Genomic DNA, 445,314 nt, shown 5'->3' on the forward strand with positions numbered 1-445,314 from the left:
CGGCGGAGGGTCGCCTGTCCTCTACCTTCGTCATTCCCGCGAAGGCGGGAATCCATACTCCCGGACGCAAATGAGACTCACCACGACCAGCGATTATGGATCCCCGCCTTCGCGGGGATGACGGTGGAAGCGGCGGTGACGGGCTGGGAGCGGAACTGACGATGAAAGCAGGGCTGACCCCGGCAGCGCGCTAGTATAGACGCCCGCCGTTGGGCACATCACGCTCCGGGCCGATAAGTACGACCTCGCCATCGGCGTCGGGGAAGCCGAGCGTCAGGACTTCCGACATCATCGGCCCGATCTGGCGCGGGGGGAAGTTGACGACGGCGGCGACCTGGCGACCGACCAGCGTCTCGGGCGCGTAATGGCGCGTGATCTGCGCCGACGAACGCTTGCGGCCTATGGGCTCGCCGAAGTCGATCACCAGCTTGATCGCCGGCTTGCGCGCTTCCGGGAACGGCTCGGCCGCGACGATCGTGCCGACGCGGATGTCGACCTTCATGAAATCGTCGAACGCGATCCGGTCCATCAGAAGTCTACGTTATCGTAGTGGGCAGGCGGCGGCCCGACCATTTCCATCCGCTCCGCCAGCAGCGGGCGGAAGGAGGGCCGGCTCTTGAGCCCACGATACCAGCGTGCGGTCTGCTCATGCCCCTTCCAGTCGATGCCGCCCAGATAGTCGGCGACCGAAATCTGCGCCGCGGCGGCGAAATCGGCGAGGCTCATCGTCGCGCCCGCCAGCCAGTTGCGGTGATCGAGCAGGTAATCGGTGTAGTCGAGGTGGCCGACCGCGTTCTTCATCGCGTCGCGCAGCCCCTTCGCATCCGGGGCGGCGCGGTGGGCGACGCGCTTCACCACGCGTTCGTGGAGCAGCAGGCCGGTGACGTCGCGATAGAAATGATTGTCGAACCATGCGACCAGCCGCCGCACCTCGGCGCGGTTGGCGGCGGTGCCGTTAATCATCGCGGCCTTGTCGACGGTTTCCTCGAAATATTCGCAGATCGCCAGCGAATCGATCAGTGGCTGGCCGCCGCGCTGGGTATCGACCACTACCGGCGTCTGGCCGGCGGGGTTCATGTCGAGGAATTCGTCGCGACGCTCCCACGGATGCTCGCGCACCAGCTCATAGCCGACCCCCTTCTCGCCCAGCAGCAGCCGGACCTTGCGGCTGAAGGGACACAGGGGGAATTGATAGAGCTGCCACATGATACCCGCCTGTTATCGGCAGCGTCGCGCCGCGCAAGCCGTCGTGCGACGGCATGCGCGCAATCGCGATCAGTCGCCAGCGCCGGGTTCGGGGCTGAAGTATTTGTCGTACTTGCCGTCTTCGCCCTTATGCTCGTCGGCGTCGGCGGGCGTCTGGTCCGCCTTGCGCGTGACGTTGGGCCATTGCGCCGAGAAGGTGGTGTTGAGCTCCAGCCACTGTTCGAGACCGTTTTCGGTATCCGGCAGAATCGCTTCGGCCGGGCATTCGGGCTCGCACACGCCGCAGTCGATGCATTCCGACGGGTTGATGACGAGCATGTTCTCGCCCTCGTAGAAACAGTCCACCGGACACACTTCCACGCAGTCCATATACTTGCAGCGGATGCAGGCGTCGGTGACGACGTAGGTCATTCTGGTGGCTCCCGGGGGCGTCTTGGCGCCTGCTGCTATGCAACCGGCACAGCGGCGTCAATCGATCGGGGTTTCATGCGAGACGTTCGCAAGGCCAATCCCATTCACCCCCATCAGGGGAAGGATCATCTCGTCTCCAGATCCTGGTAACACCCTTGCGCCTCCGGCGCCGGCCCGCGACGTATCGGCAGCGCCTCGACGCGGATCACCCGCACCCGCGCGCCTTGCGCGAAGGTCAGGATGTTGCCGACCCGGACCGGGGCATGCGCGCGGTCGATCGGGCGGCCGTCGATGCGCAGGCGCCCCTCGACGGCGAGCTCCTGCGCGCGCTCGCGGGTCTTGGTGAGGCGGCAGAACCAGAGGAAGCGGTCGAGCCGCATCATGGCGTCAGCCATGGCCGACCAGCGCGGCAAGCCCGGCGAAGGCGCCGCCCGCCTGTACCGCCGACGGCGCCGGCCGACGCGCCGGGCGGCGGCCCTGCCAGACCCAGCCGCCATCGGCACCGACGCGGCGGAAGCCGAGTTCGGCCATCAGCCGCTCGATCGTGGCGGGGGTCATGCCCATCGACGTGGCGAGTGCGGCATCGGGGACGAACGCCGCCTTGCCCGCCCGCGCCTCGTGCGCGGCACGGGCGACGCGCTCGACGAGATCGACCCGCACCGCCTGCGCGGCGAGCGGGCGGAAGCCAGCGGCCAGCGTCGCGCCATGGGCACCGCGCGGCAGCACCGTCGCGCCCGCTGGCGAGCGTTCCGCCGCCGCCCCCGCCAGCGCCAGCAACGCATGGCGCCAGCGCGCGGCGGACGGCTTCAGCAGGCGCGGATCGAACAGGTCGAGCGCGCCGATCGTCACCCCGATCCGGCGAAGGCGATGACGTTCCTCGCCGGTCAGCCGCTCGATCGCGCTGCGCAGCGGCAGCCGTTGCGTCATGCCGCCACCCGCCTCCAATGCCGCGGCGACGACGCGCAGCGCCGGGGTAACGGTGGGATCGCGAGCGAGCGCGGCGAGCGCCGGCAGCGCGGGCACCTCCTTCGCGAGCCGCGCCGCCAGCCAACGGTCGAGCCGCGCCTGGATCGCGTCGCGCTGCGGCCGGGCGAGGCAGTCGAGATCGCGCGCCAGCACCACCCGCGCCCGCGCCAGCGTCTGCCCGGCGGCGAGTTTGGCAACGGGATGGCCGCCCCACATCACCGCCACCTCGTCGAGCGTGATCGCGACATCCTCCGCCTCGACCAGCGCCTGGCCGCGCTTGTGCCGTTCGCCGCCAAGGCGCTTTTCGGCTGCCGACAACAGCAGCCGCTTGTCGCTCGCCCGCGCGTCGGGCGAGACGGTGAAGCGGAAGCCATCGAGTCGGCCGAGGACATGCTCCTCGACCAGCACCTCGCCCTGTTCGCCGATCGTCACGGGCAAGGCGCTGGAATCGGCGCCGATCTGGCGGATCAGCGCGCTGGTCCGCTTGTCGACGAAGCGCTGGGTCAGGCTGGCGTGGAGCGCGTCGGACAATCGCTCCTCGATCGCGCGCGTCCGTTCCGCCCAATGCGCCGGATCGGCGAGCCAGTCGGCGCGCTGGGCGATATAGGCCCAGGTGCGGATCGCGGCGAGGCGCCCGGCGAGCGTCTCGACGTCGCCCGCCACCGTCTCCAGCCGCTGGATGCCGTCGGCGAACCACTGGTGCGGGATCAGGCCGTTGCCTTCGGTCAGATAGGCGTAGACGCGACCGACGAAGCGAGCGTGCGGATCGAGACCGAGCTTCTGGAAATCGGGGATGCCGCATGCTGCCCACAGCCGGGCGACGCCGCGACCGCGCGCGCGCTCGCGCACCCAGCTTTCGTCGGCGAGGCGCTTCAGCACGGCAAGGTCGATCGCCTCTGGCGCGGCGACCAGCCCGGGCTCGGACGGTCGCGCCTCCAGGCTGGCGATCAGCGCGTCGAGGCTGGAGAGATCGGGCTTGCCGTCGCGCCAGTAGAGGTGCTGGAGCGGTGGGAAGCGATGTTCCTCGATTGCGAACACCTCTTCGGGGGTGAAGGCGCCCGGCCCCTCCTCGCTCACCCCGCCGAAGGTGCCGTCGCGCTGGTGACGACCGGCGCGGCCAGCGATCTGCGCCATCTCGGCGACGGTCAGCCGGCGGCTGCGGCGGCCGTCGAACTTGGTCAGCGAGGCGAAGGCAACGTGGCTGACGTCCATGTTCAGGCCCATGCCGATCGCATCGGTGGCGACGAGGTAATCGACCTCGCCCGCCTGGAACATCGCGACCTGCGCGTTGCGGGTACGTGGGGATAGCGCGCCCATGACCACCGCGGCGCCGCCGCGCAGCCGGCGCAGCATCTCGGCGACGGCATAGACCTCCTCGGCGCTGAACGCGACGATCGCGGAACGCTTGGGCAGGCGGCTGATCTTCTTGGCGCCAGCGTAGGTCAGCCGCGAGAAGCGCGGGCGGCCGACGATCTCGGCAGTGGGCACCAGGCTCTGGATCAGCGGGCGAAGCGCCTCCGACCCCAAGATCATCGTCTCCTCGCGTCCGCGGCGGTGGAGGAGCCGGTCGGTGAAGACATGGCCGCGCTCGGGATCGGCGCCCAGCTGTGCCTCGTCGAGCGCGACGAAGGCGGCGTCGTGATCGGGCATGCTCTCCGCCGTGCAGAGATACCAGCGGGCGTCGGGCGGCACGATCCGCTCCTCGCCGGTGACGAGCGCGACGCGGTCCGCGCCCTTCTGCGCGACGACACGGTCATAGACCTCGCGGGCGAGCAACCGCAGCGGGAAGCCCATGATACCGCTCGAATGCGCGCACATCCGTTCGACGGCGAGATGCGTCTTCCCGGTATTGGTCGGCCCAAGCACCGCCGTGATCGCGGAGTTCATGAAACGCAACATCGGGGCAGACGTGGCCGGACGCAATGACCGATCGCATCGCGGCTTCGATCCGCCCCGGAACATCAACGACTCGTCGCCGCCCCTGCCCCGGTTAATTTGACTTTAGCTTGTCCGCCCCACAACGCTCGCGACCTGACGCCGGGGGGTATGCGGCGCTTTCTTTCCGAGGGGCTGGCCGCTTCGTGTTCCTGCGCAACGATCCTGGCATCGAGCTGGCCGGCGGCACCGCCGGTCGATCGCTGGCCCGCCCCGTCAGCATTCCCGCCGCCCGACCGACGCTCGACCGCTGGCGTGCCCAGGCGGACCGGATCGACTGGGTGCCCGATCTCGGCGCCGACATCGGCAGCCGTGACTGGTGGCGCGGGCTGGCCACGCTCTCGGCGCTGCTGGCCGCGACCTGGGTCGTGTCGCCCGGTTTCGACAACCCCATCGTCGGCGTGCAGCCGGCACCGATCACCGGCGCGGCGTGGGACGAGACGCGCGCGCAGGGCATCGCGCCGCTCGCCTGGGGCAGCGACACCGGGCGGCGGATGGCGGCGAACGATCTCGTCGCACCGCTGCGCGAGGCGCCCGAGCGGCCGGTGATCGAGCTGGCGGCGACGCTGGGCGATGGCGATCACTTCGACCAGGCGCTGCAACGCGCCGGCGTCGGCCGCCGCGACGCCGCCGAGGCGGCGCGGCTGGTGGCGCAGACGACGTCGCTCGGCGACATCCCCTCGGGCACGCGCATCGCGCTGACGCTGGGGCGCCGGCCGAGCAAGACGGTGGCGCGGCCGCTCGAGAAGCTGGCGCTGCGTGCGCGCTTCGACCTGGCGGTGTCGATCGACCGCGCCGGCCAGGGGCTGGCGATGACGCGCCAGCCGATCGCGATCGATCACACGCCGCTGCGCATCCAGGGTCTGGTGGGATCGAGCCTCTATCGCTCGGCCCGCGCCGCGGGTGCGCCGGCGAAGGTGGTCGAAGGCTATATCAAGGCACTGGCGACGCGGCTGTCGATCGGCAGCGACGTGCGGGCGGCGGACAGCTTCGATCTGGTCGTCGAGCGCGAGCGCGCGGCGACGGGCGAGACGCGGCTCGGCAATCTGGTGTTGGCGGGCCTCGACCGCGCCCGCGGCAAGCTGCAGCTGGTGCGCTTCAACGACGGCCAGGGCGAACAATGGTTCGACGCCGCCGGCCAGACGCAGCGCCGCGGCTTCATGGGCATGCCCGTCGCCGGCCGCGTCACCTCCACCTACGGCCTGCGCATGCATCCGTTGCTGGGGTTCATGCGGATGCACAAGGGGATGGACATCGGCGCCCCCTATGGCGCGCCGATCTATGCCGCGATCGACGGCGCCGTGGCATTCGCCGGGCGATCGGGCGGCTACGGCAATTTCGTCAAGCTGGCGCACCAGGGCGGACTGGCGACGGGCTATGGCCATATGAGCCGGATCGTCGTCCGCGGCGGCCAGCGTGTGCGTCAGGGACAGGTGATCGGCTATGTTGGCTCGACCGGCATGTCGACCGGCCCGCACCTGCACTGGGAGGTGTGGCGCAACGGCGCCGCGATCAACCCGCGGTCGATCTCGTTCAACAGCGTCGCCACGCTGACCGGCGCGAAGCTGCGCGCGTTCAAGGCACGGCTGGCGGGGTATCTCACGGTCGCGCCGGGGCGTTAAAAGCTCTCAGTTGAGAGACGGCGGGGTGGTGAAGCGCGCCCTTCCCTCACGAGCCGTCATGATGAACTTGTTTCAGCATCTACCTGCCACCGGCGTGCATTCCCTCGAGAGATCCTGAAACGAGTTCAGGATGACGGCTGTGGCGGGCGGCACGGAAGCCCCGCCCGCATGGCGGGCGGGAATAGGCGGGGCGATCTACCCCCGGTAGATCGCTTTATCCCACCTACTTACCCTGCGCGCGCCAGCGCATGACGGTGCGGTGGATGATGCTGTCCTCGCCGCCGGTATCCCGCCACAGCTGCGAGAAGACGGGGTCGCCCGATGCGGGCCGCTTGTTCTCGTCGAGGCTGTCGAACGAGACGCGGATCGGGATGGCGACGCCCTCGCCGCAGACGATGCATTCGCGGTTGCGCAGCGCGGGGATCGAATCGAGGAAGCTCTTCGCGCCTTCCGGCATCGCGGCGCGGACGAAGGCCTGGTCGCGTTCGTTGTTCAGGCGCATCGCGATGATCGTGCCGCACTGCGACAGCACGCCTTCCTCCAGATCCGACGGCCGCTGGGTGATGAGGCCGAGCGAGACGCCGTACTTGCGGCCTTCCTTGGCGATGCGGCTGAGGATGCGGCCGACCGCCGACGTGGTGTTGCGCCCCGACGGGATGTAGCGGTGCGCCTCCTCGCAGACCAGCAGGATCGGGCGCTGCGGCTCGTTGCGCGACCAGATCGCGAAGTCGAACGTCATCCGTGCCAGCACCGCGACGACGACCGAGGTGATTTCCGACGGCACGCCCGACACGTCGACGATCGAGATCGGCTTGCCGTCGCCGGGCATGCGGAACACGCGCGACAGGAAGGTGCTCATCGTGTCGGCGACCAGCATGCCGGAGAACATGAAGCCGTAGCGCGGATCGGCCTTTACCTCGTCGATCTTGGTCTTCAGCCGCAGATAGGGCGCGGTGTCGCCGGCGCGGTCCATCTTGCCCATTTCCTGGGTGATGAGGTTGGTCAGGTCGCTGAGCAGATAGGGGATCGGCGCGTCGACGGTCAGCTTCGCGATCTCCTGGCCGACGCGGTTCTTGGCGCGCGCGGCGAGCAGGCATTTGGCGAGGATGTCGGCGTCGAGCTGGCGATCGGCGCCCGCCGTGGTCAGGAAGACCTCGCAATGTTCCTCGAAGTTCATCAGCCAGTACGGCATCTGCAGGTTGGTGACGTCGTAGATCGCGCCGTTGGTGCGGAACGCCGAGGCATATTCGCCGTGCGGGTCGATCATGACGATATGACCCTCCGGCGCGAGCTGGCAGATCTTGTGCAGGATCAGCGCGGCGCTGGTCGACTTGCCGGTGCCGGTCGAACCGACGAGCGCGAAATGCTTGCCGAGGAGCGCGTCGATGTAGAGCGCGGCGCGGACGTCGTGGGTGGGATAGACGTTGCCGATCTCGATATGCGCGACGGTGTCGGCGGCGTAGATCTGCTTCAGGTCGGCGGTGGTGACCGGAAACGCCTCGCAGCCGGGCAGCGGATAGCGCGTCACGCCGCGACGGAAGTTGTAGAGCTTGCCGGTCAGCCGCTCCTGGTCGCCCTCGCCCAGGAAATCGATGTCCGCCTCGATCCAGGGGCTGTTGAGGTCGCCCAGCGACAGCCGGCGGATCGTCGCGATCAGCCACTGGCTGCCGAGCCGAACCTTGATCTGGCCGCCGACCTGGCCGGCGCTCGACACGACGGGATCGGGATGCGCCTCGATCCGCGCGATCGAATCGCGGTCGAGCAGCAACCGGCTGCTGGCGCCGGCGATCGAGACGACACAGCCGATCGCCGCACGCTCGTCGGGTACCGCGGCGGTGGCCAGCGCGGTCGCGTGTGCGAACACGCTGGGGTTCGGCATCTCGCTCATGTACCGTGCATCCTCGTCGATCGACGGGCGCTGGGTGACACACAAAGCGTTAAGATGGCGTGAGGAATGCCCTCAGGCGCGGCGCCGGGCGACCTGTCCCGCGATCCAGCCCAATGCCACCGACAGCGCCACCGCGACCAGTCCGTACAGCACCGACGAGCGGTCCGCCGCGCGGGCCACGAAGCGCTCGAACCCCGATTTGCGGATGTCGATGTCGCGCACCGCGGCGGCCAGTACGCGGCCGTCGCGGATCAGGAAGGTTTCGGCGGTGAAACGCCCGACGGGAACGCGTGCGGGGATCGACACGCGGCCGCGATAGAGCACGCCATCGGTGATCTCGACCGCGCCCGGCGCCTCGACGTAGAGGCCAGCCCGGCGCTTCAGGTCGACGAGCCCGGCCTGGAAGCGGCGCTCGACATCCGACGTCGCGCTGGACGCGGGCGAGAGCTGAAGGCTGCCGAGCCCGAGTTCGTAGATCGCGCGCGTACGTTCGTCGACGATGCGCTCGATCGGCCGCGACGAGGCGACGGCGTAGAAGCTGGGCGCCGAACGATAGCGCAGCCGGGCGGCGTTGACCCAGATGCCGGCGACCTTCTCTTTCTCCCGCACCAGAATCGACTGGGTCGGGCCCTTCACGACGACGACGATATCGGTCGGTGCCTCGCCCTTCGGCAACCGCCCGCCAGGATAGAGGATCGCGCCGAACAGCAGCAGTTCGGCGCCGGTGAAGCTGTAGACGATCTCGATATTGCGTTGCGAGACGTCGGGGACGAGCACGGGCTTGGCGCCGCTCTGCGCCATCAGCAGCGGCGCCATGAGAAGGAGCAGGCGGCGCTTCACGCGAGCTCGATCGAGAATATCTCCTCGGGCCGCCAGACGAGGCCGAGGAAGATGCGAAGGCCGACGAGCAGCACGATGATCGCGAGCGCGAGGCGGAGATATTCGGGACGGACCCGCCCGGCGAAGCGCGCGCCGAGCTGCGCCCCCGTGACCGAGCCGATCAGGAGCAGGCCGGCGAGGACGATATCGACCGCCTTCGTCGTCGTCGCGTGGACCATCGTCGCGGCGGCGGTGACGAACAGCGTCTGGAACAGCGACGTGCCGACGACGACGCTGGTCGCCATGCCGAGCAGATAGATCATCGCCGGCACCAGGATGAAGCCGCCGCCGATGCCCAGCAGGATCGTCAGGATACCCGTCGCGAAGCCGAGCAGCAGCGGCGCGAGTGGCGAGATGTAGAGGCCGGAGGCGTAGAAGCGCGTGCGCAGCGGCAGCGCGGCGACCAGCGGGTGGTGGCGGCGCTTGCGGGGCTTGGGCGGCAGGCCGCGATGACGCTGGAGGATCGCGCCGCTCGCCTCGCGCGCCATCATCCCGCCGATCGAGCCGAGCATGACGACATAGACCACCGCGATGACGGTATCGATCTGGCCCAGTTCCTGCAGCAGGCGGAACAGCCACGCGCCGAACAGCGAGCCGATGATGCCGCCGGCGACGAGGACGCCGCCCATCTTGAAATCGACCCCGCCGCGGCGGATGTGCGCGAACACGCCCGACACGCTGGCGCCGGTCACCTGGCTTGCCGACGAGGCGGCGGCGACGGTCGGCGGGATGCCATAGACGATCAGCAGCGGCGTCGTCAGGAACCCGCCGCCGACCCCGAACATGCCCGACAACAGCCCGACGCCGAGCCCCAGCCCGACGATGACGAGCGCATTCACCGACAGGTTGGCGATGGGCAGGTACAGGTCCACGGCCGCGATCGTTACCGGAGGCGGAGGGCGAGGGCCAGAGCGCCCGCCCTATCCGCGGCGGACCAGCACCACGCCGATCAGGATCATCGCCAAGCCGGCGAGCTTGCCGGGTCCCAGCGACGCGACCGGCAGGCCAAGCCAGCCGCGATCGTCGATCACCGCCGCGGCGACGAGCTGGCTGGCGATGGCGATGGCAAGCGCCGTGGCGAGCCCGAGCCGGGGCGCCGCGAACGCCATCGCGGCGACGAAGAAGGCGCCGTAGAAGCCACCCGCCAGCGTCCATGCCGGCGCCTGGCGCAGCATGGCGGGCGCGGTACGGTCCGCCACTGCCCAGACGGCGGCGAGCGCGGCGGTGCCGATGGCGAACGACGTCAGCGCGGCCAGGATCACCGATCCGGTGGCGCGGCCGAGCGCGGCGTTGGTCGGCGCCTGCACCGCGAGCATGACGCCGGCGACGAGCATGGTGAAGGCGGGCAGGATCGCGGCCATGCGCCGGGCCTATCGGGGCGATGTCGGGCAGGCAAGCGGTGGCGCTCGCCCCCCTCGTCATGCTGACCTTGTTTCAGCATCCCCCGCCATAGCTCGCCGCCAGGACATGCTGGAACGAGTTCAGCATGGCGGGAGGACCCCTTCGTTGGCGGTTACCTAAAAATCGGTGCCCAGCGACAGCGCCGGCCCCGATCCCGGCCGCGCCCGTCCGGCGACGCGTTCACGCCAATCGGCGGTCAGCCGCAGCCGGCGCCCCGCGACCGGCACCGCAAGCCCCAGCGTCGGCCCGATATCGGCGCGCGCCGCGCCGCGCTGCCCCCCTGCCCAGGCGCCGGCTCCGATGTCGAGCCGCCAGCCTGCCCGCTCGACCAGCGGCAGCGTCAGTCGCGCCGAGCCATCCGCGAACGGCTCGACCCGGCCGCGTGCCACGGCGCCTCCCTGGGCATAGCCCTCCAGCTCGATCGGCCCCGCCACGCGGGTCGGGGCGATACCGCCGACGACGAGCAATGCCGGCCCCGACCGGCCCCCGTCGAGCGCGATGCGCTGCTCGGCGATGACGTGAAGGGGCAGCGCCGTCGGTTGCCAGTCGATGCCCAGCCCCGCCTCACGCCCCCGCCCCGACAGCGGCGCCGCGAGCCGTGCCGACAGCGCCAGCCGACGGCGGCGGTCGATCATGTAGGTGGCGCGCAATCCCGTCTGAGAGGCGCCAAGCTGGCCCCCGAGCAACGCCGAAGCGTTGCCGCCCCGCGCGATCGCCCAGGCGCTGACCGCCCAGCGCTTGGGGGGTAGCGCCAGCGGCGGCGGCGCGACCGGCGGCGGGATGGCGGGAGCGGCCGGGACGTGGCCGCCCAGCGGGGGCGATCCTGCGGCGGGGACAGCGGTAGGGGACGCGGCGCGGGGCACGATCGGCAGCCGATGGCGCGGCGCGTGCCCCAAGCGGACAGGCGCGGGAACCACCTGCACGGCAACGACGCGGCCTGGCCGCGGGCGAAGGGGTCGTTCCACCGGCACAGCCTCGGCCACGCCGACCAGCGCCGCCGGTCCTGGGGGCTCGCCTTCCGGCCACAGCGCGACCGCGCGCAGCGACGTCCAGCCGAGCAGGACGATGGCCAGGAAACGCAGCGGACGCCCCCCGGTCATCGGGTCGTACCGTCCAGGGCCGGAAATGCATGCTGCGTCTTGTCCCACTGCGGCAGGCCACCGCGCAGGATCACCCAATAGCGGGCCATCGCCCGCGGCGCCGCCATCAGCGCAATGATGTTGCCGACGACGAAGCGCGGCAGTGCCAGCATGCCCTGGCGCCAGCCGTAGCAGCGCCAGGTGAACGCCACGCGCAGCGCCAGCCGCCACACGAGCAGCGCCGTCGTCACCGACATCAGCCACTGCGCCAGCGCATCGCCGCCCGTCGGCACCCCGACCGCCCAATGGACGATCGGCTGCATCCCCCACAACAGCATCGCCGCATAGGCCACCGCCAGCACGAGCACCGCCAGCGGCCCGCGGCGGTCACGCATCCGCATCCAATGGTCCGCGACCGCCCCCGCGCGTGCCCAGCCGGTCCGATCCCAGCCCGCCAGCGCGATGCCGGTCATCCACCGCGCCTTCTGCCGCGTCGCCGCTGCGATCGTGGCGGGGAAATAGGCGCGGATGGCGATCAGCTCGCCATCCCCATCTTCGACGCGCGCGAAGACGCCGCGTCCGCCGCACTCGGCGATACGCAGGCCAAGTTCATAGTCCTCGGTCAGGCTGGCGGCGTCGAACGGATCACCGCCACGCTCGGCCGCGATGGCGGCGAGCATCGGCACCGCGATCGCGCAGCCTGTTCCCGCCAGCGGCATCGCCGCCGCGATCGCGGTGCGCACCACCATCTGGCTGCTGTGGCTGGTCGCGAACTCGTCGGCATAATGGCCGGAGATGAGCGGCGATCCGGGAACGACGAGCGGCAGCACCGGCAATTGGACCACCGCATGCTCGCCGATCAACGCATCGAACAGGCGAAGCTCGGCGGGATGGACGACATCCTCGGCGTCGTGGATCACCACCGCCTTGGTCGCACGCCCCTCGCAGGCGTCATCGGCGATCAGCGCGCGCCATAGCGTATTGAGATTATCGGCCTTGGTCGTGGGGCCGTCGCGCTCGCCGATGACGAGGCGGACGCGCGAATCATGGCCGGCGACGCTGGCGGCGGCGTCGATCGTCGCCCGATCGTTGGGATAGAGGCCGATGTAGAGGCGATAATCGGGGTGATCGAGCCGCGCGAGCGCCGCCGCAATCATCTGCCCGATCACCGCCGCCTCGTCCCAGGCACCGACCAGCACCGCCATCCGGCCCGGTGTGGACGGCATCGGAATATCGGCAAGTCGTTGACGTCGCGCCTTCTTGTCGACGATGCGCCGGACAATATAGACGATGTCGACGATGAGGTCGTCGAGACCGCCGATCAGGAAACCGGTTGCCGCGAACAGCATCGTCTCACGCGTGAGCGCGTCGAACAGTACCAACCCGTCCAAGACGCCGCCCCCCCGCCCGTCGTGATCCTCATGACGTGGCGCAGCGGCGCCGCATCATGCAACGAAGATCTTTGGCGATGTTACGTCTTATTTCTGGACGAGGTGCAACCGACGAGACGCCAGGATTCGCACAAGTCGTTGGATGGTAGCGAGAACAAAAGTTGCGCTGACGCGTTGGCCGCATCGATCCCTTCCCCTTTCGGGATCGGTGCCGACCCAAGCACGGCACGGCCGCGTCGGCGCATCGCCGGCGCGGCCAAACGCCGCTCAGCCGTTACGGCGTATCGCGTCCGCCGCCCGTGCCGTCGGCACGCGCGCCCGCGGCGCCGACCGTGCCGATGTTGCCGAACAGATCCTCGAAGATGCCGCGCTTCTTGCCCAGCGTCGGCGTTTCCTTGCCCGACGGGCTGAGGCTTGCCACCTGCTCCAGCCCGGTGCGGGTGATCGAGGTGACGTTGCCGGCCTGGTCGAAGGTCAGCTTCAGCGTGATCTGCGCGTTCGGCTTCGGTTTCTGAAAGGCGAGGTTGCGGGTGTCGCGAGCGACGTAATACCAGTCCTGCGCGCCGAACTGGCTGGCGAAGGTCGGCCGCCCCAGCGTCTGTTGCACCGACTGGCGGTTGTCGACGCCTGGCTGAACCGAGTTCACGAGGTCGACGTCGACGATATAGCCCTGGTGCGCGCGCAGCGGCGTACACGCGGCGGCGGCCATGCCCAGCAGAAGTATGCCCGTGCGGGCCAGCGATACGCTCATTACCATCTCCGCACAGGATGCTGCCGTCGATTGCATCCCTCGTGGTTCGGCTCGATATGCGAGGACAGGGGCGGGCACAAGCCGCGCCGACATCGCCGGGACGAAGGACGACACGCGTGGGTTGGTTGGGGAAGCTGTTGGGAGAGAAGCCGGACGAGGCGCTGCCGGCCTATAATGCGGTCGTGCTGCGCGGCCGCGCCGAGCATTGGTATCTGGCGGGCGGCGTGCCCGACACCGTCGACGGCCGCTTCGACGCGATCGCCGCAGTGCTGGCGATGGTGCTGCTGCGGCTGGAACAGGATCCCGCCGCCGCCAAGGCGCAGGTGGCGCTGACCGAGCGTTTCGTCGACGACATGGACGGCCAGCTGCGCGAGATCGGCATCGGTGACATCGTCGTCGGCAAGCATATCGGCAAGATGATGAGCATGCTGGGTGGACGGCTGGGCGCATATCGCGACGGGCTGGCGGCGGGCGACCTGAAGCCGGCGCTCCAGCGCAACCTGTATCGCGGCGCACCGCCGTCAGATGCGGCGGTGGCGCATGCCGCCGACGAGCTGACGCATTTCTATCGCGCGCTCGAGGCGACGCCGACATCGGCAATCATCGCGGGAGAGCTGCCGTGACGCCCGAATTCAGCCGGGTCGAGCGGCTCGATACGATCGGCGAGCGCGAGCACGCGGTCGAGATCGCCGCCACCGCCGACGAGCGTGCGGGCCTGGCGGCGCGATTTGGCCTGCTGTCGGTCAATGCGCTCGAAGGCCGCTTCACGGTCCGCCGCGAAGCCGCGGGGATCACGGTGCGTGGGCGCGTGACCGCCGACGTCGTCCAGGCCTGTTCGGTGACCGGGGAACCGTTGCCGGCCAAACTGGACGAGCCGGTCGCGCTGCTGTTCGTCGAGGCGTTCGGCGAGGGTGACGAGGAGGTCGAGCTGGCCGGCGATGCGCTCGACACCGTCGAGATCGAGGGCGGCGGGATCGACCTGGGCGAGGCGGCGGCGGAGACGATGGCGCTGGCGCTCGACCCGTTTCCGCGCAGCCCCAATGCCGAGGCGGCGCTGAAGGCGGCCGGCGTGCTGGGCGAGGACGAGGTCGGGCCGTTCAGCGGGTTGAAGGCCCTTAAGGACAAGCTGGAGGGGTAGCTACCACCCCGGCAAGGCCCGGGCCCAAGTGCAACCCGGAACTTGATGAAGGGCTGCGCGCCGACGCATCCGTCTCGCCGCCGGGCCCCGGCCTTCGCCGGGGTGGTGCTGGGATCAGCCCTCGTCCGGGCCCAGCGACGCGTCCAGATCGCGCGGGCGGATGAAGCGGGTCAGCGTCGCGCCGCCGGGCTTGGCGTCGCCCCAGCGATCCGCCCCCAAGGCCAGCTCGGCGAGCGTCGCGGTGGGATATTTTTCCTCGACCGCGTCGCGCAGCGCATCGTCGCTGTCACCGGCCAGGAGCAGCACGAGCTCTTCCAGCCCCGGGTTATGGCCGACGAGCAGCACACGGCTCAGCGTGTCGGGCAGCTCGCGGACCACATCGAGCAACGTCGCCGCCGAGGCGAGATACAGCCGCCGGTCCCATGCAGGGGCCAGCGTGCGGCCATAGCCGCTCTCGACCTCTTCGAGCGTCTGTTCGACGCGCACCGCGGGCGAGGCGATGATATGGTCGAAGTCGAGGTCGATCTGGCGCCAGTGGCGACCCATCGCGATCGCGGCGCGGCGCCCCTTGGCATTCAGCGGACGATCGAAGTCGCGGGCGACCGGATCGTCCCACCCCGACTTGGCGTGGCGCAGCAGCGTCAGCGTCTTCATGGGTGGCCTAACCTCCATCAGGCGTCGAGCGGAGCCACCCCATGCCCGATGCGCGCGCCCGTGGAAAGCCGCTGCGCGACCCGCGCGACCGCCTCGTCGAGGGTGACGCGGACGATCGGCACCCCCGGCGGGAAGGCGGTCAGCAGCCGCGAGGGCATCGCCGCCGACAGCATGACGAAGCTGCCGCAGTCATCGGCACGGCGGATCAGTCGCCCGAACGCCTGTGCCAGCCGGGCGCGGACGAGCCTGTCGTCATAGGCGGAGCCGCCGCCCGCCAGCCGCCGCGCGGCGTGGAGCACGGTCGGCTTGGGCCAGGGCACCCCCTCCATCACCACCAGCCTGAGGGAGCGCCCCGGCACGTCGACGCCGTCGCGCAGCGCATCGGTGCCGAGCAGGCTGGCGTGGGGATCGTCGCGGAAGATGTCGACCAGCGTCCCAGTATCGATCGGATCGACGTGCTGCGCGTGGAGCGGCAGCCCTTCGCGCGCCAGCCGGTCGGCGATGCGCGCGTGGACGACGCGCAGGCGACGGATCGCGGTGAACAGCCCCAGCGTGCCGCCGCCGGCGGCGACGATCAGCCGCGCATAGGCATTGGCGAGCGCGCCCAGATCGCCGCGCTTCACGTCGGTCACCACCAGCACCTCGGCCTGGTTGGGATAGTCGAACGGGCTCGGCGCCTCGAACCGGGCGGGGCCGCGGGCGAGGTGGGGCGTGCCGATCCGCGCCTCCGCCGTGTCCCAGTCGCCGCCGCCGGTCAGCGTCGCCGAGGTGACGAGCGCGCCGTGGGCGGGCTTCAGCACCACCTGCGCGAAGGGGCGGGTCGGGTCGAGCCAGTGACGGCGCAGGCCGATGTCGTACTCACGCCCTTCGACCCGGTCGACGACCAGCCAATCGACGAAGTCGGGATCGACCGGCCCGCCGATCCGCGCCAGCAGCGCCAGCCACGCCGCCACTGTCTCGGCTCGCCACCCGATCGAGGCGATCGCGCCCTCGATCCGCGCCCGCGCCGGGCCGTCCATCCAGTCGGGCGCCTCGGCGAGCACCGCCTCCAGCCGCTTGCCCAGTGTCACCAGCGGTCGCACCAGCGCGTCGAGCGCCGCCGCCGCGGGCGCCGCCGCCTCGATCAGCGCCGGGGTCGGCTCGGCGAGTTCGGTTTCCAGGCCGTAACCCGCGTCACCCGGCTGCTCGGCGCGGGCGTAGGTGAGCCCGCGGACGGCGGCGAGGAGATGCTCGATCGGCCCGAACGGCGCGCCCTCCGCCAGCCGCCCGATCCAGCCGTCGGAGGCGAGGTGACGCGCCGCGTCGATTGCGTCCTGGATCGCGACACCACCCTGCTCGTCATAGCTGGCGACGTCGGACAGCCTCGCCTGAAGCCCGCGTCGCCGCCCCCGCCCGCCGCTTTCAGGCCCGAGGATCCAGCGCCTGAGCTCGATCGTCTCCTGCCCGGTCAGCGCCGCCGAGAACATCGAATCGGCGGCGTCGAACAGATGATGCCCCTCGTCGAAGACGTAGCGCGTCGGCCGCGTCGCCAGCTCGCGGCCACGCGCCGCGTTGACCATCACCAGCGCATGATTGGCGATGACGATGTCCGCCTCCACGCTCGCCCGCGCCGCGCGCTCGATGAAGCATTTCCGATAGTGGGGGCAGCCGGCATAGATGCACTCGCCGCGCCGGTCGGTGAGCGCGGTCGAGCCGTTGCGGCGGAACAGCGTCGGCAGCCAGCCGGGCAGGTCGCCGCCGACCATGTCGCCGTCGGCACTGTACGCCGCCCAGCGTGCCACCAGCTGCGCCAGGATCGCGGCGCGGCCGGCGAATCCGCCCTGCAACGCATCCTCGAGGTTGAGCAGGCACAGGTAATTCTCGCGCCCCTTGCGCGTCACCACCTTCGCCCGGCGTGCGGCGGCGTCGGGGAACAGCCGCTCGGTCTCCTGCCCTAGCTGGCGCTGCAAGGCCTTGGTGTAGGTGGAGATCCACACCGCGCCGCCCGCCTTCGCCGCCCATAGCGACGCGGGGGCGAGATAGCCCAAGGTCTTGCCGATCCCCGTCCCCGCCTCTGCCAGCACGACGGCTGGCGCCTCGCGCATCGGCCGCGGGCCGAAGGCGGCGGCGGCGGCGGCGGCATAGGCGCGCTGGCCGGGGCGCACCTCCGCCCCCTGCCCGGTCAGCCGGACCAGCCGCTCCTCCGCCTCGTGCGGCTCGATCGTCACGGTGCGCGGCGCGGGACGCGGCGCCGCTTCCTCCCATTCGGGCAGCCGCGTGAACAGCAAGCGCTCATTGGTCGCGGGCGCCGTCAGCCTGCCGGCCAGCGTCGGCGCCCAGGGCCAGCGCGCGCGGGCGAGCGCCTGCGCCGTGGTCCACGCACCCTCGCGCTCGGCCCAGTCGCCCGCCACCACCGCCAGCAGCGCCGCCGCCGCCTCGCGCAGGAAGGCGGCGACGTCGGCGTCCGTCTCCGGCGGCGAGATATCGACGGCGCGCGCGAACCCCTGCGGCGTCGGCACCGTGAAGCGCGCCGGATGGACGAAGGCGAACAGCTCGAGCAGATCGAGCCCGGACAGCTCGGCATAGCCCAGCCGCTGCCCGACGAGCGGCGCGTTGAGCATGATGACGGGGGTGTCGGCGGCGATGCGGATCGCCTCCCCCCGGCCGATCGGCCGCGTGCCGTCGCCATCGGCGATCCAGATGCCGCCGTGGCTGGCGTGGAGGGCGGGATGCGGGAGCACGCATCCCGCCTAGCGCGGTAGGAACGATCGGGGAACAGGCGATTGCTGACGGGAGGCGCAAAGGGCTGGCGTCAACGTCAGACTGGCGTCACATCGCCAACTCCCAAGGCAAGCACTCGCGTGGGTGTCGACAAGGTGGCGCCTTGCCGCGTCGTCACCGACGGTCGCGGCGGCCGTATCACGACCGAAGCGATCGGCTGGCCGATATCCATGGCATCAGCGCTGCGCCGCCAGAGAATGGAACACGTTCGACCTGATCGGCGACCGTGCGGAGGCGGCTATGTCTCGCAAGCCGCAAGCGCATGAAAACAGGCAATAAACCCATATCGAGTTTTACATCCTTCGGAAACTTGCGCCTCATTAGGCACGGGACATGGCCCTTCCCTTCGCGCCCGCCAATCCCGAGCACACGATCGAAGAGGATCGTCCCACGGGCGTCATCCTCATCACCGTCAAGGGATTCTTCGATCTCGCCACGTTGCGGATCCACTTCGCGCAATGTGCCGCGATCGTGGGCTGTTGGCGCGCAGCCGACCGCCCGATCCGAGTCCTCATCGACGCCGTCGATTTGAAGCCGCACAGCCCCGAGGGGCAGGCCTGTGTTCAAGAGGCGACCAGTCGGATCTATCGATCGGGCGACAAAGTCGCCATCGTGGTATGCTCAAGTCTCGTTAAAATGCAGATGCGCCGCGCCCTTCGGCAACCCGACATACTCAACCTGTTCATCAGCAAAAGCGCAGCGCTGGTGTGGCTCGACGCCTTCAACCATCCTGCCGTTGTCTATCCATCAGCCATCCAGCCGCAACCGTAAGGGAGGAAGGCGTTGCATACGATAATCGTCAACATCGAACGTCGCTTCATCGAGGTCAAACTGGAAGGACTTTGCTCGATGGCAGAGTTCCAGACATTCGTTCTAGAGCTGCGAAATGAGATCGCACGGTTTCCGCGGGGCGATCGCCCGCCGGCGACGCTTTACGATTTCACCGGGGCCACGATCCAGACCCAAGAGGTGGTGCTCGCCATGAAGGCTTTGGCCGAGCATCCGTCCATGACGCATCGGCGCGTGGCGATGTACACAGAAGGCGTTCTTGCCCGTCAACAGGCTAAGCGTATCTGCGAAAATCGCGACAACATGTTCGTATTTTCGTCTCGTCGGGATGCGCTCGAATGGCTCGAACAGTGACCTGTCGACGAGTTTGACGCCATGCTCCCCGGTCGGGATGGGCAAGCCGCGACGATCGATATCGACGCCTCCACCCATCGGCTGGCATCCCCCCGCCCAGCCAGCTAATGCGCGTCCGTTATGACCGACACCGACATCCGCACCGCCGCTCTCGAGTCCAAGGCTTGGCCCTATGAGGAGGCGCGCAAGCTGTTGAAGCGCTGGCCCGAGGGGAAGCCCGGGGGCGAGCCGGTGTTGTTCGAGACGGGCTATGGCCCCTCGGGGCTGCCGCATATCGGTACGTTCAACGAGGTGCTGCGCACGACGATGGTGCGCCGCGCGTTTGCGGAGATGTCGGACCAGCCGACCCGGCTGATCGCGTTCAGCGACGATATGGACGGCCTGCGCAAGGTGCCCGACAACGTGCCCAACGGCAACATGCTGCGCCAGCATCTGGGAAAGCCGCTGACGCGAATCCCCGATCCGTTCGGCAAGTTCGACAGCTTCGCCGCGCATAACAATGCGATGTTGCGGCAATTCCTCGACCAATATGGGTTCGATTACGAGTTCGCGTCGTCGACCGACTATTATTCGAGCGGGCGATTCGACGAGGCGCTGAAGGGGGTTCTGCGGCATTTTGACGCGATCCAGGACGTGATGCTGCCGACGCTGCGCGCCGAGCGGCGGGCGACGTATTCGCCGGTGCTGCCGATCAGCCCGACCAGTGGCATCGTCCTCCAGGTGCCGATCGAGGTGGTCGATGCCGAGGCCGGCCTGATCGCGTTCGAGGATGAGGGGCAGCGCATTGTCCAGTCCGTCCTCGGCGGGCAGGCGAAGCTGCAGTGGAAGGTCGACTGGGCGATGCGCTGGGTGGCGCTGGGTGTCGATTACGAGATGGCGGGCAAGGACCTGATCGATTCGGTCACCCAGTCGTCGCGGATCGCGCGCGTGCTCGGCGGCCGCCCGCCCGAGGGCTTCAACTACGAGATGTTCCTCGACGAGAATGGCGAGAAGATCTCGAAGTCGAAGGGCAACGGCCTAACGATGGAACAGTGGCTGACGTACGGCACGCCCGAGAGCCTGTCGTTCTTCGCCTATCGCGAGCCCAAGAAGGCCAAGCAACTGCACATGGGCGTCATTCCGCGCGCGGTCGACGAATATTTCCAGTTCCGTGGCAATTACGCAGGCCAGGCGGTGAAGGAGCGGCTGGGCAATCCGGTCCACCACATTCATGGCGGCAAGGTGCCGGGCGGCGTGCCGCCGGTGACGTTCGGGCTGCTGCTGAACCTGACCAGCGTGCTCGGCGCGACCGCGACGGCGGCGCAGGTCGAACAGTATCTCGCGAACTATACCGGCGGCGAGACCAGCCCCGAGCTGGCGGCGATGATCGAGCTGGCGCTGGCCTACAATCGCGATTTCGTCGCGCCGACGCTGCAGCGGCGCAAGCCCGAGGGCGTCGAGGTGGCGGCATTGCAACGGCTGGATGCGGAGCTGGCGGCGTTGCCGGCGGATGCGAGCGCCGAGGCGATCCAGGACGTGGTGTACGAAATCGGCAAGACCGGCGGGTTCGAGTCCTTACGCGACTGGTTCAAGGCGCTGTACGAGACGCTGCTGGGATCGAGCCAGGGGCCGCGGATGGGGAGCTTCATCCGGTTGTACGGGGTGGAAAATACGCGGCGGTTGATTGCCGAGGCGCTGGCCTAAATCCTTTTAGCCCCTCCCCTTCAGGGGAGGGGTTGGGGTGGGGGGGGACGTGGGCGATGTCTCTGCGAGGCTTCCCCCACCCCCAACCCTCCCCTGAAGGGGAGGGGCTTTGCGTTGTCACCTACTCCGCCGCCACCGCTTCCTCGGTCAGCGGATGCGACACGCGGGTCAGCATTTCCTTCGGCACGATCTGCCAGAAGTCGCCCGCCACGCGGTCCCAGTCGTCGAGCAGGCCCTTCGACCATTTGCTGTCGGTGACGCGCGCGTGCTCCTCGATCAGGCCGCGGAGTACGCCTTCCCAATGCGCTGTGCCGAGGCGCTGCCAGGTCAGGCTCTCGCCGTTGACGCGGCGTTCGAACGTCGCGTCGGGGTCGTAGACGAAGGCCATGCCACCGGTCATGCCGGCGCCGAAATTCTGCCCGACGCGCCCCAGCACCACCGCAATGCCGCCGGTCATATATTCGCAGCCGTTGGCGCCGCAGCCCTCGACCACCACGGTCGCGCCCGAGTTGCGCACCGCGAAGCGCTCGCCCGCCTGCCCCGCCGCGAACAGCCGGCCCGAGGTCGCGCCGTAGAGCACGGTATTGCCGAGGATGGTATTCTCCTGGCTCTTGAGCGGTGACGACACCGCCGGGCGGATGATGATGGTGCCGCCCGACAGCCCCTTGCCGACATAGTCGTTGGCATCGCCGAACACCTCGAGCGTGATGCCCTTGCACAGGAACGCGCCCAGGCTTTGCCCCGCCGAACCGCGCAGGCGGATGGTGACGTGGCCATCCGCCAGCTTCGACATGCCGAAGCGGCGGGTGATCTCGCTTGACAGCCGGGTGCCCACCGCGCGGTGGGTGTTGCGGACCGAATAGGTCAGCTGCATCTTCTCGCCGCGGCTGAAGACGGCCGCCGCATCCTTGATGATCTGCGCGTCGAGGCTGTCGGGCACTTCGTTGCGGAAGGTCGACAGGCTGAAGCGGCGCTGCGAATCATCGGCGTCGACTTTGGCCAGAATCGGATTCAAGTCGAGATCGTCGAGATGCTCGGCGCCGCGGCTGACCTGGCGGAGCAGCTCGGTACGGCCGATCACCTCGTCGAGGCTCTTCACGCCGAGCCGGGCGAGGATGTCGCGCACTTCCTCGGCGATGAAGGTCATCAGGTTGATGACCTTTTCGGGCGTGCCGACGAACTTCTGGCGCAGCGCCGAATCCTGGGTGCAGACACCGACCGGGCAGGTGTTCGAATGGCACTGGCGCACCATGATGCAGCCCATTGCGACGAGACTCAATGTGCCGATGCCGAATTCCTCCGCGCCCAGGATCGCGGCGATGACGATGTCGCGCCCGGTCTTGAGCCCGCCGTCGGCGCGCAGCTTGATCCGTCCGCGCAGGCCGTTGAGCGTCAGCACCTGGTTGACCTCGGACAGCCCCATTTCCCACGGGGTGCCGGCATATTTGATGCTGGTCTGCGGCGATGCGCCGGTGCCGCCGACATGGCCGGAGACGAGGATGACGTCGGCATGCGCCTTCGCGACGCCGGCGGCGACGGTGCCGATGCCCGCCGAGCTGACCAGCTTCACGCAGACGCGCGCGCGCGGGTTGATCTGCTTGCAGTCGTAGATGAGCTGCGCGAGATCCTCGATCGAGTAGATGTCGTGATGCGGCGGCGGGCTGATCAGCGTCACCCCGGGAGTTGCGTGACGCAACTTGGCGATGAATTCGGTCACCTTGAAACCGGGCAGCTGGCCGCCCTCGCCGGGCTTGGCGCCCTGCGCGACCTTGATCTCGATCTCTTCGCACGCGTTGAGATATTCGGCGGTCACGCCGAAGCGGCCGCTGGCGATCTGCTTGATCGTCGAATTGGCGTTGTCGCCGTTGTCGTAGGGCTTGAAGCGGACGACATCCTCGCCGCCCTCGCCCGACACCGCCTTGGCGCCGATCCGGTTCATCGCGATCGCCAGCGTCTCGTGCGCCTCGGGCGAGAGCGCCCCCAGCGACATGCCCGGCGTCACGAAGCGCTTGCGGATCTCGGTGATCGCCTCGACCTGGTCGACGGGAATGCCCTCGGTCGGGAAGTTGAACTGGAGCAGGTCGCGCAGGTAGACCGGCGGCAGGTCGCCGACGCCGCGGCTGAACTGCATGTAGCTGGTGTAGCTGTCGGTCGACACCGCGGTCTGGAGCAGGTGCATCAGCTGCGCTGAATAGGCGTGCGTCTCGCCGCCGGCGCGCTGGCGATAGAAGCCGCCGATCGGCAGGTGGACGACGCCGCCGTCGAAGGCCGCATTGTGCCGGTCGGTCGCGTTGACGTGGAGCGAGGCATAGCCCTCGCCGCTGATCTTCGCGGGCATGCCGGGGAACAGATCGTTGACGAGCGCGCGGCTGAGCCCGACCGCTTCGAAGTTGTAGCCGCCGCGGTAGGACGAGATCACCGCGATGCCCATCTTCGACATGATCTTGAGGAGGCCCTCCTCGATCGCGACGCGATGGCGCTTCAGGCATTCGTCGAGGCTGAGGTCACCGAACAGGCCGCGCGCGTGACGATCGGCGATCGCGGCTTCGGCCAGATAGGCGTTCACCGTCGTCGCGCCGACGCCTATCAGCACGGCGTAGTAATGCGTGTCGAGGCATTCGGCGGTGCGCACGTTGACGCTCGCGTACGAGCGCAGGCCGCGCCGGACGAGATGGGTGTGGACCGCCGCGGCGGCGAGGACGCCGGGGATCGCCACGCGATCCTCGTCAATATGCTCGTCGGTCAAGAACAGCTCGGAGCGACCTTCGCGTACCGCCTGCTCGGCCTGGTTGCGGATCCGCTGGATCGCAGCGCGCAGCTTTTCGGGGCCGCCGCCGGCTTCGAAGGTGCAGTCGATCTCGCTCGCGCTGGCTCCGAAATGCGCGCGCAGCTGTGCCCAGGTCGCGCCGGTCAGCACCGGCGAATCGAGGACGAGCACGCGTTCGCGGCTGTCCTTCACGTCGAGGATGTTGGCGAGATTGCCGAACCGCGTCTTGAGCGACATGACATAGCGCTCGCGCAGACTGTCGATCGGCGGGTTGGTCACCTGGCTGAAATTCTGGCGGAAAAACTGGCTGATGAGGCGCGGCTTGTCGCTGATGACCGCGAGCGGCGTGTCGTCGCCCATCGAGCCGATCGCTTCCTTGCCGCCCTCGACCATCGGCGACAGGATCAGCTCCATATCCTCCATCGTCTGGCCGGCCGCGACTTGGCGGCGGGCCAGCTCAGGCCGCGGATAGCGGACCACCGCCTCGTCGCCGACCGCAGGCAGGTCGCCCAGCGACAGGAATTCGCCGATCATCCCGGCATAGTCGTACTCACCGGCGATCCGGTCCTTCACCGCGCGATCCTCGAGCACCACGCCCTCGTCGAGGTCGACCGCGATCATCTGCCCCGGCCCCAGCCGCCCCTTGGCGACGACGGTCGATTCGGGAACGACGACCATGCCGGTTTCCGAGCCGACGATCAGCAGCCCGTCCGAGGTGAGCGAATAGCGCAAGGGGCGCAGCGCGTTGCGGTCCATGCCCGCGACCGCCCAGCGGCCGTCGGTCATCGCCAGCGCGGCGGGGCCGTCCCACGGCTCCATCACGCTGGCGAGATATTGGTACATCGCCTGGTGTGCGGGCGGCGTGTCGTCGCCGATCGCTTCGGGCACCAGCATCAGCTTCGCGGTCGGCGCATCGCGGCCCGAGCGGCAGATCGCCTCGAACACCGCGTCGAGCGCGGCGGTGTCGCTGGCGCCCGCCGGGATCACCGGCTTGATGTCCTCGGAATGCTCGCCGAACGCCAGGCTCGCCATGCGGATCTCGTGGCTGAGCATCCAGTTCTTGTTGCCGCGGATCGTGTTGATCTCGCCGTTGTGCGCCAGGCAGCGGAACGGCTGCGCCAGCCACCATTGCGGGAAGGTGTTGGTCGAATAGCGCTGGTGGAAGATCGCGACGCGGCTCTCGAACCGGCGATCGGCGAGGTCGGGATAGAAGACCGACAGGCTCTCGGCGAGGAACAGTCCCTTGTAGACGATCGAGCGGCACGACAGCGAGCAGATGTAGAAGCCCTGGATCTGCGCGGCGATGACGCGCTTTTCGATCCGGCGGCGGACCAGATACAGGTTCTTCTCGAACTCCTCGGCGCTGGCCTCGTCGGGCAGCGGGCCGGCGATCATGATCTGCTCGATCTCGGGCCGGGTCTGCTGCGCCTTGGCACCGATCACCGACACGTCGACGGGCACCTGGCGCCAGCCGTAGATGGTGTAGCCCGCCTCGATGATCGCCGCCTCGACGATCGTCCGGCACGTCTCCTGCGCGCTGAGATCAGTGCGCGGCAGGAACACCATGCCGACCGCGAGCCGGTTCGGCTTGGGCTTGTGGCCAGACGCGGCGACGCAATCGTCGAAGAAGCCCAACGGCAGGTCGATATGCAGCCCGGCGCCGTCGCCGGTCTTGCCGTCGGCATCGACCGCGCCGCGATGCCACACCGCCTTCAGCGCATCGATCGCCGACTGGACGACGCGCCGCGACGGCTTGCCATCGGTCGCCGCGACGAGCCCGACGCCGCACGCGTCGGATTCCATCTCGGGGCGGTACATGCCGTGCTCGGCGATGTGCTGGCGCAGGTCGGTCATGGCATGGGTCATCAGGCGTATCCCTCAGAATGGAGGAGACTAATCACCTGACGCGTTGCTGCGATCAGGTCGGGAATGTCGGCCCACGCGCGATTGGCACGTTGCGCGCGGGCAACTGGATCGGTCGGATAGTCATGAGCAAGGATATTCCGGGTCGCACCGATCTCGATCCAGCGATCCGCGCTAGCGATCCCGCTAAGTGCTTCAACGCGACGAAACTGGTTCTGCGCGGAAAGCCCCGCGAGTGTCTCGCCCGACATCACCAGCAATCCGCGGAACAGTTTACGACTGGTTAGGTCGAACAATTGTTCGAACATTCGCAACAGAGCGTGGAGCCGTTCCCAAGGATCATCCCCCCATGCCGACAGGGCATCGGGCTCAGCCGGCAACAGCAGCCCCATCCGCTGAACGAGGCGCTCCAAATGACTGCTCAGCTGTTCTGCCGCGCGGACCGCCTCGGCCGTGGCCTCGCGCACCTCATCGGGGGTCAAAGAACGATACCCTCGCGTATTGCCGCGCGGTCGATCCACCGATCGTCCCGACCGCGGGCTGCGACGACCACGTCAATTTGTTCCTCGTCCAAAGCCTTCCACATCAGCGCGCGAAACCGCACCTCATGATCGATATCGGCCGCCGCCGGATCGGCGGTGACGTGCAGATCGATATCTCCGCCGCGCCTATCGTCATCAGTTCGACTGCCGAACAGCCGCACAATCACGTCATCGCCGAACACTTCGATGGCCGCGAGCTTGATCGCATCGGCAAGATGCGAATCTAGCCTCACGCCGCCACCTTCTCGGCCTTCGCCTGCGCCCTCAGCCACTGGTGCATCGTCTTGGCGACGTCGCGGCCGTCGCGGATTGCCCAGACGACCAGGCTGGCGCCGCGGACGATGTCGCCCGCCGCAAACACGCCGTCGAGACTAGTCATCAGCGTCTTGCCGTCGACCAGCACCGTGCCCCAGCGGCTGACGCCGAGCTCGGGCGCGTTCCACAGCTTGGGCAGTTCCTCGGCATCGAAGCCGAGCGCCTTCACGACCAGATCGGCGTGGAGGGTGAAGTCGCCCACCGGATCGGCCTCGGGCGCGCGGCGGCCGCTGGCGTCGGGAGCGCCCAGCCGCATGCGGCGCGCGGTGACGGTGCCGTCGGCGGCGAAGGCGGCGGGGGCGGAGAGCCAGATGAACTCGGCGCCCTCTTCCTCCGCATTGCCGACCTCGCGCTGGCTGCCAGGCATGTTGGCGCGGTCGCGGCGATAGAGGCACTTCACCGATGCCGCGCCCTGGCGGATCGCGGTGCGGACGCAGTCCATCGCAGTGTCTCCGCCGCCGATCACGACGACATGCTTGCCCGCGGCGTCGAGCGCGCCCTCGTCGAACGCCGGCACCGCGTCGCCGAAGCCCTTGCGGTTCGAGGCGATGAGATAGTCGAGCGCGGCGACGACGCGGTCGCCCGCCTGATCGGGCACGTCGATGGCGCGGGCGCGATAGACGCCGGTGGCGACGAGGACGGCGTCATGACGCTGGCGCAGCTCGTCGAGGCTGGCGTCGCGGCCGACCTCGAAACCTTCGTGGAAGACGATGCCGCCCGCCTTGAGCCGCTCGACACGGCGCATGACGACGGGCTTCTCCAGCTTGAAGCCGGGGATGCCATAGGTCAGCAGTCCACCGGCGCGATCGTGGCGATCATAGACATGGACGTCATAGCCGTTGCCGCGGAGATATTCGGCCGCCGTCAGCCCCGCCGGGCCGGCGCCGATCACCGCGACCGACTGGCCGCGCGGCTTGCCGGGGACCAGCGGCTCGACCCAGCCCTCTTCCCAGGCAGTGTCGGTGATGAACTTCTCGACCGAGCCGATCGTCACCGCGCCGTGGCCAGTGAACTCGATCACGCAATTGCCCTCGCAGAGCCGGTCCTGCGGACAGATACGGCCGCAAATTTCTGGCATCGTCGAGGTCGCGTTCGACAGCTCGTATGCCTCGCGCAGCCGCCCCTCTGCGGTCAGGCGAAGCCAGTCTGGGATGTGGTTGTGGAGCGGGCAATGGACCGAGCAATAGGGCACGCCGCACTGCGAGCAGCGGCCGGCCTGATCCTCGGCCGTCGGGACCGCATAACGCTCGGCAATCTCACGAAAGTCCTCTGCCCGTGCCTCGGCCTCCCGCTTGGCCGGATAGGCCTGCTCACGCCCGACGAACTTCAACATGGATTCGGTTGCCATATGCCCTCCGCTGCGCCGCAATACGCATGGCGAGGGCGTTTGTCACGACCGAAACGGCCGATATGGTAGCTATGCTGCCCTATAATATAGGGAGACAAGGAAATGTGGGCATTTCCTCGGCAACCCTGTGCCGATAAACAGTACGAAACGGACCTAGTGGTGCAACGCGATCAGGGCAACCGCGCCGACGACGATGCGATACCAGGCGAAAGGCGCGAACCCGTGGCGGCTGATGACCGCGACGAACCAGCGAATGACCGCGATCGCGACGAGGAACGACACGACGAAGCCGACCGCGATCGCCAGCCAATCGCCCTCGCCCAGCGCGGCGCCGGTCTTGTAGAGGTCGTATCCCGATGCGGCGAGCATCGTCGGCACGGCCAGGAAGAAGCTGAACTCGGCCGCCGCCTGGCGATCGACGCCCAGCGTCAGCGCGCCCATGATCGTCGCACCCGAGCGGCTGACGCCCGGGATCATCGACAGGCACTGGACGATGCCGATGACGAGCGCGGTGGTTGCGGGCATCGTTTCGACCGATTCGACGCGCACGCGCTTCACCATCCGCTCGATGGCGAGGATCGCGATGCCGCCGACGATCAGCGCCACCGCCACCGTCGTCGGGCTTTCGAGCAGCCGTTTCACCGCCTTGTAGACGATCAGGCCGACCACCGCCGACGGCAGGAAGCCAAGCGCGATGTTGCGGACGAAGGCGATGGAGCGCGCCTGGCCGCCGGCCAGGCCCTTCGCAACACTCCAGAAACGCTGCCAATACAGCACTACCACCGCCAGGATCGCGCCCAACTGGATCACGATGTCGAACGTCGCGGTGCCCTTGTCCTGCACGCCGAGCAGGCTGCCGGCGAGGATCAGGTGGCCGGTCGACGAGACGGGCAGGAATTCGGTGACCCCCTCGACGATGCCGAGGAGAATGGCGGTCAGGAGGTCCATGAAATGTCCTTAGCGTGCGTTTTCGGCGATCAGCTCTTCCGGCCGGCGCGCGAACCGCCCTGCCTTGCGGAAGCGGACCAGCCATTCCGGCGCAACGCTGGCGAGCGGGGTCGGCTCAATGCCGAGATCGGCAAGGCCCAGCGCGCCAGGGGCGACGATATTGTCGTGCTGGAGCATCTTCCACTGGTCGACGTCGATCGGCCCGCCCGGGATCCGCGCGATGAGCGCGCCGGCGGCGTCGGGCAGCTCGACGATCGACGGCTTGCGGTTGGTCGTCTCGGCGATCCAGCGGATCAGCTGGCCCATCGAGATGACGTCGGGGCCGCCCAGTTCATAGGTCTTGCCGCGCGCATCCTCGTCGAACAGCGCACGCGCGATCGCCTCACCGACGTCGCCCGCGAACACCGGTTGGAACTTCACCGGCGCGCGCAGCACGGGGACGATCGGCGACTTCTCGATCATCGCGGCGAAGCGATTGACGAACTGGTCCTCGCGGCCGAACACCACGGAGGGGCGGACGATCGTCGCAGCCGGGAACGCGTCGCGCACCTTCTCCTCGCCCTGGCCCTTGCTGGCGGCATAGATAGCATCGCCATTGGCATCGGCCCCGATCGCCGAGACATGGACCAGGCCCTCAACCCCGGCGCGTGCCGCCGCCTCGGCGACGTTGGCCGCACCGCGCACGTTGGTTGCGGCCATTGCCTTGCCGAACACGCTGACGAGATTGACGACGTAATCGGCATGCGCGACCGCGGGCGCCACGGTATCGGGCCGCGTCGTGTCGGCGGCGACGAACTGCATCTGGCCGAGCCCGCCGAGCGGCTTCAGGAACCAGGCCTTGCGCGGATCGCGCTCGGCGACGCGGACGCGCGCGCCCGTCGCCAGCAGCGATTGGACGACGTAGCGACCGACGAAGCCGCCACCGCCGAACACCGTCACAAGCTTGTCCTTCATCGGTCGTCCTCTTCGCGCTGCAATATGCCGCCCTTGCCGAGCAAACGCCCCGTTGACAAGCATTGCTCCCGTCCCCTAGAGGCGCCGGCCTACCCCGTGCCCAGATGGCGGAATTGGTAGACGCACCAGCTTCAGGTGCTGGCGATCGCAAGGTCGTGGAGGTTCGAGTCCTCTTCTGGGCACCATTTCCCCGCAGGCGCATGGCGTTGCGGATGACGCGGCTTTTTGGGCCGTTCACCGAACGGGCCGCGGGTTGCTCAAGCTTCGCGTTTGTCGGATGTTGCCGCCGCGATGGGCGAGGGACAGCGGCGTCATCGGGATATTGGACCACGATGCTCGTCCGGAGACGAAGCGATGAGCGGCCCGAACCCCTATTTCAACTCCAAGCCCTACATCCCCGCATCGCTTAGCGAGATCAACGACCTGCTGGGTTCAATGATTTTGTGGGCACTAACGTTCGTGGATGATCTGGGCCACTTCCCCGATCGGAACATCGACAGCGAGTTCCGCACGCTTACCGAAGGCTTCGCTGTCGTCCGCGAAAAAGCTGGGCGAGGAGCGCTTTGCCGCGCTCATGGACCTGGCGGCGCGGGCCAAGGCGCTGTTCGCGGCCGATCAGGACGATACGAACGGCAAGACCGACGAAGGGCGTGCGCTGCTGTTCGAGATGGAGGACGTGTTGAGGAACGTCTGAAGCGGGCGCGTCCGGGCGAAGCAGCCGGACGATGAGGGCCAGATTACCGGCGATTGACGGTGCATCCCCCAGCGCTTGCTAGGTGGCCAACCACTCCGCCGTGATCGTCCCCCGATGCCCCTCCGGCGCCAGGGCGGTGCGGAGCGCGTCGAGCAGCGGCGGCAGTGCCTGGGTGAAGGCGTACGGCGGGTTGACGAAAAACAGGCCCGCGCCGTTGTAGATGCCGGGCCGGTCGGCGTCGTACAGCCAATGCTCCACCGACAGGATCTTGGGAATGCCGAGCCCGCGCAGGTCGCTCTTCCAGCGCTGGTGCGTCGCGCGGTCCTTCAACGGGTACCAGATCGCCGTCACGCCATGCGCCCATTTGCGATTGGCTGCGGCGAGGGTGGCGGTGATGCGGGCGCGTTCGTCGGTCTGCTCATAGGGCGGATCGACCACCACCACGCCGCGCGGCGTTCGCGTCGGCAGCAGCGCCAGCCATAGCTCATAGGCGTCGCGTTCGTGAACGGCCGCTGGCGTCCCGCGCATCGCGGCGCGCAGGGCGCTGGCATCCTCCGGATGTTTCTCGTTGAGGATCAGCACGTCCTGCGGGCGCAGCAGCTGCGCCAGGAAGCGCGGCGAGCCGGGATAGAGGCGCGGCTCGTCCGCGACGTTCACTGCGCGGACGGCGGCGCGATAGTCGTCGAGCAGGGGGTTCGCGTCGGCGAAGGCCCGCGACACGCCCTGCGCGGCCTCGCCCGTGCGCAAGGCCTGATCGCCGCCCAGGTCATAGATCCCGCAACCCGCATGGGTGTCGATCAGCGTCAACGCGCTGGGCTTTTGCTGAAGCGCGCGGACGAGGACGATAAGCAGGCTGTGCTTCACGACGTCGGCGCTGTTGCCGGCATGAAAGGAGTGGCGATAGTTCATGCGGCGACTTCCCTGAACTGCCCCGGCGCGATCCCCGCGACCGACCAGTCGCCGACCGACCAGCGGACCAGCCTGAGCGTCGGCAAGCCGACCGCGGCCGTCATCCGGCGCACCTGCCGGTTGCGCCCTTCGCGGATCGTGATTCTCAGCCAGTTGTCGGGGATCGACTGGCGCTGGCGGATCGGCGGATCGCGATGCCACAGGTCGGGCGCGTCGATGCGCTCGACATCGGCGGGCAGGGTCATGCCGTCGTTGAGGCCGACGCCACGGCGCAGGCGGTTCAGCTCGGGCTCTTGCGGGTCGCCTTCGACCTGCACCAGATAGGTCTTGGCCATCTTGAAGCGCGGATCGGCGATGCGCGCCTGCAACCGCCCGTCGTCGCAGAGCAGCAACAGCCCCTCGCTATCGCGATCGAGCCGCCCGGCGGGATAGACGCCCTTCACGTCGATGAAATCCGACAAGGTCGCGCGGACGGTCGGCGAGCCGCGATCGGTGAATTGCGACAGCACCCCATAGGGTTTGTTGAACAGCAGCAGTCGAGCCATGCCGGGCTGATATCGCGGGGCTGCGGCGATGTCTCGCGACGGATGCCGCTCCCGCCCCGCTACTCCGGCCGCAGGCGGCGGAGAGACAGGGGGAGCAGGACCAGCATGAACACCGTCGCCGACACGATGCCGCCAACGATGACGCAGGCGAAGGGGCGCTGGGTTTCAGAACCGATGCCGGTCGACAGCGCCGCGGGCAGCAGGCCGAGCCCCGCCATCAGCGCGGTCATCAGCACCGGGCGCAGGCGATCGACCGCGCCCTCGGTCACCGCGATCTCGAAATCGTCGCCGTTGCGGAAGCGTTCGGTAATATGTTCGAGCATCACGACGCCGTTCTGCACCGAAATGCCCGCGACCGCGATGAAGCCGACCGCGGCCGACACCGACATGTGCAGCCCCGCCAGCGCCAGTGCGGCGACGCCGCCGACCATGGTGAAGGGCACCATCGCTAGCACCAGCCCCGCCGAGCGTACCGAGCGGAACGCCGCGAACAGCAGGACGAAGATGCCGAGCAGCACGATGGGGACGATCACCTCCAGCCGGCGCATCGCGCGCTGCTGGTTTTCGAACTGCCCGCCCCAGGTCATGCGATAGCCGGGCGGCAGCTTAACCTTCTCGGCCACCGCCTTCTGCGCCTCGGCGACGAAGCTGCCCTGGTCGCGGCCGTCGACGTTGGCCTTGACCGCGGCGTTGCGGCCGCCGTCCTCGCGACTGATGCGCGAGGCGCCGACGCGCACGTCGATCTGCGCGATCTCGCCGAGCGAGATGGTGCCGCCCGCGGGCAACGGGATCTGCAACTGGGCGAGGTCGTCGACCGCGTTGCGCTGGTCGGGGGCGAAGCGGACGACGATGTCGAAGTTGCGGTCGCCCTCATAGGCCGTCCCCACCGTCGCGCCGCCGAAGGCGGTCGCGATGGCGTTGTTGGCGTCGCCGGGATTGAGGCCGTAGCGCGCCATCGCAGCGCGATCGAGCACCGCGCGCAGCTCGGTCTGGCCGCCGGACTTGATCGCGGCGACGTCGGAGGCGCCGGGCACGGCGGCGATGGTCCGCGCGGTGGCGTCGGCCAGCTCTTCGAGCACCGACAGGTCGTCGCCGTAGATCTTGACCGAAATCTCGCCCTTCACGCCCGACAGGCTTTCCTCGACGCTGTCCTCGATCGCCTGGCTGAAGTTGGTCGGTACGCCGGGCATCACCGCGATGCGCTTGCGCATGTCGTCTTCCAGCGCCGCCTTGGTCGGGAATTGCGACCGCCACTCGCCGCGTGGCTTCAGGTCGATCAGCATCTGCAGGCTCGACGGCCCCTTGGGATCGGTGCCGTCATCGGGGCGGCCAGTTTCGGAACTGACCTGATGCACCTCGGGATAGGACAGCATGATGCTGCGCACCTTCGCCTCGACGCGGCGGGTGGTGTCGATCGAGGCCGACGGCGCAAGCTGGATCGTCAGCCAGATATTGCCTTCGTCGAGCTTGGGCAGGAATTCCGACCCCAGCCGCGGCACCATGACGCCGGCGAGCAGCAGCGCGCCGATCGACACCGCGAACACCGCCTTGGCGCGGCCGTGGGTCTTGGCGAGGATGTGGCGATAGCCGTCGCGAAGCTTGTCCATCCACGCGATGTGCTTTTCCGCCATGTCGTAGCGGTCGACGAGGAAGCTCAGCACCGCGGGCAGGAACGTCAGCGTCAGGAGCAGCGCCGCGCCGATCGCGAACGACAGCGTCAGCGCGACCGGTGAGAACATCTTCCCCTCGACCCGCTGGAAGGTGAAGATCGGCACGAAGGCGGTGATGATGATCGCCTTCGAGAACAGGATCGGCTTCGACAGGTTGGTGACGGTGTTCGACAGGATCTGGCGCCGCCGGAACCGGTCGGGCTGGACGCCGCCGTGGCGCGCCGCCTCGACCGCCAACGCGACCATCAGCGCCTCGACCAGCACCACCGCGCTGTCGATGATGATGCCGAAGTCGACCGCGCCCATCGAGATGAGGTTGGCGGGCACGCGCACCTGGTCGAGCCCGGCAAAGGCGGCGAGCAGCGACAGCGGGATGATCGCCGCCACCGCCAGCGCCGCGCGCCAGTTGCGCAGGAAGATCAGCAGCAGCGCGGTGACCAGGCTGGCGCCGACGACGAGGTTCTCTCCCACCGTCTCGACGGTACGGTCGAGCAGCTTGGTCCGCTGGTAGGTCGGGCGGATCTGCACCGGCTGGCGGCCCGAGCGCGCAGCGTCGAGCTTGAACTGCGCGTTGAGGCGGTCGACCGTCTCGCGAACGCCCTTCACCACCACAGCCGCGTTCTGGCGCTTGACCATGGTGACGATGCCTTCGCTGACGTCGTCCTCGTGGTCGATCGCGACCATGCCGCCGCGTTCGGGGGTGCCGATCTTCACCTCGCCCAGGTCGCCGATGCGGACGGTGTTGCCGTCCTTCGCCTTGACCAGCGTGTTCGCGACGTCCTGGATCCCGCCGTACAGGCCGATGCCGCGCACCACGACGACCTCGTCTCCGCGTGGGATGGTGCCGCCGCCGACGTTGGAATTGGCGTTGCCGACCGCGGTCTGCACATCGGCGAGGGTGACGCCGTAGCGCTTGAGCAGGTCGGGGCGGACCAGGATCTGATATTGCTTGATGCTGCCGCCGAAGCTGGTGACGTCGGCGACGCCGGGCACCATGCGGATCGCAGGGCGGACGACGAAGTCCTGGATCGCGCGCGCCTCGTACAGCGGCATGTCCGCCGGCTTTTCGATGACGTAGCGATAGACCTCGCCCACCGCGGTCGACAGCGGCGCCAGGCTGGGCGTGACGCCCGGTGGCAGGTCCGCATCGCGCAGCTTTTCCAGCACCTGCGAGCGGGCGAAATAATCGTCGGTGCCGTCGGCGAAGATCAGCGTCACCACCGACAGGCCGGTGATCGAGACCGAGCGGATGTCGGTGACGCCGGGCGTGCCCGCCAGCGCACGCTCGACCGGCAGCGATACCGCGCGCTCGATCTCTTCCGGCGCCTGACCCGGCTGCTGGGTGATGACGACCACCTGGACGTCCTGGACGTCGGGGAAGGCCTCGATCGGCAGCTCGCCGACCGCCTTCACCCCGACGATCACCAGCACCACCGCCATGATGATAACGAAGATGCGGTTCTTGACGCCGAAGGCGCCCAGCCGTTCGAGCATCGCGTCAGGCTCCGGCCAGCTGCGCGTTGAGGAGCAGCGCGCCTTCGCCGACGATGCGATCGCCGTCCTTCAGGCCGCCGGTGATGTACGACATCGCATCGCCGCGCTCGCCGACGGTCACGGGCACGCGGTGGAAGCGGCCGGGGGCATCGACGCGGAAGACATAGGTCTGCATGCCCTGCTCGAAGAGCGCGGCATTGGGCACCGCGATCGCGCGGCGGCCGTCGGCGGTGACGAAGCGCGCCTTAGCGAACATCTCGGGCTTGAGCGCGAGGTCGCCGTTGGCGACGGTCGCGCGCAGCTGGATGCGGCGGGTGCCGGGATCGACCGCCAGGCCGACCTGCGAGATGGTGCCGCGGAAGGTGCGGCCGGGCCAGGCCGGCACCTCGAACTCGATCGCCTCGCCGACGCGCGCGCGCGATATCGAGGTTTCGGGAACGTCGACGAACAGCCACAGCTTCCTGGGATCGGTGACGGTGAACAGCGGGCCCTGCCCGGCCGTCACCTGCTGCCCCGGATTGATCTGGCGATCGATGACATAGCCCGACACCGAGCTCGACAGCGTCAGATTGTCGCCGCGCGCGCCGCCGAGATTGTTCAGGCGAAGGCGTGCGCGCTGGAGCTCCGCCGACGATGCCTGGGCATCGGCCTGCGCCTGCTCGACGTCGCGGCGGGCCGCGGCGCCGCCCTGGAACAGCGAGCGGGAGCGATCGAGCGCGCGCTGCTTCAGCTGGTTGTCGGCCGCCGCCTTCAGCGTATCGGCCTGCGCCTCGCCGACATCGGGGGCGTCGATCGCCGCCAGCGGCTGGCCGCGGCGGACCGGCTGGCCGATGTCGGCGAGCACTTGCGTCACCCGCCCCGCGACCGGCGCGCCGACGCGGCTGGTGATCGTCTCGTCGACCGCGAGCCGGGCGTTGAGATCGGCAGAGATCGGCAGCGCGCCGACCCGCGCCGTGATGATCTTCACCGAATCGAGTTCGGGCGATCCGGCGGGAAAGGCGATGACGTCGCGCGACGTCGTCGGCGCGGCCGGGGGCGGCGCCTCTTCCTTGCCGCAGGCGGTGGTGGCGAGCGCCAGCGCGAGGACCGCGGGGCCGAGCGAGGAGGAAAGCCGATCGATCATTCGTTGTTTCCCGTGGTTTCGACCGAGCGGAGGCGGGCGATCGCCTGCGCTTCCGCGGTGCGCGCGTCGATCGCGCTGAGTTCGACCGCCTGAAGCGAGCGCCGCGCGTCGAGGACTTCGAGCAGCGTCATCGCGCCGCGGCCATAGGCGAAGTTGGCGATATCGGCGGCGCGGCGGGCGGCGGGCAGCTGCGTGCCCTCGACCAGCTGGCGGCGTGCGGCAGCCTCGGCGGCGACGCGCCGGGCGGTCTCGATTTCCGCCGTCGCCACCGCCAGTGCCCGGCGCGCCTGCGCCTCGGCCTGGATCAGCGCGACGCCGGCGGCATCGACCTCGCCGTTGTAGCGATTGCGCAGCGGCAACGGGATCGACACGCCGAAACCGACGCTGTCGCCGACGCCGAGCTCGCGCGGGGCGCTTTCGAACTGCGCGCCGACGGTGATGTCGGGATGACGCAGCGCGTGCGCGCCGTCGAGATTGCGCCGCGCCGCCTGAACGCGCGCATTGGCGGCGAGCACGTCGGGACGTCGCGCCGCCAGCGCCGATGCCGCGAGCGGTGACGATGCATAGGAGGTGGGCCAGTCACCGGTCGTCGCCAGCGCCGCGGCATTCGCTTCCTGCCCGATCAGTGAGGCCAGCGCGAGCTGCGCATCCTGGCGGTCGGTGATCGCCTGGCTGGCGTCGGTGCGGGCGCGCAGCCCCTCCACCTGCTGGCGGACGAGATCGCCCTCCGAGAGCGCGCCGGCGCGTTGCTGCTTGCGCGCGATGCCGATCGCCTGATCGTAAGCGGAAGCGATGGCGGTCAGCGCGCTGAGCCGCTGCTCGGCAGCCTTCAGCGTGAAATAGGCGTTCGACACCGCAACGCGCATCTGGCGGCGCGCATCGCCCAGGTCGCCCTCGGCCGCGTCGATCCCCGCCTGGGCCGCGCCGACCCGCGCGCGCCGCTTGCCGCCCCGTTCCAGCGGCAGATCGACGCGCACGACGTTGTCGGACAGCTGCTGCACCGGCAGCGTGCCGACGGTGCCGGGCCGCAGCTGAACCGCGTTGAGGCTGAGCACCGGATTGGGCGCGGTATCGGCGCTGCGCAGATTGGCGCGCGCGGTGCGCACCGCCAGCCGCGCGGTGATGACGTCGATATTGGCGCGATCGGCGGCATCGAGCGCCGACTCCAGGGTGATCGGAACAATTGCCTGCCCATCCACCACCGGCGCGCCGGCGAGCATCCCGGCCGCCGGGGCCGGCGGCCGGGCGCGCTCCTGCGCCGATGTCGCCGCGGGCATCAGCACGATGCCGACCGCCAACAGCAGCAGCATGCGGTCGCAGCCACGACCCGACAGCATGACTGTCACATGAAATCCCCTGTCGCCAACGCTCGCGCCTCTGCCGCAGGCGAAATGCCTATTCAATATTCCTGTTTCACATCTGCATGTCATGCATTGTTCACGTTGGCTTCGGGCGACAGATCAACCCGCCCCGGTCCGCCGCCGGCGATGTCTTGGCCGCGACCGTCATCGCGCCGGCTTGACCGCAGGGATTGAAAAATTGCGTTTTCAGCATGCTTGCGGACATCGGCGGCGACCGGGAACGTCAAGGAAACATCATCAGTTGCAGATGGCCCTTTACGATCTTTCACCCGCTATCCGCTACGAAACGCGGATCGATAAGTTGCCCAGATCGGGGCATCGCGGTCCCGATAAATCCGATGTTTTCAAATGTAGGGACCCTTTTCGGCCTTTATCCGCCAAGATATCGAATCTCTACTTGACCCGTCGACAAGCGCAGCTAACCAAGACCGGCCATCACAATGGAGCCGATGATGACTGAAGATAATGCAGATCAAGGAGCCGTAGAGCTCGCAACCGAGTTGACGATTGCTTGGCTGGGCAACCCCAACACTCGCACCTCGGCGGACGAGGTTCCGGCCTTCCTGGGCAAGATGCACGACACCGTCCGCGCGCTGCTTGGCGCCAGCGACACCGCCACCGAAGCGGCGCCGGCCGCCGAGTACACCCCCGCGATTTCGGTACGTAAGTCGCTGGCATCGAAGGATCATATCCTGTCGATGATCGACGGGAAGCCCTACAAGACCTTGCGTCGCCACCTCGCGACCCACGGCCTCAGCCCCGTCGAATATCGCGAGCGCTATGGCCTGAAGGCCGACTATCCGATGGTCGCGGAGAATTATTCGGAAAGCCGTCGCGCGATGGCGAAGAAGATCGGCCTCGGCCGCAAGCCCGGCGCCCGCAAGGCGGCGCCGCGTGGCGGCCGCAAGGGTGCGGCCGACGCCGAATAAGGCCATGAGGCGTCGCGGCCGGGCTACCCCGTTCGACCGCGACGCGTCGTTGAATTGAAGAAGCCCTGGCCTTCCCCCGAGGCCAGGGCTTTTTTCGTCCTCCATCTTCGTCATTCAGCACTCGGCTCAGCATCTCTGAGCGACGGTGCAGGCGGCACGAGATCCTGAACCGAGTTCAGGATGACGGATGCTCGAAGGGCAGCGCGCGAGAACCTACGTCCCGAACACGCCCTTCTGGTAAAGCAGCGTTATCGCGACGCGGCGGTTGCGCGGATCGGCGGGGTTGTCGACGATCATCGGCTCGCGATCGGCGACGCCTTCGATCCGTTCGAACCGCGCCTCGGGCAGGCCGCCCGCCGCCAGCCTGCGCCGGGTCGCCTCGGCGCGGCCCGATGCCAGCATCCAGTTGTTCATCGCCCGCGGATCGCCATAGGGCAGACTGTCGGTGTGGCCGCGGATCATGATCGTGTTGGGCAGCGACTGCACCGATTGCGCGATCAAACCGATCAGCGTCGAGGCATCGGGCTGCAACACCGTCGTGCCGAGCGCGAACATCGAATAATCGGCGTTGTCGACCAAGTCGATGCGCAGGCCGTCCTGGGTCGGCACGAAGCGGATGTGCGTCGCCAGCTTGGCGATTTCCTTCGACGCCGCGATCTCCTGCATGATGCGTTTGCGCATCGCCTCGAAATTCTTCTTGTCCTCGTTGGCGAGCGCGACGCTGCGCAGCGAGCCCTTCTCGCCCATGCCCGACTTTTCGCCGTTCTGCTGTTTTGTGCTGGGAATACCGATCGAGGCGATGACCGACGCGGCCGCCTTCGGCCCCGTCTTGTTGTTGCTCATGATCGACTCGCCGCCGAGCGGCCCCGAGCCACCGATGCCGAGCTTGCGGCTGTCGAGCAACGTCGGTGCGAAATAGTCGGCCAGGCCCTTGCGCTGCTTCTCGGTCGTCGCGCCGAGCAGCCAGAGCAGCAGGAAGAACGCCATCATCGCCGTCACGAAGTCGGCATACGCCACCTTCCACGCACCGCCGTGGTGGCCGCCATGGCCATCGGCGATGATCTTCTTGACAATGATGATCTTGGGCGGCTCGTTCTTGCCGTGCGGCGCGCGGGCCATGTCAACGGCCTCCCTGCGTCGCGCGGGTCAGCACCCGAGCCTGTCCGATATCCTTCATCACTTGCCGCGCAGTCCGTCGAAGACCTCGGCGAAGCCGGGCTGGTTCTTGTGCGCGATGCCCGAGCGGGCCGCCTCGATGACCAGAGGCTGCGGATGGCCGTGGAGCGAGGCGATGATGATCTGCTTGACGACGTGATAGATGGCGCCGTCGGCGTCGATCACCTGCTTCAGCCGGCCGGCGAGCGGATTGACGACACCGTACGCCAGCAACACGCCCATGAAGGTGCCGACCAGCGCCGAGCCGATCATCCCGCCGAGCACCGACGGCGGCTTGTCGATCGAGCCCATCGTCTTCACGATGCCGAGCACCGCCGCGACGATGCCGAGCGCGGGAAGCGAATCGGCGAGGCTGATCAGCGTCGTGTGCGGCCCCTCCACCTCGTGATGGTGGCTCTTGATCGAATGATCCATCACCTCTTCGACCGCATGGACGTCGAGCGTGCCCGACGACACGACGACCAGGCGCAGCGTGTCCGCGATCAGGTCGACCAAAGTATGGTCCTTCAGAAGCTTGGGATATTCGGCGAACACCGCCGACGACTTGGGATCCTCGACGTGCGGCTCGAGCGCGATCGGGCCTTCCATGCGCAGCATCTTCATCAGCTTGCTGACGAGGAAGATGACGTCGAGATAGTCCTGCTTCTTGTAGACCGGGCCCTTGAACACCTTGGCCAGGCCACCGCCCATCGCCTTCAGCTCCTTGCCGGAGTTGCCGATGATGAGCGCGCCGGCGGCGGCGCCGCCGATGATGAGCATCTCGTGCGGGATCGCCTCGAACACCGGGCCGAGCGCACCGCCGGTGATGGCGAAACCGCCGAACACCATGCCGAAGAGGACGACGAGACCGATCGCTGGAAACATGGAATGCTAATCCCGGACATCACGTGCCGGGCGAGCCGGCGTCATGATTCCCCGATTAACCTGATTTCGTCGCCAACCCGTTACCACGACGGCGCGAAATGCGATCGTCAGCGAATATAGTCGAACAGCGACAGCTGGGCGAGCTTCGAGAAGCTGGCCTGGGTCGCCTGGAGCGCGGTCAGCATCTGCTGCAGCTCGACCACCGCCGACGTGATGTCGGTATCCTCGAGCTGCGACCGCAGTTCGGCACGATCGGTGTCGGCGGTCTGGAGAAGGCTTTGCTGAAGCTCGACGCGAGCTCCGCGCGCACCCACCGACGACTGCACGTCGCCAAGCTGGTTCAGCCCGGACTGCAGCGTGTCGAGCGCCGCGTTGGCGGTGCTCTGCGTCGTGTCGTCGGGCGCCTGCAGCGCCTTGGCTAGCGCCGACAGCGTCGCAAGTACGTCGGTGCCATCTGGCAGCTGGAATAATCGCGCCGCAGTCTCGGTGGACTGCACGTCCTGGCCATCGGCGATCGGCACCGGCGACACGTTGGTGTCGGCATAGAGGAAGGTGCCGTCGGTCTGCTCGACCACCGACTGGGTGGTGCCGGCGGTGCCGAACAGCGGCTCGCCGCGGATGTTGTTGACGTTCGCCATGGTGACGATCGAATCGAGGACCGAGCGCAGCTCAGTACCGATGATCTTGCGATCCACCGCATTGAGCGTGCCGGTGGCGGCCGAGGTCGCCAGCTCCTTGGCGCGAGTCATGGCGGTCGCGATCTGGCCGATGACGCTGTCGGTCTGGTCAAGCAGCGAGCCGGCGGTCTTCATGTTCGCGGTATAGGCCTGCGAGTCCGCGTCCTTGCGCGCGATCTCGGCAAGCTGCTGTGACACGCCGGGGGCGTCGGACGGATTCTGAATCTTCTTGCCCGTCGCGATTTCGGTCTGCAGCGTCTGAGCGCGCGCGTTCATCGCCCCCATCCGCTTCGCCGTGTCCGAATAAAAGGCGCTGGTCGACACCTGCATGGCGGTCACCTGATCTCCAGGATCGATTGGAAGGTGTCGCGCGCCGCCTGGATGACGCGGCTCGACGCCTGATAGGCTTGCTGGAAGCGCATCAGGTCGAGCGCCTCGCTATCGATGTTGACGCCCGCCGCGCTGGTCAGCGCGGTCGACGCGCCGTTGCGGATCGCCGTCTGCGCGTCGGCGATGACGCTCTTCTGCTTGTAGGCGGTGGCGTTGCCGTTGATCAGCGCGGTCAGCTTCGCCTCGTAACCGCCGTTGACGCGTGCCGTGGCGAGGTCAGCGAGGTTGCTGCCGTCGCGCACGCTGAACGGCTTGGTCGCCGTCGGTTTGGCCGCTGCGATCTTGCTGCCTTCGGTGAACAGCAGCGTCATGTCGGTCGGGTTGGTGGCCGGCGCATCGAGCAACTCGGTGCCGTCGGCGTTGTCCAGATCCTTGCCCGCAACCTGGACGGCGTTGACGTCGGCGACGAAGGCGGTGGCGAGCGTGTTCAGCTCGCTGCGGGCGCCGGCGATCCGCTCTGCCGCTTCGCCGACGCCGGCCAGCACGCCGCCGTTCACGGATACGACGTCGGGTGCCATGCTGCCCGCGGTGGTGACGGTGAAGACGGCATTGCCGCCAGTGCGCGAATAGCTCACCACGCCCTGGTTCTCGCCCTTGACGATCGCTGGGCCACCTGCGCCGCCGATGCTGACGGTGGCGCGGCCGAGCGCGTCGGTCGACACGCCGACGTCGGCGATCGCGCTCATCTGTTCCAGAATCTGGTCGCGCTGGTCGGCCAGCTGCGCGGTCGCGGCGGTATTGGGCAGGGTGCGGCCGAGGCCGTCGTTGACCTTGACGAGCGAGGCGGCGAGCGAATTGAGCGTGCGTACCGACAGCTGCGCCGATTCATCGAGGTTGGCGGCCATCTGGTCGAACGAGTCGCCGGTCGCCTTGAACGCGATCGCGGCGGACTGGGTGGCGCTGATCATGCCGGTGCGCAGCGCGGACGACGTCGGCTCGGCGGCGAGCGCGGTGGCGCTGGTGAAGAATCCGGTCAGCCGCGTCGACAGCTCGTTGCCGGTCAGCCCCTGCTCGATCCGCTGCAGCCAGGTCGCACCGGTTTCGGTCCTAGCCAGATCGGTGCTCGCGTTGCGCAGGTTCTGGGTCGCATAGGCATCGCCCGCGCGGACCACTCCGGCCATCACGACGCCGTTGCCCGCCCCCTGGCGCTCGACCAGCCCGACCCCCGCCGACACTTCCGACAGCTGGGTGACGCGGCGCGTGTATCCGGCCACGCCGACGTTGGCGATGTTCTCGCCGACGACCGACAAGGCGGTCTGATATGCGCGGACGCCCGAGGCGCCGATCGACAGGAGGTCGCTCATGACCGGCCCTTATCCGGCCGGGGGGTTAAGATCGGATTGCGATTTCGCCAGGAAGTCGGTCATCGCCTTGCCGATGCCCAGCGGAGCGTGTTCGGCCATCGCCTTGGCGACCTGGCCGTCCTGCATTTCGGTGAAGGTATCGATCGCCTTCGAATCGAACAGCGGATCGGCGAGCTTCGCCTGGCGTGCGCTCTTCAGCATCATGCCGGTGAAGATCGCCTCGAACTGCTTGCCCGCCTTTTCCAGGTTGGCGCGCGTCTCGCCGCGGGCGAGGCCGGTGTTGACCCCGGTGGCGCCGGTGATGCCGATCGACTGGGTCACAGGACGATCAACTCCGCCTTCAGCGCGCCCGCTTCCTTCAACGCTTCGAGGATCGCGACGAGATCGGCCGGCGACGCGCCAATGGCATTCACCGCCTTGACGATGTCGGCCAGCTTGGGGCCGGGATTGAGCAGGAACATCGGTCGGCGCTCCTCGTCGACGGCGACGGTGCTGTTGGGCACCACCGCGGTCTGGCCCTGGCTCAGGGGAGCCGGCTGGCTCACCTGGGGTTTCTCGTCGATGCGCACGGTCAGCTTGCCGTGCGTCACCGCGGCCGGACCCACCCGAACCGCAGAATTGATAACGACCGTTCCGGTGCGAGCATTTACAATTACTTTTGCCGGCGGCTCCGCGGCGACGACGTCGAGGTTCTCGATCTCGCTCATCAGCGTCGCGCGGACGTCGGCGCCCTGCGGCGCGCGCACGCTGACCGACACCGCGTCGACCGCCTGCGCCACCCCGCCGCCGAGCCGCTTGTTGATCGCGGCGGCGACGTTCTGCGCGGTGGTGAAGTCGGCGCGTTGCAGGTTGAACGTCAGCGCGGGGGCGGTGTCGAATCCGGTGACGACGGCACGCTCGACCGTCGCGCCCTCGGGGATGCGGCCGCTCGACGGGATGTTGACGACGATCTTCGATCCGTCCGCGCCTTCCGCGCCCAACCCGCCGACCGCCAGGTTGCCCTGCGCCATCGCATAGATCTGGCCGTCGGCGCCGAGCAGCGGCGTCAGGATCAGCGACCCGCCGCGCAAGCTCTTGGCCTTGCCCATCGAGGCGACGGTGATGTCGAGCTTCTGCCCGGGCTTGGCGAAGGGCGGCAGGTCGGCGGTGATCATCACCACCGCGGCGTTCTTCATCCCCGGATTGGCCTGAGGCGGCAGCTGGAGCCCGAACCGGCTCGCCACCGCCTTCAGGCTCTGGACGGTATATTCGAGATTGTCGTCGCCCGTGCCGGGCAGGCCGACGACGACGCCATAGCCGGTCAGCTGGTTGCTGCGGATGCCCTGGAAGCCGCCCAGGTCCTTGACCCGGTCGGCCGTGGCCGGGGTCGCCGCGACCAGCGCGAGGAGGGCGAGCATGAGCGTGCGGACGATATTCATGCGCGCGACCTTGCTGGGGATATGGTTAAGGAGGTGATAACCACGCGCGACACCCTCCACCCCGTTCGCCCTGAGCTTGTCGAAGGGCGTGTATCGGGTAGGTGCTTCGACAAGCTCAGCACAACGGAGGCGGGTGCGCAGCCCATGGTCAGAACGGGCTCACCACCGAGAAGAACCGGCCGAGCCAGCCCTGGCGGCTGGCGCGGGCGACGTCGCCCTTGCCGGTATAGGCGATCTGCGCATCGGCGACCCGGGTCGAGGCGACGCGATTGTCGCGGTCGACGTCGGCGATGCGGACGATGCCCTTGATGCGGACGAATTCGTCGCCGCGATTGAGCGTCAGCCGCTTCTGCCCCTGCACCAGCATGGTGCCGTTGGGATAGACCTCGGCCACCGTCACCGACACTTCGCCCGACAGCGAGTTGGCCTGGTCGGCCGATCCCTTGCCGCCGAAGTTGCGGTCGCCCGACAGCGTCGCCTCGGGCTTGGTAAACAGCGCTAGCGGGCCGGTGGCGGGCGGGGTGATGCTGGCGCCGCCGCTCGAGTCGAGCTTCGACGAGGCCGACTTGGACGCCGCGGTCCGCTCGACCAGCACGATCGTCAGCGGGTCACCGACGCGCCGCGCGCGCCAGCCCTCGTACAGCGCGCCATAGCCTTCGTTGACCTGGAAGATCGCGCCGTTGGCGGGCGGCGGCGCGCTCGGCGGCAGCGGGCGCGCCGCAGTCCACGTCTCGGTGGGCTGCTTCTTCTTGCCGAACAGCCCGGCGTGCGCCGGGGATGCGAGCAGCGCGCCCGCGCCGAAGAGGAGGATGAACGTGCGCGTCACAGCTGCTGGTTCACGTTCTTCAGCATCTCGTCGGTCGCCGAGATCATCTTCGAATTGACCTCATAGGCGCGCTGGGTCTCGATCATGTCGACCAGCTCCTCGACGACGTTGACGTTCGACGATTCCAGCATGCCCTGGCGGATATTGCCGCGGCCGTCCTGCCCCGGCACGCCGAGGTTCGCCGCGCCGCTCGCCGCGCTTTCCAACAGGTAATTGTCGCCGCCCGCCTGAAGCCCGGCGGCATTGGGAAAGCTCGCGACCTGGATCTGGCCGATCTGCTGCGCGCTGGTCGATCCCGGCACGGTGGCCGAGACGGTACCGTCGGTGCCGATCGTGATGTTGGTCGTCCCCTCCGGCACGGTGATGCCGGGCATCACCTGATAGCCCTCGCTCGTGATCATCAGCCCCTCGGGCGAGCGCGAGAAATTACCGGCGCGGGTATAGCCGAGCTGTCCGCCCGGCATCTGCACCTGGAAATAGCCGTCGCCATCCATCGCAAGGTCGAGGCTGTTGCCCGTGGTCTGCATCGACCCTTGCGTGTCGATCCGCGCGGTGCCCTGGATCTTGACGCCGGTGCCCAGGTTCAGCCCGGTCGCGTATTTGCTTTCCGACGACGAAGCGGCGCCCGGCGCGGTGACGGTCTGATACGCCAGCGTCTCGAACGCGGCGCGGTCGCGCTTGAAGCCGGTCGTGTTGACGTTGGCCAGGTTGTTCGAGATCACCCGCATGCGCATGTCCTGGGCATCGAGCCCGGTGCGCGCGATGTGCATCGCTGCTGTCGGCATGTCCTAGTGTCCTTGGGTGGGGGTGATGGGGGAGGAGGGGAGGGAGACGGCGCGCATCAGCTCGGCATCCGCATCAGCGACGTGCCGCCCTCGTCCATATCCTTGGCCGATTTGAGCAGGTTCGCCTGCACCTCGTAGCTGCGCTGGTTCTCGATCATGTCGACCAGCGTTTCGGTGATGTTGACGTTCGAGCCCTCGACCGCACCCGCGGTGACGCGCGCGTCCATATTGTCGGGCAGCGTGCCGCCGCCGCGCACGCGGAGCAGATTGTCCATGCCCTTCAGCGTGGTGCTGCCCTTGGTCGAGACCAGCTTCATCTTATCGACCTGTTGCGGCGCCTTCGGATCGCCGCCCTTGGGCACGATCGAGATGGTGCCGTCGGCGGCGATCGACAGGCTGTCGTAGGGCGGAATGGTGATCGGCCCCGATCCGCCCTGGACGATGAAGCCGTCGCCGGTCTGGAGCACGCCCGACGGGGCGACCATCAGGTCGCCGCGCCGGGTGTACGCCTCGGCCCCGTCGCCGGCCTGCACCGCGAGCCAGTCGTCGTTGCCGTTGATCGCGATGTCGAGCGGGCGGCCGGTCTGCTGGACCGTGCCGACACGGCGGTCGGCGTCGATCACCTCTTCGCTGGTCGGCCGACGCGTCTCGAACTGGGTGCCGTCGCCCTTCAGGTCGATGCGATCGAACACCGTGCGGTCGGCGCGAAAGCCGATCGTCGAGGCGTTGGCCATGTTGTTGGCGATCGCGGCCTGCGACGCCATGTGCGCCCGCATCCCCGTCGCCGCGGTATAGACCAGCTTGTCCATCTAAAGGCCCTCGCCCGCCGCCTCGATCAGCTGCGGATGTTGAAGATGGTCTGCGAGACCTGGCTGGCGGTATCGAGCGCCTTGGCGTTCGCCTGGAAATTGCGCTGAGCCGCGATCAGGTTGACCAGCTCTTCGGTGATGTCGACATTCGACCCCTCGATCGTACCCGACATCAGGTTGCCGAAACCGTCGGCCGCCGCCGAGCCGAGCGTTGCCGCGCCCGATACGCCGGTCGCCGACCAATAGCTGTTGCCGATCTGCCGAAGTCCGGTCGGGGTCGAGAACTTGGCGAGCGCCACCTTGCCCAACGGCACGATGTCGCCGTTCGAGAAGCTCGCCTGGATCAGCCCCGCGTCGGTCACGGTCACGCCCGACAGCTGGCCGACGGCAACGCCGTCCTGCGTCTTGTTGTTGACGGCGAACGCGCTCGACAGCTGGGTCGAACCGGTCAGATCGAGCTTGATCTGCTGCGCCGCCGCGCCCGAGGTCGGGGTGAAGGCGTCGAAGGTGATCGGCTGCGCCGGCGTCGCGGTCAGCGCGTTGGTCGCGTCGAACGTCAACGTGATCTTGTTGGCGCCGGCGACCTTCATCGGCTGATCGCCGACATAGGTGTAGACGTCCCACTTGCCGTTCGTCACCGGCGTGACACCGGCCGCCGAGGCGCCCTCGGTTCGAACGTAATAATTCGTCATCGTCACCGGGTTGCCGTTGGCGTCGTAGATTCGCGTGGCGACCGAATTGGTGAACGTGGTCGTATCCTCGCGCTTAAAGACGTTGGTCGACGGCTTGACCGTCGCGGTCGACGACATCTGGACCGACGTGGCGACGTTGCCGGTCGCCTTGGGCGTGCCGCTGGTCTGCTGGATCTGCAGGTTCGTCAGGCCGTCGTTACCCGTGGCGGTGACGTTGCCATCGTTGTCGACCGGGTACACCATCAGATAGCTGCCCTGCGCGTCGACGACGTTGCGGTTCGAATCGACCGAAAAGGCGCCGTTGCGGGTGTAGGTGACCGAGTCACTGGTGCCGGTCGACTTCATCACGAAAAAGCCTTCGCCGACCAGCGCCAGGTCGAGCGCGTTCGACGTCGTCTGGAGGTTGCCCTCCTTGAACTGCTGGGTGTTGCCCTTCACGACGACGCCCGAGCCGACCATCTTGCGCGGATCGGTGGCGACGCTCGACGCGATGACGTCGGCGAATTCGGTGCGGCTCTTCTTGAAGCCGGTGGTCGCGACGTTGGCCAGATTGTGGCTGATCGTCGACATGTCGGTCTGCGATGCCTGGAGGCCGGAGAGCGAGGTATAGAAGGACATCGGGGGTACTCCTGAGGAATTTGGGGTTAGGCGGCGACGCCGCGGACGGCGGAGGTCTTGACGGTGCCGACGCCGGTCACCTTCAGCGTGGGTTCGCCGCTTGCGGGCAGCGCGGCGGATTCGACCGGCGCCCAGACGAGGGTGCGCGCGGGAACGACCTTGGACAGGTTGGCCGCGTCCACCGACACCTTGTACGGACCGCCTTCGACCTTGTTGCCGGCATCGTCCTTGCCGTCCCAGTCGAAGGTGGCGCTGCCGGCGGATTGCTTGCCGAGCTGGATGTTCTTGACGACGTTGCCGTTCGCATCCGTGATCGACACGTTGACGTCGGTGGCGTCGGTATCCAGCTCGATCGCGCCGGTGATCCCGCCCGACGTCCGCTCGTAGGCGGTATCGCCCGCGGTCAGCACCGCCTTGCCGACATAGCCCATCGCGTCCGACGCGCTCGCCGCGTTCAGCTTGCTGGCGATGCCGGTCAGCGTCGCGTTCATCTGGCTGATGCCCGCGGTGCTCGAGAATTGCGCCATCTGGGCGACCATCTGGGTGTTGTCGACCGGGTTGAACGGATCCTGGTTCTTCATCTGCGCGGTCATCAGCGCCAGGAAGTCGGACTGGTCGAGCGTCGTCTTAGTGCCACTGGTCGAAACCTTGGGCGTCGTACCCGTGGCGCCGCTGCGCTTGATACCCAGGCTCGATAGGGTCTGATCGAAGGAAGAGGTTGCCATGGCTTACCGTCCCAGCTTGAGGGTATCGACGATGAGCGACTTGGCGGTCTGCATCACCTCGACGTTGTTCTGATAGGTGCGGGCGGTCTCCATCATGTCGACCAGCTCGCGGGTTTCGTCGACCGCGGCCTCGAAGATGTTGCCGTCCTTGTCGGCGAGCGGATTGGACGGATCATAGCGCTTGGTCGGCGCCTCGCCGGTGGTGACGACCTTCTCGACGTCGACCGTCGACATGCCGCTCGCCGCGTCGAAGCTGGTGCGAAACACCGGCTTCAGCGACTTGTACGCGCCCTCGGCGGTGCCGGCGGTGTTGCCGGCGTTCGCCAGGTTCGACGCGGTGGTGTTCATCCGCGTCAGCTGCGCCGACATCGCGCGGCCGGCGACCTGGAAGATGGAAAGCGGATCGGCCATCGTCATTCGCCCTTCAGCGCGCGGGTGATCTGGCCGATGCGACCGTTCAGGAACGACAGCGTCGACTGATACTGGATCGCGTTCTCGGCGAAGGCGGTCTGCTCTTCGGACAGTTCGACGGTGTTGCCGTCCATCGAGGTCTGCACCGGAATGCGGTACTTGGTGGCCGCGGCGATGCCGCCGCCCTGCCCGCCCTCGAGGCTCGCGAGCGCCTGCTTGAAGTCGATGTCGCGCGCCTTGAACCCGGGGGTCGAGGCGTTGGCGATGTTCGATGCAAGCACACCCATCCGCTGCGCGCGTACTTCCAGCGCGGCACCGTGGATCCCGAACAGACTGTCTCCGGCCATTGCCGTCGCTCCTTCGTGGCGCCCGAACTGCGCCTCGCCGGGGTAGAAGCAACTGGCGTGCCAAATGCCCTTTTGTCGGTGATTTGCCGGTCGCGGCAGCGCAGCGGCAAGCGATCCGGCAAACCCTTGCCGCTTTGCCGGGGGTGCGGAGGGCGAACCGGCAAGGGTGATCCGGTGTGATGTTCGAATTCACGCGAGGACGCAAAGAATACAGCACATTTCAAGAGAACCCCTCCCCGGCGGAGGCCGGGGCCCAGCTGCGGCGTCTTCATTGGTCGAGCGACACGCGCGCCACGCTCTACGTGGCAACTGGGCCCCGGCCTTCGCCGGGGAGGAGCAAGTAAGGACGTTGTGTCCCCACACCCAAATCGGCACAGCTTTTGCTTAACCATCCCGCATATGGCCTTCACCCAGTTCCTCGACCCCGTCGCGATCGCCATCGTCGGCGGGGGTACGCTGCTCGCGGTGGCGCTCCGCACGCCCGGTCGCGATCTCGGTCACGCGCTGGCGGCGGTGACGGTGCTCGCGCGCCGCCGCCTCGATGCCGAACCGATGCTTCGCCAACTCGCCGCGCTCAGCCGGATCGCGAGCCGCCACGGCGTCGTCGCGCTCGACCGCAGCGTCCTGACCGATCCCGACATGGCTGCCGCGATCGCCGCGATCGTCGACGGCCGCAGCGCCGATGACGTCGAGACGATGGTCCGCCATGCGCGCCGCGCCCGGATCGAGCGGCACGCCGCCGCCGCCGACGTGTGGGCGGGCGCCGCCGACGTCGCGCCGACGATGGGGATGGTCGGCACGCTCGTCGGCCTGGCACGGATGTTCTCGACGATGAACGACCCGTCCGCGATCGGCGGCGCGATGGCGATCGCGCTGCTCGCGACGCTCTACGGCGCGCTGCTCTCGACGCTGATCTTCATGCCCGTCGCCGCGCGCCTGCGCGTGCTCGGCCGCGCCGAGGCGTTCGAGCGCGCACGGCTGGAGGCGCCGCTGGTCGCCCTCGCCCGCCGCGAGACGCCGCGACACCATCAACTTGGCGGGGCGGCCGCGGCGGCATGAACGCCAGCGACTATCCCGACACGCCCGCCGCCCGGCCGATCTGGCTGGTGACGCTCGCCGACATGGCGTTGTTGTTGCTGGGCTTCTTCGTCCTCGTCCAGGCGACCGGCGACCGCCGCGCGCTGGCGGGCGGGCTGCGCAACAGCTTCGGCGGCAGCAAAGCCGCCGCCACCGCCACGCCGCCGGCCGAGGCACCGATGCCGGTCGCCGCGATGCTCGCCGGTTTCGCCGTCGGCAGCGCCGCGCCGCAGGACGCCGACGCGCTCGTGTCCTGGGCCCGCGATGCGGTGCGCGATCCGCGGATCAGCCTGGCGATCGCGGGCGCCACCGACGGCACCGCCGCCGACGTCGATCCGGCGACCGGCAGCCGGGTCGTCCTGGCCGCCGATCGCGCCCGCGCCGTCGCCGCGCTGCTCGCGCCCGTCACCCAGCGCATCGTCATCACCACCGATCCTGCCGCGCACCGTCGCAGCGCGATCGTCACCCTCGCCTTCACCGGCGACAAACGGAACCAGCCATGATCCTCGCCGCCCTGCTCGCCGCCGCCTCGTTCCAGGATATCGCCGGCCTCGACCGTGCCGTGTCCGCCTTCACCGGCCATGGCATCGGGCAGGAAGGAGGCGCGCGTACCGGCATCGATCCGCGGCTTCGCCTGGCGCCATGCCCTACCGTGTCGATGGCCTGGCGGACCGAGGCGCACGACGCCGTCGTGATTACCTGCACCGGCCCCGACTGGCGTTTGTTCGTACCAGTACGCGCGCCCGTCTCCGCCCCGGTCGCGGTGCCCGTCCGCGCGAGCTACGTCGCCCCGGTCAAGGTGCCGCCGGTGATCCGCCGCGGCGATCCGGTGGTGATCGAGGCGGGCACCGCCGGCTTCTCGATCAGCCGCGAGGGCGTTGCCCTGGCCGATGCGACGCCGGGCGCGCGCTTCCTCGTCCGCGTCGAGGATGCCCGTGCCCCGGTCCAGGCAATCGCGGTCGACAGCGGGCGGGCGCAACTCCCTGGCTGGGGGATGTGATTTTTTTTCTAAAGTCGATCCGGCGCCGGTCGTTTCTGTCGATGTCAGCAGAACCGGAAGGGTTTCCACATGGTGGAGTCGATAGGCATCAGCGGAGTGAAGGGGAGCAGCGCGCCGTCGCGCGTCTCCGCCATCGCGCCGAGCCAACCGATACAGCCGGCCATCGCCGCGACGGAGGCCAACACGCCCCAGTCGAAGCCGGCAGAATCCGCCGCGCAGCTCAGCGGCCTCGCGCGCACGATGTCGATGTCGGCACCGGTCGAGGTGGAGCGGGTCGCCCAGATCAAGGCCGCGATCGCCAACGGCACCTTCCCCATTCTGCCGTCGACCATCGCCGATCGTCTTCTCGCGCTGCGTCAGGGCTGGAATCCGAATGACTAAACGCGATGCCCTCATCCGCGTCATCGATGCCCTGCATGCGGAAATCGCGGCACTGAAGAACAACGACGTTCGCGCGCTGGAGCGTGCCACAGCGGACAAGCTTGCCGGGATCGAACAGATCGCGGCCATCGGCACCGGCCCGGCCGGTCCCGATCTGCGCGAGCTCGCCGACGAGGCGAACCGCCTCAACGAGACGTGCCGCATCTACACCAATCTGATGGCGGCAAATGTTCGCCGCCGCCTGCAACTTCTTTCCGGCGATGCCGGCGGCGGCTACCGCCCGAAGCTGACCGGCGCCTACGCCTGACGTAAAATGCCGTCATCCTGAACGAGTTTCAGGATCTCAACGCCGAATACGACGCCGCAGAGAGATGCCGAAACGAGTTCGGCATGACGAAATAGCGGGCTTGCCGGCCCATTAACCAAAGTCTGGCACGCCTCTTGCTGTGAAGCGCTGCATGACGGTTTCCTCCATCTCCGCCGGACGCGTCCAGCAGGCGATCGCCTTCGCGAGCAGCAAGACCGGCGTCGACTTCGATTACCTCATGGGCCAGGCCAAGCTCGAAAGCGGGCTGAACGCCAACGCGCGTGCCGGCACCTCGTCGGCGCGCGGGCTGTACCAATTCATCGAGTCGAGCTGGCTCTCGGTCGTCAAGAAGCATGGCGCGGAGCATGGCCTGGGCTGGGCCGCCGATGCGATCGGCCCCGGCAATCGCGTCGCCGATGCCGGCACGCGCAAGGCGATCCTGGCGCTGCGCAACGATCCTGCCGCCGCCTCGCTGATGGCGGCCGAGCATGCGTCGGACAACAAGGACGCGCTCGAGGCGAAGCTCGGCCGCTCGGCCAACGGCACCGACCTCTATATGGCGCATTTTCTGGGCCTCGGCGGCGCCAAGAAATTCCTGTCGGCGATGCAGGACAACCCCGACGCCGGTGGCGCGCGCCTCTTCCCTGCCGCCGCCGCCGCCAACCGCAGCATCTTCTACGCCGCCGACGGCAGCCAGCGCAGCCTGTCGGAGATCTACCAGCGCTTCGCCGACAAGCTCGGTAACGCCAGCGGCCAGACCGGCACCGACCAGATGCGCTCGATGGTCGACTTCGCCGCGCAGGCGCTGGAGATGGACGGCTCGACCGTCGTCACCGGCCAGGGCGAAAGCGCCGAGGCCGCATTGAGCTGGGCGACCAGCGCGATCGGCAAGTTCAAGTCGGGGGGCCAGGGGACCGAGGTCGCCAGCGTGCTGCGCCCGACGCCCGATACCGCCCGGCTCGCCTATATGATGCTCGCGCGGATGGGGGGCTGACGTCATGACGCGGCTCTTATCTAACGCCCGCGGCGCCGCGCTGCCGCTCGCGATCTTGCTGCTCGTCGTGGTCATGGTCGTGCCGATCCCGGCGGCGCTGCTCGACGTGTTCTTCGTCGCCAACATCGCGATCAGCCTCGCGGTGCTGATGGTGGCGCTGAATGCGGAAAAGCCGCTCGACTTCTCCGCCTTCCCCACGGTGCTGCTGTTCGCGACGCTGTTCCGCCTCGGTCTCAACGTCGCCTCGACCCGCATCGTGCTGGTCCACGGGCATGAGGGCGAGAGCGCGGCGGGCCATGTCATCGAGGCGTTCGGGACGTTCCTGATCGGCGGCGACTATGTCGTCGGCATCTTCGTCTTCGCGATCCTGATGATCATCAACCTGATCGTCGTCACCAAGGGCGCGGGCCGCGTTTCCGAAGTCTCCGCGCGCTTCACTCTCGACGCGCTGCCCGGCAAGCAGATGGCGATCGACGCCGATCTCAACGCCGGCCTCATCACCCCCGACGAGGCCAAGAAGAAGCGCGTCGAGGTGTCGACCGAAGCCGACTTCTACGGCTCGATGGACGGTTCGTCGAAGTTCGTGAAGGGCGATGCGGTCGCCGCGATCCTGATCCTCGCCGCCAACATCGTCGGTGGCCTGATCCTGGGGCCGGTCAGCCACGGCCTGTCGCTTCAGGTGGCGGCAAAGAACTACATCCTGCTCGCGATCGGCGACGCGCTGGTCGCCCAGCTGCCCTCGCTGATGCTGTCGATCGCCGCCGCCTCGATCGTCACCCGCGTGTCGTCGGACAAGGATCTCGCCGGCCAGATCGGCTCGCAGTTCGGCTCGTCGCGCACCTGGCTGCCGGTCGCGGCGATCCTGACGCTACTGGGCGTGTTCCCGGGGATGCCGCATCTCGTCATCCTGTCCGCCGCCGCCATCGCCGGCTTCGCCGCCTGGAAGCTGCGCCAGATCGAGCAGCGCCCCGCCCCCGCGCCGGTCGAGGCCGCACCGGAACCGGTCGACCAGTCCAAGATCAACTGGGACGAGGTGACCGATTTGATGCAGGTCAACCTCGACATCGGCTACGGCCTCGTGCCCCTCGTCGACGAGCGCAAGGGCGCACCGCTGATGGCGCGGATCACCGGCGTGCGTCGCCAGCTGTCGAAGGAACTGGGCTTCGTCGTGCCGCAATGCCGCGTGCGCGACGACATCAACGTCGCCCCCTACACCTATCGCATCATGGTCGGCGGCGTCTGCGTCGGCGAGGACCAGGTATCGCCCGACGAGATGCTGGCGCTCGACACCGGCCAGGCGTTCGGCGCGCTGCAGGGTAAGCTGGTCAAGGATCCGACCTTCGGCCTCGACGCGACCTGGATCGCCTCGGGCGATGCCGATGCCGCGACCGGCGCGGGCTATCTGGTCGTCGATGCCGGCACCGTCGTCGCGACGCACCTCAACCACGTGCTCGGCGCCGGTGCGGCCGAGCTGCTCGGCCCCGACGAGGTGCAGTCGCTGCTCGACGGTCTGAAGGAGCGCGCCCCCGGCCTCGTCGCGGCGCTCGCTGCGCTGCCGCTGACGACGCTGACCCAGGTGCTGAAGGGTCTGCTTGCGGAGAACATCCCCTTGAAGGAATTCCGTCGTATCGCCGGCGCCATCGCGGTCGCGATGCAGCGCGTGCAGGATCCCGAGGACATCATTGAGGCGATCCGCCCCGACCTCGGCCCGCTCATCATCGGCAAGCTGTGCGGCCATCGCGATGCGCTGCGCGTGATGACGCTGGATGGTCAGCTCGAAGGTCTCCTCGGCCAGGCCGCGCGCGCCGACACGATGCGCCGCCATGTGATCGAGCCCGATCTCGGCCGCCGCATCGTCGACGCGCTGCAACAGGCCGCGCAGCCGCTGATCGCCGAGGCGAAGCCGTTCGCGCTCGTCGTCCAGCCGTCGATCCGCATCGCGATGCGCAAGCTTGTCCGTACCTGCCTGCCTGACACCCCCGTGCTGTCGTTCTTCGAGGTGCCCGAGGAGAAGGCGGTCGAGGTCGTCGCCGTGATCGGCGCGCCGCAACACCACCAGGCGCTGGCGGCATGAGCGCGCCCTTCACCCCGCCGCTGACCTATCGCCCCGCCCGGGCGGGATCCCGCGATGCCGAGGCGCTGGTGCGCGACCACCTGCCGATGGTCCGCCGGCTCGCGTGGCACGTCCACGGCTCGATGTCGTCGATCGTCGACGTCGAGGACCTGGTGCAGGTCGGCCTGGTCGCGCTGGTCGAGGCCGCGCGCACCTTCGAGGAACAGGGCGCCGACATCCGCGCCTATCTGAAGACCCGCGTCCGCGGCGCGATGATCGACGAGCTGCGCCGCCAGGCGACCAGCACCCGCGGCGCGATGCGCCGGCGGCGCCAGTATCACGACGCCGTCGCCACCCTCACCCAAACGACGGGCACCGCCCCGGGAGAAGCCATGATCGCCCAGCATCTCGGCGTATCGATCGACAAGCTGCGCACCGAGTACGTCACCGCCGAGGCGCTCCGCTTCGAATCGATCGACGAGGTGTACCAGGACGACCTGCCCTGGTTCGCCGACGACACCCCCGACGCCTTCGACCAGCTCGCGACCAGCGACCTGCGCGAACGACTGATCGAGGCGATCACCGCGCTGCCCGAGCGCGAGGCGCAGGTGATCCAGCTCTATTACGTCGACGAGATGAACCTCGAGGAGATCGGCCAGGTCTTCGGCATCGGCGCCGCCCGCGTCTGCCAGATCAAGGCCGCGGCACACGCCAAGCTGAAGAAGGCGATGCTGCGCACGCGCTGATCGGAGCCGCGCGATAGCGCCGAAACGGCGCAGTCTCGCCTTGCCGGCGGTAACCGGCGCGCCGAGCCTCCCTCGATCGACGAGGGGGAACTCACGATGCACCAACGACATATCTGGCGCGGGCTCGCGGCGGCTGGTCTGCTGACGAGCACGGCGATGGCCGCGGCTCAGACATCCGATCAGCTCGCCGCGCAATGGCGTGCCGCCAAACGCGCCGAGATCCAGGCGCAGATCGCCGCGCTGACGAAGACTCTCGTCGAGATCGGCGACAGGTCAACGCCCCCTATGGCAGCCGAGACGGCGGCAGTCGCATCGTTAAACACGCCGGCTGCTGCGCCCGCGCCAGCGGCCGCGCCCGCACCGACACCGACACCGACACCGTCGCCGACACCGTCGCCCGCTGCGACAGGAACGAAGCCGTTCGGCGGCCTGGCATTTGGCGTGGGCATTTCGCTTACGTTGGACATCGGCAAGAAGGATCGGATCGGATCGGCGTCGCTCGATGCCAACAAGATCGTCCGCGTCGACGACAAGAATAATTCGAACGCGCGGGTCATGCTGGAGTCGCATTACTTCTTCACGCCCAACGGCCCCGGACCGTTCACGCTATACAATGAGTCCGACACCTTCCTGAAAGGGGTGCGGCAGCGCTACGGCAAAAAGGAATGGGGCTTCGGCCCGTTCATCGCGCTGCAGCCTGGCAGTGGCGAGATCATCGACGCGGTCGGCCTCGGCATCATGGCGGGCTTCCGCCGGCCCGGCGCCGACAGCGGCAGCTTCAACCTCGGCATCGGGGCGGTGATCGATCCCAACGTACGCATCCTCGGTGACGGGATCGAGGCGAACCGGCCGCTGCCTGCCGGGGAAACCGAGGTCCGATATCGCGAGACCAGCCAGCTCGGCGTGCTCCTGCTGTCATCCTTCACCTTCTGACGCGGAAAACCCCGGCGGCACGAGCCACCGGGGTTCCCCACCTCCCGAAGGAGAGATCCAGGCGCCGACACCCTGATGGGTGGGGGCGGTGCCAGCGCCGGAGCGCCGTTACTTCAGCAGCTGCAGGACGCTCTGCTGGCTCTGGTTCGCCTGCGCCAGCATCGCGGTCGATGCCTGGCTCAGGATGTTCGCCTTGGCGAGGGCGGTCGATTCAGCCGAGAAGTCGGTGTCCTCGATGCGGCTCTTGGCGTCCGACAGGTTGGTCGTCGTCGTAGTCAGGTTGTTGACGGTCGTCTGCAGACGGCTCTGAACCGCACCCAGGTTACCGCGCACCGATGAGACCTTGTCCAGCGCGGCGTCGATCTGCGACATGGCGTTGCTCGCGCCGGCCTGGCTCGAGATGTCGACCGGCATCGACTCGTTGCCCGAACCGCCCGAGGCGTTGAGACCGGCGGTACCGGGCGACGAGCCCTCGATGCGGATCGGACCGCCGTTTTGTGACGACAGCACGATCGAGCCGGCTGTGGTACCCGCCGAAGCGACAACGCCCGAGGTCGAGGTCACGGCGTTGATCGCGGTGATGTAGAGCGCCGCCTGCGCGGTCGGCGTCCCCGAGCTGGTCGCGGCAGCCGCGCCGACCGCGACACCGTTGATCTTCAGCGCGCCAGCGGCCAGAGCGACGTCCTGCGTCACCGCAGCACCCGTGATCGACTGACCGTCGGATGCATTGAGGCCGGTACGGCTGAGGTCGGTCGCAACGGTGCTCGAGATCGTCAGCGCCGAGCCATCCTTATTGGTCATCGACACGAAGCCCTGCTGCGCGCTGACGGTGCCGAAGGCACTGCCCGAGGCCGAGATTTCCGAACCATCCGTGTTCGACAGAGTGATACGGCCGTCGGTCTCGATCTCGGCCGTGACGCCGTAGGTGGCGGCGTTGGAGTTGATCGTCTTTACCAGCGACGCGGCGTCCGTCTGCGCGCCAATCGCCTTGCCGTTGATCGTGCCGGCTGCAATCGCGCCGGAAACGGCACCCGTCGTCGAGTAGCTGTTCGATGCGGTTGCGGTGACACCCAGCGCCGAATTGGCGTTGATCTTCGACGCGAGGTCCTTCGCCGCGTTCGAGGTGGCGACCGTGGTGCCGCCGGTGAAGGCGACTTGGCCGTTGATGAGCAGCGTCGCGCCCACCGCACCGCCGGTCACGCGGCCGGTGATCGACTGACCCTTGTTCGCGAGGCCGAGATCGTCCGTCGAGGCGCCGGCCAGCGACACCGAGACGGTGTTCGTGGCGTTGGTACCGACCTGAAGCTTCAGGTTCTTCACCGAGCCGTCGAGTAGGTTTAGGCCATTGAAGTTCGTCGACTTCGAGATATCGTTGATCTGGCTGGTCAGCTGCGTAACTTCCGACTGGAGCGCGGCCCGCTCCGACGTGCCGAGCGTACCGTTGGCCGACTGGGTCGCCAGCTCCTTCATACGCTGCAGCATCGAGGTGACCTCGCCGAGCGCGCCTTCCGCGGTCTGCGCCATCGAGATACCGTCGTTGGCGTTGCGGACCGCGACGGCCATCGACTTGATCTGGCTGTTCATGCGGCTCGCGATCGCGAGGCCGGCAGCGTCGTCCTTGGCCGAATTGATGCGCTTGCCGGTCGACAGGCGCTCCATAGCGGTCGACAGTGCCTGATTGGCGCCCATCGAAGCGTTGGCGGCGCGCAGCGCCGAAGAATTGGTTCCGATAACAGTCATAACTGGTCTCCGTCTGCACGGCTTCACCGCCGCCCCCAGAGCGGAGGGCCGAGCCGTCACAGCATGGAACGACCGGGCCGCGGCGGCCTTAAGTAAAAAAAGCGCCCCTCGTGCGGGGGCTCGCGCGCGCGCGAGCGTCGCGCCCGGAAAATATTTGCCGGGGCGGCTGCCGGTTTAACGGCCCATTTACCACCATTGCCGCATTCCCATCGTGTTCATGGGGAATCTGCGAATGCGCTCGATCTATCCATCCGCCGCCGTCATCGCCCGCAAGTATGCGCTGGTCTCCAGCCTGCGTGCCCAGGGCTTCGGCGTCGGCGCCGCCGATACCGGCGCGAAGCCTGGCCCGGGCGACCTGTTCATGGTCGCCGAGGGCGAGGTGCCGCCGGCCGCGGCGCGGACCGTGGTGATCGGCGAGGAGGGTCGCTTCGTCGTCCCCTCGCGCAACGGCAACCCGGCGCGAATCGCCTTCGGGCCGGAGGACGCGGCGATCGGCAACGGCTTCGCCCGCGCGCTGATCGCCGGTCCCGACACCCCCACCGCCGCCGATCCCGAAAGCCTGGCGCTGATGGCGCTGGCCGAGCGGGTCGCGCAGGCCGACATCACCGTGCTCATCAACGGCCCGACCGGCACCGGCAAAGAAGTGCTGGCCCGCGCGATCCACATGGGCTCGACGCGCCGCGACGGCCCGTTCATCGCGATCAACTGCGCCGCGCTGCCCGAATCGATGCTGGAGGCGATGCTGTTCGGCCACCAGAAGGGCAGCTTCACGGGTGCCTCGTCGGGTGGCGAGGGCTTCTTCCGCGCCGCCGACGGCGGCACCATCCTGCTCGACGAGATCGCCGAGATGCCGCTGTCGCTGCAGGCGAAACTGCTCCGCGTCCTTCAGGAACGCGAGGTCGTGCCGATCGGCGCCACCCAGCCGCAGCCGGTCGACGTCCGCGTCGTCGCCTGCGCCAACCGCGACCTTCAGGCCGAGGTGGCCGCCGGCCGGTTCCGCGCCGATCTCTACTACCGCCTCGCGGTATTCCCGCTCACCACCAAGCCGCTCGCCGACCGGCTTCAGGACATTCCCGCGCTCGTCGCGACGCTGGTCCTGCGCCATGCCGGCACCCGCGCCGTGGTACCGTGGCCGACCAACGCCGCGCTCGAGCGGCTTGTCCACCACGACTGGCCGGGCAATGTGCGCGAGCTCGACAACGTCATCCAGCGCGCGCTGCTGTTCGCCGGCGGCGACACGATCGAGGCCGACCACATCGTGTTCGACCGCCCGATCACCTTCTCGTTCCAGCAGACGCGCACCGTCGTGCCGATCATGCCCGCCGCCCCCGCGGTGGTCGACGAAGAGCCGGCGACGCTCGGCAATGTCGTCCAGATGAGCGAATTCCAGGCGATCCGCGAAACGCTGCGCGCGTGCAACGGCAGCCGGATCGAGACCGCCAAGCGGCTCGGCATTTCCGAGCGCACGCTTCGCTACCGCCTCGCCAAGGCGCGCGAGCAGGGTGAGGATCTCGATCGCGGCGCCGCTGGCCGGGCGGTGTCGGCATGAGCGTCGGGGGCATCGGCGGCGGCGGCATGTCCGTCGACCGCGTCATGGCGCTGCGCGCGCAGATCCTGGAGAAGAACCAGGCGCTCGCCCGCGCCGGCGCCGGCAATACCGCCGCCACCGGCAGTGCGACCGCGCCCGCCGAAACGAAGCCCGCCAGCTTCGCCGACACGATGGAGACCGCGCTCAAGCAGGTCAACGACGGGCAGAACCAGGCGGCGAAGCTGTCCGACGCGTACGAGCGCGGCGAGACGATCGACATCGCCAAGGTGATGCTCGCCCGCCAGCAGGCCTCGGTCGGGTTCGAAGCGACGCTTCAGGTCCGCAACAAGCTCCTTGCCGCGTACAAGGACATCATGAGCATGCCGGTGTAATATGAGCACTGCCCTCACCACCCTCCCCGCCGGCGGCGATCCCGAACGCTTCGCCAACCCGCTCACCCAGATCAAGACGGTCATGGCGCAGCCCGCGGTCCGCCGCTCGCTGCCGATGGCGCTGATGATCGGCCTGATCGCCGCCGCCGCGCTCGCATGGATGTCGCTGTCGACGCCGACGCAGAAGACGCTGTTCAGCGGCCTGACCGATGCCGACAAGCAGGCGGTCACCTCCGCGCTCGACCAGGCGGGCATCTCGAGCCACGTCGACGAGGGCACCGGCGCGCTGACCGTCGACGAGGACAAGTTCAGCCGCGCGCGCATGCTGCTCGCCGGCCAGGGCCTGCCCAAGGCGGCGCCGGGCGGCTATGCGATCCTCGACCAGCTGCCGATGGGCGTCAGCCGCGCCGTCGAGGGCGAGCGCCTGCGCCAGGCGCGCGAGACCGAACTCGCCAAGTCGATCGAGGAGATCGACGCCGTCGCCGAGGCACGCGTCCACCTCGCCACACCCGAAGCCACCGTCTTCGTCCGCGACAATGCCGCGCCTTCCGCCTCGGTGGTGCTCAAGCTCGCCGGCGGCCGCGTACTGTCGGATGCGCAGGTGTCGTCGATCGTCAACCTCGTCGCCTCGTCGGTGCCGGGGATGAAGCCCGAGAACGTCACCGTCGTCGACCAGCTCGGCGGCCTGTTGTCAAAGCCCGGCGCCAATTCCGGCGCGGGCGCCGACGGCGACAAGCGCCTCCAGGTCCAGCAGCGCGTCGAGGACAAGGTCCGCCAGCAGCTGATCCAGCTGCTCACGCCGCTCGTCGGCGCGGGCAATTTCACCGCCGAGGTGCAGGCCGACGTCAACCTCGACGAAACTCAGGCGACGCGCGAGAGCTTCGAGAAGCAGGGTGCGCTGCGGGCCGAGGCGGGCAACTGGACCGGCGACATGAAGACCGCCGCCGCCCCCGGTGGCATTCCCGGCGCGCTCAGCAACACGCCGCCGCCCGCCAGCCAGCTTCAGGTGCCCACCCCCGCGGTCGGCGCCAGCGGCTCGCCCCAGCCGGTCGCCGGCCAGCCCGCACCCGATCCGGCCAAACAATCCGACGCGTATCAGCGCGCCTACGACCTGGGCAAGGAAGTGTCGGTCACCCGCAATGCGCCGGGATCGGTCAAGCGCCTGTCGGTCGCGGTGCTGCTGCGCGATCCCGACAAGACCCGCCGCACCGCGATGGAGATCACCCAGATCACCGATCTGGTGAAGAGCGCGGTCGGCTTCGACCAGGCGCGCAACGACAACGTCACCGTCATCAGCCGCAAGTTCGCCGATCCCGATGCCGAGGCGGCCGCCGGCCCCAAGTGGTACGACAACGCCTGGCTGCCGGTGGTGGCGCGCAACGCCACCGCGATCCTGATCGCGCTGCTGGTGCTGTTCCTGGGCGTGCGCCCCCTTGCCAAGGCGCTGATGCAGAAGCGCGACGAGGCGACGAAGGCTGAGGCGGGCGCCGCGATGGGTGCCGGTGCGCCGGTGCTCGGTGCCGATGGCCAGCCGATCGCGGCACCCGCCGTCGCCCCGCCGGTCAGCCTCGACCAGCTCGAGCAGAGCCGCGGCTATGACGAACGCGTCGATGCGGTCCGCGGCTTCACCCGCGACAATCCGGCCCGCGCCGCGCTGGCGGTTCGCGACATGATCCGGGCCGACGCCAAGTGAGCGCGCCAGCCGCCCCGCGCAGCTACACCGGGATCGAACGCGCCGCCGTGCTGATGATGCTGGTCGGCGAGGACGAGGCCGCCGCGATCCTGCAGAAGCTGGAACCCGAAGAGGTCCGCCAGCTCGGCGCGGCGATGTTCACCGTCGCCGAGGTCGCCGAAGAGGATGTCGAGACGGTCCTGGAGGACTTCATCGGCCGCGCGCGCGAGCGCACCACGATCGGCTTCGACCCGCGCCCCAAGATCGAGGCGGTGATGACCCGCGCGCTGGGGCCGGAAAAGGCCGAGAGCGTCCTCACCCGCATCACCCCGGCCGAGGCCGCGTGCGAGCTGGAGATGCTCGCCTGGCTCGACGCAACCGAAATCGCGCAGATCATCGAGAAGGAGCATCCCCAGATCGCCGCGGTGATGATCGCCAATCTCGACCCCGCGATCGGCGGCCAGGTGCTCGAACTGCTGCCCGAGGCGGCGCAGCCCGACATCCTCCACCGCATCGCGCGGCTGGGGCCGATCACGCCCGAGGCGGTCGAGACGCTCAAGACTCTGCTCGACAATCGCGTCGGCGCCAGTGCGTCGGGCGGCGGCGTGATGCTGGGCGGCGCGCGCGAGGCGGCGATGATCCTGCAGGGCGCGCGCAAGGCGACCGAGCAGCGCGTGATGCCCAAGCTGTTCAAGATCGACAAGGACATCGCCAAGCAGATCGAAGAGGCGATGTTCATCTTCGACAACCTGCTGGAACTGGACGACAAGAACCTGGGCACGCTGATCCGCAACGTCGACGGCGAGATCCTGACCAAGTCGCTGAAGGGCGTGGACGAGGCGGTGCGCGAGCGCTTCCTGGGCTGCATGTCCGCGCGCGCCGCGGCGGGCATCCGCGACGAGATGGAAGCACGTGGTCCGATGAAGCTGGCCGAGGTGCTGGAGGCGCAGAAGGCGATGATCGCCATCGCGCGCAACCTGGCCAAGGACGGCACCATCCAGATGGGCGCGGGCGAGGACGATTATGTCTGAGGCGATGGCCTTTGCCCCCGCCTCCCCCGCGCCGTTCGTCGCCGGCTTCGCCGCACGGCACGAACAGTCGGCGGCCAGCACCCTCGCCGCCGCCTTCGCCGCCGCGCCAGGCTTCGCCCCGGTCGACGTGCGCGAGCGCGTCCAGGGCCCGCGCCACTTCTCGCCCGCCAATCCCGACTGCAACCCGACCGAGGGCTGGGATCCGCTCGACCCCGCCGCCCAGATGGCGGCCGAGATCGATCCGATCGAGGTCGCCCATGCCGCCGGCTTCGCCGAAGGCCTCGCCGCCGCCCAGGCCGCCGCGGCGGAAGCCGCCGCGCGCGACCAGCAGCTGGTGTCCGAATTGCTCGAGGCGCTGAAGTTCGGCGGCGGCTTCGATCGCGAGGCGATGGCCGGACGGTTGCGCCAGACCGTGATGTTTCTCGTCTCGCGGCTCGTTGGCGAAACCGGCGTCGCCGCGGATCTGCTCGCGACCCGCGTGGATGCGGCGGCCGGTCTGCTCGCCGACAAGGCGGAAGCCGCGCTGCTTCGCCTCAATCCCGACGACGTCGCGCTGCTCGACGGCAAGCTACCCGCGACGATCTTCGCCGCCGGCGACGCCAATGTCGCACGCGGCAGCTTCGTCCTCGAAAGCGCGTCGACGATCGTCGAGGACGGCCCCGAGCTGTGGCTGGAACAACTCGCCGCCGCGATCGAACGCGTGCCGACGCCGAAATGATTAACCATTTCGTGGAATAACTTCCGTTCGTGGTGAGGAGGCGCTGAGCGAAGTCGAAGCGCCGTCTCGAACCACCTGCCCTTTGAGACGAGCCTTCGCCTTCGCTCAATCTCTCCTCAGGGCGAACGGAAGAGATTGTGGAAGCCCATGCTGAACCGCTTCACCGCCGACTATCTCGACACCCTCGGCCACGCCGACTTCCGCCCGACGCCATCGGTGTCGGGGCGGCTCGCCAGCTATGACGGGCTGCTGATGGAAGCGGTCGGCCTGTCGCTGCCGGTCGGCACCGTCTGCCGCGTCGGCGGGCATGGCGACAGTTTCGTCGAGGCGGAGGTGATCGGCTTTCGCGGCGGCAGGACGCTGCTGATGAACCTCGGTGGCCCCGCCCCCCTCCTGCCGCGCGCACCGGTCAAGCCAATCGGCCCTCCGGGCGAGGCGGAGGTGGGCGCCGCGCTGCTCGGCCGCGTCGTCGATGGCGCGGGCAAGCCGATCGACGGGCTCGGGCCCATCCGCGGCGCCGCCAGCTGGCCGCTCGCCGGCAAGCTGCAATCGCCGCTCGATCGCGGCCGCGTGCTCCAGCCGCTCGATGTCGGCGTGCGCGCGATCAACGGCCTGCTGACGGTCGGCCAAGGCCAGCGCGTCGGCATCATGGCTGGTTCGGGCGTCGGCAAGTCGGTGCTGCTTGGCATGATGGTGAAGGCGGCCAAGGCCGACGTCATCGTCATCGGCCTGATCGGCGAGCGCAGCCGCGAGGTCGCCGACTTCCTCGAAACCAAGGTCGCGGGCGAGGCGCGCGCGCGCTCGGTCGTCGTCGCGGTACCCGCCAATCACTCGCCGGTGCTTCGCATCCGCGGTGCACTGCGTGCCACCGCCATCGCCGAGGCGTTTCGCGACGAGGGCAAGAAGGTCCTCCTCATCATGGACTCGCTGACCCGCGTCGCGCATGCCGGCCGCGAGATCGGCCTGGCGCTCGGCGAGCCGGCGTCGGCGCGCGGCTATCCGCCCAGCGCGATCGCGATGCTGCCCAACCTGATCGAGCGCGCCGGCGCCGATGCGCACGGCACCGGCTCGATCACCGCCATCTACACCGTGCTGGCCGACGGCGACGACGGCAACGACCCCGTCGTTGATTCGGCACGCTCGATCCTCGACGGCCATATCGTCCTGACCCGCGCGCTCGCCGAGCAGGGCGTCTATCCGGCGATCGACATCTCCAAATCGGTCAGCCGCGTCATGACCGATATTGCGCAGCCCGCGCATATCCACGCTGCGCGCGTGCTTCGCCGGCATCTCGCAACCTATGAACAGAACCGCGACCTCGTGCTGATGGGTGCCTATCGCGCGGGCGCCGATCCCGCGATCGACCAGGCGATCGCCGCGCATGGCGCGATCATGGCCTATGTCTCGCAGAGCGCGGGCGAGACGGTGTCGCTCGACGATGCGGTCATGGAGCTGACCGGCGTGTTCGGCGATGGCTGACGCCGCGAAGCTCGCGCGCATCCACCGCGTACGCACGCTCCAGCTCGGCCTGAAGCGCGCCGACGAGGTCGCGGCGGCGGAAAAGCATCGCAGCGAATCGATGCTCAGTGATCGTATCGTCGCGCTCGCCGATGCGGTCGCGCCGACCATGGCGGGCGCCGGCGGCTTCTCGCTCGCCGCCCAGGCGCATTATCGCGAGCGGCTGCATCAGTCCGCCATCGCCGCCACCTCGCGCGTCGCCGCGGCGGAAGCGCAGTGGCAATTTGCCACCGAGGCGACCCGCGCCGCGCACCGCGACCAGACCGCGATCGAAAAGCTGATCGCTCGCGCTGACGCCGACGCGATCGTCAAGGAAATGCGCGCGCTTCAGGACGCGCCGCCGTCTGCGCGAAAACGGCACGATCCTTGCTGATCGCTGGCTGGAGAAACATAGCCAGCCATGACCCCGTCGACCATCGCCTCATCAGCCGCCGCCGCCATGCCGCCGACGCTGCTCAGCCCCGCCCCCGCCAAGGGCAGCGGCGGCGAGCCCGCGATGGCATTTACGTTGGATATTCCGTTCGTTAGCGCCGGCCCCGCGACACCGACCCTGATCGCCATGCCGATCGCCGCGCCTGCGGTGGCCCCGCCCGACGTCATCGCGCTGGCGTATCCCGGCTTGGCGGACGACCCCGCGCCGGACATGCTTGCCGCCACCGACGATGGCGAGCGGCACGATGATGCCGACACCGGCACGGATTTGCCGGTCAGCCCGGACGCTGCCCCGCTCGACCCCGCGCTCGCCTGGTTGGCGCTGGCCCCGTCGATCGTCGTGCCGGCCCCCGCCGTCGCCACGCCCGCGCCGCCGCCTGGCGACCGCGCCGCGGTCGTCGACCTTGCGGCGCGGACGGCCACCCCCGCGCCGCCTGGCGACCGCGCCACGATCGTCGACCTTGCGGCGCGGATTGCCATCCCCGCGCCGAGCGTCGCGCTGCCCTCTCCGCCAGCGCCCGAGACCAGTGACGTCGCCGCACCGGTCGCGCCGAGCGACGCCACCGGTAGCGAGACGATCGCCCGCGCCGTCGGCACGACCGCGCTGACACCGCTCCCGGCGGTTACACCGGCACCCCCGACCGCGCCAAATGCCGCGGTTGCCGAAGCGGCTCACCCGTCCTCCACGACGCCTGCGCCGATCCAGCCTGTGACCACCCAGGCGGCGCCGCAGCCGCTCGCTGAGCCCGTCGCCACGCCGCAAGTCGGTCGCTCACAACCGCTTCCGATGCCAAAGGCACGCGACATCCAGACGGCGCAGGAAAGCCGGGCGCCGCGCACCGTCGCCGCATCCTCGCCCCAGGTCGCCGCCGCGCAAGCGCGCACCACCCCGGCAATTCCGGCGGTCGCGGTGCCGGTCCGCTTTCAGGCGACCGCCGACCAGCCGCTGGCCGACGTCCCCGCCGCCGCGCAGACCGCGCCAGCCGTCGTCACCCCCATCGTCGCGCTCGATGCCGCCGCTCCGCTCGTCGCCCAGCCGATCGCCGCTGCGCCGGTCACCGCGCCGGCCGAGGCCGTGACGCCCGGTCGCCCGGCCGACGCCACCATGCCGCCGACGCCGTCCGTCGATCGCGCCGCCACGGTCGAGCCGGTCATGGCGACCGTCCCTGCTCCCGTGACCGATGCGGCGCCCAGCCAGCCATCCGCCGCCGTCGTCCGCTTCGCCCCAGCCGCGCCGATCGTCGCCGCCGCCGCGCAGCCCGCAGCGGCAGCCCCCCGCGCGCCCGCGGCGCCGGTCATCGCGGCCGTCCAGCCCGCCACCTTCCTGCGCCCGACCACCCCCGCCTCGCCGCGCCCGACCATCGTCGCGCCGGACGAGCCCGCCGAAGCGACGACGACCGTTCCCGCCGAGGTGCAGCCTGCGTCTCCCCCCGCAACGCCGATCGCCACCCCCGCCGCGCGCGCCTTCGGCGCCGCGATCCACGCCGCCGCGATCCAGCGCAGCGAGCCGCAGCCGGTGCCGCTCGACACCCGCGCCACCGACGAGCCAGCGGCCGCGCCGCCGATCGCGGTCGATGCGCCCGCCGCCGGCGCAGCGCCGCCCGCCGCTGCGCCGATCGAGCAGCGCCCCGCCGCCGCGATCGCCCAGATCGTCCAGCCGCCGCTCGACGTCACCCAGCGCCAGTGGCCACACAACATGATCGCGCGGATCGAGAGCCTGCGCGACATGGCCAACGCCGCCGACACCAGCATCCGCCTGATCCCCGACGCGCTCGGCCGGATCGACGTGTCGATGCGGACCGAGGGCGACACCATTCACGTCGAATTCGCCGCCGAGCAGGCCGCGACCCGCCAGCTGCTGCAGGAAGCCGCACCGCGTCTTCACGCCGCCGCCGAGGATCGCGGGCTCAAGCTCGGCGACACCCGCGTCGCCACGGTCGCCGACAGCGCCACCCAGAACGGCACCGGTGGCCAGGCCGGCGGCAACAGCCAGAGCACTGGCAGCGGCAACAGCGCGCAGAGCGCCGGTGCCCAGCAGCAGCAGGCGCACAGCCAGCAGCAACAGCAGCAACAGCGCGAGGCCGCCCGCACCACTGCGAACCGCGCGCCCCGCGCCCCTGTTTCCACCACCGATAGCGACGCCGGCGACCAGGCCGGCGGTCGCATCGCCTGACGACGCCCGAAAGGACTGACCCCATGGCCGACAAGCCCGCCGAAGACGATGCCGCAGCCCCCAAGAAGAAGGGCAAGGGCAAGCTCATCATCATGATCGTCGCCCCGCTCGCCCTGCTGGGCGGCGGGGTCGGCGCCGGCATGTATGCCGCCAACGCCGGGCTGCTCGGCGGCGGCGGCCATACCCCCGAAAAGGAAGACCACGGACCCAAGCTGGTGCCCAAGGAGGAGCAGAAGCGCGCCGCCGCCGGCGGCGAGGGCGGCGAGGGCCATGGCGAAGGCGGTGGCGGCGGCGGCGAGCGCCCGCCATCGGGCGAGGGCGGCGACAAATACGCCTCCAACTATTACGAGATGGAGAAGGAGTTCACCTCCAACCTCAGCGATTCGATGCACTTCGTCCAGGTCGGCATCGCCGTGTCGACGCCGTACGACGACACCGTCATCGAAAACGTCAAGACGAACGACATCGCGGTCCGTTCGGCGATCCTGATGACGCTCAGCGACACCACGGAAGACCAGGTTTTCTCGTCCGAGGGGAAGCAGAAGATGGCCAAGCGGCTGACCGCGGCGATCAACGCCGTGCTCAAGCAAAAAGAGGGCTTTGGCGGGATCAGTAACGTTTACTTTACCAGTTTCGTTGTTCAGTGAGGCATGGTTAACGCCGAGGCAACGACCGAACGCCGCTCCCGCGACAGGGCGCCCGCCGCCCACGCGGAGGGGCTCGGCGCGGCCAAGCTGAATCCGTTCGGCGATCTTCACACGCTCCAGCACCTCTCGGCGCGGTTCGCCCGCGCGCTTCGGGGGGTGTTCGAGCCGCTGCTGCGCCAGGAGGTCCGCGCCTGGGCCGAGCCGCTCGTCGTCCAGCGCTTCGCCGACTATCGGTCCGAACGCGGCGACGCGCTGACCGGCTGGATGCCGTTCGGGATGGTGCCGGCCGCCGCCGGTGCGCAGGCGCTGTGCGTGCTCGATGGCCGTTTCGTGCTCGAGATGCTCGACCTGTTCTTCGGCGGCACCGGGGCGGCTCCTGCCGAGCTGCCGGCCGAATTCTCGCCCGCCGCCGAGGCGCTGGCGGGTCGGATCGGCGCCGTCCTCGCCACCCCGCTGCGCGCCGCATGGGAGCCGCTGACCCGGATCGAGTTCAGCCCCGGCCGCTGCGAATCGAGCGCCGCGATGCTGCCGATCGATGGCGACGACGCGATGATCGTCACTCGCTTCGGCATCGCCGCGGGCGACGGATCGCCGGTGTTCCTCGACATCCTCTATCCCGTCGTCGGCCTGAAGCCGCATGGCGCGACGCTGACCGGCAAGGTGCTCGACAAGGCGGAGGCGGACCCCGCCTGGCGCACCGCGCTGACCCGGTCGGTGATGAACGTCCGCTTTCCCGTCCGCTCGGTGCTGGCCGAGCCGGTTGTGCCGCTGTCGCTGCTGGTCAACCTGAAGCCCGGCGACGTCATTCCCATTTCGATCGGCGGCGACGTGCCGGTGATGGTCGGTCGCGACCGTCTCGGCACCGGGACCGTCGGCACCTCGAACGGCTTTGCCGCCGTCCGCCTCACCGCCATCGCCCAGATCGACGACGAAGGACTTTCCGCATGAACGACATGACCGGCGGCTTCGCGGTCGATACCGCGGTGGCGGCCAACTTCCGGCTGCTCCAGGACGTCGACGTCAAGCTGACCGTCGAGATCGGCTCGACCCAGCTGACGCTGCGCGAACTGCTCGCGCTCGGCGAAAGCTCGGTGATCGAGCTCGATCGCCAGGCCAACGAGCTGCTCGACGTCTTCGTCAACGGCACGCTGATCGGCCGCGGCGAGGTGGTGACGGTCGGCGACCGCTTCGGCGTGCGCATGACCGAGCTCGTCAACCCCGACAAGCGCGGCTGAGGCGACACGATGCTCTGGAGCTACATCCTCAAGCTGGTCATCCTCCTGCCGCTGGTCTGCGGCCTGATGATCGGCTGTCTCTATCTGTGGCGGAAGCTCGAGAGCCGCATGCCCGGCAAGCCGTCGACGCGGCTCGTCCAGGTCAAGGAAACGATGATGATCTCGCCCGGCGTTCGCCTCGCCGTCCTCGATTTCGAGGGCAAGCGCCTGCTCGTCTCGGTCGCCCGCGGCGGCGTCACCCTCGTCGACAAGGTGGGCCAGTGAGCATTTCCGTGACCCGCAAGGGCGCCGGCCCCGCGCTGATCCGCGACCGTGCCGCCATGAAGCCGCGCCGCACATCGGTGGTGAAGTGGCTGCTGATCGCGCTCGCCATCCTGCTCGCCGTCTCGGTCGCGATGCCCGCCTTCGCGCAGGCCGCGCCCGCCGCGCCGGCCGCCCCCGCGGCGCCGGGCGTCGGCGACGCGGTCGACCGCGCGCTCGGCCAGCTGAGCTCGGGCGCCGCATCGGGCGGCACCCAGTCGGCGCCGCTGTCGCTGTCGCTCCAGGTCCTCATCATCATGGGCCTGCTGACGATCCTGCCGGGCATCCTGTTGATGATGACCAGCTTTACCCGGATCGTCATCGTTCTCGCGGTGCTGCGCCAGGCGCTCGGCCTTCAGCAGACGCCGCCCAACCAGGTGCTGATCGGCCTGGCGCTGTTCCTGTCGCTGTTCGTGATGGCGCCGACGATCAACCAGATGAATACTCAGGCGATCCAGCCCTATGCCTCGGGCCAGCTCGCCGGCACGCAGATGATCGCCGCCGCCGGCGCGCCGCTGCACGACTTCATGACCAAGCAGACCCGCGTCAAGGACGTGACGATGTTCGCGCAGATGGCCAAGTCGGGCCCCTATGCCAGCCCCAAGGACATTCCCTACGCCGTTCTGCTGCCCGCGTTCACGACGTCGGAGCTGAAGACCGCGTTCCAGATCGGCTTTCTGATCTTCCTGCCGTTCATCGTCATCGACCTCGTCGTCGCGACGGTGCTGATGAGCCTAGGCATGGCGATGCTGTCGCCGTCGATCATTTCGCTGCCATTCAAGCTGCTCCTGTTCGTCCTGGTCGACGGCTGGGCGCTGACGATGGGCAGCCTGGCGAACTCGTTCGCGACATAGCGCCACCTACGCGCAAATCCCGTTCGCCCTGAGCTTGTCGAAGGGCGTGCCAAGACCCCGTGCTTCGACAAGCTCAGCACGAACGGAAGTTAAATCAGATGGACGCCGATTACTTCCTGACCGTCGCCAACCAGACGATGTGGGTGCTCGCACTCGCCTCGGCGCCGATCCTGATCCCCGCGCTGCTCGCCGGCCTGATCCTGGGCATGATCCAGGCCGCGACCTCGATCAACGAGCAGACGCTGTCGTTCGTCCCCAAGCTGGTCGTCGTCGCCTTCTCGATCCTGATCTTCGGCAGCCTGATCCTCGGGCTGCTCAGCGATTTCACGATCTCGATGTTCGACCGCATTCCGGACCTCGTAAAGTAATGCGCAGCGCCAGCGCGGCCACGCCCGCGCGTCCTGTGCCAGCACGGCCGGCCTCGGCATTGCCGAGGTTCGACGACGCGGCTTTGCCGCGGCGTGGTGCAGGGCATTGCACGATGCCCGCCGCGGCGAAGCCGCCTCGTCGGACGGGTGCTTCGCCCCGCCGGCCGGGCGCGCCAGCGTGGCGCGCGGCGCGTGTGCACTCGCAGGCTGCGCCGTGCTAGGCTTCGGCCTCGCCATCGAACCGCAGCTGTGGGCACTCATCTTCGTGATGGTGCGCATCGGGGCGGCATTCATCGCCGCGCCGGTGTTCGGCGCGGTGACGATCCCGCTGCCGGTGCGCGTCGCGCTGACCGGATCGATCGGGCTGCTCGTCCTCGCCGCGCACCCGATCACGCCGCCCGCCCAGGTATTCGCGACCACGACCATCCTGTCGGTGGCGGCCGAAGCGCTGGTCGGCTTCTCGATCGGCTTCGTGCTCCAGGCCGCCTTCGCCGCGCCGCTGGTCGCCTCCGAAGTCATCGGCACCTCGATGGGTATCGGCTTCGCCTCGACGATCGACCCGCAGAACGGCCGCTCCACCCCCGCGCTCGGCCAGTTCATGTCGGTGATGCTGACGCTGCTGTTCCTGTCGGTCGACGGCCACCTCGTCCTCGTCGACCTGCTGGTGCGCAGCTATGACACCATGCCGCCGGGCGCCGCCTGGCTGACCGCGGTGCAGCTGAAGAGCATCGCGCTGTTCGGCGGCTACATCTTCCTCGCCGGGCTGTTGCTGGCGCTGCCGGTGGGCTTCCTGCTGCTATGCCTCAACCTCGTCGTCGGCATGATGAGCCGCGCGGCGCCGGCGCTCAACCTGTTCTCGGTCGGCCTTCCCGCCAGCCTGGCGGTCGGCGTCATCGCGCTTGCCACCGCCTTCCCGGCGATGGGCGACTATATGCTCGTCATCATCCGCGAAAGCCTCGACGCGATCCAGACGCTGGTGACCGGCTGATGTCGGAGGGTGGCGACAAGACAGAAGCCCCGACAGCACGCCGCCGCGAAAAGGCGGCGGAAGACGGGTCGGTACTTCGCTCCAGGGATTTCGGCACCGCGCTGGTGGTGGTCGCCGGCGTCGGCTGGCTGCTGATGTTCGGGCCGCAGCTGCTGGCCGCGTGCAAGGCGGTAATGGCCGCCAGCCTTCAGTTCGACCATGCCGATGTCGAGGATTTCTCACCCTTCCGCCCGCTCGCCGCGGCAGGGGGCAAGCTGATCGCGCCGCTCGCCTCGCTGTTCGGCATCACCATCGTCGCGACCGTCGTCGGCGCCGCGGGTCTCGGCAGCTTTCAGTTTAACGGCAAGCTGATGGCGCCCAAGTTCAGCCGCATCAACCCGGGCGCCGGGCTGAAGCGGATCGTCGGTACGCAGGGGTGGATCGAACTCGGCAAGTCGATGCTGAAGGTCGTGCTGCTCGGCGCGATCGGCGGCTGGATGCTGTGGAAGTCGACGCGCACCACGCTCGGCCTGTCGTCGGCCGACGTCGCCCAGTCGCTCGGCGTCGTCGGCGCCACCTTCAACGGCATCATGATCGCGATGGCGATGGGGCTGGTCGGCATCGCGCTGCTCGACGTGCCGCTGCAGATCTTCCAGCTGCTCCAGAAGCTGCGCATGACCAAGCAGGAGGTCCGCGACGAGCACAAGGAGAGCGAGGGCTCGCCCGAGGCGAAGGCGCATATCCGCCAGAAGCAGCGCGCGATGGCCAGCCGCCAGATCCGCTCGGCAGTCGCCGAATCGCACGTCATTCTCACCAACCCGACGCACTTCTCGGTCGCGCTGCGCTATGACCGCACCCGCGATCAGGTGCCCGTCGTCGTCGCCAAGGGTCGCGGCGCGACCGCGCTCGCGATCCGCGAACTCGCCGCCGAAACGGGGACGCCGATCCTCGAATATCCGATGCTCGCCCGCGCGGTCTATTACACCAGCAAGGAGGGCCAGGAGGTGCGCGACGACCTGTATCTCGCCATCGCCACCGTGCTCGCCTTCGTCTTCGGCCTCAACCAGCAGCAGGGCGGCTCGCCGCCGCCGATCGACGTACCCGCCGGCGCCCGCTTCGACGAGAACGGCGTCAGCCTGTCGGTCGCTTGAAATGCCTAAATCCCGCCCGGCTTCGGCCGTTTTAACCAGCAACGACGAGGGACGCGATGACGACGACCACTTCCGCTACCGCGACCCCGACGCCGACCCCCACCCCGACCGCGTCGTCGCTGGTGAAGTCGGCGACCCAGTCGCTGCTGACCTCGCTCAATACCGGGTCGGGCGTTGACACCAGCTCGCTGGTCGACAGTCTGGTCCAGGCGCAGTTCGCGACCCGCTCCGCGCAGCTGACGAAGACGGCCGACACCCTCACGTCCCAGATCTCGGGCGTGTCGACGATGAAGAACACAATCAGCACCTTCTCGACCGCGCTTCAGTCGCTGATCAAGGGCGGCACGCTCCAGTCGCAGCCGCTGTCGTCGGATACCAAGTCGCTGACGGCCAGCCCGATCGCCGGCACGAAGATGGCGAACGTGTCGAGCAGCATCACCGTCACCCAGCTCGCCTCGGCGCAGAGCGTCCGCACCAAGACCGCGGTCGCCGATCGCAGCGCGGTGATCGGATCGGGCACGCTGACGTTCAACTTCGGCGCCGCGACATACGATTCCACCGGCACCAAGATGACGGGCTTCAATGCCCCGACCGGCGGGTTCAGCACGACGATCGATCTGACCAACGCGACGCTCGACGACGTCGCCACCGCGATCAACGCCAAAAAGTTCGGTGTCACTGCCACCGTCATCGCCGACGGCAAGGGCGGCGCCTTCCTGTCGCTGAAGGGACAGACCGGCGCCAACAACGCCTTCACCGTCAGTGCCAGCACGCCGGCGCTGCAGCAGTTCGAGGTGAAGCCGGTCACCGATCCCGACACCTCGACCACCGCCATTTCGGGCCAGGCGGCCAATGCCAAGCTGACGATCGACGGCATCGAGGCCGAACGGTCGACCAATACCGTCACCGACCTGCTCTCGGGTGTGAAGCTTCAGCTCAACGCGGTGTCGATCGCGCCGGTGTCGCTGAGCTCCGAACGCCCCACCACCGCGCTGACCCAGGCGGTGCAGGACGTCGTCGACACCTACAATCAGGTACTGACGACGCTGAAGGAGCAGACCGACCCTGTCACCGGCCCGCTGCGCGGCGACCAGGCGGCGCAATCGCTGCTCCGCTCGCTGCGCGGGCTGACGCTCGCGACGATCTCCGACGGCACCGCGGCGGGTCCCAAGACGCTTGCCGAGATCGGCGTCAGCACCAACAAGGACGGGACGCTCAAGCTCGACACCAAGCAGCTCGACGCCGCGATGAAGGCGAACCCCGACGCGATCGAGAGCATGTTCGCCTCGACGACGACGGGCCTCGCCAAGGTACTGTCGACGATATCCGACGCCGCGACCAACACCGTCTACGGGCTGGGCGCGTCGGAAGCGCGCTACACCGCCGCCAAGACGGAGGTGGCGAAGAGCCAGGCCAGGATCACGACCGATTCAGAGGCCATGACCACCCGATTGTCCCAGCAATATGCCGCGATGAACTCGCGCGTGGCCGCCTACAAGAAGACGCAGACCTTCCTCGACGGCCAAATCAAGGCCTGGAACAAGAGCGACAACTGATGGCCTATGCATCGTCGCTGCTGCGAAACCCCTACGACACCTACCGCCAGATCGACGTCGTCGGTCGCACCGCCGAGGCGGATGGCCCGGCGCTGGTCCAGCTGCTCTACGAAGAACTTGTCTCAGCACTGCGCTCCGCCGCCTTCGCGATGGCCCGCGGCCAAGTCGCGGTGAAGAGCGAGCGGGCGACCCGCGCGACCGCGATCCTGTTCGCGCTGGAGGCTGGGCTGGATCACGACAAGGGCGGCGACGTCGCCGTGTCGCTCCACCGCCTCTACGCCGGCATTCGCCGCCAGGTGATCGACGCCTCGATCGGCAACGACCCCGCGCCGCTGCTTAACGCCGCCAGCGACCTCGCGGAGATCGCCGCGGCGTGGAAGACCGCACGGGCGGGCTGATCCGCCTGCCGTCTGGCCTCCACGCCATTCCTCCGTCATGCTGAACTCGTTTCAGCATGACGGGGACGGGGCGTGAACCGGCCTCAATGCCGGAACCAGTGCCGCCGCAGGAAATACCCCAATATCCCCGCGCCCAGCAGCACGCAGCCAATCGTGATCCAGTCGAACGCATGGGCGGAATGCTGGAACGGCAGGCCGTCGACGTTCATCCCGTACAAACCGGTGATGAAGGTCAGCGGCAGGAACACGACCGCGACGATCGAGATCACCAGCGATCGATGGTCGATCTGCTCCGCCCTCAGGTCGGTCAGCGTTTCGTGAAGCAGCGCCGCGCGCTCGCGGATCGATTCCAGCTCTTCGGCCATCCGCGCCGCTCGGTCCGCCGCCGCCGCCAGGTGCAGCCGATCGTCCTCCGCCAGCCAGTCGCCGGGCAGCTGCGCCAGCTTCTCCAGCGCGGTCCGCTGCGGCACCAGGAAGCGGCGATAGCCGATCGCGCCGATCCGCACCCGCATCACCGTGCGGCGCAGTTCGAAGATCGCCGAGGGATCGAGTTTCTCCTCGCACGCGTCGAGCTCGTCGCCAAGGTCCGCGACGACCGGATCGAGATCCTCGGTGATGGCGGTGGCGATTTCCGAGATCAGGTCGCCGGGATCGCGCACCTCGCCCCCCTCGACCTCCTTGACCACCGCGTCGACCGCGTAGAGCGGCTTCCTCGTCACCGAGAAGACGCGCCCCTTGATCGCCCACACCCGCACCGACGCCAGCGGATCGCCCGTCGTCGCCGGTTCGGTCGACCGCCCGCGCAGGTTCAGCAACGCGCCGTGGCCGAATTGTTCGCAGCGCGGCCGCGTCTCGGTCGCGGTCAGCGCGTCGACGACATAGTCGTTGAGCCTGGCTTCCTCGCGCAGCCACTTCTGCGCCTCCGCCTCGGTGGTCGACAGATGGACCCAGACGAGGTCGGCGTGGCACGTCAGCGCGTCCTTCACCGATACGCGCTCGGCTTTGCCATCGGTAATCCTGTAGCCGAACCCGCTCATCCTCGCTCCACCGTCACCGTCAGCCCGACCGGCGTCACCGCGCCGCCGTCCCAGGGCGCCCGCGCCGCATCGGCTCGCGCCCGGTCGAGCACCGCCGCCGGCACGTCCGCACGGTGAAGCACCAGATCGGCCTGCGCCAGCCACCGCGCCTCGCGCAACGTCAGGTCGTCGGGATCGTCGGAGCGCAGCACGATCGCCTCGACGCCACCGGCGCCCGCAAGCGTGTCAGCCCGCACTTCCGCCAATGGATCGCCGATCAACCCGGCCACCGCCCGCCGCCGCTCGGCACCGTCGGGGTAGCGCGCGCGCAACTCGCCGCGCAGCGCGTACAGCCGTTCGGCCAGCCGCCCGATCCCGGTCGGGATCAGCCCCTCCATCCGCTGCCGCAACGCCGCCGCCAGCCCGGCCGACACGCCGCCCGTTCCGATCGCGACGATCACCGGATCGCGATCGACGATCGCGGGCAAGGTGAAGTCGCACAGTTCGGGCCGATCGACCGCATTGACCAGCACCCCACGCGCCTTGAGCCGCGTGACCGCGGCCTCGTCGTCGGCGACGATCGCCAACCGGGCATCGGAATCGTCCTCGCCGACCACATGAGCGCCGGCGCGTTCGAGCAGCCGCCGCTTGGGCGCGGTCGCGTCGTCGTCACCGAGCAGGATGACGGGCCGCCCCGTCAGGACGATGAAGATCGGCAGTGACCGCACGCTTCACTCCTCGTCCGCCGCGCCGGGGCGAATATGGCCAGGCGACCTACTTCGCCAGCCACTCCGGCACCCGCTCCGCGCCCAGGATCGTCTCCGCCGCGATCCGGTCGGCGACCACCGCGAAGCGGTCGCCATCGACCAGCACCTCGGGCACCAGCGGCCGGCTGTTGTACGTCGACGCCATCGTCGCGCCATAGGCACCGGCGGTGCGGAAGACGGCCAGGTCGCCCGACTTCACCGCGTCGATCTCGCGCCCCATCGCGAAGGTGTCGCCGGTCTCGCACACCGGACCGGCGATATTGGCGGTCATCCGCTCGCCGGTCGGCGTCACCGCGACGAAATCGTGGAAGGCGTCGTAAAGCGCCGGGCGCATCAGGTCGTTCATCGCCGCATCGACGATGACATAGGGATCGGTGACCCCCGGCTTCACCCAGATCACCTCGGTCAGCAGCACGCCGGCATTGCCCGCGATCACGCGCCCCGGCTCGAACATCAGCTCGACGTCCCAGCCCTCGGTCGCACGCGCGACCATCGCGCCATATTCCGCCGGTTCGGGGAAGGTGTCGCCATCCTTGTACGGCACGCCCAATCCGCCGCCCAGGTCGACGCGATCGATGACATGGCCCGCCGCGCGCAGCTCGGCGACCAGCGCGCCGACGCGGGCATAGGCCTGTTCCAGCCGCGATAGGTCGGACAGCTGGCTGCCGATGTGGATCGCGACACCGCGCAGGTTGATGCCGTCGAGCGGCGCCAGCCGGTCGAACATCGCCGGCGCCTGGTCGATCGGCACGCCGAACTTGTTGTCGCGCTTGCCGGTCGAGATCTTGGCGTGGGTACCGGCATCGACGTCGGGGTTCACGCGCAGCACCGCCGGCGCCACCTGACCGCGCGACGCGGCGATCTCAGCCAGAACGACGCCCTCTTCCTCCAGCTCCAGGTTGAACTGACCGATGCCCTCGTCCAGCCCCTTGGTCAGCTCGGCGCGGGTCTTGCCGACGCCGGAGAAGACGATGTCCTTCGCCGGGATGCCCGCCGCCAGCGCGCGCGCCATCTCGCCGCCCGACACCACGTCGGCGCCATAGCCCTCGTCGGCGATGACGCGCAGCACCGCGATGTTGGGATTGGCCTTGATCGCATAGGCCAGGTGGACGCGGTTCAGCCCCGCCAGCGCCTCGCGAAACACGCGCGCATGGCGGCGAAAGGTGCTCGCCGAATAGACGTACACCGGCGTCCCCACCGCTTGCGCGATCGCGGTCAGGCTGACGTCCTCGCAGCACAGGGTGCCGTCACGATAATCGAAATGGTTCACGAAGGCCTCAGTCCGGCGGAAGGTCGAATTCGTCGCTGCGCCGCTCGTCCGATTGGGTCAGCAGCTCGTCGCTGCGCTGCGGGCGCTGCTGCGTCGTCGGCGTCAGCAGCTGGCTCGGCGTCAGCGTCTCGTCGGCGCCGCGCGGTGCCGGCGGCAGCGGCACGCCCTTGCGCGGCTGCAGGTCGCGCGCCGCGCCGCAGCCGGCGAGCACCAGCGCGAGCGCGAGGATACCGAACCGCATCACGCCATGCTCTCGCGCGCCGCTGCGATCGCGGCGCGAACGTTCGCGGGCGCAGTGCCGCCGAAGCTCATACGGCTGGCGACCGAGGCATCGACCGACAGCACGTCATAGACCCCCGCCGTGATCCGCCCGTCGATCGCGGTCAGGTCGCCCAGCGGCAACGCGTCGAGCCCGATTCCCAGCGCCTCCGCCCGCGCCACGGCGCGCCCGGTGATGTGGTGCGCCTCGCGAAACGGTACCCCCGCCTCGCGCACCAGCCAGTCGGCCAAGTCGGTGGCGGTCGAGAAACCGGCTTCGGCGACCTGGCGCATCCGCTCAGTCCGGAACGTCGCGCTTTCGACCATGCCGGTCATCGCCGCGATGCACAGGCCGAGCAGGTCGTGGGCCTCGAACACCGGCGGCTTGTCGTCCTGCATGTCCTTCGAATAGGCGAGCGGCAGGCCCTTCATCGTCACCATCAGGCTGACGAGGCAGCCGGTGATCCGTCCGGCATGGCCGCGCACCAGCTCGGCGGCATCGGGATTGCGCTTCTGCGGCATGATCGAGCTGCCGGTCGACCATTGGTCGGAAAGCGATACGAAGCCGAACGGCTGCGACGCCCACAGCACGAATTCCTCCGCCAGCCGCGACAGGTGAAGCGCGCATTGCGCCGCGCTGGTCAGATATTCGATCGCGAAGTCACGGTCGCTGACGGCATCGAGGCTGTTGCGCGTCGGTCCGTCGAAGCCGAGCGCGCTCGCCGTCGCCTCGCGGTCGACCGGAAATCCCGTCCCCGCAAGCGCCGCCGAGCCGAGCGGCGAACGATTCATTCGCGCCCGCGCGTCGGTGAAGCGGCCGACGTCGCGGCTCGCCATTTCCCAATAGGCCATCAGGTGGTGGCCCAGCGTCACCGGCTGGGCCGATTGCAGATGGGTGAAGCCCGGCATCACGCTGGCGGCATGCTCCTCTGCGCGCGCGAGCAGCGCGGTCTGGAAGCCGCGCAGCGCCCCGGTCACCTCGTCGATCGCATCGCGCACCCACAGCCGGAAATCGGTCGCGACCTGGTCGTTGCGGCTGCGCGCGGTGTGCAGCCGTCCCGCCACCGGCCCGATCGCCTCGGCCAGCCGCGCCTCGGTGACCATGTGGATGTCTTCGAGCGTCAGGTCCTCGGGCACGCCATCGGCGGCATAGCCCGCGGCGACCTGCTCGAGTCCCGCGGCGATCCGCTCGGCGTCCGCCGCCTCGACGATGCCCTGCTTGCCCAGCATCGCGACGTGCGCGCGGCTGCCGGCGACATCCTGCTTCCACAGCCGCTTGTCGAAGGGAATCGAGGCGTTTATCTCACGCATGACCGCCGCCGGTCCTTCGGCGAAGCGGCCGCCCCACATTGCATTGGAGCCTGTCATGTCCTGCCGCTCGGCGATTGCCTGTCTCCTCGCCGCCCTAGCGGCAAGCGCGTGCACTAGGCCCGACGACGCCGCCAATCAAGCAACCCCCGCGGCCAGCGGCGAGGTCTCGTCGGGCGAGGTATCCGCCGCCGGCGGTGCGCCCGCCCCCTCGGCGGTGACGAAATTCGACCGCAGCCACGCTGGCGAGACGCCCCCTGCCGTCGCCTTCACCGACGCCGCTGGCCAGTCGGTCACGCTGTCGACGTTCAAGGGCCATCCGGTGCTGGTCAACCTGTGGGCGACGTGGTGCGCGCCCTGCGTCAAGGAATTGCCGACGCTCGACGCGCTGGCGAAGCAGGGCAAGCTGTCGGTCGCCGCGATCAGTCAGGACAGCGACCCCGCCAAGGCCGCCGCCTTCCTGAAGGAACGCAAGTTGACCGACCTCACGCCCTATCGCGACGAGAAGATGGGGCTCAGCCTCGCTTATCAGGCGACGTTGCCGATGACGGTGCTGCTGGGATCGGACGGCAAGGAAGTCTGGCGCAAGCTCGGCGACACTGACTGGACCGGGCCCGAGGCGGCGAAGATGCTGGCGGAGGCAAAGTAACCTCTAATCCTCCCCCGCCATTACCCTTCCCGTTCATGCTGAGCTTTTCGAAGCACATGAAGCAAACGCAGCGCTGGGGGCACGTCTTTGACAAGCTCAGGACGAACGGAGATTGGGGGTGCTCTGTGCTTAGCCCTCCGCATCTCCCAGAAACGGCGCCGCAAACTCCGGCCGCACCCGCAACAACCGCCCGGTCGCGCGGTCCAGCAATGCCCAGGTCGTCAGCGCCTCGACCAGCACCCGCCCGTCGTCGCCGGTAAACCGCACATGCCGGTCGAACCGAGCCCCCCGCAGCGCGCCGACCCACGTCTCCCCGATCGCGACCCCGCCGACGCCCAGATTGCCGCGGTAATCGATCTCGTGCCGGGTCACGACCCAGACATGCACCGCCTGGTGCTCCGCCGGCGCCACCGCCTCCCAGTGCGAGACCGCGACCTCCTGCACCCACTTCACCCAGACCACGTTGTTGACGTGGCCCAGCTCGTCGATGTCGACTGCTCGCGCGACGAAGCGGCGGGTGAAGCGGGTCACCCGATCAGCAGTCCGGCGAGTGCCGCCGACATCAGGTTGGCAAGGCTCCCCGCCGCCAGCGCGCGCAGGCCGAGCCGCGCGATGGTCGCCCGCTGGTTCGGCGCCAGGCTGCCGGTCACCGCCATCTGGATCGCGATCGACGAGAAATTGGCGAAGCCGCACAGCGCGAAGGTGACGATCGCGACCGTCCGCGCGCTCAGCTGGCTCTGCTTGCCGAGGTCGATATAGGCGACGAACTCGTTCAGCACGATCTTCTCGCCGAACAACCCACCCGCGATCCCCGCCTCGTTCCACGGCACGTTGAGCAGGAACATCACCGGCTGGAACACATAGCCCAGCAGCCCCTGGAAGCTGAGCGTCGGATAGCCGAACCACCCGCCGACCGTGCCGAGAAGCCCGTTGGCGAGCGCCACCAGCGCCACGAACGCCAGCACCATCGCGCCGACCGCCACCGCGAGGCGGACGCCGGTCTGCGCACCCTGCGCCGCCGCCATGATGAGATTCGCGGGCCGCTCCTCGTCGTGCGTCGCGTCGGGCAGCGGCTCGCCCGGCGTGCCCTCGGGCAGCAGCGCGGCGGGCCCGCGCCCGCTGATCCGCGCCTCGGCCAGCTCGATCTGGCGCGTCTCGTCGGGCACGTCGCCCAGCGGCAGCTCGCCCTCGGGCGCGACGGTCCGGTCGGGCATGATGATCTTCGCCATCAGGATGCCGCCCGGCGCCGCCATGAAGCTCGCCGCGAGCAGATATTCGATGCGGATTCCCATCGACGCATAGGCCGCCAGGATCGTCCCCGCGACGCCGGCCATGCCGCTGGTCATCACCGTGAACACCTGCGGCGGCGTCAGCCCCGCCAGATAGGGGCGGATGACGAGCGGCGATTCGCTCTGCCCGACGAAGATGTTGGCCGCCGCGCACAGCGATTCGACCTTCGACGCGCCGATCACCTTCTCGATCGCGCCGCCGATCCAGCGCACGATCAGCTGCATCACGCCGAGGTAGTAGAGGATCGACACCAGGCTGGCGAAGAAGATAATGACGGGCAGCGCCGCGATCGCGAAGCTGGTGCCGCCGACCGCCGGGCTGGCGAGATTGCCGAACAAGAATTGCGTGCCCTGCTGCGAATAGCCGAGCAGCGCCGACACGCCGCCCGACGCCGCCGCCAGCGCCGCGCGCCCCGGCGTCCAATAGAGCACGATCACCGCGATGATCGCCTGGAGCGCGAAGGCGCTGCCGACGACGCGCAGGCGGATCGCCCGCCGGTCGGTGGACAGCGCGACCGCGATGGCGAGGATCACGAGGATGCCGGCAAGGCCGATCAGCAGTCTGGTCATGTGCGTACCGCGTAAGCTGTCAAATGAGAACGCGGCCCCCCGCGCGAGGGCGCGACCATACACGCATGATCGCGGCGTTCCAGCGACTTCCGCTCAGGCGCAGCCTCGGCTACGACCCGTCGATGGACAGCCAACCCGCGCCCGCGATCCCGCGCTCGCTCTTCGCCTTCTCGATCTTCTACGGCGGCATGGTCTGCATCGCGGGCGTGCTCGGCAACAAGCAGGTGGCATTGGGGCCGCTCGCAGTCGAGGCGGGGATCTTCGCCTTCCTCCTCCTCGTTGTCACCTCCAGCGCGGTCGCGGAGCTGCATGGGCCGACGCTCGCCAACCGGCTGGTGCGGATCGGTTTCGTGCCGCTGATCGTGTCGATCCTGCTCTCCTTCGTCGTCCACGCGCTCCCCGCCTCGCCCGAGATGCGGCCCGCCAACCGCGATGCCATCCAGCTGGTGCTCGGCGGCACGTGGCGGATCTGGCTGGGGGGGATCATCGCCTACGGCATCTCGCAGACGCTCAACGTCACCATCTTTTCCTGGCTGAAGGGCCGCGAGGGCTCCGCCCTGCTCTGGCTCCGCGCCGGCATCGCCAGCGTGCTCAGCCAGATCGTCGACACGCTCCTGTTCGTCTCGATCGCCTTCCTCGGCGTCTTCCCGATCGGCGAGCTGCTGCTTGGCCAGATGATCGCGAAGGTCGTCCTGTCCGCCGTCCTGGTCCCGCCGCTGATCTACCTGTTCGTGGCGCTGGGGCGGAATCTGGATCGGGCGTAACCCGCCCGTCAGCTAGCCACCGTCATGCTGAACTCGATTCAGCATCTCCGGCGATGGCGCCGTTCCCTCTCAGGAAGATGCTGAACCAAGTTCAGCATGACGGCTAATTGGTGAGGGTCTTGGGAATGCAGCATACCCCCGCTAAAGGCGCGCCCATGACCGACTATACGCCCGACACCGCCCTCCTCGCCAAGGCCGAGACGCTCGTCGACGCGCTGCCCTATCTGCAGCGCTACGCCGGCCAGACCTTCGTCGTAAAGTACGGCGGCCACGCGATGGGCGATCCGGAGCGCCAGCGCGATTTCGCCGAGGACGTCGTGCTGCTGAAAGCGGTCGGCATCAACCCCGTCGTCGTTCACGGCGGCGGCCCTCAGATCGGCGCGATGCTCAAGCGGCTCGGCGTCGAATCGCAGTTCATCGGCGGCCTTCGCGTGACGGACAAGGCGACCGCCGAGATCGCGGAAATGGTCCTCGCCGGATCGATCAACAAGGAAATCGTGTCGTGGATCGCGCAGGCCGGCGGCCGCGCCGTCGGCATCTCGGGCAAGGACGCGGGGCTGGTTCAGGCGGAGAAGGTCGGCCGTCGCGACGCCGATCCGCTCCAGGGCATCGAGCGCCACGTCGATCTCGGCTTCGTCGGCGAGCCGGTCGCGGTCGACCGCAGGATCATCGACACCATTTCCGCCAGTGGCGCGATCCCCGTCATCGCGCCCGTCGGCCTGGGCGCCGACGGCCACACCTACAACATCAACGCCGACACCATGGCCGGCGCGATCGCCGCGGCGATGGGCGCGGCGCGCTTCTTCCTCCTCACCGACGTCGCCGGCGTTCTCGACAAGGCGGGCACACTGATGACCGACCTCGACCCTGCGCGCATCGCCGCGCTCGAGGCGGACGGCACGATCAGCGGCGGGATGATCCCCAAGGTCCAGACCTGCGTCGCCGCGGTCGAGGCGGGCGTCGATGCCGCGGTCATCCTCGACGGCCGCGTGCCCCATGCGATGCTGCTCGAAATCTTCACGTCGCAGGGCGCCGGCACACTGGTCCACGCGTGATGTCCAATCCTCCCCCGCCAGGGGGAGGACGAGCTGGCGTCCAAAGCCGGGAGTGGATCGCGTCACCCTGCACTGGCAACCAACTTCGACCTCGGCTAGGCGTCGGGGAAAGCCAGTCCGGAGCCGACGACCTTGCTGACGCTTACCATCATCCAGATCCTCCAGGTGCTGCTCGACGTGGTCTGGTGGATCCTCATCGTCCAGTTCGTGCTGTCGCTGTTGATCTCGTTCAACGTGATCAACACCTCGAACAACTTCATCCGCTCGCTCGCCGACGGACTCGATCGCCTGACCGATCCGCTCTACCGCCCGATCCGCCGCATCCTGCCGCCATCGGGCGGGCTCGATTTCGCGCCGATGGTGGTGCTGATCATCGTCATCATCCTCAGCCGGATCATCCTGCCCAACATCGCCGCGAGCATCCTGATGAGCAGCGCTGCGTGACGGCGCGGATCATCGACGGCAAGGCGCGCGCCGCCGCGCTGCGCGCCGATGTCGCCGGCCACGTCACCCATTTCGCCGCCCGCATCGGCCGCGCGCCCGGCCTTGCCGTCGTGCTGGTCGGCGAGGATCCGGCCAGCGGCGTGTATGTCCGGTCGAAGGGCAAGGCGACGCGCGAGGCGGGGATGGTCAGCGTCGAGCGCCGGCTGCCCGCCGACATCGACGAATGGGCACTGCTGGAGCTGGTGTCCGAGCTGAACGCCGACCCCGCGATCGACGGCATCCTCGTCCAGCTGCCGCTGCCGTCGCAGATCGACGCGCAGGCGGTGATCGGTGCGATCGACCCGGCCAAGGATGTCGACGGCTTCCACCCGGTCAACGCCGGGCGGCTCGCCACCGGCCTGCCCGCGCTCGTCCCCTGCACCCCGCTCGGCTGCCTCATGCTGCTGCGCGAAGCATATGACGGCAAGCTCGCCGGGCTCGACGCCGTCGTGGTCGGCCGCTCGAACATCGTCGGCAAGCCGATGGCGCAGCTGCTGCTCGGCGACAGCTGCACGGTGACGATCGCGCACAGCCGCACCCGCGACGTCGCCGCGCGGGTCCGCTCGGCCGACATCGTCATCGCCGCGGTCGGCATCCCGCATTTCATCGCCGGCGACTGGATCAAGCCGGGCGCGACGGTGATCGACGTCGGCATCAACCGCCTTCCCGATGGCCGCCTCGTCGGCGACGTCGACTATGCCGCGGCGGTCGAGGTCGCGGGCGCGATCACCCCGGTGCCGGGCGGCGTCGGGCCGATGACGATCGCGTGCCTCCTGCGCAACACGCTGGTCGCCGCGTGCCGCCGCGAAGGCCTGCCGGAGCCCGACGGCCTGTGATCGAGCTTTTCGTCTCGTCGCTGATCACCTTCTTCGTCGTCATCGATCCGCCCGGCTGCGCGCCGATCTTCGCCGGGCTGACCAGCGGCGCCAACGCGACGCACCGCCGGGCGATGGCGATCCGCGCGACCGGCGTCGCCTCGGCGATCCTGCTCGTCTTCGCGCTGTTCGGCGAAAGCCTGCTGCGCGGGCTCGGCATCAGCCTGGCGAGCTTCCGCATCGCCGGTGGCATCATGCTGTTCCTGATCGCACTCGAGATGGTGTTCGAAAAGCGCACCCAGCGCCGCGAGGACCGTGCCGCCAAGGTCGCGGAGACGGCGGAGGTCGAGGACGTCTCGATCTTCCCCATGGCGATGCCGATGATCGCCGGCCCCGGCTCGATCGCGTCGGTGATGCTGCTGATGAGCCGCAACGAAGGGATCGAGCGCAGCCTCGTCGTGCTCGCGGCGCTGGGATCAATCCTCGCGCTGACGCTCGTCGCCCTGCTGGCGGCGGGGACGATCATGAAGATCCTCGGCGCCAAGATCGAGGCGGTCATCACCCGCCTGCTCGGCGTCCTGCTGGCGGCGCTGGCGGTGCAGTTCGTGATGGACGGCCTGCAGGTGAGTTTGCACTAACAGTCCGCCCCACGAAGTGGCGTGGACTATTAGACCAAGATCGTCATGCTGAACTCGGTTCAGCATCCCCTCGCCGAAACCCCCGGCCCTCAATCGATCCGGTACAGCCGCAACGGCGACCCCTTGGGCATCGCCAGCGGCGTCAGCCATGCCGGCACCTGGTTATGCGCCAGCTGATCATAGAACCCGCCCGGATTGCGCGCACGGTACACCGTCGACTCCGCCATGTTCGGGCACACCATCAGCATCGTCGCGCCGTGCCGCTTCATGATCGCATGCGCCTGCGCCGCGGAACCGCCGAACGCATGCTGGACGTCGAGGATCGCGTCGCCGTTGCGGTGATAGGGCCCCGCGATCGCGCTGTGGTGGCTGACGGTGATCAGCCGCGGCCCCAGGTCGACGAAGGTGAATACCGTCTGCGCCGGATAGCGGTTGGTCGCCGCCAGCACCGTGGTGCGCAGGCACTGACCGGTCGAGAAATTGACCCGCTTGGTATAGGCGCTCGGCCGGTCGATCGGCAGCCACTTGATGGCAAGGCCAGCGAACAGGCCGGACACGACCAGGAACGCCGCCACCGTGCCGACCACGCGTACCAGCATGTTGCCGCTGTTGAGCAGCCGCGGCAGCAGCCACCACGCCAGCGCGGTCGCGCCCGGCACCGCCAGCATCTGCGCCGCCGGCCCCGCGCGCACCTGCCACAGCAGCATCAGGCTGGCGAAGGTGACGAACAGCGCCACCGCCGCCCAGCCGACCGCATGCTCGCTGCGCCGCGCGCGCCACGCGGCGACCAGCGCGCCGATCGCGCCGACCATGGGGAAGGCTGCGATCGGGAAGCCCATGCGGAACGGATGCTGATAGATCGGCTTCGCCTCGCGGACGTTGTTCAGCCAGTTCTTCTCCAGCTCCGGCGACACGCCCTCGGGCCGCCCCAGGCATTGCGGAAAGAAATGCACGAACCCCGCGACGATCACCCCGCCCGCCACCGCCGCCAGCACCAGCCGCACCCAGCGGTTGGCCGGGCTGACGAACGCCAGCACCGTCAGCAGCGCGCCTGCCGCGACCATCACGCTCAGCCACACCGGGGTCAGCGCGTCGCAGCGCATCGCCGCATTGGCGTAGGACGCGAACGCCGCATAGCCGAGCGCGCATCCGCCCCCCAGCGACGCGGCATAGGCCGCCAGCCGCCGCGCCTCGCCGCGATCCCACACCCAGCGCAGCGCGATGATCGCCCCCGCCATCGCGCAATAGGGCAGCATTTCCAGCCCGATCGCCAGGCTGATCGACGAGGCGATGCCGACCATCACCCCGCCGCGCACCTGACGCGGATCGCACAGCCCGGCGACGCTCAGGCTTAGCATCGCCAGCTGCCAGCCGTGATGATCGATCCGCTCGGGCAGGAACATCAGCATCGTCGCCGCGGTGCAGGCGAGCAGCACGATCGACAGCGGCCACGCCAGCGGATCGACCAGCCGGCGGACGGTCGCGCCAAGCCCCAGCATCGCGATCGACAGCGGGATCAGCGGCGCGATCCCCGCCGCCAGCCGCTCCGCCCAGACATTGCTGGTGAATAGGCGAAAGAACAGGATCAGCCCCGCGATCGGCAGGTCGACGATGCGGCTCCAGTGGATGTCAAAGCCCTGCGGCGGGTTCATCCGATACTGGCGCAGGTCGAACCAGCCCTGGCCCGCGAGCCACGCGCGCACCTGCATCATCCGCATATTGTCGTCGGTATCGCCCAGCGACAGCCAGCGGATCAGGTTCCAGCTGTCGTAGACGTGATACGCCGCGATCGCCGCCCAGGCGACAAGGGTCCAGCGCATCCAGTGGCGCGACAGGTCGACGAGGAGCGGATGGCGCGGCTGGTTCGACAAGTCTTTTCCTTCGCCTTCCGGCACTCTACTGGCCTGGGGCTTGGATCAGGCCGCGCTGCTGTATCGCGGGCACGGCAAAGGGCAAGACGGTGACCGCACTCCTCCATCGGCTGGACCGGATGCGCGAAAGCGGGCTGCTGGGACAGATCGTCCGCTTCGGCATCGCCGGCATCGCCTCGTCGCTGATCTATTCCGCCGTCTACCTGCCGCTGACCTTCTGGGTCTTCCCGCGCGAACATGCCGTCTATGCGGTGCCGTTCGCCTTCGCCGTCGCGGTGACCTGCGGCTTCTACATGCACAGCCGGTGGAGCTTCAGGGATCACGGCACCCGCCGGCGCGGCGGCGGCCAGCAGGCGAAGTTCGTGGCGGTGCAGGCGTCGGGCATGCTACTCAACGCCGTCGTCACCTGGATCGGCACCGCATTGCTCGGCTACCCCGCCTGGGTGCCGCTGATCCCCGCGATCCTGCTCGCGACGATCGTCACCTTCCTCCTCAACCGCTATCTGGTATTCGCCTGACATGGATCGCATCGTCTACGACCGCATGGCGGCACATGATTCCACCCATTGGTGGTATCGCGCGCGGCGCGACATCCTCGCCGATTACCTGACCCGCTACGGCGATGTGCCCAAGGGCGCGCGGATCCTCGAAATCGGCTGCGGCACCGGCCACAACCTGCCGATGCTCAGCCAGTTCGGCGCGGTCGAGGCGATCGAGATCGATCCGGCCGCGCGAGAGATCGCCAGCGAGCGGCTCGGCCGCCCCGTCGGTGACGCGCCGCTGCCCGCGCTGCCGGGGATCGAGCGCGGCGCCTACGACCTCGTCGCCGTCCTCGACGTCGTCGAGCATATCGAGGACGACGTCGCCGCGCTCGCCGCGATGAAGACGTTGCTGAAGCCCGGCGGCAAGATCCTGATCGCGGTGCCCGCGCACCAGTGGATGTGGAGCGCGCACGACGTCGTCAACCACCACCATCGTCGCTACTCGAAGGCGACGCTGAGGAAGGCGATCGAAACCGCCGGCCTGCGCCCGAAGAAGCTGACCTACTTCAATTCGCTGCTCTTTCCCCTTGCCGCCGCCGCACGCATCGCCGGCCGCCTGACGGGCCGCGACGACAGCGACGATTCGCCCCCCGCCAAGCCGCTCAACACGCTGTTCGAGCGCATCTTCCGCCTCGAACGCCATGCCGTCGGCCGCCTGCCGCTGACCCCGGGCGTGTCGATCGTGACGCTGGCCGAGCCGGCGTAACGCTCGGTCCGGCGCCGCGCCTCCCTTTGCTATCCCCGCGAAGGCGGGGATCCATACTGGCTGATGCCGATGGGTCTCACAAAGCCCAGTGATGATGGTTTCCCGCCTGCGCGGGAATGACGAGCCTCCCTCACCGTTCGTGCCGAGCACAGTCGAAGCACCTGCCGCAATACGACCGCTCGACAGAACTACTCCGCCGCTGCGCGCTCCACAGCCTCGAACTCGGGCGACGGCTCGGCGGCATTGAACCCCAGCGACGAATGCCCCTTCACCGGCCCGGCGATGTCCGCGACCAGATACAGCGGCCGCCGCTTCGCCTCGATATACAGCCGCCCCAGATATTCGCCGATCATGCCCAGCACGAACATCTGCACCGCCGACAGCACGACGACCACCAGCATCGTCGACGTCCAGCCCTGCACCGAATCGCCCTCGAAATACCCCCAGGCGATGTAGAACAGCAGCAGCAGCGCCACCCCCGCCAGCATCACCGACGCATGGCTGGCGAAGCGCAGCGGCGCGGTGGAAAAGCCGGTGACGGCATCGAACGCCAGCCGCACCATCTTGCCCAGCGGATAGTTGGTCTCGCCCGCATGGCGCTCGGCGCGATCATAGGCGAAGGGCACCTGGCGGAACCCGACCCAGGCCACCATCCCGCGGATGAAGCGCGCCTGTTCGGGCATCGCCAGCAGCGCGTCGAGCGCGCGGCGGCTCATCAGCCGGAAATCGCCGGTGTCGAGCGGGATCGGCGTGTCGGTGACGCGGTCGAGCACGCGATAGAAGATCGACGCTGTCGCCTTCTTGAAGATCGTCTCGCCCTGGCGCTGGCGGCGCACCGCATAGACGACGTCGGCGGACTGCTCGGCCATCGCCCGGCGCATGTCGGCGAGCAGCTCGGGCGGGTCCTGAAGGTCCGCATCGATAACCAGGATCTGCGCGCCCGAACACAGGTCGAGCCCCGCGGTCAGCGCCAGTTGGTGGCCATGGTTGCGCGACAGGTTGATCGCCACCAACCGCGGATCGCTCGCCGCCAGCCTGCGCATCACCGCCCAGCTGTCGTCGCGGCTGCCGTCGTTGATTAGGACGATCTCGTAATCGTCCCCCACCGCCGCGCGTGCCGCCGCGCTGACCCGGCTGTGCAACAGCTCGAGGGTCGCAGCCTCGTTATAGCAGGGGACGACGACGGAGAGGGCGGGACGCTGCATCGCCGCCCGCTATAGCGGCGATGGCGGGGCGGCGGCAAATGGGTCGTGCGCCGACGCAACAGCCGCCCCCAACCAACCGTCATGTTGAACGTGGTTCAGCATCTCTCGCCGTAACGCTCGCGGCCCAAGATGCTGAAACAAGTTCAGCATGACGACGGTAAGGGGACCAGCGAAAGGCCTATGCCCCCGCCCGCGCCCGCTCCTCGGTCAGTCGGGTCATCATCGACAGCGGCATCGCCCCCGACGCCAGCACGCCATAGAACGCCTTCAGGTCGAAGCGCTTGCCCTGGATCGCCTGCGCCTTGGCCCGCGCCGCCAGCCAGGCGGCGTGGCCGATCTTGTAGCTCGTCGCCTGCCCCGGCATCGTGCAGTAGCGCTCGATCTCGCGCTGCGCCCGGCCCGGGGTGAAGCCGACCGTCTCGACGAAATACTGCGTCGCCTGCTCGCGGGTCCAGCGCTTGGCATGGATGCCGGTGTCGGCGACCAGCCGCGCCGCGCGGAACAGGAAGGATTGCAGATACCCCGCCCGCTCGATCGGCGAGGCATAGCCGCCCAGCTCGTCCGCCAGCTGCTCTGCGTAGAGCGCCCAACCCTCGGTATAGGCGCCGAAGAAGCCGATCTTGCGCAGCACGTGCGTCGGCGCCTGATTGGCGATGGTGATCTGCAGGTGATGCCCCGGCACGCCCTCGTGATAGGTCAGCGAGGGCAGCGTGTACTTGGGCCAGTCGTCGACGCTCTTCAGGTTGATCCAGTAGATCGCCGGCCGCGAACCATCGAGCGGCGCGCGATAGTAATAGCCGTTCGACGCGCCGTCCTGGATCTCGACCGGCACCGCGCGGATCTCGAGCGGGGCGTTGGGCGGGTTGGTGAACGCCTGCGGCAGCTTCGCCTGCATCGCCCGGGCGCTGCGGTTCAGCTCGGCAATCAGCTCGGTACGCCCCGCCGCCGTATCGGGATAGCGCTGCGCGGCGGTGGCGTTGAGCTGCGCCAGCCGCGCGCCGACGCTGCCCGTCGCCAGGCCCTGCGACTTCAGGATCGTATCGAGCTGCCGCGACAGGTCGGCGACCTGCTCCAGCCCCATGCGATGGATCGCGTCGGCGGTCAGGTCGGTGGTCGTCGACGCCTTCAGCGCCTCGGCATAGATGGCGTCGCCCTGCGGCACCGCCCACAGCCCCGCCTCCTTGCGCGCCGAACCGCGCAGCCGCTTGACCAGCGCGATCTGGCGGTCGAGCGCCGGATAGACGCTGTCGGCGACGATCTTCGCCGCACGGGGACCGTAATCGCCCGACAGTCCCGCCGCCTTGGCGCGCCGGGTCAGCGATTCGACCAGCCCGCTCGCCTCCGGCGCCGGGCTGCGCAGCTTCGCCATCTGCCCCAGCGCCAGGTCGAGCGCGAAGTCGGGCGCCAGCAGCCCGCGCTTCGCATCCGCCCCCTGCACCTGGCTGTCCATGTCGAGCGCCGCCCCCATCTGCGACAGGCGGCTGAGATACGCCTCGGCATCGGCCGCGGTCGTCACGCTGTGCGTAGAGTTGAGGAAGTCGGGCAGGTCGAAATAGACGCCGCGCTGCTGAGTGATGCGATAGGGCTGGGTCGGCGAGGCGATGCCGAACCGCTCGGGCCCGACGATGCCCTGCGCCAGCGAATACAGGACCACCTCGCGATCGATCCGCGCCGCGGCCGACAGCGTGGCGGGGTCGATCGCCCTGACCATCGCCTCGGCCCGCTTGTTGCGCGCCAGCGACGCCTTCAATGCGGCGGGAGAATTGTCGGTCAGCTGCGATTTCAGCGCGGCATTGGCGCCCTTGTCGAGCCCGAGCTGGGTCGCCATCTGCGGGTTGGCGGCCAGCCGCTCGGCAAAGATCGCATCGAACGCCGCGGTCAGCCCGGCATCCCCCGCCGTCCCCTGCGCCCGCGCCCACGGCGCCAGCGCGAACCCGGCCACGGCCGCGCCGCTGGCGATGAAATGACGGCGATCCATGCGCTTGTCCCTCTCGATGCGTTATGATCCCCCAGCGTTACCTCCCTCACCCCGCCCCCGCCAGAGCGATGATCGCGCCGGGCACATGCCGAAATGGCGGTGGGCGAGGACTTGCTGTTCCCAAAAAGGATCGAGAAATGGGAAAATTAATCTGCCGGGCGCCAGTCGGCGATTATCCTCATAGGGTCGATAAAGCTTGACCTCATGTTCGGTATATATAACACTGAGTCATCTTCAATCGACTCGGGGGTCGGTATGGCATGGCGTGAGAAGCAGGCGTGGTTGGCGCTGTCGGTGATGGTGGTGGCGTACGGTGCCTATTTCGCCTTGGTTACGGCGTCAGAACGATCAATGCTCGACATGTTGCTGTTGTTCGGTGGCGTCGCGATCGCGCAGGCAGTTATCATGATCGTCGGAAGTATCCTGTTGGCGGTTCAGGCGGGCAAGGAAGCCCGAGCCAAAGCCGACGAGCGGGATCGGGCGATCGATCGACGCGGCACCCGCATTGCCTATTTCGTACTGCTGACTGGCATGATCGTCGTCGGCGTCGTCATGCCGTTCAGCAAACAAGGATGGCAGATTAGCAACGCAGCCCTACTGGCTTTGGTCGCTTCCGAAATAGTCCGGTACGGCGTCGTGGTGGCGAGCTATCGGCGGGGCTGGCATGGTTGAGGGCAGGATTACCAACCAGCTTCGCACCTTGCGCTTTCTAGCCGGTGAAATGACCCAAGCGGAATTAGGTGAACGCATCGGAGTAACACGTCAGACCATCGCTGCGATCGAGCAGGGTAAGTACTCGCCGTCTCTCGAAGCTGCCTTTCGCATAGCCAAGGTCCTTGGAAAGCCTCTCGACGAAGTATTCCGGTGGGAAGATTAGCGGTGCTTCGGGGCGGTCACAATCAGTGAGGGTCATTTCCCCGATTGGGGAGGGTCCGCGAGACGGCCCGGTCATTCCCATGAAAATTGAGAAAGGGGGCATTGTGTATGGCCCTCGGCTGGAGTGCGATTCATCGCGAGGTGAAGGATGACGACGGACCACTCTTCGGGCTGGGAGGCAGTCTCTAACCAGTTCATAGCCATCCGTTCTCAGGTCGGGGCGGCGTTGGTTCGGGATTGGGCGAAAGATCGTCTCCCTCAATCGGCTGCAATTTTGGACATCGGATGCGGCTCCGGCGTGCCAATCGCTCAAGCGTTAGTGGGCGACGGCTATTCCGTATGGGGAATCGATGCGTCACCTTCCCTGATTTCGGCATTCCGGTTTAACCTTCCCGGCATGCCCGCTGTCTGCGAGACTGCTCAGGACAGTTCCTTCTTCAACAGAACCTTCGCGGGTGTGGTCTCAATAGGACTCATTTTTCTGCTTGGTGAGGACGATCAGCGGAAGCTCCTCACCCGCGTGGCCGATGCGCTGGAACCCGCCGGACGATTTCTATTCAGCGCCCCACTGGAGGCATGCCGTTGGCATGATACGCTAACGGGCCGTGTATCGACGTCGCTGGGGGCGGCAGCATACGCTGCGCACCTTATCAGCGTGGGGCTTCAATTGGATGACTTCCGATCCGACGAAGGCAACAACAACTACTACGAGGCGGTCAAACCTATCTGACGTGTCGCCATAGGCATTCCCGCAAACGAACCAATGACGGGAATCTCGTAGAGCCGACCACGCTGACGGACGGCTGCGGTTTCCGCTTTCCCGAAACCTGTTCCCGATTGCCTTTTCCCGAAACGCCCGCCCGGTGACGGGGAAAAGGGAAATCAACCACCGCCGCTAAATCCGCTCCACCATATTCACCGCGTCGGTCGCGCGCAGCGCCGCCATCATCCGCATCAGCTGCTGGACGTCGTGGACCTCGACGTCGATCGTGTTGGTGTGGAACGCCGCGTCGCGGGTGTCGAGGCGCAGCGCGATGATGTTCGCCTTGTGCGCGCCCATCACCGTCGCGATCACGCCCAGCGCGCCCGGCTCGTTCTTCACCTGCACGCTGATCCGCGCGACCGCGCCGACCGACTTGTCGCCCCAGTCGACGTCGACCCAGTCGGTCTCGTCGGTGCCGCGTTCCGCCAGTTCGGACAGGACGGGACAGTCGATCGCATGCACCTCGATCCCCGCATCCGGGCGGCGCAGCCCAACGATGCGGTCGCCCGGCACCGGATGACAGCATTGGGCCAGGTCGAAGGCGACGCCCGGCGTCAGCCCCTTGATCGAGATCGCGCTCGACTGCGGCGCCAGCGGCGGCAGGTCCGCCCCCGCCGATCCGGGCATCAACGCCTCCATGACCGCGACGTCGGACAGCGTCCGTCGCGCGATCGCCGCCATCAGCGCGGTCTCGTCGGGCAGATGCAGGCGGCGCAGCGCCGGCTGGATCGCGTCGGCGCCGATCGGCGCGGGTAGGCGGGTGACGATGTCGTCGTAGATCTTGCGCCCCAGCGCCACCAGCTCGTCGCGCTCCTTGTGGCGCAGGTGGCGGCGGATTCCCGCCAGCGCCTTGCCGGTGATCGCGAAGTTCAGCCAGTTGGGCTGCGGCGCCTGCGCCTTCGATCGCAGCACCTGCACCTGGTCGCCGTTCTCGATCACCGTCGACAGCGGCACGACGCGGCCGTTGATCTTCGCGCCCACCGCCTGGTCGCCCAGGTCGGTGTGGACCGCATAGGCGAAGTCGATCGGCGTCGCGCCCTTGGGCAGCTGCACCAGCTCGCCCTTGGGCGTGAAGGCGAAGATGCGATCCTGGTACATCGCCATCCGCGTATGCTCGAGCAGTTCCTCGGGCGTGGCGGCGGTGTCGAGGATCTCGACGAGGTCGCGGATCCAGCTGTGGTTGGTGTCGGCGCGGACCTTACCTTCCTTATACGCCCAGTGCGCGGCCAGCCCGAATTCGGCCTCGGCATGCATCTCGGGCGTCCTGATCTGGATCTCGATACGCGCATTGTCGCTGTGGATGACGCTGGTGTGCAGCGATCGATAGCCGTTGCGCTTGGGCGTCGAGATGTAGTCCTTGAACCGCCCCGGCACCATCGGCCAGCGCTGGTGGATGATCCCCAGCGCGCGGTAGCAGTCCTCGACCGTCGGCACGATCGCGCGGAACGCCATGATGTCCGACAGCTGCTCGAAGCTGATGTGGCGCTCGGCCATCTTGCGCCAGATCGAATAGGGATGCTTCTCGCGCCCCGTCACCTCGGCGTCGATCCCGGCACGGCCCAGCACCTGGGTCAACCCCTTGCCGATCTTGGCGATCTTGTCGCCGTCGCCCTCGTTCAGCTGCTGCAGGCGGCGCGCGATGCTTTCATAGGCTTCGGGCTCGAGCTGCTGGAAGGCGAGCGTCTGCATCTCCTTCATGAACTCGTACATGCCGATCCGCTCGGCGAGCGGGGCATAGATCTCCATCGTCTCGCGGGCGATGCGCTTGCGCTTGTCCGGATTCTTGATGAAGTGCAGCGTGCGCATGTTGTGCAGCCGGTCGGCCAGCTTGACCAGCAGCACGCGGATGTCGTCCGACATCGCCAGCAGGAACTTGCGCAGGTTCTCGGCGGCGCGCTCGCTCTCGGTCTGCGCCTCGATCTTCGACAGCTTGGTGACGCCGTCGACCAGCCGCGCGACGTTGGTGCCGAAAATACGCTCAATTTCCTCCGACGTCGCCACCGTATCCTCGACGGTATCGTGGAGGATCGCGGTCGCGATCGTCTCGTCGTCGAGCCTCAGGTCGGTGAGGATGCCCGCCACCTCGATCGGATGGCTGAAATAGGGGTCGCCGTTGGCGCGCTTCTGGGTGCCGTGCGCGTTGACCGAGAAGACATAGGCGCGGTTGAGCAGCGCCTCGTTGGCATCAGGATCGTAGTCGAGGACCCGATCGACCAGTTCATATTGCCGCAGCACGCCGGGCTAGATGGCCCGACGTGCTGCCGCTTTGCAATCTATTGTTGCTTTAGCGTGCAACGGCAGAGGCATCGACGCTGGCCGGCTTCGCCTTCGCGTTGCACTTCGCCAGCGCATCGGCGTCGAGCGGCTTGCCGCCGACGGTGAAGCTCGACAGGCCGCCGGCGGTCTCGGCGACCAGCTGGCACAGCACCTGTGCGCGCTCGGGCGCCTGTGCCGCGATGAGCACGCCGCCGCGATAGCGCCACGCCGCCGAGCGGGTGACGAAGGCGGTCTTGGTCGGCTGCGCCTGCGGCACGGCGACGTAATAAGCGGTGGTGGTCTGCGTCGCGGCGGGGGCAGCGGCGAGCACGACCGAGGAGAGCGCGGCGAGGAGGGTAAGGGTCTTCATCGAAATTCTCCCTGTTGGAAACGAGTTGCGATTCGCTACCTAGCATCGATTTAGTGCGCTGCAGCACAGGTTGCAACTAGAAACTCATTGGGGCTTCGCGACGGCGGCCATTTGCGCTAGGCTGGTGCCCGAGAAGAGGATGACGATGGGTAAGCTGCGCGAGAAACTGTCCGAGTGCAGCCTGCCGGCCGCGCTGGAGGCGATGGGGGAGCGCTGGTCGTTCCTGATCCTGCGCGCCGCGTTCAACGGCCTGCATCATTTCGAGGAATATCAGTCCGAGCTGGGCATCGCCCGCAACATTCTGGCGAACCGGTTAGGCCGGCTGGTCGAACACGGCATCCTGGTGCGCGAGCCGATGCCCGACGACCGCCGCAAGATTCAGTACACGCTGACCGACAAGGGCGCGGCGCTGTTGCCGACGATGATCGCGCTGCGCCAGTGGGGCGAGCGCTGGGCGACCTGCGTCAACGCCTCGCCGGTGCTGGTCGACCGCCGCGACCACCGGCCGATCCGGGACATCGCCGTCCTGTCGCACGACGGCCGGACGCTGACGAAGGCCGACCTGCTCTGGGTCCTCCCCGCCGACGTCGCGCATGACCACGACCACGCCGAGGCGGCGGAGTAGCTCCACGATGAAATCCTCCCCGAGCTTGGCTCGGGGAGGGGGACCGCCGCCGAAGGCGGTGGTGGAGGGGCGATGCCCTGTCCTTAGCCCCTCCACCACTCGCTGCGCGAGCGGTCCCCCTCCCCCAGCAAGCTGGGGGAGGATTTCGAAAAAATCACACCAGCAGCCTTGCGCCCACCACCACCAGCGTCACCGCCAGCACCGGCACCAGCACCCGCTCCGACACCTTCGCCGCGACCAGGCTGCCGACGATGATCCCCGGCACCGAACCGATCAGCAGCGACACCAGCAGGCTCGCGTCCACCGTTCCCATCGATGCATGGCCGAGTCCCGCGAGCAGCGTCAGCGGCACCGCATGCGCGATGTCCGACCCCACCAGCCGCGCCACCGGCGCCCGCGGATAGAGGACCAGCAGCGCCGTCATCCCCAGCGCGCCCGCCCCCACCGACGTCAGCGTCACCAGCACGCCCAACACTACGCCGAGCAGCGTCGTCAGCCATGCCACCCGCGTCGACGGCAATCCCTGGAAGCGGTGGGTCAGCCGCGACACGATCTGGCCGCGAAAGAAGGTAGCGATCCCCGTCAGCACCAGCGCCGCGCCCAGCACCACGGTGATCGTCTCGTTGACCGCTTCGGTCCGCGCATCGGCGGCGTGGATCGCCCACAATGTCAGCAGCGTCGCAGGCAGGCTGCCCGTCGCCAGTCGGCGCGTGATCGTCCAGTCGACGGTGCCCTTAGAGCCATGGACCCCCGTCCCCACCACCTTGGTGCCCGAGGCATAGAGCAGGTCGGTGCCGACCGCGGTCGCGGGATGGAAGCCGAAGGCGAGCACCAGCAGCGGCGTCATCAGCGATCCGCCGCCGACCCCGGTCATGCCGACGAGCAGCCCGACGAAAACGCCCGCCAGCGAATAGAGCGGCTGGAGATGGATCACCGGCGGCGGCGGTTCACGGGCGTCAGCCGGCGCTTTGCGACGGGGTGTTGACGCCCATCGAGGTCAGGTATCGCTTCACGTTGCGCGCCGCCTGGCGCAGTCGTTGCTCGTTCTCGACCATTGCGATGCGCACGAAGCCTTCCCCGTTTTCGCCGTAGCCCACTCCTGGCGCGACCGCGACGTGAGCGTGAGTCAGCAATTGTTTGGAGAACTCAAGGCTACCTAGGTGCTGGAGCGCAGGCGGCAGGGGGGCCCACGCGAACATGCTCGCCTTGGGGCTAGGGATGTCCCAGCCGGCGCGGGCGAAGCTCTCGACCATCACGTCGCGGCGCTTGTGATACAGCTGTCGGTTGCGCTCGACGATGTCCTGCGGCCCGTTCAGCGCCGCGCACGCCGCCGCCTGGACGGGGGTGAAGGCGCCATAGTCGAGGTACGACTTCACCCGAGTCATCGCCGCGATCAGCTTCTTGTTGCCGACCGCGAAGCCGATCCGCCACCCGGCCATCGAATAGGTCTTGCTCAGCGAGGTGAACTCGATCGCGACGTCCTTGGCGCCCTTCACCTGAAGGATCGAAGGCGTCGGATTGCCGTCGTAATACAGCTCTGAATAGGCAAGGTCGCTGATGATCCAGACCTCGTTCTCCTTCGCCCACGCCACCAGCCGCTCGTAGAAGGGCAGGTCCACCGCCTCGGCGGTCGGGTTCGACGGATAGTTGACGACCAGGATGCTCGGGCGCGGCACGGTGAACGCCATCGCCCGTTCCAGACTCTCGAAATAGGCGTCGTCGGGCGTCGTCGGCACTGCGCGGATCGTCGCGCCCGCGATGATGAAGCCGAAGGTGTGGATCGGGTAGGACGGATTGGGCGCCAGCACGACGTCGCCCGGCGCGGTGATCGCGGTGGCGAGGCTGGCGAGCCCCTCCTTCGACCCCATCGTCACCACGACCTCGGTTTCGGGATCGATGTCGACGCCGAAGCGGCGGCCGTAATAATTGGCCTGCGCGCGGCGCAGCCCCGGGATGCCCTTCGACTGCGAATAGCCGTGCGCATCGGGCTTGCGCGCGACTTCGCACAGTTTTTCAATGACATGCTCGGGCGGCGGCAAGTCGGGATTACCCATGCCCAGGTCGATGATATCCTCGCCGCCGCTCCGCGCCTGCGCCCGCATCGCGTTGACCTCGGCGATCACATAGGGGGGCAGGCGCTTGATGCGGTAGAATTCATCGTCGGACATGATGCAGGGACCTTTCGAGCGCGGTTGTAGCCCAGCCGCACGCGTCCCGTCACCCCGGCGTGGCAAATCCCACCGTCATCCCGGCCTCGAGCCGGGATCCAGCGTGCCGCAAGCGACTGACATGCCCCTTTAGCTCAGCCGCCCGCCGCAAGCTGGATCCCGGGTCAAGCCCGGGATGACGGAGGCTCCCCCCCACGACCACTGAAACGGGTTCAGCCCGCCGCCGCTTGCCGCTAGGACGACCTAGGGAGACGATGCCATGACCGACGCACCGACGACGCCGAGCCTCGCCGAGCTGCAGCACTGGACCTGGGTGATGGGCCGGGCGCAGCAGATGATGATGGAGGCGGGCCTCGCCGCGATGAAGGACGCGCCGACCAGCGCCTTCACGTCGCCGTTCGTCGACCCCGCCGCGATGACGCGCGTCACCGATTTCTGGCGCGACAGCCTGACGCTGTGGCAGCGCTTCCTCGACCCCGCCAACGCGCCGGCCGCCGCGGAAGAGCCCGCCGCCCACGCCCGCGACAAGCGCTTCAAGGCGGCGGCCTGGCGTGAGAATCCCTTCTTCGACTGGGTTCGCCAGAGCTATCATCTGGTGTCGGACCACATGCTGAAGGGCGTCGACGCGCTCGAGGGCGTCGACGCCAGGCAGAAGGAACAGCTGAAGTTCGCGACCCGCGGGCTGGTCGAGGCGATGAGCCCGTCGAATTTTGCCGCCACCAATCCCGAGGTGATCGCCAAGGCGATCGAGACGAACGGCGAAAGCCTGCTCAAAGGCTTGCAGAACATGCTCGCCGATCTCGGCAAGGGCCAGCTGACCCATGTCCAGGACGGCGCATTCGAGGTCGGGCGCAACCTGGCGACGACGCCGGGCAAGGTCGTCAAGCGCACGCCGCTCTACGAGCTGATCCACTACGCACCCACGACCGAGAAGGTGCTGAAGACCCCGCTCGTCATCTTCCCGCCGTGGATCAATCGCTTCTACATCCTCGATTTGACGCCCGAGAAAAGCTTCATCCGCTGGTGCGTCGACCAGGGGATCAGCGTCTTCATGGTGTCGTGGAAATCGGCCGATGCCAGCATGGCCGACGTCAAGTGGGACGATTACGTCACCGCGCAGATCGATGCGGTCGACACCATCCGCGAGGCTCTCGATGTGCCGAGCGTCCACACCATCGGCTATTGCGTCGCCGGCACCACGCTCGCCGCGACCCTGGCGCTGCTGACGGCGCGGGGGCAGGCCGACAAGGTCGCCAGCGCCACCTTCTTCACCGCGCAGGTCGACTTCACCCGCGCCGGCGAGCTGCAGAACTTCGTCACCGACGAACAGCTGGCGACGATCGCCGCGCTGTCGCCCGAGGGCTATCTCGACGGCCGCTACATGGCCGCGACCTTCAACCTGCTGCGCGGGCGCGACCTGATCTGGAACTACGTCACCAACAACTATCTGCTCGGCCAGGATTATGCGCCGTTCGACCTGCTCCACTGGAATGGCGACACGACCAACCTGCCGGCGAAATGGCACCTGTCGTACCTGTCCGACCTCTACCGCGACAACCTGCTGGTCCAGCCGGGAGCGCTCAGCGTCGACGGTGCGCCGCTCGACCTGACGAGGGTGGAAACGCCCGCCTATGTCCAGGCGGGACGAGAGGATCACATCGCGCCGCCCGAAAGCGTCTGGTCGATCACGCGGCTGTTCAAGGGGCCGTTGCGCTTCGTCCTTGCCGGATCGGGGCACATCGCCGGCGTCGTCAATCCGCCCGCGGCGGGCAAATACCAATATTGGACCAACGACGCGCCCGCGGGCACCCTCCAGGAATTCGTCGCCGGCGCATTGGAAACGAAGGGCAGCTGGTGGCCCGATTGGATCGACTGGCTGCGCCAGCGTGGCGCAGACACCGTTGCGGCGACCGGCGCACGCGTGCCCGGCCAGGGCAATTTGCCCGCGATCGAGGATGCTCCCGGCAGCTATGTGAAGGCGCGCTGACCCCACCCGTCCAGGCTGATGTTGCACTGCACAAATATTGCTTGAAATAAATCGACCCCGCGATTATTGTGCATCGCAGCATTATGCTGGAGTTGGATGCGATGCCCGAGAACGACACCAAAGCCGCGGTCGCCGACAAGGCCGCCGTGCCGGCCAAGTCGGGTGCCAAGGCGAAGTCGGTCGCCGCGACGACGGCAGTGCCCGCGATCCTCGCCGCGCCCAAGCCGGGTGCGCCGAAGCCGATCGTCGAGCCGGCGGCCGTCGCAGCGCCGGTGGCCGCAACCACCCCGCCCCAGCCCGCTCCGTCGAAGCCGGCTCCGCCGGTTCGCAAGCCGGCCGCCAAGAAGCCGGTCGGCGCGGCGAAGGCGCCCGTCGCCGAAGCGACGAAGCCCACCGCAGCGCCGAAACCCGCCGTCCCGATGTCCGTGACGGCCCCCGCAGTGAAGGAAAGCACCATGGACACCGTCAAGAACACCGCCGAGACCCTCACCAACAAGGCGCAGGCCTTCTTCGCCGGCACTACCGACCGCACCAAGGGCGCCGTCGAGAAGAGCCAGCAGATGTTCTCCGAGGCGAACGACTTCGCCAAGGGCAACGTCGAGGCGCTGATCGAATCGTCGAAGATCGCCGCCAAGGGCGCAGAGGACATCGCGCGCTATTCGACCGACTATGCCCGCCAGACCGTCGCCCAGGCGAACGAGAACGCCCGCAAGTTCGCGTCGGTGAAGTCGCCGACCGAGTTCTTCCAGCTGCAGTCGGAAATCGCTCGTGGCGCGGTCGACGCGCTCGCGACCGAGACCGCCAAGTTCACCGAGAACTATCTGAAGCTGATGGGCGAGGTCGTCCAGCCGCTGTCGAACCGCTTCGCGCTCGCCGCGGAGAAGGTGAAGACCGCCGCCTAAGCGAACCGGCGCGCCGCTCTTCGTGGGGCGAGCAGCGACCAAGGGGGCGGCCGCCACGATGCGGCCGCCCTTTTTCGTTGTCGCAGCCCCCTTGCCCGACCCCCCGGCAATGCCATATTTTGCAGCGACGTGATGATCATCGATTCAACCACCATGGCCGGCCCGTCCAACACGGGTGACGAGGATGACGGCGCCGGCAACGGCACCGGCCTTGCCACCAAGACGCGGACACGCACCAAGCAGCCGACGCCATATCGCGTCCTGATGCTCAACGACGACTATACCCCGATGGAGTTCGTCGTCCTGTGCCTCCAGCGCTTCTTCCGCATGGACATGGAGGCGGCGACTCGCGTCATGCTCCACGTCCACCAGAAGGGCGTCGGCGTCTGCGGCGTCTTCAGCTACGAGGTGGCGGAGACGAAGGTCGGGCAGGTGATGGACTTCGCCCGCCAGAACCAGCACCCGCTGCAGTGCACGCTGGAAAAGGCTTGATCGCCTAACCGGCGTGGCGCGGCGACGGCGGATACCGTTGCCGTTTGCGGGCACGCCGCTTATTCGACCGCGATGGATCGCATTCTCATCCGCGGCGGCCGCCGCCTCGAAGGTCGCCTGCCCATTTCGGGTGCCAAGAACGCCGCGCTGACGCTGATGCCGTGCGCGCTGCTGACCGACGAGCCGCTGACGCTGCGCAACCTGCCGCGCCTTGCCGACGTCGACGGGTTCGGCCACCTGCTCAATCAGCTCGGCGCCTCGACCCAGATCGAAGGCACCAGCCCGCAGGACTTCGGCCGGGTGATGACGATCCGCGCCGGCAAGCTGACCAGCACCGAAGCGCCCTACGATATCGTCCGCAAGATGCGCGCCTCGATCCTCGTGCTTGGCCCCGTGCTGGCGCGATCGGGCGAGGCGCGGGTATCGCTGCCCGGCGGCTGCGCGATCGGCAACCGGCCGATCGACCTTCATCTGAAGGCGCTGGAGGCGATCGGTGCCGAGCTGGAAATGGCGGCGGGCTATGTCCGCGCCAAGGCGCCGGGCGGGCGACTGCCCGGCGGTCGCTATCGCTTCCCGGTGGTATCGGTCGGCGCGACCGAGAACGTCGTGATGGCTGCCGTGCTGGCGCGTGGCACCAGCGTCATCGAGAATGCGGCGCGCGAGCCCGAGATCGTCGACCTGTGCCGTTGCCTCGTCGCGATGGGCGCCTCGATCGACGGCATCGGCACCGAAACGCTGACGATCGAGGGCCGCGACAAGCTGCACGGCGCCACCTACGCGGTGATGCCCGACCGGATCGAGGCGGGCAGCTACGCCTGTGCCGCGGCGATCACCGGCGGGCGGCTGGAACTGGTCGGTGCCTGCGCCGAGGACATGGGCGCGACGCTATCGGCGCTGGCCGATGCGGGCGTGCTGGTCGAGCTGCGCAAGGGATCGGTCTGCATCTCCGCGTCCGAGCCGCTCCGCCCGCTGACGCTCTCGACCGCGCCCTTTCCCGGCTTCGCCACCGACATGCAGGCGCAGTTCATGGCGATGCTGACGATGGCGGAAGGCGCCAGCGTGCTGACCGAAACGATCTTCGAGAACCGCTACATGCACGTCCCCGAGCTGGCGCGCATGGGCGCCGACATCCAGGTGACGGGCCGCACCGCGATCGTGCGCGGCGGGACGAAGCTGGTCGGTGCGCCGGTGATGGCGACCGACCTGCGTGCCTCGATGAGCCTGATCCTCGCCGGCCTCGCCGCCGAAGGCGAGACGAGCGTGGCCCGCGTCTACCACCTCGATCGCGGCTACGAGCGGCTGGAGGAAAAGCTGTCGGCGGTCGGCGCCGATATCGAACGCGTCAGCGACGGCTGACCCGCCGACCCAAGCCCGTCATGCCGAACTCGTTTCGGCGTCTCGCCGTTGTGGTGCTCGCCACCAGAGATCCTGAAACGAGTTCAGGATGACGAACGCCTACGCGATGCGCTCCGGCACCTCGGCGGCATCCGCCGCAACCGCCTCGGCGGGCGCCATCGCTTCCCAGGGGAAGACGTACCAATCCTTGGTCACCGTCCGATCGAGCGTGCGCGCGCGGTAATCGACGCGCTGGGTCGACACGACATTGTCCATCAGCGTCGCGAAGCGGATCGAGCCGTCGGGCGCGCCAGCCGCCGCCAGCTTGTCGCGCAGAACGCCGATCGTGCGCCCCGAATCGTTGATGTCGTCGACGAACAACAGCCGCTCGCCATCCACCGTCCGCCGGGCGAGGCGGACCAGCACCTCGTCGGCGAAATCCTTGACCTGGCTCGACAGGTCGCACGACAGCGTCGGCAGGCCGGTGGCGTGGCTCAGATAGACCGCCGGCACCAAACCCCCGCGACCGACGCCGATGATATAGGTCGGCCGCCAGCCGCCATCGCTCGTCACCGCTTCGGCCAGCGCGCGAACGTCGGCGACGAAGGCATCGTGATCGATCGGCGTGTAGACCGGCATCACCGCGCCTCCGCGACATAGGCGTCGAGCCGCGCCAGATGCGCCGCCACCGCGGCATCGTCGAGGAAGCTGCCGAGGAAGCTGTTGCGCGCGAGCCGCGCCAGATCCTGCCGCGACAGCCCCCGCGCCTCGGCCGCAGCGACGTAGTTGTCGGCGACATAGCCGCCGAAATAGGCCGGATCGTCGGAATTGACCGTGGCGCGAATTCCCTCCGCCAGCATCCGGTCGATCGGATGATCGGCCATGTCGTCGACGACGCACAGCTTCAGGTTCGACAGCGGACAGACGGTCAGCGTCATCCCCTCGCGCGCCAGCCGCGCGGTCAGCACCGGGTCCTCCAGGCTGCGATTGCCATGATCGAGCCGGTCGACGCCGAGTAGGTCGAGCGCCTGTTCGACATACGCGGGCGGGCCCTCTTCGCCCGCATGCGCGACGAGCCGAAGCCCCTTGGCCCGCGCCGCGGCGAAGACGCGCGCGAACTTCTCGGGCGGATGCCCAAGCTCCGACGAATCGAGCCCGACCGCGGCGATCCGGTCGAGCCACGGCTCCGCCATCGCCAGCGTCGCGAACGCGCTCTCCTCGTCGAGGTGGCGCAGGAACGACATGATGAGGCGCGAGGTGATGCCATGCTCGGCTTCCGCCTCCTCCATCGCCGACAGCAGCCCGCGGATCACCGTGTCGAACGCGATGCCGCGATCGGTGTGGGTCTGCGGATCGAACATGATCTCGGCATGGACGACGCCATCGGCGGCGACGCGGGCGAAATAGGCGGCGGCCAGATCGTGGAAGTCCGCCTCGGTCACCAGGACGTTGGCGCCCTGATAATAGATGTCGAGGAAATCCTGGAGGCGCGAGAAGCTGTAGGCGGCGCGCACTTCGTCGATGCTGGCGAAGGGGATGGCGACACCGTTGCGCTGCGCCAGCGCGAACATCAGCTCGGGTTCGAGACTGCCTTCGATATGGAGGTGGAGTTCGGCCTTGGGCAGGCCGGCGATGAAGGTGCCGAGATCGCTCATGGCACCTTCATCGCGTGGGCAGGCGTGGGGGGCAAGGCCGGTGTGGCCGCCCCTTTGCCCAATCGTCATGCTGAACTCGTTTCAGCACCTCCGAGAGGCGGACGCCGGGCCAACCCCCAGGAGGTGCTGAAACAAGTTCAGCATGACGACTGATCCGGGTCTATGCCGCCTCAGCCTCGGCCAACGTCGGGTAATCCGTGTAGCCTTCCGGCCCGCGCGTGTACCACGTCCGCCGATCGTCCTCGTTGAGCGGCGCATGGGTGCGAAGGCGCTCGACGAGGTCGGGATTGGCGATGAACTTGCGCCCGAACGCGATCGCGTCCGCCAGGCCCGACCGGACGTCGGCCTCGGCCGCCTCCAGCTCGTAATCCTGATTGAGCACCAGCGGCGCGGTAAACACCTCGCGGATCTTCGGGCTCAGCTTGGGCACCTCCGATGCGCCGAAGGTGCCGGTCGGCGACAGCTCGCGCAGCTCGAGGAAGGCGATGCCTAGGTCGTTCAGCGCCTTGGCCGCGGGGACGAACACGTTCTCGGGGTTGCTGTCGTCGGCGCCCTGCGTCTCGCCGTTGGGCGACAGGCGGATACCGGTCTTGCCGGCGCCGATCGTCTCGACCACGCGCGTGACCGCCTCGACCATGAAGCGGATGCGGTTCTCCGGGCTGCCGCCATATTCATCGTCGCGATGGTTGGTGCCGTCGCGCAGGAACTGGTCGATCAGATAACCATTGGCGCCGTGCAACTGGACCCCGTCGAAGCCGGCGCGGATCGCGTTGGCGGCGGCGTTGCCATATTCGTCGATCGCCTGGGCGATGTCGTCCTTGGTCGCGGCGCGCGCCTCGGCATAAGGATTGTCGTCGGTGTGATAGGGCGCGCGCGTCGCCGACGACGACAGCGGCGTCAGGCCGGTCACGTCGGGCCGCGCGAGCCGGCCCATGTGCCAGATCTGCGCGACGATCTTGCCGCCCGCCTGGTGAACCGCCTCGGTCACCGGCTTCCACGCCTCGGTCTGCTCGTCGGTCCACAGGCCCGGCGCAAACGGCCAGCCGAGGCCGAGGCGGCTGACGCCGGTTCCCTCGGTGATCAGCAGGCCGGCGGTGGCACGCTGACGGTAATATTCGATCATCAACTCGGTGGGCACATGCCCCTCGGTGGATCGGCCGCGGGTCAACGGCGCCATGAAGATGCGGTTGGCGGCGTGGATATCGCCCAATTGGACGGGATCGAACAAGCTAGGCATTGAAGCTCCTCTAAGAGGCTGACGTTCCCCAGATAGGCGGCTAAGGGGCAGCATGCACGGCAACGCGCCCCCAAGGAATATTGTTGCCGCGGCAAGCTCAACTGCGTTCGTCGCGGTGATTATCGCCAACGTGGCGCTGGCGTTCGGGCCCTGGTTCGTTCGCCTGGCCGATACCGGGCCGGTCGCCGCCGCCTTCTGGCGGATCCTGCTCGCCGTACCGGTACTCGCCGGGCTGACGGTGGCAAGCGGGTCCAAGGTCGGGCGACCGTCGCGCCTCGTCATCCTGGCGCTGGTCGGCGGCGGCATCGCCTTCGCGCTCGACCTTGGCACCTGGCATCTCGGCATCCGGCGCACGACGCTCGCCAATGCGACGCTGTTCGGCAATTGCGCGACGCTGATCTTCCCGATCTACGGCTTCCTGGTGGCGCGCGCCTGGCCGACGCGTATCCAGGCGCTGGCGCTGGCACTCGCCGCGGCCGGCGGCGGGCTGCTGATGGCGCGATCCTACAGCCTCGACCCGCGGCACCTGGCGGGCGACTTGCTGTGCCTGCTCGCGGGCGTGCTCTATGCGACCTATTTCATCGTCATGGCGCGGGTGCGCGAGACGATGCCGCCGCTGCCGGCGCTGACACTGTCGTCGCTCGCCAGCGCCCTGCCGCTGCTGATCTTCGCGCTACTCCTCGGCGAGCGGATCGTGCCCGGCAACTGGTGGCCGCTGATCGGCATGGCGCTGGTCAGCCAGGTCGTCGGCCAGGGGCTGATGATCTACGCGCTCGGCGCGCTGTCGCCGCTGGTCATCGGCATCGCGCTGCTCGTCCAACCGATCGTCGCCGGCACGATCGGCTGGATCGTCTATGGCGAGCGGCTGGGCCCTGCCGATTTCATCGGCGTGGCGATGGTCGCGGCGGCGCTGGTGCTGGTACGCCGGCGAGAGGTTGCGCCGGACACCGCAAAGAACGATCTAGACGCGTGATGACCGACGACCTGACGCTCGACGAGATCCGCGCGCTGCTGGCGCCCGCGATTGCCGCCAACGCCGCCTTCGATGGCTGGGGTGATACCGCGCGCGACGTGGCCGCCGACCAATGCGGGATCGACCCCGACGTCGCCCGCATCGCGGTGACCGGGCCGATCGACATGATCGATGCCTGGTTCGCGCACATCGACCGGCTGATGATCGAGGCGGTCCCCGCCGACCGGCTGTCGACCTTGAAGATCCGCTCGCGCATCGCCGCACTGGTCGAGGCACGGCTGGATGCCGCCGCGCCCGATCGCGAGGCGCTGCGTCGTGCGATCGCGATCCTCGCGCTGCCGCAGAACGTCGCCGCGGCGGCGCGACTGGGTTGGCGGACGGTCGATCTGATCTGGCGTCTCGCCGGCGACACGGCGACCGACTATAATCACTATACGAAGCGTGCGATCCTGCTCGGCGTTTACGCCGCGACGGTCACCGTGTTCCTCGACGACGAGAGCGAAGGCCACGCCGACACCCGTGCCTTCCTGATGCGGCGGATCGACGGGATCATGCGCTTCGAAAAGGCGAAGGCCGGCCTGATCGGCCGCTCGGAGCGCATGCCCAGCCTGTCGCGCTTCATCGGTCGCCTGCGCTACCCCGTCGTCTAGAGTTTTCCGAAGACCGCCTCGAACCCCGCCCGGTCGCCCGCCGCCAGGAAGCGCGCCTGCTCGATCCACCGGTCGCGTGCCATCCGGCCGCGGAAGGCGCCAAGCTCGGTATCGAGCCGCGCCGCCGCATCGGCGTCGAGCGCCGCGATCTGCCCGACCGTCGTGATTCCCAGTTCGGCCAGCCGCGCAGCGACCTTCGGCCCCAACCCCTTCAGCTGCGTGACCGGTCCGTCCTCGGGCCCGGATGCCGGACCCGGTTCCGGCGTAACCGCCTCGACCGCCGGATTGTCCTCCAGCGGCCCAGCAGCCGGAATCGGCTCGCTCGCCATCGGATCGTTCGCCGGGATCGCTTCATCAGCGGCCGGAGGCGGGGGAGGCGGGGGGGCCGATGGGGCGGGTGTCGCCGCCTGGCGGGGCAGCGTGGGGGCCTGCGCCTCCATTTCCTCCTGCCGCTCGATCCGTTCGCGCTCGGCGGCGCGGCGGTCGCGACGCAGCTTGGCGCCGTAGACGATCGCGATGACCGTCAGCACCGCCAGGATCGCGATGATCGTCAGATGGGCGGCGGTGAAGGCGCCGATGCCGTCGGGGATCAGGCTGGCACCGGGGGCGCTGGTTGCGTTCTCCATGGCCGGAAGCCTAGCGTCGCCGTGCCGCGGGAGCGAGGCCTAATCGCCCGGCTGCGACGCAATCACCGCGCGCGCCGCGTCTACGTCGTCCTCGTCGACCATTACCCTGACCGGGATCAGCAGCCAGCTGCCGTCGGCGATACTGGCGCCGCCGTCGAAGGCGATGGCAGGAATGCCCTCCGCCTCGAGGCGGCCGACGATGATATGCGCCTCGTTGCGGTCGAAGCGGCCGACTTCCGCCAGGCTCATCGTGGATCGGCCGCTGGCATGATCGTCTGGACGCGCACCGGCAGGCCATCGATGCTCGTGGTGCGATCGGCGATCTTGGCGAGCCGTGCCTCGGGATCCTGCGGCGCGTGATATTTCACCAGCGTCTGCCGCTCCGCCTCCAGCGACATGCGTGGCACGCCCCAGCCGCAGCTGGTCTGAAGGCTGTCGATGTCGATCACGAACACCTGCCGCGCCCCCGGCAGCCGCGGGAAATGCGCGGCCAGTGCGTCATAGCCCTCATCCTGCGGCAGGACGAACGTGCCCCGCCCGTAAAGCCGCAGGATCAGCGCCGGATTGTCGAAGGCGCAGAACATGATCGTGATCCGCCCGTCGGCGGCGAGATGCGCCTGCGTCTCGTTCCCCGACCCGCCAAGATCAAGATAGGCGACGCGATTGCCGTCGAGGACGCGAAAGCTATCCATCCCCTTAGGACTGAGGTTGATCCGCGCGCCCTCCGCCGCAGTGGCGACGAAGAACACCGGCTGCCTAGCGATGAAGGCGCGATGATCGTCGTTGATCGCCGAGAAGAACTCCATGCCGCACCCCCGCGTTGACGCGCATGATCCATGCGCATAGCTTGATGCCCATGAAGCATGATCCGATCCGTACCGGCAAGCGCAAAGCCGTAAACGTCTCGATCGACACGGGGATCGTGGCCGCTGCCAAGGAAGCTGGGGTCAACATGTCGCGGATCGCCGAGGATGCGATCCGCGCTGCGGTCAAAATCGAGCGAGGTCGCCAGTGGGCAGAAGAAAATCGCGAAGCGATGGAAGGCTGGAATCGCTGGTACGAAAAAAATGGCCATCCGCTTGAGGCATACAAGCTGATCTGATGGCTCAGTTTGACGTCTACCAGCTTTCTGACGGCTTATACGTGGTCGACGTCCAGTCGCCGCTGGCCACGGTTCATCCGACCCGTTTGGTCGTGCCCTTGATCGCACCGGACGGCGATGCAGCGTCGATTACGCGGCTGAATCCTGCGATCGAATTCGACGGATCAACGTGGCTCCTTGGTCCACAGTTTATGACGAGTGTCGATGCGACCCTGCTCAAGACATCGGTTGGATCACTCGTTGAGGAGGAATGGACGATCAAGGCCTCGATCGACTTCCATCTCAACGGCTTCTGACGAGGGGCGGCCTTAGTTGCTCGCCGTACCGCCGACCGTCAGCCCCTCGACCAGCAACGTCGGCTGACCGACACCGGCGGGCACGCTCTGCCCGCCCTTGCCGCAGACGCCGATGCCTTCGTCGAGCGCGAAGTCGTTGCCGACCCCTGTCACCTTGGTCAGCACCGTCGGCCCATCGCCGATCAGCGTCGCGCCCTTGATCGGCGCACCCAGCTTGCCGTCCTCGATCCGATAGGCCTCCGTGCAGCTGAAGACGAACTTGCCCGACACGATGTCGACCTGACCGCCGCCGAACGACTTGGCGAAGATGCCCTTCTTCACACGGGCCAGCAGCTCGGCGGGATCGTCCCGGCCCGCCTTCATGAACGTGTTGGTCATTCGCGGCATCGGCGCATGCGCATAGCTTTCGCGGCGGCCGTTGCCCGTTGCCGGCACGCCCATCAGCCGCGCGTTGAGCCGGTCCTGCATATACCCCTTGAGGATGCCGTCCTCGATCAGCACGGTCTCGCGCGTCGGCGTGCCTTCGTCGTCGATCGACAGCGAGCCGCGCCGCCCCTCGATCGATCCGTCGTCGACGATGGTGATGCCGCGCGCCGCGACCTGCTCGCCGATCCGCCCCGAAAAGGCGCTGGTGCCCTTGCGATTGAAGTCGCCCTCCAGCCCGTGGCCGATCGCCTCGTGCAGCAGGACGCCGGGCCAACCCGGCCCGAGCAGCACCGTCATCTCGCCCGCCGGCGCCGCCACCGATTCCAGGTTCACCAGCGCCTGCGCCAGTGCTTCGTCGATCCCGCGCTGCCACGTCGTCTCGTCGAACAGCGATTCGTACAGATAGCGCCCACCGATGCCGAAGCTGCCCGTCTCGCGGCGGCCATTCGATTCTGCGACGATCTGGATGTTGAGCCGCACCAGCGGGCGCACGTCGGTGGCGGTGAAGCCATCCGGTCGCACGATCTCGACCACGCTCCAGCTGCCCGACAGGCCCACCGACACTTGGACGACGCGGGGATCGCGCGCGCGGGCGGCGGCGTCGATCGCCTGGCACAGGTTCACCTTCTCGGCGAAGGGGACCAGGTCGAGCGGATCGGCATCGGTGTACAACCGATGGTTCGTGCCCTGCGGTGCCGCCGCCTTGGCACCGGTGGCAGGATCGATCAGCGCCATCGTCTCGGCGGCACGCTTGATCGCCGCCTCCGACAGCTCGCTCGCATGGGCAAAGGCGGTCATCTCGCCCGACACCGCGCGCAGGCCGAAGCCGGCGTTGCTGTCGTAGCTTGCGGTCTTGAGCCGCCCGTCGTCGAACCCGAACGCCTCCGACCGGCGATATTGCAGATACAGCTCGCCGTCGTCGGCCCGCGCGAGCGCATCGGCTGCCAGCCGCTTCGCCGCATCGGGCGACAGCTGGTCGCGATAGAGGAACGAGCGGGGATCTGCTGTGCTGGCCATACCCCCATGTAGGATGCCGACGAGCCCGAGCATAGACGCCGCAGTGACGGTACGTTTTTGGTCGCAACCGAGCGCACGGTCGCTCGTTCTCGCTGCGTCCCTTATCCGCAACCGAGAATAGTCCGATGTATCAGCTACGTGGCCGTGTCGGCCCGAAGGATGGCGTGTGCCCGTGAACGGCGTCGACGAGACGAACGCGGCACGCTTTGTGCGCGGGATCGTCGCCGGTGCCGTAGCCGGCGCCGCCGCTTCCTTCGCGATGGATCGCTTTCAGGCTGCCTGGACGGCGCTGACGTCATCGCGTGACGCCGATGCTGACGACGGCGAGCCATCCCAACCGGCCACCGTCAAGGCGGCGGATGCGGTGGCGAAGGCCGTTGCGGGTCGCCCGGTGCCGAAGCCGGACGAGCCGCTCGCCGGGCAGGCGGTCCACTATGCGCTCGGGATCGGCCTGGGCATCGCCTATGCGATCGCCGCCGAATATCGCCCCGCCGTCACGGCGGGCTATGGTACCGCCTTCGGGCTAGGCACCGCGACCGTACTCGACGAAGCCATCGTTCCGGCGGTCGGCTTGGGCGAGGCGCCCTGGAAATCCGACGTCGGAACCACCTTCTACGGCGTTGCCAGCCATCTCGTATTTGGCGTCGCGGCCGAAGCGGTGCGCCGCTCGCTGCGCGCGACGCTGGTCGCCTGACCTTCTTCAAGCAAAGGAAAAGCCCATGTCCCTCGACGGCAAGACCATCGCCCTCCTCGTCGCTCCGCGCGGTACTGAGGAACCCGAATTCACCAAGCCAAAGGCCGCGCTCGAACAGGCCAATGCCACCGTCGTCGTCATCGGCCTCGAGAGCGGCGAGGCGCAGCTCGTCAACAACGACCTCGATCCGGGCCAGACGGTCAGCGTCGACAAGACCATCGACCAGGTCAGTGCGCGCGAGTTCGACGGCCTCGTCATCCCCGGCGGCTCGGTCGGGGCTGATAAGCTGCGCGCCAGCCATCCGGTAATTCGCTTCGTCCACGACTTCTTCCAGCAGGAAAAGCCGGTCGGTGTGATCTGCCACGGCCCCTGGCTGCTGGTCGAGGCCGACGTCGTCGACGGCCGCACCCTCACTTCGTTCCCGACGGTGCGCACCGACATCGAGAACGCCGGCGGCAACTGGGTCGACGAGGAGGTCGTCACCGACCAGGGCCTCGTCACCAGCCGCAACCCCGACGACCTGCCCGCCTTCTGCGCCAAGATCGTCGAGGAATTTGCCGAAGGCCGCCATGCCGACCAGTCGGTGAGTGCCTGAGATGGCGCGCTTTACCGACAAGGTCGTTGTCGTCACCGGTGCCGCATCGGGCATCGGTGAGGGGGCCGTCCGCCGCTTCGCCGAGGAGGGCGCCAGCCTCGTTCTCGGCGACATCGACGCCGACGGGCTGGCGCGCGTCGCCGGCGATCTGGGCGATGCCAGGGTCGAGACGCTGGAAACCGACGTCAGCGACATGGCGGCATGCGAGAAGCTCGTCGCCTTCGCGCTGGAGAAGTTCGGCCGCATCGACGTGCTGGTCAACGATGCCGGCGTCGATCACCTCGGCAAGATCGACGAGGGCGACTTTAGCGCCTTCGCCAAGGTGATCGAGACCGACCTGTACGGTGTCGTCCAGATGTCGCGCGCCGCCATCGCGGCTCTGCGCGCGGCGAAGGGCTGCATCGTCAACATCTCGTCGGTGTCGGGCATCGGCGGCGACTGGAACCACAGCTTCTATTGTGCGGCGAAGGGTGGCGTCACAAACTTCACCCGCGCACTGGCGATGGACGAGGCGAAGAACGGGGTGCGCGTCAACGCGGTCAATCCGTCCCTTGTCTACACCGCGCTGACTGCCGACATGAAGGAGCAACCCGAACTGATCGCCAAGTTCGAGGAGCGTATCCCGATGGGTCGCGGCGCCGAGCCCGACGACATCGCCCCGGTCATCGCCTTTCTAGCGAGCGAGGACGCGCACTTCGTCAACGGCGTCAACTTGCCGGTGGATGGCGGATTGTCGGCCGCGAATGGCCAACCGCCGCTGAGCTGAGGAGTGTGACCATGCCCGAATACCGCAAGAGCGACGAGGCGATCGCGAAGCTGACGCCCGAGCAATATTATGTGACGCAGGAGGCCGGCACCGAGCGGCCCGGCACCGGCGAATATCTCAACAACAAGCAGCCCGGGCTCTATGTCGACATCGTGTCGGGCGAGCCGCTGTTCGCGTCGGCCGACAAGTTCGATTCGCATTGCGGCTGGCCCAGCTTCACCCGCCCGATCGAGCCCGCCAACGTCGACGAGCTGCGCGACACCAGCCACGGTATGGTGCGGACCGAGGTGCGGTCGAAGCACGGCGACAGCCACCTCGGCCATGTCTTCGACGATGGTCCGCGCGACCGCGGCGGACTGCGCTATTGCATCAACTCCGCCTCGCTCCGCTTCGTCCCGCGCGATCGGATGGAGGCGGAAGGCTATGGCGAATACATCGATCAGGTCGACGCGGTTCGGTAATATTTCCGTCATCCCGGCCTTGAGCCGGGATCCCGCTTCTTCTCGCAAGTGAGCAAGAAGCGGAATCCCGGGTCAACCCCGGGATGGCGAGCGTGCAGTTCAGGCCGGCACACCGTCCACCAGCTTCGGCCCTTCGGCGCCGTCGCGCAGCTCGGGCGGCAGCATCGCGGCGGGCATGTCCTGATAGCAGACCGGCCGCAGGAAGCGGTCGATCGCGAGGCTGCCGACCGAGGTCGAGCGACCGTCCGACGTCGACGGGAACGGGCCGCCATGCACCATCGCATGCGCCACCTCGACCCCCGTCGGCCAGCCATTGACGAGCACGCGGCCGGCGCGGCGCTCCAGCACCGGGACCAGCTCGGCCGCCGCCGCCTCGTCCGCCGCATCCATCTGGATCGTCGCGGTCAGCTGGCCCTCCAGCCCGCGCAGCACGCGCTTCACCTCGTCCAGATCGGCGCAGCGCACGACCAGCGACGAGGCACCGAACACTTCCTCGCCGAGCGCCGGATCGCCCAGGAAGCCGCGCGCGTCGGTGGTGAACAGCCGCGAAGCCTCGGTCGCGACGCCATCACCGGCAAGCCCGCATGCGATCTGCCTCACCGCGGCATGGCCGGCCAGCGCCTCGGTGCCCTTCGCATAGGCCTGCCGGATGCCGCCGGTCAGCATCGGCTGTGGCGTATGGCCCGACAGCGCGGCGGCTGCCGCCGCCTCGAAAGCGTCGATCCCCTCGCCCTCGATCGCCAGCACCAGGCCTGGGTTGGTGCAGAACTGCCCCGACCCCATCGTCAGCGACGCGACGAAGCCCTCGCCCAGCGCCTTGCCGCGCGCCGCCAGCGCCGCCGGCATCAGCACGACCGGATTGACGCTCGACATCTCGGCGTAGACCGGGATCGGCACCGGCCGGCTCTGCGCCAGCCGCATCAGCGCGAGGCCGCCGCCGCGCGAGCCGGTGAAGCCGACCGCGGCGATGCGCGGGTCCTTCACCAACGCCTCGCCCAGCTCGTTACCGGGCCCACGGACATGGCCGAAGGTTCCTGCCGGCATCCCGCACCGCTCGACCGCGCGCTGGATCGCTTCGGCCACCATCGCGTCGGTGCCCGGATGCGCTGGATGCCCCTTCACCACGACCGGGCAGCCAGCGGCGAGCGCCGAGGCGGTGTCGCCGCCGGCGGTGGAGAAGGCGAGCGGGAAGTTCGACGCGCCGAACACCGCGACCGGGCCGAGCGGGATCATCCGCAGGCGCAGGTCGGCGCGCGGCAGCGGCTGGCGATCGGGCATCGCCGGATCGATCCGCACCTCGCGCCAATGGCCAGCGCGCACGACGCCGGCGAACAGCTTGAGCTGGCCGACGGTGCGCCCGCGCTCGCCGGTCAGCCGCGCCTGGGGCAGGCCGCTTTCCAGCATCGCGCGCTCGATCAGCGCATCGCCCAGCGCCAGGATCTCGTCGCCGATCGCTTCCAGGAATGCGGCACGCGCCTCGGCATCGGTGGCGCGATAGGCGTCGAACGCGGCATCGGCGGCGGCGCAGGCGGCGTCGACATCGGCGAGCGTGCTGACCGGATAGGCCGGCTCGATCGGCTCGCCGGTCGCCGCGGCGATGCCCCGGAACGTCGGCTTCTGGTCGGTGGCTGACATGATCGATCCTTTTATGTCTGACTTGATTGTCGCTATAGGCATCGCCGCCATTGGCGACAACATGATGGGGCAGGAGAGCGCGATGACGGTACGGCAGTTGTGGGACGGACAGGCCCTGTTGGGCGAAGGCCCGGTGTGGGATGCGGCGCGCAATTGCCTGTGGTTCGTCGATATCAAGGCCCCCGCCGTCCACCGTCACGACCCCGCCACCGGCCATACCGACAGCTGGGCGGCGCCCGCGCCGGTCGGCTGGGTGCTGCCTGCCGATAACGGCCTGCTGCTCGCCGGATTGAAGACCGGGCTGCATCGCTTCGACCCAGCCGACGGCAGCTTCACTCACCTGAGCGACGTCGAATCCGATGCCCCGGGCAACCGGCTGAACGACGCCACGATCGGGCCCGACGGCATCGTCTGGTTCGGCAGCATGGACGATTCGCACGAGCAGCAGTCCGGCCGCGTCTATCGCTGGGATGGCGAGCGGGTCGCCGCGACCGGCATCGATCCGGTCTGCATCACCAATGGCCCTGCGGTGTCACCCGATGGCCGCATTCTCTATCACGTCGATACCGTCGCCGGCATCATCCATGCGGTGACGATCGAGGCGGACGGCAGCACCGGCGCGATGCGCGACTTCGCGACGATCGATCCCGCCGACGGCAACCCTGACGGCGTCACCTGCGATTCCCAAGGCAATGTGTGGGTCGGCATCTGGGGCGGCTGGTGTGCGCGGCTCTACGCGCCCGACGGATCGATCCTGACCGAGGTGAAGCTGCCCGCCGCCAACGTCACCAAGGTCGCGCTCGGCGGTCCCGACCTCAAGACCGCCTATGTCACTACCGCGCACATCGGCCTCAGCGACGAAGAACGCGCCGGCCAGCCGGCCGCGGGCAATCTCTTCGCCTTCGAGGTGGAGGTGCCGGGCCAGCGGCTGCCGACGGTGCGGATGGCGCGCTGACCCGGCCGGCCGGGGCCGCGCCGGTCAGTCGACCGGCCGCGGCTCCACCGGCGGCAGCGCGTTGGTCGGCTTGCAGCCCCACACTGCGTAGAACAGCACGTACAGCTCGCACAGCGCGGTGACGATGAAGCCCCACTGGATGCCATAGCGATCGGCGATGTTGCCCTGGATGAACACCAGCGCGCCGCCGGCGATCGACATGATGAGCAGCCCCGACCCTTCCTCGGTCAGCGGCCCCAGGCCGCGGATCGCGAGCGCGAAGATCGTCGGGAACATGATCGAGTGGAACAACCCCACCGCGATCAGTGCGTACATCGCGCCCGGTCCCTGGAGGAACGTCGCCGCCAGTGCCGAGACGAGCGCGCCGAGTGCGAACACCGCCAGCACCTTTTCCGGCGCAATATATTTCATGATGTACGCACCGGCGAAGCGGCCGACCATCATCCCGCCCCACACGAAGGTCAGGTAATAGGCGGCCTGCTCGTGCGTGATGTTGGCGATATTGGGCTGCGACGCGAAGTTGATGAACAGGTTGCCGACGCCGATCTCCGCCAGCACGTAGAGGAAGATGCCGAAGCAGCCGAGAACGAGGTTGCGATGCTTCCACAGCGACAGGCCGCGGCGCTCCTCGGCATTGGCGCGCTGCGTCGACGCACCCAGCGCCGGCAGATGCGCACGGGCGATCACCACCGCCAGGATCGCGAGCACGATCGCGACGATCAGGTACGGCAGCTCGGTCGCCTGCGCGTCGGCCATGCGCTGCGCATAGGTCAGCTGCGTCCCCTCCGCCGAGGTGCCCGCGGTGGTGCGCCCCAGGATCAGGTAGCGACCGAACACGATCGCCAGCACGTCGCCGGTGGTGTTGAACGCCTGCACCAGCGTCAGCCGCGACTCCGCCGTCTCGGGCGGGCCGATCACGGCGACATAGGGGTTCGCCGCGACCTGGAGCAGCGCGATGCCGCACGACACGGTGAACAGCGCCGCCAGCGTCACGCCATAGGACGGCAGGCTCGCCGCCAGGATCATCGCCGCCGAGCCGATCGTCATGATGACGAGGCCGATGACCAGTGCCTTCTGGTACCCGATCCGCTCGATCAGCTTCGCCGCCGGGATCGAGGCGACCAGATAGCCGACGAACCAGGTCGACTCGATCAGCGTCGTCTGCGTGTAATTGAGGTCGAACACGCTGCGCAGGTGCGGCAGCAGCGTGTTGTTGATGACGGTGATGAAGCCCCACATGAAGAACAGCGAGGCGAGCAGCGCCAGCGCCGGGCCATAGGAGGGACGTCCCCCGGGATGCATCGCCGCCACATGCGACGAACCGACCGGACCTGCCATCCATCCCTCCTTCAATATTGTCTCTGCGCCGGCGTCTTGCGCGGCGGTTATATGTCTGACTATATATTGCACTGGCGGCCAGTCAACGCTCAAACCACAGGCCGATCGGAGGGGTGTTCAGCATGAAGAAGGCGTTTCTGGCGGGCTGTGCCGTGATGGCCGTCACGGTGGCCACGATCGATCCTGCCGCGGCCGCCACCGCGACCCGGTCAAACTTCGGCACGATGCCCGACGGCACGGCGGTGGAGGCGGTGACGCTCACCGGCAGCAACGGCGTCAGCGCGCGGATCACCACGCTCGGCGCGACGCTGCAGGCGTTCAACGTGCCCGACCGCAACGGCAAGGTCGCCGACATCACGCTCGGCTATGACGATCTGGCGAGCTACGTCGCCAAGCCCAATTTCTGGGGCCAGACGGTCGGCCGCTACGCCAATCGCATCGCCGGCGGCCGCTTCACGCTCGACGGCAAGCCCTATCAGCTGCCGCTCAACGACAAGACCAACTCGCTCCACGGCGGCAGCGACGGTTTCGACAAGCGCGTCTTCCGCATCGTCTCGGTCGCCAGCGGCGCGCAGGCGAAGGTCGTCATGACGATGACCAGCCCGGCGGGCGACCAGGGCTATCCCGGCACGCTCGCCGTCACCGTCACCTACGCGCTCGACGACAAGGGCTCGCTGACGATCGACATGGACGCGAAGACCGACGCACCCACGATCGTCAACCTGACCAACCATGCCTTGTTCAACCTGGCCGGCGACGGCGCGCCGGGCGGCATCTACGGCCAGCGACTGATGATCGCCGCCAGGCGCTTCACCCCCGTCAACGCCGCGCTGATCCCGACCGGCGAGCAGCGGGCCGTCGCCGGCACCGTGTTCGACTTCACCAAGCCGCGCAGCCTGGGCGACGGCATCCGCAATGGGCGCGAGCCGCAGATCGCGATCGGCCGCGGCTGGGACCATAATTTCGTCCTCGACAAGGGCGCGACCGCCGAGCCGGGCCTCGCCGCCCGCGCCGAAGACCCCGCCTCCGGCCGCGTGCTGGAGGTGTGGACGACCGAGCCCGGCGTCCAATTCTATTCGGGCAACTTCCTCGACGGCACCTTCGTCGGCAAGCAGGGCCACGTCTATCGCATGGGCGACGGCTTCGCGCTCGAACCGCAGAAATTTCCCGATACCCCCAACCAGCCCGCGTTCGGCTCCGCCCGCGTCGATCCGGGCAAGCCCTATCACCACCGCATGATCTATCGCGTATCGACCGCGCGCTGATCGGAGAGCTTTTCGATGACTGACACCGGTTCCCCCAAGCCAGCGCTGCGAAGCCGAGCCTGGTTCGACAATCCCGCCAATGTCGACATGACCGCGCTCTATCTGGAGCGTTACCTGAATTACGGCATCAGCCTGGAGGAACTGCGCTCGGGCAAGCCGATCATCGGCATCGCCCAGACCGGCAGCGACCTGTCGCCCTGCAACCGCCACCACCTCGTTCTCGCCGAGCGCGTGCGCGAGGGCATTCGCGAGGCGGGCGGCCTGGCGATCGAATTCCCGGTCCATCCGATCCAGGAAACCGGCAAGCGCCCGACCGCGGGGCTCGACCGCAACCTCGCCTATCTCGGCCTGGTCGAAACGCTCTACGGCTATCCGATCGACGGCGTCGTGCTGACGATCGGCTGCGACAAGACGACGCCCGCGTGCCTGATGGCGGCGGCAACCGTGAACATTCCCGCGATCGCGCTGTCGGTCGGGCCGATGCTGAACGGCTGGCACAAGGGCGAGCGCACCGGATCGGGGACGATCGTGTGGAAGGCGCGCCAGCTGCTGGCGGCGGGCGAGATCGACGACGATCAGTTCATCCGCCTCGTCGCCTCGTCGGCCCCCTCGACCGGCTATTGCAACACCATGGGCACCGCGACGACGATGAATTCGCTGTGCGAGGCGCTGGGCATGTCGTTGCCCGGCTCGGCGGCGATCCCGGCGCCGTATCGCGATCGCCAGGAAGTGTCGTGGCGCACCGGCAAGCGCATCGTCGACATGGTGCACGAGGATCTGAAGCCGTCGGACATCCTGACGCGCGAGGCGTTCCACAATGCGATCCGCGTCAACTCGGCGATCGGCGGCTCGACCAATGCGCCGATCCACCTCGCCGCGATCGCACGCCACGTCGGCGTCGACCTGCCGCTGAAGGATTGGGAGACCGAGGGGCACAAGGTGCCGCTGCTTGTGAATCTGCAGCCTGCGGGCGAGTATCTGGGCGAGGATTACTACCGCGCCGGCGGCGTTCCCGCGGTGGTCAACCAGCTGATGGGCCAGGGGCTGATCCACGAGGGCGCGATGACCGTCAACGGCCGCACGATGGGTGACAACTGTCGCGGCGTCGAAATCGAGGACGAGGCGGTGATCCGTCCGTTCGACCGCCCGCTGATGGAGGATGCGGGCTTCATCGTGCTGTCGGGCAACCTGTTCGACGCTGCGGTCATGAAGACCAGCGTGATCTCGCCCGAGTTCCGCTATCGCTACCTCTCCAACCCCGACGACCCCAACGCCTTCGAAGGCCCCGCGATCGTGTTCGACGGACCGGAGGACTATCACCAACGTATCGACGACCCCGCGCTCGCCATCACGCCCGAGACGGTCATGTTCATGCGCGGCGCCGGCCCGGTCGGCTATCCGGGCGCCGCCGAAGTGGTGAACATGCGCCCGCCGGCGTATCTCATCACCGAGGGCGTCAGCGCGCTGCCGTGCATCGGCGACGGACGCCAGTCGGGGACGAGCGGCTCGCCGTCGATCCTCAACGCCTCGCCCGAGGCGGCGGCGATGGGCGGGCTCGCGCTGCTGGAAACGGGCGACCGGGTGCGGATCGACCTGAACAAGGGCAGCGTCGACGTGCTGATTGCCGACGAGGAACTGGCCGAGCGTCGCCGCAACCTGGAAGCGGCGGGCGGCTATCGCTACCCCGCCTCGCAGACGCCGTGGCAGGCGATCCAGCGTGCCGTCGTCGGCCAGATGGATACCGGCGCCATCCTGGAAGGCGCTGAGCAGTTCCAGCGTATCGCCCAGACGAAGGGCCTGCCGCGGGATAGCCACTGAGGGTCGAACATCCCGCACTCACCCTTCCGCGGCTGAGCCGCTCTCTCCCTCTCCCAATGAGAGAGGGAAAATGCTGCCGAAGGCAGCGAAGGGTGAGGGTGGCCTAAATCCGCGCAACGGCCGACAATCACCGTTCCGCCGCCCCCGCCGATCCGCTACACCGCGCCGGCGATGCCCCATCTCTATCTCGTCGACGGCTCGGGCTATATCTTCCGCGCCTACCACCGCCTGCCGCCGCTCACCAACAAGCATGGCGAGCCGGTCGGCGCCGTCTATGGCTATACCACCATGCTGTGGAAGCTGGCCGACGACCTGCACAAGGCCGACGGGCCGACGCACATGGCGGTCATCCTCGACAAATCGTCGACCACCTTCCGCAACCAGATGTACGACCAGTACAAGGCGCACCGCCCGCCCCCGCCCGAGGATCTGGTCCCGCAATTCCCGATGATCCGCGACGCCACCCGCGCCTTCTCGCTGCCCTGCATCGAGGAGGAAGGCTGGGAGGCCGACGACCTGATCGCCAGCTATGCCAAGGCCGCCATGGCGCAGGGCTGGCAGGTGACGATCGTCAGTAGCGACAAGGACCTGATGCAACTCGTCGAGGACGGCAGCCTCGACATGCTCGACACCATGAACAACCGCCGCATCGGCGAGGCTGAGGTGGTCGAGAAGTTCGGCGTCGGCCCGAAACAGCTCGGCGACGTGCTGGCGTTGATGGGCGACAGTGTCGATAACGTCCCCGGCGTCCCCGGCGTCGGCCCGAAGACCGCGGCCAAGCTGATCCAGGAGCATGGCGACGTCGAAGGCGTCCTCGCCGCCGCGCCCGAGATGAAGAAGGGCAAGCTCAAGGACAATCTGATCGAGCATGCCGAGGCGGCGCGGATGAGCCGCCGGCTCGTGGCGCTCGCCTGCGATGTCCCATTGCAGGTCCCGCTCGATGATTTGATGTTGCAGGGCATCCCCGATGCCCCGTTGCGCGCCTTCCTCGACCATCACGGCTTCAAGTCGCTGATGAACCGCCTGGGTCAGGTCGCCGATGCGCCGGTGCCCGAGAATGCGAGCGTCCCGCTGGAGGAGGATCCACCCTGCGACCATGCCGCCTATGAGACGGTCGTCGACGAGGCGGCGCTCGACCGCTGGGTCCAGGTCGCGCGGCACCAGGGCTGGATCGCGATCGATACCGAGACGACGGGCACCGACGCGACGCGCGCCGATTTGGTCGGCGTGTCGATGGCGCTCCACCCGAACCTCGCCTGCTATGTGCCGCTCGGCCATGGCGGCAACGACCTGCTGTCGGAAACGCCGGTGCAGCTCGACCGCAACCTCGCGCTCGCCAAGCTGAAGCCGCTGTTCGAGGACCCGGCGGTGCTCAAGATCGGGCACAATCTGAAATACGACATGGTCGTGCTCGGCCGCTGCGGGATCGACGTCGCGCCGCACGACGACACCATCGTCATGAGCTTCGACCTCGACGCCGGGCTCCACGGCCATGGCATGGACGAGCTGGCGGCGACGCACCTGTCGCACAGCTGCATCGCGTACAAGGACGTCGTCGGCACGGGGAAGTCGCAGCGCGGCTTCCACGAAATCGACCTAGACGCAGCGACCCGCTATGCTGCCGAGGACGCCGACGTCACCTATCGGCTGTGGAAGCGCTTCAAGGCGCGGCTGCCCGCGGAGGGGGCAACGCGCGTCTACGAGATGGTCGATCGGCCGCTGGTCCCCGTCATCGCGCGCATGGAACGGCGCGGGATCAAGATCGACCGCGAGAAGCTGTCGGCGCTGTCCGCCGACTTCGCCGGCCAGCTCGCCACGCTGGAAACGACGATCCACGGGCTCGCCGGCGCGCCCTTCACCATCGGCAGCCCCAAGCAGCTCGGCGACGTGCTGTTCGAGCAGATGGGCGTCAAGGGCGGGCGCAAGGGCAAGTCGGGCGTCTATTCGACCGACGTCAACGAGCTGACTCGAATCGCCGCCGACAAGGACTCGCCCGGCGCCGAGATCGCCGCGCGCGTGCTCGACTGGCGCGAGCTGGCGAAGCTCAAGAACACCTATACCGACGCGTTGCAGGACGAGATCAACCCGGAGACGGGCCGCGTCCACACCAGCTACAGCCTGACCGGTGCGCAGACCGGGCGGCTGTCATCGACCGAGCCGAACCTTCAGAACATCCCGATCCGCACCGAAACCGGCCGCCAGATCCGCGACGCCTTCGTCGCGGAACCCGGCAACGTCATCCTCGCCGCCGACTATTCGCAGATCGAGCTGCGGCTGGCCGCGCACATGGCCGACGTGCCGCAACTGCGCGACGCCTTCGCCAATGGCGACGACATCCACTCGCTGACCGCGATGGAGCTGTTCGGCGAGGTCAACCGCGACACCCGCGGCCGCGCCAAGACGATCAACTTCGCAATCCTCTACGGCATCAGCCGCTGGGGCCTGGCCGGGCGTCTCGACGTCAGCGCGGACGAGGCGCAGGGCATGATCGACCGCTATTTCGATCGCTTCCCCGGCATCCGCAATTACATCGCGACAACGACCGAATTCGTTCGCGAGAAGGGGTTCACCCAGACGCTGTTCGGCCGCAAGACGCACTTCCCGCGCATCCGCAGCAAGCTCCAGCACGAGCGGCAGGGCGCCGAACGCGCCGCGATCAACGCGCCGATCCAGGGCACCAGCGCCGACATCATCAAGCGCGCGATGGTGCGGATGGAGCCGGCGCTCGCCGAGGCAGGGCTGGGGCACGTCCGCATGCTGCTGCAGGTCCACGACGAGCTGGTGTTCGAGCTGCCCGAGGGCGACGTCGAGGCCGCCAAGCCGGTGATCGAGCGGGTTATGGCGACCGCGGCGGAGCCTGCGGTGGTGCTGAGCGTGCCGCTCGCGGTGGAGATCGGAACGGGCGCGAGCTGGGGCGCGGCGCATTGAGCGTGCTCGACACGGCCGGGCTCCTGCCCTCACCCTTCCGCGGCTGCGCCGCTCCCTCCCTCTCCCAGCGGGAGAGGGAGGGGGCCCGCGACGCGCAGCGGCGTGGGAAGGGTGAGGGCAGGTCGTGACGTCGTCGACCGTCGACATCGACACCCTCGCCAAGGGCGGCCGCACCAACGTCGCTGGCTTCGTCTTGCGGCTCGCTGCGCGCATCCCGTTCCTGTTCATCGCCGGCCGCCTCTACGGCCCCGATCTCGTCGGTCGCTTCGCGCTGGCGGTGGTGGTGGTCGAGCTCGCCGCGCTGGTCGCGACGCTCGGGCTCAAGCGCGGGCTGGCGCAGGCGCTCGCCGGCACCGACCAGCCGCATGTCTGTGTCGTCTGGGACGCGCTCGCGCTCGCCTTCGTGCTGTCGCTGATCGCCAGCGGCGTGCTCATCGCCTTTCCCGAGGCGATGTACCCGAACAGCCCGATCACCGGGCTCGACCGCTTCCTGCCGCTCGTCATCGTCGGCATCGCCTGGTCCGACGTCAGCCTCGCGGCGCTGGCTTACAGGCTCAACGTCAAGGCGGCGGTGACCGCGCGTGCGGTGGTCGAGCCGTGGACGATCTCGATCGCGGCCTGGGTGTTCTCGTTCTTTACGATCCGCGACGGCCTCGTGCTCTCCTACGTCGCGTCGATGACCGCGGCGCTGATCGCCAGCATGGTGCCGTTCCTGCGCAGCTATGGCCTGCCGCGGGGCTGGTCGCCGCACATCGGCCAGCTGTTCGCACTCGCCCGCGCCAACGCCCCGCTCGCCGGTGCCGATGCGCTGGAATGGGGCAGCCGCAACGTCGACCGCTTCATCCTGGGCGTCATGTTCGAGCCCAAGATCGTCGGCATCTATTATATGGCGCAACAGGTGGCCTCGCTGCCGCAGAAGCTGAAGACCAGCTTCGACCCGATCCTAGGCCCCGTCATCACCCAGAGTCTGGCGATCAACGACCGCGCCGCGATCGCCCGCCAGGTGCGCCAGGTCGCCTTCTGGATCATGGCGGCGCAGGGTGGCCTCGCGCTGATGGGATCGATCCCCGGCGAGGCGGTGATGGGCGTCGTCGGGCCGCAATTCGTCGCCGGCACCGCCGCCCTCGGCTTCCTGCTCACCGCCGAGGTGCTGGCGTCGACCGGCGCGGTCAGCGAATCGGCGCTCGTATACATCGCCCGGCACCGCAACCTGATGATCTCCGCCGGCATGCTGGCGTTCCAGATCGTCGCCAGCTTCGCGCTGATCGGCGCGATGCGCAGCCTCGGCTGGCCGGTGAGCTGGCAGGCGGCGGGGCCGGCGGTGGCGTTGATGCTGTCGCTGCTGCTGACCTCGATCATCAAGGCGCGGCTACTTGGCCGCCTACTCGGCGCATCGGTCAATCCAGTGCGCTGGCCGATGATCGGCGCGGTCGCGGCCGCCATCGTCGTCGGCACAGCCTTCACGCTGCTGCCGCATCGGCTGGAATGGGCCGAGCTGCTGTTCGGCGAACCGGCGATCGCCGCGACCTATCTGTTCATCCTGTGGCGCTTCGCCTTCGAACCCGCCGACCGGTCGCTGTTCGGCAAGATGCCGCAGGCGGAGGAAGCGACGCTGCCGAACGTCGGCGCGCCGGTTCGGTAGCTTCTCCCCTCCCCGCGTCATCCTGATTTTGTTTCAGGATCTCGTGGTGACGGAGCAGAACCTCACCGGGAGATGCTGAAACGAGTTCAGCCTGACGGTCCTGCGACCGACGGCATCAATGCCGGAAGTGGCGTATCCCGGTGAAGACCATCGCCAGCCCCGCCGCATCGGCCGCCGCGATCACTTCGTCGTCGCGGATCGAGCCGCCCGGCTGGATCACCGCGGTCGCGCCCGCCTCGACCGCCGCCATCAGGCCGTCGGCGAAGGGGAAGAACGCATCCGACGCCACCGCCGAGCCGATCGTCCGCGGCTGTCCCCAGCCGGCCTTGTCGGCGGCGTCTTTGGCCTTCCAGGCGGCGATGCGCGCCGATTCCAGGCGGTTCATCTGCCCGGCGCCGATGCCCGCGGTCGCACCGTCCTTGGCATAGACGATCGCGTTCGACTTGACGTGCTTGGCCACCGTCCAGGCGAAGCGGCAGTCGGCGAGCTCCTGCGCGGTCGGCTGGCGCTTCGTCACCACCTTCAGCATGTCGTCGGTCAGCATCCCGCCATCACGATCCTGGACCAGCCAGCCGCCGAGGATCGACTTGGCGGTCAGCCCGGCGCGGCGCGGATCGGGGAGCGCGCCGGTCAACAGCAGCCGCAGGTTCTTCTTGGCAGCGAACAGCGCCAGCGCTTCCTCGTCGGCGTCGGGGGCGACGACCACCTCGGTGAAGATCTGCGTGATCGCCCGCGCCGTGGCGCCGTCGAGCGGTCGGTTGACCGCGATGATGCCGCCGAACGCCGACACCGTGTCGCAGGCGAACGCCTCGGCATAGGCGGCCTCCAGGCTGTCGGCGGTCGCGACGCCGCAGGGGTTCGCATGCTTGACGATGACGCACGACGGCGCGGCGTCGCGAAACTCGGCGACCAGCTCCAGCGCGGCATCGGCGTCGTTGAGATTGTTGTAGCTCAGCTCCTTGCCCTGCAGCTGACGCGCCTGGCCGATGCCCGTCGCCCCCGTGCCGGCGGCGGCGTAGAAGGCCCCCTGCTGATGCGGGTTTTCGCCATAGCGCAGCGTCTGCCCGCGCTTCAGCGTCAGCGGCAGCGTCGCCGGGAATCGCTCGCCCTGGTCGGCGAAGGCGAACCATTGGGCGATCGCCGAGTCATAGGCGGCGGTGGCGGCGAATGCCTTGGCGGCAAGGCGGCGGCGCTCGTCGAGCGTGGTCGAGCCCTTCTCCAGCAGCGCATAGTCGGCGGGGTCGGTGACGATCGCGACATAGGCGTGGTTCTTCGCCGCCGAGCGGACCATCGACGGGCCGCCGATGTCGATATTCTCGATCACCTCGTCGCGTGCGGCGCCCTTCGCGACGGTTGCCTCGAACGGGTAGAGGTTGACGACGACGAGGTCGATCGCGCCGATGCCATGCTCTTCCATCGCTGCGGCATGGGCGGCGTCGTCACGCACCGCGAGCAGCCCGCCGTGGACCATCGGGTGGAGCGTCTTGACGCGGCCGTCCATCATCTCGGGGAAGCCGGTTAGGTCGCTGACGTCCTTCACGCTCAGCCCCGCCTCGCGCAGTGCTTTCGCCGTGCCACCGGTCGAGACCAGCTCGACGCCACGCTCGGCGAGGATGCGGGCGAGGTCGACCACTCCCGTCTTGTCGGAGACGGAGAGGAGCGCGCGGCGGATGGCGATGTCGGTCATGGCGGGGCCTTTGGCCGCTGGAGGCTCCGTTTTCAACCGGGCTGGGGTAAGGAGTTGAATTCGCGCGAACCAGTCGCCCCCCGCCGGGCGCGCCAGTCGGCCGCGCTTTGCCCCCAGGCGTCGACCCGGAAGTCCTGCAACGGCGGCGGCAGCTGGGTCGGCCCCTCGTTGACCGAACCGAGCCGCTTCGCCAGCGCGATCGAGGCGACGTTGTCGGGATCGATGGTGTGGATGACGTGATCCCACCCCAGCTCATCGACCGCATAATCCATCGCCGCGGTCGCAGCCTCCAACGCATAGCCCTTGCCGGCATGCTCGCGAGCCAGGCCCCAGCCGACTTCGGTGCCGGGCCAGCCTTCCGGCTGGTGCGGGCCGATGCGCCCCAGCCAGGTGCCGGTCGTGCGCTCGACAACCGAGAACATCGAGAAGCCGCGGATCGTCCACGCACCCGCCATGCCGCACAAGCTGCGCCAAGCGACCCCACGCGATTGGACCCCGCCGAGGAAGCGCATCGTCTCCTCCTCGGCATGGAACGCGGCCCAGGGCTCCCAGTCTTCTGCGGCGAGCGGCCGCAGGATCAGCCGCGGCGTGCAGAGGACGGGGCCGTTCATCCCCAGCGTTGACGCAGCTTGAGCATCGCCAGCGCCGCCTCAGCCGCGCCGCCGCCCTTGTTCAGCTGTTCGGGATCGGCGCGGCGGATCGCCTGCGCCTCGTCCTCGGTCGTCAGGATGCCGTTGCCGATCGGCAGCCCGTCCATCGTCAGCGCCATGATCCCGCGCGCGCTCTCGTTGGCGACGATCTCGAAATGATAGGTCTCGCCGCGAATGACGACGCCGATCGCGACATAGGCGTCGTAGTCGCCCGTCTCCGCCGCCAGCGCGATCGCGCCGGGGATTTCGAGCGCGCCGGGAACGGTGACGACCTCGGCCGTGTGCCCCGCCGACTCGATCGCTGCCCTGGCGCCGGCGATCAGCATGTCGTTGAGATGGTCGTAGAAGCGGGCCTCGACGATGAGGATGGTGGCCATGTTTTACCCTTCCGTTCGTCCTGAGGAGCCGCTGAGTGAAGTCGAAGCGGAGTCTCGAAGGACAGGTGGTTCGAGACGAGGCTTCGGCTGCGCTCAGCCTCTCCTCACCGCGAACGGTTTGAGCGAGGTCAATCGATCGCGCGCTCGCCGACGATCGACAGGCCGTAGCCGTCGAGCCCGACCAGCGTGTGGTGGGTGTTGGTGAGCAGCTCCATCTCCTCCACCCCCAGCTCAGTCAGGATCATCGCGCCGACGCCATAGTCGCGCAGTTCGTCCATCGCCGAGGGTTCGAGCGACCCCGCCTTCGCCTGCAGCGCGACGGTGAACTGGTCGGGACGCGGGCGGTTGATGACGACGACGACGCCGGCGCCCTCCGCACCGATGATCTCCATAGACCGGCGCAGCAGGCCGGCGCGCTCGCCACCCTCGCCGAAGATGTCGGAGAAGGGCGACATCGCATGCATGCGGACCAGCGTCGGCCTGGCGGGATCGACCTTGCCCTTGACCAGCGCGATCTGTTCGCTGCCCGTGGCTTTGTTCCAGAAGGTCATCGCGGTCCATTCACCGCCCCATTCGCTGACGAAACGGGCCTCGGCGCGCTTTTCGACGAGATGGTCATAACGGCGGCGGTATGCGATCAGGTCGCGGATCGTGCCGATCTTCAGGTTGTGGAACTGGGCGAAGGCGACGAGGTCGTCCATCCGCGCCATCGTCCCGTCCTCGTTCATGATCTCGCAGATCACGCCCGAGGGGTTGAGGCCGGCGAGGCGCGAGACGTCGACCGCTGCCTCGGTATGGCCGGTGCGCACCAGCACGCCGCCGTCGCGCGCGACCAGCGGGAAGACATGGCCGGGCGTCACGATCTCGCTCGCGCCCTTCGACGAATCGATCGCCACCGCGACGGTACGCGCGCGGTCGGCGGCGGAGATACCGGTGGTCACGCCCTCGCGCGCTTCGATCGAGGTGGTGAACGCCGTCTCGTGCCGGGTGCCGTTGTTGCGGCTCATCAGCGGCAGGCCGAGTTCGTCGACACGGCTTTTGGTCAGCGCGAGGCAGATCAGGCCACGGCCGTGTTTGGCCATGAAGTTGATCTTCTCGGGCGTCGCCATCTGCGCCGGGATGACGAGATCGCCCTCGTTCTCGCGATCCTCGTCGTCGACCAGGATGAACATCCGGCCGTTCTTCGCCTCGTCGATGATCTCTTCGGGGCTCGACAGAAAGGCGTGGCGCAGGCGTGCGACCTCGGGGGACTTAGCGGCCACGATAATGCTCCATGCGTTGCAGATAGCGGGCGAGGACGTCGATCTCGATGTTGACGGTGCTGCCCTGCGCCAGATCGCCGAGCGTCGTCACCGCCTGGGTGTGCGGGATCAGGTTGACCGCGAAGTGCGTCTCGCCGCCGTCCTGGTCGGTCACCTCGTTGACGGTCAGCGACACACCGTCGACCGTCACCGAGCCCTTGGGCGCGAGGAAGGGGGCGAGGCTGGCGGGCACGCGAAAGCCGACGCGGTGCGAATCGCCATCGGGGCAGACGCCGAGCACGTCGGCGACGCCGTCGACATGGCCGGTGACGATATGCCCGCCGAGCTCGTCGCCCAGCTTCATCGCGCGTTCGAGGTTCAGGCGGCGACCCTCGACCCACTGGTCGGTCGCGGTGCGGCTGATCGTTTCGTGCGACACGTCGACCGCGAAAAAGCCCGCGCCCTTGTCGACGACGGTCAGGCAGACGCCCGAGCAGGCGATCGACGCGCCCAGATCCACCGTCGCGGTGTCATAGGCGGTGTCGATCACGACTCGCGTGTCGCCGCGCTGTTCGACGCTGCGGATGGTGCCGATGTCGGAGACGATGCCGGTAAACATGACGCGCGCTCGTATACCTCCAACCGGTCCACGCCAAGGCGCCGCGCGTCGGCAAGCCGCCAGCGACCGTGCGCGGCCGACAGGTCGGACAGGCCGACGTCGGCGATGCCGGGCTTGCCGCCGCCGATCAGGATCGGCGCGCGATAGAGGAGCAGGCGGTCGACGAGGTCGGCGCGGAGGAAGGCGGCGGCGGTTTGCGCGCCGCCTTCGACGAGAAGGTGGTCGGCGGGAAGGTCGATGATCGCTTGGGGAGAGGGGATCGACAGCCAGCCACCCTCACCCTTCGCTGCCTTCAGCAGCATTTTCCCTCTCCCAGCGGGAGAGGGAGGGAGGCGCGCAGCGCCGGAAGGGTGAGGGCGGGTGGAAAGGATCACCCTCTCCGGACTCCGCTCCTCCAGCCCCGGCAAGCGTACGTCGAGCCGCGGCGCATCCGCCTCGTACGTCCCCCGGCCCACCAGTATCGCCTCGTGCCGGCTGCGCTCCAGGTGCGCGTGCGCGCGCGACTCGGCGCCGGTGATCCAGCGGCTCGTGCCGTCGGCCATCGCGATGCAGCCGTCGAGCGACGTGGCGAGCTTCAGGGTCACGAACGGGCGTCCCAGCGCGAGGCGGGTCAGGAACCCCGCCATCGAGCGGCGCGCGTCCTCGGCCCTCACGCCGGCCGTCACCGCCACGCCCGCCTCCCGCAGCCGGGCGAAGCCGCTGCCCGCGGTGCGCGGATCGGGATCCTCGATCCCTGCGACGACCCGCGTCACGCCGGCCGCGATCAGCGAGTCGCTGCACGCCGGCCCCCTCGTCGAGACATGGGCGCAAGGCTCCAGCGTCACATAGGCGGTGGCGCCGCGCGCACGCTCCCCCGCCTCGGCCAGCGCCATCGCCTCGGCATGCGGCCGCCCGCCGGGCTGGGTCCAGCAGCGGCCCACGACCCGGCCCGCGTCGTCGACGATCACGCAGCCGACGTTGGGATTGGGCGCCGTCCGCCCCCGGCCACGCTCCGCCAGCGCGAGGGCCGCCCCCATCCATCGCGCGTCGTTGGTCAGAGGCCCCACTTGTCCATCGCGTTGTCGACCGCCTGGAACTGCGCTTTAACCTTGTCCTCGCGGGCCTTCTGCTCGGCCATGCGTTTGGCCTTGATCGGCCCGTCGATCTTCTGCTGGGCGACGATGTCGGCATCGCTGCGATCGGCACGCCATTGCTCGACGTAGACGATCTCGGGCCGGTATTCGCGCTCGAACCGGCTGTCGTGCGCGAATGCCCAGACCAGGAAGCCGGTGATCGCCATGGCCGCGATCAGGAACCAATATTCATAGGGCTCGCGCGTGGCGAGGAAGTAGCGCAGGTCACGATAGGCGCGAACCGGCGCGAAGCGGCGGAAATACCTCATGACCACTAATGTAGGTGTTGAGGGGCATCGCGGCCAGTGGTCGCGATGCCCCCGCCCGGTGCCGCACCGTGGGGCGGTGCGGCAGCGTGTCACATGCCGTCCTTCAGGACGAAGCGCAGCGTCATCGTCCGCCATGCCTCGACCGGCACGCCGCCTCTATTGCCGGGCTTGAAGCGCCACTTGGCGAGCGCCCGATCGAATGTCGCGCGCCAGAAGTCGTCGCTCGTCGCGCGGACCTGCTGCGCCTCCTTCACGCGGCCGTCGACGCCGATCAGCACGCGGATGGTAACGCTGCCCTCGCGCCCCGCACGGCGTTCGGCGGGGGGATACATCGGCTGGAGATCGGCGGCGTAGCGTTGGTCGATACTGGGTTCGACAAGGGCTGGGAGCGGCGGGGGTGGCGGCTCGACCGGGACCGGCAGCGGTTCGGCCTTGCCGATCAGGTCGGACGACGGCGGTGTCGGCGGCAGGGTATCCGTCGTGTCCATCGCGTCCACGGGCTTGACCGGCAGGTCGAGCGGCGGAACCGGGGTGAAGATCTTCTCCGCCGGCGGCGTCTTCGGCTGCGGCTGGGGCTCGGGCGGCGGCGGTATGTCCAGCGGATCGGTGAAGACGCTGATAGGACCGCTGGGCTTGAATTTCTCGACGTGCGGCGCGGCGAAGATCAGCGCGGCGACGACCGCGGCGTTGATCGCGATCGCGGCGCCCAGGCCCGCAGGGTTGAAGCGAGACGGCGGCAGATGATGGTTGGCGTACATGGTCTTCTCCCATGCTCGGCTGGCCACGATGGCCGGCAGGGGAAACAGAATGTTACAACATTACGATCCTCGTCAAGCGGAATGATATGTCATATCCCCGCTGCCACCGAGAGACGTTCGATCGCACGACGCTCGCCGATCAGCGGCAGCACCAGCGCCATGTCCGGCCCCTGGTCGCGTGCCGTCAGCGCCTGACGCAGCGGCAGGAACAGCGCCTTGCCCTTGCGCCCGGTCCGCTCCTTCAGCGCCCCCGTCAGCGCGTGCCAGGGGTCGCCCACCCAGTCGAGCGACCGCGCCGCGTCGGCGGCCTTGGCGAGATAGGCGCGCGTCTCGTCGTCGAAGGCCGGCGGCGCCACCGGCCCCTCGATCACGCCCCACCAGTCCGCCGCCTCGCCGACGCTGTGAAGATTGGGCCGCACCGCCGTCCACGCCGCCTCGGTCATTCCGGCGGGCAGGCGATCGCGCACGCTGTCGAAGTCGAGTTGGTGGACGATGCGCGCGTTGAGCCCGGACAGCTCGCTTTCGTCGAACCGGGCGGGCGCGCGGCCGAAATGCACGAAGTCGAAGCTATCGATCAGCGGCTGCACCTCGACATGCGGCTCGACCGGCTCGCTGGTGCCGATCCGCGCCAGCAACGACCGCACCGCGGCAGGCTCGATCCCGACCTCGCGGAAATGATCGACGCTCAGCGAGCCGAGCCGCTTCGACAGCTTGCCCTCCGCCCCGGTCAGCAGCGCCTCGTGCGCGAAGGCCGGCGGGCTGGCGCCCATCGCATCGAACATCTGCAGCTGGAGCGCGGTGTTCGACACATGGTCCTCGCCACGCACGACATGGGTGATGCCGAGATCGATGTCGTCGATCGCGCTCGGCAGCATGTAGAGCCACGATCCGTCGGCGCGGCGCACCACGGGGTCGCTCATCGTGGCGGGATCGAAATGCTGCGGGCCGCGGATTAGGTCGTCCCACTCGATCGGCCGATCATGCTCGAGCCGGAAGCGCCAGTGCGGGCGCACGCCCTCCTCCTCGAACCGCGCGCGATCGTCGTCGGACAGCCGCAACGCCGCACGGTCATAGACCGGCGGCATGCCGCGGCCGAGCAGCACCTTGCGTTTCAGGTCCAGTTCCGCCTGGGTCTCATAGGCCGGATAGATCCGCCCCGCCGCAACCAGCGCGTCGAAGCGCTCCTCGTACAGCGCGAAGCGGGCGGACTGGCGCACCTCGTCGTCGGGCGCCAGCCCCAGCCAGGCGAGATCGGTTCGGATCGCCTCGACGAACCGCTCCTCGCTGCGCGCGGCATCGGTATCGTCGATCCGCAGAAGGAACCGCCCGCCGTTCACCCGCGCCCACAGCCAGTTATGCAGCGCGGTACGGATGTTGCCGACATGAAGCCGGCCGGTCGGCGAGGGGGCGAAGCGGGTAACGATGGTCATGGCCTTCAGTGCTTCAGTAGGTCACCACGTCAAGATCGTAACTGGCGGCCGCCGTTATCAACGCGCGATCGAGCGACGCCAAGGATGCTCCACTCGTCAGGGCCAGATGCAGATAAGCGGCGTCGTAGGCAGTCAATCCATGGCGATCCGCAAGAGCGGAAATACCCATCCAGCCTGCATCGGGCGCGAGTAAGCTAGTGACGACGCCGAAATCACGCATCTTTTCGATTGCCGCCTGCCGGCCAGCGCGCGTCAGTCGCCCCCGCCTCTCCGCAACATGGAGAAGGTTGACCACTTCGACGGACCAATGAGGCGGCGCTGCGAGCGGCCCAGCCGTCAGTCGCATGGCGACATGCCCAGGCCAAGGCTCCTCGTCGATCAGGACCGTCGGCGCAATGATCGACGCGTCGACGACGATCACCCGCGATTACGCCCTTCGGCGATCCAATCTGCGATTTCGGCGCGCGTGGTGGCTGGAATACCCTCTGCCTTCATCTCGTTGCGAACAGAGGCAAGTGCGGTGAAGGCCTGCCGACGACGCTCCACGACATCCATTTCGGGCGGGATCAAGCGCGCCACTTCCCGACCATGTCGTGTAATTGAAATCGCACCCTCTTCGGCGACGGCAGCGACCATCTCCGACAAGCGATCCTTGAATTCAGCGATGGGAACGTGACGCATCGACACAAACCTTCCGGCCAAAATAATAGCCGTAATCGTTCGATTCGACAAGACATCAGCTTGGCGAGGGGAGGCCACGCCTCTAAGGCGCTCCGATTCGCGCAAGGGGACCCACATGAAGCTCATCACCGGCAACTCGAACCTCCCGCTCGCCAAGGCGATTGCGGAATATTGCGAACTGCCGTTGACCGAGGCGCTGGTGCGCCGCTTCGCCGACGAGGAAGTGTTCGTCGAGATCATGGAGAACGTCCGCGGCGAGGACGTATTCGTGGTTCAGTCGACGGGCTATCCCGCCAACGACAACCTCATGGAACTGCTGATCATCATCGACGCGCTGAAGCGTGCGTCGGCGCGGCGCATCACCGCGGTGATCCCCTATTTCGGCTATGCCCGCCAGGACCGGAAGCCCGGCCCGCGCACCCCGATTTCCGCCAAGCTGGTGGCCAACCTGATCACCGTCGCCGGCGCCGATCGCGTCCTGTCGGTCGATCTCCACGCCGGGCAGATCCAGGGCTTCTTCGATATCCCGACCGACAACCTGTATGCCGCGCCGGTGATGAGCGCCGACATCCAGGCGCGGTTCCAGGATCGCAACCTGATGGTCGTGTCGCCCGACGTCGGTGGCGTCGTCCGCGCGCGCGTGCTGGCGAAGCGGCTCGACAACGCCCCGCTCGCGATCGTCGACAAGCGCCGCGAGCGCGCGGGCGAATCGGAGGTGATGAACATCATCGGCGAGGTCGAGGGCCGCTTCTGCATCCTGATCGACGACATCGTCGATTCGGCGGGCACGCTGTGCAATGCCGCAGCGGCGCTGCGTGAAGCGGGGGCGGAGGACGTCGTCGCCTATGTCACCCACGGCGTGCTGTCGGGCGGCGCGGTCGCGCGCGTCGACGGATCGGCGCTGACCGAACTCGTCATCACCGACTCGATCGGCAACCAGGAGGCGATCTCGGCGACCGCCAAGATCCGCCACCTGCCGATCGCGCCGCTGCTGGGCGAGGCGATCAAGCGGATCGCGGACGAATCCAGCGTGTCGTCGCTCTTCGACTGAGCCCGGCCAGCCGCCGACCCAGCCATTCTCTACCGCCTGGAGGACGAAAGTGTCGCGGATGATGCGACAGGAAGCGCCGGCGGCGGCCTAGCGGTCCCCCAGCGCCACGATATGCTCGAACACCGCGGGATGCAGCGGCTTGGCGAGCGAGCAGCCGTACAGGAACTTGTCGCGCCACTGCACCGTGCCCTCGAGTCCGGCGAGCCCCGGCAACGTCAGCCACACGACCGAGCCGGGCCACAGCGTGAAGCTGGTTTCGGCACGGAACCCCGTCAGCGACAGGTCGGTGATGTCGATCTCGAACCGCGTCTGCCCGCGGTCGCGCAGCTTCGCGCGCAGCTTCACCGGCCGACGCAACGCCCGGCGCTGCTCGCTGCCGAACATGTCGAACGACGGGGTCATGCGGGCCTGTTCCATGGATGGGGACCATGCCAGCCCATGCTTACCATTGCGTTAGCGCTACCCAGAGGCGCGCCCGTTTGCCGTCGCGATCGGGATACAAAGCGGCAACCATCCGGCCATCCTCCCCAACCGCCAGATATTGCGATGCAGTCGCATCAGAGAGACGCTCCACCATCGTGGAGGGTGGATTCGTCCGCCCGCCTGTGCAAAGGGCTGAACGAACCATTCCCGACAGCATCATAAGGCGAGGCCGCCCATGAACATTCACGAGTATCAGGCGAAGGAATTGCTGGCCAAGTTCGGCGTTCCCGTTCCGGCCGGCTTCGCCGCGCTGAGCGTCGAGGAAGCAGTCGAGGCGTCGAAGAAGCTGCCGGGGCCGCTCTATGTCGTCAAGGCGCAGATTCACGCCGGCGGCCGCGGCAAGGGCAAGTTCAAGGAGCTGCCGGCCGAGGCCAAGGGCGGCGTCCGCCTCGCCAAGACCGAGGACGAGGTTCACCACGCCGCGACCGAGATGCTCGGCAACACGCTGGTGACGATCCAGACCGGCGACGCCGGCAAGCAGGTCAACCGCCTGTACGTCACCGACGGCGTCGACATCGCCAAGGAATTCTACCTGGCGCTGCTGGTCGATCGCGCCACCGGCCGCGTCGCCTTCGTCGTGTCGACCGAAGGCGGCATGGACATCGAGACGGTCGCCCATGACACGCCGGAGAAGATCCACACCTTCGCCGTCGATCCCGCGACGGGGTTCCAGCCGCATCACGGCCGCGCCGTCGCCAAGGCGCTCGGCCTGACGGGCGACCTCGCCAAGCAGGCGCACAGCCTGGCGGGCAAGGTGTACGACGCCTTCCTCGGCACCGACGCCGCGCAGATCGAGATCAACCCGCTCGCCGTCACCGACGACAACAAGCTGATGGTGCTCGACGCCAAGGTCGGCTTCGATTCGAACGCGCTGTTCCGTCACAAGGACCTGATGGAACTGCGCGACGAGACCGAGGAGGATCCCGCCGAGCTGGAGGCGTCGAAGTACGACCTCGCCTATATCAAGCTCGACGGCGACATCGGCTGCATGGTCAACGGCGCCGGCCTCGCCATGGCGACGATGGACATCATCAAGCTCAATGGCATGTTCCCGGCCAACTTCCTCGACGTCGGCGGCGGCGCCACCAAGGAGAAGGTGACTGCGGCGTTCAAGATCATCCTGGGCGATCCGAACGTGAAGGGCATCCTGGTCAACATCTTCGGCGGCATCATGCGCTGCGATATCATCGCCGACGGCATCGTCGCCGCGGCGAAGGAAGTGAACCTGTCGGTGCCGCTCGTCGTTCGGCTCGAAGGCACCAATGTCGAGAAGGGCAAGGAGATCCTCGCGAACTCCGGCCTCGCCATCGTCCCCGCCAATGACCTGGGCGATGCGGCGCAGAAGATCGTCGCCGAGGTGAAGAAGGCGGCGTGAACCGCATCTCATCTTGACGGGAAATTGCGCGGGCTCGGACGCCATGTCCGGGCCCGACGCGTTGGCACAGTGTAAATGCCGTTACGGCAACGCCGGTTTTCCGTACCGCACTTGCGAAAACGACGGAAAACCGCCATGTGACAAGCCGATGCGAGGGCGTAAACGCCCTTGCCGGCAGGAGCTGGAAGGACGCTGATGAAGGTACTGGTCCCGGTCAAGCGCGTGCTTGACTATAACGTGAAGCCCCGGGTGAAGGCCGACGGCAGCGGCGTCGACCTGGCCAACGTCAAGATGAGCATGAACCCCTTCGACGAAATCGCCGTCGAAGAGGCGATCCGTCTCAAGGACAAGGGCGTTACCGAGATCGTCGTCGTGTCGATCGGCGAGCAGAAGGCGCAGGAAACGCTGCGTACCGCGCTGGCGATGGGCGCCGATCGCGCGATCCTGGTCACGAGCGAGGAAAGGGTCGAGCCGCTCGGCGTCGCCAAAATCCTGAAGGCGATCGCCGACGAGGAGAAGCCCGACCTGATCATCCTCGGCAAGCAGGCGATCGACGACGATAACAATCAGACCGGGCAGATGCTCGCCGGCCTGATGGGCGTCGGCCAGGGTACCTTCGCCTCGAAGGTCGAGCTGGCCGAGGGCAGCGTCACGGTGACGCGCGAAGTCGATGGCGGGCTCGAGACCGACAAGCTGACGCTGCCGGCGATCATCACCACCGACCTTCGCCTCAACGAGCCGCGCTACGCCTCGCTGCCTAACATCATGAAGGCGAAGTCGAAGCCCTTGGCGCAGAAGACCGCCGCCGATTACGGCGTCGACGTCGCGCCGCGCCTGACGACGCTGAAGGTCGTCGAGCCGGCGAAGCGCACCGCGGGCGTCAAGGTCGCCGATGTCGACGAGCTGGTCGGCAAGCTGAAGGCGATGGGCATCGCGAAGTAAGATCATCACCGTTCGTGGTGAGGAGAGGCTGAGGGCAGCCGAAGCCTCGTCTCGAACCACCTGTCCTTCGAGACGCCGCTTCGGCTTCGCTCAGCGGCTGCTTAGGACGAACGGAACGGTAGAACGAGAGGATTTGATATGAAGACTCTAGTCTGGGTCGAGCACGACGGCACCGCCGTCAAGGACGCCACCCTCGCCGCGGTGACCGCGGCATCGAAGCTGGGCGAGGTCCATCTCCTCGTCGCCGGGCAGGGCGTCGATGGCGTCGCGCAGGCCGCCGCCAAGATCGCCGGCGTCGGCAAGGTTCACGTCGCCGACGACGCCGCCTATGCGCATGCGCTGGCGGAGAATGTCGCGCCGCTCGTCGTCGAGCTGATGGGGCACCACGACGCCTTCGTCGTCCCGGCGACCACTACCGGCAAGAACATCGCGCCGCGCGTCGCCGCGCTGCTCGACGTCATGCAGATCAGCGACATCCTGTCGGTCGAGAGCGAGGACACCTTCACCCGCCCGATCTATGCCGGCAACGCGATCGCGACGGTCCAGACCAAGGACGCCAAGAAGGTCATCACCGTCCGCGGCACCGCGTTCGAGAAGGCGGCGACCGAGGGCGGTTCGGCCGAGATCGAGGCGGTGGCCGCGACCGGCGACAAGGGTCTGTCGACCTTCGAGGGCGCCGAGATCGCGCAGAACGCGCGGCCCGAGCTGACCAGCGCCAAGATCATCGTATCGGGCGGCCGCGCGCTGGGCTCGTCGGATCAGTTCCACGCACTGATCGATCCGCTGGCCGATAAGCTGGGCGCGGGCGTCGGCGCCAGCCGCGCCGCGGTCGACGCCGGCTATGCCCCCAACGACTATCAGGTCGGCCAGACCGGCAAGATCGTCGCGCCGGAGGTGTATGTCGCGGTCGGTATCTCGGGCGCGATCCAGCACCTCGCCGGCATGAAGGATTCGAAGGTCATCGTCGCGATCAACAAGGACGAGGACGCGCCGATCTTCCAGGTAGCCGACATCGGGCTGGTGGGCGACTTGTTCAAGCTGGTGCCGGAGCTGACCGAGAAGTTGTGACGGCGGAAGGCGGGCAGCGATGCTGCCCGCCGGTGCCGCCTGGCGGCATCCGCCGGCACGGCCGGCGGAGCAACGGCGCCGTCCGACGACGCGGGATTAACTCCCGCGTCGGTGCCTCACGCATGACGGCGGTAAGGAAAGCGCGACTGGGCTCGGGGTGACAGGGCGAAGGCGGAATAGCCGCCCCACCCCGTCATTCCCGCGCAGGCGGGAATGACGGGGGTGGGTGGAGCCCCCTCCTAAATCATCAACCCCTGCAGCAACTTCGGCAACGCCCCGCTCTCGCCCCGCGCCTCCGCCATGAACCGCGCCTTGAGCGGCGGGACGTGATCGACCAGCGTCATGCCTGCCCGCCGCACCGCGCTCGCGGTCCGGCCCTTGACCCCGAACAGCCGGGTCAGTGTATCGGTCGCCCAGGCGGTCATGAAGGTGTCGAGCCCGCGCCAGCGCTGGTAGCGGTCGAGCAAGGCGGCATCGCCCAGGTCGACCCCCAGCCGCCTCCCCTCGACCAGTACCTCGGCCAGCGCGGCGACGTCGCGGAAGCCGAGGTTCAGCCCCTGTCCCGCGATCGGATGGATGCCGTGCGCGGCGTCGCCGACCAACGCCAGCCGCTCGGCGGTGATCCGCGCGGCATGGTGGAAGCCCAGCGGATAGCTGGCCCGCGGGCTGGCGTCGGACAGCTCGCCCAGGAAACCGCCCATCCGCTTCGACGCCTCGGCCAGGAACGCGCGCTCGCCGAGCTTGAGCATCCCCGGCGCGTCAACGGCATCCACCGTCCACACGATCGCCGATCGATGCCCGACCGCATCGTCGGGCAGCGGTAGCAACGCAAACGGGCCGGCGGGATAGAAGATTTCGTAGGCGGTGTTCTCGTGGCTCTTTTCGTGGTGGAAGGCGCCGATAATCGCGGCATGGTCGTATTGCCAGCGCGCGACGGTGATGCCGGCGGCGGCGCGGGTCGGCGAATTGCGCCCCTCCGCCGCCACCACCAGCGGCGCGCGCACCGTGGTGCCGTCGTCGAGCGTCGCGGTGACGCCGGTGGCCGCGCGATCGACCGTCGTCGCGCGCGTCTGCATCCGCAGATCGACCCGCGCCGCCGCGGTGGCGGCGTCGAACAGCGACTGCCGCAGCAGCTTGTTCTCGTACATTGTGCCAAGCGCACCATCGTCGTCGTCGGGGATGAAATCGAGCTTGCCCGGCGCCAGCCCGTCGCTGACGCGAATGTGCCGGATCGCACAGCCCTTGCCAGCGATCCGCGCGCCGACGCCGATCGCATCGAGCATCCGCCCGCTCGCGCTCGCCACCGCCGAGGCGCGGCCGTCGAAGCCGGGGGCCAGCGTGACGGCGGGATCGGCGGGATCGACGACGATGCTCGCCAGGCTATGCGCATCGAGCGCCAGCGCCAGCGTCGCGCCGACCAGGCCGCCCCCCAGGATGATGACGTCGGTATCCATATGATGCTCCTAGGATCGAACGGCGGTGGCGAACAGGGTTCATTGCGCTGGCCCGGCGCTCCATGAACAATCCACGTCATGCTGAACTTGTTTCAGCCTCTCTCGAGATCGCGCCGGCCGGTAGGGATGCTGAAACGAGTTCAGCATGACGGGCTGACGCACGGCGGGCATTCCACCGCAGCCTGCTTGACGCCGGTGCGCCGAGCGCCGATGATTCCCTGGGCGTTTTTCCGGGACATCGTGGGGGATTTATGGCGAGCCAGGCGCAGCCGGCGCTGTTGCGCGAGACGGTGAAGGCGGGGGCGCTGCGGTCGGGCGCGCTGATCGCGGCAATCCTGTTGTTCGTCGCGAGCGCACTGATCGCGCTGTCGCTGGTCAGCTATCACGCGGGCGATGCGGCGCTGAACACCGCCTCGGGTTCGCCGGTGAAGAACCTGGCGGGGCCGCCCGGCGCCTGGCTCGCCGATCTGGCGCTGACGCTGCTGGGGCCCGCCGTCGCGCTGCTGCTGCCGATCGGGCCGATCGTGGGCCTGCGACTGTGGCGCGACCAGCCCGCGGGTCGCTGGCTGCGGATGCTGCGCGGGGCGGCAATCGGCGTCGCGCTGATGGCGACCGCGCTGGCGTTCGTCTCCGACGCCTCGGTGCTGGCGCTGCCCGCCGGCTGGGGCGGGATCGTCGGCCTGGGCGTGGTCAAGACCGCTGACGCGCTGCTCGGCCTTACCGGCGAGCCATTGGTGTCGGTGTGGGGTGCGCGGGTCCTGGGGCTGATCGCCGCGGTCGCCGGCGTCGTGATCTGGGCGCGGAGCATCGAGCTCGACATCGGTGCGCGGCCTTGGCGCAACCGTCGTCTGCGCGTCGCCTATCGCTCGGCCACCGCCGATAAGCCGCTCGAGAATTTCGACGACGAGGACGAGGAACCACTGACGCTCAGCCGCAAGCCGGTCGAGCCACGCGCCGCGGTCGCGCCCGATCCGCGTCCCGCGCCGGTCATCGCCGACCGCCAGCTGGCGCCCAGCGCGGCGCGGCCCAGGCCGACGCAGGAAAAGCTCGACTTCGGTCACAACTATCAACTGCCCTCGATCGACCTGCTGACCCCCGCGCCGCCCAGCCCCAAGGCGACGGTCGACAAGGCCTCGCTGGAGCGCAACGCCCGGCTGCTCGAGAACGTGCTCGCCGACTTCAAGGTGCAGGGCGACATCACCGAGGTACGCCCCGGCCCCGTCGTCACGATGTACGAGCTGGAGCCCGCGCCCGGCATCAAGGCGAGCCGGGTCGTCGCGCTCGCCGACGACATCGCGCGCAACATGTCGGCGATCTCGGCGCGCGTCGCGGTGATCCCGGGGCGCAACGTCATCGGCATCGAGCTGCCCAACGCCAAGCGTGAATCGGTGACGCTGCACGAACTCGTCGGTTCGCAGAGCTTCGAGGACCAGGCGGCGCAGCTGCCGATCATCCTGGGCAAGAACATCGCCGGCGATCCCGTCATCACCGATCTCGCGCCGATGCCGCACCTGCTGGTCGCGGGCACGACGGGCTCGGGCAAGTCGGTCGGCCTCAACTGCATGATCATGTCGCTGCTCTACCGGCTGACGCCCGAGCAGTGCCGGATGATCATGATCGATCCCAAGATGCTGGAACTGAGCGTCTACGACGACATCCCCCACCTGCTCTCCCCCGTCGTCACCGATCCGCAGAAGGCGGTGCGCGCGCTGAAATGGGCGGTCGAGACGATGGAGGATCGCTATCGCCAGATGTCGTCGGTCGGCGTGCGCAGCCTGGCCGGCTTCAACGACAAGGTGCGCGCCGCCAAGGCCAAGGGCCAGCGCCTCGGCCGCCGCGTCCAGACCGGCTATGATTCGGATACCGGCCAGCCGGTCTACGAGGAAGAGCAGCTTGATTACGAACCGCTGCCGCAGATCGTCGTCATCGTCGACGAGCTCGCCGATCTGATGATGACCGCAGGCAAGGAGGTGGAATTCCTGATCCAGCGGCTCGCGCAAAAGGCGCGTGCGGCGGGCATCCACCTGATCATGGCGACGCAGCGTCCCTCGGTCGACGTCATCACCGGCGTCATCAAGGCGAACCTGCCGACCCGGATCAGCTTCCACGTCACCAGCAAGATCGATTCGCGCACCATCCTGGGCGAGCAGGGTGCCGAGCAGCTGCTGGGCAAGGGAGACATGCTCTACATGCCCGGCGGCAAGGGCATCGTCCGCGTCCACGGCCCCTTCGTCAGCGACGACGAGGTGCGCGGCGTGGCGGACCACTGGCGCGCGCAGGGGCAGCCCGACTACATCAGCTCGGTTACCGAGGAGCCCGAGGAAAGCTTCGCACTCGAAGGCGCGCCGACCGGCGAGGATTCGGCGGAGGACCAGCAATATCGCCAGGCGATCCAGCTGGTATGCGAATCGCAGAAGGCATCGACCAGCTGGCTCCAGCGGCAGCTGCGCATCGGCTACAACTCGGCGGCGCGGCTGATCGAACGGATGGAGAAGGACGGCATCGTCGGCCGGCCGGACCATGTCGGGCGGCGTGAGGTGCTTCGCGATGCCGAGGGGCATGCGATCTAGGCGGGTCGACGACCACCACACCGTCATCCCGGCGAACGCCGGGGTGACGGTTGGGGGAACGGCCAACCCCCGTCGTCATCCCCGCGAAGGCGGGGATCCATACTGGCTGGCTCCAGTGAAACTCACAACGCTCCGTGATGAAGGATCCCCGCCTTCGCGGGAATGACGAGGGGGCCGGGGTGCGGCGGGCGAGGCTATGCCGCCTCGACCCGGTAATGGATCGGCTTGAACGTCCCCCCGTTCGAATCCGGTGCCGAACACGCCGTCAGCCCGATCACCAAGTCCATCGCCGCGCGGAAGGCGATGAAGTCGCCGGCGCGGCTGATCGGCGGCAGGACGCGCAGCTTTCCTGTTTCGCCGTCGATCGGCACATTCATGAAACAGTTGAAGGCGACGGGGATCCGGTCGGGCGTCACGCCATAGGGCTCAAGCGCCGCCGCCAGATTGCCGAAGCAGCCGCGGTGCGGCGGCAGCGTCGGATAGAAGTGGTGGAAGGTGTCATAGGAACACGGCGTCAGCAGGAAATCGTGCCGGCCGACCGTATCCTCCTCGATCGCCAGCATCACCGACGAGCGGTTCGAATAAAGCTTGTGCCCCGTCGTCAGCTGAATCGTCTCGGCATAGTCGAGCGTCCGCCCCGACGAGATCACCTCGTCGATGTCATGGGCGTTGAACGCCAGCAGATCGGCGACCTGCTCTCCGCGCGGATCGATCACCACCAGCCGTTCGCCCTTGTTCAGGCGAAAGGCAGTGCCGCTGCGTTCGGGTATCTCGTGCATCTCGCTCACGCATCGCCCTTGTAGTGGAATGGGCACTGCCAGGCGTCGTCGACGACGCGGCCCGAATATTGCCGCGCCTCGCTCGCCTCGCCATGTCGCGCCAGCATCGGGTTCCGCGATCCCGCCAGCGCCTCGTCGCGGACCATGATCTTCTCGCGCATGCCTTCGTATTTGCCCTGGGCGCGCAGGATTTCGAACTGGTCGTGCAGGTTGAACACCATCACCGGGTTGGGGAAGCGCCGTGCCGGGCGGCTCGCATGGGGATGAAGCCCAACGACGAAGAACGCCTCGCCGCCGAACGACAGCGAGAAATGCGGGTCGTCGGGATCGGGGCTGACGCTGTCGTCATAGCGTTGGCCGCGCCACACGTCCTTGTCCGACAGCGACTGGACCCGATCCCACAGCAATCGTTCGAATTGCGGCTCGGACAGATCGCCCGGCCCTTCGAACACCACCGCCAGGCTGCGGAACAGCGCCGGCTTCTCGCGATAGGCCACGGCGAAGTGAAGCAATCGGTCGTGGATGCGCAGGTCGTCCCAAGCACTGGTCAGATCGCGCGCCGCGAGCACGTCGAGCGTGCCCCGCGCGAGTGCGGCCTTGGCGCCGACGCACGGAAAGGCCGCTTCGGCGACGTGGTCATGCAACTGCGCCGCGAGCTCGTCCTGTCGAGACGACGCCCACGAGAACATCGGTTTGTAATTCATCCCCATGGCGGAAGGAACGCTACCGCGCAAAGTGCCGTTCCGATTCCGGCTCCGGCAAACTGGTTGATGTGGCTCAAGGCGCCGCGCCGCGTTAGGCAGTGCATCGATCCCGCGCTTGACGGGTTCAGAGCCGGTTAAAGCCCACCGCGGCATCGCCGCCGGCGAGGAGACACCATGACCTATCGTTCGCTGATCGCCCTGCCCCTCGCCGCCCTGGTCGCGGCGGCCCCCGTCGTCCCCGCCCAGGCGCAGACGCAGGCCGGCGATCTCGCCTCGGTGCAGCGATTCCTGCAAGCGCTGACCACGATGACCGCCGACTTCACCCAGACCGATCGCGCCGGCAAGGTGCTGACCGGTACGCTGACGATCAAGAAGCCGGGCAAGCTGCGCTTCCAATATCAGAAGGGCGTGCCGATCCTGATCGTCGCCGAGGGCGGATCGCTGACCTTCGTCGACTATTCGGTGAAGCAGGTGCAGCGCTGGCCCATCAAGAATTCACCGCTCGGCGTGCTGCTCGATTCCAACCGCGACATCACCCGTTTCGCCAAGCTGGTGCCGACCGGCAGCAGCGGCATCGTGTCGGTCGAGGCGAACGACCCCAAGCATCCCGAATATGGCCGAATCACTCTGGTCTTCGCGCGCGATGCCGCGGCACCGGCGGGATTGATGCTGCAGGGCTGGGTCGCGCTCGACAGCCAGTCGAACCGGACGACGATCCGGCTGACAAACCAGAAGTTCGGCGGCACGGTGAGCGACCAGACGTTCCGTTGGAACGACCCGCGGAGCAAGTCGGGGCGAAACTGAACGGACATTGCTCGACTTATTCATCAGGGCGACAGGTAATCTGTCATAAAGCCTGTCTTGTGGATGCGGGGCGTCCGGGATTTTTCCCCCTGTTGCCCGGGCATGACCTGCATCCCCCTGCGTGACTATGACGCTAGGTAGGCCCTCGCTCCATGCCCCCGGAGCGGGGGCCATTCTTTTTTTGCCTCCGTTCCCCCTGAGGAGAGACTGAGCGCAAGCGAAGGCTCGTCTCGAAGGGTAGGTTGCCGGGCATGTGCTTCGAGACGGCACTTCGGCTTAGGTACGCGGCACCGAAGTTTATCCTGAGCGCCTGCCTTGGCAGGCAGTCGGAGGGCTCAGTGCCTTCTCAGCACGAACGGATAATTCGAAAGGGCCGTCGGATCACAGGCGCTCGATCAGCGCCATCGCGCCGTGTGGCGCGCGTTCCTTGGCGCCGTTGATGAAGAACACGAACACGTCGCGTGGTTGCTTCGCCGGCGGCTCGTCGGCGACGTAGCGCAGGCCGTCGGGCTGCTCCCCCGCCGCCCACGCCTTGGCCGTCGCCGCCCACTCGTCGAGCGCGGCGGGGGCATAGCCGGCGACGAATCGCTCCTCGCCATTCTCCAGCCGAGCATAGACGAGATCGCCGGAAACATCGGCGAGCGCCGGATATTTCGCCGAATCGGCGAACACCAGCGACACCCCGGCAGCGCGTACCGCCGCGACGAACTCGGGCACCATGAAGCTGTCGTGCCGTACCTCGATCGCGTGGCGCAGCGCCACGCCCTCGTGCCGCGCGGGCAACAGCGCCAGGAACGCGGCGATGTCGTCGGCGTCGTAGCGGCGGGTCGGCGCCAGCTGCCACAGGATCGGGCCCAGCTTGTCGCCCAGCTCGACGATCCCCTGGCCGACGAAGCGCTCGATCGATTCACCCGCCTCGGCCAGCTTCTTGCGGGTCACGCAATAACGCGACGCCTTCAGCGCGAAAACGAAGCCGTCGGGCGTCGCGTCGCGCCAACCGGCAAAGGTCGCCGGCTTGAAGCTGGAATAGAAGGTGCCGTTGACCTCGATCGCAGTCAGCTTCGACGCGGCATATTCCAGCTCGCGCTTGTGCGGCAGCTTTTCGGGGTAAAAGCTGCCGCGCCACGGCTCATAGGTCCAGCCGCCGATCCCGACGCGAATAGCGCCGGCCGCCATCAGTCGACGATCTTGTCGAGCGTGATCGGCAGGTCACGTACCCGTCGGCCGGTCGCATTGTAGATCGCGTTCGCCACCGCCGCGCCGACGCCGGTAATGCCGATCTCGCCGATCCCGCGCGCGCCCATCGGCGCATGCGGATCGGGGATGCCGGTCCAGATCACGTCGATCTCGGGCACGTCGAGGTGAACGGGGACGTGATATTCGGCAAGGCTGGGGTTCATGATCCGCCCGGTGCGCTCGTCGAACATCGTCTCCTCGGTCAGTGCGAGGCCGAGGCCCATGATCATGCCGCCGCGGAACTGGCTGGTCGCGGTCTTGGGATTGAGGATCACGCCGCAGTCAAACGAGCCGAGCATCCGGCTGATCCGCGTTTCGCCCGTGACGGCATTGACCCGCGCCTCGACGAAGATCGCGCCGTGCGAATGCATCGACCAGTGCTGCAGCTCGAGCGGCATCGGCGGCGTTCCTTCCGCCGACACGCTATCCCGCTGCGCCCGCGACAGAATCGAGGCGTAGCTTTCGTGGCGTGACGGGTCGTCGAGCGCCGCCAGCCCGCCGCGATAGCCGCCGACCTCGTCGGGCTTCAGCCCGGCGAGCGGCGAATCGTTGCCCGCGAGCTTGAGCAGCTCGGTATAGAGCGCGGTCTGCGCGGCGATGATCGACGCACCGATCGCGGCGGTCTGCTGCGACCCGCCGGCCAGCACGACGCCGGGCAGCACATTGTCGCCATAGTTGAACGTCACCTGGTCCAGCTCGACGCCGAGCCGATCGGCGGTGACCTGGCTATGCGCGGTCGCGGTGCCCATCCCCATTTCGTGCGCGGCGATGTCGACGGTGACATGGCCTGTCGCATCGACCGTCAGTCGCGCCGCCCCGCCCGGCATCCGGTAATAGGGATAGGTCGCGGTCGCGACGCCCATCCCGACCAGCCATTCGCCGTCGCGCCAGCTGCCCGGGGTCTTGGGACGCTCGGTCCAGCCGAAGCGCTCGGCACCGTCGCGATACGCCTTTTCAACATCGCGCTGCGAAAACGGCAGGCCGGTCGTCGGGTCCTGCTCGGGCTCGTTCTTCAGCCTGAGTTCGATCGGGTCGATGTCCATCGCCACCGCCAGCTCGTCGATCGCGCTTTCCAGCCCGAACGTGCCGACCGACTCGCCCGGCGCGCGCATGAAGGTGTTGGCGATCATGTCGACATAGGCGACGTCGACGCGCAGGTCGAAGCTGCCCGACTGATAGGCGCTGCGTGCCGGCAGGATGAACGGCTCGGGCATCGCATTGTGGCGGGTCATCGCCACCGTGCCGGTGTGAACCAGCGCCGTGAACCTGCCGTCGGCGTCGGCGCCGATCGCGCAGCGCTGCTCGGTCAGCGTCCGCCCGCCGACGATGCGATAGACGCCCTCGCGCGACAGCATGATCCGCACCGGCCGCCCCGCCAGCTTGCTGGCCGCGGCGGCCAGCACCTGGTGATCCCACAGCGTCTTGCTGCCGAAGCCGCCGCCGACGAACGGCGAGGTCACGCGCACCTTGTCCTCGCCGATGCCGAAGATATGGCCCAGCGACCAGGCGACGTGCGCCACGGCCTGGCTGGCGTCGTGGACACGCAAGGTGTCGCCGTCCCAGCCCACCGTTGCGGCGTGCAGTTCGATCGGATTATGGTTGTGGCGCGGCGTCTTGTAGACCGCATCGACCTTGAACGCGGCCTTCGCCAGCTCGTCTTCCGCATCGCCGACCGCCAGCTTCAGCGGCTGGCCCTGGAACTCGCCGGGCTTCGTCCCCTGCGCCTTCGCCTCGGCGAAGCTGGTAACCGCCTCGTCCGCCGCGTAACTCACCTCGATCAGCGACGTGGCGTGATCGGCCTGCTCCTGCGTCTCGGCCAGCACCACCGCGACCGGCTGGCCGTTCCAGTGGATTCGATCGTCCTGCAGGATCGGCAGGTCGTTGCCGCCCGCCGCCTTCGCCGACGACATGAACGGCGGCATCGCCGCCATTCGCGGCGCATTGCGGTGGGTCATCACCAGCACGACGCCCGGCGCGGCTTCGGCCATCGCAGTGTCGATCGAGGCGATTCGGCCCTTGGCGATGCGACTGAACAGCACCGCCGCATAGGCCATGCCGTCGAGCGGGAATTCCGCGGCGAACGGTGCCTGCCCCGCAACCTTCATCGGGCCGTCGATGCGCGATACCGGGCGCCCGGTTTGGCCGTGGCGCTCGCGGATCAACGGGTCGGGCACGCCGCCCGGGATCCAACTGTCGGGCGCGAGCGCGATCGCCTTTTGCATGACGCCCTGGACGGCGCCCTTCACGGTCGCCTTGGCTTCGTCGACGATGCTCATGCCGTCAGCTCCTGCAGGACCGCCACGATGGTGCGTTCGGCCAATCCGATCTTGAATCCGTTGTCGCGCAGCGGCCTGGCGTCGGCCAGCTCGGCTCGCGCCGCGGCACGGAACGCGTCTTCGCTCGGTGCCTTGCCGCGCAGCGCCGCTTCCGCCTTGGTCGCGCGCCACGGCTTGTGGGCGACGCCGCCCAGCGCGATGCGCACGTCGGCGATGCTGCCGTCCTCGACACGCACCGACGCCGCCACCGACACCAGCGCGAAGGCATAGCTCGCGCGGTCGCGGACCTTGCGGTACGTTTGGCCGGTCGCCGGATTCGCCGGCAGCGCGATCGCGGTGATCAACTCGCCCGGCGCCAGCACCGTCTCCACCTGCGGCGTATCGCCGGGCAGGGTGTGGAAGTCGGCGACCGGCACCTGCCGGGTGCCGTCCTTGCCCTCGATATGCACCATCGCGTCGAGCGCGGCGAGCGCGACGCACATGTCGGACGGGTGCGTCGCCACGCACTGCTCCGACGCACCCAGGATCGCGTGAATGCGATTGAACCCATCGACGGCGTCGCAGCCGCTGCCCGCGCGCCGCTTGTTGCAGTGCGCGGCATCGTCGTAGAAATAATAGCAGCGGGTCCGCTGGAGCAGATTGCCGCCGACCGTCGCCATGTTGCGGATCTGCGCGCTGGCCCCGGCCAGGATCGCGCGCGCCAGCATCGGATAATGTTCTCGGATATGGCGATCCTCGGCGAGCGCGGTGTTGGTCGCGGCGGCACCGATCAGCACGCCGCCGTCTTCCTGCACCTCGATCGCCGCCGACAGACCGGTCACGTCGACCAGCGCGCGCGGCCGCTCGATCGTCTCGCGCATCAGGTCGACCAGATTGGTGCCGCCGCCCAGGAACTTGGCCTCGGCCTCGCGCTCGACCAGGTCGATCGCCGCCGCCGCGCTATCGGCGCGCGTATATTCGAACGTCAGCATCAGGCGACCTCCTCGACGAACACCTGGCGCACCGCGGCGACGATGCCGTTGTATGCGCCGCAGCGGCACAGATTGCCGCTCATCCGCTCACGCAGCTCGTCGTCGTCGAGCGTCACGCTGTCCGCCGCCAGATCCTGGGTGACATGGCTCGGCAGCCCGCGCTTCGCCTCCGCCGCCATGCCGATCGCCGAGCAGATCTGCCCCGGCGTGCAATAGCCGCACTGGAAACCGTCATGCTCGACGAACGCCGCCTGAATGTCGGCCAGCGCGTCCTGCGTACCGACGCCCTCAATCGTGGTGATCGCACGACCCTGATACTGCACCGCAAGCGCCAGGCAGGAATTGATCCGCTCGCCATCGACCAGCACCGTGCACGCCCCGCAGGCGCCCTGGTTGCAGCCCTTCTTGGTGCCCGGCAGCCCGGCATGCTCTCGCAACAGGTCGAGCAGCGAGGTGCGGATATCGACATCGAACGTGCGCGTCGATCCGTTGATCGTGAATTCCATGCCGGCCTCGCGAAAAATCCTTGTCCCCAGAGCCTTTAACCCAGGGGTCTCCCCTTGGGTTCCGCGATGCGACGCTCAATCCGGTCAGGCCAGCGCGGTGCGGATCCGGTCCGCCAGCGCCTCGATCGCAAAGGGCTTGGTCAGCACCTGCATCCCCGCGCCAAGCCGACCATGGTCGAGGATCGAGCTTTCGGCATAGCCGGTGATGAAGATCACCTTCAGCCCCGGTCGGTCGGCGCGCCCGGCGTCGGCCATCTGCCGCCCGTTCATGCCGCCGGGCAGGCCGACGTCGGTGACGAGCAGGTCTATCCGCGCATCGGAGTGCAGCAGCCGGAGCCCGGCGGCGCTGTCGTGCGCCTCGATCGCGCTATGGCCGAGATCGGCGACCAGGTCGGTCACGAGCATCCGCACCGTCGGCTCGTCCTCGACCACCAGCACGGTCCGCTCGTCGGACCGCGCGTGATGGGTCGGCGGCTGGCCGAACGCATCGTCGCGCTCGGCATCGCCATGATGGCGCGGCAGATAGACCGACACCGTCGTCCCCTCGCCAAAGGCCGACTCGATCCGCACCTGCCCGCCCGACTGCTGCGCGAAACCATAGATCATGCTCAGCCCGAGCCCGGTGCCCTGGCCGAGCGGCTTGGTCGTGAAGAACGGGTCGAACGCCTTGGCGATCACCTCCGGCGTCATGCCGTCGCCGGTATCGGCGACCGACAGCACCAGATAATCGCCCGCGGCCAGATCGAGGCCGCGCGCATGATCGGCATCGAACGTCCGGTTGGCGGTGGCGATGGTGATCGCGCCCCCCGCCGCCATCGCGTCGCGCGCGTTGATGCACAGGTTGAGCAGCGCGTTCTCCAGCTGCGACGCATCGACCAGCGCGGTCCACAGCCCCGCCTGCGCGATCGTCTCGACCGCGATTCCCGGCCCGACGGTACGCTCGATCAGCTCGCTCATCCCGACGACCAGCGCGTTGACGTCGGTCGGGCGCGGCGCCAGCGTCTGCCGGCGCGAGAAGGCGAGCAGGCGATGCGTCAGCGACGCCGCCCGCTTGGTCGCACTCTGCGCCGCGGCGATATACTTGCCGACCTCGCCCACCCGGCCCTGGCCGATGCGCATGTCGATCAATTCCATCGCACCGGAAATGCCGGCGAGCAGATTGTTGAAGTCATGTGCCAGCCCGCCGGTCAGCTGGCCCACCGCCTCCATCTTCTGCGACTGGCGCAGCGCCTCTTCGGCACGCATCAACTCGGCGCTGCGCTCGGCGACGCGGTTCTCCAGTTCGTCGTTGAGCGCCGTCAGGTCGGCCAGCGCCGCGTCGCGCTCGACCTCGATCGCATGGCGCGCGCCGATGTCGATCAGCACCCCCGGAAAGCTCAGCGGCGTGCCGTCCGCCGCCCGGTCGACGCGGCCCTTCGCCTCCAGCCAGACGAAGCCGCCGTCGGGCCGGGTAACGCGATATTGATGGACGTAGGCACCGCCGCGCGCGATCGCTTCGTTGACCGCGACGACCAGCCCGGGGCGATCGTCGTCATGGACCATCGATACGACGCGATCGAGGCTCAGTCCCGCCTGGCGCTGTTCGTCGCTCACCCCGAAAAAGCGGGCGAAGGGCTCGTCGACGGTGAAGCGGTTGCTCGGCAGGTCCCAGAACCAGGTGCCGATGATCGCCCCCGCCTCTAGCGCGAGCTGCAACCGCTCGGTCGTCTCGCGCGCCACCGCCTCGCTCTCGCGCAGCCGTTCGCGGCGCTCGACCTCGTCGGTGATGTCGAAGCTGGCGCCCGGAAAGCGGACGCATCGGCCATGCGCGTCGAACACGCAGCGTCCCTGCGCGGTTACCCAGCGGACTCGCCCATCGCAGCGGACGAGGCGATATTCGGAGCGGAATGTGCCGCCCTCGGTCATCGCCACGTCGATTTCGGCACGAACGCGATCGATGTCGTCGGAATGGATGCCGGCGAAAAACGCCGCGATCGGCGCCCCCGTCGCCGCGCGCGCCGGATCGACGCCGTAGAGTTCGGCGAAGCGGCGATCCGATCGCACCCAGTCGCGCTGGACGTCCCAGTCCCACACGCCGATGCTGTTGCCCGCCGACAGCGCGATCTGCAGCCGCTCGTCCGCCTCGTCGCGGCTGCGTTCGGCGAGCACGCGTGCGGTCGTCTCGCTGGTGACGCACAGCATGCCCGCGATGGCGCCCGCGTCGTCGAAGGCGGGCGAGTAGGAGAAGCTCCAGTAACTCTCCTCGGGCGCGCCGCCCCGCCCCAGGTCGAGCCGCATGTCGGTGACCATCGGGCTCTCGCCCGCCAGCGCCGCATCGACCATCGGCGCGATCTCGTCCCAGATGCTGCCCCACAGGGTGCGGAACGGCATCCCCATCGCGATGGCCGCGCGATAGCCTAGGATCGGTCGATAGGCGTCGTTGTAAAAGGATTGAAGGTCGGGCCCATAGGCCAGGAACATCGGCACGGGGCATGCGAGCATCGTCGCCAGCGTGGTGCGCAGTGCCACCGGCCAGCCCTCGATCGGCCCCAGCGCAGTACGCGACCAGTCATATGCCGCGATCTCGGTGGCGACATGGCTGGCGGGATGCTGAAGAAATGCGGGTATTGTCGTGGCGGCGACCATGATGGGATGGATGACGGCTTAGAAGGCAGAGTCTCCATAGGCCGATGGACGTCCCTCGCCCAACCAAAGTTATCCGTACATGGATCAGCCGCGGCCGTGCTCGATGGCTTGGGCGAACGGCGCACGGATACGATCCCCGTGACCTTCGAGCGTACAGATATCGATGAAACCGACGATTCTTGCTATTCGGCAAAAAAAACTGGAGCGGGCGAAGGGATTCGAACCCTCGACCCCAACCTTGGCAAGGTTGTGCTCTACCCCTGAGCTACGCCCGCTCTGGCGCCTATAGCCGGCTGCTCGTCGGAGCCACCGGTTGGGTGAGGCGCGGCCACTAGCAGCGGTTTCACGAGCCTGCAACCCCTCGCACGCAGATTCAGGGCTGGCGACTCATTTATTAGAACATTACAAGAACATCGATGGTCGAGTCGCACATCCTCGAACGCCTGCGCCATATGGCCGCGGTCGGCGTCCGTGCCCAGACGGGCAGCGCGGCGGATTCGTGGCTGGCGCACGGGCTGGCGCGCGGCAAGCTGCACGAGGTGTACAGTAGCGCCGACGAGGCGGCGTGCGGCGCCGGCTTCGCGATCATGCAGGCGATCCTGGCGGGGGCGACGCCGCTGCTCTGGCTTCGGATCGAGGCGGTGGAGCGGTCGGGCGGTCGGCTCCACGCCACCGGCCTCGCCGAACTGGGGCTGCCGCCCGACGCGCTGATCGTCGCTCTGGTCCCCGATGCGCCCGCGCTGCTGCGCGCCGGTGCCGACGCGGCGCGCTGCCCGGGGCTGGGCACGGTATTGATCGAGAGCAGCGGCCCGATGCGCGGGCTCGACCTGACGGCGACGCGGCGGCTGATGCTGGCGGCGGAGACGTCGGGGGTGACGGTGGTGAGCCTGCGGATCGAGGCGGAGCCGGTGCCCAGCGCCGCGGCGACTCGCTGGTCGGTGGCGGCGGCAGCGTCGTCGCCGCTGGCGGCGGACGCACCGGGCCTGCCGGCGATGGACATCGAATTGTTGCGCCGGCGCGGGGGCCCTGCCGGCGCCCGTTGGCGTGTGGAGTGGGATCGTGACACGACAAGTTTCCGCGGCGCGGCGCTATCTGGCGCTGGTCTTCCCCTGGCTGCCGATCGAGCGGCTGCGCGGCACCCGCCCGCACCTGTTCGTCGCCGCTCGGGATGACGCGCCGATCGCCTTCACCGAAACGGTGGGCAACGCCACCCGCCTCGTCGCGCTCGATCGCGCCGGGATGGCGGCGGGGCTGCGGCCCGGGCTGACGCTGGCCGATGCGCGCGCGCAGGTGCCGGGGCTGGAGGTCTATCCGCACGATCCCCACGCCGATCTCGACTGGCTGGAGGCGCTGGCCGACGGCTGCGTCCGCTATACCCCCAGCGTCGCGGTCGAGCCGCCCGACGCGCTGGTGATGGACATCGCCGGCTGCACCCACGCCTTCGACGGCGAGCGCTTCCTGGCCGCCGATGTCGAGCGGCGGCTGATGCGGCGCGGCGTCCTTGCTCGCCATGCCTTCGGCGATACGCCCGCCATAGCGATGGCGCTCGCCCGGTTCGCCGGCGTTCCCGCCCCCGACGAAGCGCGCGCGGTGAAGCGCCTGCCCGTCGCCGCGCTGGGCCTCGATGCCGAGGATACTGCGGCGCTCGCGCGGGCCGGCCTGAAAACGGTGGGCGAGGTGATGGCGCGGCCCTTGTCGACCATCGCCGCGCGTTTCGGCGAGCAGGCGGTGACCGCGGTGCGCCGACTGTCGGGCGAGGTGGCCGCGCCGATCGTCGCCCGCCCGCAGCGGGTCCCGATCTTCGCCGAGCGCCGCTTCGCCGAACCGATCGCACGCACCGATTATGCGCTAGAGGTGCTGAACGGCCTGGCCACCGACATCGCCGGCCAGCTCGACCAGCGCCACCAGGGCGGCCGCCGCTGGGAGGCGCGGCTGTTCCGCGCCGACGGCCAGGTCCAGCGCCTGCGCCTCGAGACGGGCGCGCCGACCCGCGACGTCGCGCTGCTGGCGCGATTGTGGCGCGAGCGGATCGACGCGCTCGCCGACCCGCTCGATCCGGGCTTCGGCTATGACATGGTGCGGCTCGACGTCGTCCTCGCCGAACGGCTCGACGCGACTCAGCTCAAGCTGGAGGGCGGCGCCGGCAACGAGGGCGGCGACGTCCCCGCGCTGATCGATCGCCTGTCGACCCGGCTGGGCAAGGCGCGCGTCCGCCGCTTCGCCCCGCGCGACAGTCACATTCCCGAACAGGCCGAACTGTCGCTGCCCGCCGCCGGGCCTCAGCCCACCGCCACCACCGCCTGGCCGACGCCGGAAGCGGGCGAGCCGCCGCAGCGCCCGATCTATCTCTTCGATCCGCCCCAGCCGATCGACGCGGTGATGGCGGAGGTGCCCGACGGACCGCCCAAGCGCTTCAAATGGCGCCGAACCTCGCACGAGATCGCGCGTGCCGAGGGGCCGGAGCGGATCGCCGGCGAATGGTGGCGCCGCCACGACGCCGCGATCCCGACGCGCGACTATTACCGTGTCGAGGACCGCCGCGGCCGCCGTTTCTGGATCTTCCGCCACGGCCTGACCGAGGAGGTCGACGACCCGCGCTGGTACGTCCACGGCCTGTTCGCATGAGCGTCGTCGGTTTCCCCGACCGTCCGCCGGGCGACGCCGGGCCGCCGCCACCACCCGTCCGCTTCGCCGAGCTGGTCGCGGCGACGAACTTCTCGTTCCTCGATGGCGCCAGCCACCCGACCGACATGGTCGAGCAGGCGGTCCGACTCGGCCTTAACGGCCTGGGCATCGCCGACCGCAACACCGTTGCGGGCGTAGTCCGCGCCTGGGCGGCGCTGGAAAAGGCCAACCTCGGGCTGATCGGGATGCATCTGCCCCCCGTCGACTTCAGGCTGGTGACCGGCGCGCGGCTGGTGTTCGCCGACGGCACGCCCGACATCGTCGCCTATCCCGCGACCCGCCACGGCTGGGGAATGCTGACGCGGCTGCTGACGGTGGGAAATCGCCGCGCGATCAAAGGCGGCTGCATCCTGCGCCTCGCCGACCTGATCGCGCATCACGACGAGCTGCTGCTGATCGTCATGCCGCAATCGTCCGCGCGCGAGCGGGAGCAGGAGGCGCATCCCGGTGCGCCGACGGACCCTATCCCCACCACAACCCCCAGCCCCACCCCGGCGAAGGCCGGGGCCCAGTTGCGGGTCGTCGGTGGCACGGACGCGCCTTTTAGCGAGCATGCGGATGAGCGGGCGAATGGCGACGCAAAACCCTCCCCACCCGATCCGCCGCAACCGGGCCGCGGCCTTCGCCGGGGAGAGCTGGAGAAAACCCTCGCCACCCTCACCGCCACCGCGCCGGACCGCGTCTGGCTCGGCGCCGCCATGCCGCGTGCGGGGCGCGACCGGCGCCAGCTCGCCCGGCTCGCCGAGATCGCGCGGGAAGCGGGCGTACCGCTGCTCGCCACCGCCGACGCGCTCTATGCGACGCGCGACCAGCGCCCGCTTCACGACGTCGTCACCTGTATCCGCGAAGGCAGGACGATCCGCACCGCCGGTCGCCTGCTGGCGGCGAACGGCGAGCGTCACCTAAAGGACGGCGACGAGATCGCGCGGCTGTTCCGCGACCATCCGCACGCCGTCGCCGAGAGCGAGCGGCTGCTCGCCCGCATCGACTTCTCGCTCGACCAGCTGAAGTACGAATATCCCCACGAACCCGTCCCCGACGGCTGGGCGCCGCAAGAGTGGCTCGAGCATCTCGTCTGGCGCAAGGCGCTCGACCGCTACGACGACCGCGTGCCCGCCAAGGTGTTGTCGCTGCTGAACGAAGAATTCGCGCTGATCGCGGAGCAGAACTACGCCTATTACTTCCTGACCGTCTACGACATCGTCCGCTTCGCGCGCAGCCTCGACCCGCCGATCCTGTGCCAGGGGCGCGGCTCGGCGGCCAATTCGGTGGTCTGCTTCCTGCTCGGCGTCACCTCGGTCGATCCGATGAAGTACGACCTGCTCTTCTCGCGCTTCGTGTCGAAGGAGCGGTCGGAGCCACCCGACATCGACGTCGATTTCGAGCATGAACGCCGCGAGGAGGTGATGCAGTACATCTATCGCCGCTACGGCCGCCACCGTGCGGCGATCGCGGCGACGGTGATCCATTACCGCCCGCGCTCGACGGTGCGTGAGGTCGGCAAGGCGCTCGGCCTGACCGAAGACGTGACCCAGCGGCTGACCAGCACCGTCTGGGGCAGCTTCGCCGACCGGTTCGAGGCGAAGCGCTTCGCCGAAACCGGCTTCGACTCGACCAATGCCGAAATCGCGCGGCTTCAGGACATGGTCGGCCAGCTGCTCAAATTCCCCCGCCACCTGTCGCAGCATGTCGGCGGCTATGTCCTGACGCAGGGCCGGCTCGACGAAACGGTGCCGATCCACAACGGCGCGATGGAGGACCGTACCTTCATCGAATGGGACAAGGACGACATCGACGCGCTCGGGCTGATGAAGGTCGACGTGCTCGCACTCGGCATGCTGACGTGCATCCGCAAGGCTTTCGACCTGATGCGCGACCACGGCTTCGGCGATCCCCAGCTCGATACGCTGGCGGTCGAGGAGAATGCGTCGGTCTATCGCATGCTTCAGGACGGCGATTCGATCGGCGTCTTCCAGGTCGAGAGCCGTGCCCAGATCAACATGCTGCCGCGGCTGAAGCCGCGCGAATTCTACGATCTCGTCGTCCAGGTCGCGATCGTTCGCCCCGGCCCGATCGAGGGCGACATGGTCCACCCCTATCTGCGCCGCCGCGCGGGCAAGGAGCCGACCGAATTCCCCTCGCCCAAGCCGCCGCACAATCCCGACGAGCTGCGCGACCTGCTCCACCACACCTATGGCGTGCCGCTGTTCCAGGAACAGGCGATGAAGCTCGCGATCGTCGCCGCACAGTTCACGCCCGAGGAAGCCAATGCGCTGCGCCGCGCGATGGCGACGTTCCGCCAGGTCGGCGGCATGGAGAATTTCAAGGCCAAGCTAGTCGGCGGCATGGTCCGCCGCGGTTACGACGAGGCGTTCGCGGAACGCTGCTACAGCCAGATCGAGGGCTTCGGCTCGTACGGCTTTCCCGAAAGCCATGCCCTGTCGTTCGCGCGGCTGGTCTATGTGTCGTCGTGGATCAAATGCTTCCTGCCCGCGGTCTTCGGCTGCGCGATCCTCAATTCGCAGCCGATGGGCTTCTACGCGCCCGCGCAGCTGGTGCAGGACGCGATCGAGCATGGCGTCGAGGCGAAGCCGATCGACGTCAACCACAGCGGCTGGGACAATCTGCTCGAGCCGATTACCCCCGGCTGGCGATCACGCGTGACGCGCGCGCCCAATCCGGCGAAGGGCGGCGGGCAATGGGATCCGCGGGTGCGCCAGGACGGCGACCTCGCGATCCGGCTGGGCTTTCGCCAGATCGACGGCTTTCGCGCCGACTGGGGCGCGATCATCGCCGCCAACCGGCCCTATGCCTGCGTCGAGGATCTCGCCCGCCACCTGCCGCCGCGCGCGATGCGGCTGCTCGCCGATGCCGATGCGCTGGGCTCGCTCGGGCTCGGCCGGCGCGAGGGCGGGTGGGAGGTGCGGCGCACGCCCCCCAAGCAGCTCCCCCTGTTCGCCGCCGCCGACGCGCCGGAGCTTGCCCACGAACCCGATGCGAAGCTGCCGCCGATGCCGCTTGGCGAAGAGGTGGTCGCCGATTACCAGACGACACGCCTGTCGCTGAAGGATCATCCGATGCGCTTCCTGCGCGACGCCTTCGCCGCCGAGGGGATCATTACCGCCGCCGAGGCACGCAACACCCGCGACGGCCGCCGCGCCAAGGTGGCGGGGGTCGTCCTCGTCCGCCAGCGGCCGGGCAAGGGCAATGCGATCTTCATCACCATCGAGGACGAGACCGGCGTGACCAACGGCCTGATCTGGGCGCGCGATTTCGAGGCGAACCGCCGCGACGTAATGGCGGCGCGGCTGCTGGTGCTGGAGGGCGTCATCCAGCGCAGCGAGGAGGGCGTCGTCCACCTGATGGCCAAACGGGTGCAGGACCGCACCAACGACCTGCGCCGCTTGTCGTCGGACTATATCGGCGACGCCCCGCTCAGCCCCGCCGACGAGGTGATCCGGCCCAAGCCGATCGCCAGCCAGGACCCCCGCGGCCGGGGGCCCCGCCCGCACCACCCCAGAGACGTGCGGATCATGCCGCCCTCGCGGGACTTTCATTGACGTCGTATCCTCCCCCGCCAGGGGGAGGTGGCAGGCGCAGGCGACGGAGGGGGCGGTAAGCGACTCAAACACATCGGAAATCCTCCCCCTCCGTCAGCTTCGCTGCCACCTCCCCCTGGCGGGGGCGGATCGATCTGCCGAGTCACCTTGCCCCACCGCCCGCGAGAACAACCACGCCGCCGCCAGCCAGAACCCCGTAAACCCGCTCGTCAGCACGATCACGTCGCGCGGCCAGGCGGCGCCGTCAACGCCCGCTCCCGTCGCCAGCGCCCATCCCCCGATCGCCACCTGCGCCGCCGCCATCGCTAGCGTTGTCGCCGCCATGCCGCCCGCGCGCAGCCGTGCCGCCGCCGCACCGGCCACGCCGATCCCGAGCACCCCCAGGTACAGCCCGTTCGCCGGATTATTCTCCGACCCGATGATCCCCACCGCCAGGTTCATCCACACCAGCAGGAACAGCCCGATCGCCATGATCGCCGCCCCGCCGCGATAGGCCCAGCCGCCGCTCGCCCGCATCAGCAGTTCCAGCGCCCCGCCCACGGTTGCCAGCATGACGGCGGCGAACACGAAGTCCGATGCCGTCCAGTTCACCTCGCGCGTGAACTGCATCGCCACCGCCGGCGCCGCCAGCAACGCCGCCGCCGATCCCCAACCGAAGATTCGTATCGTCTTGCCCACCACCACCTCCCGTCATTCCCGCACAGCCGGCACCGACGATCGGAAATGCACCACTCTCAACGAGCCCTGATCCGCGCCTTGTGCGTTTTCGGTGCAGACCCACCCCCGCGTGGACAAACCGGCCGCCCCGTCCCACATAGCGGCGACAGCAACAGGAGTACCCCCGTCTCGTGGCCACGCTAGGCATGTCCCCCGCCGAAAAGGAAGCGGTAGAAAGCTTCCGCCGCGACGTCGTCGAGCCGTCGATGACGAAGCTCGTCATCATCGATTTCTACGCCGATTGGTGCGGGCCGTGCAAAGCGCTGGCGCCGGTGCTCGAAAAGGTGGCGGCGGCCTATGCCGACAAGGGCGTCGTCCTCGCCAAGATCGATACCGAGGCGAACCAGTTCATCGCCGCGCAGTTCCAGATCCGTTCGATCCCGACGGTCTATGCGATGTTCCAGGGCCAGCTCGTCGCCGACCTGACCAGCGCACGGACCGAAGCGGCGTTACGCACCACGCTCGATCAGTTGCTCCGCCAGCTGCCGGTCGGCTCGGACGCCGCCGATGCCGAAGCAGAGCTGCAGCCGCTGATCGCCATGGCGGAAGACGTGCTGGCGAGCGGCGATGCCACCCGCGCGCTGTCGATCTTCGACCAGCTCGCCGACATGGCACCCGACCATCCCGCCGTCGCCTCGGGCCGCGTCCGCGCGCTCGTCGCCGCCGGGATGATCGACGAGGCGGAAGCGGCGCTTGCCGCGCTGCCGGAGGATGCGAAGGACGCCGGGCTCGACCGCGCCCGCGCCGCGATCGACCTCGCCCGCAGTGCGCCGCCGGTCGACGACCATAGCGCGCTCGCCGCTGAGGTCGCCGCCAACCCCGACGACCAGGAGCGCCGTTTCGCGCTTGCGGCTGCGCAGATGGCGGCGGGCGATCGCGATGCCGCCGCCGACAACCTCCTCCACATCATCGCCGCCGACCGCGACTGGAACGAGGGCGCCGCGCGCACCCAGCTGCTCAAGCTGTTCGAGGTCGTCGGACTGGAGGATCCCTGGGTCTCGTCGCAGCGGCGGCGACTGTCTGCGATCCTGTTCGGATGAGTGGCGGCACCCGCCTGTCGATCTTCCCGCTGCCCGGCGCGCTGCTGTTTCCGGGCATGCACCTGCCGCTGCACGTCTTCGAGCCGCGCTATCGCGCGATGGTGTCCGACGCGATGGCGCGCGATCGCCGGATCGGGATGATCCAGCCGTCCGGGCCGGGCGAGCCGCCCTCGCTGTACGACATCGGGTGCGTCGGCCGCATCGCCGAGGTCGAGGCGCTCGACGACGGTCGCTACAATCTGGTGCTGGAGGGTGTCGCGCTGTTCCGCCTGCTGCGCGAACTCCACGTCACCACGCCCTTCCGCCAGATCGAGGCCGAGTTGCTGCCCGTCGCCGACGACGAGACGCTGTCGCTCGGCCGCCGCGCGTCGCTCGAGCAGGAGGCACGCCGCTTCGCCGACAAGCAGGGCTATGCCGTCGATTGGGATGCGGTGAATCGGCTCGACGACCAGAGCCTCGTCAACGGCATCGCCCAGATCGCGCCGTTCGACGTCGCCGCCAAGCAGGCGTTGCTCGAAGCGACCGGGCTCGAGGATCGCGCCGAGCTGACGATCCAGCTGATGCAGTTCTTCGGCCGCCACGACGGCGACGACCGGGTGACGCTGCAATGAGCATTGATCCCTGGCTGTTGTCGAAGCTGGTCTGCCCGGTGACGCGAACGCCGCTCCGCCACGACGAGGCGTCGGACGAGCTGGTCAGCGAGGCGGCCGGCCTGGCCTATCCGATCCACGACGGCGTGCCGGTGATGCTGCCCGAGGAAGCGCGGCGGCTGAACGACTAAAGCACGCCGGCAAGCCCCCATACGCCGTCATGCTGAACTCGTTTCAGCATCTCCGGCGAACGACGCCCTCCCTCACCCAGAGATCCTGAACCAAGTTCAGGATAACGCCCGTGGTCATGGCGCAGCACCTCACCCCATTGCCACCCCCACCCGCATGATGCTCAACTGAGCCCATGCGCTTCCTTCCCCTCGCCGCCCTGCTCCTCGCCACCCCGGCCGTCGCGCAGGACCCCGCGCTCGCCCGCGCCGAGCGGATCCTCGCCCGCGCGCCGGTGATCGACGGCCACAACGACCTGCCGTGGGAGCTGCGCGACGCCTTCGACGCCGATGTCGCACCGATCGCCGGCGACACGACCAAAACCCCCAAGCCGCTCCAGACCGACCTCGCGCGCCTGCGCCGCGGCCATGTCGGCGGACAATTCTGGTCGGTGTGGATTTCCGCAGACACCACCGGCCCGCGCGCGGTCGAGCTGACGCTGGAGCAGATCGACGTCGTCCGCCGCATGGCCGCCGCCTATCCCCGCGACTTGGAACTGGCGACCACCGCCGCCGACGTCCGCCGGATCATGGCCGCGGGCCGCACCGCCTCGCTGATCGGTGTCGAGGGCGGGCACCAGATCGACGGCCGCCTGTCGGTCCTGCGCGACTACAAGGCGCTCGGCGTCGCCTATATGACGCTGACCCACAGCAAGAGCATCGCCTGGGCCGACAGCAGCACCGACGCGCCCCGCGCCGGCGGGCTCAGCCCCTTCGGTCGCCAGGTCGTCGCCGAGATGAACCGGATCGGGATGATCGTCGATATCAGCCACGTCGCCGACACGACGATGCGCCAGGCGCTGGCCCTCACCAAGGCGCCCGTCATCGCCTCCCACTCCTCCGCCCGCGCGTTGGCCGACGTGCCGCGCAACATCCCCGACGACCTGCTCGCCGCGATCGGCGCCAATGGCGGCGTGGTGATGGTGAACTTCTACCCAGCCTTCCTGTCGGCCGAGTGGCGCGCTTGGGACCAGTCGCGCACCGCCTTCGCCAAGTCGATCGGGGTCCCCGCCAGCGTCTATGGCGCCAAGTCGCCGGCGCCGCTGGTTACCTGGGACGCCGCCCACCCGATGCCGCGCGTCGATGCCCGCACGGTGGCCAATCATATCGAGCATGTCGCCCGGATCGCCGGCCGCGACCATGTCGGCATCGGCGGCGACTTCGACGGCATCGGCGGCACGGCGCCGGTCGATGTGCCGGGGGTCGAGGCCTATCCGGTGGTCTTCGCCGAACTTGTCCGCCGCGGCTGGAGCGATGCAGATCTCGCCAAGCTGGCCAACGGCAACGTCCTGCGCGTCATGGCGCGGGTCGAGGCGGTGGCGGCGTCGATGGCGGCCGTGCCGGCGCCGGTCGCGACCGAGCCGACCGCGGGCTAGCCCCGGGCTTCCTCGATCGCCATCTCGGTATCGGCCTGCGCCTGCCGCACCAGCGTCAGCGTCGCCTCGCGCGCGGCGGTGGGATCGCTGTTGGCGATCGCCTCGAACAGCACGCGATGCTCGGGCAGCGGGTCGCGCGGCGGCTTCGTCCCGCGATATTTGAACAGCGTCGTCCACCGCACTGCCGCAGCAATGCTGGCCGACAGGCTGACGAGCAGCTCGTTGTCGGTCGCCTCGAGCAGCACCGCGTGGAAGCTCTGGTCCGCCGCGCGGCCGACGTCGCTGCCAAGCCCGTGTGCGCCCATCTCCTCGAGCGAATGGCCCATCCGCGACAATTGCCGCGTCGTGCGGTTCACCGCCGCCAGTTCCGCCGCCGCAGGCTCGACGATCAGGCGCAGCTGGAACAGGCTGCGCACGAATTTCAGCGAGGGCTGCGGGCCTTCGAACATCCAGCCGAGCAGTTCGGGATCGAGCAGGTTCCAGTCGTGCCGCTCGCGCACGCGCGTCCCCGCCTTGGGCTTGCTGTCGACCAGCCCCTTGGCGGACAGCATCCGCAACGCCTCGCGGATCACGCTGCGCGATACGCCGGCGCGCTCGGCCAGCTCGATCTCTCCGGGCAGCGTACTGCCCGGCTCGCGCGCACCGGTGACGATCTCGACGCCCATCCGCTGGGCCAATTCCCGATGTGCGGGTCGCCCGCGCTTTCCCGCCATCCCGGCCTCCTGCTGGCGCCCAGCTTCCCACGCCCCACGCGCGTGCGCAACCACCCAAGGCGGCGCGAACGCGGCCCCGACCTAACGGTGCGTCGGAAAAATGGTGCTGCCGGTGAGGATTGAACTCACGACCTCAGCCTTACCAAGGATGCGCTCTACCACTGAGCTACGGCAGCACACGGCGGGGACAGGACCCGCGGGCGAGGTGCGCCTAGAGACGAGGCGGGCGCGCTTGTCAAGGGCAAGTCCTTCCGATCGGCGAGCGGACGGGCTAAATCGCAACGATGACCGACGCCAAAGCCGATCGCCGCGCCGCCGCGCTGCGCGCCAACCTCTCCAAGCGAAAGGCGCAGGCGCGCGCCATCGTCAGCCCGGACGCAGCGCCGCCGGTTGCCGCGCCGACGGATCAGGAGCCGCCAAGATAGGTCCCGACGCCCACCGCGGCGTTCGCCACACCGACCGCGACGCCCGAGAACGCCAAGCCGATCCCGACGATCGCCGCTGCCAGCATCAGCCGACGAGCGCACATTTTTGCGATAGCCATTGCCGATCCTCTCCTTCCATCAACGGCCCGAGTATCCTCTCGACGTCCGCGTGGTAGGAATTAAGCCATGTTAGCTCGGCATCCGTCAATAGGGCCGGATCGATCAGATCGCGCTCGATCGGCACGAACGTCAGCGTCTCGAAACCCAGTATGCGCCGATCGGGGTCACCGCCCGCAATGTCGCGTGGTTCGATGAGGATCAGGTTCTCGATACGGATGCCGTATTCGCCCGGCTTGTAGTAACCTGGCTCGTTCGACAGCATCATGCCCGCGCGCAGCGGCTCCAGGCTGGCGCCGCCGGGATAATTGGGCGACGCGATCCGCTGCGGCCCTTCATGCACCGACAGATAGGCGCCGATGCCGTGGCCGGTGCCATGGCCGAAATCGAGCCCCGCCTCCCACAGCGGCCGCCGCGCGAAACCGTCGATCTGTGCGCCGCAGGTGCCGTCGGGAAACACCGCCGTCGCGATCGCGATATGGCCTTTCAGCACGCGGGTGAAGCGATCGCGCATCTCCGCGCTCGGCGCACCGACCGGCACGACCCGGGTCACGTCGGTGGTGCCGTCGGCATATTGGCCGCCCGAATCGATCAGAAACAGCTGGCCGGGCTCGAGCGGCGCGTTCGACTGCTCGTTGACGTGATAGTGCGGGATCGCGCCGTGCGCGCCCGTTGCCGAGATCGTCGCGAAGCTGCTGTCGAGCAACAGCCCCTCGGCCCGGCGGAATTCGAGCAGCTTTGCCGCCGCCGACAGCTCGGTCTGGCCGCCCCTGGGTGCCTTGGCCTCGATCCAGCGCAGGAAGCGGCTGAGCGCCGCGCCGTCGCGGGCGGAGGCGGCGCGATGGCCCGCGACCTCGACGGGGTTCTTGATCGCCTTCGCCAACACCACGGGATCGCGCCGCGCGATCACGGTGCCGCCGCCCGCCTCGATCGCATCGGCGATCGCCGCCACCGCGCGCTCGGGATCGGCGATCACCTTCTTCCCCTGGAACCGGCCGAGCGCGGGCGCGAAGTCGGCGCGGGCGTGCAGCCGCACCGCATTGCCGAGATGCTGGCGAAGCGCATCGTCGACCTTCTCGGGCGCGACGAACAGGTCGGTCGATCCGTCGGCGTTGACGATCGCATAGCTCAGCGCGACGGGCGTGTGATCGACGTCGCCCCCGCGCACGTTGAGCGCCCAGGCGATCGAATCGAGCGCCGACAATACCACGGCGTCCGCCCCCTGCTCGGTCAGCCAGTCGCCGATGTCGCTGCGCTTGGTCGCCGAAGAAGCCCCCGCCAGCGTCTCGTCATAGGGCCGCATCATCGCCGCCGACGGCTGCAGCCGGTCGTGCCACACCGCATCGATCGGGTTGCGCGCCACCGCGACCAGCGCGCCGCCCTTCTCCGCCAGCACCGTGGCGATATCCGCCAGCCCGGCGCGCGTGTGCAGCCAGGGGTCGTACCCCACCCGCGCCCCTGCCGGCGCCGCCGCCGCCAGCCAGCCGGCGACGCTTTCCGCCGGGACGCCGACATACGCCCAGTCGTCGCCCGACACCTGCTCGCGCACCTGGATCGTGTAGCGCCCGTCGATGAAGATCGCCGCCCTGTCGGCCAGCACGACCGCGGTGCCCGCCGATCCCTCGAATCCCGTCAGCCACGCCAGCCGCTGCGCATAGCCGCCGACATATTCGCTCATATGCTCGTCGGTGAGCGGCACGATGAAGCCGTCGAGGCCATCGGTGGCGAGCTGGGTGCGCAGGGCGGCGAGGCGGGCGTGATGATCGGTCATGCCGCGTTCCTAATCGCGTGGCCGATGTCACGCTACCGCCGCTGGTATCGGGCGCATCGATAGTATACGATAGCGGATGATGAAAATCGATCGTCGTACGATGCTCGCCGGTCTTGCCGCCGCATCCGCCGCCCCGCCCCTGTCTGCCCGGCAAACTGCAGCGGGCGCGTTCCACCCCGGTGCCCTATGGCCCGACGACAAGGGCGTTCATATCAACGCGCATGGCGGCGGCCTGCTGCGCGACCGTGGCCGCTGGTGGTGGTTCGGCGAGCACAAGACCGCGGGCGAGGGCGGCAACACCGCCCTTGTCGGCGTCCACGCCTATAGCTCGACCAACCTGACCGACTGGCGCGACGAGGGCATCGCGCTCCCGGTGTCCAACGATCCCGCCAGCCCGATCACCAGGGGCTGCATCCTCGAACGGCCCAAGGTGATCCGCAACCCGCGCACCGGCCGCTACGTGATGTGGTTCCACCTCGAGCTGAAGGGGCGCGGCTATGGCGCGGCGCAGGCCGGGGTCGCGGTCGCCGATCGGCCGCAGGGGCCGTACCGCTTCCTTCGCGCCGGTCGCGTCAACCCCGGCATCTGGCCCGCCAACGCGACCGACGCCGACAAGGCGCCCGGCACCATCCTTGCCCGCGACATGCCCGGCGGCCAGATGGCGCGCGACATGACGCTGTTCGTCGATGGCGACACCGCCTGGCACGTCTATGCCTCCGAAGAAAACGACACGCTGCAGTTTGCCCGGCTCGTCCCCGACTGGCTGTCGCACGACGGCTATTACGTCCGCGTGGCTCCCGATGGCGGCAACGAGGCGCCGGCAATCTTCAAGGCGCGCGGCCGCTATTACATGGTCGCGTCAGGCCTGACCGGTTGGCGGCCCAATCCGGCGCGGCTCTATGTCGCCGATGCGGTGACCGGCCCATGGCGCTCGCTCGGCAATCCGGTGCGCGGGACCGCGGAACAGGCCGCGACCACCTTCGGCGGCCAGAGCACCTTCGTCCTGCCGCTGCCCCCCGCCCGCCCCGGCGGCGAGCCGCGCTTCGTCTTCATGGCCGACGAGTGGCGCCCGAAGAACGCGATCGATGGCCGCTACGTCTGGCTGCCGATCAAATGGGAGGGCGACACCCCCGTCCTACGCTGGCGCGACCAGTGGACGTTGGCCGACGGTTGGGGATGGAAGTACGACGCCACCAACACCGTTCGTCCTGAGCTTGTCGAAGGACGGGCCGCGAACGACCCGATTGCGTCATGTGCTTCGACGGGCTCGGCACGAACGGTGTCGGGATCAGTGCTTCTTCCCCGGCACCAGCTTCAACAGCCCCACCACGACCCCGCCGACGACGATCCCCACCACCGCCGCGCCCATCGCGTTGACGGCCCATGTCACCACGCCCGATAGCGCCCCGGTCGCCTCGCCCGCCACCTCGGCGGCATGGTGGATCGCATGCGGCAGCGCCTCCAGCCCGAATTCCTCCATCCCGTGGACGATGATCCCGCCGCCGACCCACAGCATCGCCGCGGTGCCGATGATCGATAGCGCCGACAGCACCCGCGGCATCGCCGCCACCATCCCGCGCCCCAGCGCCGCGGTCCCCGGCTTCTTCGCCAAGTGCAGACCGATGTCGTCCATCTTCACGATCAGCGCCACCAGGCCATAGACGCCGGCGGTGATCGCCACCGCGACGATGCCAAGCGCGATTCCCTGATTGAGCAGCGTCTGGTCACCCAGCTCGCCCAGCGCGATCGCCATGATCTCGCCCGACAGGATCAGGTCGGTCCGGATCGCGCCCGCCACCTGCCGCGCCTCCAGCTCCGCCGGATCGGTGATCGCCGCCGCCTCGTCGCCGTCGTGATGCGGCGACAGCGCGTGCAGAATCTTCTCCACGCCCTCGAAACACAGGAACGCACCGCCCGCCATCAGGATCGGCGTGATCGCCCAGGGCGCGAACGCGCTCAGCACCAGCGCCGCGGGCAGCAGGAACAACAGCTTGTTGCGCGCGCTCCCCTTGGCGATCTTCCAGATGATCGGCAGCTCGCGCGTCGGCGACAGCCCGGTGACATAGGTCGGCGTCACCGCGGTATCGTCGATCACGACGCCAGCCGCCTTGGCGCCGGCGCGTCCCGCCGCGCCCGCGACATCGTCGAGGCTCGCCGCCGACAGCTTCGCCATCGCCGCGATATCGTCGAGCAACGCCACCAATCCGCCAGCCATGCGGTCATTCCCCCGGTTGTACGCTAGGGCTCATGCCCGTCGCCGCCGCGCGGCACAACCGCGCCGATCAGCCGATCGTCGAGCCACGACAGCAGGATGAGCGCCAGCGCCGCGCCGATCAGGCACGTCAGCATGTCCCATTGCGTGTCCCACGGATCGCCCTGGGTCTCCAGAAACGCATCGGCGCCCTGTCCCATCGCCTGTGCCGCGGCGAACTCGATCAACTCATAGGCCGCGCTGATCGCCAGGCAGAACGCCAGCACCGCCGCGGTGCAGAAGCGCCCCGGCCGGATCGCTCCCGTGCCGATCACGATCTCGCGCAGCACGATCGCGGGCACGAAGCCCTGCAGGAAATGCCCGATGCGATCGAACGGATTGCGCGCCAGCCCCAGCCAGTCCTGCAGCGTGAACCCGAGCGGCACCTTCGCATAGGTGTACGCCCCGCCCATCATCAGGACGAGGCCGTGCCCGGCGATTAGCAGCAGCGCCAGCCCGCTCGCCCGCCATCGCCGCCGCGCCAGCAACAGCCCCGCCAGCACCAGCGGCGCCGGCGCGACCTCCATCGCCCAGGTCGCCCGATCGGCGGCGACCGCGAAGGACGCCGCCAGTCCGGCCGTCCATGTTAGCGCCAGCATCGCCAGCCGCCGTTCGTAGCCCGAAGCCTTCATGCCGCGCATCATGCCCGCCGGCAGCGCCGTGTCGAGCCGTACGACGCTTCGACTTGCGCGCCCGCGGCGTTTATGGGGACATGATGACCGAACCCAAGCCCCCCGTCGCCGCTCGCCGCCCCCACAGCTTCGCCGCACACGGCGTCACCATCGACGATCCCTGGGCGTGGCTGAAGGATCCGGGCTACCCCGACGTCACCGACAAGGACGTGCTGGCGTATCTCGACGAGGAAAACGCCTATTTCGAAGCGGTGATGACGCCGCTCCAGCCGCTGGTCGACACGCTCTACAAAGAGATGAAGGGCCGCATCAAGGAAGACGAATCGACCGTCCCGCAAAAGGATGGCGACTGGCTCTACTGGTCCGATTTCGAGGAGGGCGGCGAATATCGCCGCTGGTGGCGGCGCCCGGTCGCCGGCAGCGAGGCGCAGCTGCTGCTCGACGAGCCGGCGCTTGCCGAGGGCCACGACTATTTCCGCCTCGGTGCCTTCGCCCCGTCCAACGACGGCCGGCTGCTCGCCTATGCGATCGACGACAGCGGCGCCGAGCGCTTCACCATCCACGTCAAGGACCTGAAAACGGGCGAGCTGCTGCCCGACACCATCCCCGGCATGCTCAGCGAGATCGTGTGGACCGCCGACGATACGGGCTTCCTCTACGGCCTCGCCAACGACCAGTGGCGCACCGACAACGCCCGCCTCCACCGCCTCGGCACGCCGATCGAGGACGACGTCGAGCTCTATCGCGAGGCTGACGAGGGCTATCGCGTCGGCGTCGGCGAGACGAGCAACCGCCGCTGGCTCGTCATCTCGACCGGCGATCACGTCACCAGCGAAGTCCGCCTGATCCCGGCCACCGATCCGCTCGCGCCACAGATCCTCGTCGCGCCGCGCCAGACGGGCCGCGAATATGACGTCGACGAGCACGACGGCACGCTATTCATCCACACCAACGACATCGATCCGCAGTTCCGGCTCTGCACCGCGCCGATCGCGTCGCCGGGCACCTGGACCGAGCTGATCGCGCCCGATCCCGACTTCTACATGACCGGCGTCGATTGTTTCCGCGACTTCTTCGTGGTCGAGGGTCGCCGCGACGGCCTCGATCGCCTCGCCATCCATCGCTACGAGACGCCGACGACGCCCGAGACGATCGACTTCCCCGAGGCGAGCTACACCGCCGGCTTCGGCGACAATCCCGAATACGACCAGACGGTGCTGCGTCTCGGCTATGAATCGATGGTCACGCCGGGCACCGTCTATGATTACGACACCGCGAGCAGGGCGCTGACGACGCTGAAGGTGCAGGAGATCCCCTCCGGCTATGACGGCGACAAATACCGCACCGAACGCCTCCACGTCACGGCGCGCGACGGCACCAAGGTGCCCGTCTCGATCGTCTACCCGGCCGACTTCCCGCGCGACGGCTCACGTCCGCTGTTCCTGTATGCCTACGGCGCTTATGGCTATGCGATCCCGCCGGGCTTTTCGACCGGGCGCCTCAGCCTGCTCGACCGCGGCTTCGCCTATGCGATCGCGCACATCCGCGGCGGCGACGATCTCGGCCAGCAATGGTATCTCGACGGCAAGCTCGACAAGCGCGAGAATACCTTCAACGACTTCGTCGACGTCGCCCGCGCGCTGATCGCCGACGGCTGGACCAGCGAGGGCCGCATCGCCACTGCGGGCCGGTCGGCGGGCGGCGAGCTGATGGGCGCGATCGTCAATTCCGATCCCGAGCTGTGGGGCGCGGTGATCGCCGACGTGCCGTTTGTCGACGTGCTCAACACGATGATGGATGCCAGCCTGCCGCTGACGCCGGGCGAATGGCCCGAATGGGGCAACCCGATCGAGGATGCAGCGGCCTTCGCGCGCATCCGTGGCTATGATCCCTATTCCAACGTCGGCGCGCACGCCTATCCGCCGATGTTCGTGTCGGGCGGCCTCAACGACCCGCGCGTCACCTATTGGGAACCCGCCAAATGGGTCGCCAAGCTGCGCGCGACCAAGACCGACACCAACGTGCTGGTGCTGAAAACCAACATGGGCGCCGGCCACGGCGGCAAGTCGGGCCGCTTCGAAAGCCTGCGCGAGGGCGCGGAGGAGCATGCCTTCGTGCTGTGGCAGCTGGGGTTGGGGGATAACTGACGCCTTGCCGCCTCCACAAAGTTCGCCTCCACCCCCCGTTCGTGCTGAGGAGGCATTGAGCGAAGCCGAAATGCCGTCTCGAAGCACAGGTTACCTGGCCCACCCTTCGAGACGAGCCTTCGCCTTCGCTCAGTCTCTCCTCAGGGCGAACGGAGGGTGTTTAAGACCGATGTGACGGAACGTCGCAGCGGCCACGCGTGTCTATCACCCCATGTCGATCGAATCGCTGATCCAGCACTACGGCCTCCTCGCCATCTTCCTCGGCGCCGGGGCGGAGGGCGAAACCGCGGTGGTCGCCGGCGGGGTGATCGCGCATCATGGCTTCGTCTCGCCGATCGGCGCAGGCATCGCCGCGGCGGGCGGTTCGTTCGTCGCCGACCAGATCTTCTTCCAGACCGGCCGCCACTTCCGTGACGCCGCCTGGGTCAGGCGCCTGCGCGAAAAGCCCGCCGGGCAGAAGGCGCTGGCGCTGCTCGAGAAATATCCGCGCAGCTTCATCTTCGCCTATCGCTTCATCTACGGCATCCGCACCGCCAGCCCGATCGCGATCGGCACCAGCCGCGTGTCGATGCCGTTGTTCGTCCTCGTCAACGCGTTCGCCGCGGTCGTCTGGGGATCGCTGTTCACCGCGATCGGCTATCTCTTCGGCAACGGCGTCGAGCGGCTCGTCGGCCGCACCGTCGGCCGCCACTGGCCGTTCGCGCTCGCCGCAGTCGTCGTCATCGGCGCCGCGGTGGCGCTGTTCCTGCGCCGCCGGTCAGCGGCGGCCGAGCGCCAGCCGGATCAGCCCGACCAGCGCGATCACCGCCCAGGCGCTCTCGATCACCGCGGCTGACAGGTTGAAGTCATGCCCCAGGCTGATCAGCACCAGCACCGCGCCAATCAGGTTGGCGAGCAGTGCCGGCCACGCCTTGACGTCGATCTTCCCCGCCACCGTCGCGCCATAGGCGATCAGCATCAGCGTCACGCCGATCAGCCCGGCGACGTCATATCCCGTGAACTGGCTCACCGCGTCGGCACCGGCTCGGCCCCGCTGTAATCATAGAAGCCGCGCCCGGTCTTGCGCCCGTACCATCCCGCCTCGACGTACTTCACCAGCAGCGGCGCGGGGCGGAATTTCGGATCGCCCGTGCCCTCGAACAGCACGCGCGTGATCTCCAGACAGGTATCGAGCCCGATGAAGTCGGCCAGCGTCAGCGGCCCCATCGGATGGTTTAGCCCCAGCTTGCAGGCGGTGTCGATATCGCGAACGCTCGCCACGCCCTCGCCCAGCGCGAAGCACGCCTCGTTCAGCATCGGCATCAGCACGCGGTTGACGATGAACCCCGGCGCATCGTTCGCCTGGACGATCTCCTTGCCCAGGCTGCGGCCGAACGCGGTCACCGCCTCGACCGTCGCGTCGCTGGTGGCGAGCCCGCGGATCAGCTCGATCAGGCCCATCACCGGCACGGGATTGAAGAAGTGGACGCCCATGAACCGCGCCGGATCGGGCGATGCCTGCGCCAGCCGCGTGATCGGGATCGACGAGGTGTTGGTCGCCAGGATCGCATCATCGGTCATCACCGCGCCGACATCGGCGAAGATCCGCCGCTTGATCTCCTCGCGCTCGGTCGCCGCCTCGATGATCAGGTCGCATTCGGCCATCGCGGATGCGCCGTCGACCGGCTCGATCAGCGCCAGCGCGGCGTCGCGCGCATCGGCAGCGATCTTCTCCTTCTCGACCAACCGGCCCAGCGCCTTGGCGATCCCCGCCTTGCCCGCCTCCGCACGCGCGAGACCGACATCGGCCAGCAGCGTGCGATACCCCGCCTGCGCCGAGACCTGGGCGATCCCCGCCCCCATCTGCCCCGCCCCGATCACGCCGATGATCTTCATGCCGAAACTCCTTGTTGGCGTCCGCTGTAGCCGCTTTCGCGCGTCGAGCCACCCAATCCTCAATCCTCCCCCGCCAGGGGGAGGTGGCAGTGGGCAGCACTGACGGAGGGGGCGGTAAGCGATAAACCATCGCGGGGCTTCCGCCCCCTCCGTCAGCTTCGCTGCCACCTCCCCCTGGCGGGGGAGGATGAGCAGGCCTAGGCTCCGGACTCATGATCCGCACCGCGCTCATCCCCGCCCTTCTCCTCGCCGCTTGTTCCGCGGGCGAGCCCGCTGCTGACAACGCCGCCCCCGCCGTCGTGCCCACGCCGGTGGCCAGCCCGACAACCGTCACCGCCGCCCCGCCGGCCGATGTCACGCCCAGGCCGGGCGCCCTCAAGACCTTCGGTGACTGGACGGTCGGTTGCGACAATGGCGGACGCTGTTCGATGGCGTCGCTGCTGCCCGAGGGTGAATTCGGCGACGGCCCCACGATGACGCTGACGCGCGATCCCGGGCCGGCGGGCCGCTACAGCGTCGAAGCCGGCGACGACGGCAACGCGCCGCGCTTCGCCGTCGACGGTCGGGCGGTGGTCGGGGACGCCGACGCCCTGGCCGCGGCGATCGCGAACGGAACCGCGCTGAAGCTGGCCGGCCAGGCCGGCACCGTCTCGCTGAAGGGCGCCAATGCCGCGCTGCGCTACATCGATGCGCAGCAGGGCCGCGTGGGCACCGTCACCGCGACCATCGCCAAGGGTACGGCGCCCGCCGCCACCGTCCCCGCCGCCCCGATGCTGCCCTCGGTCGCGGCCCAGCGGCTCGAACCATCGCAGGCGAAGCTGCCCGCCACCGTCACCGCCGAGATGAACCGCATCGGCCAGTGTGAGATGGGCGACGGCGTCGACGCCACCCCGACGATCGCGAAGGCGCCCGACGGCAAGCTTCTCGTCGTCCTCCCCTGCTCGGCAGGCGCCTACAACGTCATCGGCGCGCTGTTCGTCGTCGACGGCACCAAGGTGACACCCGCGCAGACTGACGCCCCGGCGGGCTTCGACGAAACCGGCGCCGATTCGCAGACGCCCGTGCACAGCGTCGTCAACGGCGACTTCGACGGCAACGTGTTGACCAGCTATGCCAAGGGCCGGGGCTTGGGCGATTGCGGCGTCTCGCAACGCTTCGCCTGGGACGGCAACCGCTATCGCCTGGTCGAGCAGAGCGAGATGGGCGAATGCCGCGGCAACACCGCCACCATCACCACCTGGCGCGCGGCGACGACCGGCGGCTGACGCGGGCCGCACATTCGGCTATGGCGGGGCATCGCTAACGGAAGTGGGGGCTTCTGCGATGCCGTATCGTCGTGCGCACTGGTGGCTGATCGCTCTGGCCCTGACGATCCCGCTCGCCTTCTGGCCGGGCTATTTTTCGCCGACCGCGCGGCGAACGCCAGCGCTCCACGCCCATGCCTTCGCCGCGACCCTCTGGCTGCTGCTCCTCATCGTGCAAAGCTGGTCGGCGAGCAGCCGCCGTCTGGCCCTGCATCGCGCCTCGGGCCGCGCGCTGTTCGCCGCGGTGCCCATGTTCGCGGCGGCGGGGGCCGGCGTCATCATCACCATGGCGCGCGGGTTCGCCGATGGGGGTATCCCCTTCTATGCCGAGAATGCGGCGCGGCTCGTCTTCGCCGACACAGTGGCGCTGGTCACCTTCGTCATCCTCGTCGCCCATGCCGTGGCCGAACGGCGCCGCGTCCGCCTCCACGCTGCCGCGATGCTGTCGACACCGCTGCTGGTGCTGCCGCCGGTCGCGGGGCGGCTGATGGGGTTCGTGCCGGGCTATCCCCTCGGGGGCGCGTTCGGCGTCTCGGGCTTCGTGCTGTCGGTCTATCTCGCCGATCTGCTGACGATCGCGATCGCCGCCTGGCTGTGGAACGCCGACCGCCGCCATGGCGGTGCGTTCGTGGCCGTCATCGTCGCGAGCGTGATTCAGGCGCTCGGCTTCGCGACGGTCGGCGGCACGGATGCGTGGGAGCAGGCGACGCGGGCGACCGCCGCCCTGCCGATCCCACCGACCGCCGCAGTCGCCGCGATCCTAGCGGGCGCGGCGCTGTGGGTCAGCTGGGGCAGGCCCGCCGCACCCGCGCGGCCCGCGGTCGGTTAGGGCGCCGGCCGTTCCGCCTGCGCCTCGGCCAGGTACAGCGCGAACTTGCCCTCGGCGTCGGTCCAGCTCTTCAGCGGCGTCCACCCGCCCGCGCGCAGCAGGATGCGCGCGTCGCGCTCGCCATATTTGTGGCTGTTCTCGGTGTGGATCGTCTCGCCCGCGGCGATGTCGAAGCGCTGGCCCGCGACCTCGAACTTCATGTCGCGCGTCGCTTCCAGATGCATCTCGATCCGCGCGCGATCGTCGTTCCAGCGCGCGACGTGGCGAAAGCCCTCGACCGGCACCGTCCCGTCGAGCTCGCGGTTGACGCGCTCGAGCAGGTTCAGGTTGAACTTGCCCGTCACGCCGGCCGCATCGTCGTACGCCTCGACCAGCGTGCCCGCGTCCTTGATCCGGTCCATCCCGATCAGCAGCTGCGCGCCTTCGCCCAGGGACGTGCGCATCGCACGCAGCAGGTCGACCGCCATCAGGGGGGTCATGTTGCCGATCGTCGATCCGGGAAAGAAGCCCAGCTTCGGCGCATCCGCGATCGCGCGCGGCAGTGCCATTGGGCGCATGAAGTCCGCCTCGAACGGCAATACCAGCAGGTCGGGGAATTGCGCCGACAGCGCCCGCGACGATTCGCGCAGGAACTCCCCCGAAATGTCGATCGGCACATAGGCCGATGGCGCGACGCAGCCGAGCAGGATCGGCGTCTTGGTCGACGATCCCGACCCGAACTCGACCACCGCGCGTCCCTCGCCGACCAGGCCCGCGACCTCGCCGCAGATATCGTGCAGGATCGCGGTCTCGGTCCGCGTCGGATAATATTCGGGCAGGTCGGTGATCGCCTCGAACAGCTCGGATCCGCGATGGTCGTAAAACCACCGCGCGGGGATCGCGCGCGGCCGCCGCTCCAACCCCGACAAAACGTCAGCACGGAACTGCGGGTCAGCGAGCGTCATGTCGCCGTCTTCGATCTCGGGCTTCAACATGACGGCAAATCCTTGGCTAGCCGGACGCCGGTGAATTGCCAGCGCTGGTGGGGGTAGAAGAAGTTGCGGTAGCTCGCGCGGGCGTGGCCCCGAGGGGTCGCGCAGCTGCCGCCGCGCAGCACGAACTGCCCGCTCATGAACTTGCCGTTGTATTCGCCGACCGCGCCCTCGGCCGCCTGGAACCCCGGATAGGGGCGATAGGCGCTGCCGGTCCATTCCCAGACGTCGCCGAAATAGGCGGGGCCGCCGGCCGACGGGCGCGGCTCCACCGGCCCGGCACGGTCCATCTGGTTGCCGAGCCGTGCGTCATGGGCCGCGGCGTGCGCTTCCCATTCGAACTCGGTCGGCAACCGCGCCCCGGCCCAGCTCGCATAGGCATCCGCTTCGTAGAAGCTGACGTGGGTGACCGGCGCCGCAGGATCGATCGGCCGCCGCCCGTCGAGCCCGAAGCGGGTCCACGCCTCGCCCTGCTTCTCCCAATAGAGCGGCGCCTCGATCGCTTCCGCCTTCACCCAGGCCCAGCCGTCCGCCAGCCAGTGGCGCGCCTCGCGATAACCGCCGTCGGCGATGAACGCCGCCCATTCACCGTTGGTGACGGTGCGATCCGCGATGGCATGGGGCTGGAGCAGCGCCCGATGCCGCGGCCCTTCGCAATCGAACGCGAAATCGTCGCCGCCATGGCCAATCTCGGCGATCCCGCCGTCATGCGCCAGCCAGCCGATCGGCGCGGGCATCGCCACTGGCACCTTCGGCTCGGCCGGATAGATCGCCGGTTCGAGGGGATTTTCCGCGAACAGGTGGAGGATGTCGGTGACCAGCAGCTCCTGATGCTGCTCCTCGTGGTGACAGCCGAGCGCGACCAGTTCGATCGCGGCATCGGGCAGCGTGGTCATCGCCGCGAGCAGCGCGACGTCGACGTGGGCGCGATACGCCCGCACCTCGTCCAGCGTCGGCCGCGTCACCATGCCGCGGCGGTCGCGCGCATGGCGGCGGCCTTCGGCCTCATAATAGCTGTTGAACAGGAACGGCCAACGCTCGTCGTGCAGGCGATAGCCAGGCACATGATCGCGCAGTACGAACGTCTCGAAGAACCAGGTGGTGTGCGCCAGATGCCATTTCGTCGGCGATGCGTCGGGCATCGACTGGACGGTGGCATCCGCGTCGGACAGCGGCTCGGCGAGCGCCATGCTGAGCGCGCGGACGCGGGCGAAGCGCTCGGCCAGCGGATGATGCGCGGTCGTCGCAGGCTGAAGCATCGTCGTCACCTCCCTGTCATCGGCAACGATCGTCGCTGTCGGCAGCACCTGCTGCGCCACGTCATCGATCAGGCATTATCGATTTAGCGTGACGCCCCCGGCAACCACAGAACGTCGCTGCCCGACTTTTGGTTCACCCACCGTCCGGCAACGAACATATAGTCGCTCAACCGGTTGAGGTATGCGAGCGCCGCCGGGCTCACCGCCTCGCCCGCCGCCACCGCCGCGCGCTCCGCCCGCCTGACGATCGCGCGGGCGAGGTGCAACGCCGCCGCTTCGCCGCCGGGCAGGATGAAGCTGGTCAGCGGCGGCAGATCGGCGTTGAGCGCGTCGATCGCCGTCTCCAATCGCTCGACCTGCCGCGGCACGATCCTGAGCGCGCCGTCGATATGCGGCGACGTCGCCAGGTCGGCGCCGAGGTCGAACAGATCGTTCTGGATCGTCGCCAACTCGCCCGCGACCGGATCGGGCAGGCCACCGCGCAGCGCCACGCCGATCGCGCTGTTCGCTTCGTCGGCATCGCCGATCGCCTCCATCAGCGCCGCCGACTTCGCGATCCGGCTGCCGTCGACGAGCCCCGTGGTGCCGTCGTCGCCGGTGCGGGTGTAGATCTTGTTGAGTTTGACCATGGCGGCAGTCTTAGGACCTCGCCCCACGTCCGTCATGCCGAACTTGTTTCGGCATCTCCTCGTCAGTCGCTTGCGGCCCGAGATCCTGAGACGAGCTCAGGGTGACGAGCCTCTCAATCCTCCCCAGCCCGGGGAAGGATCGAACGAAACTTACCCCCGCGCGCCGGCGCCGACGAACAGGATCACCACCACGATCAGGATCGCCAGCGCCTGGAAGAACACGCGCATCTGCATCATGCGGTTCGATTTCAGCGCCGCCGGGCTCGGCCCGTCGCCATCGCGCACCTGCGCATGGCTTTCCTGCAGGAACGCGATGATCCCGCGGACGAGGGCAACGACGGTCGCGATCATGGCCGCGACGAGCAGGATGGCGAGGAAGGTGTTCATGACGTCAATCTAGTGCGCGGACGCCATAAATCCAGTGGGCAGCCGGCCTTGGCGAAGCGCGTCGGCAAGCGCGCGACCGTCCTCGCCCGCCAGCCGCATCGCCGCCAGCGTCGGGGCGCCGTGACGCTTCGCCAGCCGCTCGCCATCCGCCCCGGTCAGCAGCGGATGATGGCGGTATCGCGGCGTCGGCAGGCCCAGCAGCGCCTGGAGCAGACGATGGACGTGAGTCGCCGCGAACAGGTCGACGCCGCGGATCACGTCGCTCACTCCCTGCGCCGCATCGTCGACGGTGACGGCGAGGTGATAGCTCGCCGGCGCATCCTTGCGCGCCAGCACGACGTCGCCGTGGCTCGCGGCGTCGGCCGCCACCGTCCCCGCCGTCTCGTCCCACCAGTTCAGCGGCCCCGCGACCGCCGCCGCCGCGCCTGCGTCGAGCCGCCAGCAATGCGGCTCGTGAATTCGCCCGGTGGTATCGATCCCCCGGCACGTCCCCGGATACACCGCCTCCGCGCCGTGCGGCGCCGTCAGGCTCGCCGCCGCGATGTCGGCGCGGGTGCAGAAGCAGGGATAGACGAGGCCCATCGCCTTCAGCTGGTCGAGCGCCGCCGCATAACGATCGAGCCGCGCCGACTGGAACACCACCTCGCTGTCCCAGCTCAGCCCCAGCCAAGCCAGGTCGGCCAGGATCGCCTCGACATGCTCGCGCCGGCTGCGCGTGCCGTCGATGTCCTCGATGCGCAGCAGGAACGACCCGCCCCGCCCGCGCGCCCAGTCGTGCGCCCGGATCGCCGAAAAGGCGTGCCCCAGGTGCAACCGTCCGGTAGGACTGGGCGCAAAGCGGGTGACGACGCCCGGCCCTTGACCGCGAATCACCGGCTGTGCTGTCATACGTGCGTCATGCCCGGCAGCCATGGCCGCCGGCATCAGCAGCGTCGGAGGGGCCGTGTTTCATCCCGATCTGATCCGCCATCCTGATAGTTGCCCGGCGCTCGTCCTGAACGCCGACTATACGCCCTTGTCCTATTATCCGCTCAGCCTGTGGCCATGGCAGACCGCGATCAAGGCGGTATTCCTCGAGCGGGTCGATGTCGTCGCCCATTACGAACGCGAGGTCAGAAGCCCGACCGCCGCGATCAAGATCCCGTCGGTCATCGCGCTGCGCCAGTTCGTCAAGCCGTCGCAATTTCCCGCCTTCACCCGCTTCAACCTCTTCCTGCGGGATCGCTTCGCCTGCCAATATTGCGGCAAGCCCAAGGATCTGACCTTCGACCACGTCGTGCCCCGGGCGCAGGGCGGGCGGACGACGTGGGAGAATGTCGTCACCGCCTGCGCGCCCTGCAACCTCAAGAAGGGCGGCCGTACGCCGCGCCAGGCGGCGATGCCGCTCCACGTCGAGCCAATCCGCCCGACCAACTGGCAACTTCAGGAACATGGCCGCAGCTTCCCGCCCAACTATCTGCACGACACGTGGCACGACTGGCTCTACTGGGACATCGAACTGGAGGCCTGACGGCCGGGCGAGGATATAGATGGTGCGGACGGTGATGACGGCGATGGCGATGACGCTGATGCTTGCCGGGTGTGGCGGCGAAAAGCGTCGGGAAAAGCAGGCGGCAGCCGATGCGAAAGCCGCCGATTTCGTGCCGCCGTCGGTCACCTCGCGCCTCGATTTCGGCAGCGCGATGGAACGTCGCTTCCGCACGCTCGACCGCAACGGCGACGACATGATCGACCAGACCGAGCTGCCCCGCCGCAACGCGCGGATCAAGCTGCTCGACCGCAACGGCGACGGCAAGGTCAGCGCGATCGAGTTCAGCGAGGGCCAGCTCGCCCGCTTCGACCGCATGGACCTGAACCACGACGGCACCGTCACCTCGGAGGAACAGGAAGCCGCCCGCCAGGGCCGCCTCGACCCGACCCCGCTGCCCTCGGCGACGCCGACCCCGACGGCGGGACGCTGAACTTACCACCCCCGTTCGTCCTGAGGAGAGGCTGAGCGCATGCGAAGCCTCGTCTCGAAGGGCAGGAACACCCAAGCAAAACAATGTCACTCGGTGCGTTATCGCGCCCACCGTCGAACCGTCGGCATCTTTCCCGCATCCCGCGCGTATCTGTTCGCGTAGCATGGCCGTAGCGCGTCCCGCGCTTTACTGGGCTATGTTCCAGAGGGAGGAGCCCTGACATGAGCCAAACCAACGATATCATCGATGCACTCGATGCCCGCGTACAGCGGCGCGAGGAGCGTCGCGACTTCTTCAAATCCGCGTTCGGCGCCGTCGCCGTAGCCACCGCCGGTGCCGCGACGCTCGGCTTTGCGACCCGCGCGGGTGCGCAGACCGTGACCGATGCGGACGTGCTGAACTTCGCGCTGAACCTCGAATATCTCGAAGCGCAATTCTATTCGTTCGCCGCATTCGGCGTCGGCCTCGCCAGCGGCAACCTCACCGGCACGGGGACGCAGGGCGTCGTCACGGGCGGTCGCCAGGTCAACTTCAGCGACCCGCTCGTCGCCCAATATGCGCGTGAGATCGCGCAGGACGAGGCGGCGCACGTGCAGTTCCTGCGCACCGCACTCGGCACGTCGGCGGTCGCCCAGCCCGCGATCAACATCTCGGGCGACGCCAACGGCGCCTTCACCGCCGCCGCCCGCGCCGCCGGCGTGGTCGGCAGCACCGGGACGTTCGATCCCTATTCGTCGGACGAGAATTTCCTGCTCGGCGCGTACATCTTCGAGGACGTCGGCGTCACCGCCTACAAGGGCGCGTCGCCGCTGATCACCAACAAGACCTTCCTCGAGGCAGCGGCCGGCATCCTCGCGGTCGAGGCGTATCACGCCGCGATCGTGCGCACGACGCTGTTCGCCAAGGGCATCCAGACCCCGGCGCTGATCACCGCCACGACGCAGATCAGCGACGCGCGCGACAGCCTCGACGGCGGTACCGACCTTGACCAGGGGCTCACCAACGCGTCGACGGTGTCGAGCACCAACCCCTACGGGACGATCACCACCACCGGACTCGCCACCGCGCAGACCGTGGGTGCGTCGAACATCGTGCCGCTCGATGCCAACGGCATCGCCTACAGCCGCACGACCGGCCAGGTGCTCAACATCGTCTATCTGACCAAGGCGGCAGCGACGATGGGCGGCTTCTTCCCGAACGGTGTCAACGGCACCATCCGCACCAGCACCGCGCAAGCCTGAGCCAGGAAGGAATTCGACCCATGTCCGATATTCAAGACCGGCTCGAGATCTTCGACGCCATCGCCGAGCGTCGCAACGAGCGTCGCCGTTTCCTTCGCTTTGCCGGCGGCGCCGCTGCCGGGGTCGGCGGCCTCGCGCTGCTGTCCGCGTGTAACGACGACAACGATCCGACACCGTCGCCCACCCCGACGCCGACTCCCACGCCGTCGTCCACCTCGGCGCAGCTCGACATCGACGTGCTCAACTTCGCGCTGAACCTCGAATATCTCGAGGCGCAGTTCTATAGCTGGGCGGCGTTCGGCGTCGGCCTCAACCCGTCGCTGACCACGGGCGTCGGCACCACCGGCACCGTCACCGGCGGCGCGCAGGTGAACTTCAGCGACAACGTCGTCCGTCAATATGCGCGCGAAATCGCGCAGGACGAGGCGGCTCACGTCATCTTCCTTCGCTCGGCCCTCGGCTCGGCGGCGGTGGCGATGCCCAACCTCAACATCTCGGGCGACGCCAACGGTGCCTTCACCGCGGCGGCGCGCGCGGCGGGCGTCGTCGGCTCGACGGGGACGTTCAACCCCTATGCCTCCGACGAGAACTTCCTGCTCGGCGCGTTTATCTTCGAGGACGTCGGCGTGACCGCCTACAAGGGCGCGATCACCTCGATCACCAACAAGACGTATATCGAGGCGGCGGCGGGCATTCACGCTGCCGAGGGCTATCACGCCGGCCTGATCCGCACGATCCTGTACGCCAAGGGTCTCCAGACCCCGTCGCTGCGGACCGCTGCGGGCCAGATCAGCGATGCGCGCGACAGCCTGGACGGGTCGAGCGACCTCGACCAGGGGATCACGCTGCCCAACGGCACGCTGACCACCACGGCCCTTGCCACCAACGTCACGGTCCAGGCATCGAACCTGGTGCCGACCGACAGCAGCGGCATCGTCTTCAGCCGCACGCCGGCGCAGGTGCTCAACGTCGTCTATCTCAGCGCCGGGACGGGCCGCACCTCGGGCGGCTTCTTCCCGAACGGGATCAACGGCAACATCCGCACGACCTGATCCCCCCTCCGGATCGTGCAGATGCCGTTGAGGGCCGTCGGGAAACCGGCGGCCCTTTTCGTTGGCGCCGCCCCGCAACCGCCGCTATGATCGCCTTCATCCCCGGGGGAGCGCCATGCATGCGCTTGAGAGGGAGGCCGCAACCTCCGACCCGCCGAACCTGATCCGGCTGACACCGGCGTAGGGAGTGGAAGCGGCGTCCGCCACCGGTCCCCCGCCTCCTCTCCTTCAAGATGGAGAGTGACGATGGCCGATATTCCCGCGCGTACCGAACTGAAGGTGACCACCGGCCCGATCCGCGGCAGCCGCAAGATCCACGTCGGGCCTCTCGGCGTCGCGATGCGCGCGATCGATCTGGAGCCGGGCTGCGGTGAACCGCCGCTCAACGTCTACGACACCAGCGGCCCCTACAGCGACCCCGCCGCCCGCATCGACATCATGGCCGGCCTGCCCCAGCTGCGCCGCGACTGGATCATGGCCCGCGGCGACGTCGAGGCGTATGACGCGCGCGAGGTGCGGCCCGAGGACAACGGCCAGCTCGGCCCCGATCGGTCGGGCGGCGTGCCGCAATTCCCCAATACCGTCCGCCGCCCCTTGCGCGCGAAGGCCGGCGCCAACGTCAGCCAGATGCACTATGCCCGCCGCGGCATCGTCACGCCCGAGATGGAATATGTCGCGACCCGCGAGAATCTCGGTCGCGAGATGCTCAAGGAATATGTCCGCGACGGCGAGAGCTTCGGCGCCGCCATCCCCGACTACGTGACGCCGGAATTCGTCCGCGACGAGGTCGCCCGCGGCCGCGCGATCATCCCCAACAACATCAACCACCCCGAAACCGAGCCGATGGCGATCGGCCGCAACTTCCTGGTCAAGATCAACGCCAACATCGGCAACAGCGCGGTGGCCAGCAACGTCGCGCAGGAAGTCGACAAGCTCGTCTGGTCGATCCGCTGGGGTGCCGACACGGTCATGGACCTGTCGACGGGGCGCAACATCCACGACACGCGCGAGTGGATCATCCGCAACAGCCCGGTGCCGATCGGCACCGTCCCCATCTATCAGGCGCTGGAAAAGGTCGGCGGCATCGCCGAGGAGCTGACGTGGGAGATCTTCCGCGACACGCTGATCGAACAGGCCGAGCAGGGCGTCGATTACTTCACCATCCACGCCGGCGTCCGCCTGCCCTACGTCCCGCTCACCGCCAAGCGCGTGACCGGCATCGTCAGCCGCGGCGGCAGCATCATGGCGAAATGGTGCCTGGCGCATCACAAGGAGAGCTTCCTCTACGAGCGCTTCGACGAGATCACCGAGATCATGAAGGCGTATGACATCGCCTATTCGCTCGGCGACGGCCTGCGCCCCGGCAGCATCGCCGACGCCAACGACGAGGCGCAGTTCGCCGAGCTCTACACGCTGGGCGAACTCACCAAGCGCGCCTGGGAGCAGGACGTCCAGGTGATGATCGAGGGCCCCGGCCATGTGCCGATGCACAAGATCAAGGAGAATATGGACAAGCAGCTGGAAGCGTGCGGCGAGGCGCCCTTCTACACGCTCGGGCCGCTGACCACCGACATCGCCCCCGGCTACGACCACATCACCAGCGGCATCGGCGCCGCGATGATCGGTTGGTACGGCACCGCGATGCTCTGCTACGTCACGCCCAAGGAGCACCTCGGCCTGCCCGACCGCGACGACGTGAAGGTCGGCGTGGTGACCTACAAGCTCGCCGCCCATGCCGCCGACCTGGCGAAGGGCCACCCCGCCGCCAAGCTGCGCGACGACGCGCTGAGCCGCGCGAGGTTCGAGTTCCGCTGGCGCGACCAGTTCAACCTGTCTTTGGACCCGGAGACGGCCGAGCAATACCACGACCAGACCTTGCCCGCGGAAGGCGCCAAGACCGCCCACTTCTGCTCGATGTGCGGCCCCAAGTTCTGCTCGATGAAGATCACCCAGGAAGTCCGCGACTTCGCCGCCAAGCAGAATGCACCGGTGGAGACGTTCGTCGCGGCGGAGGATGCCGAGGCGGGGATGGCAGCGATGAGTGAGCTGTACCACCATACCGGGCGGGAACTGTACATGGGGGGAGGCAATCGGGAGCACGATTGACCAATGCAATGCTTACCGTCCATAACGGTTGACAGCGTTGCTGATTGCAGCAGAGCGCACTGTCGAAATCGATCGGATAAGCGATGCCAGGCAAGGTCATTCTTGAGAACATCCGCAACGTAGGCAGGCTTGAATTCGAGATACCCGATCGGGGAGTTTGGCTGCTCACTGCCGGAAATGGTGGGGGCAAGAGCTCACTATTAGCTTGCCTTCGTCGGCTAGGGTATCGTCAAGCATTCCCTGTGCACTTCCCGACTTCTCAGCGATCAGAACGTTTAGATAATTTTGATAATGCCCGTATAACTTACGAAATTAACGATGACTCAGTGACTTATTCATATAGTGGTATTCGATGGGCACCTATACCGAAGAAGAATAGTCAAATATTTAGCCGGTTTGGTTATTCTGATGTAGTTTACATCGGAGCGACCGCAGATCGGATATCACCAAGGCCCGGGGACTTTGATACTGGTCGCGTTCAAAGAGCAGCTCCGTACGTGGTGCAAAATGCAAATCGTATATTTGACACCGACCGGTATTCGTTGCTCCGGAGCGTAAATCTGACCCGCGGCGGCTGGAATCGCGCGTATGTTATGGCGCATGATGATAATCCCCGTACCTATCACTCTGAAAATCACTTTAGCATGGGCGAGTTATGCGTCTTGAACTTGCTTCAACAAATAAACGAATGCCGCAATAACTCTCTTTTGCTTATCGACGAACTGGAATTAGCAATACACCCAAAGGCCCAGCGCAATCTCCTAGAATACCTTATAGAGGAAGCTCAGCGCAAAGGTCTTACCGTAATATTTTCGACACATTCCGTCACCCTCTTAAAGGCGGCTAGACGAAGAAGCATAATTCTACTGAATCGTGTTGGTGACAATGTCGAGCCAATGTATGGGTGCTTCCCTGCCTTAGCGCTAGGTTACTTGGCAGACACGGAAGAGCGTATCGCCGATAGTTTCATCTACGTTGAAGACGAGGCCGCCGCGTATGCGGTTGAGCCTCTTGTGAAGCTAGCAATCCGTGAAAAATATGACCGGATGGAGGCTTTTCCGACTGTTAGCATCGTACCGATAGGCCCTTTCTCAGCCGTGATGCGGTTTATGAGGGGCAGCGCCGCCATGTTGCCAGATCATGTTATGCAACACGCACTTTTGGATGAAGACGTTCAAACAGAGACGCTTGGGCGCTGGCAGAGGAGTGGAAACGCCGTTAGGTTGGCCGAGTTCGAACAAATACGTCGTCGAACTTCTTTTCTGCCCTGGGTTCCAGAGGTGCTTGTTTGTCGACAAATGTACATCGGTGCGGATTTCTACCAAGCGGAATTGCGACGTGAGTTGATGAGTGCAAGAGTGGGTATAAACCGAGGATCTTTTGGTTTTGTAGATCAGTTGCATGGCTCGGATCTTCGCGCTGAGGCTAAAAGAGCTTACGATGACTTCGTGACACACCTGATGACTGTGTCGGGTAAAACGGAACCCGAAGTTAAAGCGCTGCTATTCAAAGTCGTTGCTGAGAAAGCGTTTTCCGATGAACCGGGAACATACAACGCGTTGCTAGTCCCAATGATCTAAGCTGCCAGGGAAAACCGGCGGGGGTAATCCGCCTCAGCCGTCTTTTTACTCACCCCCATGCTCACCATCCTCCCCTACACCGACGACCTCGCCCCCGCGTTTCACGCCATCAACGCCGCGTGGATCGCCGACATGTTCGTGCTGGAGCCGCATGACGAGCATGTCCTGTCGCACCCGCGCGAGGCGATCGTCGACAAGGGCGGCACCATCCTGTTCGTCCACCACCCCGATCATGGCGTGATCGGCGCCGGCGCGCTGATGCCGACCGGCGGGCGCGGCTATGAGCTGACCAAGATGGGCGTGCGCGCCGACGTCCGCGGCACGGGGGCGGGCGCGGTGCTGCTCGACGCGCTCATCGCCCATGCGCGGGACCTGCCCGACCTGACGACGCTCTACCTGCTCACCAGCAGCAAATGCGCCGCCGCGATCCATCTCTATGAAAAGGCGGGCTTCGTCCACGACGCCGCGATCCTGGCGAGCCACGGCGCCACCTACGCCCGCTGCAACGTCGCCATGCGCCATCCGCTCGGCTGACGCGGCACGTCCCCCCCAAAAACCGTCATGCTGAACGCGTTTCAGCATCTCGGGCCGCGGAGCCGACCACGCAGAGATGCTGAACCAAGTTCAGCATGACGGTCTGGGTCGGGATAACTGTCCTATGCCCACCCCATCCGAGTGTGAAGAGTCTCAACATTCGCATGGAGCCCCCTTGCACTCGCCCCCCGATCCGGCCACATCGCCCCCGTCCTCCCCAGGCGCCCAACCCCGATGCCGCATCCGTGCGGCACGTGAAGGAGTGACGACATGATCGACAAGGCCGGCCTTAAGGTCGCGGCGCCCCTCGCCGACTTCATCGAGGCCGAGGTGCTGCCCGGCACCGGCATCGACGCCGCCGGCTTCTGGCATGGCACCGCCGCGATCCTGGCCGCGTTCGCCCCCCGCAACCGCGCCCTGCTCGCCCGCCGCGACGAGCTCCAGGCCGCGATCGACGGCTGGGACGGCGACGTCACCGATACTGCCGCCTACGAGGCGTTCCTCCGCGCCATCGGCTATCTCGTCCCCGAGCCTGCGCCCTTCGAGGTCGCCACCGAGAACGTCGACGACGAGATCGCCCGCCTCGCCGGCCCGCAGCTCGTGGTCCCCGCGCTCAACGCCCGCTTCGCGCTCAACGCCGCCAACGCCCGCTGGGGCAGCCTGTATGACGCGCTGTACGGGACGGATGCGATACCCGGCTCACCGGCCGGCAAGGGCTACGACCCAGACCGCGGCGCAAAGGTCATCGCCTGGGCCAAGGCCTTCCTCGACCGCGCCGTACCCCTAGCGGACGGCAGCTGGGCCGACTGGACCGGGGGCACCCCGACGCTCGCCGATCCGTCGCAACTGGTCGGCCGCAACGGCGATAACTGGCTCTTCCGCCACCACGGCCTCCACATCGAGGTCGTCGTCGACCCCGCCCACCCGATCGGCCGCTCCGACCCTGCCCATATCGCGGACGTCCTCCTCGAAAGCGCGCTGACGACGATCATCGACCTCGAGGATTCGATCGCCGCGGTCGATGCCGACGACAAGGTCGCGGCCTATCGCAACTGGCTCGGCCTGATGCGCGGCGACCTTGCCGCCAGCTTCACCAAGGGCGGCGAGACGATGACCCGCACGCTCGAGGACGACCGCCGCTACACCGCCAGCGACGGCAGCGAGCTGATCGTCCCCGGCCGCTCGCTGCTGTTCGTCCGCAACGTCGGCCATCTGATGACGACGCCTGCGGTCCTGCTCGCCGACGGCAGCGAGGCGCCCGAGGGCATCGTCGACGCGATCGTCACCAGCGCCATCGCGCTCCACGACCTGAAGGGCCTGGGCCGCTTCCGCAACAGCCGCACCGGCTCGATCTATATCGTGAAGCCCAAGATGCACGGGCCGGACGAAGCCGCCTTCACCAACGACCTGTTCGACGCGGTCGAGGACCTGCTCGGCCTGCCCCGCCACACGATCAAGGTCGGAGTGATGGACGAGGAGCGGCGCACCAGCGCCAATCTTGTCGCGACGATCCACGCGGTGCAGGACCGTATCGTCTTCATCAACACCGGCTTCCTCGACCGGACGGGCGACGAGATCCACACCTCGATGCGGGCCGGGCCGATGATCCGCAAGGGCGCGATGAAGGCGAGCGACTGGATCGCCGCGTACGAGGATCGCAACGTCCAGATCGGCCTCGCCTGCGGCCTGTCGGGCCGGGCGCAGATCGGCAAGGGCATGTGGGCCGCCCCCGATCGCATGGCCGACATGCTCGACCAGAAGCGTAGCCATCCCATGACCGGCGCCAACACCGCCTGGGTGCCGAGCCCCACCGCGGCGACGCTCCACGCGACGCACTATCACGACGTCGACGTCTTCGCCCGCCGCGCCGAACGCGCCGCCGAGCCGGTGGCGCCGCTGTCGAAGCTGCTCGCCGTGCCGCTGGCGAAGGGCCGCAACTGGTCGCCCGAGGAGATCCGCGAGGAACTCGACAACAACGCGCAAGGGATCCTCGGCTATGTCGTCCGCTGGATCGACCAGGGCGTGGGCTGCTCCAAGGTGCTCGATATCCACGACATCGGCCTGATGGAGGACCGCGCGACGCTGCGCATCAGCGCGCAGCACATGGCCAACTGGCTGCTCCACGGCGTTGTCACCCCGCCAGAGATCGACGCCGCCTTCACCCGCATGGCCGCGAAGGTCGATGCCCAGAACGCCGGCGACCCCGCCTACGAACCGTTGAGCGGCGGCGCGGGCCTCGCCTACCAGGCCGCCCGCGCGCTGGTGTTCGAAGGCGTGGACCAGCCCAGCGGCTACACCGAACCGCTGCTGCATGCGTACCGGCTGCGGAAGAAGGGGCATTAACTCCCCTACCTCCGTTCGCCCTGAGGAGAGGCTGAGCGAAGTCGAAGCCTCGTCTCGAAGGGCAGGTTCCGGGCGTGTGGTTCGAGACGGCGCTTCGACTTCGCTCAGCGCCTCCTCACCAGGAACGGATGGGGCTTGAACGCCATCACAATAAATCCGGCATAATCTTGCGACATTTCCCCCCTACCGCCCGCGCTCGAAGACAGGGGACGAACATGCGATACGGTTGGGCGATGATGATGGCGGCGAGCTGGCCGGCGATGGCGGCGGCGCAGCAGGCGACGCCCGCGCCGGCGGCGCCGGCAACCCCGGCGGCGACCGCCCCGGCGCCGCAGGAAGAGGAAGCCGACGAGCCCGACATCATCGTCACCGGCAGCCGCAAGCCGCCGGGCTCGGTCGTCGGCGACATTTCGCCCGAACAGACGCTGGGGCCGGCCGATATCCGCAGCTACGGCGTCAGCTCGGTGGCCGACCTGCTCACCGAACTCGCGCCCCAGACGCGCAGCGGTGCGGGCGGCGCGCCGGTCGTCCTGCTCGACGGCAAGCGCATCGCCGGCTTCCAGGAAATCCGCGACATCCCGACCGAGGCGATCGCCCGGACCGAGATCCTGCCCGAGGAAGTCGCGCTGAAATACGGCTACAGCGCCGACCAGCGCGTCGTGAACATCGTCCTTCGCCGCCGCTTCCGCGCCACCACCGTCGAGCTGCGCGATACCCAGCCGACCGCGGGCGGCCGCAACACGCCGCAGGGCGATCTCGACCTGCTGACGATCCGCCAAGGCCGCCGCTTCAACCTCCACACCACGCTGTCGCAAAGCTCGGCGCTGACCGAGGCGGAGCGCAACATCTCGGCCCAGTCGACCGAGGGCGCGGCGGTCGCCTTCGACCAGCGGCCCTACCGCACGCTGCTGCCCGAGAGTCGCAGCGCCTCGGTCAACGCCGTCTATGCCCGGCCGATCGGATCGGTGTCGGCGACGCTCAACGGCCAGATCGACATCACCGAAACGACCGGCCAATTCGGCCTGCCCACCGTCAACTTTACGCTGCCCGGCGGCGGCAGCGTGTCGCGCGTCCTGAATGGTGGCGGGTTCAACCCGCTCGAAACGCGCACTTCGATCATCAACACCCACCTCGGCACCACCGCCAACGGCGTGACGTCGGGCTGGAACTGGACGCTGACCGGCGCCTATGATCGCAGCGCCACCCAGACCTTCACCGACGTCGGCGTCGACAGCGCCGCCTATCAGGCGCGCCTCCTGGCGGGCGATCCCTCCGCCAACCCGCTCGGCCTGCTGACCCCGGCGGACATCGGCGCCTCGCCGGCCAACCGCGGCTATGCGGTATCGAACACCGGCAACGTCAACCTGCTCGCCTACAAGCCGATCTTCACCCTGCCGGCCGGCGATGTCTCGACCAGCATCCGCGTCGGCGCGACGACCAGCGACTTCACCAGCCGCTCCTATCGTGCCGGCCTGATCCAGACCGGCGACGTGTCGCGCGACAGCGTCAACGGCCGCATCAACCTCGACGTGCCGATCGCCAGCCGCGGCAAGGACGTGCTCGCGTTCCTCGGCAACCTGTCGGTCAACGGCAACGCCGCAATCAACCGATTGTCCGACTTCGGCACGCTCAAAAGCTGGGGCTATGGCGCCAACTGGTCGCCGGTGGTCGGCGTGCGCCTGATCGGGTCGGTCAGCCAGCAGGACGAGGCGCCGAGCGCGCAGCAGCTCGGCAATCCGCAGCTGGTAACGCCCAACCAGCGCTTCTTCGACTTCGTCACCGGGACGACCGCCACCATCACCGCGATCACCGGCGGCAATCCCAACCTGCGCGCCGACAACCGCCGCGTCGACAAGATCGGGCTGACGATCGCGCCCTGGACGAAGCGCGACGTCAACTTCACCGCCAACTTCACCCACACCCGGATCGACGATCCGATCCAGTCGCTGACGTCGCCGACCGCGGCGATCCAGGCGGTCTTCCCCGATCGCTTCGTCCGCGACGCGGGCGGCAACCTGCTGCGCGTCGACACCCGCCCGGTCAATTTCGCCAGGTCGGAGGCATCGGAGCTGCGCTACGGCATCAACTTCTCGGTGCCGCTGAAATCCAAGATCCAGAAGCAGATCGAGGCATTCCGCGCCGGCACCGGACCCAATCCCTTCGCCGGCCTGACCTTCCCCGGCGGACGCGGGCCCGCCGGCGGCGACGGCCAGCCGCGGCGCAATCGCGGCGATGGCGACACCACGCCACCACCGCCCAATGCGGGCGATGCACCGACCGGCACCGCGCCGGGCGAAAACCGCAACCCCGACGCGCCCGGCGGCGGCGGCCAGGCGGGGCAGGGCGGTCCCGGTGGCGGCTTCGGCGGTCGCGGCTTTGGCGGCGGTGGCGGCGGCTTCCGCGGTGGTGGGTTCGGCGGCGGCCGGGGCGGCGGTGGCGGGCGGCTGCAATTCGCGGTCTATCACACCTGGCGCTTCACCAACCGCGTCACGGTGGCGGACGGTGGCCCGACGCTCGACCTGCTCAACGGCGACACGCTCGGCGGCGGCGGCGGTACGTCGCGGCACGAGATCGAGGGCCAGGCCGGCTACAACAACAACGGTCTCGGCGCGCGACTGTCGGTCAATTACGCCAGCGGCACGCGGGTCAATGGCGGCACGCCTGGCAATCCCGAACCGCTCGACTTCTCGGGCCTCGGCACCGCCGACCTCAGGCTGTTCGCCGATCTCGGCCAGCAGCTCGGGCTGGTGCGCGAGCATCCCTGGGTGCGCGGCATGCGCGTCACCTTCGCGGTGACCAATCTCTTCAACAGCCGCCAGCGGGTGACGACGTCGGACGGCACCGTCCCCGTCAGCTACCAGCCCGCCTATCTCGACCCGCTCGGCCGCGCGGTGCGGGTGAGCGTGCGCAAGCTGTTCTTCTGATGGCTATTTGAGCCCCACCTTCGCCGCCAACCACCGCGCCGCTGCCTCAGGCGTCTGCTTCCTCGTATCCCGGTCGACCCGATAATTCGCCTCGCGCATCACCTCGACCGGGATTCGCCCCACCAACGGCCGCAACGCCGCCGTGAAGCGCGCGTCCGCGGCCCGCTTGGGTGAGACCAGCAGAATCGCGTCATAGCCCGGGATCGCCCCGCGCGGATCGCTCAGCACCGTCAGCCTGTCGGCCGCGATCCGCCCGTCGCTGGAGAAGGCGGAGATGACGTCGGCCGCACCGCTCTCCAGTGCGCGGTACATGAAGGTCGGGCTGTACGGCGCCGTCCTGGCGAAGCGCAGCGGATAGGCCCGCCGTACCGCCGCCCATTCCGGCCGGTCGAGGAATTCCAGATCGCTGCCCAGCACGAGGTCCGGCGCTCGGCCGACCAAGTCGTCGAGGCTCGTCACGCCCAGCGCCGCCGCACGATCGCTCTTCATCGCAAAGGCATAGGCATTCTCGAACCCCAGCGCGCCGACCAGTCCGACGCCGCGCGTCCGCTTCGCCCAATCGCCGATCGCGGCCACCATCTCGGCCCGCGGCGGCGTGTCGGTGCGCTTTATCTCGGCCGTCCAGATCGTGCCCGCATAGTCGACATAGACGTCGACCGACCCGCTCGACAGCGCGCCGAACACCACCGCCGAACCCAGCCCGTCGCGATATTCAACGAGATATCCCGCCTTCTCCAGCCGGTCGCCGATCAGCCGGGCAAGGATATATTGCTCGGAAAAATTCTTGGCGCCGACCACGACGGTCCGCTCGCCGCCATGACGCCACAGCGGCGCGGTCGCCAGCGCCAACCCGGCGACGAGCAGCGCCACGCCGGTCACCCACAGTCCCCGCCGCCGCCGCGTCAGCCCGCGCTCGATCAACCCGATCAGCGCATCCACCGCCAGCGCCAGCCCCGCCGCCGCGACGCAGCCCGCCAGCACCAGCGCCCACGCCTGTGTCTGCAATCCGGCGAAGATCATGTCGCCCAGGCTTGGCTGGCCCACCGTCGTCGACAGCGTCGCCGCGCCGATCGTCCACACCGCCGCGGTGCGGATGCCGGCGACGACGACCGGCAACGCCAGCGGCGCCTCGATTAGCCGCAGCTTCTGCGCCGCCGTCATCCCCACCGCATCCGCCGCCTCGCGCACCGCCGGATCGATCCCGCCCAGACCGGCGACGCCGTTGCGCAGGATTGGCAGCACCGCATAGAGCGTCAGCGCCAGCAGCGCCGGCAGGAATCCCAGCGCCGGTATTCCCCCACCGACCAGTCCCGACAGCCACAGCAGCAGCGGATAGAAGAGCGCGAGCAGTGCGAGCCCCGGCACCGTCTGGACCAGGCTCGCCGCGCCCAGCGCGACCCGCGCCACCCCCGGCCGCCGCGCCGACCACACCGCCAGCGGCAGGCTGATCGTCATCCCCAGCAGCAACGCCGCGCCGGCCAGCAGGACATGCTGCGCCAGCAGCGGCGGCACCCGCCCCATCGCGTCGAAGAACGCGCTCACCCGCCGTGCTCCAGTGCGCGCAGCCGCTCGGCCTGATGCCGCGGCACCGCCATCAGCGACTGCGCCGCCTCACCACCGCCGCCATTGGCCAGGTCGCGCGGGCTCGCATCGCCGACGATCCGCCCGGCCTGCATCACCAGCACCCGCGTTGCGAGCAGCAGCGCCTCGGCCATGTCATGCGTCACCAGGATCGTCGTCAGCCCCAACCGCTCGTGCAGCGCGCGTATTTCCTGCCCCAGCGTATCGCGCGTCACCGGATCGAGCGCGCCGAACGCCTCGTCGAGCAGCAGCACGCCAGGCTTCGGCGCCAGCGCGCGGGCGATGCCGACGCGCTGCTGCTGACCGCCCGACAGCGCCGAGGGATAGCGATCCGCCATGGCGCGCGGCAGCGCCACCAGGTCGAGCAATGCCGCCACGTCCGCGTCCCGCCCGGCGATCCGCGCCCCGATCGCGACATTCTCTGCCACCGTCAGGTGCGGGAACAGCCCGATGCCCTGAAAGACATAGCCGATCCCGCGCCGCAGCAGCGGCGCCGGCCCCTCGGCGACATCGCTGCCGTCGATCAGCACGCGGCCCGCATCGGGCTCGACCAGCCGGTTGATCGTCTTGAGCAGCGTCGACTTGCCCGATCCCGACGTGCCGACCAGCGCCACCAGGCTGCCGCCTTCGATCGCGACCGAGACGTCGTCGACCACCGCCGTCCCGCCGAACCGCTTGGTCACGCCATCGAAGACAAGCGATTGTGCTGGCATCGCCTGGCGTGATGCGGGATGCTCCGGCCAAGGTCAAACCAGGAGAGGCGTGACAGCATGAGCGAGATCCGCTCGATCTTCATCACCGGCGGGGCATCGGGGATCGGCCGCGCGACCGCACGGCTGTTCGCGCAGCGCGGCTGGCGGGTCGGGATCGCCGACGTCAACGATGCCGGCCTGGCCGAGACGATGGCGCTGCTCGGCGGCGGCATGGCGCAACGCTACCACCTCGACGTGCGCGACCGCGAGGCGTGGAACGAGGCGCTGTCCGCCTTCGTCGAGGCGAGCGGCGGACGGCTCGACGTCCTGTTCAACAACGCCGGGATCGGCACCGGCGGGCCGCTCGCCGACACCAGCTTCGACGATGTCGACCGCACCATCGCGGTCAATTTCACCGGCGTCGTCAACGGCGCGAAGCTTGCCTATCCCTATCTCGCCCGCACGCCGGGATCGTGCCTGCTCAACACCGCCTCGGCATCGGCGATCTATGGCTCGTCGGGGCTCGCCACCTATTCCGCGACCAAGTTCGCGGTCCGCGCGCTGACCGAGGCGCTCGACGGCGAATGGCATGCCGCGGGCATCCGCGTCCGCGATCTAGTGCCCAGCTTTATCGAGACACCATTGCTGGATGGCGTGTCGGCGAACAGCAACCGCAGCATCCGCGAGACGGTGACCGCCGCGGGGCTCGAGCTGACCCCGGTCGAGGCGGTGGCGGAGGCCGCCTGGGCCGCAGTCCACGGCACGCGCCTGCACACCTATGTCGGCAAGACGGCGCATCGGCTGGCCTTTGCCGCGCGCTGGATGCCCGGCTCGCTGCGCAAGCGAATGAAGCGAACATTGGGCGGTTAAGTTACGTTTTCGCAACGACATTATCGTCAACAGCGACGTTAACCATTTATCAGGCCGAATCACTGCATGCAGAGGTCATGGATATGCGGGATGAGATTCCATGGCCAACAGCAGCAAGAGTGCCCAGTTCCTGATCGAAAGCCGGATGCGCGATGCCGCGCACGGCTCGACCGACGCCCTGTATGATCTGGGCGTCTGCTATTCGACCGGCAGCAGCGGCGTCGGTATCGACCTGATCGAAGCGCATAAATGGTTCAACCTTGCCGCGGTCGCGGGGTCCGAAGAGGCTCACCACTGCCGCGCCGAGATCGCCGATGAGATGACCGCGCGCGAAATCGCCACCGCCCAGGCCGCGGCCCGCGCCTGGCTCGGCTCGACCCAGCGCCGCGCGGCCTGATCCACAGCAAGCGTCATCCTGAACTCGTTTCAGGATCTCCTTCGACCGGGCGAAACGCCTGCGGCGAGGAGATGCTGAACCAAGTTCAGCATGACGGTGACGGAAACGAAGCGTCGGCCGGCTACTTCCCCATCGGGCCCTTGTACAACGTCCCGAAATAATCCCCCCGGTTCCACAGCGGCCGGGTCGGCGCATCGGCGATCGCGCGCGCGATGCGATAGTTGACGTCGACGAAGCGCGGCCCCTGGCTCCAATCGATCGGCTGCGACAGGTCGTCCGACGGGCGGTGATAGTTCTTCGCCATGAACGTCTCGACCGCTGCCTTGCCCGGCCCCTTCTGCCCCGGCCACAGGAACACCGACGGGATTCCCTTCTGCACGAAGCGGAAATGGTCGGAGCGCACGAAGATGCCCTCCTGCGGCATCGGATCGGGAGAAAGCGACACCCCCGCGCTCGCCACCGCATCGCGCACGATCGGCCCCAGCGTCGATCGCTCGGCGCCGAACACGATCATGTCCTCGAAGCGATAGGTCAGGATCGGCATGTCGAGATTGACGTCGGCGACGATGCTCTTCAGCGGCACCGTCGGGTTGTTGGTGAAATAGTCGGATCCGACCAGGCCCTTCTCCTCGCCCGTCACCGCCAGGAACATCACGGTCCGCTTCGGCTTCTCGCCGCTCGCGGTGAAGCGCTTGGCTTCCTCGATCAGGCTGGCGATGCCGATCGCGTTGTCGAGCGCGCCGTTGTTGATCCGATCGCCCTCGCCGGCGCGGCTGACGCCGATATGGTCGAGGTGTGCGGACAGGATCACCACGTCCTTTGCCAACGCCGGGTCGCTGCCGGGGATCATGCCGACGACGTTGCTGCTCGCCGCCGGTGTGAAGCGCGTTCGCGTCACCGCGGTCAGTCGTCCCATCAGCGGCTGGCTGCGCAGCTGTGGCACCGGCTTCGCCAGCTCGGCGACCACCGCCGACCACGGCATCCGGGCCCCCGCGAACAGCTTGGCCGCTCCCGCCTGGCTGATCGTGCCGAGGTTGGGCGCACCGGTCAGCTGGCCGACCCCCGCCTTCGTCGCCCAGGTCATCCGCGGCGCGTCGTAGAATTGCGCCATGCGCGCGATGCCCGACGGGCGCCCCGCGCGTGGCGTCTCGATCGTGACCACGCCGACCGCGCCGCGCTGCATCGCCGTCGTCGCCTTGGTCCCGCCCGACTGGAAGAACGCACGCTCCTCGCCGCCGAAGCGCGCCGGTGCCCCGCCGACATAGGCGACGATCTTGCCGCGCACGTCGACGCCCTTGTAGTCGTCGTGGCCATATTGCGGCGCGAGGATGCCGTAGCCGACGAAGACGACGGGCGCCGACAGCTTGGTCTCCGCCGCCCCGGCGTTGGGCGACGGCACGAAATCCTCGCCGAACACTAAAGGCTGCGGCTGGCTGCCGCGCGGGGTCCACACGACATCGCCCTTGTCCGCCGCCTGATAGCTGACGAGCGGCACCTTCTGCAGATAACCGCCGTCGTCGCCGCCCGGCTTCAGCCCCGCCGCAAAGAACTGCGCTGCGACATATTGCGCGGCGATGTCGAATTCGGGGCTGCCCGCCTCGCGCCCCTTCATCGCGTCCGAGGCGAGGAACATGACATGCGCCTTCATCGCCGCCTGGTCGGCGGGCAGCGGCCGGTCCTCGGCGGCGAACGAGGCGGTGGAAGCGAGAACGAGCGCGAGCGCGCTCAGCGTGCGGATCATGGGGCTTGGTCTCTCCTGTGTATCGTTCGGGTAGCACAGGAGAAGCCCATCCGCGCAAGCCCCTCCGTCATCCTTCCGCTCTTCCGCTTGCGTACCTATAGAGAAGGGATGCTCGACGCCCTGCACGCCATCGCCCAGCCGGCCGCCATCCGCCGTGCCGACTATCGGCCGCCCGCCTGGGCCGTGCCCGACATCGCGCTCGATTTCGATCTCGATCCCGCCGCGACGATCGTCACGGCGCGGCTGACCGTCGCCCGCAACGGCGTGGCCGACGAACCGCTGCGCCTCGACGGCGAGGCGCTGGAGCTGCTGACGGTCAGCGTCGACGGCATCGCGATCGACGATTGGCGGATGGAGGGCGATCAACTCGTCATCGATCTGCCCGGCGACGCCCACACGATCGAGACGAAGGTCCGCATCGCCCCCGATCGCAACACCCAGCTGATGGGCCTCTATGCCAGCGGCGGGAACCTCTGCACTCAGTGCGAGGCCGAGGGCTTCCGCCGCATCACCTTCTTCCCCGATCGGCCCGATGTGCTGTCGCGTTACCTCGTCCGCCTGACCGCCGACAAGGCGCGCTTCCCCGTGCTGCTCGCCAATGGCGATCCGATCGCGGCGGGCGATGCCGGCGACGGTCGCCATTGGGCCGAATGGCGCGATCCCTTTCCCAAGCCATCCTATCTCTTCGCGCTCGTCGCCGGCGACCTTGCGGTCAATCGCGGCGAGTTCGTCACCCGCTCGGGTCGCACCGTCCAGCTCGGCATCTGGGTGCGCCAGGCCGACATCGCGCGCACCGAGCACGCCCTCCACGCGCTCAAGCTGTCGATGGCCTGGGACGAGCAGGTCTATGGGCGCGAATACGACCTCAACGTGTTCAACATCGTCGCCGTCGATGATTTCAACTTCGGTGCGATGGAGAACAAGGGGCTGAACATCTTCAACAGCCGCTACATCCTCGCCGATCCCGACACCGCGACCGATTATGACTACGACGCGATCGCCGCCGTCGTCGCGCACGAATATTTCCACAACTGGTCGGGGAACCGGATCACCTGCCGCGACTGGTTCCAGCTGAGCCTGAAGGAAGGCTTCACCGTCTATCGCGATCAGGGGTTCTCCGCCGATCAGGGCTCGGCCGCGGTCAAGCGGATCGAGGACGTCCGGGGCCTGCGTGCCGCCCAGTTCCCCGAGGATGCGGGACCGCTCGCGCATCCGGTGCGCCCCGACAGCTATATCGAGATCAGCAACTTCTACACCGCGACCATCTACAACAAGGGCGCCGAGCTGATCCGTATGATGGCGACGATCCTCGGCCCGCAGGCCTTCCGCGCCGCGACCGACCTTTATTTCGAGCGCTTCGACGGCACCGCCGCGACCTGCGAGGATTTCGTCGCGTGCATGGAGGAGGCGAGCGGCATCGACCTCGGCCAGTTCCGCCGCTGGTATTCGCAGGCCGGCACCTCGCGCGTCGCCGCCAGCATCGCGCATGACGCGGGCGAGGGCCGCGCCACGATCCGCCTCGCCCAGCACCAGCCGCCGACCCCCGGCCAGCCCGAGAAGGCGGCGATGGTCATCCCGCTCAAGCTGCGCCTGTTCGGTGCCGAGACCGGCCGCGCGCTGACCGACGAGCAGCTGTTCCTGCTCAAGGACCCTGCCGCGACGATCGTCGTCGACGACGTGACCGAGCGCCCCGTGCTGTCGATCAACCGCGGTTTCTCCGCCCCCGTCGTGATCGACAGCGACCGCAGCGCCGCCGACCTCGCCTTCCTCGCCCGCCACGACGACGATCCCTTCGCCCGCTATGAAGCGATGCAACAGTTGATGCTCGACACGCTCGTCGCCGCCGCGATCGAGGGGCGCGCCGATCACGACGCCGTGGTCGACGCCGTCGCCGACACGCTCGCCAACCCCGATCTCGACCCCGCCTTCGTCGCCGAAGCCGTGCTGCTGCCGTCGGAGGCATTCATCGGCGACCAGCTCGCGATCGTCGATCCCGACGCGGTGTTCCACGCCCGCGAAGCACTACGCCGTGATCTCGGCAAGCGACTCGCCGACCAGTGGCGCAGCGCCTATGCGGCGGCGCCCGATGGGCCGTATGCCTACACGCCGGCGGCGAAGGGCCACCGCCGTCTGCGCGCCGTCGCGCTCGGCTATATCGCGGCGAGCGGTGCGGCCGATGCCGCCGGCCTCGCCTTCTCGCTGTTCGAGTCCGCCGACAATATGACCGATCGCCAGGGCGCGCTGTCGGCGCTGGCGAACGGCGACGCGGGCGAGCGCGAGGCGGCGCTCGACATCTTCTACAACCGCTACGCCGACAACGGTCTCGTCCTCGACAAGTGGTTCCAGACCCAGGCGCTGTCGTCGCGCGACGACACCGGCGACGTCGTCCGCCAGCTCGCGGAGCATCCCGACTTCACCCTCGCCAACCCCAACCGCGCGCGCAGCCTGCTCGGCGCGTTCGGCGCCAACCAGCGCGCCTTCAACGCCGCCGACGGCAGCGGCTATCGCTTCCTCGCCGACCAGCTGATCGCGCTCGACAAGCTCAATCCGCAGACCGCGGCCAAGCTGATGCCGCCGCTCGGCCGCTGGCGCCGCTTCGACCCCAACCGCGCCGCGCTGATGCGCGCCGAGCTGGAACGGATCGTCGCGACGCCGGGCCTGTCGAAGGACTTGTTCGAACAGGCATCGAAGAGTCTGGATTAGCCAGAGACCGACACCCCCAATCCGTTCGTCCTGAGCGAAGTCGAAGGACATGCCCCGGGCGACCCGGTCGTTACATGTGCTTCGACTTCGCTCAGCACGAACGGGTTCAGCTATTACCCCGCGGCCGGCGTCGTCCCCGCCGCGGTCACCGTCGCGACGCCCTCGGCGCCCAGCACGACCAGCCACGTCGTCCGCTCGTCGCACACCGCGGTCCAGGCGGGGCGGCCGCCCACATCGGCCTGCTTCTGCGACGATGTCACCTGCTGGCAGTCGCGTCCCGCATCGCGCACGGCGCGGAACAACAGGCCGTTGAGCTGCTGCGGCGTCAGCGACGCGATGCGCTTGGCGAATTCGGCGTCGGGCTTTCCCGCCGCTGCCGCCGCGATGCTGTTGCCCTGGTCGGCGACGGGTTCGCCACACGCCGCCAGCGACAACGCACATGCACAAAGAAGAGCGGCACGCATCGTCATGACTTCCTCCTGTTCGGTCGCATCGGATCGACAATTCGTCTGTAGACCAATCGTTGCGCGGCCGTGACTAGAATTCATCTGGCGCGCTTGCGTCGCTGTACTAAGCTGCGCGGCGAAGGATGGATGTGGCGATGATGAGGCAGCGGCGGTGGCTGGTGGCGGCGGCGATGGCCGCGACGCTGGCGGGATGCGGCGGGGATGGCGGCGGGGGCACCAGTGGGGGCATCGGTCCGACCGTCACCTCGGGCACGGTGACGCCGGCGCCCAGCCCGACGCCGACCGCCAGTTGCAGCCTGCGCGGCCGCCAGGATTGGGCCGCGGCTCAGCTCAACGAATGGTATCTCTTCCCCGAAACGCTGCCGGCCAACCTCGATCCGTCGAGCTATTCGACCGTCGAGGCCTATATCGACGCGCTGACGGCGACGGCGCGGGCCCAGCGGCGAGACCGCTATTTCACCTATCTCACGTCGATCGCGAGCGAGGACGCCTATTATGACTCGGGCAGCAGCGCGGGTCTCGGCGTCCGCCTGTCTACCGATGCGGCCGCCCGCCGCGCCTTCATCGCCGAAGCCTTCGAGGGTGCGCCCGCGCTAGCCGCGGGCCTCGATCGCGGGACGGAGATCCTGGCGATCGGCACCACGTCCGCCGACCTGCGCACCGTCTCGTCGATCATCGCCAGCGAGGGCACCGGCGGCGTCAGCGCCGCGCTCGGTCCCAACACCGCCGGCATCACCCGCGTGCTGCGCGTCACCGATCCCGGCGGCACGGTGCGCGACGTCACCATTACCAAGGCGGCCTACGACCTTACCCCCGTGTCGTCGCGCTACGGCGGCAAGATCCTCGAGGACGGGGGCCAGCGCTATGGCTACGTCAACCTGCGCACCTTCATCGGCCCTGCCGATCCGGCGCTGCGCACCATCTTCGCGCAATTTCGAAGCGCGGGCATCGACAAGATCATCGTCGACCTGCGCTACAACGGCGGCGGGCTCGTCTCGATCGCGGAGCTGATGGGCAACCTGCTCGGCGGGAAGCGCTCGACCGGCGACGTCTTCAGCTATACTGCCTATCGCGCGTCGAAGTCGTCGCAGAACTCGACCCGCTACTTCTCGCCCCAGCCGCAATCGATCGGCGCGACGCGGATCGCCTTCATCGGCACCGGCGCCAGCGCCTCGGCCAGCGAGCTGGTGATGAACGCCTTCATCCCCTATCTCCACGGTGCGGCGGCGCTGATCGGCACCAACACCTATGGCAAGCCGGTCGGCCAGATCGCGATCGACCGGCCGTCGTGCGACGACCGGCTCCGCGTCATCGCCTTCGCCACCCAGAACGCCGCGCGCCAGGGCGGCTATTTCGATGGGCTCGCCGGCACGATGGAGGCGACCTGCCGCGCCGCCGACGACACCAGCAAGCCGCTTGGCGACCCGCAAGAGGCATCGACGCGCGCCGCGATCGACTTCCTCGCCGGACGGCCGTGCAGCGCAATCGCGGGCGACGTCACCGTCCAGGCGGCGCACCTCGGCAACAGCGGCAATCGCACGCTGCTGACTCCCGACCGCCCCGACACCGCCCAGCGCGAGGTGCCGGGTCTGTTCTGATGCCGGCGGCAATCCTCAATCCCGATGCGACCATCCGCTTCGAGCGGCAGGGCCTTGAGCAGCAGCCGGTGATCGTCATCGACGATATGCTCGCCGACCTGCCCAAATGGCGTGGGCTGGCGGAGGCCGCCGACTATGGCACGATGGGCGCCCACTACCCCGGCATCCGCAGCCCGGTGCCCTATCGCGTGGCCACCCGGATGCGCGACGAGCTGGCGGCGCTGATCAGCGACACCTTCGCGCTCGATCCGGTGCCGCCGGTGCTCGAATGCTTCTTCTCGATCGTCACCACGCCCCCGTCCGCCCTCGCCCCGATCCAACGCCTGCCACACGTCGACGGGCTTGAGCCGAACCGGCTCGCGATCCTGATCTACCTGTCGGGCGCCGAGCAGGGCGGCACCGCCTTTTATCGCCAGCGCGAGACCGGCTTCGAGACGATCGACGCTGCCCGCCACCCCGCGTTCAAGGCGGCGCTCGAACGCGGCATCGCCGCCCACGGCCTGCCCGATCCCGCCTATATCGCCGGCGACACGCCGCTCTACGAGCAGGTCGCGGTGCATCACGCGCGGCCTAACCGCGCCCTGATCTATCGCAGCCACCTGCTCCACTGCGCCCATATTCCTGCCGACATCCCGCTCCCGGCCGATCCCGTCACGGGGCGATTGAGCATCAACAGCTTCCTGTTTGGATGAATCCTTCGCCGGAATCATTGCACTGAAGTATTGATGCAAATAAGTGCGGCGCGTCCGACAAAGGTCGGAAAGCTTATCCGGGGAAATAATCAATATGTATAAGGGTTTGCTGCTCGCGGCAGCTGTCGTGACGTGTCCGACCGTTGCGTCGGCGCAGGACTTCGCCGGCGCGCGTATCGAAGCGCGGATCGGCTATGAGACGCCGACCGTCACCACCGATGGCGACGATGAAGTCTACAAGATCGGTAGCGCTGCGTCGTTCGGCGGTGAGATCGGTTATGACCTCGCGGTGTCGAAGACGGTCACGCTCGGCGCCTACGGCACCTATGAAACGTCGGGTGTGTCACTGTGCGACGGCAGCATCTGCTTGGATGTTAACCATAATATCGGTGCGGGTGGTCGCGTCGGCATCGAGATCAGCCCGAAGGCGCAGCTGTACGGCAAGCTCGGCTACACCCAGATCAAGATCAGTGCCCGCGACACCGGCTTGACCGCCAGCGACACCGCCGATGGCGTCCAGGGCGCGATTGGCATCGGGGTGAATTTCGGTCGTCGTTTCTACGGCGCGGTCGAAATCAACTACGGCGACTATGGCCGGTTCTACGACCTCAACCTCCAGCGCCGTCAGCTCGCCGGCTCGCTCGGCGTTCGCTTCTGATCCTTGCTCCCCGCCGCCGCGCCCCCACCGGGCCGGCGGCGGCCACCGTCACTCGATCGCCAGCGCCTGTTCCTCGATCCGCGCCAGCATCGCGGTGAAGGCCGCCACCTCCTCGGCGCTGAAGGCCGCGAAGATCCGCTCTTCCAGCGCCAGCGCCTTGGGCGCGATCGCCGCGTACAGCTGCCGCCCCGCCCCGGTCAGCTCGAGCAGGTGCGATCGCTTGTCGTCGGGGTTCGCGGCACGCGCCATCAGCCCGCGTTCGACCAGCGCGATCGCGGCGCGGCTGACCGTCACCTTGTCCATCCGCGTCTGCTGCCCGATCGCCTGCTGCGTGATCGCCCCCGCCTCGGCCACCACCGCCACCAGCCGCCATTCGGGAATGCTGAGCCCGAACAACGCCTCATAGGTGCGCGCGATCGCGTCGCTGACGAGGTTCGATGTCACCGACAGGCGATAGGGGATGAAGTTCGCCAGAACGAGGCTGCGGTTCGCCATGGCCAGAGTGGTAACGATTGACACCAGCTTGGCAACGGCGCAGAGACTTTGGTAACAACTGATACCAGTTCGGGAGCGACGATATGGAACATATGGACGTCAATCCGATGGGGCTCGACGGCTTCGCCTTCTGCGAGTTCACCTCGCCCGATCCGCAAGCGCTTGCCCGCCAGTTCGAGATGATGGGCTTCGTCGCCGCCGCGACGCATCCGACGAAGGACGTGGTCCGCTACAAGCAGGGCCGCATCAACCTGCTGCTCAACCGCATGGCCGACGGCCACGCCGCCGACTTCCGCGCCGCGCACGGCCCCTCGGCCAGCGCGATGGGCTTCAACGTGGCCGATGCCGACGCCGCGCGCGAGGCCGCCATCGCCGCCGGCGCCAAGCCCGCGCCCGCCGGCGCCGCGCTCGACGACGTGCCCGCGATCGAGGGGATCGGCGGCTCGCTGCTCTATCTCGTCGACGATAAGGACCTGTTCGCCGACTGGGACGACGTGCCGGGCTGGCAACAGGCGGAGGCGGAGAACAACGTCGGCCTCGACCTGCTCGACCACCTCACCCACAACGTCCGCCGTGGCCAGATGCGCGTGTGGTCCGAATTCTACGGCCGCATCTTCGGCTTCGAAGAGCAGAAGTATTTCGACATCAAGGGCAAGGCGACCGGCCTGTTCAGCCAGGCGATGATCGCCCCCGACAAGGCGATCCGCATCCCGCTGAACGAGAGCCAGGACGACAAGAGCCAGATCGAGGAATTCATCCGCGACTATAACGGCGAGGGCATCCAGCACCTCGCGCTGACGACCGACGACATCTTCACCACGGTCGAAAAGCTGCGCGCCCGCGGCGTCAAGCTGCAGGACACGATCGAAACCTATTACGAGCTTGTCGACAAGCGGGTCCCCGGCCACGGCGAGGACCTCGAGCGGCTGCGCAAGAACCGCATCCTGATCGACGGCGACGTCGAGGACGAGGGCATCCTGCTCCAGATCTTCACCGAGACGATGGTCGGCCCGATCTTCTTCGAGATCATCCAGCGCAAGGGCAACGAGGGTTTCGGCAACGGCAATTTCCAGGCGTTGTACGAGAGCATCGAACTCGATCAGATCCGGCGGGGCGTCATTACCGTCGACGCATGATTTCCCTCTCCCTGTGGGAGAGGGAGGGAGCCGCGCACAGCGCGGCGGAAGGGTGAGGGTGGCGACCATGCCATGGGTCGCCTCCGCCCTCACCCCGCGCCGCTGACGCGGCTTGCCCCTCTCCCGCCGGGAGAGGGGTTGATGCAGGGGTGGTGGAAGCAGGAGAGGACGCCAAAACAATGACCGACCACCACCCCCGAACCCCTGCCTATATCCCCGGCTTCGGCAACCACGTCTCGACCGAGGCGGTGCCCGGCGCGCTGCCGATCGGCCGCAATTCGCCGCAGCGACCCGCCTTCGGCCTCTACACCGAGCAATTGTCCGGCACCGCCTTCACCGCGCCGCGCCACGAGAATCGCCGCAGCTGGCTCTACCGGATGCGCCCGACTGCCGAGCACCCCGCCTACCAACGCTATGACGGCGCCAAGCTGCTCGCCCCCGGCACCGACGATACCCCGCTCGCTCCCAACCGGCTGCGCTGGGATCCACTGGCGATGCCAGCCACGCCGACCGACCTGATCGACGGCATGGTCACGATGATGGCCAACCGCGATCCCGCCGAGCTGGAGGGCGTCGCGCTCCACGTCTACGCTGCCAATCGGGACATGGACGCGCGCGTCTTCATGGACGCCGATGGCGAGCTGCTGTTCATCCCCCAGGCCGGCCGGCTCGAATTGCTGACCGAACTCGGCCGGATCGAGGTGGCGCCGGGCCAGATCGCACTGATCCCGCGCGGCGTCCGCTTCAAGGCGATGCTCCCCGACGGCACCGCATCGGGCTATGTCGCGGAAAATCACGGCGTCTTGTTCCGCCTGCCCGATCTGGGGCCCATCGGCGCCAACGGCCTCGCGAACCCGCGCGATTTCGAAACGCCGGTCGCCTGGTACGAGGACAAGGACGAGGAAACGCAGGTCGTCCAGAAATTCCTCGGCAGCCTGTGGACGACGACGCTCGATCATTCGCCGCTCGACGTCGTCGCGTGGCACGGCAACCTCGCGCCCTGGCGCTATGACCTGTCGCGCTTCAACACGATCAACACCGTCAGCTTCGATCATCCCGATCCGTCGATCTTCACGCTGCTGACCAGCCCGTCGGACGTGCCCGGCCGCGCCAACGCCGACTTCGTCATCTTCCCCCCGCGCTGGATGGTGGCGGAGGACACGTTCCGCCCGCCCTGGTTCCACCGCAACGTCATGTCCGAAGCGATGGGCCTCATCACCGGCGCCTATGACGCCAAGGCGGAAGGCTTCCGGCCCGGCGGCATCTCGCTCCACAACCTCATGGCGGGCCACGGTCCCGATGTCGCCAGCTGGCAGGGTGCGTCGAATGCCGAGTTGAAGCCGCACAAGATCGACGGCACGATGGCGTTCATGCTCGAAAGCTGCTGGCCCTATCGCCCGACGTTGTACGCGCTCGAACACAGCCAGCTCGATTACGACGCGGTCTGGGCCGATTTCCCGAAGGCGGCGCTGCCGCGATGATCCTCCACGGCTATTGGCGCTCGGGCGCCGCCTATCGCGTCCGCATCGGCCTGGCGCTCAAGGGCCTCGCCTACAGCCAGGTCAACCACGACCTGCGCACCGGCGAACAGGCGGCACCCGATTATGCCCGGCTCAATCCGCAGCGGCTGATCCCCGCGCTCGAGGTCGACGGCGTCGTCCTGACGCAGAGCGTCGCGATTCTCGAATGGCTCGACGAGCGGTTCCCCGAACCGCCGCTGATGCCGTCCGACGCCAACGGCCGCGCCATCGTCCGCGCGATGATGATGGCGATCGCCGCCGACATCCATCCGCTCCACAATATGCGCATCCTCAAGTCGTTGAAGAAGGACTTCGGGCAGGATGAGGCGCATTCGAATGCGTGGGTCGGTCGCTGGATGGCCGATGGCTTCGCCGCGCTGGAGACGCTGATCGAACGCCATGGCGACGGCTTCGCCTATGGCGCGACGCCGACGCTCGCCGACTGCCTGATCGTGCCCGCGCTCTATTCGGCGAACCGCTTCGGCGTCGACGTGACGCCCTACCCGCGCCTCGTCGCCGCCGGTGCCGCGACCGCGGCTCGCACGACGAGCGCCCACCCCAGCCGCCAGCCCGACGCCGACCCCGCGTGAGCGATGCTCGGCTGACGGCGACCCCGCCGGGCGTGGCCCTCGGCCCGCTCGACGCGATTCCCGACGGCAAGGCGCGCAACTATGTCCTCCAGCTGCGCGCCGGCCGCTTCCACGGCTTCGTCGTCCGCGGGGGTGACAGCGTCCACGGCTATCTCGACCGCTGCCCGCACGCCGGCGTCCCACTCGCCCAGACGCTCGACGATTATCTGACGCCCAAGGGGGACCTCATCGCCTGCTCGTGGCACGGCGCGCTGTTCACGATCGAGAGCGGCACCTGCGTCGGCGGCCCGTGCGTCGGCCAGGCGCTCACGCCCTGGCCTGTCACGGTAAGGGATGGGACGATCGTTACGGCTTGAACGCCATTCGCTTTTCGCAACCGTTCGTCCTGAGGAGCCGCTGAGCGCCGTCGAAGCGGCGTCTCGAAGGACAGGTGGTTCGAGACGAGCCTTCGCCTTCGCTCAGTCTCTCCTCACCACGAACGGGGTGAGTGCCGGCGAGGATCACGCCCCGACCGCCAACGGCCGCACCCGCGCCAGCAACCCAGCCCCCACCAGCGCCACCGCGCCCAGCGCCAGGCAGAACCACACCACCCCGCCCCAGCCGCCATGCGTCCACGCGAATCCCCCGGCGGACCCGAGCACGCTCGACCCCAGATAATAGAAGAACAGATACAGCGCCGCCGCCTGCCCGCGATTGCCCTCGGCGCGGCGGCCGACCCAGGCGCTCGCGATCGAATGCGCGCCGAAGAAGCCGATCGTCACCACCGCGATGCCCGCCACGACCAGCGCCAGCGGTCGCGCCGCCGTCAGCGCGACGCCAGCGCCCAGGATCAGCACCGGCACCGGAAACACCAGCCGTCGCCCCAGTCTGCCCGCCAGCCCGCCGAACCACGCCGAACTTGCCGAGCCGAGCACGTAGAGGAGGAAGATCGCCCCCACCGCCGCCTGCCCCAGCGCATAGGGCGGCGCCATCAGGCGAAAGCCGACATAGTTGTAGACGGTGACGAACGCCCCCATCAGCACGAACGCCTCGGCATAGAGCAACGGCAGCGCCCGGTCGGCGAACAACGCCCGCCATCCGCCCCGCCGCACCGTCACCGCGAACCGCCGCGACGGCGGCGCGAGCCGGCGAAACGCCTCGGCCATCGCCAGCCCGGCCAGCCCCACCGCGCCGATCGCCCAGCGCCAGCCGCCGACGTCGGCGACCAGGCTCGCGACCAGCCGCCCGCCCATCCCACCGAGCGCGCTGCCTGCGATATACAGGCCCATCGCATCGCCCACTGATGCGGCGTCGACCTCTTCGGCAACATAGGCCATCGCCACCGCCGGCACACCCGCCAGCGCGACGCCCGCGAGCAGCCGTAGCGCGAGCAGCGCATACCAGCCCGGCGCCACCGCCGCCGCCAGCGTCAGCGCGCCGCCGGCGATCATCGCCGCGACCATCATCGGCCGTCGCCCGACCCGATCGCTGATCGCACCCGCCACCAGGATCGCGAAGGCGAGCGGCCCGGTCGCAAGCGACACCGCCAGCGATGCGCCTTCCGCGCTCAGCCGGTATTCGGCCGCCAGCAGCGGCAACAGCGGCTGCACCGCGTAGAGCAGCGAGAAGGTCGAGAAGCCGGCGAACAGCATCGCCAGCGTCAGCCGCCGGTAATCAGCACTTCCCCGCGCATGTCCTTCAAAAACCGGCAAGGAAGCTCGCGACATTGGCGCCGAGCGCGTCGACGGCATAGCCGCCCTCCATGACGATCACCGTCGGCCAGCCCCGTGCCGCAATGTCCTCCGCCAGCACGCGATAGTCCGCCGTCTCCAGCGAAAAGCGGCTGATCGGATCGCCCTTCCACGTGTCGGCGCCGAAGCTGACGACCAGCACCCCTGGCGCAAACGCCGCGATCGCATCGAGCGCTCGTGCCTGCGCTGCGCGGAACGCCGCGCCATCGGTCCCCTGCGGCAGCGGCAGGTTGAGCGTCGTCCCCGCGCCCTCCCCCTCGCCGGTCTCGTCGGCATGCCCCCAATAGAAGGGGTAATCGCTCCTCGGATCGGCATGGAGCGAGGCGTAGAACACGTCGCCCCGCGTCCAGAAGATGTCCTGCGTCCCGTTGCCGTGGTGATAGTCGATGTCGAGGATCGCGACCCGCTCCACCCCCGCATCGCGCGCCGCCTGCGCCGCGATCGCCGCGGTGTTGAGGTGGCAATAGCCGCCGCAATAATCCGCCCCCGCATGGTGGCCCGGCGGCCGGCACAGCGCGAATGCCGCCCGCTCACCATCAAGCACCGCATGCGTCGCGGCGAGCGCGGTCTGCGCGCTCCAATAGCTGCTCGTCCAGCTGTCGGGGGTGATCGGCGTCGTCGCATCGAAGCTGTAGCGCCCCATCAGCGCATCGATCCGGTCGAGCGTCAGCGGCCGCCGCCCCACCACCGGAAAGGCATAGGGGATCGCGTCGCCCGGCCGCCCCGCATCGCGCCACATCGCCGGCGCCTCCTTCAGGAACGCGACATAGCCCGCGTCGTGCACCGCCAGGATCGGCGCCTCGCCGCGCTCCTCGGGCAAATGCGCACCGCCGATCGCCGCCAGGATCGCCTCGGCGCGCGATGGCACCTCGGCATAGGCGGTAAAGCCGCCGTTATGCAGCTCGCGAATTGGCGCGTGGGTCAGCTGGGCCGGGGCGAAATAGCGCTTCATGTCCTTCTCCGCCGAGCCAGCGAGAAGACCGCGATCCCCGTCAGCGCGCTCAGCAGCGAGCCGGCGATGACCCCGATCTTGACCCGCTCGACCATCCCCGCATCGCCGGGAAAGGCAAGGTCGCCGATGAACAGACTCATCGTAAAGCCGATCCCCGCGACCAGCGCCATACCGTGAAGCTGCACCCAGCCGATGCCGTCGGGCCGCCGCGCGAATCCCGTCCGGTCCGCCGCCCAGATCGCCGCCAGGATGCCGCCCTGCTTGCCCAGGAACAGCCCCAGCGCGATGCCGATCGCCAGCCGATCGCCCAGCGCCGCGCCGACCCCGCCCAGCGACACCCCGGCGTTGACGAACGCGAACAGCGGCAGGACCAGGAACGCGATCCACGGCTGCAACGCGTGCTCCAGCCGGTCGAGCGGCGAGGTCGCCTCGCTCGATCCGGCCGGCACCAGCATCGCCGCGACCACGCCCGCGATCGTCGCATGGACGCCCGACCGCAGCACGAGCCACCACAGCAGCACGGCCAGTAACAGATAGGGCGACAGCGCCCTCACCCCGCGCCGGTTGAGCAGCAGCATCACCAGCACCACGCCGACCGCCGCGATCAGCGCGGTGGCGTCGATCGAGGCGGTATAACCCAGCGCGATGATCGCGACCGCGCCCATGTCGTCGACGATCGCGATCGTCGTCAGCAACAGCTTCAGCGCCATCGGCACCCGGTCGCCGAGCAGCGCCAGCACGCCGATCGCGAACGCGATGTCGGTCGCCGCCGGGATCGCCCAGCCGGACCGCAGCTCGGCCGCGCCCCCCGTCGCGGCAAGATACACCAGCGCCGGCACGATCATGCCCGCCGCCGCCGCGACGAAGGGCAGCCGCCGCCGCTCCGCGCTCGCCAGCTCGCCACCGACCAGCTCGCGCTTGATCTCCAGCCCCACCAGCAGGAAGAATAGCGCCATCGCGCCGTCGTTGATCCACAGATGGACCGTCATCGGTCCCAGCGCCGGGGCGAGCGTCGGCCCGACCACCGCATCGACCAGCGCGTGATAGCCATGCGCCGCGCCGCTGTTGGCGAGTATAAGCGCCAGCGCCGCCGCCAGCACGAGCGCCACGCCGCCGGCAGCTTCGCTCGTCAGGAAATGGCGGATCGAGGAATGGCGCATCGCGATCACCTAGCCCGAACCGTCGGCATCCTGAACCGGTTTCGCGTCGATCAGCCGCCCTGCAGCGCCCAGCGCAGGATCCGTCCCGTCCCGCCGATCCCGGCCCGCACCGCCAGCCGCTGCGGCGCGCTTCGCCGCCAGCCGTGGAGCGCCAGCGCCCAGTCGGGCAGCAGATCGATCGCCGCTTCGCGCGTCAGCGTCTGGAACGGCTCCAGTGCGGGGCTCGGCGCCGCCTGCGCGAACAGCGCGCGCGCCACCACCCGGGTGCGATGGCCATAGCGCAGCTGCGGGCGCACCCGGTCGAAATAGCGCGCCAGCGCCGCCCGGTCGCGTGGCACCTCGATCGCGCCGAGCCGAACCGGGACCTCGGCCGCCTGGTCGAGATAGGCATCCTGCGCCGCGCCGGTCATCGCCGGATCGACGTAGCGCACATAGGCGCCGAGGAAGCATTGCACCTCGGCGGCATGGACCCAGGTCAACAGCGCCGGATCGTTGGCGCTGTACGGCGTCCCGTCGGGCAGCGTCCCCTGCACGACATGGTGGATTCGCCGCACCCGCCCGATCAGCTCCTCCGCCATCGCCGTGGAGCCATAGGTCGTGCCCGAGATGAACTGCGCCGTTCGCCGCAGCCGCCCGGTCAGGTCATGGCGGAAGCTGCCGTGATCCCACACCCCCGCCAGCGCGCCGGGATGGAGCATCTGCAACAGCAGCGCCGCGGTGCCGCCAACCATCATCGACGTCAGGTCGCCATGCACCTTCCACGCCGCCGAATCGGGCGCGAACAGCCCGGGATCGCCGGGCGGGCGCGTCAGGTCGAGCCGGTTGTCGTCGGTCGTGCCGAACAGTGCGGCGACCTGCGCCTGGATTGCCTCGCGAAGATCGGCCATGGATGCCATCTAATGCCTTGATGGGCTGATAAAAGGAGACGGCGATGCGCAGGATCACGATAGCGGTGGCGACGGCGATGCTGGTCGCCGGAACGGGCATCGCCCAAACTCGCACCGGCCAGACCGCGAACGCCCCGATCGCCAAGGCACTGGCCGATCCCGCGCGCGCCGATCAGCAGGGCGACGATGCCCGGCGCCAGGCCGCCGCGGTACTCGCCTTTTCGGGGGTGAAGCCCGGCGACGTCGTCGTCGATTACCTGCCCGGCAGCGGTTATTGGACGCGGATCTTCACCGGTGTCGTCGGGCCCAAGGGCCGCGTCTACGCCGCCTGGCCGGCGCGCGCGGGGCAATCCGAAAAGGCGAAGGCGACCGTCGCGGCGCTTGGCGCGCGCGGCCTCGCCAACGTCGTCGCGCAGATCCAGCCCGGCGACCTGCCGTCGAGCCCCGTCCCCGCCGACCTGTTCTGGACCGTGCAGAACTATCACGACATCCCCAACGGCGGCCGCGGCGAGCCGGCGCTTCGCGCCTTTGATCAGGCGGTGTTCAACCTGCTGAAGAAGGGCGGGACCTACGTCATCATCGACCACGCCGATGCGCCCGGCAACGAGATGAAGAACACCGACACCACCCATCGCATCGATCCCGCCGCAGTGAAGCGCCAGGTCGAAGCCGCCGGCTTCCGCTTCGTCGGCGAATCGAAGGTGCTGCGCAATCCGGCGGACGATCACAGCAAGAACGTCTTCGACCCCGCGATCCGCGGCAAGACCGATCAGTTCGTCTACAAGTTCAGGAAGCCCTGACATTCAAATCCTCCCCCGCCAGGGGGAGGTGGCAGGCGCAACCTGACGGAGGGGGAGGACGCCATACGCTCTCGATGATGCGTCGCTTACCTCCCCCTCCGTCGCCTTCGGCGCCACCTCCCCCTGGCGGGGGAGGATCAACGCACTACAACAACAACTCCTGCACGCTCGGCTTGCCTACCGTGCCCCCACCACGTCGGCGGTCGAACTCGTGCTGCGCCGTGAAGCGCACGTCGGGATCGCGATCGGTCAGGAAGCCCATCAGCGATTCATGGTCGATCTCCTGCCAGCTCTTGCCGCGATCGGGGCCATAGCGGACGCGCGGCAGCAGGCCGTAGACCTTCGACCATTCCACCAGCTGCGCGACGCTCGCCTCGTTGAGCATGTCGCGCAGGTGGAACGCGGTGACATAGGCGTCGGGAAAGGCGCGATGCGCCGGCAATCCGCGCTCGTGATCGATCCCCTCGGGCTTGCGCCAATAGCGCAGCACCTGGTTGGAAAAGGACGGGCTGTCGGGCCACAGCCGCAGCGCGCATTTCCAGGTGCAGATCCAGTCGGCGCCATGGGTCAGGTTGGCGGTACAGAACTGCTGCTCAAAATCGGCCCGATGCGCCGCCAGCGCCACACGCCGTGGATAGGGATCGAGCACGCGCCGCGCGACGTCGTGCCACCAGGGCGCATCGGCCACGTCCTCGTCGCGGATGTGGTGGATCGCCTGCGTAATCGGCGGGATCGGGCGGCCGGGATTGACCAGGATGCTGCCGCCCACGCCCTCCAGCTCCCAGCGGCCGTTGGCCTGGAGCGCCACATCCTGCCATCCGATCTCGACGACATGGTGCGCGGGCGGCGCGCTGCCGGTGGTTTCCAGGTCGACGACGCGAATGATCTGGGGGGTCGGACGCATCCCGCTTATGTGGGCGATCGCCGCCGGTTTATCCAGTCGCGCGGCCCCAGCCGGCAAAGCCGCGGTCCTCGTCGACGTCGATCTCGCGCACCCCGCGCTTTTGCCGCGCCCGCTCGACCAGCCCGCGCAGGCCCTCGCGCCGGTCGCGCGCCATCGGCACGTCGCGCAGCACGAAGCGGGCGTTGCCGGTGGTCGGATCGGTCGAGGTCAGCGTGATCGTACCGATATCGACCAGCTGATTGAGCAGCGAATAGTCGAGCCGGACGTCCTTGATCCGATACAGCTCGATCTCGTCGATCGACTTGATGAACAGCCCGCGCTTCACGATCAGCCGCTGGTCGGTCACCTCGTACACCGAGGCCATGTTCGCCAGCCAGCGATAGCCCAGGATCACCAGCCCGACGCCGACCGCGCACAGCAGCAAGGTGCCCCAGCCGGCAAGCGTCCCGAACAGCCAGCGGCCAGTCGAGGATTTGAAGCTATCGATCCCGCGTTCCATGGGCAGCGACGGTATCCGCTGGCCTGCGTGTGTCAACGCCGTCGTACACCCGAGGCGGCGAGCGCGGCGTCGATCTCGGCGACCAGCTGATCCAGCCCGTCCTGATCGTCGGCCTCGGCGCGCGCGGTCAGCATGTCCTCGGTATTCGACGCGCGCAGCAGCCACCATCCGGCCGGCGTGGTCACCCGCACGCCGTCGGTCGTATCGACGGTCGCGCCCGCCTGCTCCAGCCGCGCGCGCACCTCGTCGATCACCGCCCAGCGCCGGCCCTCTGGCACCGCGAACCGCAGCTCGGGCGTGGCCACCGCGATGGGCATCGCATCGACCAGTTCCGCCAGCGTCCTGCCCGCCAGATGCACCGCGCCGATCAGCCGCACCGCGGCATAGAGCGCGTCGTCGAACCCGTACCAGTCGTGCCCGAAGAAGATATGCCCCGACGCCTCGCCCGCGAGCGGCGCGCCCAGTTCCTTCATCTTCACCTTCAGGTTGCTGTGCCCGGTCTTCCACATCACCGGCTCGCCGCCCAGCTCGGCGATCCGCTCGAACAGCCGTGCGCTCGACTTGACGTCGGCGATGATCGGCGCGCCCGGCAGCGCGCGCAGCACCGGATCGGCCAGGATCGCGAGCAGCTGGTCGCCCCACACCACCCGCCCGTGCGCGTCGACCGCGCCGATCCGGTCGCCGTCGCCATCGAAAGCGACACCGAAATCGAGCGTTCTTTCCGCCACCAGCGCCTTCAGCGCGGCTAGGTTCGCCTCCTTGGTCGGATCGGGGTGATGATGCGGGAATTCGCCGTCCACATCGGTGAACAGCAGATGATGCTCACCCGGCAGCAGCTTCACGAGCTGCTCGATCGCCGGGCCCGCGGCGCCGTTGCCGGCGTCCCACCCGATGCGAAAGGCGCCGCCCTGCCCGCCGGCGACCAGCCTTGCGACATAATCGCCCAGCACGTCGACGTCGGCGACGCTGCCCGCGCCTTCGCTCCAGTCGCCCGCCGCGGCCAGCTCGGCGAGCTGCTTCACGTCCTCGCCGTAAAACGGCGCGCGCATCAGCATCATCTTGAAGCCATTGTCGTCGCGGGGATTATGGCTGCCGGTTACCTGCACGCCACCATCCACCTCTAGCGTGGCCTCGGCCCAATACAGCATCGGCGACGGCCCGATGCCGATCCGCACGACGTCGACGCCGCCCTCGGTCAGCCCGCGTACCAGCGCCGCCTCGAGCATCGGCGACGTCAGCCGCCCGTCGCGCCCCACGGCGACCCGAATACCCCCCGCCCGCCGCACCCGCGTCGCGAAGCTGCGTCCGACCGCATAGGCGTCGTCCTCGCCCAGCGTCCGGCCGACGGTGCCGCGGATGTCGTATTCGCGCAGGATGGCGGGGTTGAGAATATGGGTCACCGACACTCCAAAGCATCCGTCACCCCGAACTTTTTTCAGGGTCTTTCGCGATCATCGCCCATGACGGCTTGGGGCAGGAGGATCAGCTATCGAGACGCGCCAGCAACAAATCCCGCGCCGCATTGATCCGCCGCGCCGCCTCCGCCGATCCGCCGCGATCGGGATGGACCTCCACCGCCAGCCGCCGGTGCGCGGCACGGATCGTCGCCGCATCGGCATCGCGGCCGACGCCCAGCAGCGCGCACGCCTCCGCCACCGGGCCCGGTCGCTTGGCCTTGGGCGCCGGGCGCCAGTAGCGCCACACCAGCCAGATCAGTCCTAGCGCGACGATCCATTTGATCATGCGGCGAACAGCGGCAGCGCGGGTTCAGGCAATTGCAGCGCCGCAACCATCTCGCGCAGCTCCTGCCGGGCGGCGACATGGCCCAGCCCCATCGCGCCGAACGCCTTGCTATCGATCATCGTCAGCCCGGCGGGGAACATCTCGCGATAGATCACGCGCTCGCCCAGCCCCGGGATGATGCGAAAGCCGACGCGCTTTGCCAGCTGCGCCAGCGCGTCGGACACGCGGCGCATGTTGCGCGCCTCGATGTGCTGCAGTCGGTTGCGCAGCACCACCCAGTCGATCTGCGTCCCATCGGCCCGCGCCCGCTGCTTGCGCGCGTCCCAGATCAGCTCCGAATAGAAGCTCGGCCGCGTCACCGAGAAATTCTCGGGATCGACCTGGCCGATCAGATCGAAGTCGACGAAGCTGTCGTTCATCGGCGTCACCAGCGTGTTCGACAGCGCCGCCGCGGTGCGCGCGAAATGGTCGTCGCGACCGGGCGTGTCGACGATCAGATAGTCCGCCTGGCTGGCGAGCTCGTGCCATTTCGTCTCGAACACATCCTCGTTAGTGCCGTCGTGCGTCATATGGACGGGCATCGGCAGATCCTGGCCGGTGCGCCGGATCGTCGCCTCGCGATTGTCGAGGTAGCGGCCCATCGTGCGCTGGCGATGGTCGAGGTCGAAGCACGCCACACGCGCGCCCTTCGCCGCGAGCGCGATCGCGACATGGACCGCGGTGGTCGATTTTCCCGTTCCGCCCTTCTCGTTGGCGAAGACGATGACATGGGGCCCTGACGCCACGCTCTATTCCCTGTTGATCGCTAGCTCCCCCCTCCATAGAAGCCGCGCGCTCATTGTTCGAGGGGGTTCACGCAGTGCAGACGGTTCGAGAGCTTCACGGCTTGCGCGAGACGATCGCCGGCTGGCGCGCCGAGGGCCTCTCCATCGCGCTGGTGCCCACCATGGGCGCGTTGCACGCCGGGCATATGGCCTTGATCGAGGCTGCGAAAAGGCCGGGGACGAAGGTCGTCGCCTCGATCTTCGTCAATCCGATGCAGTTTGGCGCGGGCGAGGATCTGTCGCGCTATCCCCGCCGCGAAATGGCCGATGCGCGGATGCTGGCCGACGCGGGCTGCGATCTACTCTGGCTGCCGAGCGTCGAGACGATGTATCCGGACGGATTCGCGACGACGATCAGCGTTGGCGGGGTCAGCACGCCGCTCGAGGGCGCGTCGCGCCCCGGCCATTTCGACGGCGTCGCCACCGTCGTCGCCAAGCTCTTCGCCCAGGTTGCGCCCGACGCCGCCTATTTCGGTGAGAAGGACTTTCAGCAGCTCGCCGTCATCCGCCGCATGGCGATCGACCTCAATCTGCCCATCGAGGTGATCGGCGTCCCGACGCAGCGCGACGACGACGGCCTCGCCCTGTCGTCACGCAACATCTATCTCGATGAGGACGAACGCGTCCGCGCGGTGGCGCTGCCGCGCGCGCTGGGCATCGCCGTCCGCGCGATCGTCCGCGGTGAAGATACGGCACAGGTCCTGGCCGAGGCGGCGACGCAGCTGACCGCGGCGGGATTTCAGCTCGACTATATCACACTGGTCGACGCCGAGACGCTGGCCGCCGACGCCGCGCCCGACCGCCCTCGCCGCCTTCTGGCGGCCGCCCGCATGGGCCAGACCCGCCTCATCGACAACGTGCCGGTGGAGTGAACCTTAAGCCCCTCCCCTTCAGGGGAGGGCCTCAGCTTAAATCACTCCTCGATCATCGCATCGATCGCATCGGCCAGTTCGATATCCTTCGATGACAGCCCACCCGCATCGTGCGTCGTCAGCAATATCTCCACCCGGTTGTAGACATTGGTCCATTCCGGATGATGGTTCGCCTTTTCGGCGACTAGCGCGACCTGGGTCATGAAGCCGAATGCCTGAACGAAATCGTCGAACACCACCGTCCGGGTGATCGCATCGCGGCCTTCGTCGTAATCCCATTCGGGCAGGCCATCGAGCGCATCGGCCCGCTCCGCCTCGCTCAGCGCCTCGACCATCCTCGCCTCCTTGCCGTTGGTGTCGTTGCGGCGGTATGTCGGCAGCGATGACGCGGCAAGAGGCCATCGGCGTGGCGCCCGGCGCCGATGTGATCGAAGCGATCGCGCGCGCGACGATCGAACGGCTTCCCGCGGCATTCCGCGCGCATCTCGGCGACGTCGTGCTGTTCGTCGACGAGGTCGCCGACGACGAAACGCTGGCGGCGCTCGGGCTGGAGCATCCGCTCGACCTGACCGGCGTCTACAACGGCCGGCCCGTCGGCGAGAAATCGTCGATGGACTCGGCCGCCATGCCCGATCGCATCCACCTCTACCGCCAGGCGATCCTCGCCGAATGGTGCGAAACCGGCGTGCGGCTCGACGAACTCGTCGCCCATGTGACCATCCACGAGATCGGCCACCACTTCGGCCTCTCCGACGACGACATGCACGCGCTCGAGGACGAGGCCGGCGATTGAACCGCCTGGCGTTCGATCGCGTCGCCTGCGCTCGCCGCGGGCAGTTGCTCTTCGAAACCCTGTCGTTCGCGCTCGGCCCCGGCGACGCCGCACTCGTCACCGGACCGAACGGCGCCGGCAAGTCCAGCCTCGTCCGCATCGCCGCCGGGCTGCTCGCCCCGGCATCGGGCGCCGTCATCCGCGACGGTGGGCTGGCCCTGCTCGCCGAAGCGACGGCGCTCGATCACGACCGGACGCTTGCCGACGCGCTGCGTTTCTGGGCGACGCTCGACGGTGCCGCGCGTGAGGCGGTGCCCGCCGCCCTCGCCGCGCTCGACCTGACGCCGCTTGCCGCGGCACCGGTGCGCATCCTGTCCACCGGCCAGCGTCGCCGTGCCGCGATGGCGCGCGTAGTGGCGAGCGGCTCCCCGATCTGGCTGCTCGACGAGCCCGCCAACGGCCTCGACCAGCCCGCCGTCGATCGCCTCGCCGCGCTCATCGCCGAGCATCGCACGCGCGGCGGCATCGCGCTGGTCGCCACACATCTGCCCATCGCTCTGCCCGATGCGATCGAGGTCAGGCTGTGATCGCTGCCCTGGTATGGCGCGAGGCGCGTCGCGGCTATGCCGGCGGTGGGGCGACGCTGGTGATCGCCTTCTTCCTCCTCGTCGCGCTGCTCTTTCCTTTCGCGATCGGCCCCGAAGCGACGCTGCTCGCCCGGGTCGGCGGCGGCGTGATCTGGGCGGCGGCGCTGCTCGCCGCGCTGATGCCGGTCGAGCGGCTGGTCGGCCCCGACCTCGAGTCGGGCGTGCTCGACCAGTTGGCGATCCGCGGCACACCGATGGCGGTCGTCGCCGCTGCCAAGGCACTCGGCCACTGGCTCGCCTTCGCGCCGCCATTGATGCTCGCCGCGGTGATTGCCGCCGGCTTGCTCGACCTGTCGGCCGCGACGCTATGGCGGGTCGAGCTGGGACTGGCGCTCGGTACCCCCGGCCTCGCGGCGCTGGCGATCGCGACCGGCGCGCTCGTCGCTGGCTTGCGCGGGGCGGGCGCGGTGGCAGGGCTCGTCATGCTGCCGCTCGCCGTTCCGCTGCTGATCTTCGGCGCCGGCGCCATCGACGGCGGCTCGGGCGCACTCAAGCTGCTGGCGGCGGTGTCGCTGCTGCTGACCGCCGGCGCGCCCTTCGTCGCCGCTGCGGCGATGCGGGCAGGGATGGACTGAGTAATAATCCGTCATCCTGAGCTTGTCTCAGGATCTCCTTCCGCAACCGACTCACGACGAGATGCCGAAACAAGTCCGGCATGACGCCCCTCGGGACGCAGCCTCAGCTATTCGACCACCGCGCCCAGATCGCGGTCGGCAACACCAGCCCGCGCGCTTCCTCGCGCACGCCGAGCTCGCCCGCTTCCACCGTCCCCGGCAGGTCGGCGAACGCCTGGCGCAGCATCTCGCCGATCGCCAGCGCGCTCATCCGCACCGCATAGACCGTCAGGAACAGGAACCGCGAACGCTCGTCGAGCAACGCGCGACAGCTGGCGATCAGCCCGGGCAGGTTCTCCTCCAGCCGCCACACCTCGCCAGTCGGTCCGCGCCCATATTTCGGCGGGTCGAGAAGAATACCGTCATAGCGCCGCCCCCGCCGCCCTTCGCGCGCGGCGAACTTGGCCGCATCCTCGACGATCCAGCGCACCGGCGCGTCGCTCTGCCCCGACAGCGCCGCGTTGCCGCGCGCCGCCTCGACCGACTTCTTCGACGCGTCGACATGCACCATCCGCGCGCCCTCAGCGGCCAGCGCCAGCGTGCCGACCCCGGTATAGCCGAACAGGTTCATCACCTCGGGCGACTCGACGCCCGCCAGCTGCCCGCGCATCCAGCTCCACACCGGCGCCATGTCGGGGAAGAAGCCCAGGTGGCGGAACGGCGTCGTCTGCGCGGTGAAGCGCACCTCGTGCCACTTCAGCGGCCAGCCCTCGTGCGGCACCGGCTGGTCGTAGCGCCACTGGCCGCCGCCGTCCTCGTCGCTGCCCGGTACGAACTCACCCGATGCTCGCCAGTCGGGGGAAGCCGGCGCCCATAGCGCCTGCGGCTCAGGCCGGATGAATCGGAAGCGGCCATAGCGCTCCAGCTTGCGGCCATGCCCCGAATCGACCAGCCCATAGTCGGGCCAGGGCTCGCCGATCAGCGTGTCCAGCTTCATGCCTTGCAGGTCGCGCGCTCGGCGATCCAGCCGCTGACCGCCGCAAAGGTCGCGGGCAGCGTCACGAAGCGTTCCTCGCGGTCGAACAGGTCGCCGACGCGCGCGGGCAGCGTCGGCCGCGTCCCCGTCGCCCGCTCCACCGCATCGCGGAACTTGGCCGGATGCGCCGTCGCCAGCGTCACCATCGGCGCATCGACGCCCGCGCGCCGCGCCGCCGCCAGGCCGATCGCGGTGTGCGGATCGATCACCTCGCCTGCTTCCTCGCACGCCCAGCGCATCGCCATCGTCATCTCGTCGAGATCGACGCGGTCGCTGCTCAACAAGCCCGCCGCACCCTCGCGCTGCGCATTGGTCAGCCGCATTGCGCCGCTGTCGTCGAAGCCCGTCATCTGCGCCGCCAGCGCCGCACCGTCGCGCCCGCCAAGATCGAACAGCAGCCGCTCGAAGTTCGACGACACCTGGATGTCCATCGATGGCGTCGGCGTCTGGCGCACCCCGCCCTTCGAATAATCGCCCGCCGAGATCGCACGGTGGAGGATGTCGTTGACGTTGGTGGCGACGACGAGCCGCTCGATCGGCAGCCCCATCTTCGCTGCGACATAACCGGCGAAGACGTCGCCGAAATTGCCCGTGGGCACCGAGAAGGCGACGCTGCGGTCGGGCGCGCCCAGTCGCACCGCGGCGTAGAAATAATAGACCACCTGCGCCATCAGCCGGGCCCAGTTAATCGAGTTGACCGCCGACAGCCGGAAGCGGCCGGAAAAATCGCGATCGTTGAACATCGCTTTCACCAGCGCCTGCGCCTGGTCGAAATCGCCTTCGATCGCGATGTTATGGACGTTGGGTGCGAGCACCGTCGTCATCTGCCGCCGCTGAACGTCGGACACTCGCCCCGCCGGATGGAGCATGAAGATGTCGACTCCGGCACGGCCCGCCAGCGCGTCGATCGCCGCCGATCCGGTATCGCCGCTGGTCGCGCCGACCACCGTCAGCGGCGCATCGTCGCCGTCCAGGAACCGCTCGAAGAATAGGCCGAGCAGCTGGAGCGCAACGTCCTTGAACGCCAGCGTCGGACCATGGAACAGTTCAAGCAGCCATTGGTCGTGGTCGAGCTGGACCAGCGGCGTCACCGCGGCATGCGCGAAGCGACCATAGGCGGTGGTGCACAGCTCGGTCAGCTCGTCGCGGGTCAGCGCGTCGCCGACGAACGGCGTCATGACGGCGACCGCGGTATCGACGTAGGACAGTCCGGCGAGGCCTGCGATCTCGTCGCGGCTGAAGCTGGGCCAGCTTTCGGGCACGTAGAGACCGCCGTCGCGGGCCAGGCCGGTCAGCGTGACGTCACGAAAGCCGAGGCTGGGGGCGGAACCGCGGGTGCTGATATAGCGCATGGCGGGCTTGGGTAACGATGCTGCGCTGCGGGAGCAACCAAGGACGGCTTGCAGACCCCCAATCCTCCCCCGCCAGGGGGAGGATCGAAGAGGGAGTTACCCCCGCCGCCGCAGCGCCACCAGATAGATCACCACCGCGATCCCGGCGAAGATGAACCACTGCACCGCATAGGACAGGTGGTTGTTCGGCACCGACTCGGGATCGGGCGCGGCGTTCGCCGCCAGGCCGGCCACCGGCTCGCGCGCCACCAGCATCAGCCGCGTCGGCGTGTGGTCGAACAGCGATCCGATCAGCGAGCGCGAATCGGGGGCATGGCCGATCGTGCCGCTCACCACGCCGCCGGTCCAGCGCGTGCGGTATCCGGGGTCGCGCGTCGTCCCCAGCTGGACGATCGCACCCGGTCCCTCGGCGCCGGTGCGGCAGTCGACGATCAACCGATATCCCGCCGCCCCGGCCCCGGCCAGCCGCTGGTTCAGCGGCTCCAGGCACATCACCGACGACTGGCGGAACAGCAGCTGCTCGTCGGGGATGGTGGGAAAGGCGATCGCCGGCTTGGACGGATTGGCGCGCAGCTGCGCCAGGAACGCTTCCTTCTGCGGCAACCGGTCAAGCAGCTGCCACAGCCCCAGCGCGATCATCGCCGCGACCGCCAACCCCACCACCAACGTCGGCACCAGCGGCACGCGCTTCACGCTTCACTCCCCACAAAAGCGAAGGGGCGGCCGGCCGCTCGGCCAACCGCCCCCCGCAACAATGTCGGCCCGTGGATCAGCCCGCCTCGACCGGCGCGCCCCAGCCGCCCCACACATAGATGGTGACGAACAGGAACAGCCACACCACATCGACGAAGTGCCAGTACCAGGCCGCCGCCTCGAAGCCGAAGTGCTGCTTGGGCGTGAAGTCGCCCTTATAGGCGCGAATCAGGCAGACGATCAGGAAGATCGTGCCGATCAGGACGTGGAAGCCGTGGAAGCCCGTCGCCATGAAGAAGGCGGCGCCATAGTTCAGCCCCTTGAACGGGAACGGTGCATGCATGTACTCGAACGCCTGGATCGCGCTGAACAGCGCGCCGAGCAGCACCGTCAGCCACAGCCCCTTTAGCACGCCGTCGCGGTTGCCGACGCCCAGCAGGCCCCACAGCCCGGTCTTCTCGCCGCCGCGCTGGTTGTGGATCAGCGCATGGTGCGCCCAGGTCACCGTGGTGCCGCTGGTCAACAGGATCAGCGTGTTGAGCAGCGGGAACTTGAAGGGGTCGATGACCTCCAGCCCCTTGGGCGGCCACTGCGCCGCGATCGCCGCCGCGCCTTCCGATGCGCGCTCGACCTGGCCCTCGACCACCTGCATCGCGGTGGGGAACAGCGAGAAGTCGAAGAACGCCCAGAACCAGCCGACGAAGAACATCACTTCAGAGGCGATGAACAGGATCATGCCATAGCGGAAATGGAGCTGGACGACCGGGGTATGGTCGCCGGCATGCGCCTCGCGCACCACCTGCGCCCACCACGAATACATGGTGAACAGCACGCCGGCGAGACCGATGAAGAAAATCCAGCCGCCGCCGTTGGGCTTGTCGACATGGCCGCCATGCATCCACATGATCCCGCCCGCCGCCATCACCAGCGCCGAAAGCGAGCCGAACAGCGGCCAGATGCTGGGGGGCAGAATGTGGTAGTCGTGGTTCTTGGCGCCGGCCATTGGCACATCCCTGTCTATCGTTTGCCCAACCCCTAGCTCGCCTTTTTGGCAGAATCCACCGGATAGAAGGTGTAGGAGAGCGTGATCGTGTCGACGTCGCGCGCGTCGGGGTCGTCGAGGATCTTGGGGTCGACGTAGAAGATGACCGGCATCCGCTGAGTCTCGCCCGGCTTCAGCGTCTGCTGGGTGAAGCAGAAACACTGGATCTTCGTGAAATACTTGCCCGCCTGGGCCGGCGTGACGTTGAACGTCGCGGTGCCGGTGATCGGATGGTTCGCCTGGTTGCGCGCGGTGAAGAACACCATGTCGCGCGCGCCGATGTCGACCGTCTCGCGCGGGCTTTCGGGCTTGAACACCCAGGGCAGCTTGACGTTGACGTTGGCGTCGAAGTCGACGGTGATCCGGTGGTTCACCGCGCCCGGTGCGCGTTCGCCGCGCTGGGTCGTGCCGTTCAGGCCGGTCACCTGGCAGAACAGGCGGTAGAGCGGCACGCTGGCGAAGGCGAGCCCGGTCATGAAGCAGATGCCGATCACCGCGAGCATCGCGGTGCGCGTCTGGCGTGTCACTGCAGCGCCTCGCGGATCCGGGTCAGCGAGATCGCGAAGATCAGGATGACGAGCGCTGCCAGCAGCACCGCCATCACGATCGAGCGCTGGCGCTGGCGGCGGCGGATCAGGTCTTGGTCGTCTGGGGTCATGTCAGATACCGGTCGGCGACCAGCGCGCCGAATAGGAGGAACAGGTACAGGATCGAATATTTGAACAATCGCTTCTCGGGCCGCATCGCGTCGTCGGGCGCCTGGCGCCGAGTCGCGACCTGCGCGGCCATCGCGGCGAACAGCGCCGTCCCCGCGACCGATGTCACGCCATAGATCGCGCCGGTCAGCCCCAGCGGCCAGGGCGCGATCGCCGCGACCGCCATCGGCATGGTGTACAGCCCGATCTGCCGCCGCGTCACCCGCTCGCCGGCCACGACCGGCAGCATGGGTACGCCGGCATTGGCGTAATCGGTCTTCACGAACAGCGCGAGCGCCCAGAAATGCGGCGGCGTCCACAGGAAGACGAGCATGAATAACAGGAACGGCAGCAACGCCACCTGCCCCGTCGCCGCCGCCCAGCCGATCAGCGGTGGAAAGGCACCCGCCGCACCGCCGATGACGATGTTCTGCGGCGTGCGGCGCTTCAGCCAGACGGTGTAGATCAGCACGTAGAACAGGATCGAGACGAGCAGGATCGCCGCCGCGGCGACGTTGAGCGCGAGGCCCATCAGCAGCACCGAGAACGCCGCGAGGCCGACGCCGAAATGAAGCGCCGCCTGACGATCCATCCGCCCGTCGGGCAGCGGCCGCTTGGCGGTGCGGCGCATCACCGCGTCGATGTCCGCCTCGTACCACTGGTTCAGTGCGCCCGCCGCACCGGCGCCGAGCGCGATGCACAGGATCGCGGTGAAGCCGAGCACCGGGTGGATCGGCACGGGTGCCGCCAGCATCCCGCACAACCCGGTGAACACGACGAGCGTCATCACCCGTGGCTTGGTCAACGCCAGGAAATCGCGCCAATCGGCGGGTGGCAGCAGGGGGGTGGCAGGGGTCATCGTTCAGCCCCGCGCTATAGGCCGCGCGACAAGCGAAGGAAAGCGCGGCAATCCTTCCCCGCCGAGGAAGACTTGCCGTTCAGGCGCTCACCAGCCGCGCGAGATCGATCAGCGCGTGCGCCATGCCCAGCCGACGCGGGGTGGCGATGTAGCGGGGTTCCCATTCGGGCTGGAACTTCGCCTTGAACGCGCGCAGCCCGGCAAAGCCGTAGAGCCGCTCGCCATTCTCGAACAACGCCCGCCCCAGCTTCGCCCACAGCGGCGCCAGCCGCCCGCCGGTCAGCCCCGACAAGGGCGCCATGCCGAGGTCGAAGCGGGTATACCCCTGGTCGCGGCCCCATTCGAACAGCTTCACGAACATCATGTCCATCGTGCCATAGGGCGCATCGGGCAGATGCCGCATCAGGTCGCACGACAACTCTTCGCCGTCGGGCAGCGTCCACAGATTGGCGAAGGCGACGATTCGTCCGCCCGCCTCGCCACCCTGTCGCACCACTGCGCAGTCGAAGCGGGCCAGATAGTCAGGGTCGAACGGCCCCAGGCTGAACCGCTTCTCCGCCCCCGCTTTGTCGTCGAGCCAGGCGTCGGACACGGCACGCAGCTCGTCCATGATCCCCGGCACCTGCGCCGCTGGCACGACCGAGAAGGCGAGCCCCGCCTCCTCGCCCCGGCGCAGCGCATGGCGCAGGTTCTTCGCCTTCGGCCCGGCGAGCGTAAACCGCTCGAGCGGCACCTGCGCTTCCTCGCCATATTTGATCGCCTCCAGCCCCAGCTCGACGATCAGCGGCAGCATCGCCTGGCTCGCCTGGTAGAAGCACAGCCGCCCGCCCGCCGCATCGCACTGGCGCCGCACGTTCCACACGAGCTCGCTCCACGCCGCCTCGGGGCCGACCGGGTCGCCCATCACCACCCAGGTTCGCCCCTGCACCCGGTACATCAGGAAGGCGTCGCCGCTTGCCGACACGATGAAGCTCTTGTCGCCGGTGAAGGCGAGGTTGGCGTCGGTGCGCGTCGCCGCCGCCAGCGCGACGGTCGCCACCGCCGGGTCCAGCGTCTGCGCGGGCGGTGTCACGCCCCGCCCGGTCAGCAGATGCCACATCGCCACCGCGCCGAGCAGCACCGAGGCGCCGACGCTCGCGCGCAGGAATCGCGGCGCATTGGCGTGGAGCGCGAATTCCCACCACAGATCGTCGCTATAGGGCACGCGTTTGTACGCGAAGAAGCCGGCCCAGACGCTTAGCCCGATCGCGACCGCCGCCGCGCCCAGCCAGCGCCGGTCGAGCGGCCCCGAGCCCAGCCCACCGCGGCGATAGAAGCTTGGCTTGGCATATTGCAGCGCGCCGAGGATGACGACCTGCAACGCCGCCTCCTCGTAATCGAAGCCCTTGACCAGCGAGAAGAGTGCGCCGCCGATCAGCAGCACGCGCGCCGCCTCGAACCCGCTGCGCAGCCGCGCATTGAGCGCAGGCGCGACCAGCAGCAGCGCGGTGCCCACCAGGCTGCCCGCGAAATGCGAGCCCTCGATGAAGGGCAGCGGCACCAGGTCGTCGAGCGGGTTTAGCCGGCCCTTCACCCCCGGCAGCGCGCCCGAGACGAGCAGCACGAACCCGCCGAGGAACACGAGCGCCGTCACCGCGGTCGGCGCGACGAGCTGGCCGGCGCGGTCGGCGATCCCTAGTCCGCGCCCGATCGGATGGCGCAGTCGCCAGCCCTCACGCAGCGCGATGCCGACCCCGGCGGCGAGCAGCGGCAGCAGGTAGTAGATCAGTCGATAGAGCAGCAGCCCGGCGAACACCGCGGGGTGATCGCCCGGCACCAGCGCCAGCACGACCGTCTCGAACACGCCCAGCCCGCCCGGCACATGGGTGACGAGCGCCACGACGATGGCGACCGCATAGGCGATGAAGAAGGCGGGAAAGGCGGTCGGGCCGAGCCCCGGCATCAGCACGAACAGCGCCGCCGACGCCGCGATCATGTCGACCAGCGACACCGCCAGCAGCACCGCCTGCTGCCCCAGCGTCGGCACCGGCAGCCGCATGCCGCCGCTGCTGATCGCATGCCGGCCGGTCAGCCGCAGCAGCGGCAGGATCGCGACCACGGCGATCAGCGCGATGCCGATGCCGCGCGTCGAGCCGCCCTCGATGCGCCAGCCGGCGACATCGACCGGCGCCCCGCCCGCCGCCATGGCCAGGCCAGCGGTGGCGAGCACGCCAGCCCAGAAGGTGATGCCGGCGATCGCCGACACCTGCGCGACATCGCCCAGGTCGAGCCCCGCCGCGCTGTAGACGCGATAGCGCGCCGACCCGCCGGTCAGCAGCGACAGGCCCAGATTGTGGCTCAGCGTATAGCTGGTGAACGACCCCTCGGCGGCGATTCGCCAGGGCATCGGCCGCCCGATCGCGCGCAACGCGACGCTGTCATAGCCGGTCAACGCCAGATAGCTGACGACGGTCAGCCCCAGCGCCGCGGCGATGCGCGACGGCGGCACTGCGTGCAGCGCTAGGCGTACGTCCTTCAGATGGACCTCGCTCAATACCAGCCGCAGCGCCTCGAACGCCAGCAGCGCGACCACCGCGACGGCGGCGACGACCAGCCATCGGCGATGGCGCTCGGCCCACAGCAGGGCGCGCCGGAAGAACGGGACCGCGGGCGTCACGATGTCAGGCGACGCGGTGCCACACCTGCGTCTTGCACAGGAAGCCGCCGACCAGGCAGCCCGAGATGGCGAGCGTGTCGGGCGAGGTCAGCTTGATCCGCGACGAAAAACTACGCCCCATGTCGGGCACATAGACGCGGCCGGACCAGCTGCCATGCCCTTCCGGGCGATAGTCCTGCAGCAACTGGGTGCCGATCAGCTTGTCGACGCCGGCCTCTTTCGCATCGCTCAACGCGTCGTTGCTCGCCCATACGATCTCGCCGCACAGATTGCCCTGCGCGCAGGGCTTGGTTTCGACCGCGAGCGTGTTCTTCGGATTGGCCCATTTGCCGATCACCGGCAGCTCGGGCGCCTGCGCGGCGATCGACGGCCCGGCCATGACGACGGGCAGCAGGGCCGCGACCGCGGCCAGGCGAAGCAAACGCATGTCATTCATCCCTTTTTGACGAAGGCGTCGGGCACCGCGCTCTTGATGGCGCCGACGATGTACCCGATCAGCGCGGTGTGATCGTTGCCCAGGAAATGGCCGCCCGGCATTCGGATCACCGTCGCCTTGGCCAATCGCAATTTCGGACACAGGCTGTCGGTTTCCGCCGCGCCATAGATGCAGGTGACGGGCAGCCAGGTCAGCGTGTTGGCGGTGCTCTCCCCCAGGCTGTCGGGCGCGCTGTGATAGGCCAGGCTGGACGGATCGGCGCGGAAATAGACGGTCTCGCCCGGCACCACCAGGACGAGCCCCGCGATCCGCGGGCGCAGGTCGGGGGGTAGCGCGGCAAGGCCGGTCTGCAGGATATCGGCGCCATAGGACTGGCCGATGAGCACCAGCTTGTCGTCGGGATGCCGCGCCAGCGCCTGGCGAATCGCGGTGGCGACGATTCGCTCGACTTCCGCGCGGCTGCGTCCCGTCGAGAAATAGCTCGGCGAGTTGAACCCCGTCACCGGCACGCCCTCGCTCGCCAGCGCCGGCCAGATGTACGACCCGATGCCGAGGCGCAGTCCCATGTCGCCTGAAAAATACAGCGCCGCCACGGGCTTCGGCTGGCCGTCGGGATCGAAATAGTTGATCGGGTCGCGATCGAAATAGCCCGCCATGAACGCGACCAGCGCGGCGACGCCGGCCAACAGCACGACGATTCCCGCGACCCACGGCCAGCGGCGACGGCGACGGCGACGAATGGGTCCAAGGTCCATTGCCGCTTGCTACGCCCGCCGTCGTATCGACGCCATGGCACGTAGATGACAAGCACGTCACCGCGGCGGCAAAGCCGATCCTCCCCCGCCAGGGGGAGGTGGCGCCGCAGGCGACGGAGGGGGAGGACTCCCGACGTCCGCGGTCGCTTTCCGCCCCCTCCGTCAGGCTTCGCCTGCCACCTGCCCCTGGCGGGGAAGGATTGGATCGGACACCCGCCGGCCGCGACCGCTAGCGTACGGGCGCGCCGATCGACGAGAAGGGGGGGGATCATGCGCCCGGGACGTGCGTTTGTAGTGGTCATGGCCACCAATCCTCCTTCCGGCGCCGCCGCCGGTCCTTGCCGCCGCACTGTCATCGCCTCAGGAGTCGTCGGCATGACCGCCACCGCCTTGCCCGCCGCCGCGCTAGACGCGGCACAACCCATGCCCGGTGCGAAGCCGACGACGATGCCGGTGACGCTGAAGGTCAACGGCAAGTCCGGGACGCTCGATCTCGATACGCGCACGACGTTGCTCGACGCGCTGCGCGAGCATTGGAAGCTGACCGGCACCAAGAAGGGGTGCGACCATGGCCAGTGCGGAGCCTGCACCGTGCTGGTGAACGGCACGCGCATCAATTCCTGCCTCAGCCTCGCCGTCCAGCATCAGGGCGACGAGATCACGACGATTGAGGGGCTGGGCAGCCCCGACAAGCTGCACCCGATGCAGGCGGCTTTCGTGAAGCACGACGGCTATCAGTGCGGCTATTGCACGCCGGGCCAGATCTGCTCGGCGGTCGGCGTGCTCGACGAGATCAAGCGCGGCATTCCCAGCCATGCGCAAGCCGATGTCGCCGCCCGTCCCGCCGTCACCAACGACGAGATGCGCGAGCGGATGAGCGGCAACATCTGCCGCTGCGGCGCTTATTCCAACATCCTCGAAGCGATGACCGACGTCGCGGGAGCCAAGGCATGAAGGCCTTTACCTACGAACGCGCCAAAACTCCCGCCGAGGCGGCGGCGGCGGTCGCGAACAATCCGGGCGCGAAATTCCTGGCGGGCGGCACCAATCTGCTCGACCTGATGAAGCTCGAGATCGAGACGCCCAGCCATCTCGTCGACGTCCAGGACCTGAAGCTCGACCGCATCGAGGAAACGAGCGACGGCGGGCTTCGCATCGGCGCCTTCGTCAGCAACACCGACCTCGCCGCGCATGACCGGGTCCGCCGCGACTATGGTGCGCTGACCCGGGCGATCGTCGCCGGCGCCAGCGGTCAGCTGCGCAACAAGGCGTCGACCGCGGGCAACCTGCTCCAGCGCACGCGTTGCCCCTATTTCTACGACACCAACCAGCCGTGCAACAAGCGCAAGCCCGGCTCCGGTTGCGCCGCGATCGGCGGCTATTCGCGCCAGCTCGGCATCATCGGCACGTCGGACGCGTGCATCGCCACCTTCCCCGGCGACATGGCGGTGGCGATGCGCGTGCTCGACGCGACGGTCGAGACGGTGAAGCCCGACGGCCAGACCCGGCGTATTCCGATCGCCGACTTCCACCGGCTGTGGGGCAACACCCCGCATGTCGAGACCGCGCTGGAACGCGGCGAACTGATTACGGCGGTGACGCTGCCCAAGCCGATCGGCGGCACCCATATCTATCGCAAGGTCCGCGATCGCGCCTCCTATGCCTATGCCCTCGTCTCGGTCGCCGCGGTGATCCAGCCCGACGGCAGCGCACGGTTCGCGGTCGGCGGCATCGCGCCCAAGCCGTGGCGGATGGCGGAAGCCGAGGCGCTGGCGCCCAAGGGTGCGAAGGCGGTGGCGACGCGCCTGCTCGCCGGCGCGCGCCCGACATCCGACAACGCATTCAAGGTGCCGCTGGTCGAACGCACGATCGCGGCAGTGATGGCCGAGGGAGCCAAGGCATGAAGTTCGACACGCCCGCGGGCACCAATCCGATCGACCAGGGCAAGGTCGTCGGCCGTCCCACCCCGCGCATCGACGGTCCGCTCAAGACCAGCGGCCGCGCGCCCTATGCCTATGAGCGCCACGACGTCGCCGAGAACGCCGCCTATGGCGTGATCGTCCACGCCGGCATCGCCAAGGGCCGGCTCAACGCGCTTCACCTCGACGAGGCGAAGGCGGCGCCCGGCGTCGTCACCATCGTGACCGCCGACACCGCGGGCAAGCTCGGCAAGGGCAACATGAACACCGCCAAGCTGCTCGGCGGGCCGGAGATCGACCATTACCACCAGGCAATTGCGCTGGTCGTCGCCGAGACGTTCGAACAGGCTCGCGCCGCCGCCAATCTGGTGCGCGCCGACTATGCGCGCGGCCAGGGCAAGTACGACCTGGAGGCCGCGCTGCCCGGCGCGCCGCCCGTCCCCGATCCCAATGCCAACGACGGCAAGGGCCCCAAGATAGACAAGGTCGGCGATTTCGAGCGCTTCTTTGCCAGCGCACCGGTCAAGCTCGACCAGAAATACACCACGCCCGACCAGTCGCACGCAATGATGGAGCCGTTCGCGACCATCGCCGCGTGGAAGGGCGACGAGCTGACCGTCTGGACGTCGAACCAGATGATCAACTGGACCAAGGGCGATCTGGCGAAGACGCTGGGCCTCCCCAAGGAGAAGGTGCGCCTCGATTCGCCCTATGTCGGTGGCGGCTTCGGCGGAAAGCTGTTCCTGCGCGCCGACGCGGTGATGGCGGCGCTCGGCGCGCGTCAGGCGGGGCGCCCGGTCAAGGTGACGATCGCGCGGCCGATGATGGCGAACAACGCGACGCACCGTCCCGCGACGATCCAGCGCATCCGTATCGGCTGCGACAAGGACGGCACGATCACCGCGATCGCGCACGAGAGCGGCTCGGGCGACCTGCCCGGCGGCGGCCCCGAGACCGCGGTGTCGCAGACCAAGCTCCTCTACGCCGGTGCGCATCGCATGACCGCGATGAAGCTCGCCGTGCTCGACCTGCCCGAGGGCAATGCGATGCGCGCGCCCGGCGAGGCTCCGGGGCTGATGGCGCTCGAGATCGCGATGGACGAAATGGCGGAGAAGCTGGGGATGGATCCCGTGCAGTTCCGCATCAAGAACGACACGATGGTCGATCCCGAGAAGCCCGAGCGCAAATTCTCGCAGCGTCACCTCGTCCAGTGCCTCAACGACGGCGCGCAGCGGTTCGGCTGGTCGCGCCGCAACGCCAAGCCGGCGCAGGTACGTGACGGCCGCTGGCTGGTCGGCATGGGCGTCGCCTCGGGCTTTCGCAACAACATGAACCAGAAGTCGGCGGCGCGCGTCGGCATCGACAAGCAGGGCATGGTCACCGTCGCCACCGATATGACTGACATCGGCACCGGCACCTACACCATCGTCGCCCAGACCGCGGCGGAGATGATGGGCGTGCCGATCGATAGCGTGAACGTGCTGCTCGGCGATTCCAGCTTCCCCGTCTCGGCGGGCTCGGGCGGGCAATGGGGCGGCAACAGCTCGACCGCGGGCGTCTATGCCGCCTGCATGAAGCTGCGCGAGGCAGTGGCGCAGAAGCTTGGCTTCAACGCAACCGACGTCACCTTCGCGAACGGCAAGGTCACGAGCGGAAACCGCTCCGCCGATCTTAAGGACGCCGCCGGCCTCTCCGCCGAAGAGACGATGGAATATGGCGACCTCGCAAAGCAATATCAGCAGTCGACCTTCGCCGGGCATTTCGTCGAGGTCGGCGTCGACGCCTATACTGGCGAAATCCGCATCCGCCGCATGCTGGCGGTGTGCGATGCGGGCCGGATCATCAATCCCACCTCGGCGCGCAGCCAGGTGATTGGGGCGATGACGATGGGCGTCGGCGCGGCGCTGATGGAGGAGTTGGCGGTCGACAAGCGCTTCGGTTTCTTCGTCAACCACGACCTCGCCACCTACGAAGTCCCGGTCCACGCCGACATCCCGCACCAGGAGGTCGTGTTCCTCGACTATCCCGACGACACCACGTCGCCGATGAAGGCGAAGGGCGTCGGCGAGCTTGGCCTATGCGGCGTCGGCGCGGCGATCGCCAACGCGATCTACAACGCCACCGGCGTGCGCGTGCGCGACTATCCGATCACGCTGGAGAAGCATCTGGCGAAGCTGCCGATGGTGGCGTGACGGCCGGCCTTCAACCTTCCGTCATCCCGGCCTCGAGCCGGGATCCATCCGTCCGCAGGCGACTCGATAGACACTCGGGTCAGTTGCGCGTGGCACCGCTGGATCCCGGCGCGAGGCCGGAATGACGGGGCAGGCCTACTGCGCCGCCATGTTCGAACTCGCTGCTCCGGTCGCGTACGTCGCCACCGCCGCCGCGACGCCCTGGATCAGCTGCTGCCGCTCGCGGATCGGCCTGCGGGTGTCGCCGATCATCACCGCGATCGCATAGCGCCGGCCATCAGGCGCGGTCAGCAGACCGACGTCGTTGAACCCGGCGTTGCGTCCGCCCAGGTCCTGCCCGGTCCCGGTCTTGTGCGCGATCTGCCACCCGCCGGGCAGCGCCGCGCGCAGCCGAGCACGCCCCGTCACCGACATGCCCATCGTGTCGAGCAGCACCCGCGTCGACGTCTCGCTCAACAGCTCGCCCCGCGCCAGCCGCGCAATCGCGTCGGCGATCGCCAGCGGCTCGGCGCCATCGGGCGGGTTCGCGACATAGGCGTCGAGCGCCGCCGAGCGCGCCTCGGGGCTCAGCCGCGAGCGCGCATTCTCGAAACCGCCGGCGGTCGCGTAGCTCTGCTGCCACGTCAGCCCCGCCGTCCCCGCCTGCAACAGCCGCTCGCCCGGGCCGAACCGGATGCCGCCGAGCTGCTTGCGCTCGATCATCGATCGCACCGCCGCCGGGCCGCCGACATAGGTCAGCAACCGATCGTTGGCGGTATTGTCGCTATGCGTCAGCGCGCGTGTCAGCAGGTCGCCGACCGTCGTCTGATAGCCTTCCGCGCCCTTCACCAGATAGGCGATCGGCTGGTGGAACAGCGTCAGGTCTTCCTGATGCACCGTGATCGGATCGTCGAGCCGCGCCTTGCCCTGATCGCGCAGGTCGAGCAGCGTCAATGCCACCCACAGCTTCGACACCGACTGTTGCGGCAACTTCGTGCGCGCGCCCGCCGACGTTACCGTCCAGCCTTCGTCGACCGCGCGCACCGCGATGCCGAACTTGCCCTGGAACCCGGCGGCGAGGCGATCGACCGTCTGCACCAGGGCAGCGGGCGCGGCGCGCACCGGGCGGGGAACGACGCTGGGAATCGGGATCGACACCACCGGCGTCGGCGCAGCCTGCGGCGCATCCGCGGTGGCGCTCGGTCGCGAGGTCGAACCGCACGATCCAAGCATCGCCGCCATGCCGGCCAACAGAAGGAACCGGGCCGTCGCCCTCTTCCCGATCATAAGCAATACCCGCCCCGCGTTGAGCCCATCATCCTATGCACGGATTTCCCTAGGGGAACCGCGCGTTAGCCCAGCTGCGATGAACAGAGTCTGAGGTGCGGCGAGTTACGGAACAAGCACCGTGTCGACCGCCTCCGGCAGCGTTTCCGGCCAGTCGAGCGTGTAGTGGAGCCCACGCGATTCATGGCGGTGCAGCGCACTGCGCACGATCAGGTCGGCGGTCTGTACCAGGTTGCGCAGCTCGATCAGGTCGGGCGTCACCCGGAAATGGCCATAATAATCGCCGATCTCGTCGGTCAGCAGCTTGATCCGCGCCGCTGCGCGCTGCAGCCGCTTGGTCGTGCGGACGATGCCGACGTAGTTCCACATGAAGCGGCGGATCTCGGTCCAGTTCTGCTTGATGACGACCTCTTCGTCCGAATCGGTCACCCGGCTTTCGTCCCACGGCCGGATCGCCGGCACTGCGGGCAGCGCGTCCCACCCCGCCGCGATATAATTCGCCGCCGCCTCGCCGAAGACGAAGCATTCGAGCAGGCTGTTCGACGCCAGCCGGTTCGCGCCGTGCAGCCCGCTTTCCGTACACTCGCCCGCAGCGTAGAGACCGGGCAGGTCGGTACGTCCGTCGCGATCGATGACGATCCCGCCGCAGGTGTAATGCTGCGCGGGCACCACCGGGATCGGCGCTGCGGTCATGTCGATGCCGAGGCCCAGGAGCTTGTCGTAGATCGTCGGGAAATGCCCGCGCACGAAGTCGGCGGGCATATGACTGATGTCGAGGTGGACGTAGTCCAGGCCGTCGCGCTTGATCTCGGCGTCGATCGCGCGGGCGACGATATCGCGCGGCGCCAGTTCGGCGCGCTCGTCGTAATCGGGCATGAAGCGCTTGCCGGTCAGCGGGTTGAACAAGCGCCCGCCCTCGCCGCGCACCGCCTCGGTAATCAGGAAGTTCTTGACCTCGAGGTTGTAGAGGCAGGTCGGGTGGAACTGCATCATCTCCATGTTGGAGACGCGGGCGCCCGCGCGCCACGCCATCGCGATGCCGTCCCCCGTCGCGCCGCGCGGCGCGGTCGAGAACAGGTACGTCCGTCCCGCCCCGCCCGTCGCGAGGATCGTCGCGCGCGCGGTGAACAGGTTGACGCGCCCCGTCCGCCGATCGACCGCATAGACGCCCCAGACGTTGCCCGCACCCGAATAGCGTTCCTCATGCCGGCTCGTCGCCAGGTCGATCGCGACCTGATCGGGCACCAGCGTGATGTTGGGATGCGCCTCCGCCGCCTTCTGCAACGCCTCCTGCACCGCCCAGCCAGTGGCGTCGGCAACATGGACGATGCGGCGGTGCGAATGACCGCCCTCGCGCGTCAGGTGCAGCCCCTCGCCCTCGGTGGCGAAGGGTACGCCCAGCGCCTGGAGGCGCGCGATCGCGGCCGGCGCCCGCTCGACCACCATTTCGACGATCGCCCGGTCGTTGAGGCCCGCGCCGGCGACCATCGTGTCCTCGATATGGCTGGCGAAGGTATCGCCTTCCTCCAGCACCGCCGCGACGCCGCCCTGCGCCCAGGCGGTTGCCCCTTCGTTGAGCGCGCCCTTGGCAAGGACGGTGACGCGAAACCGGTCGGCGAGGTTCAGCGCCGCGGTCAGCCCCGCCGCGCCGGAACCGATGATGAGGACGTCGCTGCTGGCACTGGTCATGCCGTGCTGTGGCACAGCTGTGGCGTGAGACGAAGCCCCCCAATCGATCGATCCCGTTCGCCCTGAGGAGAGACTGAGCGTCAGCGAAGGCTCGTCTCGAAGGGCAGTTCCAGGGACATGTGCTTCGAGACGGCGCTTCGACTTCGCTCAGCGCCTCCTCAGCACGAACGGCTTTCGATGAGCGCGCTCACTTCCTAAGCGTTAAAAAATGACGACGCCGCCTACAACGCCCGCTTCATCGCCCAGCTGACGCTCGCGCCGCCGGCCGCAGCTTCGCCGCTGATCACCAGCTGCTGCGTCGAGACCGGCCGGCCGTCGCCGTCGATCCATAGCGATTCCTCGATCGCCGCCGCCCCGCCGCGGCAGCGGACCTGCCACAGCGCGCCGCCGCGCAGGCGCAGGATCGCGCCCATCCCGTCCGCCGTCGCCGAGGCCGACACGCCCGGCCCCAGGTGGAATCGGATCGCGAACGGCGTGTTCCCGCCGCGGCGTCGCCGCCCGCGCGGCAGAAGCGAATCCTCGCCGCGCAGCTCGCGCCCGTCGCTGGTCAGCACCAGCTGGCGGCGATGGACGAAGCCGAAGCGCTTGGCATAGCCGTCGTGGCTGCCCTCGATCCGGCTGGCATGTTCCGATTCCTGGCGCGACAGCTCGACCTCGGACACGCCGCGGCCCAGCGTGCCGTCGGGGCGGATCGCGGTCGAATTGGTATCGGCGAGCACCAGCGTCGAATGCGCCGCGGTCGACCGCAACGCCTGGCCAATCTCGGCGGGCAGCTGCGCGCTGAGCGCCTGTGCCCCGCCGCAATTGACCACCAGCCGCTGCGCACCATCGGCGAATTCGAACGCCAGCGTCGAGGCGCAGCCGCCCTCGACCACGCGCGCCACCGGCGGCGGTGCGGCATCGACCAGCAGCACGGCCGCGCCCGCCGCCAGCCGCTGATAGCCCCAGTCGCGCGCCTGGCGCAGCGGGCGCGTCCGCACCCCGCTCGCCTCGATCAGCGCCGCGACCTCGGCCGCGGTCGACGGCCCGCCGCCCTGCCAGCTCGACAGCGCGCCATCGCCCAGCGTCGCACCGAGTAGCGCCGACACCATCCGCTGCAGCATGTCGGCGACCGGCGGCGCCAGTTCGGCGCGGCGCGCGGCATAGCATTCGCGCAACATCGCCAGCAGCATGATCGCATCAGCCAGCAGCGCCGGGCAGCGCGATGCGACGCCGCCGTCGTCGAACGCCGCCCCCGCCAGCGCCCGGATCAGCCCCGCCTCGCCGAACGCCCGCCGCGGCTCGCCACCGGGGACCAGCAGCCCAGCCGCGACCACACCGCACCACGCCGCGACGCGGCGGTTGCCCGGCGGCGCCTTGTCGGCATAGCGATCCAAGTGCCGCGCGCCCCGCGCCAGCGTGTTGAGCACGCTCGACCGATAGACGAGGTCGGTCGACGACAGGATCAGCGGCGCATGCGCCGTCCAGAACAGGATCCGCCGCCCCACCAGATCGGGCGACCAGGCGAGGGCATCGACCTTGTCGGCATAGGCGCCGAGCCAGCGCGCCATCAGCGCCTCGGCGATCGGCGCCCCGGTAGCGCGCGTCGCCACCGTGGACAGGTCGCGCAGCCAGGCGAAGCTGTGGACATGTTCGGCGAAGGGGCGGCCCCAGTCGCGCCGCGCGAGATCGAGCGCGTCGATCGCATGAACCTCGTCGCGGAAGCTCAATCGCCCTTCGAGCAGCGCCTGCCCGCGCCGCGCATCGCCGATCATCGGATCGTCGGGCACCGCGATCAGCTTCAGCGGATAGCGCCCCTTCAGCCGCATCGTGTGCAGCGGCGTGCGCCACGTCAGCTTGTGAAGCCGTTCGGACAGACGCTCGGCCAGCGACAGGCCGCGGTCGCCGCCGATCTTGACCAGCCGTTTGCCCTCGTCGATCCCATCGGGCGTGGGATCGCGGCTCATGTCGTTCACCCCGCGCGCAGCCCGGCGATGTTGCGCGCATAGCCGTCGGGCCCGTCCTTGAAGACCGAGGTGCCCGCGACCAGCGCATCCGCCCCCGCCTCGATACAGCGGCGCGCGGTGTCGTGGTCGACGCCGCCGTCGACCTCCAGGTCGATGTCCCGACCGCTCGCGTCGATCATCTTGCGGATCGCGGCGATCTTCTTGAGCTGGTTGTCGATGAACTTCTGCCCGCCGAACCCCGGGTTGACACTCATCACCAGCACCAGGTCGGCCAGCTCGAGCAGATAGTCGAGCGACTTGGCCGGCGTGCCCGGGCACAGCACCACGCCCGCGCGCTTGCCGAGCGACTTGATGTGCTGAAGGCTGCGATGGATGTGCGGCCCCGCCTCGACATGGACGGAGATGGTGTCGGCGCCCGCCTCGGCAAAGGCATCGAGGTAACGGTCGACCGGCGCGATCATCAGATGGACGTCGAACGGCTTGGTCGTCAGCGGCCGGATCGCCTTGATGATCGGCGGACCGAAGCTGATGTTGGGGACGAAATGTCCGTCCATCACGTCGATGTGGATCCAGTCGGCACCCGCCTGGTCGATCGCCTGCACCTCCGCGCCGAGACGCGCGAAATCGGCGGAGAGGATCGAAGGGGCGATACGGACCGGCTGCATGGCGGCGTCTTAACCATGCGTGGGCCTATTATCTATCCCTCGAACAACTCTATCCCCAGATCAATTCCACTCTTTACCGTTCGTGCTGAGGCTGTCGACGCACGAACGGGTAGCGCTCAGGCCCGCAGCAGCCGGACGATGAAGAAGCCGTCGCACCCGCCCTGGTCCGCCAGCATCCCCGGCAGCGTCCTGACCCAGCCCTCCTCGGTCGCGTCGATGCCGGCCGGCAATTCGCCCGCGGTCGGCGGTATGACCGAGAATTCGGGTCGCGCGCTCAGGAACGACGCCATCTGCGCCTCGCCCTCCGCGCGCTCCAGGCTACACGTCGCATAGACCAGCGTCCCGCCCGGCTTCACCCAGTCCGCCGCCCGCGCCAGCAGCCGCGCCTGGAACGCCGCCATATCCGCGACGATGCGCGGATGGACGCGGTGGAGCACGTCGGGATGGCGGCGGAAGATGCCCGTGGCGCTGCACGGCGCGTCGATCAGCACCGCATCGGCGGGTTCGGCCGGCGCCCAGGCCATGACGTCCTCGACCACCACCTCGGCCTTCAGCCGGGTGCGGAACAGGTTCTCGCGCAGCCGCTTCACCCGCGACGCCGAACTGTCGAGCGCGGTCACCTGCCACCCCGCGGCGGCGAGCTGAAGCGTCTTGCCCCCCGGCGCGGCGCACAGGTCGATCACGCGGCCGGCGCCCGCGCCGATCAGCCGGGCGGGGATCGTCGCCGCGACGTCCTGCACCCACCAGGCGCCATCGGCATAGCCCGGCATCTCGGGCACCGGCGCGTGATCACCGAGCCGCAGCTGCCCCGGCGCCAGGCTCTCGCCGCCCAGCGTTTCGCGCCACTGCTCGGTCGCACTCGCGTCGGCGAGCGACAGGTCGAGCGGCGGCGGCGCGGCGATCGCGCGGCGCGCCGCCTCGACCATGCCCTCGCCCCATTGCGCCTCCCACCGCGCCTCGACCTCCGGCGGCAGCGCCGGATGTTCGGGCAGCAGCAGACCCGAGCGCATCACCGCCGAGAACACGCCGTGGACCAGCTTACGCGGCCCCCCGTCGACCAGCGGCAGCACCGTCGCGATCGCGGCATGCTGCGGCGTGCCCAGCACCAGCGCCTGGACCAGCGCGATGCGCAGCGCGTTGCGGGCCTTCGCATCCTCGGGCAGCGGCCGTTCGGTCGCCTGGTCGATCAGCGCGTCGAGATCGGGCAGCCGTCGCAGCGTCTCCGCGGCGATCGCGTGCGCCAGCCCGCGGTCGGGGCCGTGGATCGCCCGCGCCGCGGCGGCGAGCGCCGCTTCCAATGGTTCGCCCCGGCGTAGTACCGCGTCGAGCAGGCGCAGCGCGGCGCGGCGGGTGGCGGTGCCGAGTGGTTCGACGGGCTGACGGGGCTGGCGCTGGGGCTTCACTTGTATGCACTCCTGGCGCCGCCATCTAGGCAGCGTCGATCATTGGAAAGGAACGCGCATGGGCAAGCGCCCGCCCCACGTCAAACCGCCCGCGCATCTGTCGAAGAGCCCGCCGGTCCCGACCCCCGAGCCGCTGGTCCGCCCGGCGACCGATCCGCTGGGCAAGGATCCGGTGCGCTACGGCGACTGGGAGCTGAAGGGAATCGCGATCGATTTTTGAAGTCTGGTCCCGACACCAGCCAAAAAAGCCGTCATCCCGAGCTTGTCTCAGGATCTCCCGCGGCTTTTTTCCCTTCCTCACCAGGAGATGCTGAAACAAGTTCAGCATGACGGGGCGTGTGGGGGCAGGGGCATGGAGAGGCGACGTCGCGGCAGGCCTAAACCCCTTCCTCCCGCAACGGCCGCGCCAGCAGGGCGCCGATGACCTCGCCGACCGGCTCGCCGCGCAGCAACCGGCCGACCGCTTCGCTCACCGGCATGTCGACGCCCGCCTCGCGCGCCGCCTCCGCCAGCACCGGCGCGGTGAACGCGCCCTCCGCTACCGTGCGCCGATCCGCCATCAGGTCCGCCGCCGCCTCGCCGCGCCCCAACCCGACGCCGAGCGAGAAATTGCGCGACGCGGTCGACGAACAGGTCAGCACCAGGTCGCCCAGCCCCGACAGTCCCGCCAGCGTTTCCGCCCGCGCGCCCCGCGCCAGCCCGAACCGAGTCATTTCGGCAAAGCCGCGCGCGATCAGCGCTGCGCGCGCATTCTGCCCCAGCCCCGCACCGTCGACGACACCGCAGGCGATGGCGAGGACGTTCTTCACCGCGCCACCGATCTCCGCGCCGACGACGTCGCTCGACGCATAGGGGCGGAACGCGGGCGAGGCGAGCCGCTCGCTCAACGCAGCGCGCAGGCCCTCGTCCTCGCACGCCAGCGTCACCGCGGTCGGCAGCCCGCGCGCGACCTCATGCGCGAAGGTCGGGCCGGACAGCACCGCGATCGGCGCATCGGGGCATATTTCGCGCGCGACCTCGCCGACCAGCATCCTCGTCCCCGCCTCGATCCCCTTGGCGCACAGCACCAGCGGCGTGGACCCGATCGGCGCCGCCGCCAGCACGGAGCGGACATGCTGCGCCGGCGCCACCACCAGGATCGCGTCGACCGTGCCCAGCTCGTCCAGATCGCCGGTCGCGCGGATCGTCGGGGATAGCGGAATGTCCTTCAGGAACAGCGGGTTCTGATGCCCGGCGTTGATCGCCTCGACCACCTCGCCCTCGCGCGCCCAGAGCAGCACGTCGCGCCCGCCGCTCGCCGCGACCTGCGCCAGCGCGGTGCCCCAGGCGCCGCCGCCGATCACCCCGATCCTCATGCCTTCACCCCCGCACCCCGAGCGGGCGCCGCATTCGGGTCGAGCGACCACCTTGCCCGCGCCGGCGTGTCGAGCGGGTCGGTCAGCCCGGCGGCAAACCGCTCCGCCCCAGCCCAGCCGATCATCGCCGCATTGTCGGTACACAGCCACAGCGGCGGGGCGACGAAGCGCAGGCCGTGCTCGCTCGCCAGCGCCTGCAGCGCCGACCGCACCGCGCCGTTCGCGGCGACGCCGCCGGCGACGACCAGCGCGGTCGGCCTCGCCTCTATGCCGACCAGCGCCTTGCGCGTGCGATCGAGCAGGCAATCGACGACCGCCGCTTGGAACGAAGCGGCGATATCCTCCGCGCCATGCTGGCCCACCGCCCGCGCCACCGCGCTCTTCAGGCCTGCGAACGAGAAATGCGGCTCGGCAGCGCCCTTCAGCGGCCGCGGCAGCGGCACCGCGCGGGGATCCCCCAGCGCCGCCGCCCGCTCGACCGCCGGACCGCCGGGAAAGCCCAGGCCGAGCAGCTTGGCGGTCTTGTCGAACGCCTCGCCCGCGGCATCGTCGATCGTCGTCGCCAGCCGGCGATAGCGGCCGACATTCTCCACAAGCAGCAGCTGGCAATGCCCGCCCGACACCAGCAGCAACAGATAGGGAAAGTCGAGGTCGGGATCGGCGAGCCTCGGGCTGAGCGCGTGCCCTTCCAGATGGTTGACCGCGACCAGCGGCTTGCCCGCCGCATGCGCCAGCGCCTTGCCGGTGACGAGCCCGACCATCACCCCGCCGATCAGCCCCGGCCCGGCGGTGGCGGCGACCGCATCGACGTCGTGGAGAGTGACGCCGGCGTCGCTGAACGCCGCCTCTATCAACGGCTCCAGCGCCTCGACATGCGCGCGTGCCGCGATCTCGGGCACGACCCCGCCATAAGGCGCATGCGCCGCCTCCTGCCCCGCCAGCCGGTGCGCCAGCACGCGCCTGTCGCCGGTCACGAGCGCGGCGGCGGTTTCGTCGCAGGAGGATTCGAGGCCAAGGATCAACATCCGCCCTTTGTAGGGACGTCGACGGGGCGGCGCAAAGAAGACTGGTTGTCGCGCGAAGGCGCGAAGACGCGAAGAGGGAGTGGATTGGTTCACGCGGAGGCGCGGAGACGCGGAGGTTGGCGTAGAGCTTTGCCGCGGAGCGGCTTTCTCCGTCTCAGGCCGTTATCTGCCGCTTCGCGGCGAGCAAGGTCGTGCGGCATCCACTTCCTCTGCGCCTCCGGGCCTCCGGGCCTCCGCGCGAACAGACCCTCTTCGCGTCTTCGCGCCTTCGCGCGAACTCAAAACCCAAAACCTTGCCCCGTCCGCCCCGCTAAGCCAAAGCGCGCACCATGATCCGTTTCCGCCTCGGCACCCGCGGCTCCCCCCTGGCGCTCACCCAGGCCGCGATGGTGCGCGCCGCGCTCGCCGCCGCGCACGGCTGGGCGGAGGACGAGATCGAGACCGTCGTCATCCGCACCACCGGCGACCGGGTGCAGGATCGCCCGCTCGCCGAAATCGGCGGCAAGGCGTTGTGGACCAAGGAACTCGACCGCGCGCTGCTCGCGAACGAGATCGACGCCTGCGTCCATTCGATGAAGGACGTCGAGACCGTCCGTCCCGCCGAGATCGCGATCGCCGCGATGCTGCCGCGCGCCGACGTGCGCGACCGGCTGATCGGGGCCACCTCGATCGAGACGCTGCCGCACGGTGCGACCGTCGGCACCAGCTCGCCGCGCCGTCGCGCGCAACTGCTCCGCCACCGCCCCGACCTCGCGATCGTCATGCTCCGCGGCAACGTCGACACCCGCCTCGCCAAGCTGGCGAGCGGCGAGGTGGATGCGACATTGCTGGCCGCGGCTGGGCTCGACCGGCTCGGCCGCGACGCGGGTCATGCCGTGCCGACCGAGGCGATGCTGCCCGCCCCGGCGCAGGGCGCGATCGGGATCGAAGCGCGCGCCGACGATGTCCAGGTGCTCGCCGCCCTCGCCGCGATCGACGATGCGCCGACCAGCCGCTGCGTCCTCGCCGAGCGCGCGCTGCTCGCCGCACTCAAGGCGGATTGCCACTCGCCCGTCGCCGCGCTTGCCGGCCTTGCCGGCGAGATGCTGACGCTCCGCGCCGAACTCATCAGCGAGGACGGCAGCGCCCATGTCGAGGGCAGCGGCGAGGGGATCGACGGCACCTGCGTCGGCCAGGAACTTGCCGCCGACCTGCTAACCCACGCGCCCGAGTCGGTGCGGCGATTGTTCGGCGGGTGAGCCTTCGCTTCGCCGTGCTCAGGCCGGAGCCCGGCAACGCCGCCACCGCCGCGCGCCTCGCCCGCCATGACGTGCTCCGCCTGCCGCTGTTCGTCGTCGGCCCGCTGGACTGGACACGGCCGCCACTCGGCGACGTCGATGCGCTTCTCGTCACCAGCGCCAATGCCGTGCGCCACGGCGGTGACGCCATGGCGTCGCTTCGCCATCTGCCGGTGATCGCAGTGGGTGCCGCGACCGCGCGTGCCGCCGAGGCTGCGGGCTTCGCGATCGCGGCCGTGGGCACGGGCGATGCGCGCGCGGCGCTGACGCTGGCAGCAGGCCGCCGCCTGCTTCACCTCACCGGCCGCGACCATGTCGCGCTGCCCGGCGTCCCCGCGCTTGCCGTCTATGCCGCCGATCCGGTCGAGCCGCCGCCGGCGGCGCTCGCCGACCTCGCCGGCCGTACCGCGCTGCTCCATTCGCCCCGCGCCGCCCGGCGGCTCGCCGAACTGGTCGGCGACGCCCGCCAAGCCATTGCCATCGCAGCGCTGGGTCCCGCCGTCGCCCAGGCGGCAGGCGCCGGATGGCGCGATGTCGTCGTCGCCGCCCAGCCGAGCGACATCGCGCTCGTCACGTGCGCGATTGACCGCGCCCGCGGCGGCGGAGATAACGACCGCCATGACTGATCGAGCGCCCTCCGCGCCCCGCACGCGCGGCCATCGCACCGCGCTCGTCGTCACCCTGATCCTGATCGCCTTCGCCGCGGGGCTGGTGCTGATGGGGATCGCGGTCCGCCGCGTCCATTGGCTCCAGCCCGACGACTCGGCCGCGACCCGCCCGGTCACGTCGAGCACCGCCAACCAGTTCACCCCCGCCGCGCCGCTCGACGCCAATGGCGAGCCCAACAGCGATCCCGCCGTTCTCGCGACGCGCGAGGCGGCGCTGGCGGCGCAGCTAACCGCGCTCGAGGCGCGCACGGCGGCGGTCAGTGCCGATGCCGCCGCGGCCAGCAACCAGGCCGGCCGCGCCGAAGCCGTGCTGGTCCTCGCCGCCGCTCGCCGCGCGATCGATCGGGGCCAGCCGCTCGGCTATCTCGAAGAGCAGCTGCGCCAGCGCTTCGGCACGCTTCAGCCGCGCGCAGTCAACTATCTGATCCAGGCGGCGCATCATGCGGTGACGCTGGAGGATCTGCGCCAAGGCCTCGATGCCATTGCGCCCGAGATCGCCGGCCCCGCCGACGACGGCTGGTTCTCGGGGCTGCGGCGCGAGATGTCGACGCTGATCGTCCTGCACAAGGCCGGCACCCCCTCGCCGCTCCCCGCCGACCGGCTCGACCGCATCCGCCGCCTGCTCGACGCCGGTCAGGTCCAGGCGGCCCGCGCCGAGGTGCAGCGGCTGCCGGGGGTCGACGACGCCGCCAACTGGATGACCGCCGCCGAACGCTACATCCTCGCTCGCCGCGCGCTCGACATCCTCGACAATACCGCGCTGTCGATGCCGGTCACGCCGGCGTCGGGCTCGACCACTACCACGACGATCCAGCCGACGTCCTGATCGCGCGTCCGGGTCCCCGGGGGGTTTGTCCCCGTCGCCATTCCGCCGTAAGCGAGCCGCCGTGAAAATCGTCTCCTGGAATATCAATTCGGTCCGCTTCCGGATCGCGATCGTCGACCAGTTCCTGCGCGAGGTCGCGCCCGACATCCTGTGCCTCCAGGAAACCAAGGTTATCGACGCCGATTTCCCCAAGGATGCGTTTCGCGCGCTCGGCTATGACCATGTCATCATCCACGGCCAGCGGATGCACCATGGCGTCGCGATCATCAGCCGGGTGCCGCTGGTCGAGGACGACCGGCTCGACTGGCAGGCCAATCGCGAGGCGCGCCACGTCGGCGTCCGCCTGCCCAACGGCGTGCGGCTCGAGAACGTCTACATCCCCGCAGGCGGCGACGTTCCCGATCGCGAGGTGAACCCCAAGTTCGGCCAGAAGCTCGACTTTCTCGAGCGGATGACCCGCTGGTCCGAGTCGCTCGATGGCCCGACAATCCTGACCGGCGACTTCAACGTCGCGCCGCTCGAATCGGACGTATGGAGCCATAAAGCGCTGCTCGACGTCGTCAGCCACACGCCGATCGAGGTCGAGGCGCTCGCCCGGCTGCAGGCCGCGAACGACTGGGTCGACCTCGGCCGTCACTTCATCCCCGCGCCCGAGCGGCTCTACACCTGGTGGAGCTATCGCGCGAAGGACTGGGCGGCATCCGATCGCGGTCGCCGGCTCGACCATATGTGGGCGACGCGCGACGTTGCGGCGCAGGCGACCGGGCACCAGGTATTCGAGCCGTGCCGCAGCTGGCTGAAGCCGTCCGACCACGTACCGATCATGACCGAGTTCGCCTTTTGACCGACCCGCGTGCCGCCGCCCGCGCCATCGATGCGCTGCGCCGCGGCTGGCCGGTCGCGATCGACGGCGTCGCCTTGCTGGCGATCGAGACGGCTGATGCCGGGCGGCTGAAGGCCTTCGACCGGACGGAACAGGCAGCGGTGCTGATTTCGTCGGGCCGCGCCGCGACGCTCAAGCTCGCCAACCAGATCGAGGCCGCCGACCCCGACCAGCCAGTGCTCGTCGACAGGGCGCCGTGGCTCGACTTCGCCGCCGCCACCGCGCTCGCCGATCCCAGCCTCGACCTCGCGACCCCGTTGAAGGGCCCGTACCGCACGCTGCCGCTGGCGGATCCCGCGCCTGCCGCCGCAGCGCTCCGGCTCGCACGGATCGCCGGCCTGCTCCCCGCCTTCTTCGTCGGCGGCATCGGGGTCGAGGTCGCGATCACCGCAGTCGACATCGACTCGCATGAGGATGCGACCCGGCTTCAGCTCGCCACCCGCGCGCGCCTGCCGGTCGAGGGTGCCGAGGACGCCGAGATCGTCGCCTTCCGTTCGCCCGAAAGCGCCGACGAGCATGTCGCGCTGCTGATCGGCCAGCCCGACGGCAATCCGCCGCTCGTCCGCCTGCATTCGGAATGCCTGACCGGCGACGTCCTCGGCAGCCTGAAGTGCGATTGCGGTCCCCAGCTCACCGCCGCGATCCAGGCGATCAAGGCGAGCGGCTGGGGCATCCTGTTGTATCTGCGTCAGGAGGGCCGCGGCATCGGGCTCGTCAACAAGCTGCGCGCCTATGCGCTGCAGGACCAGGGATTCGACACCGTCGACGCCAACACGCGGCTCGGCTTCGCGGTCGACGCGCGCGATTTCGGCGTGGCGGCGCGGATGCTCGACCTGCTCGGCCAGCGCGGGGTCCGGCTGCTCACCAACAATCCGACCAAGGTCGCGGGGCTGGAGGCGGCGGGCGTCGCCGTCGTCGAGCGCGTGCCGCATTTCCTGCCGCCCAATCCGCACAACGAGCGCTATCTCGCCACCAAGCGCGACCGGACCGGGCATCAGCTGTGATCGAAGCAGTCGAGCGCAGCGCCCGGCTGGCGCTGCCCGCGCTCACCGAGGTGGAGGTGCCCGGCTGGGTGATCCGGGTCAGCGGCGGGCCGACCAAGCGGGTCAACTCTGCCAATCCCACCGTCGCCGGCGCGCGGCTGGCCGACGTTCGGGTGGCTGCCGAGCGGCTTTACGCCGAGCATGACCTTCCGGTCCGCTACCGATTGACGCCACTGGCCGAGCCCGATGCGGACTCGCTCCTCGCTGACGCTGGCCTGGCCCGCATTGACGAGTCGTGGACCATGACGATGCGCCCGGTGCCGGCGCCGATCGACCCCGCGGTGACGATCGCCGCCGCCGTCGGTTCGACGTGGATGGAGGGACTCGCCGGCGCGCTCGGCTGGTCGGCCGATCAGCGCAATGGCCATGCGGCGCTGCTGGCACACGTCGAGCGGATGGGGGTGGCGACGCTGGTCGATGGCGGCGAGCCGGTCGGCTGGGGCATCGCCGGCTTCGGCGACGGCCGCGCCTGCCTCTACGACATCGCGGTGGCGGCGGATCACCGAGGACAGGGCCTGGGCCAGCGGTTGGTCAGCGCGATCCTGGCCTGGGCGGCGGCAGAAGGCGCCGGCGAGGCCCTGCTCCAAGTGCTCGACGCCAACGAACCCGCGCGACGGCTGTATCGCGGCCTAGGGTTCGTCGATGCCTATCCGTACCATTATCGAGTCGGCGTCGCTCCAAGCCGATCCTCCCCCGCCAGGGGGAGGTGGCAGCGACGCTGACGGAGGGGGAGGTAGGCGACGCTCGATCGATGATGCTGGGCTTCCGCCCCCTCCGTCACGCCTTCGGCGTGCCACCTCCCCCTGGCGGGGGAGGATGGAGAAGGTCCGTTACCGGAGCGCCGCTCACTCCCGATAGCTCGGATCGATCCGGTCAAGCTTGCGCAGCAGCGCCGGCCACGCCAGCCGCTGCGCCAGCATGCCCATGCCCTGCGGGTTGGACTGGTGCGCCACCTTCTCCTCGACACCCTGATGCGGCTTGGTCAGGTTTTCGCGCCCGGCGCTCAGCATATGCACCTGCGCCTCGCACGCCCGCTCGAGGAAATAGAGCCGGATGAAGCACGACGCGACGCTGTCGCCGACAGTCAGCGTGCCGTGGTTGCGCAGGATCATCGCATGCTTGTCGCCGATGTCCTGGACCAGCCGCTCGCGCTCTTCCAGGTCGGTCGCGATGCCTTCATAGTCGTGATAAGCGACGTCGTGGCTGGCGATCATCGCGGTCTGGGTGTGCGGCAGCAGGCCGAATTCCATCGCCGACACCGCCTGGCCATGCGGCGTATGCAGGTGCATCACCGCCGCCGCATCCGCCCGTGCCATGTGCAGCGCCGAATGGATGGTGAAGCCCGCCGGATTGACCGGATGCCGACTCGGCCCGACCGGATCGCCCTCGACGTCGATCTTGACCAGGCTCGACGCGGTGATCTCCTCGAACATCATGTCGTAGGGATTGATGAGGAAATGATGCTCGGGCCCCGGGACCCGCGCCGACAGGTGCGTGAAGATCAGGTCGTCCCAGCCGTAATGCGCGACCAGCCGATAGGCGGCGGCGAGATCGACCCGCGCCTCCCATTCGCCGGGCGCCATCTGCGTGGCGGTGTCGACGGGGGCGAGCGTTGCCATCGGGTCTCTCCAGTTGCTGTTTGCGACTGGTGTACGCCGGTTCGGTGGCAGGCTCAATCGGGGCCCTGCTTCCAATGCCTCGCCCCACAACCGTCATCCTGAGCTCGTCTCAGGACCTCATTGAGGGGACGCCCACCCTTACCGGGAGATGCTGAACCAAGTTCAGCATGACGGTCGTAGGATTTGGAAAAGAAGTGGGGAGCTTCTGTTGCCCGGTGCTCCCCGTACCGCTGGAATCCCCTTCTGTTGCCCGGTGGGGTCCGACCGCGCTATTTTGGAGTAACCTTAGGCCGTGAGGCCCTCAGTTACGCCGCAATCGCGAGTGCTTCGTTATCGTTGGCACTTGTGTAATGGGCCGTTGCGGTGGTCCCATTCCGAGCGAAAGACAGCGCTTTTCAACACACGTCGATCCTGGTTCGGCCCCATCAGCGAAGCTGAGGCGCTCGGCGCCACGCTTCACGCGTGGTGCCGCTCGCGTCAGCTCCTGTGGTGGAGCCGCCGGGTACTGCCCCCGGGTCCGCTGCATCTATTGCACGCAATCCTTTATCGCCATAGCCGACGGCGAACCGCCGGCCCGACCGATGTAGGCGCGCATATGCTTCTGCGCAATCACCGATCCGGGCCTTTCGCTCGCCACATTGGTGGCGCATAGGCGCGGACACCATGTTGACCCAGCGTTCCCGGTACGCATTGCGTGCGATGCTTTTCCTGGCCGAGCAGTCCACCGACGCCGCGCCCACCCCGATGACCCGGATCGCGGTCGAGTCGAACATTCCGCGCAAGTTTCTGGAGTTGATCCTCGCCGACCTGCGCGATGCCGGATTCCTGGTGTCGATGCGCGGCAAGATGGGCGGCTATCGCCTGGCCAAGCCGACGCACATGATTTCGATGGGCGACATCATCCGCACGATCGAAGGGCCGCTGGCGCTGGTCCCCTGCGTCAGCCGCACCGCCTATCGCCCCTGCGGCGATTGCAAGAGCGAAGCCGACTGCGCGATCCGCCACGCGATGATGCGCGTGCGTGACGAGACGGCGCGGATCCTCGACGGCACCAGCCTGGCCGACGCGACGGCCGAGGAACTGGCGGTCGCCTGAGACGTGACGCCGGCACCTACGACGTTGACGATCAGCGCGGCCGCGCTTTCAACTCGTCCCTGATCTCGCGCAGCAGCGCGACCTCGGCGCTATCCGGTGCAGGCGCTGCTTCGGGGCGATTCCGCTCGAGCCGCGTCGTCGCATGGTTCACGCTGCGCACGATCAGGAAGATGATGAAGGCGACGATGACGAAATTGACCGCCTGGGTCACGAATTCGCCATAGCCGAGCAGCGGCACGCCCGCCTTCTTGAGTGCGGCATAGTCGCTCGGCGAGCCGGTATAGGTTGAGGGGATCGGCGCCAGCGCGACGAAATAGCTCGAAAAATCGAGCCCGCCGAAGATCTTGCCGATGATCGGCATCAGCACGTCGTCGGTCAGCGACGTCACGATCTTGCCGAATGCCGCACCGATGATGACTGCCACGGCCAAGTCGAGCACGTTGCCGCGAGCGACGAACGCCTTGAATTCCTTCAACATACTGCCTCCCTCTTTGGCCCTGGCCGGCAGGCTATGCCTCACGGGGGCTTTCGCCAACCCCCATCGCTGTCCTATATGCCTAAGGCAGAGAGTTCAGGAGACCCGGTTCATGATCCGTCGTTCGCTGGTTGCCGTTCCCGTGCTGGTGGCCCTGTCCGGCTGCGGCATCAATTCGATCCCGACCGCCGAGGAGAATGCGAAGGCGCGCTGGGCCGATGTCCAGAATCAGTACCAGCGCCGCGCCGACCTGATTCCCAACCTCGTCTCGACGGTGAAGGCCGCCGGCGCGCAGGAGAAGGACATCCTCGTCCAGGTGACGCAGGCCCGCGCCGGCGCCACCCAGGCGCGCGTCTCGCCCGAGGAGCTGACCGATCCGGCCAAGGTGCAGGCCTATCAGCAGGCGCAGGCCGGGCTGACGCTGTCGCTGCAGCGGTTGCAGGAGGCCTATCCCGAGCTGAAGAGCCAGGCCAACTACACCACGCTGATGAGCCAGCTCGAGGGCACCGAGAACCGCATCACCATCGCTCGCAACGATTACAACACCGCGGTGCAGCAGTATAACACCACGATCCGCACCTTCCCGGCGGCGATCGGCGCGCGCATCTTCTACGGCGCCAAGCCGATGGTGCCGTTCGCGGCGACGACCCCGGGTGCCGAGACGGCGCCGACCGTCAATTTCGGGAACACCAACTGAAGTCGACCGCCATGCCGGCGTTGCGCCGCCTGCTCGCGCTCGTCGCGCTGCTGCTCGTGTTCGCGGGCGGCAGCGCGTGGGCGGACCCGACCTTTCCGAAGTTCACCGGGCTCGTCGTCGACGACGCCAACGTCCTGCCGCCCGACGTCGAAGCCGGCCTGACGCGCAAGCTGGAAGCGTTGCAGAAGGACACCAGGCGCCAGCTGGTCGTCGCGACGATCGGCGACATGCAGGGCTATCCGCTCGAGGAATACGGCTATCGGCTAGGTCGCGCGTGGGGCGTCGGTCTCAAGGACGTGAACAACGGCGCGATCCTGTTCATCGCTCCCAACAACCCGCCCGGCCAGCGCGGGCCTCGCCTCGAAGTGGGTAGAGGGCTCGAACCCGTTCTTACTGACGCGCTGTCGAGCACGATCATCAACCAGCGTATGGTCCCGCTGCTCAAGCAGGGCCAGATCGCCCAGGCGATGGAGGCGGGCACCGACGCGATCGTCGAGCAGCTGCGCGCTTCTCCCGACGAGGCCAAGGCGCGAACCGACGCCGCGATCGCCGAGTTCGATCGCCAGCACGCCCGACGCGGCGGCAGCGGCGGCGGCTTCCCCATCGCCCTCGTTTTCGGCGGCATGGTCCTCCTCTTCGTCCTCCTGTCCTTCGCCCGACGTGGCCAGGGCCGGCGCTACCACGACGACAGCGGCATCGGCTCGGTCGTGCTATGGAGCATTGCCAACGAGATCGCGCGCAACGCCGGCAACAGCCGTAGCAGCGGCTGGGGCGGCGGCGGATTCGGAGGCGGCGACGGCGGCAGCAGCGGCGGTTGGGGCGGCGGTGGCTTCACCGGCGGCGGTGGCGGCGATTTCGGGGGCGGCGGCGCCTCGGGGGACTGGTGATGCGGCTGACGGCGGAGGATCACGACCTCGTCACCCGCGCGGTGACGGCGGCGGAGGAGCAGACCGATGGCGAGATCGTCACCGTCGTCGCGCGCCAGTCCGACGCCTATCACGACGTCGCGCTTCACTGGGCGGTGACCGCGATGGTGCTGGTCATCGCGCTGCTCGCCGCCTTTCCCGTCGCGATCGATCATCTCCACGGCCTGTTCGATCCCTGGGGCACCCCCGCCAGCCAGCGCGATGCGCTGACCATCGCGCTGATCCTGGGCGGTGCGGCGTTCCTGATCGTGCGACTGGTCCTGCGCCCCGGCCCGCTGCGCTTCGCGCTGACGCCGGGCGCGACCAAGCAGCGCCGCGTGCGGGCGAAGGCGCTCGCGCTGTTCCGCACCGCCGCCGAGCAGCGCACCGTCGCCGCCACCGGCGTGCTGCTGTACGTGTCGCTGGGCGAACATCGCGCCGAATTGATCGCCGACGCCGCGATCCACGGCCGCGTCGACGAGCGCGAATGGGGGGCGGCGATGGCCGCGCTGATCGCCGAGATCAAGCAACGCCGCCCCGGCCACGGCATGGCGGAAGCGGTGCGGCTGATCGGTGGCGTCCTCGCCCAACACTTCCCGCGGTCGGAGGGTGACATCAACGAGCTGCCGGATCGGCTGATCGAGCTATGAGCGACAGGACGGTCGTCTGGGAAGGTCGCTTCTTGACCGCGGTCACCGAGGGACCGTGGGAATATGCGGAGCGCAAGCGCGATATCGGCGCCGCGGTGATCGTCGCGGTCGACGCCGATCGCCACCTGCTGCTCGTCGAGCAATATCGCATTCCGGTCGGCAAGGTCTGCCTCGAACTGCCCGCCGGCCTCGTCGGCGACGACAGCGAGGGCGAGGCCGTCACCGACGCCGCCCGCCGCGAGCTTGAAGAGGAAACCGGCTATCACGCTGCGTCGGTCGAGGAATATGGCGAATTCTACTCGTCGCCGGGGATGACGTCGGAACGCTTCACCATCGTCGTCGCCACCGGGCTGACGCGAATCGGCGATGGCGGCGGCGAGGAGAATGAGGACATCACCGTGCGGCGCGTGCCGCTGGACGACGCCCCCGCCTTTATTGCCGAGCGCCGCCGTGGGGGGCTTGGGATCGACGCGAAACTGCTACTGATCCTGGGCAGCGGGCTGCTGGCGGACCTCTAACAACCCCCACGTCATCCTGACGAAAGTCAGGATCTCCCGCGGCGGCGCGGAAAGGCTTCAACAACGGTGAGATCCTGACTGTCGTCAGGATGACGCTGGCGGGCACGTGCCCCCCTCCTCACCGATTATCATTCACCCATTCATGGTCGACAATGATGATCGACCGCACCGGCCGGCCATAGGCATCGCGCGACGGGTCGTAGCGAAAGCGCTGAGTAATCAACCGGCACGTCTGCGCGTCGAGCTCGGGATAGCCGCTCGATTCGACCACACGGCACCCCGTCACCCGGCCGTCGACCTCTACCGCGTAGCGCACTGTCACCGTGCCGCCGATCCCCGATTCCGCCGCCTCCGCCGGAAAGTCCGAATCCTTCAGCCGGCCCTTGATCCGCCGCGGCGGCGTCTCGTCGCCCATGCCGCCGTCGCCATCGCCCGATCCCCCGGCGCCGAAGCCGTTGCCAATCCCGCCCGCGCCCTGCCCCGGCCCGGGGGTCGCTGCCGCCCCCGCCGTGGGCGCCGTGCCAGTACGGGCGACGGGTGCCGCCACGACGGGCTGCGGCGGGGGTGGCAGCACGACGACCGGCTTGGGCGCGACGACCTCGGTCGGGTTCGCCCGCAGCGCCGGGGGCGCCGCCTCGCCCTGCGGACGCTTGCTCGCTTTTGGCACCGGCACGACGCGATGTGGCTCGGGCGGATCGGCGGGCAACAGTTGCAGCACGACCAGCGCCTCGCGCGCCGCGGGCACGACATTCACCGCCAGCCCCGCGATCAGCGCCCAGCCCAGCAGCGCAGTGATCGCCGCGCTCGCCAGCGCCACGCCCGCTCGTTCGCGCGGAGGAAGTCCGATCGTCGTCGCCATGACGCGAATGTAAGACCACAGCCCGCGTTAACGAGGGCTGATGACAAGCCTTAGATCCAGCGCCAGATTCCCGCCGCCCATCCCGCCAGCGGGCCATGCGCCCAGGTCGCGGCGAGCCAGATGAGAACGCCGCCCGCCCAGTCGTGCGGCCGAAAGCCGCCAAGCCGCGTCCGCCCCGCCGTTACCGCCGCAAAAGGCCAGAAGCTCGTCTGCGCCTCCCACGCCCGCCAGCGCTCGGGCTCCAGCGCCTCCTTCTTGCGGTCCTGCAAGGCGGCGCCCGCCAGCGCGAGGACGATGATCGATCCCGCCAGCACGACATTGGCGAGAAGCGGATAGACCGCGATGTGGCACAGCCCCCACAGCGCGAACGCCCACATCATCGGATGCCGCGTGATCGCGAACACGCCCCGCGCCGCCGGCACCGGCTTCGCCGCGCCGCCGGGGTCGGGCAGCGCCGGGTTGCCGATCAGCGACCCCATCAGCAGCACGCTCGCGATCAGCATCACGGCGGTCACCACCGCCCACAGCCCGTCGCCGACCGGCCACCACGGCGCCGTCGCGGGGGCGCCGCGATAGGCCGCCGCCATCCAGCCCAGCGTCGCGAACGCCACCAGCGAATAGAGGCCCAGGAACCCGCGCTCGCCGAACCGCGCGACCAGCGGCGCCCTGAGTGGATGGGACAGCAGGAAATGCGTGCCCACGAAGGCGATGCACGCGGCGATCAGCTGTCCCATCGGCTCACATCCTAAGGCTTGCGCTCTCCACGCGTGTCGAGCCCCACCGACGCCGGCTCGACGTTCAGCGGATCGCCGGCGAGGACGTGGTCGCTGTCGCCCAGCGTATCGAGGTGCATCAGCTTCGCGACGAACGGCGCCACCGCCAGCACGACGACGCCGACGCCGATCGCGAACCAGCCGATTCGGGCATAGACCTCGAGCACCTGCTCGGCGCCCGCGCCCTCGCCACCGGTCGCCTGCGCGATCAACCCGGCGATGAAATTGCCCGCCGCCGTCGCCAGGAACCACGTGCCCATCATCAGCCCGGTCATGCTCTTCACCGACAACCGCGTCATCGACGACAGCCCGATCGGCGAGAAGCACAGCTCGGCCGCCGAGTGGAACAGATAGAGCAGGATGACGAAGATCGCCGGGGTCAGCCCCTGGCTCGGCGCGCCGAGGATCAGCGCGAAGAAGCCGGCGCCGACCAGGATCAGGCCGATGCCGAACTTGAACGGCGCCGACGGCTCGAGCTTGCGGCGGCCGAGCTTCACCCAGATCGCGCCGAAGACGGGCGCCAGCGTGATGATGAAGGCCGGGTTGACCGACTGGAACACCGAGGCGGGGATCGCGAAGCCCAGGATCGTGCGGTCGACCGCCTGGTCGGTGTAGAGCGTCAGCGACGAGCCCGTCTGCTCGAACAGCGCCCAGAACAACGGGCACAGCATGATCAGGAACAGCGCCGCGAACAGCCGGTCGCGCTCCTGCCGGGGCAGCTTGGTGACGGCGGTGACGATGATGCCGCCGACTGTGACGACCGCGGCCGCGATCAACAGCAGGCCGACCAGCCCCTGCTGGCCGACGAGATACCACGAGGCGAAGACGGCGAGTATCGCGCCGACGTAGATCAGCCATTCGTTGCTGATCCCGATCGGCGATCGGCGCCGCAACGCACCCGCCACCGGCGGCTCGCCGACCCCGGCCAGCTCGCGCCGGAACGACAGGAACGCGACCAGCCCCAGCGCCATGCCGATCCCGGCGGCTCCGAAGCCCCAGCCCCAGCCGACCGTCTCGCCCAGGATGCCGACGATGATCGGCCCGACGAAGGCGCCGGTGTTGATCCCCATGTAGAAGATCGAGAAGGCGCCGTCGCGGCGGATGTCGTCGCGCGGGTAGAGCGCGCCGACCAGCACCGAGATATTGCCCTTTAGGAAGCCGGTGCCGACGATCACGAACGCCAGCGCCAGGTAGAAGCCGAGCAGCGCCGACCCCTGCTGCCCCTGCGGCCCCTCGACCACCGCGATCAGCAAATGGCCGATGGTGATGAAGATGCCGCCCGCCAGCACCGCCTTGCGCGCGCCGAGCAGCCGGTCGGCCAGCAATCCGCCCAGGATCGGGGTGATGTACACCATCGAGGTATAGGCGCCGTAGATCGCATAGGCCGGCTGTTCCGCCAGCAGGAAGTGCTTGGTCAGGTACAGCACCAGGATCGCGCGCATGCCGTAGAAGGAAAAGCGCTCCCAAAGCTCGACGAAGAACAGCAGGAACAGGCCCCGCGGATGCCCCAGCCACGTCGGCCGCACGCTTGCGCCCGCTACGCCATCGACCATTCGCTACGCTCCCTCACACCCACGCTCGTCGCGGCGCCAATTAGTTACAAGGGACACTAGCGGCTGAACGAGTCCTGTAAATCCTCCCCTGCGCGGGGAGGATTGGGTAAAAGGCGCCATGCTCAACGATCCCACCTCTGCGCTGTCGCTTCTCGCCACCCGCCGATCGGGCAAGCCGCGCGACCTCGTCGCCCCCGGCCCCGACGCCGCGCAGCTTGATTCGATCCTGTCGATCGCGGCGCGCACCCCCGACCATGGCAAGCTCGCGCCCTGGCGCTTCGTCGTCGTGCCGGCGACCCGCCGCGGCGCGCTCGCCGACGTCATCACCCGCGCCTATCGCGCCGAACGACCGCAGGCGTCGGCGACCGAGATCGCCTCGCTCGAGCAATTCGCGCGCCAGGCGCCGACGCTGGTCGTCGTCCTGTCGTCCCCCCGCGACAGCCATATCCCGCGCTGGGAGCAGGAATTGTCCGCCGGCGCCGCGACGATGAACCTGCTCCACGCCGCCCATGCTCACGGCTTCGCCGCGGGCTGGCTGACCGGCTGGCCCGCCTTTTCCGACACTGTCCGCAATGCGTTCGGTACCGCGGCGGAGCGGATCGTCGGCTTCGTCTTCATCGGCACGCCGTCGCGCGACCTCGACGAACGTCCGCGCCCGGACATGGCACGGATCGTCTCAACCTGGGGCGGCACGGGACTCGACGGACGCGCGGATTAGTGTATTAAACGAGCATGACAGCGCTCAGCAACGAGGATAGCCCCGTCTACATCCGCCTTCGCGCGACGATTGCGGCCGGGATCCTGCGCGGCGACTATCGCGCGGGCGACCAGCTCCCCTCGGTACGCGCCTTCGCCGCGGAGAACGGCGCCAACCCGCTGACCGTCGCCAAGGCCTATCAAAGCTTCCAGGACGATGGCTATGTCGAGGTGCGCCGCGGCGTCGGCATGTTCGTCCTGCCCGGTGCCGCCGAGCGGCTCCGCCTCGCCGAGCGCGACAATTTCGTGAAGAACCAGTGGCCACGCATCCGCGGCTACATCGACCTGCTCGGCCTCGACGCCGCGGACCTGCTCCAGCGCGAGAACGCCTGAAATCCTCCCCCGCTAGGGGGAGGTGGCAGCGAAGCTGACGGAGGGGGCGGCAAGCGGCGCATCATCAAGAGAGCGGGCATTCCTCCCCCTCCGAGCCGCTGCGCGGCCCACCCCCCCCTGGCGGGGTAGGATTCGCGCCCATCGCATCGTAGACTCCCGGCCATCCTCGTGCCTTGCCTCGCCCGCGCCCCTGCCCCATAGGTTCGGCATGGATACGCCGATCGAGACGCTGACGTTCGAAGACGCGCTGAAGGAACTCGAACGCATCGTCGCCCGGCTGGAAAGCGGCGAGGCGACGCTCGACGAGTCGATCCAGCTTTACGAACGCGGCGATCGCCTGCGCCAGCGCTGCGCCGACCGGCTCGATGCCGCCCAGGCGCGGATCGAGGCGATCCGCCTGGATGCCGATGGCCGACCCGCGGGCACGCGCCCCTTCGCCGCTGCCTGATATGGCGGGATCATTGCTCGACGGCGCGCTCGCCGAGGTCGCCGCCGATGTCGACGCGCGCTTCGACGCGTGGCTCACGATCCCGGACGACGCGCGGGCCGATCTCTACCGGGCGATGCGCCATGCCGCGATCGGCGGCGGCAAGCGGCTGCGCCCACTGCTGACCCGCGCCACCGCCGACCTGTTCGCGGTCGATCGCGACTGCTCGGGCCGCGTCGGTACCGCGATCGAGGCGATCCACGTCTATTCGTTGATCCACGACGACCTGCCGGCGATGGACGACGACGCCATGCGCCGCGGCAAGCCGACCGTCCACATCGCCTTCGACGAGGCGACCGCGATTCTGGCGGGCGACTGCCTCCATGCGCTGGGGTTCGAGGTGCTCGCCGATCCCGCCACCCATCCCGATCCTTTCGTCCGCGCCGAGCTGGTCCTCGACCTCGCCCGCGCCGCCGGCCCCACCGGCATGGCGGGCGGCCAGATGATGGATCTGGAGGCGGAGCGCAGCCGCTTCGACCTCGCCACCGTCACCCGGCTCCAGCAGATGAAGACCGGTGCGCTGATCACCGCCGCGGTCGAGGCGGGCGCGATCCTCGGCCGCGTCGCGCCCGAAGGCCGCGTTGGCCTGCGCGGCTATGCGCACGACCTCGGCCTCGCGTTCCAGATCGCCGACGACCTGCTCGACGCCGAGGGCGACGAGGAGCTGGCGGGCAAGAAGCTGCGCAAGGACGAGGTGGCGGGCAAGGAGACGTTCCTGTCGCTGCTCGGCGTCGAGCCGGCGCGCCAGCGCTGTGCGATGCTCGTCGACCAGGCGATCGAGCACCTGCGCCATTACGGCGCTGAGGCGGACCTGCTGCGCGCCATCGCCCGCTACGTCGTGGAGCGCGACCATTGACCCGGATCGGCGTCTACCCCGGCACCTTCGATCCGGTGACGCTCGGCCACATGGACATCATCCGTCGCGGCGCCAAGCTGGTCGATCGGCTGGTGATCGGCGTGACGACCAATCCCTCCAAGTCGCCGATGTTCGACCTCGACGAGCGGATGGCGATGGTCCGTCGCGAGGTCGAGGGGATCGGCGGCGAGATCCACGTCGTCAGCTTCGATTCGCTGCTGATGGACTTCGCCGAACGGGAAGGCGCGAAGGTCATCGTCCGGGGCCTACGCGCGGTCGCCGACTTCGAGTACGAATATCAGATGGCCGGCATGAACCAGCAAATCAATCCGCGGGTCGAGACGGTGTTCCTGATGGCCGACGTCGCGCTGCAACCGATCGCCAGCCGCCTGGTCAAGGAAATCGCGCTGTTCGGCGGCGAGATCGGCAAGTTCGTGACCCCAGCGGTGCGCGAGGATGTGGTCGGTCGCGTCAAGGCGATGAAGGCGGGTTGACCTCAATTCCATTGCACGCGCCTCTCAACCCGTTCGCCCTGAGGAGAGACTGAGCGAAGTCGAAGCCTCGTCTCGAAGGGCAGGTCCCAGGCAGGTGCTTCGAGACGGCGCTTCGACTTCGCTCAGCGCCTCCTCAGCACGAACGGTTGGGGTGGATGATGTCACGCACCTCATCGAACCCGCCCGCCACCGCCTGCACCCCGATCGCGCGCAACCGATCGGCATGCCCCACCCCGCAGTGCCGCCCGGCGCACAGCCCGATCACATAGCCGCCCGACGCCACCGCCCCGGTCGCCCCCACCGGCGAATCCTCGATGATCGCGCAATCCTCGATCGCCACCCCCAGCTTGGCCGCGGCATGGAGGTACAAGTCGGGCGCCGGCTTACCGTTCGCCACATCCTCGCGCCCCGAATAGATATGGTCGCCAAAGGCATCGGCCAGGCCGATATGCGCCAGATGCCGGCGGATCCAGCGCTTGCCCGACGACGACACGATCGCCTTGGGCAGCGCGGCCGGCAACGAGCGGACGAACGCCACCGCGCCCGCAACCTCGCCGACGCCCTCGGCCATCACCCGGTCGTCCTCGACCCGGCGCGCCGCATGGAAACTGTCGGGGATCGGACCGCCGATGAACGCTTCGATCCGCGACAGGAAATCCTTGCCCGAATAGCCCATGAACCGCGCCATGCTCTCGGTCGGGTCGATCGGATGCCCGGCCTCGGTCAGCCAATGGGCGAGGTGCAGGTTGCCGGCATATTCGCTTTCGACCAGCACCCCGTCGAAGTCGAACAGGATCGCCGCGAACCTCATGCGCGCGGCCCGAACAGCGCGCTGCCGACGCGCACATGGGTGGCGCCGATCGTCACCGCGGTCTCGTAATCCGCCGACATCCCCATGCTCAGCCCTGCCAGCCCCTGCTCGCGTGCCAGCTTCGCCAGCAGCGCGAAATAGGGCGCGGGGGCGAGATCGGCGGGCGGCAGGCACATCAGACCGACCACCGGCAGCCCCGCGTCACGCGCCGCCGCCAGCAGCGCCGGCAGCTCGGCGATCGCGCAGCCGCCCTTCTGCTCCTCGTCACCGATGTTGATCTGGACGAAGCAATCGGGCCGCCGCCCCGCCTTTTCCATCGCCCGGGCGAGCGCGGTGACTAGCGACGGCCGGTCGACGACATGGATGACGTCGAACAGTGCCACCGCCTCATCGGCCTTGTTCGACTGGAGCTGGCCGATCAGGTGAAGCGTCACATCGGGATAGGCCTCGCGAAGCGCCGGCCACTTCGCCGCCGCCTCCTGGACGCGGTTCTCGCCGAAGTCGCGCTGCCCGGCGGCGAGCAGCGGCTCGATCGCTTCGGGCGGCTGCGTCTTCGACACGGCGATCAGCGTCACGTCGCCACGTTGGCGTCCGGCTAGGCGCGCCGCGCGCGTGATCGAAGAGTCGATGGCGGAAAGGGTGCTGGCAGTCATCGCGCCCGCTATAGCGAGGCGATGCGCGTGGTGAACCCTTGGCTGATGACCGACGAGCGGCTCGGCCCTGCGCTGCTCGACGCGGTGCGCCGGGTGCCGCCCGGTGGCGGCGTCGTCTTCCGCCATTATGCCACACCCGAACGCGAGCGGCGCAGGCTGTTCCTCGCCGTCCGTCGCATCGCCCGGGCGCGGCGGCTGCACGTCACCGTCGTCGGCGCCATGCCGGGTGCGACGGGTCGCCACAACGGCCCGCGCCCGCTCACCGCCGCCGCGCATGATCGCCGCGAAGCGATGCGCGCCGTCCACCTTGGTGCGCAGTTCCTGTTCGTCTCGCCGGTCTTCCCGACCCGCTCGCATCCCGGCGCCCCCGCCCTCGGCGTCATGGCCGCGGCACGAATCGCCAGGGGGCTGGACGGTCGGGCCATCGCGCTCGGCGGCATGGACGCGCGCCGGTTCCGGCGGATCGCACGGCTGGGATTCGACGGGTGGGCGGCGATCGACGCCTTCGCCCCACGTCAGAAGCGGAAGGCGGTGCCCAGATAGACGGCCTGGCTGTCGCGACGCATCGTGTCGAGGTTGGTCAGCCGCTCGCGATCCGACCGATAGCGCAAGCCCGCGGTCACATCGAGATTGCGGGTCAGCGAATAGCTGCTCGACAGGTCGACCGAATAGCTCGACGGCGGCTCGATCAGCTTGCTCGCGCCCTCGAGCGGGCGATCGGCGGTCGCAGCGAGTCGGCTCGACGCGCGGCCAGCATTGTATGTGACGGCGACGTCAGCCGCCTCACGCCCGCCCGGCAGGCTGGCGGTATCGATGCGAGTCGCATTGCCGGCGACCGCGAAGCGCTTCCAGCCAACCGAGACGCCCAGGTTATAGGCGATCGGCGCGATGCCGACGGTCGGGGCCTGTGCCTGGGCACGCGACGCGCCCAACGCCGCGATCGCGCTGCGGTTCGACCGGGCGCGGACCGCCACCGTCACCGCGCGGCGATCGCTGCGCAGGTCGGCGGGGGTAAACTGGAACGAGTCGGGATCGATCCCGCTGCGGGCGAACACCGCGGCCAGACGCGGATCGGCCGCAGCCGGCGTGAAGGTGCCGTTGAAGCGGGGGGCGTTGCCGGCGGGTGCGGCGGCGACGCGACGTGCGCGGGTCTGCTCGGTCGCGCCGAACGCGGGCGCGACGAGCGTGCCGGCTACCGCCAGCGCTCCCACGACAATCCCGACAGTGGCACGTGCACCGATCAACGTTAGTCCCCTCGACTCTCGCTCAACGCGCCTACCATGATTCGGCGTCACGTCGACACCGACACCGCTGTCATGGCGCACGCTTTCTCTTCAAGTGTTGCAATCAGCACACAGCTTGTCCGGCATATGGGATCAAGCGCCATGCTTGCGAGGCGTGTGGTGCCCGAGTAGAGGCGGAGACTGCCTCTTCTTGCAGGACGTTCCCATGACCCGCCCGTCGCGTATCGCCCTCCTGGTCGCCGTTGTCGCTTTGCCGCTTGCCGCTTGCGGTGGTGGCCGGAGCGGGCTCGGCAAGACCGACCTCGCCGCGTCCAAGGTGACGACGATCGGCGTCAACAGCTATCTGTGGCGTGCCAGCCTCGACACGCTGTCGTTCATGCCGCTGCTGCAGACCGATTCCAACGGCGGCGTCATCGTCACCGACTGGTACGTCAATCCGCAGGTTCCGACCGAGCGGATGAAGGTGACCGTCTCGATCCTCGACCAGGACCTGCGCGCCGATGCGGTTCGCGTCGCGGCGCTGCGCCAGGTCAACCAGGGCGGCCAGTGGGTCGCCGCGCCGGTCCAGGCGGCGACGACGCAGAAGCTGGAAGACATCATCCTCACCAAGGCGCGCGACCTGCGCCGCGCCTCGATCGCCGGATAAGCACGACTGACCATGGCTTCACGCTTCAACGCCCAAAAGGCGGACGCCCAATGGCAGGCCGCCTGGGACGAGCGCCAGACGTTCCGCGCCCGCGACAATAGCGGCAAGCCCCAGAGCTATGTCCTTGAGATGTTTCCCTATCCGTCGGGACGCATCCACATGGGGCACGTCCGCAATTACACGATGGGCGACGTCCTCGCGCGCTATCGGCGGATGCTGGGGCATGAGGTGCTCCACCCGATGGGCTGGGACGCCTTCGGTATGCCGGCCGAGAATGCGGCGATGGAAAAGGGCGTCCACCCGGGCACCTGGACGCTCGCCAATATCGAGACGATGAAGGCACAGCTGAAGCGGCTCGGCTTCGCGCTCGATTGGTCGCGCGAGCTGGCCACGTGCAAGCCCGACTATTACGGCCACGAACAGGCGCTGTTTCTCGACATGGTCGCGGCCGGTCTGGTCTATCGCAAGGAGTCGTCGGTCAACTGGGACCCGGTCGACATGACCGTGCTCGCCAACGAGCAGGTGATCGACGGCCGCGGCTGGCGATCGGGCGCGCTGGTCGAGAAGCGCAAGCTCAACCAGTGGTTCCTCAAGATCACCGACTTCGCCGACGAGCTGATCGCGGGGCTCGGCAAGCTTGAGCATTGGCCCGACAAGGTCAAGCTGATGCAGGAGAACTGGATCGGCAAGAGCCAGGGTCTGCAGTTCCGCTTCGCCCTGTCCGACGGCGGCAGCGTCGAGGTATTCACCACCCGTCCCGACACGATCTTCGGCGCCAGCTTCGTCGCCGTCGCCGCCGATCACCCGATCGCGCGCGCCCTGGCCGAGATCAATGCCGAGGCGGAAGCGTTCATCGCGATGTGCAAGCTCGGCGGCACCACCGCGGCCGAGATCGAGACGCAGGAAAAGCAGGGGTTCGACACCGGCCTCTCCGCAGCGCATCCGCTCGATGCGTCGATCAAGCTGCCCGTCTACATCGCCAATTTTGTGCTGATGGAATATGGCACGGGCGCCGTCTTCGGCGTGCCGGCGCACGACCAGCGCGATTTCGACTTCGCGACCAAATACGGGCTGCCGATCCGTCGCGTCGTGTCCGACGGCGACAAGACCGCGCCCGATTTCGCGGAAGCCGAGGCCTATACCGGTCCCGGCACGATCGTGAACTCGCACTTCCTCAATGGCATGGACGTTGAGGACGCCAAGCGCGCGGTCATCACCCGCGCCCAGGAGGGCGGCTGGGGCCATGGCACCACCGTCTATCGTTTGCGCGACTGGGGCGTCAGTCGCCAGCGCTATTGGGGCACGCCGATCCCGATCATCCACTGCGACGCCTGCGGCGTGGTGCCGGTGCCCAAGGACCAGCTGCCCGTCACGCTGCCCGACGACGTCACCTTCGACATCCCCGGCAACCCGCTCGATCGCCATCCGACATGGAAGCATGTCGCCTGCCCGTCGTGCGGCGGCGCCGCGGTGCGCGAAACCGACACGCTCGACACCTTCGCGGATTCGTCCTGGTATTTCATCCGCTTCGCCAGCCAGCCCAAGGACAAGCCGTTCGACAAGGCGGTCGCCGAAAGCTGGCTGCCGGTCGGCCAGTATATCGGCGGCGTCGAGCATGCGATCCTTCACCTGCTCTACGCCCGCTTCTGGACACGCGCGCTCAAGCACATGGGCCTGCTCGACGTGGCCGAGCCGTTCACCGGCCTGTTCACGCAGGGCATGGTCACACACGAGACCTACAAGTCCGCCGACGGCCGCTGGCTGTCGCCCGACGATATTCGTGACGGTATCGAAACGGCATCGGGCCAGCCGGTGACGGTCGGCCGCGTCGAGAAGATGTCGAAGTCGAAGAAGAACACCGTCGATCCCGAACCGATCGTCGACCGCTACGGCGCCGATGCCGTGCGCTGGTTCATGCTCTCCGACTCGCCCCCCGAGCGCGACCTGCCCTGGACCGAGGCGGGAATCGAAGGCGCGTGGCGCTTCGTCCAGCGGCTGTGGCGGCTGGTCGACGCCGACGGGATCGAGCCCGGCGAAGGCGGTGATGAGGCGCTCGATCGCAAGGTCCATAAGACGATCGCCGGCGTCGGTGCCGACATCGAGGCGCTGGCGTTCAACAAGGCCGTCGCCAAGCTCTACGAGCTGACCTCCGCGATCGAGCGCGCGGCGCCGTCCGCGTCGCGCGCCGATGCCGTCCGCACGCTGCTGCTCCTCGCCTCGCCGATGGTCCCGCACCTCGCCGAGGAGGCCTGGTCGATGCAGGGCGGCGACGGCCTGATCGCCGACGCGCCCTGGCCCGAGGCGGATCCGGCGCTGCTCGTCGAAGACGAGGTCACCTACGCCATCCAGATCAACGGCAAGCTGCGCGATACGCTGAAACTGCCCAAGGGCATGGCGCGCGAGGATGTCGAAGCCGCCGCACTCGCCAGCGGCAATGTCGTCCGCGTCCTCGACGGAAAGCCGCCCAGAAAGGTGATCGTTGTTCCCGACCGCCTCGTGAACCTCGTCGCATGAAGCGGCTTGCCGCCCTCGCCGCGCTCGCGCTGACGCTGCCGGGCTGCGGGCTGAAGCCGCTCTATGCCAACGGCAGCGCCGGGCCGGTCGCCGCGTCGCTGTCGCAGATCGAGGTGGCGCCGATCGAGGGGCGTGCTGGCTGGCTGGTCAGCAACGCGCTGCGCGATCGGCTCGTGCCCAATGGCGCGCCGCAATATCGGCTCGACGTTCGTCTCGACGACAAGATCGCCGGGCTTGGCGTGCGCCGCGACGACAGCGTCACGCGCGAGCGGCGGACGCTGCGCGCCCGCTATCAGCTGGTGAACCTCGCCGACGGCTCGATACTGGTCGACTCCACTGCCGGCTCCGATGCGGGGATCGACGTCGTCCGCTCCGAATATGCCACCATCGCCGCCGAGAATACCGCGATGGAACGGCTCGCCACCATCGTCGCCGACCAGATTACCGCGCGGCTCGCGCTCTACGCCCAGCGCCGGGCGCCGCCCGCGCCGTGAAGGTCTCGCGCGCCGGCGAGATCGAGGCGGCGCTCGACCGTGCCTCCCCCGACATCCGGCTCTATCTGCTCCACGGACCTGACGGATCGGCCGCAGCCGCCATGGCGTCACGGCTCGGCAAGGCTATGGGATCAGAGGCCGAACGCATCGATCTCGACGGGGCGAATCTCCGCAGCGATCCCGCCCGCCTTGCCGACGAGGCGGCGTCGCTGTCGCTGTTTGGCGGTGCGCGTTTCGTCCGCGTCAGTCAGGCGGGCGAGGAAAGCCTCGACGCCGTCACCGCGCTCCTGTCCGCCGACCGCGCGGGCAATCCCGTCGTCATGCTCGCCCCCACCGTCAAGGCGACCGGCAAGCTGGTGAAACTCGCGATCGAATCGCCGTGCGCGATGGCCTTCGCCTGCTACGAGCCGTCCGCTGCCGACGCCGAGAAGATCGCAGCCCAGTTCGCGCGCGAGGCGGGCTTGCGGCCCGTCGGTGATGCCGCGCGCCGGATCGCCGCAGCCGCCGCCGGCGACCGCGCGGTGATGGCGCGCGAGGTCGAGAAGCTCGCCCTCTATCTCGACGCCTCGCCCGACCGCCCGCAGGATCTCGACGACACCGCCTTCGACGCCGTGGGTGCCGATCTCGGCGATACCGAGGCCACGCGACTCGTCGCTGCGGTCGTCGAAGGCCGCACCGCGGCGCTGGGCGACGAACTGGTGCGCTTTGCCGATGCCGGCACTTCGCCGATCCCGTGGCTACGCCAGCTCGTCCGCCGGCTCGTCGCGCTGGCCGAAATGCGCGCCGATATCGACCGCGGCGGCGCCGCCGACGAGGTGATGAAGCGTCACCGGGTATTTTGGAAGGAAACCGACGAAACCGCGCGCGCCTTGCGTCGCTGGAACGCCCCGATGCTCGCCGCCGGCATCGATCGCGTTCGCCAGGCCGAACGCGCGGTCATGGCCAGCTGCAATCCCGGTCCGGTCGTCGCCGACCAGCGCCTGATCGACATGACCCGCGGCGTCGAGCGGCGGGGTTGACCCCCGCCTGCACGCCTTACAGATCCCCGCCCGTCAGCCGCTGGCACACCATGTCCAGCTGATCGAGCGTCGAATAACCGATCGTTAACGTCCCGCCCTCACCGTGCGATACGACCTTCACCGCCAGGCCGAGCAGGTCCGCCAGCTGCCGCTCGAGCGCCGCGATATCGGGATCGTCGTGCGGCGCCGCTGCACGCGCGGCCGACACCGCCCTGCCCTTCGCCGGCTTGGCCCCCTTCGCCAGCTTCTCGGTGTCGCGCACCGACAGCTCGTCGCGGACGACCTGCTCCGCCAGCGCCTCGACGTCGCGCGCGCCCAGCAGCGCGCGGGCATGGCCCATCGTCAGGCTGCCGTCGGTCAGCATTCCTTGAACCGACGCCGGCAATTCCAGCAATCTCAATAGGTTGGCAACATGGCTGCGCGACTTGTGGACGGTCTTCGCCAGCGCTTCCTGGGTATGGCCGAACTCTTCGACCAGCCGCTGATACGCCTGTGCCTCCTCGATCGCGTTGAGGTCCTGCCGCTGGATATTTTCCAGCAACGCCACTTCGAGCGTCACCGCATCATCGAACTCGCGAACGACGACCGGCACCTCGTGCAGCCGCGCGCGCTGCGCGGCGCGCCAGCGGCGCTCGCCGGCGACGATCTGATAGTCATGGCCGTGGGGCCGAACGACGATCGGCTGGATGACGCCATGCGCCGCGATCGACGCCGCCAGTTCATCAAGCGCCGCATCGTCGAAGTGGCGCCGCGGCTGGTCGGGATGCGGCGACAGCGCGCTGACCGCCAACATTCGCACACTGTTGCCGTTGCCGGCACCATCGCGGTTGACGGGCGATTCGACAGCGATATCGCCCAGCAGTGCGTTCAATCCGCGACCCAGGCCGCCGGGACGTCGCCTGTCGGTCATGCCGCCACCTTCTCGCGCGGCAATCGCGCGATCAATTCACGCGCCAGCGCGATATACGCCTCCGAGCCCGAGCAGCGATGGTCGTAGATCAGGGCGGGCAAGCCGTGGCTCGGCGCTTCCGACAGGCGGACATTGCGCGGGATTACCGTGTCGAAGACCACCCGCCCCAGCACCGCGCGCACGTCGCTCGCGACCTGTTCGGTCAGGCGATTGCGGCGGTCGAACATCGTCAGCACCACGCCGATGATCGACAGCCCGGGATTGAACCGCTCACGGATCCGCTCCACCGTCGTCAGCAATTGCGACAGACCTTCCAACGCGAAGAACTCGCACTGCAAGGGCACGAGCAGCGCATCGGCCGCGACCATCGCATTGATCGTCAGCAGGCCCAGCGATGGCGGGCAATCGATCAGGATGATATCCCACCGGCCACGTACCGCGCGCACGGCCTGGTCGAGCTGGTGCGTCCGCCCGTCGAACCCGACCAGCTCGATCTCGGCACCCGACAGGTCGACCGTCGACGGGACGAGATCCAGCCCCGGGACGCGCGTCGCCACCACCGCGTCTGGGAGCGGTGCCCGGTCGATCAGGACATGATAGCTCGACAACTTGCGTTCGGATGGATGGACGCCGAGCCCCGTCGAGGCATTGCCCTGGGGATCGAGATCGATCAGCAACACGCGCTTGCCCGTCGCTGCCAGCGCCGTCGCGACGTTGATCGCACTCGTCGTCTTGCCGACACCGCCCTTCTGATTGGCGATAGCGATGCAGATGCTCATCACAATACTCCCTCGACGACGAGGATCGAGGAGGCGGGATCGCTCACGCTCTGTTCCACGTGGAACACTCTACGCTTGCGAACGAGTGTCGACAACGTGGTTTCGTCGAGCTGACCCCGCGGTAACAGCCAACGGGTCGCGGCATGCGCGCAATGTCCGGCAATCGCACCCAACTTGTCGACCGCCGCTACCGCCCTTGCCGAAATGACGTCGAACCGCTCTTCGACGGCTTCGATCTTCGAGTGGTGGACCACCGCATCAAGCCCCAAAACCTCGACCGCATGGGCCAAGAACTCGGCACGACGCCGGCGAGGTTCCACCATCGTAACATGCGCGTCCGACATCAGCGCAACGATCACCCCCGGGAAGCCGCCGCCACTGCCAATATCCAGCCAGCTGACCGCACCGGCCGGCGCCAGTGCCAACAACTGCGCGGAATCCAACGCATGCCGGTTCCAGATCGTCGCGATCGTCGATGGCGCTATCAGGTTCTGGCGATCATTCTCGTCCGTTACCATCGCCAGGAACCGCTCGATCGACGCCATCGTATCGGCGCCAGCCTTGTCCGCAACCCATGCGCGTGCTTCCTCCTCCGTCATGCCGCCCGCCGCGACAGATGCAGATGGATCGCCGCCAGCGCCGCGGGCGACACACCCCGAACTCGCGCAGCCGCTGCAAGCGATGGCGGTCGTGCCGTGCTCAGCCGCTCGACCATCTCGTTCGACAAACCGGCAATCGCGGCGAAATCGATATCCTCCGGCAGCGTCATCGCCTCGTCGCGGCGTAGCCGAACGATCTCCTCCCGCTGCCGATCGAGATAGGGCGCATAAGTCGCATCCTGTTCGATCTCGGCGACGACGTCCGCGTGCCATCCGCCGACCTCGACATCCGCCAGACTAACACCGTCGAACCGCAGCCAGTCGAATCCCGACCGCCGCATCCCATCGTTGGGCAGGCCGTCTGCGCGAATGTCGCCGGCCGTCCGTAGCCGATTTAGCAACGCCATGATCGCCGCGCGCTCGTTCTCCCGCCGTTGCTGATGCGCCAATCGACGGCGGCTCACGCATCCCAGCTCACGCGCCAACGCTCCCAGTCGCGTTTCGGCGTTGTCGGCGCGCAGCGACAACCGATATTCGGCGCGCGCGGTCAGCATGCGATAGGGCTCGGTCACGCCCTGCAGGGTCAGGTCGTCGATCATTACCCCGATGTAACTCGACGCCCGGTCGAGCACGACTGGCGCCATACCCAGCGCATGAGCCGCCGCATTCAGTCCGGCGACCAGCCCCTGCCCCGCCGCTTCCTCGTAACCGGTGGTGCCATTGATCTGTCCAGCGCAGAACAACCCCTCGATCTCGTCGAGTGCCAGGCGGGTGTCGAGCACCCGCGGGTCGATATGATCATATTCCACCGCATACCCCGGCACCACGATCGTCGCTCGCTCGAGCCCAGGAATGGTCGCGACCATCGCCTGCTGCACATCGGTCGGCAGCGACGTCGACAGGCCGTTGGGATAGACGAGGTAATCGGCCAATCCTTCGGGCTCCAGGAACAGCTGATGTCCGTCGCGGTCGCCGAACCGCTGCACCTTGTCCTCGATCGACGGACAATAGCGCGGTCCCGATGCCTCGATCGCACCGGTGAACAGCGGTGACCGATCGAGGTTGCGTCGGATGACGTCATGAGTCGCCGGCACCGTTCGCGTGATGGCACACGCGATCTGGGGTAGCTGCCGCGCTGACGTCAGCGGCGACATCGTCCATGGCGCCGCATCCGACGGATGTTCGGGCAGCGCCGACCAGTCGATCGTCCGCCCGTCGAGCCGCGGCGGCGTCCCCGTCTTCAACCGCGTCATCGGCAGGCCGAGCCCACGAAACTGTTCGGCGAGCCGCCCCGCCGCCCGCTCACCGACGCGCCCGCCGGCCATCCGCATGTCGCCGCGAAACATCGTCGCGCCAAGGAAGGTCCCAGTGGCGATCACCACTGCTCGCGCCTCGATCAAGCTGCCGTCGGCCAGCACCGCGCCCGCCACGCGGCCATTGGCCAGCCGCAGCTCGACGACCTCGCCCTCGACGACATCGACATTCGGCAGGGCAGCCAGTGTCCCCTGTACGGCAGCGGCATAGTGGCGCCGATCGGCCTGGACCCGCGGTCCGCGAACCGCCGCACCCTTGCTGGCGTTGAGCATACGATAGTGGATTGCCGCCGCGTCAGCGGCGACACCTATAATACCGTCGAAGGCGTCGATCTCTCGGACGATATGCCCCTTGCCAACGCCGCCGATGGCGGGATTGCAGGACATCGCCCCGATCGTCGTTGCCGACAGAACGATCAGGTTGACGCTGGCACCGCGGCGCGCCGCCGCCGCGGCGGCCTCGACACCCGCATGACCACCACCAATTACGACGACATCCACCATCGCGGTCGCTTACCGCCGCCGCCCTCTCTGGTCAAAATTGTTCCACGTGGAACATCATTTTCCGACGCAAAACCGCGAGAAGAGCGCGTCCAACATTGCGTCGACAGCGTCTACGCCCAGGATGGCGGCCAGGGACGAGGTCGCCCGACGCACATGCTCCGCAATGACGATGCCATCTGAGCTCCTCACCGCCAGTGCCGATGCTGCATCGCGGCAAAGCTCAATCTGTTGCCGCGACAGCGCCAGCGTATCCTCTGCCGGTAGCAGCTTCGCACCACGCTCGGCGATTGCATCCCATAGCCGCGCGACGCTCGCCGGATCGTCAGCTGCCACCGCGATCGTCTTGCCGGCGGGGAGCACCTCGCGACCCGCAACATCCGCGCGCGCATGGACCCGGATCGTCCCGGCCATCGGCGGCGCCTCGTCCCCCAGCCACAGCACGATATCCGCCACCGCAGCCGCCTCCAGCGCCCGGTCGACCCCGATCGCCTCAACGGTATCGAGCGTCTCGGTGATCCCCGCCGTGTCGATGACCAGATATGCCACCCCGTCGCGGCTGACCGGTGCCTCGATCCGATCGCGGGTCGTTCCCGCGATCGGCGTCACGATCGCGGCTTCGCGCCCCACCAGTCGATTGAGCAACGTCGACTTGCCGGCGTTGGGCGGCCCGGCGAGCACGACGCGGATCCCGTCGCGCAAGCGCTCGACCGGCGGCGTCGACGCCACCCCCTCGATCCGGGCCGCGAGCGCATGCGCATCGGCCAGGATCGCGTCCAGCCCGTCAGCGGTCTCGGCGACGTCGCCCTCGTCGCCATAATCGATCTGCGCCTCGCACCGCGCCGCCAGCATCGCCGCGTCGCCCAGCCAGTCGCGCACGAGGCTGCTCAGTCGCCCCTCGACCGCATCGATCGCCGCGCGCCGTTGTCGCTCGGTTTCGGCCGAGAGTAGGTCGGCGAGCCCCTCCGCCTGGGTCAGGTCGATGCGGCCGTTCAGCAACGCCCTTCGCGTGAACTCCCCCGCCGCCGCCCGCCGTAACCCCGCTTGCCTAGCCAGCGCCGCCTCGACCGCGTCGATCACCGCGCGTCCGCCATGGCAATGCAGCTCGACCAGGTCCTCGCCGGTCGCACTCGCCGGTCCGGGAAACACGAGCACCAGCGCCTCGTCCAGGATCCGACCATCGCCGTCGCGAAGCCGCCGCAGCCCCGCCCGCCGCGGTGGCGGCAGCGTCCCAGCCAGGGCGCCGACCGCCGCCAGTGCGCCGGCACCGCTGACCCGCAGCACCGCGATCGCCGCCGGCGGCCGGCCGCTCGAGACCGCGAAGATCGTGTCCATCAGTCGGGCTTGGGCGCGTTGCCCTCGAACATTCGTCGCCAGAAGCCCATCCCCGCCTCGCTCATCGGTGCCCAGCTGCGCATCATGCCCTCGATCAGCTCGGGCTTCACCTGGCCGCTCATCGCCTCGTTCACCATCGCGACATAGCGCTCGTGGATCGGGGTCAGATCGGGAAGCCCCAGCGCCCGCCGCGCTTCCTCGGGGGTGCATTCCACCTCGACATTCACCTTCATCGCCGCCCCCTTGAGCCATCGTCCGGCCCCCTGCATAGCGGCGCACGGCTCGTCGCGCGAGAGAGCGCGACGACCTGCGGAGTAGCATGATGACCCGAACCACCCCGATCGAAACGCTGGATGGCGACGCCAGCTTCAACGCCTATGTCGCGCGCCCGGCCGACACCGCCAAGGCAGCGATCATCGTCATCCAAGAGATTTTCGGCATCAACGCCGGCATCCGTCGCAAGTGCGACACGCTGGCGGAGGCGGGCTATCTCGCCATCGCGCCCGACCTGTTCTGGCGGATCGAACCGGGCATCGAGCTCGACCCCGATGTCGAGCCCGAGATGCAGCGCGCGCTGTCGCTGATGGGCCAGTTCGACCAGGATACCGGCATCAAGGACATCGAGGCGACGATCCGCGCCACCCGCGCGATGCTGGGCGACGATGCGGCGAAGGTCGGCGCCGTCGGCTACTGCCTCGGCGGTCGCCTCGCCTATATGACCGCGGCGCGGACCGACATCGACGCCAGCGTCGGCTATTATGCCGTCGGCCTCGACCAGCTGCTCGGCGAGAAGCATGCCATTGCCAAGCCGCTGATGCTGCACATCGCCGCCGAGGACCACTTCGTCGACAAGGACCAGCAGGCCCGCGTTCATGCCGGGCTCGACGACGAAGCCAAGGTCACGATCCACGACTATCCCGGCGTCGACCACGGCTTCGCCACCGAATTCGGCCAGCGCCGCGATGACGACGCCGCCACACTTGCCGACGAGCGTACCGCGGCCTTCTTCGAGCAGCACCTCGGCTGAACCCAATCCTCCCCCGCTAGGGGGAGGGGACAGCGACGCTGACGGAGGGAGCGGTTGGCGCCCCGCAACGCCCGGGCCTCCGCCCCCTCCGTCACGCCGTCGGGGCGACACCTCCCCCTGGCGGGGGAGGACTGGCCGCCGACTTCCTCAGAAGAGGCTGGCGATCCCGATCGTCTCGTCGGTGCCGACCCAGCCTTCGTAGATCATCCGCCCCGCGACGAAGACGATCACCGCCAGGCCGATATACGCGATCCAGCGGTGGCGATCGATGATCCGCGCGATGAAGTTCGCCGCCAGCCCCATCAGCGCCACCGAGAGCAGCAAGCCGACTACCAGAATGCCGGGATGCTCGCGCGCCGCACCGGCCACCGCCAGGACATTGTCGAGACTCATCGACACGTCGGCAACCGCCACCGCCCAGGCCGCGGCGGCAAAGCTCTTCACCGGGCGGATACCCTGCTCGACGTTATCCTCGTGGTTGCCGCCCTCGCGAATCTCGCGCCAGAATTTCCAGCTCACCCACAACAGCAACAGGCCGCCGGCGAAGATCAGCCCGACGATCCCCATCAGCCACGTAACAATCAGCGCGAACAGGATGCGCAGCACCAGTGCCGCACCGATACCGATGCCGATCACCTTGCGCCGCTGGTCCGCGGGTAGCCCTGCCGCCAGCGCACCGACGACAATCGCATTGTCGCCCGCCAGCACCAGGTCAATCATCAACACCGATCCGAACGTCGCCAGCGCCTTGGGGTCGGACAGGTTGGAGAAGTCGGCGACGATATGCTGCCAGATATCGCCGAGCGAGCCCGGCCCCTGAACGCTCGCCGCCTCGGCCAGCATGGTGATGATCGACACGATTGCGACTCCCGGATGATGGCCGACCAACGACGGGCCGGCGCCACGTATCCCGCTCTATCCACGAAAACGGCGCGGGTGGAAGCCCGCGCCGTGCGTCGTATCAAATCACGTCAGCAGCATTGCCGTACTGCGGCAAGCGCTTCCTACTGGTTCATCGAATCGAAGAAATCGTCGTTGGTCTTCGAATTCTTCATCTTGTCGAGCAGGAACTCCATCGAATCGATGGTGCCCATCTGCATGAGGATGCGGCGAAGCACCCACATCTTCGACAGCTTGTCCTTCTCGACGAGCAACTCTTCCTTGCGCGTACCCGACTTGCCGACATCCATCGCCGGGAAGATGCGCTTGTCGGCGACCTTGCGATCGAGGACGATTTCGGAGTTGCCGGTGCCCTTGAACTCTTCGAAGATCACCTCGTCCATGCGGCTTCCGGTATCGATCAGCGCGGTGGCGATGATCGACAGCGAACCGCCTTCCTCGATGTTGCGCGCCGCGCCGAAGAAGCGCTTGGGCCGCTGCAGCGCATTGGCGTCGACACCGCCGGTCAGCACCTTGCCCGACGACGGCACGACGGTGTTGTAGGCGCGGCCGAGACGCGTGATCGAATCGAGCAGGATCACGACGTCCTTCTTGTGCTCGACCAACCGCTTCGCCTTCTCGATCACCATCTCGGCGACCTGGACGTGGCGCTGCGCCGGCTCGTCGAAGGTCGACGACACGACCTCGCCCTTCACCGAACGCTGCATGTCGGTGACTTCCTCAGGTCGCTCGTCGATCAGCAGCACGATCAGGAACACCTCGGGATGGTTGTCCGAGATCGCCTTGGCGATGTTCTGGAGCATCACCGTCTTGCCGACGCGCGGCGGGGCGACGATCAGCGTGCGCTGGCCCTTGCCCTGGGGCGAGACGATGTCGATGACCCGTGCCGACTTGTCCTTCTGCGTCGGGTCGGACGGATCGAGCGTCAGCTTCGATTCGGGATACAGCGGCGTCAGATTGTCGAAGTTCACCCGGTGGCGAACCGCGTCGGGATCGTCGAAATTGACGCTGACCAGCTTCACCAGCGCGAAATAGCGCTCGCCGTCCTTCGGTCCGCGGATCTCGCCCTCGACGGTGTCGCCGGTGCGCAGACCGAACTTCCGCACCTGGTTGGGGCTGACATAGATGTCGTCGGGGCCGGCGAGGTAATTCGCCTCGGGGCTGCGCAGGAAGCCGAAGCCGTCCTGCAGCACCTCGATCGTGCCGAGGCCCATGATCTGGTCACCGCGCTCCGCCTGTTCCTTTAGGATGGCGAACAGCAGGTCCTGCTTGCGCAGCGTCGAGGCGCCTTCGACGCCCAGCTCCTCGGCAAGCTGCACGAGCTCGGCCGGGGTTTTTTTCTTCAGGTCTTTCAAGTGCATGGAAATGTTCCGGATGCAGGTATTCAGGGGGAGAGCTCGGTCGGCGGCGAGGCGCTAGGAGGACCGAAGGCTTGAGGAGGGATGCGCGGATCGGCAGGACGCCGCTCTACACGCGGGCAGGAGGTAGGTAGCGGGACGGGGCTAGTCAAGCCAAGACGTGCGCCGGGGCTCTCCACCGGCATCATCCTGGGCCAGCCACTCGCGTCATCCTGAGCTCGTTTCAGGATCTCCGGCGATGGCACCCGCCCTCTCAGGGAGATGCTGAACCAAGTTCAGCAAGACGGCCTTTGATTGGAACCTACGGCTTCACCACCACCAGCACCACGATCAGCGCCGCCGCCAACGCCGGCACCTCGTTGAGCATCCGAAGCGTCTTGCCCTTCAGCGGCGCCTGCCCGCGCGCCAGCTTCCTGGCATAGCCCACCGCCCAGCCATGATAGGCCGACAGCGCGAGCACCAGCGCCAGCTTGGCGTGAAGCCATCCCTCGCCCCAATGCTGCCCGATCGTCGCCAGCGTCAGCCCCAGCAGCCACACCACGATCATCGCCGGCGTCAGGATGATCGAGCGCAGCTTGCCCTCGCGCGATATCCACAGCGCGGCCTCGTCCTGCCGCCCCGCCGCCAGCGCCTCCTGATGATAGACCAGATAGCGCGGCAGCATGAACAGCCCCGCCATCCAGAAGATGACGAAGATGATGTGCGCCGCCAGGAACCAGGTATACGCCACTGCCAGTCGCTCCAGGATCATGCCCCTCTCCGCACCCTTGCGATGAGCCGTTCGACATGCGCCACGGGGGTATGCTGATCGATCCCATGGCCTAGGTTGAAGATATGCGGCCGCTCGGCCAGCGCGCCAAGTATCCGGTCGATCCCGTCGTCCAGCGCCGAACCGCCCGCGATCAGGGCCAGCGGGTCGAGGTTGCCCTGTACCGGCAGCTTGGTGGGCAGGTTGGCGTGGGCCCAGGCCGGATCGACCGTCTCGTCCAGCCCGAGCGCGTCGACCGCCGTCTCGCGCGCATAGGCGGGCAGCTTGCCGCCGATCCCCTTGGGAAAGCCGATGATCGGGACGCCCGGGCAGCGCGCGCGCAGCCCCGCCACGATCGCCGCATTGGGCGCGATCACCCAGCGTTCGAACTGCGCCGGGCTCAGCGTCCCCGCCCAGCTGTCGAACAGCTGCACCGCCTCGACTCCCGCGTCGATCTGCGCGGCGAGATAATCGATCGTCATCGCCACGATCGCGTCGATGATCGCCGCGAACGCGCCCTCGTCGCGATAGGCGTAGCCGCGCGTCTCCGCCTGGTCCTTCGACCCCCGGCCCGCGACCATGTACGTCGCGACCGTCCAGGGCGATCCCGCAAAGCCCAGGAACGTCACCTCGGGCGGCAGCGCCGCGGCAACGTGCCGGACGGTGCCATACACCGGCTCCAAACGCCCGGACACGCGCGCCAGGCCGTCCAGCGCGGCATCGACCAGCGGCGGGCTCAGCCGCGGCCCCTCGCCCGGCCCGAACGTCAGCTCCTGCCCCAACGCCCACGGCACCATCAGGATATCGCTGAACAGGATCGCACCGTCGAAGCCGAAGCGGCGGATCGGCTGCAGCGTCACCTCCGCGGCCGCGTCCGGATCGGTCGCCAGCGCCAGGAAGCCGCCCTTTTCCGCCCGAAGCGCGCGATATTCGGGCAGATAGCGCCCCGCCTGACGCATCAGCCATATCGGCGGCACGGCCTGCCGCTCCCCCTTCAGCGTCGCGAGCAACGGCTTGAACGAACGGTCGGTCAGCGTCCTTCTTCCTGTTAAGTATTTTTAAAGAGGATTGATGAAGTGGTTGGCACGTGGAACGCGGGATCAATCGATCCGTGCCGTACCCGTCCACAGCTTGACCGGCAAGGCGGCGGGATTCTCCTCGGATTCGCGAACGCCGTCCCCATTATCCACAGGGGGTGGACGGAACTGTTCGCTGGGGACGGGCATGTGGATAAATAGCCGTTTCTCCACGCCGATCGGTTCGGTTGGCGGGTGGGGGAAGTTGCGCTAGCGTTCGTCCGCCCGTTATCCACAGATCGGTCCAGCGCCCCCGACATGATGCGTCTTCACCTCCATCTGCTGTCGGATTCGACCGGCGAGACGCTCGAGAATATCGCCAAGGCGGCGCTGGCGCAGTTCGACGATGTCGAGACGGTACGCCATTTCTGGCCGATGGTGCGGACCGAGGCGCATCTCGAGCGCATCCTTCAGGAAATCGCGCAGAATCCCGGCCTCGTCGTCTTCACCCTGGTCAATGCCGCTACGCGGCGGATGCTCGAGGAACGCTGCGTCGCGCTCGGCCTCCCCGCCGTGGCGCCGCTCGACATCGTCAACGATGCGCTGTCGGGGCTGCTCGGCCAGCAGGCGAAGGCGCGGCCGGGCCGCCAGCACGTCCTCGACGCCGCCTATTTCGCGCGCGTTGACGCGATCCAGTTCACCATTGCCCATGACGACGGCATCGGGGCGGAGGATTGGGAGGAAGCCGATATCGTCCTCGCCGGGGTCAGCCGCTCGTCGAAGACGCCGACCTCGATCTACCTCGCCAACCGCGGCTTCAAGACCGCCAACATCCCGATCGTGGTCGAAAGTCCTCCACCCAAATCGCTGCATTCCCTGCAAAATCCGTTGGTCGTCGGTCTTACCACCAGCGCCGATCGCCTGATCGCGGTACGCCGTAACCGATTGTTGTCGCTCAACCAGATGCCCGACACCGCCTATGTCGACGAGGATGCGGTGACACGCGAAATCCAGTTCGCCCGCCGCATGTTCGCCGACAATGGCTGGCCGGTGATCGACGTCACCCGCCGCTCGATCGAGGAAACCGCCGCCGCGATCATCGCCCTGTGCAACGAACGGAAAGCGGCGCAGAACTAATCCGCAACCCCGTCACCCCGGATCAAGTCCGGGGTGACGAAGGACCAAATTCATGCCCCTGATCCTCGCCTCCCAATCCGCCTCGCGCCGCGCGATGCTCAGCGACGCCGGCGTCCCCTTCTCCGCTCAAGCCGCGCATGTCGACGAAGCTGCCGCCAAGGCGTCGCTCGCCCATCTGTCCCCCCGCGATCTCGCCGATGCCCTCGCCGAACTGAAGGCGCTGAAGGTATCCGCGCGCCATCCCGGCGATCTCGTCCTCGGCTCCGACTCGCTCGTCGCGCTCGCCGACGGCACCATCCTCGACAAGCCCGTCAGCCGCGACGATGCCGCCGATCATCTCCGCCGCCTGTCGGGCGGCACCCACGACATCTGGAGCGGCGTCGTCATCGCGGAGGGGCAGCGTGCCGTCTGGCGCCACGTCGAGCGTGCGCGACTTCATGTCAGGACGCTGTCCGGCGAGTTCATCGAGGCGTATCTCGACGCCGAATGGCCCGCGATCGAGGGATGCGTCGGCTGTTTCAGGATCGAGGGGCCGGGCGTGCAATTGTTCGACCGGATCGAGGGCAGCCACTTCACCGTGCTGGGGATGCCGCTGCTCCCGGTGCTCGGCTATCTGCGCGATCGCGGCCTCCTGCTGCGTTGACCCGTTTCTGGTGTGAAGAGTCTCAACATTCGCGATCGAAAGCCTGCCATGACACAGCCTTACGCCGAGGTGATCGGCGACCCCATCGCCCACAGCAAGTCGCCGCTCATCCATCGCTTCTGGCTCGACCAGCTCGGCATCGACGCCGACTATCGCGCCACCCGCGTCGCGCCGGACGAGCTTCAACGCTTCATCGCCGACCGATCGGCGGATCCGGCCTGGCGCGGCTGCAACGTCACCGTGCCGCACAAGATCGCGGTGCTCGACCATGTCGCCGACCCCGGTGACGTCCGCTCCTCGATCGGTGCGGTTAACACCGTGTTCCGCGGCGAGGGTGGCCAGCCGACGGGCACCAACACCGACGCCGCCGGCTTCGCGACGCCGATCGCCGACCTCGATCTCACCGGCAAGCCGGTGACGGTCATCGGCGCCGGCGGGGCGGCGCGCGCCGTACTGTTCGCGCTCTCGCGCCTCGGCGTCGGCCCGGTGACGATCATGAACCGCAGTCCGCTGAAGGGCGCGGCGCTGCTGGCGTCGTTCAAGCTGAAGGGCCAGGCGCTTCCCCTGTCCCCTGCCGCGCCGCCGTCGGCGCTACTGGTCAACACCTCCAGCCTCGGCATGGTCGGCCAGCCTCCGCTCGATCTCGACCTGTCGGCGTTGCCCGACGACGCCATCGTCTACGATGTCGTCTATGCCCCGCTCGAAACCCCGCTGCTCGCCGCGGCCCATGCCCGTGGGCTGGAGACGGTCGACGGCCTCGACATGCTCGTCGGCCAGGCCGCCTTGGCGTTCGAGATCTTCTTCGGTCAGCCCGCGCCGAGGAACCGCGACGAGGAACTGCGCGAGCTGCTGACGGCATGACGTCACAACCGAGCTCACCCTTCGCCGCCTCTGGCGGCTTCTCCCTCTCCCATTGGGAGAGGGAAGGGGCCCGCGACGCGAAGCGGCGTGGGAAGGGTGAGGACGGAAAGCCGTGCTGAAGCTAGGCCTCACCGGGTCGATCGGCATGGGCAAGTCCACCGTCGCCGCGATGTTCGCCGACCTCGGCATTCCCGTCTTCGACGCCGACGCCGCCGTCCACCGCCTGCAGGGCCCCGGCGGCCGTCTCGTCGCCGCGATCGGGGCCGCCTTCCCCGCCACCATCGGCCCCGACGGCGTCGACCGCGCCGCGCTCGGCAGGGCCGTCCTCGGCGACCCGGACGCGCTTCGCCGCCTCGAGGCGATCGTCCACCCCGCCGTCGGCGAGGAGCGCGCCCTTTTCCTACGCGATCACGCCGACGCCCCGCTCGTCGTATTCGACGTACCCCTCCTCTTCGAAACCGGTGGGGACAGGAACGTGGACCAGGTCGCCGTCGTCTCCGCCGCACCCGACATCCAGCGCGCCCGCGTCCTCGCCCGCCCCGGCATGACGCCGGATAAGCTCGACGCCATCCTCGCCCGCCAGCTTCCCGATGCCGAGAAGCGCCGGCGCGCCGATCACGTCATCGCCACCGACGTGCCCCTCGACGAGACGCGCGCCCAGGTCATGGCGCTGATCGCTTGCCTCTCGGGCGGCAAAGGCGGATAGGGGTCGGATGCGCGAGATCGTGTTCGATACCGAGACGACCGGCCTCAGCTTCTCCGGCGGCGATCGCCTCGTCGAGATCGGCTGCGTCGAACTGGTCAACCGGGTCGAAACCGGCAACGTCTTCCACGCCTATTACCACCCCGACCGCTCGATGCCGGCAGAGGCGCAGGCGGTCCACGGCATCTCCGACGCCTTTCTGGCCGACAAGCCGCGCTTTCACGAGGGCGTCGACGCGCTGATCGACTTTATCGGCGATGCGCCGCTGATCGCGCACAATGCCGGGTTCGATTTCTCCTTCCTCAACGGCGAGCTCTCGCGCTGTTCGAAGCCGCTAATCGCCCTGTCGCGGATGGTCGACACGCTCCAGATCGCGCGCACCCGCCATCCCGGCGCCAAGCACACGCTCGACGCACTCTGCTCGCGCTACGGCATCGATCGCTCGCATCGCGTCCTCCACGGCGCGCTGCTCGACGCGCAGCTGCTGGCGCAGGTCTATGTCGAGCTGACCGGCGGCCGCCAGATCGGCCTCGGCCTGGTCGCCGAGCCGATCGTCGTGACGATGGCGACGATCCAGCCCGCGTCGTCGCCGACGAACACCGGTCCGGCGCGTCCGCCGCGGATCTTCCGTGCCAGCGAGGGAGAACTCGCCGCTCATGCCGCGTTTCTGACGAAGTTGAACGAACCGATCTGGGGAGCCGCGGCGTCCGGTTGACGCCCGTTATGCCAAGGCCAACGGGTCGGCTGACAGCGAAGGAGAAGAAAACGATGGATATCCAGATTTCCGGTCATCAGGTCACCACCGGCGATGCGCTGAAGGGCCACGTCACGGACCGGCTCCAGGGTATCGTCGACAAGTATTTCTCCCGGGCGATCTGGTCCGACGTCACCTTCGGACGGGGCCCGCACGACAACGGCTTCTCGTGCGACGTGATCGTCGGGGTCACCAAGGGCGTGGTGCTGAAGGGTCGGCACGAGGCGCAGGACGCTCACCTCGCCTTCGATGGCGCAGCAGGCAAGATCGAGAAGCAGCTGCGCCGCTACACGCGCCGTCTGAAGGCGCATAACGCGAGCGACGCGATCGCGGTCGAGGAGCAGTTCGAGTTCCAGAACGCCGGCTATACGCTGTTCCAGGATCAGCAGGATGCCGAGGAGGCCGGCGACGCGCCCTTGATCATCGCCGAAACCCGCGTCGACGTGCCCGATGCCAGCGTGTCCGATGCGGTGATGATGCTCGACCTGCGCAACACCGCGGCGCTGCTGTTCAAGAACTCGGGCACCGGCGCCTACAACATGGTGTATCGCCGCGGCGACGGCACCATCGGCTGGGTCGAGCCGCAGCGCGCGGCATGACCGGTTGAATCCCCCGGCGGGTGCGCCTAGTGCGCGCCCAAGCCGGGGGGCGAACGGACATCGATGAACGATCTCAGCGATCTTCTGCGCCACGACGCCGTCGTCACCGACGTCTCGGTCGCCAACAAGAAGCAGTTGCTCCAGCATCTTGCGGGGGTGGCGGCGCACATCGTCGCGCTCGACCCCAAGCTGGTCGGCGAACGACTCATGGCGCGCGAACGCCTGGGGTCGACCGGATTCGGTGGCGGTGTGGCAATTCCCCATGCCAAGATCCCGGGGCTCGAGACGGTCGTCGGTGTCTTCGCCCGGTTGGCACAGCCGATCGACTTCGACGCGATCGACGACCTGCCCGTCGATCTCGTCTTCCTCTTGCTGTCGCCAACCGAAGCGGGGGCGGAGCATCTGAAGGCGCTGGCCCGCGTCTCGCGCCGCCTGCGCGACCGCGATTTCCTCGCCAAGCTGCGCGGTGCCGGGTCGCGCGACGCGCTCTACGTGCTGTTCACCGCCGATGCCGCCCGCGATGCCGCCGCCTGACAGCGGCGAGGCGGCGCACTTTCGCGCCCTCGAATCGCTGTATGCCTCGGCACCGATCAACCGCCTCTTCGAATCACGGCTCGAGATCGTCGCGGCCGGAATCGCGCGCATCCACTTCGTCCTCGACGAGCGTCACTTCCACGCCGCCGGCGCCGTTCACGGCACCAGCTATTTCAAGATGCTCGACGATGCCGCCTTCTATGCGGCGAACAGCCTGGTCACCGATCGCTTCCTGCTGACGACCGCCTTCAACCTTCTCTTCACCCGCCCGCTCGGCCCCGGCCCGGTGATCGCCGAAGGCCGCTGGATCAGCGGCAAGCGCCGCGTGCTCGTCGCCGATGCGCGATTGATCGATGCCGAGGAGGAAGAGGCGGCACGCGGCACCGGCACCTTCATGCGCTCGCAGATCGCATTGTCGGGCTTGCCGGGCTATCGCGCCGGATGAGCGGCCGGCTGCCGACCGCGCTCGCCATCGGCGCGCTGTTGCGGCGGGTGAACGATTCGGGCGGCCTCGCCGTCGTCCGCGCCAGGGGGGATGAGCAAGCCGGCGGCGTACTCCTGATCCTTGAGGAACGCGACGGCCCGACACGTGTCGTCGAGCGCGGAATCGGGCCCGACGGACAGCTTGGGTTAATCGAAACGACTCCATCCGGGGATGTCGAAGGCTATTGGCGCCGCCGCCGATCGAGCGACCCCGATCTGTGGGTGGTTGCTCTGGACGTCGCACACGCCGAACGGTTCGCCGCTGAAACGATCGCGGCGAGTTGACGCGACCCGTGCCGGCGGTGAGGGAGTCCGGCAGTTCTTCATAGGCGTTGTGCCGTGGCCGGGTGCGATCCGGATCGGTGACGCAGTCGGGGGGATGCCCGGGCGATCGGCGTGCCGATCGGGTCCGTGGTCCAACCGCATATCGATACGTTTGAATGTCGCTTCTTCAGCGCGCCGCTACGTTCGCGGCGATGACTCTTGTGTGCGCCGGTTTCATCGGCGTTAGCTCGCCCGGCCTCGCCGAGGAGCTGGACCGGTCGGCCATTTCCGCGACCGTCCTGGGCAACAACCCGCTGATGCCAGCGATCGTTCCCGTCACTCCGGCCCCCGCGACGCCGACCGTTGCGCCCGCGGCGCCCAGCTTCGACAGCCTCGACGACGCCGTCGCCGCGCAGGATCCTGCGATCGCGACCGCCACCAATGCCGAAGCGCTCCGCTGTCTGGCCGGTGCCGTCTATTTCGAATCGAAGGGTGAGCCGCTCGCAGGCCAGCTCGCCGTCGCCAACGTTATCATCAATCGCACCAAGTCGGGTCGCTTCCCGGCTGATATCTGCGACGTCGTGACGCAGCGCGGCCAGTTCTCGTTCGTCCGTGGCGGCGAGATCCCCGATATCGACGCTGGCCGTGCGACCTATCGCAAGGCCATCGCCGTCGCCAAGGTGGCGCTTAACGCCGCCTGGGAAAGCCCGGCCGCCAAGGCGCTGTACTTCAACGCCGTCGGCCGTCGTCCCAGTGGCGCCGCCCGGGTCGCGTCGATCGGCAACCACATCTTCTATCGCTGAGGTCGACCGCCGGGGTTGTTTCGTTCCCTGGATGTTCTATGCGGGTGCGATGGCCAGCGTTGCACCCGCCCTTTGCCGCGACACCGACGATCCCGCGCTCTGCGCCGCCGAAGTGGCGCGAGGCGTCACGCGATTGCTGCTCCGTCACGACCTGTCGACGATCGCCGAGGTTCCGCTGGAGGGCGGACGCCGCGCCGATCTGATGGCGATCGATGCGCGTGGCGCGCTCGTCATCGTCGAGATCAAGGTATCGCGTGCCGACCTGATGGGCGACGGCAAATGGCCCGATTATCTGGCCCATTGCGATCGCTACTATTGGGCGGTCCCCGCCGGCTTCGACACCACGCCGTTCGACATGCCCGCCTTCCTGCCCGAACGGACCGGGATCATCGTCGCCGATCGCTATGACGCCGCGATCCTGCGCGAGGCGCACAGCCATCCGCTGCCCGCACATACCCGCAAGCGCTGCACGCTTGCCTTCGCCCGCCGTGCGGCGCGGCGGGTGACCGCGCTGACCGACCCCGACGCCTTCACGCTGCCGCTGGAGTAGCTACGCGCTGCCAAGCCCGTCATGCCGAACTCGTTTCGGCATCTCAGGCGGCGGCGCGTGCGGCCTCAGATCCTGAACCAAGTTCAGGATGATGAACTTACGTTACAGCTTCGGTCCGGCGACCGCCGCCTGCACCTTCTTCGGCGCGTCGGTGAGCAGCTTGGTCAGCGCCGGATTGCGCGCATCGCGCAGCGCATAGGCACGCGCCGACATGCCGGCGACGCTGTCGGTCTGGTCGGGATCGGCCCCCTTGTCGAGCAGCACCCGGGCCGTCGCGACGTCGCGATTCTGCACCGCTGCGATCAGCGGGGTTTCGCCCGACGCGTTGGCGAGATTGGGGTTCGCCTTGTATTCCAGCAGGATCGGCACGTAATTGCCCTTGCCCAACTGCGCCGCCAGCATCAGCGGCGTGTTGTTGCGCTTGTCGCGGATGTTCGGATCGGCGCCCGACTGCAGCAGATACTTCATGAAATTTTCGCCGCCGCCGTTCTTGACGATGATGTGCAGCGCCGCGTCACCGCTCGTCACTTCCTTGACGTTGACGATCGTGCTGCCCGGTCGACCGAGCATGTCGACGACGGTCTTGCCGTCCTCCTTCTTGATCGCGTCGAGGAACTTATATCCCTCCGACTGCTGCTGCGCGGCGAGCGGCGCGGCGAGGAGCACCAGGGTGGCGACGAGGAGCGGGGTACGGCGACGCATGGGGATGATCCCTCTTGGAAAGCGGCGGGAAACTTGCGCAGCCGGCGCTAACAGATCAAGGCTGGCACGGTCATGAACATTTTTCGCAACGGTCTGCTCGCGCTGTCGTTCGCCGCTGCCGCCTGCCAGCCGTCCGCCCCCGCCGCCAACCCTCCGCTCGAGGGCGCCAGCATCGGCGGGCCCTTCGCGCTGACCGACCAGGATGGCCGCGCCGTCACCGATCGCAGCTTCGCCGGCCGGTATCGCATCATGTACTTCGGCTATACCTTCTGCCCCGACGTCTGCCCGACCGACGCCGCCGTGATCGGCAAGGCGCTGAAGCAGGTTGAGGCGGACAAGCCCGACCTCGGCGGGCGAATCGTCCCGATCTTCGTCACCGTCGATCCCGCCCGCGACACACCCGCCGCGCTCAAGGCGTTCGTGACCAACTTCCACCCGCGCATGGTCGGCCTGACCGGCGATCCGGCCGCGATCGCCAAAGTGCAGAAGGAATTCGCGATCTTCTCCGACAAGGGAGAGACGACGGCCGGCGGCGGCTATCTGATGAACCACAGCACGCAAAGCTATCTGATGGCCCCCGACGGCAAGCCGCTGGCCCTGCTGCCGCTCGACCAGGGGCCGCAGGCGGTGGCGACCGAGATCGAGAAGTGGGCGTCGTGACCAAATTCTGGGAACAGCCGATCGAGACGCTCGACCGCGGCCAGTGGGAGGCGCTGTGCGACGGCTGCGGCAAATGCTGCATCCACAAGCTCGAGGACGAGGATACCGGCGAGCTGATGGCGACCAACGTCGCCTGTCGCCTGCTCGACCGCAAGAGCGGCTTCTGTTCCGACTATAAGCATCGCCGCGCCTATGTGCCCGAGTGCGTGCGCCTGACCGTCGGCAACGTCCGCGACATCGACTGGCTGCCGACGACCTGCGCCTATCGTCTGCGCGCCAATGGCCAGCCGCTGTATGACTGGCATTATCTGATCTCCGGCGATCGCGAGAGTGTCCATGCCGCAGGCCAGTCGGTGCGGGGATGGACGGTGAGCGAAGACGATGTCGGCGATCTCGAGCATCACCTCGTCGATCGCGAGCTATGAACTGGTGGCGAGGCCGCCCTCACCCTTCCGGCGCTGACGCGCCTCCCTCCTTCTCCCGGCGGGAGAGGGAAGAGCCGCCGCAGGCGGCGAAGGGTGAAGGCGGAAACGCTCCCGACTTCGAGATTGTCCGCCATCCCACGGCCCGCTCGCTCCGTCTGTCGCTAGACCCCACCACCGGTCGCGCCCGCCTGGTGATCCCCCGCCGCGCAGCGCTCAAGCCGGCGCTTGCCTGGGCCGAGGGGAAAACGGCGTGGATCGAGGCACAGCGCGCGAATCTGCCGCAACCGATTCCCTTCGTCTCAGGCCTTTGTCTCACCGTCGCGGACGAGCCGATGGAAATTCGTTGGAGCGAGGGGCCACGCCGCCGCATCGACGCAACCCAGGGCATTCTCTCGCTGCAGGGGCCGCAGGACACCGTGGCGCGCCGTGTCGAGGCTTGGCTCCGCTCCCGAGCGCTTGCGCTACTCGAAACCGAAACCCGCGCCATCGCGGCGCAGGCCGGCGTCACCGTCGATCGCGTCGCGATCGGCGATGCGCGTGGCCGATGGGGCAGCTGCTCGTCGTCGGGGACGATCCGCTACAGCTGGCGGCTGATCCTGGCGCCCGGATTCGTCCGCCGCGCGACCGTCGCACACGAGGTCGCGCATCGCGTCCACATGAACCATTCGGCCGCCTTTCACGCGCTCGCCGCCGAGCTGCTCGGCGAAGATCCGGCGCCGGCGCATGCGTGGCTACGCGCGTATGGCGCATCGCTTCATTGGTTCGGGCGATCGTCCTGAGGCGCCGCCGAACGCGGCGGTAGCGTCCGCTGCGGTGTGGCGGGCGTATCGCGGCGTGGCGTCGGCTCGGGGGTGCGACCGATCACGCGATCGATGAAGTCCTGGTCCAGCTCCTGCTGTGGCGGCGGATCCTGGCGATTGCGCGGGTCGCGGGGATCGCGCACCGCCGGCGCCTCGGGAATGTCGCCGGGCGTCACCACGGGGCCGTCGTCGCCGCCGCCGACCGGATTGCCGTCGGGATCGACGTAGGTCGCATTGTCGGGCGCGCCGAGATAGCTTTCTTCGTCGGGCTCAAGCTGCCAATCGGGCAGCGTCACCTGGGTCTGGAACTGCTCGATCGGCCGGTTGGCCGTCGCCGGCTTCATGAAGGCGGCGAAGGCGCGCGCGGGCGCGGTGCCGCCATGCAGTCCGCGGATCGGCCGGGCATCGTCGCGGCCCATCCACACGCCGGTCGTCAGCCCGGACGAGAAGCCCAGGAACCAGCCGTCCTTTTCCGACGTCGTCGTCCCCGTCTTGCCCGCGGTCGGCCGGCCGATCTGCGCGGCGCGACCGGTGCCGGTGTTCACCGCGGTCTGGAGCAGGTCGATCATCTCGGCGGCGACATAGGGCGCGACCAGTACATGGCTGCGATCGGTTTCGTGGGTGTAGATCGTCTCGCCGTTCGCGGTGACGCGGGTGATGCCATAGGGCGCGACCGCGACACCGCCCGCCGCGACGCTGGCGAAGGCGCGGGTCATGTCGATCAGGCGCACGTCGCTGGTCCCCAGCACCATCGACGGATGGGTGTTGACCGGCGTGGTGATGCCGAAGCGTCGTGCCATGTCGGCGACGGTCGCGAAGCCGACCTCCTGCCCCAGCTTCGCCGCGACCGTGTTGAGCGAATAGGCGAAGGCGGTGCGCAGCGATACCGGGCCGCTGTTGCGCCGCGAATCGTTGCGCGGGCTCCACCCGTCGATCGTCACCGGCTCGTCGACGATCGAATCTTCCGGCTTGTGCCCCGCCTCCAGCGCCGCGAGATAGACGAACAGCTTGAACGCCGATCCCGGCTGGCGCTGCGCCTGCGTCGCGCGGTTGTAGATCGAACTGACATAGTCGGTCCCGCCGACCATCGCCCGCACCGCACCGTCGCGGTCGAGGCTGACGAGGCTGCCCTGCGCGCCCTTCGGGACATTGGCCTGGATGGCACTGTCCGCCTGGCGCTGCATCGACAGGTCGAGCGTCGTCCACACCTCCAGCGGTGCTTCGGTTTCGTCGATCAGCGTATCGAGCTGCGGCAGGGCCCAGTCGGTGAAATAGCGGACGCTGTTCTGCTGCGGCTGCGGCGCCAGTTTCAGATCGTCGGGCCGCGCGGCGGCGGCTTCCGCCTCGGTGATGTCGCCGGCGCGGACCATTGCCTGGAGCACGACGCTAGCGCGGCCCACCGCGGCCTCGGCGTCGGCGGTCGGCGAATAGTTCGACGGCGCCTTGACCAGCCCCGCGATGACCGCCGCTTCGGCCAGGCTCAGCCGATCGGCGCCATGGCCGAAGAACTTCCGGCTCGCCGCGTCGATGCCGTAAGCGCCGCCGCCATAGTAAACCTTGTTGAGGTACAGCTCGAGCACCTCGTCCTTGCTGAACTTCCGCTCGATCGCGAGCGCCAGGATCCATTCGCGAAACTTGCGGCCGAACTTCTTCTGGTTGTTCAGGAAGACGTTGCGCGCCAGCTGCTGGGTGATCGTCGACCCGCCCTGAACCCAGCGCCCACGCTCGTAGCGGACCTGGACCGAACGAGCGATGCCGATCGGATCGACGCCGAGATGGCTGCGGAACCGGCGATCCTCGACCGCGATGGTCGCATCGCGCATGACGGCGGGGATACGGGAATAGGGCAGCCATTCGCCATAGCTGGGCCCGAGCGACACGATCACGGTGCCGTCGGCGGCGTGAACGCGGATCATCTGCCCGTTGGGCGAGGATTTGAGCTGATCGAAGCTCGGCAGCTGCGAGCGCGCGACATAGACCGCGATCACCAACGCCCCGACCGCCAGCACCGCTAGGCCGACGACGATCTTGATGAGGAGGGAGAGGCGGCGACGCCAGGGAGAGGGCGAGCGGGTGCGCTTACGAGCCATGAGCAACCCGCGCGATACGCGTTAACCGTGGCGCGGACAAGCGATCTCGCTAACCGGCGTCGACCCGGGTCCATCGGGCCGTCGCCCTGATCAGCGCCGGAGGCAGCAGGGCGACGAGCGGGTGAAGCGCCTGGCGTTCGGCGAGCTGTCGCGCGATCCCGGCGACCGCCATCGGACGCGCGACGCGCCGTGAGAAGCCGGCCTGCCATCCGGTCGATGCCATCGCGCCATCGCGTAGATAGGCCTGTGCCGCAGCTACCCCGCTCGCCAGTGCGATTCCCATCCCCTCGCCGGCCAGCGACGGGATCACCGCCGCCTGGTCGCCGAGCAGGAACACGCCCGGCGACGTCACCCTGGCGCGCCAGCCATAGGGGACGTTGGCGACCGCATCGATCGCGCCCGGTCCACCACTGGCGTCAAGCCGCTCGGCAAAATGCGGCGCTTCGCGCGCCAAGGCCTCGATCAGGGCCGCGGGATTGCCGGCCTGGTGCAGTCGTGATCGCCGCACCGCCATGCAGCAGTTGGCCGCGCCGTCTTCCTGCAGCGCCACGCCGATATAGCCGCCGTCGACCAGATGAAGCTCTACCGCCGCCGCCGCCAGCCGCGTCAGCGCCAGCGTCGGCGCCAGGCGGACGCGGATACCCAAGACGGGATCATCCTCCACCTCGGCCCGCTTCACGCCGCGCACCTCGTGCTTGCCGGTGGCGAGCAGCAGTGCGTCGGGTCGATCGTCGCTGCCGTCGATCGTCACCCGTCGCCCCTCGACGGCGCGTACCGTGACACCGCGCTCGACCGCCGCCCCGGCCTGCGTGGCGGCGGCGAGCAACAGCGTATCGAGCCGGTGACGCGATACCGCCAGAGCGAGCGCGGGGAGCCGCGCCTCGCGCACATTGTCGCCTGCGATCAGCCGGACCCGATCGATCCGGGCGGGATTCAGCGCGGCGGCGGCGATACCCAGTCGTTCGAGCGCCGCCAGGCTTCGCCAGCTCAAGAACCCGCCGCACAGCGGGTCGCCGGTTTCGCGCGTGCGCTCGATCAGCAGATGCGGCGCAGCTGCACGCGCGAGCGTGATGGCGGCGGCGGCACCGGCCGGCCCGCCGCCGACGATCAGCGCAGCCGTTCGACGCACAGGCGAAACGGAAAGGCGCGGAACACGCGAGCATCGGTGACGCCCGCGTCCGCCAGGATCGGTAACCATTCGGCCGGACGATAGGAGCGCGCAATCGACAGCTTGCCGTCGTGACGGACGATCGGATGCCAACGTGCCAGCGTCGCGAGCAAAGGATAGCCGCGATAAGCGAAGCCGTGCCGGTGGAGGTCGTTGACGAACCACCCCAGCGCCGCGTGCTGTTCCATGTAACGAAGGAAGGCGACCAGCTGCGCCCGGCTCATGTGATGGGCGACAAGGCTGCTGATGACGACGTCCCAGCGCTCGTCCATCGCCGCATAGTCGCCCGTGACGTAGCGAATGGGGAGCGTCGCGGGCGGGTGAGCCCGCGCCGCCGCCTCGCTGCGGGGGTTGAGATCGACGCCGACCAGCTCGGCCGTGATGCCGCGGCGCGATGCCCAGCCCGCGATCCGCCGCAACATGTCGCCATCGCCGAAGCCGACATCGAGCAACCGGACGTGCCGGCGCTCACCCAAGGCACGGGCCAGGAACCCCAGCGTCGGTCGGGACGCCATCGTGACGGTGTTCACCTTGGCTAGGTCGCCGACGACGGCGGCGTAGACGTCGGCGGGCAGATCGTCCGCGTCCATCAGCTCTTCCGCCTCGGCGCGCACCGCCAGGGTCATCGCACCGGCCCGAACGCGAAGCCTTCTGCGGCGAGGCCGGGACCGAAGGCGATGGCGACGCCGTCGCGTGTCTCCCGCGCCGCCAGAAGGTCGGCAAGGACGAACATCAGCGTCGCCGACGACATGTTGCCTGCGCGCCTCAGCACCGCGCGCGATCGGTCGAGTGCGTCGCCGGGAAGCCCCAACGCCCGCTCGACCGCCTCGAGGATCGACCGCCCACCGGCGTGAACCGCCCAGACCAGCGCGGCGGGATCGCGCCCGCCGGCGATCCGCTCGACCATCGCCGGGTCGCTCAATGCGTCGCCGATATGGCGCGGCACCGCGCCGTCGAGGTGCATGGCAAAGCCGCGGTCGGTGATCGTCCAGCGGATCAGCTCGGCGGACGCGGGGAGCGCCGCGGCAAAGGGTGCGCCGATCTCGATCCCGCGCGGTTCGGCGGACACGATCGCCGCCGCCGCACCGTCGCCGAACTGGAGCATCGCGAGCAGCGGCTCGACGTCGGCGGTCTCCTGAAGGTGAAGCGTCGACAATTCGACGGTGACGACCAGTACGCGCGCATCGGCTTCGGAGCGGACGATGTGGCGGGCGGTTCGCATCGCGGCGACGGCGGCGTAGCAACCCATGAACCCGATCAGGATGCGCTCGACGCCGGGATCGAGCCCCAGCCGTGCGGCGATGATCTGGTCGATGCCGGGCGCGACGAAGCCGGTGCAACTGGCGACGACCAGATGGGTGATGCCACGTGCATCGTCGCCGAGCCGCTCGATCGCCGCCAGCGCCAGGGTCGGCGCGGCGTCGGCATAGATCGCCATTCGCGCCGCGGTGCCGGGCATGCCGGTGGCATAGAATCCATCCGCAGCGAGGGGATCGGGCAGCACCGACCAGCGCCGCTCGATGCCGCTGCGTGCCGCCATGCGTTCGAACAAAGGCCGCTGTCGCGTTTCGATTTGCGCTGATGCCCAATCGACGAACAGCGCATGAATGTCGTTCGTCGGTGTCGCCGTCGCGACGCTGTTGAGGAAGACCGAGGGCATAGGCCCCGCGTTCGAGCGGGTCAGCGCTGGTTGCCGCCGTCGAGATGGTCGATGCCGACGCCGTAGCGATCCTGCACCATTGCCATAGCCTGGCTCACCACCGCAGCGATTGAGTGATCGCTCCACGATTCCAGTGTTTTACACGCGGCCTGCAGCATATCGTACACTGCGGTAGCGTCCCCGCCGAGTTTGTCCACTTTACTCTCCTCGCCGTACGGTGCCGACGTGCGCTCCCGACGCGAATGGCGGACTCCCCGCGGCTATGACGCATGAGGCGGGGTTTCGATCCAAATCAAGACATGGTCCGGTTTCGCACCGCATTATCGCTTGACCCCGCCCAGGGACAGCAGGTTATTTGATCCATGTTTCAACATGAACAATGTCGATCCTCGCGAGTTAGCGTATCTAGCTGAAATCGATTACGTGGACAGCTCGACAGGGGATTGAGGCGTTGGGGGACGAGAACGTCGCCGGCCTGGTCAAGGAATTGACCGACCAACTCGCGTCGATCGCGCATAGTTTCGGCACGCGTGCCGATACCTTATTGTCTGCGCCTTCGTCGCGGCCCGAAGCGGCCGGTATTGCCATCCATCCCGTGCAAATGGCGCGGAGCCTTTTGGCGCAACGTGCGGCCCGATTGGAGCACTTTCCGGCCGATCTGTTCCACGAGCCAGCCTGGGACATGCTTCTGGCGCTTTACATAGCGCACGAGGAAGATCGGATCATGAACGTCAAGTCGCTGGTATCCAGCGCCCATTCGCCGGTCACCACGTCGCAGCGGTGGATCGATCATCTGTTCAAACTGGGCCTAGTCGATCGCGTCGTCGATCCGATCGATCGCCGGCGTATCGAAGTATCGCTGAGCCAAAACGGTTATCGCGCGCTCGAAACCTATCTGGCGACGCTTGGCGCACGGCGCGTTTAGGACAGGATTCCTGCATCGCCATACTCCCGGTTCGATTCACACGAATAAGCACCGGTTCTGGCCTGATCGGCGGCTGCGTCATACACGATGATAAGCAATTGCGCGTTTCAGCGTGTCAAAGTGACTTCGTAGCAATCCGTTAAAAGCGAACAGCGAATTTCACCAGGTGTTCAAGCACTTGGAGTCCTTCGTGCAGTTCCCGCGCTTAACGACCACCAGTAAGATGCGTCAAAGGCGTATTGGTTCCGCGCCAATGTTGGCGCTCGTCTGGCTAGTTGCGACGCCCGCCGATGCCACGGAGACTCCCGCAGGAAGCCGCATCGTCAACGTTGCCGCGATTTCCGCGCAGCAGGATGGCCGCGCGATCGATGCGCAATCCAATCGCGTCGATCTCGTCACCGCCGAGCGTCTCGACCTGACGCTGGCGCGCGTCGCCAACGACGGCGGCCCGGTCGACGTGGTGCTGACCAACAGCGGCAACGGCAAAGAAGCCTTCGACGTCCGTGCGACGACCTCGACGCCGGGGACGAGCGTGCGCGGCATCGCGATCGATCGCGATGGCAACGGACGCTACGATCCGGCCATCGACCTGCTACTGTCGGGGCCGACGCCAGCGCTGGCGCCGGGCGGTCAGTGGCGACTGCTGGTCCTCCTCGATTCCGACGATCCGGTGCGCACGACCCTCACCGTTTCCGCCGCCGCCCTCACCGCCAGCGGGACGCCGGGGACGATCAGGCCTGGCGCTGGCGACGGCGGCGGCGATGCGGTCGTCGGACCGACGGGGGCACAGGCCAGCGTGACGATCGAGACGGACTCGCCCAGCCCGGGGGCTGGCGGTTCCGGTGGCGCGGGGGGTGCGACGCTCGTCAAGTCGCAGACCGTTCTCGCGCCCGACGGCAGCGCGACGGCGGTGCGGGATGCGATCATCACCTACACGCTGGTCGCACGCTTCGCCGCTGCGGCTACCGCGGCCAGGCTCGACGATCCCGTCCCTGCCGGCACCATCTATGTGCCCGGCAGCCTGATGCTCGACGGTGCGGCGCTCAGCGACACCGCCGATGGCGATGCCGGCAACGGCGACGGCCGAGCGGTTACCGTCGCGCTGGGCGACGTCGCCGCGGGCACCACCCGCACCATCCGGTTCCAGGCTCGAATCCAATGAGGAAGACCAGCATGCCGCTCATACTTGCCGTCCTGTCGCTGCTCGCCGCGACGCCGACCCAGGCGGCGCCGCCGGCCGGTCCGCTGTCAATCACGACGCGGATGATGGTCGAACAGCGCGTCGCCGCCGCCGACGGGACGACGCGGACGCGGCTCGTTCCCGCGACGCGCGTGGTGCCGGGTGACCGGGTGACGATCGTCGTCGCCTATCGCAACACCGGGACCGCACCGATCGCCGATCTGGTGCTTGCCAATCCGGTGCCGCCCTCGACCGTCTACCGCGGCCCCGCCGCCGGTTCGCCTGCGCCCGACCTGGTCGCCAACGGCAGCCAGGTCCGCTGGCGCCTGACCCGGCCGGTCGCGCCGGGCGGCGGCGGCGAGCTCGGCTTCACCGCGATCGTCCGCTGATCGCCCGTCCCCATCACCGAAATTCGTCCACAGGAGCATCAATCATGTCGAAGACAGGGGCAAGGAAGGCGCTGATCGCGGGATCGGCGGTCGCGTTCGTCGCGGCGGCCGGCACCGCCGAAGCGCAGTCCACCGCCGGCACCACCGCCGGCACGACGATCAGCAACACGGCGCAGGCGAGCTATACCGTCAATGGTACCTCGCAGACCGCCCAGTCGAATACCGCGACCTTCGTCGTCGATCGCAAGGTCAACCTGACCGTGATCGCCGACCAGCCGGGCAACATCCTGGTCAACTCGGGCCAGACCGCCGCCTATGCCCGGTTCAAGGTGACGAACAACACCAACGGCATCCAGGATTTCCACCTTGCCGCCACCCAGGCGATCTCGGTCGCGGTGCTGCCGGGGACGGACAATTACGACCTCAACAACTTCAAGGTCTTCGTCGACGGCAACAACAACGGCACCTATGACCCCGGTGTCGATACGATGACCTATATCGACGAGCTGGCACCCGACGCGAACATCGAGGTGTTCATCGTCGGCGACGTGCCGGCGGCGCAGAGCACCGGCCTCGCCTTCGTCGGACTCGATGTGATCGCCGCGACCGGCGGGACCAGCGGCACCAAGGGTGCGGTGTTGATCCCGACGCCGCTCAACACGCTCAACCAGGACAGCGAAATCGACGTCGTCTTCGCCGACAACGACAACGACGGCGTGGGGTTCGACATCGCGCGCAACGGCCAGGGCTGGGCCTATGCCGCGTTCGAGGTCCGCGCCAGCAACGTCGCGTTGACCGTCACCAAAAGCGCGAACGTCATCTCCGACGACGTCAGCACGCTCAATCCCAAGGCGCTGCCGGGGGCGATCGTGGAATATTGCCTGAAGGTCACCAACGGCACCACCGGCGTCGCCGCCGACAACGTCCTGCTGAGCGACGTCGTACCGGCCAACACCACCTACGTCCCGGGCACGATCGTGATCGGCGCCGCCGCATCGGTGCTCACCGACTGCACGGTCAGCGGCTACACGCAGAACGACAACGGCACGCAGGCAAGCGGCCCGTATCTCGGCGCGTACAACGCAACGACCAAGACGATCACCGCCACGATCCCGACGCTATCCGGCAACGCCACCGTCGCCGCGAGCTTCCGCGTCAAGATCAACTGAGCTCCCTCCCCCGAAGGAGAACCGACCCTGGCGCGCCGCCCCCTCCCTGCGGCGCGCCGGGGAAGGACCCACCATGCCTATCGTCCATCGCCTCATTCTCCTCGTCCTGGTCCTGATCGGTGTCGGCGTGCAGCCGGCGGCCGCGCAGACCCGTGTCGAGAATCGGGCGACGCTCACCTTCACCGACGCCGGCGGACCCCGCAGCGTCGCGTCGAACCTGGTCAGCCTCGACGTCATGGCAGCGGCGAAGCGTCCGACCAGGATCAGCTTCCGCTTTCCCGCGCCGGATTTCCGTTTCGACGGGATGGTATGCCAAACGACCCCCGTCATGGCCTTCACGCCGGCACCGGTCGACGAGGCCGCGCTGGCCGCCTCGACCCCCGCCGCACGGGCGGACGCCTATGCCGATATGTTCGTCGTCCTCGAGGCCGAGGGGCAGAACCGCGACCCCGCCAGGCGGGATACCGCGGTGCTCGACGTCGATGTCGGCCCCGTCCACACCACGCTGCCGTTGCTGGAAACGGGGGTCGACACCGGGGTGTTCGCTGGCGGCGTTCCCGCCACCGCGTCGGGCAAGTACGCCGATCTCGTGCCCTGCGACGTCCGCCGGGTCCGCGGCGTGCCGATCAGGCTCAGCTTCACCGAAGACGACCGCAGTCTGGCGTCGACCGTCGACCTGCTGATCGACCCTGCCGGCTATGTCTTCGATTCGACCAACGGCAGGATGGTCGACGGCGCCATCGTTTCGATCGTCGACGCCGACGGCAAGCCAGCGGCGGTGATCGGCGAGGACGGCACCAGCGCCTATCCGTCGACGGTCGTGACCGGACAGACAGTCACCGATGCCAGCGGCCGCGTCTATCCGGGCCTGCCTGGCCGATATCGCTTCCCGCTGCTGCCGCCCGGCACCTATTTCCTCAAGATCACCCCGCCCGCCGGCTATACCGCGCCATCGCTGGCGAGCGACGATGCGATCGGGCGGCTGCGCGATCCGCTGGGCGGCCGCTTCCTGGTCAGCGCCGCGAGTTCCGGCGGGCCGATCGTGCTCGCGACGCCGGATCCCGTCTATGTCGACGTGCCGGTCGATCCGATCGGCACGCAAGGATCTGGCAAGACGCCCGATACGCTGCTCCTCACCAAGATCGCGTCGGTGCGCGACGCGTCGCCGGGCGACATCGTCCAGTACCGCCTGCTGCTCGAAAACCGAGGCACGGCGCCAGAAAGCGACGTCCATCTGCTCGACACGCTGCCGGTCGGGCTACGGTACGAGCCGCGCTCGACCCGCGGTGCTAGCGAGCCGACCGTGTCGAGTGACGGCCGCCAGCTCGACTTCGCCATGACGCCACTCGCCCCCGGCGGCAGCGTCGAGCTGCGCTACGTCGTCACCATCGCCCCCGGTGCGCCGGTCGGCCCGGCGCTCAACCGTGCGCGCGCGTTCAGCCGGGGCAATGCGTCGGCAGAGGCGGCGGCATCGGTCAGGTTGCGCCCGCTCGCCTTCAGCGACGCGATCACCATCGTCGGCCGTGTGTCGGAAGGTGCCTGCGGCGATCCCGCCGAACGCCGCAAGGGCATTCCCGGCGTCCGCCTGCTGCTGGAGGACGGCACCTTCGTCGTCACCGATCGCGACGGCCTGTACCATATCGAGGGCGCCCGCGCCGGTCGGCACGTCGTTCAGCTCGACACCGGCAGCATCCCCGCCAGCTACGAGCCGGTCGCCTGCGACACCGACTCCCGCCAGGCGGGGAGCGCGATCTCGCGCTTCGTCGAAGGCGTCGGCAATGTCGTGAAGCGCGTCGATTTCCAGCTCCGTCCTACCGGTCGTACCGTCAACGCCGCCGCCGCCCTGCCGATCGAGGTACTGGGCGACGCCGAGGCGGCGGGCAGTCGCGACTGGCTGGCGGGGCAGATGCCGGGCGTCGCCTGGCTGTTCCCCGCCGTCGACCACAATCCCCGTGCGCCGGTACTGCGCGTCGCGATCAAGCACCTGCCGGGACAACGAGTCGCGCTGACCGTCAACGGCACCCAGACCGACCCGCTTGCCTTCGACGGCACCGACACCAGCGGCATCGTCGCGGTGACGCGATGGAGCGGCCTGCCGTTGATCGACGGCGACAACCGCCTGGAGGCGCGGATCCTCACCGACGATGGGCGCACGGTGGAGACGCTGTCGCGCACCGTCCATTATGCGGGCGCCCCGGTCCGCGCCGCCTTCGATGCCGCCAAGAGCCGCCTGGTCGCCGACGGCATCCGCCAGCCGCTGCTCGCGGTTCGGATCACCGATGCGAGCGGTCGTCCGGTTCGCGCCGGTACGCTCGTGCCCTTTTCGGTCGAACAGCCCTATGCGGCGGCGCAGGAGCTCGATCTCGAGCAGCGGCGTCAGCTCGCCGGGCTCGATCGCGGCGCGACGACGGCACGGGTCGTCGGCGACGACGGCTATGCCTTCATCGCGCTCCAGCCGACGACTCAGGCTGGTGGGGTCAGCGCGACGGTAATGCTGGGCGGCGACACGCGTGTGGAGCGTTTCCCGGTGCGCGCCTGGCTGGAGGCGACGCGCAATCAATGGATCGTCGTCGGCTTCGGCGCCGGCAGCCTAGGGTTCGAGCAGCTGTCGCGCCACGGCCGCTCGCTGCCCCGCGTCGAGCGCAACCGGCTGGTCGGCGATGGCCAACTCGCGCTCTATGCCAAGGGCCGGATCAAGGGTTCGTGGCTGCTGACGATCGCGTATGACAGCGACCGCCGCTACGACCCCGATCGCGGGCTGCTCGGCACGATCGATCCCGATCGCTACTACACCGTCTACGGCGACGGCAGCCGCCAGGGCTATGACGCGGCGACGGCGAAGAAGCTCTATCTGCGGCTCGAGCGTCGCGAGTTCTACGCGCTGTTCGGCGACATCGAGACGGCGATGACCGACACCCAGCTGACCCGCTACAGCCGTACGCTGACCGGCGCCAAGGCGGCCTATCAAGGGCGCTGGCTGCGCGCGTCGGGCTTCGTCGCCCGGACGGCGCAGCTGTATCGTCGCGACGAGATCCAGGGCAACGGCCTCAGCGGCCCCTATCGCCTGTCGAGCAGCGACATCGTCCCCAACAGCGACAAGTTGCGGATCGAGGTGCGCGATCGCTTCCGGTCCGAGCGGATCGTCGCATCGACGTCGCTGACTCGCCACATCGACTATGACATCGACGCCGTGGCGGGGACGATCCGCTTCCGCGAGCCGGTGCTGAGCCGCGACGCCGCGTTAAACCCGACCTTCATCGTCGTCGACTACGAGGTGGAGGGCGGCCGCGGCGGTAAGCTCGCCGCCGGGGGCCGGGTGGCGGCGCGCGTCGGTCGCGTCGAGATCGGTGCGGCGGCGCTGCGCGACGAGACGCTTGGCCGCGCTACCGTCGTCGGTGCCGACCTGCGCGCCAAGGTGGCCGCCGGCACCGAGGTGCGGGCAGAGGTGGCGACCGGAGGCCGCGCGGGTCTGAGCAGCGGCACCGCGATCCTTGCCGAAGCGGAGCATCATGGCGGCGGCGTCGACGTCATCGGCTATGTGCGTCAGCAGGACGTGGGCTTCGGGCTCGGCCAGCAGAATCTGGTCGAGGCCGGGACGCGGAAAGTAGGGCTCGATGGCCGCGTCGCCATTGCCGATCGCTTCTCCCTCGCCGGGAGCGCCTGGTACCAGGACATGTTGGTCGGCAGCGGCCGTCGCGTCGCCGGCGATGCGCGCATCGAATATCGCCGGCCGGGCGGCACGCTGTTCGCCGGCGGGCAGTTCGCCGACGATCGCGGCATCGACGGACGCGATCGGTCGTCGCGGCTGTTGATGCTGGGCGGGTCGAAGTCGCTGTTCGACGGCAAGCTGACGCTGGGTGGCCAGACGCAGTTCGCCCCCGGCGGCGACAAGGCATCGGTCGACTTTCCGATCCGCCACCAGCTGACCGCCGCCTGGCGGGTAACACCGGGGATCCGCCTGCTGGGCGGATATGAAATCACCGACGGCCGCGATTATGCAGCGCGCACCGCGCAGATCGGCTTCGATGTCGCGCCATGGACGGGTGCCAAGCTGATGAGCACGCTCAACCAGCAGGCGATCGGCGAGAATGGCGCGCGCACCTTCGCCCAATATGGGCTCAACCAGTCGCTGCCGATCGGCAAGCGCTGGACGATCGATGCGACGCTCGACGCGGCCAGCACGGTGCGCGGACGCATCCCGCAAGGCGCGGTCGTCAATCCGCTGCAGCCAGTCGCCTCGGCGGGGTTCCTGGGCCGCGACCAGCTCAACGGCGACTATGCCGCGGTCACGCTCGGCGCGACCTATCGTTCGCCGCGCTGGTCGTGGAACGGGCGGATCGAGTATCGCGACGGCACGCGCGACGATCGCTGGGGGCTGATCAGCAATGTGTTGCGCTCGCTGGGCGAGGGGCGGACGCTGGCGTCGAGCGTGCGCGCCTATCGCCTGACCGATGGGGAGGGGCGCGTCGCAACGTCGGCGGCGGCCGATGTCGCGCTCGCCTGGCGCCCTCTCGACAGCCGCTGGTCGATCCTCGAGCGGTTGGTGCTGCGTCACGAGGATGCCGACGCCGGCTTCCGCGCCGATAACGTCCTGGCCGTACCGACCTTCGCTGCGGGGACCCAAGCGACGACGCGGATCGTCAACAACCTGGCGGTCAACTATCGCTCAGGCCCCGAGGGGCTCGGCCATGGCATCGAGGCAACCGTCTATTATGGCGCCAAATATGTGCAGGGGCGCTTCGCCGACGACCGCTTCGACGGATACATCGACGTGACCGGGTTCGACCTGCGCCGCGACATTGGCACACGCTTCGACATCGGCGTGCAGGGATCGGTGCAGCACGGCTGGGATCGCGGGACCTGGTCGTGGAGCGGCGGACCGTCGGTCGGCGTGTCGCCGGCGACCAACGTCTGGATCAGCGCCGGCTGGAACGTTGCCGGCTATCGCGACCGCGATTTCGAGGATGATCGCTACACCCGCCAGGGTCCCTATGTGACGATGCGGCTGAAGTTCGACCAGCTGTCGCTCGGCGCGGCCGGGCGCGCGCTGGGGATCGGCCGATGAAGGCTCGCTACCTGCTTCCGATATTGGCGATCGCCATCCCGGGCACCTTGTCGGCCGCGGCGCTGGTCGTCACCAAGTCGGTGTCCGTCGTCGCCGACCAGGTCAACACGCTCAACCCCAAGGCCCTGCCTGGATCAACGATCGACGTCGCCCTTACCGTCGACAATCCCAACACCCTGCTGTCGAACAATATCGTCGGCCAGGTGAAGATCGTCGATACTATCCCCAGCTATCTGCAACTGCAGGTCACCGACTATGCCACGGCTGGTGCCGGGCCGATCGAATTCAACGATGGCAGCTTGCTCGGCACCGGCCTGATCAGCAGCGGCCTGTCGCTCAATTACAAGGGGTTGCGCGACGCCACCGATGGTGTCGAATTCTCGACCGACGGAATCAACTGGACGTACCAGCCGACGTCGACCGGCGGCTACGACGCCAACGTCCGCGCGATCCGGGTGACGCTGACCGGCCTGCAGGCGCCGCTCTCGCGCTTCCGCCTGCGGTATCGCACGATGCTGCGCTAAGGCATCGGAAATGACTGAAGAAAGTCACCGATTTTTACCTTCTGCTTACCAAGGACGTGCCACTCCATGGCGATGAACTCGGCCCCGGACCTGCGATTCACGACGGTCGATCCCGTCACCCTCGGCGAGCAGCGGCGCCAGGGAAAGCGCCACCGCACGGTGCTGCTGATCGGCAGGGTGTCGCGGGGTGACGTCGAAAGCGCCTGTCTGGTTCACGACATCTCGAAGAACGGCCTGATGGCGCGCTTCACGGTGGCGCCAAGCGTCGGCGACCGGTTGCGGATCGAGGTGCGCGGTCTGCCCGAGGTGTCGGCGACAATCCGCTGGGTCAAGGAATATAAGGCGGGTCTGGAGTTCGACGAGGAGCAGGATCTGACCCGCGTCTTCCGGCTGCGCGCGGATGATGGCCATGTCGCACGCACGCCGCGGTTCGCGATGAATGCGGTCGCGGACCTGAAGATCGGCGACCGGCCGATGGCGGTCGATCTGATCGATATCTCGCCCGGCGGCGTGAAGCTGGCTGGGGTCGAGGGCGTCGAGGTAGGGCAGGCCGGCCGGGTGCTGCTGCCCGATCTCGCCGAACCGGTGTTCGGCACCGTATGCTGGGTCCGCGAGGATCGGCTGGGCTTCCGCTTCGTCACGCCGCTGCCGCTGACCGCCCTGTCGCGCGTCCTGGGATGCTGATCGGCTGACGAGGGGAGGGGCACAGCAGGCTGCCCGTCACTGGTGCGGTCGAGAAGACTCGAACTTCCACGTCCTTTCGGACACAACGACCTCAACGTTGCGCGTCTACCAATTCCGCCACGACCGCACGTGATGTACCGCCGGAGAGCCCGGCGGCGGGTAGGCGGGAGCCCCTAGCAAAGCGGATCGCCCCCCGCAACGCCTTTAAGCGCGCTAGCTACCTTCGCCCGAGAAGCTCAATTCCAGCTTTTTCGAATTGGGTGGCACGTCGAGCTTCGCCGAGTTGAAATCGATCGTCCCGCCGGGCGCTAGCGTCCGCTGCTGCGGCGTGATCGTCCAGCTGAACACCACGCGACCCTGCGCGTCCTTCAGCTCGGCGGTGATGTCGGGCACGCGCTGGCGTTCGCTCGACGGGTTGCTCACCTGGCCACTGATCGCGAACAGCTCGCTGCCATTCTCGAGCTCGCGGCGCTCGATCGGATTGTCCTTGAGCAGCAGCGGCGTTTCCGCGGCGCCGATCGGCAGCCCGATGCGCGCGAGCAGCCCCGGGGCGCCCAGCCAGACGATGACGCCGACCGCGGCGAGCATGAGGAGCCCGGCGATGATCGCCACCACCGTCGCGGTCCGCGCGCGGTTGCGGCGCGGACGGAACGGCGGCCGGTGCGCGAAGGCGTCGTAGTCGGGATCGGCGTCGACGGCAGGCGGCGGCATGGGGGCGGACGCCTGGAACGGCATTTCCGGCGCGACGGCAATCGGTTCGGGCTGCTCCCCCACGTCCTCGACGGCTGGCGGCGGAGGGGGCGGCGGCGGCAGGATGTCGTCGATCTCCGCCGCGGTCAGCGCCCCGCGTGGCTTCTCGGCCTCGGCCGGGGCCTGATACCAGCTGTGCCGACAGCTGGCGCAGCGCACGACGCGGCCGTCGCCGCCGATCGCGCTGTCGGGGACCAGGTAGCGGGTACGGCATTCGGGGCATTCGAGGATCATGCGCGCGCTGCTTCGAAGGCGAACCACGGACGTGGCTCGACGGTCGCGAATCTAAGCATGGCGGCGGCGCGTCTGGCAAGCTTGAAGCCGCGCGCCCTTTCGTGGCAAGGCTGGCACCGGATGGCCAGCATCGTGCAGTTCGAGAACGTCGGCTTGCGCTATGGCACCGGCCAGGAGACGCTGAGCGACGTCAGCTTTCAGCTGGGCGCCGGCACCTTCTATTTTCTCACCGGGGCGAGCGGCGCCGGCAAGACGTCGCTGTTGAAGCTCCTCTACCTCGCGCAACGGCCGAGCCGCGGCATCATCCGCCTGTTCGGCGAGGATGCGGTGACGATGTCGCGCGACCGGCTGCCGGCGATGCGGCGGCGGATGGGCGTCGTGTTCCAGGACTTCCGCCTGATCCCGCACCTGTCGGCGTGGGACAATATCGCGCTGCCGCTGCGCGTCGCGGGGTTGCCGGAGGACGAGGTGGAGCAGCCGGTCCGCGAGATGCTGGCCTGGGTCGGCCTGGCCGAGCGGGCGCATGCCCGGCCCGCGACACTGTCCGGCGGCGAGCAGCAGCGCGTGGCGATCGCCCGCGCCGTGGTCGGCCGGCCCGAGATCCTCGTCGCGGACGAGCCGACCGGCAACGTCGACCCGGATATGGCCGATCGGCTGATCCACCTGTTCGAATCGATGAACAAGCTGGGGACGACGGTGGTCGTCGCGACGCACGACTTCCACCTGCTGGGACGCGTGCCGGGAGCGCAGATGATGCGGCTCGACCGCGGACGCCTGCTCGATCCCACCGGCTCGCTGCGCCATCCGCCGAACGAGATCGATCCATGAGCGCGCGGGCGACGACGCGCCGGGTGCTCGACGATGCGGGGGGCTTCAGCGCCATGACCTGGGTCATGACGATCATGCTGTTCCTGACGCTGCTCGCCGCCGCCGGCGGGCTGGGACTGCGCAGCGCGACGGTTGCGCTCGATCGTCAGCTCGAGGGGCGGCTGACGGTGCAGGTGATCGACGGCAACGCCGTGCGGCGCGAGGCGACCGCGGCACGGGCGATTGCCTTGCTCCGCCGGCTGCCAGGTGTGGTGCAGGTCGAGCGCGTCCCGGCCGAGGAACTCGCGCGGCTGGTGCGACCTTGGCTCGGCACCGACGCCGACGACGCCGATCTGCCGATGCCAGCGATGATCGACGTCGACCTGGCGGGGGCCGAGGCGACGGCGGCGGTGTCGACCGCGCTTGCCAGGGTGTCGCCGACGATCCGCGTCGACCGGCACGAGAGCTGGATGTCGCCGGTCAGCGGCTTCATGACGTCGCTCAGCTGGCTGGCGGCGGCGCTGGTGCTGCTCATGCTGGCGGCGACGACCGCGGTGGTGACGCTGGCGGCGCGGGCAGGTCTCGAGAGCCATCGCGCGACGATCGAGGTCATGCACATGCTCGGCTCGACCGACGTCCAGGTCGCGCGGCTGTTTCAGCGGCGGATCGCGCTCGATGCGGCTTTGGGCGGCGGGGTCGGCGGGATGGCGGCGCTGGCGACGCTGGCGTTCCTCGGCTGGCGGCTGACCGCGCTCGATTCGCAGCTGCTGACCGGGATCCGGCTGGGCGTGGTCGACTGGCTGGCGCTGGCGCTGGTGCCGCTGGCCTTCGTCGGGCTGGCGACGCTGGCGGCGCGGGCGACGGTGATCGGTGCGTTGAGGCGGACGCTGTGATCGTCCGTTTCGTCGGCATGCTGGCGCTGGTCTGGTGCCTGGGCTTCGCGGCCTTCATGCTGTTGTTGCCGCGGCCGATGGAGCGCGCGCAGACGACCGATGCGATCGTCGTGCCGACCGGCGGCGCCGGCCGGATCGATCGCGGCATCGCGCTGATCCAGGCGCATCAGGCCAAGCGCATGCTCGTCACCGGCGTCGCGCCGGGGGTGCGGCCGATCGACCTGGCGCAGACGTACAAGGTGCCGGCCGCGCTGTTCGACTGCTGTATCGACCTGGGCGGCGAAGCGGTCGATACGCGTTCGAACGCGGAGGAAACCGCGGCATGGGTCGAAGCGCACGGCTATCGCACGGTGCGGCTGGTGACGTCGGACTGGCACGTACCGCGCGCCCGGATGGAGCTGAGCGCGGCACTGGGGCCGGGCGTTGTGGTGTTCGGCGACGGGGTGCCCTCGACGCCGCGGCTAGCGACGCTGGTCAACGAATATAACAAGTTGCTGCTGCGCGGGGTGGCGCTTTGGACGGGGGTGGGGACGTGATTGCCTGGTTGCGGACGGCTGCCTTCAGCCTTGTGTTCTACGGCCTGTCGGTGCCGATCGTCCTATTCGCGCCGGTCGCGGCGGTGTTCGGCCAGCCGACGCTGATCCGCTATGTGCGGATCTGGGTTCTGACCCAACGCTGGTCGGCGGCGACGTTCCTGGGCATCCGCTGGCGTCGTGAGGGCGCGAAGCCCGACCAGCCGGTGTTGTACGTCGCCAAGCATCAGTCGATGTTCGATGCGGTGCAGGCGCCGGTGCTGCTCGACGCGCCGGTGATCGTGCTGAAACGGGAGCTGGCGCGGATCCCGGTGTGGGGATGGACGGTCCAGCGCTATGGCGCGATCGTCGTCGATCGCGACGCGTCGGCCAAGGCGCTGCGCCAGATGGTCCGCGAAGGAAAGGCGGCGCGGGCGGCGGGGCGGTCGATCCTGATCTTTCCCGAAGGCACGCGGGTGCGGCCCGGCGAGCAGCCGCCGCTGCGATCGGGATTTGCGGGGCTGTACCGGGCGCTGGGGATGGCCGCGGTGCCGGTCGCCAACGACAGTGGGCGGCTGTGGCCGAAGACGGGGGCCAAGCGGCCGGGAATGGTGACGTTTCTGTTCGGCGAGCCCATCCCGCCGGGATTGTCGCGCGACGAGGTCGAGGCGCGGGCGCACCGCGGGATCAACGCGCTCGACCGCTAGCGTCTATTCGTGGCTGCGGCCGAAGTCGGCGGCGGCGTCGTCCTGGCCCTGCTCGACGATCGAGCGACGGACGGCCCTGGTGCGGGTGAACAGGTCGAACAGCTCGTCGCCCTTGCCCCAGCGGATCGCACGCTGGAGCGCGGACAGATCCTCGCTGAAGCGCTGGAGCATCTCCAGCACCGCCTCGCGGTTCGTCAGGAAGACGTCGCGCCACATCGTCGGGTCGGAGGCGGCGATGCGAGTGAAGTCGCGGAAGCCGCCGGCGGAATATTTGATCACCTCGCCCTTCGTCACTTCCTCAAGGTCGGAGGCGGTGCCGACGATGGTGTAGGCGATGAGATGGGGCAGGTGGCTGGTGATCGCGAGGACGCGGTCGTGGTGCTCGGCGTCCATCGTCTCGACGTCGGCACCCAGGCGGCGCCAGAATTCGGCGACCCGCTCGGTAGCAAGGGGGTCGGTGTCCGCGGCGGGCGTAAGGATGCACCAGCGGTGGCGGAACAGCGTGGCGAAGCCCGCTTCCGGTCCCGACTGTTCGGTGCCCGCGACAGGATGGGCCGGGACGATGGTGGCACCGGGCAACGCCTCCGTCAGCGCGGCGGCGACCGAGGCCTTGCAACTGCCAACGTCGCTGACGATCGCCTCGGCGGGCAGCTCCTCGGCGAAAGAAGCCGCCGCGGTCCCCATCGCGCCGACGGGAACGCACAGGATGACCAGGTCGGCGTCGATCACCGCGGCGCCCGCGCTGTCGGCGATGTCGTCGGCGAGATCGATGCGGCGCGCCGTCTCGCGCACCTCGGCGTCGGCGTCATAGCCGGTCAGGCGGACGGTCGGCATCGACGCGCGGACGGCGCGGGCGATCGAGGAGCCGATCAGGCCGAGGCCGACGACGGTGACGCGAGCGAAGGGGAGCATGATAGGTCTATTTTCCTAACCCGTTCGTGGTGAGGAGGCGGTGAGCGTAGCCGAACCGCCGTCCCGAACCACATGCCCTTCGAGACGAGGCTTCGACTGCGCTCAGCCTCTCCTCAGGGCGAACGGGGGGAGCGGGCATCGTCACGCCGTCGCCAGGGCGCGCAGCGCGGCGGCGACGCCGCGGGTTTCTTCCTCGGTGCCGATGGTGATGCGCAGTCCCTGGGCGAGCCCCTGGCCAGGCAGCCAGCGGACGATGAAGCCGGCGTCCATCAGCCCCTTGTACGCGGTTTCGGCGGTCAGCGCGCCTTCGAAGACGACGAGGACGAAGTTCGCCTCGCTGGGGATCGCGCGCAGGCCGGCGTTGCCGAGCTTCGCGATCTCGCCGGCGAACCAGGCGCGCCAGCGCTTGTTGTGCTCGCGGGTATGGTCGACGAACGCCTGGTCGCCGAGCGCCGCGACCGCGGCATGCTGGCCGGCGATGGTGATCGAGAAGGGCAGGCGGATGCGGTGCATCGCGGTGACGATGTCGGGATGCGCATAGCCCCAGCCGATCCGCTCGGCGGCGAGGCCATGGATCTTGGAGAAGGTGCGGGTAACGAGGACGTTAGTTGCGGTCTTCGCCAGCTCCATCCCGCCGTCGTCGTCGGCGGCGTCGATATATTCGGCATAGGCCTGGTCGAGGACGAGCAGGACATGGCCGGGCAACCCGGCGTGGAGGCGGGCGATCTCGCTGCGCGGCGCGAAGGTGCCGGTGGGATTGTTGGGGTTGGCGACGAAGACAATGCGGGTGCGGTCGGTGACGGCAGCCAGGATCGCGTCGACGTCGGTCGCATAATCCTTGTCGGGAGCGATCACCGGGGTGGCGCCGACGCGGCGGGTCGCGATCTCGTAGACCGCGAAGCCGTAGCGGACGTAGATCACTTCGTCGTCCGGCCCGGCGAAGGCGCCGGCGGCGAGGTGGAGCACTTCGTCGGAGCCGTTGCCGTAGATGATCCGGGCGGGATCGAGCCCGAACTTTTCCGCGATCGCCTCGCGAACGATCGTGGCGCCGGCATCGGGATAGCGTTCCAGGTCGCCGGCATGAGCCATGAACGCCTCACGCGCCTTGGGGCTGGTGCCGAGCGGATTCTCGTTCGACGAGAGCTTGGCGGCCTTGCGACCGTCGTCGGTGGTGGCGCGACCGGGCACATAGGGCGCGATCGCCATGATCCAGGGCTTGGGGGCGGGTGCGTTCATGGGGCAGCGTCTAGCGGGCCGGGGCCGCGACGTCACGGGGGTGCAGATGGCGCGAATGTTGAGACTCTTCACACATCGTTCGGGGTGGGATCTCGGCTAAGTCGTTGATATTGAATGGACGCCGTCATGCTGAACTTGTTTCAGCATCTCTGGAGAGGGAGCGTGACGCCACCACGAGATGCTGAAACAAGTTCAGCATGACGGCTTTGGGCAAACATGACGTGTTGGGCACAGGGGAGGAGGGGTGACGGCTGGCCTCGCCCCGCTTACAGGGCGCGTCCATGCTCGACACGATCGACCAGCGCTTCGGCCTATCGCGCAACGTGACGTTGCCGCAGGGGCTGTCGCTCGACGGGGGCGGGCGGCTGGCGACGGTCGATATCGCCTATGAAACCTATGGCATGCTGGATGCCGACAAGGGCAATGCGATCCTGGTCTGTCACGCACTGACCGGCGACCAGCATCTGGCGAGCGAGCACCCGCGCACCGGCAAGCCCGGCTGGTGGCAGCGGATGGTGGGGCCGGGGCGGCCGATCGACACCGACCGCTGGTTCGTCGTGTGCGCCAATGTGCTCGGCAGCTGCATGGGTACGTCGGGACCGGCGAGCATCGATCCGGCGACCGGTGCGCCTTATGCGATGCGCTTTCCCGTCATCACCATCCGCGACATGGTGCGCGCGCAGGCGATGCTGCTCGATCACCTGGGCATCGGCCGGCTGGCGGCGGTGGTCGGCGGCTCGATGGGCGGGATGCAGGCGCTGAGCTGGTCCGCGACCTATCCCGAGCGGGTCGAGGCGGCGGTGGTGCTGGCCTCGACGGCACGGCACAGCGCGCAGAACATCGCCTTCCACGAGGTCGGACGCCAGGCGGTGATGGCCGATCCTCGCTGGAACAACGGCGATTATTACGGCGCGGAGCCGCCCGCCGCGGGACTCGCGGTGGCGCGGATGGCGGCGCACATCACGTATCTGAGCGAAGCGGGGCTGACCGAGAAGTTCGGCCGCAAGCTGCAGGCGCGCGAGGCGAAGACGTTCGGCTTCGACGCGGATTTCCAGGTGGAAAGCTATCTGCGCCACCAGGGGCTGTCGTTCGTCGATCGATTCGACGCCAACAGCTATCTCTACATCACCCGCGCGATGGATTATTTCGACCTGGCTGAGGAGCATGGCGGCCTGCTCGCCAACGCCTTTGCCGCCAGCCGGGCTCGCTTCTGCCTGGTCAGCTTCGACACCGACTGGCTCTATCCGACCGCCGATTCGCGCAGCATCGTCCGCGCGCTGCACGCGGCGGGGGCACCGGCCAGTTTCGTCGAACTGTCGAGCCCCTATGGGCACGACGCCTTCCTGCTCGATTCGCCCGAGCTGGATCGGGTGATGGCGGGCTTTCTGGGGTCGGGGCGGTGACGCTTCGCCCCGACCTGTCCGTCATCGCGGCCAATGTGGCGGCGGGAAGTCGCGTGCTCGACGTCGGCTGCGGCGACGGGGCGCTGATGGCGGCGCTGCGCGACGAGCGCCAGGTCGATGCGCGCGGGCTGGAGATTGACGCCGCCAACGTCGCGGCGGCGATGGCGCGGGGGCTGTCGGTGGCGCAGGGCGATGCCGACGTCGACCTGGCGGGCTATCCCGACGCCAGCTTCGACTATGCGATCCTGAGCCAGACGCTGCAGACCGCGCGCGCGCCCGACGTGGTGCTCGACCATCTGCTGCGGATCGGGCGGCGGGCGTTTGTCAGCTTTCCCAACTTCGCGCATTGGCGGGTACGGCTGTCGCTGCTGTGGGGTGGGCGGATGCCGGTGACGCGGCAGCTGCCCGAGCGCTGGTACGACACGCCCAACATTCATCACCTAACGATCGATGACTTCCGTGCGTTCCTCGCCGAGCGGCAGGTGCGGGTGGAGCGGGCCTGGTTCCTGTCGGGCGATGCCGAAACCGGCTCGGCGGCGGCCAATCTGTTTGCCGAGCATGCGGTGTTTCTGCTGGCACGGGCGGAACCTAAGTAACCTGGGTCGGTTACCCGGTGTCACACCAGGGTAATATCCGTGACCAAGACCGCGCTGATCGTCGAGGATGAAATTTTCGTGGCGCTCGATCTCGAGCGGATCCTGACCGATGCCGGTTACACGGTCGCGGCGATCGCCGCTGATCGCGAGAGCGCGCTGGCCGCGGCGCCCGAGTGCGGCTTCGCCTTCATCGACGTCAACCTGCGCGACGGGCCGACGGGCCCGCAGATCGCCGAGCGGATCGCGCGCGATTATGGGGTGAAGGTGGTGTTCGTCACCGCCAATCCGGCGCAGATCACCTGCGATGGCGATTGCGCCATGGGCTATATCCGCAAGCCGTTCAGCGAAAAGGCGATCCTGGCTGCCGCTGCTGCTGCCACCGGCGGGGGTGATGCGGCGAACGACGAGGGGCTGGTAACAAAGCTTCTGGCCTGAGGGTATGGCCGCACGGGTTGTGCTGAACGCGGTTCAGCATCCCCTTGCTACGTTCTGCTTCCTCACCAAGAGATCCTGAGACAAGCTCAGGATGACGAATGGTGGTGAGTGGGCTTTCACCGTTCGTTGTCACGCCGATAGGGGTAACCCGGACGCTCTCGGCATCCGGGTTTCTCGATGGCGGAGGTGGCCTGGCCGATCAGCGGCGTAGGTCGCTTTCGGGGATAGGCACGATCTTGATCTCGACGCGGCGATTGGCGGCACGGCCGGCGTCGGTGTCGTTGGGGGCGATCGGCTGGGTCTCGCCGAAGCCACGGGTGCCGATGCGCGGCGCGACGACGCCGCGGCCCTCAAGATAGCGGGCGACCGCGTCGGCGCGGCGCAGCGACAGCTGCTGATTGTACGCGTCGCTGCCGGTCGAATCGGTATGGCCGTAAATGTCGACATAGGTCTGATTGTAGCTTGCCAGCGTGTCGGCGACCTGGTCGAGCGTGCGGCGGAACTGCGGCTGCACGTCGGCGCTGTCATAGGCGAAGGTGATGCCCGAGGGGATGTTGAGGACGAGGTTGTCGCCCTCGCGGATCACCTGGACGTCGGTGCCCGCGGTCCGCGCGCGCAGGTCGCGCTCCTGCTTGTCCATATAGGCGCCGATCCCGGCACCGGCGAGGCCGCCGATGCCCGCACCCAGGATCTTTTCGGTCCGGTCGCGGCGGCCGCCGACGAGATCGCCGACCAGATAACCGCCCAGCGCGCCGCCGATGCCGCCGATCGCCGTCTTCGATATCCGCCGCTCGCCGGTTACGGGATCGGTGGTGCAGGCGGCGGTGGTGACCAGCGCGGTCAGGGCGGCGGCGGCAAGAATACGCGACTTCATGACAAACCTCGACATGGGTAAAGGTCGGGAACATGGACCGAGCCGGAATTGTTCCATGATCGATATGATCGGCGGCTGACGCGAAGGACCATTGTCGGACCCGCGGTTGTGCGGCAAAGAGGCGTCCAGCCGATGGCCGCTCTCCCTCCTTTCCCCTGGATCGACGTCGCGATCATCCTGGCGCTCGTCGCGCTGAACGGCGTGTTCGCGATGAGCGAGCTGGCGATCGTCTCGTCGCGCCGCGCCCGGCTGGAGGCGATGGCGCGGACCGGGCGGCGCGGGGCGACCGCGGCGCTGGCGCTGGCGGCGGACCCGGGCAAGTTCCTGTCGACCGTCCAGATCGGCATCACGTTGATCGGCATCGGCACCGGCGCCTATTCGGGCGGCAGCCTGGGCGAGCCGACCGCGGCGCGGATGGCGTTGCTGGGTCTGGCGCCGGAAACCGCGCGCTCGGCGGCGTTCGTGCTGGTGATCGGGCTGACGACCTTCGCCTCGCTGATCGTCGGCGAGCTGGTGCCCAAGCAGTTCGCGCTGCGCAAGCCGGAGCCGATCGCGGTCATCATGGCATTGCCGATGCGCTGGCTGGCGGTGGCGACGGCGCCGGTGGTGTGGCTGCTCGATTCGACGAGCGCGATCATCTTCAAGCTGCTCGGCCTCAACCGCGAATCGAGCGACGAGGTGACGGCGGAAGAGCTGCACCTGATCGTCGCCGAGGCATCGAAGTCGGGCGTGATCGAGGAGCATGAGCGCACGATCATCTCGGGCGTGGTGCGGCTGGCGGACCGGCCGGTGCGCGAGGTGATGACGCCGCGCACCGAAGTGGACTGGCTCGATGTCGGCCTGGGCGCGGACGAGATCAGCCGGCGGCTGCTCGACACGCCGCATACCCGGTTGCCGGTGGGGCAGGGATCGATCGATGCGATCGTGGGCGTCGTCCAGTCGCGCGACATCGCCGCCGCGCTGTTCCGCGGCGAATCGCTCGATCTTGCCACGCTGATGCGCAAGGCGCCGGTGGTGATCGACCGGATCGACGCGATGGACGCGCTGATCGCGCTGCGCCGTGCCGAGGTGCCGATGGCGCTGATCCACGACGAATACGGCCACTTCGAGGGTATCGTCACCCCCGCCAACCTGCTGGCGGCGATCGCTGGCGAGTTCGCGTCGGACACCGATCCCGACGAGGATCCGGCGATCGTGGTGCGCGACGACGGGTCGCTGCTGGTCGCGGGAACGTGCGCGGCGGATGCGCTGGCCGAACGGCTGGATATCGACCTGCCCGAGGACCGCGATTACGCGACCGTGGCCGGGCTGGCGCTGGCGGCGTTCCGCCACCTGCCGCGCGAGGGCGAAAGCTTCGTCGAGCAGGGCTGGCGATTCGAGGTCGTCGACCTCGACGGGCGGCGGATCGACAAGCTGCTGGTGAGCGGGGCCGAGTAGGGCGATCCGGCGCGAGGCGTGTCGTGCGCGGCGCCTACCCCTCCACCACCGCTGCGCCGCGGTCCCCCTCCCCTCCGGGGGAGGTTTTTTTGTCGTTAAGTCCTCCCCCGGAGGGAAAGGTGGCAGCGCGCCAGCGCTGACGGAGGGGTAGTCGCCGCAAGCTATCCATCCGAGGCGCCTTCCCACAACGGGGCGGGCCCGACGTACGAAAACGCTGGCGTCGGCCTCATCATACTGATAATCACTCGCAGATGGATATGTCGCGTCGCGTGATTCCTGCCCTCAGCCTGGAGACGCTGCCGCGTCGCCACCATGCGACGGTGGCGGCGATCGACTGGGCGCAACTCGCCGCGCCCGAGGCGCGCCGCCTGCGTGAGCTGGGGTTCGACGAGGGCGTCGACGTCGAGGTGCTTCACCGCGCGACGCTGGGCCGCGGGCCGATCGCGTGCCGGATCGGGCGGATGACGGTGGCGCTTCGGCGTGCCGTCGCCGGCGCCATCCACGTCCAGCTCGACGCGCTCCCCGCCAAGTAACATGCATGCAGCGCCCCTGGTGGCGCTCGTCGGCAATCCCAACGCCGGCAAGAGCGCGCTGTTCAACGCGCTGACCGGCGCGCGGCAGAAGGTCGGCAACTATCCCGGCGTCACCGTCGAGCGGCATGCGGGGCGCTTCGTGCTCGACGACGGCCGCCCGGTCGAGCTGGTCGACCTGCCCGGCGCCTACAGCCTGGAGCCGTCATCCCCCGACGAGCGGGTGACGCGCGACGTCGTTACCGGGGCGGGCGATTACGAGCGGCTGCCCGACGCGCTGCTGGTGGTGGTCGACGCTGCCAACCTCGACAATCACCTGCGCTTCGCGATGCAGCTGATCGCGCTGGGGCTGCCGGTGGTGGTCGCGCTCAACATGGTCGACCTGGCCGAGCGCGACGGGCTGACGCTCGATGCCGGGGTGCTGGCGCGCGAGCTCGGCGTGCCGGTTATCCCGACGGTGGCGGTGAGGAAGCGCGGGCTGGACGAGCTGCGGGCGGCGCTGACCGGCGCGGTCGGCGGCGGCGGCGTCAAGCTGCTGCGGCCGTCGGACGGCAGCATCGACGACGATATCGTGACGTTGCAACGACGCGCGCGGGCGCTGTCGGCAGCGGCGACGGTGTCGGAGACGGCGGGGCGGCGGTGGAGCCATGCGCTCGACGCGGTGGCGCTGCATCCGGTGCTCGGGCCGCTGCTGCTGCTCGCGCTGCTGTTCGTCATGTTTCAGGCGGTGTTCTCGTGGAGCGAGGCGCCGGTCGGCTGGATCGAGAACGGTTTCGCCGCGATCGAGGGACGGGTGGCCGGGGCGATGCCCGACGGCTGGTTGCGCTCGCTGCTGACCGATGGCGTCATTGCCGGGGTCGGCGCGGTCGTCGTGTTCCTGCCGCAGATCCTGATCCTGTTCTTCTTCATCCTGATCCTGGAGCAGACCGGCTATATGGTCCGCGCGGCGTTCCTGATGGACCGGCTGATGGCGCATGTCGGTTTGTCGGGGCGCGCGTTCATCCCGCTGTTGTCGAGTTTCGCCTGCGCGGTGCCGGGGATCATGTCGACGCGGACGATCGAGGACGAGAAGGACCGGCTGACGACGATCCTGATCGCGCCGCTGATGACCTGCTCGGCGCGGCTGCCGGTGTATACGATCGTCATCGGCGCGTTCATTCCGGCGACGAAGGTCGGCGGCGTCATCGGTCTGCAGGGGCTGGTGCTGTTCGGACTCTACGTGATGGGCATCCTGGGCGCGTTCGTCGCGGCGCTGGTGCTGCGGCGGACGGTGACCAAGGGCGAATCGTCGGGCTTCATGATGGAGATGCCCAAATATCAGTGGCCGCGGCTGGCCGATGTGGTGCTGGGGCTGCGCAGCCGCGCCGCGGTGTTTCTGAAGCGCGCGGGCACGACGATCGCGCTGACCACAATCGTGCTGTGGGCGCTGCTGAGCTTTCCGCAGGCGCCCAAGGACGGCGGCGTCAGCCAGGTCGACTATTCGATCGCCGGGCGGATCGCGAACGGTCTGGAGGTCGCGGTGCGGCCGATCGGCTTCAATCGCGACATCGCGCTCGCCTTGATCCCGGCGATGGCGGCGCGCGAGGTGGCGGTGGCGGCGATCGGCACCGTCTATGCGATCGACGATACCGAAAGCGGCCGCGGGCAGGGAGCGATGATCCGCCAGCTGCAAAGCCGCTGGACGCTGCCGACCGCGCTGGCGTTCCTAATGTGGTTCGTGTTCGCGCCGCAGTGCATTTCGACGATCGCGGTGACCCGGCGCGAAACCAATGGTTGGAAGTGGCCGCTGTTCATGGTTGGCTATCTGTTCGCAGCCGCCTACGTCATGGCGGGCATCACCTATTGGCTGGCGTTAGCTGCCGGACTTTAGGCTGATGAAACGAACGAGGTCCATTCTCGTTCGAGGCGTAGGTCTTGGTGTCCGAGCGATGTTCCCCGGTCCAACGGGCAACTAGCATCCAAGACCTACGCCGACCCGATTTATCCGCTAAAGCTCGATCGAGCAATCTAACCGTATCGTGGAGTTCTGCGTGGCAGGCAGCGTCAACAAGGTCATTCTCGTCGGCAACCTGGGCAAGGACCCGGAGAGCCGCAGCTTCCAGAACGGCGGCAAGGTCGTCGAACTGCGCATCGCGACGTCCGAGTCGTGGAAGGACAAGATGTCCGGCGAGCGCAAGGAAAAGACCGAGTGGCACACCGTGAAGGTGTTCAACGAGGGCCTCGCCAACGTCGCCGAGCGCTATCTGCGCAAGGGGTCGAAGGTGTACATCGAAGGCGCGCTGACCACGCGCAAGTGGCAGGACCAGCAGGGTCAGGACCGCTATTCGACCGAGGTCGTGCTGCAGGGCTTCAACAGCGTGCTGACGATGCTCGACGGGCCCAACGGCGGCCAGGGCGGCGGCGGTGGCGGCGCGCGTTCCGGCGGCGGCGGTGACGACTGGGGCGGTGGCAACGACTTCGGCGGCGGATCGGGCGGCGGCGGCCCGCGCGGCGGTTCGTCGGGCGGCAGCCGTGGTGGCGGGTCGAGCGGCGGTGGCGGCTTCGGCCAGGGTGGTGGCTTCGCCGACGATCTCGACGACGACGTTCCTTTCTGATGGCTTATGACGAGGCGATGGCCGCAGCGCGGCGCTGGTGCGGGCCCGAATCGGAACGCGTAGCCGAGGTCGAAGCACACGCGCCGGCCGCGACGCATGATACGCGCGCGCTGGAGGAAGCACTGTCCTTCGCCGCGGCGCTGTGCGGCGTGCCGACGGCGTTCGTCAGCCTGGTCGGCGCGACCGAGCAGCGGCTGGTTGCGAAGGTCGGTACCGACCTGGAGACGACCAATCGCGAGGTTTCGTTCTGTCAGTGGACGATCCGCGAAGGCGAGCTGATGGTCGTCCCCGATGCGCTGGCCGACCCGCGCTTCGCCGACGGGCCGCTGGTGGTCGGGCCACCGCACATCCGCTTCTATGCCGGCGCGCCGCTGGTGGCGCGATCGGGCGCTGCGATCGGGTCGCTGTGCGTCATCGATACCGAGCCGCATCCCGACGGGCTGACGCCGCTTCAGATGCAGGGGATGCGCGTGCTCGCCGCGAGCGTCATGGCGCGACTGCGCGACCGGCGCGAGGCGGAGGATCGCGACGTCGCCGTCGGCGAGACCCGGCGTGCGCTGTCGGACAGCGAGAACCGCTTTCGCACGCTGGCCGACACCATGCCGCAGATGGTGTGGTCGACGCTGCCCGATGGCTATCACGACTATTACAACGCCCGCTGGTACGAATTCACCGGCACCCCGCCCGGCAGCACCGACGGCGAGGGCTGGAACGACATGTTCCATCCCGACGACCAGGACCGTGCCTGGACGGTCTGGCGCCACAGCCTGGACACGGGCGACCCGTACCAGATCGAATATCGGCTGCGGCATGCCGACGGCACCTATCGCTGGGTATTGGGGCGGGCGCTGCCGATCCGCGACGAGCAGGGCGCGATCACGCGCTGGTTCGGCACCTGCACCGACATCCATCAGCAGAAGCTGGCGCTGGAAGAGCGCGAGATCATCAGCCAGGAATTGTCGCACCGGATCAAGAACATCTTCGCGGTCATCGCCGGGTTGATCGGCTTCGCGGCGCGGCGTCGGCCCGAATTCGGACCGGCGGCGAGCGACCTGCGCGACCGCATCACCGCGCTCGGCCGGGCGCATGATTTCGTCAGGCCGCACAGCCACAGCTCGCGACCGATGATGCGCCAGGACAGCCTGATCGGGCTGCTCGGCGAGCTGTTCGCGCCCTATGAGCGCAGCGAGGCGCGGCGCTTCGTGATCGAGGGCGACGACGTGGCGATCGACGACCGATCGGCGACGCCGCTCGCGCTGCTGTTCCACGAGCTGGCGACGAACGCGAGCAAGTACGGCGCCCTGGCGAACGACAGGGGCCATGTCGCGATCACGCTGTCGAGCGACGGCCCGCAGGTGACGATCGGTTGGCGCGAGCAGGGTGGCCCCCCGGTGACGGCGCCGGCCGAGGCATCTGGCTTCGGCAGCCAGCTGATCGAGATGAGCGCGGTGCGCCAGCTTGGCGGGACGGTGGAGCGGGCGTGGCCGGCCGAGGGGCTGGCGATGACGGTTCGGCTGCCGGCGGCGGCGCTCAGCCGGGGGTGACGGTAGTGCGCCGTGCCTTCCGTCAGGCGCGGATCAGCCGGTAAGGGTGATCGTGCTTCTGACGCGGACGTCGGTGGGGTCGATCGACATCTCGCCGCCGACGAAGCTTGCTTCCATCTGCACGACGTCGCGGGGATCGTTGGCCCGCGGAAGGAGCGATCGCAGTGTGGCGCGGACGCCGTGCGTGGGCGACCGTTCCTTGATCCAACTGGTGAAGACGTGCGTCGCCAGCGGCGCGGTAGCCGTGGCAGGCTGGGTCAGGCGACGGTCCCAGCCGATCGCCGGATGGAAGCGCTCTGCGAAAAGCGCGGCATGGGCGGCAGGATCGGTGGTTTCGGTCACCATGATGTCGCAGGCAGGCCGAAGCCGCCAGGTGATGACCCACAGATGACCGTCGGCAAGTGGATAGCGGGTCAGCGTGCGCGGCCGGTCAATGCCCTGGTTGGCGGTGGTGACATAGCGCTGGAGCAGTGGCGGCAATGCCGCCAGTGACTGGCCGACGCCGCCGTAGACTTCGCCGGTGAGCGACGGCTGCGCGTCGAGTCGCGCCGCCGCCGCCTTGCAGCTTGCAATGGCGGCATCGAAGACGATCAGTGGCGGGGCGTCGACGTGGCGCGCGGTGACGGGCGTCGAGACGAGGAGGCCGGCGGCGAGCAGCGCACGGATGGCGGCGGGAAGCGGGGGCATCGGTAACCTCGTCGTGATGGCGCACGATGCCTAGCGGGATGGACTTAAGAGATGGTGCAGCGGGCCGGCGCAGATTTCCCGGCTCGCCGCCTGGTGTCGCTGCTATCGCCGTTCCGCAAAGAACCGCCGAAGCAAATCGGCCGATTCGCGCTCGCCGATTCCGGCATAGACGTCCGGCCGGTGATGGCAGGTCGGCTGGGTGAAGAAACGGGGCCCGTGTTCGACCGCGCCGCCCTTGGGATCGGGGGCGCTGTAATAGACGCGGGCGATTCGGGCGTGGGCGATGGCACCGGCGCACATCGCGCAGGGCTCCAGCGTCACCCACAGGTCGCAATCCTCCAGCCGGTCGCGGCCTAGCGCGGCAGCGGCGGCGCGGATCGCCAGCATTTCGGCGTGCGCAGTGGGATCGTGGAGCGTGCGGGGGGCGTTGGCGGCGGTGGCGACGATCCTATCGCCCAGCATCACCACCGCACCGACGGGTACTTCGCCCGACGCGGCGGCAGCGGTGGCGGCGTCGAGGGCGTGGCGCATCGGGGCGGGCAGCGGGAACACCCGTCCCGCTTGCCCTATCGCCGCAGGCCCCGTCCAGCGGCCGTCAGCGCTGCTCGGCGGGCTTCTGGACGTCGACGGTCGGGACCTGGACGGTCTTGTTCTCGGTCCCGACGGTCACGCGGGCGACATCGGCCTTGAAGGCGGGCGCCTGGACAACGGCGGGGCGGGTCTGGTCGATGCTGACGATGCCGAAATACATGAGCGCGATGAGGACCAGCGCCGCGACGGCGAGGAGGGTGAGCAGAGCGCGCATCGTCGGATACCTTTTCGTGAATGGATCGCTGGCGTAACAACGCCGTGTATCGCCGGCTGGTTGCATGGCCATGCGGTTGACGGATCACCCCCGAGCCGCTAGTGGCGCACGCTTTCCGGGCAACCGAAATTCAGGATCGAAAACCATGTCGCGCATCTGCGAGCTGACCGGCAAGGGCCGGCAGGTGGGGAACAACGTTTCCCACGCCAACAACAAGACCAAGCGTACCTTTCTGCCGAACCTGCAGAATGTGTCGCTGATCTCCGACGCCCTCGACCAGACCGTGCGTCTGCGCGTGTCGACGCACGGCCTGCGCTCGGTGGAGCACAATGGCGGTCTCGACAACTGGCTGGTCAAGACCAGCAACGAGAAGCTGTCGGCGCGCTGCCGCAAGCTGAAGAAGGACATCCTGAAGAAGCGCTCGTCGGCCGCCGTCGCGGCCTGACACCTTCTTCACGGTTCGGGCCTGACGAAAGCCCGCCGCTTCGGGGAAGCGGCGGGTTTTTCGCGTTGCGCCTGTGCGCGACGTTAGGCGTCGAGCCTGAACTTCAGCAGGAGCGAGCGTTCCAGGATCAGCTGATTGTCGTCGGCGACGATCCAGATGACGGTGGCGCCGCCTTCGCGAATCGCCGCCACGCCTTCGAAATTGTCGTGGATCAGCGGCGCGGCGAGCGTCGCGATCGTTCGACCGGTGACGATCGCGCCGGGCCGAATCGTCGCCGGGTCGACGATCATCAGCCGGCTCGCGAATCGCAGCGGGAATTGCCAGTTGCGCAGCAGGATGAGCAGCCGGCCATCGGGCAGCTCGCAGCCGTCGCTGGGATTATAGCCGTCCGGCGGCACGAAGCGGAAGGCGAAGGGCTGGGCGCCGCGGACGGGATCGCCGGGAAAGACCAGGCCCTCGCGCAGCGATTCGTTCTTGGGCGGGTCTTCGCTGATGACGATGAAGCGACCGTCGCGCAGGCGGATCATCGTTTCCGGTCCGCCGTTGCGGCGCCAGCGGCGCATGGGTGACGGCTGGACGTAGCGCTCGGTGCGGGTGAACCCGGCGTCATAGCGCCAGATCTCGTTGACCGATTCGAAGCCGACCCAGACGTGGCGACCGTCGGTCACCAGCGATTCGCTGTCGCGATCGCTGCGCTGCTGGCCGTTGCGCGGACCGCCGGGGACATGCGCGAAGTCGGGCGCGACGATTCGCCAGTCGGGCGTCAGCGTGAAGCGGACGATGCTGCCGCCGTCGCTGAGGAGGGTGAAGCGGCGCCCGTCGGTATGCAGCGCCGAAAAGCCTCCGAACGCCTTGTCGGGACTGTTCAGGGCAAGGCCGCCGAGGAAGGTCAGCGCACCGACGCGGCGGCGGGCGGGGTCGGCGGGATCGAGCGACACGCGCACGGCGGTCATTCGCGCGGTCGCGTCGAGGAAGCGCAGGCGCTCCTCACCGGCCCAGCCGGGTACCAGCAGCAGCACCGCAAGGACGACGAAGACGATGCGCACATCGCGCGTCTAAGCGTCTCCGCCGCCCGGCGGAAGCCTGAACCCCCGATAACGGGTGCATTCAGCGTCGGCTCAACGCGAATCGGCCAGAAGCATCGTCATCGACGGACGAGTCCCCCTTTGCGGCGGACCTCTCCAGCCGAAGAGACGACGGGAGACGAATGATGTTCAAGAAGCTTTCACTGGTCGGCGCGGCGCTGGCGATGGGCGCGACCACCCTGGTTCCCGCGACCCCGGCGGCTGCGCAGCGCGGTTATTACGGCGACCGCTACGATCGCGGTGACCGTTATGCGCGGGGTAACCGCGGCTATTATCGCGAGAGCTATCAAAATTATCGCGCGCGCCAGAAGTGCAACGACGGCGACGGCGGCACCATCGTCGGCGCGATCGCCGGCGGCCTGCTGGGCCACACCGTCGCGGGTCGCGGCGACCGCACGCTCGGCGCGGTGCTGGGTGCCGGCGCCGGAGCGCTGGCCGGCCGCGCGATCGATCGATCCGATCGTCCGGGTTACTGCCGCCGCTAAGTCGGCAGTACGCGTACCCCTTGTAGCGTAACGGGGTGAGGGGTCGGTTGCGAAAGCAGCCGGCCCCTCTGTTCGTTCGGGCGCGGCCACGGCCGTGCGGTGCGCGCGAAACGCCGCAGCGCCCGAACCGGCCGGCGGGTCGGCACAGCCGAACCCGGTCGACGTCACGCCGGCGGCTTTGCCGTCGGCGGTGGGGGATGCGCTGGGGCGCTTTCACACCCCCGTTCGTCGTGAGCTTGGCGAAGGATGGGTCGCCGACGGGTGCTTCGACAGGGTCAGCGCGACGGGTGACGGGGTAGAGGGCCGCGGGCGCGGCGACGGCTAAGCCGCCGCCGTGACGTCGAACGGGATCGGCTGGCGCCGACCCGCCGGCCGTGCCGGGCGCTCGCGCGGTGCGCGACCGGCCCGCGACGCGCGGGCCTGCGCCCGTCAGTACATATGCTGCCCACCGTTGATCGACAGCGTCGAGCCGGTGACGAAGCCGCCCTCCTCCGAACACAGGAACGCCACGCCGCGCGCGATCTCTTCCGCCTTGCCCAAGCGGCCGACGGGGATCTTGGCTACGATCTTTTCCAGCACCTCGCCCGGGACCGCGGCGACCATGTCGGTGTCGATGTAGCCGGGGGCGATCGCGTTGACGGTGACGCCGGCGCGCGCGCCTTCCTGGGCCAGCGCCTTGGTGAAGCCGTGGATGCCGCTCTTCGCCGCGGCATAGTTGACCTGGCCGTATTGGCCCGCCTGGCCGTTGATCGAGCCGATGTTGACGATCCGGCCCCACTTCTTTTCACGCATGCCGGGAAAGACGGCCTTCGCCATGTTGAAGCAACCGCCCAGGTTGGTGTCGATCACTTCTTTCCACATGTCGTACGACATCTTCAGGATCGTGCCGTCGCGGGTGATGCCGGCGTTGTTGACGAGGACGTCGATCGGGCCGAGCTCGGCAGCGACCTGCGCGCAGCCTGCCTGGCATGCGTCGTAATCGGCGACGTCCCACTTATACGCCCTGATTCCGGTACGCTCGGTAAAGGCGCGCGCCCGCTCGTCGTTACCGGCATAATTGGCCGCGACCGTCATCCCGGCATCCTTGAGCGCCAGGCTGATCGCCTCGCCGATACCGCGCGTTCCACCCGTGACGATCGCCACCCGTGCCATGCATTCTCTCCCAAAAGCTGGAGATGACGCTACGGGCGGGCGGCCCAGCCTTCAAGTTCACGTGCAAGTAAGCCGCGCAACATTTCGATCCCGACGGGGGTGTCGTTGAGGCAGGGAAGATAGGCGAAATGGGTTCCGCCTGCCGCGATGAAGGATTCGCGCCCGCGGATTGCGAGTTCCTCCAATGTCTCCAGGCAGTCGGCCGAGAAACCGGGCGCGATCAGCGCGACCTTGCCGGTGCCGCCCTGCGCCAGTTGTTCGAGCGTGGTGTCGGTCGCGGGGCCGAGCCATTCGGCGGGACCGAAGCGCGACTGGAAGGCCACAACGAGGTCGCGGCCCATCGCTTCGCCCAGCAGCCGCGCGGTCTTCTGGCAATGGCAGTGATAGGGGTCGCCGAGCGCCAGCGTTCGCTTGGGCATGCCGTGGAAGCTCGCGATGATCGCGTCGGGCACGAAGTCGAGCGTGGCGAGCCCGGCCTCGACGCTGGTCTTCAGCGCGTCGATATAGGCGGGATCGTCGTGATAGGGCGGCAGCGTGCGGATCGCTGGCTGCCAGCGCATCGTCGCGAGCTTCGCGAACGCCTTGTCGTTGGCGGTGGCGGTCGTGGCGGCGCAATATTGCGGGTAGAGCGGGGCGAGCAGGATGCGCTCGCAGCCCATGTCCTTCAGCGCCTGAAGCCGGTCACCGATCGCGGGGCGGCCATAGCGCATCGCCCAGTCGACGACGACGCCATCGCCGAACGTCCCCTCCAGCGCCTTGCCCTGCGCGCGGGTGATCGCGGCGAGCGGCGAGCCGTCTTCGGTCCAGACCTGGCTATAGGCGTGGGCGGATTTTTTGGGGCGGGTATTGAGGATGATGCCGCGCAGGATCGGCTGCCAGGCGATGGCGGGGAGCTCGACGACGCGGCGGTCGGAAAGGAATTCGGCAAGATAGCGCTTCACGCTGCGCGGCTCGGGCGAATCGGGTGTGCCGAGGTTGATAAGGAGGACGCCGATCTTGGGCGCCGGGATGGCGGGGTGTTCGGGGGGAAGCATCATCGTATGAGGTAAACCAACGGGGCGGGGTGTGTCTCCCTCACGACGCCCGCAGTGGTAGGCCGCGCAGCCGCTGTCCGGTGGCGGCGTGGATGGCGTTGGCGATGGCGGGGGCGACGGCGGGCACGCCGAGATCGCCGATGCCGCCCGAATCCTCATCGCTGGGGACAAATTCGACGTTGATGTCGGGGGTGTCGGCGAGGCGGGGCAGGGCGAGCGAAGCGAACCCGCGCGCATCGGCAAGGTTGCGGGTATAGCCGGTGGCGCCACCGAGCGCCATCGCCATGCCGAAGATCAGGCCGCTCTCGATCTGCTGGCGAGCAAGGTCCGGATTGACCAGCCGACCGGCATCGACCGCGGCGACGAGGCGATCGACCGCCGGGCGCCCGTCGTCGTCGAGATGCGCTTCTGCCAGCACCGCGATGAAGCTGCCGCGAAAGGCGTGCGCCGCGATGCCCTGTCCGCCGCCGCTGGTGCCGCCGTCCCATCCGCCCAGCGCCGCCGCAGTGGTGAGGCAGCGGGCGAGGCGGGGGTTGCCGCCGAGCATGCCGATGCGGAACGACATCGGCTCCGAGCCGCTGGCGCGCGCAATTTCGTCCAGAAAGCACTCGGTGAAGAAGGCGGTGTAGCCATGCGCGCCGCCGCGCAGGTGGCCGGTAGGCAGGCCGATGTCGGCGGGGTGATGATCGACCGCCATCGCGGGCAGGCGATAGGGCGGGGCGGCACCGGCGACGGCATAGGGGTCGCCGCGGCGACCGGCGAGCGCCAGGTCGGTGACGGCGCCGGGCATCAGCCGGTGCGCCAGCTCGGCGCCGGTCGCGGGCGCGGCGATGCGTGCGTGCCAGCCGAGGATCGCGCCGTTGCCCGCGAGGCGGGCGGCCATGCGTGCGCGTGCCGGCGGACGGACGCGATCGTGGACCAGGTCCTCGGCGCGCGGCCAGACCAGGCTGACGGGGCGCTTGAGCCGAAGCGCGAGGATCGCGGCCTGCTCGGCGGCGAGCGCTTCGAGGTTGGCGCCGAACGAGCCGCCGGCGAGCATCGGATGGATGACGACGCTCGCTTCGGACACGCCGGCCGCCGCAGCGGCGGCGGCGCGCGCCAGGGAGGGCGCCTGCGTCGGCATCCAGAGTTCGAGCCGATCGTCGCGCCAGGCGGCCACCGCGCTCATCGTCTCGATCGCGGCGTGGACGGCGGCGGCGGCGGTATAATCGGCGGCGATCGTACGGCCCGACGTCATGGCGGCATCGACGTCGCCGACCGCCGCGACACGGTGGCCGGGTTGGGCGAACGCGGCGGCCAGCGCTCGGTCGATCGAGGCCGAATCGATCAGGCCGCGCGTCTCGAAGCGTGGCGCGGCGGCGTCGAGCGCGCGGGTGGCCGCCCACCAGGTCGTGGCGACGGCAGCAACCCAGCGCGGGTTCTGGACGACGGCGATCGCGCCGCGCACGCGGTCGGCCGCCGCGGTGTCGACGCGGATCAGGCGACTGTCGCCCGGGGGCGCCTGGCGGATCGCGGCATGGACCATGTCGGGCAGGCGGACGTCGCCGGCGAAATTGGCGGAGCCGTCGACCTTGGCCGGGGTGTCGAGGCGCGGGACCGACTGGCCGGCGAGCTTGCCCGCGCCCTGGGTGCCGATCGGGAGCGGATCGGGCACGGGGAAGCCGGTTGCCTCCGCGGCGAGCTCGGCGAAGCGCAGGCTGCGGTTGCCGGCGACGACGAAGCCCGCCTCCGTCCGGGTCTGGTTCCAGTCGATGCCCCAGCGCTGTGCCGCAGCCTGGCAGAGGAGGGCGCGGGCGGCGGCGGCGGCCTCGCGCAGCGGCGCCTCAAACTGGCGGACCGAGGTGGCGGCCCCGGTCAGCATCAGCGCGCTGCGTTTCGCCAGCGTGTCGCGGACGCCGGCCGGGAGGCGATCGAAGTTGCCCTCGAACAGCTCGTCGAGCGCGAGGGGGTTGGCGTAGAACGGCCCGATCGGCGCCGGTTCGACGCCGACGGTGCGCCAGTCGGCGCCAAGCTCGTCGGCGACGATCTGGGGCAGCGCGGTGTAGACGCCCTGGCCGTGCTCGCATTGCGGCACGACGACGGTGACATGGCCGTCGATGCCGATCTTCAGCCAGGCGCCGAACGCGGTCTCACCCGGATTGAGCGTCAGCCTCGGCGTGTAGGTACGCGGCCACAGCGCCCAGGCGGCGATCAGGCCGATCCCGGCACCACCGCCGATCAAAATGTTGCGCCGGGTGACTGGCATGGCGGCTGCCGTAGCGCGTCATGACGTCGGCGTCATCGGGCGGTGTGGGGGGGATCATGTGGGGGGCGGTAGGTTCGAGTCAAATGTCCTCACCCTTCCGGCGCTTCGCGCCTCCCTCCCTCTCCCAGCGGGAGAGGGAAGGGGCCCATCGCCAAAGGCGATGGGAAGGGTGAGGGCAGGTGGAGACACGACTCATGCGCCTCATTTTTCTTGCCGCCCTCGCCGTGGCGACTCCGGCGACGGCCCAGTCCACCACCGACGACGTCGATGTCGGCGGCAACCGGATCACCGTCGGCATCGGCCCGGCAGTGGTGCCGAGCTACATCGGGTCGAATAATTCGGTCGTGATCCCCGGCGTCGCGGTGCAGGGGCAATTATGGGGGCATTCGTTCGGCACCGCGGGCACCGAATTCTCGGTCGATGCGATCCGCGGCGACGGCAAGCCGGGGTGGAAGCTCGAGGCGGGGCCGTCGATCAACGTCCGCCTCGATCGCACCGCGCTGATCCGCGATGTGCAGGTGTCGGCGCTGGGCAAGCTGAAGACGGCGTGGGAGCCGGGGGCGTGGATCGGCATCCAGCGGACGGGGGTGGTGACCAGTCCCTACGACAGCGTCTCACTGTCGGTGGCGTATCAGCAGGATGTGTCGGGCGCCTATGGCGGCGGCTATTGGGAGCCGGCGGTGAGCTACAGCACGCCGCTGTCGCATCATGACTATGTCAGCCTGTCGGCGGATGCGGACTATGTCGGGCGCAAGTTCGGACGCTATTATTACGACATCTCGGCCGCGGGCAGCGCGAAGAGCGGGCTTGCGGGCTATGACCTGGCCGGGGCGTCGTCAGGATGGAAGGACTGGGAGGTCGGCGTTCTGGGGGAGCATATGCTGTCGAGCGACCTGACGCATGGCCTGGGGCTGGTCGGCGGGGTTAACTACACGCGCCTGTTGGGGCGCTATGCGGCGTCGCCGATCGTCAAGGACGCCGGGTCGCCGCGGCAGTGGGCGTATACGCTGGGCGTGGCTTACACGTTCTAGCCCGCCCTCCTCGTCATTCTCGCGAAGGCGGCGATCCATACTGGCTGGTCGCGGTGAGACCCAAGGCGTTCAGCGACTATGGATTCCCGCTTGCGCGGGGATGACGGTGGTTTGTGGGGGGCAGGACTCAGGCCAGCTCCTTCGCCGCCAGCGCGCGGTAGGTGTTGCGCAAGGATACCTTGTCGATCTTCTCGGTGCCGAGACGGGGCAGGGCGACGGCGGAGAGCCAGAGGCGCTGGGGCACCTTGAACGCGGCGATATGGTCCTTCAGGAAGCCGCACAGGTCGTCGACGGTCGCGGTCGAGCCCTCGGCCAGATGCACCACCGCGCCGGGGACTTCGCCGAAGCGCTCGTCGGCCAGGCCGAAGACGGCGCACTCGGCGACGTCGGGATGTTCGTAAAGCGCGGCTTCGACCTCCTGGCAGCTGATATTTTCGCCGCCGCGGATGATGATGTCCTTCTTGCGGTCGACGATGAACAGATAGCCGTCCTCGTCGAGATAGCCGATGTCGCCGGTGCGGAAATAGCCGTCGGCGGTCATGCAGGCGGCGGTCGCGTCGGGACGGCGCCAATAGCCGCGGAAATTGCAGACGGACCGGATCGACACCTCGCCGCGCTCGTCCTGGCCTAGGGGTCTGCCGTCGTCGTCGAGGATCGCGAGATCGACCAATGGCGCGGAGGGGCGGCCCGCCGACGACGGCTTGGCGATGTAGTTCGACCGCCAGTTACCGGTGCCGACCGCGTTGGTTTCGGTCAGGCCATAGCCGATCAGCGGCGCGGGGCCGCCCATTTCGGCGTCGAGGCGGCGGACGTGCTCGACCGGTCGCGGCGCACCGCCGGCGGCGAAGTCGGTGACGGTCGACAGGTCGAACGCGTCGCGCTGCGGATGGTTGAGGATCTCGAAGCTCATCAGCGGCACGCCGACGAAATAGGTAATCTTCTCCCGCTCGATCAGCCGCATCGCCTCGAGCGCGTCCCACTTGGGCATGATGACCAGCTTGCGACCCATCGCGAAGCTTTGCAGCATCACCGGGATCTCGGCGGTGACGTGGAAGAGGGGAATGGTCAGCAGGGTCGACGGCTGGCCGGTCGGCGGGTTGCCGTCCTGCGTGGCGAGGCCGAGCATCATCATCGCCTGGGCGAGATAGTTGAAGATGCCCTGGACGATGCCGCGATGGTCGGCGAGCGCGCCCTTCGACTGGCCGGTCGAGCCGCTGGTGAACAGGATCGTCGCCATGTCGGTCGGCTCGATCGCGGGCAGCGTCGCGTCGGTATCCGCGAAGGCGGCGAGCGCATGGGCGAGCGGCAGGGTGTCGTCGATCTCGATGATCCGCACCGACAGGCCGGCGAGCTGGTCCAGCCGGCGGCGGCGTGGCGGATCGGCGAGCACCAGCGTGCAGTCGACCTCGGCGATGCCGGCCTCCAGCTCCTCGGCCTGCCACCAGCCGTTGAGCAATGTCGCGATGCCGCCCGCCATGATGATGCCCATGTAGAGCACGATCCACGACGGCGAGTTGCGCATCGCGATACCGACGCGGTCGCCCCTGGCGATGCCGTGACCGACCAGCGCGCGGGCGACGCGGCCGGCGTGATCGTACACTTGCGTGAAGGTCAGCCGCTCGTCGCCGGCGACGAGGAAGGTCGCATCGGCGTGCTGGGCGCAGAAATGCGCAAAATAGGCGGCGAGGGTCGGCGGTGCGGTGGCGATGATCGGCATCGTCCGGCCGTCGCGCTCGACCGTGGCGACGCGCAGCGGCCCGTTTTCGCCGGTCAGCGCCGCCATCGTCTCGTCCATTCGCCGGTCGAGCTCGGTCCGCATCTCTCTCTCCGCTTGGTCTTGTGCCTTTGCGTCACTATGCAGACGCGATTGCCGAGGGGAAAGCCTTGATCCTGTCTGTTCTCGCCGCCGCGGGCCATATCCGCTTCGAAGACCTGGGGCTTCACCCCGACGTCTTCTCGATCGGCTTCTTCACGCTGCGCTGGTACAGCCTGGCGTATATCGCCGGCATCCTGGTCGGCTGGTGGTATCTGCTGAAGCTGCTCGCGCAGCCGGGGGCGCCGATGGCGCGGCGCCATGCCGACGACCTGGTGTTCTATGCGACGCTGGGCATCATCCTGGGCGGGCGGATCGGCTATGTCCTGTTCTACGCGCCCGAGATGATCCTGCATCCGCTCAACATCCTGCGACTGTGGGATGGCGGCATGAGCTTTCACGGCGGGGTCATCGGCACGTCGCTGGGGATCATCCTGTTCGCGCGGCGGCACGGGCTCAACTGGCTGCGCGTCCATGATTATGTCGCGTGCGCGGTGCCGTTCGGGCTGTTCTTCGGCCGGCTCGCCAATTTCGTCAACGGCGAGCTGTGGGGCAAGCCGACCGACGTTCCCTGGGGCATCGTGTTCGAGAATACCGTGCCGTTCGGCATGGCCGAGCCGGCGCGCCATCCCAGCCAGCTGTACGAGGCGGGGCTGGAGGGTGTGCTGCTGTTTGCGGTGCTGGCCTTCGCCTTCTGGCGGACCAAGGCGCGTTACGATCCGGGCAAGCTCGTCGGGCTGTTCCTGCTGGGGTATGGGCTGGCGCGCTTCACCGTCGAGTTTTTCCGCGAGCCCGACCGCCAGCTGCGCGACTTCGCCGAGGCGACGGGGCTGCACATGGGGCAATGGCTGTGCGTGCCGATGATCCTGGCCGGACTGTACCTGATGCTGACCGCGGCGGAGCGGCGGGTGCGGGTCGAGCCGACCTGGGGGACGGAGAGCGTGGCGTGACCGTCGGCCACGCTCCGTCATGCTGAACGTGTTTCAGCATCTCCGTGGGGCAGGCGGTGCGCGCGCCACAGGGAGATCCCAAAACGAGTTCGGGATGACGGTGATGGGAAACGGATGACGGCCTGTGAGTGACGACGTGGAAGGCACCCTGCCCGATCGCCTGGCGCGGGCGATCACGATGGCGGGGCCGATCCCGGTGTCGCAGTATATGGCTGCGGCCAATGCGCATTATTATGCGACGCGCGATCCGCTGGGCGCGGGCGGCGACTTCGTGACCGCGCCCGAGATCAGCCAGATGTTCGGCGAGCTGGTCGGGCTATGGGCCGCCGACCTGTGGGATCGCGCCGGGCGGCCGGCGGTGGCGTGGGTCGAGCTGGGGCCGGGGCGCGGCACGCTGTCGGCCGACGCCCTGCGCGCGATGGCGAAGGCGGGGTTGGCGCCGGCGGTGCATTTCGTCGAGACGAGTCCGCTGCTGCGCGGGCTGCAGGCCGAGCGGGTGCCGGGGGCGACCTGGCATGATTCGATCGACACGCTGCCGGACGACGTCGCGCTGATCGTCGTCGCCAACGAATTCTTCGACGCGCTGCCGATCCGCCAGCTCGTCAGGCGCAGCGACGGCTGGCACGAGCGGCTGGTCGCGTGCCAGGACACGCTGTTCCTGCCCGTCGTCGGCAAGTCGGTGCCGGACGAGGTCATTCCCGAACCGCTGCGCGACGCCGCGGCCGGCGCGATCCTGGAGGTGTCGACCGCGGTGGTGACGACGGTGCGCGGGCTTGCGGGCCGGCTCGCGCGGCAGGGCGGGGCGATGCTGGCGATCGATTACGGGCATGAAGGCCCGGCGCTTGGCGAGACGCTGCAGGCGGTGCGCGGCCATGGCTTCGCCAATCCGTTCGAGACGCCGGGCGAGAACGACCTGACCGCGCATGTCGACTTCACGACAGTGGCGGCGGCGGCGCAGGCGGCGGGGACGACCGCCTGGGGACCGATCGAGCAGGCCGAGCTGCTGGTGAAGCTGGGCATCGATTCGCGCGCGGCGACGCTGGCGCGGGCACGCCCCGACCTGGCGGAGCGGATCGCCGCCGACCGGATGCGGCTGGTGGGCGAGATGGGCAGCCTGTTCAAGGCGATGGCGGTGACCGCACCGGGGTGGCCGACGCCCGCCGGGTTCGGCGCATGATCGCCTATCGCGACGCGACGCCCGCCGACGCCGCGGCGCTGGCGGCGGTGTTCGCGGAAAGCTTCACCGCGACCTTCGGGCATCTCTATGCGGCGGAGGATCTGGCGGCGTTTCTCGGCGGCTGCGGCGAGGAGGCGTGGGCGGGGGAGTTGTGCGATCCGGGCTATCGGATTCGTGTCGCCGAGGAGGAGGAGCGGATCGTCGGCTTCGCCAAGCTGGGCCCGCCCAAGCTGCCGGTCGAGCCGCGCGGTCCATCGGCGGAGCTGCGCCAGCTGTATGTGCTGAAACCTTGGCAGGGCGCCGGCGTCGCGGCGGTGCTGATGGACTGGGCGATCGCGACCGCGCGCGACGAGGGGGCGCAGGACCTGTATCTGTCGGTGTTTATCGAGAACGAGCGGGCCAAGCGCTTCTATGCGCGGCTGGGGTTCGAGCGGATCGGCACCTATGCCTTTCCGGTCGGCAATCACGTCGATGAGGACGATCTCATGCGGCTGGCGCTGTGAACGTCGAGGTGAACCGCGCGCGGTTGCTCGATGGGGTGGCGCATGGCTTTCTCGGCCGGCGCGGCGGCGTGTCGACAGGGGCGATGGCGGGGCTCAACGTCGGGCTGGGATCGGAAGACGATCCGGTCGCGGTGGCGGAGAACCGGCGCCGCGCCGCCGACGCGGTGCTGCCGGGCGCACGGCTGGCGACGGCGTACCAGATCCATTCGGCGGAGGCGGTGACGATCCTGGCGCCATATGACGACGCACAGCGGCCGCATGCCGATGCGCTGGTCACCAATCGGCCGGGGCTGCTGCTCGGCATCCTGACCGCCGATTGCGCGCCGGTGCTGCTCGCCGACCGCGAGGCGGGCGTGATCGGCGCGGCGCATGCGGGGTGGAAAGGCGCGATCGGCGGCGTTACCGATGCCGCGATCGCCGCGATGGAGGCACTGGGCGCGCGCGCGGGGCGGATCGTCGCCGCGGTCGGCCCGTGCATCGCGCGCGCAAGCTACGAGGTCGATGCCGCCTTCTTGCGCCGCTTCGCGCAGGAGGATCCCGCCAACGAGCGCTTCTTCGGCGACGGGCGCGACGGGCGATACCAGTTCGACCTCGAAGCATATGTCGCGCACCGGCTTGCGGATGCGGGCGTCGGGCGGGTCGAGACGCTGGGGCTCGATACCTATGCCGACGAGGAGCGATTCTACAGCTATCGCCGTGCGACGCATCGCAGCGAGCCCGATTACGGAAGGCAGATCAGTTTGATCGGGATCGCGCCGTCGTCCTGAAATCCTCCCCCGCCAAGGGCAGGTGGCGCGCCGGGGGCGTGACGGAGGGGGAGGAAGCCCTGCCGACAGTGGGTCGCTTACCGCCCCCTCCGTCAGCTGCGCTGCCACCTCCCCCTGGCGGGGGAGGATTTGGAGGATAGTTTCCCTTGTGACTATCTCGCGGCTATGATCCTGTCAGAAGGAGACCATCATGGCCGACAAGAAGAGCCTGCCGACCGAAGCCGACCTGACCGCTGTCGAGACGCGCGTCAGCCCCAAGCCCGAGGTCGACCAGATCGGCGGACGCAAGCTGAAGCCGTCGACGCTGATGATGGGCCATGGCTTCGACCCGGCGCTGTCGGAAGGATCGCTGAAGCCGCCGATCTTCCTGACCTCGACCTTCGTCTTTCCCAATGCGGCGGCGGGCAAGCGGCATTTCGAGGGCGTGACGGGCAAGCGGCCGGGCGGGGCGGAAGGCCTCGTCTATTCGCGCTTCAACGGGCCGAACCAGGAGATCCTGGAGGATCGGCTCGGCATCTGGGAAGAGGCGGAGGATGCGCTCGCCTTTTCCAGCGGCATGGCGGCGATCGCGACGCTGTTCCTGTCGATGGTCAAGCCGGGCGACACGATCGTCCATTCGGGCCCGCTCTATGCGGCGACCGAGACGCTGATCGCGCGGATCCTGGGCCGGTTCGGCGTTCACTGGCTCGACTTCCCGGCGGGAGCGACGCGCGAGGAGATCGACGCGGTGCTCAGCAAGGCGGCGACCGGCAACGTCGCGCTGATCTATCTGGAAAGCCCCGCCAACCCGACCAACGCGCTGGTCGACGTGCAGGCGGTGCGTGCCAGCCGCGACGCGATCTTCGCCAATGCCGCGGTCAAGCCGCCGATCGCGATCGACAACACCTTCCTGGGACCACTCTGGTCGCAGCCGCTGAAGCATGGCGCCGAGATCGTGGTCTATTCGCTGACCAAATATGCGGGCGGCCATTCGGACCTGGTCGCGGGGGGCGTGCTGGGGTCGAAGGAGCACATCAACACCATCCGCTCGATGCGCAACACGATCGGCACGATCTGCGACCCCAATACCGCCTGGATGCTGTTGCGCAGCCTGGAGACGCTGGAGCTTCGGATGAGCCGCGCAGGCGAGAATGCGGTGAAGGTCTGCGAATTCCTGCGCCAGCATCCCAAGGTCGAGAGCATGGGCTATCTGGGCTTCATCACCGACAAGCGGCAGCAGGACATCTATGACCGCCACTGCACCGGCGCGGGATCGACCTTCTCGCTGCTGGTGAAGGGCGGCGAAGCGGAGGCGTTCCGCTTCCTCGATGCGCTGAAGATCGCGAAGCTGGCGGTCAGCCTGGGTGGCACCGAGACGCTGGCGAGCCATCCCGCGGCGATGACCCACCTGTCGGTACCCGAGGCGCGCAAGAAGGCGCTGGGGATCACCGACAATCTGGTGCGTATCTCGATCGGGGTCGAGGATGCGGGCGACCTGATCGCCGACTTCGACCAGGCGCTGGCGGCGATCTGATCCCGAATCGGGGTGGCGATAGTCCAATTTCGTCATGCTGAACTTGATTCAGCATCTCTCCGTCGTCGCGCTGGCGGTCTGGGATGCTGAAACAAGTTCAGCATGACGGAAGGGGTCGGTGTCCGAGACGGGTGGGGCGGCATCTGGAACGCCCTCGCCGATAACCCGTTGTCGGGGCTTCACAGCGAGGAATGTACCCATGCTGACGCTCGTTCTTGCCGCACTCGTCCAGACCGCGACGCCGCTGCCCGGCTCGCTTCCCAACCAGGACCAGCCGCCGGCGCAGCCGACCGCGCCGGTAGCCGCCGCGAACGGCACGGTCGCCGCCCAGGCCGAGGCGCGCACGATGTCGATGGCGGAAATGAACCAGGACCGTGCCGCCGCGCTGGCCGCCGATCGCGCCGCCTATCGTGCCGCGGTGCTTGCCCATGCCGCGACGCTGATCGACGACCAGGTCCGCTACGAGCGGCAGGAGGCCGCCTATGCCGATGCGATGTGGGCGTGGCGCCAGCAGGTGCGTGCGTGCAAGCGCGGCAACAGCCGCGTCTGCAACCAGCCGGTGCCGAGCTACGACACCTATTATTGAGTGATCGCTACGCCACCGAGCGGGTGAGGCTGAGGAACACGTCCTCGAGATCGGGTTCCTTGGTCGACACGTCGACGATGCCCAGCCCCTCGGCGGTGATCGCGCCCAGCACCTCGCCGGCATTCACCCGGCTCTTGTCGTAGGTGATCTCGAGCGTGCGGTCGCCGACCAGTGCGATCTTCTGGAAACAGGCGTTGGCGGGCGGCGCGGCGACGTCGCGGTCGACCGTCACGGCCACGATCTTTTCCTGTGCGCGGCCGACTAGCTCGCGGGTCGGCTCGTTGGCGATCAGGCGGCCGTGATTGATGATCGCGATGCGATCGCACAGCTCCTCGGCTTCTTCGAGATAATGGGTCGTCAGCACGACGGTGACGCCGGCGGCGTTGAGTTCGCGGACATAGGCCCACAGCTGCTGGCGAAGCTCGATGTCAACGCCGGCGGTCGGTTCGTCGAGGACGAGGACGGGGGGCGAATGGACCATCGCCTTCGCCACCATCAGCCGCCTCTTCATGCCACCCGACAGCGTGCGGGCATAGGCGTTCGCCTTGTCCTCCAGATGGACGGCGCGCAGCAGGTCAAGGCTGCGGCGCTGGCCCTTGGGGACGCCGTACAGCCCCGCCTGGATCTCCAGCGTCTCGACGGGGGTGAAGAAGGGGTCGAACAGGATTTCCTGGTTAACGATGCCGATCGAGACCTTCGCGTTGCGCGGGTGCTCGTCGATATCGAAGCCCCAGATCGTCGCGCGGCCCTCGGTCTTGTTGACCAGTCCGGCGAGGATGTTGATCAGCGTCGACTTGCCCGCGCCATTGGGGCCGAGCAGGCCGAAGATCTGGCCGCGCGGCACGTCGAAGCTGACGCCGTCGAGCGCGCGCTTGCCCCCTTTGTAGGTCTTGCCCAGGCCCTGGATCGAGATCGCCGCGTCCGTCATGGTGCGATCGATAGGCCGCAGGGCCATCAATGCCAACCACGTATCCGAGACGGATTGAAGCCGGGCGACGGCATTGCTATCGCACGCCCCATGTTGCCGCCGCCCGAAGTCTCCCGCGTCACCCAGCGCCGCGTCGCCTGCGACGGCGCCACCGACATCCCCGGCGGCGCCGCGCTGGGCCATCCGCGCGTCTATCTGGAGATCGACGAGACGGGATATGTCGATTGCGGTTATTGCGACCGGCGCTTCGTGCTGGTCGGCGGGCCCGCCGACGGGGTAGATCAGGCGATGTTGCGTGACCATGGGGATGGCGCGGGGGCCTGAGGGGTCCTTTTTCGATACCTCATTCGTCATTGCTTCGCTACGCTCGCAATGACGGGAAGCTCACCGTCATGCTGAACTTGTTTCAGCATCTCTTTGCCACGAGCGTTGCGCCTGCGGATGGAGATCCTGAAACAAGTTCAGGATGAGGAGGGACTCAGAACAACCCCAGCCCCGCCAGCTCTTCGGGCGTCAAATCGATGCCGAACATCAGGCTCATGCGCATGCGATAGACGCGGGGGTCGGTGATCTCGGCGTCGCTGCCCTCGCCCGCCGCCATGCGCGCATAGGAGCGATCGGTCAGCTTCGCGAAGCCGTGGGGCAGGATGATGCTGGCGATGACGTGGCGGACGAAGCGGCTGTCGGGGTGCGACTGAGTCCACCAATTGCCCATCATGAGGTCGGCGTCGGGCACCTCGGCGGTGGTGAAGCTGAACTGGCGTTGCCAGCCGGGCGCGGTGTTGCGGCCGTCGGTGGTGGCGGGATCGCCCTCGCGCCACAAGGTCCATTCGCCGTCTTCGTGCGACAGGCGGAAGGTGGCGCCGTCGGGTGCGGTCGCTGCGGCGCCATCGACCAGTGGCATGACCGGGGCATAGCTGCCGCCGAAGCCGGCGTCGGCGATCCACGGTGCGCCCCCGAGCGTCACCAGGCTGAGCGTATGGGTGAGCGGCGGGGTCGCCTCGGCGCCCAGCCAGACGCGGGCGAGCAGCGGGCGCGCCTCGAAGCCGAGGTCGGCCAGCGCGTCGAGGAACAGGCGGTTCTGCTCGAAGCAATAGCCGCCACGGCGCTGGCCCACGAGCTTGGCGAAGACCGAGACGGAGTCGATCGCGATGCCGCGGCCAAGGCGGATGTCGAGGTTCTCGAACGGGATCGCGGTGCGATGTGCGAACTGCAGCCGCTGCAGGCCGGCGGCGTCGAGCGTGGGGCGCGCGGGCATGCCGATGCGCTCCAGATAGGGTTGGAGGGCGAAGCTCACGCCGCGAACGCCTCGGCGGGGACCGCATAGAGCTGGCTGGCGGGCGCGGTGGCGGCGGCGCACAGGCCGAGCGCCTCGGGCACGATCTGGTCGAGGTAGAAGGCGACGCTGGCGCGCTTCATCTGCGCGAAACTGTCGTCGCCCTCGACCATCCGGCTCTGGCGTTCGAGCAGCCAGCCGCAGGTCGCGACCGACAGCATCGTCAGGAACGGATAGCTGGCGGCGAGCTTGTCGTCGGCGTCGCTGGTCTGGAGCGTGCGGCCGAGCGCGTCGCACGCCTCGATCAGCGACTTGAGGTCCGCATGCTCCGCCTCAGCCGCCATGTCGGCGATCAGGCGAGCGAAGCCGCCGCCGTTGTCGAGCGCGAGCTTGCGGCCGACGAGGTCGGCGGCCTGGATACCGTTGGTGCCCTCGTAGATCGGCGTGATGCGCGCATCGCGGAAGAACTGCGCGGCGCCCGTCTCCTCGACATAGCCCATGCCGCCGTGCACCTGAATGCCGAGGCTGGCGACCTCGTTGCCCAGATCGGTGGCATGCGCCTTGGCCAGTGGGGTGACCATCTCGACGCGCAGATTGGCGTCGCGATCGCCCAGCGTGGCGCGATCGACCTGGCCCGCGGCGTAATAGACCAAAGCGCGCGCCGCCTGGGTCTGCGCCTTCATCCGCAGCAGCATGCGGCGGACGTCGGGATGCTCGACGATCCGCGCGGGGCCATCGGCGCGGGCACCCTGAACGCGGTCGAGCGCATAGGCGACCGCGGCCTGGGTCGCGGCCTCTGCCACCTGCACCCCTTGCAGGCCGACGTTGAGGCGGGCGTTGTTCATCATCGTGAACATCGCGCGGATGCCACCATATTCGGGACCGATCAGCTCGCCGGTGCAATCGTCGTTATCGCCGAACGACAGGACGCAGGTGGGCGAGGCGTGGAGCCCCATCTTGTGCTCGATCGACACGACGCGAACGTCGTTCCGGGTGCCGTCCTCGCGGATCTTGGGCACCAGGAACAGCGAGATGCCGCGCGTGCCCTTGGGCGCGTCGGGGGTGCGGGCGAGGACGAGGTGGACGATGTTGTCGGCCATGTCGTGATCGCCGAACGAGATGTAGATCTTGGTGCCCTTGATGCTCCAGCGGCCGTCACCAAGCGGGGTCGCCATGGTGCGCAGCGCGCCGACGTCGCTGCCCGCCTGCGGCTCGGTGAGGTTCATCGTGCCGGTCCATTCGCCGGTCGCGAGCTTGGGCAGGTAGGTGGCCTGCTGCTCGGGGCTGCCGTGATGCGCCAGCGCCTCGATCGCGCCGACGGTCAGCGTCGGGCAGAGCGCGAAGCCCATGTTGGCGCTGCCGAGCGTCTCCAGCACCGCCGACTGGATCGCGAAGGGCAGACCCTGGCCGCCCCATTCCTCCGCGACGCCGATCGTGCCCCAGCCGCCCTCGACATAGGCCTGATAGGCGGCGCGATAGCCGTCGGGCATGTGGACGCCCTCGGGGCTCCACTTCGCACCGACGGTGTCGCCGGCACGGTTGAGCGGCGCCCATTCGCCAATGGCGAACTGGCCGACCCCCTCCAGCACCGCGTCGACGACGTCGTCGCTCGCCGCAGCGAAGCGCTCGCTCCTGGCGAGCTCGGGCACGCCGGCGACGGTGTCGAGGACGAAGCGCTGCTCGCGCACGGCGGGGGTGAAGGGCATCGCTTTCTCCTAAGCTTTGGCGCGCTATAGGCGAAGCGATGGCCGCGCCCAATATCCTTGCCTTCTCGGACCGTACGATCGCCGAGGCCGCGCGGCTGATCGCCGCGGGCGGCATCGTCGCGGTGCCGACCGAGACGGTCTATGGCCTCGCCGCCGATGCGACCAACGCGGCGGCCGTAGCGGCAATCTATGCGGCGAAGGGACGGCCGAGCTTCAACCCGCTGATCGTCCATGTCCTCGATCTGGCGGCGGCGGAGGAGATTGCGGTGGTCGACGACGCGGCGCGCGATCTGGCGGCGCGGTTCTGGCCGGGGCCGCTGACGATGGTGCTGCCGCTGCGGCGCGAATCGAGGATCGCGTCGCTGGTGACCGCGGGGCTCGACACGGTGGCGGTGCGGGTGCCGGCGCACCGCGCGATGCGGGCGCTGCTGGCGGCGACGGCCAAGCCGCTCGCGGCGCCGTCGGCGAATGCGAGCAATGCGATCAGCCCGACGCGCGCCGGCCATGTCGCCGCGAGCCTGGGCGAGCGGGTGCCGCTGATCATCGACGATGGTCCCTGTGCGGACGGGGTCGAATCGACGATCGTCAAGGATGGCGTCGTCCTGCGGCCGGGGCCGATCTCGGCGGACGTCCTCGGTTTCGGTCGGGGCGGGTCGGACAGGATCGAGGCGCCCGGGCAGCTGGCGAGCCATTATGCGCCGAACAAGCCGGTGCGGCTGGACGCGACCGAGGCGCGGGACGGCGAGTTTCTGATCGGGTTCGGCGCGGTCTCCGGGAACGTGACCCTATCGGCGATGGGTGACGTGGTCGAGGCGGCAGCGCGCTTGTTCGACCTGCTGCATATCGCGGATGCTTCGACGGCGGCGCGAATTGCGGTGGCGCCGGTGCGGGATGTCGGGGTTGGAGAGGCGATCAACGATCGGTTGCGGCGCGCGGCGCATCGCTGACGGTCGACATCCCGGCCTTGGGCTCGAGTCGATGGTTGGCGAGCGACTCGGCCAGGAACGCCCTTAGTCGCCCATGGACGGATGGGCCCCGGGTCGAGCCCGGGGTGACACTTGGGGATGAGGCCGTCCGTGCACCACCGCCGTCATGCTGAACTTTGTTCAGGATGACGGGCGGTCTTCGCGGCGTTTACGCGCTCACCGCCGCCTTGCTGCGCGCGGCGAAGCTCTTGCGCAGCTTCTGCAGCTTGGGCGGGATCACCGCCATGCAATAGGGGTTCGAGCGGCCCGAGGTTTCCCAATAATCCTGGTGATAGCGCTCAGCCGGGTACCAGTTGTCGGCATATTCGATCGTCGTGACGATCGGCTGGTCGCGATCCTCCTGCGCGCGCTTGATCGCTTCGTTGGCCTGTTCTTCCTGCATGTTGGTCGCGGGGAAGATCGCCGAGCGATATTGCGTGCCGACGTCGTTGCCCTGGCGGTTGAGCTGGGTCGGGTCGTGGGTCGCGAAGAAGATGTCGAGCAGGTCGCCGTAGCTCAGCTGCTGTGGATCGAAGCCGATGCGGATCGCCTCGGCATGGCCGGTGTCGCCGCCGCAGACTTCCTTGTACGTCGGGTTTTCGGTGTGGCCGCCGATATAGCCGCTTTCCACGCTCTCGACGCCGATCACGTCCTTGAACACCGCCTCGGTGCACCAGAAGCAGCCCCCGGCGAGCGTTGCATATTCGGTCATGGATCAGGTCTCCTGTTCTTTCTCCTTATGTAGGAAGCGGCTAGGCGGGGCGCAAAGGGAGTAGCCGATATGCTTGCTGGCAAGGTGATGGTGACGGGCGGGGCCGGGTATATCGGCAGCCATGCGGTACTGGCGCTGCTCGACGCCGGGTACGAGGTGGTCGTCGTCGACAACCTGGTCACCGGGTTCGACTGGGCGGTCGACCCGCGCGCGACGCTGGTCGTGGCGAATGTCGCCGACGACGACAAGGTGCGCGCCACGATCCGCGAGCATGGCGTGAAGGCGATCATGCACTTTGCGGGATCGATCATCGTCCCCGAATCGGTGGTCGATCCGCTCAAATATTACCGCAACAACACCGCCGCCTCGCGCGCGCTGATCGAGAGCGCCGTGGTGGAGGGCGTGCCGCACTTCATCTTCTCGTCGACCGCGGCGACCTATGGCACGCCCGACCATGTGCCGATCGCGGAGGACGATCCGCAGCGGCCGATCAACCCCTATGGCATGTCGAAGCTGATGACCGAGGCGATGCTGCGCGATGTCGCGGCGGCGCATCCGATGAACTTCGCCGCGCTGCGTTATTTTAACGTTGCCGGCGCCGATCCGCAGGTGCGCAGCGGCCAATCGACCGCGGGCGCGACTCACCTGATCAAGGTGGCGGTCGAGGCGGCGACGGGGCGGCGCGAGCATGTGTCGGTCTATGGCACCGACTTCGACACCGCCGACGGCACGGGGGTGCGCGACTATATCCACGTCAGCGATCTCGCCGCGGCGCACGTCCATGCGCTGGAGTGGCTGGTCGCGCATCCGGGCGACAGCACGCTACTCAACTGCGGCTATGGCAAGGGTTTCTCGGTCAACGAGGTGCTCGACGCGGTCGATCGGGTGACGAACATGACGATCGAGCGCCGCTACGAAGGGCGCCGCGCGGGCGATCCGGCGGCGCTGGTGGCGGACAATCGCGCGATCCTGGCGACGCTGCCGTGGCGGCCGGCGCGCGACGACCTCGACGCGATCGTCCGCGATGCGCTGGCGTGGGAGCGCAAGCTCGCCGAGATGGGGAAGTAGGGGCTAGCGCTCGCCGCCGATCGCGGCGCGGGCCTTGGCGGTGGCGAGCCACCAGCCGAGCGCCCAAAGCGTGCCGAGCGACCAGCCCGCCAGCACGTCGCTCGGCCAATGGACGCCCAGATACACCCGGCTGGTGCCGATCAGCCCGACCAGCAGCACCGCGACGATCAGCCCGTAGCGGCGCAGGGCGCGGTCGGGCGTCACCTGGCCGACCAGCGCGGCGAGCGTCAGGTAGACGATCGCGCTGGCGGTCGCATGGCCGCTGGGGAAGCTGTAGCCCTTCGCCGAGACCAGATGCTCGACGATGTCGGGGCGCGCGCGGACGACGTGGTTCTTGACCAGTTCGATCAGCCAGGCGCCGCTGAGGCTGGCGGCGACGAGCGCGAGCGCGGTCAGCCACAGCCTTTTCACCAGCAATGCGCCGGCGGCGATCACGACGATCAGCGTCAACACGTCGCCGCCGCCGAGCGCGGTGACGTCGGCCAGGAAGCGCGGCAGCCATGACGGGCCGCCCCAGCTGCGCAAGCCCAGGATGATCGCGCGATCGAAGCCGAACGGATAGTGATCGACGACGAGCCCGAGGCCCAGCGCCAAGGCGATGACCGCGGCGAGCAGCCCGATCCCGGCAAGTTCGGACGGCAGGCGGCGGCGCGGGGCGGGGGTCGTCATCGACGCCACGCGTACCGCATCAGGCCTGCGATCGGGCAAGGCTTTTCGCCGCTCGATCATGGACGTGCCCGCAGGGTGAAGCGCGTGATCTCCGACGGAACGCCGAGCCGGAGCGCGAAGCCCGGCCACAAACCCGTCCCATTGCCGACGTACAGCGTCATGTCGCCGACGGCGTAGCGGCCCGATACGAAGCCGGCGTTGCCGCGGGCGACGAGGCGGTCGAGGCCGAGGATCATGCCGCCGTGGGTGTGACCCGACAGCTGCAAGGCGACCCCCTGCGCGGCGGAGCGGCGCGCATTGCGCGGCTGGTGGTCGAGCAGGACGACCGGCGCGCCGGCGGGTGCGCCGCGCAGCGCGGCGGCAAGATCGGGGGCGGCCTCGCCGACGCTGGGCGCCGACAGATCGGTGACGCCGGCCACGACCAGCCGGGCGTCGCCGCGCGCGATGACGCGATGGGCGTTGGGCAGCATCGCCAGCCCCATGCCGGACAGGTGGCGCATCCATTCGGCATAGTCGAAGAAATATTCGTGGTTGCCGGGGATCGCGTAAACGCCGTCCGGGGCCGCCAGCTGCCGCAACGGCTCGACGGCGTCGCGGCGCATGGCGAGCGAGCCGTCGATGAAGTCGCCGGTGACGACGATCACGTCGGCGCCGGCTGCGTTGGTCCGTTCGACCACCGCCTGCGCCCAGCGACGGGTGAAGAGGCGGCTGATGTGAAGATCAGTCAGCTGGACGATCCGATAGCCGTCGAACGCGGCCGGAAGCCCGCGAATCGCCACCGTCACGTCGCGGACCGGCGGCACGCGGATCGCATTGGCGACGCCGATCGCGGCGAGCAGCGCCGCCAAGCCGCCGATGGCGTACCGCAGCATAGCCGGTTCGCGGATGGTCGACCGGCTGACCGCCATCGTCAGCAAGGCGCCGAGATCGAGGAGCAGCTGGAAGACGGCAAGCAGGACGAGCGCGCCGAACGCCCAGTTGAACAGGATCACGACCACGCGCGGAAACTCGGGCGCGAAGACCGAACCCGAGGACAGCCGGCTCCAGAAATGAAACTGCGACGCGGCCAGCATCAGCAGCCCCGCAGGGATCTTCGCCCACAGTGGGAGCGGCAGCGGCCACAGCCACCGTGCGAGGACGAGCAGCGTCGGGATGGCGAAGACGATGTTGAAGATGTCGGATCTCCGGGATTTCAGGCGCTGTGCCGCTGCTCAACGATGCTCAGGCGGCGAGTGTCCGCCGACGTACCGCTTGAGCCATGTGGTGGCATCGGCGCTTGGCGGATCGTCCGGCGTCGGCCAGACCGCCGCCATGAAGGTATTCCTGGATTTCGAGGCGTCGTCACTGTCCGACCACAGCTTTCCGGTCGAGGTGGCGTGGGTGTTCCAGGACGGCCGCAGCGAAAGCCACCTGATCCGGCCCGCACCGGACTGGACCGATTGGGATGCGGAGGCCGAGGCGATTCACGGCCTCAGCCGCGACATGCTGGCGACCGACGGCGAGCCGCACGAGGTCGTCGCGAGCCGGATGGTCGAGGCGCTGGCCGACCACGAGCTGTTCGCCAGCGCGCCGTCGTGGGACGGCAAGTGGCTGAGCGCGCTGTTGCGCGGCGCCGGCCTGCCCCGCCATGCGCTGCGGTTGCGCGACACCGACGAGGCGATGCGGGCGACCGCCACCGAGATCCTGCAGGGGGTGGTGCCGGGCGCACGGCTCGACGTCGAGGTGCATGCGCTGGTCGCGCAGGCGAATGCGGGAAAGCAGGCCGACCCTGCCCACCGCGCGCTCGCCGATGCGCAGGAGGAATATGCCACCTGGTGCCGGCTGAGACAGGCGGCGCGGGAGCTGGCCGGGCGCGGCGCCGACGGAGCCTAGGGGATCAGCCGCTCGGCGCGCAGCCGATCGAACAGGGCGAAGAAGGCGTCGTCGGTCGGGCGATAGCCGGTGAAGCCGAGGCGTCGGCTCTTCGACATGTCGGTGACGACCTCGATCGGTCGGCCGAGATCGGCGTCGGTGTGCCAGGGCGAGGCCAAGCGGCCAAGCTCGGGCTCCGCCAGCGATTCGCGCATGGCGATTTCGCGCCACAGCCCGGCGTCGTCGGCCATCTGCTGCTCGAGCGGGCGAACGACGCCATCGAAGGGCGCCGCCTCGATCCCGAACCAGTCGGCGATCCGGCCCCACATCCACTGCCAGCGGAAGACGTCGCCGTTGACGACGTTGAACGCCTGGTCGTGCGCGGCTTCGGTCTCGGTCGCCCACAGCAGGTGCTGCGCGAGCTGGCCCGCGTCGGTCATGTCGGTCAGCCCAGACCATTGCGCCGCCGAGCCGGGAAAGGTGAAGGGCCGCCCCGTCTCGCGGCACAGCGTCGCATAGACCGCCAGCGTCGTGCCCATGTTCATCGCATTGCCGACGGCGAGGCCGATCACGGTGTGGGGTCGATGGACGCTCCAGGTGAACCCGTCGCGCGCGGCGGCGGCGAACAGCTCGTCCTCCTGCGCATAATAGAAGTTCTCGACGTCGAGCCGGCCCTGCTCCTCGCGGAAGGGCGTCTGCGGGAGCACGCCCTGCCCGTAGGCCTCGAACGGGCCGAGATAGTGTTTGAGCCCCGTCACCAGCGCGACATGGCGTGGCCGTGTCGGGCTGGGCAGGCCGTCGAGCAGGTTGCGGACCATCGCCGCGTTGACGCGGATATTCTCCGCCTCGCTGTCCTGACGTGCCCAGGTGGTGACGAAGACCGCGTCGGGATCCAAGCCGCGCAATGCCGCCGCGGTGCCGTCGCGGTCCTGGAGATCGGCCGCCACCGGCAGGATCCCCGCCTGCGCCGCCGGACGGCGCGCCAGTCCATGGACGGTCCAGCCCTGCCTCGCCAGCAGCGTCGCCGTCGCACTGCCGACGATCCCACTCGCGCCTACCACCAATGCCGTTCGTGCCATCGCAACCTCTCTATTTTCGAGAAATGCTAGAGCCGCATCGCCGCCATCAGCGTCAGCGCCAGGCGAGCGGCGAGCAGCGCCGACGAGCGTGCGGCGTCGTCGCGGTCGGGGACATATTCGGCGATGACCGCGCCGAGAATCGTGCCGCGCGCCTTCAGCCCGTCGACCAGTGTCAGCATGTCCTCGTAATCGAGGCCGCCGGGGGTCGGCATCGCGACGGCGGGAAAGACCGTGGGATCGAGGCCATCGCAGTCGATCGACAGGACGAAACGACCGCCGGCGGGCAGCCCGTCGAGCGCGCGATCCACGCCGCCGCGGTGCCAGTCGCGGCTGCCGATCAGCCTGCTGCCCCAGCCGCGCGCGTCGTCGTGCTGCCAAGCCTCGCCGCTGCCGAGGCCGCGGATGCCGATCTGCACCATGCCCTCGACCCAGGGCATCTCGGCGGCGCGGCGCATCGGCGAGCCATAGCCCTTGTCCTGTCCACGGACGACGTCCGCCCAATCGACATGGGCGTCGACCTGGACGACCGTGACCGGGCCGTGCCCCTCGAAGCCCGCAAGGAAGGGGATCGGCACCGAATCGTCGCCGCCGAGCACCAGCGGCCGCGCGCCTGCGCCCAGGGCGGCGGCGGTCGCCGCCGCGATGCGCTCACGATTGCCGGCCGCATCGATCGCCCGGGTCCTGACGTCGCCGAGGTCGGCGCCCAGCCAGGCCGGATCGCGATCGTCGGACAGCAGCGTCGCGCCGATGTCGAAGTCGAATTGCTTCAGCTGGCCGGCCAGCGCCTTCGATGCGGCGCGGATCGCCCCGGGCGCCTGCGCCGAATGGCTCGCCACCGTAGCGTCATAGGGAGTCACCTCACTGGCCCCGAACACCGCAACCTGTCCGGGCGTCAGGCCGTCGAGGGTGCCGGTCGGCAGGCCGCATAGCGTCGGATAGTCGAAGTCGATGTCGTCGCTCATCCGCGTGCAATGCCTGGGGGGCGCCGGTCGTTGCGCGCGACCGAACATCTTCTGCGCCGGCGAGCGGGGCCGGGTGCCGCGCCGACACCCGGCCCGATGCGCTTTACTTCTTGCGCGCGCGCTTCGGCGCGGCGGCCGCCTCGGCGTCTTCTTCCTCGTCGGGCTGATCCTCGCCCGCCTCGGTCAGCGCTTCGCCCAGCGCCTTCAGCTTGTCCTGCGACTTGTCCGCCTTGTCGGCGATCTTCGTCGTGGCGGTGCCGAGGCGATGCAGCAGCGCATGGACGCGGTCGGCATCGGGCGCCTCCTTCTCAAGCTGCTTGCGCAGCGAGCCCAGATCGCGAAGGATGCCCTTGCTGCCGGGTACGTCGGCATCGGCGAGCGCAGCCTCCCAATCCTCGACCATGTCGGCGCCCTTCGTCGCCTTGGTCTGATCCAGACCGCGATTGATCGCGTTCATCGTCCCGGCAAATTTGACGGCCATCTTGTCATCCTCTCGACTGGGCTAATCCCAGGCTGCCGAACGAAGGCCTAGATGCTTGTGTCCGTTGATCGGAAAATGATCATTATGATTCAAGGCAATCACGGCTAGTTACTTCTGGCGAAAAGGAAGGATCGACTGTTTTCGATCTTGCCGGCCAGGCCGGGAACTTCTTCCAGCTGGCGAACATCGGTGAAACCGCCGCGTTCCTCACGATAGCGGACGATTTCATAGCCATGCCCAGCCAGGCCGGGAACCGCATCGAGCTGTTCTGCGGTAGCGTCGTTGATGTCGATCTTGTCGGTGTCGTCGCTCATCCGGCTCGCTCCTCGATCCGCATGGTGGCCAAGCATCGCGGCGCCGATCGCCGGGCGACGACCGATGGTCGGTCGATTGCCCGGCGACCGGGCCCGGCGTCAGCGGACGGCGGCGGCTTGGTTCGCGACGATGGCGTCGCGCTGTTCCTGGCTCATCGCGGCGACGTTCATGTCGGCCGCCTGGATGGCGTCGGCACGCGAATCGGCGACGTCGCGGGTGCGGTCGGCACGCTTGTCGAGCATTTCGGCCTCGTTGCGCAGGGCGGCGGCATTGGCCTCCATCGCGTCGGCGCGGTTGTCGGCAGCATCCTCGACCCGGCTCGCCAGCTTTTCCGACGGATCCTTGCCGCACCCGGCCAACAGCAGGCCGGCACCAAGCGCGAGGGCGACGAATTTCATGGGTATCCTCCTGTCAGGTAACGTCGAACGCGACGTTCCGTGTGCCAAGCGAAGGAGGTTGATCTAGGTTCCTCACCCGCCCGTCAGCGCGGCGAGGCCTGCGTTCGCGCGCGATCGAACAGCTGCCGGAATTCGCCGGCGTCGAGCGCACCGAGGACGGCTAGGTGGTCGGCCAGATAGCCGGGCGTCCCCGACAGGCCGATCAAATAGGCTTGCCGACCATTGGCGGCCAATCGCGCCGTGACCGCCGCGTCATGGTGTTCGAGCCACGCCATCGCCCGCGGCCAGTCACCCCCCACCGATTCGACGACATCGCGCAACGCGGCCGTGTCGAAGGCGCGGGCATCGGCCATCAGGCGGCGATGGACGGCGGCATACAGGCCCTGCTCGTCGAACGACAGCGCGACGCGGGCGGCCCGTTCGGACGCGGGACCGAAGATCGGCCAATCCTTGTGGATCAGCCGCACCTTGCCATCCGCGCCGACGGCGTCGAGCAGGGCAGGAAAGGCCCGGCGGCACGCGGGACAGCGATAGTCGCTGAAGACCGCGACGCGCAGATCGGCATCCTCGGGCCCCTCCTCGGGCGAGCCGCGATCGGCCAGGATGGCGTCCGCGGCCGCGCCGACGTCACGGCCGATCGGCTCGGTGCGCCGCAGCAGCTGCGCCACGCCCCAGCTGCCGACGACGGCGACCGCCAGTCCAGCCACCTGTCGCCGGGTGATGGGTGGCGTCTTCTTCAGGGATGGGCCGCTATCCCCGCGACGATGCGTGCCAGCCGGGGACGTACCGTCATCGTCGATCATGACGATCCTGCTAGGGGGCATTGGGCCTGAACGAAAGCGGCGGTGGACCGGCCGGTGCGGCTCGCGCGATGGACACCGACGCTGCGGAGGCGCTATCGCCCGACGCCGAGGCGCGCGGATCGCGCCGACGAGGAATTCAGGACATGCGGGTGCTCGTGGCCGGGCTGGGCGACATCGCCCGCAAGGCGTATCTGCCGGTGCTATCCCAGCGAGCTGGGCTCGAGGTTCACCTGGCGACGCGGGACGAAGCGGTGCTTGCTGCAGTCGGCGATCGCTTTCGCATCGCGGACCGGCACCGCAGCGTCGCCGAGGCACTGTCCGCCGCGTCGTTCGACGCCGCCTTCGTCCACGCGGCCACCCCCGCGCACGGCGAGCTGGTCGGGCAGTTGCTGGGCCAGCGCGTCGCGACCTTCGTCGACAAGCCGCTCGCGGACAATCTGGGCGAGGTGGAGGCGCTGGTTGCGCTCGCCGCCGAGCGTGCGACGCCGCTCGCGGTCGGCTTCAATCGCCGGTTCGCCCCCGATTACGTCGACCTGTGGCGCGCCGATGCCAGCCTGATCCTGATGGAAAAGCATCGCCACCGGCAGCCCGACACGCCGCGCCGCGTGGTCTTCGACGACTTCATCCACGTCGTCGACACGCTGCTGTTCCTGGCCCCCGGCCCGGTCCGTCGCCGCACCATCGAAACGCAGGTCGTCGGCGGTCTGCTGAGCGCGATCACCCTGACGCTGGCCGGCGACGGCTTCACTGCGATCGGCGTGATGCACCGTGACAGCGGGCTCGACGAGGAGCGTCTCGACGTCATCGGCAACGGATCGCGCCGCACCGTCCTGAACCTGTCCGAGCGGATCGTTACGGAGGGCACGCCGTGCCTGCACCGCCGGGGCGACTGGACCCCAGTCGGGCAGCAACGCGGGTTCGAGGCGATGTGCGACGACTTCCTGCGCCAAGTGCGCGAGCGCCGCCCGGTCGATGCCGCCGCCGTCGTCGCCAGCCATGCGATCTGCGAGGCGATCGTCGGCCATGCCGTTGCGGGTGGCGGGGCGCCATCGACGCGCTGATCGTCAGCGAGGGTCGGTGCGGGTTTGGACCAGCGTCGCGCTGCCGTATCGACGGCGCTTGTTGGCGACCTGGCGTCGCGCTTCCTCGACCGCCAGTTCCTCGGTGGCGAAGAGCAGATGGTCCATCACCGCGGTCAGATGGGCGTGCATCGCCTCGCGCGCGGCGGCCGGGTCGCGGCTGCGCAGCGCCTCGACGATCGCGGCATGTTCCTCGACCACCGGACGGACCTTCGCGTCGCGCGCCTTCTTGTGGAGCAGCGCGCACTCCGACGAGGTCGATCGCAGCCGCCAGAAATCTTCGATCGTGCGCAGGATGCCGGCGTTCCGGGTCGCGGTGGCGATCGTCAGGTGAAAGTCGCGATCGGCGTTTTCGGTCACTTCGAGATGCAGGTTCTCGGCGGCGATCGCCGCGATCAATTCGTCGAGCCGGCTGAGTTCATCGTCATCGATGTTGATCGCGGCCAGGGCGGCGGCCTCTCCTTCGAACAACAGCCGCGCCTCGGTCAACTCGAAAGCGGTGATGGCGAAGGCAGCATCCTCGTACTGCGCCGACAGCGCCACGACATAGGCGCCCGAGCCGATCCGCACGTCGATCAGGCCGCGAACCTCCAGCGCGATCAGCGCCTCGCGCACCGCCGGGCGACTGGCGCCGAATTCCAGCGCCAGCTCGCGCTCGGCCGGCAGCCGGTCGCCGACGTTCCAGCGGCCCGCCGCCAATGCGTCGACGATGCGCTTCGCCAGCCGCTGGTACAGTCGGCCGTCGGCGGATGCGGTGCTCGATCCGCCCCGGCGCGATGTCTTGCGGGCCACGCTCGTGCTCATTTGACTTACCAATCCTGTGTTCCCGACCACGCTACACGCAAGCGCGCCGATCGTGAAGCGGTCTACCAGACAGGTCGGGGGGGGGGGGGCGGGGCAGCGGCATGGCCCCCACATTGGACAGACCAATGACGTGGCGCGCGATGGTGGGTCCGCCGGGGCTCGAACCCGGGACCTCTCGATTAAAAGTCGCTTGCTCTACCGACTGAGCTACGGACCCCGGCCATCGCGGCGCGGCCTATCGCCTAGTGGCGGGGGCGGGGGCGGTCAACCGAGGCGGCGAGCTGGCGGATGCTGCGTGCCGTCACGGGATCACGCCAGCGGGGGGCGATGGCGGCGAGCGGTGCGAGGACGAACCGGCGCTCGCGCAGGCCGATGTGGGGGACGGTCAGGCCGGGCGACGACCAGGACCCGTGCGACCACAGCAGGATATCGAGGTCGATCACCCGCGCCCCCCAGCGCCGGCCACGGCGGCGGCCGAAGTCGCGTTCGATCGCTTTGAGCCGGCGAAGCAGCGCCGGTGGCGGATCGTCGCTGACGATGATCGCGACGCTGTTGGCGAAGCGGCGGTGCGACGGGCCCAGCGGCGGCGTCTCGATGATCGGCGCGGCGACGACGAGGTCGTGCAGCGCCTCGATCGCCGCCGTCACCTCGGCACGCGGACTGCCGTGGCGGCCACGCCGGTTGGACCCGATCCCGATCGCGTAGGTTGTCCTCATTCCACCCCGCCCCTACCGCAGGCCGATGAATTTCGCACCCAGCCCGATCCCCGAGACCGAACCACCCCGCGACTGCCCCCGCTGCCCGCGACTGGTCGGCTTTCGCGAAGCCTTGCGCGTCGAATATCCCGATTGGTGGAACGCGCCGGTCAATGCCTTCGGCGATCCGCAAGCCTGGCTGGGCATCGTCGGGCTGGCGCCCGGCAAGCACGGCGCCAACCGCACGGGGCGACCGTTTACCGGCGATTTTGCGGGACAGCTATTGTTCGACACGCTGGGCAAATACGGCCTGGCGACGGGCACCTACGAAGGGCGGCCCGACGACACGCTGGCCTTGACCGGCGCGATCATCATCAATGCGGTGAAGTGCCTGCCGCCCGAGAACAAGCCGACGCCCGAGGAAATCCGCACGTGCCGCCCGTTCCTGGAGGGACAGGTCGGCGTATTGCCCAACGCGCGGGTCTTCGTCGCGCTGGGCCAGATCGCACACCAGTCGGCGGTCAAGACGTTGGGCGGCAAGCTGCCCAAGGCGAAGTTCGGCCATCTCGCCGAGCATCGCATGCCCGACGGCCGCGTACTGATCGATAGCTATCACTGCTCGCGCTACAACCAGAACACCGGGCGGCTGACGACCGAGATGTTCGAGGCGGTGTTCGCGCGGACGCTGGAGGTGAAGGCGGCGATGGAGGCGGGGATCAGCTCGACGGAATGAGCGACCCCTTGTTCTGCGCCGCCTCGGCCCAGCGATAGACGGCGTCGGCGATGTACAGGCGGAACTGGGTGGGATCGACCTGGACCGACTTGGCTCCACCGACGCAGGGGCGCGCCTTGTCGATCAGCGCCGCCTGAAGGTCGCTGAACTTCGCGGTGCCGTCGCTCATCGCCAGCTGCACCGACAGGCCTGGTTCGAGCCGGACCATGCAGGTCGCCACCTCGAAATAGCGGGCGTCGGCGGGCAGGCGGAAACGATTGCGCGGGATTTCGCGCAGATTGTAGCGGCGCTGCACCTCGGGATCGTTGGTCTGCTCGCGCGTCAGGACCAGGTCGGGCGCGAACTGCTTGAGCGCCTGGATGGTATAGGCGCCGCGGTCGTAAATCGAATGGCCGAGCGGGAAGGGATCGACACCGCCGGTGATGCCGCTGGTGTCGCCGCCCATTGCACTCGCCGCCTGCAATTCGTTGGCTTCGGCGCCGGTGCGAACCAGCGCCGCCGATCCCTCGCCGCAGGTCGCATAGATGCGGGCGAGCCGGTCCTGCGCATAGGCGTGGCGGCTGCTGTTGAACTCGCCGTCGACCACCTTGCGCAGCAGGCTGCGGTCCGACAGCTTCGATCGCGCCGCGCATTTCGCCTGCCGTTCGGCATTGTCGTAGCGGCGCGCGATATTGCAGGTGTTGATGCTCGACGGATAGCGCGCGGTGGTGTCGAGGTCCTTGCGCAGGCGATAGCCGGTGATGACGATGTCGTTTTCGGGCGTCTCGGTAGTCAAAGCCTGCTGACCGGCGGCAGGCTCCGCCGGAACCGGCGTCGTCGATTGCTGCTGAGCGACTGCGGCCGTGGCTAGAAACGCTGCCATGCCGAACAACATCGTCTTCATCACCCGGACCCTCAATCGCTAGACCGCGCGATGGTCGCGCAAACGCAGATTAGCGTCAATCGCCCGGTAGCGCGGCCGGGACGAGCGTGTCGACATCGCGCGCTGCCACCACCCAGCGGTACAGGGCATCGGCAATGAAGTACCGGAATTGCGTAGGGTCAAAGTAAACGCGGCGGGCGTTGCCGGTGCAGGGTTTGGCGCCGTTGACGATCGCCGCCTCGATGCGGCCGTAGGCGGCGAACTTGGTGCTCGGCTGGACCAGCTTCACAGACAGTTCGGGCTGAAGCCGAACAAAGCAGATCGCGGCTTCGAAATACCGCCGGTCGACCGGCAGGCGCTTGGCGAGCAGCGGGATCTCGCGCTGGTCGAAGCGCTTCTGGATGACCGGATCGGCGGTCTCGGCCTTGGTCAGCGTCGGGTTCGGCGCGAAGCGGTCGAGCGCCATCAGGTAGAGGCCGCCGCGATCACTGTAATAGTCGATGACGGTGCCGGCCTCGGCGACCTGCTGTGCGCTGGCAGAACAGGCGGCGTTGAGGGTGATGAAGCGGCGCTGGGCGAATATCTGCCGTGCCGTGTTGGTCGTCGTGTCGAGCGCGGCGCGCAGCCATCCCAGACCTCGACTCGGCCCTTCTCCGCCACAGCGCGTGAAGGTCTCGACCGTCTGGAACGCGATCCGCGTCTTGGTGGCGTTGCCGACCTTGCTGCTGCCAAGCGTTTTACGCGTTACGGCGGAGTCGGCCTCGTCGAGGTCGGGCACACCGGTGACGACCAAGTCATACTGAAGCGGCGGAACCTCCGCCTTCTGCGGCGGCGCCGCCGGGCCAGACTGGAGGAGGAGGAGCGAGAGCAGGGCTAGCGTCACGGATCCTCCGGTCGATGTTAATGCGTAGATGCATTGCTGTGACAGGCCGCACGTGATCGCGCAATTGGATCAGCCCGGTGGCAACGGCGCCGGGATCAGCGTGTCGACGCCCTGCGCCGCGACCAGCCAGCGATAGAGCGCGTCGGCGATGAACAGGCGAAAATGCGTCGGGTCGAAATAGACGCGGCGGGCATTGTTGCCGCCGCAGCGGATCAGCGATTCGACGCCCTCGAACGCGATATGCGTCTTCAGCGCGTTGCCGACCTTGCTGCTGCCGAGCGTGCTCGACGTCACTGCCGACGTGCGTTCGTCTAGCCGCGGAACGCCCTCGACGATCACGTCATAGGGCAGCGACGGCACGCGTTCCTTCTCGGGCGGGGGCGGCGGCACAGCGGGCGCAACCTGCAACAGAAGGAACGGGAGCCAGAGCGCCGTCACACGTCCTCTGTCAGTCGCCCGTAAAGGTCCGGCCGGCGATCGCGGAAGAAGCCGAAGGCGGCGCGGTGGCGGCGGATGCGGTCGAGGTCGAGCGTCGCGGTGATGACGCCTTCCTCCTCGCGATCCAGTTCGGCGAGGATGTCGCCGCGCTCGTCGGCGATGAAGCTGGTGCCGTAGAAGGTCTGGCCGTGTTCCGTGCCGACGCGGTTGGCCGCGACGACGGGGACGACGTTCGACACTGCATGGCCGACCATCGCCCGGCGCCACAGCCGTGCGGTGTCGAGGCTGGTGTCGTGCGGCTCGCTACCGATCGCGGTGGGGTAGAACAGCAGCTCGGCCCCCATCAGCATCATCGCGCGCGCGGTTTCGGGATACCATTGGTCCCAGCAGACGCCGACGCCGAGCGTCCAGCGATCGGGGCCTTTCCACACCTTGAACCCGGTGTTGCCGGGGCGAAAATAGAATTTCTCCTCGTACCCGGGGCCGTCAGGGATATGGCTCTTGCGATAGAGGCCCTGCACTTCGCCGTCGGGGCCGACCATCGCCAGGCTATTGTAATAATGCTGGCCGTCCGCCTCGAAGAAGCTGGTCGGAATCCAGACCCTCAGCGCCTCGGCCAGCGCCTGCATCGCCAGCACCGCCTTGTGCTCGCCGACGGGCGCGGCATTGGCGAACAGGCCCTCGTCCTCGACCCGGCAGAAATACTCGCCCTCGAACAATTCGGGGGGCAGGATCACCTGCGCGCCGCGGCCATGCGCCTCGCGCACGGCTTCCGACACCTTGGCGATGTTGGCGTCGATGTCGGCGGAGAAGGCGAGCTGGAGCGCGGCGACGGTGATCTCGGTCATGACGCGCGCCATACCCGTCCCGTCGGCCACGCGAAACCCGCTATGCGGCGGGGATCAGCGACGCGACGTTTCGCGCCGCCACGACCCAGCGGTAGAAGGCGTCGACGATATAGGGCCGATAGGTTGCAGGCTCGACGGTCAGCCGCTTGACCCCGCCCAGGCACGTGCGGCCTTCGACCAGCATCGTCTGGATCAGCCCGCGTTCCAGGTTGCTGCCGGGCTGCGCTCGGGTCAGCCGTGTGGCCAGCTCCGGCTGTTCGCGGACGAGGCACGAGGTCACCAGCCAGGCGTTGCGATCGGCGGGCAGGCGGAGCCGGTTGCGAGCATATTCACGCTGACGATAGCGCTGCTGGACGACGGGGTCCTGCGTCTCGGCGGCGGTCAGTGTGGCATCGGGGGAGTAACGCTGCAGCGCCAATTCGATGATGGCGCCGCGATCCTGCGGCCTGCGGCCATAGTCGATGACGTTGGGATACTCGGTCGACACCTTGGCGATGAACGACAGGCCCGGCTGGCATGCCCGCCCCTTCAGCACGATATGTCCCTGCGCATGGGTTGCCATCGCGCCGTTCGGTTCGCCATCGACGACCCTTCGCAGCATCAGCGGGTCGCTGAAGGACAGTGCACAGCGGAAATAGAGCCGGCGCTGTTCCTGATCGACCTTTGCCTCGAGCCGGCCCATGTCGTTCCAATAGACGCCAGTGGGAAGCTTGCTGCGCGGGATGCGGAGCGCCTCGACGATGATTTCGTCGCCGTCCTGCGCGGTCGGCAATCGATCCGGGCCGGTCGTCGCCTGCACCGGCATCGCGCTGACTGCGACGGCAAGGAACAGAAGCGACATCATGGCTGCTCCGCATCGAACGAGATCGACCGATGATCGAACGCCTCAACGCCTTGAGCAAGCCAGCGGTGCTGTAATATTTCGTGTCTGTTCAGGCCGCGATGGAGGAGCCGGTCCGGTCACCCCAGCGACCCGAACCGGTCAGCAGCTGTTCGGACACGATCAGCCAGTTGTCGATGCCCCAGCGGGCGGGATCTTCCTCACCGACCACCTGGTCGTCGCTGGCCGCATTGCCGATGGCGACGTCGGTCACGCCGCAGGGCTGGCGGTCGATCGCCGACAGGAAGGCCCTCACCTGAAGCGCGGCGCCGCGCGCCCGGGGCGGCAGGGTGATGGCGAGGCGGTCGGAACGCAGCCGCACCAGCAAGCCGGCGGGATAGACGCCGATGCAGCGCATGAAGGCGAACAGCAGCGCGCGGTCGAAATGCCCCTCCCACTCCCACATCCGGGTCACCGCATCGGTCGGCGTCCAGGCGCGCTTGTAGGGGCGGTCGGCGGTGACGGCGTCGAACACGTCGCAGATCGCGGCGATGCGCATCGGCATCGTCAGCTGGTCGCCGGCAAGACGTAGCGGATAGCCGGTGCCGTCGACCCGCTCGTGGTGATGGCGGGTCACGTCTAGGACGATCTGCGACACGTCGCTCGACGCCTGGAGGACGCGATAGCCCTGTTCGGGATGGGTGCTGATCAGCGTGCGCTCGTCGTCGGTCAGCCGCGTGCTCTTCTTCAGCATGGCGTCGGGAATCGCCATCTTGCCGATGTCGTGGAGCAGGCCGCCGATGCCGAGCTGGCGCACCGTCTCGTCGTCGCAGCCGATATGGCGGCCGAGCGTCATCATCAGTGCGCAGACGCTGACCGAATGGACGAAGGTATATTCATCCTTGGTACGCAGCCGGGTCAGTCCCACCAATGCCTCGGGATGGTCCTCGACCGAGGCGCTGATGTCGTCGACCAGCGGCGCGACCTGGTTGGCACTGATTCGGTTGCCCTCGGCGGCGGCGCTCATGATCGATTCGATCGCGCGCGCCGACCGCTGGACCGCCCGGCGAATCTTTTCCTTTTCGGGCGATAGGCCGGTGGTGGTGATCCAGGTCGCCTGCGGCTGGCGGAACGGCCGCTGCAGCCGAACCGCCATCGGCTTCAGCTTGCGGTCGGGCCGGCGCACCACCTGGCTTTGGAAATCGGGCTGGGGCAGCAGCGGCAGGCCGCGGCTTTCGTCGATGACCAGCGAGTCGATATCCGACGCCAGGATCCTCTCAAGCTGCTCCGGCGACGCGATCAGAAACTTGCCGCGCCAGAACGGGTGGGAAAACCATGGCCCCTCAAGGGCATGAACGAACATCCCGAGGCGTACCTGATCCCGATGAATGGTTCGCAGGGGCGTGGTGGCGCGGGTCATCCATCCTTCGTACCGCGCGAGACGTTAAAGGATGGTATGACAACGATTGCAGTCAGGTCGTTGGAATCTGCTGACTAATACAGTGGAAACTGCCGCCGCCGGTAAGGATGTGATCGGCGCGCAGGCCGACGACCCGTCGATCGGGAAACAGCGCCTGGATCGCCGCGACCGCCGCGTCGTCATTGCCGGCGCCATAGAGCGGCACGACCACCGCGGCATTGCCGATGTAGAAGTTCATGTAGCTGGCGGGAACGACCTCCTCGTCGCGCAGGACGCGGCCGGGCGAGGGGATCGGCACGACGTCGAGCCCGGCGGCGCGGGCATCGCGCAGTGCGTGCTGATAGACCTGCCAGTTGGGGTCGTTCTCGGTCGCCTCGGGAATGGCGAGGCGCCCCGGCGCGACGAATCGGGCGAGGTTGTCGACATGGCCGTCGGTATGGTCGTTGATCAGGCCTTCGCCGAGCCAGACGACGCGGGTGAAGCCGAGGTCGTCGTGTAGCCGCGTCTCGATCTCGGCACGCGACATCCCGAGATTGCGGTTGCGGTTGAGCAGGCACTGTTCGGTGGTGACGACGGTGCCGGTGCCGTCGCCGTCGATCGCGCCGCCCTCCAGCACCCAGTCGTGATAGGCGTAGGCGAGGCCGCGCTCGGCGGCGAGGCGCCGGCCGATGTCTTCGTCGCCCGGCAGGTCGTACTTGCCGCCCCAGCCGTTGAAGACGAAGCCGGCGGCGCGGCCCTCGGGCAGCAGGATCGGACCGGTGTCGCGCAACCAGATGTCGCCGAAGGGCTGAACGACGACCTCGGCGAACGGTGCGAGCGCGGCGGCGGCCTCCGCGGCCTCGCCATCGGCCGCGACCAGGATAACCGTCTCGCCGCGACCCTCGGCATGGACGGCGCGGGCGAAGGCCGCCACCTCGTCACGCGCAGCGTCGAGATCGTCCTGCCACAGCTCGGGATGGCTGGGAAAACCGATCCAGACGGCGGCGTGCGGCGCCCATTCGGCGGCGGGGGGAGGCGTGGTCATGCGGGCGTTTTAATAGCTTGCGCGCCGAGGCTAAAGCCCCTGTGTCGGCATGTCCCACCCCGGCGCCGGCCGGGGTGGGGAGACGTTACTTGCCGGCGCGATCGCGGTCGCGAATCGCGCGGAATTCGCTGCCCTGATACCAGTTGGGCCACAGCGCCGTATCGTCGGCGAGCTTGCGGCCGAGCTGATAATAGAGCGTCAGATCGGCGACCGCGCCGTCCCAGTTCCACCTGGGATCATATTCGTCCTGCGGCTTGTGATAGCGGTTGGCGACATAATCCTCGCGCGCGGCATGGCCGGCCTTGACCCCGCCGACGACCAGGTCCTCGCCCGATCCGCCGTCGAGCATCGGCACGCCGAGCTTGGCGAAGCTGAAATGGTCGGAGCGGTAATAGCTGCCGCGTTCCGGGTTCGCCTCTGGGCTGATCGTGCGGCCCTGCGCGGCGACGAGCGGCTTGATCAGGTCCTCGATCTCGGACTTGCCGGCGCCGACGAGCACGAAGTCGCGGGTTTTGCCGATGACGTTGAGGCCGTCCATGTTGACCCCGCCGACGGTGCGCGCCAGCGGGAAGATCGGGTGTTCGGCGTAATATCTGCTGCCGAGCAGGCCGCTTTCCTCCGCCGTCACCGCGACGAAGGCGATCGAGCGCCTGGCCGGTCCCGCCTTGGCCTGCGCCTCGGCGAGGCTGACGAGCCCGGCGACGCCGCTGGCATTGTCGAGCGCGCCGTTGCAGATGTCGTCGCCGTTCACCGGATCGCAGCGGCCCAGGTGATCCCAATGCGCGGTATAGAGGACATAATCGTCGGGCGCCGCGGTGCCGGGCAGGACGCCGACGACGTTCTTCGACATCGACTTCTTCACCGCATTGGTGAAGCCGCCCGACATCTTCAGCCCGAGCGGCACCGCCCTGAACCCCTTGGTCTTGGCGGTCGCGGCAAGCGCGGTGAAGTCCTTGCCGGCGCTGGCGAACAGCTCCTTGGCCTTGGCGAGCTGCATCCAGCCGACGATCTGGCTCTGGCCCATATGGCCGTCCGCCTCGTCGAGCTCGTACTGCGCGCCGGTCCACGACGACTGGACGACCGCCCAGGGATAGGCGGCAGGTTCGGTATCGTGGACGATCAGCGCGGCGGCGGCGCCGTGCTTGGCGGCGTTCTCGAACTTGTAGGGCCAGCGGCCGTACCAGGTCATCGCGCGGCCCTCGAACGGGCCGTCGCGCGTCATCGTCTGCCAGTCGGCGTCGTTGATGAGGATGACGACGGTCTTCCCCTTCACGTCGACGCCGGCATAATCGTCCCAGCCCTTTTCGGGCGCGGTGATGCCGTAACCGACGAAGACGACGTCGCTGTTCGCGACGTCGATCCGGGGCGTCACGCGATAGGTGCCGGCGACCATCTCGGTCTTGTAGGCCATCGTCACCGGCGCCTTGCCACCGGTGAAGGTCAGCGGGCGGACGTTCTCGGCGGTGATCTCCACCATCGGCACGTCCTGATACCAGCTGCCCTTGTTGCCGGGCTTCAGCCCTGCCGCCTTGAAGCGTTCGGCGATATACGCGACCGTCTTCGCCTCGCCCGGCGTCGTCGGCGCGCGGCCCTCATAGGCATCGGACGACAGCGTCTGGGTGACGGTCTTCAGCGTCTCGGTCGAGATCGCTGGCGTCGTCTGCGCCTGGGCGGCGGTGGCGAATAGCAGGGGAGCAAGGGGGAGAAGGCGACGCATGGGGCCTCGTAGCTTGTTGGAATGGGCGACGTTCTGCCAATCGCCCAGCCCCGCGTCCATAGAGCCTAGCGCTTGGGCATGCGTTTCGTCTTCGCGGCCTGGGTCATGGCGGCAAGCTGCGCTTCCACCGCTTCGTCACGGCGAAGCGCGTCGAGTTCGGCGAGCGCCTCGGCGGAGGGATCGGCACCGAGGCTGCGGACCGCCCGGGCGCGCTCGTAGATCGTTTCGGCACGGTGAGCGCTGCCCGGCGTGGCGGGCGCGATCGAAGCGCGGTGGAGGTCGGCGCGCATCGCGTCGCGGCGCGCGGCCAGTGACGCCAGTTCGGCGTCGAGCGCGGCGGCGCGGGCGGTGGCGGTGGTGTCGGCGGCGATCAGGCTTTCCCGCTCGCCATCGAGCGCCACGCGCTTCGCCACCAGCGCCGCGGCGAGATCGCGACGGTCGCGACCCAGCGCGTAACGGGCATCCGCATCGAGCCGTGCCGTCTCGGCGGCGATCGCGGTGCGGCGTTCGGCGCGCAGGCGGCGGTCCTCGTCGATCGCGCCGCGTTCTGCCCTCGTCCGTTCGAGCGCCCGGTCCATCTCGCGCAGCGCTTCGCGCATCAGCGGGCCGCTGCTGTGGCGTTCTGCGGCCTGGATCGCGGTCTCGATGTTGCTCGAGACGACGGCGCCGATACGGCTAAGCCAGGACGTGGACATGGGCATGATCGATCCGGTTGATGGTTGATCGACGTTAAAGTGCCGGGGACGGGCGGGCAAAGAAAAAGGCGGCCCCGATGCGGGACCGCCTGACTCTTCTCGCGGGGCCGAGCCGACCCTTCGCTCGTCTATTCGCTTAGCGCGAATAGAACTCGACGACGAGGTTCGGCTCCATCTTCACCGGATACGGCACTTCGTCGAGCGTCGGCACGCGGGTGAAGGTGATCTTGGCATTGCCGTCGGGCGCGACATAGTCGGGGATCTCACGCTCGGCGAGGTTCTGCGCCTCGAGCACGAGCGCCATTTCCTTCGCCTTCGAACCCAGCGTGATCTCGTCGCCGACGAAGCAGCGGCGCGACGCGATGTTGCACTTCACGCCATTGACGCGGATGTGGCCGTGGCTGACCAGCTGGCGCGCGGCGAAGATCGTCGGCGCGAACTTGGCGCGATAGACGATCATGTCGAGGCGCTGCTCGAGCAGGCCGATCAGGTTCTGCGAGGTATCGCCCTTCATCCGGGCGGCCTCCTGATAGCACTGCTTGAACTGCTTCTCGGTGACGTCGCCGTAATAGCCCTTCAGCTTCTGCTTGGCGCGCAGCTGAATGCCGAAGTCCGACACCTTGCCCTTGCGGCGCTGGCCATGTTGGCCGGGACCGTACTCACGCTTGTTGACCGGGCTCTTCGGGCGACCCCAGATGTTTTCGCCCATCCGGCGGTCGAGCTTGTGCTTGGCGCTGGAGCGCTTCGACATTCCTATATTCCTTGCAACTAGTAACGACGTTGTTCCCGGTATCGCTCTGCTGGCTCACAAAAGAGGGCAGGGCCGCCGCTTCACCGGGATGCGGGGCCGATTGCGAAGGCGCGCGCCTAGCTGGCGGTCAGGCCCGAGTCAAGGATTGGGTGGAAAGTTGGCCTGTCGCGCAACCGCCGCTAAAGGCGTCGCCCATGACGACAATCCTTGCCGGCCCCGATTGCACGACCATGGCCGAGGTGCGCGCGGGCGTCGACCAGGTCGACCGCGAGCTGGTGACGCTGCTCGCTCGCCGGTTTGCTTATATGGATGCAGCGGCGCGGATCAAACCGGTGCGCGGGGCGGTTCGCGACGAGGATCGCAAGGCGCAGGTGATCGCCAACGCGCAGGCGGCGGCCGAGGCGGCTGGGCTGCCCGGCGATGCCATCGCGGCGCTGTGGGAGCAGCTGGTCGAAACGTCGATCGCCTACGAGCTGGCGGCGTTCGACCGGCGCTAAATGTCCTTCGATCCTCCCCCGCAAGGGGGAGGTGGCAGCGCGTAAGTGCTGACGAAGGGGGCGGTTGGCGACGAACGCGAGGGTGGGCAACCTCCCCCTCCGTCACGCCTTCGGCGCGCCACCTCCCCCTGGCGGGGGAGGATTTCGTGGCCAGCTATTTCGGCTTCTTCGCGCCATCGAGCGCCGACAGGACGCCGCGCATCGTCCGCACCTCCTGCGACGACCAGCCCGGCTTCGTCAGCAGCGTACGCAGCGTGCGGCGGTTGGCGGGAACGCGATCGGGCGGGAAGTAATAGTTGGCGCGCTCCAGCATCGCATCGAGCTGGCCGATCATGCCCTCCAGTTCTTCGTGCGGGGCGGGCGGATCGATCTCGACCTCGGGCGGGGAGGCAAGGCTCTCGCCTTTCGACCACTCGTACGCCAGCAGGATCACCGCCTGGGCGAGGTTGAGGCTGCCGAATTCGGGATTGATCGGCACGGTGACGATGGTGCGGGCGAGCGCGACGTCGTCGGTCTCCAGCCCCGATCGCTCCGGCCCGAACAGCAGGGCCGAGCGGCCCGGTCCGGCATGGATCGCGCGCGCCGCTTGCTCGGGCGTGACCACGGGCTTGGTCACGCCGCGCTTGCGCACCGTGGTGGCATAGACGTGCGCACAGTCGGCGACCGCATCGGCGACGCTGTCGAATAGCTGCGCGTCGGCGAGGACCCGGTCCGCGCCCGACGAGGCGGGGCCGGCGGCGGGGTTGGGCCAGCCGTCACGGGGCGAGACGAGACGCATCTCGGTAAGCCCGAAATTGAGCATCGCGCGGGCGGCCTTGCCGATGTTTTCCGCGAGTTGGGGGCGGACGAGGACGATGATGGGGGGAGGAGCATCGGGCTGTGCTTCGACTTCGCTCAGCACGAACGGGGAGGGGGAAGCGGGTTCATTCCCCTCCTCCGTTCGCCCTGAGCGAAGTCGAAGGGCACGTTCGGACGGTGGGATGGCGGCCTCATGCAACGCATCCCAATCGCCTGCGATCAGCGCTTCCTTCTTGGCCCTGGTCCAACCCTTGATCCGGCGCTCGGCTTCCAGCGCCTCGATCCGGGACGGAAAATCCTGCGACCACACCAGCGTGACCGGACGGCGACGCTGCGTGTAGCCCTCGATCTGGCCGCTGTCGTGCTGGCCGATACGCTGTTCGAGATTGTCGGTGTGCCCGGCATAGTAGCTGCCGTCGGCGCAGCGGAGGATGTAGGTCCAGAAAGTCATGGCGTCGGGCTATGCCCTTCGACTTCGCTCAGGGCGACCGGATTTTCGAATTGACGGAGGAGGTCCACCTTACCCCCGCCCCGCGTCCTCCACGCTACCCGCGAATTCCTCGAAGTCCTTCGCTTCGCTGAAGTCGCGATAGACGCTGGCGAAGCGGATATAGGCGACCGAATCGAGGCCCTTCAGCCCCTCCATCACCATCTCCCCGATCCGCTTCGACGATACCTCGCTGTCGCCCTGGGTTTCGAGTTGCCGTTGGATGCCCGACACCAGCTTCTCGATCCGGCCCGGTTCGATCGGACGCTTGCGGGTGGCGATCGAAACGGAGCGGAGCAGCTTGTCGCGGTCGAACGCCTCCCGGCGTCCTTCGGCCTTGGTGACGAACAGGTCGCGCAGCTGGATGCGCTCGAACGTCGTGAAGCGCGCGGCGCAGCCCTCGCACTGACGCCGACGACGGATCGCCGCCCCATCGTCGGTGGGGCGGCTATCCTTGACCTGGCTATCCTCGTGTCCGCAGAACGGGCAACGCATCAGCGGTTCTTGGTGCCTTTCCAGTAGGCATAGCCGGCGCCGGCGATCGCGCCGAACACCGGGCCGACGATCGGCACCGGGATCGCGACCACCGCGCCGAGCGCCGACCATTTGGCCATGCTCTTGCCCAGGCCGGGCGTGCTCTTGATCGTGCTCTGGACGCCGCGGGCCTTGCTGTCGAAATCGCTCATGTCGGTTCCCTTACTGATAGATCGGGAACCGAGCGCACAAGGCGGCGACACGTTCCCTGACGTTCGCCTCTACCTGCGCATCGCCCGCCTCACCGTTCTTGGCGAGGCCGTCGAGGACGTCGGCGACCATGTTGCCGATCTCGCGGAATTCGGCGGTGCCGAAGCCGCGAGTGGTGCCCGCCGGAGTGCCGACGCGGATGCCGCTGGTCTTGACCGGGGGCAGCGGATCGTTGGGGATGCCGTTCTTGTTGCAGGTGATGCCGGCACGCTCCAGTGCCTCGTCGGCATCGCGGCCGGTGACGCCGAGCGGCGTCAGGTCGACCAGCGCCAGGTGGGTATCGGTGCCGCCCGAGACGATGTTCGAGCCGCGCTCCTTCAGCGTCGCCGCCAGCACCTTGGCGTTCTCGACCACCGCGGCGATGTAGCTCTTGTAGCCGGGCTGCAGCGCCTCGCCGAACGCCACCGCCTTAGCGGCGACGACGTGCATCAGCGGCCCGCCCTGAAGGCCGGGGAAGACCGCCGAGTTGATCTTCTTGGCGATTCCCTCGTCGTCGGTCATCACCATGCCGCCGCGGGGCCCACGCAGCGTCTTGTGCGTGGTGGTCGTCACGACATGCGCGTGGCCGAACGGCGTCGGGTGGAGCCCGGCGGCGACGATGCCCGCGAAGTGCGCCATATCGACCATGAAATAGGCGCCGACCGCATCGGCGATTGCGCGGAAGCGGGCGAAGTCGATCTGGCGGGGGTAGGCGGAGCCGCCGGCGATGATGAGCTTGGGCTGGCGCTCGCGGGCCAAGGCTTCGACCTGGTCATAGTCGATCAGGTGGGTGTCGGAGGTGACGCCATATTGGACCGCGTCGAACCACTTGCCGCTCATCGCCGCGCGCGCGCCGTGGGTGAGGTGGCCGCCGGCGTCGAGGCTCATGCCCATGATCGTCTCGCCCGGCTTGACCAGCGCGAGCATCACCGCGCCGTTCGCCTGCGCGCCCGAGTGCGGCTGGACGTTGGCATAGCCGCAGCCGAACAGCTGCTTGGCGCGATCGATCGCCAGCGTCTCGACCTCGTCCGACGGCGCGCAGCCCTGGTAATAGCGCTTGCCGGGATAGCCCTCGGCATATTTGTTGGTGAAGACCGAGCCCTGCGCCTCGAGCACCGCACGCGATACGATATTCTCGCTGGCGATCAGCTCGATCTGGGTCTGCTCGCGCTTCAGCTCATGACCGATCGCCGCGGCGATCGCGGGATCGACCGCGGCGAGGTCGCTGGTGAAGAAGCCGTCGGGCGTGGTGTCGACGATGCTGCTCGGCTGGGTGCTCATGCGCGTTCCTCCGTGAAAGGCGCGTCGCTCTCGGGCGAAGCCGCGACGCGCGGCGCTGAGAGCATGTCGACGCGATGCTGGTGACGACCGCCTTCGAAATCGGCGGCGAGAAAGGCTTCGAGGCAAGCGACCGCCATCGTCTCGCCGATCAGGCGCGCGCCCATCGCGATGGCGTTGGCGTCGTTGTGGCTGCGCGCGAGGCGGGCGGACAAAGGCTCCGACACCTGCGCGCAGCGGCAGGCGGGATGGCGGTTGGCGGCGATGGCGATGCCGATGCCCGAGCCGCACAGCGCGACGCCGCGTTCCGCGCGACCGTCGGCGAGCGCTTCGGCGATGGCGAAGCCATAGTCGGGATAGTCGACGCTGGCCGACGAGTTGGTGCCGAGATCGAGGACGTCGTGACCGGCCTGTTCCAGCCACGCGACCAGCACGGTCTTCAGCGGCATGGCGGCATGATCGGCGGCGATGGCGACGCGCATGATGGCTCCTGTCTCGGGATGCTCGCGCCTTTAGCGCCCCGATGCGGCGATGGCCACCCGAGAACGCTTGGGTGGCGAGACAAGCGATGATAGCGTTCGCGCCATGAACAGACCGGCCAGGATCGACACCGACCCAGCGCAGCCGTCGCCGTGGTTCACCGCCGGGGAGTTCTTGCGCATGCGCGACGCCGGGGCATTCGCCGGCATGCGGGTCGAACTGGTCGAGGGGGAAATCGTCAAGATGATGCCGGCGTATCTCGCGCATGGCGAGGCCAATCTGACGCTGGCGGCCCGGCTGCTCGCCGCCGTGGGCCAGGCGGGCGTGATCGGCACCGATGTGCTGATCGCCGTTTCCGACAAGACGATGCGGGCGGCGGATATTGTCGTCGCGGCGCAAGGCGCCCCGCGCAACAAGGCATTGTCGGCGAACGACGTGATGCTGGTCGTGGAGATCGCCGACTCGACGCTCGCGGAGGATCTGGGGGCGAAGCTTGCCGATTATGCCTCGGCCGGCATCGCGCATTATTGGGTCGTCGACCTGAAGGGTCAGATCATCCAGTGCATGAGGGCACCGCACGACGGCGGCTATGATGATCGGGTGGTCGTCCGCTTCGGCGAGGAGCTGACGCTGCCCGACGGTCGACGGATCGTCGGGCTGTGACGAGCCGCGTCGCGCCCGAGGCCCGGCTGCTCGGCTATGCCGGGCTGCTGCCGCAGATCGCCGCCGTCGTCATGCTGGCGGGGGCGAGCCCGGTCGTCGGCCGGCTGGGGGCGATGCTGGCGTTCGGCTATGGTGCGCTGATCCTGAGCTTTCTCGGCGGCATCTGGTGGGGCTTCGCGGTCAAGCGCGAGGGCGGGCAGACGCCGCTGCTGGTCGTGGCGGTGCTGCCGTCGCTGGTGGCGCTGGCGCTCGGCATCGCAGCGACGGTGCGGGGCGACATGGGGCGAAGCCTGGTCGGACTGGGGCTGGCGATCCTGCTGACGCTGATGGTCGAGCGGCGGCTGGTCGCGAGCGGCGAGGCGCCGAACGGGTGGATGGCGCTGAGGGTGCCGCTGTCGGTGGGGCTGGGGGTGCTGACGATCGTGGCGGGGGTGCTGGCCTGGTGAGGTGAGCGCGTCGCTTGCGGCGCGCCCTTCGACAGGCTCAGGGCGAACGGGGAGAAGAGTGGCCGCCCGGAATCGTCATCCTGAACGCATTTCAGGATCTCGTCGTGAGACTCACTATGAGATGCCGAAACGAGTTCGGCATGACGGGTTTGTGGCGAAGACTCAGGCCGCCTTCTTCAATTCCAGCCGGCCCCAGATCTCGACCAGCGCGTCGGTCAGCTCGCGCATCATCGCCTCGTCATGCGCGGGGCCGGGGGTGAAGCGCAGCCGCTCGGTGCCGCGGGGGACGGTGGGGTAATTGATCGGCTGGACGTAGATGCCGTATTCGGCGAGCAGCACGTCGCTGATCTTCTTGGCCTTCACCGGATCGCCGACCATCAGCGGGACGATATGCGTCTCGCCCTGCATCACCGGCAGCCCCGCGTCGGCGAGCATCGCCTTCATCCGCGCGGCCGCCGCCTGCTGGCCATCGCGCTCGACGCTCGACGACTTGAGGTGGCGGACGCTTGCGAGCACGCCGGCGACGAGCACTGGCGACAGCGAGGTGGTGAAGATGAAGCCAGGCGCATAGCTGCGGATGACGTCGATGATCGTCTGGTCGGCGGCGACATAGCCGCCCATCACGCCGAACGCCTTGCCCAGCGTGCCCTCGATGATCGTCAGTCGATGCGCGACATCCTCACGCTCCGAAATACCGCCGCCGCGCGGGCCGTACATCCCGACGGCATGGACTTCGTCGAGATAGGTCAGCGCGTTATACTTGTCGGCAAGGTCGCAGATCGCGGCGATCGGGGCGATGTCGCCCTCCATCGAATAGACGCTTTCGAACGCGATCAGCTTGGGCATCGCGGGATCGTCGGCAGCGAGCAGTTCTTCGAGGTGCGCGAGATCATTGTGGCGGAACACGCGCTTCTCGCAGCCCGCGTTGCGGATTCCCGCGATCATCGAGGCGTGGTTGAGCTCGTCCGAATAGATGATGCAGCCCGGCAGGATCTTGGCGACGGTCGACAGCGTCGCCTCGTTCGAGACATAGCCGCTGGTGAAGAGCAGCGCGCCCTCCTTGCCGTGCAGGTCGGCGAGCTCGGCCTCGAGGTCGACGTGATAATGGGTGTTGCCGCCGATGTTGCGGGTGCCGCCCGACCCGGCGCCGACGTCGTGAAGCGCCTCTTCCATCGCGGCGATGACCTTGGGATGCTGTCCCATCGCGAGATAGTCGTTCGAGCACCAGACGGTGACCGGCTTGGGCCCGTTATGCCCAGCGAAGCAGCGCGCGTTGGGGAAGGCGCCCTTGTTGCGCAGGATGTCGATGAAGACGCGGTAGCGCCCCTCGGCATGCAGGCGGTCGATCGCCTGGGTGAACACCCGCGAATAGTCGACGCGCGCGGAGTCGCTGGCCTCGATGGTCATGGACCGGTCCCTTACCTGTGTAATCGGCGGATTTCCAGCGTGACCCATCGATCGCTGTGATCGAGGCTACAGCGCCTCGACCTGCGGGAAGCCGCGGGTCGCCAGCGTCGCTGCGATCGCCCGTTCACGGATCCCGAGGCGGGTGAAGACGAGGCGGTGCTCCGGGTGCTCAGGCCACTCCTGCCCTTGCGTGAGATAGGCGACGCGGCGGGCGATGCCCTCGCCGCTGTCGATGAAGCGGAGGCCGGGCGGCGCGACGGCGATGAGGTCGCCCTCGATCAACGGAAAGTGGGTGCAGCTGTTGACGATGACGTCGATGCGGTCGCCGTCGGGCTGGTCGAGCAGCCGGTGCAGTTCGGTCGCGATGCGATCGCGATCGGGCGCGATGCCGGCCAGCACGCCCTCGGCGATCTCGACCAAGGCCGCCGATCCGTGACGCAGGACGATGCAGTCGGCGGCGAAACGGTGGGCGAGGTCGTCGACATAGGGCTGGCGCACCGTCGCCGACGTACCGAGGACGCCGATCACGCGGTTACGGCTAAGCGTTGCCGCCGGCTTGATCGCGGGAACGGTGCCGACCACCGGCACGTCTAGCGCGGCGCGTACCGCGGGGAGCGCGATCGTCGATGCGGTGTTGCACGCGATCACCACCAGTCGGGGGCGATAGCGCTCGACCAGCCGGCCGAGCAGTGCGGGTACACGCGCCGCGATGTCGGCCTCGCTCTTCGTGCCATAGGGAAAAGCCGCCGAATCGGCGACGTAGACCACCGGCGCGCGCGGCAGCAGCGCCTGCACCGGGGCGACGATCGACAGGCCGCCGACGCCCGAATCGAAGAACAATAGGGGCCGTGCGTCCATCATGGCGCGGCTTAGCCGGCTTTGGTCCGGTCGCAAGCGGTTGGCGAGCCGCGAACAAGCCGTTATGAGGGGAAGGAAGGGGGAACAAGTTGCCAACCCAGATCCTGTGGATGGCGCCCGCGGCTGCGCTGCTGATCGGCTATCTGCTCGGTTCGATCCCGTTCGGGGTGATCCTGACGCGGGCGGCCGGCGCCGGCGACCTGCGCCAGATCGGCTCGGGCAACATCGGCGCGACCAATGTGCTGCGCACCGGGCGCAAGGGGCTGGCGGCGGCGACGCTGCTGCTCGATGCGCTCAAGGGCGCGGTAGCGATCTGGCTGGTGTCGCGGCTGTTCCCCGGCGACGAGCAGCTGGCGGCGGCCGGCGCCTTCATCGGCCATTGCTTCCCGATCTGGCTGCGGTTCCGCGGCGGCAAGGGCGTCGCGACGCTGATGGGCATCGTGCTGGCGCTGTACTGGCCGATCGGGCTGGTCTTTGCCGCGGTATGGCTGGGGCTGCTGGCGACGGTGCGCATCTCGTCGGTCGCGGGGATGGCGGCGGCGGTGTCCGCGCCCGTCGCAGCGGCGGCATTCGGGCGGTTCGACCTCGTCGCGCTGCTCATCGGGCTGGCGCTGATCGTCGTGTGGAAACATGGCGCCAATATCGAACGGCTGCTCGCCGGCACCGAGCCCAAGGTCGGTCGCAAGGGTGAGTGACGCGCTCGCGCGGCTGCGGCTGCTGCGCACGGCCGGAATCGGCCCGGTCACCTATCGCCAGCTGATCGGCCGCTTCGGCAGCGCGGCGGCGGCGATCGAGGCATTGCCGATGCTGGCGCGCCGCGGCGGGGGCGAGGCGCCGCGCGTCGCCGACCAGCGTATGGTCGAGCGCGAGATGGCGACGACCGAGCGGCTCGGCGCACGCTATCTGTTCCAGGGCGACGCCGATTACCCGCCGCTGCTCGCCGAATTGGCCGACGCCGCCGCCGCGGTGACGGTACGCGGCGATCTGGTGCTGGCGCGGCGGCCGTGCGTTGCGATGGTCGGCGCGCGCAACGCCTCGGCAGCTGCCTGCCGTTTCGCGCGCGGACTGGCGCACGAGCTGGCGCGGGAGGGCGCGGTGGTGGTGTCTGGGCTGGCGCGCGGGATCGACACCGCGGCGCATGTCGGCGCGATGCCGGCGACGATCGGCGTGATCGCCAGCGGGATCGACGTCGTCTTTCCGCCCGAAAATGCCGAGCTACAGGAGCGGGTGGCGAGCGAAGGCCTGCTGATCGCCGAGCAACCGCCCGGCACCGAGCCGCGCGCGCGGCACTTTCCGTATCGCAACCGGATCATCGCCGGGCTGTCGCTCGGCACCGTCGTGGTCGAGGCCGCGCCGCGCTCCGGCTCGCTGATTACGGCGCGGTTGGCGAACGAGGCGGGGCGCGAGGTGATGGCGGTGCCGGGCAGCCCGCTCGACCCGCGCGCGCAGGGGTGCAACCTGCTGATCCGCGAGGGTGCGACACTGGTCCAGAATGCCGCCGACGTGATGGAGCTGATCCGCCCGATCGATCCCAGGGCGGTACGTGCGCCGACATCGGGCTATACGCCACCGCCCGCCGACGAACCGAGCGATGCCGACCGCCGCGCCGTCGCCGCGCTGCTCGGCCCCGTACCGGTCGCGGTCGACGAACTGATCCGTCAATCGGGATTGGCGCCGGCCGCGGTGCAGCTGGTGCTGCTCGAGCTCGAATTGGCGGGCCGGCTCGATCGCCACGCGGGCGGCCGGGTGGCGTCGGCCTGAGCCCGAACGACAAAGGGGCCGCCGGCGTCTCCACCGGCGACCCCTCCCCCGTTAGCCGATGAGGCGGATCAGGCGTAGGTGACGGCGACCCTCTTGCGACGATAGCGCGCCGCGCCGGCGACCATGCCAAAGCCGACGAGCATCATCGCCCAGGTCGACGTTTCCGGCACCGCGGCGATCGTGCCCGACAGCGAGCGGACGTCGAAGAACACGACATTGCGGCGCTGCGACTCGCCCGACAGCGATCCGAGCTGGGTGACCGACTGGGTCAGCGGCAGCGGGAACTGGAGCGTCAGTGCATTGCCGCTGACCAGCGACGAAATGGTGAAGGCGGCGCCCGATAGCGTCGTGCCGGGCAGGCTGCCCATCGTCCATGCCGCGGTGCTGGTGGTGTAAAGGATGGATTCGAATTTACCGGACGCGCTGCTGGTCAGCGAGAAGGCTTCGAGCGCCGACATTGCATCGTTGGTGCTGATCGTGCCGGTCAGCGTGCCGGCGGCCTTGCCATTGGCGGTGTCGGTGAAGGTGCCGTTGACCGTGAACATCTTGGTCGCGTTGGCCGTACCGGCCGTGAAGAGGGCAGCCGTAGCCGCGCCCAGAAAGAGCATCTTGCGCATCATGATATAGTCCCCCGTTGTGAGCTTTGATTACTCGACTAACGGACCGGATCATCAGTCAAATTCGCATGTGCAGCAAGTCTATGGTTGCCAACCCTGGTTAACGAATGCTTTGCAATGTACGTGTCGCACTGTGCCTTTTTGGGATTGGTCCGGCTTGGTGTATCGGACGCGGGACCCGCCGGGCGGCGGCTTGACGCGGGCCCGGTTCGCTCTTCACCCTCGCGCGTACGTGTGAGGCTCTCCATCTAAGGCGTACATGCAGCTCGTCATCGTCGAATCGCCCGCCAAGGCGAAAACCATCGAGAAGTATCTGGGGTCGGATTATCGCGTTCTCGCGAGCTACGGCCACGTCCGCGATCTGCCGCCGAAGGACGGGTCGGTGAACCCCGACGACGGGTTCTCGATGGAATGGGAAAACTACGCCGACAAGGCCAAGCAGCTGAAGGCGATCGCCGACGAGGCGAAGAAGGCCGATCGACTGATCCTGGCGACCGACCCCGATCGCGAGGGCGAGGCGATCAGCTGGCACGTGCAGGAGGTGCTTCGTGCGCGCAAGGCGCTGCCCAAGGATGTCCAGCGGGTGACCTTCAACGCGATCACCAAGCCGGCGGTGACCGCGGCGATGCAGGCACCGCGCGAGCTCGACGAGGACCTGATCGACGCCTATCGGGCGCGCCGCGCGCTCGACTATTTGGTCGGTTTCACGCTGTCGCCGGTGCTGTGGCGCAAGCTGCCCGGCGCCAAGTCGGCGGGCCGCGTCCAGTCGGTGGCGCTCAGGCTGATCGTCGAGCGCGAGCGCGAGATCGAGCGCTTCGTCGCGCAGGAATATTGGTCGGTCGCGGCGCAGATGGAGCATGACGGCACGCCCTTCGTCGCGCGGCTCGTCACCTGGAACGGCGACAAGCTCGACCGGCTGTCGATCGGCGACCAGGCCAGCGCGATGCGCGCCAAGGCCGATGTCGAGGCGGGGCGCTTCTCGGTCCAATCAGTCGAGACCAAGCCGGCAACGCGCAACCCGCCGCCGCCGTTCACGACGTCGACCTTGCAGCAGGAGGCGGCACGCAAGCTCGGCTTCTCGGCCAGCCATACGATGCGGATCGCGCAGGGCCTCTACGAGGATGGCGCGATCACCTATATGCGGACCGACGGCGTCCAGATGGATGGCAGCGCGATCAGCGCGGCGCGGCTGGCGGTCGCGAACCGCTATGACGCCAGCTACGTCCCCGACAAGCCGCGCCAGTATCAGACCAAGGCGAAGAACGCGCAGGAAGCGCACGAGGCGATCCGCCCGACCGATTTCGGCAAGGATCGCGTCGGCGGCGGCGACCATGCGCGGCTGTACGACCTGATCTGGAAGCGCGCGCTCGCCAGCCAGATGGCGTCGGCGCGGATGGAGCGGACCACGGTCGAACTGAGCGAAGGCACCGGCCGCCATGTCCTGCGGGCGACCGGACAGGTCGTGCTCTTCCCCGGCTACCTCGCGCTCTACGAAGAGGGCCAGGACGAGGAGAGCGAGGAGGCCCGCCGTCTGCCGCGGCTGCGCGAGGGCGACGCGCCGGCGAAGAAGGCGGTCGATGCCGAACAGCATTTCACCCAGCCGCCGCCGCGCTTTTCCGAGGCCAGCCTGGTCAAGCGGATGGAGGAACTGGGGATCGGTCGCCCGTCGACCTATGCCTCGATCATCCAGACGCTGAAGGACCGCGCCTATGTCCGCATCGAGAAGAACCGCTTCTTCGCCGAGGAGAGCGGGCGGCTGGTGACGGCGTTCCTCGAGCGCTTCTTCGAACGCTATGTCGGCTATGACTATACCGCCGAGCTCGAGGAAGAGCTGGACGACGTGTCGGGTGGCCGGGCGCAGTGGCAGTCGGTGCTGGAGGCGTTCTGGCGCGATTTCAAGCCGCGCACCGCCGAGGTGATGGAGCAGAAGCCGAGCGAGGTCACCGCCGCGCTCGACCAGTTCCTGGCGCCGTATCTGTTCCCCGACAAGGCCGACGGCAGCGACCCCAGGCTGTGCCCCAATTGCGGCGAGGGCAAGCTGGCGCTGCGCGGCGGGCGGTTCGGCGCGTTCATCGCGTGCTCGAACTATCCCGAGTGCAAATACACGCGTCGCTTCGCACAGGGCGGGAGCGAGGCGGGGGCGGACACCGGCCCCGAAGCGCTGGGCAAGGATCCCGAGACGGGACTCGAGGTCGAGCGCAAGTCGGGACGGTTCGGGCCGTACATCCAGCTCGGCGAGGGGAAGGACGCAAAGCGCGCCTCGATCCCCAAGGACATCGGTGAACTCGACCTGGAGATGGCGCTGAAGCTGCTGAGCCTGCCGCGCACCGTCGGCCAGCATCCCGAGACGGGGGCGGACATCACTGCGTCGATCGGGCGCTATGGGCCGTATCTCGCGCACAACGGCAAATATGCGCGGCTGCAGTCGACCGCCGAGGTGTTCGAGACGGGGATGAACGCGGCGGTGGTGAAGCTGGCCGAGGCGGCGGCGGGTGGCGGGCGGCCGCAGCGTGGCGCCGCGCGCGCGCCGTTGAAGGAGTTGGGCAAGCATCCGCGCACCGAGCTGGAGCTGAAGCTGATGGAGGGCCGCTATGGCGCTTACGTCACCGACGGCACCACCAATGCGACGCTGCCCAAGTCGGTGACGCCCGACGAGTTGACGCTGGAGGAAGCCGCGTCGCTGATCGACGCACGCGCGGCGGCGGCACCGGCCAAGGGAAAGAAGAAGCCGGGGGCGAAGAAGGCACCGGCAAAGAAGGCTGCGGGTGCGAAGGCTCCGGCCAAGGCCGCGGCGAAGAAGCCGGCTGCGAAGAAGACGGCGGCGAAGAAGGAATAGCCCGTTACCCCGGCCTTGAGCCGGGGTGACGGTGGTGGTGTGGAGGCGTTGTGCTGCTGATCTTCGGGATGGGGTACACGTCGCGGGCGATCGCCGCGCGGTGGCCAGGTGTGGTGGTCGGCACGACGCGCGACGGGCGTGACGGGACGCTGCGGTTCGATGACGACGCAGCGGTCGGCCCCGCCCTTGCGGCGGCGACGCATGTACTGTCGTCGGTGCCGCCCGATGCCGACGGCGATCCGGTGCTGAGCCGCTACGGCGACCGGCTCGGTGGCAAATGGCACGGCTATCTCTCGTCGACCGGCGTCTATGGCGACGCGGGCGGGGCGTGGGTCGACGAGAGCGCGCCGATCGCCGGGCGTCGCGCCAATCGCAACGCGGCGGATGCGGCGTGGCTGGCGCTGGGGGCGCGGGTGTTTCGGCTGCCGGGCATCTATGGGCCCGGCCGATCGCCGCTCGACCGCGTGCGCGAAGGCGCGGCGCATCGCGTCGACGTGGAGGGGCAGGTGTTCAGCCGGGTGCATGTCCACGATATCGCGGACGCGGTGGTACGTGCCGCGACGGCGCCCGCGGGGGCGTACAACATCGCCGACGACGTGCCCGCCGCGCAGAACGACGTCGTCGCCCATGCCGCCGCGCTGCTGGGGATGGCGCCGCCGCCGTTCGTGCGGCTCGACACGCTGTCGGCGCCGGCGCGTGCCTTCTATGCCGAGAACCGGCGGGTGGCGAACGGCAAGGCGAAGCGCGTGCTCGGCTGGAGCCCGCGCTATCGCGATTATCGCGCCGGCCTCTTGGCCCTCAGCGCGACGACCAGCCCCACCGCCGCCAGCGCCGCGCCACCGCCGGCGAGCGGCGACCAGCGATAGCCCTCGAACAAGGTCGACAGCAGCATCGCGATGACGGGGACGATGACGCTGGAATAGGCGGCCTTGGCCGGGCCGATCACGCGCAGCACGCCGAAATAGAGCGGGAAGGCGAGCGCCGAGGCGGCGAGTCCGAGGTAGACGATACCCGCCAGATAGCTAGCGCGCCATTCGATCACCGGCGGCCCGTGCAGCCACCAGGCGAAGGCGGCGTCGAGCGCGGCGCCCATCAGCATCGCCACTGAAAGCGTCGGGATCATCGGATAGCGTTTCGCCAGCGGCGTCGCCTGGAGGACGTTGGCGGACGAGGCGGACAGGATCGCGAGCAGGGTGAAGCCGATGCCGGTCAGCGCGGTGGCGGGACCGTGCGGGTCGCTGCGCACCTCGTGCAGGAACAGCAGCGCGACGCCGGCCATCGCGATGGTCGATCCCACGACGAGCTGCCGCCCCAGCCGCTGGCCGAGGAAGAGGCGCGCGAGGCCGGCGTTGGGCACCAGCAGCATCGCGAAGACGACCGCGACGAGACCCGAGGTGATGAACTGTTCGGCGCGATAGACGAAGTTGAAGTTGAGGCAGAACTGCAGGACGCCGATCGCCAGCGCGAACAGCCAACCGGCACGGTCGAGCCGGAAGCTGTCGCGCTTCACCAGCGCCCAGACCGTCATCGCGATGCCGGCAACGAGAAAGCGATAGCTGACCGACCAGCTCGACGGCACCACCGCGACCTGATCGCGAATGACGAGCCAGGTCGAGCCCCAGATCAGCGTGACGATGGTGAAGGGGACAAGGATCGCGGCGCGGGTGGAGTTGGGCCGATCCAGTTCCTCCCCTGCAAGGGGAGGGGGACCGCTCGCGTTAGCGAGTGGTGGAGGGGTGGACGCGGGCGTGTCGCTTGGGGCTACCCCTCCACCACCGGCTGACGCCGGCGGTCCCCCTCCCCCTCCGGGGGAGGATTTGCTGGTGTCGCTCACAGTGCCGCTATCGCGTCAGCGAGGGCGCCAACGTCGCCCTCGTCGCTGTCCCACGCGGTGACGAGGCGGATCTCGCCCGGTGCCCAATCGTAGAAGTCGAAGCCCTTCGCCCGCAGGGCGGCGGCTTCGTCCGGGGTCGCGCGCAGGAACACCTCGTTCGCCTCGACGGGGTGGATCAGGCGATCGCCGCCCGCCGCCGCCAGCGTCGCGGCGCGGGCGTTGGCGGCACGGGCGGTGTCGAGCCACAGGTCGTCGTCGAGCATGGCCAGCACCTGGGCGGCGAGGTAGCGGCCCTTCGACAGCAGCAGCCCGGCGCGCTTGCGGCGATAGCGGGTGACGGCGGCGAGGTCGGGGTCGAAGAACACGAGGCACTCCGCGCTCATCGCGCCGTTCTTGACGAAGCCGAAGCTGAGTGCGTCGACTCCCGCCTGCCACGTCACCGCGGCGGGGGTGCAGCCGAGCGTCGCCACCGCATTGGCGAAGCGTGCGCCGTCCATGTGGAATCCGAGGCCGCGGCCGCGCGCGAGATCGCCGATCGCGGCGACCTCGGCGGGGGTGTAGACGCGGCCATATTCGGTGGCGTTGGTGATCGAGATCGCGTGCGGCTGAACACGGTGGACGTCGTCCGGGATCGCGTCGAGCACCGCCTCGATCGCGGCGGGCGTCAGCTTGGCGCCCTCGCCCTCGGCCAGGAACAGCTTGGCGCCGTGGGTGTAGAATTCGGGCGCGCCGCCCTCGTCGTTCTGAATGTGCGCGTCGCGGTGGCAGACGATGCCGCCGTGGGGCGGGCACAGCGCCGCGAGTGCCAGGCAGTTGGCGGCGGTGCCGCTCGGCACCCACAGCGCGGCGACCTCAGTCCCGAACAGCGCCGACAGCCGGCCGTCGAGCGACCGCGACAGCCGGTCGCCGTCATAGGCGGTGTCGAGGCGATCGGCGGCCTGGATCGCCTGCATCACGCGCGGGTGGACGGCGGCGGCGTTGTCAGAAAAGAAGCGCATCGACCGCCGATTAGCGGGATGGGCGGGTAGTCGCCAGTGCGGCATGTCGTCATCCTGAACTTGTTTCAGGATCTCCTTGGGGCTGGCCATATGCGCGCCACGGGGAGATGCTGAATCGAGTTCAGCATGACGGGTGTCTGGTTAGGGAGGTTAAAACTCCCCGCCGTCGGGCGGCGGTGGTTCCTCACGGCGGTCTTCCGGCGGCGGCGGTTCGTCGCGGTCGCGGCGGGAGGGGCCGGCGGTGATGCTGCCGTCGTCGTTGAAGCGCAGGTTGATGCCCAGCCCGTCGAGCTCGGCCTGGTTCGCCTCGAGCACGTTGGCGGCATCGCCGACCAGCGCCTCGGGATCGATCACGTCGGTCGGCGGCGCCTTCACGACGGGGGCGATGTCGAGCGCCGAGACCATGAAGTCGCGCCAGATCTGTGCGGGGATGCCGCCGCCGTGGAGGCCGGGGTTGGGGGTATTGTCGTCGTTGCCGACCCAGACGCCGACGACGAGGTCGCCGGCGAAGCCGATGAACCACGCGTCGCGGCCCGATTGCGAGGTGCCCGTCTTGCCCCAGGCGGGTACGGTCAGTGCCGCCTCGCGCCCGGTGCCGCGCAGCGACGAGTTGAGCAGCGTCAGCATTTCCTCGCGGACATTCTCGGGCATTCGCGTCTCGCGGCCGGTCAGGCTTTCCAGCCAGCCCTTGTCCTTCACTTCCTCGATCCCGCGCGGGCGCACCGGATAGCTGCCGTTGGCGACGCCGGCATAGGCGGCGGTCAGTTCGAGCAGCGATACCTCGGCGGTGCCGAGCCCGATCGTCGCCTCGTTGGGAATGGGCGTCGAAATGCCGAGGTCGCGCGCCGCCTTGATGACGTTCTTGACGCCGACCTGCTGAGTCAGCCGGGCCGCGGCGACGTTGGACGAACGGGCGAAGGCGCGGCGCAGCGTAATGGGGCCCAGATAGCGGTTGTCGTCGTTGCGCGGCTTCCACCCGGCGAAGTCGAAGCGGGTGTCGTCGACGGTCGAATCGGGAGTCAGCCCGGCGCGCATCGCGGCGAGATAGACGAACAGCTTGAAGGTCGAGCCCGGCTGGCGCTTCGCCTGGGTGGCGCGATTGAACGGGCTCTTGCCGTAATCGCGCCCGCCGACCATCGCGACGATGCGGCCGTCGCGGCGCATCGCGACCAGCGCAGCCTGCGCCTGACGAAGACCGGCGCGGCGGATGACTGCCTCCGCCTCGCGCTGGAGGTTGCGGTCGAGCGTCGTCTTGACCGTCGCTTCGGACTTGATGGCGCCCGCCGCCTCGCGCGCTTCGGGGAGGACCCAGTCGGCGAAATAGGTGCCGGTCGGTAGCGCGCTGGGCGAGGCGGGGAGGACGCGCTGCGGCTGGACGCGATCGGCCTCCGCCTTGGTCAGGAAGCCGGCGTCCTCCATCGCCGCGACCACCACCATCTCGCGAGCCCGGGCGCCCTTCAGGTTACTGGTCGGGGCAAGCCGCGAGGGCGCCTTGACCAGCCCGGCGAGCATCGCCGCCTGGCCGATGTTGAGCGCCTGGGGCGTGCGGCCGAAATAATGCTTCGCGGCGGCGGTGATGCCGTAGACGTTGTCGCCGAAATAGGCGTTCGAGAGATAGCGCGAGAGGATCTCGTCCTTCGACAGCCACGCCTCGAGCCAGAAGGCGATCATCACTTCACGGATCTTGCGCGCGGCGGTGCGATCCGAGTCGAGGAAGGCGTTCTTCGCCAGCTGCTGCGTGATCGTCGATCCGCCCTGGCGCACGCCGCCCGACCCGACATTGGCCCAGGCGGCGCGGGCGATGCCGCGCGGGTCGATTCCCCAGTGCGAGTAGAAGCGCCGGTCCTCGATCGCGAGGAACGCCTGCGTCACATGCTTGGGCAGCTTGGCGGCGTCGACTGGCGCGCCGATGATCGCGCCGCGGCGCGCGATCGGGGTGCCGTCCTCGGCGGTGATGGTGATCGACGGCGGCGTCGGCGGCTGGAGCGATTTGGACAGCGGCGCGGTGATCGCCAGCCAGCCGATCGCGATGACGAGCAGGACGATGCCGGCGGCGGCGCCGCGGACGATCCACTTGCCCCAGGCGACGCGGCGGCGCGGCTTTCCCGGCGAATCAGGGGCGCGATAGTGCCAGCCGTCGTCGTCCAGCTGCGCCCGGTCGTCGTCGCCCAGCGCATAGCGCCGTGCGATCGGGATACGCTTGTCATAGTCACGGGGCACGTCACGCATCGGGTCGTCCAGCCGGTCAGCCATGAAGTGTATTACATCCCTAAGGCGGCTGCGGCAAGCATCGCTGGTTTTACGCCCTTTATCTTGGAGCAAGGCCGCGGGGAAGGGCATGGCATCGCCGCGTGGCCCACGCTATCGCGGGCACCATGCCGACGCCCGATCCCGCCGCCCTTCCCCTCGTCGTCGGTATCGGCGGGACGATCGGCGGGGTGTCGTCGACCGAGCGGTCGCTGCGCATCGCGCTCGACGCGGCGGCGGCGCAGGGCTTTCGCACCCAGCTGTTCGGCGGTGCCGACATGGCGCGGCTGCCGCTGTACGATCCGCGCGCGACCTCGCGCACGCCGGAGGAGCAGGCGTTCGTCGCGGCGGTCCGGGCGGCGTCGGCGGTCATCATCGCCAGCCCCGGCTATCACGGCAGTATCTCGGGCGTGGTCAAGAACGCGCTCGACCTGCTGGAGGAAACGGCGCGCGACGAGCGGCCGTATCTCAGCGACATGCCGGTCGGGCTGATCGCCACCGCCTATGGCTGGCAGGCGACGGGATCGACCATCGCCGCGCTGCGTTCGATCGTCCACGCATTACGCGGTTGGCCGACGCCGTTCGCGGCGGCGATCAACACCCAGATCACGAAGTTCGACGAAGAGGGGCGCGCGAGCGACGCGGCGGTGATGGAGCAATTGAGCCTCATCGGCCGCCAGGTCGCCCGCTTCGCGCCGCTCGCCGCCGAGGCGAAGAGGATGCAAGAATGAGCGAGAATTGGGCCGAGGGCAGGATCGCGCTGGTGACCGGCGCGACCTCGGGGTTCGGCGACGCGGTGGCGCGGCAGCTGCACGCGGGCGGTGCGCGCGTGATCGCGGTCGGCCGGCGTGAGGAGCGATTGCGTGCGCTTGCCGACGACCTGGGCGACCGGGTGCATCCGCTGCGGCTCGACCTGAGCGACGGACCGGCCATCGCGCCGGCGCTGGCGGCGTTGCCCGAGGCATTCCGCGGCATCGACATCCTGTTCAACAACGCCGGCCTCGCGCTGGGCCTGGCGCCGGCGCAGAAGGCGTCGATCGCCGACTGGCGCCAGATGATCGCGACCAACGTGTCGGCGGTGACCGAGCTTGCTCATGCGGTGCTGCCCGGCATGGTCGAGCGGGGCGCGGGCGACATCGTCAACATGGCGTCGGTCGCGGCGAGCTATCCCTATCCCGGCGGAAACGTGTACGGCGCGAGCAAGGCGTTCGTCCGCCAGCTGACGCTGAACCTGCGCGCCGACCTGATCGGCACGGGGGTGCGCGTGACGTCGATCGAGCCGGGGATGTGCGAGACCGAATTCTCGGTCGTGCGGTTCGAGGGCGACCAGGCGAAGGCCGATGCGGTCTATGCCGGGATGACTCCGCTGAGCGCCAAGGACATCGCCGACACGGTGACGTGGATCCTGCGCCAGCCGCGGCATTTCAACGTCAACACGATCGAGCTGATGCCGATGCAGCAGGCCTTCGGCCCGTTCGCGGTGGCGCGGGACTGACCGACTCTAGCCCCTCCCCTTCAGGAGTTTCGGGTCGGTCTATGCCCCGCATCGACCTGAAGCTGCCGTGGGCAGCTTCACCCGGAGCTGGGTTGGGGTGGGGGACACGGGCGATGGCCTCTGCGAGGCTCGCCCCACCCCCTACCCCTCCCCTGAAGGGGAGGGGCCTTGCCGGAGTCACCCCGAATTCCGCAGCCCCGTCGCGATCGCGTTGATTGACAGCAGGATGCCCTCCGCCACGCGGGCGTCGTCCTCGCCGGCGCGGTGGCGTTTCAGCAGTTCGATCTGGAGCAGGTTGAGCGGCTCGATATAGGGCACGCGCAGCCGGATCGAGGCGTCGAGCGCGGGGTGTTTTTCCAGCAATCGCGACTGGCCGGTCACCGCGAGCAGCCCGTCGTGCGCCTGGTGCCAGCCGGTGCGGATGCGGCCGAACAGGCGGTCGCGCAGGGCTTCGTCCTCGACCAGCTCGGCGTAGCGCGCGGCGAGGCGGATATCGCTCTTCGCCAGCACCATCTCCATGTTCGCCAGCGTCGCGGCGAAGAAGGGCCAGCCCTGCGCCATCTCGGCGAGCAGCGCCTTGTCCTCGAACGCGGCGATCGCCTGGCCGACGCCGTACCAGCCGGGCAGCATGACGCGCGCCTGCGCCCAGCTGAAGACCCACGGGATGGCGCGCAGATCCTCGATCGCGTCGGATTTCTTGCGGCTGGCGGGGCGGCTGCCGATCTTCAGCCCCGCAATCTCCGCGATCGGCGTCATCTGGCGGAAGAAGGTGCGGAAGTCGTCGTCGCCGTAGACGAGGTCGCGATAGGCGGCGAAGGCGCTGGCCGACAGCGCGTCCATCGCCGCGCCGAACTGCTCGTTCTCGGCATTGGACAGTCGCGGCGGCTCCAGGCTGGCGAGGATCGTCGCCGAGGCCATCGCCTCCAGATTGGTCATCGCGCTTTCGGGCGTGCCGTATTTCGCCGCGATCACCTCACCCTGCTCGGTGATGCGGATGCGGCCCTGAACGGTGCCGGTCGGCTGGGCGCGGATGGCGGAGAAGGACGAGCCGCCGCCACGCCCGACCGCGCCGCCGCGGCCGTGGAACAGCTGCATGGCGACGCCCGCCTCCTCGAACACTGGAGCGAGCGCGGTCGATGCCTTCGACAGGCTCCACACCGACGTCAGATAGCCGCCGTCCTTGTTCGAATCGGAATAGCCGATCATCACTTCCTGATGGCCGCGCGCACGGGCGATCGCGGCGACCTCGGGCAGCGCGAACCACTTCGCCATAATCGCGGGCGCCGCCTCCAGATCGCCGATCGTCTCGAACAGCGGGATCGCCATGATCGCGGCGGTGGCAGGCTCGCCGGGGCGGTAGAGGCCGGCTTCCTTCAGCAGCAGATGGACCTCGAGCAGGTCGGACACCGACTGCGCCATCGAGACGATGTAATGGACGATCGCCGCGGCGCCGTAAGTGGCGTGGGCGCACGCCGCCTCGCGCACGATGGCGAGTTCGGAGGCGGTTTCCTCGGAATAAGCGGCAAAGGGGCTGGCGAGCGGGCGGGCGTTCGACAGCTCGCGGCGCAGGAGGGCGACGCGGGCGTCCTCGTCGAGGCTTGCATAGTCCGCCTCGACCCCGGCCACCTCGAGCAGCTCAGCGACGACGCGCTCGTGGACCGCACTGTTCTGGCGCAGGTCGAGCGGGGCGAGGTGGAAGCCGAACGTCTCGACCGCACGGATCAGCCGGCCGAGCGCGCCGCCGCTCGCCAGCGTGCCGCCGCCGCCGCGGCCGAGTCCGCGGGCGATCGCGACGAGATCGGCACGCAGCGCCTGCGGATCGGGATAGGGCTTGCCGGTCACACGCACGGCGCGCGGCGGCGCCTTGCCGGTCAGCGCGCGATAGCTCTCGCTGAGGCGGGCATAGATGCCGGCGATGGCGCGGCGATAGGGTTCGTCGGCGCGGCTGGCGGCAGCGTCGCCGCTCGCCTCGGCCAGCGCCAGCACGGCGTCGTCGACCTCGGCATGTTCGGTCGAGATCGACAGTTCGCCGCCGAGCGCATGAATCTGTTCGAGATACCAGGCGAGCACCGTCTCGCTGGCGCGCGACAGCGCGGTCTTCAGGCTGTCGGCGGTGACGAAGGGATTGCCGTCGCGGTCGCCCGCGATCCAGCTGCCCGGGCGCAGGAACGAGGGCACGCGCTCGCCCATCGCCCGGTCCCAGCGCTGGTAGAGCGCGGGGAGGGTGGGGAGGAAGACGTCGCGGAAATAGCTGAGCGCGGTCTCGACCTCGTCGGTGACGTATAATTTCTCGCGGCGCAGGACACGGGTCTGCCATAGAAGCGCGATCTGGCGGGTGATCGCGTCGTCGACCCGGTCGCCGTCGGCGGTTTCCTCGACCCCGGCATCGCGCAGGCTCATCAGCGCAGCGACTCGGTTGCGGTGGTCGATCATGCTCTTGCGCCGCACCTCGGTGGGGTGGGCGGTGAGCACGGGCGACACCAGGGCGTCGGCGAGCAGCGAACGCACGCGGTCGCGCCCGATGCCCTCCGCCTCCAGCGTCGCGAGCGCGGCGGCGACGTCCGCGCCCTCCTCGGCGGCGATGCCCTGGCGATCCTCGGCCAGGTTGGCGAGCATCGAGAAGAGCATGAAACCACGGGTGAAATCGAGCGTCTCGTCGAGCCCTAACTGATCGAGCTGAAGCTGGCGCGCCTCCGCCGCAGGGTCGGGCGCGGCAGCGCCGTTGCGGACCGGATTGGCCTTGTGCCACTCGACCGAATGGCGGCGGATCGTCTCGGTCGCCTCGTACAGCGCCTCGCCGCCATAGGCGCGGATCACCTCGCCGAGCTTGGCGCCCAGATAGCGGATGTCGGCGGTGTTCTCGATGCGGGGGAGGCTGTGCATGGGCGCGATGCTGCGCTGCGGCACGTTATCGGTCAAGGCTGGGGATTGCGCCCGTACCAGTGCAGGCTATCACCATGACCGTGGATCATCCCAACGACCCCGCCGCGGCGCGCGCGCGCCTCACCGAAATGCTGGTGCGTACCGGCGACGAGGACCGGGCGGCGTTCCGCGAGGTCTATCGGCTGACCTCGGCGAAGCTTTTCGGCATCTGCCTGCGTATCTGCGGTGAGCGACAGGCGGCGGAGGATGTGTTGCACGACGTGTATCTGCTGGTGTGGCGCCGTGCGGGCGGGTTCGAGCCCGGCCGGGCAAGCCCGATCAGCTGGCTGGCGACGATCGCGCGCAACAAGGCGATCGATTGGCGCCGCGCGAGCGGCAGCCGTGCCGCCGGGCCAATCGAGATGGCGGGCGAGCTGGCCGACACGCGCCCGATCGCGACCGACACGATGCTGGCCGACGAGCAGCTGCGCCGGCTTCACGCGTGCCTCGACGGGCTGGAGGATCGGCAGCGCGATGCGATCCGCACCGCCTTCTTCGACGGCGTGACCTATAGCGAGCTGGCGACACGGATCGCGGTGCCGCTGGGAACGATGAAGAGCTGGGTCCGGCGCGGGCTGATGAACCTCAGGAGCTGCCTCGATGCCGCCTGAGGAGCAGCACGACGTCGCCGCCGCCGAAGTCGCGCTCGGCCTGCTCGAGGGCGAGGAGCGCGCCGCGGCGCTGCGCCGGATGCTGGCGGAGCCGGCGTTCGCGGCGGATGTCGCCTGGTGGCGCGATGCGCTGGCGCCGCTGGTGGCGGGCTGGGCCGAGGCCGCGCCGTCCGCCGATGTCGAGGCGCGGATCATGGCCGCGGTCGAGGGCGACGAGGTGAGCCAGGCGGTGCGCTGGCGCGCGGTCGCCGTGGCGCTCGCGGCGTGCCTGGTCGCGGCGGTGGCGCTGCTGGCGATGCTGCGCGAGCCGGTGGTGCGGATTGTGCGGATGCCGGCCCCGGCCGCACTGGTCGCGGCGATCCAGCCGAGCGACGGCAAGGGCGCGGCGCTCGCGGCGACCTATGATCCCGCATCGGGCGAGATGCGGCTGTCCGGCGCGCCGACGGTGCCGCAGGCGCGCGTCGCCGAGCTGTGGGTGATCGGCAAGGACGGTCCGCCACGCTCGCTGGGGCTGCTGCGTGGCGAGGGCGTGCGCCGGGTGGCGGTGGCGCGCGATCGGCGCGGTCTGCTGAGCGATGGCGTGACGCTGGCGGTGTCGGTCGAGCCGCTCGGTGGATCGCCGACGGGATTGCCGACCGGACCCGTGGTGGCGACGGGGACGCTGGCGCGGGTCTAAGCCCTTGATCCTCCCCCGCCAGGGGGAGGTGGCGTCGCAGGCGACGGAGGGGGCGGACTCCCAACAAGCATGGTCGCCCACCGCCCCCTCCGTCAGCGCTGACGCGCCGCCACCTCCCCCTGGCGGGGGAGGACCGACCGGTGGCAAATCCTCCCCTGCAAGGGGAGGGGGACCGCGGCGCAGCCGTGGTGGAGGGGTAGCCGCAGGCTGCATCGCTTGGGGCGAGTACCCCACCACCAGCCTGCGGCCGGTCCCCCTCCCCCTCCGGGGGAGGATTGGGATGGTCGGTGAGTGACGGTTGGGGCATCGACATTCCCGCCCACACCCGCCACGACGCATGGCCATGGACTTAGCTACCATCGCCGTCGTGTTCGCCGCCGGGGTCGTCGGCGGCGCGATGAATGCGCTGGCGGGCGGCGGGACGTTCGCGACGCTGCCGTCGCTGCTCGCCGCGGGACTGCCCGCGAATATCGCCAACGCCACCAGCAACGTCGCGCTCTTGCCGGGCGCGGCGACCAGCGCCTGGGCGTTTCGCGACGAGCTGGGACCGGTCGGTGGGGTCGGCATCCGCACGCTGTCGGCGGTGACCTTTGTCGCTGGCCTCGTGGGCAGTGCGCTGCTGGTGATGACGCCGAGCCGCGCGTTCGATCTCATCATTCCATGGCTGGTGCTCTATGCCTTCGTCGTCCTCGCCTTCGGCCAGCACGCCTCGGCGTGGCTGCGCGCGCGGGTGACGATCGGGACGCGAACGCTGATCGTCGTCCAGGCGCTGCTCGGTATCTATGGCGGCTATTTCGGCGGCGGCGTCGGGCTGATGACGACCGCAACCTATGGCCTGCTCGCCGGGCACACCCCGCGCGAGCTGTTCGCGCCGCGAACGCTGATGCTCGCCATCGCCAATGCGGCGGCGGCGATCGTCTTCGTGGTGGCCGGCATGGTCGCCTGGGCCGCCTGCCTGCCGATGGTGGTGGGATCGGTTTTCGGCGGCTGGGGCGGCGCGAAGCTTGGACGGGTGCTGTCGCCCGCAATTATCCGCGGCTGGACCTTGTTCGTTACGGGGGCGACTACCATCGTGTTCTTTGCACGCGCATATGGTGCGTAAATCCACGACACCCTCTTGTGTGGCATTAATGCAACACCATCTCGGGCGGAAAGGCAACAGGACCACGCATGAACCTCGAGAAATTTACCGACCGCGCCAAGGGCTTCCTGCAATCGGCGCAAACCGTCGCGATCCGGCTGAACAACCAGCAGATCACGCCCGAGCATATCCTGAAGGCGCTGCTCGAGGATGAGCAGGGCATGGCCGCTGGGCTAATCCAGGCGGCCGGCGGCGACGCCAAGCGTGCCGTCAGCGAAACCGATGCGGCGTTGGCGAAGCTGCCCGCCGTCTCCGGCTCGGGCGCGCAGAATGCGCCGGGGCTGTCGAACGACGCGGTGCGCGTGCTCGACCAGGCAGAAGAGATCGCGAAGAAGGCGGGCGACAGCTTCGTCACCGTCGAGCGGCTGCTCGTCGCGCTCGCGCTCAGCCTCAACACCGCGGCGGGCAAGGCGCTGAAGGCCGCGGGCGTCGCGCCGGAAGCGCTCAATACTGCGATCAACGACCTGCGCGGCGGCCGCACCGCCGATACGGCGAGTGCCGAGGACCGGTACGACGCGCTGAAGAAATTCGCGCGCGACCTGACCCAGGCGGCGCGCGACGGCAAGCTCGACCCCGTGATCGGCCGCGACGAGGAGATTCGCCGCACCATCCAGATTCTGGCGCGCCGGACCAAGAACAATCCCGCGCTGATCGGCGAGCCCGGCGTCGGCAAGACCGCGATCGCGGAAGGGCTGGCGCTGCGCATCGCCAACGGCGACGTGCCCGACACGCTGAAGGACCGCCAGCTGATGGCGCTCGACATGGGCTCGCTGATCGCAGGCGCGAAGTATCGCGGCGAGTTCGAGGAGCGGCTGAAGGGCGTGCTCGACGAGGTGAAGGGCGCCGACGGCCAGATCATCCTGTTCATCGACGAGATGCACACGCTGATCGGCGCGGGCAAATCCGAAGGCGCGATGGACGCGGGCAATCTGCTCAAGCCAGCGCTGGCGCGTGGCGAACTGCATTGCGTCGGTGCGACCACGCTCGACGAATATCGCAAATATGTCGAGAAGGACCCTGCGCTCCAGCGGCGGTTCCAGCCGGTGTTCGTCGGCGAGCCGACCGTCGAGGACACGATCAGCATCCTGCGCGGGCTGAAGGACGTGTACGAGCTGCACCACGGCGTACGGATCACCGATGCCGCGATCGTCGCGTCGGCGACGCTGTCGAACCGCTACATCACCGATCGCTTCCTGCCCGACAAAGCGATCGACCTGATGGACGAGGCGGCGAGCCGGATCCGCATGGAGGTGGAGAGCAAGCCCGAGGAGATCGAGACGCTCGATCGCCGCATCATCCAGCTGAAGATCGAGCGCGAGGCGCTGAAGCGCGAGAGTGATGCCGCGTCGCAGGACCGGCTCGCGACGCTGGAGGGCGACCTTGCCAACCTCGAGCAGCAATCCGCCGAGCTGACGCAGCGCTGGCAGGCGGAGAAGGACAAGATCGGTGCCGAGACGCGGCTGAAGGAGCAGCTCGATGCGGCGCGCGTGGCGCTGGAGCAGGCGCAGCGGTCGGGCGATCTCGCCAAGGCGGGCGAGCTGTCCTACGGCACCATCCCGCAGCTGCAGAAGCAGCTCGACGAGGCGCAGGGCCAGACCAAGGGCGCGATGCTGCGCGAGGAAGTGACCGCCGACGACATCGCCGGGGTGGTCAGCCGCTGGACCGGCATCCCCGTCGATCGAATGCTCGAAGGCGAGCGCGAGAAGCTGCTCAAGATGGAAGAGGGGCTGGGCGAGCGCGTGATCGGCCAGGCCGATGCGGTGCGCGCCGTGTCCACCGCGGTGCGCCGCGCGCGGGCCGGGTTGCAGGACCCGAACCGGCCGTTGGGGTCATTCCTGTTCCTGGGCCCGACCGGCGTCGGCAAGACCGAGCTGACCAAGGCGCTCGCCGAATTCCTGTTCGACGACGCCTCCGCGATGGTGCGCATCGACATGAGCGAGTTCATGGAGAAGCACGCGGTCGCGCGGCTGATCGGCGCCCCCCCGGGCTATGTGGGCTATGAGGAAGGCGGCGTGCTGACCGAAGCGGTGCGACGGCGGCCCTACCAGGTGGTGCTGTTCGACGAGGTCGAGAAGGCGCACGGCGATGTCTTCAACGTGCTGCTCCAGGTGCTCGACGACGGACGGCTGACCGATGGTCAGGGGCGGACGGTCGATTTCCGCAACACGCTGATCGTGCTGACGTCGAACCTGGGCAGCCAATATCTGGCGAACATGGCCGATGGCGAGAGCGTCGAGAGCGTCGAGCCGCAGGTGATGGAGGTGGTGCGGTCGCACTTCCGGCCGGAATTCCTCAACCGGCTCGACGACATCATCCTGTTCCACCGGCTGGGGCAGGCGCACATGGCACCGATCGTCGACATCCAGGTCGGCCGCGTCCAAAAGCTGCTGGCGGATCGCAAGGTGGCGCTGACGCTGACCGATGCGGCGCGCGACTGGCTGGGCCGGGTGGGGTACGACCCGGTCTATGGCGCACGGCCGCTGCGCCGCGCGGTGCAGCGCTACCTGCAGGACCCGCTCGCCGACCTGATCCTGCGCGGCGAGGTGAAGGATGGGGCGACGGTGACTGCCGGCGAGGGCGATGGGAAGCTGGCGTTGAGCGTCAGCTGAAAACCGGACCGGTGATGCGTCTTCGGCCTGCCCGGATCGACTCCGCTATTCGTCGATGCTGCCGCCGAGCACACGGTAGCTGTCGACGAAAGGGCGCAGGTGGTCCGCGTAGCGCCGCCCGCGGCCAATCGCCCGGTTGTTGATCGGCGCGCGCACCTGGGTGAGGCTGGCCGTCGTCACCAGCCGTTCGGTCCGTTCGGGCGAGAAGACGTCGGGCTCGACGTCCAGCCCGACATGGGCGAGCAGCGGCGGAATGCGGGCGTGCTTGTCGGCCACCAGTGCTTCATAATCGACCACCATCAGTCGATCGCCGAGGATATCCTGCCACCGTTCGAGCAGTTCTTCCTCCAGCCGGATATGCTCGGCCAGCGCCTGTTGCGACCAGCTCCACGGTAGCCCGGTAAGGAACCAAGTGCTGAAGCACGACCAGGCGACGTCGAGGGGATCGCGCCGCATCCAAAGGAGCGGCGCTTGCGGCGCGATCGATGCAAGCAGCCCCAAATAGCGGCTCGCATCCAACGTCTTGTCGACGACGCGGCCCATGCGGCCGAAGCGCTGGGCGAGCAAATGGAGATAGGTGCGCGACGCATCGGTCGGATTATGACGCAGCGTCCAATCGGCCATGTGGCGATAGCTCGTGCCGCCGATAGCGTCTACCACGACCCCGAAGCGCGCCACTTCGTCGCCGTCGACGACTGCACTGTGGCTGACCAGGATCTGCTCTACCAAGGTGGAGCCAGACCGCGGCAGTCCGGTTACGATGATGGCGCGGTCGGTCGGCATGCGGACCCGTCCGGCGATGGCGTCAATCCGATCCCCCGTCCACTCGCTCACGGCCGCTTTGGCGTGTTGACGATCGCCTTCGACATCGTACCGACGGACGGACGCGACTAGTGCTGCGCCCGCTGCGATGCTGGCGTAGGCACGTGCGGTATTGCCGCGATCGTCCCATAGCTTGCCGAGCGCATAGAGATAGGCGGCGCGATCCTCGGCATTGGCGCTGCGCATCGACACCTCGGCGTCGAGGATCAGCGTTGCGAGCGGCTCGTCGTCGTCCAGCGAGCCCAGCATCGAGATCGTCTGCAGGATTTGCCCCGAGCCCGGTTGCAATCGATGCGCGTCGATCAATGCCGCGCGGGCGGCAGAGGCGTCGCCCAGGTTGAGCGCGATCGTGCCGCGCAGATAGGCCGTCGCTGCCGGATGAGTGCCGACCGATGGCGTGCGATCGAGCACGGCCAGCGCCTCACGCGGTTTGCCGGTCTGGGCATAGACGAGCGCTCGATCATATGCTGCCGTCGCGTTCCCGGGCTGCGCGGCGGCAAAGAGGTCGATGGCCGATCGCGCGAGCTCGAACTCCCCAAAATGCAGGAGTGGCTGAGACAAGCTCTTCCAGCCGCTAGTCAGCGGTGCGCGCGCGGCCAGTAGCGACTTTACGCTTCGAACGAACGTGTCCCGATCGCCGCGCTGCAACGCTTGCGAGACGGCGGCGGCGAGTTGCTGGACCGAGGCGCTCATGAGTTCCGGTGTAGAGCGTCGGCTACTCGACGGGAAACAAAAAGGGCCGGCCTACCAGTTGGTAGACCGGCCCCAGTCGTGGCTTGTGATGGCTTAGAAGTTGACGCCGAACTGGACACGGAAATAGCGCGGCGTCTGGTACGTCAGCGGGAGGCCGTAATTCGGCGACGGTGCACCTGCTGGCGTCGTGCCAACTTCCTGCAGGTCGAACACGCTCTTCGAATTGAGCAGGTTGAACACCGACAGTCGAAGCGTACCGTCGAACGAGTCCGTCGGGATGCGAAGAGCGACGTCGAGGCCGACGTTATACTGCCAGTCATTCTGCAGTTGGCTACCGCGAGGCGTGAGCTGCAGGGTCGATCCGGTAGCATCGTTACGTGTCACGAAACCGTTGGCGTTGTTGACCACCGTTCCGTTGACGACGTTGCAATAGAAGCCTGCGGCGCCATAGGCACCGGCACTACCACCATCAACCAGCGTCGGCACGACACCGATGCAGCCATACTTGCGCGGTGACAAGACCTGAAGGTTGGCGCCGAGGTTGAGAAAGTCAAACAGCTGGTAACTTCCGTACACCTTAATGTTGTGCCGATTGTGGGTCGGTAGATAACCGTAGGCGCCGTTAGTCAAAGCAGGATAATCGAAGTTAGTCGTCAGGCCACTGTCGGTTTGTCCGTTATCCGACCGAACGCCACCCTCGATATTACCGACGTTGGCAGAGAGAGTGTAATTAGCCGACAGGCTCCACTTGCCGTCGAACTCGCGATCAAAGGTGAACGTCATCGACTTGTACTTACGCACAGCTTTGGGAAGACCGATGTCCGCCGCGCTCAGCGTTACAAACTGGCCGCTAAGCGACGATCCATCAAGAGCTACCACGACATCTTTGCCCGGGTTCAACAGCGCATACTGGTGAGCGCCCGTGAAGGTGTTCAGGCACGAGGCGAGAACGGCCCCGGTCTGCGTCCGGCGGCAGTATGCCTGCACGCCGGAGTCGATGTAAGCGTCTTCCAGTGAAACGCGAAGATCACGCTGCGTGTAGAAGGCGCTGACACGGATCCGGCTGCCGATGCGCTGCTCAAACCCAAGCTGGTACTCATCGACCGACTGAGCCTGAAGGTTCTGGCTGACCAGCGAGTTGAACGGCGGCGACGTTCCATCGCTATTCACCGTGCAATTGGCGACGTTGCCGGCGGTCGGCTCGATCGCAAGCGCCGGACACTGAGAGGCGCCGCCGCCCCGAATAGCGATCGGTGCGCCATAGATCGGGGTCTGATCCGCATTGAGGCCGGTCAACACATAATATTGTGTGTAATCCAGCTCCGGCCCTGCCAGGCGAAGGTTGGTGTTGGTCGCAACTGGGAGAAAATAGCGGTTGAACGAGCCGAATACCTTGGTTCGTCCGTCACCCACGGGATCAAAGCTCGCGCTGAGGCGCGGTGCCCAATTGTCACCCGAGTTGAAGAACGTTTCGCCATCTGCATTCTTGTTCGTGAAGCGATCGTTGCGGACGCCCACATTCAGGTTCAGACGATTGCCCAACAGCGTCCAGTTGTCCTGCAGGTAGTAGGCTTCTCCATTAGTCGTAAAGAACCCACCGTTGCGGAAATAGCGACGCGTTACATATTGGGTATTTGGAGCCGCAACGCGGTTATCACCTGCCGCACCAGAGTTGAGGTACGTTAGCTGATAATTACCGTTAGCGAGCGTGTTCGAGGTAACTTGAAGATTCTCGCGGTCATATCCGCCGCGGAAGTGGTGATTGCCAAGCAGCTTGACGTAGAGGTCCGCATCGGCGCGGTAGAACTCGCGGCGAGCCTTTTGGAAGGTGCTGTTGCCTGTGGGGTTGCCGACGGAATTCGCGGCGCCGGTGCGTTGATCGATGATCGATGGGAAATTGGGCGTCGATGACGCGCTGTCGCCGGCGGTGTAAGCTCGACCATAGGCGCCTGACAACGTGAACCAATCGGTGAACGTTCCAGTGTAACGCCCAACGTAATTCTCGCCACCAGTCCGCGTGACGTTCGTCGACGCGTAACGACCCGGCTCATTGGTATTCGGGTTGTAGCGACCGCCGCTTGCAAGCGTGAAGGTGCCGTTACCGAACGTGTCGTTGCGGGTCACGCTTTCCGTGTTGAAGTATGTGAACTCGAGGCGCTGACCATCGATAATGACGGCGTCGAGCTTGCCACCATAGAACGGGCTCTTCGTCGTGCTGCGGGTATATCCCGAGCCGGCGAGGGCAAAGTTCGAGTAGAACGACGGAAAGCCCGTCGGGTTCGCGGCGCTGACACCCAAGGCGGCGTTGAGTGCCGAGTTCGCCGGCCCGGGATAGGAGAACGAACACGTCGACGGATTGGCGAAACAGGAATTTGCCAGCGTCGCGGCAGAAACGGTTGCCCGGCCACCCCGGGTCAGATCGCCTGCGCTGACGGCGGTGGTCGACCCAAGCGCGGTGACGACGTTCCGCGAATTGTAGATACCGTAGAAGAACAGATGGTCCTTGATGATCGGACCGGACAATTGAGCGATGAACTCCTTGCGCTCGCTGTAGCGCGAGTCGTTATCGGTCAAGTAGGTGTTCCTGGTCTTCGATCGGAGGTCATCCGGCTCCCAGTTGAAGGTCACGCCACCGTGGAACTCGTTTGAACCTGACTTCGTCGTAGCGTTGACAAAGCCACCGGTAAAACGACCGAACTCGGCAGAAACGCCGCCGGTCTTCACTTCGACTGTCTGGTAGAAATCGAAAGGCACCGTGTTGCCACCGATTCCGGTCTGAAAGTCAGTGATGTTTAGGCCGTTGATGTAGTAGGTGTTTTCGGAGACCGACGAGCCAGCGATCTGCGGCACGTTGCCGAAAGCGGGATCGCCGAGCTGGGTGCCCGGTGCGAGCAGGACGACCGAGGTGATGTCTCGGGCGACAGGCACCCGGGTAGCGAGATCGCCAACGTTGATCACAGCGCCCGTGGTGTTCCGGTCGAAATCGACGACAGCAACACGTCCAGCGGTGACCACGACCTCGCCGCCCGTCGCCGACCCGGCGGGAGCCAGCGTGAACTGGTTCGCGGCACCAGCCTGCGTTAGCGAGACGTTGGCGTCGCTGAACGTGTCAAACCCCTGCGCCTCGACGGTGAAGGTATAGCTCCCCTGCGGCAGGCTGGGCACGCGGTAGGTGCCGTCGCTGCCAGTCGTGACGGTGCGGGTGAAACCCTGCCCGTTCGACGTCACCGTCACGGTGGCGCCGGCAATCGGCTCGCCGCTCGTGCTTAGGATCCGGCCGGTGGCGTTGATCTGGCTGTAATCTTGCGCGGCGGCCGGGGTCGCGATGCCGGCGGCGCCGACACCGGCGCCGAGCAGCGCCAGCGCCTGTAGAGCGGTACCGCCGCGCAGCGCGCGACGGGCGAAATTCAAGGTTGTGGTCACGTGAAGCTTTCCCTCGCTTGCACCGGGTGGCCGCTGTGGCGGTCCGCCCGAAGTGGACTGCCCCCTTTCACCGCCAACGACGGTGCCCGAGAGGCATGACGCAAGGAATGTAATCTGGCCGTAACGCTGTAAAGCGGCCGTTCAGCTGACGTTTACGGATTCATCGTTGCTGTATCACAAATGACACACACGTCATGTTGCGGCGTCGCTATCGTCATTAAATTGCACATTTGTGCGGCAGTGCAGCAGATCCGTGGCGTAAAATCCGTCAGCGTTGCGGCATGCCGCCGGCCGCGAGCAGCGGGTCGAGGCGTGCGCCCTGCCACGTCATGCCCCAGTGCAGATGCGGCCCCGTCGCGCGCCCCGTCGCGCCGGACAGCGCGATCGGCTGGCCCTGGCGGACGCGATCGCCCGCGCGGACGTCGATCCGCGACAGGTGCAGGAACGCGCTGCCCAGCCCCATGCCATGGTCGACCATCAACAGCTTCCCCTCGAGCGTGAAGGGATCGTCCGCGGCGAGGACGACGACGCCGTCGGCGGGGGCGAGGATCGGCGTACCCGTCGGCACCGCGACGTCGACGCCCGAATGATAGGCACCCGCCTCGCCGTTGCGATAGATCCGCTGCGACCCGAACAGCGTCGATATCCGTCCCGTCGCCGGCCAGGCAAAGCGCTGACGCCAGCCTTGGGCGTCACTAGCGATGGCGCGCGCCGCCTTGATCCGTTCCAGCTCGGCAGGGCGGCGGGCGGCGAATTCGGCGTCGGGGACAGGGATTTTCGGCAGCGTCGACAGGCGCGAGATCGACCAGCCGCGCGGGGCGATCGTCAGCGGCTGAGTGACGATGCGGCCGTCGGCGAGCGTCGCGACCAGCGTGGTGGTCGACGACGCGTCGCGGTCGAAGCCCAGCAGGAATGTACCGTCCGGCGCGAGCGCGATCGCCTTGCCGTCGGCGGCGAGCATGCGGGTGCCGACCGGCGCGGTGCCGACGATAAGGCCGCCCTGGACGAGATTGCCGGTCCACCGGAACGGCGTCGTCGCGATCGGCGTGGGCGCCGGGGCGGGGGGCGGCGCCGTGACGGGCGCGACCGGCGGTGCGGTGGGCGCGACGCAGCCTGCCAGCGCCAGCAGCCCGGCGAACGCCCTCGCCGTTCGCGTCATTGCGGGCGAAGCGCCTCGCTGGCGATTGCGGCGCTGGCATAGGCCTCCTGCCGGGCGACGCTCCAATAGCGCAGCAGGTCGAGCGGGATTCGCGCGCCCGACGTCGCGCAGACGACATGGTCGCCGGGACTGAGCACGCGAAAGCCGTTGGCCATATAGTGGAGACGGGCGGCGCGGTCGGTGTGGGACATCAGCATGACGTGGGGCCCTATAGCAGCGTCGGCTGCGCGGGGGGAGCGGCATGGGGCCTCGCCCCGGCACGTTCGATCCGGGCATCGACCGCGCCGTCGCGGAAGTGCAGCGTCACCGCACCGGCGCTGCGGGCGTCCTGGGCGCTCGGCAGGGTATGACCGCCGACCCGGGCGGTGACGCGGGCATAGCCCCGGTCGAGCACCGCATCGGGATTGAGCGACTGGACCAGCCGCCAGGTCGATGTGAGCCGCGACCGGGCGGCGTCGACCCGATGCTGAAGCGTCGCCGGGCGCAGCGCTCCCGCCGCGCGGTCGAGCTGGGTTCGGGCGATCGCAGCGCGGCGCTCGAGCGCACGGCCCAGCCGCATCGCGGCATCGTCGGCGCGCTGGCGCTGGGGACCGAGGAGAGCGTCGCGCTTGGGCAGCAGCCGCGCGAGCGCGTCGAGCCGCTCGCGTCCGCGCTCGGTGTAGCGCCTGGCGCAGCGCAGCGTGCGCGCCGCATGGCTGTCGATCGTGTAGCGCAGGTCGGCGAGCACCGGCACCGCAATCTCGGCGGCGGCGGTCGGCGTCGGCGCGCGCAGGTCGGCGGCATGGTCGCACAGGCTGGTGTCGGTTTCGTGCCCGACCGCCGAGATGATCGGGATGCGACAGTCGGCGACCGCGCGCACGACCGCCTCCTCGTTGAACGCCCACAGATCCTCGATCGAACCACCGCCGCGCGCGACGATGACGAGATCGGGTCGCGGCACCGCGCCGCTGCCGTCGCCGGGCAGCGCATCGAAGCCGCGGACCGCCGCCGCGACCTCGGCTGCGGCGCCATCGCCCTGCACCTTGACCGGCCACACGACGACATGGGTCGGACAGCGATCCTCGAGCCGGTGGAGGATGTCGCGGATCACCGCGCCGGTGGGCGAGGTGACGACGCCGATCACGCGCGGCATGAACGGCAGCGGCTTCCTGCGCGCCGGATCGAACAGCCCCTCGCCCGCCAGCTTCGCCTTCAGCTTCTCGAGCAGCGCCATCAGCGCGCCGGCGCCGGCCAGCTCCATCCGCTCGATGACGATCTGGTATTTGGATCGCCCAGGATAGGTGGTCAGCCGCCCGGTCGCGATCACCTCGATCCCGTCCTGCGGCTGGAACGGCAGCGCGAGTGCCTGGCCCTTCCACATCACGCCGTCGATCACCGCGCTCTCGTCCTTGAGGCACAGATAGACGTGGCCCGAGGCGGCGCGCTTGTAGCCCGAGATCTCGCCGCGCAGCCGGACATGGCCGAACTCGCCCTCGACCATCCGCTTCAGCCGGCCGGCGAGCTCGCCGACCGACAGCGCCATGGCGTTGTCGCCGGGGCGGTCCTCGGCTACCAGCCGGCTCGTGTCGTCGAAGGGGGTACTGGCCATGAACGTCCTGCTGCTGGGCTCGGGCGGTCGCGAACATGCGCTTGCCTGGAAATTGTCCCAGTCTTCCCGCCTAGGTACGCTCTATGCCGCGCCAGGCAACCCCGGGATCGCCGCACACGCGACGCTCGTCCCGCTGGATGCGACCGATCACGCCGCGGTGGTGGCGTTCGCGCGCGCGCAGGACATCGGCCTCGTCGTGATCGGGCCGGAGGCGCCGCTGGTCGACGGGCTCGCCGACAGCCTGCGCGATGCCGGCATCCCCGTGTTCGGGCCGGGCAAGGCGGCGGCGCAGCTGGAGGGGTCGAAGGGCTTCACCAAGGACCTGTGCGCGCGAGCCGCTATCCCCACCGCCGGCTATTTCCGCTGCACGACGCGCGAGGCGGCGGACAATGCGCTGGCGACAACCTTTTCCTATCCCGTGGTCATCAAGGCCGATGGCCTGGCGGCGGGCAAGGGCGTGACCATCGCCTATTCGCGGGATGAAGCGGCGGCGGCGCTCGATGCGCTGTTTGCCGAGCCTGGCGACGTGGTGATCGAGGAATTCCTCGATGGCGAGGAGGCGAGCCTGTTCGTGCTGACCGACGGCACGACGCTGATGCCGTTCGGCAGCGCGCAGGACCACAAGCGCGTCGGCGAGGGCGACACCGGCCCCAACACCGGCGGCATGGGCGCCTATAGCCCAGCGCCGGTGCTGACGCCGACGCTGGAGAGCCAAGCGATCGACGAGATCGTCGCGCCGACGGTGAAGGCGATGGCGGAGGACGGCACGCCGTTCGTCGGCGTGCTCTATGCCGGACTGATGCTGACGAGCAGCGGCCCCAAGCTGATCGAATACAACGCCCGCTTCGGCGATCCCGAGACGCAGGTGGTGCTGATGCGCTTCCAGGGCGACCTGGTCGAGGTACTGCTGGCGGTGGCCAAGGGGCGGCTCGGCGAGCTGCCGCCGCCGGCGTTCGCGCCCGAGACGGCGATGACCGTGGTCGTCGCGGCCAAGGGCTATCCCGGCACCCCCGCCAAGGGCGGTACGATCCGCGGGCTCGACGCGGCCGCGGCGACCGGCGCGACGGTATTCCACGCGGGCACGCGGCAGGAGGGCGAGACGGTCGTCGCGTCGGGCGGCCGCGTGCTGGCGGTCACCGCGATGGCCCCCGACATCGCGAGCGCGCAGGCGGCAGCCTATCGCGCCGTCGACGCGATCGACTATGCGGATGGCTTCTGCCGACGCGACATCGGCTGGCGCGAACTGGCGCGCTGATCGCCTGCCTGAAAAAGTGGCATCTCGTATCGGTTGCTTAACGATTAGACGCTAGGCTCGCGTGCCGGCCTTCGCCTGTGCTCGCAAACGCAGCAAATTTCGGTTGGCACGCGCTTTGCATCGTTGCTCCTTGTTATCCGGGGCAAGGGGGCTTCATGAAGCTGGTCATCGCCGTCATCAAACCATTCAAGCTCGACGAGGTGCGCGAGCAGCTGAACGCGCTCGGCGTCAGCGGAATGACCGTTACCGAGGTCAAGGGATACGGCCGTCAGAAGGGCCAGACCGAGATCTACCGCGGGGCGGAATACAGCACCAACATGGTGCCCAAGGTGAAGGTCGAGGTGGTGTGCAGCGACGATCTCGCCGCTCGCGTCGTCGAAACTGTCCAGCATGCCGCCAACACCGGCGCGATCGGCGACGGCAAGATCTTCGTGCTCGACGTCGGCCAGGCGGTGCGCATCCGCACCGGGGAAACCGACGAGACGGCGCTGTGAACGGCGCGGCTGTGAAGGGGGTTGGGATGAAGCAGGGACTGAAGACGGCCGCCGCGCTCGCCGCGCTGGGGGCATTGACGGTGGCGCTGCCCGCCTGGGCGCAGGACGCCGGGTTGCAGGCACCCGCCGCGGCAGCGACCGCGCCGACGGTTAACAAGGGCGACACGGCCTGGATGATGACCAGCACCGTGCTGGTGCTGATGATGATCCTGCCCGGCCTCGCGCTGTTCTACGGCGGTCTCACCCGTGCCAAGAACATGCTGTCGACGATGACCCAGATCGGTGCGGTCGCGTGCCTCGCGATGCTGATCTGGGTGATGTACGGCTACACGCTCGCCTTCGGTGACGGCGGCAATGACTATGTGTCGGGGCTGGGCAAGGCGTTCCTCGCCGGCGTCACCTCGGAATCGACCGCCGCGACCTTCAGCGCCGGCGTCGCCATTCCCGAATATGTCTTCATCTGCTTCCAGATGACCTTCGCCGCGATCACCATCGCGCTGGTACTGGGCGCGGTGGTCGAGCGGCTGAAGTTCTCGGCCGCGATGGTCTTCGCCGCGGTGTGGCTGACGATCGTCTACCTGCCGATCGCGCACATGGTGTGGGCGTCGGGCGGGCTGTTCTTCAAGATGGGCGCGCTCGATTTCGCCGGCGGCACCGTGGTCCACATCAACGCCGGCGTCTCGGCGCTGGTCGCGGCGCTGATCCTGGGCAAGCGGCTCGGCTATCCGACCGATTACATGCCGCCGCACTCGCTGACGCTGACCGGCGTCGGCACCGGCCTCCTCTGGGTGGGCTGGTTCGGGTTCAACGCCGGCTCGGCGCTCGAGGCGAACGGCTCGGCGGCGCTGGCGATGATCAACACCTTCGTCGCCACCGCCTCGGCCGCGCTGTTCTGGATGCTGGCGGAGCGGGTCAACGGCCACAAGGGCTCGGCGCTCGGCTTCTGCTCGGGCATCGTCGCCGGGCTGGTCGCGGTGACGCCGGCGGCGGGCAATTCGGGTCCGTTCGGCGCCATCGTGCTGGGCGCCATCGCCTCGGTCGCGTGCTTCTACATGGTCACCTACGTCAAGCCGAAGCTCGGCTACGACGACTCGCTCGACGCCTTCGGCATCCACGGCATCGGCGGCATGATCGGCGCGATCGGCACCGCGGTGGTCTATGCCCCGTCGCTCGGCGGCCCCGGCAAGCCCGACTATGCGATGGGCGGCCAGCTGGTCACCCAGCTTCTCGCCACCGCGACGACGATCGTCTGGGCGGCGATCGGCACCGTGATCGCGATCTTCATCGCCAAGGCACTGACCGGGCTGCGCGTCAGCACCGAAGTCGAGCGCGAAGGCCTCGACGTCGGCGAGCACGGCGAGCGCGCCTACAACTGATCGGGCGCGGGGCGACAGGCCCCGCACCCCACCGACGTTCCTCCTGCGGACGATCCTTCCCCGGCACGGCAACGTGTCGGGGATTTTTTATGTGCGGAGGGGGGGGCGGTCGCCAATTCTTTACCGTTCGTGGCATGTCCCCTTCGGTAACGCTCAGGGCAGGCTTAGACGTCGCTCAGGACGAACGGGCATGGGGCAGGCGGGGGGCATTTGCGGCAGCTCGTCGCCCCAATCTCCGTCATGCCGAACTCGTTTTGGCATCTCGTCGTTGGCTGGCCGTACGGCGCCCTAGCGGGAGATCCTGAAACGAGTTCAGGATGACGGCGGGGAGTTGGTCTGGCCTAGTCCCGCAGCGGCACCCGCACCGAGGCGCCGGCTACGCGCCGGATATCGAGCGCATTGACGCCGACGATCGCGATCGCGCGATCGCGCAGCTCGACGACCACGCCACCGGGCGCCGATCGCAGCATCGACCAGGCCACCTCGGCGACGGCGATGCGCTTGCCGCGGCGGGTCATCACCGCGACACGGCCGTCGTTCGCGACCGCCAATGCGCCGGCGCCATCGGCGCCGACCACCGCGCCCGTCACTGCGAAGCCGTGCAGCGCAGCCTCGGCGGCGTCGGCGGCTTCCTCGGCGGTCTCGATCCGGCCCTGGCGTCCGCGACGCCACCACCAGACGGCGCCGCCGACGGGCAGCAGCGTCGCCGCTCCCGCCAGCAGCGACAGGCCGATCACCGTCTCGTTCATCGCGCCGCCAGCGCCTCCAGCGTCGGACGAATGCCGCCGAGGTCGTAGCCGGCGGCGGCACCCTGGCGGACGATCAGTTCGGGATTGCGTCCCGCCTTGGCCGCGGCGAGCGCCCACAAGTTGCACGACCGCGTGCCCGAGCGGCAATAGGCCAGCACCGGGCCGTCGGCCTCGACCAGCGCCGTCGCCATCGCGTCGATCTGGGCATGGCCCAGCCCGGCATGACCGACCGGAATCGCGGTATAGGTCAGGCCAAGCGCCTCGGCGGCGGCGCGGATCGCGTCGCCTTCGGGCTGGCCGAGCTCTTCGTCGTCGGGGCGGTTGTTGACGATCGCGACATAGCCCGCGGCCTTGATCGCGGCGACATCGTCGACGGTGATTTGCGGCGCGACCGCGACGCTCTCGTTCAGGGGGCGGATATCGACCATCGGAGCGCTGTAGGCGATGAGCGGTGGCGCGTCAGCCCCGTTACGTAACGTAGGTGGGGATAAGCGAACTCATAAACCTCCCCGGGACGGGGAGGTTCTTAGCCCTCGAAACCCCGGATCACGTCGAGGAACGCGTCGCCATAGGCGTCGAGCTTGCGCGCGCCGATGCCCGACAACATCGCGAGCGCCGCGCGCGTCGTCGGGCGCTGCGCCGCCATGTCGCGCAGAGTCGAATCGTGAAAGATGACGTAGGGCGGCACGCCCGCGGCCTGCGCCAGCTCGCGGCGCTTGGCGCGCAACGCCTCGAACAGCGGATTGTCGGCGGGATCGCTCGCAACCGCCGGCTGGCGGCGCGCGCGGCGCTCGCGCGGCGGTGGCACGACCAGCGACACGCGGTCGCCCGCCTTCAGGATGCCGCGCGCGCCGGGGCCGAACTCCAGGCCGCCATGGTGGTTGGTGCGCAGCGCGTCGCGCAGCAGCAGCGCGCGGCCGACCGGCTTCACCAGCCGGACCTCGTCGCCCTCGACGATGCCCCACACCGACAGCCCCTCGTGCCCGTTCGTCAGGCTGCGCTCGCTCGACTGGCCCAGCAGCACCTGCTCGATATAGCCGGCGCCGAACATCTGGCCGGTGCGGAACACCGCGGAGAGATATTTCTGCGCCGTCTCGGTCGCGTCGATCGCATCGGGCGAGCCGAGGCAATTGTCGCAATTGCCGCAATCCTCGGCCAGATCCTCGCCGAAATGCTTCAGCAGGATGCGGCGGCGGCAGCCCGCGGTCTCGACCAGTGCGCCCAGCGCCTGCAGCCGGGTGCGCTCGCCGGCCTGACGCTCCGGCTCGACCTCGCCGATCCGCTGGCGCGCGCGGGCGAAGTCGTCGGCACCCCAGAACAGATGCGCGACCGCGGGGTCGCCGTCGCGGCCGGCGCGGCCGGTTTCCTGGTAATAGGCCTCGATCGACTTGGGCAGCCCGGCATGAGCCACGAAGCGGACGTCGGGCTTGTCGATACCCATGCCGAACGCCACCGTGGCGCAGATCACCATGTCCTCCGACGCGACGAAATCGGCCTGGTTCTTCGCCCGCACCGCGGCGTCGAGCCCGGCGTGATAGGCGCGGGTCGGCCGCCCCGACCGGCCCAGCGCCTCGGCCAGCTTCTCGGTCGCGGCGCGGGTCTGGGCATAGACGATGCCGGGGCCGGGGTTGCGCGCGATGACGTCGGCGATCTGGCGGTTGACGTTGTCCTTGGCGCCGATCGAATAGCGGATGTTGGGCCGGTCGAAGCCCGACACGATCAGCCCGTCGTTCGGAATGCCCAGCTGTTTCAAGATGTCGGCGCGGGTATGCGCGTCCGCGGTCGCGGTCAGCGCCAGCCGGCCGACCTCGGGGAACGCATCCATCAACGGCTCGAGCAGGCGATAGTCGGGGCGGAAGTCGTGCCCCCATTCGCTGACGCAATGCGCCTCGTCGATCGCGAACAGGCTGAGCTTCGCCTGCCCCAGCAACTCGCGGAAATGCCCCGACGAGGCGCGTTCTGGCGCAACGTAGAGCAGATCGAGCGCGCCCGCCTTGAACCGCTGGATCGTCTCGGCGCGGTTCTCGTCGACGCTGGTCAGCGTCGCGGCGCGGATGCCGACCGCCTCGGCGCTGCGCAGCTGGTCGTGCATCAACGCGATCAGCGGGCTGACGACGACGCACGTTCCCTCCAGCATCACCGACGGCAGCTGATAGCACAGCGACTTGCCCGCACCGGTCGGCATCACCGCCAGCGTCCGCTCGCCGGCGAGCACGCGCGCGACGACATCGGCCTGGACGCCGCGAAAGCCGGGAAAGCCGAAGACGCGCTGAAGGGTGGGAAGGGGATCGAGCATTGCGGGAGCGTGCCCGTCCTTACTCGCTTGGAAGGGCAGCGCAACTCGCGAGCGATTAGCGTTGACGCTAATTAGGAAAAAGGCTAATGAAAGCCATGGACTCGGTCTTCGACGCTCTCGCGCATCCGACCCGGCGCCGCATCCTCGAGCTGTTGAAACGCGGCAGCATGAGCGCAGGCGAACTGGCGGAGCGGTTCGACGTGTCGAAGCCGACGATGTCGGGCCATTTCGCCAAGCTGAAGGCGGCGGGACTGGTGCAGGCGGAGAGCAAGGGCACGACGGTGGTCTATTCGCTGAACCTGTCGGCGCTCGAGGAAGTGGTGATGGGGTTCATGGGGCGGCTGGGCGTCGGCGCGGGCGAGGAGGAGCAGTGATGCGATATCGGGGCATGGTGGCGGCATCGGCGGCGGTGGCCGCCGCGATGGCGGGAATCGCGGTCGTCGCGGCGCAACGGCTGCCCGCGGGAACGCAGCTGGCGACGCATTGGGGGCCCGACGGCGCCGCGGACCGCTTCGCCGATGCGGGGACGGCACTGGCGATGCCAGTCGCGGTGACGATCGGCCTGTCGCTGCTGATGGCGGCGTTGCCCGCGATCGAGCCGCTGCAGGATCGCTTGAGCCAGAGCGCACCGCTCTATCGCACCGCCTGGGGCGGGCTATTGGCGCTGATGGTCTTCGTCGAGCTGGTCATCGCTGCGCCCGCCTTCGGGATAACGCCGCCGCCGGCGACGATGCTGGTCGCGGTCGGGCTGTTGCTGGTGGTGATCGGCAACGCATTGCCCAAGTCGCGGCCCGGGTTCTTCGTCGGCATCCGCACGCCCTGGACGCTGACCGACCCCGAAAACTGGATCGCGACGCATCGGCTGGGCAGCCGGACGATGATCGGCGGAGGCGTCATCGTCATGGCACTGGCGCTGGCCCCGATCGCCGGCGACATCCGCGCGCCGCTGGTCATGGCGGCGGTGCTGGTCGCAGCGCTGGTGCCGGTGGCCTATTCCTTCCTCTACTGGCGACGCCATCGGACGGGCTAAGACATCGTTGCGCCACCGTTCCGACACGATCGCCGCCTAGCGCCGCCGTGAATTGCAGGAGCTGGGCATGCGACGGACGATGGCGATAGTGGCACTGGGGATGATCGGCGCAAAGGCACCACCCGCCGAACGCGTCGTCAGCGGCGACGCGCTCCTGCGCAGCCGGGTCGGCGACGTGCCCGCGACGTTGCGGATCGATCCCGCTGCGCCGGCGATGCCGCTGTTCGACCAGGCCTTTGCCGAACGGGCGCGGCTGAAGCTGAAGGGCAAGTGGGGGATCAGCATCGGCTATGCGGTCGGCCCGGTATCGGTGATGACGCGGACGCAGGTGGTGCCGCTCGACCTTGGCGCAGGGGCGGACAAGCGGCGGATCGGCTGGAGCAGCAGGCCTTTTTCGGCAGCGGCCGAGGGAAGCGTCGGGCCGGACGCACTGCCCGAGCCGGTTGTCCGCTTCCAGCTGCACAGCCCCCGCCCCGATGAACGGACGGTCGCGCTGCCCATGATCCGCAACACCGGCCCGTTCGGCCTGTTCGGCAATTTCAGCACCACCTTTGCGGCGATCGAGGTCGCCGGCGAGCCGATGCGGTTGCGTCTCGACCCCTTCCATCCGCGCACGCTCGCGACCGCCGGGGCGGCGGTACGGCTGGCGCACGTGTTCGACGGCACTGTCTCTGGCGAGCCGCGCGCCACTGAGATCTTCTTCGGCGTCAAGCGACCGGTGCGCGACCTGACACTGCGCCGGCCGTTCGCGATCGGGCCGCTGGCGATCGTCGCGCTCGGGGTGCGCGTCGCCGATGCCGGCTCGGCGGCCTCGATCCGCGAGGCGGGCGCCGCGTCCTTCGATCCCGACGAGGTGGTGGTGACGGCGAAGGGCAAGAAACGCGACATTCGCCGCGACACGGTGTCGCTGGGGGCCGATTATCTGGCGCGCTGCTCGTCGATCGTGTTCGACAAGCCGGCCGGGCTGATCCGCCTCAGCTGCAATTGACGGCACCGATCGCGCGCGCCAGCGTTCCCGCGACCATGAGCCACGTCATCGACAATCGTGCCGAGCAGGAATTCACGCTCGACATCGATGGCCACCGCGCCGTCGCCGCCTATCAGCTGGAGGGGCGGACGATCGTCTTCACCCATACCGTGGTGCCGCCCGCGATCGAGGGGCGGGGGGTCGGCAGCAAGCTGATCCGCGCTGCGCTCGACAGCGCGCGCGACCAGGGGCTGAACGTGGTTCCGCAGTGCCCGTTCATCGCGGCCTATATCGAGCGGCATCCGGAGTATCGGGACTTGGTCAGATAAGGCGTCTCAAGCCCCTCCCCTTCAGGGGAGGGGTTGTGGTGGGGGAGGCAGCCGCTGGTCTCGGTGAGACACGCCCCACCCCCAACCCAGTTCCGGGTGAAGCTGCCCCCGGCAGCTCCAGGTCGAAGCGGGGCGTCGACCGACCCAGAACTCCTGAAGGGGAGGGGCTTTGTGTGCCTCACTCCGCCGCCAGCGCCTCGTCGCGTTCCTGCGCCTGGCGTGCCCACATCTGCGCGTACAGGCCACCACGCCGGAGCAGTTCGGCATGGGTGCCCCGTTCCGCCGCCACTCCGCCGTCGAGCACGACGATCTGGTCGGCGTGGACGATCGTCGAGAGCCGATGGGCGATGACGATCGTCGTCCGCCCGCGCTCGATCTCGTTCAGCGTCGCCAGGATCTCGCCCTCGGTGCGGCTGTCGAGCGCGCTCGTCGCCTCGTCGAGGATCAGGATCGGCGGGTCCTTCAGCAGGGTGCGGGCGATCGCGACGCGCTGCTTCTCGCCGCCCGACAGCTTCAGGCCGCGCTCGCCGACACGGGTGGCATAGCCGTCGGGCTGGCGCTCGATAAAGCCGGCGATCGCCGCGCCCTGCGCCGCACGCTCGACCTGCGCCTGATCGGCGTCAGCACGGCCATAGGCGATGTTGTAGCCGATCGTGTCGTTGAACAGCACCGTGTCCTGCGGCACGATGCCGATCGCCTCGCGCAGCGACGCCTGGGTGACGGCGGCGATATCCTGGCCATCGATGGTGATCGCGCCCTCGTCCACATCGTAGAAGCGATAGAGCAACCGTGCGAGCGTCGACTTGCCCGCGCCCGACGGGCCGACCACCGCCAGCGTCGTGCCCGCGGGAACGTCGAGATCGATGCCCTTCAATATCGCGCGATCGGGGTCGTAGCCGAAGCGGACGCCGTCGAAGCGGACATGGCCCGCCCCGACTCGCAGCGCCGGCGCACCGGGCTCGTCGACGATGCTCGCCTTGGTATCGACCAGGTCGAACATCGCCGCCATGTCGATCACGCCCTGGCGGATGGTGCGATAGACCATGCCGAGCAGGTCGAGCGGGCGGAACAGCTGGCTGAGCAGCGTCGACACGAACACCACGTTACCCGCGGTGAAGCGCCCCTGGCTCCATCCCCACACGACATAGGCCATGCCCAGCCCGAGCATGAGGTTGGTGATGACCGCCTGGCCGATGTTGAGCCACGCCAGGCTGTTTTCGGACCGCACCGCCGCCTTGGCATAGGCATCCACCGCGCGCTCGTAGCGCTTCGCCTCGCGCTCCTCGGCACCGAAATATTTCACCGTTTCGAAGTTGAGCAGCGAATCGACCGCATGCGCGACCGCGCCGGTATCGAGGTCGTTCATCCGGGTGCGCAGCGCCGCGCGCCAATCGGTGACGGTCCGCGTGAACCAGATGTACACCGCCACCATCACCAGTGTCGCCGCGACCAGCGGCCAGCCGAACCGCGTCCAGAACAGTCCGAGCACCAGGCTGAGTTCGAGCACCGTCGGCGCGATGTTGAAGAGGAGGAAATACAGCATCGTATCGATGCTCTTCGTCCCGCGCTCGACCACCTTGGTCACCGCGCCGGTGCGCCGCGACAGGTGGAAGTCGAGGCTGAGCCGATGGAGGTGGCGGAAAACCTGCGCCGCGAGGCGGCGGGTCGCGTCCTGGCCGACCCGCTCGAACACGGTATTGCGGAGATTGTCGAACAGCGTGGTGCCGAGCCGCGCGGCGGCATAGCCCAGCACCAGCGCAACGATCAGCGTCGTCGCCGACCGATCGTTCGACGCCATGCCGTCGACCGCGCCCTGCAACGCGAAGGGCGCGCCATAGACCTGGACCAGCTTGGACGCGACGACGAGCGACATCGCCGCGACGATGCGCAGCTTCAGCCCGGGCTGGCCGGCTGGCCACAGATACGGCAGGAAGCGCCGCAGCGTCGGGATCAGCGGCGGTTCGGTACCGGTGGTGGGGAGGGACATGGGGGGCATTGGCCCTCCATGTCGGCCCGCGGGCGCGTGGGATCAATGGCGGATCAAACTCCCCTCCCTGCAAGTTAGGGGCTGGAGGTGGGTCGGGAGCCTCGCAGAGAGTGTCCCTCGCGGCGACGACCCACCCCTAACCCCTCCCTTTCAGGGAGGGGGATGAGGCGCCTACTTCGCCGCGGTGGCGGTCAACCCCTTCACATAGCCCGCGCCCTCACGGACCTGCGCGGTCGATCCCGCCATCGCGTCGGCGATCGGTTCGGCGCGGCCGCCGAGGCACGGCGCCAGGAAGTTCTCGGTCACCGCATTGAACGCGATGTTGTTGACCGGGCGGGCAAAACCATGGCCCTCGTCGGGGAAGACGACATAGGTGACGGGGATGTTCTTCGCCTTCATCGCCGACACGATCTGGTCGCTTTCGGCGATGTTGACGCGCGGATCGTTGGCGCCCTGGCCGATCAGCAGCGGCTTCTTGATCCTATCGGCGAAGGTCAGCGGGCTGCGCTCCTTCAGCAACGCCTGGCCGTCGGGCGTCGTAGGGTCGCCCATCCGCTTGTAGAACTGCTGCTTGCCCGCTTCCCAATAGGGCGGGATCGTCTTGAGCAGCGTGAACAGGTTCGACGGGCCGACGATGTCGACGCCGCAGGCGAAGGTGTCGGGGGTGAAGGTGAGGCCAGCCAGCGTCGCATAGCCGCCATAGCTGCCGCCCATGATCGCCACCTTGTCGCGGGTGGTCACGCCCTGCTTCACCGCCCAATCGACCGCGTCGATCAGGTCGTCGTGCATCTTGCGACCCCATTGCAGGTCGCCGGCGCTGGTGAATTTCTTCCCCAGCCCGGTCGAGCCGCGATAGTTGACGCTGAGCACCGCATAGCCGCGGTTCGCCAGCCACTGGTGATAGCCGTTGAAGCCATAGCCGTCGCGCGCCCAGGGGCCGCCGTGGACGAACAGAACCATCGGCGCGGGGCCGCTGACGCCCTTCGGCCGGCTGAGATAGCTGACCAGCGTCAGCCCGTCGCGTGCCTTGATCTCGACCGGCTGCATCGGCACCAGCGGCGCACCGGCGAGTTCGGGGCGGCTGACGTACAGCAGCTTCAGCGACTTCGCGCGGCGGTCGTAGACATAGGTTGCCGGCGGGGCGGTGACGGGATCGAAGCCAACGATCCACTTGTCGTCGGCATCGGTGCGGCTGCCGACGACGAAGTCGCCCTTGTTCTGGCTCTTCAGGAAGGCGAGGTCGGCCTTCACCGCGTCGCCGACCGGAACATAGTCGTTCTTCAGATAATTGACCGAATAGGCTTCGATGCGCCCGGTGGTCGGGTTGAATAGCCCACCGCCGATATCGGCGCGGGGGTCCTGCGCGACGATCGTCTTGTTGCCGGTCACCATGTCCTGCGCGATCAGCGCCGCGGTGTCGCGGCCGCGCGAATCGACCCAGTAGAGCGTCTTGCCATCGGTGGTGAAGCCGGCGGGCGCGGTGGTCAGCTGGTCCTCCAGCGTGTTGCTGGTGAAGGGCGTCGCCTCCACCCTGCCGTCGACGACGCGGAAATAATCGTTGCCGCCGTCGGGCCGCGCCTTGGTCGCGATGCGCAGGTTGAGCGCGTCGTCGGCCAGGAAGCCGGCATAGCCGTCGTTCTGCATCACCTTGGTCAGCTGTCCGCTGGCGAGATTGAGCGAATAGACGTCGTGCCAGCGCGGGTCGCGATTGTTGACGCCCACCAGGATACGATCCTTGATCGTCTCGCTCGTGCCGACGATCTGGACGCGGGTCTTCTCGAACGGGGTCAACGATCGCTGCGCGCCGGTGGCGACGTCGACGCCATAGAGCAGGAAGTTCTCGTCGCCGCCCTTGTCGTTGATGAACAGGACCTGCTTCGAGTCGGGCGACCAGAAGGTCTGGCGGATCGGTCGCGTCTTTTCCGCGGTCAGCGGCTTGGCATCGTCGGGGCGGTCGGCGGGGGCGACCCACACGTTCATCACCCCGTCGCGCGGTGCGATGAAGGTGATCCACTTGCCGTCGGGGGACAGCTTCGCCGCGCTCTTCGTCGGATTGCCGAACAGCTTGGCACGCTCGATCAGCGGTACGCCCGCCATCGCCTGCGCCGCCGCGCCCGTCGCCTGCACCGCCATCAACGCCGCTCCTGCCGCCAACACCATCTTCAGCTTGCGCATCGTCTGTCTCCCCCTGGGACGCTTCCGTGTATTGGGCAGATACTACACGCAGGTGACAATGCAGCAAGGCAGGAACTCTGACCGATGATCGCCGTTGCAGAGGCGTGAGGTGACGCGATGGAACCGCTTTTCTACGTGATGGCTATCCTAGGCTGCGGCGACGGCAACACGGCATGTACCGAGGCCCGGCTGGTGCCCGTGCAATATCAGTCGATGGCCCAGTGCCGCGCCGCGCTGGCGAACGAAATTGCGCGCAACACCGACGTGCCCTATCCGACGATCGGCGCCAACTGCCGGGCGAGCGGCGCGCAATATGCGCGGGCGGAGACTGCACCCACGTCGCTTCGACGCTGACACCACCCCGTTCGTCCTGAGCGCAGTCGAAGGACATGCCGCAAGCCACGCCGCCTGTGGCATGTGCTTCGACTGCGCTCAGCACGAACGGTGGTGGCGAGGAGGTCGATTACCGTCGCTCGATCAGCGCGGCCGCGTCCACAAGCTCGGGTCGCGCGGCACTTCGTCGCTCGTGATCCCGCGACTGGCGTGCTGCGCGGCGCGCAGGATGAAGCCGACCTTCTCCATCTTTCCCGTCGACACCCGGCGATCCCACGCACGCTCGCCACGCGCGGCAACCTTGCGCGCGATCGCGCCGTAGATGTCCGCCGCCGCCAGCACCGCCCAGGCCGACCGGAACGACAGCGCCCGCGTCCCCTGCCGCGCGCTCGCCTCGAACGCCTCGGCCTTGGTCGCCAGCCGGCGCGCGAGCACCGCGAGGCGCGGGCGGAACGGCGGCTTCATGTGCTGGCCCGGCGGGATATCCATCTCGACCAGCCATTCGACGGGCAGATAGCAGCGGCCGACCCGGTCATCCTCTTCGATATCGCGGGCGATATTGGCGAGCTGGAACGCCATGCCGAGGTCGCAGGCGCGGTCGAGCGTCGCCTCGTCGTCCGGCGATACGCCCATGACGATCGCCATCATGCACCCCACCGCGCCGGCGACGTGATAGCAATAGCGGTACAGATCGCCCTCGCTGCGCGGCCGCCAGTCCTCCGCGTCGAGGCGGAACCCCTCGATCAGGTCGCGCGGGTAGCGCGGCGGCAGCCCCGTCTCGGCGGCGACCAGCGCCAGCGCGTCGAATGCCGGCTCGCCCGTCGTCTCGCCCGCCAACGCCGCCTCGGTCAACGCCGACAGCCGCGCGACCCGCGCCGGGGCATCGGCGACGCGGCTCATGCCATGGCCATGATCCTGCCCGTCAGTGATGTCGTCGCCCGCGCGGCACCAGGCGTAGAGCAGCCACGCGCGTTCGCGGGTGGCGGGATCGAACAACAGGCTGGCGGCGGCGAAGCTCTTCGATCCCTTCGCGATCGAGGCATGCGCGGCGGCGACGATCGCGGCGCGGTCCATTGTCACAGCTCGTCACCCTGAACTTGTTTCAGGGTCTCCTGCCGTATCGCATGCGGCCTGAGATGCTGAAACAAGTTCAGGGTGACGGCGTGTGATATCAAAGGTCGCTCGCCTTCATCCTGACGATCGGCTGGGTCGGCCGGTGCGCGGCCATCTTGTCGAGCAGCCCGCCGAGCGTCTCGTCGACGACCAACAGATCGCGGTGCTGCGGGCGCAGGAAGCCGACGTCGCCCATCTTCTCCCAGAACGCGATCAGCGTGTCGTAATAGCCCGCGACGTTGAGCAGCCCGACCGGATCGGCGTGATAGCCGAGCTGTGCCCAGCTCAGCGCCTCCCACAATTCGTCCATCGTCCCGGTGCCGCCGGGGATGGTGACGAAGCCGTCGGCAAGGTCGGTGAACGCCGCCTTGCGCTGGTGCATGCCCTCGACGACGTGGAGTTCGGTCAGGCCGCGATGCGCGACCTCGGCATCGACCAGCGCCTGCGGGATGACGCCGATCACCTCGCCCCCCGCCGCCAGCGCCGCATCGGCGACCGCGCCCATCAACCCCAGCCGCCCGCCGCCATAGACGACGCCGATTTCCCTTTCGGCCAGCGTCCGCCCGACGTCGCGGGCTGATTCGATGTAGACGGGGTCGGCAGGCGTGGCGGAGCCGCAATAGATGGCGAGGCGCTTCATGGTGGTGGCGCTAGGGGGTTTGACGGTCGAGGCCAAGCCCTCTCCAACAGCCTCCATCCGTCATGCTGAACTCGATTCAGCATCTCCCCGCCGTTGCGCAGATGCCTGGAGATAATGAAACAAGTTCAGGATGACGACGTAACCGCCATCACCCCCGCTCAAGGCCGGGGTGACGCGAAGAGATTGTTACCGCGCGCCCAGCATCAGCGCCGCCGTCGCCTTGGCGCTACCCACCACGCCCGGAATGCCCGCACCGGGGTGCGTCCCTGCACCGACGAAATACAGGTTGGGGATATTGTCGTCGCGGTTGTGGACGCGGAAATAGGCGCTCTGCGTCAGCACCGGTTCCAGGCTGAAGGCGCTGCCGAGATGGGCGTTCAGGTCGCGCGCGAAATCATGCGGGGCGTAGCTGAACTTCGTGACCACCCGCTCGTGAATGTCGGGGATCAGGCGGCGGCCGACCTCGTCGAGGATGCGCTTTTCCAGGATCGGCGCGACCTCGTCCCAGTCGACGGGGAACTTGCCCATGTGGGGCACCGGCGCCAGCGCATAGAAGGTCGAGTGACCCTCGGGCGCCATCGACGGATCGGTGACGGTCGGATGGTGAAGGTACAGCGAGAAGTCCTGGGCGAGCACGCCATGGTCGTAGATGTCGGCGAGCAGGCCCTTATAGCGCGGCCCGAACAGGATCATGTGGTGCGGAATGCCTGGCCATTCCCCCTTGATGCCGAAATGGACGACGAACAGCGACGGCGAATAGCTCTTGCGTTCCAGCTTCGCGAGCGTGCGCTGCGCGCTGCGCGAGGTCTTGAGCAGGTCGCGATAGCTGTGGACGATGTCGCCATTGGCGGCGACCGCATCAGTATCGATGTGCCAACCGCTTTCGGTCGTCACGCCGGTTACCCGGTCGCCGAGCGTGTCGATCGACTTGACCGCATCGTCCAGCCGCAACGTGCCGCCGATCCGCTGGAAATGCGTGACCATGCCCGCGATCAGCCGGTTGGTGCCGCCCTTGGCGAACCACACGCCGCCGTCGCGCTCCAGCTTGTGGATCAGCGCGTAGATGGCGCTGGTCGTCATCGGATTGCCGCCGACCAGCAGCGTGTGGAACGACAGCGCTTCGCGCAGCTTCTCGCTCTTCACGAAGCTCGACACGATCGAATAGACCGATCGCCACGCCTGATACTTGGCCAGCGCCGGCGCCGCCTTGATCATCGACGCGAAGTCGAGGAAGGCGACATGGCCCAGCTTCTCATAGCCTTCCTTGAAGACCCCGGCGGAGTAATCGAGGAACTTCTGATATCCCGCCCAGTCGTCGGGGTTCAGCCGGGTGATCTCCTGGCGCAGCAGAACATCGTCGTTGGTATAGTCGAAATTGGTGCCGTCGGGCCAGTTGAGCCGGTAGAAGGGCATCACCGGTTCGAGCGTGACGTCCTCCGCCATGTCGCGGCCGGTCAGCTGCCACAATTCCTGCAGGCAGGCGGGGTCGGTGATGACGGTGGGCCCGGCGTCGAAGGTGAAGCCGTCGCGTTCCCAATAATAGGCGCGCCCGCCGGGCTTGTCGCGCGACTCGACGATCGTGGTGGCGACGCCCGCCGATTGCAGGCGGATGGCGAGCGCGAGACCGCCGAAGCCGGCGCCGACGACGACCGCGTTCTTCATGCCTTTGCCCCCAGGATGGCGCGCACGGCGCGGCCGATCGGCACCGGGGGCTTGCCCGTCAGGATGCGTGCCTTGTCGCTCATCGTCGATCGTCCTGCATAGAAACGGCCAATCAGGGCCGGGTTGAGACGGTAGAAGCGCTCGAGCACCCTATATCGCTCCGCGGGTTCGGCGGCGCGGAACAGCATCGTGTCGAGCATGCGATAGAAACCGCGGTCGTGCCACGTCCGCCGGGCATGGGTGAAGGTGACATCGGCCAGCGCCGCGCCCGCGAATTCCCGCCGGTCCGCGATCAACGCGGCGGTGCGCACCGCGTCGGGCAGCGAATAACCGGTGGTCGGATGGAACAGCCCGGCCCGCATGCCGAGCTTGCCGATGCCGGCGCCCGTCGAGCGCCAATAGGCATCGAAGTCGCCGCCCATCGTGACCGGCAGCACCCCCGATTCGTCGCGTCCGCCGCCATTGTCGCCGTGCCACCCCTGCGTCGCCGCATAGCCCTCGATCCGCTCGCCGAGGCCAGCGACGTCGAGATCGGGGGTATCGCTGTAATAGGTGTCCTCGACGAACATCCGCGTCGGCGAGAACGGCAGGCAATAGACGAAGCGATAGCCACCCAGCTGCGGCACCGTCGCGTCCATCACGATCGGCCGGTCGCGCTCGTGCGGATCGGTCAGGCGAAGCTCGCGGCCGAGGAACTTCTGCCAGCCGAGATCGAGCGTCGAAAGGTCGCCGGGCCCGCGCGCGTCGATCACGCCGGTCGCCTCGACCCGGTTGCCGTCGGCGAGGGGGACCGTCGTCGGCGTCACGTCGAGCACCGGTCGTCCCAGCATCAGCGCCTCGGCGGGCAGCACCTCGCGCAGTACCTCGTCCAGCCGCTCGCCGGTGATCGAATAATAGGTCGCGTCGATCGTCCGCTGATGCGCCGGAAAGGCGACGTCATAGCCACGCCAGGCATGGACGATCAGCGGCGTCAGGATCCAGCGGTCCTTGGCCGCAATATCGCTGCCGAAGAACGACCAGACGTGATTGCCGCCCGCGCGCAAGCCTGCGTCGATCACGCGCACGTCCATGTCGGGGTGCCGCCCCTTCAACGCGAGCGCGGCCAGCCCGCCGGCAAGCCCGGCGCCGACGATGGCGACGTCGCAGGTGATCGTGGAGCCCATTCCCGCCGCGTAGAGGATCGCGGGGCGGAGGGGAACGCCCTGTTCGGCGTTGGTTATCGTACACGGTCACCCGCCTCCGTCATCCCCGCGCAGGCGGGGATCCATCATCACGACGGTCGGTGAGGCCCACTATCGACAGCCAGTATGGATTCCCGACTTCGCGGGAATGACGGAGGGTTAGCGGCAGCCACTTGCCCACGCCCCATCCATTTCGCACTCTTGCCCGCATGACCCCGATCCTCACCACCGAGCGGCTGACGTTGCTGCCCCATCGGCCCGACGACCTCGACGAGATGATCGCGATGTGGGAGGATCCGGCGGTCCACGCGCTCATCACCGGGCGGCCGTTCACGCGGCAGGAAAGCTGGGAACGGCTGCTGCGCTATATCGGGCATTGGGAAGCGCTGGGCTGGGGCAACTGGCTGATCCGCGAAACCGCGACGGGGCGGCTGGTCGGCAATGCCGGCTTCATGGATTCGCGGCGCGACACCGACCCCAATTTCGAGGGCACGCCCGAGGTTGGCTGGGCGCTATCCACCTGGGCCCACGGCCAGGGCTTCGCGCGCGAGGCGCTGACGGCGGTGTTCGCCTGGGGCGACGCCTATCCCTTCGCGCGGACGGTATGCATCATCAACCCGGCCAACGTCGCGTCGATCAGGCTGGCCGAGCACATGGGCTATCGCCTGATGACCCGCGGCACATACGGCGACCGGCCTACATTGTTTTACGAGCGGCTTACGGGAGCGGCTGGTGCATCGTCATCCTAAGCTTGTCTCAGGATCTCGGGCCGCGAGTACGACGTGGAACAAGTTCAGCATGACGATCGAGGGGGAAGCGCCTACAACGCCCGCATGCTGATCGCCGTCATCCTCTCCGCCCTGGCGATGACCGTCATCGTCGCGATTCGCTATCTGGCGACCAGCGGCGGCTTCGCGCTCGCGACGCGTGCGAAATATCCCGGCCTCTATCGCGGTCTCGATGCACAGATGCGACGCGAGGTCGTGTGGAGCCTGGCATCGGCGGCGATTTACGGCGTTCCGGCGGGGGTGCTCGCCTGGGGCTGGCGCGAGCATGGCTGGACGCGGGTGTATAGCGACGTCCACGACTACCCGCTCTGGTATCTGCCCGTGTCGGTGCTGATCTATCTGATTCTGCACGATACCTGGTTCTACTGGACGCACCGCTGGATGCACCGGCCGCGGCCGTTCAAGCTGGCGCACGCGCTCCATCATGCCAGCCGCCCGCCGACCGCCTGGGCGGCGATGGCGTTTCACCCGATCGAGGCGATCAGCGGAGCTGTTGCCATTCCGCTACTGGTGCTCGCAATTCCGATCCACGTCGCCGCGCTGGGACTGGTACTGACGATCATGACCGTTATGGGCGTGACCAACCACATGGGCTGGGAAATGTTCCCTAGGTTCATGTGGAGGGGGGCATTGGGGGATTGGCTGATCACGGCCAGCCACCACCAGCGGCATCATGAGCGGTACGGGTGCAACTATGGGCTTTACTTCCGATTCTGGGATCGCGTCTGCGGCACCGACGAAGGGCTGGGCGACTTCGCGCGCGACCATGCCCGGGCGGCTCGGCGTGCTGGCGGCGGCGCTGACGCTGGCGGTGGGGGCCGCCCCGGTCGCGCGGCTTGACATCGACGTCGATGGGTTGCGTTCGGCCAAGGGCTTGATCCGCGTCTGCCTGACCGCCGACCCTGAGAATTTCCCCGCCTGTATCGACGATGCCGATGCGGTGACCCGCTCGATCCCGGCTTCTGTCCACAGCCTGCGTCTGGACGGCCTGCCGCACGGCAACTACGCCGTCGCGGTGATCCACGACGAGAATCGTAATTCGAAGCTCGACACCTTCGCGGGCATCCCGCGCGAGGGCTTCGGCTTCTCGCGCAACCCGGCGATCCGCTTCAGCGCACCGCGGTTCGACGCCGCGCGCTTCGCCATTGCGAGTGATGCAGCCGAGCAACAGATTCGGATGCGTTACATTTTCTAGACAGGCTCTCGGACCCAATTTGATGCGTGTTGGTTTCCCCGCCGCAAGATAGGGGAAAATTTCGGTGTCCATTCGTGTCGCGCTCGCTGGTGGCCTTGCCGCCTTCATGCTCGCAGCCGCCGTGCCGGCCGCGGCGCAGGATGCCGCCACGCCGCCCGCGCCCGAGACGCCCGCCGATCCTGCCGCCTCGATCGGTGGCGATTCGCTGACGATCGGTGGCGCGGCGGTCTATCTGTCGGACTATGAAGGCTCGAACGACTATCGCGTCGTGCCCGCCCCCGGCGCGATCGGATCGTACAAGGGCTTTTCCTTCCTGATCGCCGGCAACCGCGCCAGCGTCGACCTCATTCCCAACAAGCCCGGCCCCGTCTGGGATATCCAGGCCGGCCCGATCGGCGTGGTCAATTTCAACCGCAACGCTATCGAGAACATCTCGGACCGCCGGGTGCGTGCGCTGGGCGAGCGCGGCACCGCGATCGAGCTGGGCGGCTATGTCGGCATCGGCAAGACCGGCGTCATCACCAGCCCGTACGACAAGCTGTCGGTGTCGCTCAGCTATCGCCACGACGTCAGTGGCGTCCACGACAGCGGGATCTGGCAGCCGACGATCAACTATCTGACCCCGCTCAGCCGCAAGACGGCGGTAGCGCTGTTCGTTTCCGCCGAGCATGCCGGTCGCGGCTATGGCCGAGCCTATTTCGACGTGTCGTCGGCGGGGTCGGTGGCGAGCGGACTGCCCGTCTTCACCACCCGCGGCGGTTGGAAGAACTGGAACGCCGGCGCGCTGGCGACCTATTCGATCACCGGCGACCTGCTGAAGGGCTTCAAGATCGTCGCCGGCGGCACGTATCGCAAGATGCTCAACGACTTCGGCGACAGCCCCGTGGTCAGCATCGCCGGTTCGCGCGGCCAGTGGCTCGGCGCGGTGGGGTTGGCGTACACCTTCTGAACGGTTCGACGCCGATCACCAACCACACGCCGTCATGCTGAACTTGATTCGGCATCTCCGGCGGGGGAGCGCGCGCTCTCAGGGAGATGCTGAAGCGAGTTCAGCATGACCGTGTGTGCGGTGAGGCAGCTTACGCCGCCAGCCGCGGCTCCTCTGCCGCCTGCTTCGCCGCCGCGCGTTGCGTGCTGAGATACGACGCCAGCTCCGGCCCCAATTCGGTCTGCGCCTTCAGATAGGCGCGCGGCGTGCGGATGCCGAGCCGTTCGCGCGCGGCATCGATCGGCTCGTGCAGCAGCTCGAGATAATCCTCGCCCGAAATCCACTTGGCGGCACGGCCATGGCGATAGCCCTCGATCACGGCCTTCGCGAACAGGCTGTTGCCCGTCACCTTCAGGCTCTTGAGCGCCGCGGCCCCGCCGATGAACGCCCAGCCGAGTCCGCCGACCTGCGCATAGCTGAACGCGACGAGGCACGCCTCGCCCAGGCTTTCGTCCGCCTTGTAGCCGGTTAGCACATGCCAGATGTCGTGCGTATCGCGGATGCGGCGCCCCATCCAGGCATAGGGGTGCGCCAGGTCGTCCTCGCTCGGCTCCAGCTTGGACACCGCGACCAGCCCGTCGGCCGAATAGCCGGTGCTCTCAAGAAAATCGCGATAGGCCGCGCCGACCGTGCCGGGGGCAAAGCTGGCGACGAAGGCGGGATCGGAAAAGCGCTGCGCCAATTCGACATGCTGGCTGGCGATACGGCCGCCCTTCTCGGTCGCGATCAGCCGCGCATAGTTCATCGGCGCGTTGCCGACATTGAGCGCGCGCATGATGCGAAACACCTGCGCGGTGTCGTCGCCATTGGCGAGCAGCTTACGAATCGCGTCGACCGCGGTGCGCCAATCGCGGCGCCCGGATGTGCCGGGGAAGGGGGGAAGCGTGGCGGCCATGGTGCGAGGCTCCTTACTGACAGTGTTGTCAGTTATAGCGAGCGTTCGCTAAAATCAAGTCGGCAGGATTTGCGGCACGACCAATCCCGCCGTGGCGGCCGCGTCGCCCAGTTGCCGATCGAGGGTCGCCAACGCCGCTCCCCTTTCCACGGCGATCGCCAGATGCAGAGCGTCTCCAGCGCGCAGCCCCGCCGGCGGCGCGTTGACGAAGCGATCTGCCGCAGCCGCAAAATGCTGCGGCGTAACGGTGACATCGCGCAGCGCGGCAATGAGCGCCTTCGCCGCGTCGAGAGCGATGTCATGCAATTCGTGGTCGAGCGCACCGGTTCGGCGCTTCAGTGCCAACGCGCTTGCGATCTCGGTCATCGTCCAGGGGCTGGCCATCAGATTGTCGATCGCCTGATCGCGGAACCACCTGACGGCATGATCGCTGTTCGCCTCCGCGGTCAGCAGCGACACCAGCAGAGATGTGTCGCAATAGATCACAGCAGGTTGCGACGGCGCATCTCCGCCACGGTCAACGTCGAAACCGGCATCGATCCGCGCAGTCGATCAAGCGCCTCCCAGTCGATGGGCGGGCGGACAGGTTCTGCGGACACCAGCCGGGCGACCACCCGCCCGCGTCGTGCGATTTCGACCGTTTCGCCCGAGGCCGCCCGCTCGACCAGTTCGCTCAGTCGCGCCTTTGCTTCAGCAATGTTCACTGCCGTCATACGCCGCTCCTGACCATGTACCTGACCAACATAGGTCGGATAGAGGGGGGCGACAACGGCGTTGTTACACCCGCATCGGCATCAGCACGTACAGCGCCGGGCTCTTGTCGTTCTCGCGGATCAGCGTCGGGGCGGCGGCGTCGGCCAGGTGGACCTCGACCATGTCGCCGTCGATCTGGCCTAGGATGTCGAGCAGATAGCGGCTGTTGAAGCCGATCTCGAACGGTGCGGCGACATATTCGCCCGGCACTTCCTCGGCGGCGGTGCCGTTCTCGGGGCTGGTGACCGACAGCGTGATCTTGTCGCGATCGAGCGCCATCTTCACGGCGCGGGTCTTTTCCGTCGCGATCGTCGAGACGCGGTCGACGCCCTCTTCAAAACCGCGCGGGTCGATCTTCAGGATCTTGTCGTTGCCGGTCGGGATGACGCGCGAATAATCGGGGAAGGTGCCGTCGATCAGCTTGCTGGTCAGGATCGCCTGGCCCAGGTCGAAGCGGATCTTGGTGGGCGACAGCGACACGCCGACCGATCCGTCGACCTCGTCGAGCAGCTTGCGCAGCTCCGCCACGCACTTTCGCGGCACGATCACGTCGGGCATCCCCTCCGCGCCGTCGGGACGCGGGGTGGTGACGCGCGCCAGCCGGTGGCCGTCGGTCGCTGCCGCCTTCAGCGTGTCGTCGGCGACGTGGAGGAAGATGCCGTTGAGATAATAGCGCGTCTCTTCGGTCGAGATCGCGAAGCGCGTCTTGTCGATGATCTGCTTCAGCGTCTCCGCCGGCATCTCGAAGCTCGTCGGCAGCTCGCCCTCGGCGATCACCGGGAAATCGTCGCGCGGCAGCGTGCCGAGCGAGAAGCGGGCGCGACCCGCGACGATCGTCATCCGCCCCTCGGCGGCGGCCAGCGACACCTGCGCGCCTTCGGGCAGCTTGCGCGCGATGTCGAACAGCGTGTGCGCCGACACGGTGGTCGCGCCCGGCTGGTCGACCGCGGCGGGGACGCTCTCGTTGATCTGTAGATCGAGGTCGGTCGCCATCATCCTGAGCGCGCCCTCGGCGGTCGCCTCAAGCAGCACGTTCGACAGGATCGGGATCGTGTTGCGGCGTTCCACCACCGACTGGACATGGCTCAGCCCCTTGAGGAGCGTCGCGCGTTCGATCGTCGCCTTCATCATCATCCCCCGGCCTCGCCCGCGAGTCTGAAGCGGGGGGCAACCCATCATCGTCCTAGCCAAGAAGAAAGGGCCGGAGCAAGCGCCCCGACCCTCTTTTCGCGCCTTAAGGGCGTTCTATTTTCCCGTTCGCTCTGAGGAGAGGCTGAGCAAATCGACGCCTCGTCTCGAAGCGTAAGCCAAGCCGCCTGTGCGTCGAGACGGCCCTTCGCTTCCGCTCAGTGCCTCCTCAGCACGAACGGCTGAGAGCATGCGTCAGAACCGGATGCCCACGCCCGCGACCAGCTGGTGGCGGTCGGCGTCGATGTCGTAATCGTCGACCTTAGAATAATGTGAGTAACGATACTCGGCCTTCACGTAGCTGTTGCTGCCCAGCGCCTGCTCGACGCCCGCGCCCAGGCGGAAGCCGTCGAGGTCGGCATGGTCGTCGACGCTGGCCGCGCCGGCGTCGTACCGGGCCTGGACACGCGCGTTGGTGTAGCCGCCCTTGGCGTAGAGCAGCGTCGCCGGGGTGATCGGGAAGCCGACGCGGCCGCCGACGTAGATGTCGCGGCCGGCGTCGAGCCGCAGCCGGTCGCCGGCCACCAGCAGGCTGTCGGTACGCGTGTCGACGGTCGATCCGGTCAGCTCGGCCTCGGCGCCCAGCGTGATGCTGCCGACGGGCACGTCGTAACCGACGCCGCCGCCATAGACGATCCCGCTGCTCGAGCTCGAATCCTGGTTTCCGCCATCGCTCAGCCTGTCGTAGCCGACCAATCCCTCGACGCGCAGGCCGGTGTGCGGCGCGCTGCTGGTCTGGGCCAGCGCGGGCGTGGCGAGGGCGGTCGATGCCGCGACGATCAGGAACAGGTTACGCATTTCGGTACTCCATCGAACAATTGCGTGTTGCCGGGGCAGTACACCCCGGGAGGCGCTCAATGGCCGGCACGCGGCGATGTTGCATGAACCTCAGCTAAACGGGGAAAGGCGTTGCATTCGCGCCACACGGGGTTGAAAGCGCCGGCCCATGAACCCGAACCCCGCGCGCCGCCGCGGCCGCGATGTCATCGCGCGGCACGGCGAAACCGTCTTCAACGCCGCGCGCCGGCTTCAGGGCGAGGCGCCGCACACGCCGCTGACCCGCGCCGGCTTCGCGCAAGCCGACGAGATGGGACGGGCGCTACGCGACCTGCTGGGGCATCGGCCCCGGCTGACGCTATGGGCCTCGCCGACCGGCCGCGCGCTGCAGACGCTCGCGATCATCGCCGAGCATCTCGGGCTCGACTGGCACCAGGCCCGCCACGATGCGCGGCTGGTCGAGATCGGCATGGGTGCATGGGGCGGGCGCTATTACGCCGATGTGATCGGGGAGGTGGGGCCGGTGATCGATCCCGCCACAGGGCTGCTGCGGCCGGCGCCCGATGGCGAGGATTATCACGCGATCGCCGCGCGCGTGTCGTCGTGGCTCGCCGATACCGATGACGACGATGGCGACCGGCTGGTCATCATGCACGGCATCTCCAGCCGCGTGCTGCGCGGGGTGATGACGGCGGCGCCGGTCGATCCGATGGCGGGGGTGCCCGTCGCATCGAACCTGCCGCAGGGCAGCGTTGTGCTGGTCGAGGGCGGTGTCGAGCGCGTCGCGCATCTCGGCACCGGCCACACGCCCGCGTGAAGGCGGCGGCGCTCCTGCTGCTGGCGGCAGCGGCGGCGGCGAATGCGGCGGCGCGCGACACCGTTGGCGTCTATCGCACCTGGGGCGCGTTCCGCGACCGCCAGCCGGCGCGCTGCTTCGCCATCGCCCGGCCGATCGCAGCGGGCGGGCGCGTCGGCGGCTATGCGAGCGTCGCGACATGGCCGGATCGCGGTCTGACCGCGTCCTTCTACGTCCGCCTCAGCCGCGAGCGCGATCGCTCCGCGCCGGTGACGCTGACGATCGGCGAGCGGCGGTTCCAACTGGTCGCGAGCGGCTTTGACGCCTTCGCCACCGATCTTGCCAGCGACCGAGCGATCGTCTCGGCGATGCGATCGGGAAGAAGCATGAGCGTCGAGGCGGTCGGTCGCGGCGGGCGTCCGTTCGCCGACGTGTATGCCCTCTCCGGCGCCGCCACCGCGATCGACGCCGCGGTTCTGGCGTGTCGGTGACGCCCATCCCGTCATTCCCGCGCAGGCGGGAACCCATCACCACTGCACATCGTGAGACCCACAATGATCAGCCAGTCTGGATCCCCACCTCCGCGGGGATGACGGATCAGGGTTTTTCCCCTATATGCGCGCGATGCTCGACAGCGTTGCCCCGCCCATGCCCATCCCCGGGCACATCGATCCCGTGCCCGTCGCACGGCCCCAGACGTTGCGCGAGGATGGCCGCATCGACCTGATCGGCCTGTCCAAGGACCAGCTGCGCCAGACGCTGGCCGACGCGGGGCTGGACGCGCGCCAGGCGAAGCTGCGCGGCAAGCAGATCTGGCACTGGATGTACAATCGCGGCGCCACGCGGTTCGAGGACATGACCGACATCAGCAAGGCGCAGCACCCGTGGCTGACCGAGCGGTTCGTGATCGGCCGGCCGCAAGTGGTCGAGGCGCAGGTATCGACCGACGGCACGCGCAAGTGGCTGCTGCGATCGCCCGACGCGCAGGATTACGAGATGGTGTTCATCCCCGACGCCGATCGGGGAACGCTGTGCGTGTCGAGCCAGGTCGGCTGCACGCTCAACTGCACCTTCTGCCATACCGGCACGATGCGCCTGGTCCGCAACCTGACCGCAGGCGAGATCATCGGCCAGGTGATGCTGGCGCGCGATTCGCTCGGCGAATGGCCATCGCAGCCCGAGGGGCGGATGCTCACCAATATCGTGATGATGGGGATGGGCGAGCCGCTGTATAACTTCGATAGCGTCCGCGACGCGTTGAAGCTGGTGATGGACGGCGACGGCCTCGCGCTGTCGAAGCGGCGGATCACGCTGTCGACGTCGGGCGTCGTGCCGATGATGGCGCGCGCTGGCGAGGAGATCGGGGTCAACCTAGCGGTGTCGCTCCATGCGGTGCGCAAGGAAGTGCGCGACGAGATCGTGCCCCTGAACCGCAAATACGGCATCGAGGAGCTGCTCCAGGCGTGCGCCGACTATCCCGGCGCCAACAATGCGCGGCGCATCACCTTCGAATATGTGATGCTGAAGGACAAGAACGACAGCGACGCCGATGCGCGCGAGCTGGTCCGCCTGCTGCGCCACTACGACCTGCCGGCAAAGGTCAATCTGATCCCGTTCAATCCCTGGCCGGGCGCGAATTACGAATGCTCGACGCCGGAACGGATCCGCGCGTTCAGTAACATCATCTTCGAGGCGGGCATTTCCGCACCGACCCGCACCCCGCGTGGCCGCGACATCGATGCCGCGTGCGGCCAGCTGAAGACCGCAGCGGAAAAGAAGAGGCGCGCCGAGCTCGACCGGCTGGCGGCGGAAAAGCAGGCGGCGCTGGGCTGAGCCCCGGCGCCTCGTGCTCACCCGCCTGACCCTCACCGATTTTCGCAATCACGCCGCGCTGACGCTGTCGCCAGGGCCCGGCTTCGTCGTGCTGACCGGCGCGAACGGCGCGGGCAAGACCAACATCCTGGAAGCGGTGTCGCTGCTCGCGCCCGGCAAGGGGCTGCGCCGCGCGGCGCTGTCGGCGATGGCGCGGCAGGACGGGCCGGGCGGCTTCGGCGTCGCCGCGTCGCTGGCGGACGAGGTCGAGATCGCGACCGGCACGCTGGCGTCGGCGCCCGAGCGCCGCATCGTCCGCGTCCAAGGCGCCGCCGCCCCCGCCAACGCGCTCGCCGAATGGCTGACGGTGCTGTGGCTGACCCCGGCGATGGACCGCCTGTTCGTCGAGCCCGCCAGCGGCCGCCGCCGCTTCCTCGATCGCCTCGCGCTGGCGCTGTTCCCCGGCCATGCCCAGGCGGCGGCGCGCTACGAGGCGGCGATGCGCTCGCGTACCCGACTGCTGGCGGAGGACCGGCCTGCGGACCCCGAATGGCTGTCGGCGCTGGAGGCGCAGATGGCCGAGCATGGCGCCGCCCTCGACGCGGCGCGGCGCGAGACGGTGGCGCTGCTGGAAGCGCCGCTGGCGTCAGGATCGCCAGACTTCCCTCGCGCCGCGCTGACGATCGAAGGCGACGACGCCACCGACTTGGCGACCCGCCTCCGCGACAATCGCCCCCGCGACACCGCCGCCGGCCGTGCACTCGTCGGCCCGCACCGCCAGGACCTCGCCGTCACCCACGTCGAGAAGACCCAGCCCGCCGCGCTCGCCTCGACCGGCGAGCAGAAGGCGCTCCTCCTCGGCATCGTCCTCGCCCACGCCGCCTTGGTGGCGAGCCGCACGGGTCGCGCGCCCATCCTCCTCCTCGATGAAGTCGCCGCCCACCTAGACCCCGCCCGCCGCGCAGCGCTCTTCGCGCGGCTGGCTGGCAGGGGTCAGGTGTGGATGACGGGGACCGAACCGGCGCTGTTCGCGGCGATCGATGCGGGGGCGACGCGGGTGGAGTTGACGTGAAGGCACCGTCCACTTTCGTCCTATGAGTGGACGTTGGCTCATGTAAGTTCGCTCACTAGTCTCGCCGCGCAAGGGAGCAGATGACGATGGGGCCGAAAGGATTTGCCCTGGCAGTTAGAATGGAGCGCGACGCGCTGCTTTATACGTTCGCCAATCCCCAAGGAGGGTCAGCCGTCGCAGACCGCCTCGCTGCCGCCAACCTGACGTCACTCCAACGAATAGAAGTACTTGCCGCCATTGATGCAGCTTTATCGGAGGCCTTCTATACATTGCTACGTGCGTTGGATGGGTCGGCGTCGCTGGGAGGCTGCCAGCAAGCCTTCAAGCTGAACGGTGAGGGAGGCGAGATTATCGCGGATGGCGATGGTCGCCTTGAAGCGGCAGCGTGGGAAACGTTTTACGGTAGCGGCGGCTAACCACCAGCTTTGGCGATTGCACCCGGCTCGAATTACTACTGTCCTACACGCCCCTGACGCGCCACAAGGCTGATGCGACACCCGGCGTGAGCGGGGTCAAAGTGAAAACATAACCCTCCACCACCCTTCACTTCACCCCCACACCCCTTCCACCCCCACCGGCCATTTCGCTTCCGTTTCACCCCCGTCATCCCTATATCTCCGCCATGGCAGAGCAGCAGAATTCCAGCGAATATGGCGCCTCTTCGATCAAGGTGCTCAAGGGCCTCGACGCGGTGCGCAAGCGGCCGGGCATGTATATCGGCGATACCGACGACGGTTCGGGCCTCCACCACATGGTGTTCGAGGTCAGCGACAATGCGATCGACGAGGCGCTGGCGGGGCATTGCGACCGGATCGATATCCAGCTGAACGCCGACGGATCGGTCAGCGTCACCGACAATGGCCGCGGCATCCCGACCGGCATCCACCCGGAGGAGGGCGTGAGCGCGGCCGAGGTCATCATGACCCAGCTCCACGCCGGCGGTAAGTTCGAGAACAGCAGCGACGACAACGCCTACAAGGTGTCGGGCGGCCTCCACGGCGTCGGCGTGTCGGTGGTCAACGCGCTGTCCGAATGGCTCGACCTGACGATCTGGCGCGACGGCGAGGAGCATTACATGCGCTTCGCCCACGGCGATGCGGTCGCGCCGCTCAAGGTCGTCGGCAAGGCGGAAGGCAAGAAGGGAACGCGCGTCACCTTCCTGCCGTCGCCGACCACCTTCAAGATCGTCGAGTTCGATTTCGACAAGCTCGAGCATCGCTTCCGCGAGCTGGCGTTCCTCAATTCGGGCGTCCGCCTGTTCCTGACCGATGCGCGTCACGACGAGCCGCGCACCGTCGAGCTGTATTACGAGGGTGGCATCGCCGCGTTCGTGAAGTGGCTCGACCGGTCGAAGACGCCGCTGATGCCCGAGCCGATCGCCATTTCGGGCCAGCGCGAGATGATCGGGATGGACGTCGCGCTGGAGTGGAACGACAGCTATTACGAGAACGTCCTCGCCTTCACCAACAACATTCCCCAGCGCGACGGCGGCACCCACATCGCCGCCTTCCGCGCCGCACTGACCCGCACGCTCAACAACTGGGCCGAAAAGTCGGGGATGTTGAAGAAGGAGAAGGTCACCCTCACCGGCGACGACATGCGCGAAGGGCTGACCGCGATCGTCTCGGTGAAGCTGCCCGACCCGAAATTCTCCAGCCAGACCAAGGACAAGCTGGTCAGTTCCGAGGTGCGCCAGCCGCTCGAAAGCCTGATGGCGGACAAGCTGGCCGAATATCTCGAGGAAAACCCGGCGCATGGCCGCGCGATCGTCCAGAAGGTGATCGACGCCGCCGCCGCGCGCGAGGCGGCGAAGCGGGCGCGCGAGCTGACCCGGCGCAAGGGGGTGATGGACATCGCCTCGCTGCCCGGTAAGCTGGCCGATTGCCAGGAGCGCGATCCCGCCAAGTCGGAGCTTTTCCTGGTCGAGGGCGATTCAGCCGGCGGGTCGGCCAAGCAGGGCCGCGACCGGCATTTCCAGGCGATCCTGCCGCTCCGGGGCAAGATTCTCAACACCGAGCGCGCGCGGTTCGACCGGATGATCTCGTCGAAGGAGATCGGCACGCTGATCCAGGCGATGGGCACCGGCATCGGCCGCGACGACTTCAACGCCGACAAGCTGCGCTATCACAAGATCGTCATCATGACCGACGCAGACGTCGACGGCGCGCATATCCGCACCCTGCTGCTGACCTTCTTCTATCGCCAGATGCCCGAGCTGATCGCGCGCGGTCACCTCTACATCGCCCAGCCGCCGCTCTACAAGGCAACCAAGGGGCGATCGGAAGTGTATCTGAAGGACGACGCCGCGCTCGACGAATATCTGGTCGAGGCTGGCGTGCTGATGATGGCGCTCGACGCGAACGGCGAGCAGCTGACGGGCGCGCATCTGCGCCCGATGGTCGAGCATGCCCGGCGGATGCGCACGCTGATGCGGTATGTGCCGCGGCGCTACGATCCCGCCATCATCGAGGCGCTGGCGCTCGGCGGCGCACTCGACCCGCAGATCGACCGACCGGGCCGCGAGGCGGCGGTGCAGGACGTCACCAAGCGGCTCGACGCCGGTGACGACGAGGCGACGTGGACCGCGCAGCTGACCGAAGAGGGCGGCATCCACTTCCAGCGCTTCTGGCGCGGCGTGACCGACCACCACATCGTCGAGGCGGGCTTCCTGGCGAGCGCCGAGGCGCGCAAGCTCCATACGCTCGCCGCCGAACAGGCCGACGCCTACGCCGCCGCGGGCAAGCTCGTGCCGGTCAAGGGTGCCGCCACCGTGACGACCGAGGCGGAGCCGGAGGACGGCTCGACCGAGGGAGACGGTGACGGTGAGGGCGAAGCGCCGGTCGCCGCCGGCGGCACGCGGACGCTGGCACGCGGCGAGACGCGCGTGGCGCGACCGTCGCAGCTGCTCGATGCGATCCTGGTGGCGGGCCGCAAGGGCCTGTCGATCCAGCGCTACAAGGGGCTGGGCGAGATGAATGCCGAGCAGCTGTGGGAAACGACGCTCGACCCGTCGAACCGTACGATGCTGCGCGTGACCAGCAACGACGTCCAGGCGGCGGACGAGATCTTCACCCAGCTGATGGGCGAAGTCGTCGAGCCGCGCCGCGAGTTCATCCAGGACAACGCGCTGAACGTCGCGAACCTCGACGTGTGACGCCAACGTCCTCCCCACGACGTGGGGAGGACGGATAGGTGGCCGACTCCCCCGCTGGTAATTTTATTACCGACATGTTATATACCGATCCGTCGGGATCAGTCGCGGTTCTCGGCGAACGAATATATTCGTTACCATCCGCCCCGGGCTCACGACGCGGTTCCCGCCGCCGGCCCGCGGCCTGTTGACCTAAAGGAAAGGCCCCCCATGGCTGCCAAGGCATTGTCCTTCGATGTCGGTGATTATGTCGTCTATCCCAAGCACGGTGTCGGTCGGGTCATCGAGCTGCAGAAACAGGAAATCGCGGGGACCAGCCTGGAACTCTACGTCCTTCGTTTCGAGAAGGAGCGCATGACGCTGCGCGTGCCGACCAACAAAGCCGAGAGCGTCGGAATGCGCAAGCTGTCGTCGGACAAAACGATGCGCGAGGCGATGGAGACGCTGAAGGGCAAGCCCAAGGTCAAGCGTACCATGTGGTCGCGCCGTGCGCAGGAATATGAGGCGAAGATCAACTCGGGCGACCTGGTGTCGATCGCCGAAGTGACCCGCGACCTGTTCCGCGCCGACGACCAGCCCGAGCAGAGCTATTCGGAGCGCCAGATCTTCGAGGCGGCGTGCAGCCGCCTGGCGCGCGAGCTGGCCGCGATGGAAGACATCGACGAGCCCAAGGCGCAGGAGAAGATCCTCGAGATCCTCCGCGCCGCGGCCGCGATCTACAACAAGGACAAGGTGCCGGCCTGACGGCATCGCCGGCCATCGTGTCGGCATCCGATACGATCAAGGGGCGGTGCCGAACGGTGCCGCCCTTTTTCGTTGCGGCTCCGCCTCGCTGCGTGTAGTGTTGAAATAATACACCCGAAGGAGCCACCATGCGCCGTGTCCTGATCCTCGCCTCGCTCGCCAGTCTCGCAGCGGCCTCACCGGCTCTGGCCGAGCAGCGCTCCTACCCCCTGTCGGGCTTCACGTCGGTGGGCGTGGGCGGCGCCGATGCGGTCAAGGTCAGGGTCGGCGGCGGCTATTCGGTGCGCGCCGAAGGATTGCCGGCCGATCTCGCCGACCTGAAGATCGAGCGCAAGGGCGATGCGATCGACATCCGGCGCGAGCGCGGCCAGTGGCAGCGGCGCGGCGCGAAGCCGGTGACGGTGTTCGTCACCATGCCGCGGATCGAGGGCGCCAATGTCGGCGGATCGGGCAGCCTGGACATCGATCGCGCCGATGCGAAAGCGTTCGAGGCCAATGTCGGCGGCTCGGGCATGATCGCGATCGGCCAGCTGGCGTCGAACGAGGCAACGTTCAACATCGGCGGGTCGGGCAGCATCCGGGCGGCGGGCCGGGTGAACGACCTGTCGGTGTCGATCGGTGGATCGGGCGACGTGGCGGCGCCGACGCTGACCGCCGCCAAGGCCGATGTGACGGTGGCGGGCTCGGGCAGCGTGCGCGCCCGCGTGGTCGGCGATGCCGACGTCACGATCACCGGATCGGGCGACGTCGATCTGGGGCCTGACGCGCGCTGCGACGTGACCAAGATGGGGTCGGGCCGCGTCACGTGCCGGCGTCGCGGCTGACAAGGGGAAAGATGATGCGCCTTCGTCACTGCCGCACGCTGCTGCTGGTCGCCATTGCGACGCCCCTCGCCGCCTGTCAGATCGGCGGCGACGACAAGGGGCGCGCGCTCGACGCCAACGGCAGCGGCACGTCGCGGACCTATGCCGTCGCAAACTTCGCCGACGTCGCCTTGCGGGGATCGGACGATGTCGATGTCCGCGTCGGTGGCGGCTTTTCGGTGCGTGCCGAGGGGCCGAGCGAGGAGCTCGACAAGCTGCGCATCGCGCTCGACGGCGATACGCTGGTCATCGGGCGCAAGCGCAACGCATTGAGCTGGGGTGATGCGCAGAAGGTCAAGGTCTTCGTCACGCTGCCACGGATCGGCCAGGGCGTCGTGCTCGGTTCGGGCGACATGGCGATCGACCGTGTCGATGGCGCGAAGTTCGAGGGCGTCGTCGCCGGATCGGGTACACTGTCGCTGGCGGCGCTGGCGGTCGACGAGGCGGAACTGTCGATCGCTGGATCGGGCGATGCCCAGGTCGCGGGCACCGCGCGGATGCTGAAGGTCAATGTCGCCGGCTCGGGCAATCTGCGTGGCACGGGCCTGCGCAGCGAAGGGGCCGAAGTGGCGGTGGCCGGATCGGGCGATGTCAGCGCGCAGGTCAGCGGCGATGCCAAGGTGTCGATCCTGGGCTCGGGCGACGTCAATCTTGGCCCGCAGGCGAAATGCACCGTGTCGAAGATGGGATCGGGCAAGGTCAGCTGCGCGCAGTGATGTAGGGATGGGACGCAGGGCTTGCGGTGCGGCGGCGTTCGGTGCGACGCTGCCCGGCATGATCCGCTTCCTGCCGCTCGCGCTCGCCCTGCTGCCCACCGCCGCCGCTGCCGCCGATCGCACCGTCGGTATCGGCAGCTTCGAACGGCTGCGCGTCGATGGGCCGATCGAGGTCCGCGTCGTCACCGGCCAGCCCGCGAGTGCGAAGCTCAGTGGCGATCGCGACGCGGTCGAGCGCCTGTCGGTGAATGTCGACGGCACCGCGCTGACGATCCGCCCCGGCAACCAGGCGTGGGGCGAGACGCCGCGGCGCGGGTCGGCGGGGGTTGCGGTGGTCACACTGACGACGCCGACGCTGGCCAGCGCGACCAGCCTGGCGGGGGCGAAGATCGTGGCGACGCGAATGAAGGCACCGCGCGTCGACCTGGCGATGACGGGCAGCGGATCGATCGCGGTCGAGGCGGTCGAGACGGACCAGCTGGCGGCGACCGCGATCGGCGTCGGCGCGATCAACGTGGCGTCGGGCAAGGCGGCGCGGGCGCGGCTGGCAGTCAACGGCACCGCGACGATCGACGCCGCGGGGGTGGTCGCGGGCGATCTTCAGGCGACGCTGGACGGGCCGGGCGACGTGAAGGGGCAGGCGCGCTACACCGCTAGGGTCAACAATATCGGGCTTGGTCGGGTGGTCGTCGGAGGCAATCCGAAATGCACCGTCTCGGCGCGCGCCGGCGGTCCGGTGGCTTGTGGGGCCGTGGCGCGTTAGATTTTCGTCATTCCCGCGAAGGCGGGAATCCATGCTGGCTGCGCTTCATGGGACCCAAGGCGTTCAGTGGTGATGGATCCCCGCCTTCGCGGGGATGACGATGTCGCTCAAATCAACGCCAATTCCGCCAACCGACCGATCAACGCCGGCGGCAGGGCCGACAGCCCCGACGCGTCGCCGCCACCGAGGTCAAGCGGCGCATCGTCCGCCTCCAGATAGCGCCAGCCCTGATGCGCCCGCTTGGGTCGCGCCTGTACCAGCACGAGTCCCGGATCGAGGTGGATCGCGACGCGACCGCCCTCCGCCTCGCCAAAGCCGGTAATCGGCGATCGGGCGACCAGCTGATGCTTGATGATCCAGAACAGCGACCCGCGGCCTGCCACCTCCTCGTGCCGCTTGGGCAGATAGCGCGTCGTCAGCGACAGCGGCCCAGCCGCGGCGCGCGCCTCCAGGCGATCGGCCAGCATCTCGACGCTGGTGACGCCGAACGCGACCTTGGTGAGGTGGAGGGACATCGCCCGCTATTTGGGGAGAGTTGCCGACGGGGCAATGGGTTGGCGGCGGTTGCTACCCGCCGAGTCCCACCAGTGCCGCGAGCCCGAGGAAGCTCAGAAACCCCATGATATCGGTGATCGTGGTCACGAACACCGCCGACGACACCGCCGGATCGATATTCGCGCGGTCGAGCGTCACCGGCACGATCACACCGACTATGCCGGCGACGAGGCTGTTGAACGACATGGCGATGCCGAACACCGCCGACAGCGTCGGGTCGCGGAACACGACATAGCTGCCCAGCGCCCCGATCATCCCCAGCGCGGCGCCGTTGCACATCGCGACCGAGAATTCGCGTCCCAGCATGCGCAGCGTGTTCGAACTGGTCAGCTGGTTCATCGCCAGCGCGCGGACCATCACCGCCAGCGTCTGCGTGCCGGCATTGCCGCCCAACGCCGAGATGATCGGCATCAGCACCGCCAGCAGCGCGTAGCGGGCGATCTCACCCTGGAACAGGCCGATCACCGATGCCGACAGCATCGTCGCGCCCAGGTTGATCGTCAGCCACGTCAGCCGGGTTCGGACGGTGAAGCGGATCGGCTCGTTGATGTCGCCGTCGCCTGCGCCCGACAGCAGCAGCGTATCCTCGCCCGCCTCTTCCTGGATGATGTGGACGATGTCGTCGACGGTGATCATGCCGACCAGCCGGCCCGACGCGTCAGTCACTGCCGCCGAGATCAGCGCATATTTCTGGAAGCGGAGCGCGACCTCCTCCTGGTCCATGTCGGTCGGGATCAGCGTCTGCTCGCGCTTCATCACGTCGGCGATCGACACGAAGCGGGGGGTGCGCAGGATCCACGACAGCTGGCAGGTGCCGACCGGCTTGTGCCCCGGATCGACAACGAAGATCTCCCAGAAGTCGGTCGTCAGTTCCTCGTGGCCGCGCAGATAATCGATCGCATCGCCGACGGTCCAATGCTCGGGCACCGCGATCAGTTCGCGCTGCATCAGGCGGCCGGCGGATTCCTCCGGGTAGGACAGAGCCTCCTCGATCGCGGCGCGATCGTCGGGCTCCATCTGGCGCAGCACCTCGCGCTGTTCGTCGGCATCGAGATCCTCGATGATCGCGACCGCGTCGTCGGTGTCGAGCTCGGACGCCAGGTCGGCGACCTCGCGCGGGTCGAGCGCGTCGATCAGGTCCTCGCGGACGTAATCGTTCATTTCCGCGAGCACGTCGCCGTCGAGCAGGTCGGCGACGGCATGGGCGAGGCCGGGGCGATCCTCGTGCGGGGTCAGCTCGAACAGGTCGGCGATGTCGGCGGGGTGGAGCGGCTCGACGAGCGCGCGCGCGCCCTCGGCATCGCCTGCCTCGACCGCGTCGAGAACGGCGCGGACATATTCGGGCTTCAGCCGGTCATCCTCGTCGAGCTGGTTCTCGCCTTCGGCATCGGCGATCTCGTGGGAAAGCTCGGTCTCGCTCATCGCCGCCTCCCTCGGTTCGCTGGCCTGGGCGCTCTATCGCGGCGCGATGCGATTTGCCAGCGGGCGACCGCATCCCTACCTGCGCCCCGGCAACGAAAGGACTTTACATGGCCGATACCCCCGAGACGCTGGTGCTGACCGTCGACACCAAGGACGGCAACACCGGCGACGTGACGATCAAGTTCCGCCCCGACCTGGCGCCCGAGCACGTCAAGCGCATCGCCGAGCTGGCTGACGAGGGCTTCTACGACGGCGTGCCGTTCCACCGCGTCATCCCCGGCTTCATGGCGCAGGGCGGCGACGGCGGTAACCACAATGGCACCGGCGGTTCGTCCAAGCCGAACCTCAAGCAGGAGTTCAACGCAGAGCCGCACGTCCGCGGCGTCTGCTCGATGGCGCGGACCAACGATCCCAACTCGGCCAATTCGCAGTTCTTCATCTGCTTCGACGACGCGCGCTTCCTCGACCGCCAGTATACGGTGTGGGGCGAAGTGACCGACGGCATGGATCTGATCGACGCGCTGCCCAAGGGCGAGCCGCCGCGCGATCCCGGCACGATCGTCAAGGCGCGCACGGCGTGATGCAAATCTTCCCCGGTACGGGGAGGGGGACCGTCAGCCGCAGGCTGGTGGTGGAGGGGGAGCGCCACGGGCGAATCGCTGCGTGGAAAGCTCCCTCCACCATGCCTGGCGGCTTGGTCCCCCTCCCCGGGCCGGGGAGGAATTTTCCTAATTCTGCCCAATGGTCTTGATCAGCCAGTCGTGGAACATCCGCACCGGTCGTTGCTGCAGCGCACGCGGGCGGCAGACGAACCAATAGCTGTACGGGCTTTCCACCTCGATATCGAACAGGTGCGCCAGCCGGGGATCGTTCGCGTCCTGGTAGTGGCTCTCGAGCATGAAGGCGATGCCGAGGCCCTGCGCCGCCGCCTCGAGCATCAGCTGCCCCGAATCGAACAGGTCGATCGCCGCGGGCTCGACGTCCTCCAGCCCCGCCGCCTGCCGCCAGGCGGTGAAGGTGTCGGGCATGTCGCGGTGGATCAGCGCGGTCAGCCCCGCGATCTGCGCCGGATCGGACAGCGCGTTCGGCCCCTCGACCAGCGAGCGCGCGCCGATGACGTACACCCAGTTGCGATCGAGCCGCCGCGCATACAGCGACGGGTCGATCTCCCGCGCGAGCGCGATCACCGCGTCAAGTCCGTCGCCGAGCCGCGCGATGCCGTGGCCGGCCGTGTCGATGTCGAGGTGGAGCTGCGGATGCGCCGCACGCAATTCCCCCAGCCGCGGGAATAGGCGCTGCGAGGCGAACAGCGGCAGCACGCCGAGCCGCAGGCGAAGCACCTCGGTCGAGCTGGTCATCATCTCGACCGCGTCGGACAGCGCGTCAAGTGCCGGCGCGATCTGGGTCAGCAGCCGCTCACCGTCGGCATTGAGCGCCATCGCCTGATGACGACGAGCGAAGAGCGGCTTGCCGATGAATCGCTCCAGGCTCTGCACGCGGCGGCTGAGCGCGGGGGCGGACAGCGCCAGTTCCTCGGCGGCGGCCTTGACCGATCCCAGTCGGGCGACCTGGACGAACGCCTCGATCGCTCCCAGCGGCGGCAATCTGCGCATCGTGATTCCCCTTTCGGCGCGACCTGTTCCTACCTGGACGAATGCAGCGAATGCAACTGTAGCCGATCTTTTCGCACTTGCAACATAACCGGCCGCGACGCAAAAAGACCGTGCCTTTCAGGCATCCTCTCCTAAAAACTTTCACGGGCTGGCCCTTCGGGTGCCGGCCCTTTTTTTGTCCATTTGCCGGCCGCTTGATGCTTCGCCGCGATGGTGATCCCGGAACCGCCTTCCTATCTCGCGCGCTTGCTTGAGCGTTTCAGGGGAGCGGCATGGCCGACAGCGACGACACCGTACACAGGATCCAGGTAGCCAACAGCCGGCCGGAAGACGCCGGCCGCGGCATCGCGCACCTGCCGCGCACGCTGATGGCCGCGATCGGCGTCGGCGAGGGCGATGCGATCGAGATCGTCGGCAAGCAATCGACCGCCGCGCGCGCCGTTGCGCCCTATCCGGAGGACGAAGGGCTCGACGTGCTACGCATGGACGGCCTCCAGCGCGCCAATGCCGGCGTCGGCTCCGGCGATTACGTCGAAGTGCGCAAGGCGGATTCGAAGCCCGCGACCCGCGTCGTGTTCGCGCCTGCGCAACATAATCTGCGCCTCCAGGGGTCGAGCGAGGCGCTCAAACGCACCTTCTTCGGGCGGCCCTTCTGCCAGGGCGATGTCGTCGCGACGGCGGGGCACCAGCGCGTCGGCAACATGCCGGCGAGCATCCAGCGCTACATGAACGCCCCGGCCTATGCGCTGCAGGAGATTCGCCTGGTGGTCGTGTCGGCGACGCCCAAGGGCGTCGTCCACATCGACGAGAATACCGACGTCGAGCTGCGCCCCGAATATGAAGAACCGCAGCAGGCGCGCCGTGCCGACGTCACCTATGACGACATCGGCGGCATGGCCGCGACGATCGACCAGCTGCGCGAGATGGTCGAATTGCCGCTGCGCTATCCCGAATTGTTCGAGCGGCTCGGCGTCGAGCCGCCCAAGGGGCTGCTGCTCTACGGCCCGCCGGGCACCGGCAAGACGAGGCTGGCGCGCGCGGTCGCCAACGAGAGCGACGCGCAATTCTTCCTGATCAACGGTCCCGAGATCATGGGGTCCGCCTATGGCGAATCGGAAGGCCGGCTCCGCGAGATCTTCGAGGAGGCGGCCAAGGCCGCGCCGTCGATCGTGTTCATCGACGAGATCGATTCGATCGCCCCCAAGCGCGGCCAGGTGCAGGGCGAGGCGGAGAAGCGCCTCGTCGCGCAGCTGCTGACGCTGATGGACGGACTGGAGGCGCGCGCGAACCTCGTCGTGATCGCCGCGACCAATCGGCCCGAGGCGCTCGACGAGGCGTTGCGCCGGCCCGGCCGCTTCGACCGCGAGATCGTCGTCGGCGTACCTGACGAGCGCGGCCGGCGCGAAATCCTGGGCATCCACACCCGCGGCATGCCGATCGCCGACGGCGTCGACCTCGCCGAACTGGCGCGCACCACCTATGGCTTCGTCGGCGCCGACCTTGCCGCGCTGACCCGCGAGGCGGCGATCGAGGCGGTGCGGCGGATCATGCCCAAGCTGAACCTCGAGGAGCGGACGATCCCCGCCGAGGTGCTCGACCAGCTGTCGGTCACGCGCGACGACTTCCTCGAGGCGCTGAAGCGCGTCCAGCCCTCGGCGATGCGTGAGGTGATGGTCCAGGCGCCGCAGGTGCGGTGGGAAGATGTCGGCGGCCTCGACGCCGCGCAGGAGCGATTGAAGGAGGGCGTCGAGCTGCCGCTGAAGGACCCCGACGCGTTCCGCCGGCTCGGCATCCGCCCGGCCAAGGGCTTCCTGCTCTACGGCCCGCCGGGCACCGGCAAGACGCTGCTGGCGAAGGCGGTCGCGCGCGAGGCGGAGGCAAACTTCATCGCTACCAAATCGTCCGACCTGCTCAGCAAATGGTATGGCGAAAGCGAGCAGCAGATCACGCGCCTGTTCGCCCGCGCCCGCCAGGTCGCGCCGACGGTGATCTTCATCGACGAGCTCGACAGCCTCGTACCCGCGCGCGGCGGTGGTCTTGGCGAGCCGCAGGTGACCGAGCGCGTCGTCAACACCATCCTCGCCGAGATGGATGGGCTGGAGGAGTTGCAGTCGGTCGTCGTGATCGGCGCGACCAACCGGCCCAACCTGGTCGATCCGGCGCTGCTGCGGCCGGGGCGGTTCGACGAGCTGGTCTATGTGGGCGTGCCCAATCGCGCGGGGCGGCGGCGGATCCTGGGCATCCAGACCGGCAAGATGCCGCTCGCCGGCGATGTCGACCTCGATACGCTGGCCGAGCGGACCGAGCGCTTCACCGGCGCGGACCTTGAGGATCTGACCCGCCGGGCCGGTCTTGCCGCCCTGCGCCGCTCGCTGAGCGCGAGCGAGGTGACGATGGCCGACTTCGACAAGGCGCTGACCGACAGCCGCGCCAGCGTGACGCCCGAGATGGAGAAGGAATATGAGGCGATGGCCTCTAAGCTGAAGCAGGACGCCGCGGCGATCCAGCCACTGGGCTTCATCTCGCCGGGCCAGCTGACGCCGAGGGGGCCGAAGGGGACGGAATAGCCCTTTCAAGCCCCTCCCCTTCAGGGGAGGGGCTTCAGCTCCGGGTCAACGCCACCCTGCAATAGACCCACAGCACCACCAGCGCCGCGCCCGCGGTCAGATAGGGCAGCGAATGCTGTCCCTGGTACAGCGCGACGCCGATCGACGGGCCCAGCACGAAGCTAGCGCCGTTGACGCTCGTCACCTTGCCCGCGACCGAGCCCTGCGCCGCCGGGCCGACCGCCAGGCTCGATCCCGCGGTGAAGCCCGGCCGGGTGAAGCCGAAGCCGAAGCTCGCGAGCGCATAGGCGGTGGCGATGCCGTAGAGCGACGTCGCGATCCCCGTCAGCGCCGTTCCGATCGCGGCGAGGACCAGGCCGGTCAGCACCAGCTGCCGCGGCTTGAGGTTCAGCAGCGGGATGATGCCCCATTGCGTCAGCAGCGCGGCGCCGGCGCCCATCATCAGCACCAGCCCGGTGGGTTGCAGCGCATCGACCGGCGCGACGTCGAGCCGGTCGATCACGAGGAAGCCGATCGCCTGGCTCGTCATCGTCTGGGCATGCCCCATGACGAGGCCGGCAATCATCCAGGCGCGGACGCGCGGATCGAAATAGCCGATGCGCTCGACGTGCGGCTGGGTCGCGGCGGCGACGCTGGCGCCGGTCGGGGCACCGCCGATTGACGGATAGGCCTGGCTCGCGCCATGTTCCGCCGTCGCGCTCGGCCGGTCGTCGGGCAGCATCGTGCGCACCGTCACATAGACGCCGACACCGAACAGCGCGAAGACGAAGGCGGGGCCGGCCAGTCCGATCTCCACGCCCCCGATCCGCCCCAGCAGGAGATAGGGCGCGATCGCCGGCCCCAGGATCGTGCCGAGCCCGAAGGCGCTGGCGAGCAGCGTCAGCGCGCGCGTCCGCTCCTCGCGCGTCGTCTCGCCGGCGACCAGCGCCTGCACCGCGGGCGGCGCGGCCGAGCCCAAGGTGCCGTAGATCATCCGCCCGGCGATGAACGCGACGAACGCCGCGGTGCCGCTGATCCAGCCGTTGATCCCCGCCGCCAGGAAGATGCCGCACAGCGTCAGCGATATCGCGAAACCGCCCATGCCGAGCAGGATCATCGCCCGCCGCCCGCGCCGGTCGGATCGGTTGGCCCAGATCGGCGCGGCGATGACCCACAGCAACGCCGACACCGAAAAGGCCGCCGCAACCGCGCGGTCGTCGACGTGAAGCGACCGGCCCAGCGCCGGCAACACCGATTGCAGCGCGGTATTGCCCGCCGCGATCGTCAGCATGACCAGGAACATCAGCGCAAAGCGGCGATCCATCCCGCTCATCCGCGCGTCCAGCGATAATCGCGGGCGACGTGCGCGACAACGACCTGATATTCGGCATACCAGCGCGCGCGTCCCGCCTCGCGCGTCGCGGCATGGTCGGGCTGGTCGCGCCAGGCGACCGCGTCCGCCTCGCTCGCCCAATAGCTGACCGTGATGCCCAGGCCATCGGTGCCGCGCGCGCTCTGGATCCCGCGATAGCCGGGCTGCTGCGCCGCCAGCGTCTCCATCCGGGACGCCGCCTCGGCATAGCCGGCGGGATCGGTTCCCGTCAGCCGCGACGTGAAGATCACTGCGGTTTCGTCGTTTCGGTCGCCGTCCATCCCTCTTCGTTAAGCGGTTGGCCTACGTTGACAAGCGACGGATGGAGGGGCGCTGCGGCAACCTTCGCGACTTGAAACGCGTTCGGGAAACGTGCGAACGGAACCAACAGTTGATTATAAGGTCCCGCGCGCGAGTGTGGGGAGCACGATCGAAGGATGCCGATGACCGACTCCACCGTTGCCGCCCGGCGCGCTCGCACCCGTCCCGCCGGCGTGCCCGGCCCGCTCGCGATGTTTTTCCAGGGCTTTCTGAAGCATCCGGTGATGGTCGGCTCGATCATCCCGTCGTCGGACAAGCTGATCCGCAAGATGCTTGGCCCGGTCGACTGGAGCGCGTGCAAGGTCTTCGTCGAATATGGCCCCGGCGTCGGCACTTTCTGCCGCCCAATCCTGGAGCGGATGGCTCCCGACGCGACGCTGATCGCGATCGACACCAACCCGGACTTCATCAATTACCTCAATCACGTCATCACCGATTCGCGCTTCGTCGCGGTCAACGGCTCGGCCGCCGACGTCGAACAGATCGTCCGCGACCATGGCTTCGAACAGGCCGATTACGTGCTGTCGGGCCTCCCCTTCTCGACACTGCCGCCGGGCGTCGGCGACGCGATCGGCGCCGCCACCCACCGCGTGATCCGCGAAGGCGGCGCGTTCCTGGTCTATCAGTTCAGCCCCAAGGTCCGCGACTTCCTGACGCCGCACTTCAAGGACATCGACCACGACATGGAGTGGTGGAACGTGCCGCCGGCGCAGCTGTATTGGGCGTGGAAGGGCTGATCTAATCATCTAGTCTGTCATGCTGAACTCGGTTCAGCATCTCTTGGCGTCGGAACCTGCGGCCGGAGATCCTGAAACAAGTTCAGGATGACGAAGACGGGTAATGCCGGGGTCGGGCGCCTCACAGATCCGGCAACACCTGGTCCTTCACCCCCCAGCCGACCAGCGCCCGCGACGTCGCCCGCGCCAGCAGTTCGTCGCGATCGGTCACCCGCCATCGCGCCGCCGTCTCGATCTCGCGCAGCTCGCTCCACGACACCGGCACCGCGACCGGTGCCCCCGCACGGGCGCGCGCCGAATAGGGCATGATCGCGGTCGCGCCGCGCTGGTTGCGCAGGTAATCGATGAAGATCTTTCCCTTGCGCTTCGCCTTGGTCATCACCGCGACGTAGCGGTCGGGCTCCGCCGCCGCGACCGCGCGGGCGAAACGGTCGGCGAAGTCCTTGACCACGGGCCATTCGGCATCCGGCGTCAGCGGCACGACGACGTGGACGCCCTTGCCCCCGGACAGCATCGGAAAGCTCGTCAGCCCGATCTCCGCGAGCTGGCCGCTGATATGCTCCGCCGCCTTCTTCGTGTCGGCGAAATCGAGTCCCTCGTCGGGGTCGAGGTCGAACACCAGCCGGTCCGGCTTCTCCAGCGCGTCGATGCGGCTGCCCCAGCCGTGGAATTCGATCGTCCCCATCTGCACGCACGCGACCAGCCCGTCGGCATCGTCGACCCACAGGTACGGCTCGACCGATCCATCCTTTTCGGTGACGTCGACATGGTGGACATGGTCGCCGAAGCTGCCCGCATCATGCTTCTGGAAGAAGCAGCGCTTGGCGCGCCCCTGCGGACACCGCACCAGGCTGATCGGCCGCCGCGCCGTCCAGGGCAGCATCACCGGGGCCATCGCGGCGTAGTAGTCGGCAAGATCGCCCTTGGTCACCTGGCTGTCGGGGAACAGCAGCCGCTCGCGGCTCGACACCTTGATCGACACCGGCGGGGCCTCCGCGATCGGCTCGGGCGTCTCGACCACCACCTCGGCCGCGGGTTTGTCGCCACGCAGGCCCAGGAAGCTCGAATGGCGAAGCACGCCATCGGGCGTCACCTCGGCAAAGGCGATCTCGGCGACCAGCTTGGGGGTGACCCAATGGGCCCCGCGGACGGCGGCGCGCGGCGCATCGACCGTCGGCGTCTTGCGTTCGATCCGGTCGAGCTTGGCGCGCAACTCGGTCATCAGCGCCTGGTCGAAGCCGGTGCCGACCTTGCCCGCATAGCGCAGCGTGCCGCCGTCATGGACGCCGAGCAACAGCGACTTGAACCCGCGTTTCTTGTCGGACGCGGTCCAGCCGACGATGACGAACTCCTGCCGCCGCGTGCATTTGATCTTTAGCCAGCCGCGGCTCCGCCCCGATCGATAGGGCGCATCGCCGCGCTTCGAGACGACACCCTCCAGCCCTTCGCGGCACATCGCCGCGAACAGCTCCTCGCCCGATCCCAGCACATGCTCGGCAAACTGAAGCCGCCCATCGTCGCCGATGATCGCCCGCAGTCGTTCCTTGCGCTCGACGAGCGGCAGGCCGGCTAGGTCTTCGCCATCCTGTTCGAGCAGGTCGAAGGCGAAGCAGCTCATGTCACCGGCGCCGGCGATCGCGTCCTTCAGCGTCGAGAAATCGGGTCGCCCGTCCTTGAACGCGACGATCTCGCCGTCGATCAGTGCCGATCGCACCGGCAGCGCCGCCGCCGCCTCGGCGATCCGCGCGAATTTGTCGGTCCAGTCGAGCCCGCTTCGGGTGAAGACCTTCGCCGTGCCGCCCGCCACCGCGATCAGCGTGCGATAGCCGTCGTATTTGATCTCGTGGAGCCAGCCGGACCCCGTGGGGACGGCATCGACGAGGGTACACAGCTGCGGTTCGCGAAAGGGGGGTAGCTTCAATCCCCCCCCGGAGGGGGAGGGGGACCGCCGCGCGGAGCGCGGTGGTGGAGGGGTACTCGCCGCAACCGACCCACCGGCGGCGCCTACCCCTCCACCGGCTGCGCCGGTCCCCCTACCCCTCCGGGGGAGGATTTTTTTGACCTTCTTCCCCTCCGCGATCTCGGCCATCGTCCGCCCGGTGGCGACGCTGGTCAGCGCCTCCTCGGTCAGCGTGTCGGTGCCGCCGGCATGGACGTCGTCGATCTTGCGCAGCAGCCAGTTCTCGCGCTTTTCCTTGCCGCGCGGCTTCAACCGGATCAGCAGCCACTCCCCCTTCATCCGTGTCCCATCGAGCACGAAGTGGAGGTGGCCCTTGTCCAGATCGTGCGCGCTCTTGCCCGCGATCGGCGCCCAGGTACCGCGATCCCACAGCATCACCGTGCCGCCGCCATATTCGCCCGTGGGGATCGTCCCTTCGAACGTCGCATAGGACAGCGGGTGATCCTCGGTGCGCACCGCCAGCCGCTTCTCGTCGGGGTCCAGACTTGGGCCGCGGGTGACGGCCCAGCTCTTGAGCACGCCGTCGATCTCGAGCCGGAAGTCCCAATGCAGCCGGGTCGCGTCATGCTTCTGGACGATGAAGCCGTTACCATGACCGGGTTCGAGCGTACCGGCCGGCTCCGCGGTCCGCGTGAAGTCGCGCTTGGCGTTGTACGGGGCGAGGGGATCAGGCACGCTTACGTGTCGCCGGTTTGGCGGCAGTCTTGGCTGCGGGCTTCTTCGCCGCTGGCGTCTTCTTGGCAGGCGCCTTCGTCGCGGCGGCCTTTCCGCCCTTTTCCATCGACTTCTTCAACGCCGCCATCAGGTCGACGACGTTCGATCCGTTGCGCTGGCCGCCGCCATCGTCCTTGTCTTCGATGATCTTGCGGCCCTTCGCCTTGCGCTTCCGCTCGATCAGGTCCTTCAGGGCGTCGACGTAGCGGTCGTGGAACTCCTTGGGATCGAAGGTGCCCGATTTCTTTTCGATCAGCGCCTCGGCCAGGTCGAGCAGCTCGGGATCGGGCGCATCGTCGGGAATCTCGCGGAAATAGGTCTGCGCCCGGTTGACCTCGTCGGCATAGCGTAGCGTTTCCAGCACCATGCCCCGTCCGCACGCCTTCAGGCTGACGACATACTCACGGCCGCGCATCGCCAGCTGGCCAAGCCCGACCTTCTTCGTCCGCTTCAACGCCTCGCGCAGGACGATGAACGCCTCTTCGGCCAGGTCGTCGGCAGGGACGACGAAATAGGGCTTTTCGAAATACATCACGTCGATGTCGCGCGCGTCGACGAACTGGGTCAGCTCCAGCGTCTTCTTCGACTCGAGCTTGACCGCATCGATCTCATCCTGCTCGAGCAGGACGAATTCGCCCTTCTCGACCTCGTACCCCTTCATGATCTCGTCGCGGTCGACCGGCCCGACGCCGGTCACGACCTTCTCGTAATGGATCGGCTTGCCGCTCGGCTCGTGGATCTGCTTAAACGAGATCGACGCGCCCGATCGGGTCGCGGGATAGATCTCGACGGGGATCGACACCAGCGCCAGCCGGATCTGTCCCTGCCAATAGGCACGTGCCGCCATTGTCTCAGCCCCTCGTTACGAGGGCGATTCAATCCTTGGGCGCAGGAGTCGTTCCCCGGCGGGGACGCGGCGGTGCGGCGGGAATCTGACCTAACCGTGTAAGAAGTAACGGAATATCACCCGTGATGTAGGTGTCCGTCGGCGTTTCGACCCCATGGCGCAGCGTCTCTCCGACCAGCGCGATGCGCCGACGTTGCTCCTGCTTGCCACCCGTCATGACGACCCGATACCTTCATACGCGAACTGAACTGCCCCTATTTGGGGTAAACCGGCGGGCGGATGCAACGTTCCTGCGTTTCACCCGCCGTTCGTGCTGAGGAGGCGCTGAGCGCACGCGAAGCGCCGTCTCGAAGCGCGGCTGGCTGGGCATGCCCTTCGAGACGAGGCTTCGGCTGCGCTCAGCCTATATCAGGGCGAACGGTTGGGGGAACCGGAGCAGGTACGCGAGCGCCCACCTGTCCTATAACAACCGATCATGGCATGGCGCGTTGTGTCGGGAAACGCCTTCCTCCACGCACAGGAATTCCAAACGCATGGCCTCAACATTCTCAACATTCGCGAGGCGACGGGCGTCATGACCGACGATCCCTTCGCCCTGTTCGATGGCTGGTTCGCCGAAGCCAAGGCCAGCGAACCCAACGATCCCAACGCGATGGCGCTCGCCACCGCCGACTCGCGGGGGCGACCGTCGGTGCGGATGGTGCTCTTGAAAGGCTATGGGCCGCAGGGCTTCGTATTCTACACCAATCGCGAGGGGCGCAAGGCGGGCGAGCTGGCCACCAATCCCGAGGCCGCCTTGCTGTTCCACTGGAAGTCGCTGCGGCGCCAGGTCCGCATTGAGGGACCGGTCGAGATCGTGTCCGATGCCGAGTCGGACGCCTATTTCGCATCGCGCAGCCGCGATTCGCAGCTGGGCGCCTGGGCGTCCGATCAATCGCGCCCGCTCGATGCGCGTGAGACGTTCGCGGCGCGGTTCGAGGCGATGAAGGCACGATTCGAGGGCGGCGACGTGCCGCGCCCACCCTTCTGGGGCGGCTATCGCGTCATCCCGAGACAGATCGAGTTTTGGCAGGACCGCGCGCATCGCCTACATGAGCGCCGACTGTTCACCCGATCGGGCGACGGTTGGAACGAAGGCTTGCTCTACCCATGACCCAGGACGAACGCCGCAGGATCATTCCCCTCGCCATCCGCGCCGCATTGGCGAGCGTGGCGATGGCGTGCTTCCTGCTGGCCTTGAAGGGCTTTGCCGCGTGGCATACCGGCTCGGTGGCGATGCTGGGCTCGCTCGCCGATACCGGGCTCGACCTGCTCGCCAGCCTCGTGACGCTCTACGGCGTCCGCGTCGCCGCGACGCCGGCCGACCAGGACCATCGTTTCGGCCATGGCAAGGCGGAGGCGCTGGCGGCGCTGTTCCAGGTCGCGCTGATCACCGCGTCGGCGGCGGGCATCGCCTGGCGTGCGATCATGGCGCTGGGCAGCGAAACGAAAACGCAGGACGCCGATTTTGGCATCGTCGTGTCGGTGGTCGCGATCGCGGCGACCGTGGTGCTGCTCTGGTATCAGCGGCGGATCATCCGCGAGACGGGCTCGGTCGCGATCATGGCCGACAATGTGCATTACCAGTCGGACGTGCTGCTCAACGGCTCGGTGATCCTGGCGCTGGTCCTCGACCAGTTCGTCGGCTGGCACGGCGCCGATCCGGTCATGGGCATCGCCATCGCGCTGTGGCTCGCCTGGGGCGCCTTCCAGGCGTCGTCGAACGCGATCGACCAGTTGATGGACAAGGAATGGTCCGACGACCAGCGTGCCGCCTTCCTCGACGTCGCGGCACGCCAGGACGGGATTCGCGGCATCCACGACTTCCGCACCCGCCGCTCGGGCAGCCACGATTTCGCGCAATTCCATATGGAGGTCGACCGGAACCTGACGGTCAGCGCCGCGCACGAGATCGTCGAGCGCGTCGAAAAGAGCCTTCGCCAGACCTTTCCCAAGGTCGAGGTGCTGATCCACCTCGATCCCGAAGGCCATGTCGACACCGACAATCCCTTGGTCGAGGCCGACGTCACGCCGCACTGGTTCGGCAAGCGAGTAGGTCACTGATGCGTATTCCCTTCGCCCAGATCGACGCCTTCGCCGACGCGCCCTTCGCGGGAAACCCGGCGGCGGTGATGCCGCTCGGCCAATGGCTCGACGACGACGTTCTCCAGCGGATCGCGATGGAGAACAATCTCAGCGAGACGGCCTTTCTCGTGCCCTTCGCCGGGGACGAGGCCGACTTCGAGCTGCGCTGGTTCACGCCGGGGCGTGAAGTGCGGTTGTGCGGCCATGCGACGCTGGCGAGCGGCCATTTCGTGCTGTCGTCCGACGATGCCCGCGATTCGGTTCGATTCCTGACACGCCAGGCCGGCGTGCTGACGGTGACTCGTTCCGGCACCGGCTATGCGCTGGCACTGCCGGCGTGGAAGCCCGAGCCCAGGCCGCTCGACCAGGTGGTCGCGGCGCTGGGCGTCGACGGGGTGGTGGAGACGCTGTGGCGCGAGGGCGGCTATGGCGTCATCGTCCTCGACAGCGAGGAAGCGGTGCGCGCCGTCCAGCCCGACCTGCGCGCGCTTGCCGCGACGGGCGACCACCAGGCGATCGTGACGGCGCGGGGACGCAACACCGACGTCGTCAGCCGGATGTTCGCGCCGGGGGCGGGGGTCGACGAGGATCCCGTCACCGGCTCCGCCCATGCGGTGATCGCGCCCTATTGGGCCGAGAAGCTCGGCCGCGATCAGTTCACCGCCTTCCAGGCCAGCCGGCGCGGCGGCCGGCTCGGCGTGAAGGTGGAGGGCGACCGCGTGATCCTGTCGGGCGGCTGCGTGACGGTGATCGAGGGGACGTTCCTGCTGCCCTGAACCGTGCGTCGTTAGGCGGCGGCCAGCGCCGCCTCGGTT

At 68.4% G+C, this 445,314-nt stretch carries 447 protein-coding genes, 6 tRNA genes, 1 other RNA gene, 3 pseudogenes and 1 riboswitch (1 of these 458 only partly in view); of the genes and pseudogenes, 223 read left to right on the forward strand and 234 right to left on the reverse strand.

Translation table 11 applies throughout. The features are described from left to right. Window positions 1-190: 190 nt before the first annotated feature. From GGQ80_RS00745 to GGQ80_RS00765, 5 genes are all read right to left on the reverse strand, one after another. The gene (locus tag GGQ80_RS00745; protein ID WP_183981797.1) at window positions 191-529 is read right to left on the reverse strand and encodes a tRNA-binding protein; all 339 of its coding nucleotides are present in this window, start codon (window positions 527-529) and stop codon (window positions 191-193) included. Continuing rightward, complete coding sequence (locus GGQ80_RS00750) at window positions 529-1,206, reverse strand: glutathione S-transferase family protein (RefSeq protein ID WP_183981798.1); 678 nt, start codon at window positions 1,204-1,206, stop codon at window positions 529-531. Before GGQ80_RS00750 ends, GGQ80_RS00745 begins: the two co-directional genes overlap by 1 nt. Window positions 1,207-1,275: 69 nt before the next feature. Then, entirely contained in the window at window positions 1,276-1,617 is a 342-nt protein-coding gene (fdxA, locus tag GGQ80_RS00755; RefSeq protein WP_183981799.1) for a ferredoxin FdxA, read from the reverse strand. 125 nt (window positions 1,618-1,742) lie between these two features. Then, on the reverse strand, window positions 1,743-2,012 hold the full coding sequence (locus GGQ80_RS00760) for an RNA-binding S4 domain-containing protein (RefSeq protein WP_183981800.1): 270 nt from the start codon (window positions 2,010-2,012) through the stop codon (window positions 1,743-1,745). Beyond that, window positions 2,005-4,482, reverse strand: a complete 2,478-nt coding sequence (locus GGQ80_RS00765; RefSeq protein WP_183981801.1) for a helicase-related protein — start codon at window positions 4,480-4,482, stop codon at window positions 2,005-2,007. The genes GGQ80_RS00760 and GGQ80_RS00765 overlap by 8 nt, the downstream gene beginning before the upstream one ends. Window positions 4,483-4,664: 182 nt before the next feature. Here GGQ80_RS00765 and GGQ80_RS00770 point away from each other — a divergent pair, with 182 nt between their 5' ends. Next, the gene (locus GGQ80_RS00770; protein ID WP_183981802.1) at window positions 4,665-6,140 is read left to right on the forward strand and encodes a peptidoglycan DD-metalloendopeptidase family protein; all 1,476 of its coding nucleotides are present in this window, start codon (window positions 4,665-4,667) and stop codon (window positions 6,138-6,140) included. Window positions 6,141-6,363: 223 nt separating this feature from the next. On the opposite strand, the gene GGQ80_RS00775 is transcribed toward GGQ80_RS00770, so the two are convergent. From GGQ80_RS00775 to GGQ80_RS00805, 7 genes are all read right to left on the reverse strand, one after another. Continuing rightward, entirely contained in the window at window positions 6,364-8,028 is a 1,665-nt protein-coding gene (locus GGQ80_RS00775) for an ATP-binding protein (protein ID WP_183981803.1), read from the reverse strand. 72 nt (window positions 8,029-8,100) lie between these two features. Beyond that, on the reverse strand, window positions 8,101-8,844 hold the full coding sequence (locus GGQ80_RS00780) for a TIGR02186 family protein (protein WP_183982421.1): 744 nt from the start codon (window positions 8,842-8,844) through the stop codon (window positions 8,101-8,103). Between the two features lie 20 nt (window positions 8,845-8,864). After that, on the reverse strand, window positions 8,865-9,779 hold the full coding sequence (locus tag GGQ80_RS00785; protein WP_183981805.1) for a TSUP family transporter: 915 nt from the start codon (window positions 9,777-9,779) through the stop codon (window positions 8,865-8,867). Window positions 9,780-9,827: 48 nt separating this feature from the next. Then, a complete protein-coding gene (locus GGQ80_RS00790; RefSeq protein ID WP_183981806.1) occupies window positions 9,828-10,268 on the reverse strand; it encodes a DMT family transporter in 441 nt (146 codons plus the stop codon). A gap of 156 nt (window positions 10,269-10,424) precedes the next feature. Further along, window positions 10,425-11,408, reverse strand: a complete 984-nt coding sequence (locus tag GGQ80_RS00795) for a hypothetical protein (RefSeq protein ID WP_183981808.1) — start codon at window positions 11,406-11,408, stop codon at window positions 10,425-10,427. After that, a complete protein-coding gene (locus GGQ80_RS00800; protein ID WP_183981810.1) occupies window positions 11,405-12,778 on the reverse strand; it encodes a glycosyl transferase family protein in 1,374 nt (457 codons plus the stop codon). Before GGQ80_RS00800 ends, GGQ80_RS00795 begins: the two co-directional genes overlap by 4 nt. Window positions 12,779-13,052: 274 nt before the next feature. Continuing rightward, window positions 13,053-13,535, reverse strand: coding sequence for an outer membrane protein assembly factor BamE (locus GGQ80_RS00805; RefSeq protein WP_246346768.1), 483 nt, complete (start codon window positions 13,533-13,535; stop codon window positions 13,053-13,055). A 110-nt stretch (window positions 13,536-13,645) separates the two neighbouring features. Between GGQ80_RS00805 and GGQ80_RS00810 the strand changes: the two genes are divergently transcribed. Beyond that, complete coding sequence (locus GGQ80_RS00810) at window positions 13,646-14,152, forward strand: ubiquinol-cytochrome C chaperone family protein (RefSeq protein WP_343050725.1); 507 nt, start codon at window positions 13,646-13,648, stop codon at window positions 14,150-14,152. Continuing rightward, entirely contained in the window at window positions 14,149-14,667 is a 519-nt protein-coding gene (locus GGQ80_RS00815) for a YceD family protein (protein WP_183981813.1), read from the forward strand. The genes GGQ80_RS00810 and GGQ80_RS00815 overlap by 4 nt, the downstream gene beginning before the upstream one ends. Before the next feature lie 114 nt (window positions 14,668-14,781). Here the strand turns inward: GGQ80_RS00815 and GGQ80_RS00820 are convergent, their stop codons facing one another. Both GGQ80_RS00820 and GGQ80_RS00825 read right to left on the reverse strand, forming a co-directional pair. Next, a complete protein-coding gene (locus GGQ80_RS00820) occupies window positions 14,782-15,321 on the reverse strand; it encodes a SixA phosphatase family protein (protein ID WP_183981815.1) in 540 nt (179 codons plus the stop codon). A 17-nt stretch (window positions 15,322-15,338) separates the two neighbouring features. Further along, window positions 15,339-18,041 (reverse strand): helicase C-terminal domain-containing protein, encoded by a 2,703-nt coding sequence (locus GGQ80_RS00825; protein ID WP_183981816.1) that lies wholly within the window; start codon window positions 18,039-18,041, stop codon window positions 15,339-15,341. A gap of 373 nt (window positions 18,042-18,414) precedes the next feature. Here GGQ80_RS00825 and GGQ80_RS00830 point away from each other — a divergent pair, with 373 nt between their 5' ends. From GGQ80_RS00830 to GGQ80_RS00840, 3 genes are all read left to right on the forward strand, one after another. Beyond that, window positions 18,415-18,852 (forward strand): hypothetical protein, encoded by a 438-nt coding sequence (locus GGQ80_RS00830; RefSeq protein ID WP_183981818.1) that lies wholly within the window; start codon window positions 18,415-18,417, stop codon window positions 18,850-18,852. Between the two features lie 12 nt (window positions 18,853-18,864). Continuing rightward, entirely contained in the window at window positions 18,865-19,224 is a 360-nt protein-coding gene (locus tag GGQ80_RS00835; RefSeq protein ID WP_183981820.1) for a hypothetical protein, read from the forward strand. Window positions 19,225-19,344: 120 nt separating this feature from the next. Then, complete coding sequence (locus tag GGQ80_RS00840; protein ID WP_183981821.1) at window positions 19,345-20,907, forward strand: lysine--tRNA ligase; 1,563 nt, start codon at window positions 19,345-19,347, stop codon at window positions 20,905-20,907. A gap of 121 nt (window positions 20,908-21,028) precedes the next feature. On the opposite strand, the gene gltB is transcribed toward GGQ80_RS00840, so the two are convergent. The 6 genes from gltB to GGQ80_RS00870 form a co-directional block, all read right to left on the reverse strand. Further along, window positions 21,029-25,540, reverse strand: coding sequence for a glutamate synthase large subunit (gene gltB, locus GGQ80_RS00845; protein WP_183981823.1), 4,512 nt, complete (start codon window positions 25,538-25,540; stop codon window positions 21,029-21,031). Next, window positions 25,540-26,019 carry a hypothetical protein gene (locus GGQ80_RS00850; RefSeq protein ID WP_183981824.1) on the reverse strand — a complete coding sequence of 160 codons (480 nt, stop codon included), beginning with the start codon at window positions 26,017-26,019 and terminating at the stop codon, window positions 25,540-25,542. The genes gltB and GGQ80_RS00850 overlap by 1 nt, the downstream gene beginning before the upstream one ends. Further along, window positions 26,016-26,312 carry a nucleotidyltransferase domain-containing protein gene (locus GGQ80_RS00855; protein WP_183981826.1) on the reverse strand — a complete coding sequence of 99 codons (297 nt, stop codon included), beginning with the start codon at window positions 26,310-26,312 and terminating at the stop codon, window positions 26,016-26,018. Before GGQ80_RS00855 ends, GGQ80_RS00850 begins: the two co-directional genes overlap by 4 nt. Beyond that, a complete protein-coding gene (locus GGQ80_RS00860; protein ID WP_183981828.1) occupies window positions 26,309-27,742 on the reverse strand; it encodes an NAD(P)-dependent oxidoreductase in 1,434 nt (477 codons plus the stop codon). Before GGQ80_RS00860 ends, GGQ80_RS00855 begins: the two co-directional genes overlap by 4 nt. 153 nt (window positions 27,743-27,895) lie before the next feature. Continuing rightward, on the reverse strand, window positions 27,896-28,690 hold the full coding sequence (locus GGQ80_RS00865; protein WP_183981829.1) for an undecaprenyl-diphosphate phosphatase: 795 nt from the start codon (window positions 28,688-28,690) through the stop codon (window positions 27,896-27,898). Between the two features lie 9 nt (window positions 28,691-28,699). Next, window positions 28,700-29,644, reverse strand: a complete 945-nt coding sequence (locus GGQ80_RS00870) for a complex I NDUFA9 subunit family protein (RefSeq protein ID WP_183981831.1) — start codon at window positions 29,642-29,644, stop codon at window positions 28,700-28,702. Between the two features lie 98 nt (window positions 29,645-29,742). Between GGQ80_RS00870 and GGQ80_RS00875 the strand changes: the two genes are divergently transcribed. Together GGQ80_RS00875 and GGQ80_RS00880 are read left to right on the forward strand one after the other, a co-directional pair. Continuing rightward, window positions 29,743-29,829: transfer RNA gene (locus tag GGQ80_RS00875), tRNA-Leu, on the forward strand. Between the two features lie 278 nt (window positions 29,830-30,107). Continuing rightward, window positions 30,108-30,338: a hypothetical protein gene (locus GGQ80_RS00880; RefSeq protein WP_246346769.1), complete on the forward strand. Its 231-nt coding sequence runs from the start codon at window positions 30,108-30,110 to the stop codon at window positions 30,336-30,338. A 78-nt stretch (window positions 30,339-30,416) separates the two neighbouring features. On the opposite strand, the gene GGQ80_RS00885 is transcribed toward GGQ80_RS00880, so the two are convergent. From GGQ80_RS00885 to GGQ80_RS00910, 6 genes are all read right to left on the reverse strand, one after another. Beyond that, a complete protein-coding gene (locus tag GGQ80_RS00885) occupies window positions 30,417-31,247 on the reverse strand; it encodes a 23S rRNA (adenine(2030)-N(6))-methyltransferase RlmJ (RefSeq protein ID WP_183981833.1) in 831 nt (276 codons plus the stop codon). Then, window positions 31,244-31,792: a pseudouridine synthase gene (locus GGQ80_RS00890; protein WP_183981835.1), complete on the reverse strand. Its 549-nt coding sequence runs from the start codon at window positions 31,790-31,792 to the stop codon at window positions 31,244-31,246. The genes GGQ80_RS00885 and GGQ80_RS00890 overlap by 4 nt, the downstream gene beginning before the upstream one ends. 59 nt (window positions 31,793-31,851) lie before the next feature. Beyond that, entirely contained in the window at window positions 31,852-34,956 is a 3,105-nt protein-coding gene (locus tag GGQ80_RS00895; RefSeq protein WP_183981836.1) for an efflux RND transporter permease subunit, read from the reverse strand. A gap of 4 nt (window positions 34,957-34,960) precedes the next feature. After that, the gene (locus tag GGQ80_RS00900) at window positions 34,961-36,079 is read right to left on the reverse strand and encodes an efflux RND transporter periplasmic adaptor subunit (protein WP_183981838.1); all 1,119 of its coding nucleotides are present in this window, start codon (window positions 36,077-36,079) and stop codon (window positions 34,961-34,963) included. After that, window positions 36,076-37,416 (reverse strand): TolC family protein, encoded by a 1,341-nt coding sequence (locus GGQ80_RS00905; RefSeq protein WP_246346809.1) that lies wholly within the window; start codon window positions 37,414-37,416, stop codon window positions 36,076-36,078. The genes GGQ80_RS00900 and GGQ80_RS00905 overlap by 4 nt, the downstream gene beginning before the upstream one ends. Before the next feature lie 89 nt (window positions 37,417-37,505). Next, on the reverse strand, window positions 37,506-37,709 hold the full coding sequence (locus GGQ80_RS00910; RefSeq protein WP_183981841.1) for a hypothetical protein: 204 nt from the start codon (window positions 37,707-37,709) through the stop codon (window positions 37,506-37,508). A 180-nt stretch (window positions 37,710-37,889) separates the two neighbouring features. On the opposite strand from GGQ80_RS00910, the gene GGQ80_RS00915 reads away from it, so the two are divergent. Continuing rightward, window positions 37,890-38,369 carry a Ros/MucR family transcriptional regulator gene (locus tag GGQ80_RS00915; protein WP_425505994.1) on the forward strand — a complete coding sequence of 160 codons (480 nt, stop codon included), beginning with the start codon at window positions 37,890-37,892 and terminating at the stop codon, window positions 38,367-38,369. Window positions 38,370-38,582: 213 nt separating this feature from the next. Here GGQ80_RS00915 and GGQ80_RS00920 read toward each other — a convergent pair whose 3' ends face one another. The 13 genes from GGQ80_RS00920 to GGQ80_RS00980 all read right to left on the reverse strand — a co-directional run bounded on the left by GGQ80_RS00920 (window position 38,583) and on the right by GGQ80_RS00980 (window position 49,411). Further along, the gene (locus GGQ80_RS00920) at window positions 38,583-39,488 is read right to left on the reverse strand and encodes a flagellar motor protein MotB (RefSeq protein ID WP_183981843.1); all 906 of its coding nucleotides are present in this window, start codon (window positions 39,486-39,488) and stop codon (window positions 38,583-38,585) included. Window positions 39,489-39,545: 57 nt separating this feature from the next. Then, entirely contained in the window at window positions 39,546-40,409 is an 864-nt protein-coding gene (gene motA / locus GGQ80_RS00925; RefSeq protein ID WP_183981845.1) for a flagellar motor stator protein MotA, read from the reverse strand. A gap of 107 nt (window positions 40,410-40,516) precedes the next feature. Then, entirely contained in the window at window positions 40,517-41,416 is a 900-nt protein-coding gene (locus tag GGQ80_RS00930) for a flagellin N-terminal helical domain-containing protein (protein WP_183982423.1), read from the reverse strand. 5 nt (window positions 41,417-41,421) lie between these two features. Then, on the reverse strand, window positions 41,422-42,780 hold the full coding sequence (gene flgK, locus GGQ80_RS00935; RefSeq protein WP_183981847.1) for a flagellar hook-associated protein FlgK: 1,359 nt from the start codon (window positions 42,778-42,780) through the stop codon (window positions 41,422-41,424). Between the two features lie 9 nt (window positions 42,781-42,789). Beyond that, a complete protein-coding gene (locus GGQ80_RS00940) occupies window positions 42,790-43,101 on the reverse strand; it encodes a rod-binding protein (protein ID WP_343050728.1) in 312 nt (103 codons plus the stop codon). Further along, a complete protein-coding gene (locus GGQ80_RS00945) occupies window positions 43,098-44,198 on the reverse strand; it encodes a flagellar basal body P-ring protein FlgI (protein WP_246346770.1) in 1,101 nt (366 codons plus the stop codon). Before GGQ80_RS00945 ends, GGQ80_RS00940 begins: the two co-directional genes overlap by 4 nt. 148 nt (window positions 44,199-44,346) lie before the next feature. After that, window positions 44,347-45,024, reverse strand: coding sequence for a flagellar basal body L-ring protein FlgH (locus GGQ80_RS00950; protein ID WP_183981849.1), 678 nt, complete (start codon window positions 45,022-45,024; stop codon window positions 44,347-44,349). Further along, window positions 45,021-45,809, reverse strand: a complete 789-nt coding sequence (flgG, locus tag GGQ80_RS00955; RefSeq protein WP_183981851.1) for a flagellar basal-body rod protein FlgG — start codon at window positions 45,807-45,809, stop codon at window positions 45,021-45,023. Before flgG ends, GGQ80_RS00950 begins: the two co-directional genes overlap by 4 nt. Before the next feature lie 56 nt (window positions 45,810-45,865). Further along, window positions 45,866-46,618 carry a flagellar basal body rod protein FlgF gene (locus GGQ80_RS00960; protein WP_183981852.1) on the reverse strand — a complete coding sequence of 251 codons (753 nt, stop codon included), beginning with the start codon at window positions 46,616-46,618 and terminating at the stop codon, window positions 45,866-45,868. Between the two features lie 26 nt (window positions 46,619-46,644). Next, a complete protein-coding gene (locus GGQ80_RS00965) occupies window positions 46,645-47,928 on the reverse strand; it encodes a flagellar hook protein FlgE (RefSeq protein WP_183981854.1) in 1,284 nt (427 codons plus the stop codon). Between the two features lie 26 nt (window positions 47,929-47,954). Continuing rightward, window positions 47,955-48,653: a flagellar hook assembly protein FlgD gene (locus GGQ80_RS00970; RefSeq protein ID WP_183981855.1), complete on the reverse strand. Its 699-nt coding sequence runs from the start codon at window positions 48,651-48,653 to the stop codon at window positions 47,955-47,957. Window positions 48,654-48,656: 3 nt separating this feature from the next. After that, complete coding sequence (gene flgC, locus GGQ80_RS00975) at window positions 48,657-49,064, reverse strand: flagellar basal body rod protein FlgC (protein WP_183981856.1); 408 nt, start codon at window positions 49,062-49,064, stop codon at window positions 48,657-48,659. Window positions 49,065-49,066: 2 nt separating this feature from the next. After that, window positions 49,067-49,411 (reverse strand): flagellar basal body rod protein FlgB, encoded by a 345-nt coding sequence (locus tag GGQ80_RS00980; protein ID WP_183981858.1) that lies wholly within the window; start codon window positions 49,409-49,411, stop codon window positions 49,067-49,069. Window positions 49,412-49,810: 399 nt separating this feature from the next. On the opposite strand from GGQ80_RS00980, the gene GGQ80_RS00985 reads away from it, so the two are divergent. The 9 genes from GGQ80_RS00985 (at window position 49,811) to GGQ80_RS01025 (ending at window position 56,902) form a co-directional block, all read left to right on the forward strand. Beyond that, window positions 49,811-50,470 carry a motility protein A gene (locus GGQ80_RS00985; protein WP_183981860.1) on the forward strand — a complete coding sequence of 220 codons (660 nt, stop codon included), beginning with the start codon at window positions 49,811-49,813 and terminating at the stop codon, window positions 50,468-50,470. Next, on the forward strand, window positions 50,467-50,991 hold the full coding sequence (locus tag GGQ80_RS00990; protein WP_221364118.1) for a flagellar motor protein MotB: 525 nt from the start codon (window positions 50,467-50,469) through the stop codon (window positions 50,989-50,991). Before GGQ80_RS00985 ends, GGQ80_RS00990 begins: the two co-directional genes overlap by 4 nt. Then, complete coding sequence (locus GGQ80_RS00995) at window positions 50,988-51,488, forward strand: flagella basal body P-ring formation protein FlgA (protein WP_183981862.1); 501 nt, start codon at window positions 50,988-50,990, stop codon at window positions 51,486-51,488. Before GGQ80_RS00990 ends, GGQ80_RS00995 begins: the two co-directional genes overlap by 4 nt. Window positions 51,489-51,557: 69 nt before the next feature. Further along, the gene (gene flgM, locus GGQ80_RS01000) at window positions 51,558-51,869 is read left to right on the forward strand and encodes a flagellar biosynthesis anti-sigma factor FlgM (RefSeq protein ID WP_183981864.1); all 312 of its coding nucleotides are present in this window, start codon (window positions 51,558-51,560) and stop codon (window positions 51,867-51,869) included. Beyond that, on the forward strand, window positions 51,862-52,176 hold the full coding sequence (locus GGQ80_RS01005; protein WP_183981866.1) for a flagellar protein FlgN: 315 nt from the start codon (window positions 51,862-51,864) through the stop codon (window positions 52,174-52,176). The genes flgM and GGQ80_RS01005 overlap by 8 nt, the downstream gene beginning before the upstream one ends. 151 nt (window positions 52,177-52,327) lie before the next feature. Next, entirely contained in the window at window positions 52,328-53,170 is an 843-nt protein-coding gene (locus tag GGQ80_RS01010; RefSeq protein ID WP_183981867.1) for a lysozyme family protein, read from the forward strand. Window positions 53,171-53,174: 4 nt separating this feature from the next. Continuing rightward, on the forward strand, window positions 53,175-55,244 hold the full coding sequence (flhA, locus tag GGQ80_RS01015) for a flagellar biosynthesis protein FlhA (RefSeq protein WP_183981868.1): 2,070 nt from the start codon (window positions 53,175-53,177) through the stop codon (window positions 55,242-55,244). Beyond that, on the forward strand, window positions 55,241-55,969 hold the full coding sequence (locus GGQ80_RS01020; protein WP_183981869.1) for a FliA/WhiG family RNA polymerase sigma factor: 729 nt from the start codon (window positions 55,241-55,243) through the stop codon (window positions 55,967-55,969). The genes flhA and GGQ80_RS01020 overlap by 4 nt, the downstream gene beginning before the upstream one ends. A 96-nt stretch (window positions 55,970-56,065) precedes the next feature. Then, window positions 56,066-56,902 carry a hypothetical protein gene (locus GGQ80_RS01025; RefSeq protein ID WP_183981870.1) on the forward strand — a complete coding sequence of 279 codons (837 nt, stop codon included), beginning with the start codon at window positions 56,066-56,068 and terminating at the stop codon, window positions 56,900-56,902. Between the two features lie 108 nt (window positions 56,903-57,010). Here GGQ80_RS01025 and GGQ80_RS18790 read toward each other — a convergent pair. Both GGQ80_RS18790 and GGQ80_RS18380 read right to left on the reverse strand, forming a co-directional pair. After that, window positions 57,011-57,262 (reverse strand): annotated as a pseudogene (locus tag GGQ80_RS18790) (flagellin); the annotation flags it as partial. Between the two features lie 972 nt (window positions 57,263-58,234). Then, window positions 58,235-58,642 (reverse strand): annotated as a pseudogene (locus GGQ80_RS18380) (flagellin N-terminal helical domain-containing protein); the annotation flags it as partial. A gap of 232 nt (window positions 58,643-58,874) precedes the next feature. Here GGQ80_RS18380 and GGQ80_RS01035 point away from each other — a divergent pair. From GGQ80_RS01035 to fliS, 18 genes are all read left to right on the forward strand, one after another. After that, on the forward strand, window positions 58,875-60,191 hold the full coding sequence (locus GGQ80_RS01035) for a sigma-54 interaction domain-containing protein (protein WP_183981872.1): 1,317 nt from the start codon (window positions 58,875-58,877) through the stop codon (window positions 60,189-60,191). Then, window positions 60,188-60,562, forward strand: coding sequence for a flagellar hook-basal body complex protein FliE (fliE, locus tag GGQ80_RS01040; RefSeq protein WP_183981873.1), 375 nt, complete (start codon window positions 60,188-60,190; stop codon window positions 60,560-60,562). The genes GGQ80_RS01035 and fliE overlap by 4 nt, the downstream gene beginning before the upstream one ends. Window position 60,563: 1 nt before the next feature. After that, window positions 60,564-62,255 (forward strand): flagellar basal-body MS-ring/collar protein FliF, encoded by a 1,692-nt coding sequence (fliF, locus tag GGQ80_RS01045; RefSeq protein WP_183981874.1) that lies wholly within the window; start codon window positions 60,564-60,566, stop codon window positions 62,253-62,255. Next, complete coding sequence (gene fliG / locus GGQ80_RS01050; RefSeq protein WP_183981875.1) at window positions 62,252-63,265, forward strand: flagellar motor switch protein FliG; 1,014 nt, start codon at window positions 62,252-62,254, stop codon at window positions 63,263-63,265. Before fliF ends, fliG begins: the two co-directional genes overlap by 4 nt. Beyond that, a complete protein-coding gene (locus GGQ80_RS01055; protein ID WP_183981876.1) occupies window positions 63,258-63,983 on the forward strand; it encodes a FliH/SctL family protein in 726 nt (241 codons plus the stop codon). Before fliG ends, GGQ80_RS01055 begins: the two co-directional genes overlap by 8 nt. Window positions 63,984-64,130: 147 nt before the next feature. Continuing rightward, window positions 64,131-65,462 (forward strand): FliI/YscN family ATPase, encoded by a 1,332-nt coding sequence (locus GGQ80_RS01060; protein ID WP_183981877.1) that lies wholly within the window; start codon window positions 64,131-64,133, stop codon window positions 65,460-65,462. Further along, complete coding sequence (locus tag GGQ80_RS01065; protein ID WP_183981878.1) at window positions 65,455-65,874, forward strand: hypothetical protein; 420 nt, start codon at window positions 65,455-65,457, stop codon at window positions 65,872-65,874. Before GGQ80_RS01060 ends, GGQ80_RS01065 begins: the two co-directional genes overlap by 8 nt. A 27-nt stretch (window positions 65,875-65,901) precedes the next feature. Beyond that, window positions 65,902-68,106 (forward strand): flagellar hook-length control protein FliK, encoded by a 2,205-nt coding sequence (locus GGQ80_RS01070; protein ID WP_183981879.1) that lies wholly within the window; start codon window positions 65,902-65,904, stop codon window positions 68,104-68,106. A gap of 23 nt (window positions 68,107-68,129) precedes the next feature. Next, window positions 68,130-68,753, forward strand: a complete 624-nt coding sequence (locus GGQ80_RS01075) for a flagellar basal body-associated FliL family protein (RefSeq protein ID WP_183981880.1) — start codon at window positions 68,130-68,132, stop codon at window positions 68,751-68,753. 3 nt (window positions 68,754-68,756) lie between these two features. Continuing rightward, a complete protein-coding gene (locus GGQ80_RS01080) occupies window positions 68,757-69,701 on the forward strand; it encodes a flagellar motor switch protein FliM (RefSeq protein ID WP_183981881.1) in 945 nt (314 codons plus the stop codon). Beyond that, complete coding sequence (fliN, locus tag GGQ80_RS01085; protein WP_183981882.1) at window positions 69,698-69,988, forward strand: flagellar motor switch protein FliN; 291 nt, start codon at window positions 69,698-69,700, stop codon at window positions 69,986-69,988. Before GGQ80_RS01080 ends, fliN begins: the two co-directional genes overlap by 4 nt. Before the next feature lie 9 nt (window positions 69,989-69,997). Continuing rightward, complete coding sequence (locus GGQ80_RS01090; RefSeq protein ID WP_183981883.1) at window positions 69,998-70,252, forward strand: flagellar biosynthetic protein FliO; 255 nt, start codon at window positions 69,998-70,000, stop codon at window positions 70,250-70,252. Further along, window positions 70,249-71,142: a flagellar type III secretion system pore protein FliP gene (gene fliP / locus GGQ80_RS01095; protein WP_183981884.1), complete on the forward strand. Its 894-nt coding sequence runs from the start codon at window positions 70,249-70,251 to the stop codon at window positions 71,140-71,142. Before GGQ80_RS01090 ends, fliP begins: the two co-directional genes overlap by 4 nt. A gap of 98 nt (window positions 71,143-71,240) precedes the next feature. Beyond that, the gene (fliQ, locus tag GGQ80_RS01100; protein ID WP_183981885.1) at window positions 71,241-71,510 is read left to right on the forward strand and encodes a flagellar biosynthesis protein FliQ; all 270 of its coding nucleotides are present in this window, start codon (window positions 71,241-71,243) and stop codon (window positions 71,508-71,510) included. A gap of 214 nt (window positions 71,511-71,724) precedes the next feature. After that, window positions 71,725-72,498, forward strand: a complete 774-nt coding sequence (fliR, locus tag GGQ80_RS01105; protein ID WP_183982427.1) for a flagellar biosynthetic protein FliR — start codon at window positions 71,725-71,727, stop codon at window positions 72,496-72,498. Beyond that, window positions 72,498-73,628, forward strand: a complete 1,131-nt coding sequence (gene flhB, locus GGQ80_RS01110) for a flagellar type III secretion system protein FlhB (RefSeq protein WP_183981886.1) — start codon at window positions 72,498-72,500, stop codon at window positions 73,626-73,628. Before fliR ends, flhB begins: the two co-directional genes overlap by 1 nt. Before the next feature lie 56 nt (window positions 73,629-73,684). Next, window positions 73,685-75,184, forward strand: a complete 1,500-nt coding sequence (gene fliD, locus GGQ80_RS01115) for a flagellar filament capping protein FliD (RefSeq protein ID WP_183981887.1) — start codon at window positions 73,685-73,687, stop codon at window positions 75,182-75,184. Continuing rightward, window positions 75,184-75,582 carry a flagellar export chaperone FliS gene (gene fliS / locus GGQ80_RS01120; protein WP_183981888.1) on the forward strand — a complete coding sequence of 133 codons (399 nt, stop codon included), beginning with the start codon at window positions 75,184-75,186 and terminating at the stop codon, window positions 75,580-75,582. The genes fliD and fliS overlap by 1 nt, the downstream gene beginning before the upstream one ends. 83 nt (window positions 75,583-75,665) lie before the next feature. Here fliS and GGQ80_RS01125 read toward each other — a convergent pair whose 3' ends face one another. Genes GGQ80_RS01125 through argH form a run of 5 tightly spaced genes read right to left on the reverse strand, consistent with a single transcriptional unit; the run spans window position 75,666 to window position 80,243 of the window. Next, window positions 75,666-76,619 (reverse strand): zinc transporter ZntB, encoded by a 954-nt coding sequence (locus tag GGQ80_RS01125; protein ID WP_183981889.1) that lies wholly within the window; start codon window positions 76,617-76,619, stop codon window positions 75,666-75,668. After that, window positions 76,616-77,326: an NAD(P)-dependent oxidoreductase gene (locus tag GGQ80_RS01130; RefSeq protein WP_183981890.1), complete on the reverse strand. Its 711-nt coding sequence runs from the start codon at window positions 77,324-77,326 to the stop codon at window positions 76,616-76,618. The genes GGQ80_RS01125 and GGQ80_RS01130 overlap by 4 nt, the downstream gene beginning before the upstream one ends. A gap of 46 nt (window positions 77,327-77,372) precedes the next feature. Next, complete coding sequence (gene lysA / locus GGQ80_RS01135; RefSeq protein ID WP_183981891.1) at window positions 77,373-78,635, reverse strand: diaminopimelate decarboxylase; 1,263 nt, start codon at window positions 78,633-78,635, stop codon at window positions 77,373-77,375. A 7-nt stretch (window positions 78,636-78,642) separates the two neighbouring features. Then, window positions 78,643-78,876: a hypothetical protein gene (locus GGQ80_RS01140; RefSeq protein ID WP_183981892.1), complete on the reverse strand. Its 234-nt coding sequence runs from the start codon at window positions 78,874-78,876 to the stop codon at window positions 78,643-78,645. Next, window positions 78,876-80,243, reverse strand: coding sequence for an argininosuccinate lyase (gene argH / locus GGQ80_RS01145; protein ID WP_183982428.1), 1,368 nt, complete (start codon window positions 80,241-80,243; stop codon window positions 78,876-78,878). The genes GGQ80_RS01140 and argH overlap by 1 nt, the downstream gene beginning before the upstream one ends. Before the next feature lie 16 nt (window positions 80,244-80,259). On the opposite strand from argH, the gene GGQ80_RS01150 reads away from it, so the two are divergent. Continuing rightward, window positions 80,260-80,850: a TlpA family protein disulfide reductase gene (locus GGQ80_RS01150; RefSeq protein WP_183981893.1), complete on the forward strand. Its 591-nt coding sequence runs from the start codon at window positions 80,260-80,262 to the stop codon at window positions 80,848-80,850. 129 nt (window positions 80,851-80,979) lie between these two features. Here GGQ80_RS01150 and GGQ80_RS01155 read toward each other — a convergent pair whose 3' ends face one another. Both GGQ80_RS01155 and GGQ80_RS01160 read right to left on the reverse strand, forming a co-directional pair. Next, a complete protein-coding gene (locus GGQ80_RS01155; protein WP_183981894.1) occupies window positions 80,980-81,381 on the reverse strand; it encodes an acyl-ACP thioesterase domain-containing protein in 402 nt (133 codons plus the stop codon). Then, on the reverse strand, window positions 81,378-82,709 hold the full coding sequence (locus GGQ80_RS01160) for a NupC/NupG family nucleoside CNT transporter (protein WP_183981895.1): 1,332 nt from the start codon (window positions 82,707-82,709) through the stop codon (window positions 81,378-81,380). The genes GGQ80_RS01155 and GGQ80_RS01160 overlap by 4 nt, the downstream gene beginning before the upstream one ends. A 122-nt stretch (window positions 82,710-82,831) precedes the next feature. Between GGQ80_RS01160 and GGQ80_RS01165 the strand changes: the two genes are divergently transcribed. The 5 genes from GGQ80_RS01165 to GGQ80_RS01185 all read left to right on the forward strand — a co-directional run bounded on the left by GGQ80_RS01165 (window position 82,832) and on the right by GGQ80_RS01185 (window position 86,464). Continuing rightward, window positions 82,832-83,473 carry a queuosine precursor transporter gene (locus tag GGQ80_RS01165; RefSeq protein ID WP_183981896.1) on the forward strand — a complete coding sequence of 214 codons (642 nt, stop codon included), beginning with the start codon at window positions 82,832-82,834 and terminating at the stop codon, window positions 83,471-83,473. A gap of 155 nt (window positions 83,474-83,628) precedes the next feature. After that, window positions 83,629-84,528: an acetylglutamate kinase gene (gene argB / locus GGQ80_RS01170; RefSeq protein ID WP_183981897.1), complete on the forward strand. Its 900-nt coding sequence runs from the start codon at window positions 83,629-83,631 to the stop codon at window positions 84,526-84,528. Window positions 84,529-84,660: 132 nt separating this feature from the next. After that, window positions 84,661-84,972: a YggT family protein gene (locus GGQ80_RS01175; RefSeq protein WP_183981898.1), complete on the forward strand. Its 312-nt coding sequence runs from the start codon at window positions 84,661-84,663 to the stop codon at window positions 84,970-84,972. Next, window positions 84,969-85,847 carry a bifunctional methylenetetrahydrofolate dehydrogenase/methenyltetrahydrofolate cyclohydrolase FolD gene (gene folD, locus GGQ80_RS01180; protein WP_183981899.1) on the forward strand — a complete coding sequence of 293 codons (879 nt, stop codon included), beginning with the start codon at window positions 84,969-84,971 and terminating at the stop codon, window positions 85,845-85,847. Before GGQ80_RS01175 ends, folD begins: the two co-directional genes overlap by 4 nt. Further along, window positions 85,844-86,464: a MarC family protein gene (locus tag GGQ80_RS01185; RefSeq protein ID WP_183981900.1), complete on the forward strand. Its 621-nt coding sequence runs from the start codon at window positions 85,844-85,846 to the stop codon at window positions 86,462-86,464. The genes folD and GGQ80_RS01185 overlap by 4 nt, the downstream gene beginning before the upstream one ends. An 89-nt stretch (window positions 86,465-86,553) precedes the next feature. Here GGQ80_RS01185 and GGQ80_RS01190 read toward each other — a convergent pair whose 3' ends face one another. After that, window positions 86,554-88,284, reverse strand: coding sequence for an AcrB/AcrD/AcrF family protein (locus GGQ80_RS01190; protein WP_183982429.1), 1,731 nt, complete (start codon window positions 88,282-88,284; stop codon window positions 86,554-86,556). A gap of 140 nt (window positions 88,285-88,424) precedes the next feature. On the opposite strand from GGQ80_RS01190, the gene GGQ80_RS01195 reads away from it, so the two are divergent. Next, on the forward strand, window positions 88,425-88,853 hold the full coding sequence (locus GGQ80_RS01195; RefSeq protein WP_343050730.1) for a GtrA family protein: 429 nt from the start codon (window positions 88,425-88,427) through the stop codon (window positions 88,851-88,853). A 1-nt stretch (window position 88,854) separates the two neighbouring features. Then, window positions 88,855-89,583 (forward strand): class I SAM-dependent methyltransferase, encoded by a 729-nt coding sequence (locus GGQ80_RS01200; RefSeq protein ID WP_183981901.1) that lies wholly within the window; start codon window positions 88,855-88,857, stop codon window positions 89,581-89,583. A gap of 188 nt (window positions 89,584-89,771) precedes the next feature. Here the strand turns inward: GGQ80_RS01200 and GGQ80_RS01205 are convergent, their stop codons facing one another. Continuing rightward, window positions 89,772-90,788 (reverse strand): glycosyltransferase family 2 protein, encoded by a 1,017-nt coding sequence (locus tag GGQ80_RS01205; protein ID WP_183981902.1) that lies wholly within the window; start codon window positions 90,786-90,788, stop codon window positions 89,772-89,774. A gap of 178 nt (window positions 90,789-90,966) precedes the next feature. Beyond that, window positions 90,967-92,766 carry a DUF885 domain-containing protein gene (locus tag GGQ80_RS01210; protein ID WP_183981903.1) on the reverse strand — a complete coding sequence of 600 codons (1,800 nt, stop codon included), beginning with the start codon at window positions 92,764-92,766 and terminating at the stop codon, window positions 90,967-90,969. A 282-nt stretch (window positions 92,767-93,048) separates the two neighbouring features. Between GGQ80_RS01210 and GGQ80_RS01215 the strand changes: the two genes are divergently transcribed. The 3 genes from GGQ80_RS01215 to GGQ80_RS01225 all read left to right on the forward strand — a co-directional run bounded on the left by GGQ80_RS01215 (window position 93,049) and on the right by GGQ80_RS01225 (window position 94,372). Next, window positions 93,049-93,438, forward strand: a complete 390-nt coding sequence (locus tag GGQ80_RS01215) for a hypothetical protein (RefSeq protein WP_246346771.1) — start codon at window positions 93,049-93,051, stop codon at window positions 93,436-93,438. After that, window positions 93,431-93,643, forward strand: coding sequence for a helix-turn-helix transcriptional regulator (locus tag GGQ80_RS01220; protein WP_183981904.1), 213 nt, complete (start codon window positions 93,431-93,433; stop codon window positions 93,641-93,643). The genes GGQ80_RS01215 and GGQ80_RS01220 overlap by 8 nt, the downstream gene beginning before the upstream one ends. 147 nt (window positions 93,644-93,790) lie before the next feature. Next, the gene (locus tag GGQ80_RS01225) at window positions 93,791-94,372 is read left to right on the forward strand and encodes a class I SAM-dependent methyltransferase (RefSeq protein WP_183981905.1); all 582 of its coding nucleotides are present in this window, start codon (window positions 93,791-93,793) and stop codon (window positions 94,370-94,372) included. 165 nt (window positions 94,373-94,537) lie between these two features. Here the strand turns inward: GGQ80_RS01225 and GGQ80_RS01230 are convergent, their stop codons facing one another. Together GGQ80_RS01230 and GGQ80_RS01235 are read right to left on the reverse strand one after the other, a co-directional pair. Further along, window positions 94,538-96,640, reverse strand: a complete 2,103-nt coding sequence (locus GGQ80_RS01230; protein ID WP_183981906.1) for a RelA/SpoT family protein — start codon at window positions 96,638-96,640, stop codon at window positions 94,538-94,540. Between the two features lie 49 nt (window positions 96,641-96,689). After that, window positions 96,690-97,031, reverse strand: a complete 342-nt coding sequence (locus GGQ80_RS01235) for a CC_3452 family protein (RefSeq protein ID WP_183981907.1) — start codon at window positions 97,029-97,031, stop codon at window positions 96,690-96,692. A 145-nt stretch (window positions 97,032-97,176) separates the two neighbouring features. Between GGQ80_RS01235 and GGQ80_RS01240 the strand changes: the two genes are divergently transcribed. Beyond that, window positions 97,177-97,656, forward strand: a complete 480-nt coding sequence (locus tag GGQ80_RS01240) for a winged helix-turn-helix transcriptional regulator (protein ID WP_183981908.1) — start codon at window positions 97,177-97,179, stop codon at window positions 97,654-97,656. Window positions 97,657-97,810: 154 nt separating this feature from the next. Here GGQ80_RS01240 and GGQ80_RS01245 read toward each other — a convergent pair whose 3' ends face one another. Together GGQ80_RS01245 and GGQ80_RS01250 are read right to left on the reverse strand one after the other, a co-directional pair. After that, window positions 97,811-98,587, reverse strand: coding sequence for a TSUP family transporter (locus GGQ80_RS01245; RefSeq protein ID WP_183982432.1), 777 nt, complete (start codon window positions 98,585-98,587; stop codon window positions 97,811-97,813). 25 nt (window positions 98,588-98,612) lie between these two features. Further along, the gene (locus tag GGQ80_RS01250; protein ID WP_183981909.1) at window positions 98,613-99,824 is read right to left on the reverse strand and encodes an LL-diaminopimelate aminotransferase; all 1,212 of its coding nucleotides are present in this window, start codon (window positions 99,822-99,824) and stop codon (window positions 98,613-98,615) included. Between the two features lie 259 nt (window positions 99,825-100,083). Between GGQ80_RS01250 and GGQ80_RS01255 the strand changes: the two genes are divergently transcribed. The 4 genes from GGQ80_RS01255 to murA all read left to right on the forward strand — a co-directional run bounded on the left by GGQ80_RS01255 (window position 100,084) and on the right by murA (window position 104,561). Then, complete coding sequence (locus tag GGQ80_RS01255) at window positions 100,084-101,811, forward strand: PHA/PHB synthase family protein (RefSeq protein ID WP_183981910.1); 1,728 nt, start codon at window positions 100,084-100,086, stop codon at window positions 101,809-101,811. 101 nt (window positions 101,812-101,912) lie between these two features. Continuing rightward, complete coding sequence (locus tag GGQ80_RS18385; protein ID WP_246346772.1) at window positions 101,913-102,713, forward strand: phasin family protein; 801 nt, start codon at window positions 101,913-101,915, stop codon at window positions 102,711-102,713. Between the two features lie 132 nt (window positions 102,714-102,845). Next, window positions 102,846-103,205, forward strand: a complete 360-nt coding sequence (clpS, locus tag GGQ80_RS01265; protein WP_425506007.1) for an ATP-dependent Clp protease adapter ClpS — start codon at window positions 102,846-102,848, stop codon at window positions 103,203-103,205. A gap of 72 nt (window positions 103,206-103,277) precedes the next feature. Beyond that, a complete protein-coding gene (gene murA, locus GGQ80_RS01270; protein ID WP_183981911.1) occupies window positions 103,278-104,561 on the forward strand; it encodes a UDP-N-acetylglucosamine 1-carboxyvinyltransferase in 1,284 nt (427 codons plus the stop codon). A gap of 99 nt (window positions 104,562-104,660) precedes the next feature. Here murA and GGQ80_RS01275 read toward each other — a convergent pair whose 3' ends face one another. The 3 genes from GGQ80_RS01275 to GGQ80_RS01285 all read right to left on the reverse strand — a co-directional run bounded on the left by GGQ80_RS01275 (window position 104,661) and on the right by GGQ80_RS01285 (window position 107,432). Then, the gene (locus GGQ80_RS01275) at window positions 104,661-105,179 is read right to left on the reverse strand and encodes a phosphoribosyltransferase (RefSeq protein WP_183981912.1); all 519 of its coding nucleotides are present in this window, start codon (window positions 105,177-105,179) and stop codon (window positions 104,661-104,663) included. Further along, window positions 105,179-106,195 carry an adenosine deaminase gene (locus GGQ80_RS01280; RefSeq protein WP_183981913.1) on the reverse strand — a complete coding sequence of 339 codons (1,017 nt, stop codon included), beginning with the start codon at window positions 106,193-106,195 and terminating at the stop codon, window positions 105,179-105,181. Before GGQ80_RS01280 ends, GGQ80_RS01275 begins: the two co-directional genes overlap by 1 nt. A gap of 160 nt (window positions 106,196-106,355) precedes the next feature. Next, window positions 106,356-107,432 carry an alkene reductase gene (locus GGQ80_RS01285; protein ID WP_183981914.1) on the reverse strand — a complete coding sequence of 359 codons (1,077 nt, stop codon included), beginning with the start codon at window positions 107,430-107,432 and terminating at the stop codon, window positions 106,356-106,358. Between the two features lie 52 nt (window positions 107,433-107,484). Between GGQ80_RS01285 and GGQ80_RS01290 the strand changes: the two genes are divergently transcribed. Then, a complete protein-coding gene (locus GGQ80_RS01290) occupies window positions 107,485-108,405 on the forward strand; it encodes a DMT family transporter (protein WP_183981915.1) in 921 nt (306 codons plus the stop codon). Further along, window positions 108,405-109,055, forward strand: coding sequence for a COQ9 family protein (locus GGQ80_RS01295; RefSeq protein WP_183982435.1), 651 nt, complete (start codon window positions 108,405-108,407; stop codon window positions 109,053-109,055). The genes GGQ80_RS01290 and GGQ80_RS01295 overlap by 1 nt, the downstream gene beginning before the upstream one ends. Here the strand turns inward: GGQ80_RS01295 and GGQ80_RS01300 are convergent. Genes GGQ80_RS01300 through GGQ80_RS01310 form a run of 3 tightly spaced genes read right to left on the reverse strand, consistent with a single transcriptional unit; the run spans window position 109,052 to window position 110,487 of the window. Next, window positions 109,052-109,681, reverse strand: coding sequence for a hypothetical protein (locus tag GGQ80_RS01300; protein WP_183981916.1), 630 nt, complete (start codon window positions 109,679-109,681; stop codon window positions 109,052-109,054). The two genes, GGQ80_RS01295 and GGQ80_RS01300, sit on opposite strands and share 4 nt — an antisense overlap. A gap of 39 nt (window positions 109,682-109,720) precedes the next feature. Then, window positions 109,721-109,930 (reverse strand): putative signal transducing protein, encoded by a 210-nt coding sequence (locus tag GGQ80_RS01305; protein ID WP_183981917.1) that lies wholly within the window; start codon window positions 109,928-109,930, stop codon window positions 109,721-109,723. After that, window positions 109,927-110,487 (reverse strand): pyridoxamine 5'-phosphate oxidase family protein, encoded by a 561-nt coding sequence (locus GGQ80_RS01310; protein ID WP_183981918.1) that lies wholly within the window; start codon window positions 110,485-110,487, stop codon window positions 109,927-109,929. Before GGQ80_RS01310 ends, GGQ80_RS01305 begins: the two co-directional genes overlap by 4 nt. Before the next feature lie 50 nt (window positions 110,488-110,537). On the opposite strand from GGQ80_RS01310, the gene GGQ80_RS01315 reads away from it, so the two are divergent. Together GGQ80_RS01315 and GGQ80_RS01320 are read left to right on the forward strand one after the other, a co-directional pair. After that, window positions 110,538-110,783, forward strand: coding sequence for a type II toxin-antitoxin system CcdA family antitoxin (locus tag GGQ80_RS01315; protein ID WP_183981919.1), 246 nt, complete (start codon window positions 110,538-110,540; stop codon window positions 110,781-110,783). Next, on the forward strand, window positions 110,783-111,079 hold the full coding sequence (locus GGQ80_RS01320) for a CcdB family protein (RefSeq protein ID WP_183981920.1): 297 nt from the start codon (window positions 110,783-110,785) through the stop codon (window positions 111,077-111,079). The genes GGQ80_RS01315 and GGQ80_RS01320 overlap by 1 nt, the downstream gene beginning before the upstream one ends. Window positions 111,080-111,091: 12 nt before the next feature. Here GGQ80_RS01320 and tldD read toward each other — a convergent pair whose 3' ends face one another. Then, a complete protein-coding gene (gene tldD, locus GGQ80_RS01325) occupies window positions 111,092-112,522 on the reverse strand; it encodes a metalloprotease TldD (protein ID WP_183981921.1) in 1,431 nt (476 codons plus the stop codon). A gap of 172 nt (window positions 112,523-112,694) precedes the next feature. Here tldD and GGQ80_RS01330 point away from each other — a divergent pair, with 172 nt between their 5' ends. Genes GGQ80_RS01330 through msrB form a run of 4 tightly spaced genes read left to right on the forward strand, consistent with a single transcriptional unit; the run spans window position 112,695 to window position 115,038 of the window. Then, window positions 112,695-113,216 (forward strand): DUF1440 domain-containing protein, encoded by a 522-nt coding sequence (locus GGQ80_RS01330; RefSeq protein WP_343050732.1) that lies wholly within the window; start codon window positions 112,695-112,697, stop codon window positions 113,214-113,216. A gap of 25 nt (window positions 113,217-113,241) precedes the next feature. After that, window positions 113,242-113,811 carry a type 1 glutamine amidotransferase domain-containing protein gene (locus GGQ80_RS01335; RefSeq protein ID WP_183981922.1) on the forward strand — a complete coding sequence of 190 codons (570 nt, stop codon included), beginning with the start codon at window positions 113,242-113,244 and terminating at the stop codon, window positions 113,809-113,811. 1 nt (window position 113,812) lies between these two features. After that, a complete protein-coding gene (gene budC, locus GGQ80_RS01340; RefSeq protein WP_183981923.1) occupies window positions 113,813-114,577 on the forward strand; it encodes a meso-2,3-butanediol dehydrogenase in 765 nt (254 codons plus the stop codon). An 11-nt stretch (window positions 114,578-114,588) separates the two neighbouring features. Beyond that, window positions 114,589-115,038 (forward strand): peptide-methionine (R)-S-oxide reductase MsrB, encoded by a 450-nt coding sequence (msrB, locus tag GGQ80_RS01345; RefSeq protein ID WP_183981924.1) that lies wholly within the window; start codon window positions 114,589-114,591, stop codon window positions 115,036-115,038. A gap of 99 nt (window positions 115,039-115,137) precedes the next feature. On the opposite strand, the gene GGQ80_RS01350 is transcribed toward msrB, so the two are convergent. Next, window positions 115,138-116,673, reverse strand: coding sequence for an aldehyde dehydrogenase (NADP(+)) (locus GGQ80_RS01350; RefSeq protein WP_221364119.1), 1,536 nt, complete (start codon window positions 116,671-116,673; stop codon window positions 115,138-115,140). On the opposite strand from GGQ80_RS01350, the gene GGQ80_RS01355 reads away from it, so the two are divergent. Continuing rightward, entirely contained in the window at window positions 116,672-117,628 is a 957-nt protein-coding gene (locus tag GGQ80_RS01355) for an SMP-30/gluconolactonase/LRE family protein (RefSeq protein ID WP_425505995.1), read from the forward strand. The genes GGQ80_RS01350 and GGQ80_RS01355 overlap by 2 nt on opposite strands. Window positions 117,629-117,652: 24 nt before the next feature. Here GGQ80_RS01355 and GGQ80_RS01360 read toward each other — a convergent pair whose 3' ends face one another. Next, window positions 117,653-118,966: a sugar MFS transporter gene (locus GGQ80_RS01360; RefSeq protein ID WP_183981926.1), complete on the reverse strand. Its 1,314-nt coding sequence runs from the start codon at window positions 118,964-118,966 to the stop codon at window positions 117,653-117,655. 155 nt (window positions 118,967-119,121) lie between these two features. Here GGQ80_RS01360 and GGQ80_RS01365 point away from each other — a divergent pair, with 155 nt between their 5' ends. From GGQ80_RS01365 to GGQ80_RS01380, 4 genes are all read left to right on the forward strand, one after another. Next, complete coding sequence (locus GGQ80_RS01365) at window positions 119,122-120,231, forward strand: aldose epimerase family protein (RefSeq protein WP_246346813.1); 1,110 nt, start codon at window positions 119,122-119,124, stop codon at window positions 120,229-120,231. Between the two features lie 15 nt (window positions 120,232-120,246). Next, window positions 120,247-122,049, forward strand: coding sequence for an IlvD/Edd family dehydratase (locus tag GGQ80_RS01370; RefSeq protein WP_183981928.1), 1,803 nt, complete (start codon window positions 120,247-120,249; stop codon window positions 122,047-122,049). A 171-nt stretch (window positions 122,050-122,220) separates the two neighbouring features. Next, window positions 122,221-124,977, forward strand: coding sequence for a DNA polymerase I (gene polA, locus GGQ80_RS01375; protein ID WP_183981929.1), 2,757 nt, complete (start codon window positions 122,221-122,223; stop codon window positions 124,975-124,977). Between the two features lie 124 nt (window positions 124,978-125,101). After that, entirely contained in the window at window positions 125,102-126,619 is a 1,518-nt protein-coding gene (locus GGQ80_RS01380) for an oligosaccharide flippase family protein (RefSeq protein ID WP_183981930.1), read from the forward strand. A 115-nt stretch (window positions 126,620-126,734) separates the two neighbouring features. On the opposite strand, the gene purH is transcribed toward GGQ80_RS01380, so the two are convergent. From purH to GGQ80_RS01435, 11 genes are all read right to left on the reverse strand, one after another. After that, window positions 126,735-128,306 carry a bifunctional phosphoribosylaminoimidazolecarboxamide formyltransferase/IMP cyclohydrolase gene (gene purH / locus GGQ80_RS01385; protein WP_183981931.1) on the reverse strand — a complete coding sequence of 524 codons (1,572 nt, stop codon included), beginning with the start codon at window positions 128,304-128,306 and terminating at the stop codon, window positions 126,735-126,737. 32 nt (window positions 128,307-128,338) lie between these two features. Next, window positions 128,339-128,917, reverse strand: coding sequence for a GNAT family N-acetyltransferase (locus GGQ80_RS01390; RefSeq protein ID WP_183981932.1), 579 nt, complete (start codon window positions 128,915-128,917; stop codon window positions 128,339-128,341). Continuing rightward, window positions 128,914-129,333: a 6,7-dimethyl-8-ribityllumazine synthase gene (ribH, locus tag GGQ80_RS01395; RefSeq protein WP_183981933.1), complete on the reverse strand. Its 420-nt coding sequence runs from the start codon at window positions 129,331-129,333 to the stop codon at window positions 128,914-128,916. Before ribH ends, GGQ80_RS01390 begins: the two co-directional genes overlap by 4 nt. A gap of 128 nt (window positions 129,334-129,461) precedes the next feature. Continuing rightward, window positions 129,462-130,595, reverse strand: coding sequence for a 3,4-dihydroxy-2-butanone-4-phosphate synthase (gene ribB / locus GGQ80_RS01400; protein WP_183981934.1), 1,134 nt, complete (start codon window positions 130,593-130,595; stop codon window positions 129,462-129,464). Further along, window positions 130,585-131,193: a riboflavin synthase gene (locus GGQ80_RS01405; RefSeq protein ID WP_183981935.1), complete on the reverse strand. Its 609-nt coding sequence runs from the start codon at window positions 131,191-131,193 to the stop codon at window positions 130,585-130,587. Before GGQ80_RS01405 ends, ribB begins: the two co-directional genes overlap by 11 nt. Then, window positions 131,121-132,209: a bifunctional diaminohydroxyphosphoribosylaminopyrimidine deaminase/5-amino-6-(5-phosphoribosylamino)uracil reductase RibD gene (ribD, locus tag GGQ80_RS01410; protein WP_183981936.1), complete on the reverse strand. Its 1,089-nt coding sequence runs from the start codon at window positions 132,207-132,209 to the stop codon at window positions 131,121-131,123. The genes GGQ80_RS01405 and ribD overlap by 73 nt, the downstream gene beginning before the upstream one ends. 17 nt (window positions 132,210-132,226) lie before the next feature. Further along, on the reverse strand, window positions 132,227-132,574 hold the full coding sequence (locus tag GGQ80_RS01415) for a hypothetical protein (protein WP_183981937.1): 348 nt from the start codon (window positions 132,572-132,574) through the stop codon (window positions 132,227-132,229). Between the two features lie 89 nt (window positions 132,575-132,663). Next, the gene (locus GGQ80_RS01420; protein WP_183981938.1) at window positions 132,664-133,332 is read right to left on the reverse strand and encodes an energy transducer TonB; all 669 of its coding nucleotides are present in this window, start codon (window positions 133,330-133,332) and stop codon (window positions 132,664-132,666) included. A gap of 89 nt (window positions 133,333-133,421) precedes the next feature. Next, on the reverse strand, window positions 133,422-134,762 hold the full coding sequence (locus GGQ80_RS01425) for a glutamate--tRNA ligase (RefSeq protein ID WP_183981939.1): 1,341 nt from the start codon (window positions 134,760-134,762) through the stop codon (window positions 133,422-133,424). 13 nt (window positions 134,763-134,775) lie between these two features. Continuing rightward, window positions 134,776-135,183: a type II toxin-antitoxin system VapC family toxin gene (locus tag GGQ80_RS01430; protein WP_183981940.1), complete on the reverse strand. Its 408-nt coding sequence runs from the start codon at window positions 135,181-135,183 to the stop codon at window positions 134,776-134,778. Beyond that, window positions 135,180-135,569 carry a type II toxin-antitoxin system Phd/YefM family antitoxin gene (locus GGQ80_RS01435; protein WP_183981941.1) on the reverse strand — a complete coding sequence of 130 codons (390 nt, stop codon included), beginning with the start codon at window positions 135,567-135,569 and terminating at the stop codon, window positions 135,180-135,182. Before GGQ80_RS01435 ends, GGQ80_RS01430 begins: the two co-directional genes overlap by 4 nt. On the opposite strand from GGQ80_RS01435, the gene GGQ80_RS01440 reads away from it, so the two are divergent. Further along, the gene (locus tag GGQ80_RS01440) at window positions 135,559-136,494 is read left to right on the forward strand and encodes a ribose-phosphate pyrophosphokinase (protein ID WP_183981942.1); all 936 of its coding nucleotides are present in this window, start codon (window positions 135,559-135,561) and stop codon (window positions 136,492-136,494) included. The two genes, GGQ80_RS01435 and GGQ80_RS01440, sit on opposite strands and share 11 nt — an antisense overlap. An 87-nt stretch (window positions 136,495-136,581) precedes the next feature. Here GGQ80_RS01440 and GGQ80_RS01445 read toward each other — a convergent pair whose 3' ends face one another. After that, window positions 136,582-136,896: a PilZ domain-containing protein gene (locus GGQ80_RS01445; protein ID WP_246346774.1), complete on the reverse strand. Its 315-nt coding sequence runs from the start codon at window positions 136,894-136,896 to the stop codon at window positions 136,582-136,584. A gap of 256 nt (window positions 136,897-137,152) precedes the next feature. Here GGQ80_RS01445 and sucC point away from each other — a divergent pair, with 256 nt between their 5' ends. From sucC to GGQ80_RS01460, 3 genes are all read left to right on the forward strand, one after another. Continuing rightward, window positions 137,153-138,352, forward strand: a complete 1,200-nt coding sequence (gene sucC / locus GGQ80_RS01450; protein ID WP_183981944.1) for an ADP-forming succinate--CoA ligase subunit beta — start codon at window positions 137,153-137,155, stop codon at window positions 138,350-138,352. A gap of 195 nt (window positions 138,353-138,547) precedes the next feature. Then, window positions 138,548-139,294 (forward strand): electron transfer flavoprotein subunit beta/FixA family protein, encoded by a 747-nt coding sequence (locus GGQ80_RS01455; RefSeq protein ID WP_183981945.1) that lies wholly within the window; start codon window positions 138,548-138,550, stop codon window positions 139,292-139,294. Window positions 139,295-139,432: 138 nt separating this feature from the next. Then, a complete protein-coding gene (locus GGQ80_RS01460; RefSeq protein WP_183981946.1) occupies window positions 139,433-140,362 on the forward strand; it encodes an electron transfer flavoprotein subunit alpha/FixB family protein in 930 nt (309 codons plus the stop codon). A 239-nt stretch (window positions 140,363-140,601) separates the two neighbouring features. Here the strand turns inward: GGQ80_RS01460 and GGQ80_RS01465 are convergent, their stop codons facing one another. Then, the gene (locus GGQ80_RS01465; RefSeq protein WP_183981947.1) at window positions 140,602-141,816 is read right to left on the reverse strand and encodes a UbiH/UbiF/VisC/COQ6 family ubiquinone biosynthesis hydroxylase; all 1,215 of its coding nucleotides are present in this window, start codon (window positions 141,814-141,816) and stop codon (window positions 140,602-140,604) included. 251 nt (window positions 141,817-142,067) lie between these two features. Here GGQ80_RS01465 and GGQ80_RS01470 point away from each other — a divergent pair, with 251 nt between their 5' ends. Further along, on the forward strand, window positions 142,068-144,386 hold the full coding sequence (locus GGQ80_RS01470) for a DNA translocase FtsK (protein WP_183981948.1): 2,319 nt from the start codon (window positions 142,068-142,070) through the stop codon (window positions 144,384-144,386). Between the two features lie 194 nt (window positions 144,387-144,580). Here the strand turns inward: GGQ80_RS01470 and GGQ80_RS01475 are convergent, their stop codons facing one another. After that, on the reverse strand, window positions 144,581-145,165 hold the full coding sequence (locus GGQ80_RS01475) for a DUF1989 domain-containing protein (RefSeq protein WP_183982438.1): 585 nt from the start codon (window positions 145,163-145,165) through the stop codon (window positions 144,581-144,583). Window positions 145,166-145,170: 5 nt separating this feature from the next. Next, on the reverse strand, window positions 145,171-145,854 hold the full coding sequence (gene gntA / locus GGQ80_RS01480; protein WP_183981949.1) for a guanitoxin biosynthesis heme-dependent pre-guanitoxin N-hydroxylase GntA: 684 nt from the start codon (window positions 145,852-145,854) through the stop codon (window positions 145,171-145,173). Window positions 145,855-146,043: 189 nt separating this feature from the next. Between gntA and GGQ80_RS01485 the strand changes: the two genes are divergently transcribed. After that, on the forward strand, window positions 146,044-146,673 hold the full coding sequence (locus GGQ80_RS01485; RefSeq protein ID WP_183981950.1) for a LolA family protein: 630 nt from the start codon (window positions 146,044-146,046) through the stop codon (window positions 146,671-146,673). A gap of 381 nt (window positions 146,674-147,054) precedes the next feature. Here the strand turns inward: GGQ80_RS01485 and GGQ80_RS01490 are convergent, their stop codons facing one another. The 6 genes from GGQ80_RS01490 to GGQ80_RS01515 form a co-directional block, all read right to left on the reverse strand. Beyond that, a complete protein-coding gene (locus GGQ80_RS01490) occupies window positions 147,055-147,849 on the reverse strand; it encodes a DUF72 domain-containing protein (protein WP_183981951.1) in 795 nt (264 codons plus the stop codon). Continuing rightward, window positions 147,849-150,185 (reverse strand): xanthine dehydrogenase family protein molybdopterin-binding subunit, encoded by a 2,337-nt coding sequence (locus tag GGQ80_RS01495; protein ID WP_183981952.1) that lies wholly within the window; start codon window positions 150,183-150,185, stop codon window positions 147,849-147,851. The genes GGQ80_RS01490 and GGQ80_RS01495 overlap by 1 nt, the downstream gene beginning before the upstream one ends. Then, on the reverse strand, window positions 150,182-151,156 hold the full coding sequence (locus GGQ80_RS01500) for an FAD binding domain-containing protein (protein ID WP_183981953.1): 975 nt from the start codon (window positions 151,154-151,156) through the stop codon (window positions 150,182-150,184). The genes GGQ80_RS01495 and GGQ80_RS01500 overlap by 4 nt, the downstream gene beginning before the upstream one ends. Continuing rightward, entirely contained in the window at window positions 151,156-151,662 is a 507-nt protein-coding gene (locus tag GGQ80_RS01505; RefSeq protein ID WP_183981954.1) for a 2Fe-2S iron-sulfur cluster-binding protein, read from the reverse strand. The genes GGQ80_RS01500 and GGQ80_RS01505 overlap by 1 nt, the downstream gene beginning before the upstream one ends. An 84-nt stretch (window positions 151,663-151,746) precedes the next feature. Beyond that, entirely contained in the window at window positions 151,747-154,287 is a 2,541-nt protein-coding gene (locus GGQ80_RS01510; protein WP_183981955.1) for a PAS domain-containing protein, read from the reverse strand. A gap of 200 nt (window positions 154,288-154,487) precedes the next feature. Then, a tRNA-Gly gene (locus GGQ80_RS01515) sits at window positions 154,488-154,562 on the reverse strand. A 141-nt stretch (window positions 154,563-154,703) separates the two neighbouring features. Between GGQ80_RS01515 and GGQ80_RS01520 the strand changes: the two genes are divergently transcribed. Genes GGQ80_RS01520 through GGQ80_RS01530 form a run of 3 tightly spaced genes read left to right on the forward strand, consistent with a single transcriptional unit; the run spans window position 154,704 to window position 160,532 of the window. Then, on the forward strand, window positions 154,704-155,459 hold the full coding sequence (locus GGQ80_RS01520; protein WP_183981956.1) for an ImuA family protein: 756 nt from the start codon (window positions 154,704-154,706) through the stop codon (window positions 155,457-155,459). After that, window positions 155,347-156,912: a Y-family DNA polymerase gene (locus tag GGQ80_RS01525; RefSeq protein ID WP_343050736.1), complete on the forward strand. Its 1,566-nt coding sequence runs from the start codon at window positions 155,347-155,349 to the stop codon at window positions 156,910-156,912. The genes GGQ80_RS01520 and GGQ80_RS01525 overlap by 113 nt, the downstream gene beginning before the upstream one ends. After that, window positions 156,909-160,532: an error-prone DNA polymerase gene (locus GGQ80_RS01530; RefSeq protein ID WP_183981957.1), complete on the forward strand. Its 3,624-nt coding sequence runs from the start codon at window positions 156,909-156,911 to the stop codon at window positions 160,530-160,532. Before GGQ80_RS01525 ends, GGQ80_RS01530 begins: the two co-directional genes overlap by 4 nt. 93 nt (window positions 160,533-160,625) lie before the next feature. On the opposite strand, the gene GGQ80_RS01535 is transcribed toward GGQ80_RS01530, so the two are convergent. Next, complete coding sequence (locus GGQ80_RS01535; protein WP_183981958.1) at window positions 160,626-161,210, reverse strand: hypothetical protein; 585 nt, start codon at window positions 161,208-161,210, stop codon at window positions 160,626-160,628. Between the two features lie 185 nt (window positions 161,211-161,395). Here GGQ80_RS01535 and GGQ80_RS01540 point away from each other — a divergent pair, with 185 nt between their 5' ends. The 4 genes from GGQ80_RS01540 to GGQ80_RS01555 all read left to right on the forward strand — a co-directional run bounded on the left by GGQ80_RS01540 (window position 161,396) and on the right by GGQ80_RS01555 (window position 164,482). Beyond that, on the forward strand, window positions 161,396-162,289 hold the full coding sequence (locus GGQ80_RS01540; RefSeq protein WP_183981959.1) for a tetratricopeptide repeat protein: 894 nt from the start codon (window positions 161,396-161,398) through the stop codon (window positions 162,287-162,289). Then, the gene (locus GGQ80_RS01545) at window positions 162,286-162,900 is read left to right on the forward strand and encodes an LON peptidase substrate-binding domain-containing protein (protein ID WP_183981960.1); all 615 of its coding nucleotides are present in this window, start codon (window positions 162,286-162,288) and stop codon (window positions 162,898-162,900) included. The genes GGQ80_RS01540 and GGQ80_RS01545 overlap by 4 nt, the downstream gene beginning before the upstream one ends. Continuing rightward, window positions 162,897-163,070, forward strand: a complete 174-nt coding sequence (locus GGQ80_RS01550; RefSeq protein ID WP_183981961.1) for a Trm112 family protein — start codon at window positions 162,897-162,899, stop codon at window positions 163,068-163,070. Before GGQ80_RS01545 ends, GGQ80_RS01550 begins: the two co-directional genes overlap by 4 nt. A 173-nt stretch (window positions 163,071-163,243) precedes the next feature. Next, window positions 163,244-164,482, forward strand: coding sequence for a dipeptidase (locus GGQ80_RS01555; RefSeq protein ID WP_183981962.1), 1,239 nt, complete (start codon window positions 163,244-163,246; stop codon window positions 164,480-164,482). Here GGQ80_RS01555 and GGQ80_RS01560 read toward each other — a convergent pair. Beyond that, window positions 164,479-165,195, reverse strand: a complete 717-nt coding sequence (locus tag GGQ80_RS01560; RefSeq protein WP_183981963.1) for a FadR/GntR family transcriptional regulator — start codon at window positions 165,193-165,195, stop codon at window positions 164,479-164,481. The genes GGQ80_RS01555 and GGQ80_RS01560 overlap by 4 nt on opposite strands. A 101-nt stretch (window positions 165,196-165,296) precedes the next feature. Then, a tRNA-Thr gene (locus GGQ80_RS01565) sits at window positions 165,297-165,371 on the reverse strand. Window positions 165,372-165,479: 108 nt separating this feature from the next. Between GGQ80_RS01565 and GGQ80_RS01570 the strand changes: the two genes are divergently transcribed. Beyond that, entirely contained in the window at window positions 165,480-165,620 is a 141-nt protein-coding gene (locus GGQ80_RS01570; RefSeq protein ID WP_183981964.1) for a hypothetical protein, read from the forward strand. Here GGQ80_RS01570 and GGQ80_RS18570 read toward each other — a convergent pair. Then, window positions 165,602-165,724 carry a hypothetical protein gene (locus tag GGQ80_RS18570; protein WP_281375287.1) on the reverse strand — a complete coding sequence of 41 codons (123 nt, stop codon included), beginning with the start codon at window positions 165,722-165,724 and terminating at the stop codon, window positions 165,602-165,604. The genes GGQ80_RS01570 and GGQ80_RS18570 overlap by 19 nt on opposite strands. Further along, window positions 165,706-167,508, reverse strand: a complete 1,803-nt coding sequence (locus tag GGQ80_RS01580) for an aminopeptidase P family protein (RefSeq protein ID WP_183981966.1) — start codon at window positions 167,506-167,508, stop codon at window positions 165,706-165,708. The genes GGQ80_RS18570 and GGQ80_RS01580 overlap by 19 nt, the downstream gene beginning before the upstream one ends. Before the next feature lie 79 nt (window positions 167,509-167,587). Between GGQ80_RS01580 and GGQ80_RS01585 the strand changes: the two genes are divergently transcribed. Then, window positions 167,588-168,910 carry a glycoside hydrolase family 43 protein gene (locus GGQ80_RS01585; protein ID WP_183981967.1) on the forward strand — a complete coding sequence of 441 codons (1,323 nt, stop codon included), beginning with the start codon at window positions 167,588-167,590 and terminating at the stop codon, window positions 168,908-168,910. Here GGQ80_RS01585 and GGQ80_RS01590 read toward each other — a convergent pair. Beyond that, window positions 168,797-169,723 carry a DUF808 domain-containing protein gene (locus GGQ80_RS01590; RefSeq protein ID WP_183981968.1) on the reverse strand — a complete coding sequence of 309 codons (927 nt, stop codon included), beginning with the start codon at window positions 169,721-169,723 and terminating at the stop codon, window positions 168,797-168,799. The genes GGQ80_RS01585 and GGQ80_RS01590 overlap by 114 nt on opposite strands. A 23-nt stretch (window positions 169,724-169,746) precedes the next feature. Beyond that, complete coding sequence (locus tag GGQ80_RS01595) at window positions 169,747-170,391, reverse strand: DUF2238 domain-containing protein (RefSeq protein ID WP_246346775.1); 645 nt, start codon at window positions 170,389-170,391, stop codon at window positions 169,747-169,749. An 83-nt stretch (window positions 170,392-170,474) separates the two neighbouring features. Here GGQ80_RS01595 and GGQ80_RS01600 point away from each other — a divergent pair, with 83 nt between their 5' ends. Together GGQ80_RS01600 and GGQ80_RS01605 are read left to right on the forward strand one after the other, a co-directional pair. Beyond that, entirely contained in the window at window positions 170,475-172,538 is a 2,064-nt protein-coding gene (locus tag GGQ80_RS01600; protein WP_183981970.1) for a S9 family peptidase, read from the forward strand. A 211-nt stretch (window positions 172,539-172,749) separates the two neighbouring features. Next, on the forward strand, window positions 172,750-173,373 hold the full coding sequence (locus GGQ80_RS01605; RefSeq protein ID WP_183981971.1) for a DedA family protein: 624 nt from the start codon (window positions 172,750-172,752) through the stop codon (window positions 173,371-173,373). Here GGQ80_RS01605 and GGQ80_RS01610 read toward each other — a convergent pair. After that, a complete protein-coding gene (locus GGQ80_RS01610) occupies window positions 173,296-173,547 on the reverse strand; it encodes a CBU_0592 family membrane protein (protein WP_183981972.1) in 252 nt (83 codons plus the stop codon). The genes GGQ80_RS01605 and GGQ80_RS01610 overlap by 78 nt on opposite strands. Further along, window positions 173,544-174,413, reverse strand: a complete 870-nt coding sequence (locus tag GGQ80_RS01615; RefSeq protein WP_183981973.1) for a 3-hydroxyacyl-CoA dehydrogenase NAD-binding domain-containing protein — start codon at window positions 174,411-174,413, stop codon at window positions 173,544-173,546. The genes GGQ80_RS01610 and GGQ80_RS01615 overlap by 4 nt, the downstream gene beginning before the upstream one ends. Window positions 174,414-174,625: 212 nt before the next feature. On the opposite strand from GGQ80_RS01615, the gene GGQ80_RS01620 reads away from it, so the two are divergent. Both GGQ80_RS01620 and GGQ80_RS01625 read left to right on the forward strand, forming a co-directional pair. Continuing rightward, window positions 174,626-175,678 carry a DUF1176 domain-containing protein gene (locus tag GGQ80_RS01620; RefSeq protein WP_183981974.1) on the forward strand — a complete coding sequence of 351 codons (1,053 nt, stop codon included), beginning with the start codon at window positions 174,626-174,628 and terminating at the stop codon, window positions 175,676-175,678. A gap of 58 nt (window positions 175,679-175,736) precedes the next feature. After that, window positions 175,737-176,546, forward strand: a complete 810-nt coding sequence (locus GGQ80_RS01625; RefSeq protein ID WP_183981975.1) for a hypothetical protein — start codon at window positions 175,737-175,739, stop codon at window positions 176,544-176,546. Here the strand turns inward: GGQ80_RS01625 and egtD are convergent. The 5 genes from egtD to gluQRS form a co-directional block, all read right to left on the reverse strand. After that, window positions 176,543-177,520 (reverse strand): L-histidine N(alpha)-methyltransferase, encoded by a 978-nt coding sequence (gene egtD, locus GGQ80_RS01630; RefSeq protein WP_183981976.1) that lies wholly within the window; start codon window positions 177,518-177,520, stop codon window positions 176,543-176,545. The genes GGQ80_RS01625 and egtD overlap by 4 nt on opposite strands. Further along, entirely contained in the window at window positions 177,514-178,776 is a 1,263-nt protein-coding gene (egtB, locus tag GGQ80_RS01635) for an ergothioneine biosynthesis protein EgtB (RefSeq protein WP_183982440.1), read from the reverse strand. The genes egtD and egtB overlap by 7 nt, the downstream gene beginning before the upstream one ends. 83 nt (window positions 178,777-178,859) lie before the next feature. Beyond that, window positions 178,860-179,405, reverse strand: a complete 546-nt coding sequence (locus tag GGQ80_RS01640) for a cob(I)yrinic acid a,c-diamide adenosyltransferase (RefSeq protein WP_183981977.1) — start codon at window positions 179,403-179,405, stop codon at window positions 178,860-178,862. Between the two features lie 150 nt (window positions 179,406-179,555). Continuing rightward, entirely contained in the window at window positions 179,556-179,792 is a 237-nt protein-coding gene (locus GGQ80_RS01645; protein WP_183981978.1) for a twin transmembrane helix small protein, read from the reverse strand. Window positions 179,793-179,801: 9 nt separating this feature from the next. Further along, on the reverse strand, window positions 179,802-180,680 hold the full coding sequence (gluQRS, locus tag GGQ80_RS01650; RefSeq protein ID WP_183981979.1) for a tRNA glutamyl-Q(34) synthetase GluQRS: 879 nt from the start codon (window positions 180,678-180,680) through the stop codon (window positions 179,802-179,804). A 55-nt stretch (window positions 180,681-180,735) separates the two neighbouring features. Between gluQRS and GGQ80_RS01655 the strand changes: the two genes are divergently transcribed. The 9 genes from GGQ80_RS01655 (at window position 180,736) to GGQ80_RS01695 (ending at window position 193,533) form a co-directional block, all read left to right on the forward strand. Continuing rightward, a complete protein-coding gene (locus GGQ80_RS01655) occupies window positions 180,736-181,302 on the forward strand; it encodes an HNH endonuclease (RefSeq protein WP_183981980.1) in 567 nt (188 codons plus the stop codon). Window positions 181,303-181,324: 22 nt separating this feature from the next. After that, window positions 181,325-181,753: an EF-hand domain-containing protein gene (locus GGQ80_RS01660; RefSeq protein WP_343050743.1), complete on the forward strand. Its 429-nt coding sequence runs from the start codon at window positions 181,325-181,327 to the stop codon at window positions 181,751-181,753. A gap of 221 nt (window positions 181,754-181,974) precedes the next feature. Next, window positions 181,975-182,994 (forward strand): ferritin-like domain-containing protein, encoded by a 1,020-nt coding sequence (locus GGQ80_RS01665; protein WP_183981981.1) that lies wholly within the window; start codon window positions 181,975-181,977, stop codon window positions 182,992-182,994. A gap of 20 nt (window positions 182,995-183,014) precedes the next feature. Further along, the gene (locus GGQ80_RS01670) at window positions 183,015-184,046 is read left to right on the forward strand and encodes a ferritin-like domain-containing protein (protein ID WP_183981982.1); all 1,032 of its coding nucleotides are present in this window, start codon (window positions 183,015-183,017) and stop codon (window positions 184,044-184,046) included. A 94-nt stretch (window positions 184,047-184,140) separates the two neighbouring features. Further along, window positions 184,141-184,250: riboswitch (TPP riboswitch) on the forward strand. Between the two features lie 42 nt (window positions 184,251-184,292). Further along, entirely contained in the window at window positions 184,293-186,152 is a 1,860-nt protein-coding gene (gene thiC / locus GGQ80_RS01675) for a phosphomethylpyrimidine synthase ThiC (protein ID WP_183981983.1), read from the forward strand. Window positions 186,153-186,235: 83 nt separating this feature from the next. Further along, complete coding sequence (locus GGQ80_RS01680) at window positions 186,236-187,732, forward strand: ATP-dependent nuclease (RefSeq protein ID WP_183981984.1); 1,497 nt, start codon at window positions 186,236-186,238, stop codon at window positions 187,730-187,732. A gap of 57 nt (window positions 187,733-187,789) precedes the next feature. Further along, a complete protein-coding gene (locus GGQ80_RS01685) occupies window positions 187,790-188,266 on the forward strand; it encodes a GNAT family N-acetyltransferase (RefSeq protein WP_183981985.1) in 477 nt (158 codons plus the stop codon). A gap of 270 nt (window positions 188,267-188,536) precedes the next feature. Further along, window positions 188,537-190,609: a malate synthase G gene (locus tag GGQ80_RS01690; RefSeq protein WP_183981986.1), complete on the forward strand. Its 2,073-nt coding sequence runs from the start codon at window positions 188,537-188,539 to the stop codon at window positions 190,607-190,609. A 215-nt stretch (window positions 190,610-190,824) separates the two neighbouring features. Then, window positions 190,825-193,533, forward strand: a complete 2,709-nt coding sequence (locus GGQ80_RS01695; protein ID WP_183981987.1) for a porin family protein — start codon at window positions 190,825-190,827, stop codon at window positions 193,531-193,533. A gap of 3 nt (window positions 193,534-193,536) precedes the next feature. On the opposite strand, the gene GGQ80_RS01700 is transcribed toward GGQ80_RS01695, so the two are convergent. Together GGQ80_RS01700 and GGQ80_RS01705 are read right to left on the reverse strand one after the other, a co-directional pair. Then, window positions 193,537-195,054 (reverse strand): ABC transporter permease/substrate-binding protein, encoded by a 1,518-nt coding sequence (locus tag GGQ80_RS01700; RefSeq protein ID WP_183982442.1) that lies wholly within the window; start codon window positions 195,052-195,054, stop codon window positions 193,537-193,539. Window positions 195,055-195,071: 17 nt separating this feature from the next. Continuing rightward, on the reverse strand, window positions 195,072-195,827 hold the full coding sequence (locus tag GGQ80_RS01705) for an ATP-binding cassette domain-containing protein (protein WP_183981988.1): 756 nt from the start codon (window positions 195,825-195,827) through the stop codon (window positions 195,072-195,074). Window positions 195,828-195,884: 57 nt separating this feature from the next. Here GGQ80_RS01705 and GGQ80_RS01710 point away from each other — a divergent pair, with 57 nt between their 5' ends. Continuing rightward, window positions 195,885-196,676 (forward strand): SDR family oxidoreductase, encoded by a 792-nt coding sequence (locus GGQ80_RS01710; RefSeq protein WP_183981989.1) that lies wholly within the window; start codon window positions 195,885-195,887, stop codon window positions 196,674-196,676. A 100-nt stretch (window positions 196,677-196,776) separates the two neighbouring features. Then, window positions 196,777-197,073, forward strand: coding sequence for a sel1 repeat family protein (locus tag GGQ80_RS01715; RefSeq protein ID WP_183981990.1), 297 nt, complete (start codon window positions 196,777-196,779; stop codon window positions 197,071-197,073). 121 nt (window positions 197,074-197,194) lie between these two features. On the opposite strand, the gene GGQ80_RS01720 is transcribed toward GGQ80_RS01715, so the two are convergent. Further along, complete coding sequence (locus tag GGQ80_RS01720; RefSeq protein ID WP_183981991.1) at window positions 197,195-198,814, reverse strand: M28 family metallopeptidase; 1,620 nt, start codon at window positions 198,812-198,814, stop codon at window positions 197,195-197,197. 108 nt (window positions 198,815-198,922) lie between these two features. Between GGQ80_RS01720 and pepN the strand changes: the two genes are divergently transcribed. Continuing rightward, a complete protein-coding gene (gene pepN, locus GGQ80_RS01725; protein ID WP_183981992.1) occupies window positions 198,923-201,517 on the forward strand; it encodes an aminopeptidase N in 2,595 nt (864 codons plus the stop codon). Between the two features lie 113 nt (window positions 201,518-201,630). Here the strand turns inward: pepN and GGQ80_RS01730 are convergent, their stop codons facing one another. Continuing rightward, a complete protein-coding gene (locus tag GGQ80_RS01730) occupies window positions 201,631-201,987 on the reverse strand; it encodes a hypothetical protein (RefSeq protein ID WP_183981993.1) in 357 nt (118 codons plus the stop codon). A gap of 131 nt (window positions 201,988-202,118) precedes the next feature. Here GGQ80_RS01730 and GGQ80_RS01735 point away from each other — a divergent pair, with 131 nt between their 5' ends. From GGQ80_RS01735 to GGQ80_RS01745, 3 genes are all read left to right on the forward strand, one after another. Then, a complete protein-coding gene (locus tag GGQ80_RS01735) occupies window positions 202,119-203,582 on the forward strand; it encodes a S41 family peptidase (protein ID WP_425505997.1) in 1,464 nt (487 codons plus the stop codon). Beyond that, the gene (locus tag GGQ80_RS01740; RefSeq protein WP_183981994.1) at window positions 203,582-204,274 is read left to right on the forward strand and encodes a DUF6445 family protein; all 693 of its coding nucleotides are present in this window, start codon (window positions 203,582-203,584) and stop codon (window positions 204,272-204,274) included. Before GGQ80_RS01735 ends, GGQ80_RS01740 begins: the two co-directional genes overlap by 1 nt. Window positions 204,275-204,368: 94 nt before the next feature. Beyond that, window positions 204,369-204,932, forward strand: coding sequence for a porin family protein (locus tag GGQ80_RS01745; protein WP_183981995.1), 564 nt, complete (start codon window positions 204,369-204,371; stop codon window positions 204,930-204,932). 48 nt (window positions 204,933-204,980) lie between these two features. Here GGQ80_RS01745 and GGQ80_RS01750 read toward each other — a convergent pair whose 3' ends face one another. Then, window positions 204,981-205,427: a MarR family winged helix-turn-helix transcriptional regulator gene (locus GGQ80_RS01750; RefSeq protein WP_183981996.1), complete on the reverse strand. Its 447-nt coding sequence runs from the start codon at window positions 205,425-205,427 to the stop codon at window positions 204,981-204,983. Window positions 205,428-205,510: 83 nt separating this feature from the next. On the opposite strand from GGQ80_RS01750, the gene hppD reads away from it, so the two are divergent. From hppD to GGQ80_RS01770, 4 genes are all read left to right on the forward strand, one after another. After that, complete coding sequence (hppD, locus tag GGQ80_RS01755; protein WP_183981997.1) at window positions 205,511-206,563, forward strand: 4-hydroxyphenylpyruvate dioxygenase; 1,053 nt, start codon at window positions 205,511-205,513, stop codon at window positions 206,561-206,563. A 179-nt stretch (window positions 206,564-206,742) separates the two neighbouring features. Then, on the forward strand, window positions 206,743-208,044 hold the full coding sequence (hmgA, locus tag GGQ80_RS01760) for a homogentisate 1,2-dioxygenase (protein WP_183981998.1): 1,302 nt from the start codon (window positions 206,743-206,745) through the stop codon (window positions 208,042-208,044). Further along, window positions 208,041-208,673, forward strand: coding sequence for a maleylacetoacetate isomerase (gene maiA / locus GGQ80_RS01765; RefSeq protein WP_183981999.1), 633 nt, complete (start codon window positions 208,041-208,043; stop codon window positions 208,671-208,673). Before hmgA ends, maiA begins: the two co-directional genes overlap by 4 nt. Further along, window positions 208,670-209,029, forward strand: a complete 360-nt coding sequence (locus GGQ80_RS01770; protein ID WP_183982000.1) for a Rieske 2Fe-2S domain-containing protein — start codon at window positions 208,670-208,672, stop codon at window positions 209,027-209,029. The genes maiA and GGQ80_RS01770 overlap by 4 nt, the downstream gene beginning before the upstream one ends. A gap of 144 nt (window positions 209,030-209,173) precedes the next feature. Here GGQ80_RS01770 and GGQ80_RS01775 read toward each other — a convergent pair whose 3' ends face one another. From GGQ80_RS01775 to GGQ80_RS01790, 4 genes are read right to left on the reverse strand one after another with little or no spacing between them, the layout of a single operon-like run. After that, window positions 209,174-210,364, reverse strand: a complete 1,191-nt coding sequence (locus GGQ80_RS01775) for an MFS transporter (protein WP_246346777.1) — start codon at window positions 210,362-210,364, stop codon at window positions 209,174-209,176. Beyond that, complete coding sequence (locus GGQ80_RS01780; RefSeq protein WP_183982002.1) at window positions 210,351-211,355, reverse strand: histone deacetylase family protein; 1,005 nt, start codon at window positions 211,353-211,355, stop codon at window positions 210,351-210,353. Before GGQ80_RS01780 ends, GGQ80_RS01775 begins: the two co-directional genes overlap by 14 nt. Beyond that, window positions 211,352-212,515: a Na+/H+ antiporter NhaA gene (gene nhaA, locus GGQ80_RS01785; RefSeq protein ID WP_183982003.1), complete on the reverse strand. Its 1,164-nt coding sequence runs from the start codon at window positions 212,513-212,515 to the stop codon at window positions 211,352-211,354. The genes GGQ80_RS01780 and nhaA overlap by 4 nt, the downstream gene beginning before the upstream one ends. A gap of 50 nt (window positions 212,516-212,565) precedes the next feature. Continuing rightward, a complete protein-coding gene (locus tag GGQ80_RS01790; RefSeq protein ID WP_246346778.1) occupies window positions 212,566-213,411 on the reverse strand; it encodes an oxygenase MpaB family protein in 846 nt (281 codons plus the stop codon). Between the two features lie 35 nt (window positions 213,412-213,446). Between GGQ80_RS01790 and GGQ80_RS01795 the strand changes: the two genes are divergently transcribed. After that, entirely contained in the window at window positions 213,447-214,202 is a 756-nt protein-coding gene (locus tag GGQ80_RS01795; RefSeq protein WP_183982005.1) for a class I SAM-dependent methyltransferase, read from the forward strand. Window positions 214,203-214,347: 145 nt separating this feature from the next. On the opposite strand, the gene GGQ80_RS01800 is transcribed toward GGQ80_RS01795, so the two are convergent. From GGQ80_RS01800 to GGQ80_RS01820, 5 genes are all read right to left on the reverse strand, one after another. Further along, a complete protein-coding gene (locus GGQ80_RS01800) occupies window positions 214,348-215,106 on the reverse strand; it encodes an exonuclease domain-containing protein (protein WP_183982006.1) in 759 nt (252 codons plus the stop codon). A 28-nt stretch (window positions 215,107-215,134) separates the two neighbouring features. Beyond that, window positions 215,135-215,605: a PH domain-containing protein gene (locus tag GGQ80_RS01805; RefSeq protein WP_183982007.1), complete on the reverse strand. Its 471-nt coding sequence runs from the start codon at window positions 215,603-215,605 to the stop codon at window positions 215,135-215,137. 32 nt (window positions 215,606-215,637) lie between these two features. Beyond that, window positions 215,638-217,005, reverse strand: coding sequence for a phosphoglucomutase/phosphomannomutase PgmG (pgmG, locus tag GGQ80_RS01810; protein WP_183982008.1), 1,368 nt, complete (start codon window positions 217,003-217,005; stop codon window positions 215,638-215,640). Window positions 217,006-217,087: 82 nt separating this feature from the next. Further along, window positions 217,088-217,348, reverse strand: a complete 261-nt coding sequence (locus tag GGQ80_RS01815) for a J domain-containing protein (RefSeq protein WP_183982009.1) — start codon at window positions 217,346-217,348, stop codon at window positions 217,088-217,090. Beyond that, window positions 217,345-218,133, reverse strand: coding sequence for a division plane positioning ATPase MipZ (locus tag GGQ80_RS01820; RefSeq protein WP_183982010.1), 789 nt, complete (start codon window positions 218,131-218,133; stop codon window positions 217,345-217,347). The genes GGQ80_RS01815 and GGQ80_RS01820 overlap by 4 nt, the downstream gene beginning before the upstream one ends. A 74-nt stretch (window positions 218,134-218,207) precedes the next feature. On the opposite strand from GGQ80_RS01820, the gene panC reads away from it, so the two are divergent. After that, on the forward strand, window positions 218,208-219,044 hold the full coding sequence (gene panC, locus GGQ80_RS01825) for a pantoate--beta-alanine ligase (protein ID WP_183982011.1): 837 nt from the start codon (window positions 218,208-218,210) through the stop codon (window positions 219,042-219,044). A gap of 41 nt (window positions 219,045-219,085) precedes the next feature. On the opposite strand, the gene GGQ80_RS01830 is transcribed toward panC, so the two are convergent. Next, a complete protein-coding gene (locus GGQ80_RS01830) occupies window positions 219,086-219,379 on the reverse strand; it encodes a 4a-hydroxytetrahydrobiopterin dehydratase (RefSeq protein WP_183982012.1) in 294 nt (97 codons plus the stop codon). Between the two features lie 47 nt (window positions 219,380-219,426). Between GGQ80_RS01830 and GGQ80_RS01835 the strand changes: the two genes are divergently transcribed. Genes GGQ80_RS01835 through GGQ80_RS01845 form a run of 3 tightly spaced genes read left to right on the forward strand, consistent with a single transcriptional unit; the run spans window position 219,427 to window position 221,038 of the window. Then, window positions 219,427-219,837 carry a metallopeptidase family protein gene (locus GGQ80_RS01835; protein WP_246346779.1) on the forward strand — a complete coding sequence of 137 codons (411 nt, stop codon included), beginning with the start codon at window positions 219,427-219,429 and terminating at the stop codon, window positions 219,835-219,837. Beyond that, entirely contained in the window at window positions 219,834-220,403 is a 570-nt protein-coding gene (ccmA, locus tag GGQ80_RS01840) for a heme ABC exporter ATP-binding protein CcmA (RefSeq protein WP_183982475.1), read from the forward strand. Before GGQ80_RS01835 ends, ccmA begins: the two co-directional genes overlap by 4 nt. Next, window positions 220,403-221,038: a heme exporter protein CcmB gene (locus GGQ80_RS01845; RefSeq protein WP_183982444.1), complete on the forward strand. Its 636-nt coding sequence runs from the start codon at window positions 220,403-220,405 to the stop codon at window positions 221,036-221,038. Before ccmA ends, GGQ80_RS01845 begins: the two co-directional genes overlap by 1 nt. Window positions 221,039-221,141: 103 nt before the next feature. On the opposite strand, the gene GGQ80_RS01850 is transcribed toward GGQ80_RS01845, so the two are convergent. The 10 genes from GGQ80_RS01850 to GGQ80_RS01890 all read right to left on the reverse strand — a co-directional run bounded on the left by GGQ80_RS01850 (window position 221,142) and on the right by GGQ80_RS01890 (window position 230,541). Further along, window positions 221,142-222,014 carry a class I SAM-dependent methyltransferase gene (locus GGQ80_RS01850; protein WP_183982014.1) on the reverse strand — a complete coding sequence of 291 codons (873 nt, stop codon included), beginning with the start codon at window positions 222,012-222,014 and terminating at the stop codon, window positions 221,142-221,144. Beyond that, window positions 222,011-223,405, reverse strand: a complete 1,395-nt coding sequence (gene thrC, locus GGQ80_RS01855) for a threonine synthase (RefSeq protein WP_183982015.1) — start codon at window positions 223,403-223,405, stop codon at window positions 222,011-222,013. The genes GGQ80_RS01850 and thrC overlap by 4 nt, the downstream gene beginning before the upstream one ends. Window positions 223,406-223,501: 96 nt before the next feature. After that, a complete protein-coding gene (locus GGQ80_RS01860) occupies window positions 223,502-224,098 on the reverse strand; it encodes an SURF1 family cytochrome oxidase biogenesis protein (RefSeq protein WP_183982016.1) in 597 nt (198 codons plus the stop codon). Between the two features lie 76 nt (window positions 224,099-224,174). Further along, window positions 224,175-225,101 carry a cytochrome c oxidase subunit 3 gene (locus GGQ80_RS01865; protein ID WP_183982017.1) on the reverse strand — a complete coding sequence of 309 codons (927 nt, stop codon included), beginning with the start codon at window positions 225,099-225,101 and terminating at the stop codon, window positions 224,175-224,177. A gap of 32 nt (window positions 225,102-225,133) precedes the next feature. After that, entirely contained in the window at window positions 225,134-225,667 is a 534-nt protein-coding gene (locus GGQ80_RS01870) for a cytochrome c oxidase assembly protein (protein ID WP_343050748.1), read from the reverse strand. Continuing rightward, a complete protein-coding gene (locus GGQ80_RS18575) occupies window positions 225,664-225,798 on the reverse strand; it encodes a hypothetical protein (protein WP_281375288.1) in 135 nt (44 codons plus the stop codon). Before GGQ80_RS18575 ends, GGQ80_RS01870 begins: the two co-directional genes overlap by 4 nt. Then, window positions 225,795-226,694 carry a heme o synthase gene (locus tag GGQ80_RS01875; RefSeq protein ID WP_183982018.1) on the reverse strand — a complete coding sequence of 300 codons (900 nt, stop codon included), beginning with the start codon at window positions 226,692-226,694 and terminating at the stop codon, window positions 225,795-225,797. Before GGQ80_RS01875 ends, GGQ80_RS18575 begins: the two co-directional genes overlap by 4 nt. A gap of 79 nt (window positions 226,695-226,773) precedes the next feature. Next, entirely contained in the window at window positions 226,774-229,350 is a 2,577-nt protein-coding gene (gene mprF, locus GGQ80_RS01880; protein WP_343050749.1) for a bifunctional lysylphosphatidylglycerol flippase/synthetase MprF, read from the reverse strand. Between the two features lie 4 nt (window positions 229,351-229,354). Further along, window positions 229,355-229,777 (reverse strand): DUF2147 domain-containing protein, encoded by a 423-nt coding sequence (locus GGQ80_RS01885; RefSeq protein ID WP_183982019.1) that lies wholly within the window; start codon window positions 229,775-229,777, stop codon window positions 229,355-229,357. 5 nt (window positions 229,778-229,782) lie between these two features. After that, a complete protein-coding gene (locus GGQ80_RS01890; protein WP_183982020.1) occupies window positions 229,783-230,541 on the reverse strand; it encodes an AcvB/VirJ family lysyl-phosphatidylglycerol hydrolase in 759 nt (252 codons plus the stop codon). 300 nt (window positions 230,542-230,841) lie between these two features. On the opposite strand from GGQ80_RS01890, the gene paoA reads away from it, so the two are divergent. The 3 genes from paoA to paoC are packed head-to-tail and all read left to right on the forward strand — an operon-like array spanning window position 230,842 to window position 234,652. Next, a complete protein-coding gene (gene paoA, locus GGQ80_RS01895) occupies window positions 230,842-231,495 on the forward strand; it encodes an aldehyde dehydrogenase iron-sulfur subunit PaoA (RefSeq protein WP_183982021.1) in 654 nt (217 codons plus the stop codon). Continuing rightward, on the forward strand, window positions 231,492-232,445 hold the full coding sequence (locus GGQ80_RS01900; RefSeq protein WP_183982022.1) for an FAD binding domain-containing protein: 954 nt from the start codon (window positions 231,492-231,494) through the stop codon (window positions 232,443-232,445). Before paoA ends, GGQ80_RS01900 begins: the two co-directional genes overlap by 4 nt. Further along, window positions 232,442-234,652 (forward strand): aldehyde oxidoreductase molybdenum-binding subunit PaoC, encoded by a 2,211-nt coding sequence (gene paoC / locus GGQ80_RS01905; protein ID WP_183982023.1) that lies wholly within the window; start codon window positions 232,442-232,444, stop codon window positions 234,650-234,652. The genes GGQ80_RS01900 and paoC overlap by 4 nt, the downstream gene beginning before the upstream one ends. Before the next feature lie 135 nt (window positions 234,653-234,787). On the opposite strand, the gene GGQ80_RS01910 is transcribed toward paoC, so the two are convergent. The 5 genes from GGQ80_RS01910 to GGQ80_RS01930 form a co-directional block, all read right to left on the reverse strand. Continuing rightward, entirely contained in the window at window positions 234,788-235,873 is a 1,086-nt protein-coding gene (locus GGQ80_RS01910; protein ID WP_183982024.1) for a serine hydrolase, read from the reverse strand. Between the two features lie 150 nt (window positions 235,874-236,023). Beyond that, window positions 236,024-237,607, reverse strand: a complete 1,584-nt coding sequence (gene nadB, locus GGQ80_RS01915) for an L-aspartate oxidase (RefSeq protein WP_183982025.1) — start codon at window positions 237,605-237,607, stop codon at window positions 236,024-236,026. Window positions 237,608-237,828: 221 nt separating this feature from the next. Continuing rightward, complete coding sequence (locus tag GGQ80_RS01920) at window positions 237,829-239,553, reverse strand: heparinase II/III family protein (RefSeq protein WP_183982026.1); 1,725 nt, start codon at window positions 239,551-239,553, stop codon at window positions 237,829-237,831. A 5-nt stretch (window positions 239,554-239,558) separates the two neighbouring features. Continuing rightward, the gene (rpe, locus tag GGQ80_RS01925; RefSeq protein WP_183982027.1) at window positions 239,559-240,218 is read right to left on the reverse strand and encodes a ribulose-phosphate 3-epimerase; all 660 of its coding nucleotides are present in this window, start codon (window positions 240,216-240,218) and stop codon (window positions 239,559-239,561) included. Window positions 240,219-240,334: 116 nt separating this feature from the next. Continuing rightward, window positions 240,335-241,621 carry an RsmB/NOP family class I SAM-dependent RNA methyltransferase gene (locus tag GGQ80_RS01930; protein ID WP_343050752.1) on the reverse strand — a complete coding sequence of 429 codons (1,287 nt, stop codon included), beginning with the start codon at window positions 241,619-241,621 and terminating at the stop codon, window positions 240,335-240,337. A 58-nt stretch (window positions 241,622-241,679) separates the two neighbouring features. Between GGQ80_RS01930 and GGQ80_RS01935 the strand changes: the two genes are divergently transcribed. Continuing rightward, window positions 241,680-241,841, forward strand: a complete 162-nt coding sequence (locus GGQ80_RS01935; RefSeq protein WP_183982028.1) for a DUF1674 domain-containing protein — start codon at window positions 241,680-241,682, stop codon at window positions 241,839-241,841. A 157-nt stretch (window positions 241,842-241,998) separates the two neighbouring features. Here the strand turns inward: GGQ80_RS01935 and GGQ80_RS01940 are convergent, their stop codons facing one another. Together GGQ80_RS01940 and tsaD are read right to left on the reverse strand one after the other, a co-directional pair. Beyond that, window positions 241,999-242,976, reverse strand: coding sequence for an NAD(P)H-dependent glycerol-3-phosphate dehydrogenase (locus GGQ80_RS01940; RefSeq protein ID WP_183982029.1), 978 nt, complete (start codon window positions 242,974-242,976; stop codon window positions 241,999-242,001). Next, complete coding sequence (gene tsaD / locus GGQ80_RS01945; RefSeq protein WP_183982030.1) at window positions 242,973-244,001, reverse strand: tRNA (adenosine(37)-N6)-threonylcarbamoyltransferase complex transferase subunit TsaD; 1,029 nt, start codon at window positions 243,999-244,001, stop codon at window positions 242,973-242,975. Before tsaD ends, GGQ80_RS01940 begins: the two co-directional genes overlap by 4 nt. Before the next feature lie 329 nt (window positions 244,002-244,330). Between tsaD and hemC the strand changes: the two genes are divergently transcribed. The 6 genes from hemC to GGQ80_RS18700 all read left to right on the forward strand — a co-directional run bounded on the left by hemC (window position 244,331) and on the right by GGQ80_RS18700 (window position 249,420). Further along, window positions 244,331-245,239: a hydroxymethylbilane synthase gene (gene hemC / locus GGQ80_RS01950; protein ID WP_183982031.1), complete on the forward strand. Its 909-nt coding sequence runs from the start codon at window positions 244,331-244,333 to the stop codon at window positions 245,237-245,239. Continuing rightward, a complete protein-coding gene (locus tag GGQ80_RS01955) occupies window positions 245,236-245,904 on the forward strand; it encodes a uroporphyrinogen-III synthase (protein ID WP_183982032.1) in 669 nt (222 codons plus the stop codon). Before hemC ends, GGQ80_RS01955 begins: the two co-directional genes overlap by 4 nt. Then, on the forward strand, window positions 245,897-246,772 hold the full coding sequence (locus GGQ80_RS01960) for a hypothetical protein (RefSeq protein WP_183982033.1): 876 nt from the start codon (window positions 245,897-245,899) through the stop codon (window positions 246,770-246,772). Before GGQ80_RS01955 ends, GGQ80_RS01960 begins: the two co-directional genes overlap by 8 nt. A 61-nt stretch (window positions 246,773-246,833) precedes the next feature. Next, on the forward strand, window positions 246,834-247,616 hold the full coding sequence (locus GGQ80_RS01965; protein ID WP_183982034.1) for an exodeoxyribonuclease III: 783 nt from the start codon (window positions 246,834-246,836) through the stop codon (window positions 247,614-247,616). Then, complete coding sequence (gene ribA / locus GGQ80_RS01970; protein WP_183982035.1) at window positions 247,613-248,659, forward strand: GTP cyclohydrolase II; 1,047 nt, start codon at window positions 247,613-247,615, stop codon at window positions 248,657-248,659. The genes GGQ80_RS01965 and ribA overlap by 4 nt, the downstream gene beginning before the upstream one ends. Beyond that, window positions 248,656-249,420: a GNAT family N-acetyltransferase gene (locus GGQ80_RS18700; protein WP_183982037.1), complete on the forward strand. Its 765-nt coding sequence runs from the start codon at window positions 248,656-248,658 to the stop codon at window positions 249,418-249,420. The genes ribA and GGQ80_RS18700 overlap by 4 nt, the downstream gene beginning before the upstream one ends. Before the next feature lie 123 nt (window positions 249,421-249,543). Here GGQ80_RS18700 and GGQ80_RS01980 read toward each other — a convergent pair whose 3' ends face one another. Then, window positions 249,544-250,317, reverse strand: a complete 774-nt coding sequence (locus tag GGQ80_RS01980; protein ID WP_183982039.1) for a class II aldolase/adducin family protein — start codon at window positions 250,315-250,317, stop codon at window positions 249,544-249,546. Window positions 250,318-250,548: 231 nt separating this feature from the next. Beyond that, window positions 250,549-250,930: a transfer-messenger RNA gene (gene ssrA, locus GGQ80_RS01985) on the reverse strand. Between the two features lie 86 nt (window positions 250,931-251,016). Here ssrA and GGQ80_RS01990 point away from each other — a divergent pair. Next, window positions 251,017-251,412, forward strand: a complete 396-nt coding sequence (locus GGQ80_RS01990) for an RrF2 family transcriptional regulator (protein ID WP_425505998.1) — start codon at window positions 251,017-251,019, stop codon at window positions 251,410-251,412. Between the two features lie 31 nt (window positions 251,413-251,443). Here GGQ80_RS01990 and mscL read toward each other — a convergent pair whose 3' ends face one another. Continuing rightward, window positions 251,444-251,890, reverse strand: coding sequence for a large conductance mechanosensitive channel protein MscL (gene mscL, locus GGQ80_RS01995; protein ID WP_183982043.1), 447 nt, complete (start codon window positions 251,888-251,890; stop codon window positions 251,444-251,446). Between the two features lie 109 nt (window positions 251,891-251,999). On the opposite strand from mscL, the gene GGQ80_RS02000 reads away from it, so the two are divergent. Genes GGQ80_RS02000 through GGQ80_RS02015 form a run of 4 tightly spaced genes read left to right on the forward strand, consistent with a single transcriptional unit; the run spans window position 252,000 to window position 254,657 of the window. Next, complete coding sequence (locus GGQ80_RS02000; RefSeq protein ID WP_183982044.1) at window positions 252,000-252,584, forward strand: LemA family protein; 585 nt, start codon at window positions 252,000-252,002, stop codon at window positions 252,582-252,584. 11 nt (window positions 252,585-252,595) lie between these two features. After that, complete coding sequence (locus GGQ80_RS02005; protein WP_183982046.1) at window positions 252,596-253,471, forward strand: TPM domain-containing protein; 876 nt, start codon at window positions 252,596-252,598, stop codon at window positions 253,469-253,471. Further along, window positions 253,471-254,139: a TPM domain-containing protein gene (locus GGQ80_RS02010; RefSeq protein ID WP_183982048.1), complete on the forward strand. Its 669-nt coding sequence runs from the start codon at window positions 253,471-253,473 to the stop codon at window positions 254,137-254,139. Before GGQ80_RS02005 ends, GGQ80_RS02010 begins: the two co-directional genes overlap by 1 nt. Then, a complete protein-coding gene (locus GGQ80_RS02015) occupies window positions 254,136-254,657 on the forward strand; it encodes an NUDIX hydrolase (RefSeq protein ID WP_183982050.1) in 522 nt (173 codons plus the stop codon). Before GGQ80_RS02010 ends, GGQ80_RS02015 begins: the two co-directional genes overlap by 4 nt. Before the next feature lie 118 nt (window positions 254,658-254,775). Here GGQ80_RS02015 and GGQ80_RS02020 read toward each other — a convergent pair whose 3' ends face one another. From GGQ80_RS02020 to GGQ80_RS02030, 3 genes are all read right to left on the reverse strand, one after another. Then, window positions 254,776-255,474, reverse strand: a complete 699-nt coding sequence (locus GGQ80_RS02020; RefSeq protein ID WP_343050756.1) for an energy transducer TonB — start codon at window positions 255,472-255,474, stop codon at window positions 254,776-254,778. A 92-nt stretch (window positions 255,475-255,566) separates the two neighbouring features. Continuing rightward, window positions 255,567-256,250, reverse strand: coding sequence for an NnrU family protein (locus GGQ80_RS02025; RefSeq protein WP_183982054.1), 684 nt, complete (start codon window positions 256,248-256,250; stop codon window positions 255,567-255,569). A gap of 11 nt (window positions 256,251-256,261) precedes the next feature. Then, window positions 256,262-257,842, reverse strand: a complete 1,581-nt coding sequence (locus tag GGQ80_RS02030) for a peptide MFS transporter (RefSeq protein ID WP_183982056.1) — start codon at window positions 257,840-257,842, stop codon at window positions 256,262-256,264. A 118-nt stretch (window positions 257,843-257,960) separates the two neighbouring features. Between GGQ80_RS02030 and GGQ80_RS02035 the strand changes: the two genes are divergently transcribed. The 5 genes from GGQ80_RS02035 (at window position 257,961) to coaD (ending at window position 260,768) form a co-directional block, all read left to right on the forward strand. Next, entirely contained in the window at window positions 257,961-258,560 is a 600-nt protein-coding gene (locus GGQ80_RS02035; RefSeq protein ID WP_183982058.1) for a nitroreductase family protein, read from the forward strand. A gap of 14 nt (window positions 258,561-258,574) precedes the next feature. Beyond that, window positions 258,575-258,931 carry a GntR family transcriptional regulator gene (locus tag GGQ80_RS02040; protein ID WP_183982060.1) on the forward strand — a complete coding sequence of 119 codons (357 nt, stop codon included), beginning with the start codon at window positions 258,575-258,577 and terminating at the stop codon, window positions 258,929-258,931. Between the two features lie 208 nt (window positions 258,932-259,139). After that, window positions 259,140-259,379, forward strand: coding sequence for an exodeoxyribonuclease VII small subunit (locus GGQ80_RS02045; RefSeq protein WP_183982061.1), 240 nt, complete (start codon window positions 259,140-259,142; stop codon window positions 259,377-259,379). Continuing rightward, window positions 259,339-260,274 carry a polyprenyl synthetase family protein gene (locus tag GGQ80_RS02050; protein WP_425506008.1) on the forward strand — a complete coding sequence of 312 codons (936 nt, stop codon included), beginning with the start codon at window positions 259,339-259,341 and terminating at the stop codon, window positions 260,272-260,274. Before GGQ80_RS02045 ends, GGQ80_RS02050 begins: the two co-directional genes overlap by 41 nt. Beyond that, window positions 260,271-260,768, forward strand: a complete 498-nt coding sequence (gene coaD, locus GGQ80_RS02055) for a pantetheine-phosphate adenylyltransferase (RefSeq protein WP_183982065.1) — start codon at window positions 260,271-260,273, stop codon at window positions 260,766-260,768. Before GGQ80_RS02050 ends, coaD begins: the two co-directional genes overlap by 4 nt. Before the next feature lie 133 nt (window positions 260,769-260,901). Here the strand turns inward: coaD and GGQ80_RS02060 are convergent, their stop codons facing one another. Together GGQ80_RS02060 and GGQ80_RS02065 are read right to left on the reverse strand one after the other, a co-directional pair. Next, complete coding sequence (locus tag GGQ80_RS02060; RefSeq protein ID WP_183982067.1) at window positions 260,902-261,579, reverse strand: HAD family hydrolase; 678 nt, start codon at window positions 261,577-261,579, stop codon at window positions 260,902-260,904. Further along, the gene (locus GGQ80_RS02065; protein WP_183982069.1) at window positions 261,576-262,232 is read right to left on the reverse strand and encodes a YggS family pyridoxal phosphate-dependent enzyme; all 657 of its coding nucleotides are present in this window, start codon (window positions 262,230-262,232) and stop codon (window positions 261,576-261,578) included. The genes GGQ80_RS02060 and GGQ80_RS02065 overlap by 4 nt, the downstream gene beginning before the upstream one ends. A 21-nt stretch (window positions 262,233-262,253) precedes the next feature. Between GGQ80_RS02065 and GGQ80_RS02070 the strand changes: the two genes are divergently transcribed. Beyond that, window positions 262,254-262,775 carry a thiamine phosphate synthase gene (locus GGQ80_RS02070; protein ID WP_246346783.1) on the forward strand — a complete coding sequence of 174 codons (522 nt, stop codon included), beginning with the start codon at window positions 262,254-262,256 and terminating at the stop codon, window positions 262,773-262,775. Here GGQ80_RS02070 and GGQ80_RS02075 read toward each other — a convergent pair. Further along, complete coding sequence (locus tag GGQ80_RS02075; RefSeq protein ID WP_221364123.1) at window positions 262,748-263,476, reverse strand: hypothetical protein; 729 nt, start codon at window positions 263,474-263,476, stop codon at window positions 262,748-262,750. The two genes, GGQ80_RS02070 and GGQ80_RS02075, sit on opposite strands and share 28 nt — an antisense overlap. Before the next feature lie 205 nt (window positions 263,477-263,681). On the opposite strand from GGQ80_RS02075, the gene GGQ80_RS02080 reads away from it, so the two are divergent. Genes GGQ80_RS02080 through holA form a run of 4 tightly spaced genes read left to right on the forward strand, consistent with a single transcriptional unit; the run spans window position 263,682 to window position 268,149 of the window. After that, window positions 263,682-264,122, forward strand: a complete 441-nt coding sequence (locus tag GGQ80_RS02080; protein WP_183982071.1) for a DUF3576 domain-containing protein — start codon at window positions 263,682-263,684, stop codon at window positions 264,120-264,122. A gap of 12 nt (window positions 264,123-264,134) precedes the next feature. Beyond that, a complete protein-coding gene (leuS, locus tag GGQ80_RS02085; protein WP_183982073.1) occupies window positions 264,135-266,636 on the forward strand; it encodes a leucine--tRNA ligase in 2,502 nt (833 codons plus the stop codon). Beyond that, complete coding sequence (gene lptE, locus GGQ80_RS02090; RefSeq protein ID WP_183982075.1) at window positions 266,633-267,130, forward strand: LPS assembly lipoprotein LptE; 498 nt, start codon at window positions 266,633-266,635, stop codon at window positions 267,128-267,130. The genes leuS and lptE overlap by 4 nt, the downstream gene beginning before the upstream one ends. After that, window positions 267,127-268,149: a DNA polymerase III subunit delta gene (gene holA, locus GGQ80_RS02095; RefSeq protein WP_183982076.1), complete on the forward strand. Its 1,023-nt coding sequence runs from the start codon at window positions 267,127-267,129 to the stop codon at window positions 268,147-268,149. The genes lptE and holA overlap by 4 nt, the downstream gene beginning before the upstream one ends. 16 nt (window positions 268,150-268,165) lie before the next feature. Here the strand turns inward: holA and GGQ80_RS02100 are convergent, their stop codons facing one another. The 6 genes from GGQ80_RS02100 to GGQ80_RS02125 are packed head-to-tail and all read right to left on the reverse strand — an operon-like array spanning window position 268,166 to window position 273,819. Next, complete coding sequence (locus GGQ80_RS02100) at window positions 268,166-269,059, reverse strand: ParB/RepB/Spo0J family partition protein (protein WP_183982078.1); 894 nt, start codon at window positions 269,057-269,059, stop codon at window positions 268,166-268,168. Further along, window positions 269,056-269,838 (reverse strand): ParA family protein, encoded by a 783-nt coding sequence (locus GGQ80_RS02105; protein ID WP_183982080.1) that lies wholly within the window; start codon window positions 269,836-269,838, stop codon window positions 269,056-269,058. The genes GGQ80_RS02100 and GGQ80_RS02105 overlap by 4 nt, the downstream gene beginning before the upstream one ends. Further along, window positions 269,838-270,437 carry a 16S rRNA (guanine(527)-N(7))-methyltransferase RsmG gene (gene rsmG / locus GGQ80_RS02110; RefSeq protein WP_183982082.1) on the reverse strand — a complete coding sequence of 200 codons (600 nt, stop codon included), beginning with the start codon at window positions 270,435-270,437 and terminating at the stop codon, window positions 269,838-269,840. The genes GGQ80_RS02105 and rsmG overlap by 1 nt, the downstream gene beginning before the upstream one ends. Further along, on the reverse strand, window positions 270,434-272,254 hold the full coding sequence (mnmG, locus tag GGQ80_RS02115) for a tRNA uridine-5-carboxymethylaminomethyl(34) synthesis enzyme MnmG (protein ID WP_183982084.1): 1,821 nt from the start codon (window positions 272,252-272,254) through the stop codon (window positions 270,434-270,436). Before mnmG ends, rsmG begins: the two co-directional genes overlap by 4 nt. Before the next feature lie 54 nt (window positions 272,255-272,308). Beyond that, entirely contained in the window at window positions 272,309-273,586 is a 1,278-nt protein-coding gene (mnmE, locus tag GGQ80_RS02120) for a tRNA uridine-5-carboxymethylaminomethyl(34) synthesis GTPase MnmE (RefSeq protein ID WP_183982086.1), read from the reverse strand. Further along, complete coding sequence (locus tag GGQ80_RS02125; protein ID WP_183982088.1) at window positions 273,586-273,819, reverse strand: DUF6489 family protein; 234 nt, start codon at window positions 273,817-273,819, stop codon at window positions 273,586-273,588. Before GGQ80_RS02125 ends, mnmE begins: the two co-directional genes overlap by 1 nt. Window positions 273,820-273,908: 89 nt before the next feature. Between GGQ80_RS02125 and GGQ80_RS02130 the strand changes: the two genes are divergently transcribed. Further along, on the forward strand, window positions 273,909-274,613 hold the full coding sequence (locus GGQ80_RS02130; RefSeq protein WP_183982090.1) for a dienelactone hydrolase family protein: 705 nt from the start codon (window positions 273,909-273,911) through the stop codon (window positions 274,611-274,613). Between the two features lie 147 nt (window positions 274,614-274,760). Here GGQ80_RS02130 and GGQ80_RS02135 read toward each other — a convergent pair whose 3' ends face one another. The 4 genes from GGQ80_RS02135 to hemE form a co-directional block, all read right to left on the reverse strand. Next, window positions 274,761-275,456, reverse strand: a complete 696-nt coding sequence (locus GGQ80_RS02135; RefSeq protein WP_183982450.1) for a TerC family protein — start codon at window positions 275,454-275,456, stop codon at window positions 274,761-274,763. Window positions 275,457-275,617: 161 nt separating this feature from the next. Then, window positions 275,618-276,874 (reverse strand): transcription termination factor Rho, encoded by a 1,257-nt coding sequence (rho, locus tag GGQ80_RS02140; protein ID WP_183982092.1) that lies wholly within the window; start codon window positions 276,872-276,874, stop codon window positions 275,618-275,620. Between the two features lie 298 nt (window positions 276,875-277,172). After that, entirely contained in the window at window positions 277,173-277,622 is a 450-nt protein-coding gene (locus tag GGQ80_RS02145) for a CopD family protein (RefSeq protein ID WP_183982094.1), read from the reverse strand. Further along, complete coding sequence (gene hemE, locus GGQ80_RS02150; protein WP_183982451.1) at window positions 277,619-278,653, reverse strand: uroporphyrinogen decarboxylase; 1,035 nt, start codon at window positions 278,651-278,653, stop codon at window positions 277,619-277,621. Before hemE ends, GGQ80_RS02145 begins: the two co-directional genes overlap by 4 nt. Before the next feature lie 300 nt (window positions 278,654-278,953). Here hemE and GGQ80_RS02155 point away from each other — a divergent pair, with 300 nt between their 5' ends. From GGQ80_RS02155 to GGQ80_RS02205, 11 genes are all read left to right on the forward strand, one after another. Further along, window positions 278,954-279,772, forward strand: coding sequence for a pyruvate, water dikinase regulatory protein (locus GGQ80_RS02155; protein ID WP_183982096.1), 819 nt, complete (start codon window positions 278,954-278,956; stop codon window positions 279,770-279,772). 52 nt (window positions 279,773-279,824) lie between these two features. Continuing rightward, window positions 279,825-280,415 carry a Maf family protein gene (locus GGQ80_RS02160; protein WP_183982098.1) on the forward strand — a complete coding sequence of 197 codons (591 nt, stop codon included), beginning with the start codon at window positions 279,825-279,827 and terminating at the stop codon, window positions 280,413-280,415. Window positions 280,416-280,463: 48 nt separating this feature from the next. Further along, entirely contained in the window at window positions 280,464-281,276 is an 813-nt protein-coding gene (locus GGQ80_RS02165) for a shikimate dehydrogenase family protein (protein ID WP_183982099.1), read from the forward strand. Between the two features lie 112 nt (window positions 281,277-281,388). Further along, window positions 281,389-281,982, forward strand: a complete 594-nt coding sequence (gene coaE, locus GGQ80_RS02170; protein WP_183982100.1) for a dephospho-CoA kinase — start codon at window positions 281,389-281,391, stop codon at window positions 281,980-281,982. 7 nt (window positions 281,983-281,989) lie between these two features. After that, window positions 281,990-282,694, forward strand: a complete 705-nt coding sequence (gene dnaQ, locus GGQ80_RS02175; protein WP_183982101.1) for a DNA polymerase III subunit epsilon — start codon at window positions 281,990-281,992, stop codon at window positions 282,692-282,694. 53 nt (window positions 282,695-282,747) lie between these two features. After that, complete coding sequence (gene hpf, locus GGQ80_RS02180; RefSeq protein ID WP_183982102.1) at window positions 282,748-283,332, forward strand: ribosome hibernation-promoting factor, HPF/YfiA family; 585 nt, start codon at window positions 282,748-282,750, stop codon at window positions 283,330-283,332. A 63-nt stretch (window positions 283,333-283,395) separates the two neighbouring features. Continuing rightward, window positions 283,396-283,866 carry a PTS sugar transporter subunit IIA gene (locus GGQ80_RS02185; protein ID WP_183982103.1) on the forward strand — a complete coding sequence of 157 codons (471 nt, stop codon included), beginning with the start codon at window positions 283,396-283,398 and terminating at the stop codon, window positions 283,864-283,866. Further along, window positions 283,853-284,311 carry a PaaI family thioesterase gene (locus GGQ80_RS02190; RefSeq protein ID WP_246346784.1) on the forward strand — a complete coding sequence of 153 codons (459 nt, stop codon included), beginning with the start codon at window positions 283,853-283,855 and terminating at the stop codon, window positions 284,309-284,311. The genes GGQ80_RS02185 and GGQ80_RS02190 overlap by 14 nt, the downstream gene beginning before the upstream one ends. Beyond that, window positions 284,308-284,634, forward strand: a complete 327-nt coding sequence (locus tag GGQ80_RS02195) for a DUF1491 family protein (RefSeq protein ID WP_183982105.1) — start codon at window positions 284,308-284,310, stop codon at window positions 284,632-284,634. The genes GGQ80_RS02190 and GGQ80_RS02195 overlap by 4 nt, the downstream gene beginning before the upstream one ends. Before the next feature lie 191 nt (window positions 284,635-284,825). Then, entirely contained in the window at window positions 284,826-285,416 is a 591-nt protein-coding gene (locus GGQ80_RS02200; protein ID WP_246346785.1) for a cell wall hydrolase, read from the forward strand. A 49-nt stretch (window positions 285,417-285,465) separates the two neighbouring features. Next, window positions 285,466-285,966 (forward strand): MmcB family DNA repair protein, encoded by a 501-nt coding sequence (locus tag GGQ80_RS02205; RefSeq protein WP_246346825.1) that lies wholly within the window; start codon window positions 285,466-285,468, stop codon window positions 285,964-285,966. A 102-nt stretch (window positions 285,967-286,068) separates the two neighbouring features. Here the strand turns inward: GGQ80_RS02205 and GGQ80_RS02210 are convergent, their stop codons facing one another. Continuing rightward, the gene (locus tag GGQ80_RS02210; protein ID WP_183982110.1) at window positions 286,069-286,668 is read right to left on the reverse strand and encodes an ankyrin repeat domain-containing protein; all 600 of its coding nucleotides are present in this window, start codon (window positions 286,666-286,668) and stop codon (window positions 286,069-286,071) included. A 72-nt stretch (window positions 286,669-286,740) separates the two neighbouring features. On the opposite strand from GGQ80_RS02210, the gene GGQ80_RS02215 reads away from it, so the two are divergent. From GGQ80_RS02215 to GGQ80_RS02225, 3 genes are all read left to right on the forward strand, one after another. Further along, window positions 286,741-287,328 carry an SCO family protein gene (locus GGQ80_RS02215; protein ID WP_183982112.1) on the forward strand — a complete coding sequence of 196 codons (588 nt, stop codon included), beginning with the start codon at window positions 286,741-286,743 and terminating at the stop codon, window positions 287,326-287,328. Continuing rightward, entirely contained in the window at window positions 287,325-287,753 is a 429-nt protein-coding gene (locus tag GGQ80_RS02220) for a YcgN family cysteine cluster protein (RefSeq protein WP_425506000.1), read from the forward strand. The genes GGQ80_RS02215 and GGQ80_RS02220 overlap by 4 nt, the downstream gene beginning before the upstream one ends. Window positions 287,754-287,875: 122 nt before the next feature. Then, the gene (locus GGQ80_RS02225) at window positions 287,876-288,532 is read left to right on the forward strand and encodes a M48 family metallopeptidase (protein ID WP_343050795.1); all 657 of its coding nucleotides are present in this window, start codon (window positions 287,876-287,878) and stop codon (window positions 288,530-288,532) included. Here the strand turns inward: GGQ80_RS02225 and GGQ80_RS02230 are convergent. The 5 genes from GGQ80_RS02230 to GGQ80_RS02250 are packed head-to-tail and all read right to left on the reverse strand — an operon-like array spanning window position 288,508 to window position 293,668. Continuing rightward, window positions 288,508-290,643, reverse strand: a complete 2,136-nt coding sequence (locus GGQ80_RS02230) for a transglycosylase domain-containing protein (protein WP_183982118.1) — start codon at window positions 290,641-290,643, stop codon at window positions 288,508-288,510. The two genes, GGQ80_RS02225 and GGQ80_RS02230, sit on opposite strands and share 25 nt — an antisense overlap. A gap of 49 nt (window positions 290,644-290,692) precedes the next feature. Beyond that, entirely contained in the window at window positions 290,693-291,772 is a 1,080-nt protein-coding gene (locus tag GGQ80_RS02235) for an FAD-dependent monooxygenase (RefSeq protein WP_183982120.1), read from the reverse strand. Then, window positions 291,751-292,437, reverse strand: coding sequence for a methyltransferase domain-containing protein (locus tag GGQ80_RS02240; RefSeq protein ID WP_183982121.1), 687 nt, complete (start codon window positions 292,435-292,437; stop codon window positions 291,751-291,753). The genes GGQ80_RS02235 and GGQ80_RS02240 overlap by 22 nt, the downstream gene beginning before the upstream one ends. After that, window positions 292,434-293,471 carry a type III polyketide synthase gene (locus tag GGQ80_RS02245; protein WP_183982123.1) on the reverse strand — a complete coding sequence of 346 codons (1,038 nt, stop codon included), beginning with the start codon at window positions 293,469-293,471 and terminating at the stop codon, window positions 292,434-292,436. Before GGQ80_RS02245 ends, GGQ80_RS02240 begins: the two co-directional genes overlap by 4 nt. A gap of 20 nt (window positions 293,472-293,491) precedes the next feature. After that, window positions 293,492-293,668 (reverse strand): hypothetical protein, encoded by a 177-nt coding sequence (locus GGQ80_RS02250; protein WP_183982125.1) that lies wholly within the window; start codon window positions 293,666-293,668, stop codon window positions 293,492-293,494. Window positions 293,669-293,922: 254 nt separating this feature from the next. Between GGQ80_RS02250 and GGQ80_RS02255 the strand changes: the two genes are divergently transcribed. The 7 genes from GGQ80_RS02255 to GGQ80_RS02285 all read left to right on the forward strand — a co-directional run bounded on the left by GGQ80_RS02255 (window position 293,923) and on the right by GGQ80_RS02285 (window position 303,407). Further along, window positions 293,923-294,396, forward strand: coding sequence for a helix-turn-helix domain-containing protein (locus GGQ80_RS02255; RefSeq protein ID WP_183982127.1), 474 nt, complete (start codon window positions 293,923-293,925; stop codon window positions 294,394-294,396). 253 nt (window positions 294,397-294,649) lie between these two features. Further along, window positions 294,650-295,558 (forward strand): hypothetical protein, encoded by a 909-nt coding sequence (locus tag GGQ80_RS02260; protein WP_183982128.1) that lies wholly within the window; start codon window positions 294,650-294,652, stop codon window positions 295,556-295,558. Window positions 295,559-295,569: 11 nt separating this feature from the next. Further along, a complete protein-coding gene (locus GGQ80_RS02265; protein ID WP_183982129.1) occupies window positions 295,570-295,965 on the forward strand; it encodes a DUF11 domain-containing protein in 396 nt (131 codons plus the stop codon). 44 nt (window positions 295,966-296,009) lie between these two features. Beyond that, a complete protein-coding gene (locus GGQ80_RS02270; RefSeq protein WP_183982130.1) occupies window positions 296,010-297,134 on the forward strand; it encodes a DUF11 domain-containing protein in 1,125 nt (374 codons plus the stop codon). 73 nt (window positions 297,135-297,207) lie between these two features. Continuing rightward, on the forward strand, window positions 297,208-302,199 hold the full coding sequence (locus tag GGQ80_RS02275; RefSeq protein ID WP_183982131.1) for a DUF11 domain-containing protein: 4,992 nt from the start codon (window positions 297,208-297,210) through the stop codon (window positions 302,197-302,199). Beyond that, window positions 302,196-302,723 (forward strand): hypothetical protein, encoded by a 528-nt coding sequence (locus tag GGQ80_RS02280; RefSeq protein ID WP_183982132.1) that lies wholly within the window; start codon window positions 302,196-302,198, stop codon window positions 302,721-302,723. Before GGQ80_RS02275 ends, GGQ80_RS02280 begins: the two co-directional genes overlap by 4 nt. Before the next feature lie 66 nt (window positions 302,724-302,789). Beyond that, complete coding sequence (locus tag GGQ80_RS02285) at window positions 302,790-303,407, forward strand: PilZ domain-containing protein (protein WP_183982133.1); 618 nt, start codon at window positions 302,790-302,792, stop codon at window positions 303,405-303,407. Window positions 303,408-303,447: 40 nt separating this feature from the next. On the opposite strand, the gene GGQ80_RS02290 is transcribed toward GGQ80_RS02285, so the two are convergent. Both GGQ80_RS02290 and GGQ80_RS02295 read right to left on the reverse strand, forming a co-directional pair. Further along, window positions 303,448-303,534 (reverse strand) — tRNA-Leu (locus tag GGQ80_RS02290). 86 nt (window positions 303,535-303,620) lie between these two features. After that, a complete protein-coding gene (locus GGQ80_RS02295; protein ID WP_183982134.1) occupies window positions 303,621-304,391 on the reverse strand; it encodes an MJ0042-type zinc finger domain-containing protein in 771 nt (256 codons plus the stop codon). 120 nt (window positions 304,392-304,511) lie between these two features. Here GGQ80_RS02295 and ftsE point away from each other — a divergent pair, with 120 nt between their 5' ends. Genes ftsE through GGQ80_RS02315 form a run of 4 tightly spaced genes read left to right on the forward strand, consistent with a single transcriptional unit; the run spans window position 304,512 to window position 307,310 of the window. After that, window positions 304,512-305,219, forward strand: coding sequence for a cell division ATP-binding protein FtsE (ftsE, locus tag GGQ80_RS02300; protein WP_183982135.1), 708 nt, complete (start codon window positions 304,512-304,514; stop codon window positions 305,217-305,219). Further along, complete coding sequence (locus GGQ80_RS02305; protein ID WP_183982136.1) at window positions 305,216-306,091, forward strand: cell division protein FtsX; 876 nt, start codon at window positions 305,216-305,218, stop codon at window positions 306,089-306,091. Before ftsE ends, GGQ80_RS02305 begins: the two co-directional genes overlap by 4 nt. Beyond that, on the forward strand, window positions 306,088-306,627 hold the full coding sequence (locus GGQ80_RS02310) for an ElyC/SanA/YdcF family protein (RefSeq protein WP_183982138.1): 540 nt from the start codon (window positions 306,088-306,090) through the stop codon (window positions 306,625-306,627). The genes GGQ80_RS02305 and GGQ80_RS02310 overlap by 4 nt, the downstream gene beginning before the upstream one ends. Next, window positions 306,624-307,310, forward strand: coding sequence for a lysophospholipid acyltransferase family protein (locus tag GGQ80_RS02315; RefSeq protein WP_343050764.1), 687 nt, complete (start codon window positions 306,624-306,626; stop codon window positions 307,308-307,310). Before GGQ80_RS02310 ends, GGQ80_RS02315 begins: the two co-directional genes overlap by 4 nt. Window positions 307,311-307,313: 3 nt before the next feature. Here the strand turns inward: GGQ80_RS02315 and GGQ80_RS02320 are convergent, their stop codons facing one another. Together GGQ80_RS02320 and hisC are read right to left on the reverse strand one after the other, a co-directional pair. Further along, the gene (locus GGQ80_RS02320) at window positions 307,314-308,222 is read right to left on the reverse strand and encodes a prephenate/arogenate dehydrogenase family protein (protein WP_183982140.1); all 909 of its coding nucleotides are present in this window, start codon (window positions 308,220-308,222) and stop codon (window positions 307,314-307,316) included. A 141-nt stretch (window positions 308,223-308,363) separates the two neighbouring features. Next, entirely contained in the window at window positions 308,364-309,458 is a 1,095-nt protein-coding gene (hisC, locus tag GGQ80_RS02325; protein WP_183982142.1) for a histidinol-phosphate transaminase, read from the reverse strand. A 281-nt stretch (window positions 309,459-309,739) separates the two neighbouring features. On the opposite strand from hisC, the gene metX reads away from it, so the two are divergent. From metX to GGQ80_RS02340, 3 genes are read left to right on the forward strand one after another with little or no spacing between them, the layout of a single operon-like run. Continuing rightward, complete coding sequence (gene metX, locus GGQ80_RS02330; RefSeq protein ID WP_183982145.1) at window positions 309,740-310,861, forward strand: homoserine O-acetyltransferase MetX; 1,122 nt, start codon at window positions 309,740-309,742, stop codon at window positions 310,859-310,861. Next, window positions 310,858-311,457: a methionine biosynthesis protein MetW gene (metW, locus tag GGQ80_RS02335; RefSeq protein ID WP_183982147.1), complete on the forward strand. Its 600-nt coding sequence runs from the start codon at window positions 310,858-310,860 to the stop codon at window positions 311,455-311,457. The genes metX and metW overlap by 4 nt, the downstream gene beginning before the upstream one ends. Before the next feature lie 39 nt (window positions 311,458-311,496). Then, complete coding sequence (locus GGQ80_RS02340; protein WP_183982149.1) at window positions 311,497-311,892, forward strand: response regulator; 396 nt, start codon at window positions 311,497-311,499, stop codon at window positions 311,890-311,892. A 199-nt stretch (window positions 311,893-312,091) separates the two neighbouring features. Here GGQ80_RS02340 and GGQ80_RS02345 read toward each other — a convergent pair whose 3' ends face one another. Further along, complete coding sequence (locus GGQ80_RS02345) at window positions 312,092-312,766, reverse strand: YiaD family glycine zipper/OmpA-like lipoprotein (RefSeq protein ID WP_183982151.1); 675 nt, start codon at window positions 312,764-312,766, stop codon at window positions 312,092-312,094. Between the two features lie 132 nt (window positions 312,767-312,898). Between GGQ80_RS02345 and GGQ80_RS02350 the strand changes: the two genes are divergently transcribed. The 5 genes from GGQ80_RS02350 to GGQ80_RS02370 all read left to right on the forward strand — a co-directional run bounded on the left by GGQ80_RS02350 (window position 312,899) and on the right by GGQ80_RS02370 (window position 318,871). Next, entirely contained in the window at window positions 312,899-314,203 is a 1,305-nt protein-coding gene (locus GGQ80_RS02350; RefSeq protein ID WP_183982153.1) for a hemolysin family protein, read from the forward strand. 251 nt (window positions 314,204-314,454) lie between these two features. Then, on the forward strand, window positions 314,455-314,736 hold the full coding sequence (locus GGQ80_RS02355; protein ID WP_183982154.1) for a FeoA family protein: 282 nt from the start codon (window positions 314,455-314,457) through the stop codon (window positions 314,734-314,736). A 1-nt stretch (window position 314,737) separates the two neighbouring features. Continuing rightward, window positions 314,738-316,603: a ferrous iron transporter B gene (feoB, locus tag GGQ80_RS02360; protein WP_183982155.1), complete on the forward strand. Its 1,866-nt coding sequence runs from the start codon at window positions 314,738-314,740 to the stop codon at window positions 316,601-316,603. Window positions 316,604-316,763: 160 nt separating this feature from the next. After that, a complete protein-coding gene (gene ssb, locus GGQ80_RS02365; protein WP_183982156.1) occupies window positions 316,764-317,327 on the forward strand; it encodes a single-stranded DNA-binding protein in 564 nt (187 codons plus the stop codon). Beyond that, window positions 317,327-318,871: a sensor histidine kinase gene (locus tag GGQ80_RS02370; protein ID WP_246346786.1), complete on the forward strand. Its 1,545-nt coding sequence runs from the start codon at window positions 317,327-317,329 to the stop codon at window positions 318,869-318,871. Before ssb ends, GGQ80_RS02370 begins: the two co-directional genes overlap by 1 nt. A 33-nt stretch (window positions 318,872-318,904) precedes the next feature. On the opposite strand, the gene GGQ80_RS02375 is transcribed toward GGQ80_RS02370, so the two are convergent. From GGQ80_RS02375 to GGQ80_RS02385, 3 genes are all read right to left on the reverse strand, one after another. Continuing rightward, window positions 318,905-319,558 carry a hypothetical protein gene (locus GGQ80_RS02375; RefSeq protein WP_183982157.1) on the reverse strand — a complete coding sequence of 218 codons (654 nt, stop codon included), beginning with the start codon at window positions 319,556-319,558 and terminating at the stop codon, window positions 318,905-318,907. 102 nt (window positions 319,559-319,660) lie between these two features. Further along, a complete protein-coding gene (locus tag GGQ80_RS02380) occupies window positions 319,661-320,089 on the reverse strand; it encodes a nucleoside deaminase (protein ID WP_183982454.1) in 429 nt (142 codons plus the stop codon). Between the two features lie 64 nt (window positions 320,090-320,153). Then, a complete protein-coding gene (locus GGQ80_RS02385) occupies window positions 320,154-320,363 on the reverse strand; it encodes a hypothetical protein (RefSeq protein WP_183982158.1) in 210 nt (69 codons plus the stop codon). Window positions 320,364-320,508: 145 nt separating this feature from the next. On the opposite strand from GGQ80_RS02385, the gene rpmB reads away from it, so the two are divergent. Further along, the gene (gene rpmB / locus GGQ80_RS02390) at window positions 320,509-320,808 is read left to right on the forward strand and encodes a 50S ribosomal protein L28 (protein WP_183982159.1); all 300 of its coding nucleotides are present in this window, start codon (window positions 320,509-320,511) and stop codon (window positions 320,806-320,808) included. 83 nt (window positions 320,809-320,891) lie between these two features. Here rpmB and GGQ80_RS02395 read toward each other — a convergent pair whose 3' ends face one another. Next, window positions 320,892-321,854, reverse strand: a complete 963-nt coding sequence (locus tag GGQ80_RS02395; protein WP_183982160.1) for an esterase-like activity of phytase family protein — start codon at window positions 321,852-321,854, stop codon at window positions 320,892-320,894. A 161-nt stretch (window positions 321,855-322,015) separates the two neighbouring features. Here GGQ80_RS02395 and GGQ80_RS02400 point away from each other — a divergent pair, with 161 nt between their 5' ends. Continuing rightward, the gene (locus GGQ80_RS02400) at window positions 322,016-322,378 is read left to right on the forward strand and encodes a glycine zipper 2TM domain-containing protein (protein ID WP_183982161.1); all 363 of its coding nucleotides are present in this window, start codon (window positions 322,016-322,018) and stop codon (window positions 322,376-322,378) included. Window positions 322,379-322,807: 429 nt separating this feature from the next. Here GGQ80_RS02400 and phbB read toward each other — a convergent pair whose 3' ends face one another. Genes phbB through GGQ80_RS02415 form a run of 3 tightly spaced genes read right to left on the reverse strand, consistent with a single transcriptional unit; the run spans window position 322,808 to window position 326,809 of the window. Then, a complete protein-coding gene (gene phbB, locus GGQ80_RS02405) occupies window positions 322,808-323,530 on the reverse strand; it encodes an acetoacetyl-CoA reductase (protein WP_183982163.1) in 723 nt (240 codons plus the stop codon). Between the two features lie 29 nt (window positions 323,531-323,559). Then, window positions 323,560-324,567, reverse strand: a complete 1,008-nt coding sequence (gene hemH, locus GGQ80_RS02410) for a ferrochelatase (RefSeq protein ID WP_183982165.1) — start codon at window positions 324,565-324,567, stop codon at window positions 323,560-323,562. 37 nt (window positions 324,568-324,604) lie between these two features. Continuing rightward, window positions 324,605-326,809: a molybdopterin cofactor-binding domain-containing protein gene (locus GGQ80_RS02415; protein WP_183982167.1), complete on the reverse strand. Its 2,205-nt coding sequence runs from the start codon at window positions 326,807-326,809 to the stop codon at window positions 324,605-324,607. A 194-nt stretch (window positions 326,810-327,003) separates the two neighbouring features. Here GGQ80_RS02415 and GGQ80_RS02420 point away from each other — a divergent pair, with 194 nt between their 5' ends. Then, window positions 327,004-327,840: a MipA/OmpV family protein gene (locus GGQ80_RS02420; protein ID WP_183982169.1), complete on the forward strand. Its 837-nt coding sequence runs from the start codon at window positions 327,004-327,006 to the stop codon at window positions 327,838-327,840. Between the two features lie 127 nt (window positions 327,841-327,967). Here the strand turns inward: GGQ80_RS02420 and GGQ80_RS02425 are convergent, their stop codons facing one another. Then, a complete protein-coding gene (locus GGQ80_RS02425; RefSeq protein WP_183982171.1) occupies window positions 327,968-329,659 on the reverse strand; it encodes a class I adenylate-forming enzyme family protein in 1,692 nt (563 codons plus the stop codon). A gap of 65 nt (window positions 329,660-329,724) precedes the next feature. Here GGQ80_RS02425 and lgt point away from each other — a divergent pair, with 65 nt between their 5' ends. The 6 genes from lgt (at window position 329,725) to GGQ80_RS02455 (ending at window position 335,149) form a co-directional block, all read left to right on the forward strand. Next, a complete protein-coding gene (gene lgt, locus GGQ80_RS02430) occupies window positions 329,725-330,603 on the forward strand; it encodes a prolipoprotein diacylglyceryl transferase (RefSeq protein WP_183982173.1) in 879 nt (292 codons plus the stop codon). A gap of 178 nt (window positions 330,604-330,781) precedes the next feature. Continuing rightward, window positions 330,782-331,780, forward strand: coding sequence for a class I SAM-dependent methyltransferase (locus GGQ80_RS02435; RefSeq protein WP_425506010.1), 999 nt, complete (start codon window positions 330,782-330,784; stop codon window positions 331,778-331,780). After that, window positions 331,777-332,283, forward strand: a complete 507-nt coding sequence (locus tag GGQ80_RS02440) for a GNAT family N-acetyltransferase (protein WP_183982175.1) — start codon at window positions 331,777-331,779, stop codon at window positions 332,281-332,283. Before GGQ80_RS02435 ends, GGQ80_RS02440 begins: the two co-directional genes overlap by 4 nt. After that, the gene (gene pgeF, locus GGQ80_RS02445) at window positions 332,280-333,050 is read left to right on the forward strand and encodes a peptidoglycan editing factor PgeF (RefSeq protein ID WP_343050767.1); all 771 of its coding nucleotides are present in this window, start codon (window positions 332,280-332,282) and stop codon (window positions 333,048-333,050) included. Before GGQ80_RS02440 ends, pgeF begins: the two co-directional genes overlap by 4 nt. A gap of 190 nt (window positions 333,051-333,240) precedes the next feature. Continuing rightward, window positions 333,241-334,563 (forward strand): cystathionine gamma-synthase family protein, encoded by a 1,323-nt coding sequence (locus GGQ80_RS02450; protein WP_183982176.1) that lies wholly within the window; start codon window positions 333,241-333,243, stop codon window positions 334,561-334,563. Window positions 334,564-334,762: 199 nt separating this feature from the next. Next, complete coding sequence (locus GGQ80_RS02455) at window positions 334,763-335,149, forward strand: hypothetical protein (protein WP_183982177.1); 387 nt, start codon at window positions 334,763-334,765, stop codon at window positions 335,147-335,149. 7 nt (window positions 335,150-335,156) lie between these two features. On the opposite strand, the gene GGQ80_RS02460 is transcribed toward GGQ80_RS02455, so the two are convergent. Continuing rightward, window positions 335,157-336,077, reverse strand: coding sequence for an ABC transporter ATP-binding protein (locus GGQ80_RS02460; RefSeq protein WP_183982179.1), 921 nt, complete (start codon window positions 336,075-336,077; stop codon window positions 335,157-335,159). A 90-nt stretch (window positions 336,078-336,167) separates the two neighbouring features. Between GGQ80_RS02460 and GGQ80_RS02465 the strand changes: the two genes are divergently transcribed. Next, window positions 336,168-336,401: a zinc-finger domain-containing protein gene (locus GGQ80_RS02465; RefSeq protein WP_183982181.1), complete on the forward strand. Its 234-nt coding sequence runs from the start codon at window positions 336,168-336,170 to the stop codon at window positions 336,399-336,401. Window positions 336,402-336,555: 154 nt separating this feature from the next. Here the strand turns inward: GGQ80_RS02465 and GGQ80_RS02470 are convergent, their stop codons facing one another. Further along, on the reverse strand, window positions 336,556-337,335 hold the full coding sequence (locus GGQ80_RS02470; RefSeq protein WP_183982457.1) for an arylamine N-acetyltransferase family protein: 780 nt from the start codon (window positions 337,333-337,335) through the stop codon (window positions 336,556-336,558). A gap of 35 nt (window positions 337,336-337,370) precedes the next feature. Further along, complete coding sequence (locus GGQ80_RS02475; RefSeq protein ID WP_183982183.1) at window positions 337,371-339,059, reverse strand: acyl-CoA dehydrogenase family protein; 1,689 nt, start codon at window positions 339,057-339,059, stop codon at window positions 337,371-337,373. 38 nt (window positions 339,060-339,097) lie between these two features. Between GGQ80_RS02475 and GGQ80_RS02480 the strand changes: the two genes are divergently transcribed. Continuing rightward, window positions 339,098-340,006: an L-threonylcarbamoyladenylate synthase gene (locus GGQ80_RS02480; protein WP_183982185.1), complete on the forward strand. Its 909-nt coding sequence runs from the start codon at window positions 339,098-339,100 to the stop codon at window positions 340,004-340,006. 187 nt (window positions 340,007-340,193) lie between these two features. On the opposite strand, the gene msrA is transcribed toward GGQ80_RS02480, so the two are convergent. After that, window positions 340,194-340,736 carry a peptide-methionine (S)-S-oxide reductase MsrA gene (gene msrA, locus GGQ80_RS02485; RefSeq protein WP_183982187.1) on the reverse strand — a complete coding sequence of 181 codons (543 nt, stop codon included), beginning with the start codon at window positions 340,734-340,736 and terminating at the stop codon, window positions 340,194-340,196. A gap of 69 nt (window positions 340,737-340,805) precedes the next feature. Between msrA and galE the strand changes: the two genes are divergently transcribed. After that, the gene (gene galE / locus GGQ80_RS02490) at window positions 340,806-341,804 is read left to right on the forward strand and encodes a UDP-glucose 4-epimerase GalE (protein ID WP_183982189.1); all 999 of its coding nucleotides are present in this window, start codon (window positions 340,806-340,808) and stop codon (window positions 341,802-341,804) included. A 3-nt stretch (window positions 341,805-341,807) separates the two neighbouring features. Here galE and GGQ80_RS02495 read toward each other — a convergent pair whose 3' ends face one another. Continuing rightward, window positions 341,808-342,473 carry a phosphatase PAP2 family protein gene (locus GGQ80_RS02495; RefSeq protein ID WP_183982191.1) on the reverse strand — a complete coding sequence of 222 codons (666 nt, stop codon included), beginning with the start codon at window positions 342,471-342,473 and terminating at the stop codon, window positions 341,808-341,810. Window positions 342,474-342,529: 56 nt separating this feature from the next. Beyond that, the gene (locus GGQ80_RS02500; RefSeq protein ID WP_246346787.1) at window positions 342,530-343,546 is read right to left on the reverse strand and encodes a metallophosphoesterase; all 1,017 of its coding nucleotides are present in this window, start codon (window positions 343,544-343,546) and stop codon (window positions 342,530-342,532) included. 190 nt (window positions 343,547-343,736) lie between these two features. Here GGQ80_RS02500 and GGQ80_RS02505 point away from each other — a divergent pair, with 190 nt between their 5' ends. Then, window positions 343,737-344,345 (forward strand): 3'-5' exonuclease, encoded by a 609-nt coding sequence (locus GGQ80_RS02505; protein ID WP_343050770.1) that lies wholly within the window; start codon window positions 343,737-343,739, stop codon window positions 344,343-344,345. Here the strand turns inward: GGQ80_RS02505 and GGQ80_RS02510 are convergent. The 6 genes from GGQ80_RS02510 to GGQ80_RS02535 all read right to left on the reverse strand — a co-directional run bounded on the left by GGQ80_RS02510 (window position 344,342) and on the right by GGQ80_RS02535 (window position 348,266). Continuing rightward, window positions 344,342-345,403 carry an SDR family oxidoreductase gene (locus GGQ80_RS02510; protein ID WP_183982193.1) on the reverse strand — a complete coding sequence of 354 codons (1,062 nt, stop codon included), beginning with the start codon at window positions 345,401-345,403 and terminating at the stop codon, window positions 344,342-344,344. The two genes, GGQ80_RS02505 and GGQ80_RS02510, sit on opposite strands and share 4 nt — an antisense overlap. 26 nt (window positions 345,404-345,429) lie before the next feature. After that, window positions 345,430-346,365 (reverse strand): arginase family protein, encoded by a 936-nt coding sequence (locus tag GGQ80_RS02515; protein WP_183982195.1) that lies wholly within the window; start codon window positions 346,363-346,365, stop codon window positions 345,430-345,432. 103 nt (window positions 346,366-346,468) lie between these two features. After that, window positions 346,469-346,846, reverse strand: a complete 378-nt coding sequence (locus tag GGQ80_RS02520) for a hypothetical protein (protein ID WP_183982197.1) — start codon at window positions 346,844-346,846, stop codon at window positions 346,469-346,471. 104 nt (window positions 346,847-346,950) lie between these two features. Then, entirely contained in the window at window positions 346,951-347,160 is a 210-nt protein-coding gene (locus GGQ80_RS02525) for a ComEA family DNA-binding protein (RefSeq protein ID WP_183982199.1), read from the reverse strand. A 99-nt stretch (window positions 347,161-347,259) separates the two neighbouring features. After that, window positions 347,260-347,559 carry a hypothetical protein gene (locus GGQ80_RS02530; RefSeq protein WP_183982201.1) on the reverse strand — a complete coding sequence of 100 codons (300 nt, stop codon included), beginning with the start codon at window positions 347,557-347,559 and terminating at the stop codon, window positions 347,260-347,262. Between the two features lie 83 nt (window positions 347,560-347,642). Further along, window positions 347,643-348,266, reverse strand: a complete 624-nt coding sequence (locus GGQ80_RS02535; protein ID WP_343050773.1) for a DsbA family protein — start codon at window positions 348,264-348,266, stop codon at window positions 347,643-347,645. A gap of 164 nt (window positions 348,267-348,430) precedes the next feature. On the opposite strand from GGQ80_RS02535, the gene GGQ80_RS02540 reads away from it, so the two are divergent. Beyond that, a complete protein-coding gene (locus GGQ80_RS02540; protein WP_221364126.1) occupies window positions 348,431-349,423 on the forward strand; it encodes a Gfo/Idh/MocA family protein in 993 nt (330 codons plus the stop codon). A gap of 3 nt (window positions 349,424-349,426) precedes the next feature. On the opposite strand, the gene GGQ80_RS02545 is transcribed toward GGQ80_RS02540, so the two are convergent. The 3 genes from GGQ80_RS02545 to folK form a co-directional block, all read right to left on the reverse strand. After that, on the reverse strand, window positions 349,427-350,233 hold the full coding sequence (locus GGQ80_RS02545) for a FadR/GntR family transcriptional regulator (protein WP_343050775.1): 807 nt from the start codon (window positions 350,231-350,233) through the stop codon (window positions 349,427-349,429). A gap of 153 nt (window positions 350,234-350,386) precedes the next feature. Next, window positions 350,387-350,462 (reverse strand) — tRNA-Lys (locus GGQ80_RS02550). Between the two features lie 25 nt (window positions 350,463-350,487). Further along, window positions 350,488-350,961, reverse strand: coding sequence for a 2-amino-4-hydroxy-6-hydroxymethyldihydropteridine diphosphokinase (gene folK / locus GGQ80_RS02555; RefSeq protein WP_183982207.1), 474 nt, complete (start codon window positions 350,959-350,961; stop codon window positions 350,488-350,490). A 25-nt stretch (window positions 350,962-350,986) separates the two neighbouring features. Here folK and GGQ80_RS02560 point away from each other — a divergent pair, with 25 nt between their 5' ends. After that, entirely contained in the window at window positions 350,987-351,673 is a 687-nt protein-coding gene (locus GGQ80_RS02560; RefSeq protein WP_183982208.1) for a uracil-DNA glycosylase, read from the forward strand. On the opposite strand, the gene GGQ80_RS02565 is transcribed toward GGQ80_RS02560, so the two are convergent. The 11 genes and pseudogenes from GGQ80_RS02565 to rpsD all read right to left on the reverse strand — a co-directional run bounded on the left by GGQ80_RS02565 (window position 351,657) and on the right by rpsD (window position 361,131). Next, entirely contained in the window at window positions 351,657-352,556 is a 900-nt protein-coding gene (locus tag GGQ80_RS02565; RefSeq protein ID WP_183982210.1) for a hypothetical protein, read from the reverse strand. The two genes, GGQ80_RS02560 and GGQ80_RS02565, sit on opposite strands and share 17 nt — an antisense overlap. 55 nt (window positions 352,557-352,611) lie before the next feature. Continuing rightward, window positions 352,612-353,418, reverse strand: a complete 807-nt coding sequence (locus tag GGQ80_RS02570; protein ID WP_183982212.1) for a hypothetical protein — start codon at window positions 353,416-353,418, stop codon at window positions 352,612-352,614. A gap of 69 nt (window positions 353,419-353,487) precedes the next feature. Then, window positions 353,488-353,808, reverse strand: coding sequence for a hypothetical protein (locus tag GGQ80_RS02575; RefSeq protein ID WP_221364127.1), 321 nt, complete (start codon window positions 353,806-353,808; stop codon window positions 353,488-353,490). 44 nt (window positions 353,809-353,852) lie between these two features. After that, window positions 353,853-354,704: an N-carbamoylputrescine amidase gene (gene aguB, locus GGQ80_RS02580; RefSeq protein WP_183982216.1), complete on the reverse strand. Its 852-nt coding sequence runs from the start codon at window positions 354,702-354,704 to the stop codon at window positions 353,853-353,855. A gap of 40 nt (window positions 354,705-354,744) precedes the next feature. Further along, window positions 354,745-355,545, reverse strand: coding sequence for a hypothetical protein (locus GGQ80_RS02585; protein ID WP_221364128.1), 801 nt, complete (start codon window positions 355,543-355,545; stop codon window positions 354,745-354,747). 91 nt (window positions 355,546-355,636) lie between these two features. Continuing rightward, on the reverse strand, window positions 355,637-356,944 hold the full coding sequence (locus tag GGQ80_RS02590) for an HD-GYP domain-containing protein (RefSeq protein WP_281375290.1): 1,308 nt from the start codon (window positions 356,942-356,944) through the stop codon (window positions 355,637-355,639). A gap of 52 nt (window positions 356,945-356,996) precedes the next feature. Continuing rightward, on the reverse strand, window positions 356,997-357,968 hold the full coding sequence (locus GGQ80_RS02595) for an agmatine deiminase family protein (protein ID WP_183982222.1): 972 nt from the start codon (window positions 357,966-357,968) through the stop codon (window positions 356,997-356,999). 60 nt (window positions 357,969-358,028) lie between these two features. Continuing rightward, a tRNA-OTHER gene (locus GGQ80_RS02600) sits at window positions 358,029-358,126 on the reverse strand. Window positions 358,127-358,218: 92 nt separating this feature from the next. Further along, a pseudogene (locus GGQ80_RS18795) lies at window positions 358,219-359,745 on the reverse strand (M28 family peptidase); the annotation flags it as partial. Window positions 359,746-359,750: 5 nt separating this feature from the next. Beyond that, complete coding sequence (locus GGQ80_RS02610) at window positions 359,751-360,380, reverse strand: hypothetical protein (RefSeq protein ID WP_183982224.1); 630 nt, start codon at window positions 360,378-360,380, stop codon at window positions 359,751-359,753. Window positions 360,381-360,516: 136 nt separating this feature from the next. Further along, entirely contained in the window at window positions 360,517-361,131 is a 615-nt protein-coding gene (gene rpsD, locus GGQ80_RS02615; RefSeq protein ID WP_183982226.1) for a 30S ribosomal protein S4, read from the reverse strand. Window positions 361,132-361,325: 194 nt separating this feature from the next. Here rpsD and GGQ80_RS02620 point away from each other — a divergent pair, with 194 nt between their 5' ends. Next, entirely contained in the window at window positions 361,326-361,628 is a 303-nt protein-coding gene (locus GGQ80_RS02620; protein WP_183982228.1) for a chorismate mutase, read from the forward strand. Window positions 361,629-361,782: 154 nt separating this feature from the next. Here the strand turns inward: GGQ80_RS02620 and GGQ80_RS02625 are convergent, their stop codons facing one another. From GGQ80_RS02625 to rpiB, 5 genes are all read right to left on the reverse strand, one after another. Next, window positions 361,783-362,877, reverse strand: coding sequence for a TrmH family RNA methyltransferase (locus GGQ80_RS02625; RefSeq protein ID WP_183982230.1), 1,095 nt, complete (start codon window positions 362,875-362,877; stop codon window positions 361,783-361,785). A gap of 69 nt (window positions 362,878-362,946) precedes the next feature. Next, entirely contained in the window at window positions 362,947-363,408 is a 462-nt protein-coding gene (nrdR, locus tag GGQ80_RS02630; protein WP_183982232.1) for a transcriptional regulator NrdR, read from the reverse strand. Continuing rightward, the gene (locus GGQ80_RS02635) at window positions 363,408-363,599 is read right to left on the reverse strand and encodes a hypothetical protein (protein WP_183982234.1); all 192 of its coding nucleotides are present in this window, start codon (window positions 363,597-363,599) and stop codon (window positions 363,408-363,410) included. The genes nrdR and GGQ80_RS02635 overlap by 1 nt, the downstream gene beginning before the upstream one ends. Window positions 363,600-363,609: 10 nt before the next feature. Continuing rightward, the gene (gene glyA, locus GGQ80_RS02640) at window positions 363,610-364,917 is read right to left on the reverse strand and encodes a serine hydroxymethyltransferase (protein ID WP_183982236.1); all 1,308 of its coding nucleotides are present in this window, start codon (window positions 364,915-364,917) and stop codon (window positions 363,610-363,612) included. Beyond that, complete coding sequence (gene rpiB, locus GGQ80_RS02645; protein ID WP_183982238.1) at window positions 364,914-365,396, reverse strand: ribose 5-phosphate isomerase B; 483 nt, start codon at window positions 365,394-365,396, stop codon at window positions 364,914-364,916. Before rpiB ends, glyA begins: the two co-directional genes overlap by 4 nt. Window positions 365,397-365,499: 103 nt before the next feature. Between rpiB and GGQ80_RS02650 the strand changes: the two genes are divergently transcribed. Continuing rightward, window positions 365,500-366,057 (forward strand): Uma2 family endonuclease, encoded by a 558-nt coding sequence (locus GGQ80_RS02650; protein WP_183982240.1) that lies wholly within the window; start codon window positions 365,500-365,502, stop codon window positions 366,055-366,057. Further along, complete coding sequence (locus GGQ80_RS02655; RefSeq protein WP_183982241.1) at window positions 366,054-366,503, forward strand: DUF3429 family protein; 450 nt, start codon at window positions 366,054-366,056, stop codon at window positions 366,501-366,503. Before GGQ80_RS02650 ends, GGQ80_RS02655 begins: the two co-directional genes overlap by 4 nt. Before the next feature lie 162 nt (window positions 366,504-366,665). Here the strand turns inward: GGQ80_RS02655 and hemA are convergent, their stop codons facing one another. Next, window positions 366,666-367,910: a 5-aminolevulinate synthase gene (gene hemA, locus GGQ80_RS02660; protein ID WP_183982243.1), complete on the reverse strand. Its 1,245-nt coding sequence runs from the start codon at window positions 367,908-367,910 to the stop codon at window positions 366,666-366,668. Window positions 367,911-367,976: 66 nt separating this feature from the next. Continuing rightward, window positions 367,977-368,771 carry a glutamate racemase gene (murI, locus tag GGQ80_RS02665; protein WP_183982245.1) on the reverse strand — a complete coding sequence of 265 codons (795 nt, stop codon included), beginning with the start codon at window positions 368,769-368,771 and terminating at the stop codon, window positions 367,977-367,979. 107 nt (window positions 368,772-368,878) lie between these two features. Between murI and plsY the strand changes: the two genes are divergently transcribed. Together plsY and dprA are read left to right on the forward strand one after the other, a co-directional pair. Continuing rightward, on the forward strand, window positions 368,879-369,463 hold the full coding sequence (gene plsY / locus GGQ80_RS02670) for a glycerol-3-phosphate 1-O-acyltransferase PlsY (protein ID WP_183982461.1): 585 nt from the start codon (window positions 368,879-368,881) through the stop codon (window positions 369,461-369,463). Next, entirely contained in the window at window positions 369,456-370,529 is a 1,074-nt protein-coding gene (dprA, locus tag GGQ80_RS02675; RefSeq protein ID WP_343050777.1) for a DNA-processing protein DprA, read from the forward strand. The genes plsY and dprA overlap by 8 nt, the downstream gene beginning before the upstream one ends. 68 nt (window positions 370,530-370,597) lie before the next feature. On the opposite strand, the gene GGQ80_RS02680 is transcribed toward dprA, so the two are convergent. After that, on the reverse strand, window positions 370,598-371,149 hold the full coding sequence (locus GGQ80_RS02680; protein WP_183982250.1) for a PEPxxWA-CTERM sorting domain-containing protein: 552 nt from the start codon (window positions 371,147-371,149) through the stop codon (window positions 370,598-370,600). Window positions 371,150-371,405: 256 nt separating this feature from the next. Between GGQ80_RS02680 and topA the strand changes: the two genes are divergently transcribed. After that, window positions 371,406-373,982, forward strand: a complete 2,577-nt coding sequence (topA, locus tag GGQ80_RS02685; protein ID WP_183982253.1) for a type I DNA topoisomerase — start codon at window positions 371,406-371,408, stop codon at window positions 373,980-373,982. A gap of 68 nt (window positions 373,983-374,050) precedes the next feature. After that, entirely contained in the window at window positions 374,051-374,848 is a 798-nt protein-coding gene (locus tag GGQ80_RS02690) for a Rossmann-fold NAD(P)-binding domain-containing protein (RefSeq protein WP_183982463.1), read from the forward strand. Here the strand turns inward: GGQ80_RS02690 and GGQ80_RS02695 are convergent. The 3 genes from GGQ80_RS02695 to GGQ80_RS02705 form a co-directional block, all read right to left on the reverse strand. Then, window positions 374,758-375,666, reverse strand: coding sequence for a DMT family transporter (locus GGQ80_RS02695; RefSeq protein WP_183982462.1), 909 nt, complete (start codon window positions 375,664-375,666; stop codon window positions 374,758-374,760). The genes GGQ80_RS02690 and GGQ80_RS02695 overlap by 91 nt on opposite strands. A 146-nt stretch (window positions 375,667-375,812) precedes the next feature. Beyond that, window positions 375,813-376,814, reverse strand: coding sequence for a threonine aldolase family protein (locus tag GGQ80_RS02700; protein ID WP_183982464.1), 1,002 nt, complete (start codon window positions 376,812-376,814; stop codon window positions 375,813-375,815). Window positions 376,815-376,964: 150 nt separating this feature from the next. Further along, window positions 376,965-379,067, reverse strand: coding sequence for a transglycosylase domain-containing protein (locus tag GGQ80_RS02705; RefSeq protein ID WP_183982255.1), 2,103 nt, complete (start codon window positions 379,065-379,067; stop codon window positions 376,965-376,967). A gap of 122 nt (window positions 379,068-379,189) precedes the next feature. Between GGQ80_RS02705 and GGQ80_RS02710 the strand changes: the two genes are divergently transcribed. After that, entirely contained in the window at window positions 379,190-379,792 is a 603-nt protein-coding gene (locus GGQ80_RS02710; RefSeq protein WP_183982465.1) for an NADPH-dependent FMN reductase, read from the forward strand. Next, entirely contained in the window at window positions 379,789-380,556 is a 768-nt protein-coding gene (locus tag GGQ80_RS02715; protein WP_183982257.1) for an SDR family NAD(P)-dependent oxidoreductase, read from the forward strand. The genes GGQ80_RS02710 and GGQ80_RS02715 overlap by 4 nt, the downstream gene beginning before the upstream one ends. Window positions 380,557-380,733: 177 nt before the next feature. Here the strand turns inward: GGQ80_RS02715 and ppc are convergent, their stop codons facing one another. After that, window positions 380,734-383,439 (reverse strand): phosphoenolpyruvate carboxylase, encoded by a 2,706-nt coding sequence (gene ppc / locus GGQ80_RS02720; protein ID WP_183982259.1) that lies wholly within the window; start codon window positions 383,437-383,439, stop codon window positions 380,734-380,736. A gap of 74 nt (window positions 383,440-383,513) precedes the next feature. On the opposite strand from ppc, the gene GGQ80_RS02725 reads away from it, so the two are divergent. From GGQ80_RS02725 to clpB, 4 genes are all read left to right on the forward strand, one after another. Then, on the forward strand, window positions 383,514-384,089 hold the full coding sequence (locus tag GGQ80_RS02725) for a sigma-70 family RNA polymerase sigma factor (RefSeq protein ID WP_183982261.1): 576 nt from the start codon (window positions 383,514-383,516) through the stop codon (window positions 384,087-384,089). Next, window positions 384,079-384,765: an anti-sigma factor gene (locus tag GGQ80_RS02730; RefSeq protein WP_183982263.1), complete on the forward strand. Its 687-nt coding sequence runs from the start codon at window positions 384,079-384,081 to the stop codon at window positions 384,763-384,765. Before GGQ80_RS02725 ends, GGQ80_RS02730 begins: the two co-directional genes overlap by 11 nt. Window positions 384,766-385,108: 343 nt before the next feature. Beyond that, a complete protein-coding gene (locus tag GGQ80_RS02735) occupies window positions 385,109-385,867 on the forward strand; it encodes a sulfite exporter TauE/SafE family protein (RefSeq protein ID WP_183982265.1) in 759 nt (252 codons plus the stop codon). A gap of 68 nt (window positions 385,868-385,935) precedes the next feature. Further along, complete coding sequence (gene clpB, locus GGQ80_RS02740; protein WP_183982267.1) at window positions 385,936-388,515, forward strand: ATP-dependent chaperone ClpB; 2,580 nt, start codon at window positions 385,936-385,938, stop codon at window positions 388,513-388,515. A gap of 45 nt (window positions 388,516-388,560) precedes the next feature. On the opposite strand, the gene GGQ80_RS02745 is transcribed toward clpB, so the two are convergent. The 5 genes from GGQ80_RS02745 to xseA form a co-directional block, all read right to left on the reverse strand. Next, window positions 388,561-390,030: a tetratricopeptide repeat-containing sulfotransferase family protein gene (locus GGQ80_RS02745; RefSeq protein ID WP_183982269.1), complete on the reverse strand. Its 1,470-nt coding sequence runs from the start codon at window positions 390,028-390,030 to the stop codon at window positions 388,561-388,563. Window positions 390,031-390,123: 93 nt separating this feature from the next. Next, entirely contained in the window at window positions 390,124-393,453 is a 3,330-nt protein-coding gene (locus GGQ80_RS02750) for an outer membrane beta-barrel protein (protein WP_183982271.1), read from the reverse strand. A 268-nt stretch (window positions 393,454-393,721) separates the two neighbouring features. Further along, on the reverse strand, window positions 393,722-394,612 hold the full coding sequence (locus GGQ80_RS02755; RefSeq protein WP_183982273.1) for a M23 family metallopeptidase: 891 nt from the start codon (window positions 394,610-394,612) through the stop codon (window positions 393,722-393,724). Next, window positions 394,609-394,809 (reverse strand): DUF2093 domain-containing protein, encoded by a 201-nt coding sequence (locus GGQ80_RS02760; RefSeq protein WP_183982275.1) that lies wholly within the window; start codon window positions 394,807-394,809, stop codon window positions 394,609-394,611. The genes GGQ80_RS02755 and GGQ80_RS02760 overlap by 4 nt, the downstream gene beginning before the upstream one ends. Before the next feature lie 11 nt (window positions 394,810-394,820). Beyond that, window positions 394,821-396,200, reverse strand: coding sequence for an exodeoxyribonuclease VII large subunit (xseA, locus tag GGQ80_RS02765; protein WP_183982277.1), 1,380 nt, complete (start codon window positions 396,198-396,200; stop codon window positions 394,821-394,823). Here xseA and purD point away from each other — a divergent pair. The 3 genes from purD (at window position 396,199) to GGQ80_RS02780 (ending at window position 399,325) form a co-directional block, all read left to right on the forward strand. Continuing rightward, window positions 396,199-397,455, forward strand: a complete 1,257-nt coding sequence (gene purD / locus GGQ80_RS02770) for a phosphoribosylamine--glycine ligase (RefSeq protein ID WP_183982279.1) — start codon at window positions 396,199-396,201, stop codon at window positions 397,453-397,455. The two genes, xseA and purD, sit on opposite strands and share 2 nt — an antisense overlap. Window positions 397,456-397,610: 155 nt before the next feature. After that, window positions 397,611-397,949 carry a P-II family nitrogen regulator gene (locus GGQ80_RS02775; protein WP_183982281.1) on the forward strand — a complete coding sequence of 113 codons (339 nt, stop codon included), beginning with the start codon at window positions 397,611-397,613 and terminating at the stop codon, window positions 397,947-397,949. 26 nt (window positions 397,950-397,975) lie between these two features. Beyond that, window positions 397,976-399,325, forward strand: coding sequence for an ammonium transporter (locus GGQ80_RS02780; protein ID WP_183982283.1), 1,350 nt, complete (start codon window positions 397,976-397,978; stop codon window positions 399,323-399,325). A gap of 341 nt (window positions 399,326-399,666) precedes the next feature. On the opposite strand, the gene GGQ80_RS02785 is transcribed toward GGQ80_RS02780, so the two are convergent. The 3 genes from GGQ80_RS02785 to recQ all read right to left on the reverse strand — a co-directional run bounded on the left by GGQ80_RS02785 (window position 399,667) and on the right by recQ (window position 402,370). Then, entirely contained in the window at window positions 399,667-400,074 is a 408-nt protein-coding gene (locus tag GGQ80_RS02785) for a hypothetical protein (protein WP_183982285.1), read from the reverse strand. Next, window positions 400,071-400,502 (reverse strand): protein tyrosine phosphatase family protein, encoded by a 432-nt coding sequence (locus GGQ80_RS02790; protein ID WP_183982286.1) that lies wholly within the window; start codon window positions 400,500-400,502, stop codon window positions 400,071-400,073. Before GGQ80_RS02790 ends, GGQ80_RS02785 begins: the two co-directional genes overlap by 4 nt. Window positions 400,503-400,600: 98 nt before the next feature. Next, entirely contained in the window at window positions 400,601-402,370 is a 1,770-nt protein-coding gene (gene recQ / locus GGQ80_RS02795; protein ID WP_183982288.1) for a DNA helicase RecQ, read from the reverse strand. Between the two features lie 95 nt (window positions 402,371-402,465). On the opposite strand from recQ, the gene GGQ80_RS02800 reads away from it, so the two are divergent. The 4 genes from GGQ80_RS02800 to GGQ80_RS02815 all read left to right on the forward strand — a co-directional run bounded on the left by GGQ80_RS02800 (window position 402,466) and on the right by GGQ80_RS02815 (window position 404,696). Beyond that, the gene (locus tag GGQ80_RS02800; protein WP_183982466.1) at window positions 402,466-402,744 is read left to right on the forward strand and encodes an autorepressor SdpR family transcription factor; all 279 of its coding nucleotides are present in this window, start codon (window positions 402,466-402,468) and stop codon (window positions 402,742-402,744) included. After that, on the forward strand, window positions 402,744-403,400 hold the full coding sequence (locus GGQ80_RS02805; RefSeq protein WP_183982290.1) for an SdpI family protein: 657 nt from the start codon (window positions 402,744-402,746) through the stop codon (window positions 403,398-403,400). Before GGQ80_RS02800 ends, GGQ80_RS02805 begins: the two co-directional genes overlap by 1 nt. A 67-nt stretch (window positions 403,401-403,467) precedes the next feature. After that, window positions 403,468-404,388 carry a hypothetical protein gene (locus GGQ80_RS02810; RefSeq protein ID WP_183982292.1) on the forward strand — a complete coding sequence of 307 codons (921 nt, stop codon included), beginning with the start codon at window positions 403,468-403,470 and terminating at the stop codon, window positions 404,386-404,388. Then, on the forward strand, window positions 404,385-404,696 hold the full coding sequence (locus tag GGQ80_RS02815; protein WP_246346789.1) for a GNAT family N-acetyltransferase: 312 nt from the start codon (window positions 404,385-404,387) through the stop codon (window positions 404,694-404,696). Before GGQ80_RS02810 ends, GGQ80_RS02815 begins: the two co-directional genes overlap by 4 nt. 178 nt (window positions 404,697-404,874) lie before the next feature. Here GGQ80_RS02815 and GGQ80_RS02820 read toward each other — a convergent pair whose 3' ends face one another. Beyond that, the gene (locus tag GGQ80_RS02820; protein WP_183982296.1) at window positions 404,875-406,692 is read right to left on the reverse strand and encodes an ABCB family ABC transporter ATP-binding protein/permease; all 1,818 of its coding nucleotides are present in this window, start codon (window positions 406,690-406,692) and stop codon (window positions 404,875-404,877) included. A gap of 162 nt (window positions 406,693-406,854) precedes the next feature. Continuing rightward, window positions 406,855-408,858: a S9 family peptidase gene (locus GGQ80_RS02825; RefSeq protein ID WP_183982297.1), complete on the reverse strand. Its 2,004-nt coding sequence runs from the start codon at window positions 408,856-408,858 to the stop codon at window positions 406,855-406,857. A 117-nt stretch (window positions 408,859-408,975) separates the two neighbouring features. Between GGQ80_RS02825 and GGQ80_RS02830 the strand changes: the two genes are divergently transcribed. After that, window positions 408,976-409,212 carry a hypothetical protein gene (locus tag GGQ80_RS02830; RefSeq protein ID WP_183982299.1) on the forward strand — a complete coding sequence of 79 codons (237 nt, stop codon included), beginning with the start codon at window positions 408,976-408,978 and terminating at the stop codon, window positions 409,210-409,212. 123 nt (window positions 409,213-409,335) lie between these two features. On the opposite strand, the gene GGQ80_RS02835 is transcribed toward GGQ80_RS02830, so the two are convergent. The 4 genes from GGQ80_RS02835 to crtY all read right to left on the reverse strand — a co-directional run bounded on the left by GGQ80_RS02835 (window position 409,336) and on the right by crtY (window position 413,769). Next, entirely contained in the window at window positions 409,336-410,265 is a 930-nt protein-coding gene (locus GGQ80_RS02835; RefSeq protein WP_183982301.1) for a phytoene/squalene synthase family protein, read from the reverse strand. Window positions 410,266-410,362: 97 nt separating this feature from the next. Beyond that, complete coding sequence (locus GGQ80_RS02840) at window positions 410,363-410,944, reverse strand: LOG family protein (RefSeq protein WP_183982303.1); 582 nt, start codon at window positions 410,942-410,944, stop codon at window positions 410,363-410,365. A 186-nt stretch (window positions 410,945-411,130) separates the two neighbouring features. Beyond that, window positions 411,131-412,606 carry a phytoene desaturase gene (locus GGQ80_RS02845; RefSeq protein WP_183982305.1) on the reverse strand — a complete coding sequence of 492 codons (1,476 nt, stop codon included), beginning with the start codon at window positions 412,604-412,606 and terminating at the stop codon, window positions 411,131-411,133. Continuing rightward, the gene (crtY, locus tag GGQ80_RS02850; RefSeq protein ID WP_183982307.1) at window positions 412,603-413,769 is read right to left on the reverse strand and encodes a lycopene beta-cyclase CrtY; all 1,167 of its coding nucleotides are present in this window, start codon (window positions 413,767-413,769) and stop codon (window positions 412,603-412,605) included. Before crtY ends, GGQ80_RS02845 begins: the two co-directional genes overlap by 4 nt. 227 nt (window positions 413,770-413,996) lie before the next feature. Here crtY and GGQ80_RS02855 point away from each other — a divergent pair, with 227 nt between their 5' ends. The 4 genes from GGQ80_RS02855 to GGQ80_RS02870 all read left to right on the forward strand — a co-directional run bounded on the left by GGQ80_RS02855 (window position 413,997) and on the right by GGQ80_RS02870 (window position 416,719). Next, a complete protein-coding gene (locus GGQ80_RS02855; RefSeq protein WP_183982308.1) occupies window positions 413,997-414,536 on the forward strand; it encodes a GNAT family N-acetyltransferase in 540 nt (179 codons plus the stop codon). Window positions 414,537-414,620: 84 nt separating this feature from the next. Continuing rightward, on the forward strand, window positions 414,621-415,415 hold the full coding sequence (locus tag GGQ80_RS02860) for a sterol desaturase family protein (RefSeq protein ID WP_183982310.1): 795 nt from the start codon (window positions 414,621-414,623) through the stop codon (window positions 415,413-415,415). Then, window positions 415,342-415,770, forward strand: coding sequence for a DUF2141 domain-containing protein (locus tag GGQ80_RS02865; RefSeq protein ID WP_183982311.1), 429 nt, complete (start codon window positions 415,342-415,344; stop codon window positions 415,768-415,770). The genes GGQ80_RS02860 and GGQ80_RS02865 overlap by 74 nt, the downstream gene beginning before the upstream one ends. A 106-nt stretch (window positions 415,771-415,876) precedes the next feature. Continuing rightward, the gene (locus tag GGQ80_RS02870; RefSeq protein WP_183982467.1) at window positions 415,877-416,719 is read left to right on the forward strand and encodes a MipA/OmpV family protein; all 843 of its coding nucleotides are present in this window, start codon (window positions 415,877-415,879) and stop codon (window positions 416,717-416,719) included. 130 nt (window positions 416,720-416,849) lie between these two features. On the opposite strand, the gene GGQ80_RS02875 is transcribed toward GGQ80_RS02870, so the two are convergent. The 5 genes from GGQ80_RS02875 to GGQ80_RS02895 all read right to left on the reverse strand — a co-directional run bounded on the left by GGQ80_RS02875 (window position 416,850) and on the right by GGQ80_RS02895 (window position 420,392). Further along, window positions 416,850-417,653 (reverse strand): Coq4 family protein, encoded by an 804-nt coding sequence (locus GGQ80_RS02875; protein ID WP_183982312.1) that lies wholly within the window; start codon window positions 417,651-417,653, stop codon window positions 416,850-416,852. A 54-nt stretch (window positions 417,654-417,707) separates the two neighbouring features. Continuing rightward, window positions 417,708-418,139: a type II toxin-antitoxin system VapC family toxin gene (locus GGQ80_RS02880; protein WP_343050781.1), complete on the reverse strand. Its 432-nt coding sequence runs from the start codon at window positions 418,137-418,139 to the stop codon at window positions 417,708-417,710. Continuing rightward, window positions 418,136-418,366: a type II toxin-antitoxin system Phd/YefM family antitoxin gene (locus tag GGQ80_RS02885; protein WP_183982314.1), complete on the reverse strand. Its 231-nt coding sequence runs from the start codon at window positions 418,364-418,366 to the stop codon at window positions 418,136-418,138. Before GGQ80_RS02885 ends, GGQ80_RS02880 begins: the two co-directional genes overlap by 4 nt. A 64-nt stretch (window positions 418,367-418,430) precedes the next feature. After that, window positions 418,431-419,534, reverse strand: a complete 1,104-nt coding sequence (dnaN, locus tag GGQ80_RS02890; RefSeq protein ID WP_183982315.1) for a DNA polymerase III subunit beta — start codon at window positions 419,532-419,534, stop codon at window positions 418,431-418,433. 255 nt (window positions 419,535-419,789) lie between these two features. Then, window positions 419,790-420,392 carry an outer membrane protein gene (locus GGQ80_RS02895; protein ID WP_183982317.1) on the reverse strand — a complete coding sequence of 201 codons (603 nt, stop codon included), beginning with the start codon at window positions 420,390-420,392 and terminating at the stop codon, window positions 419,790-419,792. Window positions 420,393-420,540: 148 nt separating this feature from the next. Between GGQ80_RS02895 and GGQ80_RS02900 the strand changes: the two genes are divergently transcribed. From GGQ80_RS02900 to GGQ80_RS02945, 10 genes are all read left to right on the forward strand, one after another. Next, window positions 420,541-421,188, forward strand: coding sequence for a histidine phosphatase family protein (locus GGQ80_RS02900; RefSeq protein ID WP_183982318.1), 648 nt, complete (start codon window positions 420,541-420,543; stop codon window positions 421,186-421,188). Further along, window positions 421,185-421,658 (forward strand): hypothetical protein, encoded by a 474-nt coding sequence (locus GGQ80_RS02905; RefSeq protein ID WP_183982320.1) that lies wholly within the window; start codon window positions 421,185-421,187, stop codon window positions 421,656-421,658. Before GGQ80_RS02900 ends, GGQ80_RS02905 begins: the two co-directional genes overlap by 4 nt. Window positions 421,659-421,815: 157 nt before the next feature. Then, window positions 421,816-423,000, forward strand: a complete 1,185-nt coding sequence (gene rlmN / locus GGQ80_RS02910) for a dual-specificity RNA methyltransferase RlmN (RefSeq protein ID WP_183982322.1) — start codon at window positions 421,816-421,818, stop codon at window positions 422,998-423,000. 13 nt (window positions 423,001-423,013) lie between these two features. Continuing rightward, window positions 423,014-424,051, forward strand: a complete 1,038-nt coding sequence (gene recF / locus GGQ80_RS02915) for a DNA replication/repair protein RecF (protein ID WP_183982324.1) — start codon at window positions 423,014-423,016, stop codon at window positions 424,049-424,051. An 80-nt stretch (window positions 424,052-424,131) separates the two neighbouring features. Further along, a complete protein-coding gene (locus GGQ80_RS02920) occupies window positions 424,132-424,467 on the forward strand; it encodes a hypothetical protein (protein ID WP_221364129.1) in 336 nt (111 codons plus the stop codon). A 206-nt stretch (window positions 424,468-424,673) separates the two neighbouring features. Further along, complete coding sequence (gene gyrB, locus GGQ80_RS02925; RefSeq protein WP_183982328.1) at window positions 424,674-427,205, forward strand: DNA topoisomerase (ATP-hydrolyzing) subunit B; 2,532 nt, start codon at window positions 424,674-424,676, stop codon at window positions 427,203-427,205. A gap of 207 nt (window positions 427,206-427,412) precedes the next feature. After that, the gene (locus tag GGQ80_RS02930) at window positions 427,413-427,946 is read left to right on the forward strand and encodes a CarD family transcriptional regulator (protein ID WP_183982330.1); all 534 of its coding nucleotides are present in this window, start codon (window positions 427,413-427,415) and stop codon (window positions 427,944-427,946) included. Between the two features lie 128 nt (window positions 427,947-428,074). Next, window positions 428,075-428,770 (forward strand): head GIN domain-containing protein, encoded by a 696-nt coding sequence (locus GGQ80_RS02935; protein ID WP_183982331.1) that lies wholly within the window; start codon window positions 428,075-428,077, stop codon window positions 428,768-428,770. A gap of 14 nt (window positions 428,771-428,784) precedes the next feature. Then, entirely contained in the window at window positions 428,785-429,525 is a 741-nt protein-coding gene (locus tag GGQ80_RS02940; RefSeq protein WP_183982332.1) for a head GIN domain-containing protein, read from the forward strand. Between the two features lie 7 nt (window positions 429,526-429,532). Then, window positions 429,533-430,288, forward strand: coding sequence for a GIN domain-containing protein (locus GGQ80_RS02945; RefSeq protein WP_183982333.1), 756 nt, complete (start codon window positions 429,533-429,535; stop codon window positions 430,286-430,288). Window positions 430,289-430,395: 107 nt separating this feature from the next. Here GGQ80_RS02945 and GGQ80_RS02950 read toward each other — a convergent pair whose 3' ends face one another. Next, window positions 430,396-430,803 (reverse strand): DUF1489 family protein, encoded by a 408-nt coding sequence (locus tag GGQ80_RS02950; protein ID WP_183982334.1) that lies wholly within the window; start codon window positions 430,801-430,803, stop codon window positions 430,396-430,398. A gap of 52 nt (window positions 430,804-430,855) precedes the next feature. Next, window positions 430,856-432,265 (reverse strand): magnesium transporter, encoded by a 1,410-nt coding sequence (mgtE, locus tag GGQ80_RS02955; protein ID WP_183982335.1) that lies wholly within the window; start codon window positions 432,263-432,265, stop codon window positions 430,856-430,858. Window positions 432,266-432,372: 107 nt separating this feature from the next. Here mgtE and GGQ80_RS02960 point away from each other — a divergent pair, with 107 nt between their 5' ends. Next, window positions 432,373-432,846 (forward strand): peptidylprolyl isomerase, encoded by a 474-nt coding sequence (locus GGQ80_RS02960; RefSeq protein ID WP_183982336.1) that lies wholly within the window; start codon window positions 432,373-432,375, stop codon window positions 432,844-432,846. A gap of 147 nt (window positions 432,847-432,993) precedes the next feature. Here GGQ80_RS02960 and GGQ80_RS02965 read toward each other — a convergent pair whose 3' ends face one another. Further along, the gene (locus GGQ80_RS02965; RefSeq protein ID WP_183982338.1) at window positions 432,994-433,878 is read right to left on the reverse strand and encodes a LysR substrate-binding domain-containing protein; all 885 of its coding nucleotides are present in this window, start codon (window positions 433,876-433,878) and stop codon (window positions 432,994-432,996) included. A gap of 272 nt (window positions 433,879-434,150) precedes the next feature. On the opposite strand from GGQ80_RS02965, the gene GGQ80_RS02970 reads away from it, so the two are divergent. After that, the gene (locus GGQ80_RS02970; protein ID WP_183982339.1) at window positions 434,151-436,445 is read left to right on the forward strand and encodes a CDC48 family AAA ATPase; all 2,295 of its coding nucleotides are present in this window, start codon (window positions 434,151-434,153) and stop codon (window positions 436,443-436,445) included. Between the two features lie 34 nt (window positions 436,446-436,479). Here the strand turns inward: GGQ80_RS02970 and GGQ80_RS02975 are convergent, their stop codons facing one another. Next, window positions 436,480-437,748: an MFS transporter gene (locus tag GGQ80_RS02975; protein ID WP_183982341.1), complete on the reverse strand. Its 1,269-nt coding sequence runs from the start codon at window positions 437,746-437,748 to the stop codon at window positions 436,480-436,482. A gap of 5 nt (window positions 437,749-437,753) precedes the next feature. Further along, window positions 437,754-438,077 (reverse strand): antibiotic biosynthesis monooxygenase family protein, encoded by a 324-nt coding sequence (locus GGQ80_RS02980; RefSeq protein WP_183982343.1) that lies wholly within the window; start codon window positions 438,075-438,077, stop codon window positions 437,754-437,756. A gap of 162 nt (window positions 438,078-438,239) precedes the next feature. On the opposite strand from GGQ80_RS02980, the gene GGQ80_RS02985 reads away from it, so the two are divergent. Continuing rightward, the gene (locus GGQ80_RS02985; RefSeq protein WP_183982344.1) at window positions 438,240-438,854 is read left to right on the forward strand and encodes a class I SAM-dependent methyltransferase; all 615 of its coding nucleotides are present in this window, start codon (window positions 438,240-438,242) and stop codon (window positions 438,852-438,854) included. Between the two features lie 121 nt (window positions 438,855-438,975). Here GGQ80_RS02985 and ligD read toward each other — a convergent pair whose 3' ends face one another. Together ligD and ku are read right to left on the reverse strand one after the other, a co-directional pair. After that, window positions 438,976-441,489, reverse strand: a complete 2,514-nt coding sequence (gene ligD, locus GGQ80_RS02990; protein WP_183982346.1) for a DNA ligase D — start codon at window positions 441,487-441,489, stop codon at window positions 438,976-438,978. Further along, a complete protein-coding gene (ku, locus tag GGQ80_RS02995; protein WP_183982347.1) occupies window positions 441,482-442,375 on the reverse strand; it encodes a non-homologous end joining protein Ku in 894 nt (297 codons plus the stop codon). The genes ligD and ku overlap by 8 nt, the downstream gene beginning before the upstream one ends. A gap of 574 nt (window positions 442,376-442,949) precedes the next feature. On the opposite strand from ku, the gene pdxH reads away from it, so the two are divergent. From pdxH to GGQ80_RS03010, 3 genes are read left to right on the forward strand one after another with little or no spacing between them, the layout of a single operon-like run. Continuing rightward, entirely contained in the window at window positions 442,950-443,528 is a 579-nt protein-coding gene (gene pdxH / locus GGQ80_RS03000) for a pyridoxamine 5'-phosphate oxidase (protein ID WP_183982468.1), read from the forward strand. Then, the gene (locus GGQ80_RS03005) at window positions 443,525-444,478 is read left to right on the forward strand and encodes a cation diffusion facilitator family transporter (protein ID WP_183982349.1); all 954 of its coding nucleotides are present in this window, start codon (window positions 443,525-443,527) and stop codon (window positions 444,476-444,478) included. The genes pdxH and GGQ80_RS03005 overlap by 4 nt, the downstream gene beginning before the upstream one ends. Beyond that, the gene (locus GGQ80_RS03010) at window positions 444,478-445,275 is read left to right on the forward strand and encodes a PhzF family phenazine biosynthesis protein (RefSeq protein WP_183982351.1); all 798 of its coding nucleotides are present in this window, start codon (window positions 444,478-444,480) and stop codon (window positions 445,273-445,275) included. The genes GGQ80_RS03005 and GGQ80_RS03010 overlap by 1 nt, the downstream gene beginning before the upstream one ends. A gap of 11 nt (window positions 445,276-445,286) precedes the next feature. On the opposite strand, the gene mnmA is transcribed toward GGQ80_RS03010, so the two are convergent. After that, window positions 445,287-445,314, reverse strand: the end of a protein-coding gene (mnmA, locus tag GGQ80_RS03015; protein ID WP_183982353.1) for a tRNA 2-thiouridine(34) synthase MnmA. 1,073 nt of this gene lie beyond the right edge of the window; 28 of the gene's 1,101 nt are visible here — the last part of the coding sequence; its start codon lies beyond the right edge, outside the window — the gene reads right to left on this strand; it ends in the stop codon at window positions 445,287-445,289.

Source organism: Sphingomonas jinjuensis (assembly GCF_014197105.1).
GTDB lineage: Bacteria > Pseudomonadota > Alphaproteobacteria > Sphingomonadales > Sphingomonadaceae > Sphingomonas > Sphingomonas jinjuensis.

Coding starts and splice junctions, on each gene's coding strand:
- GGQ80_RS02160 (WP_183982098.1), top strand. CDS start 279,825: ATGCCCCTGATCCTCGCCTCCCAATCCGCCTCGCGCCGCGCGATGCTC.
- GGQ80_RS02560 (WP_183982208.1), top strand. CDS start 350,987: ATGAATTTCGCACCCAGCCCGATCCCCGAGACCGAACCACCCCGCGAC.
- GGQ80_RS01440 (WP_183981942.1), top strand. CDS start 135,559: ATGAAGCTCATCACCGGCAACTCGAACCTCCCGCTCGCCAAGGCGATT.
- GGQ80_RS02070 (WP_246346783.1), top strand. CDS start 262,254: ATGCGCGTGGTGAACCCTTGGCTGATGACCGACGAGCGGCTCGGCCCT.
- ppc (WP_183982259.1), bottom strand. CDS start 383,439: ATGCACAGCCTCCCCCGCATCGAGAACACCGCCGACATCCGCTATCTG.
- GGQ80_RS01615 (WP_183981973.1), bottom strand. CDS start 174,413: ATGAAGATCATCGGCGTGATCGGGGCGGGGCAGATGGGGGCGGGGATC.
- GGQ80_RS02025 (WP_183982054.1), bottom strand. CDS start 256,250: ATGGGACAGCTGATCGCCGCGTGCATCGCCTTCGTGGGCACGCATTTC.
- GGQ80_RS02130 (WP_183982090.1), top strand. CDS start 273,909: ATGACCCGAACCACCCCGATCGAAACGCTGGATGGCGACGCCAGCTTC.
- sucC (WP_183981944.1), top strand. CDS start 137,153: ATGAACATTCACGAGTATCAGGCGAAGGAATTGCTGGCCAAGTTCGGC.
- GGQ80_RS02275 (WP_183982131.1), top strand. CDS start 297,208: ATGCCTATCGTCCATCGCCTCATTCTCCTCGTCCTGGTCCTGATCGGT.
- GGQ80_RS00915 (WP_425505994.1), top strand. CDS start 37,890: ATGATGACTGAAGATAATGCAGATCAAGGAGCCGTAGAGCTCGCAACC.
- GGQ80_RS01370 (WP_183981928.1), top strand. CDS start 120,247: ATGACTGACACCGGTTCCCCCAAGCCAGCGCTGCGAAGCCGAGCCTGG.
- tsaD (WP_183982030.1), bottom strand. CDS start 244,001: ATGTTGATCCTTGGCCTCGAATCCTCCTGCGACGAAACCGCCGCCGCG.
- GGQ80_RS01310 (WP_183981918.1), bottom strand. CDS start 110,487: ATGGAGTTCTTCTCGGCGATCAACGACGATCATCGCGCCTTCATCGCT.
- GGQ80_RS01035 (WP_183981872.1), top strand. CDS start 58,875: ATGCGCTCGATCTATCCATCCGCCGCCGTCATCGCCCGCAAGTATGCG.
- GGQ80_RS02625 (WP_183982230.1), bottom strand. CDS start 362,877: ATGACTTTCTGGACCTACATCCTCCGCTGCGCCGACGGCAGCTACTAT.
- GGQ80_RS01885 (WP_183982019.1), bottom strand. CDS start 229,777: ATGCGTTTGCTTCGCCTGGCCGCGGTCGCGGCCCTGCTGCCCGTCGTC.
- GGQ80_RS02270 (WP_183982130.1), top strand. CDS start 296,010: ATGTCGAAGACAGGGGCAAGGAAGGCGCTGATCGCGGGATCGGCGGTC.
- GGQ80_RS01920 (WP_183982026.1), bottom strand. CDS start 239,553: ATGAGCCGCGATCCCACGCCCGATGGGATCGACGAGGGCAAACGGCTG.
- GGQ80_RS02810 (WP_183982292.1), top strand. CDS start 403,468: ATGCGACGGACGATGGCGATAGTGGCACTGGGGATGATCGGCGCAAAG.
- GGQ80_RS00865 (WP_183981829.1), bottom strand. CDS start 28,690: ATGGACCTCCTGACCGCCATTCTCCTCGGCATCGTCGAGGGGGTCACC.
- GGQ80_RS02475 (WP_183982183.1), bottom strand. CDS start 339,059: ATGCCCTTCACCCCCGCCGTGCGCGAGCAGCGCTTCGTCCTCGACACC.
- GGQ80_RS01490 (WP_183981951.1), bottom strand. CDS start 147,849: ATGGCGGCCGGCGCTATTCGCGTCGGGATCGGCGGCTGGACCTATGAG.
- GGQ80_RS02690 (WP_183982463.1), top strand. CDS start 374,051: ATGGGGTACACGTCGCGGGCGATCGCCGCGCGGTGGCCAGGTGTGGTG.
- GGQ80_RS00970 (WP_183981855.1), bottom strand. CDS start 48,653: ATGGCAACCTCTTCCTTCGATCAGACCCTATCGAGCCTGGGTATCAAG.
- GGQ80_RS00900 (WP_183981838.1), bottom strand. CDS start 36,079: ATGATCGATCGGCTTTCCTCCTCGCTCGGCCCCGCGGTCCTCGCGCTG.
- GGQ80_RS02510 (WP_183982193.1), bottom strand. CDS start 345,403: ATGGCACGAACGGCATTGGTGGTAGGCGCGAGTGGGATCGTCGGCAGT.
- GGQ80_RS00795 (WP_183981808.1), bottom strand. CDS start 11,408: ATGACCGGGGGGCGTCCGCTGCGTTTCCTGGCCATCGTCCTGCTCGGC.
- GGQ80_RS00805 (WP_246346768.1), bottom strand. CDS start 13,535: ATGGTAATGAGCGTATCGCTGGCCCGCACGGGCATACTTCTGCTGGGC.
- GGQ80_RS01585 (WP_183981967.1), top strand. CDS start 167,588: ATGAAAATCGATCGTCGTACGATGCTCGCCGGTCTTGCCGCCGCATCC.
- GGQ80_RS03010 (WP_183982351.1), top strand. CDS start 444,478: ATGCGTATTCCCTTCGCCCAGATCGACGCCTTCGCCGACGCGCCCTTC.
- GGQ80_RS01475 (WP_183982438.1), bottom strand. CDS start 145,165: ATGCACGAGATACCCGAACGCAGCGGCACTGCCTTTCGCCTGAACAAG.
- GGQ80_RS01520 (WP_183981956.1), top strand. CDS start 154,704: ATGGTCGAGTCGCACATCCTCGAACGCCTGCGCCATATGGCCGCGGTC.
- GGQ80_RS02705 (WP_183982255.1), bottom strand. CDS start 379,067: ATGGCTGACCGGCTGGACGACCCGATGCGTGACGTGCCCCGTGACTAT.
- GGQ80_RS02760 (WP_183982275.1), bottom strand. CDS start 394,809: ATGCTGATGTCCCACACCGACCGCGCCGCCCGTCTCCACTATATGGCC.
- GGQ80_RS01815 (WP_183982009.1), bottom strand. CDS start 217,348: ATGATCAAATGGATCGTCGCGCTAGGACTGATCTGGCTGGTGTGGCGC.
- GGQ80_RS02135 (WP_183982450.1), bottom strand. CDS start 275,456: ATGCTGGCCGAGGCGGCGAGCGTTCAGGGGCCGGGCTCGCTCGGCGAT.
- GGQ80_RS02450 (WP_183982176.1), top strand. CDS start 333,241: ATGGCCGACAAGAAGAGCCTGCCGACCGAAGCCGACCTGACCGCTGTC.
- GGQ80_RS02825 (WP_183982297.1), bottom strand. CDS start 408,858: ATGCGCAAGCTGAAGATGGTGTTGGCGGCAGGAGCGGCGTTGATGGCG.
- flgK (WP_183981847.1), bottom strand. CDS start 42,780: ATGAGCGACCTCCTGTCGATCGGCGCCTCGGGCGTCCGCGCATATCAG.
- GGQ80_RS02800 (WP_183982466.1), top strand. CDS start 402,466: ATGGACTCGGTCTTCGACGCTCTCGCGCATCCGACCCGGCGCCGCATC.
- paoA (WP_183982021.1), top strand. CDS start 230,842: ATGGCCACCAATCCTCCTTCCGGCGCCGCCGCCGGTCCTTGCCGCCGC.
- GGQ80_RS01465 (WP_183981947.1), bottom strand. CDS start 141,816: ATGGATACCGACGTCATCATCCTGGGGGGCGGCCTGGTCGGCGCGACG.
- GGQ80_RS02005 (WP_183982046.1), top strand. CDS start 252,596: ATGCCGGCGTTGCGCCGCCTGCTCGCGCTCGTCGCGCTGCTGCTCGTG.
- GGQ80_RS02975 (WP_183982341.1), bottom strand. CDS start 437,748: ATGGATCGCCGCTTTGCGCTGATGTTCCTGGTCATGCTGACGATCGCG.
- GGQ80_RS01220 (WP_183981904.1), top strand. CDS start 93,431: ATGGTTGAGGGCAGGATTACCAACCAGCTTCGCACCTTGCGCTTTCTA.
- GGQ80_RS01835 (WP_246346779.1), top strand. CDS start 219,427: ATGACGCGGCAAGAGGCCATCGGCGTGGCGCCCGGCGCCGATGTGATC.
- plsY (WP_183982461.1), top strand. CDS start 368,879: ATGGCGCCCGCGGCTGCGCTGCTGATCGGCTATCTGCTCGGTTCGATC.
- ku (WP_183982347.1), bottom strand. CDS start 442,375: ATGGCGGCACGTGCCTATTGGCAGGGACAGATCCGGCTGGCGCTGGTG.
- GGQ80_RS02105 (WP_183982080.1), bottom strand. CDS start 269,838: ATGAGCATCTGCATCGCTATCGCCAATCAGAAGGGCGGTGTCGGCAAG.
- GGQ80_RS01940 (WP_183982029.1), bottom strand. CDS start 242,976: ATGAGGATCGGGGTGATCGGCGGCGGCGCCTGGGGCACCGCGCTGGCG.
- gltB (WP_183981823.1), bottom strand. CDS start 25,540: ATGACCCATGCCATGACCGACCTGCGCCAGCACATCGCCGAGCACGGC.
- GGQ80_RS01470 (WP_183981948.1), top strand. CDS start 142,068: ATGGCGAGCCAGGCGCAGCCGGCGCTGTTGCGCGAGACGGTGAAGGCG.
- GGQ80_RS02730 (WP_183982263.1), top strand. CDS start 384,079: ATGCCGCCTGAGGAGCAGCACGACGTCGCCGCCGCCGAAGTCGCGCTC.
- GGQ80_RS01685 (WP_183981985.1), top strand. CDS start 187,790: ATGCTCACCATCCTCCCCTACACCGACGACCTCGCCCCCGCGTTTCAC.
- fliN (WP_183981882.1), top strand. CDS start 69,698: ATGAACGACATGACCGGCGGCTTCGCGGTCGATACCGCGGTGGCGGCC.
- GGQ80_RS01900 (WP_183982022.1), top strand. CDS start 231,492: ATGAAGGCCTTTACCTACGAACGCGCCAAAACTCCCGCCGAGGCGGCG.
- GGQ80_RS01125 (WP_183981889.1), bottom strand. CDS start 76,619: ATGAGCGGGTTCGGCTACAGGATTACCGATGGCAAAGCCGAGCGCGTA.
- fdxA (WP_183981799.1), bottom strand. CDS start 1,617: ATGACCTACGTCGTCACCGACGCCTGCATCCGCTGCAAGTATATGGAC.
- phbB (WP_183982163.1), bottom strand. CDS start 323,530: ATGGCACGGGTGGCGATCGTCACGGGTGGAACGCGCGGTATCGGCGAG.
- GGQ80_RS01275 (WP_183981912.1), bottom strand. CDS start 105,179: ATGCCGGTCTACACGCCGATCGATCACGATGCCTTCGTCGCCGACGTT.
- GGQ80_RS01300 (WP_183981916.1), bottom strand. CDS start 109,681: ATGGAGAACGCAACCAGCGCCCCCGGTGCCAGCCTGATCCCCGACGGC.
- GGQ80_RS01460 (WP_183981946.1), top strand. CDS start 139,433: ATGAAGACTCTAGTCTGGGTCGAGCACGACGGCACCGCCGTCAAGGAC.
- clpB (WP_183982267.1), top strand. CDS start 385,936: ATGAACCTCGAGAAATTTACCGACCGCGCCAAGGGCTTCCTGCAATCG.
- rpe (WP_183982027.1), bottom strand. CDS start 240,218: ATGCAGCCGGTCCGTATCGCCCCTTCGATCCTCTCCGCCGATTTCGCG.
- GGQ80_RS00920 (WP_183981843.1), bottom strand. CDS start 39,488: ATGGCCCGCGCGCCGCACGGCAAGAACGAGCCGCCCAAGATCATCATT.
- GGQ80_RS02980 (WP_183982343.1), bottom strand. CDS start 438,077: ATGGACGGCGACCGAAACGACGAAACCGCAGTGATCTTCACGTCGCGG.
- GGQ80_RS02635 (WP_183982234.1), bottom strand. CDS start 363,599: ATGAGCGATTTCGACAGCAAGGCCCGCGGCGTCCAGAGCACGATCAAG.
- GGQ80_RS18385 (WP_246346772.1), top strand. CDS start 101,913: ATGCCCGAGAACGACACCAAAGCCGCGGTCGCCGACAAGGCCGCCGTG.
- aguB (WP_183982216.1), bottom strand. CDS start 354,704: ATGACCGAGATCACCGTCGCCGCGCTCCAGCTCGCCTTCTCCGCCGAC.
- GGQ80_RS01365 (WP_246346813.1), top strand. CDS start 119,122: ATGGCCGTCACGGTGGCCACGATCGATCCTGCCGCGGCCGCCACCGCG.
- hppD (WP_183981997.1), top strand. CDS start 205,511: ATGGAACATATGGACGTCAATCCGATGGGGCTCGACGGCTTCGCCTTC.
- GGQ80_RS02870 (WP_183982467.1), top strand. CDS start 415,877: ATGCTCGCAGCCGCCGTGCCGGCCGCGGCGCAGGATGCCGCCACGCCG.
- GGQ80_RS00960 (WP_183981852.1), bottom strand. CDS start 46,618: ATGGACAAGCTGGTCTATACCGCGGCGACGGGGATGCGGGCGCACATG.
- dnaN (WP_183982315.1), bottom strand. CDS start 419,534: ATGAAGGCGACGATCGAACGCGCGACGCTCCTCAAGGGGCTGAGCCAT.
- rho (WP_183982092.1), bottom strand. CDS start 276,874: ATGCACTTGAAAGACCTGAAGAAAAAAACCCCGGCCGAGCTCGTGCAG.
- mscL (WP_183982043.1), bottom strand. CDS start 251,890: ATGTTGAAGGAATTCAAGGCGTTCGTCGCTCGCGGCAACGTGCTCGAC.
- GGQ80_RS01595 (WP_246346775.1), bottom strand. CDS start 170,391: ATGAAGGCTTCGGGCTACGAACGGCGGCTGGCGATGCTGGCGCTAACA.
- GGQ80_RS02155 (WP_183982096.1), top strand. CDS start 278,954: ATGATGCGTCTTCACCTCCATCTGCTGTCGGATTCGACCGGCGAGACG.
- hemH (WP_183982165.1), bottom strand. CDS start 324,567: ATGATGCTTCCCCCCGAACACCCCGCCATCCCGGCGCCCAAGATCGGC.
- GGQ80_RS01795 (WP_183982005.1), top strand. CDS start 213,447: ATGCGCAGGATCACGATAGCGGTGGCGACGGCGATGCTGGTCGCCGGA.
- GGQ80_RS02650 (WP_183982240.1), top strand. CDS start 365,500: ATGAACAGACCGGCCAGGATCGACACCGACCCAGCGCAGCCGTCGCCG.
- egtD (WP_183981976.1), bottom strand. CDS start 177,520: ATGTTGAAGCCCGAGATCGAAGACGGCGACATGACGCTCGCTGACCCG.
- GGQ80_RS01960 (WP_183982033.1), top strand. CDS start 245,897: ATGACTGATCGAGCGCCCTCCGCGCCCCGCACGCGCGGCCATCGCACC.
- GGQ80_RS00980 (WP_183981858.1), bottom strand. CDS start 49,411: ATGGCCGGAGACAGTCTGTTCGGGATCCACGGTGCCGCGCTGGAAGTA.
- GGQ80_RS00745 (WP_183981797.1), bottom strand. CDS start 529: ATGGACCGGATCGCGTTCGACGATTTCATGAAGGTCGACATCCGCGTC.
- GGQ80_RS02480 (WP_183982185.1), top strand. CDS start 339,098: ATGGCCGCGCCCAATATCCTTGCCTTCTCGGACCGTACGATCGCCGAG.
- GGQ80_RS02010 (WP_183982048.1), top strand. CDS start 253,471: ATGCGGCTGACGGCGGAGGATCACGACCTCGTCACCCGCGCGGTGACG.
- GGQ80_RS02440 (WP_183982175.1), top strand. CDS start 331,777: ATGATCGCCTATCGCGACGCGACGCCCGCCGACGCCGCGGCGCTGGCG.
- GGQ80_RS03005 (WP_183982349.1), top strand. CDS start 443,525: ATGACCCAGGACGAACGCCGCAGGATCATTCCCCTCGCCATCCGCGCC.
- GGQ80_RS01780 (WP_183982002.1), bottom strand. CDS start 211,355: ATGAAGCGCTATTTCGCCCCGGCCCAGCTGACCCACGCGCCAATTCGC.
- GGQ80_RS02715 (WP_183982257.1), top strand. CDS start 379,789: ATGAGCGAGAATTGGGCCGAGGGCAGGATCGCGCTGGTGACCGGCGCG.
- GGQ80_RS01745 (WP_183981995.1), top strand. CDS start 204,369: ATGTATAAGGGTTTGCTGCTCGCGGCAGCTGTCGTGACGTGTCCGACC.
- GGQ80_RS01190 (WP_183982429.1), bottom strand. CDS start 88,284: ATGCGCTGGACCCTTGTCGCCTGGGCGGCGATCGCGGCGTATCACGTC.
- GGQ80_RS02735 (WP_183982265.1), top strand. CDS start 385,109: ATGGACTTAGCTACCATCGCCGTCGTGTTCGCCGCCGGGGTCGTCGGC.
- GGQ80_RS02855 (WP_183982308.1), top strand. CDS start 413,997: ATGACCCCGATCCTCACCACCGAGCGGCTGACGTTGCTGCCCCATCGG.
- purH (WP_183981931.1), bottom strand. CDS start 128,306: ATGACCGACATCGCCATCCGCCGCGCGCTCCTCTCCGTCTCCGACAAG.
- GGQ80_RS02065 (WP_183982069.1), bottom strand. CDS start 262,232: ATGACTGCCAGCACCCTTTCCGCCATCGACTCTTCGATCACGCGCGCG.
- metX (WP_183982145.1), top strand. CDS start 309,740: ATGCTCGACACGATCGACCAGCGCTTCGGCCTATCGCGCAACGTGACG.
- GGQ80_RS02950 (WP_183982334.1), bottom strand. CDS start 430,803: ATGTCCCTCCACCTCACCAAGGTCGCGTTCGGCGTCACCAGCGTCGAG.
- GGQ80_RS01750 (WP_183981996.1), bottom strand. CDS start 205,427: ATGGCGAACCGCAGCCTCGTTCTGGCGAACTTCATCCCCTATCGCCTG.
- GGQ80_RS02620 (WP_183982228.1), top strand. CDS start 361,326: ATGACGACAATCCTTGCCGGCCCCGATTGCACGACCATGGCCGAGGTG.
- GGQ80_RS01080 (WP_183981881.1), top strand. CDS start 68,757: ATGGTTAACGCCGAGGCAACGACCGAACGCCGCTCCCGCGACAGGGCG.
- GGQ80_RS01210 (WP_183981903.1), bottom strand. CDS start 92,766: ATGGATCGCCGTCATTTCATCGCCAGCGGCGCGGCCGTGGCCGGGTTC.
- GGQ80_RS01005 (WP_183981866.1), top strand. CDS start 51,862: ATGACTAAACGCGATGCCCTCATCCGCGTCATCGATGCCCTGCATGCG.
- GGQ80_RS02380 (WP_183982454.1), bottom strand. CDS start 320,089: ATGCGCCACGCCCTCGACGCCGCCACCGCTGCCGCCGCGTCGGGCGAA.
- GGQ80_RS02285 (WP_183982133.1), top strand. CDS start 302,790: ATGGCGATGAACTCGGCCCCGGACCTGCGATTCACGACGGTCGATCCC.
- GGQ80_RS02420 (WP_183982169.1), top strand. CDS start 327,004: ATGCGCCTCATTTTTCTTGCCGCCCTCGCCGTGGCGACTCCGGCGACG.
- GGQ80_RS02875 (WP_183982312.1), bottom strand. CDS start 417,653: ATGGCCGCCACGCTTCCCCCCTTCCCCGGCACATCCGGGCGCCGCGAT.
- GGQ80_RS02375 (WP_183982157.1), bottom strand. CDS start 319,558: ATGCCCCCGCTTCCCGCCGCCATCCGTGCGCTGCTCGCCGCCGGCCTC.
- GGQ80_RS01620 (WP_183981974.1), top strand. CDS start 174,626: ATGATCCGCACCGCGCTCATCCCCGCCCTTCTCCTCGCCGCTTGTTCC.
- msrB (WP_183981924.1), top strand. CDS start 114,589: ATGCCCGAATACCGCAAGAGCGACGAGGCGATCGCGAAGCTGACGCCC.
- dnaQ (WP_183982101.1), top strand. CDS start 281,990: ATGCGCGAGATCGTGTTCGATACCGAGACGACCGGCCTCAGCTTCTCC.
- GGQ80_RS02835 (WP_183982301.1), bottom strand. CDS start 410,265: ATGGACCGCGCCGCGATCGTCGCCGCCGCGCATGCCTCGATCGCGAAG.
- GGQ80_RS02585 (WP_221364128.1), bottom strand. CDS start 355,545: ATGTCGCTTCTGTTCCTTGCCGTCGCAGTCAGCGCGATGCCGGTGCAG.
- GGQ80_RS01800 (WP_183982006.1), bottom strand. CDS start 215,106: ATGCGTCCGACCCCCCAGATCATTCGCGTCGTCGACCTGGAAACCACC.
- GGQ80_RS02265 (WP_183982129.1), top strand. CDS start 295,570: ATGCCGCTCATACTTGCCGTCCTGTCGCTGCTCGCCGCGACGCCGACC.
- GGQ80_RS02040 (WP_183982060.1), top strand. CDS start 258,575: ATGACAGCGCTCAGCAACGAGGATAGCCCCGTCTACATCCGCCTTCGC.
- GGQ80_RS01790 (WP_246346778.1), bottom strand. CDS start 213,411: ATGGCATCCATGGCCGATCTTCGCGAGGCAATCCAGGCGCAGGTCGCC.
- GGQ80_RS02775 (WP_183982281.1), top strand. CDS start 397,611: ATGAAGCTGGTCATCGCCGTCATCAAACCATTCAAGCTCGACGAGGTG.
- GGQ80_RS01640 (WP_183981977.1), bottom strand. CDS start 179,405: ATGGTCAAACTCAACAAGATCTACACCCGCACCGGCGACGACGGCACC.
- hemC (WP_183982031.1), top strand. CDS start 244,331: ATGATCCGTTTCCGCCTCGGCACCCGCGGCTCCCCCCTGGCGCTCACC.
- galE (WP_183982189.1), top strand. CDS start 340,806: ATGCTTGCTGGCAAGGTGATGGTGACGGGCGGGGCCGGGTATATCGGC.
- GGQ80_RS02000 (WP_183982044.1), top strand. CDS start 252,000: ATGATCCGTCGTTCGCTGGTTGCCGTTCCCGTGCTGGTGGCCCTGTCC.
- GGQ80_RS00880 (WP_246346769.1), top strand. CDS start 30,108: ATGATCTGGGCCACTTCCCCGATCGGAACATCGACAGCGAGTTCCGCA.
- GGQ80_RS01360 (WP_183981926.1), bottom strand. CDS start 118,966: ATGGCAGGTCCGGTCGGTTCGTCGCATGTGGCGGCGATGCATCCCGGG.
- GGQ80_RS02240 (WP_183982121.1), bottom strand. CDS start 292,437: ATGACCCTGGCGGTGCGCGCCGAGGCGGAAGAGCTGATGGACGCGGAC.
- GGQ80_RS00775 (WP_183981803.1), bottom strand. CDS start 8,028: ATGAGCGAGATGCCGAACCCCAGCGTGTTCGCACACGCGACCGCGCTG.
- rpmB (WP_183982159.1), top strand. CDS start 320,509: ATGTCGCGCATCTGCGAGCTGACCGGCAAGGGCCGGCAGGTGGGGAAC.
- GGQ80_RS02415 (WP_183982167.1), bottom strand. CDS start 326,809: ATGCCAGTCACCCGGCGCAACATTTTGATCGGCGGTGGTGCCGGGATC.
- GGQ80_RS01235 (WP_183981907.1), bottom strand. CDS start 97,031: ATGAAGACCCTTACCCTCCTCGCCGCGCTCTCCTCGGTCGTGCTCGCC.
- glyA (WP_183982236.1), bottom strand. CDS start 364,917: ATGAGCACCCAGCCGAGCAGCATCGTCGACACCACGCCCGACGGCTTC.
- GGQ80_RS01255 (WP_183981910.1), top strand. CDS start 100,084: ATGACCGACGCACCGACGACGCCGAGCCTCGCCGAGCTGCAGCACTGG.
- pdxH (WP_183982468.1), top strand. CDS start 442,950: ATGACCGACGATCCCTTCGCCCTGTTCGATGGCTGGTTCGCCGAAGCC.
- purD (WP_183982279.1), top strand. CDS start 396,199: ATGAACGTCCTGCTGCTGGGCTCGGGCGGTCGCGAACATGCGCTTGCC.
- egtB (WP_183982440.1), bottom strand. CDS start 178,776: ATGCTTCAGCCTGCGACGACCGCGCATCATCCGCTGGCCGAGCGCTTC.
- GGQ80_RS02230 (WP_183982118.1), bottom strand. CDS start 290,643: ATGGCTCGTAAGCGCACCCGCTCGCCCTCTCCCTGGCGTCGCCGCCTC.
- GGQ80_RS01280 (WP_183981913.1), bottom strand. CDS start 106,195: ATGAGCGATCTCGGCACCTTCATCGCCGGCCTGCCCAAGGCCGAACTC.
- rpiB (WP_183982238.1), bottom strand. CDS start 365,396: ATGCGCGTCGCCATCGCCGCCGATCATGCCGCCATGCCGCTGAAGACC.
- GGQ80_RS01555 (WP_183981962.1), top strand. CDS start 163,244: ATGCGCTTCCTTCCCCTCGCCGCCCTGCTCCTCGCCACCCCGGCCGTC.
- GGQ80_RS01875 (WP_183982018.1), bottom strand. CDS start 226,694: ATGACCCCTGCCACCCCCCTGCTGCCACCCGCCGATTGGCGCGATTTC.
- GGQ80_RS02845 (WP_183982305.1), bottom strand. CDS start 412,606: ATGAAGAACGCGGTCGTCGTCGGCGCCGGCTTCGGCGGTCTCGCGCTC.
- GGQ80_RS02920 (WP_221364129.1), top strand. CDS start 424,132: ATGACGATGGGGCCGAAAGGATTTGCCCTGGCAGTTAGAATGGAGCGC.
- GGQ80_RS01805 (WP_183982007.1), bottom strand. CDS start 215,605: ATGGAACGCGGGATCGATAGCTTCAAATCCTCGACTGGCCGCTGGCTG.
- GGQ80_RS01740 (WP_183981994.1), top strand. CDS start 203,582: ATGCCGGCGGCAATCCTCAATCCCGATGCGACCATCCGCTTCGAGCGG.
- GGQ80_RS01250 (WP_183981909.1), bottom strand. CDS start 99,824: ATGTCCGACGATGAATTCTACCGCATCAAGCGCCTGCCCCCCTATGTG.
- GGQ80_RS01990 (WP_425505998.1), top strand. CDS start 251,017: ATGCTTTTCCTGGCCGAGCAGTCCACCGACGCCGCGCCCACCCCGATG.
- GGQ80_RS00760 (WP_183981800.1), bottom strand. CDS start 2,012: ATGGCTGACGCCATGATGCGGCTCGACCGCTTCCTCTGGTTCTGCCGC.
- GGQ80_RS01665 (WP_183981981.1), top strand. CDS start 181,975: ATGAGCCAAACCAACGATATCATCGATGCACTCGATGCCCGCGTACAG.
- GGQ80_RS02470 (WP_183982457.1), bottom strand. CDS start 337,335: ATGCCCGCGCGCCCCACGCTCGACGCCGCCGGCCTGCAGCGGCTGCAG.
- GGQ80_RS02295 (WP_183982134.1), bottom strand. CDS start 304,391: ATGATCCTCGAATGCCCCGAATGCCGTACCCGCTACCTGGTCCCCGAC.
- GGQ80_RS00985 (WP_183981860.1), top strand. CDS start 49,811: ATGGCCTTCACCCAGTTCCTCGACCCCGTCGCGATCGCCATCGTCGGC.
- GGQ80_RS00990 (WP_221364118.1), top strand. CDS start 50,467: ATGAACGCCAGCGACTATCCCGACACGCCCGCCGCCCGGCCGATCTGG.
- GGQ80_RS18570 (WP_281375287.1), bottom strand. CDS start 165,724: ATGTGCGCTCGTCGGCTGATGCTGGCAGCGGCGATCGTCGGGATCGGC.
- nadB (WP_183982025.1), bottom strand. CDS start 237,607: ATGACCAGTGCCAGCAGCGACGTCCTCATCATCGGTTCCGGCGCGGCG.
- GGQ80_RS01225 (WP_183981905.1), top strand. CDS start 93,791: ATGACGACGGACCACTCTTCGGGCTGGGAGGCAGTCTCTAACCAGTTC.
- GGQ80_RS01935 (WP_183982028.1), top strand. CDS start 241,680: ATGGGCAAGCGCCCGCCCCACGTCAAACCGCCCGCGCATCTGTCGAAG.
- GGQ80_RS02500 (WP_246346787.1), bottom strand. CDS start 343,546: ATGCTGGCCGCGTCGCAGTTTCATTTCTGGAGCCGGCTGTCCTCGGGT.
- GGQ80_RS02865 (WP_183982311.1), top strand. CDS start 415,342: ATGCCCGGGCGGCTCGGCGTGCTGGCGGCGGCGCTGACGCTGGCGGTG.
- GGQ80_RS00830 (WP_183981818.1), top strand. CDS start 18,415: ATGGCCCTTCCCTTCGCGCCCGCCAATCCCGAGCACACGATCGAAGAG.
- GGQ80_RS01390 (WP_183981932.1), bottom strand. CDS start 128,917: ATGAACGGCCCCGTCCTCTGCACGCCGCGGCTGATCCTGCGGCCGCTC.
- GGQ80_RS01150 (WP_183981893.1), top strand. CDS start 80,260: ATGTCCTGCCGCTCGGCGATTGCCTGTCTCCTCGCCGCCCTAGCGGCA.
- GGQ80_RS01315 (WP_183981919.1), top strand. CDS start 110,538: ATGAAGCATGATCCGATCCGTACCGGCAAGCGCAAAGCCGTAAACGTC.
- crtY (WP_183982307.1), bottom strand. CDS start 413,769: ATGGGCTCCACGATCACCTGCGACGTCGCCATCGTCGGCGCCGGGCTT.
- GGQ80_RS02595 (WP_183982222.1), bottom strand. CDS start 357,968: ATGACCACGCCTCCCCCCGCCGCCGAATGGGCGCCGCACGCCGCCGTC.
- GGQ80_RS01405 (WP_183981935.1), bottom strand. CDS start 131,193: ATGTTTACCGGCATCGTCTCCGACATCGGCACCATCCGCAGCGTCGAA.
- GGQ80_RS02260 (WP_183982128.1), top strand. CDS start 294,650: ATGTTGGCGCTCGTCTGGCTAGTTGCGACGCCCGCCGATGCCACGGAG.
- GGQ80_RS02435 (WP_425506010.1), top strand. CDS start 330,782: ATGGCGGGGCCGATCCCGGTGTCGCAGTATATGGCTGCGGCCAATGCG.
- ftsE (WP_183982135.1), top strand. CDS start 304,512: ATGGCCAGCATCGTGCAGTTCGAGAACGTCGGCTTGCGCTATGGCACC.
- GGQ80_RS01705 (WP_183981988.1), bottom strand. CDS start 195,827: ATGCCAGCACAATCGCTTGTCTTCGATGGCGTGACCAAGCGGTTCGGC.
- GGQ80_RS02840 (WP_183982303.1), bottom strand. CDS start 410,944: ATGAAGCGCCTCGCCATCTATTGCGGCTCCGCCACGCCTGCCGACCCC.
- pepN (WP_183981992.1), top strand. CDS start 198,923: ATGCTCGACGCCCTGCACGCCATCGCCCAGCCGGCCGCCATCCGCCGT.
- GGQ80_RS02725 (WP_183982261.1), top strand. CDS start 383,514: ATGACCGTGGATCATCCCAACGACCCCGCCGCGGCGCGCGCGCGCCTC.
- GGQ80_RS02945 (WP_183982333.1), top strand. CDS start 429,533: ATGGGACGCAGGGCTTGCGGTGCGGCGGCGTTCGGTGCGACGCTGCCC.
- GGQ80_RS00885 (WP_183981833.1), bottom strand. CDS start 31,247: ATGAACTATCGCCACTCCTTTCATGCCGGCAACAGCGCCGACGTCGTG.
- gyrB (WP_183982328.1), top strand. CDS start 424,674: ATGGCAGAGCAGCAGAATTCCAGCGAATATGGCGCCTCTTCGATCAAG.
- tldD (WP_183981921.1), bottom strand. CDS start 112,522: ATGGCCAGCACAGCAGATCCCCGCTCGTTCCTCTATCGCGACCAGCTG.
- GGQ80_RS01415 (WP_183981937.1), bottom strand. CDS start 132,574: ATGAGGTATTTCCGCCGCTTCGCGCCGGTTCGCGCCTATCGTGACCTG.
- GGQ80_RS02305 (WP_183982136.1), top strand. CDS start 305,216: ATGAGCGCGCGGGCGACGACGCGCCGGGTGCTCGACGATGCGGGGGGC.
- GGQ80_RS01205 (WP_183981902.1), bottom strand. CDS start 90,788: ATGCAGCGTCCCGCCCTCTCCGTCGTCGTCCCCTGCTATAACGAGGCT.
- GGQ80_RS02015 (WP_183982050.1), top strand. CDS start 254,136: ATGAGCGACAGGACGGTCGTCTGGGAAGGTCGCTTCTTGACCGCGGTC.
- GGQ80_RS02400 (WP_183982161.1), top strand. CDS start 322,016: ATGATGTTCAAGAAGCTTTCACTGGTCGGCGCGGCGCTGGCGATGGGC.
- GGQ80_RS01075 (WP_183981880.1), top strand. CDS start 68,130: ATGGCCGACAAGCCCGCCGAAGACGATGCCGCAGCCCCCAAGAAGAAG.
- GGQ80_RS02830 (WP_183982299.1), top strand. CDS start 408,976: ATGGAACCGCTTTTCTACGTGATGGCTATCCTAGGCTGCGGCGACGGC.
- GGQ80_RS01435 (WP_183981941.1), bottom strand. CDS start 135,569: ATGAGCTTCATGTGGGTCCCCTTGCGCGAATCGGAGCGCCTTAGAGGC.
- GGQ80_RS00820 (WP_183981815.1), bottom strand. CDS start 15,321: ATGAAGACGCTGACGCTGCTGCGCCACGCCAAGTCGGGGTGGGACGAT.
- GGQ80_RS01055 (WP_183981876.1), top strand. CDS start 63,258: ATGTCTGAGGCGATGGCCTTTGCCCCCGCCTCCCCCGCGCCGTTCGTC.
- GGQ80_RS02100 (WP_183982078.1), bottom strand. CDS start 269,059: ATGACCGACAGGCGACGTCCCGGCGGCCTGGGTCGCGGATTGAACGCA.
- GGQ80_RS00995 (WP_183981862.1), top strand. CDS start 50,988: ATGATCCTCGCCGCCCTGCTCGCCGCCGCCTCGTTCCAGGATATCGCC.
- hemA (WP_183982243.1), bottom strand. CDS start 367,910: ATGACCATCGAGGCCAGCGACTCCGCGCGCGTCGACTATTCGCGGGTG.
- motA (WP_183981845.1), bottom strand. CDS start 40,409: ATGTTTCCAGCGATCGGTCTCGTCGTCCTCTTCGGCATGGTGTTCGGC.
- GGQ80_RS02680 (WP_183982250.1), bottom strand. CDS start 371,149: ATGATGCGCAAGATGCTCTTTCTGGGCGCGGCTACGGCTGCCCTCTTC.
- GGQ80_RS02035 (WP_183982058.1), top strand. CDS start 257,961: ATGCTCAACGATCCCACCTCTGCGCTGTCGCTTCTCGCCACCCGCCGA.
- mgtE (WP_183982335.1), bottom strand. CDS start 432,265: ATGAGCGAGACCGAGCTTTCCCACGAGATCGCCGATGCCGAAGGCGAG.
- flhB (WP_183981886.1), top strand. CDS start 72,498: ATGTCGGAGGGTGGCGACAAGACAGAAGCCCCGACAGCACGCCGCCGC.
- GGQ80_RS01700 (WP_183982442.1), bottom strand. CDS start 195,054: ATGGGGCGGGTGCCGCCGCTGCTGGCGCAGCATGTCCTGCTGGCCGGC.
- GGQ80_RS01425 (WP_183981939.1), bottom strand. CDS start 134,762: ATGACCATCGTTACCCGCTTCGCCCCCTCGCCGACCGGCCGGCTTCAT.
- GGQ80_RS01720 (WP_183981991.1), bottom strand. CDS start 198,814: ATGATCCGCACGCTGAGCGCGCTCGCGCTCGTTCTCGCTTCCACCGCC.
- GGQ80_RS01160 (WP_183981895.1), bottom strand. CDS start 82,709: ATGACCAGACTGCTGATCGGCCTTGCCGGCATCCTCGTGATCCTCGCC.
- GGQ80_RS00790 (WP_183981806.1), bottom strand. CDS start 10,268: ATGGCCGCGATCCTGCCCGCCTTCACCATGCTCGTCGCCGGCGTCATG.
- GGQ80_RS02610 (WP_183982224.1), bottom strand. CDS start 360,380: ATGTCCACGTCCTGGCTTAGCCGTATCGGCGCCGTCGTCTCGAGCAAC.
- GGQ80_RS00860 (WP_183981828.1), bottom strand. CDS start 27,742: ATGGCAACCGAATCCATGTTGAAGTTCGTCGGGCGTGAGCAGGCCTAT.
- rlmN (WP_183982322.1), top strand. CDS start 421,816: ATGCCCATCCCCGGGCACATCGATCCCGTGCCCGTCGCACGGCCCCAG.
- fliE (WP_183981873.1), top strand. CDS start 60,188: ATGAGCGTCGGGGGCATCGGCGGCGGCGGCATGTCCGTCGACCGCGTC.
- GGQ80_RS02785 (WP_183982285.1), bottom strand. CDS start 400,074: ATGAACGAGACGGTGATCGGCCTGTCGCTGCTGGCGGGAGCGGCGACG.
- GGQ80_RS02565 (WP_183982210.1), bottom strand. CDS start 352,556: ATGAAGACGATGTTGTTCGGCATGGCAGCGTTTCTAGCCACGGCCGCA.
- GGQ80_RS02060 (WP_183982067.1), bottom strand. CDS start 261,579: ATGAGGTTCGCGGCGATCCTGTTCGACTTCGACGGGGTGCTGGTCGAA.
- GGQ80_RS01735 (WP_425505997.1), top strand. CDS start 202,119: ATGATGAGGCAGCGGCGGTGGCTGGTGGCGGCGGCGATGGCCGCGACG.
- GGQ80_RS01545 (WP_183981960.1), top strand. CDS start 162,286: ATGAGTGGCGGCACCCGCCTGTCGATCTTCCCGCTGCCCGGCGCGCTG.
- flgG (WP_183981851.1), bottom strand. CDS start 45,809: ATGCCGACAGCAGCGATGCACATCGCGCGCACCGGGCTCGATGCCCAG.
- budC (WP_183981923.1), top strand. CDS start 113,813: ATGGCGCGCTTTACCGACAAGGTCGTTGTCGTCACCGGTGCCGCATCG.
- fliQ (WP_183981885.1), top strand. CDS start 71,241: ATGGACGCCGATTACTTCCTGACCGTCGCCAACCAGACGATGTGGGTG.
- polA (WP_183981929.1), top strand. CDS start 122,221: ATGCCCCATCTCTATCTCGTCGACGGCTCGGGCTATATCTTCCGCGCC.
- flgC (WP_183981856.1), bottom strand. CDS start 49,064: ATGGCCGATCCGCTTTCCATCTTCCAGGTCGCCGGCCGCGCGATGTCG.
- GGQ80_RS02525 (WP_183982199.1), bottom strand. CDS start 347,160: ATGAGCGACGACACCGACAAGATCGACATCAACGACGCTACCGCAGAA.
- GGQ80_RS02790 (WP_183982286.1), bottom strand. CDS start 400,502: ATGGTCGATATCCGCCCCCTGAACGAGAGCGTCGCGGTCGCGCCGCAA.
- GGQ80_RS02700 (WP_183982464.1), bottom strand. CDS start 376,814: ATGCGCTTCTTTTCTGACAACGCCGCCGCCGTCCACCCGCGCGTGATG.
- GGQ80_RS01600 (WP_183981970.1), top strand. CDS start 170,475: ATGACCGAACCCAAGCCCCCCGTCGCCGCTCGCCGCCCCCACAGCTTC.
- GGQ80_RS01850 (WP_183982014.1), bottom strand. CDS start 222,014: ATGAAGCTGGACACGCTGATCGGCGAGCCCTGGCCCGACTATGGGCTG.
- thrC (WP_183982015.1), bottom strand. CDS start 223,405: ATGCGCTATATCAGCACCCGCGGTTCCGCCCCCAGCCTCGGCTTTCGT.
- GGQ80_RS02425 (WP_183982171.1), bottom strand. CDS start 329,659: ATGCGGACCGAGCTCGACCGGCGAATGGACGAGACGATGGCGGCGCTG.
- flgM (WP_183981864.1), top strand. CDS start 51,558: ATGGTGGAGTCGATAGGCATCAGCGGAGTGAAGGGGAGCAGCGCGCCG.
- GGQ80_RS02200 (WP_246346785.1), top strand. CDS start 284,826: ATGACTCTTGTGTGCGCCGGTTTCATCGGCGTTAGCTCGCCCGGCCTC.
- GGQ80_RS02745 (WP_183982269.1), bottom strand. CDS start 390,030: ATGAGCGCCTCGGTCCAGCAACTCGCCGCCGCCGTCTCGCAAGCGTTG.
- GGQ80_RS01070 (WP_183981879.1), top strand. CDS start 65,902: ATGACCCCGTCGACCATCGCCTCATCAGCCGCCGCCGCCATGCCGCCG.
- GGQ80_RS02885 (WP_183982314.1), bottom strand. CDS start 418,366: ATGACGGCAGTGAACATTGCTGAAGCAAAGGCGCGACTGAGCGAACTG.
- msrA (WP_183982187.1), bottom strand. CDS start 340,736: ATGACCGAATATGCAACGCTCGCCGGGGGCTGCTTCTGGTGCACCGAG.
- GGQ80_RS02530 (WP_183982201.1), bottom strand. CDS start 347,559: ATGAAATTCGTCGCCCTCGCGCTTGGTGCCGGCCTGCTGTTGGCCGGG.
- GGQ80_RS01530 (WP_183981957.1), top strand. CDS start 156,909: ATGAGCGTCGTCGGTTTCCCCGACCGTCCGCCGGGCGACGCCGGGCCG.
- GGQ80_RS00905 (WP_246346809.1), bottom strand. CDS start 37,416: ATGCTGTCGGGTCGTGGCTGCGACCGCATGCTGCTGCTGTTGGCGGTC.
- GGQ80_RS02045 (WP_183982061.1), top strand. CDS start 259,140: ATGGATACGCCGATCGAGACGCTGACGTTCGAAGACGCGCTGAAGGAA.
- GGQ80_RS02515 (WP_183982195.1), bottom strand. CDS start 346,365: ATGAGCGACGACATCGACTTCGACTATCCGACGCTATGCGGCCTGCCG.
- feoB (WP_183982155.1), top strand. CDS start 314,738: ATGCATGCAGCGCCCCTGGTGGCGCTCGTCGGCAATCCCAACGCCGGC.
- clpS (WP_425506007.1), top strand. CDS start 102,846: ATGATCATCGATTCAACCACCATGGCCGGCCCGTCCAACACGGGTGAC.
- GGQ80_RS02185 (WP_183982103.1), top strand. CDS start 283,396: ATGAACGATCTCAGCGATCTTCTGCGCCACGACGCCGTCGTCACCGAC.
- GGQ80_RS02460 (WP_183982179.1), bottom strand. CDS start 336,077: ATGACGGACGCGGCGATCTCGATCCAGGGCCTGGGCAAGACCTACAAA.
- ribD (WP_183981936.1), bottom strand. CDS start 132,209: ATGGGGGCGGCCCTCGCGCTGGCGGAGCGTGGCCGGGGGCGGACGGCG.
- GGQ80_RS01550 (WP_183981961.1), top strand. CDS start 162,897: ATGAGCATTGATCCCTGGCTGTTGTCGAAGCTGGTCTGCCCGGTGACG.
- GGQ80_RS02935 (WP_183982331.1), top strand. CDS start 428,075: ATGCGCCGTGTCCTGATCCTCGCCTCGCTCGCCAGTCTCGCAGCGGCC.
- GGQ80_RS02965 (WP_183982338.1), bottom strand. CDS start 433,878: ATGCGCAGATTGCCGCCGCTGGGAGCGATCGAGGCGTTCGTCCAGGTC.
- paoC (WP_183982023.1), top strand. CDS start 232,442: ATGAAGTTCGACACGCCCGCGGGCACCAATCCGATCGACCAGGGCAAG.
- GGQ80_RS01455 (WP_183981945.1), top strand. CDS start 138,548: ATGAAGGTACTGGTCCCGGTCAAGCGCGTGCTTGACTATAACGTGAAG.
- topA (WP_183982253.1), top strand. CDS start 371,406: ATGCAGCTCGTCATCGTCGAATCGCCCGCCAAGGCGAAAACCATCGAG.
- rsmG (WP_183982082.1), bottom strand. CDS start 270,437: ATGACGGAGGAGGAAGCACGCGCATGGGTTGCGGACAAGGCTGGCGCC.
- GGQ80_RS01510 (WP_183981955.1), bottom strand. CDS start 154,287: ATGGTCGCCGCCACGACAATACCCGCATTTCTTCAGCATCCCGCCAGC.
- GGQ80_RS02370 (WP_246346786.1), top strand. CDS start 317,327: ATGGCTTATGACGAGGCGATGGCCGCAGCGCGGCGCTGGTGCGGGCCC.
- hmgA (WP_183981998.1), top strand. CDS start 206,743: ATGACCGACCACCACCCCCGAACCCCTGCCTATATCCCCGGCTTCGGC.
- GGQ80_RS00890 (WP_183981835.1), bottom strand. CDS start 31,792: ATGGCTCGACTGCTGCTGTTCAACAAACCCTATGGGGTGCTGTCGCAA.
- GGQ80_RS01695 (WP_183981987.1), top strand. CDS start 190,825: ATGCGATACGGTTGGGCGATGATGATGGCGGCGAGCTGGCCGGCGATG.
- GGQ80_RS02190 (WP_246346784.1), top strand. CDS start 283,853: ATGCCGCCGCCTGACAGCGGCGAGGCGGCGCACTTTCGCGCCCTCGAA.
- GGQ80_RS01320 (WP_183981920.1), top strand. CDS start 110,783: ATGGCTCAGTTTGACGTCTACCAGCTTTCTGACGGCTTATACGTGGTC.
- GGQ80_RS01505 (WP_183981954.1), bottom strand. CDS start 151,662: ATGGAATTCACGATCAACGGATCGACGCGCACGTTCGATGTCGATATC.
- hpf (WP_183982102.1), top strand. CDS start 282,748: ATGGATATCCAGATTTCCGGTCATCAGGTCACCACCGGCGATGCGCTG.
- thiC (WP_183981983.1), top strand. CDS start 184,293: ATGGCCGATATTCCCGCGCGTACCGAACTGAAGGTGACCACCGGCCCG.
- GGQ80_RS01025 (WP_183981870.1), top strand. CDS start 56,066: ATGCACCAACGACATATCTGGCGCGGGCTCGCGGCGGCTGGTCTGCTG.
- argB (WP_183981897.1), top strand. CDS start 83,629: ATGACCGACTATACGCCCGACACCGCCCTCCTCGCCAAGGCCGAGACG.
- fliD (WP_183981887.1), top strand. CDS start 73,685: ATGACGACGACCACTTCCGCTACCGCGACCCCGACGCCGACCCCCACC.
- GGQ80_RS02210 (WP_183982110.1), bottom strand. CDS start 286,668: ATGCGTCGCCGTACCCCGCTCCTCGTCGCCACCCTGGTGCTCCTCGCC.
- GGQ80_RS01710 (WP_183981989.1), top strand. CDS start 195,885: ATGAGCGAGATCCGCTCGATCTTCATCACCGGCGGGGCATCGGGGATC.
- GGQ80_RS00870 (WP_183981831.1), bottom strand. CDS start 29,644: ATGAAGGACAAGCTTGTGACGGTGTTCGGCGGTGGCGGCTTCGTCGGT.
- GGQ80_RS02125 (WP_183982088.1), bottom strand. CDS start 273,819: ATGAAGGTGAATGTCGAGGTGGAATGCACCCCCGAGGAAGCGCGGCGG.
- GGQ80_RS00945 (WP_246346770.1), bottom strand. CDS start 44,198: ATGAATATCGTCCGCACGCTCATGCTCGCCCTCCTCGCGCTGGTCGCG.
- GGQ80_RS01830 (WP_183982012.1), bottom strand. CDS start 219,379: ATGGTCGAGGCGCTGAGCGAGGCGGAGCGGGCCGATGCGCTCGATGGC.
- GGQ80_RS02930 (WP_183982330.1), top strand. CDS start 427,413: ATGGCTGCCAAGGCATTGTCCTTCGATGTCGGTGATTATGTCGTCTAT.
- GGQ80_RS02320 (WP_183982140.1), bottom strand. CDS start 308,222: ATGCTCCCCTTCGCTCGCGTCACCGTCGTCGGCCTCGGCCTGATCGGC.
- leuS (WP_183982073.1), top strand. CDS start 264,135: ATGGCTTCACGCTTCAACGCCCAAAAGGCGGACGCCCAATGGCAGGCC.
- GGQ80_RS02985 (WP_183982344.1), top strand. CDS start 438,240: ATGACCGACTCCACCGTTGCCGCCCGGCGCGCTCGCACCCGTCCCGCC.
- GGQ80_RS00750 (WP_183981798.1), bottom strand. CDS start 1,206: ATGTGGCAGCTCTATCAATTCCCCCTGTGTCCCTTCAGCCGCAAGGTC.
- GGQ80_RS01910 (WP_183982024.1), bottom strand. CDS start 235,873: ATGGCGGCGATGCTTGGATCGTGCGGTTCGACCTCGCGACCGAGCGCC.
- GGQ80_RS02590 (WP_281375290.1), bottom strand. CDS start 356,944: ATGACCCGCGCCACCACGCCCCTGCGAACCATTCATCGGGATCAGGTA.
- GGQ80_RS02495 (WP_183982191.1), bottom strand. CDS start 342,473: ATGACGACCCCCGCCCCGCGCCGCCGCCTGCCGTCCGAACTTGCCGGG.
- GGQ80_RS00765 (WP_183981801.1), bottom strand. CDS start 4,482: ATGTTGCGTTTCATGAACTCCGCGATCACGGCGGTGCTTGGGCCGACC.
- GGQ80_RS01200 (WP_183981901.1), top strand. CDS start 88,855: ATGGATCGCATCGTCTACGACCGCATGGCGGCACATGATTCCACCCAT.
- GGQ80_RS01010 (WP_183981867.1), top strand. CDS start 52,328: ATGACGGTTTCCTCCATCTCCGCCGGACGCGTCCAGCAGGCGATCGCC.
- GGQ80_RS02755 (WP_183982273.1), bottom strand. CDS start 394,612: ATGACGCGAACGGCGAGGGCGTTCGCCGGGCTGCTGGCGCTGGCAGGC.
- GGQ80_RS01065 (WP_183981878.1), top strand. CDS start 65,455: ATGGCTGACGCCGCGAAGCTCGCGCGCATCCACCGCGTACGCACGCTC.
- GGQ80_RS01420 (WP_183981938.1), bottom strand. CDS start 133,332: ATGTACGCCAACCATCATCTGCCGCCGTCTCGCTTCAACCCTGCGGGC.
- GGQ80_RS01865 (WP_183982017.1), bottom strand. CDS start 225,101: ATGGCCGGCGCCAAGAACCACGACTACCACATTCTGCCCCCCAGCATC.
- GGQ80_RS01500 (WP_183981953.1), bottom strand. CDS start 151,156: ATGCTGACGTTCGAATATACGCGCGCCGATAGCGCGGCGGCGGCGATC.
- GGQ80_RS01580 (WP_183981966.1), bottom strand. CDS start 167,508: ATGACCGATCATCACGCCCGCCTCGCCGCCCTGCGCACCCAGCTCGCC.
- murA (WP_183981911.1), top strand. CDS start 103,278: ATGGATCGCATTCTCATCCGCGGCGGCCGCCGCCTCGAAGGTCGCCTG.
- hisC (WP_183982142.1), bottom strand. CDS start 309,458: ATGAACGCACCCGCCCCCAAGCCCTGGATCATGGCGATCGCGCCCTAT.
- folK (WP_183982207.1), bottom strand. CDS start 350,961: ATGAGGACAACCTACGCGATCGGGATCGGGTCCAACCGGCGTGGCCGC.
- GGQ80_RS01670 (WP_183981982.1), top strand. CDS start 183,015: ATGTCCGATATTCAAGACCGGCTCGAGATCTTCGACGCCATCGCCGAG.
- xseA (WP_183982277.1), bottom strand. CDS start 396,200: ATGGCCAGTACCCCCTTCGACGACACGAGCCGGCTGGTAGCCGAGGAC.
- maiA (WP_183981999.1), top strand. CDS start 208,041: ATGATCCTCCACGGCTATTGGCGCTCGGGCGCCGCCTATCGCGTCCGC.
- GGQ80_RS01355 (WP_425505995.1), top strand. CDS start 116,672: ATGATCGATCCTTTTATGTCTGACTTGATTGTCGCTATAGGCATCGCC.
- GGQ80_RS00895 (WP_183981836.1), bottom strand. CDS start 34,956: ATGCTCGAACGGCTGGGCGCCTTCGGCGTCAAGAACCGCATCTTCGTT.
- GGQ80_RS02860 (WP_183982310.1), top strand. CDS start 414,621: ATGCTGATCGCCGTCATCCTCTCCGCCCTGGCGATGACCGTCATCGTC.
- GGQ80_RS01350 (WP_221364119.1), bottom strand. CDS start 116,673: ATGTCAGCCACCGACCAGAAGCCGACGTTCCGGGGCATCGCCGCGGCG.
- GGQ80_RS01540 (WP_183981959.1), top strand. CDS start 161,396: ATGTCCCCCGCCGAAAAGGAAGCGGTAGAAAGCTTCCGCCGCGACGTC.
- GGQ80_RS00840 (WP_183981821.1), top strand. CDS start 19,345: ATGACCGACACCGACATCCGCACCGCCGCTCTCGAGTCCAAGGCTTGG.
- GGQ80_RS01290 (WP_183981915.1), top strand. CDS start 107,485: ATGCACGGCAACGCGCCCCCAAGGAATATTGTTGCCGCGGCAAGCTCA.
- GGQ80_RS02710 (WP_183982465.1), top strand. CDS start 379,190: ATGCCGACGCCCGATCCCGCCGCCCTTCCCCTCGTCGTCGGTATCGGC.
- GGQ80_RS02520 (WP_183982197.1), bottom strand. CDS start 346,846: ATGGCCGTCAAATTTGCCGGGACGATGAACGCGATCAATCGCGGTCTG.
- GGQ80_RS01495 (WP_183981952.1), bottom strand. CDS start 150,185: ATGAGCATCGTCGACGAAGCCAAGGCGACCGTGAAGGGCGCCGTCCAG.
- GGQ80_RS02215 (WP_183982112.1), top strand. CDS start 286,741: ATGAACATTTTTCGCAACGGTCTGCTCGCGCTGTCGTTCGCCGCTGCC.
- nhaA (WP_183982003.1), bottom strand. CDS start 212,515: ATGCGCCATTCCTCGATCCGCCATTTCCTGACGAGCGAAGCTGCCGGC.
- GGQ80_RS02245 (WP_183982123.1), bottom strand. CDS start 293,471: ATGCCCTCGGTCTTCCTCAACAGCGTCGCGACGGCGACACCGACGAAC.
- GGQ80_RS01060 (WP_183981877.1), top strand. CDS start 64,131: ATGCTGAACCGCTTCACCGCCGACTATCTCGACACCCTCGGCCACGCC.
- GGQ80_RS00780 (WP_183982421.1), bottom strand. CDS start 8,844: ATGGCGCCGCTGCTGATGGCGCAGAGCGGCGCCAAGCCCGTGCTCGTC.
- lptE (WP_183982075.1), top strand. CDS start 266,633: ATGAAGCGGCTTGCCGCCCTCGCCGCGCTCGCGCTGACGCTGCCGGGC.
- GGQ80_RS02050 (WP_425506008.1), top strand. CDS start 259,339: ATGGCCGACCCGCGGGCACGCGCCCCTTCGCCGCTGCCTGATATGGCG.
- GGQ80_RS01590 (WP_183981968.1), bottom strand. CDS start 169,723: ATGGCTGGCGGATTGGTGGCGTTGCTCGACGATATCGCGGCGATGGCG.
- GGQ80_RS01285 (WP_183981914.1), bottom strand. CDS start 107,432: ATGCCTAGCTTGTTCGATCCCGTCCAATTGGGCGATATCCACGCCGCC.
- GGQ80_RS18575 (WP_281375288.1), bottom strand. CDS start 225,798: ATGACCCCAGACGACCAAGACCTGATCCGCCGCCGCCAGCGCCAGCGC.
- GGQ80_RS01690 (WP_183981986.1), top strand. CDS start 188,537: ATGATCGACAAGGCCGGCCTTAAGGTCGCGGCGCCCCTCGCCGACTTC.
- rpsD (WP_183982226.1), bottom strand. CDS start 361,131: ATGTCGAAGCGCTCCAGCGCCAAGCACAAGCTCGACCGCCGGATGGGC.
- GGQ80_RS02900 (WP_183982318.1), top strand. CDS start 420,541: ATGAACCCGAACCCCGCGCGCCGCCGCGGCCGCGATGTCATCGCGCGG.
- GGQ80_RS02780 (WP_183982283.1), top strand. CDS start 397,976: ATGAAGCAGGGACTGAAGACGGCCGCCGCGCTCGCCGCGCTGGGGGCA.
- GGQ80_RS02145 (WP_183982094.1), bottom strand. CDS start 277,622: ATGATCCTGGAGCGACTGGCAGTGGCGTATACCTGGTTCCTGGCGGCG.
- GGQ80_RS02280 (WP_183982132.1), top strand. CDS start 302,196: ATGAAGGCTCGCTACCTGCTTCCGATATTGGCGATCGCCATCCCGGGC.
- gluQRS (WP_183981979.1), bottom strand. CDS start 180,680: ATGACAGCACAGCCGGTGATTCGCGGTCAAGGGCCGGGCGTCGTCACC.
- GGQ80_RS02940 (WP_183982332.1), top strand. CDS start 428,785: ATGCGCCTTCGTCACTGCCGCACGCTGCTGCTGGTCGCCATTGCGACG.
- GGQ80_RS01605 (WP_183981971.1), top strand. CDS start 172,750: ATGTCGATCGAATCGCTGATCCAGCACTACGGCCTCCTCGCCATCTTC.
- mnmG (WP_183982084.1), bottom strand. CDS start 272,254: ATGGTGGATGTCGTCGTAATTGGTGGTGGTCATGCGGGTGTCGAGGCC.
- GGQ80_RS01165 (WP_183981896.1), top strand. CDS start 82,832: ATGGACAGCCAACCCGCGCCCGCGATCCCGCGCTCGCTCTTCGCCTTC.
- GGQ80_RS02345 (WP_183982151.1), bottom strand. CDS start 312,766: ATGAAGTCGCGTATTCTTGCCGCCGCCGCCCTGACCGCGCTGGTCACC.
- nrdR (WP_183982232.1), bottom strand. CDS start 363,408: ATGCGTTGCCCGTTCTGCGGACACGAGGATAGCCAGGTCAAGGATAGC.
- recQ (WP_183982288.1), bottom strand. CDS start 402,370: ATGCTCGATCCCCTTCCCACCCTTCAGCGCGTCTTCGGCTTTCCCGGC.
- GGQ80_RS02960 (WP_183982336.1), top strand. CDS start 432,373: ATGGCCGATACCCCCGAGACGCTGGTGCTGACCGTCGACACCAAGGAC.
- GGQ80_RS02540 (WP_221364126.1), top strand. CDS start 348,431: ATGGACACCGACGCTGCGGAGGCGCTATCGCCCGACGCCGAGGCGCGC.
- GGQ80_RS02895 (WP_183982317.1), bottom strand. CDS start 420,392: ATGCGTAACCTGTTCCTGATCGTCGCGGCATCGACCGCCCTCGCCACG.
- GGQ80_RS02820 (WP_183982296.1), bottom strand. CDS start 406,692: ATGCCCCCCATGTCCCTCCCCACCACCGGTACCGAACCGCCGCTGATC.
- GGQ80_RS01445 (WP_246346774.1), bottom strand. CDS start 136,896: ATGACCCCGTCGTTCGACATGTTCGGCAGCGAGCAGCGCCGGGCGTTG.
- ribH (WP_183981933.1), bottom strand. CDS start 129,333: ATGGCCACCATCCTCATCGTCGAGGCCCGCTTCTACGACCATCTCAAC.
- argH (WP_183982428.1), bottom strand. CDS start 80,243: ATGTGGGGCGGCCGCTTCGCCGAAGGACCGGCGGCGGTCATGCGTGAG.
- fliF (WP_183981874.1), top strand. CDS start 60,564: ATGAGCACTGCCCTCACCACCCTCCCCGCCGGCGGCGATCCCGAACGC.
- GGQ80_RS01980 (WP_183982039.1), bottom strand. CDS start 250,317: ATGGCAACGCTCGCCCCCGTCGACACCGCCACGCAGATGGCGCCCGGC.
- GGQ80_RS01570 (WP_183981964.1), top strand. CDS start 165,480: ATGACCGACGCCAAAGCCGATCGCCGCGCCGCCGCGCTGCGCGCCAAC.
- GGQ80_RS01730 (WP_183981993.1), bottom strand. CDS start 201,987: ATGACGATGCGTGCCGCTCTTCTTTGTGCATGTGCGTTGTCGCTGGCG.
- GGQ80_RS02355 (WP_183982154.1), top strand. CDS start 314,455: ATGGATATGTCGCGTCGCGTGATTCCTGCCCTCAGCCTGGAGACGCTG.
- GGQ80_RS01295 (WP_183982435.1), top strand. CDS start 108,405: ATGACCGACGACCTGACGCTCGACGAGATCCGCGCGCTGCTGGCGCCC.
- GGQ80_RS02195 (WP_183982105.1), top strand. CDS start 284,308: ATGAGCGGCCGGCTGCCGACCGCGCTCGCCATCGGCGCGCTGTTGCGG.
- mnmE (WP_183982086.1), bottom strand. CDS start 273,586: ATGGACACGATCTTCGCGGTCTCGAGCGGCCGGCCGCCGGCGGCGATC.
- GGQ80_RS01020 (WP_183981869.1), top strand. CDS start 55,241: ATGAGCGCGCCCTTCACCCCGCCGCTGACCTATCGCCCCGCCCGGGCG.
- GGQ80_RS02165 (WP_183982099.1), top strand. CDS start 280,464: ATGACACAGCCTTACGCCGAGGTGATCGGCGACCCCATCGCCCACAGC.
- GGQ80_RS01240 (WP_183981908.1), top strand. CDS start 97,177: ATGGGTAAGCTGCGCGAGAAACTGTCCGAGTGCAGCCTGCCGGCCGCG.
- fliS (WP_183981888.1), top strand. CDS start 75,184: ATGGCCTATGCATCGTCGCTGCTGCGAAACCCCTACGACACCTACCGC.
- GGQ80_RS01890 (WP_183982020.1), bottom strand. CDS start 230,541: ATGGACCTTGGACCCATTCGTCGCCGTCGCCGTCGCCGCTGGCCGTGG.
- GGQ80_RS01715 (WP_183981990.1), top strand. CDS start 196,777: ATGGCCAACAGCAGCAAGAGTGCCCAGTTCCTGATCGAAAGCCGGATG.
- GGQ80_RS02970 (WP_183982339.1), top strand. CDS start 434,151: ATGGCCGACAGCGACGACACCGTACACAGGATCCAGGTAGCCAACAGC.
- murI (WP_183982245.1), bottom strand. CDS start 368,771: ATGATGGACGCACGGCCCCTATTGTTCTTCGATTCGGGCGTCGGCGGC.
- flhA (WP_183981868.1), top strand. CDS start 53,175: ATGACGCGGCTCTTATCTAACGCCCGCGGCGCCGCGCTGCCGCTCGCG.
- GGQ80_RS01625 (WP_183981975.1), top strand. CDS start 175,737: ATGCCGTATCGTCGTGCGCACTGGTGGCTGATCGCTCTGGCCCTGACG.
- gntA (WP_183981949.1), bottom strand. CDS start 145,854: ATGTTCTCGTGGGCGTCGTCTCGACAGGACGAGCTCGCGGCGCAGTTG.
- GGQ80_RS02385 (WP_183982158.1), bottom strand. CDS start 320,363: ATGCGCGCTCTGCTCACCCTCCTCGCCGTCGCGGCGCTGGTCCTCATC.
- GGQ80_RS01305 (WP_183981917.1), bottom strand. CDS start 109,930: ATGAGCCTGGCGGAAGTCGGCCGCTTCGACCGCAACGAGGCGCATATC.
- GGQ80_RS01680 (WP_183981984.1), top strand. CDS start 186,236: ATGCCAGGCAAGGTCATTCTTGAGAACATCCGCAACGTAGGCAGGCTT.
- GGQ80_RS02030 (WP_183982056.1), bottom strand. CDS start 257,842: ATGGTCGATGGCGTAGCGGGCGCAAGCGTGCGGCCGACGTGGCTGGGG.
- GGQ80_RS00965 (WP_183981854.1), bottom strand. CDS start 47,928: ATGTCCTTCTATACCTCGCTCTCCGGCCTCCAGGCATCGCAGACCGAC.
- GGQ80_RS02465 (WP_183982181.1), top strand. CDS start 336,168: ATGTTGCCGCCGCCCGAAGTCTCCCGCGTCACCCAGCGCCGCGTCGCC.
- GGQ80_RS02805 (WP_183982290.1), top strand. CDS start 402,744: ATGCGATATCGGGGCATGGTGGCGGCATCGGCGGCGGTGGCCGCCGCG.
- GGQ80_RS02080 (WP_183982071.1), top strand. CDS start 263,682: ATGACCCGCCCGTCGCGTATCGCCCTCCTGGTCGCCGTTGTCGCTTTG.
- GGQ80_RS01335 (WP_183981922.1), top strand. CDS start 113,242: ATGTCCCTCGACGGCAAGACCATCGCCCTCCTCGTCGCTCCGCGCGGT.
- GGQ80_RS02205 (WP_246346825.1), top strand. CDS start 285,466: ATGGCCAGCGTTGCACCCGCCCTTTGCCGCGACACCGACGATCCCGCG.
- GGQ80_RS02455 (WP_183982177.1), top strand. CDS start 334,763: ATGCTGACGCTCGTTCTTGCCGCACTCGTCCAGACCGCGACGCCGCTG.
- GGQ80_RS01645 (WP_183981978.1), bottom strand. CDS start 179,792: ATGAACACCTTCCTCGCCATCCTGCTCGTCGCGGCCATGATCGCGACC.
- GGQ80_RS01560 (WP_183981963.1), bottom strand. CDS start 165,195: ATGGCGGGAAAGCGCGGGCGACCCGCACATCGGGAATTGGCCCAGCGG.
- GGQ80_RS02350 (WP_183982153.1), top strand. CDS start 312,899: ATGGCCGCTCTCCCTCCTTTCCCCTGGATCGACGTCGCGATCATCCTG.
- GGQ80_RS01140 (WP_183981892.1), bottom strand. CDS start 78,876: ATGCGGTTCGGTATCCTCGCGCTCGCGCTGGTGCTCGCCGGCTGCGGC.
- GGQ80_RS01090 (WP_183981883.1), top strand. CDS start 69,998: ATGCTCTGGAGCTACATCCTCAAGCTGGTCATCCTCCTGCCGCTGGTC.
- GGQ80_RS01485 (WP_183981950.1), top strand. CDS start 146,044: ATGACCTATCGTTCGCTGATCGCCCTGCCCCTCGCCGCCCTGGTCGCG.
- GGQ80_RS00930 (WP_183982423.1), bottom strand. CDS start 41,416: ATGCAGGTGTCGACCAGCGCCTTTTATTCGGACACGGCGAAGCGGATG.